This window comes from Piscinibacter gummiphilus, assembly GCF_032681285.1.
GTDB classification, from domain to species: domain Bacteria; phylum Pseudomonadota; class Gammaproteobacteria; order Burkholderiales; family Burkholderiaceae_C; genus Rhizobacter; species Rhizobacter gummiphilus_A.
The window spans coordinates 545,001-991,879 of record NZ_CP136336.1; the positions used below are offsets into that span (position 1 = coordinate 545,001).

The window sequence follows — 446,879 nt, forward strand, 5'->3', positions numbered from 1 at the left end:
CTAAACAAACTTGGAAATAGCTGGTTCTCTCCGAAAACTATTTAGGTAGTGCCTCAAGTATTACCTGCGGGGGTAGAGCACTGTTTAGGCTAGGGGGTCATGGCGACTTACCAAACCTTGGCAAACTCCGAATACCGCAGAGTACAGCTTGGGAGACAGTGCACCGGGTGCTAACGTCCGGACACAAGAGGGAAACAACCCAGACCGCCAGCTAAGGTCCCCAAAATTGGCTAAGTGGGAAACGAAGTGGGAAGGCTAAAACAGTCAGGATGTTGGCTTAGAAGCAGCCATCATTTAAAGAAAGCGTAATAGCTCACTGATCGAGTCGTCCTGCGCGGAAGATGTAACGGGGCTAAGCCAGTTACCGAAGCTGCGGATGCATAGCAATATGCGTGGTAGGAGAGCGTTCTGTACGCCTGTGAAGGTGGCTTGTGAAGGCTGCTGGAGGTATCAGAAGTGCGAATGCTGACATGAGTAGCGTTAAAGGGGGTGAAAAGCCCCCTCGCCGTAAGCGCAAGGTTTCCTACGCAACGTTCATCGGCGTAGGGTGAGTCGGCCCCTAAGGCGAGGCAGAGATGCGTAGCTGATGGGAAACAGGTCAATATTCCTGTACCGATATGTAGTGCGATGTGGGGACGGAGAAGGTTAGCTCAGCCGGGTGTTGGATGTCCCGGTTCAAGCGTGTAGTCATACCCTTTAGGCAAATCCGGAGGGTTTAGATGAGGCGTGATAACGAGGCGGCTTGCCGCTGAAGTGAGTGATACCCTGCTTCCAGGAAAAGCCACTAAGCTCCAGCTACATACGACCGTACCGCAAACCGACACTGGTGCGCGAGATGAGTATTCTAAGGCGCTTGAGAGAACTCTGGAGAAGGAACTCGGCAAATTGACACCGTAACTTCGGAAGAAGGTGTGCCTTTAGTAGGTGATCCATTTACTTGGTGAGCCCAATGAGGCCGCAGAGAATCGGTGGCTGCAACTGTTTATTAAAAACACAGCACTCTGCAAAGACGAAAGTCGACGTATAGGGTGTGACGCCTGCCCGGTGCTGGAAGATTAAATGATGGGGTGCAAGCTCTTGACTGAAGTCCCAGTAAACGGCGGCCGTAACTATAACGGTCCTAAGGTAGCGAAATTCCTTGTCGGGTAAGTTCCGACCTGCACGAATGGCGTAATGATGGCCACACTGTCTCCTCCAGAGACTCAGCGAAGTTGAAATGTTTGTGATGATGCAATCTCCCCGCGGAAAGACGGAAAGACCCCATGAACCTTTACTGTAGCTTTACATTGGACTTTGAACAGATCTGTGTAGGATAGGTGGGAGGCTTTGAAGCGGTGCCGCTAGGTGTCGTGGAGCCAACGTTGAAATACCACCCTGGTGTGTTTGAGGTTCTAACCTTGGCCCGTTATCCGGGTTGGGGACAGTGTATGGTGGGCAGTTTGACTGGGGCGGTCTCCTCCCAAAGCGTAACGGAGGAGTTCGAAGGTACGCTAGGCACGGTCGGAAATCGTGCTGATAGTGCATAGGCATAAGCGTGCTTGACTGCGAGACTGACAAGTCGAGCAGGTACGAAAGTAGGACTAAGTGATCCGGTGGTTCTGTATGGAAGGGCCATCGCTCAACGGATAAAAGGTACTCTGGGGATAACAGGCTGATACCGCCCAAGAGTTCATATCGACGGCGGTGTTTGGCACCTCGATGTCGGCTCATCTCATCCTGGGGCTGTAGCCGGTCCCAAGGGTATGGCTGTTCGCCATTTAAAGAGGTACGTGAGCTGGGTTTAAAACGTCGTGAGACAGTTTGGTCCCTATCTTCCGTGGGCGCTGCAAGATTGAGAGAGCCTGCTCCTAGTACGAGAGGACCGGAGTGGACGCACCTCTGGTGTATCGGTTGTCACGCCAGTGGCATTGCCGAGTAGCTATGTGCGGAAGAGATAACCGCTGAAAGCATCTAAGCGGGAAACTCGTCTTAAGATAAGTCTTGCCGGGGCCTTGAGCCCCCTAAAGAGTCGTTCGAGACCAGGACGTTGATAGGCTGGGTGTGGAAGCGTAGTAATACGTTAAGCTAACCAGTACTAATTGCTCGTGAGGCTTGACCCTATAATTTTGACGAATGTCGAATGGGTAAGCTGTTATGTCAGTCTTCAGATTGAAGTGGCGCAATCATATTGCTGATCACAGGTAAATACTGTGCGACTCTACAAATTGGCCGCTTTGAGTTTCAAAGCGGTGATCGGTTAAGCCTGATGACCATAGCGAGGTGGTCCCACTCCTTCCCATCCCGAACAGGACAGTGAAACGCCTCAGCGCCGATGATAGTGCGGATTCCCGTGTGAAAGTAGGACATTGTCAGGCTATTAATAGAAAACCCCCGTCACGTTCGTGGCGGGGGTTTTTGCTTTTGTGCGCGGCGCGGGAGCCCTATGCCCTAAAAAGCGCTGCCTCTTCTCTGACACAAAAAAGGTCGCTTGCTTGCGACCTATTTTGGAGCGCTGACAGCTTCTCTACGCCGTCGTGGGGCGCAGCTCTCGCCGAAGAATCTTGCCAACGTTGGACTTTGGTAAGTCGTTTCTGAACTCGATGTGCTTCGGACGTTTGTAGCCAGTGAAATTCTGGGTGCAATAGTCGAACAACGCCTCCTCCGTGAGCGTTGGGTCTTTTCGAACCACGAAAAGCTTGACCACTTCCCCGGACTTCTCGTCCGGGACGCCGATCGCGGCGCACTCGAGCACACCAGGGTGCAACCCCACAACCTGCTCGATTTCGTTCGGGTAGACGTTGAAGCCGGACACCAAGATCATGTCCTTCTTGCGGTCGACGATCTTGGTGTAGCCGTTCGCATCCATCACTCCCACGTCGCCGGATTTGAAGAAGCCATCCGGCGTCATGACCTTCGCGGTCTCGTCCGGTCTGTTCCAGTAGCCCGCCATGACCTGTGGGCCGCGGATGCAGATTTCGCCAGGTTCTCCGTATGGGACGTCACGCCCGTCGTCATCTCGAATGGCGATGTCGGTCAGTGGCACCGGCAGGCCGATCGATCCAGTGAAAGCAGAGATGTCGAAACGATTGATCGTGGCCACGGGCGATGTTTCGGAAAGGCCGTAGCCTTCGACCACCGGACAGCCCGTGATCTTGAGCCAACGCTCCGCCGTCGCCTGCTGAACGGCCATGCCGCCGCCATTCGAGATCTTCAGACCCGAAAAATCGAGCTTCGGAAAATCGGGATGGTTCGCGAGCGCATTGAACAAGGTGTTCACCGCGGGGAACATGTGGACCTGGTGCTTGCGCAAGGTGTCGATGAAGCCTGGGATGTCACGCGGATTCGGGATCAGCAGGTTGAGAATGCCCAACCGCGCGCCCAGCATGTAGCAGGCCGTCAGCGCGAAGATGTGATAAAGCGGCAGCGCGCACACGGCGACCATCTGGACATTCGCGTCGATCGTCGCCAATCGCGGCTGGAACCACGCTTCGGACTGCAGGATGTTGGCGACCACATTGCGGTGAAGCAAGGTGGCCCCCTTTGAAACGCCGGTCGTCCCACCCGTGTACTGCAGGAACGCCACGCTCTCGGGTGTCAGTTTCGGGCGCTGCAAGGTCTGACGTGAACCTTCGGACACCGCCGTGTTGAAACGGGTGACCGTGCGCCCATCGCCCACCGGCAAGCGGAACGGCGGCACCATCTTCTTGACGTTGCGCACGACAAGATTGACCAGCGCTCCTTTTGCCGCGCCGAGCAGGTCACCCATCGAGGCCAGCACGACGTGGCGCACCTTGGTGTTGCCGATCACCTGCTCCAGCGTCTTGGCGAAGTTCTCCAGGATAAAGATTGCTTCGGCGCCGGAATCCTTGAGCTGGTGCTCCAGTTCGCGCGGCGTATAGAGCGGGTTGACGTTCACGACCACGAAGCCGCCGCGCAAGATGGCGGCGATGGTCGGCATGTACTGGAGCACATTGGGCATCATGATCGCCACGCGCGCGCCCGGCTGCAGGCCTTTGGCCTGGAGCCAGGCGGCCAAGGCGGTGGACATGCGGTCGATGTCGCGGAACTTGAGCGACGCCTCCATGCAGATCGCAGCGGTGCGCTCGCCGTACTTGGCGTAAGACTCCTCGAGCAACTCGACGAGCGAGTTGTACTGGTTGAGGTTGACGTCGGTCGGGACGCCGGGGGGATAGCTCTTCAGCCAGGGTTTTTCCATGCTGTTCACGCCGAGTTTTGACCGCGCGGATGATCCAGCCGCCGAAGAAGGGCGGCTACGGTAGTTGTCCTAGCGCCTTCAAGGCGGCCGCATCTTCTGCGTCAAACAGTGCACTCAGCAACGCATGCTCGCGGGTACTCACCGTGCCGAGGAACTCTTGTGCGCCTCGCATCGCGAGAAACGTGTCGAACCCGCTTTCCAGAAAGCCTTGCAAGGCGGACAGACCCGCCGCGCGTGCGGGCCCACGCATCATCCGAAGACTGTGACGCAGCAGGGGCTTGCGGGTAAGGGTGTCGAGCTCGCGGCCCACGTCGAGGGTGAGCGCCACCTGCTGTTCTCGTTCACGCGCGTGCCCGACGGACCGCCAGGCCGCCACGTAGGCCAGCGCATCGACTTCGGGGCCGTCGAGCGCATGTGCCATCGCTGAATCGAGTTGCTCCGACAGTGCATGCAGGCCGGCGAGCGTGGCCACGGTCGCGACCACGTCGCGCGGAAACAGGCGCACCAGGGCCGGCACCACGCGTGCGAACTGCGCGTCGCGGTGGCTGAAATCGCTCGGACCGTACAGCTCGTCGAGGAAGAACCGCGCTGCCGCGCCATAGCGCGGCGTCGCCAGCAGGTCCGCATAGGTGTGCGCGAAGCGACGCTGCTGATAGGCCTTCAAAGCCTGCACGCGCATGTGCAGCTCGGGTGAGGCTGCCCGCAGGCGCCGTTCATGTTCGACGGTTTCCAGGTGGCCGAGGATCAAGGCAGCAGGTGTAGACATCGTTCAAGCGCGGGTTTCTCTGGGCGCCGAGTAGTCGTGTGTCTCTACGGCGTTGCGGGGGAATGATGCAACACTGACCGCCACATGGAACGACGCAGCCTTCTGAAACTCGGCGTGGGCGCCGCTGCGCTGCTCGCACTGGCCGGTGGCGGCGTGGCCTTGTTCCAGCCCGGGCTGGCCGCTGGCCGGCTGACCGACTCGGGAAAGCGGGTGTTCGAAGCGGTCGCCCGCGCCGTGCTCGACGGCAGCCTGCCTCGGGCCGCCTCCGAACAACGCGCAGCGCTCTCCGCGCAGCTCAAGCGCCTGGACGACGTCATCCTCGCGTTCCCCGCCGCCGTACAGGCCGAACTCTCGCAACTGCTCGCGATTCTTTCGAACGGCGCCGGCCGCCGCCTGCTCGCCGGCCTGTCGACCGACTGGCCGGACGCGAGCGTTGCCGAGATCCAGGCGGCCTTCGATGACATGCGCTTGTCGGGCCTCGCTGCGCGTCAGCAGGCGTACCACGCCCTGCGCGACCTCACCAATGCCGCCTTCTATGCCGATGCCTCGGCGTGGCGGCTGATGGGCTACCCGGGGCCTCGGCCGATATGACCAGCACGACCGCCAGCACCATCCCCGACCCGATACGCAGCGGCCTTCAACGGGGCTGGCGCGTGCGCGGCGGCGCGCACGGGCCCTTGCCCGCTCGCATCACCTGCGACGTGGCCATCATCGGCAGTGGCGCCGGTGCCGGCATCACCGCCGAGCTGCTCACGCACGCCGGGCTGCAGGTCGTGCTGGTGGAAGAAGGCCCGCTCAAGAGCAGCAGCGACTTCCGCCAGCTCGAGAGCGAGGCCTACCCGAGCCTCTACCAGGAGTCCGCGGGCCGCAAGACCGCCGACAAGGCGATCACCATCCTGCAAGGCCGCTGCGTGGGTGGTTCCACCACGGTGAACTGGACGAGTTCCTTCCGCACGCCGCCCACCACGCTGGAGCACTGGCAGCAGCACTTCGGGCTGACCGACTACACCGAGGCGGCGCTGGCGCCGTGGTTCGCCCAGGCCGAGCAGCGCCTCAACATCGGCCCCTGGCTGACGCCGGCCAACCGCAACAACGAGGTGCTGCGTGCCGGTGCGCGTCGCCTGGGCATCTCTGCGGCTGGCATCCAGCGCAATGTCAAAGGCTGCTGGAACCTCGGTTCCTGCGGCATGGGCTGCCCCACCAACGCCAAGCAGTCGATGCTGGTGACCACGATCCCGACCGCGCTCGACCGGGGCGCCACGCTGCTCGTGGAGACCCGCGCCGACGCCTTCGTGGTGGGCCACGGCCAAGTGCAGGCGCTCGTGTGCACGCCGGTCGCGGGCAACGGCGCGCCCGTTCACGGGGCCGCTCCGACACGCATCGTCGCCCGCCATTTCGTCGTCGCCGGTGGCGCAATCAACAGCCCGGCGCTGCTGATGCGATCGGGCGTGCCCGATCCGCACCGCCTGCTCGGCAAGCGAACCTTTCTCCATCCGGTGGTGATCTCGGCCGCCACCTTCGACGAGCGCGTCGAAGCCTGGAGCGGCGCGCCGCAGACGCTCTACAGCGACCACTTCCTGCACAGCCAGCCGATCGACGGGCCGATGGGCTACAAGCTCGAAGCGCCGCCGATGCATCCGGTGATCGTTTCGACCACCCTCACCGGCCACGGGCAGGCGCAGGCAGACCTCCTGAAGCAGTTTCCCCAGACGCAAGGCCTGCTCGCCCTGCTGCGCGACGGCTTCCACGCCGATTCCCCGGGGGGCACCGTGCAACTGCGCGACGACGGATCGCCCGTGCTCGACTACCCCTTGAACGACTACGTGATGGACGGCGCCCGTCGTGCGTTCCTGAGCATGGCCGAGATCCAGTTTGCCGCCGGGGCGCGCCAGGTGTCGCCGGTGCACGAAATGGCGCGCCAATACACCAGCTGGGCACAGGCGCGCGAGGCGATCCAGGCGCTGCCGATGAAGCCGCTGCTGACGCGCGTCGTGAGCGCGCATGTGATGGGCGGCTGCGCGATGGCCGGGCACGAGCGGCAGGGCGTGGTGCGCCCGGACGGCGTGCATTGGCAACTGGCCAATCTGTCGGTGCACGACGGCTCGCTGTTCCCCACGAGCATCGGCGCCAACCCGCAACTCTCGGTGTACGGCGTGGCCAACCGGCTGGCCACCGGCTTGGCCATGTCATTGACGGGAAGAGACGTACAGCTGGTCGCGTAGCATCGCCGCATGCTCGCCAGGCTCCAGCAGTTCATCACCCTCGGGCTCCTTGCCACCGCCGTCGCATGGGCCCTCTGGTGCGTGCAACGCGGCTACACGACCTGGGCGTGGGCGGGCGCGGCGCTGCTGGTGTTCGGCTATGCGATCTTTCTCGCGATCGAACTCGTGCTCGTCTGGTTCGTGCACGGCAACGATCCCGCGCCCAAGGCATCGGCCGCGCAGCTTTTCAAGGCGTGGTGGGCCGAAGTCCTGGCGGCGCCGCGGGTCTTCTGCTGGCAGCAACCCTTCCGCTCTCGCCGTGAGCCTGACCATCTGCCCCCCTCATCGGGCCGCCGCGGGGTGGTGCTGGTGCACGGTTTCGTCTGCAACCGCGGCTTCTGGAACCGCTGGATGCCGCAGTTGCGCGTGCGGGGCGTGCCGTTCATCGCGGTCAACCTCGAGCCCGTGTTCGGCACCATCAGCGACTATGTGCCCATCATCGAAGACGCCGTGAAGCGCCTCGAGCACAGCACCGGGCAGGCGCCGGTGCTCGTCGGCCACAGCATGGGCGGGCTGGCGATTCGTGCGTGGTACGCCGCCAGCGGCGCGGGCCGGGTGCACCGTGTTGTGACCATCGGCAGCCCGCATCGCGGCACCTGGCTCGCGCGGTTTGCCAGCACGCAGAATGCGCGCGAGATGGCGCTCGGCACCGACTGGCAGCGCGCGCTCGAAGCGCTGGAGCCGGCCCAGCACTTCGAGCGCTTCATCTGCTTCTACAGCCACTGCGACAACGTCGTCTTCCCGGCTTCCACGGCCACGCTGCCCGGTGCCGACAACCGCCATCTGGTCGGCATGGCGCACGTGCACATGGTCGACCACCCGCTGGTGCTGCAGGCGGTGCTCGGGACGGTCGTCCCGGAGTAGGGCCTCAATAGACGCGGTCGCTCGGCAGCCGCGAGTCGGCGGCGAGTTCGCCTTCGCGCGACACGCGTTCGTAGAGCGGCGTGAAGTCGGGCGCCGTGGCGTCGAAGAGCTGCTCGAAGCCGGTGATGACGAAGTAGGTGGTCTGGTAGTCGTCGATGCGATAGCGGGTGCGCATGATGCGTTCGACGTCGAAGCCCAGGCGTTGCGGTGCTGGGCTCTGCACGCTGTGGCGCAGCTCGCCGGCCGACGAGAGGATGCCCGCGCCATAAGCGCGCAGGCCCTGCGGCGTGGCGATGAGACCGAACTCCACCGTGTACCAGTAGAGACGCGCGAGGTACTCGCAGGCCTGCAGCCGGCTGGCCTTCAGCCCCCCCGCGCCATAGGCCTGCATGTAGTCGGCGAAGACCGGGTTGAAGAGCAGCGGCACGTGGCCGAAGAGGTCGTGGAAGACGTCGGGCTCGACCACGTAGTCGAACTCTTCCGGCTTACGGATCCAGCCCGTGACGGGAAAGCGCCGCTGCGCCAGCAACGCGAAAAAAGCCTCTTCCGGGATGAGGCCGGGCACGGCGACCACCTCCCACTTCGTGGCGCGGTGCAGCCGCTCCGACAACGCATCGAAGCGCGGGATGTGATGCGGCTCGCCGAGCTGCGCGACGGCGGCGATGAATTCCTCGCAGGCCAGGCCCGGCAACTGCGCGGCCTGACGCTGGTAAAGGCGCTCGTAGAGCGCGTGGTCGTCGGGGGTGTAGCGCGACCACTGCTGTTCGCAGGTGTAGTCGGCGCGGGCGGAGGCGTAGTCGCCGCGGGGTGGGCGGGTGCCGGTGCCGTAGGTGACCGGCGCGACCCCCTGGTTGACTGCCTTGTGAGCGTTGGCCATGGCGGTTCGTGCAGACGAGAGAGCCGTAGGTTCCCGCGTGTGGCCGGTTTTGGCAAGCGGCGCCGTTCCCACCTCAGCTTTCGATGTCGCGCACGAACTGCAGCGTGGCCGGCTCGGAGAGGTTGAGCAGCTGCGCCAGCGCCGTGATGTCGTCGGGGATCGCCGGGTTGTCCCAGCTCTCGGCGCTGTGGCGGGCGAGGCGCACGGCCAGCATCACGTTCTGAACCGACGGGTGGCGGGCGTGGCGATCGTCGGTGATCCGGATCAGCAACTCGGGCAGAGCCCAGGCGCGCATCAACGCCTGCTGCAGGTCGAAGAGCTGGATGTTGAGCACCTGCTGCTGGACCGCATGCGAGCGCAGCGTCGGGTCGGCCTTCTGCGCGCTGCGCATCTTGAGCGCGAGCGTCGGGGCATGGCACCACAGCAGCATCTCGGCGAAGTCGTGCAGCAGCGTGGCCTCGTAGATCACGGCGGCGTCGTGGTCCATGCGGTGCACGGCGAACGACAGCGCGAACTGCGCGGCGCGGTGTGCTCGGCGCAATACCTCGCCCACGCCTTCGAGCGCCTCTGGCTGGTCACCCAGCCAGTCTTCGATGGCCGGTTGCCGGCCGAAATTGCCGAAGAACGGCGAAATGCCCATCATCACCACGGCCGCGGTCACGGTTTCGACGTCGGTGATGAGCCGCGGCGGCCGGTGTGTCGAGGCATAGGCCAGCACCTTGAGCGTCATCAGCGGGTCGTCGGCCACCATCTCGCCGATGAGGTTCGCGTCGACGTCGTCCTCGTTCGCCCGCATCGCTTCGAGCGCGTCGGCCGTGCTGCCCAGCACCGGGATCTCGGCATCGCGGAAATGCCTCACCCAGGCGTCCAGGTCACGCAGCGCTTGCGTGACGAACGAAGGGGGCGTTGCGATCGGGTCCACGTCGGCTCGTCGAAAAGGAGGTACTTCTTACCGTGGTTATCGGCCGCCGCCGCGGCCGACTTGAGCCTCAGCGCCCGCCAAGCTTGGCCTTCTGGTCGAGGCCCACGCGTCTGTTCACGAATTGCAGCGCCGCCACCTTCGACAGATCGACCTCGCCCGCCTTGTAGAGGCCGGCCTTGACCATCTGCGCATGGAAGTCGTTGATGCGCGCCTGGCTCATCGCACCAATGCCTGCGGCAAGCGACTCGCCCGAGTCGACGATGCCCTGCTGCTTCATCAGCGCGACCGAGGCTTCCATCTCGGCCTCGGTCATCTCGGGGTTGTCTTTCATCATCAGCGCCGCCGCGGCCTTGCGGTCGCCGTAGAGGTAGTTCACCCAGCCGATGATGGAGGCGTCGACGAAGCGCTGTACCAGGTCCGGTTTGGCCTTGACGGTCTCGGCGCGCGCTTCGATCAGCGTCGAGTAGGTCGAGAAGCCGTGGTCGGCCAGCAGGTGCACCACCGGCTTGAACTTGCCCTGGTTCTGCACGTAGATCGGCTCGGCCACCGAATACCCCTGCTGGATGGACTTGGGATTCGCCAGGAAGGGGCCGAGGTTGTAGTTGTAGGGCTTGAGCACTTCGTCCTTGAAGCCGTGCGTGACCTTGAGCCACTGCCACCAGCTGAACTGGCCGTCTTTCGCGATCAGCGCGACCGGCGCGTTCTTCAAGGCCGCGAAGTTCTCGTAGCCCTGGCCCGGGTGCGCGATGAGCGCCTGCGGGTCTTTCTGGAACATTGCGGCGACCACCACGGTCGGCACGCCGTTCTTCACGTTGTCGAAGCTGTGCAGCAGGTTGCCCGTCATCAGGAAGTCGATGCGTCCGGCGGGCAGCAGCGGCCGGTTGTTCACCTGCGGGCCGCCTTGCTGGATGGTCACGTCGAGCCCGTACTTCCTGTAGGTGCCATCGGCCACGGCCTGGTAGAAGCCGCCGTGCGCGGCCTGAGCCTTCCAGTTGGTCGCGAAGGTCACCTTGTCCTGGGCGACGGCGGTGCTGCAGGCAAGGGCGGCCAGAGTGGCGAGGGCGAGTGTGCGCATGAAGGCTCCAGAGAAAGGTCAATCGGCTCTGGAGGATTCCACGGCATGCCAGCGCCCGAGCAGGGCACGCGACAGCGCATTGAAGCTCCAGAAGATCAGCACGCCGGTCAGCACCAGCAGGGCCAACGCGGCAAACATCTTCGGCGTCTCGGTGCGGAAGCTCGCTTCGAGGATGCGCGAGGCGAGGCCCGTTTCGCGGCCCGCGGCGCCGGCCACCATCTCGGCGGTGACGGCGCCGATCAGGCTCAGGCCGCCGGAGATTTTCAGCCCCGCCACGAAGTAGGGCAAGGCGCTCGGCACCAGCAGCCAGCGCAGGCGCTGCACCCGTGTGGCGCGGTAGAGGCGGAAGAGATCGCGCAGTTGCGGGTCGGCCGCGCGCAAGCCGATCACAGTGTTGGAGAGGATGGGAAAGAAGGCGACGATCCAGGCGCACAGCAGCAGCGCGGCGGTGGTGCTCTCGACGTAGATGAGGATCAGCGGCGCCACGGCCACGATGGGTGTCACCTGCAGCACCACGGCAATCGGAAAGAGCGCGTGCTCGACCGGCCGCGAGAGCGCAAAGACAGCGGCGATCAACACACCGCCAGCACACGCGAGCAGCAGCGCGCCGAAGGTGATTTTGAGCGTGAACCACCAGCTCGCCGCCAGCGAGCCGAAGTTGGCCACCAGCGTCTGCACCACGAGGCTGGGTGCGGGCAGCGTGTAGTGGGGAATGTGGGCGAGGCGCACCAGCGCTTCCCACGCCGCGACCAGCGCCAGCAGGGTCAACACCGGCAATGCGCGCCGCATCAGCTGGCCACCTGTGACGCTTCGAGCGCCTGGCCGATGCGCTGGCAGATGTGGAGGAAGCGATCGGAACTGCGAAACGCCGGGCGGCGCGGGTAGGGCTCGTCGACCACCACCTCGTCGACCACCCGCCCGGGCCGTGCGCCCATCACCAGCACGCGCTGGCTGAGGTACACCGCCTCGTAGATGCTGTGCGTCACGAAGAGCACCGCCAGCGTGCTTGCCTGCCACCAGTGCAGCAGGTCGTCGTTGAGTTTCTGGCGGGTGAACTCGTCGAGCGCGGCGAAGGGCTCGTCCATCAGCAGCACCCGCGGTTGGGCGACCAGTGCGCGTGCGATCGAGGCGCGCATCTTCATGCCACCGGACAGTTCGGCCGGGTGGGCCTGGGCGAAGTCGGCGAGGCCCACGAGGCGCAGCACGGCGTCGACACGCTCCGCCGCCTGTGCACGCGACTGGCCGGCGATGCGCAACGGCAGCCACACGTTGTCGAACACGCTGGCCCAGGGCATCAGCGTGGCGTCCTGGAAGACGCAGGCGGTGTCGGCCGGGGCGCGGCGCTCGAGCGCCGGGGCGGACACGTTGCCGCGTGTGGCCCCGTCGAGCCCTGCGACGAGCCTCAGCACGCTGCTCTTGCCGCAACCCGAAGGCCCGAGCAGCGACACGAACTCATGCGGGCCCACGGCCAGCGACACGTCGTGCAAGGCCAGCACGCCATTGGCGTAGCGCTTGTCGACGTGGTCCAGCGAGAGCAGGGGCGGCATGGCCGCGAGTGTGCCCTAGGGCCTCACAGGCGCCTCACGCCCGGCAGGTGGCCGATCAGGTGCCCATCGAGGTAGAGCGCGCCTTCCGGAGCGCCGGCGTCGGCGTAGAACTCCAGCGTCTCGGGCAGCACCGGCGGGGTCGCGATCCTGGGTTCGCCCACGCGCTGTGCCATGCGCGCCAGCAGGCGACTCGCGCTTCGCAGGACGGCGGCGGCCAGGCGCCGCAGGGGGTGGGCGGGAGGGCGGGGCGTGGCCTCGGCGGGGGTCCACGTCACGAGTCTGAGATGGGTCATGGTGAGGTCTTTCAGGCATTGCCCGCACGTGGCGGGCAAGGGTCATGGGCTGTCCTTGCGGGGGTCGAGCTGGGCCAGGGTCTGGCGCACTTCCTGGCGCGATCGTTGGCGCTGCGCGCCGGTGCCAAGTCGGTGGCTGCCGGCCCGGCGGCCGCGTGCGGCGGCGGCAAACGGGTTGCGTGGCTTTGGTTTGGCGATGACGAACTTCATGAGGCGCTCCTTGGCGGACGCGTGTCCGCACGACGAAAACAAAACGGCCCGGGGCGTCTGACGCATCCCGGGCCGTGCGGCGCTCTTGGGGCAAGAGCACTCAGGTGAGCAACGGCCCTGGCGGCGCCACCACGACGATGGCTGCATCGACGACGCACGATCGGCGTGGGGTCGGCAGGCAGGCGAATGTCGGCATGGCGTTCCGGGTGGATGTGAATCGGTGGGGTGTCGCTGCGGTACGAGCAGGCGCCGCAACTTGCGCAAATGATAAACAGTTGATTATCTTGCGCAAGAGGTGTTGCTCACCTTTTTCTAGGGGGTCAGCGCTTTCGCTTCAGCGGCGCCACGCCGGCCTGGGTGCTGAGCCAGAGCGTGTGCGGGTCGTCGGTCGGAGCGGGTTTCTTCGCTGCCGCAGTCGGCGCGGGCGGCGCTGGGGCCAGCACTTCGCCGAGGAGGTCGAGCAGGCGCGTGCGGGCGCGTTGCGGGTGGCGCCGGTAGTAGGTCAGCACGAGACCGACGATGAAGCGTTCGTCGTCGTCCTGCGGCATGGTGGGTGCGGGTTCCGGATCGGCCTGCAGGGCGCTTGCGCCCGGGGTGCCGGTGCCATGCGGCTCGTCCATCCAGCCCACGGGTTTGTGGCTCAGCTGCTCGAACTGGCGCGCGAGGCGCTCGCCGATCTGGCGCGAGCGGCCCTTGATCTGGCTCCAGTAGCTGGGCTGGATCTGCAGCCGCTCTGCAAAGCGGCGCTCCAGGCCGCGCAGGGTGGCGGCATCGGCATGTTTGACGGTGGCGTGCACGAACTCGTCGAACAGCGCCATTGCGTTGTCCAGGCGGATCTGCGCCACGTCGTGGTGGGCGGACGGCATGGGCCGCGATGATAAATCTTTGTTGAGCATCGTCTTTCTAGAATGGCGCCTCGTTCAGCACTTCAAGAGCTCCTATGACGACCCTCGGCACCCCCCTGTCCCCTTCGGCCACGAAAGTCATGCTGCTGGGCAGCGGCGAGCTGGGCAAGGAAGTGCTGATCGCGCTGCAGCGCCTGGGCGTAGAGACGATCGCCGTCGACCGCTACGAGCACGCCCCCGGCCAGCAGGTGGCGCACCATGCCCGCACCATCACGATGAGCGACCCGGCGCAGCTCAAGGCGTTGATCGAGGCCGAGCGGCCCCATCTCGTCGTGCCCGAGATCGAGGCGATCGCCACGCCGATGCTCGAAGAACTCGAGGCCGCGGGCACCGTGCGTGTGATTCCGACGGCCCGCGCCGCGCGCCTGACGATGGACCGCGAAGGCATCCGCCGCCTGGCGGCCGAGACGCTGAAGCTGCCGACCAGCCCTTATGTGTTCTGCGACTCGCTGCAAGAGCTGCAAGCCGCCATCGACAAGGGGATCGGTTACCCCTGCATCGTCAAACCCGTGATGAGCAGCTCCGGCAAGGGCCAGAGCAAGATCGACGGCCCGGCCGACGTCCAGAGGGCGTGGGACTACGCGATGGCCGGTGGCCGCGTCAGCCACGGCCGCGTGATCGTCGAAGGCTTCATCGATTTTGACTACGAGATCACCCAGCTCACCGTGCGCGCCCTCGGTGCGAACGGCCAGGTCGAGACGCATTTCTGCGACCCCATCGGTCACATCCAGGTCAGCGGCGACTATGTGGAAAGCTGGCAGCCGCACCCCATGTCGCCGGTGGCGCTGCAGCGCTCGCGCGACATCGCCAAGGCCGTGACCGACAACCTCGGTGGCCAAGGCATCTTCGGCGTCGAGCTCTTCGTCAAAGGTGAGCAGGTCTGGTTCAGCGAGGTCAGCCCACGCCCGCACGACACCGGCATGGTCACCATGATCACGCAGTGGCAGAACGAATTCGAGCTGCACGCCCGCGCCATCCTCGGCCTGCCGGTCAACACAGCGCTCAAGAGCCCGGGCGCGAGCGCGGTGATCTACGGCGGCGTCGACGCGGCCGGCATCGCCTTCGACGGTGTCGACGAGGCGCTGCGGCTGCCCAACACCGAGCTGCGCCTCTTTGGCAAGCCTGAAAGCTTCGTGAAACGCCGCATGGGCGTGGCGCTGGCCTTCGATGCCGACGTGGAGGTCGCACGCCGGAACGCCAAGGCCGCCGCCGCCAAGGTGAGGCCCCGGCGCGCCTGAGGTGCTGCCTTGCAACACGGATTTGCAGGTCAGCGCGCACTTTGTCACGGCGCCATGAGCCATCGGGCCTGACAAGTCGGCACAGCCTCGTTACGCTCAGGGTCTTGCGCAGCGACGCCCGCCCCCGACGGCACGCGCTGCGAGGGAAGGGGCGACGATGGACGTGATGGGAATTGCAACGGCACTGAGCGCCGGCCTGGTCGGTGCTGCGCTGGGCGCCGCCGTGACGTGGCGCGTCATCGGCAGCCGAGCGGCGGCCCGCCATGCCCGGCTCGTGGCCGCGGCTCGCGAGCAGGTCGCCGCCAGCACCCAGAACGCGCGGGCTGTGAACGCGCGCCTCCAAGCCGAACTGGAAAAGGAAAAGCTGTCGGCCCGTGAACGCCAGGCTGCGTTTGCCGCCGAGCAGCGCTCGTCCGTCACGCGGCTGGAAGGCCAGTTGCGTTTCGCCTATGCCGAGATCGATCGCCTGAACGCCGCCGCGCGTGGCACTGGCGCGATGCCCGCGGACGGCGTCACCGATGGCAGCGGCTTCGCGCTGACGCGCCCGTTCGAGCGCTGACGCCCCGCGTTTTCACCCGTGTGGGCGGGGCGATTGCCATACCCCCGTTTGATAAACTCCGACCCCCGCCGAACCGGGCCTGCGCGCACCCGCGCCACGGCCACCACCCACCGATTTCACGCATGACTTCCACCCAAACCGAGCTTCAGCGCGAAGTGGCCGCGCTGCTCGTCGAAGCGCTCAACCTCGAGACCGCGCCCGAGACGATCGACCCGCAGGCCCCGCTCTACGGCGAAGGCCTAGGGCTGGATTCGATCGACATCCTCGAAGTCGCCCTCGTGGTGTCGCAGCGCTACGGCTTCCAGCTGCGCTCGGACGACCAGGACAACGTGCGCATCTTCACCTCGCTCGCCAGCCTGACGGACCACATCGCCGCCAACCGCACGAAGTGAGGTGAGTGGCATGCAAGCCCGCATTGCCTTGCGCGTCGGCCTGGTGCTCGGGGTCGGCCTGCTGTACGTGCTGGCCTCGCACTGGCTGATGACGCAGACCGAAGCGTCGGCCTGGAACGTCGTCGGCGTGCTGTCGCCGATGCTCGTGATCCTGATCCTGGGCACGTGGCGCAGTGGTCACCGGGCTGTGGCCCTCTGCGCGGCGCTCGTGCTGGCGACTCTTTGCGTGCTGGCGATGCTCGGCATCCAGGTCCCCTCGCATGTGCTGTACCTGCTGCAGCACGCCGGCATCAATTTCTTCCTCGCGCTCTTCTTCGGCAGCACGCTTCGGCCGGGCCGGATTTCCATCATCACCGCCGTGGCGCAGCGCGTGCATGGCAAGGATCTGCCGCCGGCGCATTTCGCCTACACCCGACAGGTGACGGCGGCCTGGACGATCTTCTTCCTCGTGATCGTCGCCATCTCGCTGGTGCTCTTCTTCGGCTTCAGCTTCGACACCTGGGCCGTTTTCGCCAACCTGATCACCCCCATCGCCACCGCCACCATGTTCATCGGCGAGTTTTCGTTGCGCTACCGCCTGCACCCCGAATTCGCGCGGTCCACCGTGGCCGATGCGATCAATGCCTACATGAACACCAGCAAGCCCGCGGCGCCGCGGGTGCCGCAGTGAGCGCCTCGCCGCTGCTGTGGGCGGGTGACCTCGAGGCACCCCTCGCCTGGCGCCACGGCCAGCCCATTTCGCGCCGCCAGTACCTTGCCGACGTGGAGGCCCTGTCCGCCCGCCTGCCCGAGACCGGCGCGATGCTCAACCTGAGCGGCGACCGCTACCGCTTCGCGGTGGGCCTCGGCGCGGCGCTGCTGCGCGGCCAGCGCAGCCTGCTGCCGCCCAATTTCACGCCCGACATGATCGAGCGCCTGAGCGCGCTCTTTCCCGGCACCTACGTGCTCACCGACCACGTGGCCGGCAGCACGGGGCTGCACACCGTCTGGCACGCCGAGGCCCACGCGCCCATCCCGGCCGCCCAGGCCGTTCCCGAGGTCGACGACGCCGCCATCGCGGTGCAGGTGCTGACCTCCGGCTCCACCGGCGCGCCGGTGCCGCACCCCAAGGCCTGGCACTACCTTCGGATCGGCGTCGAAGCCGAAGCGCAGCGCCTGGCCGAGCAGATGGGCTTGCCGAGCTTCACCGGCGTGACCCTCGTCGCCACGGTGCCGGCGCAGCACATGTACGGCTTCGAGTCGAGCGTGCTGCTGTCGCTTCTGGCCGGTGCCACGATCGACACCGAGCGGCCGTTCTACCCTGCCGACATCGCCGCCGCCCTGGCCCGCGCGCCACGGCCGCGCATGCTGGTGACGACCCCGTTCCACCTCAAGTCGCTGGTCGAGTCGGGCGTCGAGCTGCCGGCGATCGACCTCACGCTGTGCGCCACCGCGCCGCTGTCGCCGCAGCTGGCCGCGCGGGCCGAGGCCGCGCTCGCCGCCCCGCTGATGGAGATCTACGGCTCCACCGAAACCGGCCAGGTGGCCACGCGACGCACAGTGCAAGGCGCCGAATGGACCACCTTCAGCGGCGTGCACCTCACCGGCGACGCCGAGGCCGCCGTGGCGCAAGGCGGGCACGTGCCGCAGCCCACCACGCTCGCCGATGTGCTCGAAGTGCTGAGCCCCACGAGCTTCCGCCTGCTCGGCCGCTCCAACGACCTCATCAACATCGCCGGCAAGCGCAGCTCGCTCGGCCACCTCAACTACCACCTCAACGGCATCGAAGGCGTGCGCGACGGCGCCTTCTGGCTCCCGCACGACGCCCCCGATGGCGTGGTCCGCCTGGTCGCCTTCGTGGTCGCGCCCGACGTGTCGGCCGAGGAGATCCACAAGCGCGTGGTCGCCGAGATGCGCCTGCGCGTCGACACGGCTTTCCTGCCGCGCCGCGTGGTGCAGGTGCCCGAACTGCCGCGGGTGCAGGGCACGGGCAAGCTGCCGACCGGCGCGTTCGCCGCCTGGGCCGAGCAGGCGTTGGCCGCCGCCTCGCGCCGCTGAGCCCTCCCATTCCTTTCGCGAGCGTTTCGGTGGACGTTTTCATTCCCCTCGACCATCCGGCGTTTGCCGGCCACTTCCCCGGCCAGCCCTTGCTGCCGGGTGTGTCGTTGCTGTCCGAAGTGCTGGAGGCCGTGCTGCGCGATCCGGCCCTGGCGGCTGCGGTCGGTGCCACGCCGCGCCTCGGGGCGGCCAAGTTTCTCTCGCCGGTGCGCCCGGGCAGCACCTTGTCGATCGTGTTCAGCGAGAGCGCGAGCGCCGTGCGCTTCGAGGTGAAGGTCGGTGAGCGAGCGGTGGCCTCGGGGCATTTCGAACGCACGCCATGACCGAGCCATCCAAGGCGGGCGCCAAGGTGGACTGGTCCACCGAGCCCGAACGCAGCCACATGTGGGCGCTGACGCTGATCCGTCTGATCGCGGTGGGTGCCGGCCGCACGCTGACGCGCCTGCTGCTGCACCCGATCACGCTCTACTTCGTGCTGGCCAACGGCAAGGCCCGTCGTGCATCGAAAGACTATCTCTCGCGCGTGCTCAAGCGCCCGGCGGGCCTCGCCGACGTGTACCGCCACGTGCACGCCTTCGCCTCCACGGTGCTCGACCGCATCTACTTCCTGCGCGAGCGCTACGAGCTCTTCGACGTGACGACCACGAACGGCGAGGTGGTGCACCGGCCGCTGCGCGAGGGCGAAGGCGTCATCACCATCGGCGCGCACCTCGGCAGCTTCGAGGCCATGCGCGCGGGTGGCGAGGCGCATGGCGAGCGAGTCGCGATGCTCATGTACGAGAACAACGCCCGCATGATCAACACCATGCTGGCGGCGGTGGCACCCAAGGCCAAGCTGCACACCATCGCACTCGGACAGGCCGGCGCGATGCTGGCCCTGCGCCGCTTCCTCGACGGGGGCGGCATCGCCGGCATGCTGGGCGACCGCACCCTGCCCGGTGCGGCTGGGCGTTCGCACACCCTCTGGTTCGATTTCCTCGGCAAGCCGGCCCCGTTTTCCGATGGCCCTTTCCGCCTGGCGGCCATGCTCAAGCGGCGCGTCGTGTTCAGTGCCGGCCTCTACCATGGCGGCAGGCGCTACGAGCTGGTGTTCGACGAGCTGGCCGACTTCCGCGGCCTCTCGAACGAGCCCCGCGAGGTGGTCGACCGCCTGGTGCGCGAGGCCCTGGAGCGCTATGTGCGCCGGATCGAGGCCGCGTGCGTTGAGTCTCCGTACAACTGGTTCAACTTCTACGACTTCTGGGCTGCTGCCGATGCGACTCCTCCCTCGCCGTGAGTTCTGGCCGACCGTCGGTCTTCTTGCGGGTCTCCTGCTTGCCCTGGCGCTGCCGCTGCATGCCCGGGCCTTCGACCTGCCCGAACTCTCGCGCCTGATGTCGCAGGTCAAGAGCGGCGAGGCGGTGTTCACCGAGAAACGTTCGGTGGCCATGCTCGAGCGCACGCTCGAGTCCTCGGGCCGCCTCAGCTTTTCCGCACCCGACACCTTCGTGCGCGAGACCCTCAAGCCGCGCCCGGAGAAGGTTTCGGTGGTGGGCAACATCCTGACCCTGACCTCTGGCAACCGCACCCGCACGCTGCGGCTCGACGCCGTGCCCGAAGCCGCCGTGATGACCGAGGCGATCCGCGGCACCCTCACCGGCAACCGCCAGGCCATCGAGCGCAACTTCATCGCCAACGTGTCGGGCCAGCCGCAGCGCTGGCTGATGGAACTCGTGCCCATCGAGCCGCAGGTGCGCGACCTGGTGCGTTCGGTGCAGATCGCCGGCCAGCAGTCGTGGGTGCGTGAGGTGACGGTCGTGATGGCCGATGGCGACCGCTCGGTGATGAGCATCGAGCAGGTCTCGTCCGTGCGCGCGGCGAGCGCGCCGAATTGAACCCCGAAGAGGGCAGCCCGCATCGCGCCTCGGCTTTGCTTCGCCGAGGCGTGCTGGTGGTATGGCTGGCCTGCGTGGCGGCCGCGATTGCCATTGCCGCGCGCACGCACTATGTGGCCGACCTGTCGGCCTTCCTGCCATCGACCCCGAGCGCTGAACAGTCCGTGCTGCTCGACCAGCTGCGCAGCGGCGTCGCGGCGCGGCTGGTGCTGATCGGGCTCGAAGGCGGCACACCCGCGGCGCGGCAGACTGCTTCGAAGCAGCTGGCGAAATCCTTGCGCGGGAGCGGTGCGTTCGACGCCGTCCACAACGGCGACACCTCGCAGTTCGAGGCCACCGGCAAGTTCCTCTTCGAACACCGTTACCTGCTGAGCCCCGCGGTCGATGCGCAGCGTTTCAGCGTCGAGGGGCTCAAGGCCGGCATCGACGAGACCACCTCCCTGCTCGGCACGCCGGCCGGCTCGCTCATCAAGCCGGTGATCCTGCGCGACCCGACGGGCGAGACCATCCGCATGGCCGAGGGCATGTTGCCCGCGCAGTCGCCGCGCATGGAAGGTGGCGTGTGGGTGTCGCAAGACGGCAAGCGTGCGGTGCTGCTCGCCACCACGCACGCCGACGGGGCCGATCTCGACGGCCAGGAGAAGGCGCTGGCGCAGGTGCGCGAAAGTTTCGGCGCGCTCAAGGCCGAGGGTGTGAGCCTGCTCGTCACGGGACCGGCCAGTTTCGCCGTCGGCTCGCGCGCCAAGATCAAACACGAGGTGGAACTGCTCGCGCTCGCCGGTGGCGTGGCGATCGTCGGCATCCTCCTCTTCTCGTTCGGGGGCTCGCTGCGCACGCTGCTGATCGCGGTGCTGCCGGTGGCTTGCGGTGTGCTCGCCGGCGTGGCGGCGGTGAGCCTGGCCTTCGGCAACGTGCACGGCATGACGCTCGGCTTCGGCACCACGCTCATCGGCGAGGCGGTCGACTACGCCATCTACTACCTGATCCAGGCCCGCTCGCGCCCCGGCGCGCCGCCGGGCGATGGGGCACGCCGCTGGACGCTCGACAGCTGGCCCACCGTGCGCCTGGGCCTGTGGACCTCCATCTGCGGCTTCGCGGCGCTGCTGTTCTCGGGCTTCCCGGGCCTGGCGCAACTGGGTCTCTTCTCGGTGGCCGGCCTCGCCGCCGCGGCGCTCACCACCCGCTACGTCTACACCGTGATCGCACCCGACGGCGCACCCGGTGTCGGCATGCGGCGCCGGCTGGGCCAGGCTGTGGGCGCCTGCAGCGCGGTGCTGCCGCGGCTCCGGTGGCCGCTGGTGGCGGTGACGCTCGTGGCCGCCGCCGCGCTGGCCTGGTGGCCCTCGGCGTGGCACGCCAACCTCGCCTCGCTCAACCCGGTCGGGCCTGAGCAGATCAAGCTCGACGAAGAGCTGCGCCGGGAGATCGGGGCCTCCGACAACGGCACCATCGTCGCGGTGGCCGCGGCCGACGAGGCAGGCGTGCTGATGCAGGCCGAAGCCGCGGGCCTGCGGCTCGACAAGCTCGTGGCCTCGGGCGCGATCGGCGGCTACGAATCGCCGGCCAGGCTGTTGCCGAGCCCGGCCACGCAGCAGCGCAGGCGCGAGGCCCTGCCCGAGCCGGCGGTGCTCGCCGCCAACCTCGCGCAGGCCACGGCCGACGGCCCTTTGCCCGCGCGCCGCCTGGGCGCCTTCCTCACCGACGTGGAGGCTGCCCGTGCGCAGCCGACGCTCACGCTCGCGTCGCTGAAGGGCACGCCGCTGGCCGCCGCGCTGTCCGCGCAGGTGCTGCCGGGCGACGCATCGGGCGGGGGCAGCCGCCCCTGGCGCGCGCTGCTGCGCGTGCAGCCGGTCGACCCGGCCGGCACCGTCGAGGTCGCCGCCCTGCGCGCCGCACTGGCCGACCTGCCCGGCACCCATGTGGTCAACATCGCCGACGAGGTGAGCTCGCTCTACGCCCGCTACCTGAAGGAAGCGCTCGTGCAGGCGCTGCTGGGCGCGCTCGCGGTGTGTGTGCTGCTGGGCGTGCACCTGCGCTCGTGGCGGCGGCTCCTGCGCATCGCGCAGCCGGTGGCCGCCTCGGTGGTGATCGTGCTGGCCGTGATGACCGGCCTCGGCGTGGCGCTGGGCATCCTGCACCTGGTGGGCCTGCTGCTGGCGGTGGCCATCGGCTCCAACTACGCACTCTTCTTCGACCAGATCCGGGCCCAGGAAAAGGCGCAGGCGCCCGGCACCCCGTTCGTCGTCGACACCGACACGCTGGCGTCGCTGGCGCTGGCCAACATCACCGCCGGCATCTCCTTCCTGCTGCTGGCGTTTTCGAGCATCCCGGTGCTGTCGGCGGTGGGGCAGGTGGTGGCGCCCGGCATCGTGCTGAGCCTGCTGCTCTCGGCCGCGTTCATCCCCCGGCGCAAGCGTTGAATCTGCCCTGACCCCAGGCCGGTGCCGGAGGGGTCCCTGTGCAAAAATCGCGGCCCGGCTGCACCCTCGGCGGGCGGGCCCCTTGCACACCCTCTCCCCACGCTTCCCACCCGCGCTACGCGCTTGTTTCCCATGCAGTCCTCCACCCCCTTGACGCACCCGGCCCACGCCGTGCGCTGGCACGCCCCGGTGCTGGTCAAGGCCAGCCTGGTGTGCCATGTGGGCGCGGTGCTGGCGGTGGTCATCGAGTCGGCGCTGTGGCCCTGGGCCGTCGGGTTGGTGGTGCTCGACCACCTGCTGCTCGTGCTGGGCGTGCTGAGCCCGCGCTCCAGCTGGATGGGCCCCAACGTGCGCCGCCTGCCCGAAGCCGCCGTGCGGCGCCGCGAGGTGGCCCTGACCCTCGACGATGGCCCGGACCCGGAGGTCACCCCGGCGGTGCTGGACCTGCTCGACGCCCACGGCGCCCGCGTCACCTTCTTCTGCATCGCCGAACAGGCGGCGCGCCACCCAGCGCTCGTGCGCGAGATCCTCGCGCGCGGCCACAGCGTGCAGAACCACACCCATCGCCATTCGCACACCTTCTCCTTCAACGGGCCTCACAGCATGGCCGACGAGGTCGACCGCTCGCAGGACGCGCTGACCCAGCTCACCGGACAACGGCCGCTGTACTTCCGCGCGCCGGCCGGCTTTCGCAACATGTTCCTTGCCCCCGTGCTGCAGGCGCGCGGCCTGCAACTTGTGAGCTGGACGCGCCGCGGCTTCGACACCGCGCGCCGCGACCCCGCCGATGTGCTCAAGCGCCTCACCCGCAACCTGGCCGCCGGCGACATCCTGCTGCTGCACGACCGCGGTTCGGCCATTGCCGCCACTGGGCGGCCGGTGGTGCTCGAGGTGCTGCCGGCGCTGCTGAAGCGCTTCGACGAACTGTCCCTGAAGTGCGTGACCCTGCCGCAGGGCATGGGGGCCGCCGCATGAGCGCGGTGCTCCACGCGGCGGCTACCGAGGCCTGGCCGGCGCTGCTCGATGCCGCCAGCCAGCCCTACCTCCGGGACGGCCGTTTCGCCTGGGGTTTCGCCCGCGGCAAGCTGGGCCGCGACCCGGTCTTCCGCCACCTGCTGAGCCAGGGCCTGATCGCCCCGCGTGCACGCGTGCTCGACATCGGCTGCGGCCAGGGCCTGCTCGCCAGCCTGCTGCGCGCCGGCCAGCAGCTTCATTCGCAAGGGCTGTGGCCGCAGGGATGGGCCGCCGCGCCGGCCGGCGTTCGCCTGACCGGCATCGAACTCGTTCAGCGCGACGTCGACCGCGCCCGCACGGCGCTCGGCGACACGGCCGAGTTCGTCTGCGGCGACATGCGCAGCACGCCGTTTCCGGAGGCCGACGTGGCCGTGCTCCTCGACGTGCTGCACTACGTGAGCGCGCCCGACCAGGATGCGGTGCTCGCCAAGGTGCGGCGCGCGCTTGCTCCGGGCGGCGTGCTGCTGCTGCGCGTGGCCGACGCAGCGTACAGCCGCCGTTTCGCTTTCAGCCGGTGGGTCGATGCCGCGGTGATGCTGGTGCGTCACGGCCGCGTGCTGCCACAGTGCGGGCGCACGCTGCCCCAATGGATCGCCCAGCTGGAATCGCTGGGTTTCGAGGTGCGCAGCCAGCCCATGAGCCAGGGCACACCGTTCGCCAATGTTCTGCTCATCGCAAGGGTCGCGTCCCGATGAATCCTGTTGCCATTTCGGCCTACACCGTGACTTCCGCGCTCGGGCTCGGCCTGGAGGCCACGCTGGCGGCGCTGCGCGAAATGCGCAGCGGCCTGGCGCCGGTCAAGTTCCTGGACCTGCCCCTGCCCACCTGGGTGGGCGAGGTCGCCGGCGTCGATGCGGCGCACCTGCCGGCCCCGCTCGCCAACTTCGATTGCCGGAACAACCGCCTCGCCTGGCTCGGGCTGCAGCAAGACGGCTTTCTCGAGGCGGTGGCCGCGGCGCGTGCCCGCTGGGGCGCCGACCGCGTGGGCGTCTTTCTCGGCACCAGCACCTCGGGCCTGCTGCAGACCGAGCTGGCCTATCGCCGCCGCGAGGCCGACGGGTCGCTGCCGGCCGACTTCCTCTACGGCCCCACCCAGAACACCTACTCGGTCGCGGCCTTCGCGGCCCAGGCCCTCGACCTGCAGGGCCCGAGCTGGGTGGTGTCGACCGCCTGCTCGTCGAGTGCCAAGGTCTTCGGCACCGCGGCGCGCCTGATGCAGCTCGGCCTGATCGACGCGGCCGTGGTGGGCGGTGTCGACAGCCTGTGCCTCACCACGCTCTATGGCTTCAATTCGCTGGAGCTGCTGTCCGACGAGATCTGCCGCCCGTGGGACGGGGCGCGCAAGGGCCTGTCGATCGGCGAGGCCGCGGCCTTTGCGTTGCTCGAACGCGAGTCCACGCACCCGCAGGGCTGGCTGCTCGGCGTCGGTGAAAGCAACGACGGCTATCACATGAGCACGCCGCACCCCGAAGGCGCGGGCGCCATCGCGGCGATGCGCGCTGCGCTCGCGTCGGCGGGCCTGCAGCCGGGCGACATCGACTACATCAACCTGCACGGCACCGCCACGCCGAGCAACGACGCGGCCGAAGACAACGCGGTGCGCCAGGTTTTCGGCACCGCCACCCCGGCCAGCTCGACCAAGGGCGCAACCGGGCACACGCTGGGCGCGGCGGGCGGGGTGGAGGCCGCAATCTCGCTGCTGGCTCTGCAGCACGGCCTGATGCCGGCCGGCCTCAATGTGCAGGACCGCGACCCCGCGCTGCAACTCGACTACCTGCTCAGCAACCGCGAAGGCCCGGTGAAACGCGTGCTCTCCAATTCCTTCGGCTTCGGCGGCTCCAACGCCAGCCTCGTGTTCGGGAGCGCCGCATGAGCACGAACCACAAGGGCCTGCAGGTCTGGATTCAAGGCGTGGGCCTGCTCGGGCCGGGCTTGGCGACCTGGGCCGCCTCGCAGGCGGTGTTGCGCGGCGAGCAGCTTCACGCCAGCACGGCCACCGTGCTGCCGCCCCCGGCGCGCCTGCCGGCGGCCGAGCGCCGCCGTGCCGGCAGTGCGGTGAAGCTCGCGATGGCGGTGGCCGACGAAGCGGTGGCCGCCGCGCAGGTCGATGCCGGCACGCTCGCCACCGTCTTCACCTCGTCGAGCGGCGAGTGCTCCAACTGCCATTCCTTGTGCGAAGCGCTGGCCACGCCTGCACCGGTGGTGTCGCCGACCCGGTTCACCAACTCGGTCCACAACGCGTCGTCGGGCGCGTGGCACATCGCCGTGGGCAGCCGTGCATCGTCGACCAGCTTGTGCGCCTTCAACGGCAGCTTCGGCGCCGGGCTGATCGAAGCGGCCGCGAGTGTGTGCCTCGACGGCCAGCCCATCCTCCTCGTGGCGAGTGATTCGCCTTACCCCGAACCGCTGAACAGCGCCCGGCCCTTGCCCGACCACTTCGGCGCGGCGCTGCTGCTCTCGCCGGCGCGCACTGCGCAATCGATCGCTTCGCTGACGGTGCACCTGGCCGGCGATGGGCCGCAGGCCGCGCCGATGGCCGATGCGTCGCTCGATGCCCTGCGCCGAGTCATCCCGGCTGCGGCGGCGCTGCCGCTGCTGGTGGCGCTCGCCCAAGGGCGGGCGCAGCAGGGCCTGGTGCTCGACTACTTGCCGGGCACGAGCCTGCGGCTCGATCTCGAGCCGGTGGGCGCCTCCTGAGTCACATGCATCAGACGCTCGACCGCGCCGGCATCGCCGCGCTCATCCCGCACAGCGGCAGCATGTGCCTGCTGGCACGGCTGAAGTCCTGGGATGCGCAGCGCATCGTCTGCGTGGCCACCAACCACCGCGACGCCGACCACCCGCTGCGCACCGCCAGCGGCCTGATGTCGCCCTGCGCCATCGAATACGCCGCGCAGGCGATGGCCTTGCACGGCGCGCTGATCGGGCAGGACGCCGGCACCGCGGCCAGCCCCGGCTTCCTGGCGAGTGCGCGCGGCGTGCAGCTGCACGTGCTGCGGCTCGACGACCTGCCGCCTGCTGGGGTCGACGAATTGCAGGTCGAGGCCGTGCGCCAAAGCGGCGATGCGCGCCAGATCCTCTACAGCTTCACCGTCAGCCACGATGGAAAGCCGCTTGCCGAAGGGCGGGCCGCCGTCGTGCTCAACACTCCCTTGCCCGCATGAACACTCCTGCCCGCAAACGCGCACTCGTCACTGGCGGCAGCGGCGACCTCGGCCGTGCCATCGCGCTGCGCCTCGCGCGCGACGGCCTGCATGTGATCGTGCACGCCAACAGCCGCCTCGCCGTCGCGCAGGAGGTGGTGGCGCAGATCGAAGCGACCGGAGGCAGCGGCGAGGCCGTGGCCTTCAACGTGGCCGACCGCGAGGCCGCGCAAACGGCGCTGGCCAAGCTGCTCGAAGGCGGGCCGGTGCAGGTGCTGGTGAACAACGCCGGCACGCATGACGATGCGGCGTTTCCCGCGCTGAGCACGGCGCAGTGGCAGGGGGTGATCGACGTGTCGCTCAACGGCTTCTTCAACGTCACGCAGCCGCTCACGATGCCGATGATCCGCACCCGCTTCGGGCGCATCGTCAACATCTCGTCCATCGCCTCGATCACCGGCAACCGCGGGCAGGTGAACTACGCGGCGGCCAAGGGGGCGCTCAACAGCGCGACCAAGGCCTTGTCGCTGGAACTCGCGAGCCGCGGAATCACCGTCAACGCGGTCGCGCCCGGCATCATCGATTCGGGCATGGCCGAGGGCACCTTCGACAAGGACACGATCGACCGCATGGTGCCGATGAAGCGTGCGGGCCGAGCCGATGAAGTGGCCGCGCTGGTGTCGTTTCTGGCCAGCGCCGAAGCCGGCTACATCACCGGCCAGATCATCTCGATCAACGGCGGGATGGCCTGAACCCGATCAAGCGCGCTGGAACAGCAGCACCGCGTTCGAACCACCAAAGGCAAACGAACTGCTGATCGCCGCTTCGAGTTGCGGCGCGGCGAGGCCGTTTTCGGCGACGAGGTTCAAACGGCAGGCGGGGTCGGCCTCAGTCAGGTTCGCATTCGGCGGCAGTTGCCGCTGATGCAAAGCCAGCACCGTGAGCATCGCTTCGAGCGCTCCCGCAGCCCCGAGCAGGTGGCCATGCAGCCCCTTGGTGGAACTCACGCGCAGGCCGTCGAGGTCGCTGCCCCAGACCTGCGCCAGCGCTTCGCATTCGATCGGGTCGCCGATGCGCGTCGCAGTGCCGTGCGCATTGCAGTAACCCACGTCGCCCGGCTGCAGGCCGGCGCGCTTGAGCGCGGCGCGCAGCGCGCGGGCCTGGCCCGGCGCGTCGGGTTTGGTGAGGTGGGTGGCATCGGTGCTGATGCCCCAGCCGCCGAGCGTCGCGTAGCGCCTCGCGCCACGCGCCTTGGCGCGGGCTTCGGATTCGATGACGAGAAAGGCCGAACCTTCACCCAGCGCGAAGCCGCTGCGGTCGGCCGAGAAGGGGCGCACCGAACGGGCTGCACCCTGCGGGTCGGCCGGGTCGAAGCCCGCGAGCGTCTGCATGGCCTGCCAGGCGAGCACCACGCCGGGCACGATGAGTGCCTCGGTGCCCCCGGCGATCGCCATGTCGACCTCGCCGGCCTGCACGGCCTTGGCCGCTTCGGCGATGGCGATGGCCGAGGAGGAACAGGCCACCGAGTAGGTGAGCACCGGGCCCAGCACCTTCTGGCGCATCGCGATGTGCGAGGCCGGCGCGTTGGGCATGAAGGCGGGCACGGTGAGCGGCGGCACGCGGTTGCTCGCGCCGCGGTAGGCGGCTTCGAGCGAGCCGGCACCGCCCATGCCGCAGCCGACGTAGATGCCGATGCGCTCGGGGTCGCAGTCGGTGGCGTTGGCGTCCTTGATGGCCAGATCGGCGGCGGCCACGGCCAACTGGCTGACACGGTCGACACCGGCCAGCTGCAGCTTGTTGAACCAGCGGGTCTGGTCGAAGGAGGTGGTGGCCGCGGCGGTGGGTTTGGGCAGATCGGGAAAGACCGCCTGCACCGCGGACTCGCCGCGCATCACCGCGGCAAAGATCGCCTCGGGGCTGTCGCCATGCGGCGCGACGGCACCCAGGCCGGTGATGGACAGCAAACCCGTCATGCCGGCGTTTGCGCCGCCCTCACCTTGTCGACCACGAGGGCCAGCTCGGCCAGCGTGTCGACGTTGGAGTCGACGTCAGGCAGGTTGATGTGGAAATGGTCTTCCACGGCAAAGAGGAACTCGACGAGCGCCAGAGAGTCCAGGCCTTTTTCACGCATGGAAGTGGTGGGGTCCAGCTCCGATGGGTCGATGCCGTACTTCTCGTGAATCAAATCCTGCAGTTCCTTCAGCGAACTCATCGTCAAACCCCTGTGTGCCTCGGTCTCCCCCGGTGCGGGTCGCTGCCCGACACCCCTCCTCGGGGACCGATTCATGTCAAAACTACTGTCGTCGGATGATATCCGCTGCGCCTGTGCCCACCGCGTCGGCCGACCACCCTCCCGGGCGCCAGCGCAGGGAAAAGAGTGCAAAAGTCGCCCCCAGCAACACCCCGGCCACGGCGTCGAGCGCCACGTGTTGCTTGGTGGCGAGCGTGGAGTAGACGATGGCCGCGCACCAGGCAACGTTGAGCAGGCGCAGCCAGCGGGGCGCGCCGATGCCGCGCAACAGGCTGTGCAAGCCGATGGCGGTGAACACCGCCACCGCCACATGCATCGACGGGCAGGCGTTGCCCGGCGCATCCACCCCCTGCAGCAGGGCGAAGCCGGCGTAGCCCGACGCGTCGAACGCGCGCGGCGGCACCGCGGTGGGCCAGAAGTAGAAGATGGCCAGGCCGGCCACACACAGGGCCGCCGCCCAGGCGCCGTGCACGATCAACTGCCGAAAGCTCGGGGTGAGCGCCGCCACGATGCCCACGTAGAACCACAGGGTCAGGTAGGGCCACAGCATCACCGGCTGGAAGGGCACGGCCCGGTCGAGGGCGGTGAGTGGCATGAGGGTGACGGGATACGCGGGGTGGCGCAGCACCCAGAAGTAGCCGATGAAGAAGACCCAGATGAAGGCGGTGATGCCGACCGTCTTGAGGATGAAATGCAGGCGGATCCGCGCCACCAGCTCGGCGGCCCAGCCGGCGGGCCGGGTCTGCGCGGGAGCGACGAGGTCGGCGGGCAGGCTCATGGTGGGGCGTTGTGTCAGGGCGCTCAGGGCTGGAACGGCGGGAGTCGCCGTGCACGCCGCCACAGGAGGCTGGGCAGGCGCAGCCCGAACTCGATCATCAGGCGCAGGTGCATCCAGCTCAACAGCACGTTGTCGCGCCCGTAGCGGAAATGCGAAACCCCACCTTCCTCGGCCGACAGGTACTTGACGGGTGCATCGAGGTTGACGGGCTTGGCGCCGCGCCAGGCCAGCCGCACCACGGCCTCGGTGTCGAAGTCGAAGCGGCGCATCCAGGGCTGGCCGCGCATCACAGCGATCAGGCCCTCGACCGGGTAGACGCGAAAGCCGTAGAGCGAGTCGCCCACGCCGGCGCCGAGCGTCTCGAGGTTGGTCCACCAGTTCGACACCCGCCGGCCACGCACGCGCAGCAGCGGCGCTGATGCATCGAACACCGGCCGGCCGAGCACCATGGTGTCGGGCCGCTGCTGCGAGGCCCGCATGAATTGCGGGATGAGCTCGGCGGGGTGCTGGCCGTCGGAGTCCATCGCCAGCGCATGGGTGAAGCCTTCGGCGCGCGCCGCCTCCAGCCCGTGCAGCACGGCGGCGCCCTTGCCGCCGTTGGCCGGCAGCACGATCACGCGCAGGCCGGGGTCGGCGGCGGCCATGGCCTGCAGGCCGGCCGGCGTGCCGTCGGTGCTGCCGTCGGTGACGACCCAGACCGGGTTCCATTGCGCGCGTGCGGCCTTCACCGTCGCATAGACCTGCGGCCCGGTGTTGTAGCTCGGGATGAGCACGAGGTGGGTGGCCGAAGGCGACAGGCTCACGCGCTCAGCTCCTGGCGGAAATAGGCTTCGAGCCGCTTCGACAGACCCTGGTGGTCGGCCTCGGGCGCAAACCGCTCGCCCAGGCGCACGTGGTAGATCATCGGGAAGTGCGGTGGTTTCCACACCGGCCAGCCCTTGCCGAGGTAGCCGGTGGTGGTCTCGACGATCACGGTCTGGATCGGCACGCCGGCCTTGTGCGCGATGAGCGTGAGGCCGGGCAGGAAGGGGTTCACTGGCGGAGTCACCGTGCGGGTGCCTTCGGGAAACATCACGAGCTGGCCCCCGGCCTGCAGGTTGGCCACCGCGCCGCGCACGAGTCCGCTCGGCGGGTCGTTGCGGATGTAGCGCGCAAGGCGGGCGCCGGCCCCGAGGAAGGGGTTCTGCATGAGGCTTGCGCGCATGATGCACACGCCGCGCGGCACACGGGCCACCACCAGCAGCGCATCGAGGGCGGTGGGGTGGTTGGGGGCGATGATGAGCCCCGCGTCACGGTTGAGCTCGTCGATGCCGTCATAGCTCAGCCGCATCACGCCGGTGAGCTGCAGCCACCACCAGAAGAGCCGGTAGCCCCCGGCGATGGCGGCGCGGCCGATGTCGCGCCCACGCTCACGCGGCAGGAAGGGGTAGAGCACCCAGCTGATGAGGTTCCAGCTCAACGACCCGATGCCCAGCAGCAGCAGGGCGAGGTAGAAGAAGAAGCCGGCGACGACCTGGTGCAGCAGTTTCATGACGGCCGAGGTCCGGCGCCGGGCCGCCCCAAGCCGGACGGTGCCCCTTGGGAGCAGGAGCGAAGCGACTGGGGGGCCATCATCAATAGCGGCTCTCGACCATCGTGCCCGATGTGGCGAGGATCCAGGACACGCCGAAGCCCACCGTCAGCGACGAGTTGCGCTTCACCAGCGGGCTGTCGGCATACACCGCACCGTTCAGGTTTTCCAGCCGCGCGAACGCGCCGAACCAGGTGTGCCCGAAGCGCTTGGAGGTGGAGGCGATGGTCTGCCAGCCGGCGTAGCCGCCTTCGGCCTGGTAGGCCGGGCGACCCGGGCGAGCGTAGGCGGCGTCGACCTGGTAGTACTGCTCGTGGTAGCGCCGGTTGGCGAAGAGCGGGCCGGTCAGGAAGCCGACGTTCCAGCCGTGGGTCGGGTCTTTCAGGTCGAAGTTGAGGTTGGGCGAGAAGGTGGCGCCGCCATAGCGCGGCGACCCTTCGAGCGTGACCACCCCACGCAGTGGCAGGCGCAGATCGAGCGTCCAGCGTTTGCGCACTTCCTGGTCGAGGGTGATGTTGAGGCTCGGGCCCACTTCCACGTTGCCGGGCAGGTCGGGCATGCCTTCGCGGTCGGGGTTGTCACCCCGTGACGGGGCGGCCGCACCGAAGCTGACGTCGAGCTTGATGCGAGGCGAGTCGAAGAGCATCGCGCGTGTGCCGTCGCGGTCTGAGCGCAACCAGGTGCCACGGTAGATCACGTAGGGCAGCGGCAGCAGGTAGTTGTGGCTGACGCGGGAGCCGCGGTAGTCGGGCAGCCGCAGCCCGGAAGCGCCCAGGCCCAGTTCCCACAGCGGCTTGAGGTTCTTGACTGGCGCCTGCGCAGTGGCGGCCGGCGGAGCCGCTTCGGGCTCGGCAGCGTCTGCGGCGGCGTCGGCCGCCTGGCTGCCCACGCCTGCCACGGCGAGGGCCGTGGCGACGAACCACGCACGCCAGGCGCGCCGGCTCACGTGGCGCTCCGTGCGGCGGGCTCGATGAACCCGTGCGCTTCGATCTCCACCAGCAGCTCGGCGCGGCAGATGTCGGCGTTGAGGTAGATCGCGTCGCGCGCGGCCGGGCTGCCGGGGCCGACGGCGCGTTCGAAGACCTCGCGGATCACCGGCAGGTCGGTGGCGTGGCGCACGTATACGGTGTAGACCATTTCGCTGGCGGCGATGGGCCGCCCTGCGCGCGCAGTGGCGGCGTCGCGCACGGCGGCGAGGTTGGTGAGGCTTTCCTCGGTCTGCCGGCGCACGTCGCCCAGGTGCATGCTCTGGTGGCCGACGATGCTGGCCGTGCCCGAGATGAAGAGCGCCTGGCGGCCGTGGCCCACGTCGGCCAGGGCCGCGCGCGAGAAGGTCGGCGCGCGCGGGCCGTAGGTGTCGGGGTAGCGGTAGGCGCTGACCTGGCGCGGGTTCTCGATCGCCACCGGCGGCATGCGGCCGGCGAGGAAGTACACGCGCAGCGGCCCGCCGTGCGTGCCCAGCGCGCAGGCGGCGGGTGAGCCCTCGAAGGCGCTGCGCTGCACGTCGAGGAAGGCCTGCTGGCGGCCGGCGTTGAACTGCCGGTAGCGCTCGCTGCCGTCGGCCTCGAGGTTGATGTCGGCGAGGTAGTTCCACAGCCGCAGCAGATGCGTGCAGGGCTGGGCGGCGAGCACGGCGAACACGTCGGCATAGGCGCGCTGCGTGGCCGCATGCACGCCGCCGTCGCGGTCGTCGAGCACGGCGCAGCCGTGCAGCCAGTGGCCGTTGGTCACGTAGTGCACGCTGCCGTGCTGTTGCGACTGCAGCGTGCCGTCGCTCAGCCAGGCATCGAGCAGCGCCTCTTGCGGGCCCAGCGCGGGGGCGAGGACCGGCGACGCCACCGCCTCGGCCGACGCGCCGACCCCGCGGCCGCCCAGCGAGCCCGGCAGCGCGGCGCCCGCAGCCAGCCGCAGGCGGCGGAAGCTCAGGGGCGGGGTGTCGGAGGAAGGGCGGGCCTGCGAAGCAAGATCAGTGGAGGCAAGCGGATTCATGCAACTGACGTCGGGCTTCGAGGGGCGGAAAGGCGGGGTGCGAGGCGGGGCGAACAAGCTGCCAGCGCGCGTGTCGGCACGAGTACTTGCGACCCCCGGAATGCGGCGGAAAAACGACGCTCATTGTAGCCGCCGCCCCTGTGCGCGCCGGGCGTAACACCCTGTTATGTGGACCTTTGCACGATGTGCGCGAGGCGTGCCAGCCGGGGCGTGACCATCGGCGTGGTCAGCATCGTGCTGGCCACGGCCATCAGCAGCAGCGCGGTGAAGGTTTCGCCGCTGATGAGTTGTTTGTCGAGCAGCACGTTGGCGAAGATGATCATCACCAGGCCCTTGGTCTGCAGCAGCCAGCCGATGAGCGCGCCTTCGCCCGGCGCCCATTTCAGGATGCGGCCGGCGAGGCCGGTGGCGATCAGCTTGCCGATGACGGCCGCCGCGAGCATCGCCCCCGCGGCGATGAAGACCGACGCGCCACCCACCGTCCATTGCGTGCGCAGGCCGGTGCTCAGGAAGTACACCGGCGCGGCCACCAGCAGCACGTTGTGGCGCAGCGCGTCGAGCTGGTCCTGGTCGAACCAGTGGGTGTCGATGATGGCGCCCGCGAGGAAGGCGCCCACCATGAAGTGCAGCCCGGCCCAGTCGGCGGCGAAGCCGCACACGCCGAGCCAGATCAGGCCCACGTACCAGCGGTCGCGCGGCGGGATGCGCTGCATCAGGCCGCGGAAGAGCACTCCCACCGCCGCAAACCCGGCGAGGAAGATCGCCTGCCGGCCGACCCGCTCCCAGTCCATCACGATGATGGCGAGCACGCCCCAGATCGCGATGTCGTCGAGGCTGGAATAACGCAGGATGCGCTGGCCGAGGGGCTTTCGCAGGATGTCCATCTTCTCCATCAGCAGGATCAGCACCGGCAGCGCGGTCACTGCGCACGCCATGCCGACCCCGAGCACGAACTGCCAGCTCGACGCCTTCGCCCCCAGCCAGCCGGGCCACAGCAGCATCGCCGCGGCCACGCCGCAGCCCAGCACCAGCGGCACCCCGAGCGCCAGGCCCGCGGTGATGCCGCTTTCGCGGCGGTGCTGCCAGGCCTGCTTCAGGTCGAGCTCGATGCCGGCGATCCACACGAAGAGCATCACCGCCCACCACGCCAAGCCGTTGAGCGACTGGATCACCGGCGCGCTGAAGACGGTGGCGTGGAAATCGGGGAAGGCCGCGCCCAGCACGCCCGGCCCGAGCAGGATGCCGGCCACCGTCTGCACCACCACCAGCGGCGCGAAATAGTCGGTGCGCGCCAGCCGCCAGATCAGGTAGGGCACGCTGAAGATGATCACCATCGCGATCAGGTAGTACTCGGTGGTGGTCATGCGGGGTGAGGGGCGTCGGGCTGAGGCGGGCGGCAGTGTGCCACGCTGAGAATTGCGCTTCCGCGGCGGGCCGCACTCGCTACACTGCGCCGGTTCAGCTTTTGCATACAGGATTCGCAATGACACCCCAGCAGTTCACTGGCATGTGCCCGGACGTGGTGGTCATCGGGGGTGGGCCTGCCGGCTCGACCGTGGCCGCACTTCTGGCCGACAAGGGCCACGACGTCGTGATGTTCGAGAAGGCGCAGCACCCGCGCTTCCACATCGGCGAATCGCTGCTGCCGATGAACATGCCGCTCTTCGATCGCCTGGGCGTGCGCGTCGAGGTCGAGAAGATCGGCATCATGAAGCTCGGGGCCGAGTTCGTGTCACCGTGGCACGATCACACCAGCCGCTTCTTCTTCGCCGAGGCGATGGACAAGTCCTTCCCCTACGCCGTGCACGTGCGACGTTCGGAATTCGACGAGCTGCTGTTTCGCCATGCCGCCAAGCTGGGCGCGCGCACCTTCGAGAACCAGCGCGTGCTCAAGGTCGACATGGACGCCGGCAAGGGCTCCGACATGCGCGCCCTGGTGAAGGTGAAGAACGCCGACGGCACCGAGACCGACTGGCGCCCGCGCTACGTGATCGACGCGAGCGGGCGCGACACGCTGCTGTCCAACCAGTACGACGCGAAAGAGAAGAACCCCCGCCATGCGAGCGCGGCGATCTTCGGCCACTTCCGCGGGGCGCAGCGAGCCCCGGGGCGGCTGGAAGGCAGCATCAGCCTCTTCTGGTTCGACCACGGCTGGTTCTGGTACATCCCGCTGCGCGACGGCACCACGAGCGTGGGCGCGGTGGCGCACCCCGGCTACTTCAAGGAGCACCGCAAGGGCGCCAACCTCGACGACTTCCTGATGCAGACCATCGCACTCGCGCCGAAGCTGGCCGAGCGGCTGAAGGACGCCGAGATGATCGAGCCGGCCACCACCACCGGCAACTACGCCTACAACAGCAAGTTCTGCCGCGGCGACCGTTTCATCATGGTGGGCGACGCGTATGCCTTCGTCGACCCGATGTTCTCGTCGGGTGTGTTCCTCGCGATGAACAGCGCCTTTGAGGCTGCGGCCGGCGTCGACCTCTGGCTCAAGGGCGAGGCGCGTGCGGCCGAGAAACAGTTCAAGCGCTTCGAGAAGGTGATGAAGCACGGCCCGGCGATGTTCTCGTGGTTCATCTACCGCATCACCTCGCCGGCCATCCGCAACATCTTCATGAACCCGCGCAACATGTGGCGCATGCAAGAGGCGCTTCTGTCCATCCTGGCGGGCGACCTTTTCCGCGACACGCCGGTCGGGCCGCGGCTCCTCGGGTTCAAGGCCATCTACTACGCGAACTGCCTGGCCATCCTGCCGCAGGCCATCAAGACCTGGCTCTGGCGCCGTCGCAACGTGAAGAAGGCCGCGGCCGACCAGGTCAGCGGGGCCCTCTACCTGCAGGACCAGGGCGCTCGGTCGGAATCGGTCTGAACGCTCAGGCCTCGCGGCGACCGTCGGTCAGAGCGAGGCCTCGCCGAACACGCTGTCGCGCCCCTGGGCCTTGGCGCGGTACATGCGGCTGTCGGCCAGCCGCAGCAGCGCCGACAAGCTGTCGGCCTGCGACGGGAAGGTGGCCACACCGAACGAGGCCGTGAGCCGCAGCACGATGCCGTCGGCCAGCACGCTGGTCGAGGCGAGCGTGGCGCGCCAGGTCTCGGCGCGGGCCAGCGCGGTGTGGTGATCGGTGTCGGTCATCAGCACGGCGAACTCTTCGCCGCCCAGGCGGCAGGCCAGGTCTTCGGCGCGCGTGGTGGCCACGAGCATGGTGCCCACGGCACGCAGGGCCACGTCGCCCACCAGGTGGCCGTGCGCGTCGTTGATCATCTTGAAGTGGTCGAGATCGATCATCACGAGCGACAGCGCACCACCGTCGCGGCGCACCCGGTCGAGCTCGCGCTCGGCCACGTCGACGAAATGGCGGCGCGTGTGCACGCCGGTCAGCTCGTCGCGGATCGACTGCTCGTGCATCTGCGCATGCAGCTCGTGGATGCGCTGTAGCTGCGCTTCCAGGCGCTGGTTGGCCTCGCGGAGGGCATGTTCTGCGTGCTTGCGTTCGCTCACGTCGCGGGTGATGCCGAAGTAGCCGATGTGGGCGCCGCCGTCGTCGAATACCGGCACCGACACCGTCTCGATCCACAGCCGCGAACCATCCTTGCGGAAGAACTCGCCTTCGTGGCGGATCGGCTGCGTGTGGGCCAGCGGGTTGTCGCCCTGGCTGCGCGATTGCGCCATGAGCACGATCTGCGCGCGGTACTCAGGCGTCATGAAGTCGACCACCGAGCGGCCCATCAGCTCCTCGCGCGGGTAGCCCATCATGCGGCACATGTTGTCGCTGACGTGCACGAAGCGGCGCTCCACGTCGGACTCCCAGAAGCTGTCGCCGCTCGCGTTCACCATCGCCAGCAAACGGGCTTCGGTGATCGGGCGCGGCTCGGGAGGGGCGGGGCGACTGCTCATAGGGCTTGAGGGAGGCAGGGGGCCTGGCCGCAAGTTGCGGGCCACGGCGTCGGTGCGCAGGGCGTGAGTCTAGGCGGGCTTGGGGCGTGGATGTTCAGGGGACTCCCTGAGGCACCCTGAAACCTCCTGAATTCACACGATGTGAAGAAACACCTTCGCGGCAGCCAAGGTTCTTTACCCGTGTGGTCGTCAGCCGGGCCGGCGCGGCCGTCGTTGAATGGCCACGGGCGTCACCTTCGAGGCCCGCTCAACGCAAAGGAATCCCCACCATGCTGAACCTCAAGACGCTCGTTTTCGGTGCCCTCATTGCCGCCGCCTCGGCCGGCGCGATGGCGCGGCCGATGGGTCACCCTGTCAGTGCCACCCCCCAGGTGGATGCGCGCCAGGCCCGCCAGGAAGCCCGCATCGAAGCGGCTTTCCATGAAGGCCGCCTGAGCCGCCGCGAATTCCGCCATCTGCGGCGCGAGCAGGCCGACATCCGCCACTTCGAAGCCCGGGCCAAGGCCGATGGCGTCGTGACGCGCGACGAGCGCCGCACGCTCGACGAGATGCTCGACCGCGCCAGCCGCAACATCCGCCGCGCCGCGGCCTGAGCGTGGCGGTCAGGGCCGCCCCGAGCGGCCCTCGTCCTGGCCGTGGTCGAACCAGTGGTCGAAGGCGGCGTCGTAGTTGGTGGCGCCGAAGGCGCGCTGCAGGTCGGGGTATCGCGCGAGGTAGGCCTTGATGGCGAAATCGGCGCTGCCCTGCCGGCCTTCTGCCATGCCGTGGTTGACCCAGTGGTCTAGCGCGGCGCCATAGTCGTGGGCGTAGAGGCGCTTCAGGTCGGGATAGCGGTCGAGGTAGTACCGCATGTCGAACTCCAGGCTGGCGCGCCGGCCCTCGTTGAAGCCGTTCGAGCGCCAGTGGTCCACGAAGTCGACCTTGGCTGCGCGCAGGTCGGCATAGGCGTCGTAGTAGTAGTCCCAGTCGAACACCGACTGGTCGAAGCGCAGGTCGGGCTTGGATTTCTTCTTTTTCTTGCCGCCGCCGAAGGCCCGCTTGATCGCATTGCCGGCATCGGCCATCGCGCGGCTGGCGTCGTTGATCGAGTTCTGCGCCTCGTGGCGGGCCGCGTTCTTGATGCGGTTGTATTCGGCCTTGGCTGCGGCTTCCTGCCGCGCCAGTTCTTCGTTGGCCGCCTTCGCGGTGTAGCCCCCGAGGCTGCTGCCGGTGCTGCCCACCCAGTTCAGCGCCTTCTTCAGGTCTTCGCCGATGCAGTTGTCGAGCTTGCTCGGGTCGACGTTCACGCCGGGCAGGCTGTCCATGACGTGGGCCACGTCGAGATCGGGCCTGAAGTCGATCTTTTCCGAGATCTCGAACGGCGTGGCGCAGGTGGCCGGGCTCACGATGGAGAGCTTGTAGGGGTTGAGGTTCAGGTCGAGCGTGCGGCCGATCACGTTGCCGTGCAGCAGCATGTCCTGCTTGCCTTTGTTGATGTCGACCTTGGTGGACATCGCGATGCCCTGGCGCCCCAGCGGCCCGAGCTTGAGGTTCATGCCGGCGGAGGCCTTGGCGCGCAGGCCGCTGATGCCCAGGCGCACGTCCATGCTCGCCAACTGCTGGCCGAGCACGGTGGCGTCGCCCATCGTCTTCAGCAGCGGGCCCTGGATCGTCTTGCCGTCGATGTCGTCGGTGCTGGCCAGCGGCCCGAGCAGGAGGATGTTGAATGCGTTGAGTGGCGGGAAGGGTTTGCTCTTGTCGCCGAACCTGTATTCGCCGATGGGTCGCGGGTTGCGCAGCTGGAAGACCGCGAGCGGCTTCGTCACCTGCTTGAGCTCATCCTGGAACTTTGCGATGTCGCGGATGAAGTTGCCGCCGGGCACCTTGGGCGTCGCAAAGCCGAACGCCGTGTTCACGTAGTCTTCGAGCGTGATCTTCTGCGCCGCGAGGCCGAACCTGAAGTCCAGCAGGTCCATCGCGCCGGCCGGGTTGAGCGGGGTCTCGAAAAAGGTGATGAACTTCGGGCCGTTGTTGAGCGTGACGTTGCCCTTGAAGCCCACGGTCAGCGTGTTGGTGATCGAGAAGGTGGCGTCCGACAGCGTCATCGCGCTCATGCCGAGCGGGCTGCCGATGGTCTTGCCGGGCGCGAGTTGCAGCTCGACGAAAAACTCGGGCAGGTCCTTCACCGTCTTGGCCACGTTTTTCATGTCCGACAGCACCGCGGCCGCAAGCGCGGCACGACCGTTCATGTCGGTGGGCACGGGCAGGACGGTGCCCGCGCGCAGGGTGAAGCTCTGTGCGGGCACGCCCATGCCGAGCTCCAGCACGGTCTTCATTGGCCCGCCGATGTCGGCGCGCATGGCGGTCTGGAAGCCGCTGGTGAAGTCGAGGGTGGGCACGCCGAAGTAGCTGTCGGCGATGACCTTCTGGAACTCGGGCGGCATCTCGTTCACGTTGAGCGAGAACTCCACCGTCGAGAGCGAGAAGATCGGCGCGGCCGCCGCGGTACCGCTGCCGATGAACTTCCACGCCCGGTTGTTGAAGACGCCGGGCAGGCTCAAGCGTTTGTCGACGACCAGCACGACCGCCTGCCGGTCGGCATCGCCCATGAAGTAGAGCTGCAGCGGGATGTCGCCGACGCCGGGCACTTGCGGCACCGTCGCCTTGGCCATGTAGACGCCGTGGCCCGCCGGCTTGAGCGCGCCGAAGAGTTCGTTCACTGCCTTCTCGATGCCCGGGATCGGGATCAGCGTGGCGGCTTCCTTCAGCGCGGCGTTCACCGGCTGGGCTTGCGCGGGCACGAGGGCCGCGGCGATGGAGAGGAACAGCGCGGCCAGGAGCTTCTTGTGCATGTGGGTGCCTCGGGTCGGTCAGTAGTAGAGGAATTCCAGGGCCTGCTTCAGCCGCTCTCCGGTGCTGTGCAGGCGGTCCCACTGCTCGAGCGACACGTCGCCCTGGCGGAACTCGCGGAACAGGCGCGTGGTCTTCAAGTGGTTCAAGATCGATTCGACGTTGGCCGGCGTTCGGCCCGAGAAACCCATGCGTTCGCGCAGGGCCCTCATGCTGTCGCTCGTGCCGCCCGCGGCGGCGTGGTCCAGCTTCGAGGTGTAGACCGGCTGGCGCGGCGTGATGAGGATCAGCACCGAGCGCTGGAAGTCGAGATTCGTCTTCCTGGCGAAGAGATACTGCACGCCCGGCACGTCCTGCAGCAGCGGCACGCCGGAGCGCGAGGCCGAGGCTTCCTTTTCCGACAGGCCGCTCAGCACGAGCGTGTCGCCGAGGTTCATCACCACGTTGGCATTGGCCGAGGTCTCCGAGATCTCGAGCCGGTAGGCGAAGCCCGCGTTGTCGACGTTGGCGTTGAGGAAGGTGCGCAACGCGTCGACTTTCAACTTCACCATGCCGTTGGGCAGGAAGCTCGGCGTGATGCCGAGCTTGACGCCGAAGCGCTTGTCGATCGGCACGGCCGAGGGGCTGCCGAGCGAGTTGGTCGACACCACGGCGGCATTGAGGTTCGTGCCGGAGAAGAACTCCGAGGGCACGCCTTCCATGGCGGCGAGCGTGGGGCGTGCGAGGACTTCGTTCTGGCCGTTGGTGGCGTTGGCGATGTTGAGCGAATAGGACAGCGCCGGCACGGTGATCGCGCGCGTGATCACGTTGCCCATGCCCGTCGAGCTGTTGAAGCTGCGCGAGAAGGCCGGTGCGCTCGACGAGCCGAACTGCAGCGACAGCGCGTTGAGCAGGTTGATGCCCTTGGAGGTGGAAACGAGCTCCTCGGTCGCCACCATCACCACGTCGACCAGCACCATGCGCGGGGTGCCATCGTTCGGGTCCGGGCGTGGCGACGTCGGCCCAAGTGCAGGGGCAGGGGCAGGGGGCGCGGCTGGTGGCGCCTCGTCTTGCGGCGCGACGTTGAAGGCGGCGGCCACGCGCGGGTTCTCGGCGGCCGGTGTGCGATGCACCACCTTCCACTGCGCGAGGCGGCGGTCCACCCGTTCGATCTCACCCGGATCGCGCTTCGTGTCGACCATCAGCGCACGCATCTGCTCGGCCTTGCCGAACTCGGCGCACGCGGCGTACACCGAGACGCTGGAGCGCAGGAAGGCCGGCGTTGCCGGCGCAGGCGTCTGGCGGATCTGGTCGGCCATCGCGCAGGCGGCTTCGGCATCGCCCGTGAGGTAGGCCGACACCATCAGCCCGTGCATCGAGGGCACGCTGTCGGGCGAGAGCAGCAGGGCCTCGGCGAAATGGTCTCGCGCCTGGTTGAACCGCTTCTGTTCGAGGAAGGCGAGGCCGAGGAATTCCTGCGCGATCCAGTTGGCAGGGTCCAGGCGCAGCGCCTGCTGGTAGCCCTCGACGGCGAGTTCGTTCTTCTGCGCGTCGCCCTGGCGGGCCTGCAGGTGGTAGATGAAGCCGTTGAGAAAATGCAGGTACGAGTTGCGGGCGTCGAGCTGCAGCGCTTCGTTGATCGCGCGGCCGGCTTCTTCGAGTTCCACCCGCTTGAGCAGGCCGATCGCCTGACCGGCTTTTTGCAGCATCTCCGAGTCGGGGCGTGTCGGCAGCGCGAGCGAGGCCTTCTGGACCATCGCTTCGAACGAGCGCTCCAGCGGCGTCGCCGGCGTGGCGGCTCGGCTGGGCGACAGTGACAGGAGGCCGAGCATCGCAGCGATGCCCAGCTGCGTTCGCATCTGGCGACGGCGGGAGGTGTTCATGGTCGGCGGTCCGGCAGGAGGCGGACGACCTTTCGTCCGCCGTGCTCACCGCCTGTGCAGAACGAGCCACAGTGGTAGGCCGCCGCAGTATCCGGAAGCGCCCACTTGCCCGATCCCGACAAGTGCCCCGTGTTTCCCGGCCTGTTCGGCCGTCGCCGGCTTCGCCCGGCGGTCAGCGAGCGGGGGCGTGGCTCCAGCCGGTGTGCTGGTCGCAGCCGGCGGCCAGCATGATCTCGTCGACCGTCACCTGCTCATCGTCGCTGTCGGCATCCACGCTCACCACAACACCGCCGCGGCGCACGGTTTCCTCGAAGGCCGCGGCGTCGTGGGGTGACGAACCGAAGTCAAAGATGCCCTGGAAGAGGTCGAGCAGGTTGGTGATGAGGCCACCGCTGATCTGCTCGTCGGCCTTGCGGCCGAGCGATTCTTCGTAGGGCTCGTGCATGTGCACATGCACGGCGGCGGGCGAGACGCCGCGGTCGATCAGGCGGTCGGCGGCGCGCTGGCCGGCGTCGCGGTCATCGAAAGCAAAGAGGGCGTTGGACATGGCGGCCTCACAGGTTGATGACGACCCTGTTGGCTCGGCAATCGATGTACCGCGGGGTGCCTCCCGGCACCCCGGGCGCTTGTGTCAGCGCCTGCAGGTCAGCGCCAGATCGGTCTGCAGTTGTTGCCGCAAATGGATCATTGCGTTGTCGAAGGCGGCCTGCACTTCGCTTTCCGAGTTCGACCAGTTGGTGCTGCCGTCGACGCCGCGGTAGAGCTTGCTGCGAAGCGCGCCATCCGGCGTGCTCATGTGTACCCGCACGACGAGGTTGGCCGATTTCATCGTGCTCAGCGCGTGGATGTAGGCGCGCAGCACCTCGACGCGCAGCGTGACGGGAGCCCCCTGGGCCGCATGGCCCGGGGTCGCCTTGAGGCCGTCGGCAAACCAGCTCGGAAAACTCTCTTCCCCGTCGACCCGGGTGCGGTACAGCCGGCCCAGGCCTTTTTCCTCGCGCCGGTCGTCGATGGCCACGATGGTGAACGGGCAAGCGCCGCCCGCAGGCGCGGCCAGGGGCGCGGTCGTGGCCCGCAGGCCCTGCACCCGGTCGGCGACGCACCCGGCGAGGAGGGCGCACACCGCCGCCGAGGCGGCCAGCGTGCGCAAGCAGGCCGGCTTCACCGCGCGGTGGCGGTGGTGGCGGCCGGTGCGGCGGGCGGGGTGGTGGCCGGCGCCTGCGCCGTGGTGGTGTTGCCGCCTGGCGTGGTCTGGAAGTGCAGGGCGCCGGTGGGGTAGCGCAGCAGCTTGCCGCCGTGGCTTTCGGCCACCAGGTCGGCCTGCTGGCGGTTTTCGACCTCGACCTTGCCGAGCGACGGAAGGGCCGGTGCGTCCGGCGCACGCTGGATGTCTTCCACCAGCAGGCGACCCAGGTGCGCCATGCCGTCGTTGAGGCTCGTGCGCAGCAGGCGGCCGTTGTCGGCCTTCCAGGCGGCCAGGTACTCGCCGGGCTCCTTGGCCTGCTGCGGCAGCTTGGCGCGGTAGACCACGAGGCTGCGGTAGGCGGCGTTCTTCGGGTCGATCACCGAGGCGGGCTGGTTGGGCGCGGCGGGTGCGTTGATGTCACCCGGCAGGCCAGCCGCAGTGCGGGCCGCGGGGCTGCGCGGGTACAGCAGCGCACGGGCCGACATCTGCAGCGTCGAGAGATCGATCGACATGTGGTAGTCGACGTTCACGAACATCACGCCGCCGGCGGTCGAAGCCTTCAAGGCCTCCTCGTACTTCGCGTCCGTCGTCTCCTTCGTGACGACGACGCCCGAGAAGCTCATGCCCTGCACGTTCGTCAGCGCCTTGGTGATCGCGTCGTTCATCGCCTGGTCGAACTTCAGGTCGATGATCTCGTCTTTCAGCGGGCGGATGACTTCATCGGCCGCCTTCGCACGCGAGGCGTTGATGGTCGCATCCATCGCCCCGGCGGCCGCGCCGCAGGCCGCGGCCAGCAGGATGCCGAGGCCCGGCACCGCACCGCAGCCCGCGGCCGCGGCCTGGCCGGCGCGCGAAGGCTCGAAGGCGCCATAGAGCTCGGGCTGGCGGATGCCGACCTTCACTTCCACCGGCTGCGCAGCGGCAGCGACAGTGCGGTTCAGGGGTTGCGTGAGCGGCGTGGCGCAGCCGACGAGCGCAAGAGCACTCAGTGCCGACAGCGCGGCACGATGAAAAGCGGACATGGATTCCCTCCGGTATGAACGTTGACGTGATGTCGACCTTGCAAGGCCATGTGGCCGTCCGGCGGGTGCCGGCTCTTCTTCGAGAGTGCTCGGGTGGTCGAAACCGGCCGAAATCGTAGTGGAGGAGCGTGTCAGCCGCTGCCCGGGAAACCCGGGGCCGCGCATCCCACCCTTGGGTGGGTCAGGCCAGGCGCGTGTCGTCGAAGGCGAACGGGTCCAGCATGCGCTGCACCACTTCCGACCAGCGCAGGTGCCGGCGCGTGGACACCCGCGGCGCGTGCAGCGCCTGGCGGATCGCCTGCACGATCGAGGCGGCGTTCCCCGGCTCGTAGCCGAAGCGGTTGCTGCAGGCGTTGACCGTGGCGTGCGGGCACACCGCGGGCAGCTTGAAGTGGTCGTACTGGATGAGCTTGAGCGAGGTCTCGCCCAGGTGCGGCGGCAGGCCTTCCGCCCGGTAGGGCGCGATGCCGATGCTCGCGTGCTTGATGTAGGGCAGCGTGAGCCGGTGCGGCATTTCGTCGTAGACCCGCACGTTGTCGCCATAGCCTGGCCGTCGCCCGGTGCCCGAGCCGATCACGTGGAACTGAACCTGCGGAAACTCGCGGGATGCGGCGGTGAAGAAGTCGGCGTCGAAGAGCATCGAGCCGACCGACACCGCATGCAGCCCGGCCGGGTAGGGCGAGGGGTCGGCGTGCTCGTCCACCGAAAAATCGAAGCCGTGCGGAATCACGCAGACATTCGGCCCCTTGGCCACCGTCGCCGACATGCCCGGTGCCTTGAGGCAGATGGTGCCGATGCTCGGCGCGACCCGCGCGAAGGTGCGCTTCACGAAGTTGGCGGCGCGGATGGAATCGAGGTCGTCGGAGGCGATGTAGATCGTGCGCGCCTTCGGGTTGTGGCGGCGCACCTGGTCGAAGAAGACCGGCGCCATGCCGCTCTCGAAAAAGATCACGTCGGCCTCGCGGATCCACTCCACCAGCACCGGGCTGGGGCGCGCGGTGTAGTAGCGGAACATCATCGCTTCCAGAGGCGCGAGCGCCGGTGTGCGCAGGCTGAACGGGTGGATCAGCGTGCGCCACAGGTAGCACTCGACGCCGTCGGGCGCGATGGCCTTGCGGTTGGCCAGCGTGTCGAGCGACTGGCGAGGGTCTGACTTCAGCTTCGACAGCTGGCTGTAGTGCAGCGAGAAAAAACGCGTGGTGCCGAGCTTGGCCAGCTCTTGGGTGACGAAGTGGATGCCGGCCCGGCGCGGCGATCGGTAGTCGTGTGCGGAGAGGATCAGGAAGTTCATCGGCTCTTCTGACCCTCTCGCGAGGGCTGTTTATTGGAAAGCGACTTCCGCGAAGCTCCGGAGCTTGCGGCTGTGCAACTGGTCGACCCCTTGTTCACGCAGCAGCTCCATCGCACGGATGCCGATGCGCAGGTGCTGGTCCACCCGCTCGCGGTAGAAGTGATTCGCCATGCCGGGCAGCTTGATCTCCCCGTGCAGCGGCTTGTCGCTCACACACAGCAAGGTGCCGTAGGGCACGCGGAAGCGGAAGCCGTTGGCGGCGATGGTGGCGCTTTCCATGTCGAGCGCAATCGCGCGCGACTGCGAGAAGCGCTGCTCCGGCGTGCTCTGCGGGTGGGTGAAAGGCAGGAGCTCCCAGTTGCGGTTGTCGGTGCTGGCAACAGTACCCGTGCGCATCACGCGTTTCAACTCATAACCCTTCAATTGGGTGACCTCGGCCACCGCGTCTTCGAGCGCGACCTGGATCTCCGCCAGCGGCGGGATCGGCACCCACAGGGGCAGCTCTTCGTCCAGCACGTGGTCCTCGCGCACATAACCGTGGGCCAGTACGTAGTCGCCCAGCGCCTGCGTGTTGCGCAGGCCCGCGCAGTGGCCGAGCATGATCCACGCGTGCGGGCGCAGCACCGCGATGTGGTCGGTGATGGTCTTCGCGTTCGAGGGGCCCACGCCGATGTTGACCATGGTGATGCCGGTGCGGTCTTCGCGCACCAGGTGGTAGGCGGGCATCTGCGGCAGGCGCGGCGGGGCCACGCGCAACTCGTCGTCGGGCTGGGGCCCGAGGCCGGCGCGGCGCAGCACCACGTTGCCGGGCTGCACGAAGGCGCTGTAACCGGAGTTCGGGTCGGCCATCATCTCGTGGCCGAGCTGGATGAACTCGTCGATGTAGAACTGGTAGTTGGTGAAGAGCACGAAGTTCTGGAAGTGCTCGGGCGCGGTGCCGGTGTAGTGGCGCAGGCGGTGCAGCGAGTAGTCGACGCGCGGTGCGGTGAAGAGCGACAGCGGCAGCCGCGGCTGACCATCGTTGCCCAACGCCGGCACGTGGGTGCCGTTGGCGATGCCGTCGTCCATCGCGGTGAGATCGGGCAGGTCGAACTGGTCGCGCAGCAAGAGGCGCCGCTCGGGCGGCATGCTGCCTTCGAGGTGGTCGTTTTCCGCGAGCGAGAAGTGCACCGGGATCGGCTGGCTGGACAGGCCCACCTCCAGCGTGACACCGTGGTTCTTCAGCAGCAGCGTGAACTGCTCCAGGTAGTAGTCGTGGAAGAGGTCGGGCCGCGTGAGCGTGGTCTCGTAGGTGCCAGGGCCGGCCACGAAGCCGTAGGCCAGGCGAGAGTCGGCGCGGGCCACGGTGTCGGTGTGCACGCGCAGGTAGGGGTAGCAGGCGCGCACGTGCTGCTGCAACTCTTCGCCGGCCACGAAGCGCACCAGGCTGTCGCGCAGGTGCGCGATGCCCATGTCGTAGATGGTGGTGGCGTGCGCCAGCGCGGCGGCAGCGTCGTTGAAGGAGCGGGCGGTGATCTGGGTGGGAGAGGCCATGGGCCGCATTGTGCGTCCACGGCGGCTTGTCGCAGCGGTGTCATGGGCGGCCGCACGCCGCCGCTACAGTGCCCGCCAAACCAGGAGACAAGCCCAATGTCACAAGCGTCGATCAAGGCCCCGATGGCGGGCACCGTGGTGCAACTCGCGGTGGCGCCCGGCGAGGGCGTGCGCGCCGGCCAGCTGCTGCTGGTGCTCGAGGCGATGAAGATGGAGCACGAGATTCGCGCCGAGGCCGACGGGCAGGTGCTGCACATCACCGTGGCCACCGGCGACACCATCGGCGAAGACGAGCTGCTGGTCACGCTGGGCGCGGCGCAGGCGGTGCCTGCCGCCGTGGTGGCCCAGGCCGAGGCCACGGCTGCCACGCCGGCGTCGGCCGTGCGCGCCGACCTGCAGGAAGTGCTCGACCGCCACGCCCTCACGCGCGATGCCAGCCGCCCCGAGGCCATGGCCAAGCGCCACGCGCTCGGCCTGCGCAGCGCCCGCGAAAACATCGCCAACCTGTGCGACGACGACAGCTTCCTCGAATACGGCGCGCTCGCGTATGCGGCGCAGACCCGCCGCCGCGAGCTCGACGACCTCATCAAGAACACCCCGGCCGACGGCCTCATCACCGGCATCGGCAGCGTCAACGGTGCGCAGTTCGGCGAAGAGAAGTCACGCTGCGTGCTGATGTCGTATGACGCCACCGTGCTGGCCGGCACGCAGGGCATGCGCAACCACGAGAAGACCGACCGCATGCTCGGCATCGCGCTCGAGCAGAAGCTGCCGGTGGTGCTGTTTGCCGAAGGGGGCGGAGGCCGCCCGGGCGACACCGACTCTGCCAAGGTGGCCGGCCTGCACCTCACCACGTTTGCGAACTACGCGCGCCTGAGCGGCCAGGTACCAGTGGTCGGCATCGTGGCCGGCCGCTGCTTCGCCGGCAATGCCGCGCTGCTCGGCTGCAGCGACGTCATCATCGCCACCCGCGACAGCAACATCGGCATGGGGGGCCCCGCGATGATCGAAGGCGGTGGCCTGGGCGTCTACACGCCCGAACAGATCGGCCCGAGCCAGGTGCAGCACGCCAACGGCGTGATCGACGTGCTCGTCGACGACGAGGCGCAGGCGGTGGCGGTGGCCAAGCAATACCTCGGGTACTTCCAGGGCCGCTTGAGCGAATGGTCGGCTGCCGACCCGAAGCAGCTGCGCGATGCGCTGCCCGAAAACCGCGTGCGTGCCTACGACGTGCGCCAGGTCATGCGCGGCGTGGCCGACACCGGCTCGCTGCTGGAGCTGCGCGCCGGCTTCGGCCACGGCATCCTCACGGCGCTCGCCCGCATCGAGGGCCGGCCCGTCGGCCTGATGGCCAACAACCCGGTGCACCTGGGAGGCGCGATCGACGCCGACGCTGCCGACAAGGCCGCGCGTTTCATGCAGCTGTGCAACGCGCATGGCCTGCCCATCGTCTCGCTGGTCGACACCCCGGGCTTCATGGTCGGCCCCGAGATCGAGGAGAAGGCCCAGGTGCGGCATGTGAGCCGCATGTTCGTGACGGCCGCGCACCTGCGCGTGCCCTTCCTCGCGTTGGTGCTGCGCAAGGGCTATGGCCTGGGGGCGATGGCGATGGCCGGGGGCGGTTTCCACTCGCCGGCGATGACGGCTGCGTGGCCCACCGGCGAGTTCGGTGGCATGGGGCTCGAAGGGGCGGTGCGCCTGGGCTACCGCAAGGAGCTGGCCGCGGCGGCTGAAGGCGCGGAGCGCGATGCGCTGTTCGACAAGCTCGTGGCCGCGCAATATGCGCGCGGCAAGGCCATTCACATGGCGGCGATGCTCGAGATCGACGCGGTGATCGACCCGGCCGACACGCGCCACTGGCTGGCGCGGGGGCTCGCGTCGTCACGCGTGTCGGAGCGCCGCAGCGCCCCGATCGACACCTGGTGAGAGCGGTTCAGACCGGGCGGTTCTCGCCCCGCACGCTGGCCGCGTCGGGCCAGTGCCGGGCCTGCAGCGCCGGGTGCGCGGCTTCGTAACCGAGCTCGACCGGCGTGGCCGCATTCGCGTCGACGTCGGCGGCTTCGGCCGCGGGCGGGCTGCCGCCGTAATACCAGCGACGCACGTCTTCCAGCCATTCATCGTTCGGCATGATCTCGCTCCTGCAACCCCCGCGGCCCCATTGGCACGGCTGGGGGCCATCGTGCAAGGGGGTGCTTGAAGCCGCCATCAGGCGACCGAGCGAAGCGCTGTAGGCCCACACCTACACCTGTGTGCAGCTGCAACGCCGCGGCTTTTCGTCCTACGCCACGCTGCGGCCGGGGCGGGCAGACGCCAGCCCGCCGACCCTGGACGATTCAGCTCCGTGAAGACAGCCCGAGGAGCGGGCCAGGAGCACGACATGCAACACCACACTCATCACAAGCATCCCGTCGACCGCATCACCGCGTCGCTCGCCGCCGGCTCGCTGGCGTGCCTGGTCGTCCTCGGCGGTTGCGGCCCGCAAGACGGCAGCCCCGTGAAGGCAAACGGCGCCCCGGTGCCGAGCGCCAACACCACGGCCCGCGCCGTGCCCGAGCGCCCCGCCGCCCCGGTGGCGCTGATGGGCGAAGTGCGCCACATCGAAACCCTGACCGAGCGGCCCAAGGGCACCGGCGTGGGCGCGGCCACCGGCGCCGTGATCGGGGGCGTGCTCGGCTACCAGGTGGGTGACGGCAATGGCCAGAAGGCCGCCACGGCGGCCGGTGCCATCGGCGGTGGCCTGCTCGGCAACAAGATCGAGCGCGACCGCAAGGAACGCGTCGTCGGCTACAACGTGCAGGTGCAGCTCGACAACGGCCAGACGCGCACCTTCCGCCGCGAATCGCTGAGCGGCCTGCAGGTCGGCTCGCGCGTCAAGGTCGAGGGCTCAAGCCTCCAGCCAGCCTGATGACAAAGCCCGCAGCCGCGCCGCCCGGCGCGGCCCGGTGCGACACTTCGATGGCCTGACCGGCCCAACGCCGGCAGGCCTGCAGCATGGCCATTGGTTGGATGACCGCCCTCAAGGTGATCCCGTGGGGCGACGTGATCGAAGCGACCCCGGGCATCGTCAAGAGTGCCCGCAAGATCTTCACCCGCTCGCAGCAGGCCGAAGAGGCCGCCACCGCGGCGGCGACGAGCCCCGGCGACCTGTCGGCACGCGTCGCGCAGCTCGAAAGCAGCGTGGCCCAGCTGGCCGAGCAGCAGAAGGCCTCGGCCGAGCTGATCGAAACCCTGGCCGAGCAGAACGCGCGCATCGTCGAAGCGGTCGATGCCTTGCGCGTGCGCACGCGCCTCCTCATCGTCGTCTCGTCGTTGCTGTCCATCGCCTGCGTGGGGCTCGTGGCCTGGAGGCTGGTGTGAGCCGCATCTACACCGGCATCGGCGGCTGGACCTTCGAACCCTGGCGCGACAACTTCTACCCCCAGGGCCTGCCGCATGCGCGCGAGCTGCAATACGCAGCGAGCAAGCTCACGGCCATCGAGGTCAACGGCACCTACTACAGCACCATGAAGCCGGCGACCTTCGCCAAATGGCGCGACGACACGCCCGAGGGTTTTGTCTTCTCGCTCAAGGCCAACAAGTTCACCACCAACCGGCGTGTGCTGGCCGAGGCCGGCGAGTCGATCGAGCGCTTCATTGGCAGCGGCCTCGCGGAGCTGGGCGACAAGCTCGGGCCCGTGTTGTGGCAGTTTGCGCCCACCAAGAAGTTCGACCCGGTCGACTTCGAAGCCTTCCTCCAGCTGCTGCCGGCGAAGGTGGGTGGGCTGCCGCTGCGCCATGTGATGGACGTGCGGCACGACAGCTTCAAGTCGCCCGAGTACCTGTCGCTCGCACGCCGCTACAAGGCCGGCACGGTCTTCACCGACTCCGACGACTACCCCTCGTTTGCCGACATCACGAACGACTTCGTCTACGCCCGCACCATGCGCTCGCAAAGCCACCTGTCACAAGGCTTCGAGCCGCAGGCGCTCGACCAGCTCGCCGCCTGCGCGCAGCGCTGGGCGCAGGGCGGGGAGCCCGATGGCGTGCCGCGCGTCGAGCCGCCGCAGCCGGCGGGCCCGCGTGACGTGTTCCTCTTCTTCATCAGCGGCGCGAAAGAGCGCAACCCCGCGGCCGCGATGGCGCTGCTGGAGCGACTTTCGTCTGCATGACGGAGGCAGGCCGGGGGCCCGATGCTCAGGTCTTCGGGCGACCCACGGTCTGCGCCAGCAGGAGTTGTTGGTCGTTGCCCAGGCCCATCGCCTTGGCCAGGGCCTCGCGGTCGAACCACGCGCGCACCACCGTCGCCAACCCCGCGGAAGCGCAGAACAGGTAGACGTTCTGCGCCATGGCGCCCGCCGCCGCGCTAGCGTAGGCGGTGCGCTGCGCCGCCGGCACCATGCCCATGCGGCCGTGATCGGCGACATAGACGAGGTCCAGCGCCGCGTCGTCGACGAAGTCCTGGTAGCCAGTGACGCGTCGCACGTCGCTGGTTTCGACGAGCTGCAGCGCGTGTGACACCGGCTCGTAGCGGTACAGGCCTTGCGGCATGGCGGCGTAGAGCAGCACCTCCTGCGCGTTCATCGCGCTCGGCACGGTGCGCCCCCCCAGCGCCCGGCGGTTGACGCCCGCGGCGGCCCACAGCAGATCGGACAAGGTCTGCTCGTCCAGCGCCGTGGGCGCGAACTCGCGCAAGGACTGGCGGCGCGCCAGCGCCTCCATGAGCGGCAGCCCGCCTTCGCGGTGCGGTGGCGGCAGGGCGAGTGTCTGCTTCGTATCACCCACCGCCGGCCGCGGCGGGTTGTGGCCCATCAGGCCCAGGGCCAGCTTGGTCAGCGTGTTCATCGTGGCTACCTCCGGTCGATCAGGTGCAGCCTAGGCGCAACACGCCGCAGCGGATTGATGAGTGTCAAGGTCGTCGCTCTGTCGATTTGGCTTGCCGTCGTTCGTCGTGGGAGACGGGGTGCCCTGACGGGGGTGCACCGAACGCCCAACTTCACAGGAGTGCAGACATGTCCTACATCGACGGTTTCGTGATCGCGGTTCCCACCGCCAACAAGCAGAAGTTCATCGACCACGCGCGCCATTTCGACGCGATGTTCATCGAGCTCGGCGCCATCCGCGTGATCGAGGGTTGGGGCGACGACGTGCCCGACGGCAAGGTCACCGATTTCCGCCGCGCAGTGCAGGCCACGGCCGACGAAACGGTGGCGTTTTCGTGGGTCGAATGGCCCGACAAGGCCACCCGCGACGCCGGCATGAAGAAGATGATGGAAGACCCTCGCATGGATCCGTCCAAACCCGGCAACCCGCCGATGCCCTTCGACGGCAAGCGGATGATCTTCGGCGGCTTCGAGCAGGTGGTCGAAGTGAAGGCTTGAGCGGCCCGGGGGCGGTGACAATCACCGCCCCGGATTGCCCATGACCCACGCCCCCGACCCGACCCTGCCGCAGTGGCCCAGTGCTTATCCGGCCAGCGGTGCCACCGCCTTCCTGAAACGCCTCAACGAGGATTTCAGGGTGACCGAGTTGCCGCTGCAAGTGCCCTCCGGGGAAGGTGAACACCTCTGGCTGGACATCGAAAAGGACGGGGCCAACACCGCCTTCGTGGCCCAGCGGCTGGCCGAGGCGGTCGGCGTGCAGGAGCGCGACGTGGGCTATGCCGGCCTCAAGGACCGCTACGCCATCACCCGTCAGTGGTTCAGCCTCTACCTTCCCTATGGCAAAGAGAAACGCGAGACGCCCGACCTGACCCAGCTTCAGCACCCGGAATTCAAGGTGCTGGGCCAGCGCCGCCATGTGAAGAAGCTGCGCCCCGGTGATTTGCAGGGCAACCGATTCCGCATCGTGCTGCGTGACGTGAGCGGCGATCGCGACGCCATCGAGGCCAACCTCCAGGCCGTGGCATCACAGGGCGTGCCCAACTATTTCGGTGCCCAGCGTTTCGGCTTCGACGGCGGCAACGTCGAGCAAGGCCGCGCCATGCTGGCGCGCGAGATCCGCGTGCGTAACCCGAAGAAGAAGGGCCTCTACCTCTCGGCGGTGCGCTCCTTCGTCTTCAACGAAGTGCTCGCGCTGCGAATCCAGCAGGGGCTGTGGGGCAAGGCCTTGCCCGGTGACGTGATGGACGAGGCTGGCCGGCCCACCGGGCCGCTCTGGGGTCGCGGCCGCGTGAGCACCTCCGATGAGGCGCAGGCACTGGAAAACGCAGTGGCGCAGCGCCACGCCACCTTGTGCGACGGCATGGAGCACGCAGGTCTCGACCAGGAGCGCCGCGCCCTGGTGGCGAGCCCGGCGGACATGTCCTGGGAATGGCTGCAAGCCGATCAACTGGTGCTCATGTTCTCGTTGCCGGCGGGGACCTACGCCACGTCGGTCCTGAACGAAATCCTCAGCACCACGGAACCTGACCGGCACACCGAGAGCGATTCTGCGGCCCTGGGTGACGCTGCCGAGCCTCTCTGATATTTCTTCAACGCTGTCACAGCGCCTTCGCGTCAAACGTCTTGTGAGCAGGAGGTCGGCTTCGGCCTCCGTCCACCATTCACATCGAAGGAAGCTGATTCATGAATCGCGCTGTTTGGTTCCAAGCATCGCCTGAGGGCGCCAAGGCTGTCGGGGCGCTGCACCACTTCGTCACCAAGAGCACCGGCCTTCCGAGCTTGCTGACGCACCTGGTCTTCCTGCGCGTGTCGCAGATCAACGGCTGCGCACATTGCATCGACATCCACACCCGAGACCTGATCGCCGAAGGCATGTCGGTCGAGAAGGTGGTGCTCGTTCCCGTGTGGCGCGAAGCTGAATACCTCTTCTCCGAGCAGGAGCGCGCCGCGCTGGCGTGGTCGGAGGAGGTGACGCTCGTGAGCCAGACCCACGCCTCCGATGACGCATATGCGGCCGCATTGGCCGTGTTCGGCGAGAAGGATCTGGTGGAGCTGACGCTCACGATTGCCGCGATGAATGCCATCAATCGCATGGGCATCAGTTTTCGCATGAAGCCGCGCGCCAAGGCGTGAAGAGTGGATGGCCGCGCGCTGCTTGCGATCGACCGTCACCACTGCAAAGCGGCTCTCTACGGCGGCCCGCTCGCCAGCAGTTCCGCCATGTCGCGCTGCCCCGGGAGCCGCGCCCGCTTCGGGTCGGGGTGCACCCGCCGGATCCACACGCCCAGGACTCGCGCACCGAAGCGCGCCTGCAGCTCCGCATAACTCTCGGGGTCGCGCTCCCCGTCGTCGCCCAGCAGGGCGAAGCGGGTCTGCGGGAAGGCCTCGAAGATGGCGCTCGCGCGCCGCACCTTGTAGGCCTGCTGGTCGGCGAGCGGGTCGGTGCTGGCGGCGCTCACTTCCTTCAGCTGCAGCACGCCTTGCGGGAAACCGTGTTGGCGCAGGAAGCGGCGCACGCTGTCGGTGAGCTGGCGCGGCGAGGCCGAGATGTAGAACACCGGCGTGGCCTCGGGGCGCGGGTTGCGCTTGGTCCACGCGGTGAGCAGTGCGGCCATGCCGCCCACCGGCTCGCGTGCCTCGGGCGGCACGGTGAGGCTGTTGCGCAGCAGGCGCGTGGTCTGGTTGACCTCGCTCACGAGCAGGGTGTCGTCGAGGTCGGAGATCACGCCCACGGTGTTGGCCGGGTCGTGCACCAGCAGGTGGGCCGCGCTGCTGGGCGCGGGCTCGCTGTCGATGCGGTGCCAGCCCGGCGCCGGTGAACCCGGCAGCAGCGGCTGGCTCGCGCGCAGCTCCCAGTAGCCCTGGTCGTCGGCGCGTGTCTGCCAGCGCAGGCCGCCCACCGTCCAGCGCACCGAGCCCTCTTCGCCGCCGGTGAAGAGCAGCCGGCTGTTGCGGTAGAGGCTGCTGCGCACGCCGCTGTCGGCCCGGGGGCCGCGGCGCTTCTCGACCAGGCGGCCCGAGAACACCACACCCTGGGTGGTGGCCCAGGCGTCGTCGACGATGTTGTGCAGCGGGTCGTCGTCTGCCTGCGCGGCCCAAGGCAGGCCGAGCGCGATCAGCGGCGCGAGGCAGAGGCGGCGTCGGCTGAGCGTCATGCGCCGAGAGCCGCGACCAGCCGGCGTGCCACGTCGATTGCCGCCTGCGGGCGGGCGATGCGCTCGGCGTTGGCGCGCATGTCGGCCATGCGCTTGGCATCGCCGAGCCAGCGCGCGAGGTGCCAGGCGGCATCGGGCTCGTCGTGCAGCCGCACGGCCGCGCCTTCTTCGAGCAGGTAGTCGCAATTGCGCTGCTCCTGGCCGGGGATGGGCGCGACGAGCGCCATCGGCTTGCCCTTGGCCAGCACTTCGTTGGTGGTGAGGCCGCCGGGCTTGGTGACCACGAGGTCGGCCGCGTCCATCAGCTGGTGGATGTTGGTGACGAAGCCGTGCACGGTGACGGGCAGCTTCAAGGTCTTGGCCCGCTCGCGGCAGGCGGCTTCGAGTTCGGCGTTGCGCCCGGCCACGACCACCAGACTCAGGCCACAGTCGTCACCGGCAAACGAGTCGAGCATGGCCACCAGCGGCCCCACGCCGAAGCCGCCCGAGAGCAGCAGCACGGTGGGCCGCTCGGGCAGGCCGAGCGTGGCGCGCATTGCCGCGGCGGGCGTGCGCTCGGCGAACACCGGGTCGATGGGAATGCCGCTCACGCTGATGCGTTCGGCCGCGATGCCCTTGCGTTGCAGCTCGCGCGCACCCACCTCGGTGGCCACGTGGTAGTGGTCGATGTGCGGGTAGACCCAGAAGGCATGCGGGCTCACGTCGGTCACCACGGCGTGCACCGGGGTCGCGAGCTTGCCGCGGCCTTTCAGGTCCGACAGCAGCGCCATCGGCAGGAAATGCGTGCACAGGATGGCGCGCGGCTGCGTGGCGGCCAGCAGGTCCTTGAAGCGGGTGCTGTTGGCCTTGTCGAAGGCCAAGCGCGCGCGGGTGGTCTTGCTGCGCGGTGGCTTCACCACGTCGTAGCGGTCGTAGAGGTGCCCCCACAGCTCGGGCGCACGCTGCACGAGGTCGATGTAGGCCTGCGCGTAGAGCTTGCGGAAGAGGCTGCTGGTGCAGGCGAGCGTGTCGACCGTGTGGTGCGCGGGGGCACCGAGCTGGCGCAGCGCGGCCGAGACGGCCTGCGCCGCACGGGTGTGGCCGGCACCGGCGGTGGCGTGGAGCAGCAGCAGCGGCGCGGGGGTGAGGTCGTTCATCGTGAAAGCTTGTGGCGGGTCAGGGCTCGCTGCGCTTGAGTTCGAGTTCGGCGAACGCGAACTCGCGGTAGGGCGTGGCCTGCAGGTCGACGGTGCGGCGGAACATGCGCTTGGCTTCCGACGTCTTGCCCGCGAGCAGCAGCTGCTGGCCCATGTAGAAGTAGGCCTCGCTCAGGTTGAGGCGCTCCATCGACTTGTTTTCCTTCGCGCGCTCGATCACCTCGTCTTGCGAGGCCTCGCCGGCGAGGTAGTGCACCAGCACGCCGGGCCAGCTGCCGCGGCTCACGTCGGGCAGGTGCGGCAGCACCACCGAGCGGCCTTTGCCGCCGGCCTTCTGCGACGCGATGTAGAGCCACGACAAGGCGAACACCCGGTCGTTGCCCGAGGACTCCTGCACCGCCTGGTTGAAGTTGCGCTCCGCGTCGGCGAGCTCGCCCTGGTAGTACTGCGCGTTGCCGAGGCCCATCGCCAGCGCGGCGCGGTTGTTGGGGTTGGTGAACTGCTGCATGGCGCTCAGGGCCTCGCCGCCGCGGCCGAGCGACATGAGCGCGAGGCCGCGGGTGTAGTGCGAGTAGCGCGCCTCGGGGGCGCTCGCGAGCGCACGGTCGGCGTCGGCGAGCGTGGCGTCGTGGTCGGCGAGGTTGCTGTTGGCGATGGCGCGGCGCTCGAGCAGCTGGCCCACCAGCGGGCCGCTGTCGCCCACCTGGCGCAGCAGCTCGCTGGCGAAGAGCCGCTCCACTTCCTGGCGCACGACCAGCTCGCGCAGCGTGTCGGCCTGGCGGCCAAGCTTCTGGGTCACGCGGCGGTCGATCTCGTCGAACTGCGCGCGCAGCGGTTCCATGCTCAGGAGCGGCAGGCGCACGCTCACGCCGCCGAGCCGGCGCGCGGTCTGCAGCTTCTCGCGAAAGCCGTTCAGGTCGGCCGGCTGCACCTCGTCGCTGCGGCGCTCGTAGGTCAGCAGGTAGTCGAAGCTGTTGCCGTTGACCTCGTAGCGGCTGGCCACGCGGAAGTGCTTGTCGACCACTTCCGAAGGCGGCGGTGGAGGTGCCGTGAAGCGCTGCGGTGCGATCGCGCGCAGGCGCTGCCGCACCTGCACCGGCTGGTCGACGAGGAAGGGCATCTCGCGCCGCAGCTCGCGCGGGCCGACCAGGCTGTCGAGCAGCTCGAGCGCCGGCAGCTCGACGGCGAGCGCCCCGCGGTCGTACTGGCCGAGGCCCGGGGCTTCGTACTTCAGCTCCAGCTGGAAGATGTTGGTGTCGCGGTTGTCGCGCACCGTGGGCGAGCCCACCGCCTTCAGCCCCGGCAGCATGCGCGCATATGCGCCGGCGATGGCACCGGCCAGCCGCTCGGCGCCACCCGCCTCCACGCCGGCCCGCCAGCCCTCGGCCGCGAGCCCGCGAGCGCGCAGGGTGGTGGTGAAGGTGGGCGTGCGCTTGAGGTCGGAGGCATCCCACACCGAATCCCACTCGAGGGTGTAGGCCTGCGAGGGGCCGGGGCCCACCCTCACGAGCCCGGTGGTGCTCGGGCTCACCACCAGCCCCATGCCGTAGGACGCAACACCGCGCGTCTGCAGCTGCCGCCCTTGCTTCTGCATGGTGGGGTCGATCCAGTAGACGGTGCCGTCGAGCGTGAGCTGCGTGATGACGTGGTCGAACTGGTCGTGCGCGGGCAGGTAGTCGGCGACGCCGCGGTTGCGGCCCACCGAGATCAGCACCGGCCTGGCTTCGAAGCCCAGGCGCTGCAGGATGGCGTTGAGCAGCGCGGTCTTGTCCTTGCAATCGCCCAGGCGCTCGGCGAGCGTGCGTGCAGGCGGCTTCGGGCGGTGCGAGCTTTCGCCCAGGCTCACGCTGAAGTAGCGCACTTCGTCTTGCACGAACTCGATCACCTCGGAGGCGAGGCGCTCGCGCGGCAGGCCCTTGGCGCGCCAGGCCTCGATGCGGCCCTGCAGCTCGGCGCCAAGGTCGCCCGGGGTGGCGAAGAGGTCTTCGGCCCAGGCGGCGACCTGCTGCCAGTCGGCGTAGTCGCTCACGTGCAGCGCGGGGTAGACCTTGAACCACGGCGGCGTCTGTTCCTCGGCGATGACGGGCGGGATGTTGCGGCGGGTGAGCGTGAGCACCTGGCGCCCACCCTGCGTGCTGCGCTCGAAGGTCGCATCGCTGCGGATGCCACGCGTGTGCAGCGTGCGGCCAGCGGGGGCTTCGAGGCGCACCTGGAGCTCGTCGACGGCGGCCGGGTGGCCGAGCTGGAAGGTGTCGGCGTAGTGGCCCTTGTAGATGGGGTTGGTGCCGTGCACGGTGTAGGCCACTTCGACCGCATCGCCCACGCGCACGTCGTTGAGCAGCACCAGCAGGGTCTGCACGCCGGTGAGCGTCATGCGCTCCAGGCCTTCCTCGCGCCGCAGCAGCTCGATGCGGGCGTCTTTCAGGCGGTCGAGCCGCGCGCCGTTGCGCAGCACCACCGCTTCGTGCAGCGAGACGGTCTGGAAGGCGGGGTTGAAGTAGACCTGGACCTTCGACACCGCCTGCACGCCCGCCGAGTCGCTGATGGCCAGGCGCGTGTGGGTGTAGGCATGCTCGCCGCCGTCGGCGGTGAGCTGCGTCTGGTAGTCCATCAGCGTGATGCGGTAGCCAGGCGAGGTGGTGGTCGGCGCGGCCGCTGCGGCGGAAGGCTTGATCGGCTTCACCCAGGCCGGTGTGCGCTCGATCTTGTAGCCCGCACCGCTGCGCGCCGGGGCCTTGCTGGAGGTGGGCGATTGCGCCGAGGCGGTGGCGGGCAGCAGCGTTGCGGCCAGGCTCAGTGCCATGATGGCGAGGTGACGAAGAAGCGGAATGTGTGCAGCGTGTGGGCGTGGTGGCATGGGCAAACCTCGGGGCTGCGGCCATTATGGGGAGCGCATCTGGGTCGCGGGCTCGCACGTTCGGGGGTGTCGTGGCGTTTCGCGTGACGATCTTGGGCACCGGCCTGCATTTCGAAGCCGTGCCTGGCGAGACGCTGCTGGCGGCGGCCCGCCGGCAGGGCGTGCTGATGCCGAGCGCATGCCGCAACGGCACCTGCCGCGAGTGCCGCTGCCGCGTCGGCCAGGGGCAGGTGCGTCACACCATTGCGTGGCCCGGCCTCAGCGCCGACGAGAAACGGGAAGGCTGGGTCCTGCCCTGCGTGGCCGAGGCCGAGAGCGACGTGGAACTCGACGCGCCGCGGGCGAAAGCCGCGCCCTGAGCCGCTCAACCGCCCGAGAGGCTCTTCGCGTCGTGCGCGATCTGCGCGTCGAGGTGGCGCGTGCAGTCGACCAGCTCCAGCGCATGCGGCGGTGTGGCGCCGCAGATCGTGACCGAGGTGTTGCCCACGCGCAGCGGCATCGCGTCGGTGCCGAGCGGCAGGTGCTGCGCGAGCAGCGCGCGGATCACGAGGCCGTGGGTGACGACGGCGAGGTGGCCGTCGACGCGGCCGCGCAGCTCGACCATCTGCGCGAAGGCCTGCGCCACGCGCTGCTGGAAGGCCGCCACCGATTCGCCACCGGGGGGCGCTTCGGTCATGGTCAGCGGGTTGTAGGGCAGGCTGTCGTAGGGCTGGCCGCGGAGCGCGCCGAAATTGCGCTCGTGCAGCAGCGGCGTGGTCGTGACGGGCGCGCCGGTGGCGGCGGCGATGGCCTGCGCCGTCTGCAGGGCGCGCGGCAGGTCGCTCGTCAGGATGGCGGCGATCTTCAGGCCGGCGAGCCGCTGTGCCACCGCCTGGGCCTGCTTGAGGCCGGTCTCGCTGAGGGGCGTCTCGGCGGGCTGCAGGGTGCGCGCCACGTTGAGCGGCGTTTCGCCGTGGCGAACGAGGATGATGGACATGGGGGTCTGCTGCAGCTCGGGAGGCCCGATTCTGCGCACACTCGCGAAACCCGTGCAGCCACCTTGGCGACGCACGTGAATGGCGCGGGAATGCGAGACTGTGCAGCGCGATCCTCCAGGCTCACAGTGCTGCCATGACCTCCCCCGACGTCGCTCCCCTCGACCACAGTTCAGCCGGCAAACCGCCGCGCGCCGCCGCCACGCTGGTGGTGGTGCGCGACACCCTCGGCGGCCTCGAAGTGCTGCTGCTGTGCCGCGCCGAACGCGGCGATCACAACAGCGGCGCCTGGGTCTTCCCGGGCGGCACGGTCGACAAGACCGATGCGCAGTGGCGCGGCCTCTGCGACGGCCCCGACGACGCGGCCCTGAGCGCCCAGCTGGCGCTGACCGAAGGCGGGCTCGACTACGCCATCACCGCCATCCGCGAGTGCTTCGAAGAATGCGGCCTGCTCTTCGCGCGCCGCGGAAGCGAGCTCGTGGGCGACGTGCAGCACCTGGTGCCTTGGCGCGACCCGCTCAACCGCGGCGAGCGCACGCTCGGCGAGTTCTGCGCCGCCGAAGGCTTCCGGCTCGCGGTCGACGAGCTCGCCTACTTCAGCCACTGGCTCACGCCGCTCGGCCGCGCCAAGCGCTACGACACGCGCTTCTTCGTGGCCGTGGCGCCCGCCGGCCAGACCGCCCTGCACGATGGCAGCGAGATGGTCGGCATGCACTGGCTGCGCCCGGCCGACGCACTCGCCCGGAGCGACTCGCTCAAGCTCATGGGCCCGACCCGCGCCACGCTCACCGCGCTCGGCGCGTTCGAGACCACCGCGGCGCTCATGGCGTATGCCCGGGGCCCGCGCACCGTGAGCCTCATCAACCCGCGCATCGGCGCCGGCAGCCAGGGCCTGCGCCCGGTGATGCCGCACGAGTACGCCTGGGCCGAGATGGGCCGCATCGACCCGCTGGGCCACGGCACCGCGTCTTACGAGATCGTGCCGGGGCGGGCGGTGAAGCTGTCGCCGCACGTGATCCGCGTGACCGCGCCCAACCCGAGCGTGATGACCGGCCCCGGCACCAACACCTACCTGGTGGGCGGCGGTGCGCACAACGAGTGGGCCGTAATCGACCCCGGCCCCGATCTGCCCGAGCACGTGGAAGCGATCCTGCGCGCGGCGCCGGGGCCCATCCGATTCATCCTCGCCACGCACACCCACCACGATCACTCGCCCGCCGCGGTGTCGCTCAAGCAGCACACGCACGCGCCGGTGATGGGCCGTGTGGCGCTGCACCCGCACAAGCAGGACGGCACGTTCGCACCCGACCGCGTGCTCGAACACGGCGAGCGCCTCGCCATCGCCCCCGGCGTGACGCTGCGCGTGCTGCACACGCCGGGCCATGCGTCCAACCACCTCTGCTACCTGCTCGAAGAAGAGAAGACCCTCTTCACCGGCGACCACCTGATGCAGGCCAGCACGGTCGTCATCAACCCGCCCGACGGCGACATGGCCGCCTATCTGCACACCCTGCGCTCCCTGCTCGACGAAGACATCGAGTGGCTCGCCCCGGGCCACGGCTTCCTGATGGCGCAGCCCCACCAGGCGGTGCAGGCGGTGATCGAGCACCGGCTCAAGCGTGAAGCGAAGGTCGTGGCGGCCTTGCGCGCGCACGGGCCGGCCACGCTGGAGCAGCTGCTGCCGCATGCGTACGACGACGTCGACCCGCGCATGCTGCCGGTGGCGGCGCGCTCGCTGCTGGCGCACCTGGGCAAGCTGCGCAGCGATGGCCGTGCCGGTGAGTGCGCGGGCGTGTGGTCGCTCGCGGCCGAGGCTTGAGAAAAGGCAAAGACAGCCTGGCCGGTGGCGCGCCCAATGTGCCTGTCACCACGACAGGAGTTTGACGTGCATGCGCTGAAGGATCTCTTCACTTCCGATGTCGGCCTGATGAGCCTGGCCGGCCTCACCTTCATGATGGGCATGGCCGTGTTCTTCGTGCGCTACTTCGTGCGCCACATCGAGGAAGACGCTCGCAAGGCGGATTCGCTTCCCCGCCGCTGAGGAGGTCGCCGCATGATGACGCCCAGCTTTGCAGGCGCGGCCGCCGAGCTGTCGCCTGACGATGCAGAACGCCGGCAGTGGATCGTCACCACCGCGGCAGCCGGCGGTGTGGCCGCGGTGGCTGCCGCCGTGCCCTTCGTGTCGTCGCTCGCGCCCAGCGAGCGTGCCAAGGCCGCAGGCGGGCCGGTGGAGGTCGACCTCGCCGACATCCCGCCCGGTGGCATGAAAACGGTCGAATGGCGTGGCAAGCCCGTGTGGGTGGTGCGGCGCACGCCGCAGATGATCGCGGCGCTGCAGGGCCACGATGCCGAGCTGGCCGACCCCGCATCGCTGCGCGACCAGCAGCCCAAGCTCGCGCGTAACCCGGTGCGTGCCGTGAGGCCCGAGGTCTTCGTGGCGGTGGGCATCTGCACGCACCTGGGCTGTTCGCCCACGGCGGTGCCGCAGGGGTCGGCCAACCCCAGTCTGCCCGCCGACTGGCCGGGCGGCTTCTTCTGCCCTTGCCACGGCTCGACCTTCGACGGTGCCGGCAGAGTGTTCAAGAACAAGCCGGCGCCCACGAACCTCGAGATTCCGCCGTATCGCTTTGCCAGCGACACGCGGCTGGTGATCGGCGACGAGACGGCGTAAACGGCGTTAACGCCTTTAACGCGCCTCAACGCTGCACCCAGCCCCCGCACACGGGGAACACCTGCCCCACGAAGCAGTTGGCCGCGTCGCTACACAGGTAGGCCGCGAACTCGGCGTCTTCGCGCGCGCTGACCAGCCGGCCGAGCGGCACCTCGCGTTTCAGGCGCTCCTGAAAGCGCGGGTCGGCCTGCACCTCGGGCGGAAAGTAAGTCGGGTTCTCGACGAAGTTCTGTGCGATCGCGTTGACCTGCACGTTGTGCGGGGCCACTTCCACACCCACCGCTTGCACGTAGGCGAGCTGCGCGCCGCGCGCAGCGCTGTAGGTCGACGTGCGCTTCATGCCACGCAGGGCAGATGAACTGCCCATCACGAGCACCTTGCCGGCCCGCCGCGCGATCATCTGCGGCAGCACCGCGCGCACCAGGCGCGGCAGCGGGTCGACGAGCGCGGCGAAGGTGTCGCGCCATTCGTTGTCGGCCACGTCCTTGGCCGCGGTGCTGGGGGCGGGGTGGGCGAGGTTGACGAGCAGCACGTCGAGCTCGCCGGCTGCGGCCACGACGGCGGCCGGCGCCTGCGGGGCGCGCAGCGGGTCGACGCTTTCGATCACCGTGGCGCCGTGCGCCCGAAACACGTCGCACAGCGTCGGCCCCATGAACCCATCGGCGTGGGTCACGAGGATGCGCTTGCCGCCGAGCAGTGGCCCGCTCATGAGGCCTCGCGCGCGGCGGCTGCGCCGCGTTCCACGTTGACGGGCAGCAGCAGCAAGAGCCCGCCGATGAAGAAGAGCGCGGTCGACAGGATGGCCAGCCGGTGGTTGCCGGCGGTGGCCACCGTCACCAGGCCGTAGGTCACCGGCCCGAGGATGGCCGCCAGGCGCACGGCGAAGGTCCACAGCCCGTAGAACTCGGCGCGCTGCGCCTCGGGGGCGAAGAGCCCGGCGATGGCACGGCCGGCCGACTGGCTGGAGCCCATGCACAGGCCCGCGATCACCGCGGCCACCCAGAACGGGCCGGGTGTCGTGGCCACGATGGCAAGCACCGTCATCACGACCCAGCCCACCAGCGTGACGGCGAGTGCGCGCTTGTGGCCGATGCGGTCTTGCCAGTAGCCGAAACCGAAGGCGCCGAGTGCGGCGGCGATGTTGACGAGGAAGACCAGCATCATGGTTTGCGCCTGCTTGAAGCCGAGCACCTGCTCGGCGTACACCGCGGCGAGTGCGATCACCACTGCGATGCCGGCCTGGTAGCACACGGCGCAGACGAGCAGCCAGGAGAAATCGCGGTACAGGCGGGCGCGCCGGATGGTGGCGGCCAGGCGCTGCAGCGAGGCGGTGATGCCCGCCGTGTGCGCCACCTGTGGCTGCGGCACCGCCCGCTCGCGCAGCAGTGCGAAGGTGGCCAGAGACGCCACGCCGTAGACGCCGGAGGTGATGAGCATCGTGACCGGCACGAACGAGGTGGCCGGCTCGCCGCGTGCCTGTGCCGCGAGCACATAGGCGAGGCTCAGGCCCAGCGACAACATGCCGCCGAAGTAGCCGAAGCTCCAGCCCCAGCCCGACACCCGGCCCATCGCCTCGCGGCGCGCGAGTTCGGGCAGGAAGGCCGCGGTGAGCGCTTCGCCGAACGAGAAGAAGGTGTTCGACAGCACCACCGCCGCCACCGCCCAGGCCACGTCGCCGCGGTCGGAGAACGCGAGCATCGCGGTCGAGGCCACGCACAGCACGGTGGTGACGGCCAGCAGCTTCTTCTTGTTGGCCCGCAGGTCGGCGTAGGCACCGAGCGCCGGCATCACCAGCATCACGATCACGCTGGAGGCGGCGAGTGCCAGCGTCCAGGCGAGCGTGCCCCAGGGCGCACCATTGGCCACCACGCCGACGAAGTAGGCGTTGAAGACGGCCGTCAGCACGACGGTCGTGTAGCCCGAGTTGGCGAAGTCGTACATCGCCCAGCCGAAGACCTCGCGCTTGCGCACGCCGTCGTTGAGGGCATCTTGGGGAAAGAAGGCCATGGGGGCTCCAGTGGTGGGAGCCCGAGTGTGCCGGGGGATGCGTGACAACGCATCGGGTGCGATGCGGCCCGGCGGCCGCGTGTGGCGAGGCCGCGTCAGGCGTGGCCGTGGCGCCTCGGTTCGGCGCGTGACTTCAGCGTGTGACGTCGAACGGCTTGCCGGTGCGTGGCTTGCGGCGGCGCTCCACGAAGCGGGGCTCGGGCACGGTGTTCATGGCCTGCATCAGGTCGGCCGCCACATCGGCGCCGCTGGTGAACTGCACCGTGCCGCGCCGCGGGGCTGCGGCGGGCGTGGCAGGCGTGGCGGGGCGGGGGCCGGAGGCGGAAGCCTCGAACAGCTCGCGGGGCAGGAAGAGGTCGCTCATGGGGCAACTCGCTGGCGATGGTGTGTCGCCACTGTCGCAGGCCGCTGTCAACCGGGTGTTTCAGCGCCGGGGCCGCTGTGTTTCATTGGTTGCGCGTCAGCGTGTTGGCCGGCGCAGGGCGAGGTGGCCACCCGCCAGTGCGGCGGGCACGCTCACCAGGAAGGCCAGGGCCTCGAACCAGAACGGCGCTTCGCCACCCATCACGAGCCCGAGCACCAAGCCCACCAGGCCGACCGCCAGCGCGTTGAAGTAGGGGTGGCTGCGCGCCACCCGTGCCGCGACGAATCCGCCGAAGACGGTGGTGGCTGTGCCGTAGAGCAGCGAGGCGAACATGAAGCCGTCGGTCGCGGTGACGGCCTCGATGGCGGCTTGCGTCTCTTCCGGCGTCATCTGCGCAGTGACCTGCACGCCGAAGCCGGCCACGAGCGCCACGCCGCCCACCACGTCGAGGGCAAGCGAGAGCAGCATGGCGATGATGATCGCCTTGGGGTCGAAACGGTTCATGGGGGCCGGAGCATAGCCGGCCCGGCTTGGTCAGGTGGCCGTCTTGGCGTTCTCGCGTTCCTGCAGCTCGCGCCACTGCACCTTGCCCGTGCCCGATTTGGGCAGCGCATCGACGAATTCCACGATGCGCGGGCTCTTGTAGGCAGCCATGTTGTCGTGGCCCCACTTGACGATCTCGTCTTCGGTGACCTGGCCCTTGAAGCCGGGCTTGAGCACGATGAAGGCCTTGACCGTCTCGCCGCGCTTCGCGTCTTTCGCCGCGATAATGCAGGCCTCTTGAATGGCGGGGTGCTGGTACAGCAGCGCTTCCACCTCGGCCGGCCAGACCTTGAAGCCGCTCGCGTTGATCATGCGCTTCAGGCGGTCGACGAAGAAGAAGTAGCCCTCCTCGTCGGTCTGGCCCAGGTCGCCGGTGCGCAGGAAACGCTTGCCGTCGAGCTCGATGAACGAATCGCGGGTGGCGTCGGGGTTCTTCCAGTAGCCGAGCATGACCTGCGGGCCGCTGACGATGATCTCGCCCGTCTCGCCAGGGGGCAGTTCCTGGAAGGTGGTGGGGTCGACCACACGCGCGTCGACGTCGAAAGCGGGGATGCCCAGGCACTGCTTCTTCGATCGGTCGGGCGGGTTCATGTGGGTCGCCGCCAGCGTTTCCGACATGCCGTAGCCCTCGCCGTATTTGAGGCCGAGCTTGTTCTCCAGGATGTCGGCCACCGCCTTGGGCATGGCGGCACCGCCGCCGCCGATCTTGCGCAGGCTGCTCAAGTCGTAGCTGTCGAGCTTGGGGTTGGAGACGAAGTCGACCACCATCGCGGTGATGAGGCCAAGGCCTGTGACGCGGTAGCGCTGAATGCACTCGGCCGCGGCGTCGCGGTCCCAGCGCGGCAGCAGCACGACGGTGGAGCCGCCGTAGATCACCGCGTTCATGTTGCCCTGCATGCCAGTCACGTGGAAAAGCGGCAGCACCGCCATCGACACCGTGCCCTGGTTGGTCTGGCCCCACACGCCACCCGACACGGTGTTGTACATCGCGGTGCGGTGCGTGTGCATGCAGCCCTTGGGGTGACCGGTGGTGCCCGAGGTGTAGGGCATCACGCACAGGTCATCGGGGCCGGTCGTGAGCGGGCCGGGCTTCAAACCCTTGGCCAAGGCATCGACCCACAGCGTCACGCCCTTGTCGGCGATGGGCACACGCGGTGCGGCCACGAAGTCCGGTAGGGCGAGCGTTGTCTTCTCGCGCAGGTAGTCGCTGTAGGTGCCGACGATCACGTGCTCCAGCGTGTGCTCGTCGCCGCCCGGTTGCAGCAGCGGCTTGAGGCGCGGGTAGAGCTCCTGCGTGGTGATCGCCACCTTGGCGTCGGCATCGCTCACGTAGTGCTTGAGCTCACCCGTGAGGTTCATCGGGTTGACCGGCACCACCACCGCGTTGGCACGGAGGATGGCGTAGTAGCCGATCATGAACTGCGGGCTGTTCTGCGTGTAGAGCAGCACGCGGTCTCCCTTCTTCACGCCGCACACCTGCTCGAGATACGCCGCGAGCGTTTCCGTTTCCTGCTTGAACTGCGAGAAGGTGAAGGGCGTGTCGTAGAAGATGAAGAAAGGCTTCTTCGGAAAGCGCGCCGCCGAGACCTCCACGTTGAAGTAGAGGTTGGTCTCGGGCACGTAGAGATGGCGAGGCGCGTGCTCGGGCCAGAAAGCGAAATGACGGTCGGACATGGTGCAGCGCCTCGGGTTCGGCTAGGTGGTCAGGCTTTTACTTTGGGTGCCATGTACTTGGCAAGTTCCGACTTGCCGATGGCGTTGAGGTGCACCTCGTCGGGCCCGTCGGCGAAGCGGATGGTGCGTGCGCTGGTGTAGGCCGCGGCGAGCGGCGTGTCTTGCGAGACCCCGGCGCCACCATGGATCTGGATCGCCCAGTCGATCACCTGGCAGGCCATCTGCGGCGCGACGACCTTGATCATCGCGATCTCGTTCTTCGCGCCCTTGTTGCCCTTGGTGTCCATCGCGAAGGCGGCGTTCATCGTGAGCAGGCGGGCCTGGTCGATGAGGATGCGCGAGTGGGCAATGCGCTCGCGCCACACGCCCTGGTCCGACAGCAGCTTGCCGAAGGGCTTGCGCACCAGCGCGCGCTTGCACATGAGTTCGAGCGCGCGCTCGGCGCCGCCGATCAGGCGCATGCAGTGGTGGATGCGGCCCGGGCCGAGGCGGCCCTGCGCGATCTCGAAGCCGCGGCCTTCGCCGAGCAGCAAATGGTCGGCCGGCACACGCACGTTGGTGAAGCTGATCTCGGCGTGGCCGTGCGGCGCGTGGTCGTAGCCGTACACCGACAGCCATCGCTCGACCTTCACGCCCGGCGTGTCCATCGGCACGATGATCATCGACTGCTGCTTGTGCGGGCTCGGGTCGTCGACCGTGCCGGTCTTGCCCATGAAGATCAGCACCTTGCAGCGCGGATCGGGCGCGCCGGAGGTCCACCACTTGCGGCCGTTGATGACGTAGTGGTCACCGTCGCGCACGATGCGCGACTGGATCTGCGTGGCGTCACTCGACGGCACGTCGGGCTCGGTCATCGCGAAGCCCGAGCGGATCTCGCCGGCCAACAGCGGCTTGAGCCACTTTTCCTTGTGCTCGGGCGTGCCGTAGCGCTCGAGCAGCTCCATGTTGCCGGTGTCGGGTGCGGAGCAGTTCATCGCTTCGCTGGTGAGCGGATAGCGGCCCATGATCTCGCACAGGGGCGCGTACTCGAGGTTCGTGAGGCCTGCGCCGTGCTGTGACGCGGGCAGGAACATGTTCCACAGGCCCGCCGCACGGGCCTTGGCCTTCAGCCCATCCATCACCTCGTGCGTCGGGTTCCACTGGTTGCCCTTGGCACGGTTGGCTTCCATTTCCTTGCGGAAGAGCGGCTCGGCCGGAACGACGTTCTCGGTCACGAATTTCATGAGCCGCTCTTGCCATTCGAGCATCTTCGGGGTGGGGGCGAAGTTCATCCAGGGTCTCCTTTTGTCGTCGGTATGACCCTAGCCTACGAACATACTTGTTTTTCTGCAAGCCAGGGTTCTCACCTGGGAACTACGCCATACCGGGACGGAGATCTTTCCCGTTCTGCCCCTCGGATCAACGGCCGAGAACCACCCCGCCGTCGACCACCAGCGTGTGCCCCAGCACGTAGTCACCCGCACGCGAGGCCAGGAAGATCGCGGCGCCCGCCATGTCTTCATCGCTGCCGATGCGCTTGGCCGGAATGCGGGCGGCCACCGCCTCTTCATGGTCGCGTGCCGCGCGGTTCATCTCGGATGCGAACGCGCCCGGAGCGATGGCGGTGGTGACGATGTGGTGCTGGATCAGGTGCGTGGCCATGCGCTTGGTCAGGTGGATCAGACCGGCCTTGCTCGCGGCATACGAATATGTCTCCAGCGGGTTCACGGCGATGCCGTCGATCGAGGCCACGTTGATCACCTTCGAGGGCTTCTCGGCCGTCGCGCCCTTGGCGAGCAGTGGCTTCAGGGCCTGCGTGAGGAAGAAGGGCGACTTCATGTTGAGGTTGACGACCTTGTCCCAGCCGCTTTCCGGGAACTCGTCGAAATCGGCGCCCCACGCCGCACCCGCGTTGTTGACGAGGATGTCGAGCTGGCTTTCGTGCTGGCTGTAGGCGGCGACCAGGCCCTGGATGCCGGCCATGCCCGACACGTCGGCTGGCAGCGAGACGCAGGTGCCGAGCGCCGAGAGGTCCTTCGCAGTGGCGTCGCAGGCCTCGGCCTTGCGCGCCGAGATGTAGACCTTCGCGCCTTGCGACAGGAAGCCTTCCGCGATCATGCGGCCGATGCCGCGCGAGCCGCCGGTGATGAGGGCGGTGCGGCCCTTCAGCGAGAAGAGTTGGGTGGTGTTCATGCGCGCGGTCTCCTGGGCTGTGGGATGGAAGCCGGCAAGACTAGCCAGTCCCGCGCGCAAGGTCAGTCGCTTCGGTGTCAACCCTCGCCGGTGAATTGCGGTGCGGGCTCGGGTGGCGACCAGCGCAGCGGGAGTGCGTGCGCGCGCCACCAGCCGTTTTGCACGGTGATGCGGATCGCGCGCAACTCGCCTTCCCACAGCAGGTGTGCGTCTCCCGTGAGCTGCAGCAGATGGCCCGCGTGGTAGTCGACGAAGAGCAGGCCGGCGCGTGGGTTCACCACGAGGTTGCCGAGCGTGTTGAAGAAGCGGTTGCCGGGGTAGTCGGGGATCGTGAGCACGGTGCGGCCTTCGTGCGTGCCGACGTGCACGAAGCCGGGCGGGCCGCCGCGGTGCGAAACGTCCACGCCCTCGGCACCGGCATGTGCACGCGGCGTGTGCGAGGCCGTGGCGATGAAGAGCGTGTCGGCGTGGCGCACGAGTTCGAGCGCGGTGTCGCCGAGCAGCGGGCCCTCCGCGCGCGGCGCGGCCGGGGTGCGGTGCACCGTGTACGGGGTGCGCGCCTGGATGTATTTCGGGCAGTTGCCGAAGCTCTGGTCGACCTCGATGGTGAAGCCGTCGGCGTCGAGCGCGACCACGCTGCCGTTCATGCGGTTGCGGCGACGTGTGTGCGGCTCCAGGCCGAGGAGCCCGATGGGTGTGTCGAGCGCAGGCTGCCACGGGTCGTCGGGAGACGGGCGCGCCGCGATGTGCAGGTGGCGCTCGTCCGGTGCGCGGATGAAGCCCGGCGCGCCATGCAGCATCGAGGCCCAGGGCCGCCCGTGGGCATCGAGGCTGCCCACCAGCAGCGTGGGCAGCTTGCCGAAGAGCTCGCGGTGCTGCTCGGGCATCCAGGTGCGCACCACCTGCTCCATCACCTCGCCCATGCGCTCGTCGACGCCCAGGCGGCGCTGCACCGTGGTTTCGCCTGCGTGGCGCATCTCAGGCCAGCGCTTTCTGCCGCACCATCGACACATACCCGGGCAGCGCCTCGATGCGCGCCAGCCAGGCCCGCAGCTGCGGATACGGTTCGAGCGACACGCCGCCTTCGGGGGCGTGCGAGGTGTAGCTGTAGAGGGCGAGGTCGGCGATGGTGGGGTGCTCGGCGGCGAGGTAGGGTGAGGTGGCGAGGTGCGCCTCCATGCGCTGGAAGAGCTGGGCCGCGATCTCGCCGCAGCGCTCGTCACGCGGTCGGCCGAAGAGCACGGCGATGCGCGCGTTGCCGGGCCCGTTGACGAGCTGCCCGGCCGCAACGGACAGCCAGCGTTGCACGCGCGCCGCGCCAACGGGGTCGCGCGGCAGCCAGCGGCCGCTGTCGTCGTAGCGCAGTGCGAGGTAGGTGAGGATGGCGTTGCTGTCGGCGAGCGTGATGTCGCCGTCCTGGATCACCGGCACCTGGCCGAAGGGGTTGAGCGCGAGGAACTCGGGGTGGCGCTGCTCGCCCTTGCTGACGTCGATCAGCTGTTCTTCGAACGGCAGATCGAGCATCGAGAGCAAGAGCTTCACGCGGTGGGCGTGGCCCGAGAGCGGGTGTTGGTAGAGGTGGATTGGTGTCATGCAGGCTCCTCGTGTTGGATGCCTCGCATGGTGAGCGTGCCGAGGCCGGCGCGGAATCACCGTGTCGCGCATTTGATAATTCCGCGCCCAGAGGTGAATCAACGAAAGAGAGCGATGGACAAGCTCGAAGGCATGCGCATCTTCGTCGCCGTGGCCGACGCAAAAGGTTTTGCGCCGGCCGCGCGCCAGCTCGGCGTGTCGGCGCCCGCGGTGACCCGCGCGGTGGCGGCGCTCGAAGCGCGCATCGGCACGCAGCTCCTGCGCCGCAGCACGCGGCAGGTGGCGCTCACCGAGGCGGGAGCGCGCTTCCACGCCGACTGCAAACGCATCCTGTCCGAGATCGACGAGGCGGAGTCGTCCGCCAGCGGGGCCCACGTGGTGCCGCAGGGCCTGCTCTCGATCACGGCGCCGGTGATCTTCGGCCGCCTGCACGTGGCGCCGGTGCTGCAAGACTTCCTTGGGCTGCATCCGCAGGTCAGCGCGCGCAGCTTCTACACCGACCAGATCGTGCACCTGCTCGACGAGGGAATGGACGTGGCGCTGCGCATTGCCCACCTGCCCGACTCGGGCCTGGTCGCGGTGCGGGTCGGCGAGGTGCGGCGTGTGGTGGTGGCGTCGCCGCAATACCTGGCCGAGCATGGCGTGCCGCGCACGCCGGCCGACTTCTTGCAGCACCGCGGCATCGGCTTCTCGCAGCATGGCTCGGTGAGTGCGCCGTGGGTCTTCTACCCGCCGGGCGCCGGGGCTCGCAGCGAGGGTGTGGTCGCGCACCCGCGCTTGCGCCACGTGACGAACGCGGGCGATGCGTCCATCGCCGGCGCGCTCGCGAACCAGGGCCTGGTGCGCGCGCTGTCGTACCAGGTGGCCGAGCCGGTGCTGGCGGGGCGTTTGCACATCGTGATGGCCGACCACGAGCCGCCGCCGATCCCCGTGCAACTGGTTTATGCCGAAGGCCGCCGTGCGGCGGCGAAGGTGCGGGCCTTCGTCGACTACGCGGCCGAGCGGCTGCGGGCCGAGCCGGTGCTCAACGGCTCGCTGCAGTGGCCGGCGCTGCCGTGAGGGCGAAAAAAAGCCCGGGGCAAGCCCGGGCTTCAAGTTGAACCGAAGGCAGGATCAGTCCGCGGGCGCCGTCACCGTGCAGTTGCGGATGCCGTAGATGTCCAGCGCCAGCTTGGCGGTGTTGCGTGCCGTGATGCCCCAGATGGTTTCTTGCGGGTTGAGGCCAAGGCTGGTCGGGAAGACCGACGCGTCGTGCACCGACAGGTTGGTGATCTGGTGGTGGCGGCCGTTGCCGTTGACCACGCCCTTGGTTGGGTCGGCCGACATGCCGCAGCCGCCCATCTGGTGTGCCGAGTTCAGGCGCACGCGGCCGCTGACCATCGGCAGCGCATCCGCAGCGGCCTGGAACGAGGCGTTGTCGGTGTAGCCCTGGGTCGCGGCGTCGATGTGGCCGATGAAGACGCGCTGTGCCCCGGCCGCGAAGTGCACGGCGCCCTGCGACTTGATCGACTGGCGGATCGACTCCAGCACGGTGGCGCTGAGCGGGTAGTCCAGGCCCGGCGAGCCATCGGCACGCAGGACCACGGAACCGCCGACGCTTTCCGACATGAAGCCGTCGCGCACGAAGGAGATCGTGACGCCGTACTTGTTGAAGTTCTTCATCAGCGAAGCGTGCTGCTCGCCGAAGTAGGTCGGGCCACCGGCCACCAGCACCGGGTGCAGCGGCGCCACTTCCAACTTGTAGCCCGGCGTGCCGGTGAGGGGCACGTTGTCGAGATAGTGGTCGGAGTAGACGGACTGCGGCAGGCCGGAGTGCGCGGCGATGTCGTTGTTGTAGAAGCCACCCACCGAAGCGCTCGGATGCAGGAAGGTGCGCTTGCCCAGGGTGCCGTGCGGATCGGGCGCGCCCGAGCGCATCAGCAGCGCGGGGCCGTTGATGGCGCTGGTGGCCTGAACGTAGTGGCGCGCCTTGATCGTGACCTTGCGGCCGCTCGGACGCAGGCCCGACGGGTCGAGTGCGTCGCAGACGATGCCGGTGATGGCCGTCTTGGCGGTGTTGAAGGTGTAGTTCTGGGCACGCAGGCGCGTGTAGAGCGTGGCGCCTCGCGCCATCGCGACGGGCAGCGAGGTCACCAGCATCGACTGCTTGGCGTTGATCGGGCAACCCAGGCCGCAGTAGCCGAGTGCGGCGCAGCCCTTCACGTTGGGCGAAATGATGCCCCACGACAGGCCCAGCCGCGACAGGCCGGTCGACAGGATGCCGTTGTTGGCGTTGATCGCGCCGGTCCAGGGCTTGATGCCCAGGCGCTTTTCAACGGCCGCGAACCACGGGTCCATCTTGGCCTTGGTGTACTCGGTCAGGCCATACACGCGCTGCCAGTGTTCGAGCACCTGCGGGGCCGTGCGGAAACTGGTGGCCCAGTTGACGGTGGTGCCGCCACCGACGGTGCGACCTTGCAGGATGCCGACGCCACCGTCGATCGTGCGACGGGCCAGGTTTTCCTGGTACATCGCGGGGTAGGCCTCGGACTCCTTCATGTTGAAGTCGCTCGACGACTTCAGCGGGCCCTCTTCGATCAGCACGACCTTGAGGCCGCTGGCGGCGAGCATTTCGGCGGTGAGGCCACCGCCGGCACCGGTGCCGATGATGGCGACGTCGAAGGTCACCGATCGGTCAGCGGTCAGGGTGGAGGCGTCGATGATCTTCCAGCCGGCGCGCTTGCCGACGACCCACGGGTCGGTGGGTTTCTTGGTCGGGATGGGAATGACTTGAGGAATGGGCATGTTGGCGTGCCTCTCAGTTGAATTTCGGGGGGCCGGCATAACCAATGGCGGGCCAGTTGATGGGGTTCGAATAGAACGCGTTGGGGATCAGGCCCATGAACGCGCTGAAGATCGAACGTTGGCTGGCGACCTGGCTCACGCGCAGGCCGTCGAGCAAGGCCGCCAGCAGCGTGGCGGGCATGGCTTCCCAGGTGGCCGGGAAGGCGGCATTGAAGATCTGCGGGCCGCCCTTCAAGGTGTTGAACAGGCCGACGATGCCGGCCTGGTTGAGCGGGGGGTAGTTGCTGACGATTTCGCCGGCGCGCTGCGCGCACAGGTCGATCGCGGCGGTGCGGGCAGTCGGGTCGGTCGGCAAGGCGCTGTTGCCCAGGATCACCGGCACCCAGACACGCACGATGGCGAGCGACGCTGCATCGAGCGCCGAAACAGGCGGAACAACTTGCGCTTGGGCGGGGTTCAGGGCCGCGCCCCCTCCCAGCGCAAGCGCTGTGCTGCCGGCCACACCTGTGGCCAACAGATCTCTTCGGTTCATCATGGCTTGTTCTCTCCTTGGTGGTCACGCGTCCAGTAACTGCACGCTCGTGCAAATGTGAGCCAAAAAAGTGACAGAACAGTGAGGGAAAACGCCAGACCAGGGCAGGAATGAGGCGGAAATAAGACATATGTCTTAAAAGACACGTGTCTAAATTGCAAGAGGGGCTGCCGTGCGCCGTCTGCGGGTGGCTTGGGAAAGGCGTTAGCCGACGCTCACATTGGGCTGCGGCGCGGCGTCGGGCGTGGTCTGGCTCTGCACCTGGTTGCGCCCGTTGCGCTTGGCCTCGAGCAGGCGGTCGTCGGCCACCTTGAGCAGGCTCTCCACCGATTCGGCTTCGCTGGAGGAGTCGGCCACGCCGGCCGAGAAGGTGTTGGCCGCGAGCGACCCGGTCTCGAAGTGGAAGGCGCGGCGCCGCCAGGCCTGCAGCAGCTTGAGCACCTTGCGCTGCGCCAGCTCGGCAGAGCTGCCCGGCATCAGCAGGCAGAACTCTTCGCCGCCGAAGCGAAAGGCGACATCGCTCTGGCGGGTGTTCTCGTTCAGCAATGCGCCGAAGGCCGCCAGCAGGGTGTCACCGGCCACGTGGCCGTGGCGGTCGTTGACGGACTTGAAGTGGTCGAGGTCGATGATGGCCACGGCCAGCGGCTGGCCTTCCCGCTGCGCGAAGGCCAGCATCTGCGGCATCACGTCGTTCAAGTGCCGGCGGTTGAAGAGGCCGGTGAGGAAATCGCGTGTCGCCTGCCGTTCCAGGCGCGACTTGAGCGCCTCCACCTCGTCGATCTTTTGCGAGAGCTGCTGGTTGATCGCTTCCAGCTCGGCGCGGGCCTTCTCGGTGGCACGGCGGCGCGCTTCGGTCTCGTCGAGGTGCTGCTGCAGGCGGCGCAGCTCGGTCTGCAGCGACGCTGCCTGGTAGCGCGCCCGCGAGGCCTGGTGGCCGCGCGCCACGTGGCAGCGCTGCCACTCGCGAAGCGCGGCCAGCGCGCGATCGGGCTCGCCGAGCTGCTGGCAGGCGTCGGCCAGGGCCGCGTGGTAGAGGCAGCGCACGCGCAGGCTCAGCCCGGCGTCGGCCGCGTGCAGCATGGATTCGGCACGCTGCAGGTGCTGTGCGGCTTCGGCAAGTTTCGCGTCGGCGCGCAGCACCTCGGCTTCGGCCACCACCAGCGTGAGCGCCTCGTCGGGTACGTCGACCTCGGGGCAGTTGCCACGGGCACGCGCCGCGAGCTCGCGGCCCAGCGTCGGGTCTCCGGCGCGCAGGGCCGCGAGGGCCATCGTCTCGAAGTGCGCGTTGGTCGGGCCGCGGCCGGTCTCGTCGGCGGGCAGATCGAGCAGCTGCTTCACGTCGGGCAGCGCTTCGGGCGCGCGGTCCAGGCCCATCAGGCAGATGATGCGGTTGATGAGCAGCACGCTCAGCAGGCGCGGGTTGCGCAGCTGGTGGCTGCGGGCGATGCCTTGCTCCACGTAGGCAAGCGCCTGGTGGAAGTCGCCGAGCTGGATCAGCTCGTGCGCGAGGTTGCAGTACAGCACCACCTCGAAGCCGTTGCTGCGTGTGGGCTTGGCCTCGTGCAAGGCCTGGTACATGTAGGCGAAGGCCTGCTCCGATTCGCCGAGCGACGAGTAACAGCCGGCGATCACGTTGAGCAGCATGCCCAGCTCGTCGCGCTTGAGCACCTGCAGGCCTTCGGCGCGCAGCGGGAGGATGCGCTCCAGCGACTCCTGGTACTTCGCATCGCGCCACAGGCAGCGGGCAATGCCGACTTCGGCGAGCAGATGGCCGGGGCGGTTGCCCAGCGCGGCGAAGCAGGCCTCGGCCTGGCCCAGCTCATGGGCGGCGGTCTGCGGCGTGGAGTACCAGATGAGGTGCAGCCCACGCACGAGGCGGGCCCAGCCCTCGGCCAGCGTGTCGCGGTCTTCGAGCGCCCGGGCCAGTGCCTGGTCGGCGAGGGCGATGCAGCGGGTGGAGTCCTGGTACAGCAGCTTCCATGCGCGGCGCGCGGTCGCCAGGGCGGGCGAGGCGGGCGGGTGCTCGGGCGGCTGCGGCATGCGCGCGATTTTCGCTGCATTCCTTCCCCGCGCCCGGGCCGGCCCCGCCGGGGCGGGTCAGGCTTTCAGTGCGCCTTCGGCCGAGTACTTGTAGAGCAGGTGCACCGACTGGTGGCCGACCTGGCGTTCATCGAAGCGGATCGGCAGGCCGCCAAGGTTCATCTGCTTGCCGCGCAAGGCTGCGGCGAGGGCAGGGCGCGTGGGCGAGGCCTTGGCCTTCATCTCCACCAGCGTGCGGGTGATGACGCTGCCGTAGACGAAGCCTTCGAAGGCGCTGAACGAGCGGGTGAGGGCGTCGAGGTCGCGGTCGATCATCGCGTCGCGGAAGCGCACGGCGATCTCGGTGCGCGACAAGGCCGGGTTGCTGAACGGGCTGGCCACCCCCAGGCCGTTGAGGGCCCGCTCGCGGCTTTCGGCGAAGGGCCGGCTGATCACCTGCGACAGCGTGCACACCGGCGCCATGTAGGCGTTGCCGCGGCCACGCAGCTCCATCATGGTGTCGACCACCGCTTCGGTCGGCAGGAGCAGCAGCACGCTCTGCGTCCCCGGTGTGGCGACGACTTCGCGCGCGGCGGCGGCGAGCTTGTCGGCGTTGCTGGGGTCAACCGCGATCGCGCGCGCGATGCTCGCGCCTGAGGCCTGCATGTGTTTGAGCAGCTCCCGGTTGCCGGGCTCGTCGACATAGAGCACGCCCACACGCGGCAAGCTCATGTTGGTGAAGGTCTTGAGCACGGCGCTCAGCTCGTCGGCGTCACTCGCCTTGAGATGGAAGGCCCAGGGGTTGTCGCCGCGCCGCAGCTCGGCGGCGCTCGAGCGCATGCCAACCACGGGCAGGCGCAGGCGCGCCGCCACCGGCAGGGCCGCCTGTGCGTGGGCGGTGGACCAGAGGCCGCTGATGGCGACCACATCCTGGCGGGCCAGTGCCTCCACGTTGGCGGCCGCCTGCTCGGGCTTGTAGGCGTCGTCGAGTTCGATCACCTCGATGGGCTGCCCGCGGCGCTCGGCCGCCACCGCTTGCTGGAAGCCGGCGAGGAAGTCGAGCCCCACATCGGCGGTCGCGCCGGCCTGGATGGCGTTGCGCACCGCCGGCGCTCCGCTCAGCGGCAGCGTGAGGCCGATCTTGATCGTGGGCTGCGCGCGCAGCCAGGTCGGTGTGGCCAGTGCGGCGCTCGCCGCCAGGGTGGTGCTGACAAAACGGCGTCGATGGAACGCGGGCATTGGAAATGTCTCCTCGCAGGGAAGCCAGCGACACTGGCTTCTTGAAATCGTTTTCAGACGCGAGGGTAACGAGATGGAGCAATAGCGTCGACTAGGGAAACCGCGCGCGGATGTGCGGTTTGACGCGACTCACATGCTGCGCCGGTACTGGCCGCCGACTTCGAAGAGCGCGCTCGTGATCTGGCCGAGCGAACACGCGCGCACCGCCTCCATCAGCACTTCGAACACGTTGCGGTTGTCGATCACCGCCTGCTGCAAGCGTTTGAGCATCGCGGGCGCTTCGCTCGCGTGTTGTGAGTGGAAGTCGGCCAGGCGCTTGAGTTGCGACTGCTTCTCGTCGTCCGTCGAACGTGCGAGCTCGATGTGCTGCGGCACTGGGTCGCCATGCGGGTTGCGGAAGGTGTTGACGCCGATGATGGGGTACTCGCCGGTGTGCTTGAGCATCTCGTAGCGCATGCTCTCTTCCTGGATTTGGCCGCGCTGGTAGCCGGTCTCCATCGCGCCCAGCACGCCGCCGCGCTCGGCGATGCGCTCGAATTCCTTCAGCACCGCTTCTTCGACGAGATCGGTCAGCTCCTCGATCACGAAGGCGCCCTGGTTGGGGTTCTCGTTCTTCGCGAGGCCCCACTCGCGGTTGATGATGAGCTGGATGGCCATCGCACGCCGCACGCTGTCTTCGGTGGGCGTGGTGATGGCCTCGTCGAAGGCGTTGGTGTGCAGGGAGTTGCAGTTGTCGTAGATCGCGATCAGCGCCTGCAGCGTGGTGCGGATGTCGTTGAACTGGATCTCCTGCGCATGCAGGCTGCGGCCGCTGGTCTGCACGTGGTACTTGAGCTTCTGGCTGCGCTCGTTGGCGCCGTACTTGTCGCGCATCGCCACCGCCCAGATGCGGCGCGCGACACGGCCGAGCACGGTGTACTCCGGGTCCATGCCGTTGCTGAAGAAGAAGCTGAGGTTCGGCGCGAAGTCGTCGATGTGCATGCCGCGCGCGAGATACGCCTCCACGAAGGTGAAGCCGTTGCTGAGCGTGAAGGCCAGCTGGGAGATCGGGTTCGCGCCCGCTTCGGCGATGTGATAGCCGCTGATGCTCACCGAGTAGAAATTGCGCACGCCGTGGTGCACGAAGTACTCGGCCACGTCGCCCATCACCTTCAGGCTGAACTCGGTCGAGAAGATGCAGGTGTTCTGGCCCTGGTCTTCCTTGAGGATGTCCGCCTGTACCGTGCCGCGCACGTTCTGCTTCACCCAGGCGACGATCTTCTGCGTCTCGTCGTCGCTCGGCTCGCGGCCGTTGTCGGCTTTGAACTTGTCGAGCTGCTGGTCGATGGCGGTGTTCATGAACATCGCGAGGATCGTGGGCGCGGGGCCGTTGATCGTCATCGAGACAGACGTGCTCGGGCTGCAGAGGTCGAAGCCGGAGTACAGCACCTTCATGTCGTCGAGCGTCGCGATGCTCACACCGCTGTTGCCGACCTTGCCGTAGATGTCGGGCCGCAATGCCGGGTCGTGGCCGTAGAGCGTGACGCTGTCGAACGCGGTCGACAGGCGCTTGGCCGGCATGCCTTCGGAGAGCAGCTTGAAGCGCCGGTTGGTGCGGAAGGCATCGCCTTCGCCGGCGAACATGCGCGTCGGGTCTTCGTTCTCGCGTTTGAAGGCGAAGGTGCCGGCGGTGTAGGGGAAGCTGCCCGGCACGTTGTCGAGCAGCAGCCACTTGAGCGCCTCGCCGTGGTCTTCGTACTTCGGCAGCACCACCTTGCGCACCTTGGTGCCGCTGAGCGTGGTGGTGGTGAGCGCGGTGCGGATCTCCTTGTCGCGGATCTTCACCACGTACTCGTCGCCCGCGTAGGCCTTCTGCAGCTCGGGCCATTGGGCGAGCAGTTTCTTCGCATGGGGGTCGAGCTTCGCCTCGCGCTCATCCGCCAGTGTGTTCACCGCACGCACCGCGTTGCTCTTGTCGGGGTTGTCTTCGCTGAGCATGCGCCCCGATTCGCGCAGCTGCTGGATCTGGCGGGCGAGGCGCGATTGCTTGAGCGCTTCTGCCTTGTAGTGGCGCACGCTGTCGCTGATCTCGGCGAGGTAGCGCACACGCGCGCCGGGCACGATGGGCACCTGGTGCGTGCTGTGGCGGGTGCTGACCTTGGGCAGCGTGCTCTTGGTGGTCTTCAGGCCCAACTCGGCCAAGCGCGGCAGCAGCGCCTGATACAGCGCCGTCACGCCGTCGTCGTTGAAGCGGCTGGCCATGGTGCCGAACACCGGCATCTCGTCGGGTGATTGGCCAAACGCCTCGCGGTTGCGCATCACCTGCTTGGCCACGTCGCGCAGCGCATCGGCCGCGCCCTTGCGGTCGAACTTGTTGATGGCCACGAACTCGGCGAAGTCGAGCATGTCGATCTTCTCGAGCTGGCTGGCGGCGCCGAACTCGGGCGTCATCACGTACATCGGCAAGTCGACCAGCGGCACGATGGCCGCGTCGCCCTGGCCGATGCCCGAGGTCTCGACGATCACGAGGTCGAAGCCGGCCACCTTGCAGGCCGCCAGCACGTCGGGCAGGGCCTGGCTGATCTCGCTGCCGAAGTCGCGCGTGGCGAGCGAGCGCATGAAGACACGCGCACCGTGCTGCCAGGGGCCGATGGCATTCATGCGGATGCGGTCGCCGAGCAGCGCGCCGCCGCTCTTGCGGCGAGACGGATCGATCGAGATCAACGCCACACGCAGCGCGTCGCCCTGGTCGAGACGCAGGCGGCGGATCAGCTCATCGGTGAGGCTCGACTTGCCGGCACCGCCAGTGCCGGTGATGCCGAGCACGGGGATGCGCGTCTTCTGGGCTGCGTCGTGCAAGGCGGTCTTCAGCGATGCCTCGGCCGCGCCGTTCTCCAGCGCCGTGATGAGCTGCGCGAGCGCACGCCAGTGCGCTTCGCCGTGGCCCTGCACGGCCGCGAGCGAGGTCGGAGCGTGCGACGACAACGCCTGATCACAGCGCATCACCATCTCACCGATCATTCCTTGCAGCCCCATGCGCTGGCCGTCTTCGGGGCTGTAGATGCGCGCGACGCCATAACCCTGCAGCTCGGCGATCTCGCTCGGCACGATGACGCCGCCACCGCCACCGAAGACCTGGATGTGCGCACCCCCACGCTCGCGCAGCAGGTCGACCATGTACTTGAAGTACTCGACATGACCGCCCTGGTAGGAGCTGATGGCGATGCCCTGCACGTCTTCCTGCAAGGCCGCCGTCACCACCTCGTCGACCGAGCGGTTGTGCCCGAGGTGGATGACTTCCGCCCCTATGCTCTGCAGGATGCGCCGCATGATGTTGATGGCCGCATCGTGGCCGTCGAAGAGGCTCGCGGCGGTGACGAAGCGCACCTTGTTCGTCGGCCGGTAGTTCGCCAGGGCCTTGTGCTCGGCGGAGAGGTCGGTCATGTCGTGTGTCTCCTGGGCGGGGTGGGTTCAGACCACCTTGAGGTTCTTGAGGCTCGCGTCGTCGGGCGGATACCGCAGCTTCAACGACTCGAACACCTGCTTCATCACGCTGGCGATCATCAGGTTGCGGTGCGTTTTCGAATCGGCCGGCACCACGGTCCACGGCGCCCAGGGTGTGCCCGTGGCCGAGATCGCGTCGGCATACGCCCGCTGGTACTGCTTCCACTGCTTGCGCACCTCGAGGTCGCCGGCGGAGAACTTCCAGCGCTTGGTCGGGTCGTCGAGCCGCTCCTGCAGGCGCTTGCGCTGTTCGTCTTTCGAGATGTGCAGCATGAACTTCACGACGACCGTGCCGGTCTCGGTGAGCATGCGTTCGAAGTCGTTGATGTGGGCGTAGCGCTCTTTCACCTGCGCGGGGGTGATCCACTTGTTCACGCCCGGCACGAGCACGTCTTCGTAGTGGCTGCGGTTGAAGACAGTGACTTCCCCGTTGGCCGGCACCTGCTGGTGGATGCGCCAGAGGTAGTCGCGTGCGCGCTCGGGCTCGGTGGGCGCTTTCCACGCGACCGTGTGCACACCCAGCGCGCTCATCTGGCCGAAGACGCCGCGCAGCGTGCCGTCCTTGCCGCTGGTGTCGGTGCCTTGCAACACCACCAGCAGCTTGAAGCGGCGGTCGGCATAGAAGAGGTTTTGCAACTCGTCGAGCTCGCGCGCGAGGGTCTCGACGGCGGCCTTGTCGGCGGCTTTGTCCCCGCTGGAGTAAGGCTTGGCTTGCGGCGAAACCTTGTCCAGATCAAAGCGTGCGGGTTTGGCGCCTGCCTTCGCGTGCTGGTAGGGCTTGAGGTTCGGGGTGGGTCCGGGCACGTCGCCTCCAATTGACGTATACGTCAATTGGCAGTGTATCCCCGTCGGGGCTGACACCCCTGTCCGCGGGGCGGTCTCCAGGGTCCGGGCGGGTTTTCGGGCGCTCTCGAAAGAAGGGTTTGGCGTCAAAATCCCGGCCACAACGGGTGCTGGAGGGCGCCCGCAGAGAAAAGCAGTCCGAGGAGTGTTGCCGTGCCCACGCCATTTGTCCCCGTCAAGACGTCTGAAGCCGTCCAGGAATTGCAGAGCCGCCAGCGCAAGCTGAGCCAGCGCCACCGCACGGTGCTGCTGCTGGTCGACGGGCGCCGGCCGGAAGATGAAGTACGGCAGCTGGCCCAGGCCGCGGGCTCGCCCGACACCTGCTACGACGAGCTGGTCGACCTCGGCATGATCTCGCGCCCGGCGCCGCTCGATTCGGCGCCGATGCCGCTGGAGGCGGTCGATGTGGAAGTCGACGTGGCCGACCCCGTTGCCGCGGCGACGGCGCAGCACATGGCGTCCGACGCGGCGCCGGTGGCCGACTCGGTGATCAGCAGCTTCCTGCCCGCCGCGGCCAGCCTGCAACCCGAGTCGCATCTCGACTCCTCGCTCAATGAGCTGTCGGGGGTGTCGGGCGCGGCGATGGACGCGATCGAAGCCGAGCGCCAGTCGGGCGGCGTACAGGACGAAGCGCTGGAAGAAGCGCGCGACATCCTGCTGCGCGCCGTGAAGGCCGAAGCCCCGGTGGCGGGCTCATTGACCATGCTCCGCTTGCGGCGTGCCCGCACGCGCGAAGATCTGGAGGCCTTGCTCGAAGAAGTCGAGGGCCGTATCTTCAAGCCGTTCAAGGGCCTATGGGCCTCGCAGACCATGGCCCGCGTGCGCGAACTCCTGGCCACCCAACCGCCTTTGTCCATTCCGTCTTCCTGATGACCTTTCTCGCCATCGACGTCGGCAACACCCGCCTCAAATGGGGCTTGTACGCCTCGCCACAGCCGGGTGCCGCCTTGATGGCGCATGGCGCGGTCTTTCTCGAGACCATCGACCACCTCGCCGACCACGACTGGAAAAAACTCCCCGCGCCCACCAGCATGCTGGGCTGCGTGGTGGCCGGCGAGAGCATCCGCCGCCGCGTCGAGGAGCAACTGGAGATCTGGGACATCGACCCACGCTGGGTCGTGTCGTCCGCCCACGCCGCCGGCGTGACCAATGGCTACGAACACCCGGCCCGCCTGGGCCCCGACCGCTGGGTCGCGATGATCGGCGCGTGGCACTACGTGTGCTCGCGTGGCGCGCCGCGGCCGGTGCTGGTGGTGATGGTGGGCACGGCGGTCACGGTCGACGCGGTCGACGAGTCCGGCCACTTCCTCGGTGGCCTGATCCTGCCCGGTTTCGGTGTGATGCAGAACGCGCTGGAGATGGGCACTGCCGGCCTGCGCGTGCCCACCGGCGAAGTCGTGGACTTCCCCACCAACACCAGCGATGCGCTGATGAGCGGCGGTGTCAATGCGATGGCGGGCGCGGTGGAGCGCATGTACCGCAAGCTGCGCGCGAAGACCGGGCAGGAGCCGGTGCTGCTGATGTCGGGCGGTGCGTCGCCCAAGCTGTCACCCGTCACCGACCTCAAGATCGAGGTGGTGGAGCGCCTGGTGTTCGACGGTCTCCTGGCCCTTCAGTCGCACCGACTGGCCCTTTGACGCCGGGCCCCGCCAGCAGATCGCGCCGCAGCGCGGCGATCTCCTCGTGCAGCGAGCGCACCTGCCGGTGCAGGTCGTGCAGGATCTCGTGTTCGATGCGCCGCTCTTCGGTGTGCACCCACATGGCGGCGATCGATGCGGTGACGAGCGAGAGCACGCCGAACCCCATCAGCACGACGAACACCGCGAAGATCTTCGCCGCGGGCGTGCTCGGCACCATGTCGCCGTAGCCGACGGTGGCGGCCGTAGTGAACGCAAGCCAGAGGCCATCGCCGAAGCTGCGCACGTGCGGATCCAGCCACCAGAAGCCCAGCCCGCACAACCCCAGCACGGCGATCGCCAGCACCAGCAGATAGGGCAGGCTCCCGCGCCAGAACCACAGGCGCATCGACTCTCCCCAGCGCCCCACGATCAGGGCGGCGGTGAAGAGGCGCACGCCGAGCACGGCGACACCGTCGCCCTGCGGGAGCGCACCGGACAGCACCAGACCCACCACCAGCGCGACGCCGAGCGTGCGATGCGCCTTGACGGTACGTGTGGCCATGGCCTGCGTGCGGGCGGGGCGCTCGCGCCACAGGACCACCGCACAACACAGGGCCGCGCCGAGGTAGAGCGCGGCCACGAGCGCGCCGTGCACCGACAGCAGTGCCATGTAGAACGCGGGCACCGTGGCGGCCAGGGCGGCGACTTCGAGCCGGCGCCATGCGCTCAGCGGCGACGGGCGGGCAAGAGGGCGGTCCATCGCCCGAGCCTATCGGGCGACGACCAGGCGCGCTTGACCGGCGTCAAGCGTCGCGGCGCCTCAGAGGATGTAGCGCGAGAGGTCTTCGTTCTTTGCCAGGTCGCCGAGCTTCGCGTCCACCTCAGCCGCACCGATCGACACCGCCTGCCCCGACAGTTTGGGAGCGTCGAAGCTCACGTCGTCGAGCAGGCGCTCCATCACCGTCGACAGGCGCCGCGCGCCAATGTTCTCGGTGCGCTCGTTCACGTCGTAGGCGATCTGTGCGAGGCGGCGGATGCCATCGGGCTTGAGTTCCAGCGTCACGCCCTCGGTTGCGAGCAAGGCCTGGTACTGCTTGACCAGGCTCGCATGCGTCTGCGTGAGGATCGCCTCGAAGTCGTCGACGCTCAGCGAGCCCAGCTCCACGCGGATCGGGAAGCGGCCTTGCAACTCGGGGATCAGGTCGCTCGGCTTGCTCAGGTGAAAGGCACCCGAGGCGATGAAGAGGATGTGATCCGTCTTCACCATGCCGTACTTGGTGTTGACCGTCGTGCCTTCGACCAGCGGCAGCAGGTCGCGCTGCACGCCCTGGCGCGACACGTCGGCACCGCCGGTTTCCTGGCGTGACGCGACCTTGTCGATTTCGTCGAGGAAGACGATGCCATTCTGTTCGGTGTTGGAGAGCGCGCGGGTCTTGATCTCGTCTTCGTTGACGAGCTTGGCGGCTTCTTCTTCGGCGAGCAGCTTGAGTGCTTCGACGATCTTCACCTTGCGTTGCTTGCGCTTGGCCGCGCCGAGGTTGGCGAACATGCCCTTGAGCTGCTCGGCCATCTCGTCCATGCCCGGCGGGCCCATGATCTCGAGCGTGGGCTTGGGGTCGGCGACCTCGATCTCGATTTCCTTGTCGTCGAGCGCGCCTTCGCGCAGGCGCTTGCGCATCACCTGCCGGGCGGTGTTGTCGGTGGGCTGCGAAGGCGAAAGGCCAAAGTCGCTGCGCGGTGGTGGCACCAGCACGTCGAGCACGCGGTCCTCGGCGGCGTCTTCGGCGCGTGCGCGCTGGCGGCGCATCGCGTGCTCGCGCTCCTGCTTGACGGCCATCTCGATGAGGTCGCGGATGATGGTGTCGACGTCCTTGCCGACATAGCCCACCTCGGTGAACTTGGTGGCTTCGACCTTGATGAACGGCGCATCGGCGAGCTTGGCCAGGCGGCGCGCGATCTCGGTCTTGCCGACGCCGGTCGGGCCGATCATCAGGATGTTCTTCGGCGTGATCTCGCCGCGGAGAGCTTCATCGACCTGCTGGCGCCGCCAGCGGTTGCGCAGCGCGATGGCGACGGAGCGCTTGGCAGCGGCCTGGCCGACGATGTGGCGGTCGAGTTCGGAGACGATCTCCTGGGGCGTCATGTTGAAGCTCATGCCGTGTCCCCAAGCGTTTCGATGATGTGGTTCTGATTCGTGTAGATGCAGAGGTCGCCAGCGATTTCGAGCGAGCGCTTCACGATGTCCTTCGGCGCCAGCGTGGTGTGCTCCAGCAATGCAATCGCCGAGGCCTGCGCATACGATCCGCCCGAGCCGATCGCGACGATGCCGCGCTCCGGCTCGAGCACGTCGCCATTGCCCGTGATGATGAGCGAAGCTTCCTTGTCGGCCACGGCGAGCATGGCTTCGAGGCGGCGCAACACGCGGTCGGTGCGCCAGTCCTTGGTCAGCTCGATGGCGGCGCGCACCAGGTGGCCCTGGTGCTTTTCGAGCTTGGCCTCGAAGCGTTCGAAGAGGGTGAAGGCGTCGGCGGTGGCGCCGGCAAAGCCCGCGAGCACCTGGTCGCGGTAGAGCTTGCGCACCTTGCGGGCCGTCGACTTGACGACCACGTTGCCGAGGGTCACCTGGCCGTCGCCGCCAAGGGCAACCACATTGCCCCGGCGCACGCTCAGGATGGTCGTGCCGTGATATTGGTCCATGGGGAAGTCAGATTCGGGCAATGCCCGAGGGTTCAAGCAGAGGGTCGCAGAAAAAGTCGCGCGATCAGACGACGCGGACTTTCACCTTCGCGTGCTCGTTGATGCCCATCGCGCCGAAGAACAGGGCGACCAGACGGTGCGAATCGGCGAACTGGACCGAACGGTTCTCGCTGCGGCGTGCCAGCACCCAGTTCAGCAGGTCGCCGGCCGCGATGAAGTCGACGCGGATCAGCTTGGCGCACGAGACGGTGACGATGCTGGCCGTGCCGAGCTCGTTGTTCATCTTCGTGAGCGTGGCGCTGATGTCGCCCACCAGTTGGCCCGACAACTCGACGCGGGCCACTTCCACCACGCCAGGCTCGTCGATGATCTGCGATTCCTGGAAGGTGGTCGACACATCGCTCACCACCGACATCGGCGGCGACTGCGTGCTCACCGACGCCCCGCTGATGCGCGCCTGGCAGGTGGCCGGCTCCCATGACGGGGGCGACACCTCATAGGTCACGCAGTAGTCGATGGCAGCTTCGTCGAACTGGTCGGGGCGGTTGGCGATGCGCAGCACATCGAGGCGCAGCTGCCAGTACACGGGGTCGGCATCGCGCACGCCGGTGGGCGCTGCGTCCTGGATCACTTCGAGCAGGCGCTCGCCGCTGAGCCAGCGCATGTCGAGCTGCTGCGGCATCCAGGTGCGGAAGAGTTCGGACAGGCGCGCCGCGCCTTCCACGTCGATGCTCTTCAGGCCGCTCCAGTCGAACACCCAGGGCAGCGGCATCTGCAGCGTCTGCGAGCGCAGCTTGGCCACAGCCTCGGCATCGAGCGCGGCGGGGCAGACCCAGCCGACCTGGCCGTCGACGCGGGTGCGCGGCTGGCGCTCTTCGCTCGCGGCTTCGGCCACCATCTTGGGCATCGAGAACCACTGCGGAGCCGACCAGCCGAAGGCCTGCGCGTAGTCGATCGCGAGGCTTTCGAACTTGTGCTGCTGGCCGATCGCGCGGTAGAGGTCGAAAAGGGCGAGCCAGGTTTCGGCGTGCTGGGCGCGCGGACCACCCTGGCCCGTGAGGCTGGCGAGGGACTGCTCGCACAACTCGAAGTCGGCATTCGCAAATGCGATGACGGCTTCGTCGAGCTCGGGGTCGTGGGCCACCTCGCTCAGCTCGGCGAACTGGCTGCCGGTGCCCGCATCGAGGTCGAGCGGCGCCATCGTGGGCTGCATCGGGGCGGCAGCCGCCACCGGCGCGGCGGCCGGGCGAGCGGGGGCGGGGCGCGGCTCGGCAGTGCGCGGCGTGCTGCCTTCATCGGGCTGTGTGCGGGCATAGCCCATCGCAGCCGGCTGGGTGGGTGCTTCGTAGAACTGGGGCGTGCGGCGAGGCGAGGGCGATGCGAGCCCGTCGCCCACCATCTGCTGCTCGATCTCGTCGATCTTGGCCTTGACGCCGCTGTCCTGCTTGGCGCCCGACTCGGGCATGCGGGCTTCGGAGTCGTCGAGGCGCGAGGAGCCGCCGAGCGCGGCGAGCTGCTCGCCAGTCAAGCCTTCGCGGCGCACCTTGCGCAGCATGTCGAACTCGCGCTTGCGGACGAAGTCGTTGCGCCGCTTGCGCTCGATCATCGCCTTGAGTTCGGACTTGGCGTATTCGCTTTCGCGAGCGTCTTCCGCAGGCGTGCCGAGTTGCGCCCAGTCAGTGGCCGGGTTGGCCACGAACTTGACTACCTTACGGAAGAAGCTGTTGCTGTCTTTCGAATCCGCCATGAGAAAAGACTGTCGCGCGGCGAGGTCAGTCGCCGAACATCTTCTGTTTCAGCTCGCGCCGTTGCTGGGCTTCGAGGGACAGTGTAGCGGTCGGGCGGGCGATGAGGCGGCCCAGGCCGATCGGCTCGCCGGTTTCGTCGCAGAACCCGTAGTCGCCGGCGTCGATACGCGCCAGCGACTGTGAAATCTTCTTCAGGAGCTTGCGCTCGCGGTCGCGGGTGCGCAGTTCGAGGGCGTGCTCTTCTTCGATGGTGGCACGGTCGGCCGGGTCGGGCACGATGGTCGTGTCTTCGCGCAGGTGCTCGGTGGTTTCACCGGCGTTGCTGAGCAGGTCGTCCTTGAGCGTCTGCAGCTTCACGCGGAAGAACTCCAGCTGCTTCTCGTTCATGTATTCCGTGTCGGGCATGGCCAGCACTTCGGCCTCGGTCAGCTCGCGGCCCGACTTCGACTTCCAGGCGTTGGCCAGCTTGGGGTCGGACTTCTGAGGTGCCTTGACGGCATCGGCCAGGATCGGGTCGACCATGCGGGCCGGTGGGCGCGGGGGCGCGAACCGATCTGCGAAGCGAGACGTGGCGGGCGGCACCGGGGCCGGGGTGGAAGCTGCGGCGGAAGCCCGTGCAGCGGCCGACATCTTGGGCTGCGCTGTTCTGGCGGGCTTGGGCGGTTCGGCGGGAGGGGCAGGTACGGCTGTCTTGGTCACGGTGAGGGGTTTGACGGTTTCCGGTGCTGCAGAGGCCTTGGCCGCCGGCTTGGCGGGCGCGACGGTCTTCGCGGGGGCCGGCTTCGGCGCTGGGGTCGCAGCTTGTTTTGCGACGGACTTGGCGACGGGCTTTGCTGCAGGGGCCGGAGGGGTCTTGGTGGCGGGTTTGAGAGTCTTGGCGGGAGCCTTGGCCGGGGCCTTGGATGTCTTGCTGGCCTTGGAGGGAGCGGCCGGTTTGGCGGAGGTCTTGCTCGCGGGTGCCGCGGCTTTCGAGGCCGGCTTCTTGGCGGCCGGCGCTGGCTTTTTGGCCGCTGGCTTGGTGGGAGTGGGACGCTTCACCGGGGTCTTGGTCACTGAAGTCTCCTCGCAACGGCGGTTATACCCGCTCTGCAGGGCCCTGGGTTGGCCAGTAGCCCCGTTTTGGGCGCCGCGGATTGTAGCCACGTTGTTTGCCGGTCAAAGTGCATCTTCGAGGCCCCATCTATTCGAATCTTGCGAGTCGGCCACCCCCTGCTGTCGCCAGCCTGACGGCATCAGGCGAGGCACTGCTCCAGGCCCTGCTCGAGGATCTCGCGCGGGAGGTCGACCCCGATGAAGACCAGCTTGCTCTGTTTCTTCTCGCCCTTGGCCCAGGCGGGGCCGAGGTCGCTGCCCATCAGCTGGTGCACGCCCTGGAAGATGACCTTCTTGTCCGACCCCTTCATATAGAGAACACCCTTGTAGCGCAGCATCTTGGGGCCGTAGACCTGCACGATGGCGCCGAGGAAGTCTTCCAGCTTGGCCGGGTTGAAGGGCTTGTCGGAGCGGAACACGAAGGACTTCACGTCATCGTCGTGCGCATGGTGGTGCGGGTGGTCGCAGTGTTCGCCATGCTCGTGGTCATGGTCGTGGTGATGATGGTGGTGGTCGTGCTCGCCGGCCTTGAGGAAGTCGGGGTCGATGTCGAGCTTGGCGTTGAGGTTGAAGCCACGCAGGTCGAACACTTCGGCGATCGGCACCTCGCCAAAATGCACCTTGCGCTGCGGGGCGCGCGGGTTCATGTGCTTGATGCGGTGGGTGAGGTCATCCACCGCCGCCGCGTCGACCAGGTCGGTCTTGCTGATGAAGATCTGGTCGGCAAAGCCGATCTGGCGGCGGGCTTCCTGGCGCGCATCGAGCTGGTCGTTGCCGTGCTTGGCATCGACGAGCGTGAGGATGGAGTCGAGCAGGTAGCTCTCGGCGATCTCGTCGTCCATGAAGAAGGTCTGGGCGACGGGGCCCGGGTCGGCCAGCCCCGTGGTCTCGATCACCACGCGGTCGAAGCTCAGCTCGCCCTTGCGGCGCTTGGCGGCCAGGTCGGAGAGCGTGGTGCGCAGGTCTTCGCGGATGGTGCAGCAGACGCAGCCGTTGTTGAGCTGGATGATCTGCTCGTTGCTGTCCTGCACCAGGATCTCGTTGTCGATGTTCTCGTCACCGAACTCGTTTTCCACCACGGCGATCTTCTGGCCGTGCGCTTCGGTGAGCACCCGCTTGAGCAGGGTGGTCTTTCCGGAGCCAAGGAAGCCGGTGAGGATGGTGGCGGGGATGAGACTCATGATGAAACCCGGAGTTGGCGATGGGAAACGCCCCACGTGGGGGCGACCTGAAAGGGTTCAAGGTACCAGATGTGTCAAGCATCTGCCGGCGCCGGCCGTGGCTTCAGTTAAGCTTTTGGGGTCCGAACTTCTCCCAAAGCGGCCTGATGGCTGACCCTCACCCGAGTCGATACCCCAAGGGTGCTGACAAACACGCAGCTCACGTCGACAAGCGCAGCCTGTTCGAGCGCCTGATCGAATTTGTCTCCCCCGGCCCCGACTCGAAAGACGAACTGATCGAAACGCTGGCCGATGCCGAGCATCGCGAGCTGATCGCGCCCGAGTCGCGCATGATGCTCGAAGGCGTGATCCGCATGGCCGACCTCACGGCCGGCGACGCGATGGTCGCAGCACCGCGCATGGACGTGCTCGACATCGATTCCCCCTACGACGAGCTGCTCGAAGTCGTCATCGACACCGGCCACTCGCGCTTCCCCGTCTACGAGGGCAAGCGCGAGAACATCATCGGCACGCTGATGGCCAAAGACCTGCTCAAGCTGCAGCGTGCGCCCGAACTCAACCTGCGCACCCTCCTGCGCCCTGCGGTCTTCGTGCCCGAATCGAAGGGCCTGAACGAGCTGCTGCGCGACTTCCGCGTCAACCGCAACCACCTCGCGATGGTGATCGACGAGTTCGGCAACACCGCCGGCCTCATCACCATCGAGGACGTGCTGGAAGAGATCGTCGGCGAGATCGAAGACGAGTTCGACGACAAGAACAGCGAAACCGGCATCTACACGCTCGCCGACGGCAGCCACCGCGTGGCGGGCGATGCCGAGATCTCGGCCGTCAACGAGGCCTTCGTCGTCAGTCTGCCCGAAGACGAGTTCGACACCATCGGCGGCCTGGTCGCGCAGGCGCTCGGCCGCGTGCCGCGGCGTGGCGAGTCGGTGCCGCTGGGCAGCCTGATCTTCACCGTGATGCTCACCCGCGGCGGCGCGGTGCGCTGGTTCAAGGTCACACGGGCGCCGGAAGTCGCGGTGGGCACCGATGGTGCGTGACCGCTCGCCCCGCGCCCCGGCACCTGGCGCGGGCCGGCGCAAGGGCCTTCGCAGTTCCGGCTCCGACGCCCTGCTGCTGGGCCTCGACATCCTGCTCGCCGGCCTGCTCGGTGCGGGCCATGCCCTGCCCACGGCGTACCCGGCCGTCTGGTGGCTGCAGCTGCTCTGCGTGGCCGGCCTCGCCTGGCAGGTGAGCCGCGCGAGCCCGCGCCGTGCCGCCCTCGTGGCCTGGGTGTTCGCCATCGCCTGGGGCTCGACGGGCACCTGGTGGCTCTACATCAGCATGCACCAGTACGGCGGGCTGCCGTCGTGGATGGCGGCCCTGGCCGTGCTGGCACTCAATGCGGTGCTGGGTCTGTACCTGGCCGTCGTGATGGCGGTCTTCGCCAGGCTGCGCCGCCATCGGCCGCTGCTTGACGCCCTGCTCTTCGGCGCCTGCTGGCTGCTGGCCGAGCTGGCGCGTGGCGTGATCTTCACCGGCTTCCCCTGGGCCGCCTCGGGCTACGCCCACATCGAAAGCCCGGTGGCAAATCTTGCGCCGTGGATCGGTGTCTACGGCGTGGGCTTCGTCTGCGCTGCATTGGGCGCTGGCCTGGTGCTGGGCATGCGCATCACGGGCCGCGGCGGTGCCGGTGCGGTGCTGGGCCTCGGTGTGAGCGTGACGGCGCTGGTGGCGCTCGCGCTCATCAAGCCGGTGCCCTTCACCCGCCCGACCAGCACCCTCACCCTCACGCTGCTGCAGAGCAACGTGCCGCAAGACCAGAAGTTCGCCGAGACCACCCTCCCGCAGACGCTGGAATGGGCGCAGCGCCAGCTGCTCGCGGCCAAGGGTCAGCTGGTGATCGGCCCCGAGACGGTGGTGCCGTTGCTGCCCGAGCAGCTGCCGACCAACTACTGGAAGCCGCTCGCGCTGCACTTCCAGGGCGAGCAGGCCGCCTTGATCGGGCGCCCGCTCGGCAGCTTCGAGGCGGGCTACACCAACTCGGTGGTCGGCCTCTCGCGCGACACGCTCAAGTGGCCCGGCGGCTACTACCGCTACGACAAGCACCACCTGGTGCCCTTCGGCGAGTTCATTCCCACCGGCTTTCGCTGGTTCACCGAGATGATGAACATCCCGCTCGGTGACTTCAGCCGCGGCCTGCGTGTGCCGCCCTCGTTCGCCTTCAAGGGCGAGCGCATCGCGCCCAACATCTGCTACGAAGACTTGTTCGGCGAAGAGCTGGCGGCGCGCTTCGCCCAGATGGACGAAGCGCCCACCATCTTCGCCAACATCAGCAACATCGCCTGGTTCGGCGACACCATCGCCGTCAACCAGCACCTCGGCATCTCGCGCATGCGCGCGCTCGAGTTCCAGCGGCCGATGGTGCGCGCCACCAACACCGGCGCCACGGTGGTGATCGACCACCACGGCGTCGTGACGCACGCGTTGCCCTACTTCACCCAGGGCGTGCTCGAAGCACAGGTCGAAGGCCGGCAAGGGCTGACGCCGTATGCGTGGTGGGCGTCGCGCTATGGCCTCTGGCCGCTGCTGGCGCTGGCGATCGTGCTGATGCTCATGACGCTGCCCCTGCGCCGCAAAGAGTGACGGGCGAGGGCGGGGCGGCCCCTAAAATCGCGCGTTTCCGTCGCGAATGCCACCCATGCTGACCTTCCAGCAAATCATCCTGCGCCTGCAAGACTACTGGGACCGCCAGGGCTGCGCCCTGCTGCAGCCCTACGACATGGAAGTCGGAGCCGGCACCAGCCACACCGCCACCTTCCTGCGCGCGCTCGGCCCCGAGCCCTGGAAGGCCGCCTACGTGCAGCCCAGCCGCCGCCCGAAAGACGGCCGCTATGGCCAGAACCCCAACCGCCTGCAGCACTACTACCAGTACCAGGTGGTGCTCAAGCCCGCGCCCGACAACATCCTCGACCTCTACCTCGGCTCGCTCGAAGCGCTCGGCTTCGACCTGAAGAGCAACGACGTGCGCTTCGTCGAAGACGACTGGGAGAACCCCACGCTCGGCTGCTGGGGCCTGGGCTGGGAGGTGTGGCTCAACGGCATGGAGGTCACGCAGTTCACCTACTTCCAGCAGGTCGGTGGCATCGAGTGCAAGCCCATCACCGGCGAGATCACCTACGGCCTGGAGCGCCTCGCCATGTACCTGCAGGGCGTCGACAACGTCTACAACCTCAAGTGGACAGACACGCTCAGCTACGGCGACGTGTACCTGCAAAACGAGATCGAGCAGAGCACCTACAACTTCGAGCACTCCGACGTCGACTTCCTGCTGCAGGCCTTCGCCGCGCACGAGAAGCAGGCCAAGTATTTGATGGAGCAGCAGCTCGCGCTGCCCGCCTACGAGCAGGTGCTCAAGGCCGGCCACACCTTCAACCTGCTCGATGCGCGTGGCGCGATCAGCGTCACCGAGCGCGCGGCCTACATCGGCCGCATCCGCAACATCTCGCGCAGCGTGGCGCAGAGCTACCTCGACAGCCGGGCCCGCCTGGGCTTTCCGATGGCACCGAAAGCTTGGGCCGATGAGGTCATCGCCAAGCTCAAGAAAGACGACGAGAAGAAGGCCGCCTGATGACCACCAAGAACCTGCTGGTCGAACTCTTCGTCGAAGAGCTGCCGCCGAAAGACCTGAAGAAGTTCGGGGCCTCGTTCTCGTCGGTGCTCGCCGACAGCCTGAAGGCCAACGGCCTCAGCACCGAGCATTCGGCCGTCACCTCCTATGCATCGCCACGCCGTCTTGCCGTGCACATCAGCGCGGTGCGGGTGCAGGCGGACGACAAGGCGGTGTCGCTCAAGCTCGTGCCGGTCAGCGTAGGCCTCACCGCCGATGGCCAGCCGACACCGGCCTTGCTCAAGAAGCTTTCAAGTGTCGGAGCCGACGCTTCGGTCGTGCCGCAGCTGCGCCGCCAGGTTGATGGCAAGGCCGAAGCGCTCTTCTTCGACAGCACCGCCAAGGGCATGACGCTCGCCGCCGCGCTGCAGGAAGCGCTAGACAAGGCACTCGCCCAGTTGCCCATCCGCAAGGTCATGCAGTACCAGCTGGCCGACGGATGGAGCAGCGTGAACTTCGTCCGCCCCGCCCACGGGCTCGTCGCGCTGCACGGCGCCGATGTGGTGCCGGTGAGCGTGCTCGGCCTCAGCGCCGGCCGTGCGACCCACGGCCACCGCTTCGAGGCGAAGGTCGACCCGGTGGTGGTGCAGGACGCCGACCACTACGCGAAGCAGCTCGAAGAGCAGGGCGCGGTGCTCGCGAGCTTCGAACACCGCCACGCCGAGATCGTGCGCCAGCTGCAGCACGAGGCGGGCAGGCTGGGGCTGACCCCCATCGACGACCCGGTCTTGCTCGATGAAGTCACCGCGCTGGTCGAGCGGCCCAACGTGCTGCTGTGCGAGTTCGAGAAAGAGTTCCTCGATGTGCCGCAGGAATGCCTCATCCTCACGATGAAGGCCAACCAGAAGTACTTCCCGCTGCTCGATTCGCACGGCAAGCTGACCAACAAGTTCCTCATCGTCAGCAACATCCGCCCCGAAGACCCGGGCCGCGTGATCGGCGGCAACGAGCGCGTGGTGCGCCCGCGTCTGGCCGACGCCAAGTTCTTCTTCGACCAGGACCGCAAGAAGACGCTCGCCTCGCGCGTGCCCGGCCTGGCCAAGGTGGTCTACCACGGCAAGCTGGGAACGCAAGGCGAACGCGCCGAGCGTGTGCAGGCCATCGGCCACGCGATCGTCAACCTGCTGCGCCTGTCCACCGTGCCGTACTCGGTCGACGACAAGGACCACTTCGACGTGCTCGACAGCAAGGTGCGCGAAGCCGCGCAGCTGGCCAAGGCCGATCTGCTGACCGACATGGTGGGCGAGTTCCCCGAGCTGCAAGGCGTGATGGGCGGCTACTACGCCCGCCACGAAGGCCTGCGCGACGGCGTGGCCATCGCGATCGAAGACCACTACAAGCCGCGCTTCGCGGGCGACTCGCTGCCGCGCAACCACACCGGCACCGTGCTCGCACTGGCCGACAAGCTGGAGACGCTCGTCGGTCTCTTCGGCATCGGCCAGCTGCCCACCGGCGACAAGGACCCGTTCGCCTTGCGTCGCCATGCGCTCGGGGTCATCCGCATCCTGATCGAAAAGCACCTGCATCTGTCGGTGGAAGAACTGGCCAAGGCGGCGGTGCCGGCCTTCGGCACGCTGATCGACGACCCGACCGATGCGCTCGCCACCTTCATCTACGAGCGCCTCGCCGGCACGCTGCGCGAGCAGGGCTACAGCGCGCACGAGGTCGACGCAGTGCTGGCGCTGCGCCCCGCACCGAGCGAGGTGCCCAAGCGCCTGGCGGCGGTGCGCGCGTTTGCCTCGCTGCCCGAATCGGCTTCGCTTGCCGCCGCGAACAAGCGCGTGGGCAACATCCTGAAGAAGGCCGAAGGCACGGTCGAGGCCAAGGTCGACGCTGCGCTCCTGCAGGAGCCGGCCGAGGCGGCGCTGTACGAGGCGCTGCAGAAGGTGAAACCGAAAGCCGATGCCGCGTTCGACGCGGGGGATCAGACCGCGTCGTTGCAGGCCCTGGCGGCGCTCAAGGAGCCGGTCGATGCCTTCTTCGACAAGGTGATGGTCAACGCGGAAGACGCCGCGCTGCGGGCCAACCGTCTCGGCCTGCTCGCCACCCTGCACGCGGCCATGAACCGCGTCGCCGACCTGTCCCGATTGGCCACGTGATGCGACACGAGCAGGGTGCGATGAACCTCATCATCCTCGACCGCGACGGCACCATCAACGAGGACCGTGACGACTTCGTCAAGTCGGTCGACGAGTGGGTGCCGCTGCCGGGCGCGCTCGAGGCCATCGCGCGGCTCAACCAGGCCGGCTGGCAGACCGTGATCGCCACCAACCAATCGGGCCTCGGCCGCGGCCTCTTCGACATGGCGGCCCTGAACGCAATGCACACCAAGATGAATGCCGCGCTCGCGCGTGTGGGCGGCCGCATCGGCGCGGTCTTCTTTTGCCCGCACGCCCCAGAAGACCAATGCGGCTGCCGCAAGCCGCTCCCGGGCCTGTATGAACAGATCGGCGAGCGCTACGGCGTCGACCTGCGCAAGGTGCCGGTCGTGGGCGACTCGGCCCGCGACCTCGAAGCCGCCGTCGCGGCCGGCTGCCCGCCGCACCTCGTGCGCACCGGCAAGGGCGCGGCGCTCGGCGACGCGCAGATCGCGTTGCTGGAGCAGCAGATCCCCGAGCTCCAGGTGCACGCCGATCTCGCGGCCTTCGCCGAATACATGATCCAGCGCGAGCGCACGGCGCGCACCGGCAAGGTCGATTCCGGCTTCGGGAGGCTCGACTGATGCGCACCCTCTGGTATGCGTTGCGCTCGGCCTTCTTCGTGCTGTGGATGGCGGTGACGGTCATCCCGTGGGCCATCGCGGTCATCATCTATTCGGCCTTCGTGCGCGGCGACAAGATGTACTGGGCCTGCGCTGGCTGGCTGATGCAGTCGATGTGGATCTGCCGCGTGGTCTGCGGCGTGAAGCCGCGCGTCACCGGCATGGAGAACCTGCCCGACACCGGCGTGATCCTGCTGCCCAAGCACCAGTCGACGTGGGAGACCTTCTTCTTCCCCTCGCTGATGCCGCACCCGCTCGCCTACGTGTTCAAGCGCGAGCTGCTCTACATCCCCTTCTTCGGCTGGGCGATGGCGCGCATGGACATGATCCACATCGACCGCAGCAAGCGCAACGAGGCGTGGAGCAAGGTGGCCGAGCAAGGCAAGCGGCTGATGGACGCGGGCAACTGGGTCATCATGTTTCCCGAAGGCACGCGCGCCGCGCGCGGCCAGAAGGGCACCTACAAGGCGGGCGGGACGCGCCTCGCCTGTTCGACCGGCCGGCCGGTGGTGCCCATCGCGGTGACCTCCGCGCGCTGCTGGCCGCGCAAGTCCTTCCTGCTGCGGCCGGGCATCGTCGACGTGTCGATCGGCAAGCCCATTCCGTCCGAGGGCCGCGAGCCCGACGAGCTGATGCGCGAGGTCGAGGCGTGGATCGAGACCGAGATGCGCCGGCTCGATCCGGAAGCGTATCCAGGCCAGAGCGCCGGAACCTAGAACCTAGAATCGCGGCTCATGACCCGTGGCACGCCGGCTCCATCGACCTCGCAGCTTTCGCTGTTCGATGAAGCGCCGACTCCGCTGGAGGCCGCGCCTCTCGCGGTGCCTGCACCCAGGGTCGAGCCGCCACCCGCCCTTCCTGCGCCGCCTGCCGTGCCCATCGCCGACGTGCTGGCCCCTGCCGTTTTCCGCCACCCCAACGCCCAGCGCGAGATCCGCCTGCGCGAGCACACCGTCGCCTATGCCTTGCGCCGTGCGCGCCGCAAGAGCATCGGCTTCGTCGTTGGCATGGAAGGCCTGAGCGTGGCCGCGCCCAAGTGGGTGGGCCTCGGCGAGATCGAATCGGCACTGCGCGAGAAGGGCGACTGGATCCTGCGCAAGCTCGCCGAGCAGCAGGAGCGTGCCCAGCGCCTGCAGGCCGCCAAGGTCGACTGGCGCGACGGCACCGGCATCCCCTTTCTCGGCGAGACCGTGATTGTCGTGCTCGATGTGCGCGCCGGCCTCACGCGTGGTGGCGCGGTGCTCAATGCCGATGGCGACGCGCTGCCCGGCGTGCCGCGCCTCACGCTGCACGTGGGCCTGCCGCACACCGCCACGCCGGAGCAGATCCGCGACGTGGTGCAGAGCTGGCTGCAGCGCCAGGCGCGGCGGGTGTTCGAGGAGCGTCTCACGCACTTCGCGCAGCAGCTCGGCGTCCGCTACACGCGGCTCTCGCTCTCGTCGGCACAGACGCGCTGGGGCAGCGCCGGGGCCGACGGCTCCATCCGCCTCAACTGGCGCCTGATCCATTTCGCGATGCCGCAGATCGACTACGTGGTCGCCCACGAGCTGGCCCACCTGCGCGAGATGAACCACAGCCCGCGCTTCTGGGATGTGGTGCGCTCGGTGATGCCCGACTACGAGCAGGTCCGCAGCACCCTCAAGGACGACGTGTTACCCGTGTTCGACTAAGGTCGGGCCCCGTGCATCGCTACTCCTTCCGCCAGCTGCTGCTGGTCGCCTTCCTGTTGATCGCCGCGCTGCTGAGCGCCGCCTCGCTGCGCGGCCTCTTCACGCTCGAGAAGCTGCTGCGCCAGAGCAGCGACGGCGCGCGCCGTGCCGTCGCGCACACCGCCGACGCGCAGTTGCTGGCCGAGCGCACGGTGGCGATGGAGCGCTCTGCCCGCCAGTACCTCGTGCTCGAAGACCCGGTGCTGCGCCAGCGTTTCGAAGAAGCCGGCCGCGATGCGCGCGACGCGCTCAAGCGCCTGGCCGACAACCTCGTCTCGGCCAACCTCGCCGCCGAGTGGCAGGCACACGAGTCGGGCATCGAAGATCAGCTCAAGGGCACGCCAGCCGACCTGCGCGAGCGCGAGGCCTCGATCACCAATGCCTTCCGCGAACTCGAAGGCATCAACGACACCATCGCCAACCAGGTGCGCGTGACCACCGAGCAGCGCAACCAGGTGCTGATGAGCGAGCTGGAAGCCGGGCGCGCCGAGCTGGGGCGGCAGATGCTGATCGCGATCGTCGTCGCCGTGCTGCTGGCCTTCGTCTTCGGCCTCTGGCTCGCCCGGCCGCTCAAGCGACTGGAGCAGGCGGTGATCGGCCTGGGCGAGAACCGCCTCGACCAGCCGATCGAAATCCGCGGCCCGTCCGACGTGCGCCTGCTTGGCCGCCGGCTGGAGTGGCTGCGCCTGCGCCTGGCCGAACTCGATTCCGACAAGTCGCGCTTCCTGCGCCATGTGTCGCACGAGCTGAAGACGCCGTTGGCCGCGTTGCGCGAAGGGGTTTCTCTGCTGGAAGAGGGCGTGACCGGCACGCTCAGCGACGACCAGAAGGAGGTCGCGCGCATCCTGCGGCAGAACACGGCGCTGCTGCAGAGCCAGATCGAAGACCTCCTGCGCTTCAACGCCGCTGCGTTCGAAGCGCGCAAGCTCGTGCGCCAGCGGGTCGAGCTGACCGGCCTGCTGAAAGGCCTCGTCGCACGCCAGCGCCTGCAATGGCAGGCCCGCCAGCTGGCGGTGAAGGTCGAGGGCGACGCCCTCTGGGCCGAAGTCGACCCCGACAAGCTGGGAACGGCGCTCGGCAACCTGCTCTCCAACGCGATCAGGTTCAGTCCCCCGGGCGCTACCATCCGCCTCTGCGTGACCCGCGTGCCGGGTCGTGCCTGCATCGACATCGTCGACCAGGGCCCTGGTGTGGCCGCCGTTGACCGGGCCCGTGTGTTCGAGCCCTTTTACCGCGGCGAGCGGCAGCCGAGCGACGCGGTGCGCGGCACCGGCATCGGCCTGTCGATCGTGCACGAGTACATCACCGCGCATGGCGGTGTGGTCGAACTGCAGGACGACGGCCCCGGGGCCCACTTTCATATCGAATTGCCGCATGCGCGTTAAATCAGTCCTGGGTCTGTCTGTCCACACGGTGTCGAGCGTGATGGGGGTGCTGCTGCTGCAGGCCTGCATGTCGCCGCCGCCCAAACCCATGCCCGCCGCGGCCCCGGTGCCGGCCGAGGCCCCGGCGCCGAAGGTCGTCGTCGTGCCCGCGCCCCCGGCCCAGCCCGAGCCGGCCGACGTGGCGGCCCGACGGCTCCTGGCCTATCACGAACAGATCCGCCAGATGTCGCCGCAAGACCTGGCCAACGAGATCAACCGCTTGAATGCCGCGGTGTCGGCCACCCCCACGGCCGCGCCGCCCGATGTGGTGCTCGAACTCGCGCTGGCACTCGCGCAGCAGCACAACGGCGGCGACGTGGCGCGTGCCGTGGCGCTGTTGGAGCCCATCACCAAGTCGAGCGCACCCGAACTCGCGCCCTGGCAGCCGCTTGCGCGCCTGCTGCTCGGCCGGGTGCTGGAGCAGCGCCGGCTCGAAGACGCGCTCAACCGCGAGGCCACGCGCAACCGCGACCAGCAGCGCACCCTGCAGCAGCTCAACGAGAAACTCGAGGCGCTGAAGGCCATCGAGCGCAGCATGGCCAACCGCCCCACGGGTGGCGGGCCGGCACCCGCCACGCCGCCGGCCGCCCCGCCCGCGCCGCCTCCCGCCGCGCCGAAGGCGCCCTGAGCCCAAGAGGCGCGACGCCATGGCCAACCTGCTCCTGGTGGACGACGACCCCGACCTGCTGAAGCTGCTGTCGATGCGGCTCACGGCGGCGGGCCACCGCGTCACCTCGGTCGAGTCGGCCGAAGCCGCGCTCACGCAACTGGCCGTGGCGCGCCCGCAGCTCGTGGTGAGCGACGTGCAACTGCCCGGGCGCGACGGCCTCGCGCTCTTCGACGAGATCCACTCGCGCCACCCGGCGCTGCCGGTGATCCTGCTCACGGCGCACGGCACGATTCCCGACGCAGTCGACGCCACGGCACGCGGCGTCTTCAGCTACCTCACCAAGCCGTTCGACGGCAAGGCCTTGCTCGACAAGGTCAACGAAGCGCTCGCCCTCGCCGCCCCGGCCGTCGACACCGCGACCGGCAACGACGGATGGCGCGAGTCCATCGTCAGCCGCTCCAACCGCATGGCCGAGCTGCTGTCGGAGGCGAAGATGGTGGCCGCGTCCGACGCCAGCGTGCTCATCCGCGGCGAGAGCGGCAGCGGCAAGGAGCTCCTGGCGCAGGCCATCCACCGCGCGAGCCCGCGCGCGGCCAAGCCCTTCGTCGCCGTCAACTGCAGCGCCATCCCCGAGGCGCTGCTCGAGTCCGAACTCTTCGGCCATGTGAAGGGCTCCTTCACCGGCGCGGTCACGAACCACACCGGCCTCTTCGTCGCCGCCGACGGGGGCTCGCTCTTCCTCGACGAGATCGGCGACATGCCGCCCGCCCTGCAGGTGAAGCTCTTGCGCGTGCTGCAGGAGCGCTCGGTGCGCCCGGTGGGGGCGACGCAGTCGGTGCCGGTCGACGTGCGCATCCTCTCGGCCACGCACCGCGACCTGGATGCGCTGATGGCGCAGGGCCAGTTCCGCGAAGACCTGTACTACCGGCTCAACGTCGTCTCGCTGCACCTGCCCACGCTGGGCGAGCGGCGCGAAGACATCCCGCTGCTGGCCAACCACTTCCTGTCGAAGCTCACGGCCAAGTACGACAAGCGCCTCACCGGCTTCGCGCCCGATGCGATGAAGGCGCTCACCACGGCGCCCTGGCCCGGCAACGTGCGTCAGCTGCACAACGTGGTCGAGCAGGTCTGTGCGCTGACCACCACGCCGCTGATCCCGCTGACGCTCGTGCAGCGTGCACTGCGCGTGCCGAGCGTGGAAGTGCTCACCTATGCGCAGGCGCGCGAGCGTTTCGAGCGCGACTACCTGGTGGGGCTCTTGAAGCTCACCGACGGCAACGCGGCCGACGCCGCGCGGCTGGCCGACCGCAACCGCACCGAGTTCTACCGGCTGCTGCAGCGGCACGGGCTGACCCCGGGTCAGTTCAAGGCCGAGCCGCCTGTCGCTGAGTAGAGACAGGGCGCAGGCCCAGCAAAATCAAGCACTTGCAGCGGCTTGCGTGAGGAGTTGTCGCCATGCGGCGACAAAAAACGCGGTTTCTGCGCCCTTTGGCGCGGCCGCGCAGTGCGGGCGGCCGACGCTTGCACGCAAGTGATTGATCTACAAGACTTTTAGTGAATTGGCACGGGCGTTGCCCTAGGAAGCGTGCAGCCCACCGTCGGGCTGTGCTTCTTTCAACAACACCCCGCGCCTTTGTTCCTCGCCCTCACTCTTCTTGCGCCCACCGAGTCCGTGGTTCGCCGCACGGCGACACGTGGCCTGCTGCTCTTCGTGCTCGCCGTGCTCTGCGTGTGGGACGCCCGCGCCTTCGGCTTCGACGACGTCGCCGAGCGCGCCCGCCAACTTGCCACCAAGCCCTACGTCGCGCCGAAGGAGCAACTGCCCGCCGAGCTGAAAGCCCTCGACTACGACGGCTACCGCGACATCCGCTTCAAGCCCGAGCGTGCGCTGTGGAAGAAAGAGGGCCTGCCCTTCGAGCTGGCCTTCTTCCACCTCGGCAAGTTCCAGACGCTGCCGGTGCAGATCCACGAGATCACGCCGCAGGGCGTGCGCCACGTCGCGTTCGACAAGAACGACTTCGACTACGGCCGGAACAAGCTCTCGCCGTCGACATGGGGCGACCTCGGCTTCGCAGGGTTTCGCGTGCACTACGCGCTCAACAACCCGGCCTACAAGGACGAGCTGGTGGTCTTTCTCGGCGCGAGCTACTTCCGCGCCTTGGGCAAGGGCCAGCACTACGGCCTCTCGGCGCGTGGCCTCGCGATCGACACCGTCGGCGGCAGCGGCGAGGAGTTCCCGCGTTTCAGCGAGTTCTGGATCGAGCGGCCCGCGCCCGGTGCCACCTCGCTCGTGATCCACGCTCTGCTCGACTCGCCGCGTGCGGCCGGCGCTTACCGCTTCACGCTGCGCCCGGGTGACAACTCCGTGGCCGACGTGCAGGCGCGTCTCTTCCTGCGTGCCGGGGGCTCGCCCATCGCCACGCTCGGCATCGCTCCGCTCACCAGCATGTTCCACCACGGCGAGAACACGCCGCGCGTGGCCGACTTCCGCCCCGAGGTGCACGACAGCGATGGCCTGATGGTCGCGAGCGGTGACGGCAAGGGCGGCGTCGAATGGCTGTGGCGCCCGCTCATCAACCCCAGGCGCACGCTGGTGACCTCGTTTGCATCGAAGGAGCCCAAGGGCTTCGGCCTGATGCAGCGCGACCGCACCGCGGCCAACTACGAAGACACCGAAGCGCAGTACCACCAGCGCCCGAGCGCGTGGGTCGAGCCGGTGGGCAACTGGGGCCCCGGCCGCGTCGAGCTGATGCTGCTGCACACGCCCGACGAGACCGATGACAACGTGGTCGCCTACTGGGTGCCTTCGACGCTGCCCGCCGCCGGCCAGCCACTCGATTTTGCGTACCGCCTGCACTGGCAAGGCGAACAACAGCAGCGCCCGCCCGCGGGCTGGGCGGTGCAGAGCCGCCTCGGCCACGGCTTCATCGACCGCAAGGCCAAGCGTGACCCGAACGAGCTGCAGTACGTCGTCGACTTCGACGGCCCCGCGCTGCGCAACCTGCCGGCCGATGCGCCGGTGAAAGCGGTGGTCAGCAGCAATGCCGCCGGCCGCATCGTCGAGCGCAATGCGTACCGCAATCCGCTCACCAACACCTGGCGCATGACCGTGCGCGTCACCCGTCTTCAGCCCACCCAGCCGGTGGAACTGCGGGCCTTCCTCCAGAACGGCGACAGCGCCCTGACCGAAACATGGACCAACATCATTCAGCCGGATTGAGCGCTGCGCCCGGCCGCAGCACGCCCGCCATGCTCCGCGGGTCCATGGTCGCCCGACCCTGGCGCGGGTTCTGGGGCAGCCTGGCCGACCGGCTCCTGGGCCGACCGTCCGACATCCCGGCGCCCGTGGCGCGCGAGCCTCAGGCTTGGGAACGCGCCGCCAGGCTGCGCCGCCGTGTGCTGATGCTGCTCGTGCTGGCGTCGGCCGTGGGGGCCACCACCCTGCTGTCCAACATGCTGCCGAGCGACCAGACCGGCCTCGCCCGCGCGGTGCAGATCGGCCTCTACGGCCTGCTCTTCGCCTGGGTCTCCGCGGGCTTCTACACCGCGATGATGGGTTTCTGGGTGCTGTGGCGCGGCGACAAGCACGCGATGTCGGCCGCCTCGGTGGGCCACGCGCCCATCCACCGCGACGCACGCACCGCCATCGTGATGCCCATCTGCAACGAGAACGTGGCCTCCGTCTTTGCCGGCTTGCGCGCGACCTGCGAGTCGCTCGCCGCCACCGGCGCATCGAGTCTGTTCGACGTCTACGTGCTGTCGGACACCAGCGATCCTGAAATCCGCGCGGCCGAGCTGGCCGCGTGGGGCCAGCTGCGCCACGAGTGCGGCTCGGCGGGTCGCATCTATTACCGCTGGCGCCAGCGCCGCACCAAGCGCAAGTCGGGCAACGTGGCCGACTTCTGCCGCCGCTTCGGCCGCCTCTACCGCTACATGGTCGTGCTCGACGCCGACAGCGTGATGAGCGGCGATTGCCTGGTGAAGCTCGTGCGCCTGATGGAAGCGCACCCGAGCGCCGGCATCATGCAGACCGCCCCGCAGGCCTGCGGCCTCGACACCGTGCACGCCCGCTCGCAGCAGTTCTCGGGCCGTGTCGCTGGCCGGCTCTTCACCGCGGGCATGTCGTACTGGCAGCTGGGCGAGTCGCACTACTGGGGGCACAACGCGATCATCCGCATCGAGCCCTTCATGAAGCACTGCTCGCTGGCGCCGCTCAAGGGCCACGGCGGCCTCTCGGGCACGCTGCTGTCGCACGACTTCGTCGAGGCCGCGCTGATGCGCCGTGCCGGCTACCACGTGTGGCTGGTGCAAGACCTGCACGGCAGCTACGAGCAGCAGCCGCCCAACCTGCTCGAAGAACTGCAGCGCGACCGCCGCTGGTGCCAGGGCAACCTGCAGAACGCCCGCCTGATCGCCGAGCCCGGCCTGCACCCGGTGCACCGTGCGATGCTCGGCACGGGTGCGATGGCTTATCTCTCGGCACCGCTGTGGCTGGCCTCGGTGCTGGTGGGCGCGGGGCTGTGGCTCTTCGGCGAGCGCCCGCTGATGGGCGGGGCGCTGCCGATCGAGATCGCCGGCCTCTGGCTCGTCACCGTGTTGATGCTGATGCTGCCGCGGGTGATGGGCGTCGCCGTGATCGTGGCGTCGAAGCAGCAGCAGCGCTATGGCGGCACCCGGGCGCTGATCCGGGGTGCCGCACTCGAAGCTGGCCTCTCGGCCCTGCAGGCGCCGGTGCGCATGCTGGCCCATACCATCTTCGTGGTGGTCGCCCTCACGGGTCTCAAGCTCGACTGGAAATCGCCTCCGCGCGAAGCCAACGACATCGGCTGGCGCGACGCACTGCACCGCTTCGGCCCGACCACCGGCGTGGTGGCGGCCGGTGCGGCGGCCGTGCTGGCGCTGCAACCCGAGATCACGCTGTGGCTGGCGCCGATGGCGCTGCCGCTGATGCTCGCCGTGCCGCTGACCGTGCTCACCAGCCGCTCGGCTCTCGGCCAGCGCCTGCTGGCGAACCGGCTGCTGCTGATTCCCGAGGAGCACAGCGCACCGCAGGTGCTGCGCCGCGCCTGGGCCTATGCCAAGCGCGCCAACCCGGCACCGCAGTGGCGCGACGCGCTCACCGACCCGTGGCTCTTCGACGTGGTACGCGGCGCCATGGGGCCGCGCAACACCAGTTGGGGTTCGCGTGGCAAGGCACGCAAGCTGATGCTGAGCGGCCTGCTCGCCAACCAGGACGCGGAGCAGCTGAGCGCGGAGCACCGCATGCGCCTCCTGAGCGAGCCGCAGAGCATCGTGCGTGTGCGCGACCAGCTCGCGGCCGCGAATGCGAACCAGATGCGCGCCAGCTGGCGCGATGGCGAGCAAGTGGAAGCGCTGCGCGCCTAAGACGAGAGACGCGCCGCGCGTGGTGTGCCGCTGAAATGGCGGCCCCAGGCGCGGCGCAGCTGCAGGTCCGACGTGAACCCCGCCGCCTCGGCCGCCCGCGTCACGCTCGCCCCGCGCTGCAGGGCCTGGCGCGCCCGCTCCAGGCGGATCTTTTCCACATAGACCATCGGCGACACGGTTGCATGCTCGGCAAAGAGCCGCAGCAGGTGGCGGCTCGTCACGTGCGCGGCATCGGCCAGCGACTCCAGCGTCCACTCGGCCTCGGGCCGTTCGCAGACCGCGTCCTGCGCCCGGTGCAACGCGGGGTGCAGGTGATGGCGGTGCGCGAGCAGCGGTGAGAGCTCCGGGTCCTGCGGCGTGCGGCGCAGGTAGACCACCATCGTCTTCGCGACCGCCGCCGCGACGGCATCGCCGCAGGCGTCGGCGATCAGGTGCAGCGCGAGGTCGATGCCGGCGGTGACGCCCGCGCTCGACGCCACCGTGCCGTCGACCACGAACACGCGGTTGTCGACCACCTCCGCCGCAGGGGCGAGCGTGCGCAGCATCGCCAGGTAGTCGTGGTGCGTGGTGCAGCGCCGGCCGTCGAGCAGGCCGGCGCGAGCGGCCATCAGCGTGCCGGCGCACACCGTCAGCAGCCGATGCGGTGTGTCGCGCTGCGCCAGCAGCGGCCGCATGTCGCGCTGCAGCCAGTCGATCGTCGCGCGGCTCGCCGCATCGGGCGTGCGCAGCGTGTCGCTGCTCTGGCCGACGAGCAGCAGCCAGGTCGGCCGCGGCAGCGTCTTGGGCAGCGGCTCCAGCTGCGCGAGCGGCAGGCCGACCGAGGTCGTCGCTTCCGCGCGCGGGCCGGCGAAGCGCAGGCGGAAGCGTGCGGCTTCGCCTTGCCGTTCGAGCTGCTGGTTGGCCAGCCGGAACGCCTCTGCCGGGCCGGCCACGTCGAGCAGCAGACTGCGCGGCGGCACGACGATGAGGACGTCGATCATGGCGTCACGCGGCACGGGCCAGCGCCTGCTCCACGGTGCAGATGGTCGCGAAGCGGCCGGTCAGCACGGCGGCCGTGCGGGCCACGACGTCGGCGCTCTTGAACGTCGACCCGTCGCTGTGCGTCAGGTCGAAGGTCAGCGTCGCTTCGGGCACGAAGTCGACCTCGTAGCCTTCGTCGTTGGCGTGGCGCGCGGTGGTCTCGCAGCATTGTTCGGTGCGGATGCCGCTCACGATGAGGCGATGGATGCGCTGCTGTTGCAGCCACACCGACAGGCCGGTGCCGACCAGCGCGCTGTGCCGATTCTTGTGGAACTCGGCCGCGGCGTCGAAGCGGGCCAGGCCGTCGAGCGGGCGCACGTGGCCCGAGGCGAGCGAGAACGACGCGTCGCCGTCGACATGCAGGATGCGCACGATCGGAATGCCGCGCGCGGCGCAGCCGTCGATCAGCGCATTGCTGCGCGAGAGAAAGGCCTCGAGGTGCTCGCTCTGCCAATAGGGCCGGTGGCGAAACGACTCCTGCACGTCGATCACGAGAAGGGCGGTGTTCATGGTCAGCGGGCCTCCGGCGCGATGCCTTCGAGTTGCGCGACGAGCTGCGCATGTGCGGCGAGGTCAACGGGCCGGTGCTTGACCTTCGTGGTCGCCGGGTAGGCGCCGAGGAAGTTGCCGCCCTTGCGTTCTTGCGCCGGGCGCACCGGCCGCGCGGTGAAACCGCCGCCGCAGTTGGGGCAGACGTTGTGCAGCAGCCCCGTCGCGCAGTCGCGGCAGTAGGTGCATTCGAAGCTGCAGATCATCGCGTCGGGCGCCGCCGGGGGCAGGGCTTTCGCGCAGTGTTCGCAGACGGGTCGCAGGTCGAGCATCGATTCCTCCAGAAGTGATGATGCCTGCAAGCGTAGGGGCAGGCATCAGTTCTGTCGCCGCGGCAGGCGACGAGAACCGATCAGTTCCGGACAGGTCTGGGCGCCCGCTTCGGGCACGCCTGCGTCAGGCCCGTGGCGTGGCCAGCCACTTGTGCGCGAGCCGCACCCAGAGCGTCGCGCCGAGCGGGATCAGCTCGTCGTTGAAGTCGTAGCTCGGGTTGTGCAGCATGCACGGCCCGAGGCCGTGGCCGCCGATGCGGTGGCTGCCGTCGCCGTTGCCGATGAGGAAGTAGCAGCCGGGTTTCTCTTGCAGGAAGTAGCTGAAGTCTTCGGCGCCCATCGTCGGCTCGAACTCCTCGACGCCTTCCGGCCCGACCACCTCGGCCATCACCTCGCGCACGAAGGCCGTCTCGGCCGGGTGGTTGATGGTGGGCGGGTAGTTGCGCACGAACTCGAACTCGCACTCGGCGCCGAAGGCGGCACAGGTGTGCTCGGCCACCTCGCGCATGCGCTGCTCGAAGAGGTCGAGCAGCTCCAGCGTGAAGGTGCGCACCGTGCCTTCCATCACGCACGAATCGGGCACCACGTTGGTCGCTTCGCCGGTGTGGATCATCGTCACCGAGATCACGCCCGGGTCGATGGGCCGCTTGTTGCGCGAGACGATGGTCTGGAAGGCCTGCACGATCTGGCAGGCCACCGGCACGGGGTCGATGCCGAGGTGTGGCATCGCCGCGTGCGAGCCCTTGCCGCGGATCACGATCTTGAATTCGTTGCTGGAGGCGAAGCAGGGCCCGTTCTTCACCGCGAAGTGGCCCACCGGCATGCCGGGCCAGTTGTGCGCGCCGAAGATCGCTTCCATCGGGAACAGCTTGAAGAGCCCGTCCTTGATCATCTCGCGCGCCCCGCCGCCGCCTTCTTCGGCAGGCTGGAAGACAAGGTAGACAGTGCCGTCGAAGTCGCGGTTCTTCTCGTTCGAGAAATGCTTGGCCGCGGCCAGCAGCATGGCGGTGTGGCCGTCGTGGCCGCAGGCGTGCATGCGGCCGGGGTGCTGGCTCGCATGCGGGAAGGTGTTGTGCTCGGTGATGGGCAGCGCGTCGATGTCGGCACGCAGGCCGACGGCGCGTTCACTGTGGCCGCGCGTGCCCTTGACGATGCCGACGACGCCGGTGGTGCCGAGGCCGCGGTGGATGGGGATGCCCCAGTCGGTGAGCGCCTTGGCGATCAGGTCGGCAGTGCGCTTCTCTTCGAAGCACAGCTCGGGGTGGGCGTGGATGTCGCGCCGCAGGGCGGTGACGGCGGCGGCGTCGGCGAGGATGGATTCGATCAACTGCATGCCGGGCTCCTTGGGGATCGGATCAGTGTACTGACCCGACCATCTTGAGGAGCCGGCCTGGATTTAGCGTCGAACCTTGCCGTCCTCCGTCAGCATCGACAGTTCGACGAAGTGCGAGGCCACGTGGTCACGCGCGCCGAAGTTGACCGGGAAGCCACCCAGGTTCAGGTTCTGGATCGACTCCATCGCGGTGATGAAGCTGTCGCGGGTGGGGTTGCGGCCGGCGCGCTTGAGGCCTTCGGCGAACACCTTCGCCGCCACGTAGCCTTCCATGCTCGAGTAGTTGGCGGTGGCGTCGCCACCGGCCTTGGCCACGGCGGCCAGGTACTCGCGCGACAGCGCCGAGGTGGTAGAGAACGGCGAGGGCATCACCTGGCTGATCATGATGCCGCGCGCTTCGCGGCCGAGCTCATCGGCCAGCGCCTGTGTGCCCACGAACGACACGTTGTAGAAGGTGCCGCCGTAGCCAGCCTTGCGCGCTTCGCGGATGAACGCGGCCGACGACTTGTAGGCGCTGATCTGCACCACCGCCTCGGGCATGGCAGCGGTGATGGTCTTGACCGCCTGGGCCACGTTGACGGTGTTGCGCTCGACCGTGCCGGTGGCCACGGGCGCGAGGTTGGCGGCCTTGAGCGCGCGGTTCACACCGGCGAGGCCGGCCTGGCCGTAGGCGTCGTCCTGGTAGAAGACGGCGATCTTGGTGAGGCCGATGGAGAGCAGCTGCTTCACGATCAGCCCGGTCTCGTCGAAGTACGAGGCGCGCACGTGGAAGACGTTGCGGCTGAAGGGCTCGCGCAGCGACTCCGCGCCGGTGAAGGGCGCGAAGAAGAGGGTGCGGTTCTCCTGCACCAGCGGCATCGCGGCCAGGCAGGTGGGCGTGCCCACGTAGCCGAAGAGGCCAAACACGTTGTCCTTGTCGATGAAGCGCTCGGTGTTGGCCTTGCAACGCTCGGGCTCGTAGCCGTCGTCCAGCGTGCGCAGCTCCACGGTCTGGCCGTTCACGCCGCCCGTCGCATTGAGCGCGTCGAAGTAGATCTTGGCGCCACGGTTCATCTGCGTGCCCAGGTAGGCCGCCGGGCCGCTGAAGGCGGCCGACTGGCCGAGCACGATGCGGCGCTCGGATTGGGCAAAGGTGGAGGGGAGGGCGAGGGTGGCGCTCGTGGCGGCCAGGTGCTGGAGCAGGTGTCGGCGTTTCATGGAGTTGTGGAGTCCGAAAAAGCGAAACCCGGCGGATCGCGCCAGGCGAACTCAGTGTAAACCCTAGGTTTTGCCCGACCTAGCCCCGCGCGACGCTCTGTGGAGACCCTTGTGCAATAGTTCCTCGCATGAGCAGCACCACCGCGTTCGACCGAATCGCCATTCGCACAATCCACGCCGCCTGCCCGCACGATTGCCCCGACACCTGCGCGATCCGCGTGACGGTGGAAGACGGCAAGGCGGTCAAGGTGCAAGGTGACCCCGACCATCCGCCGACGCACGGCGCGCTGTGCACCAAGGTCTCGCGCTACCCCGAGCGCACCTACCACCCCGAGCGTGTGCTGCACCCGATGAAGCGCGTGGGCCCCAAGGGCAGCGGGCAGTTCGTGCGGGTGACGTGGGAGGAAGCGCTGGCTGACATCGCCTCGCGCCTCAAGGCCATTGCGGCCCGCGACCCCGAGGCCGTCGTGCCCTACAGCTATGCCGGCACCATGGGCCTCTTGCAAGGCGAGAGCATGGACCGCCGCTTCTTCCACAAGCTCGGCGCCTCGCAACTCGACCGCACCATCTGCTCGGCGGCGGGCGGCGACGCGCTCGCCGCCACCTACGGCGGCAAGGTCGGCATGCACCTGGAGCACTACGCCGACAGCAAGTTGATCCTCATCTGGGGCAGCAACTCGATCGCGAGCAACCTGCACTTCTGGACCTTCGCGCAGAAGGCCAAGCGCGAGGGCGCGAAGCTCATCTGCATCGACCCGCGCAAGACCGAGACGGCCGACAAATGCCATCAGCACATCGCGCTGCTGCCCGGCACCGATGGCGCGCTGGCGCTCGGCCTGATGCACGAGCTGATCGTCAACGACTGGCTCGACCAGGACTACATCGACCGCCACACCGAGGGCTGGCCCAAGCTGCGTGAGCGTGCGCTGCAATGGACACCCGAGCGTGCGGCCGAGGTGTGCGGCATCAGCGCGGAAGAAGTGCGCCAGTTGGCCCGCGACTACGCCACCACGAAACCCGCCGCCATCCGCCTCAACTACGGCATGCAGCGTGTGCGCGGTGGCGGCAATGCGGCGCGGCTCATCGCCATCCTGCCGTGCCTCGTCGGCGCGTGGCGCCACCCGGCGGGCGGGCTGCTGCTGTCGGCCTCGGGCTGGTTCCCGCGCAACGCCGCGCACCTGCAGCACCCCGAGCTGATGCCCGCCAAGCGCCCGCGCATCATCAACATGAGCACCATCGGCGATGCGCTGCTCGAAGACAGATCGCCGGCCTTCGGCCCGAAGATCGAAGCGCTCGTCGTCTACAACAGCAACCCGGTGGCGGTGGCACCGGAGTCGCCCAAGGTGGTGAAGGGCTTCCTGCGCGACGACCTCTTCACCGTGGTGCTCGAACACTTCATGACCGACACCGCCGACCACGCCGACTACGTGCTGCCCGCCACCACGCAGCTCGAGCACCTCGACGTGCACACGAGCTACGGCCACACCTATGCGATGTTCAACGAGCCGGCCATCGCGCCGCTCGGCGAGGCCAAGCCCAACACGCAGGTCTTCCGCGAGCTGGCCGAATACATGGGCTTCACCGAGCCGTGCTTCCGCGAGAGCGATGAGAGCATCGCCCGCCACGCGTTGAACGGGGTGGACTTCGAGACGCTGCGCGCCGTCGGCTGGGTCAAGCTGCCGATTGCCGACGCGCCGTTTGCCCACGGCGGCTTCAACACGCCGAGCGGCAAATGCATGATCGACGCCCCCGGCCTCGGCGTGCCCGACCATGTGCCGAACTACGAGTCGGTGCAGTCGTCGCCCCAACTGGCGCGTGACTACCCGCTCGCGATGATCTCGCCCCCGGCGCGCAACTTCCTCAACTCCACCTTCGTCAACGTGAAGAGCCTGCGTGACATCGAAGGTGAGCCGCTCGTCGAGATGCATGCCGACGACGCCTCGGCGCGTGGGCTGCGGGGCGGCGAGATGGTGCGGGTCTTCAACCAGCGCGGCGAGTACCGTTGCCGACTGCAGGTGAGCCCAAGGGCGCGGCCCGGTGTCGTCAACGGCCTCGGGGTGTGGTGGCGGAAGCTCGGCCCCGACGGCACCAACGTCAACGAAGTCACGCACCAGCAGCTCACCGACCTCGGCCGTGGGCCGGCGTTCTACGACTGCCTGGTCGACGTGCGGGCGGTTTGAAGCGCTGGCTGCTGATGGGGCTGGCGAGTCTCGTGGGCATCGCGGCCGTGGCCGCGGGCGCCGTGTGCCTGACCAGCGGCTGCAGCAGTCTCGGCTACTACGCGCAGGCCGCGGGTGGGCACGTCTCGCTGCTCAACAAGGCCAGGCCGGTGCCCGAGTGGCTCGCCGATGAAACGACCGCCGCGCCCCTGAAGGAGCGCCTCGCCCTGAGCCAGCGCATGCGCGACTTCGCGGTGAGCGAACTCAAGCTGCCCGACAACGCGAGCTACCGCCGCTACGCCGACCTCGGCCGCAACGCAGCCGTCTACAACGTGGTCGCCGCGCCCGAGCTGAGCCTCACGCTCAAGACCTGGTGCTTCCCGGTCGTGGGTTGCGTGGGCTACCGCGGCTACTACGACAAGGCAGATGCCGACGCGCTGGCCGCCGAGCTGCGCACGCAAGGCTACGAGGCGGTGGTGCAGTCCATTCCAGCCTATTCCACGCTCGGCAAGCTGCCCGGCGACTACTTCGCCGACCCGCTGCTCAACACCTTCCTGCGCTGGGCCGAGGGCGACCTCGCGCACCTGATGTTCCATGAGCTGGCGCACCAGATCGCCTATGCCAAGGGCGACACGATGTTCAACGAGTCCTTCGCGACGGCAGTCGAGCGCATCGGCGGCCGCTTGTGGCTGGAGCGGCATGCGAGCCCGCAGGCGATGCAGGAATCGGCCACGCTCGATGTGCGCCGGCAGGAGTTCCGCCGCCTGGCGCTCTCGGCCCGCGCCGACCTGGAGGCGATCTACACGAACAGCACGCTCACCGACGAGGCCAAGCGCCGCGCCAAGGCCGACCGCCTGGCGCGCCTGCGTGCCGACCATGCGGCGCTGAAGGCCGGCCCCTGGAACGGCTACACCGGCTACGACAACTGGTTTGCGACCGCCAACAACGCGTCGCTCGGCGTGATGGCCGCCTACAACGAGCTGGTGCCGCAATTCGAGCAGTTGTATGAGCGCGAAGGTCGAGACTTCGAACGCTTCTACGCCGAGGTCAAGCGCCTGGCCGCCTTGCCGATGGCCGAGCGGCGGGCGACACTCGCGCGCTAAGGAGAACGCACATGCCCGACATCAAGATCCACCGCGAGCACACGCTCGGTCTCGCCAAGGCGCGCAAGGTCGCCCTGAAGTGGGCGGAAGACGCCGAGAAGAAGTTCGACATGGAGTGCACCATCCTCGAAGGCGAACTCTCCGACACGGTGGAGTTCAAGCGCAGCGGGGTGAATGGGCAACTCATCGTCGCCCCCGATCACTTCGACCTCACGGCCAAGCTCGGCTTCCTGCTGGGTGCGTTCAGCAAGACCATCGAGAGCGAAATCGAGAAGAACCTCGATGCGCTGCTCGCGGCCGGTGGAAAACCGGCGGCCAAGAAGGCCGCCAAGAAATAGTTACTTCAGGCTTTCGATGAGGTCGATGTACGCCTGCATCGCCTCTTCCTTCGACTTGCCCTTGGCCATGGCCCAGGCGTCGTACTTGGCGCGTTCCACCATGTCGGTGAAGCCCGGGCGCTTGCCTTCCACGTCGCCCACGCTGCCCTGCTTGTACAGCGCGTAGAGCTGCAGCAGCGTCATGTTGTCGGGGCGCTCGGGCAGGTTCTTCGACTCCTCGCGGGCTTTCTCGAAGCGGGCTTGCAGATCGGACATGGCGGTCTCCTATGAGGGTTCGGTATTAGCGGGCATTGACGGGGCGGATGTTACCCAGCATCGTGCGCCGCATCACTAGAAGAAGGGCTCCAATAATGGCTGCAGCAGCAAGCGCCGAACGCATGTCGCGGGTCGACACCGCGTGGCTGCGCATGGACAACGACGTCAACCTGATGATGATCGTCGGCGTGTGGCGCATCGAGCCCGGCATCCGCCATGCGGCGCTCATGGAGCGGGTGCAGGAGCGGCTGCTCAAGTACGGGCGCTTCCGCCAGAAGGTGGTCGAAGACGCGATGGGCGCGCTGTGGGTCGACGTGCCCGAGGTCGACCTCACGCACCACGTGCGGCTGGAGAAGCTCAACCGCAAGCCCGGCCAGGGCGAGCGCGAGGCGCTGCAGGAGCGGGTGGGCGAACTCTGCACGAGCCCGCTCGACCGCACGCGGCCGCTGTGGCAGTTTCACTTCATCGAGCACTACGACGGCGGCAGCGCGCTCATCGCGCGCATCCACCATTGCATCGCCGACGGCATCGCGCTGATCTCGGTGCTGCTGTCGATCACCGATGGCGGCAGCGACCCGCCGCAGCGCAAGAAGCGCGAGAAGGAAGAGGGCGCCGAGTTCGACTGGTTCGCCGAAGCCATCATGCGACCGCTCGCCGACGTAACGGTCAAGGCCATCGGCCTCACCGGCAGCGGCATGGCGAAGTCGGTGGAGATGCTGGCCAACCCGCAGCAGCCGCTGCAAGGCACGGTGGAGTTGGCGCGCATGGGGGCGCAGGTGGTGTCGGACGCCGCCTCGATGCTCCTGATGCCCGACGACTCGCCGACGCAACTCAAGGGCAAGCCCATCGGCACCAAACGCGTGGCCTGGGGCGAGCCGATTCCGCTCGACGTGGTGAAGGCCATCGGCAAGGGCCTCGGCTGCTCGGTCAACGACGTGCTGCTCGCCTGCGTGGCCGGCGCCATCGGCGGCTGGCTGCGCGAGCAGGGCGAAGACACGACCGGCAAGGAGATCCGCGCCATGGTGCCGGTGAACCTGCGCCCGTTGGAGAAGGCCTACAAGCTCGGCAACCAGTTCGGCCTGGTGCCGCTCGTGCTGCCCATCGGCATCGTCAACCCCATCGAGCGCGTCTACGCGGTGCGGGCGCGCATGCAGGAGCTCAAGGGCAGCTACCAGCCACTGCTGGCGTTTGCGGTGCTGGCGGTGGCGGGCCTGCTCATCAAGCCGATGCAGGACGCGCTGCTCAACCTTTTCGCGAAGAAGGCCACCGCCGTGATGACCAACGTGCCGGGGCCGGGGACACCACTCAAGATCTGCGGCTCGACACTCTCGCAGGTGATGTTCTGGGTGCCGCAATCGGGTGAGATCGGGGTGGGGGTGTCGATCCTGAGCTACGGCGGTGGGGTGCAGTTCGGGCTCATCACCGATGCGCAGATGTGCCCCGATCCGCACAAGATCATCGAGCGCTTCGAGCCGGAGTTTCAGCGGCTGCTGCTGGTGACTTTGATGTTGCCTTGGGAGTGATGCTGGGGCTGGCTTGCGTCGTTCTTTGCGGCGCCAAGGGGATGGGGTGGGTGAATTCCTCCGTGTCCCCCGCCCGTTCACCACTCCCGTGGTGAACGGGCTCCTCCTTTACCTGCGGAATTCACCCACCCCATCCCCTTGGCGGGACGCACCGTGCCGTGCGTGTGGGTGACGGCGAGGCACAGTGATTGACTACAAGGGCCAGGGGCAAGCGGATTCCGCAGGTAAAGGAGGAGCGTTTGACTGCGGGAGCAGTCAAACGCGGGGGACACGGAGGAATCCGCTTGCCCCTGGCCCTTGTCTGCTCAGGCCGGCGAATAGGGCGCAGCCAGCCCCGCATACACCTTCGGCAACGGCGATGCATAGTCCCCACGTTTGCTGGTTCCCAACCCGAGCGAGACCAAGCCCTCGGCCAGCTTCACCCCCGCCGCCACGCCATCGATGACGGGCACCCCCAGTTCGCCTTGCAATCGCCTGCACAGGTCGGCCATGCCCGCACACCCCAGCACGATGGCGCTCGAGCGGTCGTGGATGAGGGCCTCGCGCGAGGACGCCAGGATCCGCGCATAGGCATCGCTCGCCGGGTCGTCGAGTTCGAGCACCGCGATGTCGGTGCCGTGGATGCCGCGGCAGCGGCGCTCGAAGCCGTAATGCAGGACAAGGTGCTCGGCGATCACCACCGTGCGGGTGAGCGTGGTGACGACGGAGAAGCCGGTGGCAAGCATCGAGGCACAGTGGAAGGCGGCTTCGGCCACGCCGATCACCGGCCCGCGCGAGAGCTCGCGTGCGGCGTGCAGGCCCGGGTCGCCGAAGCAGGCGATGACGTGCGCGTCGGCGCCCGCCGCTTCACCTGCGCGCACCTGCTCGGCCACCCCGGCGGCGGCCCAGACGTCGTCGTGGTGCCCTTCGATGGAAGGCGCGCCAAAACTGGGCTGCACCGCGTCGATCGCGGTGCCGGGCGCGGCCACGGCGCGTGCGGCCTCGCCGATCTTGGCCGTCATCGCGGCCGTGGTGTTGGGGTTGATGACTTGAATCTTCATGGGGCGTCTCCTGCGTCTCGTCGCACCACTTTGTATACAAAGTTGGAGCGGGGCCTGAGCTTCAGCAAGAGCTGAGCCCAGGTTTGCTGCGGCCATTGCCCCAAAGAAGGGCGATCGAGGGGCCGCGAGGCATGGCACATGCATTGCATACAGGTCGCCGCATGAAACCCGCCGTCGACTCGTCCCTGGTGCTGACCTCGCTCGTCAAACGCTATGGCAACACCGTGGCGGTCGATGGCATCGACCTCACCATCCCGTCGGGCAGCTACTGCTGCCTGCTCGGACCCTCGGGCTGCGGGAAGACCTCGACGCTGCGCATGATCGCGGGCCACGAGCTGGCGAGCGACGGGCAGATCCTGCTGGGCAACAAGTACATCACCTACAGCGCCGCCGCCGACCGTGGCACGGCGATGATGTTCCAGAGCTACGCGCTCTTCCCGCACCTCTCGGTGCTCGACAACGTGGCCTTCAGCTGGAAGATGCGCGGCAAGCCCGTGCCTGAGCGCCAGGCGCGGGCGAAGGAGCTGCTGGCGCTGGTCTCGATGACGCCCTACCTCGCGCGCCTGCCGAGCGAGCTCTCCGGGGGGCAGCAGCAGCGGGTGGCACTCGCCCGCGCGCTGATGACCGAACCGCGCGTGCTGCTGCTCGACGAGCCGCTTTCCGCGCTCGACCCTTTCCTGCGTGTGCAGATGCGCGCCGAGCTCAAGCGCTGGCAGCAGGAGCTGGGCTTCACCTTCGTGCACGTGACCCACTCGCAAGAAGAAGCGATGGCGCTTGCCGACCAGGTGGTGGTGATGAACCACGGCCGCATCGAGCAGACCGGCTCGCCGCGCGAGGTGTTCAATGCGCCGCGTTCCGAGTTCGTGGCGCGCTTCATGGGCGCGCACAACGTGATCGCCTCCGAGGCGGGCCCCATCGCCGTGCGTGCCGACCGCATGCAGCTGACGCGCAGCGCCAGTGGCACGACGCGGCCCGCCGCCGTGAAGGCCATCGAATACCAGGGCACCTACGTGCAGCTGAGCCTGGTGCCGCAAGGCGCACAGGGTGAGAAGGCCGATGCGCAATGGACGGCCACCTTGCCCGATGCCGAGTTCGACGCCGCGCCCTGGCAGCCGGGCGACACGGCGCATGTCTCGTGGCTGCCGCACGCTGCCCATGCGCTGCAACCCAGCGCCTGACCTTTCTTCCCCCACATCCCGATCAAGGAGCCCTGACCATGTCCGACCCGCAAGACAAGACTGCCCAACCCGACGCCACCCGCCGCACCCTGCTCAAAGGCGCCGTGGCTGCAGGCGGCGCGATGGGCTTCCCCTTCGTGCACGCCCAGGAAAAGATCACCTTGCGCTACCTCGGCACCGCGGTGAACCAGGACAAGGCCATCGCCGAGAAGTTCGAGAAAGACACCGGCATCAAGATCCAGTACATCCCGGTCACCACCGACGACGTGACCAAGCGCGCCGTCACCGCGCCCAACAGCTTCGACCTGATCGACACCGAGTACTTCTCGCTCAAGAAGATCCTGCCCACCGGCAACCTGCTCGGCATCGACACCAAGCGCATCAAGAACGCCGACAAGATCACCACGCTCTTCACCAAGGGCGAGGTCGCGGGCAAGAAGGTGGGTGACCAGGGCACCGCGCCCAAGAAGGTGATGTACGTGGAGAAGCCCGATGCGAAGACGTTCGCGGCGAGCCCCACGCAGTTCATGACGCTGATCCCCACCGTCTACAACGCCGACACGCTGGGCATCCGCCCCGACCTCATCAAGCGCCCCATCGAGTCGTGGAGGGAGCTCTTGAACCCTGAGTTCAAGGGCAAGGCGGCGATCCTCAACATCCCGTCGATCGGCATCATGGACGCGGCGATGGTGGTCGAGGCCGCGGGCATCTACAAGTACCCCGACAAGGGCAACATGACCAAGAAGGAGATCGACCTCACGATCAAGACCTTGATCGACGCCAAGAAGGCGGGCCAGTTCCGCGCGCTGTGGAAGGACTTCAACGAGAGCGTGAACCTGATGGCCTCGGGCGAGGTGGTGATTCAGTCGATGTGGTCACCGGCCGTCACCGCGGTGCGCACCAAGGGCATCGCCTGCACCTTCCAGCCGCTGAAGGAAGGCTACCGCGCCTGGGCTGCGGGTTTCGGCGTGCCCAAGAGTGTGACGGGCAAGAAGGCCGACGCCGTCTACGAGTTCATCAACTGGTTCCTCGACGGCTGGGCCGGTGCGTACCTGAATCGCCAGGGCTACTACAGCGCGGTGCTCGAGACGGCCAAGGCCAAGATGGAGCCGTACGAGTGGGCCTACTGGATGGAAGGCAAGCCGGCCACCAGCGACATCAAGTCTCCCAACGGCGACCTCCTGGCCAAGGCCGGCAGCGTGCGCGACGGCGGCAGCTATGAGCAACGCATGGGCGGCATCGCCTGCTGGAACGCGATCATGGATGAGAACGCCTACATGGTCCAAAAGTGGAACGAGTTCGTCGCAGCCTGACCGTCGCTCCGCTCGCCCCAAAAACATCATCACCACAAAGTACTTCTTGAGGGAACCATCGTGCAATCCAACATCGCTCGCTCCGCTCTCACCGTCGCGGCCTTCGCCGCCTGCGGCCTCGCGCAGGCGCAATCCAGCGTCACCGTCTACGGCATCGTCTCCACCGACTACGTGCATGCCACCAACACGCCCACCGGCAAGGTCAACAAGATCGAGCCGGGGCGTGTGAACCCGGCCCGCCTGGGCTTCAAGGGCAGCGAAGACCTGGGTGGCGGTCTGTCCGCCGTGTTCAACCTCGAATCGGCCATCGGGCCTGACACCGGCGCGGCTGGCGCGCCGTTCTGGGGTCGTGGTGCCAATGTCGGCCTCTCCAGCAGCATGCTGGGCACGGTGACGGCCGGCCGCCACTGGAACATCAACGACGACATGCTGGGCAACTTCTTCGTCTTCGGCGGCTTCGCGGTCTTCAACTTCACCGGCTTCGGCTTCACCAGCGACCTGGTGAACAACTCGGTGAAGTACGTGTCGCCGAACCTGGGTGGCTTGACGGTCGAAGCCCTGGTCGGTGCAGGCGAAGGCAGCTCCACCACGCCGCGCACCGTGGAGGTGGGCGGTGTGTACGCCATAGGCCCCGTCAAGGCCGGGCTGACCTACCACGAGGCCAAGCGCGTGGGCCTGGTCAACAAGCTGACCAGCGGCGGTGTGGCCTACAGCATCGGCTCGGTGACGGTGCGCGGCGGCTACTCGAGCGCCGACAACGAGTACGACGACTACTCGCTGGTGGCCGGCGCGTACAAGGCCGCGGCCTACGACATCGGCGCCGACTTCGGCTTCGGCCCCGCTGCGGTGTCGGTCGACTATGTGGCGCGTGACCTGAAGAGCTCGTCGAACGACTCGCACTTCTTCCGCGTGCTCGGCAAGTACAACCTCTCGAAGCGCACGCAGGTGAATGCCAACGTGGTGGCGATGAAGAACAAGGGCACGGCCACCGAGAGCTTCTATGGCCTGGCCGCGGGCGCCAAGAGCCAGAACGTCTTCACCCTCGGCCTCAGCCATTCGTTCTGACACCTGACACGGCGGGCCTGATGAGCACCCCTACCTCACCGCCCCAAGCCGAGAGGCCGCGCGGCGGGCTCTCGGCCTGGGCGCAGGCCACGCCGTTCACCCTGGTCTTCGTGCTCTTCCTCGTGCTGCCGCTGGTGCTGGTGGCGATCGTCAGCTTCTGGCGCGCCACCGACTACGAGCTGATCCCCGCCTTCACCGCGCAGAACTACATCGAGGTCTTCAACGGCTGCGGCTCCACCTCGGAGCTGTGTGTCACGCTGAAGACCTACCTCTCCACGCTCAAGTTCTGCTTCCTCGTCTGGCTGATCACGCTCGTGATCGGCTTCGTGGTCGCGTACTTCCTCGCCTTCCATGTGCGCTCGGTGGGCGCGCAGACGCTGCTCTTCATCCTGTGCACCATCCCGTTCTGGACGTCCAACGTGATCCGCATGATCTCGTGGGTGCCGCTGCTCGGGCGCAACGGCGTGGTGAACCAGGCGCTGATCGGCGCCAACGTCATCGAGACGCCCATCGAGTGGCTGCTCTTCAGCGACTTCTCGGTGGTGCTGGCCTTCGTGCACCTGTACACGATGTTCATGATCGTGCCCATCTTCAACTCGATGATGCGCATCGACCGCGCGCTGCTCGAAGCCGCCCGCGACAACGGCGCCACCGGCTGGCAGACGGTGTGGAACGTGATCGTGCCGCTGTGCCGCACCGGCATCGTCATCGGCTCCATCTTCGTCATCACCATCGTGATGGGCGACTTCGTCACCATCGGCGTGATGGGCGGGCAGCAGATCGCCTCGGTCGGCAAGATCATCCAGGTGCAGACGAGCTACCTCCAGTTCCCGATGGCGGCGGCCAATGCGGTGATCCTGCTCATCGTCACGCTGATGATGATCTGGGGGCTCACGAAGCTCGTCGACATCCGAAAGGAGCTGTGATGCAGGAAGGCAAGCGCCCCGGCAGCTTCTACGCCCTCGCGGCCGTGTTCGGCGCCTTTGTGCTGTTTCTCTACGGCCCGATGTTCACGATCTTCGTGCTGAGCTTCCAGGGTCCGGAGGGGGGCCTCACCTTCCCGATGCGCGGCGTGTCCTTCCACTGGTTCGCCAAGTTGTGGGAAGGCATGGGCGTGGTCGACATCGCCGCCGCCTTCCGCCGCTCGGTGGCACTCGGCATCGTGGTGATGCTGTGCACCGTGCTGCTCTCGCTCGGCGCAGGCCTCGCGTTCCGCAAGAAGTTCAAGGGCTCGGGCCTGCTCTTCTACACCTCGGTGGCCAGCCTCATCATGCCGTCGATCGTGGTGTCGCTCGGCATCGGCCTGCAATTCCGCCTGATCGACACGCTGCTCAAGAGCGGGCTCGAAACCATCGGCCTCGGCAGCTGGCTCGAAAGTTATGGCACTGCGATGGGCCTCTATACCTCGGCCCTCGGCGCGCACCTCACCTGGACGCTGCCCTTCGGCCTGCTCATCATGCTGGCCGTCTTCAACCGCTTCAACCCGGCCTACGAAGAAGCGGCTGACGACCTGGGCGCCACACCCTGGCAGAGCTTCCGTCACGTGGTGCTGCCGCTCATCGCCCCGAGCCTCGTGGGCGTGGGCATGTTCGGCTTCACGCTCAGCTGGGACGAGATCGCCCGCACCTCGCAGGCCATCGGCGACGTGAACACGTTGCCGCTCGAGTTGCAGGGCCTCACCAGCACCGTCACCACCCCGGCGATCTATGCGCTGGGCACGGTGACGACCGTGGTGTCGTTTGCGGTGATGGGTGGCACGCTGCTGCTCATCCGCCTTCTCAAGCGCCAGCCCGTGCGCGCGTGACAATGCCGCATGCCCAGCCGTCCGCGCAAGACAGAGACTGACGAAACCGGCCCCGTGATGGCCGCCGACCGCGTCTACGACGCGATCTACGCCGCCGTGGTCGACCACCGCCTGGCCCCCGGCACCCGCCTGCGCGAGGAGGAGCTGGCCGAGACCTTCGCCGTCTCGCGCACCCTGGTGCGCCAGGCCCTGCACAAGCTCGCACAAGACAACGTGATCGTGCTGCGCCCCAACCGCGGCGCACAGGTGCCCGAGCCCACGCGCCGCGACGGCGAGCATGTGTTCGATGCACGGCGTGTGGTCGAGTGCGAGGTCGCGCGGCGGCTCGTGGGCAGGTTGAGCGCGGCGCAGCTGGCCGAGCTGAAGCAGATCGTCGAGGCCGAGGCGCGTGCCACCAAGTCGCAAAACAAGCAGGAGGCCATCCGCCTGTCTGGCGAGTTCCACCTGAAGCTCGCGCAGATGAGCGGCAACCCGATCTTCGTGAGGCTGCTCGAAGAGCTCTTGCCCACGACCTCGTTGCTGATGGCGCTCTACAAGGCCCCCGGCGAGCCGATGTGCGTGGCGCACAGCCACAAGAGCCTGTTGCAGGTGATCGGCAAGGGCGACTCGGCCGCGGCGGCTGGCACCGAGATGCGCCGGCACCTCAACGAGATCGAACGCTCGCTCTCGCAGCCGGCCTCGCGTGCGCCGGTGCCGCTGCGCGACGTCTTCAAGCCCTACCGCCCGGCGGCCTGAACGCGGCGCGCTTGGTATAAGAAAAACATCGTCGAACGAAAGACAAATAAGATTTCCGTGATCGATGCGGCGCCGCTACCGTGCGGGCCTTCTATCCATCACGGGGTGTTTGTCGATGAAGGCGGTGCTGAAGTGGGTGATCGGCGGCGCTGCCGTGCTGGCGGCTGGTGCCGCCTTTTTGGCCTGGCAGGACCGGCCGCTGGACCCGGCCGCCGTGCCGGGCCTGGCCGACGTTCCGGCCGAGTGGCCGGTGGCGCGCCCACCGAAGGGGCTTGCGGTTTCGGTGCTGCGCACGGGGGAATCGGCCGGCACGCTCGAAGCGCTGGTCGTGGCCGGCGGCAGCTGGTTCACGCCGCGCCGGCCGGTGCACTCGGCGGTGCTGGTGCGCCACCCGCAGGGCACGCTGCTCTTCGACACCGGCCTCGGCCGCCAGGTGGCGCAACAGTTCGCCGTCAATGGTGTGATCGACCGCGAGTTCTTCGGCTACCGCGCCGAGGAGCCGGCCGCCGATCAGCTCGCCCGCCACGGCGTGGCGGCGGCCAGCCTCATGGCCATCGTGCCTTCGCACATGCACTGGGACCACGTGAGCGGCCTGCCCGACTTCCCCGACACCGAGGTCTGGATGCAGCCCGCCGAGCGCGAACACGCGGCGCTCGGCCACCCGCCGGCGTTCATCCAGAGCCAGTTCAGCGGGGTGAAGCGCTGGCGTGAGCTGAGCTTCATCGCCGAGCCGTACATGGGCTTCGCTGGCCGGCGCGACGTGTTCGGCGATGGCTCGGTGGTGCTGGTGCCGCTGGCCGGCCACACCGCGGGTCATGTGGGCCTCTTTGTCCACCTGCCCTCCGGGCGGCGCTACTTCTTCACCGGCGACGTGACCTGGACGCTCGAGGGCCTGCAGCGCGCCGCCGACCGGCCCTGGATCACCCGCAAGGCCGTGAAGCTCGACCACGACAACGCCGACAACCGCCGCGCCATCGTGCAGATCCACCGCCTGATGCAGCGCCACCCGCAGCTCACCGTGGTGCCGGCGCACGACGAGCATGTCGCGCGCACGCTGCCGCGCTTTCCGGCCGTGCAGGAGTGACGGGGCGATGCTGAGCCTGCGCAACCTGCGCTACTTCTGCGCCGCCTTCGAAGAGCGCAGCACGGTGGGTGCGGCGCGCGTCTGCTTCGTCACGCAGCCGGCGATCTCGGGTGCCATCGCGCAGATCGAAGAAGAGCTGCAGGTGCGCCTCTTCCTGCGCCAGCACCGCGGCCTGGAGCCCACGCCCGCGGCGCAGCGCCTCTACCGGCTGGCGCGCAAGCTGCTGGCCGACACCGAGGCCATCAGCGCGAGCTTCCGGCCGGGCGGCGAGTTGCCCTTTGCCCTGCGCGTGCTGCCGTCCTTGAGCGTGGAGCGCACCGGCGCGCTGCTGCGCCAACTGCGGCGCGACATCCCCACGCTCGCCCTGAGCCTGGCCGACGACGAGGCGCCAGCCGATGCGGCGCTCACCGCCGCCACCTGTGCCGACGAGGGCACCGAGTTCGTCACGCTGTGGGAAGAGCAGTACGTGCTGCTCGTGCCCGAGGAGCACCCGCTGGCGGTGAAGGAAGCGCTGCAACTCGCCGACCTGCACGGCCAGGCCTTCGTCGAGCGCACGCACTGCGAGATGAGCGACAGCTGGCAGGCGGCGCTCGGCCGCGGCGCAGTGCAGCCCGAGGTGCGGGCGCGCGTGCACAGCGAGGAGTGGGCGCAGGGCCTGGTGGCGGCCGGCGTGGGCGTGACGATCGCGCCGCTGCACGCGGTGCAGGCGCAGCCTGGCGTGGTGGTGCGTGACGACTGCGCCGAGCTGCGTGACGTGCGGCGCCACATCGGCCTCGCGTTCCACGCGCCGGCCGCTGGCACCTTGCAGCAGGTGCTGGCGGCGTGCCAGCGCTGGGTGGTGTCGGCGGCCGGCGTCAGGCCGGGCTGAAGCGCAGCACGCCGTCGGCACCCAGCCGGCGCACCAGCTTGCCGGCGTGCCACAGCGCGTGCAGGTGCGCGATCGACTCGCCCATCGCAAACGTGGTCTGGTGCAGGTCGAGCTTGCGCTTGAAGAGCACGCCGAGCAGGTCGGCCGCGCTTTGCGGCGCCTTGGCGCAGGCGTCCATCACCTCGGCCAGACGCTCGTCATGGTGCTGCTGGAGCTGGTCGATGCGGGTGTGCAGGCCCTTGAACGGCCGGCCGTGCGAGGGCAGCACCAGGCTGTCGGCGGGCAGGGCGCGCATGCGCTCCACCGAATCGAGGTAACGCTTGAGCGGGTCGCCTTCGGGCTCGTTCTCGTGCACGCCCACGTTGGTGGAGATGCGCGGCAGCACCATGTCGCCGGAGATCAGCACGCTTAAGCTGGGGCAGTGCAGCGAGATGTGCTCCGGTGCGTGGCCGTAGCCCACGTGGCAGTGCCATTCGTGGCCACCGATGCGGATCACGTCGCCGTCGACCATGCGGCGGAACCGATCGGGCACCTTGGGCACCATCGTCGCGTAGTGGCCGCCGCGGGTCTGGATCATCTGCAGCGCTTCGGGGTCGGTGATGCCGTGGCTCTTGGCGAAGACGGGCGTGATGACACTGGCCTTCGCGCTGGGGTTGCTCGACATGCGCGCGCCGTTGTAGTCGGTGCCGCTGATCCACAGGCGGCACTCGTGCTCGGGCGTGGTCCAGCGTTCGGTGAGCCAGGCCGAGAGGCCGATGTGGTCGGGGTGCAGGTGGGTGACGATCACGCGCAGCACGGGCAGGCCTTGCAGTTCGTTCGCGAACACCTGCTCCCAGCACGCGCGGGTGGCGTCGTTGGCGATGCCGCAGTCGACGATGCTCCAGCCCTGAACCTTGCCCTTGGGGCCGTCAATCTCGTCGCGCAGCAGCCAGAGGTTGATGTGGTCCAGCGCGAAAGGCAGGGTCATGCGCACCCAGCGCACGCCGGGGGCCACTTCCATCGTCGTGCCCGGTTCTGGCAAGGTGTCGCCGAACGGATAAGTCAGCTCGTGTTCGAGAGCATTCATGGCAAGGGCCTGCTGGCATATGAATCATCCCTGCGCCGGGGCTGCAAGGGGTGCAGCGCTAGGCGCAGGCCGCCGGCCGGGGTCGCCCCCCGGCCAAGGACTGCAACGACGCGATGCGCCCCTTGCAGCCCCGGCCCTTCGGGTAGCGCCCCCAGGCGGGCGCACTCGTCGTTGCAAATGCTCACCGGGGCCCTACCCCGGTTCCGCTTTGCGCCTAGATTGCGCCCGCTTGGGGGCGCTACGAAGGGATGATTCATATGCCAGCAGGCCCTTAGCTACACTTTACGTATACGTCAATTGATCGCGCATTCTAGGAAGCCATGTCCGCCTCTGCTGTCGCGCAGGTTTCAAGCCCTTCCGCAGGGCAGACCACCACCTACACCATCGGCGAGCTGGCGAAGGAATTCGACCTCACCACCCGCGCCATCCGCTTCTATGAAGACTGCGGCCTGCTGCAGCCGCAGCGCCAGGGCCGCAACCGCGTCTACAGCCCGCGCGACCGCACGCGGCTCAAGCTCACGCTGCGTGGCAAGCGGCTCGGCCTCACGCTTTCCGAGGTGAAGGAGCTGGTCGACATGTACGAGTCGCCGCGCGACACCGTGCCCCAGCTCAAGAAATTCCTCACCGTGCTGGCCGTGCACCGCGCCCAGCTCGAGCAGCAGATGGCCGACCTCAACGTCACGCTCGACGAGGTGCGCAGCCATGAGAAGGAGGCCAAGCGCCTTCTCGCCCAGAGCAGCAAGAGTTAACAGGAGACCCCCATGAACCTGCCCGGCCTCAATTTCCAGCTTGGCGACGACATCGACGCCCTGCGCGAGAGCGTGCACGACTTCGCGCAGGCCGAGATCGCGCCACGCGCCGCCGAGATCGACAAGAGCGACCAGTTCCCGATGGACCTGTGGCGCAAGATGGGTGCGCTCGGCGTGCTCGGCGTGACGGTCGGCGAGGAATACGGCGGCGCCGGCATGGGCTACCTCGCGCACATGGTGGCGATGGAGGAGATCAGCCGCGCCTCGGCCAGCGTGGGCCTGTCGTATGGCGCGCACAGCAACCTGTGCGTGAACCAGATCCGCCGCAACGGCAACGAGGCGCAGCGCAAGAAATACCTGCCCAAGCTCATCAGCGGTGAGCACGTGGGGGCGCTCGCGATGAGCGAGCCCAACGCCGGCTCCGACGTCATCAGCATGAAGCTGAAGGCGGAAGACAAGGGCGGCTACTACCTGCTCAACGGCAGCAAGTTCTGGATCACCAACGGCCCCGATGCCGACACGCTCGTCGTCTACGCGAAGACCGAGCCCGAACTCGGCGCACGTGGCGTCACCGCCTTCCTGATCGAGAAGGGCATGAAGGGTTTTTCCATCGCGCAGAAGCTCGACAAGCTCGGCATGCGCGGCAGCCACACCGGCGAGTTGGTGTTCCAGAACGTGGAAGTGCCGGCCGAGAACGTGCTGGGCGCGCTCAACGGTGGCGCCAAGGTGCTGATGAGCGGCCTCGACTACGAGCGCGCCGTGCTCGCCGCCGGCCCCATTGGCATCATGCAGTCGGTGATGGACAACGTGGTGCCCTACATCCACGACCGCAAGCAGTTCGGCCAGAGCATCGGCGAGTTCCAGCTCATCCAGGGCAAGGTGGCCGACATGTACACCGTGCTGCAGGCCGCACGCGCCTATTGCTACACCGTGGGCAAGAATCTCGACGCGCTGGGCAGCGAGCACGTGCGCCAGGTGCGAAAAGACTGCGCGAGCGTCATCCTCTGGTGCGCCGAGAAGGCCACCTGGATGGCCGGCGAGGGCATCCAGATCTTCGGCGGCAACGGCTACATCAACGAGTACCCGCTCGGCCGCCTGTGGCGCGACGCCAAGCTCTACGAGATCGGCGCCGGCACCAGCGAGATTCGCCGCATGCTGATCGGCCGCGAGCTCTTTGCCGAGACGATGTGACAGACTGGCGGGTCTTTTGGCGCACTGCAACATATGAGCAACGAACTTTCAGAACTCTTCGGCAACAACCTGCGCTGGGCGCGCGACACCGAAGCGCGCAGCCCCGGCTTCTTCACCAGCCTGCTCAAGCAGCAGGCGCCGCAGTACCTGTGGATCGGTTGTGCCGACAGCCGCGTGCCGGCCAACGACCTGGTCGGTCTCCTGCCGGGCGAGCTCTTCGTGCACCGCAACGTCGCCAACGTCGTCGTGCACTCCGACCTCAACTGCCTGTCGGTGATCCAGTTCGCGACCGACATGCTGAAGGTCAAGCACATCATCGTCGTGGGCCATTCCAACTGCGGCGGTGTGGCCGCGGCCCTGCGTGACCAGCGCGTCGGCCTCGCCGACAACTGGATCCGCCACGTGCAGGACGTGCGCAACCGCCACCAGAACTGGCTCGACATGGTCGACGCGAGCCAACGGGTCAACGCCCTGTGCGAGCTGAACGTGATCGAACAGGCGCTCAACGCCTGCCAGACCACCATCGTGCAAGACGCCTGGGGCCGCGGGCAGGAGCTGGTGGTGCACGGCTGGGTCTATGGCTTGCACAACGGTCTTCTGCAAGACCTGCACATGACGGTCTCGGGCCCCGACGAGGCGGTGCCCGCGTACGAGAAGGCCATCACCGACGTGCGCCTGCGCTACACGCCCGACTCGGCGTCCGACCTGGCCCCCGTCACCGCGCACGGGGCCCTATGAAGCGCATGGCGGTCTTCCCGCAGGAGCTGAACGACCTGCGCGCTTTCGACATCGCCAACGCGATGCTCGACGGTTTCGACCGCCACTACACGCTCTTCCGCGAGACGAGCGCCCAGGCGAAGAAGCGCTTCGAAGCCGCCGACTGGCACGGCCAGCAGCGCGCGCAACGCGAGCGCATCGAGTTCTACGACATGCGCGTCGAGGAATGCGCCGAGCGCTTGCAGACCGAGTTCATGGCCAGCACGCTCTCGATGAACGTGTGGCAGCAGGTCAAGCTGCACTACATCGGCCTGCTCACCAACCACCACCAGCCGGAGCTGGCCGAGACCTTCTTCAATTCGGTCACGACCAAGATCCTGCACCGCAGCTACTTCCACAACGATTTCATCTTCCTGCGCCCGGCCGTCAGCACCGAGTACATCGAGAACGAAGAGCCCACCTTCCAGCCCACCTACCGCGCCTACTACCCCACGAAGGAGACGATGCGCGACACCTGGCTGCGCGTGGTCAACAACTTCCAGCTGGCGCGCGACTTCGAAGACCTGGGCCGCGACGTCGACCACGTGCTCACCGCCGTGGCGCGCGAGCTGGGCGACTTCCGCCCGCGCGCCAACTTCCAGGTGCAGGTGCTGAGCTCGCTCTTTTTCCGCAACAAGGGCGCCTACATCGTCGGCAAGATCATCAACGGCTTCAACGAGACGCCGTTTGCGCTGGCCATCCTGCATTCGCCGGCGTCGGGTTTGTTGGTGATCGACACCATGCTGTTCGGCGAAGACGAGCTGCAGATGCTGTTCAGCTTCGCGCGCGCCTACTTCCTCGTCGACATGGAGATCCCGTCGGCGTATGTGCAGTTCCTGCGCTCGCTGATGCCGAGGAAGCCCAGATCCGAGATCTACAACGCGCTCGGCCTGCAGAAGCAGGGCAAAAACCTCTTCTACCGCGACTTCCTCGCGCACCTTCGGCATTCGTCCGACAAGTTCCGCATCGCGCCCGGCATCAAGGGCATGGTGATGCTGGTGTTCGACCTGCCCTCGTTCCCCTTCGTCTTCAAGGTCATCAAGGACTTCTTCCCGCCACCGAAGGAAACCACGCGCGAGCTCATCATGAGCAAGTACCTGCTCGTGAAGACACACGACCGCGTGGGCCGCATGGCCGACACGCTGGAGTACAGCAACGTGGCCTTCCCGCGCGCCCGGTTCGAGGAAGAGCTCGTCGCCGAGCTCAAGCACTTCTGCCCGAGCCTGCTCGAAGAAGACGGCGACGACCTCGTGATCCGCCACGTCTACATCGAGCGGCGCATGATCCCGCTCAACATCTACCTGCAGGAAGCCGAACCCTCGCGCATGGCGCATGCCGTCATCGAATACGGCAACGCCATCAAGGACCTGGTGGCGGCCAACATCTTCCCCGGCGACATGCTCTGGAAGAACTTCGGCGTCACGCGCAACGGCAAGGTCGTGTTCTACGACTACGACGAGATCGAGTACCTCACCGACTGCAACTTCCGCAAGGTGCCCACGCCGCGCAACGAGGAAGAAGAGATGTCGGGCGAGATCTGGTACCACGTCGGCAAGCACGACGTCTTCCCCGAGACCTTCGGCCCCTTCCTGCTCGGCAACCCGGCGGTGCGCGACGTCTTCATGAAGCACCACGGCGACCTGCTCGACGTGGCGTTCTGGCAGGGCCACAAGGACCGCATCCTGGCCGGCCACGTGCACGATGTGTTCCCCTACGACCCGGCCAAGCGCTTCAAGAACCAGCGCCGCCTGCGCGATGGCGTGCCACCCGACGGGCAGGAGCGGCGCCGCTCCGAGTTGCAGCCCGAGAACCCCTCGGCGCTCGACAACAGCCTCGCCTAGCCTGAGTTCGAGCCATGAACTTCCGTGACTTCTTCGAACTCGCAAGCTTCGTGGTCACGGTCGTGGGCCTGCCCTTCGCCATCGGCGTCTTCCTCTTCGAGCAGCGGCGCGAGCGCGAAAACGAAGAGGAAGAGGGCTACCAGCTGCTGTCGGATGCGTACAACGATTTCCTGAAGATCGTGCTCGCGAATTCCGACCTGCAGCTGCGCACCAACACCGCGCTGCCCAACCCCACGCCCGAGCAGAACGAGCGCATGCTCGTGATCTTCGACATGCTCATCTCGCTCTTCGAGCGCGCCTACCTCGTGGCCTGGAAGGACGACATGTCGACCACCGAGCAGCGCCGCTGGAACTCGTGGGACGACTACATGCGCGAGTGGTGCCGCCGCGACGATTTCTTCAACGCCCTGCCGCTCTTGCTGCGCGGCGAGGACCCGGGTTTCCAGAGTTACATCAAGCGTGTCGCGCAGGAGGAGCGCGGCGCGGTCATCCTGTCGTGAAGGAGCAGTTCCATGTCCACCGAATCCATCGTCATCGTCTCCGCCGCCCGCACGCCCATCGGCGGCATGCTGGGTGATTTCAGCAACCTCGCCGCCCACGAGCTGGGCGCGGTCGCCATCCGGGCCGCGGTCGAACGCGCCGGCATTCCAGGTGATGCCGTCAACGAAGTGCTGATGGGCAACTGCCTGATGGCCGGCCAGGGCCAGGCGCCCGCGCGCCAGGCGGCGCTCGGCGCAGGCCTGCCGCAGTCGGCCGGTGCCGTGACGCTGTCGAAGATGTGCGGCTCCGGCATGCGCGCGATGATGTTCGCGCACGACATGCTGAAGGCCGAAAGCGCCGACGTGATGGTGGCCGGCGGCATGGAAAGCATGACCAACGCGCCACACCTCATGTTCGCGCGCAAGGGCGTGCGCTACGGTGCGGCGCAGATGTTCGACCACATGGCGATGGACGGCCTGGAAGACGCCTACGAGCGGGGCCGTGCGATGGGTGTCTTTGCCGAGGAGTGCGTGGCCAAGTACCAGTTCAGCCGCGAGGCGCAGGACGCGTTTGCCATCGCCTCCACCCAACGCAGCAAGGCGGCCAATGAAGACGGCAGCTTCGACTGGGAGATCGCGCCCGTCACGCTCAAGGGCAAGGCCGGTGACACGGTGGTGAAGCACGACGAGCAGCCCTTCAAGGCCAAGCTCGACAAGATTCCGGGCCTCAAGCCCGCGTTCAAGAAGGACGGCACCATCACCGCCGCCAACGCATCGAGCATCTCCGATGGCGCGGCGGCACTCGTGCTGATGCGCGAGTCGACGGCGAAGCAGATGAAGCTCGCGCCGGTCGCCCGCATCGTCGGCCACACGGTGCATGCGCAGGCACCGGCCTGGTTCAGCACCGCGCCGGTGGGCGCGATCGACAAGCTGCTCAACAAGAACGGCTGGGCGGCAAAGGATGTGGACCTGTGGGAGGTCAACGAAGCCTTCGCCGCCGTCACGATGGCGGCCATGCACGAGTTCAAGCTGCCGCACGAGATCGTCAACGTGCACGGCGGAGCCTGTGCGCTCGGCCACCCGATCGGCGCGAGCGGCGCGCGCATCGTGGTCACGCTGCTCGGGGCCTTGCGCAAGCAGGGCAAGAAGCGGGGTGTGGCGGCGCTGTGCATCGGCGGCGGCGAGGCGACGGCGCTCGGCGTGGAACTGCTCTGAATGAACATCCTCGTCATCGGCGCTTCCCGCGGCATCGGCCTCGAGTTCGTGCGCCAGTACCGGGCCGACAAGGCCCAGGTCACCGCCACCGCACGCAGCGATGAAGGCCTGAAGGCCTTGCGCGAGCTTGGCGCCACGGCGCTGCAGCTCGACGTGGCCAGCACCGAGAGCGCCTCGCGCCTGGGCTGGCAGATCGAAGGCGCGGCCTTCGACGTGGCCATCGTCGTGGCGGGCGTCTACGGGCCGAGCACGCGCGGTCTGCAACCGCCCACCGAGGCCGATTTCGACACGGTGATGCACACCAACGTGCTCGGCCCCATGCGCGTGATCCCGCAGATCGCCGACGCGCTCGCGCCGGGCGCGAAGCTCGCGGTGCTGTCGTCGCGCATGGGCGCGATCGGCCCGCGCAGTTCGGCGAGCGGCTGGCTGTACCGCGCGTCGAAGGCGGCGGTCAACTCGGTGCTGAAAGACGCGTCGATCGTCCTGCAAGACAAGGCCACCTGCGTGAGCTTCCACCCCGGCTGGGTGCGCACCGACATGGGCGGCGCGGGCGCCGACCTCGCAGTCGACGTGAGCGTGGGCCACATGCGCCGCGTGATCGCCGGCCTCACACCCTCCGACAACGGCCAGTTTTTCGACCACGACGGAACCCCCATCGCATGGTGAGCAGCCCTTTCTGGAGCCCGGTGGTCCACGGCCTCGTCCCCTACGTACCGGGCGAGCAGCCGCAGGTCGCCGGCCTCGTCAAACTCAACACCAACGAGAACCCGTACCCGCCCAGCCCGCGCGTGCTGGCGGCCTTGCGCGGCGAAGTCGGCGAGGCGCTTCGCCTGTACCCCGAGCCGACCGGGCGCACGCTGCGCGAGACGATCGCCGGGCACCACGGGCTGGCGCCCGACCAGGTGTTCGTCGGCAACAGCTCCGACGAGGTGCTCGCGCATGTGTTCATGGCGCTGCTCAACCACGCGCCGCGCCCGCTGCTCTTCCCCGACATCACCTACGCCTTCTACCCGGTGTATTGCGGTCTCTACGGCATCCCGTATCGCGCGGTGCCACTGGCCGACGACCTGAGCCTGCGCATCGACGACTACCTGCACGCCGGGGCGGGTGCGGTCATCTTCCCCAACCCCAATGCCCCGACCGGCCGCGCATTGCCGCGCACGGAGATCGAACGCCTGCTCATGGCGCGCCCCGACACGCTGGTCGTGATCGACGAGGCCTATGTCGACTTCGGCGCCGACTCCGCCGTGCCGCTGATTGCGCAGCACCCGAACCTTCTGGTGGTGCACACGATGTCGAAGTCACGCTCGCTCGCCGGCCTGCGTGTGGGCTTCGCCATGGGCCAGGCGCCGCTGATCGAAGGCCTGAGGCGCGTGAAGGACAGCTTCAACTCCTACCCGCTCGACCGGCTGGCCACGGCCGGTGCCATCGCCGCCATCGAAGACGTCGCCTATTTCGAGCACACCCGCGATGCGGTGGTGGCCACCCGCGAATGGCTCGTGGCCGCGCTGCACACGATGGGTTTCGAGACGCTGCCCTCGCAGGCTAATTTCGTCTTCACCCGCCACCCGCAGCGCCGCGGCGAGGCGCTGGCCGCCGCGTTGCGCCAGCAGGGCGTGCTGGTGCGGCGCTTCGCGCAACCGGAGCGCATTGCCGATTACCTGCGCATCAGCGTCGGCGACGAGGCGCAGACCGACCGCCTGCTGGAAGCGCTGCGCAACATCCTCGCCGACGACTGAAGAGGGCCAGACCATGCTGCTGTCCGACGACCACCGTGCCATCCAGGACGCCGTGCGCGCCTTCGTGCAGGACCGCATCGCCCCGCAGGCCGCGCAGTGGGACAAGACGCACCACTTCCCCGCCGACGAATTGAAAGGCCTGGCCGCACTCGGCTGCTACGGCGTGGCCGTGCCCACCGAGTGGGGCGGTGCGGGGCTCGACTACCTGAGCCTCTCGCTCATCCTGGAGGAGATCGCCGCCGGCGATGGCGCCACGTCGACGGTCGTGAGCGTCAACAACTGCCCTGTCTGTTCCATCCTCATGGCCTGGGGCAGCGAGGCGCAGAAGGCGCAATGGCTGAAGCCGCTGGCGAGCGGCGCGCTGCTCGGTGCCTTCTGCCTCACCGAGCCGCACGTGGGCTCGCAGGCCGATGGCCTCAAGACCACCGCCACGAAAGACGGCGGCGACTACGTGCTCAACGGCGTGAAGCAGTTCATCACCAGCGGCAAGAACGGCGACGTCGCCATCGTGATGGCGGTCACCGACAAGCAGGCCGGCAAGAAGGGCATCAGCGCCTTCCTCGTGCCGACCTCGACGCCCGGCTACACCGTGGCGCGCCTCGAAGACAAGATGGGCCAGCACGCGAGCGACACGGCGCAGATCCTGTTCGAGAACTGCCGCGTGCCGGCGGCCAACCTGATCGGTGAGGAAGGGCAGGGCCTCAAGATCGCGCTCTCGGGTCTCGAAGGCGGGCGCATCGGCATCGCGTCGCAATGCGTCGGCATGGCGCGCGCCGCCTTCGAGGCGGCCCTGCGCTACGCGAAGGAACGCATCGCGTTCGGCGTGCCGATCTTCGAACACCAGGCGGTGCAGTTTTCTCTGAGCGAGATGGCCACGCAGATCGAAGCGGCGCGCCAGCTCATCCACCACGCGGCGAGTCTGAAAGACGCCGGCCAGCCCTGCCTGAAAGAAGCCGCGATGGCCAAGCTCTTCGCGAGCGAGATGGCCGAGCGCGTGTGCTCCGCCGCGATCCAGGTGCATGGTGGGTATGGCTACGTGAGCGATTTCCCGGTCGAGCGCCTCTACCGCGACGTGCGCGTCTGCCAGATCTACGAAGGCACGAGCGAAGTGCAGAAGATCCTGATCGGGCGTGCGCTCGCCTGACGGTTTTCTGACCCAGGCTGGCGCATGGTGCGCTGCGGCTACGTAGTTCCCACAGGGTTGCGTCCGCGGGTTTGTTCCAGCAGCGTCGAGGGGGCTGCGGTCCCTAGGATAGGCCTTCACCCCGCACCGAGTGGGCGGGTATCGAACGGTCCACAGACCCCATCCGAAGGAGACATCACGTGAGCTCACCCGCACCGCAACGTCGTCGCTTCCTCAAGACCGCCACCGCTGCCGCCGCAGGCGCCGGCGCACTCGCCGCCCCGATGGTGTCGAACGCGCAGACGACCTCGCTGCGCTTCCAGAGCACCTGGCCGGCGAAAGACATCTTCCACGAGTACGCCACCGACTTCGCCAAGAAGGTGAACGACATGGCCGGCAGCCGCCTCAAGATCGAGGTGCTGCCCGCAGGCGCCGTGGTGCCTGCCTTCCAGCTGCTCGAAGCCGTCAACAAGGGCACGCTCGATGGCGGCCACGGCGTGGTGGCCTACCACTACGGCAAGAACTCGGCGCTGGCGCTCTGGGGCTCGGGCCCGGCCTTCGGCATGGACCCGAACATGGTGCTCGCCTGGCACAACTACGGCGGCGGCAAGGCGCTGCTCGAAGAGATCTACAAGTCCATCAAGATGGACGTCGTCTCGTACCTCTACGGCCCGATGCCGACCCAGCCCTTCGGCTGGTTCAAGAAGCCGATCGGCAAGGCGGCCGACGTGAAGGGCATGAAGTTCCGCACCGTCGGCCTCGCGGTCGACATGTACACCGCGATGGGCGCGGCGGTGAACCCGCTGCCCGGCGGCGAGATCGTGCCCGCGCTCGACCGTGGCCTGATCGACGGCGCCGAGTTCAACAACGCCTCGAGCGACAAGGTGCTCGGCTTCCCCGACGTGGCCAAGAACTGCATGCTGCAAAGCTTCCACCAGAGCGGCGAGCAGTTCGAGATCCTCTTCAACAAGGGCAAGCTCGACGCGCTGCCGGCCGAGCTGCGCGCCATCGTCGACTACGGTGTGCAGGCCGCGAGCGCCGACATGAGCTGGAAGGCCATCGACCGCAACTCGAAGGACTACGACGAGCTGAAGAAGATGGGCGTGAAGTTCTACAAGACGCCCGACGCCATCTTGAAGGCCCAGCTCGACGCGTGGGACGACATCATGAAGAAGAAGGGCGGCGAGAACCCGCTCTTCAAGAAGGTGCTCGACTCGCAGCGCGCCTTCGCGCAGCGCGCCAAGGCCTGGCAGAACGACTACATGGTCGACTTCAACATGGCCTACAGCCGCTACTTCGGCAAGGGCGCGAAGAAGACCTGACCGGCCGGCGCCGGCCTCGGGGGCGCTGCACACCGCGGCGCCCCTGCTCGTGTTTTTCTGGCAGGGACGACGGATGCAGCGCTATCTCTTCGCGGTGGACAAGCTGTCCACCTGGTTCGGCAAGGTCACCGCTTGGGCTGCCGTCGCGCTGACCCTGCTCATCTCGGCCGAGGTGTTCTCGCGCTACGCGCTCAACCGCCCGCATGCCTGGGTGCTCGACGCGCAGATCATGCTCTACGGCACGCTCTTCATGTGTGCCGGGGCCTACACCCTGGCCAAGTCGGGCCATGTGCGCGGCGACGTGCTCTATGGCTTCTTCCGGCCGCGCACGCAGGCGAGCATCGACCTGCTGCTCTACATCGTCTTCTTCCTGCCCGGCATCGTGGCGCTCACCTGGGCCGGTTGGACCTACGCCAACGACTCGCTCGCCATCCGCGAGCAGACCTTCAACGCCGACCCGCTGCCGGTCTACCCGTTCAAGTTCGTGATCCCGGTGGCCGGCGCGGTGCTGCTGCTGCAGGGGCTGGTGGAGATCGTGCGCTGCGTCGTGTGCCTGCGCGACGGCGCCTGGCCCGCGCGTGAGGAAGACGTGGAGGAGGTCGACGTCGACAAGCTCAAGGAGATGGTCCACGCGACCGACGGCGACGACGCCGACCCCGCGGCCCGGCCGCTGCCTGCGGCCCAGCGCCAGGAGGGCGCATGAAGCTGCGCAAGGAGTTGTGGTTCGGCCTCTCGCTGATGGGCGTGATCGTCGCCGGCGTGCTGTACATGCTGGCGAGCGCGCCCGAGATCACCAACGGGCACATCGGCCTCGTGATGCTGGCGCTGGTGGTGGTGGCCATCATGCTGGGCTTTCCCACCGCGTTCACGCTCATGGGCATGGGCATGCTCTTCGCCTACTTCGCGTACCACTCGGGCGGGCAGACGGCGAGCGGCGCGATGACGCAGACGCTCGACCTCATGGTGCAGCGCGCCTTCTCGGTGATGGCGAGCGACGTGCTCATCGCCATTCCGCTCTTCGTCTTCATGGGCTACCTGGTCGAGCGCGCCAACCTGATCTCCAAGCTCTTCCACAGCCTGCACCTGGCGCTCGCACGCGTGCCCGGCTCGCTGGCGGTGGCCACGCTCGTGACCTGCGCGATCTTCGCCACGGCCACCGGCATCGTGGGCGCGGTGGTCACGCTGATGGGCTTGCTCGCGCTGCCGCCCATGCTGCGGGCGGGCTACGACGTGCGCATGTCGGCCGGGGCCATCACGGCCGGCGGCTGCCTGGGCATCCTCATTCCCCCATCGGTGCTGCTCATCGTCTATGGCGCGACGGCGGGTGTCTCGGTGGTGCAGCTCTACGCGGGTGCGTTCTTCCCCGGCGTGATGCTCGCGGGCCTGTACATCGTGTACGTGATCATCCTGGCCAAGGTGAAGCCCAAGCTCGCGCCGCCGCTCACCGCCGAGCAGCGCCTGGTGCCGCTGCCGCCGCAGCTGCTGGCCATCGGCGCCATTGGCGAGCGTCATGCAGTGCCGGCGCTGCTGTCGGCCATCAAGGGCCGTCGCAATGCGAGCGTGCCGGTGCGCTACCTGCTGCAGCAGCTCTTCGTCGCCCTCCTGCCCCTGCTGCTCTTTGTGGTGGTGGGCGTGATGAGCTACCGCACCGCCACGAGCGTGGACGCTGCACCCGACGACTCGGGCCTGCAGCAGATCGGCGATCTCTCGAGCAAGCGCGCGACGGGTGGGCTGAGCGAGCCGCCGTCGGCCGACGAGCCCGCGCAGGGCGGGCTGTCCGAGCCGCCGTCGTCGGATGGCGGCTTGGCAGAGCCGCCGGCCGAGCCGTCGGATGGGGCCAGTGCGGCTGGCGCGGTGCAGGAGCCGCCGGCCGCCCCGGCGGCGTTGGCCGAACCGCCGGGCGCTTCGGCGAGCGCGGCGGAGCTGCCCAGCTCGAAGCCCGCTCCGGTCGGCTACTGGGTCGGCCTGGCCATCGGCGCGCTGGCGCTGCTCGTGTACTACGCGCTGCTGAGCTTCTCGCGCCTCGAGATCTTCAAGATGCTGCTGGCGTCGTTCTTCCCGCTGCTCATCATGATCCTCGCGGTGCTGGGCTCCATCGTGTTCGGCCTGGCCACGCCCACGGAGGCGGCGGCGGTCGGGGCGCTGGGCGGCTTCGTGCTCGCGGCGGCCTACCGCCAGCTCAACCTCACGATGGTGAAGGAGTCGGTGTACCTCACCGCCAAGACCTCGGCGATGGTGTGCTGGCTCTTCGTCGGCTCGGCCATCTTCTCGGCTGCGTTTGCGCTCCTGGGCGGGCAGGCGCTGGTCGAGCACTGGGTGCTGGGCATGGACCTCACGCCGGTGCAGTTCCTGGTGCTGAGCCAGATCATCATCTTCGTGCTCGGCTGGCCGCTCGAATGGACCGAGATCATCGTGATCTTCATGCCGATCTTCGTGCCGCTGCTGCCGAAGTTCGGCGTCGACCCGCTCTTCTTCGGCCTGCTGGTCGCGCTCAACCTGCAGACGGCCTTCCTGAGCCCGCCGGTTGCGATGTCGGCCTTCTACCTGAAGGGCGTGGCGCCCAAGCACGTGACGCTGAACCAGATCTTCGCCGGCATGCTGCCCTTCATGGGCATCCAGGTGATCGCGATCATCCTGCTCTACATCTTTCCGCAGATCGGATTGTGGTTGCCGCAGTTGCTCTACAAATGAGGGTCATGGGCCGCGCACCGATCGAGTTCTACTTCGACTTCTCCTCGCCGTATTCGTACATCGCGTCGGAGTGGATCGGCGCGCTGGCCGCGCGGCATGCGCGCACCGTGCGTTGGCACGCCATCCTGCTGGGGGCGACCTTCCAGGCCGCCGAGCTGAAGAGCCCGGTGTCGCACCCGATCAAGCGCGAGTATTCGCTGCTCGACTTCGAGCGGTCTGCACGCTTTGCCGGGGTGCCGCTCACGATGCCGCAGCCTTTTCCGATCGCCACGCAAAACGCTGCGCGGCTTTTCTGGTGGTTGAACGCGCAGAACGAGAGCCGCGCCATCGCCTGGGCCCGGCATGCGCTGCGGGCCTACTTCACCCGCGGCGTCAACCTCAACGACCCGTCGGCGCTGGCGGGGCTTGCACAGGAATTCGGATTGCTGCAAGGTGAGGCCGAAGCCGTGTGGAACGACCCGGTCTGGAAAGCCCGGCTCAAGCAGGAGAACGAGCAGGCGATCGCCGCGGGGGTGTTCGGTGCGCCGTTCTTCGTGATCGACGGCGAGCCGTTCTGGGGCAACGACCGGCGGGCGCAGATGGAGCGCTGGCTGGAGAAAGGCCCGTTCTAGTCCTCAATCTTCTGGAGGCAAGCGCGATGAAGAAAACCGCCAAGGCCCTGGTCGATGAAACGATGGCCCGCGTGACGACCTACACCGCGGAGCAGGCGCGCGAGATGCACGGCCAGCCGGGCGTGCAGCTGGTCGACGTGCGAGGCGTGCTCGAGCTGGAGCAGGAAGGCGTGATCCCCGGCCAGCCTCCCGACCCGGCCGCCGACACCGAGTTCGTGCTCTTCGGCGATTCGGGCTGGCATTCGGCGCAGACCACGCAGGTGCTCACGGAAACCGGCGTGGCCCACACGCCGGCGCGCAAGGGCGCCGGCTGATTCTCCAAAGCCGCGATCAGGCGGCCGTGCCTTTGACCTCGGCGCCGCACCAGGCGGCATGCGGTGCCTTCGGGCCCTCGGCCCCGCACCACGCGGCGTGTTTCGATGAGGCGCCCTCGGCACCGCACCAGGCCGCAGTTTTCGGGCTGATGCCCTCGGCACCACACCACGCGGCCTTCTGCTGCGGCGCATCGGCGCCGCACCATGCGGCCTGCTTGGCAGGGCCGTCCGCGCCACACCAGGCCGCCTGGCCCTGCGCGCTCTCGGCACCGCACCAGGTGGCCTGGCCGGCGCTCGACTCGCCGAACTCGCGGGCGTAGAGCGCCTGGGTCATCTCGAAGGCCGACTGCAAGGCCTTCGCATCGTCTTCCCCGCGCAAGCCGAAGTAGGGGTAGTGGTGCAGGAAGTAGCCGAAGGTCGCCTCGCAATCGGCCGCGTACTTGCGGGTGTCGAGGATGTGCAGGTGCCAGAAGTGGTCCACGTCCTGATCGGGCGCGAGCATCAGGTCGGGGTACTTCGCGTGCAGCGTCAGGTAGCGCTTGTAGGCCAGCTCCATGCGGTCTGCGTGCTCGGGCGTCCAGCCGTAGCCATCTTCCTGGCGCATGGCCTTGAATTTGATCGGAGTGAGATCGAGCGCGGCGATGGCCGAGATCGTCTGTTCGAGTCGCTGAGAGTTCGATGCAGTCATGTGTCCTCCATTGGCGATGTGTCCCACGTCATCGACGCGATGGCGTGCGACCGGACCATGATGCGCCGCCTCGCGCCGCGGTGGCCACCCCCTAGAATTGACGTATACGTCAATCAGCGCCACGGGAAGGTCCATGCCCGCACTCACTTCCAAGCTCAGCCCACGCTCCGAGGAATTCAAGGTCAACGCAGGGGCCATGCGCGTTCTGGTGGACGCTCTCAATGCCCACCTTGCCGAGGTGGCCTTGGGGGGCGGCACGGGCCCGCGCGTGAAGCACGTGGCGCGCGGCAAGCTGCTGCCGCGCGACCGGGTGGAGATGCTGCTCGACCCCGACACGCCCTTCCTCGAAGTGGCGCCGCTCGCCGCGCATGGCCTGTACAACGGCGACGCGCCGGGCGCGGGCGTGATCGCCGGCATCGGCCGCGTCTCGGGGGTCGACTGCATGATCGTCTGCAACGACGCCACGGTGAAGGGCGGCACCTACTACCCGATGACGGTGAAGAAGCACCTGCGCGCGCAGGAGATCGCGCAGGCCAACCGCCTGCCCTGCATCTACCTCGTCGACTCGGGCGGTGCCAACCTGCCTAACCAGGACGAAGTCTTCCCCGACCGCGACCACTTCGGTCGCATCTTCTTCAACCAGGCGCAGATGAGCGCGCAGGGCATTCCGCAGATCGCGGTGGTGATGGGCTCGTGCACCGCGGGGGGTGCCTATGTGCCGGCGATGAGCGATGAGTCGATCATCGTGAAGGAGCAGGGCACGATCTTCCTCGCCGGCCCGCCGCTCGTGAAGGCCGCCATCGGTGAGGTGGTGAGCGCCGAAGACTTAGGGGGTGGCGACGTGCACACGCGCCTCTCCGGCGTGGCCGACCACCTCGCGCAGAACGACACGCACGCACTCGCCATCGCGCGCAACGCGGTGGCACGCCTCAACTGGAAGAAGCCACAGCCGCTCGCCTGCATCGCGCCGCGCGAGCCGCTCTTCGATGCGGCCGAGCTGCACGGCGTGATCCCCACCGACACGAAGAAGCCCTTCGACGTGCGCGAGATCATCGCCCGCATCGTCGACGCGAGCGAGTTCGACGAATTCAAGGCGCGCTACGGGCAGACCCTCGTCACCGGCTTCGCGCACATCGAGGGCATGCCGGTGGGCATCGTCGCCAACAACGGCGTGCTGTTCTCCGAGTCGGCGCAGAAAGGCGCGCACTTCATCGAGCTGTGCTGCCAGCGCAAGATCCCGCTTGTCTTCCTGCAGAACATCACCGGCTTCATGGTCGGCAAGAAGTACGAGAACGAGGGCATCGCCAAACACGGCGCCAAGATGGTGACGGCGGTGGCCACCGCGAATGTCCCGAAGTTCACCGTGATCATCGGCGGCAGCTTCGGCGCCGGCAACTACGGCATGTGCGGCCGTGCCTACGACCCGCGCTTCCTCTGGATGTGGCCCAACGCACGCATCTCGGTGATGGGCGGCGAGCAGGCCGCCAGCGTGCTCGCCACCGTGCGGCGCGACGGCATCGAAGCCAAGGGCGGTCAGTGGAGCGCCGACGAAGAGGCCGCGTTCAAGCGGCCCATCCGCGAGCAGTTCGAGCGCCAGGCCGATCCGTACTACGCAACGGCCCGGCTCTGGGACGACGGCATCATCGACCCCGCCGACACGCGCCGCGTGCTGGCGCTGGGGCTGAGTGCCAGTCTCAACGCGCCCATCGCCGACGCGAAATTCGGCGTGTTTCGCATGTAAAGCAAACCTGCAAACCAAAGAGAGGGAGGAAAGAGAAATGGCTGTCATCGTCAACGCAAGGCAACTGGTGCGACTCGCGAGAGTCGCCGTGGCGGGGCTCGCGGCACTGGCCGTGGGGTCGGCCATGGCCGGTGTGCAGATCCAGTCGCCGGTGCTCTTCGCATCCGAGGCGTCGTTCGTCGACCATGTGCGCAAGGAGTGCGGCATCGACCGTGTGCTGAGCGACTACATGCTGAAGGAAGCGCAGGAGAAGATCGCCGACGTGAAGACGGCGACCGAGGTCACCCGCGTGGCGGCCGAGCCCTATGTGCGCATCACGGTCACCAATGTGATCGGCGTCGGGGGCGGCGGCTGGTCGGGGCCGAAGATCATGAGCATCCGCGCCGACCTGCTGGAAAACGGCCGCATCGTGGCAAGCAAGAGTTTCCGCGACTCCGGCCGCGGCGGCCCCTTCTCGGGCACCTGCCGCATCCTCACCAACCTGGCCGAGAACCTGGCCAACGACATGACCGACTGGCTGATCGAAGTGGCCGACGTAGATGTGTCGCCCGCCCGCCTCGCCAAGGGTGCAGGCACGCGCAAGCACGCGAAGCCGGTGCCTGCGGCCAGCGGCTTTGCCGCGGCGACCGAGGTGAAGGCTGTGCCCGTGTCGGAGGCCGGCAAGGCGCGCTACCAGCACTACCTCAGCCTGCCGGCGCCCAAGGCGTTTGCCATCGCGGAAGACGGCCTCTGGCGCATCGTGGCCAACGACGCCAAGGCAGTGCCGCGCGTGCTCGAGGCCTGCGTGTCGCGCGGCTACGCCTGCTCGCTCTATGCGGTCGACGACCAGGTGGTGTGGCACGAGGACGCGGCCAAGCGCGTGAGCCTGCCCGCGCCGAGCAACGCCGCCGAATTGCGCAACCCCGCCGCGGGTGTCAAGCCGGCCGCACCAGCGGCGTCCGACAACGGCAGCCAATGAACCGATTCCGCATGACGACGGCAGCTTTGAGGGCCGGGCGCTTCGGCCTCGTGCTCGGGCTGGCCGCCGGGGCCTTGTCGGCCGCGGCCCGCAACACCGAGCACCTGTTTCCCATCCAAACGACGCTGGCCACGCCCGAGGCGCGCGCGGCCATCGGTGACGACGTGAGCTTCTTGTTCGGCGGCACGCTGCCCGACGGCTTCGTCATCACCGACGACAACCTCAAGGCCCGCGGCAAGGCCGACCCACGCCCCTCGGTCCTGCGCCCGGGCACGCTTCAGCTGAGCGACGAAGAAGCCTGTCGCATCGCCTTCATCAACGCGATGGCCGATCTGGCCAGGCAGGCGCGCAAGGCCGGCAGCAAGACGGTGCTCGGCATCGTCAGCCACTACGACGACAAGGTGCGCGACGACAAGGAGCGCTACGAGTGCCACTCGGGGCAGACACGCTCGGTGGTGGACCTCAAGGCGATGCTCGCGACCCCGGGCCGCCCCGGCATGGTGACGCTGATCGGCAAGGGTGCCGTCTCGGCCCAGCACCGAAGCCCGGTGCCGCCGGCGTCGGGCTTTGCGGAGGCCGACGACGTCAACGCCGTGCCGCTCACCGACGCCGGCCGCGATCGATATCGTCACTACCTGAGCCTGCCCTCGCCCAAGGCCTTCGTGGTCTTCGAGGGCGGCCAGACCTGGCGCTTCTATCACAGCGACCCCGACGCGATGACCAAGGCGCTCGACTATTGCCAGAGCCACCAGAAGGTGTGCTGGCTGTACGCAGTCGACCACCGCGTGGTGTGGCAGTCCGACCCGGGCCGCCGCATCGGCCGCAGCCTGCAGCTCGGCAACGAGTAACACCCCAGGAGAGCACACGCCATGAGTCTTCTCGACATCCAGCGGCAGGGCCACGTGGCGCGTGTCTTCCTCAACCGCCCCGAGGTGCGCAACGCCTTCAACGACGCGGTGATCGCCGAGCTCACCGCCGCCTTCACCCAATTGGGCAGCGATGAAAGCCTGCGCGCCATCGTGCTCGGCGGTCACGGCAAGGCCTTCTGCGCCGGGGCCGACCTGTCGTGGATGCGCGCGATGGCCGACTACAGCTGGGAGCAGAACCGTGCCGATGCGCAGGCGCTGGCCGACATGCTGTGGACCCTCTGGCGCTGCCCGGTGCCCGTGGTCGGCCGCATCCACGGTGACTGTTATGCAGGTGGCGTGGGGCTGGCGGCGGTGTGCGATGTGCTGGTCGCATCCGACGCCGCGGCCTTCTGCCTGAGCGAGGCGAAGCTCGGCCTGCTGCCGGGCACGATCAGCCCGTATGTGATCCGCGCGTTGGGCGAGCAGGCCTCGCGCCGCTACTTCACGACGGCCGAGCGCTTCAGCGCCGCGCAGGCGCACGCGCTCGGTTTCGTGCACGAGCTGTGCAGCGCCGAGGCGCTCGATGCCAAGGTCGACGAGATCGTGGCCGCGCTGTGCGCCAACGGGCCGATGGCGGTGCGGGCCTGCAAGCAGCTCGTGCAGGACATGGCCGGTGCGCCCCTCGACGAGGCCCTGCGCGCCGAGACCGCACGCCGCATCGCCGACATCCGCGCGAGCGACGAAGGCCGCGAGGGCGTGCAGTCGTTCCTGAACAAGCGCAAGCCTTCGTGGCTTGACGGCGTGTGAGCGGCTTGGACACCACGCAGCTGTTTGCGGTGGCCGCCGCGCTCGGGTGGGCCAGTGGCCTGCGCCTCTATGCGGTGGTCTTCCTCACCGGCCTGGCCGGCACGCTCGGCTGGGTGCAGCTGCCGGCTGGCCTGCACGTTCTTCAGAACCCGCTGATGCTCGGCGCGAGCGCGCTGATGATGGCCACCGAGTTCTTCGCCGACAAGATCCCCGGCATTGACACCGTGTGGGACGTGCTGCACACCCTCGTGCGCATCCCCGCTGGTGCGGCGCTGGCGGCCGGTGTGTTCGGCATGGACCAGGCGTCGACCGCCGCCGTGGCCGCCGTCCTGGGTGGCCTTCTCGCCGCCACGAGCCACGCGGCCAAGGCCACCACCCGTGCGGCCGTCAACACCTCGCCCGAACCGTTCTCGAACTGGGGCTTGTCGCTCGCCGGTGACGGCGCGGTGCCGCTGATGCTGTGGCTCTCGTGGGTGCACCCGTGGGTGTTCTTCGCCGGCCTGGCGGTGGCGGTGCTGGTGATGGGGGTGCTGATCTGGGTGCTGGCGAAATTCCTGCGGCAATTGCTGCGGCGCTTCGCCCGCGCCATTCCGAACTGATCGCCGAGCTGAGCGGCCTGAATGGAGACACGATGTTCAAGAAGATCCTGATCGCCAACCGGGGCGAGATCGCCTGCCGCGTGGCAGCGACTGCGAAGCGCCTGGGCATCCGCACGGTCGCGGTGTATTCCGATGCCGATGCGCGCGCGAAGCATGTGGCGGTGTGCGACGAGGCGGTGCACATCGGGCTCTCGTCGCCGAAAGAAAGCTATCTGCGCAGCGAGCGCATCCTCGCCGCGGCGAAGGCGACGGGCGCCGAAGCCATCCACCCCGGCTACGGCTTCCTGAGCGAGAACGAAGACTTCGCTCAGTCGTGTGCCGAGGCCGGCCTCGTCTTCATCGGCCCGCCCGCGTCGGCCATCCAGGCGATGGGCCTGAAGGCCGAGAGCAAGCGCCTGATGGCCAAGGCCGGCGTGCCGCTCGTGCCGGGCTACCACGGCGCCGACCAGGACCCTGCCCTCTTGCAGCGCGAGGCCGAAGCCATCGGCTACCCGGTGCTCATCAAGGCGAGCGCGGGCGGTGGCGGCAAGGGCATGCGCATCGTGACGGCGGCCAGCGAGTTCGCGCAGGCGCTGGCGTCGTGCCAGCGCGAGGCACAAAACAGCTTCGGCGATTCGGCGGTGCTGATCGAGCGCTACGTGACGCGGCCGCGGCACATCGAGATCCAGGTGTTCGGGGACACGCACGGCCATTGCGTCTACCTCTTCGAGCGCGACTGCTCGGTGCAGCGCCGCCACCAGAAGGTGCTGGAAGAGGCGCCCGCACCCGGCATGACCGAAGCGCTGCGCCGGCAGATGGGCGAGGCCGCGGTGGCCGCTGCAAAAGCCGTGGGCTACGTGGGTGCGGGCACGGTCGAGTTCATCGCTGAACCGACCGAGGACGGTGGCCTGCGCTTCTACTTCATGGAGATGAACACCCGCCTGCAGGTCGAGCACCCGGTGACCGAGGCCATCACCGGCTTCGACCTCGTGGAGTGGCAGCTTCGCGTGGCGAGCGGCGAGCCGCTGCCGGTGAAGCAGGAAGACCTGCGCATCCACGGCCACGCAATCGAAGCGCGCATCTGCGCCGAGAACCCCGACAAGCAGTTCATGCCCGCGACCGGCACATTGCAGGTCTATCGCACGCCGCCCTCATCGAGCTTCGAACGCTCCGACGTGCGCGTGGATGCCGGCGTGCGCGAAGGCGACGCGGTGCTGCCGTACTACGACTCGATGATCGCCAAGATCATCGTCTGGGGCGCCAACCGCGAGCAGGCGCTGGCGCGGCTCGATGCCGCGCTCGCGCAGACGCACATCGTGGGCCTGCACACCAACGTGGCCTTTCTGCGGCGCGTGGTGGCGAGCCGCTCGTTCGCGCAGGCCGACCTCGACACCGCACTCATCGAGCGCGAAAAGGCATCTCTCTTCAACGCCCCGCCGCTGGCAGCCGAGGTGGCTGCGGCCGGCGTGGTGGCACATGCGATCGAGGCCGAGCAGGCGCTGCAGGGCGACGACCCGTGGTCGCGACGCGATGGATGGCGTCTCTTCGGCGGGGCGCGGCGCCGCTTCGAGCTCGAGATCCAGGGCCAACACCGCACGGTGGTGCTCGAGCGCGCGCACCGCGGCGGCGCAATGACACTCATGATCGGCGAACAGCGCTGGCCGTTTGCCGCTGCGTCGGCGGGCGGCGGCCGGCACGAGGTGCAGCTCGGCGAGCGCCGCCTGCCGCTGTCGGTGTATGCCTTCGGCGAGAAGGTGAGCGTGTTCGCGCCCGAGGGGGCGGCCACCGTGTCGGAGGTCGACGTGCTGGCCCACGCGGGCGAAGGCGCCGCCGAGGGCGGCCGGCTGACCGCGCCGATGCCGGGCAAGGTGATCAGCTTCCTCGTGCAGCCGGGGCAGTCGGTGAAGCAGGGCCAGGCCCTGGCCCTGATGGAAGCGATGAAGATGGAGCACGCCATCGTGTCGCCACGTGACGGCAAGGTCGAGGCGCTCTTGTACGCGCCGGGCGATCAGGTGCCCGAAGGCGGCGAGCTGCTGAAGCTCGTGTGACGCGCGTGTGGTGCGATGCGTCAGCGTGTGATGGCGCGCGAGCCGCGGCGCAGCCACTGCGTGGCGCTGCGCCAGCTGCTCTCTGCCGGCTCGGGCGGCCGCGAGATGCCGAAGCCCGAGCTGTGGCGGGCCCAGGCCGCGTCTTGCGGTGCATCGGCTTTCACCGCGACCTCGGGCGCGGCCAGCTTGCCGGCGTGCACGAACTGCCGTGCGAGCGAGACCAGTTCGCGATTGCCCGAGGCCTGGCAGACGAAGAGCACCTCGCGCGCTTCGTCCGGGTCGGACAGCATCGCGGGCACGTTGATCCCTTCACCCAGGTCCCGCTTGAGGATGAAATGGATGCGTGCTGCGATGCGCAATTGAACTTGGTTGGACACGGTCTCACTCCGGCAGTTGGAGTATCTTCATCCTTGCTCGGAGGCCCGCCCATCCCTATACGAGGGGGTGCGTGACTTCGGTCACCAATGTTGAGGATTTGGTCATGTTTCCTAGCCATGTGACGCTGGTCGAGGTGGGTCCGCGAGACGGTCTGCAGAACGAGAAGCAGCCCGTCGCCGCAGTGCACAAGATCGAACTCGTGCACCGCCTGCAGGCGGCCGGCGTGCGCGAGATCGAAGCCACCAGTTTCGTGAGCCCCAAGTGGGTGCCGCAGATGGCCGACAACACCGAGGTGATGGCGGGCATCGTGCGCCAGGGCGGTGTGCGCTACTCGGTGCTGGTGCCCAACATGAAGGGGCTCGAAGCGGCGTTGCCGACGAAGCCCGATGAAGTGGTCGTCTTCGGTGCGGCGAGCGAAGCCTTCAGCCAGCGCAACATCAACTGCAGCATTGCCGAGAGCATCGAGCGCTTCGCGCCGGTGGTGGCCGCGGCGCACGAGGCAGGCCTCAAGGTGCGTGGCGCGATCTCGTGCGCGCTCGGCTGCCCCTACCAGGGCGAGGTGAGTGCCGACGAGGTGGAGCGGGTGGTGAAGCTCATGAAGCAGATCGGTGTCGATCACTGCGGCGTGGCCGACACCATCGGCGTGGGCACGCCGCGCAAGGTGCAGCTCGCGATGGAGCGGGCGTTGAAGCACTACCCGCTGGTCGAGGTGAGCGGGCATTTCCACGACACCTACGGCCAGGCGCTCTCCAACATCTACGCCTGTCTCGAGATGGGCGTGCACACCTTCGACGCGAGCGTGGCCGGCCTCGGTGGCTGCCCGTATGCGAAGGGCGCCACCGGCAACGTGGCGACCGAAGACGTGCTCTTCATGCTGAACGGGCTCGGCATCTCGACCGGCATCGACCTCGAGGCGCTGGTCGACGCCGGGGCCTACATCTCCGGCGTGCTGGACCGCCCGCCGGTGTCGCGGGTGGGGCGCGCGCTGTTGGCCAAACGGGAGAAAGCAAGCGCATGAGTGACCTCGATCTCAATGACAAGCCCGAAGGCTTTCGCCGCGTCGCGGCCTTGCTCGCCGAGCAGGGCCATCCGCACGCGCCGGTCTACCTCGACGTCACCGCACGCACCGCGCAAGAGGCCGCCGATGCCCTCGGCGTGCAGCTCGGCCAGATCGCCAAGAGCGTGATCTTCAAGCGCAAGCTCGACAGCGCGCCGGTGCTGGTCGTGACCTCGGGCGACTTGCGCGTCGACGTGGAGAAGGTCGCCGCGCTCACCGGCCCGGTGGGCCGCGCCGACGCCGAGTTCGTGAAGGCCGCCACCGGCTATTCCATCGGCGGTGTGTCGCCGGTGGGGCACCTCACGCCGCCGGTGATGCTGATCGACCGCGAACTCGGGCGTTTCGAGGAGATCTGGGCCGCCGCCGGCCACCCCAACGGTGTCTTCAAGCTCACCCCGGCGCAGCTGCAGGCGATGACGGGTGCGCCCATGGCCGATGTCACGCCGTCCTGACATGCCGGCCGTCGTCGCCCCGGTGCCTAGCCCCTGCATCAGCGTGTGCCGCATGCATGCGCCAAGCGGCCTGTGCGAAGGCTGCCTGCGCACGCTCGACGAGATTGCCGCCTGGTCGACGCTGGGCGACGACGCCAAGCGCCTGGTGTGGCAGCGCATCGAGCAGCGCCAGGCCGAACAACCCTTCTTCGACACGCCCACCTCCTGAAGCCCCCCGCCATGAGACACCTGCGCTTCAGCTTCGACCCGATCTCGCCGTACGCCTACCTCGCGTTCGAGCGGTTGCCGCAGGTGCTCGAAGGGCTGAGCTACAACGTGAGCTACGAGCCCATCCTGCTCGCCGGCCTGTTGCAGCACTGGGGCCAGAAGGGTCCGGCCGAGATCGTGCCCAAGCGCGACTGGACCTACCGCCAGGTGCTGTGGCTGGGCCACAAGCTCCAGCTGCCCTTGCAGATGCCGGCCGCGCACCCCTTCAACCCGCTGGCGTTGCTGCGCCTGCTGCTGGCCACCGCACCGGCCGGCGGCACCCCCAACCGCTGGGCGAGCGAGCAGGTGCTGCACCACGTGTGGCGCGGCGGAGCCGATGCCAACGATGCCGAGCGGCTGTCGGCGCTCACCCAGCGGCTCGCGCCGCAGCGCGACGTGTCGAGCGCCGAAGTGAAAGACGAGCTCAAGGCGGCCACCGCCGCGGCCGCCGCACGCGGCCTCTTCGGCGTGCCCACGGTCGAGGTCGACGACAAGCTCTTCTGGGGCCTCGATGGCCTGGAACTGCTCTCGGCCTACCTGCGCGGCGACCCCTGGTTCGACGGCCCCGAGTGGGCCTCGGTGTCAGCCTTGCCGGCAGCCGTTCAGAGAAAACACTGATCTCGCAAGCCCTCGGGTTCTCGCATGAAGAAATGAAGACTCAGGGTTCCACCTGAGTTTGTCAGCTTCGTATCAGCCTCGTGTCAGGGCAGGGTCAGAGCCCGCCGTGACACTGCCGAATCCTCATCAATCGGGTGGGGTTCATACGAGGAGATATTCATGGCAGCTGCAAGCGCATCGACCGCGCCGATGACTGGAGAGGAAAAGAAGGTCATCTTCGCCTCCAGCCTCGGCACGGTGTTCGAGTGGTACGACTTCTATCTGTACGGTTCGTTGGCACCGATCATCGCCAAGCAGTTCTTCGCGGGCCTGGACCCGACCTCTGCCTTCATCTTCGCGCTGCTCGCGTTCGCAGCCGGCTTCCTGGTGCGACCCTTCGGCGCGCTGGTGTTCGGCCGCCTGGGCGACATGATCGGCCGCAAGTACACCTTCCTGGTCACCATCCTGATCATGGGTCTGGCGACCTTCATCGTGGGCGTGTTGCCCACTTACGCCTCGATCGGCGTGGCCGCGCCGGTCATCCTGATCGGCCTGCGCATGCTGCAGGGCCTCGCACTCGGCGGTGAGTACGGCGGTGCCGCCACCTACGTGGCCGAGCACGCGCCACACGGCAAGCGTGGCGCCTACACCTCGTGGATCCAGACCACGGCGACGCTGGGCCTCTTCCTGTCGCTGATCGTCATCCTGGGCACCCGCACCGCGATGGGCGAGCAGGCCTTCGGTGACTGGGGCTGGCGCATTCCGTTCCTGGTGTCGATCTTCCTGCTGGCCATCAGCGTGTGGATCCGCTTGAGCATGAACGAATCGCCCGCCTTCAAGAAGATGAAGGAAGAGGGCAAGACCTCCAAGGCGCCGCTGACCGAATCGTTCGGCCAGTGGAAGAACCTGAAGATCGTGATCCTGGCGCTCGTCGGCCTGACCGCCGGCCAGGCCGTGGTCTGGTACACCGGCCAGTTCTATGCGCTCTTCTTCCTGACGCAGGCGCTCAAGGTCGACCCGGCCACCGCCAACATCATGATCGCGGTGTCGCTGCTGATCGGCACGCCGTTCTTCATCGTGTTCGGCACGCTGTCCGACAAGATCGGCCGCAAGCCCATCATCATGGCGGGCTGCCTGCTGGCCGCGTTGACCTACTTCCCGCTCTTCGGCGCGCTGACGAAGGCTGCCAACCCCGACCTGGCCGCGGCGCAAGCCAAGACCCAGGTGGTGGTGACCGCCGACCCGAAGGATTGCTCGTTCCAGGGCAGCCCGATCGCCCGCGAGATCGACTTCCACTCGTCGTGCGACATCGCCAAGCGCTACCTCGCGCAGAGCTCGGTCAGCTACGAGAACAAGGCCGGCAGCGGCCCGGCCACCATCACCGTCGGTGACAAGGTCATGACCGCGCCGGTGGGCACGGTCGTCAACTCGAAGTTCGACGAGGCCAGCAGCAAGGCCATCGCCGCCTTCAAGAAGGACGTGTCCGACACGCTGAAGGCCGCCGGCTACCCGACCAAGGCCGACCCGGCCAAGATCGACAAGGTGCTGGTGGTGGCGATCCTCACGCTGCTCGTGATCTACGTGACCATGGTCTACGGCCCGATCGCGGCGATGCTGGTGGAGCTCTTCCCGACGCGCATCCGCTACACCTCGATGAGCCTGCCGTATCACATCGGCAACGGCTGGTTCGGCGGTCTGCTGCCCACCACCGCGTTTGCCATCGTGGCGGCCACCGGCAACATGTACAACGGCCTCTGGTACCCGATCATCATCGCGCTCATGACCTTCGTGGTCGGCGTGCTGTTCGTGAAAGAAACCAAGGACGTGGACATCTACGCCAAGGACTGATGCCGGACGTGGGCCCCGACCTGCGTCGGGGCTCACGCCTGCTGACTTTTTCAATCAAGCAACTGGAACTGGATATGTGGAAGCTCGTAGTGGGATTCGTGGTGATCGCGGCGGTGACCGTGTGGCTGCTCAGCAAAGGTGGTGACATCGACATGAGCGGTGAGAAGCACGGCATCGACACATCACATGCCCCTGCGGCGGCTTCCGCTCCCGCTTCTGCCCCCAGCACGGCCGCGTCGCAGTAACCAGAGAGCGACGCGCGCCTTCGGGCTACGCCGGCCAACCCACAAGGTTGTGCCGGTTTTTTGTTGTGCCGGCCCGTCTCACGACGGCGCCGGCTTTTTCATGTCGGCGCGCGCGGCGTCGAGGGGCATCGCAGCGATCTCGCGCAGGCAGGTCAGGCACAGGCAGGTGGTGTAGCGCTCGCGCAGCAGCTGCAGGGTGTCGGCGTAGAGATCGATCGTGCCGCACGGGCAGGGCGCGGGGTCTTGCGCGCCGCAATGGAAGCTGCCGCCGCAGCGAGGGCAGCGGTCGCGGGTGTCTGCGCTCAAGCGCGGCGACGCGCCAGCGCCGCGGTGGCGAGCGCGAGGCCCGCCAGCCACACGAGACCGAGGCCGCCACCGCCGGAATCGCCGCCGCCGCCGCTGCTCGGGGGCGGCGGCGTGACGGCCACCTGGCCGCTCAGCGGCAGCACGCGGGTGAAGGTGGTCATGCTGCCCTGCACGCGCATCGTGAGCGTCAGCGAAGCGGTGTAGGCGGCGGTGGTGGGCGCCGAGAAGCGCACCGATACGCGGCAGCTGCTCAGCGCGGAAGTGGTGCTGGCGGCGATCGTCTGCGAGGTGCAGGTGTCGGCGGTGACGTTGAAGCGCGCCGCGCCGGTGCCGGAAATGGCCACGCTGGTGATGGTCAGCGTGCCGTTGGTGACCGCATTGCGCAGGTCGACGTCCTGCGACAGCGTGTTGGTGTTGATGGCGCTCGGGCTGAAGCTGAGCGAGGCGACGCTCAGCTTGGGCGTGTCGGCAATGTAGGCCGCGATGTCGGCGAACTGCGTGTTGTTGAGCGCGCTGAATTGGCCCATCGCGCCGCCGTAGTTGGCGGCGATGGCCGTGCCGAAGCGGCCGGACGCGCTCGTGAAGCTGACCGCCGTGAAGATGGGCGTGGCCGAGGCGGTGCCGGTGGCGATGCGGTTGCGCCGGTCATGGATGGTGTGGCAGTTGGTGCAGGAGCCGAGCTGGCCGATGCCGGTCTCGCCGGGCGTGTCTTCGAAGAGCAGCTTGCCCGCGACGGGGTCACCCGACGTTGCCTGCGCCCACCCGGGCCCGGCCCACAGCACGAGACAGGCGAAAGCGGCGCCAGTGATCAACCAGCCGGTGGGAATGCGTTCGAGGAAGTTCATGCGAGCGGCGCTGCGGCCCGGAGCGAAACGGTCTGCGGATTTCATCGCGCGCGTGCAGGCGCGTCTGCACCAGGTTGTTACGCCGTGTTCGGGGTGGGGCGCCCGCGGCCGTTGCCGCGTGTCACGCCGGGATGCGTCTGCTTACCAGGAGTGGCGGGGTGCCAACGCCGCCGTGCGCTCTGCTCGGGCTTTGTGCCGGTTTGGCGGCGCGGGCTGCGTAAGCTTCTGATCCGCTGCGGTCGCGTCGACCCGGCGGCGCTTTCTCCCAGGAGTCACACACATGAACAAGATTTCGCTCGCTCTCACGGCGCTCGTGGCCGGCCTGGTCGTGGCCAGCCCGGCTTCGGCCCAATCGTTCGCGCCTTCGTGGGCGGGTGCCTCGATCGGCAGCACCGACTACGGCACCGGCCTCAAGGTCTACCTCGGCGGCAAGGTCACGCCCATCTTCGGGTGGGAAGGCCAGGTGGTGAGCCACGGCTCGGAAGACTTCGCCCCCGGCCGCAAGCACTCGGCGGTGTCGCTGGGCGGCTCGGCTGTTGCGCGCTTTCCGCTCAACTCGCAGTTCACGGCCTTCGGCAAGGCCGGCCTGCACTACCTGCGCGTGAAGCGCAGCGGGCCCGGCGTGAGCTCCGACAGCGACCTCGAACTCGGCCTCGGCGCGGGCATGCTCTTCAACATCACGCACACGACCGCGCTGCGGCTGGAGTACGAAAACATCGGCGGCGGCGATGGAGATTTCTTCTCCATCGGCCTCCAGTTCTCGTTCTAATGACTGCCCCTCGCCCGGCGGGTACGCCGGGCGATCCCCCGAGGGGATGCGGGCCGGCTTGGGAGCGGCCCGGCGCTCGGCCCGCTAGGCGAACAGCTCTTTGTGCTGGTCGCGCAGCACGTTTTTCTGCACCTTGCCCATCGTGTTGCGCGGCAGTTCGTTCATCACGAACACCCGCTTGGGCACCTTGAAGTTCGCGATGCGGCCCTTGAGGGCCTGGAGCACCGTTGCATCGTCGAGTGATGCGCCGGGCTTGGGCACCACGAGGGCCACGCCCACCTCGCCGAAGTCGGGGTGGGGCACACCCACCACCGCGCTCTCGGCCACGCCGGGCATCTCGTTGATGAAGCCTTCCACCTCGGCGGGGTAGACGTTGTAGCCGCCCGAGATGATGAGGTCCTTGCTGCGGCCGACGATGGTGACGTAGCCGCGCTCGTCGATGCGGCCCACGTCGCCGGTCTTGAACCAGCCGTCGGCGGTGAACTCTTCCTTCGTCTTCTCGGGCATGCGCCAGTAGCCGGCGAAGACGTTGTCGCCTTTCACCTGGATGCCGCCCACCTCACCCACCGGGCAGGCACCGCCCTGGTCGTCCTGCACGCGCAGGCCGATGCCCGGCAGCGGGAAGCCGACGGTGCCGCCGCGGCGCTCGCCGTCTTCGGTGCGGTAGGGGTTCGAGGTGAGGATCGAGGTCTCGCTCATGCCGTAGCGCTCGACGATGGTGTGGCCAGTGCGCTCGCGCCACTCGTTGAAGGTTTCGATCAGCAGCGGCGCCGAGCCGGCGGTGAAGAGGCGCATGTTCTTGCACGCGTCGCGCGTGAGGCCCGCCTCGGCCAACAGGCGCACGTAGAGCGTCGGCACGCCCATGAAGACGGTGGCCTCGGGCAGGCGCGAGACGACGAGCTTGGGGTCGAACTTCGCCATCCACAGCATCTTGCTGCCGCTGATCAGCGCCGCCTGCGCGGCGACGAAGAGGCCGTGCACGTGGAAGAGCGGCAGCGCGTGGATGAGCACGTCGCGCCCGTCCTGCCAGCCCCAATACGCCTTCAGCGTCAGCGTGTTGGAGAGGATGTTGCCGTGCGTCAGCATCGCGCCCTTGCTGCGCCCGGTCGTGCCGCTCGTGTAGAGGATGCAGGCGAGGTCGTCGGCTTGGCGCGCCACCGGCGTGTGCTGGTCGCTGTGGTGCGCGGCGCGCGCGAGCAGGCTGCCGGTGCGGTCGTCGTCGAGCGTGTAGACGTGCGTGGTGCCGGCCTTGAACGCGAGCTGGCTGATCCAGCCGAAGTTCTTGCTGGCGCACACCACCACCGCCGGCTCGGCGTTGCCGATGAAGTACTCGATCTCCGCCGATTGATACGCGGTGTTGAGCGGCAGGTAGACGAAGCCGGCGCGCAGCACCGCGAGGTAGAGCATCAGGCCTTCGACCGATTTCTCGGTCTGCACCGCCACGCGGCTGCCCTCGGGCAGGTTGAGCGAGGCCAGCAGGTTGGCCATCATGGCGCTGCCACGTTCGAGGTCGCGCCAGGTGTAGTAGCCCGGCGTGTCGAGCGTCTCGATCGCGGTGCGGTCGAGGTCTTGCGGAAAGCCGCCGCGCACGGCGGCAAAGATGTTGTGGTTCTGGCTCATGTCGTCTTGCAGGTCATTCGAGGGTCGCGCCGGACTTCTTCACCACCTCGCCCCAGCGCTTGATCTCGGCGCTGACGAAGCGGCCGAAGGCGTCGCCATAGAGGTTGGGGGTGTCGGTGCCGAGGCCGTTCCAGGTCTTCTTCAGTTCATCGGACTGCAGCGCCTTCTGCATCTCGGCGCGCATCGCCTCCACCAGTTCCTTCGGCGTGCCCTTGGGCGCCCACAGGCCGTACCAGGTGGCGACTTGATACGTGGGCACGCCACCTTCGCCGCTGGTCGGCACATCGGGGAAGCCGGGCGCGCGCTTGTCGCTGGCCACCGCGAGGGCCTTGATGCGGCCGCCCTTGATGTGCGAAGCCGACGAACCCAGCCCGTCGAACATCAGGTCGACCTGGCCGGCGATCAGGTCCTGCAGGGCCGGGCCCGCGCCCCGATACGGGATGTGCGTGATGAAGGTCTTGGTCTGCAGCTTGAAGAGCTCGCCCGCAAGGTGGTGCGACGTGCCGTTGCCGGCCGAGCCATAGTTGAGCTTGGCCGGGTTCTTGCGCACGTACTCGAGGAAGCCCTTGAGGTCGTTCACCGGCACACGCTGCGGGTTAACCACGATCACCTGCGGCACGCTGGAGATCAGGCCGACGGGGATGAAGTCGGCCTCGAGGTTGTATTCGAGCTTCGGGTACATGGCCGGCGCGATGGCATGGTGCACCGCGCCCATGAAGAAGTTGTAGCCATCGGGCGCGGCCTTGGACGAGATCGTCGCGCCCACGGTGCCGCCGGCGCCGCCCCTGTTGTCGATCACGAACTGCTTGCCGCTGTTGCGGGTCATCACGGCGAAGAGCGGGCGTGCGAACGCGTCGGTGCCGCCACCGGCCGGGAAGGGCACGACGATGGTGACGGGCCGGCTCGGCCAGCCGGCCGACTGCGCGCGCACGAAGGGTGCGGCGAGCATGGCGCCGGCGCCGAGCGAGCCGAGGGTGATGAGGCGCCTGCGGCGCAGCACGGGGTGCTCAGGGTGGGTCATGGTCGTCTCCGATGTGTGGTTGTGGGCGAGAGATAGAGATCAGATCAGGGCGGCGACGGCGCGCGAGTGCGCCACCTCGCCGTGCACGAACTGCTCGTGGCTGGCTTCGATCTTCTGAAGGTCGTAGAGGTAGTTGACCATCATGCCGAAGGATTGCTTCAGGCCCTTGCGCGACATGTCGCCCAAAGGGTTGAGCCGCTCCAGGCGTGCGCCGTTGTCGAGGTGGAAGCGCGCCACCGAATCGCCGTGCGGCGTGGGCGCGTGGTGCACGAGGTAGGAGGCGCACAGCCGCGACAGCGCATCGCGTGCGGGCTCGTCGAGTGCTTGCAGCTTGGCGGCGTTGGCGAGCGTCGACAGGTCGCCGCCGGTCGCCTCGAGCAGCAGCTCGCGAGCGTCGGCCAAGCGCTCGGCCACGCCGCGTTTCAGGCCTTCGGGCGGCGGTGTGCCGGCCTGCAGCCATTTCGCAAAGCCGGGAATGGGCGAGAGCGTGCAGAAGCGGCGGATCTGCGGCAGCTCGCGGTGCAGCTGCTCGGCCACCCGCTTGATGAGGAAGTTGCCGAGCGACACGCCGCGCAGGCCCGGCTGGCAGTTGCTGATCGAGTAGAAGGCGGCGACCTTGAAGTCGCTCGGTGGCAGCGGCTGCGCGCGTTTGTCGATGAGCGGCGCGATCGCATCGGGCATCTCGGGCACCAGCGCCACCTCCACGAAGATGAGCGGCTCGTTGGGCAACTGCGGGTGGAAGAACGCGAAGCAGCGCCGGTCGGGCTGCAGGCGGCGACGCAGGTCGTCCCAGCCGTCGATCTCGTGTACGGCCTCGTGGCGGATGATCTGCTCCAGCAACTCGGCCGGCGAGCGCCAGTCGACCTGCTGCATCTGCAGGAAGCCGGGGTTGAACCACGAGGAGAGCAGGTGGTGGAAGTCGCTCTCCAGCGCGCTCAAGCCCGGTTGTGCGGGCAGGCGAGACAAGAGCTTGCGCCGCATCGCGACGATCTGCGCCGTGCCGCCCGGCGTGCGGTTGATGCGGCGGAGCAGCTCCTGCCGCGGCGGCTCGGCCAGGCGCGTCAGGCGGATCAGGTTCTCCGGCGTGGGCTCCTGCGCGTAGGCCTGCGCCACGCTGAGCACGGCCTGCGGGTCGGGGCTGAAGTCGGTGGAGAGCTTGTCGAAGAAGCCGGCCTGCTGCTCTTCGGGCAGGGCGCTGAAGCGCGAGACGAGCTGGCGCGCGATGGCCACGCTGTTGGCTTCGCCGCGCTCGGAGAGCAGGCGGTGGCAGTCGAGCAGCAGGCTGCGCAGCTGGCGGCCGTCGCTGGCGCGGCGGGCGGCGGTCTTCAGTTCTTCAAGCATGGTGCTTCGCCTCTTCTTCATGGGCGCGCAGGGCCTTCAGTGCGCTGAGTTGCGCCATCAGGTGGTCATGCATCAGGCGTTCGGCGCGTGCGGCATCGCGCTGCTCGAAGGCGGCCATCAGCACCCGGTGTTCGTTGATCGAGTCCTCGATGCGGCCCGGCCAGTTGAGCTGCCGGCCGCGCAGGAGGCGCAGGAACGTGCGCAGCTCGTTGGTCGCGCGGTCGAGCCAGCGGTTGTCGGCCAGGGCCTGCACCGTGCTGTGGAAATCGTGGTTGGCCCGGTAGTAGCCGTCGATGTCGTGCGCGGCGGCGTGGCGCTCCAGCGCCTCGTGCAGCTGGCGCAGCCGGGCGATGCCGGCCGGCGTGGCCTTGCGCACCGCCTCGAAGGCGCACCGGCCTTCCAGCAGCGCCATCACCGGGAAGAGCTCGTCGGCATCGTCTTCCGACATCTGTGTCACGCGGCAACCTTGCCGGGGCACCAGCTCGACCAGGCCTTCGGCGGCCAGGACCTTCAGCGCTTCGCGCAGCGGCGTGCGGCTGATCTGCCACTGCTGGGCCAACGCCAGTTCATCGATCCAGTCGCCCGGCGCCAGCTGCCGCTCGAACACCATGTGGCGAAGGCGAGTGGCTACTTCTTCATGAAGTGATAGCCGGCGCAGCGGAGTGACATCGACCATGGGGGTTGCCTGGCTGGGTGAAAGAGGTGGTGCCGAGCAATCTACGCCTAGAAATTAATAATTACAACGAGCCGAACCCTCAAAACCCTCCTTCAGCGTCAGTTGGGCTTGTGCTCTTCCTTGTGAGTCCTATGCTTGGTGCACTGCAACAAAAGAACGGCTTCACATGGACGACGCGCGCGTGACCGGCCCTGATCCCCAGGGCACCGTCCTCTACATCGAAGACCAGGATCTGAACTTCCTGCTGGTCCAGGCACAGCTCGCGGCCACGCTGCCCGGGGTGCAACTGATCCGCGCGGCCACCGGCGCCGAAGGCGTCGAGAAGGTGCGCAGCGAGCACCCGCAGCTGGTCTTGCTCGACATGCACCTGCCCGACACCGGCGGTCTGGAGGTGGTGCGGGCGCTCAACGTCGAGATCTCGCAGGGCCTGAAGGTGGCGCTGCTGACGGCCGACCACCTGTCGATGGACATCCTCAAGGCCATGAGCCTGGGCGCCTACGAGTACTGGGTGAAGCCGATCAGCGCGACGCAGCTCGAGAAGGGCGTGCGCCGCGGGCTGGCCGCGGCGGCCGGCATCGACGCGGCCACCGGCGCGCGGCGCAACGGCGCCTCGCAGGGCGGCAGCGCGTCACGCTATTGAAGAGCTGACGAGGCGCTGCCTCAGCGCAGCAGCGAGGTCTCGAGCCGCGTCACCATGTCGATCAGGCGCGGCCGCACCTCGTTCAACAGGAAGTCCTTCGACAGGTTGAACGACGGCCCACCGCAATTGATGGCCATCGGCGGCAGCCCGCCGCCCGGCTGGAAGGCACGGGCGATGCCGTTCACGTCTTTCTGCCAGTCGCCGAAGGAACAGGTGACGCCCAGGGTGGCGTATTCGTCCATCGCGCGGGCGATGCCGTCGCGGATGTCGGGCCAGGCCACCTCGTCCAGTTCCTGCACCCGTTCCATGAAGTCCTGGCGCTCGCGCTCGGGAATGGCGGCGAGCCAGGCGCGCCCGATGGCCGAGGTGGCAACCGGGATGCGCGAGCCCACGTCGAGGCTGAGCGTGAGCGCGGCAGAGCTGCGGCAGTTCTCCACGTAGATCATCGACAGCCGGTCGCGCGTGCCGAGCGACACCATCGAGCGCGTGGCATCGGCCAGCTCCTGCATCATGGGCCGGGCGATCTGCCGCACGTCGAGCCGCGCCAGCATCGCGCTGCCGAGCGACAGCGTGGCCGTGCCCAGGCGGTACTTGCCGCTTTCTTCGACCTGGATCAGGTAGCCGAGCTTGGTGAGCGTGGAGGTGAGCCGCGACACCGTCGACTTCGGCAGCCGGCAGCGGGTGGCGATCTCCTGGTTGCCCAGCGCCTTGTCGCCCGAGCGGAAGCAGGCCAGCACCTCCAGCCCGCGCGCCAGCGCCGTCACGAAATGGCGATCTTCCTTGGGCTTGGGTGCGGTGCGGGGGCGCTCGACCCGGGCGTTCTTGGTGAGTGTGTCCATCATGGTCTGTCAGTCGTCGTGCGGAAAGCGTCCAAAGTGGAACACAAATCCGAAAATCGGAGCATCTGGGATTCCCCAGTCCACCCTGCCTTGGGGGCTGTCCCGAGGGGCGCTACCCGGGTGGTGAATCGTTTTACCTCGGGAAAGACCGCAAGTTGACAAGTCTGCCAGGGAGAATGAACAATCCCGACTCTGTTTTTACTTGCGGAATCAAGTTCCGCATTGCAGCACAAAGTGACGCCTTGCGCAAGCGACGTCGCTGGCTGCCTCCCATCGAGAGATGCCCGCATGGACCTGACCTTCACCCCCGAAGAACAAGCCTTCCGCGAGGAGGTGCGCGCCTTCGTGCGCGAGAAGCTGCCTGCCGCGCTGCGCCACAAGGTGGTCAACAGCCTGCGCCTCACGCGCGACGACCACGTGATGTGGCAGCGCACCCTGCACGAGCGCGGCTGGGGTGGCCCCGGCTGGCCCAAGGAGCACGGCGGCCCGGGCTGGAACGCGGTGCAGCAGTACATCTTCGAAGAGGAATGCGCGTCGGCCGGTGCGCCGCGGCTCATCCCCTTCGGCATCAAGATGGTGGCGCCGGTCATCATGGCCTTCGGGTCGCCCGAGCAGCAGAAGCGTTTCCTGCCCGACATCAGCAGCGCACGGAAGTGGTGGTGCCAGGGGTACTCGGAGCCGGGCTCCGGCTCCGACCTCGCGTCGCTCAAGACCCGTGCGGTGCGCGGCCTCGACAAGGACGGCGACCACTTCATCGTCAACGGCCAGAAGACCTGGACGACCCTCGGCCAGCACGCCGACTGGATCTTCTGCCTGGTGCGCACCGACCCGCAGGCCAAGGCGCAGCGCGGCATCAGCTTCCTGCTGATCGACATGAAGTCGCCTGGCATCACCGTGCGGCCCATCATCACGCTCGATGGCGCGCACGAGGTCAACGAGGTCTGGTTCGAGAACGTGCGTGTGCCTGCCGAGAACCTGATCGGCGAAGAGAACAAGGGCTGGACCTACGCCAAGTTCCTGCTTGGCCATGAGCGCAGCAACATCGCCGGCATCGGCATCAGCAAGCGCGAGATCGAGCGGCTGAAGCGTGTGGCCGCCACCGAGAAGAAGAACGGCAAGCCCTTGCTGGAAGACTCGCTCTTCTCCGCCAAGATCGCGCAGATCGAGGTCGACCTGATGGCACTGGAGATGACCAACCTGCGGGTGCTTTCCGACGAAGCCAACGAGAAGGCGCCCGGCCCGGCCGCGTCGATCCTCAAGATCAAGGGCACCGAGATCCAACAGGCCATCACCGAGCTGCTCGTCGCGGCCGTCGGCCCGTATGCGCTGCCGTACAAGGCCGAATCCGAGAGCGACGAAGAGGGCGACATCGGCCCGCGCTACGCCGCTGGCCTGGGCGCGCACTACTGCAACATGCGCAAGCTCTCGATCTTCGGCGGCTCCAACGAGATCCAGAAGAACATCATTTCCCAGCAGCTGCTGGGGCTGTAAGAGGCAACCATGGACTTTTCCTTCAGCGAAGAGCAGCAGCAACTGCAAGACGCCATTGCCCGCTTCGTGCAGGGCGACTACAGCTTCGAGCGCCGCCACAAGATCCTCAAGAGCGCCGACGGCTGGAGCCGCGAGGTCTGGCAGGGCCTGGCCGATCTCGGTGTGCTGGCGATGAACATCCCCGAGGCCGACGGCGGCCTGGGCTATGGCCCGATCGAGGCGCTGCTCGCCATGCAATCGGCCGGCCCGGCGATGTTGTGCGAGCCCTTGCTCGACAGCGCAGTGATCGCCACGGCGCTGGTGCGCGACTTCGGCTCGCCCGAGCAGCGTGCCGAGCTGCTGCCGGCGATGGGCAGCGGCGAGCGCATCGTCGTGCTCGCGCACACCGAAGCGGCCGGCCGCGGTCAGGCGGTGTGGGTGGAGACGAGCGCGAAGAAGAGTGGGGATGGCTACGTGCTCAGCGGCCACAAGGCCGTGGTGTCGCTGGCACCCGCTGCCGACGAGCTGCTGGTCTCGGCGCGTGTGAGCGGCCAGCCGGGCGATGCCGAGGGCGTGGCCGTGTTCCGTGTGGCGAAAGACGCATCGGGCCTCGCGCTCAAGCCCTTCAAGACGCTCGACGGGCGCCGGGCCGCCGACGTCGTGCTGGCCGACGTGAAGGTGCCCGCGTCATCGCTGCTGGGGGCGCCCACCGTGAGCGCCAACGTCGCCATCGACCGTGCGCTCGACCTCGGCCTCGCTGCCGTCTGCGCCGAAGCGCTGGGCGTGATGGAAGCGACCGTCAACGCCACCATCGAATACTTGAAGACCCGCCAGCAGTTCGGCCAGCCCATCGGCCGCTTCCAGGCACTGCAGCACCGCACCGCCGACATGCTGCTGCACCTGGAGCAGTCACGCTCGATGGCATATCTCGCCGCGATGCACTGCAACGTGGCCGACGACACCCAGCGCCGCAAGACCCTCTCGGCCGCCAAGGTCGTGATCGGCAACGCCTGCCGCTTCATCGGCCAGCAGGCGGTGCAGTTGCACGGCGGCATGGGCATGACCGAAGAGCTCAACGTCAGCCACTTCTTCAAGCGGTTGATGGCGATCGAACTCAGCTTCGGGGACACTGACACCCACCTTCAACGGTTTGCCGCGCTCACCCAGCGCGACATCCCGCTCGCCGCCTGAACACCTCCGGAGACACACATGGCCACCACCAAAGCCGCCTTCCAGTGGGACGACCCCCTGCTGCTCGACCAACAACTCACCAGCGACGAGCGCCAGATCCGCGACGCCGCGCGCGACTACTGCCAGGGCAAGCTCGCGCCGCGCGTGCTCGAAGCGTTCCGCCACGAGAAGACCGACCCGTCGATCTTCCCTGAGATGGGCGAGCTGGGCCTCTTGGGCCCGACCATTCCCGAGCAGTACGGCGGTGCCGCGCTCAACTACGTGTGCTACGGCCTGATCGCCCGCGAGGTCGAGCGTGTCGACTCCGGCTACCGCTCGATGATGAGCGTGCAGAGCTCGCTCGTGATGGTGCCGATCAACGAGTTCGGCAACGAAGCGACCAAGCAGAAGTACCTGCCCAAGCTCGCGAGCGGCCAGTGGATCGGGTGCTTCGGCTTGACCGAGCCTGACCACGGCTCCGACCCCGGCAGCATGGTCACCCGTGCCAAGAAAGTGGCCGGTGGCTACAGCCTCACTGGCGCCAAGATGTGGATCAGCAACAGCCCCATCGCCGACGTGTTCGTGGTGTGGGCCAAGGACGATGAAGGCGCCATCCGCGGCTTCGTGCTAGAGAAGGGCTGGAAGGGCTTGAGCGCACCCGCCGTGCACGGCAAGGTCGGCCTGCGCGCGTCGATCACCGGCGAGATCGTGCTCGACAACGTGTTCTGCCCCGAAGAGAACGCCTTCCCCGAAGTGCGTGGCCTCAAGGGCCCGTTCACCTGCCTGAACAGCGCGCGCTACGGCATCGCCTGGGGCGCGCTCGGCGCCGCCGAAGACTGTTGGCACCGCGCACGCCAGTACGTGCTCGACCGCAAGCAGTTCGGCCGCCCGCTCGCCGCCAACCAGCTGATCCAGAAGAAGCTCGCCGACATGCAGACCGAGATCACGCTCGGCCTGCAAGGCTGCCTGCGCCTGGGCCGCATGAAGGACGAGGGCACGGCCGCGGTCGAGATCACCTCGATCATGAAGCGCAACTCCTGCGGCAAGAGCCTCGACATCGCCCGCCTGGCGCGCGACATGATGGGCGGCAACGGCATCAGCGACGAGTTCGGTGTGGCCCGCCACCTCGTCAACCTCGAAGTCGTCAACACCTACGAGGGCACGCACGACGTGCACGCGCTGATCCTCGGCCGGGCGCAGACGGGCATCGCCGCGTTCGCGAACTGAGCACGTCGCCCTCCTGAAAAAGCGGACCTTCGGGTCCGCTTTTTATTTGTGCCCTCCGGGTTTGACAAAGATAACTATACGTTCGTATAGTTATCGCCATGCCACGCCCTTCCCAGAACGTCGACCAGGCCCTGCTCGATGCCGGCCTCGAGCTCCTGCCGCAGACCGGTTGCGCCGGCCTGTCGGTGCGCAAGCTCGCCGACCACGCCGGGGTCAACCTCGGCATGTTTCACTATCACTTCAAGAACAAGGACACCTTCATCCGCGCCGTGCTGCAGCGGGTGTACGAAGAGATGTTCTCGGCGCTCACGCTGAAGGTCGACCCAAAGCGGCCAGTGCTCGACAACCTGCGCGCGGTGGTGGCCACGCTCGCGCGATTCGGCCGGGAGCGGCAAGCTCTCTTGCTGCGCATGGCGGCCGATGCGATGGCGGGCGAGGTGGCGGTGCTCGAGTTCTTCCGTGCCAATTTGCCGCGCCACGTGGCCGTGGTGGCGGGCCTCATCGCGCAGGCGCAGCGCGAAGGGTTGATGGCCAAGGCGCCGCCGCCCGAGGTGGTGGCCTTCCTGTTCGGCGCCGTCGGCGCGCCGGTGTTGATGGGCGGCGCGGTGCAGGCACAGGCCCCCGACGCGGTGGCCGGCGTGATCGAGCGGCACGTGCTCTCGGATGCCGCAGTGGCACGGCGCATCGACTGGGCCTTGCGCGGCCTGTCGGCAGGAGGAGGTTCACGATGATCTGGCTCTTCAAGCATCTGGCGAGCGGTGTTGCGGTGGGTGCCATCGCGGCCTGCACCGCCGCGCCACCCGCAGGATTCGCGGGGTATGTCGAAGGCGAGAGCGTGCGGCTGGCCGCACCCATCAGCGGCACCTTGACCCGGCTGCATGTGCAGCGTGGCGATGCGGTGGCGGCGAGTGCGCCGGCCTTCGTGCTCGAACAGGACAGCGAACGCGCGGCCCGCGAAGAAGCGCAGGCACGGCTGCGGCGCGCCGAGCAGCAACTCGGCAACCTGCAGGCGGGCAAACGCCCCGACGAGATCGCTGCCCTGCGCGCGCAGCTGGCGCAGGCACAGGCCGCGCTGAACCTGTCGACCCGTGAACTGACGCGCGCCAACGAGCTGGTGGCGCAGAACTTCACCTCGCCCGCGAGTCTCGATGCGGCGCGTGCCGCCGTCGCGCGCGACCAGGCGCGGGTGAACGAGCTCAACGCGCAGCTCCGCCTGGCGGGCCAGGGGGGCCGCGTGCAGGAGATCGGCGCCGCGCAGCAGGAAGTGCTCGCCGCCCGGGCACAGCTCGCACAGGCCGAGTGGCGCGTGCAACAGAAGACGCAGCGCATGCCCGCCGCCGGCCAGGTGACCGACGTGCTCTACCGCGAAGGCGAGTGGGTGCCACAAGGCAGCCCCGTGCTCACGCTGCTGCCGCCGTCGCAGGTGAAGGCGCGCTTCTTCGTGCCCGAGCCGGTGCTCGGCCGCTTGCAGCTCGGGCAGGCCGTCACGCTGCATTGCGACGGCTGCCCCGCGCCGATCACGGCGAAGGTGAGCTACATCGCCCGCGAAGCCGAGTTCACCTCGCCGCTCATCTACAGCAAGGAAAACCGCGCGGCACTCGTCTTCATGGTCGAGGCACGGCCGTCGGCAGACGATGCCAGGCGCTTGCACCCCGGCCAGCCGCTGGAAGTGCGTCAATGAACGAAGCGGCGGTCATCGATGTGCGCGGGCTGACCAAGCGCTTCGGCGACCGGGTGGTCGTGAACCACTTCGACATGCGCGTGCCACGCGGCCGCATCTACGGCTTTCTGGGGCCCAACGGCAGCGGCAAGACGACCACCATCCGCATGCTGTGCGGCCTGCTCACGCCCGACGAGGGCGAGGGCACCTGCCTCGGTCATGACATCCGCAAGGAGGCGCTCAAGATCAAGCGCGAGGTCGGCTACATGACGCAGCGCTTCGGCCTCTATGACGACCTGAGCATCGAGGAGAACCTCGACTTCGTTGCCCGTGTCTACGGCGTGGCCGACCGCCGCCGCAAGGTGGGCGAGACGCTGGAGCGCCTGGGCCTGGCCACACGCCGCGAGCAGCTGGCCGGCTCGCTCTCGGGTGGGTGGAAGCAGCGCCTCGCGCTCGCCGCCTGCCTGATCCACGCGCCGCAACTGCTGCTGCTCGACGAGCCCACCGCCGGTGTCGACCCGGCCGCTCGACGCGATTTCTGGGACCAGATCCACGAGCTCGCCGCGCAAGGGCTCACCGTGCTCGTCTCGACGCACTACATGGACGAGGCCGAGCGCTGCCATGAGCTGGCCTACATCTCCTACGGCCGATTGCTCACGCGCGGCACGGTGGCCGAGGTGATCGCGGGCGCCGGCCTGGTCACCTGGGCCATCCACGGCGCAGGGCTGGTCGACGTGGGGCACCGGCTGCGCTCTGCGCCGGGCATCCGCACCGTGGCGCCGTTCGGGGCCACGCTGCATGTGAGCGCCGACAGCGAAGCGGCGCTGAAGGCCGCCACTGCACCGCTCGCGTCGCTCGGCCAGAGCCTGCACATCACGCCCATCGAGCCCAGCCTCGAAGACGTGTTCATCGCGCTGATGCAGCAGGCGCAAGACAACTTCGCGCCGAGCCCGCCATGAGCTGGGCCCGGCTCATGGCCATCCTGCTGAAGGAGCTGCGCCAGGTGCGCCGCGACCGGCTCACCTTCGGGATGATGGTGGCGGTGCCCATCGTGCAGCTCATCCTCTTCGGCTTCGCGATCAACAGTGACCCCAAGCACCTGCCACTTGCCGTGGTGGTGATGGACCACAGCGAGCACACGCGCAGCTTCGTGGCGGGGCTGGAGAACTCGGGCTACTTCCAGGTCACCGAGCGGCCGGCCACGGTGCAGCAGGCCGACGCGCTGCTGGCCAACGGTGCGGTGCAGTTCTCGCTCGTGGTGCCGAGCGACTTCTCGCGCCGCATGCTGCGCGGCGAGCGCCCGGCGCTCCTGCTCGCGGCCGACGCCACCGACCCCTCGGCCACCGGCAATGCCATCGCGGCGCTCACCCTGATCGGCCGCCAGAGCCTGGCTCGCGACCTCACCGGCCCCTACGCCGCGCTGCGCGCCACCGAGCCGCCCTTCGACCTGCGCGTCCAGCGCCGCTACAACCCCGAAGGCGTGACCGCGTACAACGTGGTGCCCGGCCTCATCGGCGTGATCCTCACGATGACGATGGTGATGATGACCTCGCTCGCGATGACGCGCGAACGCGAGCGCGGCACGATGGAGAACCTGCTCGCCACCCCCGCCACGCCGCTGGAGGTGATGCTCGGCAAGATCGCGCCCTACATCCTCATCGGCTACGTGCAAGTGGCGGTGGTGCTGGTGGTGGCGCGGCTGCTCTTCGACGTGCCGATGGTGGGCAGCCTCTGGCTGCTGTCGGCGGTATTGGTGCTCTTCATCGCCGCCAACCTGGCGGTAGGTTTTACCTTCTCGACCCTGGCGAAAAGCCAGCTGCAGGCGATGCAGCTCACCTTCTTCTTCTTCCTGCCCTCCATGCTGCTGACGGGTTTCATGTTCCCGTTCCGCGGCATGCCCGGATGGGCACAGGCCATCGGCGAAGCCTTGCCGCTCACTCACTTCCTGCGGGTGGTGCGCGGCATCCTGCTCAAGGGCAACGGTGCGGCACAAATCCTGCCAGAGCTGTGGCCGATTGCGCTCTTCATGCTGGTGGCCGGCGCGGTGGCGCTGACGCGCTACCGCCAGACGCTGGACTGAGCGCTCTATTTGGATGAAAAAGAACGATCGTTCGCTTCCGTTATCATGCCGCGCGCTGTCCGCGGGCCCTGGTACACAGAAGGTGCGGCACCCACCGACAAACAATCACACCAACGAGGGTTCCAAGAAGCATGCATCGGATCGTGATCGTGGGTGGCGGGGCGGGAGGCCTCGCGCTCGCCACACAGCTCGGCAAGAGGCTCGGGCGCAAGAAACTTGCTGAGATCACGCTGGTCGACTCCGCGCGCACCCATGTGTGGAAGCCGCTGCTGCACCAGTTGGCTGCCGGCAGCTACGACACCCACGCCGAAGAGATCGAGTTCCTCGCGCAGGCGCGCTGGAACTGCTTTCGCTTCCGCCTGGGCAGCCTCGTGGGTGTCGACCGCGCCCGCAAGACCATCCAGCTCGCCGCCAGCTACGACGAGACCGGCATGGAGATCACGCCGGCCCAGGAGCTGGCCTACGACACGCTGGTGATCTCGGTGGGCAGCCAGACCAACGACTTCGGCACGCTGGGCGCGGGCGAGCACACCATCAAGCTCGACAGCCCGCAGGCCGCCAAGCGCTTCAACAACCGCCTCATCAACGAGTGCATCCGCGCGCAGAGCGTGCCGCGTGTGCCGGGCATGGGGCGCCTCACCGTCACCATCGTGGGCGGTGGTGCCACCGGTGTGGAACTCGCGGCCGAGCTGCATGCGGCGGCGCGTGTGCTCGCCAATTTCGGCCTCGACAACATCCACCCCGAGAAGGACCTGCAGATCGTGCTGGTGGAGGCCGCGCCGCGCCTGCTGTCGCAGCTGCCCGAGCGGCTGAGCGACTCGGCGGTGCGAGAGCTGCGCAAGCTCGCCGTCGAGGTGCACACCAACGAGAAGGTGGTGGAAGTGACGGCCGATGCGGTGAAGATGGCCAGTGGCAAGGTGATCCGCTCCACGCTCACCGTGTGGGCCGCGGGCGTGAAGGCGGCCGACTTCCTGAAGACGCTCGGAGGCGAGAAGCCCCTCGAGACCAACCGGCTCAACCAGCTCATGGTCAACGGCAACCTGCAGACCACGCAGGACGCCGACATCTACGCCTTCGGCGACTGCGCCGCCTGCCAGCAGCCCGACGGCACCTGGGTGCCACCGCGCGCGCAGGCGGCCTATCAGCAGGCGATGTACCTGGTGAAGGCGCTGCCCAAGCTGATGAAGGGTGAGCCGGTCACGCCCTTCGTCTTCCGCGACCAGGGCTCGCTGGTGTCGCTGTCGGAATATTCATCGGTGGGCAGCCTGATGGGCAGCCTGACGCGCGGCAGCCTCTTCATCGAAGGGCGCCTGGCGCAGCTGATGTACTGGTCGCTGCACAAGCAGCACCAGCTGGCGCTGGGTGGGCTGCGCAAGACGGCACTGATCACGCTGTCGGAAATGCTCGACCGCACCTACCGGCCGCGCATCAAGCTCCACTGAAGTCCCGACTCAAACGAGCCGTCAGGCCATCCAGCGCTTCGTCGCGTCTTCCACCACGGCCGAGAGCGGCACGCCGCCCTTGCGCCGCGAGCGCAGCCACTGCGCATCGTTACCTTCGAAGAGGGTCTCTCGGATCAGGTTGCTCGCCTCGAGCGCCTGAAGGTCGAGCGCGTGCTCGTCCACACGCGCGAGCGTGCGCAGGATGTCGTCGCGCAGCTTCTGGCGTGTCTTGGTCTTGGGGTCGACGATCTCGCCGTCGAGCCCGAAGCGGCAGGCCTGGAAGCGGTTGAAGGTGTAGACGAGATAGTCGTCTTCGGCGGGCTCGAAGGGCTTTTCTTCGCGCAGGTAGCGGCAGATGCACTGCAGGTAGCAGGCGAGCGCCGCCGCCTTGTCGACGGTGAGCGGCGTGTCGCACACGCGCAGCTCGATGGTGCCGTACTCGGGCTTGGGGCGGATGTCCCAGTAGAAGTCTTTCATCGACTGCACGACGCCGGTGCTCGTCATCTTGTCGAAGTACTGGCCGAACTCGTCCCACGAGCGCACGAAGGGCGCGCGGCCGGAGAGCGGGAAGGCGAAGACGGAGTTGAGGCGGGCCGAGTCGAAGCCGGTGTCCACGCCCTGCACGTAGGGCGACGAGGCCGAGAGCGCGATGAAGTGCGGCACGTAGCGCGAGAGGGCGTGCAGCAGCCACAGCGCGGTGTCGCCGTCTTCGCAACCCACGTGCACATGCTGGCCGAACACGGTGAACTGCTTGGCGAGGTAGCCGTACAGCTCGCTGATGTAGTGGAAGCGCTCGGTCGGGTAGATCTGCTGCTCGCTCCAGTGCTGGTAGGCGTGCGTGCCGCCACCGGCGATGCCGATGTTGAGCTTGCGTGCCGCGCGCGAGAGCTGCTGGCGCAGGTCGGTGAGCTCGGCCACGAGCGGGGCGTGCTGGCGCTGGATGGAGGTGCCGATCTCGATCATGCTGCGCGTGATCTCGGGCTTCACGTCCCACGCGCCGGGGTGTTTGTCGAGCTCGCGCAGCAGGTCGTCGGCCTGCGGCGAGAGGTCGTGGTCGTACATGCTGACGAGCTGCAGCTCGAGTTCGACGCCGAGCGTCAGCGCTTCGGATTGAGTGAAGGTGGCGAGTGACATCTCAGCGTTCTTTCGTGGCCGGCTGCGGGCACTCGTCGGCCAGCGACTTGAGCGAGAACTTGGTGAGCACCGGGCCGATGAGGTGCGACACCGTGGTGGCGATCAGGAGCGCCTGCAGCACGCCGCCGGCCACGCCGGGCATCTGCGAGGCCCAGCCGAAGGTGTTGCCGGCGAGCAGCACCGCAAGACTGCTCATCGGCTGCAGCGTGAGGGTGAGTGCGGCGGCCTGGCGCCAGCTCAGCGCGCTCAGGCGGGCGAGCAGCGCCACCGCCACGCCCTTGCCGACCACGCGGGCGAGGAGGATCGCGATGACCCAGGGCCAGAGCGTTGCCATGCCGTCGAGGGTGAAGAGCATGCCGAGCGCGATGAAGAGCAGCACGGTGAGCACCGCGCCGGCCGAGCCGAGTTGCGGCTCGACCGTCAGCATGTGGCCCATCTTCGAACGCGCCGCCATGCCGGCGATGAGCAGCGCGAGCAGCGGCGACAGTTTCCATTGCGCCGCGACCATCGCCGCGAGGATCACGAGCGCGATCTGCAGCACCGGGGCGGCGGCGGCGTCGCGCAGCGGTTGGTGCAGCTTGGCGAGCAGCCAGCCAGCGAAGACCCCGAGCAGGAAGGAGCCGCCGATCACCACCACCGCATCGGTGACCACCGGCAGCAGCTCGTTGCCGATGTTGATGCTGCCGGCAGCGGCCACGACGTTCCAGGCCTTCAGCGCCAGCATCGCGAGTGCGCTGTTGATGGCGGTGGTGATGAGCAGCCGCTCGGTCACCTGGCCGCGCGAGCGCAGCTCGTGCACCAGCACGAGGGTGATCACCGGCGAAGTCGACATGGCCACGGCGCCCGCCAGCCAGGCCGAGGGCACGGGCGCATCCAGCCACACGAGCGTGACGGCCACGCACAGGCCGGCCAGCATGCCTTCGAGCACGCAGGTGAAGGCGAGCCACGGGTTGTCGAGGAGCCAGCGCGGGCGGATGCGGCTGCCGAGTTCGAACACGAGCACGCCGATGGCGAGGTCGATGATCGGCTTCCACGGGTCGAGGTCGGTGCGGTCGAGCAGGCGCAGCGCGAGCGGGCTCGCGAGCGCCCCGGTGATCATGTGGCCCAGCATGCGCGGGGCGCGCAGCTTGCGGTGCAGCAGCTCGGCGAGCGCCACGGCGGCCAGCATCACGAGGGCGAAGCCGAGCACGGGGTCGGCGCCGCGCAGGCCCTCCAGCGTCCACAACGGGGCCGCAGAACCGGGTGAGCTTGAGAGCCAGCTTTCCAATGCAGTCATGCGGAGGGGTGGCAGGCAGGGCGCCCGCTCTTCTTGGAAGGAGCGGCGGATCGTAGCGGAGCACTGCGACACGCCCGGCTGGTGTCCAAGCGCGCCAAAGGGGCTTGTCGAGGGCTTGTCCTTATGATCCCCGCCCGCTCTTGAAAACAGCCACCGCGACCCTATGTGCTCGCGCGGCCGATTGGTCAGAACCTAAAGCGTCTTCCCGAACACCATGGAAAAACAAACCCTTTCCTTCCAGGCCGAGGTCAAGCAGATCCTGCACCTCGTCACGCACTCGCTGTACTCGAACAAGGAGATCTTCCTGCGCGAGCTGGTGTCCAACGCGTCCGACGCGTGCGACAAGCTGCGCTTCGAGGCCCTGAACAATGCCGGCCTGTATGAAGATGCGCCCAACCTCGACGTGCGCGTGAGCTTCGACAAGGCCGCCAAGACCATCACCATCCGCGACAACGGCATCGGCCTGTCAGCCGAAGAAGCCGTGGCCAACCTCGGCACCATCGCCAGGAGCGGCACGCGCGAGTTCATGGCCAAGCTCGAAGGCGACCAGAAGAAGGACGCGCAGCTGATCGGCCAGTTCGGCGTGGGCTTCTACTCGGGCTTCATCGTGGCCGACCGCATCACCGTGGAGTCGCGCCGTGCGGGCGCGAAGGCGGAAGAGGGTGTGCGCTGGAGCAGCGACGGCAGCGGCGACTTCGAGGTCGAGACCATCACCAAGCCCACGCGCGGCACCGACGTGATCCTGCACCTGCGCGAGGGCGAGGAAGAATTCCTGAGCGGCTGGAAGCTGCGCTCGATCATCAGCAAGTACTCCGACCACATCTCGCTGCCGGTGCTGATGCAGAAGGAGGAGTGGGACCCGGAGAAGAGCGAGCAGATCGTCAAGGACGAGTGGGCGCCGATCAACAAGGCGGCGGCCCTCTGGACCCGCAGCAAGAGCGACATCACGCCCGAGCAGTACGAAGAGTTCTACAAGCAGATCAGCTACGACACCGAAGCGCCGCTGGCCTACACGCACAACCGCGTGGAAGGGCGTAGCGAATACACGCAGCTGCTCTACATCCCGGCCAAGGCGCCGTTCGACCTGTGGAACCGCGACAAGCGTGGCGGCGTGAAGCTTTACGTGAAGCGCGTCTTCATCATGGACGACGCCGAAGCGCTGATGCCGGTGTACCTGCGCTTCGTCAAGGGCGTGATCGACAGCGCCGACCTGCCGCTCAACGTGAGCCGCGAGCTGCTGCAGGAAAGCCGGGACGTGAAGGCCATTCGCGAAGGGTCGACCAAGCGTGTGCTCTCGATGCTCGAAGGCCTGGCCAACAGCGAGGACGAAGCCGAACGCGCGAAATACGCGAAGTTCTGGAAGGACTTCGGCTCGGTGCTGAAGGAAGGCGTGGGCGAGGACCACGCCAACCAGGAGCGGCTGGTGAAGCTCTTCCGCTTCGCGTCGACGCATGCGGATGAAGGTGTGTCGCTGGCCGACTATGTGGGCCGCATGAAGGAAGGCCAGGAGGCGATCTACTACGTGACCGCCGACACGCTGGCCGCTGCGAAAAACAGCCCGCAGCTCGAGATCTTCCGCAAGAAGGGCATCGAGGTGCTGCTGCTCACCGACCGTGTGGACGAGTGGATGCTCAGCCACGTCTACGAGTTCGAGGGCAAGCCGCTGCAAAGCGTGGCCAAGGGCGCGATCGACCTCGGCAAGTTGCAGGACGAGGCCGAGAAGAAGCAGGCCGAAGAAGCGGCCACCGCCTTCAAGCCGGTGCTCGACCGGCTGAAGGAGGTGCTGAAGGATCGCGCGAAGGATGTGCGCGTGACCACGCGCCTCGTCGATTCACCGGCCTGCCTGGTGGTGGAAGAAGGCGACATCAGCGGGCACCTCGCGCGCATGCTGAAGCAGGCGGGCCAGAGCGCGCCGGCGCAGCAGCCCACGCTGGAGGTGAACGCCGAGCACGCGCTGGTGAAGCGCCTCGACGGGAGCGCGCATTTCGACGATCTGGCGCACATCCTCTTCGACCAGGCGGTGCTGGCCGAGGGGGGGCATCTGGAAGATCCGGCGGCCTACGTGCGGCGTGTGAACGCCTTGCTGACCGCCTGAGTCAGAACGCGGAGCCGCCGAGCGGCGGCTCCCGCATGGCATCGAGCTGGTCGCGCAGGCGGATGATCTGCTCGCTCCAGTAGTTGCGGTCGCCGAACCAGGGAAACGCGACCGGGAAGGCCGGATCGGCCCAGCGGCGCGCGAGCCAGGCGCTGTAATGGATCATGCGCAGTGCGCGCAGCGCTTCGATCAGGCGCAGCTGGCGCCAGTCGAACTCCATGAAATCTTCGTAGCCGGTGAGCAGCGCAGTCAGCTGCTGCTGCCTTTGCTGGCGCTCGCCGGAGAGCAGCATCCACAAGTCCTGCACCGGCGGGCCCATCAGCGCGTCGTCGAGGTCGACGAAATGCGGGCCGGCGTCGGTCCACAACACGTTGCCGACGTGGCAGTCACCGTGCAGGCGGATCGGGTGGTAGGCGCCCGCCGCATCGTAGCTGCGTTGCACTTCGTCGAGCACCTGGTCGACGACCTGCTTCCAGGCGGTTTGCGTCTCGACTGCGATCAGGCCCGAGGCGAGCAGCCAGTCGCGTGGCGTGGTGCCGTGGCTGTGGGCATCGAGCGTCAGGCGATGGATGAACGGCTTGCGTATGCCGACCGTGTGGATGCGCCCGATGAAGCGGCCGATCCACTCGAGGGTGGCGGTGTCTTCGAGTTCCGGCGCACGGCCCGACTGGCGGGGCGTGATGCTGAAACGATAGGGCTGCCCTTCGATAGCGAACGACGGCAAGGTCGTGCTGCCCAGCCTGCGCGGTGCGACCACCGGGATCTCGGCCTCGGCCAGCTCCGCCGCGAATTCGTGTTCCTCGAGGATCTGTGCATCGCTCCAACGACCGGGCCGATAGAACTTTGCCACGACCACGGAGCCGTCTTCCAGGAAGACCTGGAAGACGCGATTTTCATAGGAGTTGAGCTGGATCAGCCGGCCATCACCGCGCAGGCCGACGCTGTCGAGTGCATCGAGCACGGCGTCCGGCGTGAGGCCGGCGTAGGGGGTGTCGCTCGCAGGCGTCGAAGGGGAAGGCATGGGCGCATCGTAAGCGCCCGGGGCTGCGGCCGTGGCTCAGCGACGCGGGGCGTTCCCTGGGCCGTCGACCACCACGCCGCCGATGTCGTCGCTGCCAGCGAGCGAGGAGGGCCGGTCCGACAGGCCGACGAGGTCGCTGGCGGTGAAGGCGTCGAGGCGGCTGTCAGGCGCAAAGAAGGAGTCCTGGAACAGCGACGAGTCCTGCCACAGCGCGGTGCGCTCGGCGCGGCGGTGCGCCACCGTGCTGGCGAGAGAGCTGCGCGCCTGGTTCAAGGTGTGGGGCGGCATCGGCTCGGGTGCGCGCGCGGCGGCACCACTGTGCGGCACCAGCAACTGCAACTCAGCGACCGACGGCATGCGGTCGACAGGGCAGCGCATGTAGCGCACTCGGCATGTCGACAAAACTGCCTGCTTGACCTGCTGCGCGCGGTGCGAATGACCTCGCTCGACGTCGAGGTCCACCGCGGCGAGCACGCGCCCGTTGGCGCTGCACACGGCAAAGGTGACATGGGTCGTGCCCAGCAGCTCATACCAGTAGCGCACCTCGCTCGGGTCGGTCGGCTGGCAGAAGCGCACCAGCGGCAGCTTCGACAGGATGATGTGGTGCGGCAGGGCTTCGCGCAGCAAGCGGTAGATGCGCCGCTCGTCGGTGCTGAAGACGGGGCGGCCGGTCAAGGCCCACTCCAGCGGCAGAGGTTTCGGCCGTGGCTTTCGGCCGCGTAGCACGATGACGATCAGGGCCAGGACAAGCAGCGCGGCGATGGCGCCGAGTGCAAGAGCCCAATAGGTGTTAGGGAGATTCAGCATGAGTGTTCAGGTCATGCTAACCGTGGCCCCTGAGGCCTCCCATCCCCGACATGGGTGTGGGAAAATGCCGCAAACCCAGCAATGGCGCGGCTTGGCGGCCGATTCGTTCAAGACTATTCCGATGCCGTTCGGTCGGTCTCCACCGTGTGAGTCTTGACTTCCGGCGCCCCCTTCAGCCAAGTGCTGAGGCGCTGGGCGTGCAATTTAAGTTGGTAGTCGAATTCCGCGACCTGGTGGCCGACGAGTTCACCAACCTGCGAGGAGATGCTGTCGGGCGGCAGCTTCAACCACGCTTCCGATTCGGAGCCGTCGCGCTCCACGCTCGCGCCTGCGTTGCGCGCAATCTTCAGCATGGCGGCGTTTTCGCTCAGCGCGTGGATGAAGAGACGTTCGCAACCGCGATTGCGGGCATGCAACACCGCGTGCTCGAACAGGCGGGCCCCGTAGCCCCGGCCGCGGGCACGACCGATGACCGAAACCCCGAATTCAGCCGTGGCCGGTGCTTCGGGCTGCGTGGGCACCGGCAGGTACGCCAGATGCGCCATGGCGATGAGTTCGAGGCGGCGATTGAAGATGCCAAACACCTCGTCGCGCTCGAAGTCGATCGACTCCACGTAGCGCTGCACCTGCTCATCAGTCGCGGGGTAGCCAAACCGGAGATAGCGATCACTCTCGCTAAGACCAATAATATGGGTCGCAATGCGTGTGCGGTGGCGTTCCGCCAGGGAGCGGATCGGGACCCAGGACAGGCGTTCTGGGGCCGGCTTGGGAGCCGTGTGAAGTTTGGAGGTGGTGCTGGAGACCATGCAGACCTCGTATTGGTGGAAACCCTAATTCTACCGACTTCGGTTGGGGACACGGTTGCGATGGTGCTACCGAGGCCGCCCTGGTTCGGATACACTAGAAAGCTTTCCCGCTCGGCTCCGGGGAAGAACCATGCCGTCGATCGTTTGAGAGGTTGCCTCGATAAGCAGCACCGAGAACACCGACGGCTCGACATTGAGCCACATCCCGCCTCGCCCCACCAGGGCGGGCACATCGAAAGATCCTCATGAAGACCTTCAGCGCCAAGCCGGCCGAAGTGACGCACGAGTGGTTTGTGATTGACGCCACCGACAAGGTGCTCGGACGTGTTGCCAGCGAAGTGGCACTCCGTTTGCGCGGCAAGCACAAGGCCATTTACACGCCTCACGTCGACACCGGCGATTTCATCGTCGTCGTCAATGCAGACAAGCTCCGTGTGACGGGCAACAAGGCCAACGACAAGGTGTACTACCGCCACTCCGGTTTCCCGGGCGGCATCTACGGCACCAAGTTCAAGGACATGCAAGCCAAGCACCCCGGCCGCGCGCTGGAGAAGGCCGTGAAGGGCATGCTGCCCAAGGGGCCGCTGGGCTACGCGATGGTGAAGAAGCTGAAGGTGTACGCCGGTGGTTCCCACCCGCACGCCGCCCAGCAGCCCAAGGCGCTGGAAATCTAAGGAGCGGTGATGATCGGAAATTGGAACTACGGAACCGGCCGCCGCAAGTCTTCGGTGGCGCGCGTGTTCATCAAGAAGGGCACCGGCCAGATCCTCGTCAACGGCAAGCCCGTCGACCAGTACTTTGGCCGCCAGACGTCCATCATGGTCGTGCGCCAGCCGCTGGTGCTGACCGCCAATGACGCGGCGTTCGACGTCAAGGTCAACGTGCACGGCGGTGGCGAGTCCGGCCAAGCCGGTGCGGTGCGCCACGGCATCACCCGTGCGCTGATCGACTACGACGCGGCGCTCAAGCCGGAACTGAGCCGTGCTGGCTTTGTGACGCGTGATGCGCGTGAAGTCGAACGGAAGAAGGTCGGTCTGCACGGCGCCCGTCGCCGCAAGCAGTTCAGCAAGCGCTGACTTCCTGCCAGCTCGTGCAAAAAGGCCGCTATCGCGGCCTTTTTCGTTTCCAGAGCCGCTTGCACACACCTGCAAGCTTTCGACACAGGCCGCACCAAAAGGTGGCTCCTACAATCGCGCCTCCTGTAGCCGACCTGCCTCCCAGAACCCTTCCAATGCGCTGGAAATTGCTACGCCGACGGTTGTCGATCAGTGCCCCGCGCATGATCGTTCGCAGCCATCTGCCGTGGCCGCTGCGATGGGCGGTGGTGGCGCTGGTGTTCGGCTTCTCGGCAGCGCTGTCTTTGTGGGCGTTCGAGTTCGGCAAGAGCATCGCCGGCCTGGACAAGGACGCCAAGGCCGAGTTGGCCGAGTTGCGCATCGAAGTGGCCAAGCTGCGCGAAGAGCGCGAAGGCGCGCAGTCCATCGCCAATACGGCACAGAGCCTGCTGAAGGCGGAGAAGGTCGCCCAGGAGCGCCTCGCACAGCAGATCAAGCAGGTCGAGTCGGAAAACCTGTCGCTGAAAGCGGACCTGGGGTTCTTCGAACGGCTGCTCCCGGCGAGCGCCTCCGGGCTCAATGTCAGGGCCCTGCAGGCGGAGGCGGCGGGTCCGGGCCAGGTGCGCTTTCAGGTTCTGATCATGCAAATAGGCAAGAATCCACCCGAGTTTGCCGGCCGCTATGACATCGTGCTGTCGGGCACACTGGGTGACAAACCTTGGACGATTTCCCAGCCCGGCGGGCCCAAGCCACTGCAAGTGAAGCAGTCGGCCCGCCTCGAAGGCACCGTGAGCTATCCGCAAGAGGCGGTGGTGAAGACGGTGCAGGTCAAGGTGACCGACAACCAGGGCGGGGTCCGGGCGACCCAGACCGTCAAGTTGTGACCTTCCTCCGTCAATCTCTACCAGGAGCATCACCATGTTCGCGAAGAAAAAGCAGCCTCCCATTCGCACCCTCATCGGCGAGGGCACGGTGATCCGCGGTGAGCTGCAGTTCTCCGACGGCCTGCGCATCGACGGTGAAGTCCAAGGCGACGTGATCGCCAGCGAGGTGGACACCAGCATCCTCGTCATCAGCGAGAAGGCCCGCGTGGTGGGGCGTGTGAAGGCCGGTCACGTGATCATCAACGGCCACGTCACAGGCCCGGTGCAGGCCGACGCGCTGCTCGAGCTGCAACCCAAGGCGGTGATCGTGGGCGACGTCAAGTACGAAGCGCTTGAAATGCACCAGGGCGCCACCATTGAAGGTGAACTGCGCCCGCTGAAGGCGGAAGAAAAGCCCGCAATGATCAAGTTGGCGGCATCCAACGCCCAGTGAGGTCTTGTCCGGGGCGTGGATAATTGAGCCCTCGATAGGAAGGAAGTCCCCATGAGCGCCCTGGCACACGAAGTTCAAACCCCCGCAGCCGATGCCCCCCCGGTGCCGCTGGTCTTCACCGACAGCGCGGCCAACAAGGTCAAGGAACTGGTCGACGAGGAAGGCAACCCCGACCTGAAGCTGCGCGTCTTCGTGCAAGGCGGTGGCTGCTCAGGCTTCCAGTACGGCTTCACCTTCGACGAGATCGTCAACGAAGACGATACGCAGATGAACAAGAACGGCGTCACGCTGCTCATCGACGCCATGAGCCTGCAGTACTTGGCGGGTGCCGAGATCGACTACAAGGACGACCTCCAAGGCGCCCAGTTCGTGATCAAGAACCCCAACGCGACGACGACCTGCGGCTGCGGGTCGAGCTTCTCGGTCTGACCGGGACGCCGTTTCGCCAAAAGGCCGCCGCAAGGCGGCCTTTTGCATTCAGGCGGGGTACCAGGCCCCCAGCACACGCGGGCCGCTGGCGCCTGTGACGGCGCTCAAGTTGCCCGGCAAGCTGTGGGCATGCCTATAGGCGAGCCATGCGAAGGCGGCAGCTTCCACGTGCTGCGCCGGCAGGCCGCGCGCGTCGCTCGGCCGCACGGCCATGCCGGGCAGGTGATGGGCCAGGCGCCCCATCAGGTGCAGGTTGAGGGCGCCGCCTCCGCAGACCAGCAACTCGCTCGCATCCGACGCGTGAGCCTTGACCGCATCGGTGCAGGTCACCGCCGTGAGTTCGCACAGCGTGGCCTGCACGTCGACGGGATGACAGGGCCCATGCGCCCGCAGGCGGCTCTCGAGCCAAGTGACGTTGAAAAGATCGCGGCCCGTGCTCTTGGGTGGTGGTTCCGCGAAATAGGGTTCCTGGAGCAGCAGGTCGAGCAGGCCGCGTTGCACGGTCCCTTGCGCTGCCCAGGCGCCATCGGCGTCGAAGCGCTGGCCGGTGTGGCGCAGGCACCAGAGGTCCATCAGCACGTTGGCCGGGCCGCAGTCGAAGCCGGTGGTGTGGCCATCGGCGAGCAGGGCGGTGAGGTTGCTGATGCCGCCGAGGTTGAGCACGGCCCGCGTCTCACCCGCCTGGCCAAAGAGCGCGCGGTGGAAGGCGGCGACAAGCGGCGCGCCCTGCCCACCGGCGGCCACATCCCGCGTGCGGAAGTCGGCCACCACCGCGATGCCGCTGCGTTCGGCCAGCAGGCTTGGATTGTTGATCTGCCATGTGTAGCCGAGGCCGGGCCGGTGACGCACGGTCTGGCCGTGGCTGCCGATGGCGCGCACGGCGCGCGCATCGACGTTCGCGTTGGCGAGCAATTCGGCCACCACCTCGATGTAGAGCGCGGCCAGCGCATTGGAGGCGAGCGCCGAGCGGTGCAGCTCGTCGGCGCCGGAGGTGTTGAGAGCCAACAGCTCTTCACGCAGCGCTTCCGGGAACGCCCGGTAGGCGTGCGAGACAACCCTCGGAAAGCCGCTGGCCGAGAACTCGGCCAGCACGCCATCCACCCCGTCGAGCGAGGTGCCCGACATCAGCCCTGCAAACAATTCAGCCATCGCCGAATTGTGCAGCGGCTCACTCGGCTTGGGCGAATCGGTAGGGGTTGGCCTTCGCCACTTCGAGCTGCTGGCGCAGCCCCCGCGCCACGGCGGTGAACTGCGCGCGCGATTCGGGCGCGAGTTCGACCGCCTCCGAGGTCTTGGCGATGACCAGCGGATCCTGGTGCTGGCCCTTGACCTTCACCTCGAAGTGCAGATGTGGGCCGGTGGCCCAGCCGGTCGCGCCGACGGCCCCGATGCGTGCGCCCTGTTCGACGCGCTCGCCCTTGCGCACATCGATGCGGCTCAGGTGACCATAAAGCGTGGTGCGCTCGTTGCTGTGGCGCACCTGCACGACGTTGCCGTAGCCGTTCTGCCAACCGGCGAATTCGACGACGCCATCGCCGACGTTGCGCACCGGCGTGCCGGTCGGCGCGCCGTAGTCCACGCCGAGGTGCTGGCGCCAGACCTTGTGGATCGGGTGCATGCGCATCGAGAAACCCGAGGTCACACGCGAGAACTCCATCGGGCTCGCGAGAAACGCCCGGCGTTTGCTCTGGCCATCGAAGCCGTAATAGCCGCCCTTGCTGTGCGCATCCTGGTACCAGACAGCGGAATACGTGCGGTTGTCGTTGACGAATTCGGCGGCGAGCACGCGGCCCGAGGCCTGGTTCCACGTGATCGGCTCGCCATCGGCGGTGAGCGCTTCGTAGACGACGTGGAAGCTGTCGCCGCGGCGCAGCTCGCGGCGGAAGTCGATGTCGGTCGAGAACATCTCGGCCAGCTGCGTGGCCACGGGGTCGGGAATCTTGGCTTCGTCGGTCGCGGCAAAGAGCGAGCTGCGGATCGTGCCCGTCCCGGTGCGCACTTCGCTTTCGAGCTTGGCCGTTTCCACACCGGCGAGGAATTTGTCGCCGACGCGGGTGATGCGCAGGCGCGAGAAGTGGGTGCCGAACTGGTCGCTGTTTTCTGCGGGGTAGCGGGCGATCAACTCCTCCAGCACGCCCGACTCGTCGATGCGCACCCGCACGATCTTGCCGGCGCGGCCTTCGAGCAGCTTGCGCGCGGTGCGGTCGCTGCGGATGAAGGCGGCGGCGGTGACGTCGGCCACGCTCAGGCGGGCCAGCAGGCTGTCGGCGGTGTCGGTCGGGCGGGTCAGGTCGTTGCGATAGAGCTGCAGCGTGTGGCTCGCGAGCGCTTCCAGCTGCGACGAGATGTCTTCGGGAGTGACGATTTCCGTCACCATGCGCCGCGGCAGGTCGGCCGCATCGGGGGCCAGCGGCGCGATGCCGAAGGCGGTCACGCCAAAGCCCATCAGGCCGGTGACGATCAGGGTGGTGAGGGTGCGCGGGTGGCGACCGATGAACTGGGTGAGGCGCGAACCGGCCGCAACCGCGTCGCGCTCAAGCGTTTCCAACGAACTCAATTTTGATCGGGGGGCACAAAGGCCCCGGGCTGCAAGCGCCGCGCGAGCGATGCTCTGGTTGATCTTCTCGTCCTGGGGCGTCCACTAGAATCGCGGTCGCCGTTGCGGACCCCATTCACGGGGTGTTCCGTCGGGTGCGGCGCAGTATAAGCGGCACCCTTTTCGTCCCCCGCATTGCCTGACTCCCGGAAAACCCCTGAGGTTCCCTTTCTCCTATGTCTTTGTCAGAAGAAAAGACCTCCCCCGCGCCCAAGTACCCCGTCACCGACAAGGTGCTGGAGGCGCTGGCCATCAGCCGCCGGGGATGCGATGAGCTGCTTCCCGAGGCCGACTGGCTGGCCAAACTCGCTCGTTCAGAAGCAACGGGCGTGCCACTGCGCATCAAGCTGGGCCTCGACCCGACCGCGCCCGACATCCACGTCGGCCACACGGTGGTGCTCAACAAGATGCGCCAGCTGCAGGACATCGGCCACCAGGTCATCTTCCTGATCGGTGACTTCACCTCAATGATCGGCGACCCCTCGGGCCGCAACACCACCCGCCCGCCGCTCACGCCCGAGCAGATCAAGGCCAACGCCGAGACCTACTACAAGCAGGCGAGCCTGGTGCTCGACCCCGCCAAGACCGAGATTCGCTACAACAGCGAATGGAGCGACCCGCTCGGCGCACGCGGCATGATCCAGCTCGCGGCGCGCTACACCGTGGCGCGCATGATGGAGCGCAACGACTTCCACGACCGCTTCAAGGCCGGCACGCCGATCAGCGTGCACGAGTTCCTCTACCCGCTGATGCAGGGCTACGACTCGGTGGCGCTCAAGAGTGACCTCGAGCTCGGCGGCACCGACCAGAAGTTCAACCTGCTGATGGGCCGCACGCTGCAGGCCGAATACGGGCAGGAGCCGCAGTGCATCCTGACGATGCCGCTGCTCGAAGGGCTCGATGGCGTCGAGAAGATGTCCAAGAGCAAGGGCAACTACATCGCGATCACCGAGCCGGCCAACGGCATGTTCGCGAAGATCCTGTCGATCAGCGACGAGCTGATGTGGAAGTACTTCACCTTGTTGAGCTTCAAGCCCGAAGCCGAGATCGCGAAGCTCAAGGCCGAGGTCGAGGCGGGTCGCAACCCCAAGGATGCGAAGGTGATGCTCGCCAAGGAGATCACCACACGCTTCCACAGCGCTGCAGCGGCTGACGCGGCCGAGGCCGACTTCAACAACCGCGCGCGTGGCGGGGTGCCCGATGACCTCCCCGAGGTGTCGCTCAGCGGTGCGCCGCTCGGCGTTGGCGCATTGCTGAAGCAAGCCAACCTCGCCCCTTCGAGCAGCGAAGCCAACCGCTTGATCGACGGCGGCGGTGTGCGCATCGACGGGAGCGTGGTCAGCGACAAAGGCCTGAAGCTCGATGCTGGCACCTACGTCGTGCAGGTGGGCAAGCGCAAGTTCGCGCGGGTGACGCTGGCCTGAGCCCGATGCGGCGTCGCGCTTTGCTCGGGGTGTTGCTCGCAGCAGCGTGCGCTGCAAACGCGGCACCCAACGCCGCCGAGCAGGCCCGCATCCAGCGCCTGATCGCCTATGTCGAGGCGCAGACCACCATCCGCTTCGTGCGCAACGGCTCGGCCTATTCGTCGAAAGACGCCGCCACCTTCCTGCGCAGGAAGTTCGAGAAGATGGGCGAGCACGTGACGACGGCCCAGCAGTTCATCGAGCAGATCGCGTCGAAGTCGAGCACGACCGGCGAGGTCTACCAGATCCGTTTTCCTGACGGCCGACAGGTCCCGGCCGCGCGCTTCCTCGGCGATGAGCTCAAGCGCATGGACGACGGCCGATGATCGCGTTGATTCAGCGTGTGCGCGGCGCGCGCGTGGAAGTGGCGGGCCGCATCACCGGCCGCATCGAGCAAGGCCTCCTGGTCTTCGTGTGCGCGGAGCCGGCCGACACCGAGGCGCTCGCCGACAAGCTCGTCGCCAAGCTGCTCAAGCTGCGCGTGTTCTCCGACGAGGCCGGCAAGATGAACCGCAGCGTGGCCGACGTGCAGGGCGGCCTGCTCATCGTCAGCCAGTTCACGCTCGCCGCTGACACCTCCGGCGGCAACCGCCCGAGTTTCACCAACGCCGCGCCGCCCGAGCTTGGCCGCCGCCTCTACGAGCGTGTGCTGGCCACGGCACGCGCGCAGCACCCGACGGTCGGCGAAGGCGAGTTCGGCGCCGACATGCAGGTGCACCTCGTCAACGACGGACCGGTCACCATTCCGATCACGCTGCGTGCGTAAACGAAAAGGCCGCCCGAAGGCGGCCTCGTCACGAGCGGCAAGAACCGTTCAGTCCGCGTACTGGCCCGCCGCCTTGATGATCGGCGTCCACTTGTTGATCTCGTCGGAGACGAACTTCTTGTGCTCGGCCGGGTTCGCGCGGGCATCCGACACGATCACTGCGCCGAGCGACTCCTGGTTCTTCACGAAGGTCGGGTCCTTCAGCGCCGCCTTCAGGGCGGTGTTGAGCTTGTCGATCACCGCCTTGGGCGTGCCCTTGGGCGCGTAGACGCCGTGCCAGATGGTCACGTTGAAGCCCTTCAGGCCTGCTTCATCCAGCGTGGGCAGCTTGGCCAGCGCCGGGGTGGCCAGGCGCTTGGTCGTGCTCACCGCAAACGCCTTGATCTTGCCCGCCTCGATCTGGCCGGTGGTGTTGGTGGTCTGGTCGCACATGATGTCGACCTGGCCGCCAAGCAGGTCGTTCATGGCCGGCGCGGTGCCCTTGTAAGGCACCGGGGTCATCTCGACCTTGATCGTGCTCTGGAAGAGCAGGCCGCACAGGTGCGAGGCCGAGCCCAGGCCGGCGTGGGCGAGGTTGATCTTGCCCTTGTTGGCATTGATCCAGGTCGACAGCTCGCTGTAGTTGTTGGCCGGCAGGGTGGGGCGGCCCACGAGCGTCATCGGCACTTCGTTCACGAGGCCGACGTACTCGAAGTCTTCGAGCGGCTTGAACTGCAGGTTGCGGTACAGCGCCACCGAGGTGGCCATGTTCACGTGCGTGAGCAGCAGCGTGTAGCCATCGGGGGTGGCCTTAGCGACCTTCGAGTTGCCGAGCGTGCCGCCGGCACCGGCCACGTTGTCGATCACGATGGTGGCATTGCCCAGCGGCTTGCGCACGGCTTCGGCGAAGTCGCGTGCCACCTTGTCGGTGGGGCCGCCCGCGGCGAATGGCACGACGATGGTGATGGCCTTCTCGGGGTAGGCAAACACACTGGTCGCTGCGAATGCTGCAGCGCAAGCGATCAGGAGCTTCTTCATGGCGGGGTTCCCTTCGGGGGTTGATCGGACCCGGGAATGCTAGAAGCGCCGCGCCCGCCGGGCATGGCGGGAACTACGTAATGGTTCGGCCGTAGTGGGCTTCAACCCACGCTGCGTGTGTCGTCGATCACCTTGCCGTCGTTGGGCAGGCTGCCGGGTGCGCACAAGGCCACGTCGCCGCGCAGCTTGGTCACCTCGCGTATCGCTTCGGCCATGCGCTGCGTCAAGGACTCGGCAGACGAGGCGGTCTCCACCTGCAGCGTCATCTGGTCGTTGGCCATCTCGCCGCTGATCACGAGGCGCCCACGGCCGGCTTCGGGGAAGCGCTTCAGCACCTCGGCCACCTGGCCCGGATGCACGAACATGCCGCGCACCTTGGCGGTCTGGTCGGCGCGGCCCATCCAGCCCTTGATGCGGGTGTTGGTGCGGCCGGTGGGGCAGTGGCCGGCCAGCGTGGCCGAGAGATCCCCGGTGCCGAAACGCACCAGCGGGTAGTCGGCGTTGAGAACGGTGACCACCACCTCGCCCACCTCGCCGGGCGGCACCGGGTCGCCGGTGCCGGGGCGCACGATCTCCACGATCACGCCCTCGTCGAGCACCAGGCCTTCGCGCGCGGCGGTCTCGTAGGCGATGAGGCCCACGTCGGCCGTGGCATAGGACTGGTACGCCTCCAGGCCGCGTGTGCGCAGCCAGTCGCGCAGGGCGGCGGGAAAGGCCTCGCCACTCACCATCGCCTTCTTCAGCGAGGGCAGCGAGATCCCCGTCTCGGCCGCTTTCTCGAGCGCAATGCGCAGGAAGCTCGGCGTGCCCGCGTAGCCGTCGGGCCTGAGTTCGACCATCGCCTGCAGCTGCAGCTCGGTGTTGCCCACGCCGCCGGGGAAGACGGTGCAGCCGATCGCATGCGCGCCGCTTTCCAACATCGACCCCGCCGGCGTGAGGTGGTAGCTGAAGCTGTTGTGCATCAGGTCGCCCGCGCGAAAGCCGGCCGCCCAGAGGGCACGCGCGGTGCGCCAGTAGTCGCGTGCGCGGCCTTCGGGTTCGTAGATGGGGCCGGGCGACTGGAACACTCGCTGCGCCCCATTGCGCCCATGAAGGCTCTGCCAGCCGATGGCCGAGAAGCCGCCGAACGGGTCGTGTGCGCGCTCGGCCTTCTGGCGCTCCAGCAGCTCGTGCTTGCGCGTCACGGGCAAGGAGGCGAGCGCTTCGCGCGAGGTCACACCCGCGGCATCGACGCCGGCGAAGCGCTCGGCGAAGGCGGGCGTCTTCAGCGCCGCCGCCACCTGATGCGGCAGTGCCGCCATCAGGCGGGCTTCGCGCACGGCCGGGTCTCGGTGCTCCAGCGCGTCGTAGAACTCAGTCATCGCGATCGCTCCAGCCCGCCAGTTTCTTTTTCAAGGCCGCCACGTAGTCGCGCAGCTCGGCCGCACTCTTGAAGCATTGCACCTGCCAGTCGGGCGAGCGGGCGGGCTGTTTCACCGTTTCGACCTTCAGCTGTGCGCCGTCGACGGCAGCACGGGCAATCGCGGTGCCGCGCCTTTCAAACACGCCGCCTCGTTCGGTCAGGCCCGCCTCGCGCAGGTCGCGCTTCAAACGCTGCAAGGCCTCGTCGGGCTTGAACGGCGGTGCCGCAAAGCCCCAGCCTTCGTCTTCACTCATGCCAGCCCCTTCATGCCAACCAGCGCTTGCGCCGCTTGTAGCTCTTCACGTCGCGGAAGCTCTTGCGGTCGCCGCCACCCACGCCGAGGTAGAACTCCTTCACGTCCTCGTTCTCGCGCAGCGCCTTCGCTTCACCGTCCATCACCACACGGCCGTTTTCCAGGATGTAGCCGTAGTCCGAATACTTCAGCGCGATGTTGGTGTTCTGCTCGGCCAGCAGGAAGGTCACGCGCTCCTTGGTGTTGAGGTCTTTCACGATCTCGAACACCTCGCTGACGATCTGCGGCGCAAGCCCCATCGAGGGCTCGTCGAGCAGCACCATCTTCGGGCTGGCCATGAGCGCGCGGCCGATGGCACACATCTGCTGCTCGCCGCCCGAGGTGTAGGCCGCCTGCGACGTGCGGCGCGTCTTCAGGCGCGGGAAGTAGGCGTAGACCTTCTCCAGCGTCTCGGCGACCGCGGCCTTGCCGTCCTTGCGCGTGTAGGCGCCGGTGAGCAGGTTTTCCTCGATGGTGAGGTGGGCGAAGCAGTGCCGGCCTTCCATCACCTGCACCACGCCGCGGTTCACCATCTCGGACGTCGACAGCTTCTCGATGCGCTCGCCGCGCAGTTCGATCGAGCCCTTGGTCACCTCGCCACGCTCGCCGGCCAGCAGGTTGCTGACCGCGCGCAGCGTGGTGGTCTTGCCGGCGCCGTTGCCGCCGAGCAGCGCCACGACCTTGCCATCGGGCACCTGCAACGAGACCCCCTTCAACACGAGGATCACGTGGTTGTAGATGACCTCGATGCCGTTGACGTTGAGGAAGACGTTGCTCATCGCGTTGCCGCCGTCAGCTCTGGCAGTCGGCCGGGGGGCGGCGGGTCAGCTTCTTTTCGCCGGCGTACTTCTCGGCCGAGTTCTTCACCAGCGGCCGGATCAGCGCCTCGTCGGCCTGCAGCCAGTCGGAGGCCCAGGTGAACTTGGCGCCGTCCCAGGTGTGCACCCGCGTCCAGGCCGAGCCCATGTGGTCGACACAGCTGGTGGAGACCGGCCGCAGCACACCCTTGAAGCCGAGCGCGTCGAGTTTGGCCTGCGTGAGGTTGAGGTTCTCGTAGCCCCAGCGTGCCTGCTCCCCGCTCATCACCTTGCCCTTGCCGAAGCGCTCTTGCGCCGCCCGCACGCCCTCGACGGCCAGCATCGCGCCGACCACGCCGCGCATGTAGAGCACCGAGCCCACCTCTTCCTTCGGGCCCGTGCCCTGGCCAGGGCCATGGACCTTGCTCAGGATGTCTTGAACGACCGTCGATTGAGGCTCGGCACCGTGTTGCATCATCACCGCGCTGTAGCCCTTGGCCGCGGCGCCCACGTCGCGCAGGTCGGGCTCGGCGCCCGACCACCACGTGCCGAACATCTTCTCGCGCGGGTAGCCGGTGGCCACCGCTTCCTTGATGGCGGTGGGCGTCATCACGCCCCAGGTCTGCATCACCACGAAGTCGGGGCGCTGCTGGCGCACCTGCAGCCAGATGGCCTTCTGCTCCACGCCCGGCGCGGGCACGGGCAGCAGCAGCAGCTCGAAGCCGTGCATCGCCGCACGCTCCTGCATGATGGGCAGCAGCTCCTTGCCGAAGGGGCTGTCGTGGTAGACCACGCCGATCTTCTTGCCCTTCAACTTGTCCCACCCGCCTTCCTTCTTGGCGATGTGCTGAAGCACCGTGTCGCCCGCCACCCAGTAGTGGCCGATGAGCGGGAAGTTCCACTTGAAGATGCCGCCGTCGGCCGAGTCGCTGCGGCCGTAGCCCGAGGTGATGAGCGGCACCTTGTCGTTGGGGGCCTTCTCGGTGAGCGCGAAGGTGATGCCGGTCGACAGCGGCTGGAAGACGGTGGCGCCACCGTGCTTGCCCTTCAGGCGCTCGTAGCACTCGACACCCTTGTCGGTGGCGTAGGCGGTTTCGCATTCCTCGACCAGCGTCTTCACGCCATTGATGCCGCCACGAAGGTTCACGAGCTTCATGTAGTCGGCGTAGCCGTTGGCAAACGGCGTCGCGTTGGGCGCAACGGGCCCGGTGCGGCCGGTGAGGCTCGGGAAGAACTGGACCTTGTCTTGCGCCAGGGCGGGCGTGGCGAGGTGGGCGGCCACGAGGGCCACGGTGAGAGCGATGGGCTTGAGGCGGTTCATGGTGCTGTCTCCTGCTGTTGTCGGTGGGTCAGTGAGCGTCAATGAGGGAAAGGCCAGAGCCTGAGCTTTTCTTTCGCGGTGGACCACAGGCGTGCCAGGCCGTGCGGCTCCACGATGAGGAAGAAGACGATCAGGGCGCCGAAGATCATGTAGGTGAGGTGCGCGGCGAGCGCGGTGTCGATCGGGATGCCGAACCAGTACGGCAGGTTGTCGAGCACGATGGGCAGCACCACGATGAAGGCGGCGCCGAAGAAGCTGCCCATGATCGAGCCCAGCCCGCCGATGATCACCATGAAGAGCAACTGGAACGAGCGGTCGATGTTGAAGGCCGCCGGCTCCCACGAGCCCAGGTGCACGAAGCCCCACAGCGCGCCGGCCACGCCCACGATGAAGCTGCTGACCGCAAACGCGCTCAGCTTGGCGTAGACCGGCCGGATGCCGATGACGGCGGCGGCCACGTCCATGTCGCGGATGGCCATCCACTCGCGACCGATGTGGCCGCGCACCAGGTTCTTGGCCAGGAGCCCGAAGACGATCAGGAAGGCCAGGCAGAAGAGGTACTTCTGCACCGGCGTGTCGATGGGCAGGCCGAACACGTTCATGCCCGCCACGCTCACCGAGCCCGACGACGAATCGTTGGTGAACCACTTGATGCGCAGGAAGGACCAGTCGATGAAGAACTGCGCGGCCAGCGTGGCGACCGCGAGGTACAGGCCCTTGATGCGCAGCGACGGGATGCCGAAGAGCACCCCCACCACCGTGGCGCACACACCGCCCATCAGCAGCGACACGATGAGCGGCATGCCCTCGATGCGCACCTGGAAGTTGTAGGCCGCATACGCTCCCACCGCCATGAAGGCACCGGTGCCGAGCGAGATCTGCCCGCAGTAGCCGACGAGGATGTTGAGCCCGAGCGCGGCCAGCGACAGGATGAGGAACGGGATCAGCACCGCGCGGAAGAAGTACTCTGGCATCACGAGCGGCACCACGGCGAGCGCGAAGACCAGCAGCAGCGCCATGACGACGCGGTCTTGCGCGATCGGGAAGATCTGCTGGTCGGCGCGGTAGCTGGTCTTGAACTGGCCGTTTTCTCTGTAGAGCATGTTCAGACCCGATCAATGATTTTTTCGCCGAACAAGCCCTGCGGGCGGACCAGCAGGAACACGAGCGCCAGCACGTAGGCGAACCAGATCTCGATCCCGCCGCCGAACATCGGCCCGATGTAGACCTCGGAGAGCTTCTCGCCCACGCCGATGATCAGCCCGCCGAGGATGGCGCCCGGCACCGAGGTGAGGCCACCGAGGATCACCACCGGCAACGCCTTCAGCGCCACCAGCGACAGCGAGAACTGCACGCCGAGCTTGCTGCCCCAGATGATCCCGGCGACGAGCGCGACGAAGCCCGCGATCGACCACACGATCACCCAGATGCGCGAGAGCGGGATGCCGATCGACTGTGCGGCCTGGTGGTCGTCGGCCACCGCACGAAGGGCCCGGCCGGTGGCCGTCTTCTGGAAGAAGAGGCTGAGCGCGGCCACCAGCACCCCCGCGATGGCCGCGGCATAGAGGTCTTCCTTGCTGACGAGGATGCCGCCCTGGAACGTGCTCTCCATCAGGAAGAGCGGGTCCTTCGGCAGGCCGATGTCGATCTTGTAGATGGCGTTGCCGAAGAGCGTCTGGCCCAGGCCGTCGAGGAAATAGGCGATGCCGAGCGTGGCCATCAGGAGCGTCACGCCTTCCTGGTTGACGAGCTTGCCGAGCACCAGCCGCTCGATCACCCAGGCCACCACCACCATCAGCAGCATCGCCGCCACGATCGCCAGCAGGTTGGCGAGCAGCTTGCTGTCCAGCGCCAGGAGCTTCGGGAACCATTCCGAGAAGCGCGCCATCGCGAGCGCGGCGAAGAGCACCATCGCGCCCTGCGCGAAGTTGAAGACGCCGCTCGCCTTGAAGATCAGCACGAAACCGAGCGCGATCAGCGAATACAGCATGCCGGCCATCAGGCCGCCGAAGAGGGTTTCGAGGAAGAAGCCCATGTCAGTGACCCGCTCCGAGGTAGGCGTTGATGACGTCGGGGTTGCGGCGCACGTCGTCGGGCGTGCCGTCGCCGATCTTCTTGCCGTAGTCGAGCACCACCACGCGGTCGCTGATGTCCATCACCACGCCCATGTCGTGCTCGATCAGCACGATGGTGGTGCCGTACTCGTCGTTCACATCGAGGATGAAGCGGCTCATGTCCTGCTTCTCTTCCACGTTCATGCCGGCCATCGGCTCGTCGAGCAGCAACAGCGAGGGCTCCATCGCGAGCGCCCGCCCGAGGTCCACGCGCTTTTGCAGGCCGTAGGGCAGGCGGCCGACGGGCGTCTTGCGGTAGGCCTGGATCTCGAGGAAATCGATGATGCGTTCGACGAACTCGCGATGCGCGATCTCCTCGCGTTCGGCGGCACCCCAGCGGATGGCCTGCTGGAAGAGGTTGCTCTTCATGCGCAGGTTGCGCCCGGTCATGATGTTGTCGAGCACGCTCATGCCCTTGAAGAGCGCGAGGTTCTGGAAGGTGCGCGCCACGCCCATCTCGGCCACCTGGCGCGAGCTCATGTGCTTGAACGACTTTCCCTTGAGCGTGATCGAGCCCTGCTGCGGCGTGTAGACGCCGTTGATGCAGTTGAGCATGCTGCTCTTGCCCGCGCCGTTGGGCCCGATGATGGCGCGCACCTCGTGCTCGCGCACGTCGAAGCTGATGTCGGTGAGCGCCTTCACGCCGCCGAACGACAGCGAGATGTTCTGCACCTCGAGGATGACCTCGCCGATCTTTCTCATGCGGCCCTCCGCATCGCGGGGAAGGTCTTCACGTCGGCGATCTTCAAGGTGGCGGCCACCATGCCGCTGCGGCCATCCTCGAACTTCACGGCCGTCTCGATGTACTGCTCGCTCTTGCCGCCGTAGAGCGCATCCACCAGCACGTTGTAGCGCTCGCCGATTAAGCCGCGCCGCACCTTGCGCGTGCGGGTGAGCTCGCCGTCGTCGGCGTCGAGCTCCTTGTGCAGGATGAGGAAGCGGCTGACCTGGCTGCCGGCGAGCTTCTCGTCGGCGGCGAGGTCGGCGTTGACCTTCTCGATGCAGTCGCGCACGAGCTCGTACACCTCGGGCTTCTGTGCGAGGTCGGTGTAGCCGGCATAGGGCAGGTTGCGTCGCTCGGCCCAGTTGCCCACGGCTTCCATGTCGATGTTGATGAAGGTGCAGACCTTGTCGCGCCCGTCGCCGAAGGCCACCGCCTCCTTGATGTAGGGGAAGAACTTGAGCTTGTTCTCCACGTACTTCGGGGCAAACATCGCGCCCGCATTCGGCCCACTGCCGATGCGGCCCACGTCTTTCGCGCGGTCGATGATCTTGAGGTGGCCCTGCGCGTCCATGAAGCCGGCGTCACCGGTGTGGTACCAGCCTTCGGCGTCGAGCACCTCGGCGGTGGCGGCTTCGTTCTTGTAGTAGCCACGCAGAAGGCCCGACGAGCGCACGAGGATCTCGCCGCTGTCCTTCACCTTGATCTCCACGCCTTCGATGGGCACGCCCACGGTGTCGGCACGCGCCTGGTCGTCGGGCTGCAGGCACACGAACACGGCGGTCTCGGTCGAACCGTAGAGCTGCTTCAGATTGACGCCGATCGAGCGGTAGAAGGTGAAAAGGTCGGGGCCGATGGCCTCGCCCGCGGTGTATGCCACGCGCACGCGCGAGAGGCCGAGCGTGTTGCGCAGCGGGCCGTAGATGAAGAGCGTGCCCAGCATGTAGCGCAGGCGGTCGAGCGCGCCCACCGGCTTACCGTCCATCAACGCGGGCCCCACGCGCCGCGCCAGCGCCATGCAGCGCTGGAAGAGCCAGCGCTTCGGCGCGCTCGCATCTTCCATGCGGATCATCACGGTGGTGAGCAGGCCCTCGAAGACGCGTGGTGGCGCGAAGTAGTAGGTGGGCCCCACTTCGCGCAGGTCGATCGACACGGTGTTGGCCGACTCGGGGCAGTTCACCACGTAGCCGCAGGCGAGCCACTGCGCGTACGAGAACACGTTCTGGCCGATCCACGCGAGCGGCAGGTAGGCCAGCACCTCTTCGGCTTCAGTGAGCTTGTCGAAACGCGCGCCGGCCACGGCGCGGTCGATCAGCGAGAGGTGCGTGTGCACCACGCCCTTCGGGTTGCCGGTGGTGCCCGAGGTGAAGAACATCGCGGCCACGTCGCTGGGCTGCACCTTGGCCACCTCGGCGTCGAAGAAGCCGGCATGCGCCGAGTTGAAGCTCTCGCCCTCGTGCACCAGCGCGTCGAGCGAGGCAAGGCCCGGCTCGCTGTAGTGGCGCAGCCCGCGCGGGTCGTCGTACCAGATGCGCTGCAGGGCCGGGCACTGCGGGCGGATCTCGAGCAGCTTGTCGACCTGCTCCTGGTCTTCGACGACGGCGAAGCCGATCTCGGCGTTGAAGAGCGGGAACACGAACTCGGCGGCCACCGCGTCTTGGTAGAGCGGCACCGGGATGGCACCGAGCGATTGCGCCGCGAGCAGCGTGGCGTAGAGGCGCGGCCGGTTGTCGCCGATCACGACCACATGCTGGCCCCGCTGCAAGCCCGCCGCCGCAAGGCCACCGGCCAGGGCCCGCACGAGGGCGGCGAGCTGCTGCCACGAGAGCGTCTGCCAGATGCCGAATGCCTTCTCGCGCAACGCGGGCGCCGTGGGCCGCTTGGCAGCGTGCTCCAGCAGCAGGTGCGGAAAGGTGGTGTTCGCCACAGCAACCTCGTCTCTCGGGGAGTGGGTGTGAGGCGGACTGTAGGAAGAAGTTTGACGTCAGGATGTCGTTCTGACGACAATCCTAGGGACTCTCCCCTTGGTTCTTTCCCGATGCCTTTTCCGATGCGCACCGCACCCGAGGCCTCGTCATCCGCACCGCCGTTGCATGCGCGAGCACGCGCGGCCACGCCGGCCGAGCGGGCCGACATCCCCTGGCTCAAGATGCTCGATGCCGACGAGCACGCGCGTGCCATCGCCGACCTCAAGGTGGTGAACGTCGAGACCGGCGAGCTGCTGTGCCGCGTGGGCCGTCCGGCGACCTTCTGGTTCGGCGTGGTCGACGGCCTGCTCAAGATGAGCAACGACAGCGCGAGCGGCATTCCCATCACCTTCACCGGCGTGCCGCCGGGCGGCTGGTTTGGCGAAGGCACGGTGCTCAAGCGCGAGAGCTACCGCTACAACATCCAGGCGCTGCGCAAGAGCGTGGTCGCGGGCATCTCGGTGGAGACCTTCCACTGGCTCATCGACCGCAGCATCCCGTTCAACCGCTTCGTGATGCAGCAGTTGAACGAGCGCCTCGGCCAGTTCATCGGCGCCCGCGAGATCGACCGCATGAACGACCCCGACGTGAAGGTGGCGCGCAGCCTCGCGGCGCTCTTCCACCCGACGCTCTACCCGGGGGTGGGCTCGATGCTCAAGATCACCCAGCAGGAGCTGGGCTACCTCGTGGGCCTGTCACGGCAGCGGGTGAACGAAGCGCTGCACGCGCTGCAGGCACTCGGCCTGATCCGCATCGAGTACGGCGGGCTTCGCGTGATGGACCTGGAAGGGCTGCGCCGGCAAGTCGCGCCGTGAGGTGGCGCGTTCAACCCGAGCCGGCCGAAGTGCCTGACGTTTGACGTGAGAGGCGTCGGGCCGCACTGTCTACTGTGTGGGACCTCGTACCCTTACTGCGGCGAGCAGTGCGAGAGCCAGCCCCGCGACTCCAGCAACCGTGCGAACGCCATGCCAGTGCCACCACGTATCTCGTAGCTCTGCCCAGTTGGCTGCGGGGGACTGCGGGTTCCATCCGATGACGATCGCATTGATGGGTTGGTTGGCAAAGCGCGTTATCAGACCCGCCGCAACGAGGCAGAGCGTGGCGACAACCAACAGATGGAGAGAGCGCTTGTCATCCTTGGTCAGCACCGCCAGCGTTGCCGTGGAGATGATGCAGACCAAGCCAAGAATTGGCAGCGAGACATTGAGAGAACGAATGGAGTTCTGCTGCATCTCGACATAGGCTGCGGCAGAGAGCGCTGCTGGATTGAAGCCGAGCCAAATGCCGAACATGGTTCCCACAAGCAGTGACGTCAGCAGAAGGCTGATGAAGCGTATTGATGCAATCACAGGACTCTCCTTCAGCGCAGCCGCTTGTGCGCTTGCAGTTGCTCTGTTTGGCCAACCATTCGGGTGGTGACGTCGACACTGACGAGAGCATTCGTGTCAGTCGAGCGCGCTCACCATGACGTAGTAGCCATCAGGATCACGAAGGGCGAACTCCAGGGTTCCGGTGGCGGGATTGGTCTGAGGTTCCTCGGCAAGCCGATCGACCAGATTCCTGGCTCTCGCCAGCGCCTCGTGAAAATCATCGACGCGGAAGAACAGCAGCAGCCCGTTGCCGGGTTCTGCTCGCTCGGGTGTGCTGAGCGTCGGGTGCTCGTGGTCTCCCCATCGATGGAGGCAAAGCAGGACCGTTCCGTCGGCGTCCAGGACCTGACCGAAGTAGTCATGTGCAGGCTCAGCCATGGGTAGCCCCAGGAGCTCCAGATACCAGCGAAAGCTGTGGGGCACATCCGCGACCCCGATGATCGTCCACGTGCGCTTCATGGCTGCCTCCTGAGGCCTGACAAGCAGTAGACGGCCTGCATGTCGCTTCACAACGTACCGTCGGCCGCATTGGAGAGCACCTTGGTTGATACGTCCATCCCGGCAACCCAAAGACAATGTCTTGTGTCGGAGTAAGGCTCGATGACGGTCAGTCGTCAACGACAGTCCACCTCGCGCACCATCTATCCAGTACTCCCACGAGGGACCTTCCACATGCCTTCATTGGATTTCGAGCAGGAGAAGGCTCGCTTCCGAGCGTTCTACGAGCGCGAGCTGCCTTCACTGAGACAAGCCTGCGAGCTGCACCAGGCCCGCATCACCGCCATCCTCGACGAACGCAGGATCGCCGTGGCCAAGATCGACGCACGGGTGAAGGACCGTGAGGAAAGCATTCGAAAGTTCGTGCGCAAGTACCTCACGCGGCTCGAAGACCGGCAGGTCGCCTACGAGATCGCGCCGCACGTCTCGGACCTCATCGGCCTTCGGATCGTCTGCCTCTACGAAGACGAGCTCGACCCCATCGCCGATGTGCTTCGCGCGCACTTCGACGTGCTCGGCGTGAGCGACAAGGCCAGTGAAATGGAGAGCACCGAAGGCCTCTTCGGCTACAAGGGCCTGCACCTGGACCTTCGCGCGAAGGCAGACGAGACCGCGCTCACGGCATGCGCCCAGATGCCGTTCGAGATCCAGCTGCGAACCATCATCCAGGACTCCTGGAGCGTGCTCGATCACAAGATCAAGTACAAGAAGTCGATCCCGATCGAGCTGAAGCGCCGCATCAATCGGCTGGCGGCGTTGTTCGAGCTGGCAGACGAGGAGTTCCGGTCCATCCGCGTGGCCACCACTGAGGCCCTGCAGGAGGAGGCCCTGGTGCCGGAGCCGGCCGAAGCGGAGGCCGAGGCCGGTCAAGAGGCCCAGACCCCTCCCGTGCCGCGCACCGATTCGGTGGAGGTGGCGGCCAGCGCTTCCAAGAAGTTGAACGTCTTCAACTTCCTGCGGGTCGCCCAGCACTACTTCCGCGGCTATGAGTTCGAAGCCCACAAGGTCGACGGCTTCGTGCAGGACGTGGTCGGCTGGCAGCCGGGCATCACGAAGGGCCAGTTCAACGAACACATGCGCGCGGCCTTCTGGCGCGTGAAGCAGTACAAACAGCAGTTCGAGAACGGCGGCGAGGCGAAAGCCACGATGAACCCGTTCACGGTGATTCGCCACTGCCTGTACCTCGCCGACAAGGAGCATTTCGCCCGGGCCTTGTCGAGCGGTGTCCGGCGCAATTTCGAGGCCTGGCTCGCGGCCAACCCGTTGCCACCTGCCTAGCGCGAGGGGGCAGATATCCTCGGAGTTTTGAACGCCTGCCGACCATGACTTCCGAGTTCACCGACGACGACACCCCCATCAAGCAAGACCGCCTCTGGCGCGACAACGGCTGGACGGCCCGCGTCGTCAAGAACGAGGAAGACGACGGCTGGGCCGTCGAGATGGTGAAAGACGGCGAGCCCGAGCCGGCGCTCGTGGGGCCGTGGACGATGGGGCGCGACAAGAAGAACCCGAAGCCGCTCGACGTGTCGGCGTTCAACACGCTGGTGAAGACCGCCTCCGAGGTGATCCGCCGCCACGAGCAGCAGCTGCACGCGAGCCTGCACAAGAGCGTGTATGTCGACTCGGCCGACGGCCGGTTGGAGGTCACGCTCGACATCGTGCCCGACGAGGACGACCCGCATGCGCTGCTGGCGGCGTATGACGTCGCGAGAGCCCAGCTGGCGCAGCAGCGCGTGGCGCCGACGTTCAAGCTGAGCCTCGCCCGCGCAACGGCTTGGGTGGAAGGCGGCTTCGGCAAGCCCGACTGACGCCGTCGCCAGCGCCGGGGCCCGAAGCACTTCAGTTCGTGATCAGGTCGGCCGGTCTGCCGAGGCGGCGGTAGGTGTCGATCGCGTTGAACACCTGTGGCGCGAGGCGCTTCTCGCGTGCGCGGGCGTACACGTCGACCTCCGGCGAGGCCAGCTCGCCGAAGCGGCACTGCGTGAGCCGCTCCAACTCGGCCACCGTCGTCTGGTAGCCCTGGATGCGCTCCGGCACGTCGTCGAAGTCCACCGCCAGGGGCCGCACGCCACGCTTCTTGAGCAGCGCGGCCACGGCCTCGTCCTGCTTCACGAGGAAGGCGAGCGAGCGCAACGCCGGCTTGCGCTGCACCGTCACCACCCAGGCGGCGACCTTCCAGAACGCGAGCGGGATCTGCACGCCGCGCAGGCGTGGGTCGTCGTCGGTGAAAACGCAGCCGCTGAACACCGAGACCTTCAGGTCGCGTGCGTTGGCGGTTTCCAGCACGTGGTTCTCGATGTGCAGCCACCACTGGGTGTTGAGCTGCGGCATCTGCGGTGAGCAGTTGGTCCAGTGGAAGGTGTCGGCCTCGCCGCGGCCGGAGTGGGCGTCGCTCGCGCCCCAGGCGGGGTCGAGGCGGCGCACCAGGTGCCCGCGCTGGAAGCCCGAGCCCGCGTAGAAGGCGCCGCCGACCTGCAGCTTCTGTGGCAGACGCTCGTCGAACCACCACTCGTCACGCTTGCGGTCGCCAAGGTGGCGCTCCTGCTGGCCGTCGATGTTGACGGCGGTCCAGAAGGCAAGGCGCCGGGCCGGGTTCATCAGGATGCTGAAGTGCTGGTACGGCAGCACCGGCCCCTTGGCGAGCGCCGCGAGCGCTGGCGTGAGCCGGGGCGCCGGCACCGCGAGGCCGAGGAAGCCGGCGTCGTAGCCGGGGCGGTTGGTGTAGTCGGGGTCGAGTGGCACCCAGGCGCTGGGGGCAATCTTTGGTGTGGTGGTCATCCCTGTGCATTCTTCCGCCCGAGGGCAGGCGGGTGGACGAGAATACGACGCGACATGAACGACCACGACCCGGCGCTGCAGCGCCTCATCGACCAAGTGCACGCGGCGCGTGCCGACGGCCGCCACTTCGACATCCGCGGCGGTGGCACCAAGAGTTTCTACGGCGAGCCTGCGCAAGGCGAGCCTTTGCACCTGCGCGAGCTGAGTGGCATCTCGAGCTATGAGCCGAGCGAGCTCGTCGTCACCGCCCGCGCCGGCACGCCGCTCGCCGAGCTCGAAGCCGCACTCGCCGAACGCGGCCAGTGCCTGCCTTTCGAGCCGCCGCATTTCATGGCCGGTGGCACCGTGGGCGGCATGGTGGCGGCGGGGCTCTCGGGGCCGTCGCGCGCCTCGGTGGGCGCGGTGCGCGACTACGTGCTCGGCGCCTCGATGCTCAACGGCAAGGGCGAGGTGCTTAGCTTCGGCGGCCAGGTGATGAAGAACGTGGCGGGCTATGACGTCTCGCGATTGCTCGCGGGCTCGATGGGCACGCTGGGCGTGATCCTCGAGGTCTCGCTCAAGGTGCTGCCCATCGCGCCGGCCACCGCCACGCTGCGCTTCCAGATGGAGCAGGTGGCCGCGCTCGACCAGCTCAACCTCTGGGGCGGGCAGCCGCTGCCGCTGAACGCCAGCGCCTGGTGGGACGGCACGCTGCTCGTGCGCCTGCGCGGCGCGCTCGCCGCGGTGCAGGCCGCGATGGTGTCGATGGGCGGCGACGTGATCGAGCCTGCGCTCGCCAGCCCCTTCTGGGACGGCCTGCGCCACCACACCGACGAGTACTTCACCAAGGCCCATGCGGCGGTGAACGGCGGCACGGTCTCGCTGTGGCGCGTGTCGCTGCCGCCGACTGCCAAGCCGCTCATCCTGCCGGGCGAGCAGCTCATCGAGTGGCACGGCGCGCAACGCTGGCTGTGCACCTCGGCCTCGGGCGCCAAGGTGCGCGAGGCGGCGCTGCGTGCAGGGGGGCATGCCACGCTCTTCATGTCGCAACACAAGCAGGCGGGCGTGTTCGCGCCGCTCAAGGCGCCGCTCGACCGCATCCACCGCGAGCTGAAGAAGTCGTTCGACCCCGATGCCGTGTTCAACCGCGGGCGTCTCTACCCCGAGCTCTGACGACCATGCACAGCGCCACCGAACTCGACCTGCAGCGTTACTACGCACAACGCGCCCACGAGTACGAGCGCATCTACGCCAAGCCCGAGCGGCAGGCGGACCTGGCGTCGATCAAGGCCTGGCTGCCGGCGCAGTTCGATGACCGGCGCGTGCTCGAGATCGCCTGCGGCACCGGCTACTGGACGCCGCACGCCGCAGCGCGCAGCCGCTCGTGGCTCGCGACCGACGTGAACGAAGAAGTGCTCGCCATCGCGCGCACCAAGGCGCTGCCGCACGGGCGGGTGCAGTTCCAGATCGGCGATGCCTATGCGCTCGACCACGGGCGGGAGTTCGACGCCGCCTTCGCTGGTTTCTGGTGGTCGCACGTGCCGCGGCAGCGTGCGGGCGACTGGCTTGCCGGCCTGCACCGCTGCCTCACGCCGGGCGGGCGCGTCGTGCTGCTCGACAACCGCTATGTGCACGGCAGCAGCACGCCGATCTCGCGCACCGATGCGCACGGCAACACCTACCAGCAGCGCCGGCTCGACGACGGCTCGACGCACGAAGTGCTGAAGAACTTCCCCGACCCGAACGCCTTGCGCTTCTTCCTCGGCAACCGCAGCTTCGGGTTCCAATGGGTCGAGTGGGACCATTTCTGGGCTTGCACCTACCAGGTCATGTGAATGCAGACGAAGCTCGCCCCCGAATTCAAAGACACGCCCGACGGTGACGCGGCCGAGGCCATCCTGCGCAAGTGCGTGCACTGCGGCTTCTGCACTGCCACCTGCCCCACGTATCAACTGCTCGGCGACGAACTCGACGGCCCGCGTGGCCGCATCTATCTGATGAAGCAGGTGCTCGAAGGCGAGCCGGTCACGCAGAGCACGCAGCTGCACCTCGACCGCTGCCTCACCTGCCGCAATTGCGAGAGCACCTGCCCCTCGGGCGTGCAGTACGGCCAGCTGGTCGACATCGGCCGGAAGATCGTCGAGGCCAAGGTGGCGCGCCCGCCGAAAGAGAAGGCGGTGCGCTGGCTGCTGAAGGAAGGCCTGCCCTCGCCCCTCTTCGGCCCGGCGATGAAGCTGGGCCAGATGGTGCGCCCGCTGCTGCCCGCGTCACTCAAGGCCAAGGTGCCCCCGAAGGCTGGCGAGCGCGCCCACCAGTGGCCCACGCGCGAGCATCCGCGCAAGGTGCTGATGCTGATGGGCTGCGTGCAGCCGGCGATGATGCCCAACATCAACAGCGCGACCGCACGTGTGCTCGACGCGGCCGGCATCCAGACGCTCGTGGCCGACGACGCTGGCTGCTGCGGCGCGATCCGCACGCACCTGGCCGACGTGGACGGTGGCCGCAACGACATGCGCCGCAACATCGACGCCTGGTGGCCGCTCGTGAGCGCCGGCAAGGTCGAAGCGATCGTGATGAACGCGTCGGGCTGCGGCGTGACGGTGAAGGACTACGGCCATGCGCTCGCCGCCGACCCCGCGTATGCCGACAAGGCCGCCCGCATCAGCGACCTCACGAAAGACCTGAGCGAGCTGCTGGAAGACATCGCGCCGCGGCTCAAGACGCGCCTGCGCAAGCCCAAGGCGCGGCGCCTCGTGTTCCACCCGCCCTGCACGCTGCAACATGGGCAGCAGCTGCGCGGCGGCGTGGAGACGCACCTGGCGACGCTGGGCTACGAGGTGCAGCTGGCAGGCGCCGAGAGCCACCTCTGTTGCGGCTCGGCCGGCACCTACTCGGTGCTGCAACCCGAGCTGGCCACGAAGCTGCGCGATCGCAAGATCGGCCACCTGATCGCGAGCGAACCCGAGGTGATCGTCTCGGCCAACATCGGCTGCATCCAGCACCTGCAGACCGGCACGTCCACGCCGGTGCGGCACTGGATCGAGGTGCTGGACGACGCCCTGACCTGATCAGGCCCTGGCCGGCACCCTGCCACGGCGAGGCGCAGCGTGGTGCGCGTGTGCCCGCCCGGTGGTGGGTGCCGCTGAGCCGACGAGAACACGGCGCAATGACAAGGGCATGACATGCCCTTGCGCTCGGCTGGCGCTGTCGGCCCGTGCCAACGCATCGCGTCGTGTCACGGATCTGTCGTCAAGACACGGGGGGTGGCTTGGTGGAATCGCCGCAGTCTTGAACCGCAAGACGGCATTCCTCAACTCGCAGTCCACATCCCATGAAGAAGACCCTGCTCGCCCTCTCGCTGCTCGCCGGTTTCGCCGGCGCCGCTTCGGCCCAGACCTCCACTGTCACGCTGTTCGGCATCGTCGATGCCAACCTGCGCCAGATCGACAACAACGGCACCAAGGTGCGCCAGCTCGGCACCGACGGCCTGTCCAGCAGCCGCCTGGGCTTCCGCGGCACCGAAGACCTCGGCGGCGGCCTGAAGGCCGGCTTCTGGCTCGAAGCCGCGCTCAACCCCGACGACGGCACCATCAACAGCAGCGGCAAGTTCTGGCACCGCCGCTCGACCGTGAGCCTCGAAGGCGCGTTTGGCGAAGTGCGCCTCGGCCGTGACTACACCCCCACCTACACCGCCCTGAGCGCCTACGACGCCTTCGGTGACAACGGCGTGGGCAAGATCACCAACCTGCAGTCGAAGCTGACGGGCACCGTCAACACCACTAGCCGTGCCGACAACGAAGTGCAGTACTTCGCGCCCAAGGACCTCGGCGGCGTGTACGCCAACCTGGCGGTCGCCGCCGGTGAGGGCACGGTCGGCAACAAGTACGTCGGTGGCCGTGTCGGCTATGCCGGCGGCCCGGTGGATGCGTCGGTGGCGTATGGCACGACCGAAGCCAATGCCACGGCAGACAAGTACAAGGTTGCGACCGTCGGTGCCGGCTACAACTTTGGCTTCATGCGCCTGCTGGCCTCGTACTCGCAATTCAAGTTCCTGGTGCGTGAAGAGAAGCTCTTCAACATCGGCACGACGGTGCCGGTCGGTCAGGGCGTGATCCGCGCCTCGTACGGCCGTGCCGACCTGTCGGGCGGCGCCGCGGCCAGCAACACCGCCAACGATGCCGACGCGACGCTGCTCGCCCTCGGCTACGTGCACAACCTGTCGAAGCGCACCGCGCTCTACGGCACCTACGCCCAGATCGACAACAAGGGTGCACAGGCCATGAACGTGGGCGCCACCACGCCGGCCCTGCCGGGTGGCAAGAAGTCGACCGGCATCGAGTTCGGCCTGCGCCACTCGTTCTGATCCCGGGTTTGCATGAAGTGTGTTGAGCCGGCCTGCGGGCCGGCTTTTTTCATGGCGCGGCCGGGTGGCACGGGCAGGCGTGCTCGGCCGGCGCGCTCATGAACGAATCGATGATGGCGCAGGCGCGCTCGCGGGTGGCACCTTCGCATTGCCGACGCAGGGCGACGAGTTGCCGCTCCAGCGACTGGAGCGCCGCGACCTGGCGGCGCACACGCTCGATGTGGTCGTCGAGCAGCGCATCGACCGCATGGCACGACTGGTAGGGCGTCTGGGCGTATTCGATGAGCTGGCGCACCTCGGCCAGCGGGATGTCGAGCGCACGGCAGTGGCGGATGAACTGCAGCCGCGCGAGGTGCCGCGGCGCGTAGTGGCGGTAGCCCGACGCGAGGCGCTCCGGCGCGTCGAGCAGGCCTTCGCGTTCGTAGTAGCGGATGGTCTGCACGTCGCAGTTGGCGGCGTGGGCGAGTTCACCGATCTTCATCACAAGACCCCGGGGTTGACCTTGCAGCGACTATAGGGTTTCCAATGGAGGCATCGCGACTTCCCGATGTTTGCCATGTCCGCTTCCTGCTGTGCCCCCACCCCGCCTTCGGCCGACCCGCGCGTGCGCAAGGTGCTGTGGATCGCGCTCGTCGTCAATGCCGCGATGTTCTTCGTCGAGGTGGCGGCCGGGCTGTCGGCCGGCTCGGTGTCGCTGCTGGCCGATGCGGTCGATTTCTTCGGCGATGCCGCCAACTATGGCGTCTCGCTCGCCGTGCTGGCGATGGCGACCCGCGTGCGGGCTCGCGCCGCGCAGCTGAAGGCGGCGTGCATGGCGGCCTTCGGCGTCTTCGTGCTGGCGCGTGCAGCGTGGGCGCTGCAATCGGGCGCGGTGCCCGAGCCGGTGACGATGGGCGCAGTGGCCATCGCGGCGCTCGTGGCCAACGTGTCCGTGGCGCTGCTGCTCTTTCGCTACCGTGGAGGTGACGCCAACATGCGCTCGGTGTGGATCTGCTCGCGCAACGATGCGCTCGGCAATCTCGCGGTGGGCGCGGCGGCCCTGGGCGTGCTGGGCACCGGCACGGCTTGGCCCGACCTGCTGGTGGCCGTCTTCATGGCGGTGCTGGCCATCACCGGCTCGGTGACGGTGTTCCGGCAGGCGCGCGCCGAGCTGAACGGCGCTGCCGCCGCTACGCCATCACACGCTTGCCATTGAGCCAGAGCCCGACCCAGGTGCGCCGCACCGCGAGGTGGTAGCTGGCCACCAGCAGCGCGGTGGCCACCACGTTGATGCCGATGTACTTGATCGACCAGTGCAGCGGCGAGAGCATCACCGCCGCCTGCAAGGCCATCACCAGCGGCAGGTGGGCGATGTAGATCCAGTACGAGGCATCGGCCAGGTAGCGCACGGTGGGGCTCGGCTTCGAGAAGAAGCGCAGGCCGAGGCCGACGAAGGCCAGGGTGCTGGCCGTGAGGCCGATGCCGTAGGCGATGGCGTAGCCCGCCTTCGGTCCGAGGTCGGTGATGGGCGCGAGGCCCGGGTGCGTGGTGGCCGAGAGCAGGGCCACGAAGCCGCCGGCGATGCCGAGCAGCCCGTGCCCCACCCAGCGGCGGGCCAGCGTGTCGAGCAGCGCACGCTGCCGCCCGAGCGCCCAGCCGAGCGCGAACACATACGCGTAGACGAAGAGCGGGCCGGGCGGCGGGATCAGCGTGTAGCCCGGCGTGGGCACGCCGAGGATGACGATCCAGTCGGGCGTGAGAAAGAGCGCCAGCGCGATCGGTGCCGCCAGCAGCAGCGCACCGGCCGGGGTGGCGAGCACGCGCCGCAGCAGCGCATCGAGCTTCGCGCCCTCGGCATCGACTCGCCGCCATAGCGCACGCGCCAGCAGCGCCAGGCTATACAGCCAGAGCAGCAGATAGAGGAACCACAGGTGCATGAAGTTGGGCTTGCTCTCGCGCATGAAGGGCGGCAGCGGGTCGGGCAGCACGCCTCCGTGCTGGCGCGTCACCGCCCAGATCACCACCGCGACGATGGCCACGAAGCAGACCGCCCAGCCCACCGCGAGTGGCCCCGCGATGCGCTTGGCGCGGTTGCGCACGAAGCCGGCCACGCCGCGGCGTGCCAGCAATTGCTGCGCGAAGAAGCCGGCGACGAGGAAGAACACCGGCATGCGGAACACGTGGATCGCATACATGAGCAGCGAGGCGACCCGGCTCTGCTGCGTGTCGGCGATGGGCCACAGCGTGGGGGTCTGCTCCACGCCGGGGATGAACGACAGCGTGGCGTGCAGCACGATGCCCAGCAGCAAGGCCGCTGCACGCACCGCGTCGAGGGCGTGCAGGCGCGAGGCCGGCGCCGCCGCGCCCTCAGGCGGCGCTGTCATCGAGGCGGCGGGTGCCCGATGCCGCGCCCACGGCGCCCAGGATGCCCGCCACCATCAGCACGTACCAGAGCGGCAGCGTGCTGGTCTCGCCATTCACGAGCGACGCCGCGCGCAGCACGAGCCCCGCCGCCGAGGCCAGCGCGAGCGCGAGCAGGGCCCATGAGATGAGCTGCGAGAGGCCGCGGATCTGGGCCGTCTTTGCGCCGATGACGAAGAGCACGAAACCGGCAATGCTCAGCAGCGGGAAGAGCACCCACAGGGTGGCGTCGACTGTGCCGGCGACGAGGCCGAGCGGCGCCGCGACGAGCACCCCTCCCGCGAACAGACCCAAGGCGACCATGAAGGCGCCCGCGATCAGCAATGCCATGTTGTTCTCCCCTGTGGCTGTGGTCGCGGAATCTTCTCACAGGGTTTTCTGGCCGCGGTGCTACGACGCGTGCCCCTCTGCTGCCAGCGGCTCGGGCCGCGTGCGCAGCGCCCACAGCACGCCCGCCACCAGCAGCGCGATGCCGGCCAGCGTCTCGGGCGCCGGCCACTGCCGGCGCAGGAGGAACGCGTAGCAGAGCGCCGCCAGCGTCTCGAACACGATCAGCTGGCCGGCCAGGCTCGGCGGCAGGCGCTGGCTCGCTTCGTTCCAGCACACGGTGCCGAGCCACGAAGCAAAGAGGCCGATGGCGAACATCAGCAGCAGGAAGTCGCCCGGCCGCGGGCCGAAGGGCATGGAGAAACGGTCGCCGCTCAGGGCACTCCAGACCCACACCGACGCGTAGCCGATCACCGCCAGCGGCAGGGTCGCGAGGCCTTGCGCGGTGGCCCAGCTGCGCGGGTTGCGGTCGGGGTGAGCGCGCAGCCATTCGGCATTGCGGATCGGGTACCAGGTCCAGCACACCACGGCGCCGATGGCCAGCAAGGCCCCGAGTGCGTAGCGCGCGATGTCGGCGCCCGGGTCCTGCCGCAGATGGGTGATCTCGACGTGGTTGACGAGCGCGATGCCCGCGGCGATGAGCGCCAGTGACGGCAGCATCCGCCCCCATGGCAGCTTGGCCTCGCGGCTCCCGCTGCGCAGGTTGGCGGTGATCGCGATCACGACCGGCAGCGTGCCGATGATCATGGTCGGCAGCGGCCCGCCGGCGCGCTGGATGGCACTCGCGAGGAAGAGGTAGTAGATGACGTTGCCGACGGCGGCGAGCTTGAGCGCCTCGACCCAGTCGCTGCGGGTCAGCTCGCGCAGGCGTGCACGGTCGAACCACGCGAGCGGCAGCGCGATCAGGCCGAAGGCCAGGTAGCGGCCGAACGACTGCAGCGTGGCCGGGTACTCGGCCAGCATCAAGGGCCCCACGAAGACGAGGCCCCACATCAGGCCGGCGGCCAGGGCGAAGAGGAATCCAGCGGTCATCCGGCCAGTGTCGGTCAGGCGCGCGGGCGGGGTCTTGTCTCTAATTGCGCCTGGTAGCGCGCCGGTGTGACGCCGTGCATGCGCGCAAACCGCTTGGTGAGGTGCGCCTGGTCGGCCAGGCCCACGGCCGGCGCCACTTCGGCGGGCGGCATGCCCGCGGCGAGCAGGTGCTTCGCACGCGCGAGGCGCACGGCCATGAGCATCTGGTGCGGCGTCGCGTGGTAGCGCAGCTTGAAGCGTCGCAGGAAGTGGAAAGGGCTCAAGCCGGCCTCGGCCGCCAGGCGGTCGAGCGTCAGTGCGTTGGCGTAGTCGTCGTGCATCAGCGTGAGGCTGCGCGCGAGGGCGGTGTCGTGGGCCCTGTCGTGGGCTGTCAGGCGATCGTTCGCGGGTTGGTCGACCCTGGCGTGCGGGCGCAGCGCGGCCAGCAGCTCGGCCAGCGCGCTGTCGCTCGCGAGTGAATCGGGCGCCTGCCAGAGCGCGGCGAGCTGCGCGCTCAGCCGCCGGGCGGTGGCCGGGTCGTGCGCCGTCGCGTCGGCAAACCACCAGCGCTCGCCGGTCACGGCTTCGAGCAGCGCCTCGTCGAGGTAGACCATGCGATAGCGCCAGCCCTGCGCCGTCTCGGCGCGGCCGGTGTGCAGCTCGCCCGGGTTCATCAGCACGAGCGTGCCCGGCGTGGCCAGGTGCTCGGCACCGCGGTAGCGGAAGCGCTCGACCCCAGCGTCGATCACGCCGAGCCCGAAGGCTTCGTGCAGGTGCGGGTCGAAGGCATGCCGCACGATCTGCGCCCGGTACAGCTCGACCCCGCCGCGCGCCGTGCGCTTGAACTCGGCGGCATCGAGCGGGCTGTCGAAGGTGTCGGGGACGGCGTTCATGGTCAGGCGACGATGATCGCAGCCCGCACGCGCTTTGCCCAGGCGCGCCGGGCGGGCATCAGCCCAGCAGCGTGGGGTTGTGGCGCCAGAGCCAGAAGTTGAGCGCCGAGGCGAAGCTCACCCACGCGAGGTAGGGCAGCAGCAGGCCAGCGGCGCCGCGCCGCACGCGCCAGAAGGCGGCGACGGTGGCCACGATCAGCAGCCAGAGCAGGGCGATGTCGGCCATCGCGAGCGCACCCTGGTGCCAGGCGAAGAACAGCCAGCTCCAGAGCACGTTGGGCACCAGTTGCACGACGTAGAAGGTGAGCGCGATGCGCCGGGCCGAGGTCGGCGGCGTGCGCCACACCCACCAGGCCGCCACCGCCATGGCCGCGTACAGCAGCGTCCACACCGGCCCGAAGAGCCAGGCCGGCGGCGCCCAGGCGGGCAGCGTGAGCTGGCGGTAGAAGCTGCCGGCGTCGGCCGACGCCACGCCGCCGATGGCGGCCACCGCCGCGCTCAGCGCCAGCCACGCGGCCAGGGCCGCCCACGGGTGGCGCGGTGAAGGAAGAGGGAGGCTTGTCATCGCTCGAGTGTCGGCCGAGGCGAACACCCGTGCCCGCGGTGCGGGCTCCCCTCGCCGTTCGCCTCAGGTGGGCCGCAAGGCCTGGGCGCGCTGGCCGAGGCGCTGTGACCAGGCGCTGCGCGGCCGTTGCGCCAGCCGCTCATGCGCGAGGCCGCGCGCCAGCGCTACGTCACCCGAGCGCAGGGCCGCCTCGACGAGCATGAGGTCGATCAGGTCCCGCTGCGCATGGCTGCCGCCGAAGCGGTGCGCCTGCGAGCGGATGCCGCGCAGCAGGCGGGTCGCGCGCGCGTGGTCACCTTCGGCGAAGGCCTGCACCGCGAGCACTGCCGGGTGGCCCACGTCTCGGGTGAAGCTCGCGTTGTCGCCGTCGCTCGCCATCGCCGACTGCTGCGCGTCCAGCAGCTGCCGCTGCGCGGCCTTCATGCCCGCGCCGGTGAAGGCGAGCATCGCGTGCAGGTCGTTGAAGGCGTAGTGGCCGCTTGCCGCATGCGGCACCCAACGCTCGGCGAGGGCCTGCCAGCGCCGGCCGACGTCGACCCCACGCAGGTTCAGCCGCCACAGCATCGCGCTCGCGTCGATGAGGTCGAGCACCACGCCCGAGCCGGTGCCACCGATGCTGCGGTCATACAGGCGCAGCACCTCGGCGTGGTCGTCGAGCTCGAGGTGGAAGAGCGCGAGGTGCCACCAGTTGTGCGTGGCGAGGAAGCTCCCGTCGGCCCAGGTGTCGCTCGTGGTCTGCAGCCAGGCGATGCCGGCGCGCGGGTCGTGCCGCATCTCGTGCACGTGCGCCACCGCGTGCCAGCCCCAGCTGTCGTGCGGCTCCAGCTCCACGCAGCGCCGGCCCTGGCGCTCGGCATCGACGTACTGGCCGCATTCCTCCAGCCCGAAGGCGTGCATGCCCAGCACCGCGGGCCAGCCGGGCACGGCGGCGTCCCAGTCGGGCAGGGCGCGGGCGATGCGGTCGCGCAGCATGCGGCTGTCGCCCCGGAAGAAGTCGAGCTGGTGGCCCACCTGCAGCGCGAGCGTGTCGCGCGGGTGGCGCAGGCTGAGGTCTTCGAGCTGCAGCGCGGCCTCGCGCCAGCGGCCGTCGCACAGGGCACGGGCAGCGGCGAGGTGGCGCTGCTCGCGCTCGTCGGCCGGCAGATCGGCGGCGGCATCGAGTGCGGCGCGTGCAGCCGGCAGCGCGGGGGCTTCGGTGCCGAGCAGCAGCACCCAGGCCTTGAAGGCGTGGGCCATCGGCATCTCGGGATTGATCGCAATGGCCTGTTCGATGGTGGCGAGCGGGTCGCCCACCATGCACAGCAGCTCGCGCGCGGCGCGTTCGTAGGTGTCGAGGCTTGGCGGCGTGGCGTTGCTCACGCGGTGGCCTTGGGGATCGATGAGGTTCATGTCGGTTCTCCTGAAGGGCTCAGCGGCGGGTCGACACGTCGCGCAGCATCAGCATGTCGAGCACGCGCGCCGAGGCGCCGTGCCAGAAGCCGTTGTCGCGCGCATGGTGCGCCGGGTTGCGGAAAGTGCCGAACACCATGTCGATGACGGGCAGGTCGGAGTAGTTGAAGCGGTGCACCCCTTGCGCGTGGTGCAGCGAGTGGCTCTCGGGGCGCTGCACGAAGAAGCCCAGCCACTGGGGCGTGCGCAGGTTGGCGTGCTGGAAGGTCGCCAGAAGGGTGATGAAGAGGATGGCCGGCGTGGCGGCTGCGGGCGGCACGCCGATCACGGTGAAGGCGACGCTGTTGACGAGCGTCCAGCCGGCCATGTCGAGCGGGCTGAACCAGAAGGCGCTGCTCACGTCGAGCCGCTCGGCGCTGTGGTGCATCTGGTGCAAGAGGTGCCACAGCGGCGTGTAGCGGTGCATCGCGCGGTGGTAGGCATAGCCCAGCAGTTCGTAGGCCAGCACGCCGGCCGCTGCGGCTGCGAAGGTGGGCCAGGTCGACAGGTCGAAGAGCTGCAGCGGGGCCAGCGTGTCGGCCCACAGCAGCGGCAGGTACGACGACAGCATCAGGTAGCCGACCAGCGCGGCCGCTGCGCGTGGCCACCAGCCACGCACGTGCGGCATGGGGCGCGCGGGCGCCAGGCGCTCCCACAGCAGGAGGCCGATGAAGAGGGCCATGACGCACAAGGTGATGGGGTCGATGAGAATGTCGATCGGGGTGGGCATGGCGACGTGGCTGAGGTGTTGTGAGGGTCGCCATCGTCTGCCGCTTGCGCCCATCACACCAAAGCCGAACCGGCCAAAACACGGCGAAAACTGCCATGCCACTGGACAGACCCATCACCGTCGCCCTGCTGGGCACGCCGGCCGTCAGCGCCGCCACGCTCTATGGGTTCTACGATTCGCTGCACAGCACCCGCCGCGACTGGCAGATGCTGCACGGCGGGCCCGACACGCCGTCGCCCTTCCGCCCGCTGGTGGTGAGCGCCGACGGCCAGCCCTTCGAAGGCGGCAACGGCGTGCGCATCACGCCCGATGCCAGCTTCGCCGAGTGCCCGCACCCCGACGTGGCGGTGATCACCGACCTGATGATCCCGCCCGGCACGCCGGTGCAGGGCCTCTACGACGCCGAGGTGGCGTGGCTGCGCGATGCCTACGACCATGGTGCGACGCTGGCCTCGGCCTGCTCGGGTGCGCTGCTCCTCGCACGCACCGGCCTGCTCGACGACCAGGAGGCCACCTCGCACTGGGCCTACTGCGACCTGCTGGCGCGCGAGTACCCGCGCACCCGCTGGCACGCCGAGCGCGGGCTCATCGTGGCCGGGCCGCAGCAGCGGCTCATCATGGCAGGCAGCGGGGTGGCGTGGCACATGCTGGTGCTCGCGCTGATCGCGCGTTATGCCTCGCCTGACGAGGCGATGCAGGTCGCCCGCATCAACCTGCTCGACCTCAACAGCACCAGCGCCACGGCGTATGCGTCGCTCACGCGTGGCCCGCGTGCAGCCGACGAACTGGTGGCGCGCTGCCAGCTCTGGGTGGCGTCGAACTACCGGGTGGAGTCGCCGGTGGCGCAGATGATGACCTTGTCGGGCCTGCCCGAGCGCACCTTCAAGCGCCGCTTCACGCAGGCCACCGGCATGACGCCGCTCGACTACGTGCACACCGTGCGGCTCGAAGAAGCCAAGCAAATGCTCGAGTCGACCGACCTGCCGGTCGAAGAGATCGCACTCGAAGTGGGCTACCAGGACGCGAGCTTCTTCGGCCGCCTCTTCCGCCGCAAGGTGGCGCTGACGCCGGCGCAGTACCGCAAGCGCTTTGCGCCGCTCGGCGCACAGTTGCGGCGCGCGGCGTCGGTCTAGGCCTGTCTCAAGCGCCAGAGCACGTCCAGCACGTGGGCCGTGGAAGGCTCGAGCGCGCCCGTGCGGTGCGCGATGCCGAGCGGGCGCCAGAGCTTGGGTTTGAGCGGCAGCATGGCGATGCGCTTGTCGGCCTGCGCGGCAGTGGCCTCGTGCGGCAGCAGCGCCGCACCGTAGCCGGCCGCGACGAGGCTCTTGATCGCGTCGTTGTAGTTGAGCTCGATGCGGGCGCGCGGCTGCTCGCCGGCTTCGGCGAACCACTCGCCGGTGAGGCGCGAGAGCCGCGTGCTCGCGTCGTTCAGGATGAGCGGCTGCTGTGCGAGCCAGGCGGGCGTGGCGTGGCTCGGTGCCTTCCATGACGCAGGCACGAAGGCCATCACCGGGTCGCGCCGCCAGGGCTGCACCTTGAGACCCACGCTCGCCGCCTGCGGCAGCGCGACGAGGCCGATGTCGACCGTGCCGCCGGCCAGGCGCGCCATGGTCTCCTGCGAGGTGAGCACGGCCACCTGCACGTCGATGCCGGGGTGGTCGCGCGACAGCACCTCCACCGCCTGCGGCAGCAGGTGCGCCAGCACGCCGGTCGACGCGCCCACGCGCACGCGGCCGGTGCGGCCTTCCACGAGGCGCTGCACTTCGTCGAGCGCGGCGTCGGCATCGGCCAGCAGGCGGCGCGCGCGCTCGATCAGTGCGGCACCGGGCCCCGTGGGGGCGACCTGGCCGCGGTTGCGCAGCAGCAGCGGCGCGTTCAGGCGCGACTCCAGCTCCGACACATGCAGGCTCACCGTGGGCGGCGCGAGGTGCAGCGCGCGGGCGGCAGCGGCAAACGAGCCGAGGTCGGCGATGGTGACGAGAGTGCGCAGGCGGTCGAGGTCGAGTTCACGCATGGTGCATGGATTCTGAATCCCGGCGTCATGAAATACAACTTTTCTTAACTCCGCTTGGCGCTGAAGATGCAAGCCCTCACGCCACGCTTTCGGAGATTTCCATGCTCCCCATCGTCTACATCGACGGCGACCAGGGCACCACCGGCCTGCAGATCCGCGCGCGCCTCCAGGGGCGCACCGACCTGCGGGTGCTCACCCTGCGCGCCGACCGCCGCAAGCGCCCGGGCGCCCGCGCCGAGGCGCTCAACCACTGCGACATCGCCATCCTCTGCCTGCCCGACGACGCGGCGCGCGAGGCGGTGGCGATGATCCACAACCCGGCCGTGCGCGTGATCGACGCCAGCTCCGCGCACCGCACGCAAGCCGGCTGGGTCTATGGCTTCCCGGAGATGACCGAAGGCCAGGCCGAGCGCATCGCGCAGTCGACGCGCGTCACCAACCCCGGCTGCTACCCGACCGGCGCCGTGGCGCTGCTGCGCCCGCTGGTCGACGCGGGCCTGCTGCCACGCGACCACCCGCTGACGATCCATGCCGTGTCGGGCTACTCGGGCCGGGGCCGTGCGGGCGTGGACGAACACGAAGGGCCGGACGCCGCGCAGGCGCTGCCCTTCCAGGTTTACGGCCTCGGCCTGCAGCACAAGCACGCGCCCGAGATGGCGCTGCATGCGGGCCTGGCGCACCGGCCGGTGTTCGTGCCGGCGTATGGCGCCTATCGCCAGGGCATCGTGCTGACGATCCCACTGCACCTGCGCATGCTGCCGGCGGGTGTCGACGCACAGCGCCTGCGCACGGCGCTGGCTGCGCACTACAGCGGCTCACGCCATGTGGAGGTGTTGCCGGCTGAAGCGTCAAAGGCGCTGGCGCGGCTCGACCCGCAATTGCTCAACGGCACCAACGACCTCCAGCTTGCGGTGTTCGACAACGCGGCCGAGGGCCAGGTGCTCTTGAGCGCGGTGTTCGACAACCTCGGCAAGGGTGCTTCAGGCGCGGCGGTGCAGAACCTCGACCTGATGCTGGAGCAGATGCAGATGGCCGGGCTTCAGCTCAATGCTGCGTGACGACGATCGGGGCACCCTTGGTGATGATCATCGTGTGCTCGTACTGCGCTGAGAGGTTGCCGGGCACACCCCCGAGCGTCCAGCCGTCGTCCGTCTCGGTGACGCGTCGGCTGCGAGTGGAGAGGAAGGGCTCGATGGTGATGACCATGCCCTCCTTCAGCACGCGCTTGTCGCTCGGATCGTAGTAGCCGGCGATGTGCTCCGGCTCCTCGTGCAGCGAGCGGCCCACGCCGTGGCTGCCCAGGTTTTCGATGATGCGGAAGCCGTAAACGCGCGCTGTGCGCTCGATGGCCGCGCCGATGCGGTTGATCCGCTGGCCGGCGCGCGCTTCCTTCATCGCGGCGTCGAGCGCCATGCGGGTGGCGTGGCACAGGCGGGTCTTCTGCGCGTTGGTGGGCGGCACGACGCGCGTGCCGCCGGTGTCGGCCCAGTAGCCGCCGAGTTCGGCCGACACGTCGATGTTGAGCACGTCGCCGGCGCGGATCAGGCGGTCGCCGGGGATGCCATGGGCCGCTTGCTCGTTGATGCTGATGCAGGTGTGGCCGGGGAAGTCATACGTCAGCTTGGGCGCCGAGCGCGCGCCGTGCTCGGCGAGCCAACGCTCGCCCAGCGCATCGAGCTCGCGGGTGGTCATGCCGGGCTCGGCGGCGTCGAGCATGCGTTGCAGCACGAGCGAGACGATGCGGCCGATGCGTTGCAGGCCGGTCAGGTCGTCCTGGGTTTCGATGGTCATGCGGTTCTCCGGGGAAGGTCGGAATGCTATCGCTGCGGCGATGCCCTCACGCCTGGCCCGACGCGGAAGGTGAGGGTGACGAAGCGGCTGTCCCAGGTGTTGGGCACGCTCGGCGAGAGTCGTAGGTCGGTGCCGCGCAGCAGCCACTGGCCCTCGATCGGCACCAGGAAGCTCACGCGTCCCTCGGCATCGGTCTTCTTCCAGAAGCCGAGCGGGCTCTGGTCGTTCTGCAGCTCCACCGCCAAGCCGGGCAGCGGCTGGCCGTCACGCAGCACCTGGAAGCGCACGGTGTCGCCAGCAGCGAGCGGCTGCAGGCCGCTCTCCATCAGCACGTCCATCGCCATCGCGGTGGGCGTGGCCGTGTCGGAGCTGCTGTGCCGGCCGGCCAGTTCGATGCGTGCATGCTTGGCATACCGCTCGCGCCACGGCAGCCCGCGCGCTTGCAGCTCGGCCCAGGCCGCGCGCACGTCGGGTGAGGCATTGACCTCCTTCAAATACACCTCGACGGTGGCGGGCGCGATCTCGATCTCGAAGGGCTGCTGCTGCGCCCAGCAGGTCACCGGGCCCACGCCACCCGGTCGCGCCGCCAGCGTCAGCGCCTGCACCGTCTCGCCGGTGACCCGCAGCGGCACGGCCTTTGCCGCAGCGCGGCGGCACCCCTGTTCGCGCAAGGAGGCTTCACCCACGGTGAACTCGTGGCGCGGAAAGCGGTTGCCGGTGCCGAGTGCGAGCCGCACCTCGCCGGGCCGTGCCGCGGGGAGCGGCTCGAACCAGGTGTCGTGGGCCCACGCGGCACCGGCGAACAGCAGGCTGGTGGCGATCAACGAAAGACGAAGAAGGAGCGTGGCCATGAGCGAAGGCGATTGTCGGGGGGAGGCAGGTGGTTCTTACGCGCAAGCCGAGCGACTGGATGCCGCCGTTTTCAAGGGTCTCGACAGCATCGCGCTGCACGACGACCCGATCGAACCCAGCTGGGTGCTCGAAGGCCAACCCCATGCGCGCAGCGGCTGTCATTCGACCAACACCGACGGCTGGGCCGCCACGCACGTGTGGGAATGCAGCGGCGGGCGCTTCCGCTGGTTCTTCGGCGTGGAAGAGACCGTGCTCATCCTCGAGGGCGAGGTGCGGGTGACCGATGCGCATGGCCGCATGCAATGGCTGGTGCCGGGCACGCTGGCGTATTTCCCCACCGGCACGTGGTGGGAGTGGCATATCCCGCAGCATGTGCGCAAACTGTCATTCAACCGGCGTACGGTGTTGCCGCCGGCGCGCTTCCTGAGCCGGGCCCTCGGCGTGCTGCTCAGGCCCTTCACTCGACCGATGCAACCCCCATTTCAACCATCCATCAAGGAAATGCCATGAGCTTCTTCAGCAAGATCCTCGACAAGCTGGGCCTCAAGAACGCTCAGTCGGTGCCGGCCGATCCGGCCGCGACCGTGCCGTCGGCGGTCGCCGATGCCCCGGTGCCCGCCGCCGTCGCGCCCGCCCCGGCGCAGGAGGTGGTCAACCCGATCGCGGTGGTCGACGTGGTGGCGCAGCTGGAAAAGCGCGCCGCCGCCAACCCGCAGAAGCTCAACTGGCGCACGTCCATCGTCGACCTCTTGAAGCTGCTCGACATCGACAGCAGCCTGGAGGCGCGCAAGGCGCTTGCGAAGGAGCTCTACTGCCCCGACGAGCTGATGGGCGACTCGGCCAAGATGAACATGTGGCTGCACAAGAACGTGCTGGCGCACATCGCGGCCAACGGCGGCAACATCCCGAAGGAACTGACGGACTGAGCCGAATGAAAAATGCCCCCGGCGCGTGAGCGTCGGGGGCATGAAGAGCGGCCCACCCGCGGGCCACTCGCTTCTGGACGGTGCTTACCGAACCTTGCCAGCCTTCCAGGCGTTCAGCAAGGTGTCATACGCGATGGTTTCGCCCTTCGGCTTCTCGTTCGCGAGCTTGGCCCAAGGAGCACCCTTGTCGCTCAGGTACTTCTTCGGGTCTTCCTTCTTGTTGAGCTTGGGCGCGCAACGGGCCATGCCAGCGCGTTCGAGGCGGGCCATCACCTGGTCCATCTCTTCGGCGAGGTTGTCCATGGCCTGCTGCGGGGTCTTCTCACCCGTCACGGCGACGGCCACGTTCTTCCACCAGAGCTGCGCGAGCTTGGGGTAGTCGGGGACGTTGGTGCCGGTGGGCGTCCAGGCCACGCGGGCGGGCGAGCGGTAGAACTCGACCAGGCCGCCCAGCTTCGGGGCCATGTCGGTCATGGCCTTGCTCTGGATGTCGCTCTCGCGGATCGGGGTCAGGCCGACGATGGTCTTCTTGAGCGACACGGTCTTGGCCGTCACGAACTGCGCGTAGAGCCACGCAGCGGCGGTGCGGTTTTCATCGTGCTTGTCGAAGAAGGTCCACGAGCCCACGTCCTGGTAGCCGTTCTGCATGCCTTGCTTCCAGTACGGGCCGTTCGGGCCGGGGGCCATGCGCCACTTGGGCGTGCCGTCGGCGTTGACCACCGGCAGGCCGGGCTTGGTCATGTCGGCGGTGAAGGCGGTGTACCAGAAGATCTGCTGCGCGATCTGGCCTTGGGCGGGCACGGGGCCGGCTTCGCCGAAGGTCATGCCGGTGGCTTCCTTCGGGGCGTACTTCTTCATCCAGTCGACGTACTTGGTGAGTGCGTAGACAGCGGCGGGCGAGTTGGTCGCGCCACCACGGGAGACAGAAGCGCCGAGCGGCGTGCAGCCGTCGGCCGAGGCGCGGATGCCCCATTCGTCGACCGGCTTGCCGTTGGGGATGCCGATGTCGGCCGTGCCGGCCATCGAGAGCCACGCGTCGGTGAAGCGCCAGCCGAGCGACGGGTCCTTCTTGCCGTAGTCCATGTGGCCATAGATGGGCTTGCCGTCGATGGTCTTCACGTCGTTGGTGAAGAAGTCGGCGATGTCTTCATAGGCCGACCAGTTGAGCGGCACGCCCAGGTCGTAGCCGTACTTCTTCTTGAACTTCTCTTTCAGGTCAGCACGGGCGAAGAGGTCGGCGCGGAACCAGTACAGGTTGGCAAACTGCTGGTCGGGCAGCTGGTAGAGCTTCTTGTCGGGGCCGGTGGTGAAGCTCGTGCCGATGAAGTCCTTGAGGTCGAGGCCGGGGTTCGTCCACTCCTTGCCCTTGCCGGCCATGTAGTCGGTCAGGTTCATGATCTTCCCGTAGCGGTAGTGGGTACCGATCAGGTCCGAATCGGAAATCCAGCCGTCGTAGATCGACTTGCCGGACTGCATGGAGGTCTGCAGCTTCTCGACGACGTCACCTTCCTGGATCAGGTCGTGCTTGACCTTGATGCCGGTGATTTCTTCGAAGGCCTTGGCGAGCGTCTTGGACTCGTACTCGTGCGTGGTGATGGTCTCGGAGACGACCGAGATCTCCTTCACGCCCTTGGCCTGCAGCTTCTTGGCCGCTTCGATGAACCACTTCAATTCGGCCGTCTGCTGGTCCTTGCTCAGCGTGGACGGCTGGAACTCGCTGTCGATCCACTTCTTGGCTTCGGCTTCGCCGGCCCATGCGCTCTGGCCGATGACCAGAGCAGCAGCGGCCAGGGCCACAGCGTTCAAGCGCAATTTCATGTCTGTCTCCTGAGATGCTTCCCATTGCTCAAGTTGGCACGCCGGCTGGGAAGTGATGGCCGGATGCCTTTTCGAAAAGACTTGTGCCTAACCTTTCCTCATGATCAAGGCCAGCAGTGCCATCGAGATGACAAAGCTGATCCAGATCGAGGGCTCGTTCTCCAGGCTCAGCCACGTCATCAGCTTCTCGCTCACGGCGACGAACGCCAGGTTGACGTAGGCAGCGCTCAAGAGGCCGATGAAGAGGCGGTCGCCTCTCGTCGTCTCCATGGGGAGCCAACCCTTGCGCATGGTTGTCGGCGACTTCAACTCCCACACGGTCATGCCGATCAGCATGAGGACGATGCTGGTGAAGAAGATCGCGACGGGGGGCGTCCAGGCCATCCACTCGAACATTTTGTTAGCGCTCCGTGTGCGTTGTTGTGGTGCGGGCCGGGAGCGACGGGTACCGGGCTCCGTTCGTGTCCCCCGAAATGGGCTGCGCCCATTTCTCCTCCTTTACTTCACTGCGCCCGGTACCCGTCGCTCCCGGCCAGCCACCGGGGTGACATGCCGAGAAAGAGCGCCGCATGCCACGGCTGGTGCTGGTCGTGCCGGTGGGGTGCCCTGCGCAGCGAAGTAAAGGAAGGAATCGATGAACGCGGGAGCGTTCATCGAGGAGGGACATGAGCGGAGCAGGGCGCCCCGCCGGCACGACCCCGCGCCGATCGATGAATGAAGAGGCAACAGCGAACATCACACCCGCCCCATGGCGAAGCCCTTGGCGATGTAGTGCCGCACGAACCAGATCACGATCGCGCCCGGCACGATGGTCAACACACCCGCCGCGGCGAGCACACCCCAGTCCATGCCCGATGCGCTCACAGTGCGGGTCATCGTGGCGACGATCGGCTTGGCGTCGACGCTGGTCAGCGTGCGTGCCATCAGCAGTTCGACCCAGCTGAACATGAAGCAGAAGAACGCCGCCACGCCCACGCCGGCCTTGATGAGCGGGATGAAGATCGTGAGGAAGAAGCGCGGGAAGCTGTAGCCGTCGATGTAGGCCGTCTCGTCGATCTCGCGCGGGATGCCGCTCATGAAGCCTTCGAGGATCCACACCGCCAGCGGCACGTTGAACAAGAGGTGCGCGAGCGCCACGGCGATGTGCGTGTCCATCATGCCGAGCGTGGTGTAGAGCTGGAAGAAGGGCAGCAGGAAGACCGCCGGCGGCGTCATGCGGTTGGTGAGCAGCCAGAAGAAGACGTGCTTGTCGCCGAGGAAACGGTAGCGGCTGAACGCATAGGCCGCGGGCAGCGCCACCAAGAGCGAGATCACCGTGTTGATGGCCACGTAGATCAGCGAGTTGATGTAGCCCGAGTACCAGCTCTCGTCGGTGAAGATCGTCTTGTAGTGCTCCCAGGTGAAGTCGCGCGGGAACAGGCTGAAGGTCGAGAGGATCTCCTCGTTCGTCTTGAACGACATGTTGACCATCCAGTACACCGGCAGGATGGCGAAGAGCAGGTACAGCAGCAGGAAGACGCTGCGCTTCTTGAAGCGGCGCTCATCCATGTTGGGCTCCTTCCTTGCTGGCGGTGCCCACGCGCTGCATCCAGTTGTAGAGGATGAAGCACAGCAGCAGGATGATGAGGAAGTAGATCAGCGAGAAGGCGGCGGCAGGCCCGAGGTCGAACTGGCCGACGGCTTTTTGCGTGAGGTACTGGCTGAGGAAGGTGGTCGCATTGCCCGGCCCGCCGCCCGTGAGCACGAAGGGCTCGGTGTAGATCATGAAGCTGTCCATGAAGCGCAGCAGCACCGCGATCATCAGCACGCCCCGGAGCTTGGGCAGCTGGATGTAGCGGAAGACGGCGAACTTGCTCGCGCCGTCGATGCGGGCGGCCTGGTAATACGCGTCGGGGATGGCGCGCAGGCCGGCGAAGCAGAGCAGGGCGACGAGCGGCGTCCAGTGCCACACGTCCATCACCAGCACGGTGAGCCAGGCGTCGGTGGCGTAGCCGGTGTAGCTGTAGTCGATGCCGAGCGCGGCGAGCGAGGCGCCGAGCAGGCCGATGTCGGTGCGGCCGTAGATCTGCCAGATGGTGCCGACCACGTTCCACGGAATGAGCAGCGAGATGGCGACGAGCACCAGCACGGCCGATGACTTCCAGCCTTGTGCCGGCATCGAGAGTGCGAGCGCGATGCCGAGGGGGATCTCCACCAGCAGCACCGAGAACGAGAAGCCCATCTGGCGCAGCAGCGCGCCCTGCAGGTCTTCATCGCGCATCACCGCCTTGAACCACTCGGTGCCCACGAACACGCGCCGCTCGGGCGAGATGATGTCCTGCACCGAGTAGTTCACCACCGTCATCAGCGGCAGGATGGCCGAGAAGGCCACGCACAGGATGACCGGCAGGATCAGGAACCACGCTTTCTGGTTGATCGGCTTCATGCCACCAACTCCTCGTTCTTGTAGTAGCAGGTGTGCGTGCCCTTCACGCCGAACCAGGCCGCGTCGCCGATGGCCGGCGGCGTGGTCTCGGGTGAGAGGCGGGCGCGGATCACGCTGTCGCCCGACTTCGCGGTGACGAGCCAGTAGGTGCCGACGTCCTGCCGCTGCGTCACCACCGCTTGCAGCGCGCCCGCCGCGCGGGGCTCGGCGAGCGTCACGTATTCGGGGCGCACGCCCAGCGTGTCGGCGCCTTCGGGGGCGCCGGGCACGATGGCCGCTGGCAGGAAGTTCATGCCCGGCGAGCCGATGAAGTGGCCGACGAAGGTGTGCTGCGGGCGCTCGAAGAGCTGGTCGGCCGAGCCGATCTGCACCGCACGTCCGCGCGTCATCACGACCACTTCTTCGGCGAAGGTGAGCGCCTCGACCTGGTCGTGCGTCACGTAGATCAGCGTCAGCTTGAGTTCGTGGTGGATCTGCTTGAGCTTGCGGCGCAGCTGCCACTTCAGGTGCGGGTCGATCACGGTGAGCGGCTCATCGAAAAGCACGGCACTCACGTCTTCGCGCACCAGGCCACGGCCGAGCGAGATCTTCTGCTTGGCATCGGCCGCAAGGCCGGCCGCGCGGGTGTCGAGCTGGTGGCTCATCTCGAGCATCTCGGCGATCACACCGACACGCTGCTTGATCCTGTCGGGCGCAACACCCCGGTTCTTCAGAGGGAAGGCCAGGTTCTCGGCCACGGTCATCGTGTCGTAGATCACCGGGAACTGGAACACCTGGGCGATGTTGCGCTGTTGCGGCGTCTGCCGCGTCACGTCATGGCCGTTGAACTTCACCGTGCCCTGCGAGGGCGTGACGAGGCCCGAGATGATGTTGAGCAGCGTGGTCTTGCCGCAGCCCGAGGGGCCGAGCAGCGCATAGGCGCCGCCGTCCCGGAAGGTCATCTTCAAGGGCAGCAGCGCGTAGTCCTCGTCCTTCTGGGGATTCGGGCGGTACGAGTGCGCGAGGTCGAGGTCGATGCGGGCCATCAGGTCATCCCTCGGGTCGGGGCGACGAGCAGGTCGCCGTTGGCATCGAACACGTAGACCTGCGCCGGGTGCAGGTACAGGGTGATGTTCGAGCCGAGGTCGAAGAAATGCACGCCGGTGAGCTGCGCGACGAGCTCGCCCACCGCCGTCTCCACGTGCACGAAGGTGTCGGAGCCCGAGATCTCGGCCAGCTCCACCTTGCCGGGCAGGGCCACGTCGCCAGGGCGTTGGTCGACGTGCAGGGCGCTGGCTCGGATGCCGAGGGTGACGGGGTCGGCCCCGCCCACGCGGGCATCCTGCGCTTGCCGCAGGGCTTCGACCAGTTGCGCGCGAACGGCATCGGCGCCCACGCTCTCCACCAGGTTCATCGGTGGGTCGCTGAAGGCGCGCGCCACGCGGATCGATTTCGGCTTGTGGAAGACCTCGGCCGTCGGCCCGTATTGCAGCAGCTCGCCCGCGTCCATCACCGCGGTGTAGCCGCCGAGCAGCAGCGCTTCGGTGGGCTCGGTGGTGGCGTACACCACGGTGGAATCGCCGGCCGCGAAGAGCTGCGTCAGCTCGTCGCGCAGTTCCTCGCGCAGCTTGTAGTCGAGGTTCACCAGCGGCTCGTCGAGCAGCATCAGCGGGGCGTTCTTCGCGAGTGCGCGGGCCAGGGCCACACGCTGCTGCTGGCCACCGGAGAGTTCGGCCGGCAGGCGTTTGAGGAAGGGCTCGATGTGCAGCTTGGCAGCCAGCTCCTGCACGCGGTTGGCGATGCTCTTCTCGCCGCGCAGCTTGAGCGGCGAAGCGATGTTGTCGAAGACGCTCATCGACGGGTAGTTGATGAACTGCTGGTAAACCATCGCGACATTGCGCTCGCGCACCGGCATGCCGGTCACGTCCGCGCCGTCCACGCGCACCTGGCCGTGGCTTGGCGCGTCGAGCCCGGCCATCAGGCGCATCAGCGTGGTCTTGCCCGCTTGCGTGGCGCCGAGCAGCACGGTCACCGCGCGCGGGGCGAGCGTCAGGTCCAGCGGGTAGAGGTGGGTCTCGGGGCCCACGATCTTGTCGACCCGCTCCAGGGTCAACTCCATGTCGTCGTCCTCACGTTGTCTCCGGTCGTCATCGTTTCGTTCGGCCAGCGCGCGGCCCACCAGCGGGCCACGGCCCGGCGCTCCGCTTCGGTCATGTGCAGGCCGAGCTTGGTGCGGCGCCACAGCACGTCGTCGGCACTGCGCGCCCACTCGTGCTCGTGCAGGTAGACGAGCTCACCTTCGTGCAGGCCGGGTGCGATCTCTTCGCCGAGACCCTGGGCGCCGGCCACCATCTCGATGCGCGAGCCGTAGCAGCGCGCAAGGCGGCGGCGTGTCGCGGCGGGCCATTGGGGGTGGCGCTCGGCGAGCGCGGCGTCGAAGCGCTCGAAGTCGGTGTCGGGGCGCTGCGGTGGGCCGATCCAGGCCGAGAGGTCGCCCCCGGGCAGGTAGGCGTTGGCCGTCCACGCGGGCTGGCGGTTGTGCAGGCGTTTGCACAGGCCGTCGGCGGCTTCCTCGGCGAGCTTTCGGAAGGTGGTGATCTTGCCGCCCCAGACCGTGAGCATCGGGGCGCCCTGCATGTCGTAGTCGAGCATGTAGTCGCGCGTCACGGCCGAGGCGTCGCTGCGCTCGTCGCCCAGCAGCGGGCGCACGCCGGCGTAGGTCCACACCACGTCGGCCGGCACGATGGGCTTGGCGAAATAGCGGCTCGCCTGCTCGCACAGGTAGCGGATTTCGCTCTCGTCGATCTGCGCCTTGCCGATGGGGCTGTCGCTCTCGACGTCGGTCGTGCCGATCAGCGTGAACTCGCCTTCGTAGGGGATGGCGAAGATGATGCGGCGGTCGGTGTTCTGGAAGATGTAGGCGTGGTCGTGCTCGAAGAGCTTCTTCACCACGATGTGGCTGCCCTTCACCAGGCGCAGCGATTTGGTGTCTTTGAGGTGCGCGTGTTCGCGCAGGAACTGCGCGGCCCAGGGGCCGGCGGCGTTGACGAGCGCACGGGCCTTCCACGGCTGCGTGGCGCCGGACGCATCGGTCAGCGTGATCTGCCAGCCCTCGGCTTCGCGGCGCGCGTCGGTGCAGCGCCAGCCGGTGAGCACGGTGGCGCCGTGCGCGGCGGCGTCGATGGCGTTGAGCACCACCAGGCGCGCATCGTCGACCCAGCCGTCCGAGTAGACGTAGCCCTTCTTGAACTGCGGCTTGAGCGGCACGCCGACCTTGTGCCGGCGCATGTCGACCGTCTCGGACCCCGGCAGCACCTCGCGGCGCGCGAGGTGGTCGTAGAGGAAGAGGCCGGCGCGGATCATCAGCGAGGGGCGCATCGACGGGTCGTGCGGCATCACGAAGCGCAGCGGCCACATGATGTGCGGCGCGCTTTTCAGCAGCACCTCGCGCTCGGCCAGCGCCTTGCGCACCAGCGAGAACTCGTAGTACTCGAGGTAGCGCAACCCGCCGTGGATGAGCTTGGTCGACGACGACGAGGTGTGCGCCGCGAGGTCGTCTTTCTCGCACAGCACCACCGACAGGCCCCGCCCCGCGAGGTCGCGCGCGATGCCGACCCCGTTGATGCCGCCGCCCACGATGAGCACATCGCAGTCGCGTGGGGCGGAGGTCTGGGCAGCGGGCGCGGCCGTCTCGGTCGCGCCCGGGTGAAGGTGGTTCAAGGCGGCTGTCTCCGTTCGATCAGAAAAGGTGACCGTTCGCGTCGTGAAGTGCATTCAAAGCCACGCGGTCTTCATGGAGACGCGGACTATCTCACAGACGTTTTCGGTTTGTGTTCGTTTGTTTTCCTCTTTTTTCTTTTTAGCGGACAAACGAACTCTGCGCAAGACCGGACATCCACCCACTCGAAAGCCCGCATGTGCCGGTACGCTCGCGCCCCAGACTTGGCCCGACCTGCGCTCGCATGACCCCCAACCCTCGACAAGCCCTGCTGATCCAGGAAGTGCGCAACCGCGGCGCCGTCTCCGTGGAAGCCCTGGCCGAACAGTTCGGCGTGACGCTTCAGACCGTGCGGCGCGACGTGAAGCAGCTCGCCGCGGCCGGCCTGCTCGCGCGCTTCCACGGCGGGGTGCGGTTGCCGACTTCGACGACGGAGAACATCGCCTACCGGCACCGGCAGCAGCTCAACGAGCAGTCGAAGCAGCGCATTGCGCGGGCGGTGGCGGCTGCCGTTCCCGAGGGGTGCTCGTTGATCATCAACATCGGCACGACGACCGAGGCGATTGCGCGCGAGTTGCTGCACCACAAGGGCTTGCGCGTCATCACCAACAACCTCAATGTCGCGGCGATCCTGTCGGACAACCCGGCTTGTGAAGTCATCGTTGCGGGCGGCGTCGTTCGCTCGCGGGATCGCGGGATCGTGGGGGAGGTGACCGTGGACTTCATCTCTCAATTCAAGGTCGACATCGGGCTGATCGGGATTTCGGGCATCGAGGATGACGGGACCTTGCGGGACTTCGACTATCGCGAGGTGAAGGTGGCGCGGGCGATCATCGAGCACTCGCGGCAGGTGTGGCTGGCGGCGGACCACTCGAAGTTCAATCGGCCGGCGATGGTGAAGCTGGCTGGGTTGGATGAGGTGGACATGCTGTTCACGGATGAGGCGCCGCCGGAGCCGTTTCCTTCTCTGCTCGCCGAGGCGGGGGTGCAGTGCGAAGTGGCTTCGTGAGATCTTCACTGCGTGGTGGCTTGCCGGGATTTCGCCCCGGCGGGCGACCTTCTTTTCTTTGCTTGCCCAAAGAAAAGAAGGCAAAAGAAAGGGCACCCCGTTCGCCGGTCGGCCTAGGGCCGACTGCTCTGCGCTGCTCGGACTTTGTGGGTCGGACAGAACTCACTCCGCGAGCTTCGCTCGCTGCGTTCAAACAGCTGCCCGAAGTCAGTTCACGAAGCGCGCTGTCGCGCGCCCCACAAAGCCCTGCGCTGCTCGACGGCTCTCAAGGGCCCCGGGATACCCTCGCCCGCTGCGCGGGCCTCGTACTCTCGGCTCGCTTCGCCTCGTGCTTGAAGGGTCGGGCGCAAGGCGCCCCCGCCATTGGAGGCGATGCGAAGCGAGCCGTATCACACCGCTTCCCGTGGGTGGCGTCGAGGAGCGCAGGGCTTGAGGGGCGCGCGCGCCAGCGCGCTTCGTTGACTGACTTCGGGCGGCTGTTTGAACGCAGCGAGCAACGCTCGCGGAGTGAGTTCTGCCCGACCCCTCAAGGCCGAGCACCGCAGAGCAGTCCGGCCACAGGCCGGACCGCCACCGTCGGGTCGCCTTTCTTTGCCTACTTTCTTTGGCGAAGCAAAGAAAGTAGGTCGGCCGCCGGGCCGAGACCCGGCATGCCGCCACGCAGTGAGGAAACCAAATGACCTACCTCCTAGCCCTAGACCAAGGCACCTCCAGCTCCCGCAGCATCGTTTTCGACCAAGACGGCCACATCGTCGCTATGGCCCAACGCGAGTTCCGCCAGATCTACCCCCAACCCGGCTGGGTCGAACACGACCCCAAGGAAATCTGGGACACCCAACTGGCCACAGCCAGAGAAGTGCTCCAGAAAGCCAAGCTGCAAGCCAAAGACATCGCCAGCATCGGCATCACCAACCAGCGTGAAACCACCGTCGTCTGGAACAAGACCACGGGCGAGCCCATCTACAACGCCATCGTCTGGCAAGACCGCCGCGCCGAGCCCACCTGCGCCGAGCTGCGCCAGCAGGGCAAGGAAAAGACATTCCAGCAGAAGACCGGGCTCATCCTCGATGCCTACTTCTCCGGCACCAAGCTGAAATGGATCCTCGACCACGTGCCAGGTGCGCGTGAGTCAGCGCAAAAGGGCGAGCTCGCCTTCGGCACCATCGACACCTGGCTGATGTGGCAGCTCACCGGCGGCCAGGCCCACGTCACCGACGTGAGCAACGCCTCGCGCACCTTGCTGCTCAACGTCAACACCAACACCTGGGACGAGGAGTTGCTACAGATCCTCGGCGTGCCGCGCGAGATGCTGCCCGACGTGAAGCCCTCGGCGCATCTCTTCTGCCACACCCGGGCCGACCTGCTCGGTGCTTCGCTGCCCGTGGGCGGCGTGGCCGGCGACCAGCAGAGCGCGCTCTTCGGCCAGGCCTGCTTCAAGCCGGGACTCGCGAAGAACACCTATGGCACCGGCTGCTTCATGCTGATGCACACCGGCACCAACTTCCAGCTCTCGGCCAACGGGCTCGTGACCACGAGTGCCGCGCAGCCCACGGCCACGCCCGAGTTCGCGCTCGAAGGCAGCGTCTTCATCGGTGGCGCGGTGGTGCAGTGGCTGCGCGACGGGCTCAACGCCATCAAGGCCAGCGGCGAAGTGCAGCAACTCGCCGAAAGCGTGCCCGACGCGGGCGGCGTGATGTTCGTGCCAGCCTTCACCGGCCTGGGTGCGCCGTACTGGAAAGCCGATGCGCGCGGCGCGATCGTCGGCCTCACGCGTGGCACGACGGTGGCCCACATCGCACGCGCCGCGCTGGAGAGCATCGCCTTCCAGAGTGCCGCGCTGCTGCAGGCGATGAGCCGGGATGCCGTTGCCGCAGGCGGCTCGCCGGTGGCCGAGCTGCGCGTGGATGGCGGGGCCTGCGTCAACAACCTGCTGATGCAGATCCAGGCCGACCTGCTCGGCATTCCCGTCGTGCGGCCCAAGGTGATCGAGACCACGGCGCTTGGCGCGGCCTACCTCGCGGGCCTCTCGTGCGGCGTCTACAAGAACCTCGACGAACTCTCGGCGCAGTGGCAGGTCGACCGCACTTTCCGCCCCACGCTGCCGCGTGCGCGGGCGCAGGAGCGCATGGCGCAGTGGGAGCACGCCGTGCGCATGACCACGGCGCCGTGACGCCTATTCGCCGGTCACCCTGAGCGCGGAAGGTGCATCGCCCACGCGGGCGAGCGGGAAGTGAATACTCCGCTCGCTGTGCCGCAACAGGAGACACCGATGCTCGATGGACTGAAACGCGTCGCTGGCCGCATCGCCGACAAGGCCGGGCGCCTTCACGGTGTGACCGCGCAAGACCGCGCGCTGATGGCGCGCATCCGCGCCCAGAACCTCACCTACCTCTCGGACAAGAAGCTCGCCAGCCTCGTGAGCACCGCGCGCGCCATCGAAGAGGCGGGCCTGCCCGGCAGCTTCATGGAAGCGGGCTGTGCCCTCGGCGGCTCGGCCATCCTGCTGGCGAGCGTGAAAAGCAACGAGCGCCCGCTCGAGGTCTACGACGTCTTCGGCATGATCCCCGCGCCCACGCAGGACGACACGCCCGACGTGCACGAGCGCTACCAGATCATCCTGCACGGTGAATCGGTGGGCATCGGCGGCGACCTCTACTACGGCTACCAGCGCGACCTCTACGAGACGGTGCAGCGCAACTTCGCGAGCTTCGGCATCCGCCTCGAGCCGCAATCGGTGTCCCTCATCAAGGGCCTGGTGCAAGACACCCTGCAGCCGCGCGGGCCGGTGGCGCTCGCGCACGTCGACGTCGACTGGTACGAGCCCGTGATGACCTGTCTGGAGCGGGTGTTCCCGCAACTCGTGGTGGGCGGCAGCATCATCCTCGACGACTACCACGACTGGGGCGGCTGCCGGAAGGCGACCGACGAGTTCCTGCGCCGCGTGATGGGCTCGTTCACGCTCGACGACCGCGCCGGCTCGCTCAAGATCACCAAGGTCGATCTCCGCCATTAGGGCTATTTGGCGGGGTGGCCCGGCATCACTGTATATTTGTACAGTGAACACGCAGTTGAAGCTCGCCATCCTCGCGGACGCCGCCAAGTACGACGCCTCCTGTGCCTCCAGCGGCACCGAGCGGCGAGATTCGCTCGGCGGGCGCGGCCTCGGCTCGACCGAAGGCATGGGCATCTGCCACAGCTACGCGCCCGATGGCCGCTGCATCTCGCTGCTGAAGATCCTGCTCACCAACTTCTGCCAGTACGACTGCCTGTATTGCGTCAACCGTGTCACGAGCAACGTGCCGCGCGCCCGCTTCAGCGTCGATGAAGTGGTGCAGCTCACGCTCGATTTCTACCGGCGCAACTGCATCGAGGGTCTCTTCCTCAGCTCCGGGATCATCCAGAGCCCCGACTACACGATGGAGCAGGTGGTCGAGGTGGCGCGCGTGCTGCGCGAGGAGCACGACTTCCGCGGCTACATCCACCTGAAGACGATTCCCGATGCGGCGCCCGAGCTGCTGGCCCGTGCGGGGCGTTATGCCGACCGCCTGAGCATCAACATCGAGCTGCCCACCGAGGCGGGCCTCGCCACGCTCGCGCCGGAGAAAGACGCGCCGGCCATCAAGCGCTCGATGGCCCGCCTGCGGGTGCACATCGACGACGCGAAAGAAGCCGCGCAGGCCAGCGAGGCCGTGGTGTCGATGCCCCGCACAAAGCCGAAGCGCGCGAAGGCCGAGCGCTTTGCGCCGGCGGGGCAGAGCACGCAGATGATCGTGGGCGCCGATGCGGCCGACGACCGCGCCATCCTCGCCACGAGCGCGCAGCTCTACGGGTCGTATCGCCTGCGGCGCGTGTACTACTCGGCCTTCAGCCCGATCCCCGATGCGGCGTCGTCGCTGCCGCTGAAAGCGCCGCCGCTGGTGCGCGAGCACCGGCTCTACCAGGCCGATTGGCTGATGCGCTTCTACGGCTTCGGGCACGAGGAGATCGTGGCCTCGGGCGATGGCCTGCTGCGGCTCGATGTCGACCCGAAGCTCGCCTGGGCACTGGCGCACCGCGAGCGTTTCCCGGTCGACCTCAACCGTGCGCCGCGCGAGCTGCTGCTGCGCGTGCCGGGCCTGGGCGCCAAGGCGGTCGAGCGGGTGCTGGCCGCGCGCCGTGTGCGACGCCTGCGCAGCGACGACCTCAAACGCCTGCGCGTGCCGCTGGGCAAGGCATTGCCCTTCCTGCTCTTGCCCGACCACAGACCGCGTGCGATCGACGATGCGCAGCTGGCGGCGAAGCTTCAGCCGGCGCCCGTGCAGGGCGCTCTCTTCGCGTGAGGCGCTGGCATGTCGCAGATCCATATCGCCCTCGAAGGCGAGATTGATTGGGACGGCTTTCGCGCCGCCGCGCGCCGCCTGCTCGCGCAAGGTGTGGCGCCGGATGAAGCGAGCTGGTCCACCGGCACGGAGGCCGATCTGTTCGATTCGTCGGCAGCGGGTGCACCGCCGGCCGGTGATGACGGCGCCCACGCGACGGTGCCGGCCGCGTTCATCGACCTGTGCGAGCGGGTCCGCCTGCATCGCGAGCCCTCGCGCTTCGCTCTGATGTACCGCCTGCTGTGGCGCCTGCAGCACGAGCCGGCGCTGCGCCACGACCCGCTCGATGCCGACGTGCTGCGCGCGCAGGCGATGGCCAAGGCCGTGGGGCGCGACCTGCACAAGATGCGCGCCTTCGTGCGCTTCCGCCCTGTGCACGACGGGCAGCCCGAGCCGCTGCACGTGGCGTGGTTCGAGCCCGAGCACCACATCGTCGAAGCCAACGCGCCCTTCTTCATGCGCCGCTTCACGCACATGCGCTGGGCCATCCTCACGCCGCGGCGCAGCGTGCGCTGCGATGGCACCTCGCTCACCTTCGGCCCCGGTGCGGCGCGCAGCGATGCGCCACCCGCCGATGCCGGCGAAGCGCTGTGGCTCACCTACTACCGCCACATCTTCAACCCCGCGCGCCTGAAGCTCGACCAGATGCGCAAGGAGATGCCGCGCCGCTACTGGCGCAACCTGCCCGAAGCCGAGCTGATCTCGGAACTCACGGCACACGCCTTGCCGCGCACCGGGCGCATGGTCGATGCGCCGGCCACCGTGCCGCGGCGACGCATTGCACTCCTGGCGATGGAAGACACCGTGAGCCGCAGCACCGCCTCCAAACCCCTGCCGAGCGACCCCGCCAAGGCGCTCGCGGCCCTGCGCGGCGCGACCGACCGTTGCCGCGAGTGCCCGATCGGCGAGCACGCCACGCAGTCGGTGTTCGGCGAAGGGCCGGTCAAGGCGCGGCTGATGGTGGTGGGCGAGCAGCCGGGCGACAAGGAAGACCTGCAGGGCCACCCCTTCGTCGGCCCGGCGGGGCACCTCTTCGACAAGGCCATCGAAGACCTGAGCTGGGACCGTTCGCAGATCTACGTCACCAACGCGGTGAAGCACTTCAAGTACGAACTGCGCGGCCAGCGGCGCATCCACAAGACACCCACGCAGCGCGAGGCCGCGGCCTGCCTGCACTGGCTGGAAAGCGAGATCGAGCAGGTGCAGCCGCAGGCGCTGATCGCCCTCGGCTCGACGGCCACCCGCTCGCTGATCGGCCACGCAGTGCCGGTGTTGAAAGCGCGCGGCACCTGGCTCACCGGCCAGCACACGCTTCCGGTGCTGGTGACGGTGCACCCCTCGGCGCTGCTGCGTGGCGACCCGGCGCTGCGCGACGAGGCCTACCGCCAGTGGCTGGAAGACCTGTCGCAGGCGGCTCGCTACATGGCCGGCGCCGCACGCGGCTGAAGGGCGGTTTCGCTGGCGCGGGCTCGTGCCTTGCGCTTGCGTGCCCAGATCAGCACGCCCGTCACGCTGAGCGTCGCGATCGCCACGCCCATGAACGACATCAGCGCGCGCCCCGTCACGCCGAGGATGCGCCCCGAGTGCAGCGGGAACATGCTCTGCATGAAGATGTCGCCGGCCGTGCCGGTGCCCGGCGCGCTGTCGCCCGCGAAGGCGCCGGAGCGCGAGTCGTAGTAGAGCCAGGGGTTGCCGAGGCCGCCGTCGCCGTGGCTGTTGTCGCCCTCGTAGAAGCCCACGCCGACGATGCCGAAATCGACCGAGACGAACACCCCGCCAGCCGGCGCCTGCCAGCCCCGGCGCTGCGCTTCGGCGCGCGCCTGCTCGAGCACCTGCGGGATCGCCACCGTGGGCACGATGGGCTGCTCGGGCGGTGCCGGCGTGCGGCTGGCGAACGGTGAGGGCGTGAGCTCGGAGAACCACGACACCACGGGCCGCATGACCTGGTTGCCGAGGTTCATGCCCACCGAGGTGATGGCGAGCATGAGCACCAGCGCGTAGACCCACATGCCGCCCGAGCGGTGCAGGTCGAAGGTCAGCTTGTGGCTCCCGCCCTTCACTCGGAACGCAAACGAGCGCCGCCAGGCGCGCCAGTTCGGGAACGAGATCCACAGTGCGATGAGCGTGTCGAGCACCCACACGATGGCCACGATGCCCATGAAGAGCAGGCCCAGCTCGACGCCGAAGCCATCGGGGATGTGCATGCTGTAGTGCAGCTTGTAGAGAAAGGGCAGCAGGTTCTCGCGCGTGAGCGACACCTTGCCCCACTCGCGCCGGCCCTGCACCTCGCCCGTCACCGGGTCGAGCGCGATCTGGTTGTAGCCCGGTTCGAAGAGCTTGCCGGTGGCCGGGTCGACGCGCGGCTGCACCGAGGCCACGAAGGCGTGGCCCGGCTCGATGCTGAGCGGCATGAAGCTCACCCGCACGCGCGGGTCGGCCGCCTCCACGCGACGCGCGAGCTCGAGCGGCGGCAAAGGCGTGCCACCCGTGCCGCGCGCTTCGTAGAGCTGGGGGTTGAGCCACGCGTCGAGCTCGTGGTCCCACGAGATCACGGCGCCGGTGGCCCCGGCGATGAAGAGGAAGACCGCGGTGGCGAGGCCGAACCAGCGGTGCAGCAACACCAAGGTGCGTCGAAGCATGGCCTGCCTCGCTCAGTAGCGCCAGTTGAGCGAGACGCTCGCATGGCGCGGTGCGCCGTAGTAGCCCTGCGTCCAGTACAGGCTGGCGATGTACTTCTCGTTGGTCACGTTGCCGACGTTCAGCGTTGCGCTCAGGCGCTCGTTGAAGTCGTAGCGCGCCATGAGGTCGAGCAGGGCATAGGCCGGTTGACGGATCACGACCCCACCGGGTTCGTCGCGGTGGGCGTCGTCGCGCCAGCGCAGCGAGGCGCCCACTTTCAACGCATCGAGCGCGCGCCAGGTGGCGGAGGCGCTGAACTGGCGGCGGGGCACGTAGGTGCGGGTCGCGGCACCGGCCGCATCTTTGATCGAGAGCTGGGTGAAGCCGGCCAGCACGTTCAGCCTTGGGGTGATGGCGCCCGCGATTTCCAGCTCCATGCCTTGCGAGCGCGTGTCGACGCCGGCGTAGATCTGGTTCGGGCCGACGGTGGCGACCCAGTCCGCGAGGTTGTTCTGCCGCGCGGTGAAGAGCGAGAGCGAGGCCACGAGGCGGCCGTCGAGCCACTCGCCCTTCAACCCCGCTTCGCTCGACCGGCCTTCGGCGGGCCGCAGCGGCTGCAGGTCTGCGCCGAGTTCGCTTTGCGGCTTGAAGATCTCGGTGTGGCTTGCGTAGAACGACCAGGCCTCGCTGATGTCGAACACCGTGCCGAGGTAGGGCACGACCTTGTGGTCGTCGCGCGCACGGGGTTCTCCGTAGGCGCTGCCGCTGCCGGTGAGCCAGGTGGCGTTGGCTCCAGTGATGAACTTCAGCGTGTCGGTGATCTGCAAGCGGGTGGCCGCATAGACGCTGTGCTGGCGATCGCGGAAATCGCTACCGCCGCCGTCGGCGGTGAAGGCCGGCTCGGGGAACTCGCCGTTCCAGGTGTTGAGGTCGGGCAGGGGCGCCCCGATCGGGCCGTAAGTCGACACCTCGTGTCGTTTGGCACGCGCGGTGCTCGCGCCGAGCACGGCTTCGTGTCGCCGGCCGGCCAGGGTGAAGGGGCCGGTGGTGCGCAGGTCCAGCACCTGCTCGCGCTGGTCCAGCGTGTAGAGCGAAGGCCAGGTTTCCAGGCCCGCGCCGGTGCCGCGGTCGGGCGTGCCATAGACGTAGAAGAGCTTCGAATCGGCCTGGGTGTCGGTGTGGGTGAAGCGCGCCGTGGTCGTCCAGCCGTTGTCGTGCTGGTGGCGGCCTTCGAGATATGTCTCCTGGGTGTCCGTCTTCCAGTAAGTCCACGACGGTGACGTGCTGGTCGACACGTCGTAGTCGGTGGGCGAGCCGTCGCTGTAGAAGAGCGGCAGCGCGCCCCACATCACGCCGCGGGGCCGGTTCTTCTGCACGCTGTGGCCGAGCGTGAGCGTGGTCGTGGGTGCGAGGTCGAGGGCCAGCGCGCCGTGCAGGATGCCTTTGCGGTGGTGGTAGCGGTCGAGGTAGGAGTCGCGGTCCTGCCCGGCGGCGATGACGAGGCCGCGCAGGCTGCCGTCGGCGTTGAGCGGGCCGGAGACTTCCGCCGACAGGCGGTGGTCGTTCCAGGAGCCCACGCTCAGCGCTCCCGCCGCTTGCAGCGTCTCAGTGGGCCGCTTGCGCACGAGGTTGATGGCGGCCGAGGGGCTGCCCACGCCGCTCATGAGGCCGTTGGCGCCGCGCACGACCTCCACCCGCTGGTAGAGCACGGTGTCGAGGTCGCCGTCACGCACGCCGTACATCAGCGGCAGGCCGAGGCCGTCGACCTGGAAGTTGGTGACGGCTAAGCCTCGCACGGTGTAGTAGGTGCGGTCGGTTTCCACTTTCTCGACCGAGAGCCCCGGGGCGAGGGCGACGGCCCGGTCGATGTTGTCGAGGCGGAAGTCGTCGAGCAGCGTGCGCGTGAGTACGGAGACCGACTGCGGCGTGTCGCGCGGGGTCAGCGAAAGGCCGGTCGATGCGCTGACCATCGGCGGCGCATAGCCCTCGGGATTGCTGGCGCCGGCCTTCACGCGCACGGAGGGCAGCGTGACGACCGCGGGCGCGCTCGCGGCGCTGGCCGCAGGGGCCGCCGCGTCCTGCGCATGGGCGGCCCACGACGAGAGGGCCGCCATCACGCCCAGGGCGATGGCGGCCAGCCGGTGGAAATCCCCCGGGTGGTTCTTGGAGTTCATGGAGAGGCTCTTCTTCAGTTGGCAAAAAGGGATCAGGCGGGCGGTGACTCGACCACCGGCACCAGCGAGCGCAGCGCGCGCTTGAGGCCGGCCGTGCTCGGCGTCTCGACGAAGACGCAGCGTTTGCCGGTGCGTTTGCAGTGGTCCTTCACGCGCCAGTACGCGTCGTGGCTGATGCATCCGGTCTGGCAGATCACGAGGTCGGCGGCGGCGAGCGTGGCGTCGAGCTGGGCGGGGTTGTCTTCGTCGCCGCCGTCGTGGTGCAGGAAGCGGCCGCCGGTGCGCTCGACCAGGTGGCGGTAGACGGGCACGCTGGCCGGGCGGCCGCCGACGCAGAGCACCGCGCGGTCGGCGAGCGCGGTGGGGTCGTGCTGCGCAGGGGCGGCGGTGGGGGCTTCGGGTTGCGGCAGGCGTTGCAGCGCGAGCGTGAGTTCATCGGCGCGGGCACGTGCACGCTCCAGCTCGTGCTGGGCCTGCATCAGCGTGCGCTCGGTGTCGTGCAGGCGGCGCAGCAGGCGCTCGTTCTCCTGCCCCAGCGCCTGGCGCGTCTTGAGGCCGGGCACGGCGTCTTCGAGCGATTGAAGGTCGTGGCGCAGCGAGGCGATCAGCGTGTCGCGGCCGATCAGCTGTGCGCGCAGCTGCACGATGTGCGACTGCTGCGCGTCGTGGCGCTGGCGGTGCTCGTCGGCCTGGCGGGTGTTGCGCTGCTGCGCGGCGGCGAGCTCGCGGGCGAGCACGCCGTTCTCGTGCAGCACCTCCTCGAACTGCTTCAGGTCGACGCGGCGCGCCACGCCCACCTGGTGCTGGAGCATGTGCACGTCGCCGAGCACGCGGTGCTCCAGCTCGGGCGTGCAGCGCGGGTGGGTGAGCGTGGCCCAGAAGGCACCGGCGAGGTCTTGCCCGGCCGAGGCCGCCTGCCACCACGCGGCGAGGCCCTCGGTGGTCTTGGCAAGGGCCGCCTGGCGCAGCGCGATCATGCAGCGGCGGTCGAGCTCGCGCTGCAGCGCTTCGGCGATGGGCGTGCGGCGGCGGCACTCGGCGATCACGCCGCAATGGAGCTCGTAGTCGTTGGCGAGGGCCTCGCCCGAGAGCACCTTGTCGACGATGCGGCGCAGCGCCGGCAGTGGCAGGCACACGCCGATGACGGGGCAGTGGGCGTGGGCGTCGAGCTCCCACAGGCGGCGCCGGCGCGAGCCGGCTTTGGCCGTGGCCCTGGGCAAGGACAGCACGGTGGCGCCGGTGGCGGCGGCGGCCTGCATCACCAGGGCGTCGAGGCCCGGGTCAGGGGTCTGGCACATCGGGGGCTCCGGTCAGTCGGTGTCGTGAAGAGCACGGCTGGCGCGGGGCTGGCGGATGCGAGGTTGAACTTTAAATGCGAATAGTTCTTATTTGCAAGTGAAGAAAAGAAAACCCGCCGGCCTCAGGGGCGGGCGGGTGGGCTGTCGAGCGGTCGTGTGGTCAGTCTTCGAGTTCGGCCTTGGCCATCTCGACGTCGAGACGTTCCATCGCATCGAGCGGCTCGCATTCGGCAGCTTCGGCGTAGAGCTTCTCGGCTTCCTTCATCTTCTTGTCGCCGTCGAGCATCACGAGGCCGTTGGCGTACTCGACGCGGGCGATGGCCGAGGCCGGGTTGAGCTTGAGCGCGGTCTTGAAGGCGGTGAGGCCGGCGTCCTTGCTCGCGCCCTGAGTGCGGGCGAGCAGCGAGCCCACCTTGTCGATCACCTCGGCGTGGAAGGTGCCGAGTGCGATGTGCGCGTCGGCGTGCTTGGGTTGCAGCTTGATGGCGGTCTCGAGCGCCGTCTTGACCTTGGCGCCCAGGCCTTGCGTCAGCGCCTTGGCAACGCTGATGCCCTGGCTGTAGCGGCCGATGGCGTAGGCGGCGAGGTAGAAGGCGTTGGCGTTCTTCGGGTCTTCGGCCATCTGTGCCTCGGCGCGCTCGGCCGCTTCGAGAAAGAGCGCGAGCTTGGTCTTCTCGCTCTTCTCCAGGTAATTCGCGTAGATGCACTGCGCCTTGTTGGCCACCGTGATGCCGGCGCCACCGGCCTTCAAGCCCGCCTCGACTGCCTTCTGGAAATCGCCCGCGTGGTACAGCGCCCAGGCGGCGAGCACCTTGTCGTCTTTCGGCAGCGGCTCGGCGTCGCCTGCATGCAGGCGGGCCCATTTCTTCTTCAGCGCGGCGGCGTCATAGGTGTACTCGGCGGCGTCGTAGGGGAAGGCGGTCCACTTGGCCATGAGGCGTCTCCTGTCAGGGCTTTTGATAAGGGCCCACCAGGCCGAGCAGGTGCTCGCGCTGGCCGGGTTCGAGGTAAGGCATCAAGAGGCTGAGCACGTGGAAGGCGCCGCGCAGCAGGGCGGGGCCGGCGCTGTCGGGCTCGAGCGCGTGGCGCGGGTCGCGCACGTATTCGTAGGAGAGCCAGTAGGTGAGCACGACCACCATCGCGGTGGCGGTGGGGTCGGCGGCGCGGCTGTCGAGCTTGATCGCGCTGCCGCGCGAGAGGCCGTCGAGCACGGCCTTCACCGCGTGGGTCTTGTTCTTGAGCACCGCCTGGAAATGCGTTTCCAGCTTGCGGTTCTTGCTAAGGAGGTCGTTGAGGTCGCGGTAGAGGAAGCGGTAGCGCCAGATCAGCTCGAAGAGCATGTGGAAGAAGAGCCAGGCGTCTTCCACGTTGCGCACGTCGTCGGCGGCGTGCAGCAGCTGCGTGAGCGCTTCTTCGTAGCGGCCGAAGAGCGCGTTGATCAGCTCGTCTTTGGCGGGGTAGTGGTAGTAGAGGTTGCCGGGGCTGATGTTCAGCTCGGCCGAGATCAGCGTGGTGGAGACATTGGGCTCGCCGAAGCGGTTGAACAGCTCCAGCGTCACTTCGAGGATGCGCTCGGCGGTGCGCCGCGGTTTCTTCGGGGGTGGGGCCATGTCTCGGGAAAGCCTCTTTGCGGTGTGCCGGGGAATCTAGCACCGCGCGGGGCGCGAGTGGGCCGCCGCCAGCGAGAAAAGAGCGGCCTGCCTACAATCCGCGCCCTCATGTCCGCCGTCTCGTTCCAGAACGTCAGCAAGGTCTACCGCACCGCCGGGCGAGAGCTCAAGGCCCTCGACGGTGTGAGCTTCGACATCCAGCCCGGTGAGTTCTTCGGCCTGCTCGGTCCGAATGGCGCAGGCAAGACCACCCTCATCAGCATCCTCGCCGGGCTCACGCGGGCAAGCGGCGGCAGTGTCTCGGTGCTGGGCCACGATGTGGTCAACGATTTCGCCGCCGCGCGCAAGGCGCTCGGCATCGTGCCGCAGGAGCTGGTGTTCGACCCCTTCTTCAGCGTGCGCGAGACGCTGCGCATCCAGAGCGGCTACTTCGGCGTGAAGAACAACGGCGCCTGGATCGACGAGCTGCTGCAGGGCCTGGGCCTCGCCGACAAGGCCGACGCCAACATGCGCCAGCTCTCGGGTGGCATGAAGCGGCGCGTGCTGGTGGCGCAGGCCCTGGTGCACCGGCCGCCGGTGATCGTGCTCGACGAGCCGACGGCGGGGGTTGACGTGGAGCTGCGCCAGACGCTGTGGCACTTCGTCGCGCGGCTCAACAAGCAGGGCCACACGGTGCTGCTGACCACGCATTACCTCGAAGAAGCCGAGGCGCTGTGCGGGCGCATCGCGATGTTGAAGCTCGGCCGCGTGGTTGCGCTCGACCGCACTTCTGCGCTGCTCGCCGGCACCGCGAGCACGATGATGCGCTTCAAGATGGACCAGGCGCTGCCGGCTGAACTTGCGTCCCACGCGCGGGTGACCGGGCGCATCGTGCAGGTCACCGCGCACGACACGGCCGAGGTCGAGCGGGTGCTGCAGATCCTGCGGGCCAACGGCTGCCAGCCAGAAGACCTGGAGATCGGCCGCGCCGACCTCGAAGATGTGTTCCTCGAAATCATGCAGGGCGCGCCACGCTCTCTCGACCAGGTGAAGGTGGCGGTATGAACATCGTGTTGGCCGGCGCACGCACGCTGCTCTACAAGGAGATGCTGCGCTTCTACAAGGTGAGCTTCCAGACGGTGGCTGCGCCCGTGCTCACGGCGGTGCTGTACCTGCTCATCTTCGGCCACGTGCTCGAAGGGCGTGTGCAGGTGTTCGGCGAGGTCGGCTACACGAGCTTCCTGATCCCCGGGCTCGTGATGATGAGCGTGTTGCAGAACGCGTTCGCCAACAGCAGCTCCTCGCTGATCCAGAGCAAGATCACCGGCAACCTCGTGTTCCTGCTGGTCACGCCGCTCAGCCATTGGGCGTGGTTCGTCGCCTATGTCGGCGCGTCCATCATCCGCGGCGTGGTGGTGGGGCTGGGCGTGCTGCTGGTCACCGTGTGGTTTGCGCCGCCGCCGATCGCCAACCCGCTGTGGATCGTGGTCTTCACGCTCTGCGGCGCCGCGATGATGGGCGCGCTCGGGCTCGTGGCAGGCCTCTGGGCCGAGAAGTTCGACCAGATCGCGGCCTTCCAGAACTTCATCGTCATGCCCATGACCATGCTCTCGGGCGTGTTCTATTCGATCAAGTCGCTGCCGGCCTTCTGGCAGGGCGTGAGCCACCTGAACCCGTTCTTCTACATGGTCGACGGCTTCCGTCATGGCTTCTTCGGCACGAGCGACGTGTCGCCGTGGATGAGCTTCGGCATCGTCGGCGTCACGCTGGGGGTGGTCTGCGCGCTGTGCCTGCACCTGCTGCGCATCGGCTACAAGATCCGATCCTGAGCCTGAACGCTTGCAGCGATAATCCAGCCCCTATGGCCGACCCCACCCCCGCCGACGTCGAGCGCTACATCGCGCAAGGCCTCGCCTGCGACCACCTGCAGGTGGAGGGCGACGGGCGCCATTTCTTCGCCACCATCGTGTCGGCCGAGTTCGAGGGCAAGAGCCGCGTGATGCGCCATCAGCGGGTCTACCAGGCCCTGGGCGATAGAATGCGCGAGCAAATCCACGCGCTGTCCATGAAGACGCTGACCCCGGCCGAGTGGGCTTCCAACGCCTCGTCGGTTTCCAACCACCACCATTGAATCCCGCCGCAGTGTTCACTGCGGCTGGCGGGCCTGCTGCCTGCGGGTCCGTGAGCCGGGTGGGCTTGGCGGCTGAAAGCCCCACATGGACAAACTCCTCATCAAAGGCGGCCGGCCCCTCCAGGGCGAGGTGGTGATCTCGGGCGCGAAGAACGCCGCACTGCCCGAACTCTGCGCCGCGCTGCTCACCGCCGAGCCGGTGACGCTGACCAACGTGCCGCGCCTGCAGGACGTGAACACCACGCTCAAGCTCTTGCGCATGATGGGCGTGCAGGCTGAGCGCAGCGAGGCCGAGCCCGACACGGTGGCCATCAACGCCTCCAACGTCACCTCGCGCGAAGCGACCTACGACCTGGTGAAGACCATGCGGGCGTCGATTCTCGTGCTGGGCCCGCTGCTCGCGCGCTTCGGCGAGGCCAAGGTCTCCCTGCCCGGCGGCTGCGCCATCGGCTCGCGGCCGGTCGACCAGCACATCAAGGGCATGCAGGCGATGGGCGCCGAGATCACCGTCGAGCATGGCTACATCCACGCCAAGACCCGTCGCCTGAAAGGCGCCCGCATCACGACCGACATGGTCACCGTCACCGGCACCGAAAACCTGATGATGGCCGCCGTGCTGGCCGAGGGTGAAACGGTGCTGGAGAACGCGGCGCAGGAGCCGGAGATTCCCGACCTGGCCGAGATGCTGATCAAGATGGGCGCGAAGATCGAAGGCCACGGCACCAGCAAGATCCTCATCCAGGGCGTGGAGCGCCTGGGCGGCGTGGCACACCGCATCGTGCCCGACCGCATCGAGGCCGGCACCTTCCTCTGCGCCGTGGCCGCTGCCGGTGGCGACGTGACCCTGCGCCGCGCACGCGCCGATCACCTCGACGCGGTGATCGACAAGCTGCGCGACGCCGGCGCCACGATCGAATCGGGTGCCGACTGGATCCGCGTCAAGAACGACAAGCGCCTGCGTGCGGTCGGCTTCCGCACCAGCGAATACCCCGCCTTTCCAACCGACATGCAAGCGCAGTTCATGGCGCTCGACTGCATTGCCGAAGGCACGGCCCGCATCACCGAGACCATCTTCGAGAACCGCTACATGCACGTGAACGAACTCGTGCGCCTGGGCGCGAAGATCGAGGTCGACGGGCACACGGCGGTGGTGCAGGGCGTGCCGCAGCTGTCGGGTGCGACGGTGATGGCGACCGACCTGCGCGCCTCGGCCAGCCTCGTGATCGCGGGCCTCGTGGCCGACGGTGAAACGGTCGTCGACCGCATCTACCACCTGGACCGCGGCTACGACCAGATGGAAACCAAGCTGCGCGGCATCGGCGCGGACATCCAGCGCATCAAATGATTACTCTTGCTCTGTCCAAGGGACGCATCTTCGAAGAGACCCTGCCGCTGCTGAAGGCCGCGGGCATCGAGGTGCTCGAAGACCCGGAAAAGTCCCGCAAGCTCATCATCGGCACCACGAAGCCTGATGTGCGCGTGGTGCTGGTGCGTGCGACCGACGTGCCGACCTACGTGCAGTACGGCGGTGCCGACCTGGGCGTGGCCGGCAAGGACGTGCTGCTCGAGCACGGCGGCCAGGGCCTCTACCAGCCGCTCGACCTGAAGATTGCCAAGTGCCGCATGAGCGTGGCCACGCGCGACGACTTCGACTACGCCGCGGCCGTGAAGCAGGGCTCGCGCATCCGCGTCGCCACCAAGTACACCAGCTGCGCCCGAGACTTCTTCGCCGACAAGGGCGTGCACGTCGACGTGATCAAACTCTACGGCTCGATGGAGCTCGCGCCGCTCACGGGCCTCGCCGATGCCATCGTCGATCTCGTGTCGACCGGCAGCACGCTCAAGGCCAACCACTTGGTCGAAGTGGAAGAGATCATGAAGATCTCCGCCCGCCTGGTGGTCAACCAGGCCGCGCTCAAGACCAAGCGCGAGCCTCTGCGCCAGATCATCGACGCCATCGCGTCGGCCATTCCCGAGTAAACGACCATGAGCGTCAACGTCCGCCAGCTCGTCACGACCGCCGCCGACTTCGAAGCCGAATTCCAGCGCGTGCTGCACTGGTCGGCCGAGACCGACCATGCGATCGAAGAGCGGGTGGCGGCGATCCTCGACGACGTGCAAAAGCGCGGCGACGCCGCGGTGCTGGAATACACCCAGCGTTTCGACGGGCTCGCAGCGCCGTCCGTGGCGGCGCTCGAGATCACACGCGACGAATTGCAGGCGGCCGTGTCGGCGATCACGCCGAATCAGCGCGAGGCCCTCGAAGCCGCCGCCGCGCGGGTGCGCGACTACCACCAGCGCCAGCTCGAAGCCTGCGGCCGCTCGTGGAACTACCGCGATGCCGATGGCACGCTGCTCGGGCAGAAGGTGACGCCACTCGACCGTGTGGGCATCTACGTGCCGGGCGGCAAGGCGGCGTATCCCTCGAGCGTGCTGATGAACGCCGTGCCGGCCAAGGTGGCCGGCGTCGGTGAGATCGTGATGGTCGTGCCCACGCCCAAGGGCGAGCGCAACGCGATGGTGCTGGCCGCGGCGGCCATCGCCGGTGTGGACCGTGCCTTCACCCTTGGCGGCGCGCAGGCCGTGGCGGCCCTGGCCTTCGGCACGGCGACCGTGCCCGCCGTCGACAAGATCACCGGCCCCGGCAACGCCTACGTCGCGAGCGCCAAGCGCCGTGTTTTCGGCAAGGTCGGCATTGACATGATCGCCGGCCCGAGCGAGATCCTGGTGCTGGCCGACGGCACGACGCCGCCCGACTGGGTGGCGATGGACCTCTTCAGCCAGGCCGAGCACGACGAGCTGGCGCAGAGCATCCTGCTGTGCCCCGATGCGGCGTATATCGCCAGGGTGAAGGCCGAGATCGAGCGCCTGCTGCCCGGCATGCCGCGCCGCGACGTGATCCGTGCCTCGCTCGAAGGCCGCGGCGCGCTGATCCACACGCGCTCGATGGAAGAAGCTTGCGCGATCAGCAACCGCATCGCGCCCGAGCACCTGGAAGTCAGCTCACGCGAACCGGGCAAGTGGGAACCTTTGCTCAAGCATGCCGGCGCGATCTTCATGGGCGCCTTCACCAGCGAGAGCCTGGGCGATTACTGCGCCGGCCCCAACCACGTGCTGCCCACCTCGGGCACCGCGCGCTTCTCGTCGCCGCTGGGCGTGTACGACTTCCAGAAGCGCAGCAGCCTCATCGAGGTGAGCGAGGCGGGCGCGCAGAAGCTGGGCGTGATCGCCGCTGAACTCGCCTATGGCGAGGGCCTGCAGGCTCATGCGCAAGCCGCGGAAATGCGGCTCAAGCGCGGCGGCTGACTATTTCCTTGGTAACGCCTGCTGCATCGTGACCAACGCGCGCAAGGTCCCCTTCACCTCGGCCAGCTCACGCTGCTGCTCGAGCAGGATGCGCTGCATGCCTTCAAGCACCTTGTCCTGCTGCGCGACCTTCTCGCGCAGCGCGGCCACCCCAGACAGCCGGTCGACGATTTCTGCGACCAGGCTCATGACGGAGACCCAGCCTTGATCGCCTCGATCTCCGCGAAGAACGCCTTCGCGCGGCGCTGGCCGGCGTCGAGCGTGGCGAGGGTCGCATCGAGGTCGTCTTTGGCCTTGCGGGTGGCGAAGTCGAGCAGCTCCAGTTCGGCCATCGAGTCGACGCCGGCGCGGTACAGGTCGATCGACGAGCGGACCTCGGCCGACACATTGGTGCCGCGCAGCTTGGCCTGTTGTTCCAGGAACTCGCGTTGCGCGGGTTGCAGATGCACGTGGGTCGGGATGGTGGCCACCAGAGGCTCCGTCGGACGAGATGTGCAATATCTTATGTAATGGGCGCTGAGTTCAAGACTCCTCCTGCCAATCCCATGTCATCCAAGCTCGAATCGGTCATTGCGCGCTTCATCCGTCAGGACGTCCAGTCCATGCACGGCTACGCCATCCAACCGAGCGTCGGCATGGTCAAGCTCGATGCGATGGAAAACCCGTTCCGCCTGCCGCCGGCCCTGCGCCAGGCGTTGGGCGAGCGGCTGGCCGAGGTGGCGATCAACCGTTACCCCGGGCCGCGCATCGATGACCTGCGCGCCGCCTTGGCGAAGCACGTGGGTCTGCCCGAGGGCTTCGGCCTCATGCTCGGCAACGGCTCCGACGAGCTCATCAGCCTGCTCGCGATGGCCTGCGATGTGCCGGGTGCCAGCATCCTCGCGCCGCTGCCCGGTTTCGTGATGTACGAGATGTCGGCCAAGCTGCAGGGGCTGCGTTTCATCGGCGTGCCGCTGCGGGCCGACTTCGAACTGGACGAAGCCGCGATGCTGGCCGCGATGGCCGAGCACCAGCCGGCCATCGTCTACATCGCCTATCCCAACAACCCCACCGCCAACCTGTTCGACGACGCCATCGTCGAGCGCATCGTCGACGCTGCGCCGGGCCTGGTGGTGATCGACGAGGCCTACCAGCCCTTCGCCTCGCGCAGCTACATCGACCGGGTGGCCAAGCACGAGCATGTGCTGGTGATGCGCACGCTGAGCAAGTTCGGCCTCGCCGGCATTCGCCTCGGCTACATGCTGGGGCCGAGGGCGCTCATCGACCAGGTCGACAAGGTGCGCCCGCCGTACAACGTGAGCGTGCTCAACGCCGAGGCGGCGCTCTTTGCGCTGGAGCATGACGACGAGTTCGACCGCCAGGCGAAGATCCTGCGCAGCGAGCGCTCACGGTTGATCGCCGCGCTGTCGGCCATGCCCGGCGTCAAGCCTTACCCGAGCGAAGCCAACATGATCCTCGCCCGTGTGCCCGACGCCGCCGCGCTCTTCGCCGAGATGAAGGCACGCAAGGTGCTGGTGAAGAACGTCTCCAAGATGCACCCTCTGCTGGACAACTGCCTGCGCCTGACGGTGGGCACGCCGGAAGAGAATGACCAGATGATCGAAGCCATGAAAGCCAGCCTGTCATGACCATGCGCACCGCGGACGTGACCCGCAACACCAACGAGACGCAGATCCGCGTCGTGGTCAACCTCGACGGCACGGGGCAGGCCAAGCTCGCCACCGGCATCGGCTTCTTCGACCACATGCTCGACCAGATCGCCCGCCATGGGCTGATCGACCTCGACATCGACTGCAAGGGCGACCTGCACATCGACGGCCACCACACGGTCGAAGACGTGGGCATCACGCTCGGCCAGGCCGTGGCCAAGGCGGTGGGCGACAAGAAAGGCCTGCGCCGCTACGGCCATGCCTACGTGCCGCTCGACGAAGCGCTGTCGCGCGTGGTGATCGACTTCTCCGGCCGGCCCGGGCTGCACATGCGCGTCAACTTCAAGAGCGGCATGATCGGCGCCTTCGACACCCAGCTGGCCTACGAGTTCTTCCAGGGCTTCTCCAACCATGCCGGCGTGACGCTGCACATCGACAACCTGGAGGGCGACAACGCCCACCACCAGTGCGAGACCATCTTCAAGGCGTTCGCACGGGCCTTGCGGATGGCACTGGAAATCGATCCACGCGCGGCCGGCGTTATTCCGTCCACCAAGGGTAGTCTCTGACCATGAAACGCACGGTGGTGGTCGTCGACCACGGCAGCGGCAACCTGCGATCGGTTTCGCAGGCGGTGATCCACGTCGCACAGAATTCCGGTTTCGATGTGTTGGTGAGCGCACGCGCCGAGGATGTCCGCGCGGCGGAACGGGTGGTTCTGCCGGGGCAGGGCGCGATCCACGACTGCATGCGCGGCCTGGAGGATGCTGGCCTCACCGAAGCGGTGCTCGAAGCCGCCGCCAGCAAACCGCTGATGGGCGTGTGCGTGGGCATGCAGATGCTGCTCGACCGCAGCGAAGAAGGCCCCTGTGAGGGGCTGGGCCTGATCGCCGGCGACGTGCGCCGCTTCCAGCTCAAGGGCCAGTTGCAGCCCGATGGCAGCCGCTACAAGGTGCCGCAGATGGGCTGGAACGAAGTGATCCAGGCTCAGCCGCACCCGATCTGGGCCGGCGTGCCCGACCGCGCCTACTTCTACTTCCTGCACAGCTACTACGCCCGCCCGTCGGACCCGCGCCACAGCGTCGGCGAAACCGAGTACGGCGCGCGCTTTACCAGTGCCGTGGCACGCGATAACATTTTCGCCACCCAGTTCCACCCTGAGAAAAGCGCCGAGCATGGCCTCGCGCTGTACCGCAACTTCCTTCACTGGAACCCCTGATCCGCTGCTGAAGCGTCATCTGCGATACACCCTCAGGCACCCCTCCTCCTCTTCCTCCACCACCACTGCCTTCGGCCATGTTGCTGATACCTGCGATTGACCTGAAAGACGGCCAATGTGTGCGCCTGAAACAGGGCGACATGGCCGAGTCCACCACCTTCGGCGAAGACCCGGCTGCGATGGCGCGGCGATGGGTCGACGCCGGCGCGCGGCGGCTTCATCTCGTCGACCTCAACGGTGCGTTTGCCGGCAAGCCGGTCAATGAGCCGGCGATCAAGGCGATCCTGGCCGAGGTGGGCGATGAGATCCCGGTGCAATTGGGCGGCGGCATCCGCGACCTCGACACCATCGAGCGCTACCTCGACGACGGCCTGAGCTTCATCATCATCGGCACCGCCGCGGTGAAGAGCCCCGGCTTCCTGAAAGACGCCTGCAGTGCCTTCGGCGGCCACATCATCGTGGGCCTCGACGCGAAAGACGGCAAGGTCGCCACCGACGGCTGGAGCAAGCTCACCGGCCATGAAGTGATCGACCTCGCGAAGAAGTTCGAGGACTACGGCGTCGAAGGCGTGATCTACACCGACATCGGGCGCGACGGCATGCTCTCGGGCATCAACATCGACGCGACGGTGAAGCTCGCGCAGGCGCTGTCGATCCCCGTCATCGCGTCGGGCGGCCTGTCCAACATCGCCGACATCGAGAAGCTCTGCGCGGTGGAAGGCGAGGGTGTCGAAGGTGTGATCTGCGGCCGCGCCATCTACACCGGCGCGCTCGACTTTGCCGCGGCCCAGAAGCGCGCCGACGAACTCAACGGAGCCGACTGAGCTCTCCCTCCCATGCTGGCCAAGCGCATCATCCCCTGCCTCGACGTCACCGGAGGCCGGGTCGTCAAGGGCGTCAATTTCGTCGAGCTGCGCGATGCCGGTGACCCGGTCGAGATCGCGGCCCGCTACAACGATCAAGGCGCCGACGAACTCACCTTCCTCGACATCACCGCCACCAGCGACGACCGCGACCTGATCCTGCACATGATCGAGGCGGTGGCCTCCCAGGTCTTCATTCCGCTCACGGTGGGCGGTGGCGTGCGCACCGTCGACGACGTGCGGCGGCTGCTCAACGCCGGGGCCGACAAGGTGAGCTTCAACTCCGCCGCGGTGGCCAACCCCCAGGTGATCCGCGATGCGTCCGACAAGTACGGTGCGCAGTGCATCGTGGTGGCGATCGACGCCAAGGGCCGTGAAGATGGCTCCGGCTGGGACGTCTATACCCACGGCGGGCGAAAGAACACCGGCCTCGACGCCGTCGAGTGGGCCAAGAAGATGGTCGACAACGGCGCTGGCGAGATCCTCCTGACCAGCATGGACCGCGATGGCACCAAGATCGGCTTCAACCTGCCGTTGACGCGTGCGGTGAGCGATGCCGTCGAGGTGCCGGTGATCGCCTCGGGCGGTGTCGGCAACCTCGAGCACCTGGTCGAAGGCATCCAGCAGGGCCACGCCGATGCGGTGTTGGCCGCGAGCATCTTCCACTACGGCCACCACACCGTCGGCGAGGCGAAGGCGCTGATGGCGCAACGCGGGATTCCCGTTCGCCTGTGAAGCCTGCCCGGGCGCCTCACGAGGTGCGGATCATCGGGGGGCAGTGGAAGCGGACGAAGCTCCCCGTCGCCGATGCGCCAGGGCTGCGGCCCACGCCCGACCGGGTGCGTGAAACGCTCTTCAACTGGCTGGGTCAGGACCTCGAAGGCTGGCGATGCCTCGATGCCTACGCCGGCAGTGGGGCCCTCGGCTTCGAGGCTGCGTCGCGCGGGGCCGATGCGGTGGTGCTGGTCGAGCGCGATCAGCGTCTCGCCCACGGCTTGCGCGCGGTTCAACAGCGGCTGAAGGCTGAGACCGTGCGCATCGAGGCGGCCGATGCCTTGGCCTGGATGGCCCGTTGTGCGCCCGAAAGCTTCGAACTGGTCTTCATCGACCCGCCCTTCGATGCGAACGTCTTCGAGCCGGCCCTGAAAGCCGCCGCGCGGCTGGTCGTGCCCGACGGCTTCATCTACCTGGAAGCCGATCGTGCCTTCGATGACGCGTCACTGGGCCCCGGCCTGCGCCTGCACCGTCATGGCAAGGCGGGCGCCGTGCATTACCACCTGATACAACGCGGTGTGCCCGGCTAAACTGCCCGGGCACTCGCGAAAACGCACGCCACGGAAGGAAGCGCCTTGACGTCAGCCACCCGCCTCACCGCCGTCTACCCGGGGACCTTCGATCCCATGACCCTGGGCCACGAAGACCTGATGCACCGGGCGAGCACGCTCTTCGAGCGCCTGATCCTCGCGGTGGCGGCCGGCCACCACAAGAAGACGATGTTCTCGCTCGACGAACGTCTGGAGATCGCCACCGAACTGGCGGCGAAGTACCCGAACGTCGAGGTCATCGCTTTCGACGGCCTCTTGAGCGATTTCGTCACCCACCACGGTGGCAAGGTGGTGGTGCGCGGCCTGCGCGCGGTGAGCGACTTCGAGTACGAGTTCCAGATGGCCGGCATGAACCGGCATCTCATGCCCAAGGTCGAAACCGTGTTCCTGACGCCCAGCGATCAGTTCCAGTTCGTCTCGGGCACCTTCGTGCGCGAGATTGCCACCTTGAAGGGTGATGTCTCCAAGTTCGTGTCACCCTCGGTGCTCAAGCGGCTCAAGGTGCGTGTGAGCGCCAAGACCTGAGTTCCGCTTTCTCCCAGCAGTACCCGCCATGGCCCTTCTCATCACCGACGACTGCATCAACTGCGATGTGTGCGAGCCCGAGTGCCCGAACCAGGCCATCTCGCTCGGGCCGGTGATCTACCAGATCGACCCCAAGCGCTGCACCGAGTGCGTGGGCCACTTCGACGAGCCGCAGTGCGTGCAGGTGTGCCCGGTGGCGTGCATTCCGGTCGACCCGGAACACATCGAATCGAAGGAGTCGTTGTGGGACAAATACCGGCGCCTGCAGGCGGCCGGCACGCCTCAAGAGCGGGGCGCTGATACCGCCTTGTAGCGGTCGGCGTGCTGCGAGGCCTTCGGCTTCTTCTTCGACTTCACGGTTTTCTTTGCCGCCTCGGCGTGGGCCACGCGGGCAAAGCCAATGCGGCCATCGATCTTGGCCATCCCGGCGCGCGGTCTGGCTTCGCGCGTGACGCGATCCTCTTCAAGCGAGTCCGCCAGGGCACGGTCGCGTTCGGCGACGTCGAGCGCCTCGCGCCGCTGCTGCGTGCTGCGTTCGTCGTTTACCTCGATCGCACGGCCTTGCGCGCACGGGGTCTGTGAGTAGCTGCGGCCCTCGGGCCCGCATCGGTAGACGGTTTGTGCGTGCACCGAGGCAGACGTGAGCGCGGCGGCGATCAGCAGAAGAACGGTTCTCATGGCTTCGGGGGCAAGCCTTCGGGGCGCGGCGGCTTCGGGCGCGGTGGCTTGGCGTTGATCTTCATGGTGGCGCGCTCCATCTCGCCCGCCAGCAGCAGGTCGATCGCTGGCAAGGTCTTGTGGATGCAGTCGTGGATCGCGTCGCGCGCTTCGGGCTTGGGCTTGCGCAGCACGTAGTCGGCCACCTCGGCCTTCACGCCAGGGTGGCCGATGCCCAGGCGCAGGCGCCAGTAGTCGTTGGAGCCAAGCTGGGCGTGGATGTCGCGCAGCCCGTTGTGCCCGGCGTGGCCGCCGCCACGCTTGATCTTCATCTGGCCGGGCAGCAGGTCGAGCTCGTCGTGCGCGACGAGGATTTCATCGGGTGCGATCTTGAAGAAGCGCGCCAGCGCCGCGACCGACTTGCCCGACAGGTTCATGTAGGTCTGCGGCTCCAGCAGCCAGAGCGGCCCCTGGTCGCCAGGCCGGTTCACGCGGGCCACCAGGCCGTGGTAGCTGCGCTCGGGTTGCAGCGAGGCCTTGAGTTCGCGCGCCACCGCGTCGATCCACCAGAACCCGGCGTTGTGGTTCGTGGCTTCGTATTCCGTGCCCGGGTTGCCCAGGCCTACCAGCAGTCGAATCATGATGGGGCGGATTATCCAGAGCGGGCCAGAAGATGCGATCCCGCGGGAGGCTGTCGTCCAAAAGGAGGGACGAAAAAAAGCCCCGCATCGCGGGGCTTCCTCATGCCTTCGGGGGAAGGCATTACTTCTTGTTCTGCTTCTCGCTCTTCTTCGCCTTCGGAGCCGGTGCGGCGGCGGCGACCACGACCGGCGCCGCTTCTTCTTCCTCGGCCACGACCGAGGTCGACACGATCACGGGGTTCGGCTTGCCTTGCGTGACGACGGTGATGCCGGCGGGCAGCTTCAGGTCGCTCACGTGCAGAGACTGGCCCTTGGTCAGCTCGCCGAGGTCGATGGTGATGTACTCAGGCAGGGCCGAGGCCAGGCACTGGACGCGCAGTTCGGTCACGACGTGGTTGACCAGGCACTTGTCGGTCTTGACGGCCGGCGAGTTTTCCTCGTTCACGAAGTGCAGCGGGATCTTCTTGGTGATCTTGGTGGTGGCGTCGACACGCTGGAAGTCGATGTGCAGCACGATCTGGCGGAACGGGTGCAGCTGGTAGTCGCGCAGCAGCACTTGCGAGGTCTTGCCGGCGAGTTCCATCTCGAGGATGGTCGAGTGGAAGGCTTCCTTCTTCAGCGCGTGGAAGAGGGCGTTGTGATCGAGTTCGATCATCGTGGGCGTGCCTGCCCCGTAAACGATGCCGGGCACCTTGTCGGCGTTGCGCAGGCGGCGGCTCGCTCCGGTCCCCTGCTTGGTGCGCTCGAAAGCGACGAATTTCATAATTGCTCCAATGATGGATGAGTGCCCGCGACCAGGCTCCTCGGGGTAGACGGGCCGAAGCCCGCGGCTAAGAAGGGTTCCGCAAGGAACCCGCTCTCGTTCTAAAAGTTATTGTTCTGCTCGGCGAACAGCGACGTCACCGACTCGCCGTCCGAAATGCGGCGGATCGTCTCGGCGAACAGGAAGGCGACCGACAGCTGGCGAACCTTGTCGCACTTCTTGCCGTCGGCGCTCAGCGGAATGGTGTTGGTGATCACGACTTCGTCGAGCTGCGAGGACTTGATGCGCTCGATGGCCGGGCCCGAGAACACGGCGTGCGTGCAGTAGGCATAGACGTTCTTCGCACCCCGCTCCTTGAGCACCTCGGCCGCCTTCACGAGCGTGCCGGCGGTGTCGATCATGTCGTCCATGATCACGCAGTTGCGGCCTTCGATTTCGCCGATCACGTGCATCACTTCCGACACGTTGGCCTTCGGGCGGCGCTTGTCGATGATGGCCAGCTCGCAGCCGAGCTGCTTGGCCAGCGCACGGGCGCGCACCACGCCGCCCACGTCGGGCGACACGACCACGAGGTCACGGTAGCGCTTGTTCTGCACGTCCGACAGCAGCACCGGCGAGGCGTAGATGTTGTCGACGGGAATGTTGAAGAAGCCCTGGATCTGGTCGGCGTGCAGGTCCATCGTCAGCAGGCGCTCGACGCCCACGGCCTCGAGCATGTTGGCCACGACCTTGGCGCTGATGGGCACGCGGGTGGAACGGGGGCGGCGGTCTTGCCGCGCGTAGCCGAAGTAGGGGATCACCGCCGTCACACGCCGGGCCGACGCGCGCTTGAGCGCGTCGACCATGATGCACAGCTCCATCAGGTTTTCATTCGTCGGCGCACAGGTGGGCTGAACGATGAAGATGTCGCGTGCGCGGACGTTCTGCTGGATCTCGACGTCGACTTCGCCGTCGGAGAAGCGGCCGACGCGGGCCTTGCCGAGTTCGATGCCGAGGTTGCCAGCGATTTCCTGCGCAAGCGCCGGATTCGCATTCCCGGTGAACAACACGGTGTTGAAAAGCACGTTCCCTCCGTCGAGGCTCATTGGGTCGTCGCCATTGTGAACGGCGCCCTTGCACATCAGCCCCGGCGTGCCGCCTGATCTGGTCTGCTGACCTGCCCGCGGCACCGGGAATCAAACACAGAAAATTTGGCAGGGGAGGAAGGACTCGAACCCTCGCATGTCGGAATCAAAATCCGATGCCTTAACCAACTTGGCGACTCCCCTACACCGGCTGGCTGCTTGCGCAGCCCACCTTCAACTTGTCTCAGCTGAAGCCCAGCCCTTCAAGGGATGCTGCTCCAGACTGCGGCACATCCGCCCCACCCAGCCCGACGGAAGATCCGCCGGAAGCGTCGCCATGGGTGCAACGTCTGTGCCTGCCCTCGCAAACACCGCACTGCCTGAACCCGTCATGCGGCTGTTGCCGAAGCGGGCCTTGAGCAGGGAAGCGGCTTGCGCCACTTCGGGGCACTGGTGCTCGGCGGGCGGCTGCAAGTCGTTGTGACCGAAGCCTTCCAGCAGGGCATCGATGCCGGCCTTTGCAAGGAAGCCCGCGACTATAGCAGCTTCGGTATTCCGGGCCAACAGGGGGCTCGTGAAAATCGCGCGGGTTTCGATGCTGGCGGCGGGCTTGACCACGGCCAGCCACTGCCGAGGCAAGGCCAGCGGGGTGAGCAGTTCGCCGATGCCTTCGACCCAGGCGTTGTCGCCGCCCAGGAAAAACGGCACGTCGGCGCCGAGTGTGAGCCCGATGTCCAGCAGGCGCGACAGCGGCCAGTCGAGGCCCCACAGGCGGTTGAGGGCGAGCAGGGTGCTGGCGGCGTCGGAACTGCCGCCGCCCATGCCCGCGCCCCAGGGCAACTGCTTGTCGATGGAGATGTCGGCGCCGAGGGTCGTGCCCGAGGCGGCCTGCAGCGCTCGGGCGGCCTTGAGGCAAAGGTCTTCGGTCGGCAGGGCGGCCGTGAGGTCGCGCCGGGCGATCTGGCCGTCGTGGCGGCGCTCGAAATGCAGCGTGTCCGCCCAGTCGATCAGCGTGAAGACCGATTGCAGCAGGTGGTAGCCGTCGGCCCGGCGGCCGGTCACGTGCAGGAAGAGGTTGATCTTGGCCGGTGCGGCCACGTCGTACAGGGCGTTGAGCGGCATGGTCAGGACGGGTCGACCTTGGCGCGCACGAGCACGGCAGGCGCTTGCGCGCGACGGGCGGCGACCCAGCCTTCGCCGAAGCGGGCCAGGTCGATGGTCCAGCCGAGCTGCTCGAAACCGCCTTCGACGGCACGGCTCGCGGTGCCAGGCCACGGCCGGCCGCGCAGCCAGTCGAAGAGCGCCGCCACCGGCAGGCTTTCGCCGAGCATCTCTTGTGTGAGCGTGTCGAGGTCCGGGTAGGCCGTCTCGCCCTGCGAGGTGGCCAGCCAGGCGCGGTTGCCGGCCCAGCGGGCCTGGGCCATCACGGTGCCGAGCGGGGTCGACAGGTTCAGTTGCCCGGCCTCCGGCGTGCCCTTGAGTTCGAAGCTGCCGCTCTCGCTGCGCGAGGGCGTGGTGGCGGTCGCGTCGACGCGCACCGACAGCTTGCCCGACAGCGTGGCACTGTCGGGCGGTGCCTTCTGGCCGACGGTGGCGCAGCCGGCGAGCAGGCTGCCCGCGAGCAGCCCCACGAAAGCGAGATGCCTCACAGGTCGACCCGCAGACGCGCCAGCGTTTCCTTCAGCACCTCGTTGCCCTGGTCGCGGTTGTGCGACTCGCGCAGCACACGCCGCGCCTCGTCGCGCTGGCCGCTCATCCACAGCACCTCGCCAAGGTGGGCGCCGATCTCGACGTCGGGCCGCGACCTGTAGGCCTGCTGCAGCAAGCGAAGCGCTTCGTCGCGGTTGCCCAGGCGGTACTCCACCCAGCCCAGGCTGTCGGTGATGAAGGGTTCGCCGGGCGCGAGGTCGAGCGCCTTCTTGATGAGCTCGCGCGCTTCGGGCAGGCGCTGGTTGCGCTCGGCCAACGAATAGCCGAGCGCGTTGTAGGCATGGTGGTGGTCGGGTTTGAGCGCGATCACCTTGCGCAGCAGGCGCTCCATCTCGTCCATGCGGTTGAGCTTCTCGACCATCATCGACTGCTCGTACAGCAGGTCAGGGTCGTCGGGGAACTTCTGGTTGGCTGATGCGAGCACGCGGTTCGCCTCTTCCCACTGCTTCACCTCGCGCAGCATCTGCGCTTCCGCCAGCAGCTTGGCGCGCTGGTCGTCGGGGCCTTTCTCGGGAACGTTCCGGATCAACTCGCGTGCCGCTTGCACCTTGCCCTGCTTGGCGAGCAGCGAGGCGCGGCGCGATTGCACCTCGAGCGCACGCTGTGCATCGGTGACCTTCGCGAGCCACGCTTCGGCGCCCGCGTAGTCGCGCTGCTGTTCGGCGGCTTGCGAGAGCAGCAGGTAGGCCTGCGTCAGGCCGCGATCGGTGGCGGTGGCGGGGTTGTCGTCATCGTCGTCCTGCGGGGCCGATGCCGGCGCGGCCACCGGCGGCGGCGCGTTCTGCGCACGCTGCACATACTGCAGAAGCGCTGCCGTGCCTTCACGCGGATGCTTCAGCTCCAGGTGCAGGGCGCCGAGCGTCAGCCAGGCATTGAGCGGTGCGTTGTCGGAGCGCGTGACGGCTTCGAGCTGCGGCACCGCATCGGCATACCGCTGTGCGGCGCTCAGCACCCGCGCATACACCATGCGAATTGCCAGGCTCGACGGCTTGGCCTGCAGGTGCGACTGCACGAGGCTCTCGGCCGCGGGTGTCGTGGCCATGAGCTCCAGCGCCAGCAGCGCCGGCAATTCGGCCGCCGGGTCTTGTGCGTGCGCGGTCTTGGCGAGCTCGTTCGCACGGGCGCTGTCGCCCGCGGCCAGCCAGGCGCGCGCGATCGCCACCTGCGCCGCCACGCGGGTGTCGGCGCTGCCGAGCGATGGCTTGAGGATCTCCTCGAGCCGCTTGGCGGTCTGGGCCTTGTCGCCACTGCGCTCGAAAACGCGCGGCAGCGCCGTGATGGCCGCCGAACGCTCGGCCGCGGGCGTGAGGCGCAGCAGCGTGCGCAGTGGCTCCACGGTTTCGTTGGGCCGGTTCATCACAATGAGCAGCTGCAGCTGGTAGCGCGCGGCTTCCAGCGAGTCGGGCAGCGTGGCGCGCCAGACCTGCGTCGACTGCAGTGCGAGCTCGATCGCGCGCTGCTGCAACGCCGCTTCGGTGGCACGGCGGAAGAGTGCCTCGTCGCGTGTGCGCCGTGCGGCGTCGATCAAGGCCTGGTGGCCTTCCACCACCTGGCCCGAGCGCAGCTCCAGCTCGCCGCGCAGCAGTTGGTAGAACAAGGGGCCGTCGAGCGCGGAATTGCGCACCGGCTCGGCGGGCTCCTTCGGAACTGTGTCGTTCTGGGCGTGGGCGCCATGCATCAACATGAGCGCGCAAGCCAAGGCCAGGCCCGCGCGAGGGAACAGGGGAGAAGACGGCATGCAGGGCTCCTTGGGCTCGAAAGATTCTAGGTGTCGCGTCGATTCGTCGCCTGTTCCGATTCGTTCCGCTCGTGATAATTCCCGAATGCCAGAACTTCCCGAGGTCGAGGTCACCCGCCAGAGTTTTGCCCACCGCATTTCGGGCGCCCGCGTCACGGCGGTGCGCTTGGGCAAGCCCTTGCGCTGGCCACTCGGTTGCGAGCCCGAAGGCCTCGTCGGCCAGACCGTGGGTGACGCCCTGCGGCGCGGCAAATACCTGTGGCTGCCGCTCAGCCAGGGCGGCCTTCTGATGCACCTGGGCATGTCAGGCTCGCTGGCGTTCCAGGACCAGGCCCCACCGCACGGCACGCACGATCACTTCGACCTGTCGACCACACGCGGCCTGCTGCGTTTGACCGATCCGCGCCGCTTTGGCGCCGTTGTCTGGTCGCCCGCGCTCGACAGCGGCATGGCCGGACAACTCCTCTCGACCCTCGGCGTCGAGCCCTTCGATGCGGCCTTCAACGGCGCCTACCTGCACGCCGCGCTCAAGCGCCGCCGCGTGGCGGTGAAGCTTGCGCTGCTGGCGGGCGACATCGTCGTCGGTGCCGGCAACATCTACGCCTGCGAAGCGCTCTTCCACGCCGGCATCGACCCGCGCACGCGCAGCGACACCGTGAGCCGCCCGCGCGCCGAGCGGCTGGCCGTGGCGGTGCGCGAGACCCTCGCCCGCGCGCTGGCGCTCGGCGGCTCCACGCTGCGCGACTTCCGCGATGCCCACGGCATGGCCGGTGAGTTCCAGCTGCAGGCCCAGGTCTACGGCCGCGAAGGCTTGCCGTGCCACGTCTGCGGCACGCCCATCCGCCGCATCGTGCAGGGCCAGCGTTCGACTTTCTTCTGCCCGCAGTGCCAGCGGCGCTGAGGGTCGGGCCCGCGGCCTTCTGACAAAGCGCCAAAAACCTCACATCTCGTCACCTGCCTGGGCAACGAGTTGTTTCCGCTGCGCTGCGTCAAAACGATGCTGCGCTACCATGCCTGACGCTCTTTTGCGGGCCCGCGACCACCCCCATGGCGACTTCCTTCGCAAGCAGTCTTGACGAACTCTCCCAGTGGCGTGCGGTGCTGGGAGCGCGGCTCGACGAGTACAGCCGCTTCCTCTCCGAGCACGACGTCGCCGACCCGTCCGCCCACGAATCGCTCGACGCGCTGCGCCGCCGCCTGTCGGGCGAGAAGCTCATCGTGGCCTTCGTCGCCGAGTTCTCGCGCGGCAAGTCCGAGCTGATCAACGCGATCTTCTTTTCCGATGCCGGCCGCCGCGTGCTGCCGGCCACGCCGGGCCGCACCACGATGTGCCCGGTCGAACTCGGGTTCGAGCTGGGCGAAGAGCCCGCGCTCGCGCTGCTGCCGATCGGCACTCGCCTCGAAGGCCTGTCGCTCGGCGAGCTGCGCGGCCAGCCCAAGATGTGGACGCACCTGCCGCTCGACGTGAGTTCCCCCGACAAGCTGTCGAGCGCGCTGCAGGAAGTGATGCGCACGCAGTGGGTCAGCATCGAAGATGCCAAGGCCCTCGGCTTTTGGGACGACGAGCACCCCGAAGACAACCCGCCCACCGACGACCAGGGCCGCGCCGAAGTGCCGGCCTGGCGCCACGCGATCATCAACTACCCGCACCCGCTCTTGAAGCAGGGTCTGGTGGTGCTCGACACCCCGGGGCTCAACGCCATCGGCGCCGAGCCCGAGCTCACGCTGAGCCTGCTCCCGTCGGCCCACGCGATGGTGTTCATCCTCGGTGCCGACACCGGCGTCACCAAGTCCGACATGGCGATCTGGCGCGACCACCTCGGCTCGCCGGCGCAGACGAGCTTCGTGGTGCTCAACAAGATCGACGCGCTGATCGACCCGCTCGCCACGCCCGAGCAGGTGCGCGAGCAGATCGAATCGCAGCGCCAGGCCACCGCCCGCACGCTCGACATGGACGCTGCGCGCGTGTTCCCGCTGTCGGCCCGCCAGGCGCTTGCCTCGCGCATCGAGAAGAACCACCAAGGCCTGGCCGAGAGCCGCCTGCCCGCACTCGAAGCGGCCCTCGGCGCGCAACTGCTCCCGCAGCGCCGCGACATTCTTCAAGACCTCGTCACCGACGCCATCGCGCGCATGGAAGCGCAGGTCAACCGTGGCCTCGCCGATCGCCGCCGCCAGATGGCCGAGCAGATGCTCGAGCTGCGGGGCCTGCGCGGCAAGAGCAGCGCCAAGACGCGCGTGATGATCGAACGCGTCGACGCCGAGACGGCCGAATTCGAGCAGTGCACCTCCAAGCTGCAGGCCATGCGCATGGTCCACAGCCGCATGCTGAAAAACGCGCTGGTCGACCTCACCAGCGACCGCCTGCGCGAAGAAGTCAACGAGATGCAGAAGGCGATGAACGCCTCGCTGCTCAACCTCGGCGCGAAGAAGGCTTTCCTCGCCCTGTGCGGCCGCCTGCGCGAGCTGCTCGAAGCCTCGCAGGTGCGCGCGGGCGAGATCCGCGAGATGCTCAACGCCTCGTTCGGCAAGCTCAACGCGGAGTTCGGCTTCAGCCTTTCGGTGAACAAGGCGCCCGACCTGCAGCGCTTCATCAACGAGTTGTCGCTCATCCAGCGCAGCTACGTGCAGTACCTCGGGCTGACGCAGGCGCTGCGGCTGTCGCAGCCGAAGTTCATGGAGCAGTTCCGCCGCATGCTCGTCTCCAAGCTGCGCGTCGTGTTCGAGAACGCCAGCAGCGAGATGGAGCTGTGGAACAAGATGGCCTCGTCGCAGGTCGATTCGCAGCTGCGCGAGCGCCGCCGTGGCTTCCGCCGCCGCCGCGAGGCGCTCGAGCGCATCCAGGCCGCGTCGGGTGAACTCGAGCAGCGCATCGCAGAACTCGAAGCGCAAGACGAGCAGCTGCAACAGCTGCAGGCGCGCTGCCACGAGATGGCGATGCGCGTGAAGGAGCAGGCCCGCGCCGATGGCGCCCCGGCCGAAGCGCAGAACAGCGAAGCCGGCATGCTCTACGCCGCCCAGGCTTGAGCGCTGCAACTCCGCAAGACCGCTTCGCCACTCCTCTGATCGCGTGGCAAGCCACGCACGGGCGCCACGACCTGCCGTGGCAGCGCACGACCGATCCCTATCGCGTGTGGCTGTCCGAGATCATGTTGCAGCAGACGCAGGTGAGCACCGTGCTGGCCTACTACGAGCGTTTCCTGCAACGCTTTCCGGATGTGCAGGCGCTGGCCGCGGCCTCGCAGGACGATGTGCTCGCGCTGTGGAGCGGCCTCGGCTACTACAGCCGCGCGCGCAACCTGCATGCGTGCGCCAAGGCGGTCGTGGCCGAGCATGGCGGTGAGTTTCCGAAGACGGCCGAGGTGCTGCAGGCGCTGCCTGGCATCGGCCGCTCCACCGCCGCGGCGATCGCGTCCTTCTGCTTCGGCGAGCGGGTGGCCATCCTCGACGGCAACGTCAAACGCGTGCTGACGCGTTTCCTCGCCTTCGACAAAGACCTCGCCGTGCCACGCCATGAGCGCGAGCTGTGGGCGGCTGCCACCGAACTGCTGCCGCCCACCGACATGCCGGCTTACACGCAGGGCATCATGGACCTCGGCGCAACAGTGTGCCTGGCACGCTCACCGCAGTGCCTGTTGTGCCCAGTGCAAGCCGGGTGCGAAGCACGGCGAAGCGGTACACAGGACAAGTACCCGATCAAGACGCGCAAGCTCAAGCGCAGCAAGCGTGAGAACGCGTGGCTGTGGCTCAGCAAGGGCGACGAACTCTGGTTGTGCCAACGGCCTGAGACCGGCGTGTGGGCGGGGCTCTGGAGCCTGCCGGAGTTCGCCTCGCCCGAAGAACTGACTGCACTCGCCGAAACCTGGCCCGGCACGTCGACCGTCCTGCCCAGCTTCACCCACGTGCTGACCCATCTGGACTGGACGCTGCACCCTTTGCATGTGGCCCTGTCGCCTCAGGTGACGAAGACGGCATTGGCTGCGATCACCGCGCTGCTGCCGGCAGGTGGCTGGTACCGCCTCGACGAGGCGCTCGCGATGGGCCTGCCCGCGCCCCTGCGCAAGCTGCTCCTGTCGCGCGCTACTTGACCACGCCCTTGGTGCGCAGGAACTCGTTGACGAGCTGAAGCCGCACCTGCGGATCGGGCAGCTCCATCAGCTTCTGCTTGGCGGCCACGGAAATCGGCAGGATCTCGCACCAGCGGTTGGCCACCCAGCCGGCGCTCTCGAACTTGAAGGGCTTCAGGAACGGCTCGGTGCCTTGCTGCTTGAGCGTGGCGATGGCGTTGGCGAGGCCCCGCACGCTTTCGAGATACGCCCCGACGGGTGCGACGTTTTCGTCGTCATCGTCGATCACCCGTGCGCGTGCGAGCCACAGCCCGTCGGGTTGCTGCTCGCGCGACTGCACCTTGAAGCGATGCAGCCCGCGGCAGCGCACCTGCAGGATGCCGGGCTGCGTGCTGTCGACGTCGAGCAGCTCGGCCGTCGTGCCGATGTCTTCCAGCACCACCGGCTCGCCCGCCTTGCGCACCTCGCTGCCTTGGCGCAGCGCTACCACGCCGAAGGGCTTTTGTTCGCGCAGGCTTGCGCTCACCAGATCCAGATAGCGGGCCTCGAACACCTTCAGGCTCAGGAGCCCGCCAGGGAAGAGAACGGCTTGCAACGGGAAGAGGGGAAGAGAAATGAGCGCTTCAGTCTCGGGCATCAAGCTCTCGATGGCGAACCAGCGCGATGCCGCGGCCGGCAAAGCGTTTCGCAAGGGTTTCGACCAGGTAGACCGAGCGGTGCTGCCCGCCGGTGCAACCGATGGCGACGGTGAGGTAGCTGCGCTGGTCGTTCTCGAACGACGGCAGCCAGCGCGCGATGAAGGCCTCGATCTGCGACAGCATCTCCAGCGCTTCGGGCTGGGCTTCGAGGTAGGCGATGACCTCGCGGTCGCGGCCAGTCTGCGCACGGAGCTCGCGCACGTAGTACGGGTTGGGCAGCACGCGCACGTCGAACACGAAATCGGCATCGAGCGGCACGCCGTGCTTGAAGGCGAACGACTCGAAGACGAGCGTGAGCGCACGCGCTTGCGCCCGCACGAGGTCGCGGATCCACACCCGCAGTTGCGCCGGGCGCAGGAGGCTGGTATCGACGACGGTCGAGGCCTCGCGCAGGTCGGCGAGCAGCTCGCGCTCCATCTCGATGGCATCGTTGAGCGCGCGGTGGCTCACGGTGTTTTCGTCGTCGCGGCGCCGTGCGGGGGACACGGGCGGCAGCTCCTGGCTCAGCGGGTGCGGGCGGCGTGTCTCGGAGAAGCGGCGCACGAGCGCATCGGTGCTCGCATCGAGAAAGATCGAGCGCACCGTCACGCCTTCCTGCCGCAGCTCGTGGATGAGCGGCAGCAGGTGCGGCAACGAGCCGGCGCTACGCACGTCGACCGCGATGGCCACGCGGCGCTGCTGGCGCTCGTGCTCCAGCCGCAGGAACTCGCGCAGCAGCTCGGGCGGCAGGTTGTCGACGCAGAAGAAGCCGGCGTCTTCGAGCGCATGCAGCGCGACGGATTTGCCCGAGCCGGAGATGCCGGTCACGAGCACGATCTCGTGCGGCACCGCAGGCGGCGCGGCCACCGTCGTGGGCAAAGGGTCGGGCAGGGTGGTCATGATCGTTTGCGGCTGCCGCTTCGGCCGCTGGATTCGGCGGCCACCGACAGCAGCTCCTGGGCATGGGCAAGCGTGGTGCCCGTCTGGCGCTCGCCGCCCAGCATGCGGGCGATCTCGGCCACACGCGCCTCGCCGCCCACCGGCTGCACATCGCTGCGGGTCGTGCCGTCGCGCAGCGCCTTGCTCACCACGAAGTGGTGGTCGGCACACGCCGCGACTTGCGGCAAGTGCGTCACCGCCATCACCTGGCGGTCGCGGCCGAGCTGCTTCATGAGGCGGCCCACGGTGTCGGCCACGGCGCCGCCGACGCCCGCGTCGACCTCGTCGAAGATCAAGGTGCCGGCACCGTCACCCCCTTGGGCCAGCTGGCTCGTGGTAACGGCGATGGCAAGCGCGATGCGCGAGAGTTCACCGCCCGAGGCCACCTTGCCCAGCGGTCGCGGCGTGCTGCCGGCGTGGCCTGCGACCAGGAACTCGGCCGACTCGACCCCGAACGCCTGGCGCTCGTCTTGCGGGTTCAGTTGCACCTCGAAGCGGCCACCGGCCATGCCGAGCTGCTGCATGGCTTGTGTGATGGCGGTCGCGAGCTTGGGCGCCGCCGACTTGCGCTGGGCCGACACACGCTTGGCCTCGGCGTCGTAGGCGGTCGCGGCCTCTTTCAAGGCGCGCTCCAGGCCGTCGAGATCCGCCGCGGCGTCGAGCGCCCGCAACTCGCCCTTCCATTGATCGAGCAAGGCCGGCAGCTCGGCCGGTGGACGACGGTAGCGCTTGGCGAGGCTCATCCAGGCGGCGAGGCGCTCGTCGAGTTCGCGCAGGCGCTCGGGGTCGAGTTCGGCATGGCCGAGGTAGCTGGTGAGCGTATGCGCGGCGTCCTGCAGTTGCGTCTGCGCGCTCTGCAGCACCTCGGCCACGTCGGCCAGGCGGCGGTCGTAGTCGGTCACGTCTTGCAGCGCGTCGATGGCACGGCCGGTGAGGCCGTCGGCGCTCACCTCGGCTTCGCTCACCGCGTCGAGCGCGGCTTGGGCGGCATCCATCAGCGATTGCGCGTTCGACAGGCGTTTGTGGTCGGCTTCGAGCTCGTCCCACTCGTCGGCGCCGGGGGCGAGCTTGTCGATCTCGCCCACTTGCCAGGCCAGGCGCTCACGCTCGCGTTCGAGGTCGGCCTGCTGCGTGCGCGCCTTGGCCAGTGCATCGCCCGCCGTCTTCCAGCTTTGATAGGCCGCGGCGAGCGCAGAGGTGTCGACGCCCGCATAGGCATCGAGCAGCCCGCGCACCGAAGCCGCACGTGTGAGGCTCTGCCAAGCGTGCTGGCCGTGTATGTCGACCAGGTGATCGGCCGCCTCGCGCAACTGCGCGACGGTGGCCGGGCTGCCATTGACCCATGCGCGACTCTTGCCTTGCGCGTCGATGACGCGGCGCAGCAGCAGCGTGTCGGCGGGCTCGAAGCCCGCTTCGTCGAGCCAGCCGGCCAGGCTTGCAGGCGAGTCGAACTCGGCGCTGATCTCGGCGCGCGCAGCGCCTTCACGCACCACACCCGCATCGCTCCGGCTGCCGAGCGCGAGTTGCAGCGCATCGATCAGGATCGACTTGCCGGCGCCGGTCTCGCCGGTCAGCACCGAAAAGCCACCCGCCAGTTCCACCTCGAGCGAGGTGACGATCACGAAATCTCGCAGCGACAGACGGCGCAGCATCTCAGTTCACCCCGGCGTTCCAATGCAGTTTGCGACGCAGCGTCGCGTAGTAGCTCCAGCCGCGCGGATGCAGGAAGCGCACCTGGTGCTTCGAGCGCCGCACCACGATGCGGTCGCCCGGCATCAGGCTCGCCAGGCTCTGCATGTCGAAATTGACGCTCGCGTCGCGGCCGTTCACCACCTCGATCTGGATGTCTTGCGTGTCGGGCAGCACGATGGGCCGGTTCGACAGGTCGTGCGGCGCGATCGGCACCAGGAGCCAGCCGCCGATGCCCGGGTGCAGGATGGGCCCGCCGGCCGAGAGCGCATAGGCCGTCGACCCCGTGGGCGACGCAATGATCACGCCGTCGGCCCGCAGGTTGGCGACGAATTCGGTGCCGATGTCGACCTTCACTTCCAGCATGCCGGCGGTGGCGCTGCGGCTCACCACCACGTCGTTCATCGCGAAGCCATCGAAGATGCGCTGCTCGTCGCGCACCACGCTGCCTTCGAGCATGGTGCGGCGCTCTTCCTCGTAGTCGCCCGCGATGATGGGCGCCAGCGCCTCGGCGTAGTGGCCCACGGGGACGTCGGTGATGAAACCCAGCCGGCCCTGGTTGATGCCCACCATCGGCAGGTCGAAGCGGGCGAGCTGGCGGGCGATGCCGAGCATGGTGCCGTCGCCGCCCACCACGATGGCCATGTCGCACTGCTTGCCCAGTTCGGCCGGGTTGAGCGCGTTGAAATCGGTGATGCCGGTGTTGAGGGCGGTCTCGCGTTCCAGTGAGACTTCGAGACCCTGCCGCGAGAGGAAATGCGCGATCTCTTCGAGCACCCCACGGATGCCCCGGGCCTGGTATTTGCCCACGAGAGCGGCATGTCGAAAGCGTGACGGCATGCGAAGGATTACACCACAGGGCCTTCGAGAAATGAGGTGTCAGGCGGGTGTCAAACGCCCCGCGTCCTACAATGAAAAACCATGTTGGACGAGCGAGCCAGAACCCTCCTGAAAGCGCTGGTCGAGCGCTACATCGCCGACGGGCAGCCCGTCGGCTCGCGCACGCTGTCGAAGGCCTCCGGGCTCGACCTGTCGCCCGCCACCATCCGCAATGTGATGGCCGACCTGGAAGAGCTGGGCCTGATCGCCAGTCCCCACACCAGCGCGGGGCGCATCCCCACCGCGCGGGGCTACCGGCTCTTCGTCGACACCATGCTCACGGCGCAGCCCATCGACCTGAGCGTTGCCCATGCGCCGATCGAAACCCAGCTCGCGCCCGACCAACCCCAGCGCGTGATCGCCAACGCGGCGCAGATGCTCAGCAGCCTCTCGAGCTTCGTCGGTGTGGTGACGGCGCCGCGCAAGGCCAGCGTGTTCCACCACATCGAGTTCCTGCGCCTGAGCGAGCGCCGGGTGCTGGTGATCATGGTGGCGCCCGATGGCGACGTGCAGAACCGCGTCATCATGACCGCGCACGACCACACCCAGAGCGAGCTGATCGAGGCCAGTAACTACCTCACGCAGCAATACGCCGGCCTCACCATCGAAGAAGTGCGCGAGCGGCTGAAGCGCGAAGTCGATGTGCTGCGCGGCGAGATCGCCACCCTGATGCAGGCCGCCGTGCAGGCCGGCAGCGAGGCAATGGCCGACCAGCAGGAGCAGGTCGTCATCAGCGGCGAGCGCAACCTGCTCACCGTGCAAGACTTTTCCAGCGACATGGGCAGCCTGCGCAAGCTCTTTGACTTGTTCGAGCAGAAGACGCAGCTCATGCGCCTGCTGGACGTGAGCAGCCGCGCCGAGGGCGTGCGCATCTACATCGGCGGCGAGAGCATGGTGGTGCCGTTCGAGGAACTCTCGGTCGTCTCGGCACCGTATGAGGTCAACGGCCAGATCGTGGGCACGCTGGGCGTCATCGGGCCCACGCGCATGGCGTATGACCGCATGATCCAGATCGTCGACATCACGTCGCGGCTGGTGAGCAATGCGCTCAGCGTGAAGTAGCGACGGGCTGCCTACAATCGCGGCTCTTTCGAGAGGGGCCGTTAGCTCAGTTGGTTAGAGCAGAGGACTCATAATCCTTTGGTCGCTGGTTCGAGCCCAGCACGGCCTACCAAGTCTTCGTGTTGTTGCCAAGGTATCGGCAGATGGCCGCATGACGGGAGCCTTGTGGGCGCTTAGTCCCACATGGCTCGCAACTTGGCACCGACATCGACCGTCGGCACGTGCGACGACACGCGCGTGTCACCCCGCGCCGACATCGGTGCGACTTGCTCGAACAGCCTGGCCACCTTGCCGGGGATGAAGCGCGTGAGCGTCGCGTTGATGTAGCTGTCTCCGCCTCGACGCTGCTGGCGAACGTAGAAGCGCTGCGGCGTGATCAGTGCCAGGTGATGCTTGGCCCGTGTCATCGCCACGTACAGGAGGCGCCGCTCTTCTTCGATGTCTTCTTCGCGGCCTGTTGCCATGTCAGACGGCATGCAGCCGTCCACGACGTTGAGCACGTAGACCGCATTCCACTCCTGGCCCTTGGCCGAATGGATGGTCGACAGGATCAGATAGTCCTCGTCGAGATGCGGCGCGCCTGACTCGTCGCTGCTCGCCTCGGGCGGGTCGAGCGTCAACTCGGTCAAGAAGCGCTCGCGGCTGCTGTAGCCCTGCGCAATGCGCGCCATCTGCTCCAGGTCGGCAAGGCGCACTTCGGCGTCATCATGCATGCGCTCCAGGTGCGGCTGGTACCACTCGATCGCACGCTCGAGGTCGCCTGGCCATTCGCTCTGCTGACTCATGCTCTCGATCAGCCCGGCGAGCTTCGCAAATTCCTCCGAGGCAGCCTTGGGGGGTGTGAAGCCCCGGATCGCCGTCATCGGATCGGCCTCACGCTCCATCTCGTCGAGCAGCTTGCCTGCGCTGACCGGGCCGAAGCCAGCCAGCAGTTGCGAGACGCGAAAGCCCGCCAGCCGGCCGCGGGGGTTTTGCGCCCAGCGCAAGATGCTGAGCACGTCCTTGATGTGCGTGCTCTCCAGGAACTTGAGCCCGCCAAACTTGCGGAACGGGATGTTGCGGCGGGTCAATTCGAGCTCCAGCGGTGCGCTGTGGCTCGACGTTCTGAAGAGCACGGCCTGCTTGATGAGGCGGATGCCTTCCTCTCGCCGCAGCAGCACCTGATCGGCCACCCACTGCGCCTGGCTGGCCTCGTCCGGCATGGCGGTGATGCGCGGCAATTCGCTCGACGCCTGGTTCGACCACAGATCCTTCGCATGGCGCTTCTTCGACAGACCGATCACCGCGTTGGATGCTGCAAGGATCGGCTGGGTGGAGCGGTAGTTCTGCTCCAGCGCCACGATGCGTGCGGGCGGAGTGAATTGATCCGGGAACTCCAGGATGTTGCCGACGTCCGCCGCCCGAAACGAATAGATGGCTTGTGCGTCATCACCGACCACCGTGAGGTTCTCGCCCTGTGGCTTGAGCCCGAGCACGATCGAGCCCTGCAGGCGGTTCGTGTCCTGGTACTCATCGATGAGCACATGGTCGAAGCGCTGTCGAACGTCGGCTGCGATGCCGGCGTCCATCATCATGTGAGACCAGTACAGCAGCAGGTCGTCGTAGTCGAGTACTTGCTGTTGGTGCTTGGCCTGGGCATACGCCTTGAACAGCTTCTTCAGCCCGTCGTGTGCCGCGAAGCACCAGGGGTAGTGCGTCTGCAGCACCTGGTCCAAGCGCGATTGGCTGTTCACCACGCGTGAGTAGATCGCGAGGCAACTCCCCTTCAGCGGGAACCGCTCGACCGTCTCGGCAAGCCCAAGCTCCTGACGCACGATGCCCATCAGGTCTTCGGCGTCGGAGCGGTCGAGGATGGTGAAGTTGGGCGCGAGACCGATGCGGTCCGCGTAGTCGCGCAACAGGCGCGCTCCAACGCTGTGGAAGGTGCCGCACCACGGGAAGTGCGGCGGCGCCTGGGTGGTGCCGTAGCCGAGAAGGCGGTGCAGCATGCGCCCGACGCGCTGCTCCATCTCGCCAGCGGCACGGCGGGCGAAGGTGAGCAAGAGGATGCGGTGCGGGTCGGCGCCCGTCTGCACGAGACGCGCAACGCGGCTGGCCAGGGTCTTCGTCTTGCCGGTGCCGGCGCCGGCAATCACGAGGAGCGGGCCGCGGTGGGACCCGTCGGCCACGCCATGTTCGACGGCAGCGCGTTGCCGTTCATTGAGATCCGCGAACACGTCTTTCGCCGTACCTGGCCTGGACAACGGCGACGGTTCTGGAATTGCGGAAGGTTCGCCCATGGCTGACTCTCGGGCTGGATCATATACTGTATGAATCCACAGCTTCTCGCCTGTCTGCCATGAGCATCCGGATCGGCACCGCCTCCTGGTCGCACCCTGCGCTCATCGACACCGGGCGCTTTTATCCATCGGCGCAGATGAGTGCGGAGGAGCGCTTGCGCTTCTATGCCACGCAGTTCCCGTTGGTGGAGGTGGACTCGAGCTTCTATGCGATGACGCCGCCCGGCATGGCGCAGCAATGGGCCGAACGGACGCCCCCGGACTTCGTGATGAACGTGAAGGCCTTCCGCCTCTTCACCGGGCACCAGACCTCCCCGCAGGCGCTCCCCGCCGACGTCCGCCAAGGCTTGCCTGCCGCTTTGCGCGACAAGTCCATCCTCTATTACCGCGACGTGCCGCCCGAGCTGCGTGATGTGCTGTGGGAGCGGTTCGTCGGCGGCATGGCGCCGCTCCGGCAGGCAGGCCGGCTCGGGCTGGTGCACTTCCAGTTCGCGCCGTGGGTCGTGCGCAACCGAGCCGGGTTGGCACACATCGAGCACTGTGTCGAGCGCATGCGCGGGCACACCGTCAGCGTCGAGTTCCGCAACGTCAGCTGGTTCGACGGCATGAACGCGCGGGAGACGCTCGCGTTCGAGCGCGAACTCGAGGTGGTGCACACGATCGTCGATGAGCCGCAGGGGTTTGCGAACTGCGTTCCGTCGATCTGGGACGTGACCCACCCCAGCCATGCGCTGGTGCGCATGCACGGCCGAAACGAGCACACCTGGAACAACAGAGACCGCTCTTCGTCCGGCCGCTTCAACTACCAGTACGACGACGCAGAGCTGGAGGGCCTGGCGGTGCAGATCGCCAGGCTCGACAGTCCGTCGCTGAATCTTCACGTCGTGATGAACAACAACGCGGAGGACTTCGCGCAGGCCAACGGCAGACAGCTGTTCGATACCCTGCGAACGTATCGCGCCAACGTCGTCGTGCCCGCTGCAGCATTCCCGGCGCGACAGGCCGCATAGCCCGGTAGGACATGGACGACGCGAAGATCACCGATCGGCGAGGTGACAACGTGAGCCCATCGAGAAAAGATCGTGTGCCAAATCGCTCCTGCATCGGAGGACAGCATGCGCAATCCCTGGTTGGCCAAGAACCCCTTCATGAGTGCCTGGCTCAGCGCCGCGAATCGAACGACAGGCGCCGCTCGCGGGCACGCCACCGCAGCGGCGAACCGACAAGCCGCAAGCCTGCAGGCCGACGCCACCCGCCAGATCGTCGACTTCTGGGCCGGCAACTGGTTGGCAACGCCGGCCCCGTCCCGTCGGCGCAAGAAGCGGTGAAGGTGCTCGGAACGAAGAGACGTCCACCGCCCCGGCGCCCTCGTGCCGGGCGGGAATTGCAACGCGTCGAGTGACGCCGCGGTCGTAAGGCTTGCCGCTTCGGTGTCCACAGAAGCTGTGGACAAGGCTGTGGGCAAGTGACACTGGCAAGCCGATGAGGCTGGCTTGGGCTGGCGCGGCCTTGGATTGCCCATTGATCGGGCACACGCGCGGCACATGCCTTGCCGAGCGTCGGTCATTGCCTTTGCCGCGTCCACAGCCATGCAGCCGTCCGCTTCCGGAACCAGCGCCTTTCAGGAGTCCGACTTCGCTGGCGTGGAGCCACGGCAGCGCCGTGCGCTGATCGACTCCCTCAATGGCTTGAGCGAAGAGGTGCGGCGGGCCGATGCGGCGCTGCACCGCACCGCCGCCGGCGTGCCTCAGGCAGCGCTGCCCCCGGGGAGCGCCTGCTGTCACATGCGTTCACATCAGGGTCAAGTTCCCGTGGCTACCATCCCTCGCCCAGAGGCGAGCCACGAGCTGGCCCACGGGCCCGTCGGGCGCTGACCCGAGATGCCTGACCACCGTTGGGAGACCGTTCTGAAGCCCTCGATCGCGACCGCCACCGGCCCTGCGTTGCCTGCGCCGATGAGCTTGCCGACACAGATCGCGTGCCCGGCCGCCGAGACCGGCGGCGCGCAGGTGCTGCTGCATGAGGAGCCCGTCTTCAGGGCACCCCGGCGTGTCAAGGTGCCCACGCAGCCTTCGCTGCTGCAGGCGCTCATCGGGGCCGAGAGTGCCGACGAACGCCGCCGGATCGTCACCACGCTGCTGCACGTGCTGGGCTTCGAATGGCTGGGCTACGGCCGCTTCGCGAGCCGCAGCGAGCCCGGCACGCCAGTGAGCTTCTGCACCACCTACGTCGACTCGCACTGGGCCGAGCGCTACTTCGGCGCGCGCCACTACGAAGTCGACCCGCGCCTGCCGCGCGCGTTGCAATCGTGCCTGCCGGTCGTGTGGACGCTGGATCACCTGCTTGCCGTCGCGCAGCCCGACGACGGCCGCCTGCAGCGCTTCGTCGACGAGCTCGCCGGCACCGGCATGCGCAGCGGCGTGATCCTCGCGCTGCCGGGCGCCACGCACACCGATCGCCAGATCGTGAGCCTGCTCTCACGCACGCCCGGCAGCGGCTGGATGGGCGACGGGCTGCTGGGCCAGGTGCTCACGCTCGCGCTGTGCCTGCACGAGTTCTACACGCGCTATGCCACCCCGCCCGAACCGGCCGGCGGAACGATCGCGAGTCCACGCGCGGCCAGTGCGGGGCTCACCCCGCTGCAGCGCGAGATCCTCGCGTGCGTGTCGCAGGGGCTGGGCGACAAGGCCATTGCCGCGAGGCTCGGCATCGGCCTGCACAACGTCGACTACCACATGCGACAACTGCGCAAGCGCTTCGGCGTGCGCAACCGTGTGCAGTTGCTGCAGGCGATGCAGGGCGACGACGCTCTCTGAGCGCCGCGCGCCTCACGGGCAACCAGCCCCGAGCAGCTCCACCGACGCGTTGACCAGCTGCACCCGGTTGCGCGCCGAGAACCGGCGGCGCAACTGGCGCATGTGGTAATCGACGGCGTGCATCGTGAGCTGCAGGCGGTAGGCGATCTCCTTGTCGCTGCGGCCCTGCTGCAGCTCCTCGAGGATGTGAAGCTGCGTGGCCGACATGTCGCCGAGCGCCGGCTTGTGCGGGTCGTCGGGCAGGTGCAGGTGATGCGACAGCACCTCGTGCAGGCTCAGGCCCAGGGTCAGCGCCTGGCCCAGCACGCCGTCGACGATCCAGGCACGCCCGGGCCGCGACGACATCAGGCTGATGACCGTGTGCTCGTGCGCTCGCACCGGTGAAGCGAGGCGGAAGAACACGCCGCTTCGGATGCCGCTGTCGCGGAAGTCGTCGAGAAAATCGCGCTCACGGCCGCTCGGCCGATGGCCCGTGTGCAGGCTGCCCAATTCGTCGATGTCCCAGATCAGGGGCAGGCTGGACGTGGGCGCGTCCTGGTGCCGCGAATCGACCTCGTGGTAGCGCTGCGCGAAGTAGCGCTTCAGCCAGGCTTGGTGCGCATAGCTCGTGAGAAAGCGTGTAGGCACGGCACGCCCCTGCTGCTGCACCACGGTGCCGTAGCCCAGCCACTCGAAGCCGAGCGCCAGCAGCGCGCCTTGCACCACGCGCTTGCGCGCGTCGGCGTTGCCCGCGGAAAGCAGCTCGCCCGCGAGGCCCGGCAGCGGCGCCGAGGGCGGCATGGCCTCGTGCGCCAGCAGCTGCTCTTCCGCATAGAGCCGCGGCTCGGCCTCTCTCCTCATCATCATGTCGGGGTGGCACATGGTTCAGCCCTGCTGGCCACGGGCCACGATCGACACGCCATGGTCGGCGAGATAGAGGCTCACCGGCGCCCCCGGGCTGAGCGGCTGCTTCACGTCGGGCGAGACCACGAAGATGTCGCCGAGCGGGCTGCCCAGCGTGTACTCCATGACGCTGCCGACGTAGGTCTGCTTGACCACGCGCGCCGCCAGCCCAGAGCTCGCTACCGGGCGGATGAGCCAGGCCTCGGGGCGCACCGCGATCTTCACCGGGCCGGGCTCGATGTCCTGCTGCGCAGGGATGCTCAGCGCGCCCAGCGACACCCGGCCCTGCGCGTCGCACATGCCGTCGAACAGCATGGCCTCGCCCATGAACCCTGCGACGAACTCGGAGTTGGGCGACTCGTAGAGCTCGTGCGGCGTGCCGCGCTGCGCGATGACACCCTGGTCCATCACGATGATGTGGTCGCTGACGGCGAGCGCCTCGCTCTGGTCGTGCGTCACGTAGGCCACGGTGAGCGCCAGGCGCTGCTGCAGCGCGCGGATCTCCTCGCGCATCGAGCGGCGCAGGCGCGCATCGAGGTTGGAGAGCGGCTCGTCGAAGAGCAGCACCGCCGGCTCCAGCGCCAGCGCGCGGGCGAGTGCCACACGCTGCTGCTGGCCGCCCGAGAGCTCGCTGGGCATGCGCTCGTCGAGCCCGTGCAGGCCCACGGTGGCGAGCATCTGCGCCGCCTTCTCGCGCGCCTGCGGCCCACGCTGACCCGACATGCGCAAGCCATAGGACACGTTCTCGATCACGCTCATGTGCGGGAAGAGCGCATAACTCTGGAACACCAGGCTCACGTTGCGCTGCGCCGCGCCGAGCGCCGTCACGTCCTCGCCGTTGATGAGGATGCGCCCGGCGCTCGGGCTCTCCAGCCCCGCGATCATGCGCAGCGTGGTCGTCTTGCCGCAGCCCGACGGGCCGAGGATGGTGGTGAGCGTGCCCTTGGGCACGCCGAAGCTGATGTCTTTCACCACCAGCGGGGCCGTGTCGTCGCTGCCGTAGCGTTTCGAGACATTCCGGAATTCGATGCCGTACATCGGTGTGGTTCCTTGAAGCGAAGAATGGGTCATCGGGATCAGAGAGAAGTGGCCACCGGGCGAGCCACCGTGTCGTGCGGACGGGGTGCTGCCGCATCGCGCCGGCCGAGCTTGCGGTCGCCCACCAGCCACTGGATGGCCGCGGTGGCGAGCGCCATCAGCACGATGAGCGCGGTGCTGTACGCGAGTGCCACGCCATAGTCGCCCTGGCCCACCCGGCCGATGATGAAGGTGGTGGCGAGGTCGGTCTCGGCGGTCACGAGGAAGATCACCGCCGAGACCGTGGTCATCGAGCGCACGAAGCTGTAGATGAGCGACGCGGCGACTGCCGGCTTGAGCAACGGCAACACCACCGTCCACAAGGTGCGGGCGGTCGAGGCGCGCAGCATCAACGCCGCTTCGTCGAGCGACTTGTCGAGCTGGCGGAAGGCCGCCGAGCCGGCCCGCACGCCCACCGGCAGGTTTCGGAACATGAAGCACAACACGATGATGAGCCCGGTGCCCGTCATCTCGAGTGGTGGCACGTTGAAGGCGAGGATGTAGCTCACGCCCAGCACCGTGCCCGGAATGGCGAAGGCCATCAGCGCCGAGAACTCGAACACGCCCTGCCCGCGGAACTGCACCCGCGCCAGCAGCCACGCGATCAGGAGCCCGAGCCCTGCCGTCAGCGGCGCGGCCGCCGCGGCCAGCTTCACCGTGGTGAAGAGCGAGTCCCACGCGATGCCGGCCCACTGCAGTGCGCCGCCTTCGGCCGTGATGGCAAAGGCCGTGCGGAAGTGATCCAGCGTGGGCGTGTAGTTGCGGCCCCAGGTCTGCACGAAGCCGCCACTGAAGGCGAAGACGTAGACGACGAGCGTGAAGAGCAGCCAGGGAATCGCGATCGCCAGCGCCACGCGCCGCAGGCCCGTGGGCAGGCGCATCGAGATGCCGGCGTCGCCCTTGCCCGAGACGGTGGTGAAGTTCTTGCGGCCCAGCACGCCGCGCTGCAGCGCGAACACGCCCAGCGCGAAGAGCGTGAGGATCCACGCCAGCGCGGCGGCGCGGCCCTGGTCGAACTGCGCCCCGACGATGGCGAAGAAGATCTCGGTCGACAGCACCGAGAACTGCCCGCCCGCGACGATGGGGTTGCCGAAGTCGGCAATGCTCTCGATGAAGCCGACGAGGAAGGCATTCGCCAGGCCCGGCAGCATCAGCGGAAAGGTCACGTGGCGAAAGGTGCGCGAGGTGTTGGCGCGCAGCGTCTGCGAGGCTTCTTCCAGTGAGGGGCTGATGCCCTGCACCACGCCGCGCACGATCAGGAAGGCGATGGGCGTGAAGGCGAAGAGCTGCGCCAGCCACACGCCGAACCAGCCGTAGAACCAGCGCCCCGGCTCGATGCCGAAGGCCCACTCGAGGAACTGGTTGACGAGCCCCGCGCGGCCGAACAGCAGCACGAGCCCGAGGCCCACGACGAAGGGCGGCGTGATGATGGGCAAGGGCGCGAGCAGGCCCAGCGCGCGCCGCACGCGCGAGTCGCTGCGGTCCTCGATCAGCGCGAGCAGCGTGCCCAGCACCGTGGTGCTCACGCCGGTGAGCGTGGCGAGGAAGAGCGTGTTCCAGGCCACGCCGCAGCTCGTGCCCGAGCCAAGGCAGCCCAGGCCCCAGATGCGCTCGTTCGCCACACGCTGCAGGCCCGCCATGACACTCGGCTGGCCCGCTTCGTCGAGAAAGGCACCCGCGAGGGTGCGCAGCACCGGGAACGCGACGAACACCAGCAGCAGCCCGGCGCTGACCACCACCGCGGCGGCAACGAAGAGGTCACCCCGAAAGGCGCCGAGCCGAGCCATGCCGAACGCGGCCTGCGTGAGCAGTGCCGCGAGCAGCACGACGGCCCCCCAGCCGAAGCCGGGCTGGCCGACGGCCGCCGGGTCGAGCAGCTGCGACAGCACGCCGGCCGGCACGTTCGCGTCAGCGTTCGGCAGGCCGATGAGGAACCCCTGCGCCAGCACGATGGCCACACCGAATGCGCCGCTCAGCGCGAGCAGCCAGCCCTGCGCCCGCGAGGGCACCATGGCCGTGGCCGCGAGCCCGGCCAGGAGCGGCAGCGCGCCGAGTGCGAGCCACGGGCGGCGGTGCAGCAGCACCTGCGCGAGTGCGGTCGAGCTGTCGTGGCCGCCGAGCAGTTCGGCCGGGCCGCGCAGCGAGAAAAGGCCGTCGGGCAGCGCATACCACGGCAGCAGCGCGAACGCGACCAGGCCGAGCGCGGCCCAGACCACGATGCTGCGGTTGTTGATGTCGAAGCTCATGGCGTGTCAGCGCGGCAGCGAGTTGACTTCGCGCTCCCAGCGGTCGATGAGGCGCTTGCGCTCGCTCGACTTGCCGTACTTCGCGTAGTCGTACTGGATGAACTTGATCTTGCGGAAGTCGGGAATGCGCGCGTCGAGCGGCGCCGCCTTGTTCGACGGCAGTTGGAACTGCTTGGCCGCCACGCCGAGCTGCTGGGCGGCAGGCGTCAGGGCCCATTCGTAGAACTTCTTCGCGTTGTCGAGGTTGCGCGCCCCCTTGACGATCGACATCGAGCCGATCTCGGCGCCGGTGCCTTCGCATGGCGTCTCGGTCGCGATGGGGAAGCCCTGCATCTGCTCGCCCGGCGCGTCGTGCACGAAGCTGATCGACACCGTGGTCTCACCGCGCGCCGCCGCCTTGATGGGCCCGGTGCCCGAGCGGGTGTACTGGCTCACGTTCTTGTGCAGGCCCTTCAGGTACTCGTAGGCCTTGTCTTCACCCATGAGCTGCACGATGGTGGCGATCATGGTGTAGGCCGTGCCCGAGCTCGCCGGGTTGGCGACCTGCACCTCGCCACGCAGCGCGGGCGAGAGCAGGTCCTTCCAGCACTTGGGCACCGGCAGCTTCTTCTTCGCCAGCAGCTCGGTGTTGTAGCCGAAGCCGAGCGGCCCCGAATACACGCCCACCGTGCGCCAGCCCGATTGTTGCGCCTGGTCCTGCGCCCACGAATGCAGCTGCGGCAACGAGGGCGACTTGTACTCGAGCGTGAGGTCCTGCTCGGCGGCCTGCAGGTGCGGGTCGCCGGTGCCACCGAACCAGACGTCGATCTTGGGGTTGGCCCGTTCGGCGATCAGCTGCGCCAGCGCCTCGCCGCTGCCGCGCTTGAGCACGTTGACCTTGAGGCCGCTGCTCTTGGCGAAGGCGCTGCTCATCATCGAGCACCACTCGTCCTGGACGGAGCAGACGATGTTGAGCTGGCCGCTGCCCTGGGCTTGCGCGGTGGGCGCCGCGGCGGCGAGCAACAGCGTGAGGGTCGAGAGGGTGAAGGTGCGTCTCGTGGTCATGGAATCGTGTCTCCTGTCTGGCCGTGATGGCGTTGTCGGGCGACGGCCATCCCACGCGGCTGCATCGGTGCGCCGCGGAGAAGGTCCGCGTGGGGAAAGGCCGAGCCGCAGGGCTCAGGCGGAATCGGTTGGCGTCAGGGTCCCTGTCCCCAGGTCACCACTGCGTCGACGCCGATCACGCGGCCGTCGTCGATGCGGTTGTAGAGGCCCATGCTCGCGCCCATGGCGTCGGCGATCTGCCGGCAGATCGACAGGCCCAGGCCCACGCCGCCCTTGGCGGCCGAGAAGGCCTGGAAGAGGCGCGGCCGCACCTCGTCGTCGAGGCCGGGGCCGCTGTCCCACACCACGAGTTCGGTGGTGCCGGCATAGGCGCGCAGCAGGATGCCCACGCGGCCGGCCTGCGGCGTGTGGTGGATGGCGTTGGCGAGCAGGTTGCGCAGCAGCTCGCCGAGCATCAGCGCGTCGGCGCGGGCGAAGAGCGCGTCGCCTTCGAGCGCGAAGTCCAGGCGCTTGGCGGCGATCAGGGGCGACAGCTCCATCACCGCATCGCGCGCCACTGCACGCAGGTCGATGGGCTGCAGCTCGCCGGCGCGCTTGATCTGCTCGAGCTTGCTCAGGCTCAGCAACTGGTTGGCCATGCCGGTCGCGCGGTCGACCGTGTGCAGCATCTGCGGCAGCACCTCAGCCGGTGCCACGTCGCCCGCCAGCGCCGACTGGAGCTGCGCACGCAGCACCGACATCGGCGTGCGCAGCTGGTGCGACGCGTCGGCGAGGAAGCGCCGCTGCTGGTCGACCCATTCGCGCTGGCGGCGATGCAGCTCGCGCATGCGGTCGACCGCGGGCCTGAGTTCGGCGGGTCCGTCGTACGGCGCGTCATCGCCGTGCGTGATGCGCGTGGCGCCAAAGGCGAGGCGTGCCCGGTCGAGCCAGCGCAGTGCGATGGTCACGCCGCTCCAGATCACGAGCGACATGGCCGCCGCCAGGCCGTACACCCAGCCGAGAAGTTCCATGGGCAACTCGCGCCACACGGCGAAACGGTCTTCGAGCGGCTCGGCCACCTGCACCAGCACCGCACCGGCCGGGTCGCTGGCACCCGGCACATGGCGCAGCGCCGCCGCGGCGCGCACCGGCGCGTGCGCGAGGTGGGTGACGTAGAGCTCGGGCAGCCCCGAAGCAGGCAGCATGGCGCGCCACGGGTAGGCCGCGAGGGCGCGGTCGCCGGCCAGCCAGTCACCGTTCATGGCACTCACCCTGAAGCGGATCGACGACACCGCGTTCACCGGCTCGGCCGCGCCCTGTGACATGTCCTGCACGACGTGGGAGACGGCGGCCAGCAGCCGCGCGTCCTGCGCCTGCGCCACCTGATCCCAGGTCGCGAGCACGTGCCACAGCGTGACCGCCGCCACCGACAGCCACAGCCCGCTCAGCATCCACACCAGCAGGAAGCGCCGCAGCGAGGCTGCACGGGAGAGCCAGTCGTTCCATGGCTTCACCGCGCTGCCTGCTGCGCCGCCATGCTGGCGTCGTCGCACAACAGATAACCCACGCCGCGCAGGGTGAGGATCTCGACGTTCGCGCCCACGAGCTTCTTGCGCAGCCGATGCACGATCACCTCGATCGCATCGACGTGGGTGCCATCGTCGCTGCCGAAGACGGCGTCGCGCAGCACCTCTTTCGGCACCGCATGCTCCACGTGCGACATCAGGCTCTTGAGCAACTCGCCTTCGCGCGGCGACAGCTCGAGAGGCGACTCGTCGCGATAGAACGCACCGGCGCCCGACTCGTAGCGCAGGCGCCCGCAGCGCAGGTCGCCGTCACGCCCGAGGCGGCGGGTGAGCGCCCCCAGGCGTGCCACCAGCTCTTCCAGGTCGAAGGGCTTGGCGAGGTAGTCGTCGGCCCCGGCGTTGAGGCCCGCGATGCGCTCGCCGACCGCGCCACGCGCGGTGAGCACGAGCACCGGCACGGGGTTGCCGTCGCTGCGCAGGCGTTGCAGCACCTCGAGCCCGTCGAGCGTGGGCAGCGTGAGGTCGAGCACCACCACGTCGAACGACTTCTTGCGTGCGGCCGCCAGCGCCTCGGCACCGTCGGCGCAGCGCAGCACTTCGTACCCCCGCGAGGCAAGGCTGTGGCCCAGCACCCCGGAGAGATCGAAATCGTCTTCGACCAGCAGCAATTTCATGCGGTGCATGTTGCCAGCCTGACCTGCCTTGCAAACCCGGGCTTGCACCACGCCGGAATGAAAGCTGGCCGAAAGCCTTTCAACTTGAAAGCTAGCTTGCAATTTGCTGGCGTTGCTTCAACGGGTAGTTCCGTTTGTGAGGCGAGGTCACCGCTCGAAGAATTTGCCGGGCGCCAACGAGAGCGCGACGCCGGACCCACGCACATGCGCGTGGTCCGCATCGGGACCAGTCCCGCCATCTGCAGCGGGCTCATCAACGGAGACTTCATGCGATTCACCTTCACCTCTCTCACGCTCGCCATCGCCGCGCTCGCCGCCGCCAGCGGCGCGCAGGCGCAGCAGTACACGATCTACGGCCGCGCCAACCTCGACTTCGAGAAGACCGAACTGCGCGGCACACCCGCGGCCGAGGCCTTCTCGGGCAACCAGCGCGTGTCGAGCAACTCGTCGCGCCTGGGCGTGCGCGCGTCGACCCAGTTCGAGGGCCTCACGGTCTTCGCGCAGGTCGAGTCCGGCGTGAGCTGGGACGCTGGTGGCGACACCCTCGCGGGACGCGACACGTTCGCAGGTCTCGAAGGCACTTTCGGGAAAATCCGCATCGGCAAGATGGATACGCCGATGAAGGACCTGGGCGGCCTCACCGACCGCTTCAAAGGCACCGGCATCCAGGACGACGGCGGCATCGCCATGCTCGGCGGTTCGTCCAACGGCTTCGGCCGCCGGCAGAGCAACTCGCTGCGCTACGACACGCCCGAGTTTTCGGGCTTCGGCGCCTCCCTGCAATACGGCCTCGACAACGAAGACAAGGGCTCGTCGGAGCAGAAGAAGCTCGTGAGCCTGTCGTTCAACTACCGCCTCGACAAACTCAAGGCAGCGCTGGCCGTGGAGCAGCACCGCAACTTCAACGAGCCCGGCTTCAAGGATCACGCCTGGCGCATCGGCGCGAACTACGACTTCGGCTTCCTCAATGTGGGCGCGGGCTACAACGAGCTCACCTACAAGGTGGCCGCCGGCACGCTCAAGCGCAAGTACGCCGCGCTGAGTGCCGCCGTGCCGGTGGGGCCCAAGGGCGCGATCAGTGCGCGCTTCAGCAAAGCGGGTGCGGTCGGTGGCTCCGCACCCGAAGGCACGACCATCGCCGGCGCCGACGGCAACCAGCTCTTCCGTGGCGCCGACTCGGGCGCGCGCTATTACATGCTGGGCTACGAGCACACCATCTTCAAGGGCGCGCAGCTCTACACCTACTGGACGCGCATCGACAACCAGGCCAACGCCAACTACCGCTTCGGCGTGAACCCGCTCAACGTGACGGCCGCGGACCGTGGCGCCGACCCGTCGGGCATCGTGGTGGGCATCCTGTACGACTTCTGATCCTTGCCGCCTCGTGAACACGGGCCGCCACGAGGCGGCCCGTGTCGTTTTCAGGCGGCGGTGCTCCAGCGGTCACCCACCTTCACCTGCCAGCCATTCAGCAAGGTGTCCGGGTCGCCGTTGGCGTTGGTGACCTGGCCATCGTTGAGCTCTGGCTTGTACTGCGGGTTGAAGTTGAGCAACTGGGCCAGCGCGGGGTTGCCCTGCTGGTCGGCCCCGGTCTCGATGCGCGTCTGGAACGAGGCGGGGTCGGCAAACAGCGTGTCGGTGTGCTCGCCCGCGATGCCCCACAGGGTGCGGGTGCCGGCCCGGCTGCCGTCCACGGTGACGTACACCGGCACGAGTCGTGGCAGCTCCTCGGCCGCCACGCGCTTGTCGGAAACGTGCTGTGGGTCGCCGGCATGCGTGTCCGGGATCGTCCACGGCAGGCCGCCGTTCTTCTCCACCGGCGTGTGGTCGGGAAAGAGCTTCTTCCACAGCTCCTCGGCGTAGCTCTCACGTTTCTCGCCCGCGGGCTGGAAGATCTTCGTGATGGCTTGCGACACGAGGGGCACCAGCACGATCGCGCCCGCGGTCGTCCATTTGGCGATCTTGGTGAGGTTGGGCAGCGTACCGTTGCGCAGCGGCTTGATCTGCTGCAGACCCACCCAGCCCATGGTCAAGGTGCCCTGCGCGAACGAGGCCCCGACCAGCGTGCCCTGGATCAGGCTGCCATTCGGGAGCGCGCTGAAGTCGAGCTGCATCATCAGCGCGCCTTGGCCATAGGCCCGCAGGCCGCTCGTGATGCCGGCGAAGTCGCGGTACTTGTTCCAGTTGTTCTTCGCCGTCTCTGCGTCGGTCACCAGCTTGTCGGCGGCGGGGTTCTGCTTGCGGTACTCGGCCTCGCTCAGCTTGGCAGCCTGGGCTTCTGCCTTCACTTGCGTCTTGGCCGCGTCCAGCTTCTCGACCTTGACGTTGTAGATGATGTTCATGCCCGCCGTGCCGAGCGTGAAGCCGTCGGCCGCATTGGCGAAGTTGGTGACGAAACCGTCGCCCGCCGCCCGCGCCTTGAAGCCGGCGCCGATGGCCAGGTTCAGGTTGGTGAGGATCACCGCGCGGCGGCTGAACTTGCCGAGCTGCGTCGACGGCGCGTTGGTGCTGCCACCCAGGCCTTCGGCCTTGGTCATGCTCAGCTTGCCGTTGTCTTCCACCATGCCCATCAAGGTCTTGAAGAGCTTGTCGTGGGCCGTTCGCAGGTTGGCGCGTCCGTCGGCAGTGCGGCTGAACCGGTCGTAGACGCCTGGGAACTTCTGCAGCAAGCGGGCTTCCGGCCGGCCAGACGTGTCGCGCGCGTGCTGCAACTCGTCGGCACTCATCGCATCGAGCCGCTTCAGCAGCGTGTCGCGCGTCTCGGTGCGGGTCTTCCCCTCGAACTCACCGCCGCCTTCGGTGCGCAGGCCGAGCAGGAACTTGCGCATGCCCGGCACCGTCAGGTAGTCGCCGTACAGGGTGGTCACCGCATTGGCCGGGTCGTCGAGCGTGTGCAGGCGGAAGTGCTTGTCCGAGGGCGCGTCGGCGCCCATGTCCTTCAGCGCCTGCTGCACGTCCTTGCCGGCCGTGCCGACCGCCTTGATGTTGAGCTTGAGCTGGTTGGCATCGGCGTCGCTCATGACCTTGTCGCCACGGAAACCCATGCCGTTGATGACCTTGTTGATGAGCTTGTCGGCCTTGTCGGTCTTGCCCACGGTGGCAGCGGCCAGCGCTTCCTTGCCTCGCTGCGACGACGACAGGTAGGCCCAGCGCCCGAAGCTCGACAGCGGCCCCGGCGCAATGCTCGCCACCCGCCCGCTGAGCCAGCCGCCGTCGATCACCATGCCGGTGGAGGCCCGCACGACCTCGCTCGTGAGCCGCATGCCGGCGCCGATGCTCATCATCTGCAGCGGGTTGATGCGGGCGTTGGACGGCGTAGAGGAGAGGCGCCCCTTGAGGCCATCCGTGACCGTGGGTTCGCCCGTCTTGAGCTTTCGCAGGTCGCCGATCTTCGTGTTGGGAATGGCGTAGGGCAGCGCATCGCCGTTCTTGTTGACGTGGATCGACCCCACGATCTCGTCCGAACGCACGCGCACCCGCAGGTGCAACGGCACGCGGTCGGTGTGCGGCTGCACGCGGTTGACCCACGCGCCGCCCTGGCGCGCGGCAGCCGCGCTCGCGTCGGCGAAGTTGTCGTAGGTGTCGCTGTTGCGGGCTCGCACGCCGCCGCTGTGCCCAAAGACCGTGTCGGTCGGCCCCAGGCGGCTGACCACGAACACCGTGCCCGAGCCCGCCGCCGGGTCCGAACGCAGGAAGTTGAAGACCGTCGTCTCGCCGGCCGAAGGGCTGAAGGGCTTGACGGTGGCGCCGGGCTGGCCCGCCGCTTGGTGCCGGTCGATCAGGGGCTGCACGTTCGCCGCCACGTCCTCCCAGCTGCGGCGGCCTACGGTGCGCGGCACGATTCGGTTGCCGTCGAGCAGCGGGTCCGCCACCACGGGTTTGGCACCGGTGGTGGTGTTGGTGGCCTGGGGGTCGGCCTTGGTGTGGAGTGCCGGGTGCATTGCGACGTTGAGCGCGGTGCCAGGCAGGGCCTGCAGAGATGCCGTGAACAGCTCGCCGCCGTTCATGTGCCGGCCGTAGTTCATCTGGGCGCTCAGCTCGCCGGTGGCCAGGCTGCCCACCGCATCGTTGCCGAATTGCGCCACGAGCTGCGGGCTGAAGACCTTGTTCGGGTTGAGCGGGATCGCGGCCGAGGCGGCGCCCGTGAAGGGCGCGGTGATCAGGCCCGCCAGCGAGTTGGTGACGGTGACGCCGATGCGCTGTTGCCCTTCCTCGGTGCCGAGCTTGCCGTCCAGGCCCACGTGGAGCGTCTCCACCGCCACGCGGCCGGCACCATCGACGCCCTGCGCGGCCATGCCGGCCCGCGAGCCGACCCAAGCCCGGCTGCCCATCTTGAGCGTGCCGTCGGCAAGGCCCTTCTTTGCCACCGTCTTGGCCGTGAGCGACGCGGCCGTCTTGAGGCCCACACCGGCGCCGGTGCCGGTGACGGCTGCGCTCGCCACGTCCACCGCGTCGTCCTTGAGCGTGAACATCGTCTGCTCGTAGGTCAGGTTGTCGTGGCCGAACGCGGTGCGTGCGCCTCGCACGCCGAGCGTGAAGAGCGACGAGTGCCCGTCGGCGTAGATGTCGTGCCCGTTCGCCGCCGCATAGGCATCGTTGCTGGTGTCCCAGAGCTGGTTCACGGCCACACCCACCGCGATGCCGGCCGCGATGTTGCCGCCGGTGGCGATGGTGGTGGCGATGCCGGCCGCCGCGGTGACGGTCATGCGCACCGCGTCGTCGACCACCGCCCAGGTCTCGTTGCTGTCCTGCAGGTCCTGGCCGATGTCGATGGACTTGAAGCCGTAGCTGTCCATCAGCGCGTCCTGGTCCTTCGTGTACTGCGTCAGCGTGATCCTGCCGGCCGCGAGGTCGTCGCGCAGCTGCTGGGCCTTGTCGCGCTGCTCCTGGGTCCAGTGCTGCGAGTCCTCGGCCTTGTCGGAGAACACGTCGCGCAGCCAGGTCTGGCCTTCGACCGTCTTGTCGATGCCGTCGAGGTCCTTCTGCACCCTCGCCACGTCGGCATCGCCGATCTGGGTGAGCCGGTACTGGGTGTCGTACTTCATCGCCAGCGCGCTCTTGAGCTGCCGGCCCTCGTGCGAGCCGTTCAGCAGCGCTTCGCGCTGCTCGATCAGGTGGTCGGCCATGCGCACGTTGCCGGCCTTGGTCGTCTCGAGCGTCGTGAGCTGCGACTGCAGGGCCGGGTTGTCGCGAGCCCACTGTGCGATGTAGTCCTCGGAAACCTTGGCGCGGTTGCGCAGCCCGGCCATCTGCAGGTCGTTGATCTGCTGGTCGAGGCCTTCGAGGTCCTTGGCGTACTTGTCGCCATACGCCTGGTTGGCTTCTTCCAGTTTCTTCGGGTCCTCGCGCTCGTCGATGGACAGGCCCTTCAGGTAGTTGTTGTACTTCTGGCCCTTGGCATCTTCGAGCTGGCCGACCTTGAGCTGCGTGAGCTGGTCGTTGAGCTGGTCGAGCTCCGCCTGCCCGCCGTGCTCGCCCTTCACGCCGGGGAAGTTCTCCGAGAAGTCCTTCGGGTTCGCTGCGACCCAGGCGTCCTTCTTCACCTGCAAACGGTCGAGGTCGCCCTGGATCACGTGGGCGTCGGCCTTGCCCTTGTCGATCGAGACGGTGTAGTAGCGGTCGTTGGCATCGAGCTCGGCGGCGCCGGCCTGGTTGCGCTGCAGCCAGGCATTGCGCGCGGCCTGCTCCTGGGGGGTCGAGCCGTCGTAGCCGTACTCGTCCCACTGTTCCTGCTGGGACTTGAAGGCCTCCCAGGCAGCCTCGTTCTCCTGGTCGCTGCTGCCGAAGACACGGTGGTTCGGCCGCAGCCCGTCGGCCTCCAGCCGCTGGCGCGTCTTGTCGTCGACGTTCTGCCACATCCACACCTCGTCCTTCCACTCCTGGAAGGCGTCCTGCAGCTTCGTGTCGGCCTCGGTCTTGGCGGTGTGCTTCTGCTGGCGGTCGAGGTTGGCGATCAGGAAGGTGACATCGACGTCGGCCGACTTCACCAGCCGGTCCACCTTGTCGGTGAGCGCGAGGATGTCGTTCAGGGTCTGCGTGGCGTCTTTCTGCTCCTGGCTGCCGGGGCGCGCCACGAACTGCCGCTGGTAGGCGTTGGCGGCGATCTTGTCGAGCTGCACCTGCTGCTGCTTGAGCTGCGCCGAGGTGGCCCGCGCCTGCGCGATGTCGGCTTCGCCCTTGGCGGTGTCGCGCTGGGCCACGAGCTGGCGGCGCTGCTCCAGCAGCTCGCTGGTCGGCTCGCCCATGCGCGTGTACTGGCGGATGGTGTTGTCGAGGTCCTTGATCTGCTGGTCGAGGTCGCCCACGCGGGCGCCCTGGTCGTCGGCCAGCTTCTGCATGTAGCCCACGCCGCCCGCAACGTTGGCCATCACCCACTGCCCGCTGTCGGCGTCGTACTGGCGGACCTTGAAGACCGTCTTCTCGTCGATGACCTGGCGCGAGCTGCTGTCGTGCTGCCAGTCGTGCGTCTCGACGATCACCTTGTTGGTCTTGGGATCGAAGATCGTGCGGGTCTCGACGTCGCCGTTGTCCGAGGTGGGCTGGGTGACGTGCACCGTGCCGGCGGGCAGGGCCGCGAGCACCTGGTCCTCGCTCAGGCCCATTTCCTTCGCCATCTGGGCGACGGTCTTGTTCTCTTCGAACAGGCCCTTGCGGATCTTCTCGCCAGGGCTGTTGTCCACCTCGGGGTCGCCCATCAGCGTGATGCGGCGCCCATCGGCGGTGGTGGCCACCACGTGCATGGAGCCGTCGCTCTCGACGGTCTTCTCGAGCTTCGTGCCGTCCTTGTTCGTGGTGACGGTGGTGGTGCGCACGCCCGAGACCACCATCTGCTGGCCTTCCTTGAGCGGCTTGCCGTAGTCGATGTCGGGGTTGAGCGCGAGCAGCTGCTCGGGCGTGAGGCCGGCCGCCTTGGCGACGTCGAGGTAGTCCTCGCCGGCCTTGACCGGGCGGGTGACGGTGGCGCCGGTGAGGTCGGTGGTGGTCTCGACCTTGCTGCCGTCCTTGTGCACGACGATGTCGGTGCGCGTGCCCTTGTTCGGGTCGATGATGTGCGTGGTGGTGTCGCCGGTCTTGTCGTCCTTCACCGTCTGGATGAAACGGCCGTCCTTGTCGCGCGTGGCCTCGATGGTCTTGGTGCCGCCGGGCGCCTTGGGGTCGGCGAAGCTGCCCTTGACGGTCAGCGAGTTGTCCTGGGTGTTGCGGGTGTAGACGAGCGTGGCGTCACCGCGCTTGACCGTGGTGGCCTGGGTGTCGCCCTCGGGCTTGCCGGCCTCGATGGTGACGCCGGCCGCCTTGGCCTCGGCCACCACCTCGTCGGTGGTCATGCCGCGGTCCTTGGCGATCTGCTCCACGGTCTTGCCGTCGGCGATGCCGCCCAGGGTCTTCGTCACGTCGGGCGTGAGCTGCGGGCCGAGCGTCGGGTAGACCAGGGTGCTGCCGGGGCTGGACCCGAGCGGCGGCGTGACCTGCAGGAACTGCAGCAGCGGCGAGTGCAGCGGGTCGTTCGCGAGGTTCTGACCACCGGGCACCTGCGTCGCCGGCTGCCCCGTCTGCGGGCCGTAGAACTCGATCGGTGCTTCGGCGCCGACGTCGTTCATGAACTTCGTCTTGGCCGCATCGGCGTCGGCGCGCAGCGTCTTCGCCTCGTTCTGCGCGGCGGTGAGCTTGTCCCACTCGGCCTGGGTCACGGTGGACTGCGGCCGGCCCGCCACCGGCGTCAGCTCCTGCACCTTGGCCTCGGCGGCCACGGCCTTGGTCTCCTTCTCCTGGTAGTCGAGGTAGTCGTTGCTGAGCGTGCTGGTGCGCTTGGCCGCGTCGAGCTCGTCCTGCGCGGTCTTCACCTTCTTGTCGGTCTCGGCAGAGGCGGTGCCGTCGGCGCTCTTCTTCTGCTCCTTCTTCTGCGCGACCTGGGCCTTGGCGAGGGCGATCTCCTTGTCCTTCTGTTGCACGTCGGCGTTGGCCTTCTTCATGCGCGCGTCGGCGAGCTTGTAGTCCTGCTCCGCCTTCTTCGCGGCCAGTTCGTCGGCCATGGCCTTGGTCTTCTCGGCTTTTTCACGGGCCGCCTCGGCGGCCTTGCGCGCGGCCTCGGCCTTCTGCTGCGCTTCGAGCGCACGCTTGCGCGCCTCGGCGGCCTGGCGCTGCATCTCGCGGATGCGTTCCAGCAAGGCCTCGATCTGGCGCTGCAACTCGCGGGCACGCTCCGCGGCGTCGGACTGCGTGCTGCCGCCGTTGTTCGTCGAGGGCGGGCGTTGCGTGGTGCTCGGGTTGACGGTCGGCACCACGGTCGGGCGGGATCCTCCGCCACCATCGGCAATCAGCATGGCTGCATCCTTTCTGTCGTCGTGTTCATGGTTCGCTGCCCTGCGCCCAGCGCAGCAGCGTGGCCACCGGCGCGTAGAGCGCACGGGGGATGGCCTGGTCTTGCGGCACTTCCTCGAAGATCCGCTCGGCGAGCGCCGGCTCGAACTCCATCGGGATCAGCCCTTCGCTCGCGAAGCGCCGGATCTGCGCGGCGATCTCGCCTTCGCCGCTCGCGATCACGCGCGGCAGGTCGTGCTCGCCGAGGTATTGCAGGGCGACCGCCACCCGCGCCGAGTGGATGACCGCCGAGGCCGCGCGCACGCGGTCGGCCAGCGAGAAGTACACCGCCTCGAAATAGGCCGAGCGGCGCCGCGCGGCGTGCGTAGGGTCGCCTTCGTTTTCCTTGTATTCGCGGCGCACCTCCTCGATGGACATGCGCTGCTGCTTCATGAACTCGTAGTGCTCGTGCGCGTAGTCGACGAGCGCCATCACCGCGTAGATCACCACCGCCCACGCGAAGGTGACGAGCACCATGTGCGAGGCCGCCACCATGATGGCCGACGGCCGCGCGTAGCCGAGCTTGAGCGCGGTGTCGAGGTAGGCCCGGATCACCACGAACATGAGCGCGGCGATCAGCACCGTCTTGACCACCATCTTCAAGAGGTTCACGAGGTTGCGCGTGGAGAAGATGCGCTGGAAGCCCTCGGCCGGGTTCAAGCGGTTCACGTCCGGCTTCAGGCGCTGCCACGCCATGAGCCCGCCCACCTGGAAGAGCGAGCCGGCGATGCCCGCCACCGCGGCGATCGCCATCACCGGCACCGTGCCCCACAGCAGCGTCTCGCCGGTGTGCACCATCAGCTCGCCGAAGCGGTCGTCGGGCCGCGCGAGCAGGGTGCCGCTGGTGGCGTGCAGCCACAGCTCGCGCAAGAGGCTGAAGAGCGTGGCGCCGCCCAGCCACACCGACACCAGCACGACCGCGAAGACCACCGTCGACGAGACGTCGACACTGAAGACGACCTCGCCGCGATGGCGCGCGTCGCGCAGCCGCTTGGGGGTGGGTTTCTGGTCCTTCTCGGCCATGGTCGTTCGCCTAGAGCGTCGTGCGAAGGAAGTCGAGCACGCCGTTCTCCGGCCGCAGGAATTCCTGCAGCGACTCGTACACGAAGAAGAGGAAGAGCAGCATCATCAGGTGCGCGATCAGGCTCTTGAGCGGCTGCGAGAACACGAACACGTTGAGCTGCGGCGCGATGCGCCCGACGAGCCCCATGCCCAGCTCCACCAGCAGCAGCACCACGATCACCGGCGAGGCGAGCTTCACGATCCACAGGAAGAGCGTGTCGCCCTGGCGGATGGCGAACTGCTCCAGCACCGCGCCGAGGTTGGGGAAGAACGAGCCCACCGGCCACAGCCGGTAGGAGTCGACCACCACGCCCAGCATCGCGAGCAGCCCGCCGGCCGAGATGAAGAGCGTGATCACCGTCCAGCCGAGGAATTCGGCGGTGGGCCCGTTCTCGTGGCCGGCGACCGGGTCGAAGAACGAGGCGTTGCTCGAGCCAGTCTGGAAGTCGATCAGGTCGCCCACGCTGTGGATGGCCCAGATGAAGATGCCGAAGCCCAGGCCCAGCATCAGCCCGATCAGCGCCTCCTTGGCGGCGATGAGCACCCAGGTGCCCATGCCCGCCTGCGGCAGGTCGCCCGCCACCGGCGACATGAAGATCGCGAGCATGAGCAGCAGCCCGTTGCGCACGACGCCGGTGATCATGCCGCCCGAGAGGAAGGGCACGACCGCGAAGATCGCAAAGAGGCGCGGCATCGTCAGCGCGACCGCGGTGAAAAACTTCTCCAGGCTGGCGACTTCGAGCGTTCCCATCGTGCGACCCCGTGTCAGGCTCTCGCGCGGCGCGACAACCACGCCTGCGCGGCGGCTTCTTCGGTGGCGGCATCGAGGCGCTGCTCGCGCTGGCGGCGTGCCTCGCTGCGGGTGCGCTGCTGCATCTGCTGGGCTGCTTCCAGCTCGCCGCTGGCCGCGCGCAGCTTGAGCCGGCTCGCGTCGAGCACCTGCTGACGCTGCGCGTGAGCCTGGCCGGCCTGGGCGGCCGCTTCGCCGGCCTGCGCGATCTGCGCGTCGAGCGCGCCGCTCCAGGCGCCGGCCTGGCGCAGGTGCGCCACCTGGCATTCACCCCCCGAGAGCGCGCCGGCCGTCGCCTGCCAGTGCTGCAGCTTGGCGTTCACCTGCTGCTGCTGCCGCGCCTGCGCCTGCTGCCACGCGGCCAGGCTCTCGGCGGCAGCGCGGCGCTCGCGTGCCACGAGCTCAAGCGCACTCGTGCGGCGGCGCTCGCGCACCTCGACCAGCAGCGTCCAGTCGATGCTCATGTCCTCTGCCCCTGCGGTGCGAAGCCGCGCAACGTGGCCACCGTCTGCTCATAGGCGTGGCGCGTGTCGGGTGCCTGCGAGAGGAAGTCGAGCGTGGCGGCGCGCGTGCGCATCGCTTCGTCGGCCAGCGCGTCGGTGCCCGGCTGGTACTCGCCGATCTGCACCAAGAGCTCCATCTCGCGGTACTTGGCCATGAGGCTGCGCAGGTGCGACGCGGCAGCGCGGTGCTCGCGTGTCGTCACGAGCGGCATCACGCGGCTGAGGCTCGCCAGCACGTCGATGGCCGGGTACTGGTTGGCCGCGGCGAGCTTGCGCGAGAGCACCACGTGGCCGTCGAGGATGGAGCGCACCTCTTCGGCGATGGGGTCGTCGTCCTCGTCGCCTTCGGTCAGCACCGAGTACACCGCGGTGATGGAGCCGGTGCTGCCTTGCCCGGCCCGCTCCAGCAACTGCGGCAGCATGGAGAAGATCGACGGCGGGTAGCTGCGCCGGGTGGGCGGCTCGCCGCTGGCGAGACCGATCTCGCGCTGCGCGCGCGCAAAACGCGTGAGCGAGTCCACCAGCAGCAGCACCTTCTTGCCCTGGTCGCGGAAGTGCTCGGCGATGGTGGTCGCCACGTAGGCCGACTTGATGCGCTCCATCGGCGGGCGGTCGGAGGTCGAGACCACCATCACCGTTTTCGCGAGGCCCTCGGGGCCGAGGTTGTGCTCGAGGAACTCCTTCACCTCGCGGCCGCGCTCGCCGATGAGCGCGATCACGTTCACGTCGGCCGTGGAGCCTCTCGCGAGCATCCCCAGCAGCGTGCTCTTGCCGACGCCCGGCGGCGAGAACACACCGATGCGCTGGCCTTCGCCGATCGTCAGCAGCCCGTCGACGGCGCGGATGCCGGTGGCCAGCGGCGCGTCGATCATGCGGCGTGCAAGCGGGCTCACCGGGTCGCGGTGCACCGGCATCTGCAGCCACGCGTCGAGCGGGCCGCGCCCGTCGATGGGCGTGCCCAGCGCGTCGAGCACCCGGCCGAGCAGACCGTCGCCTACGGGGCAGACATGGCCGCGGCCGGTGGGCAGCACTTCGGTCAAGGTGGAGATGCCGGTGGTGGGGCCGAGCGGCGTGAGCACCGCGGTGCTGCCGTGAAAGCCCACCACTTCCGCGAGCAGCGGCGGTTCGCCCGGCGTGACGAGCTCGCAGAGCTCGCCCACGTGGGCCTGGATGCCCGAGGCATCGATCAGCATGCCCACCGCCTTGCTGACGCGCCCGCGCATGCCCACCGGCGTGATGCGGCCGATGCGCTGGTCGAGCTCGGCCACGAGGCCGAGTGCCGCTTCCGACACGGCGGCCTGGCGCACGATGGTGGCGGTGGTGTCCATCAGGCCGCCCCCCGAATCAGGCCGCTGCCGCTGCGTTCGAGCGCGCGGCGGAAGGCTTCGATCTGCGCCGCGATGCCGATCTCCAGCGTGCCGGACGCGGTCTGCACCACGCATTCGCCGTCGGGCAACGCGGGGTCGGGCACCACCGCCGCGTTCAGCCCACCCTGCGACCCACCTCCGAGCCGGGCCAGCGCCTGCCGCAGCGCGGCCTCCTGCGCCGGCGCGACGCGCATGGTGATGAAGGGTTCCTGCCGCACGAGCGAGTCGACGCGCTGGAGTGCCGCTTCATAAAGTCCGGCCGGATCGGCTTCGGCGACGAACTGGCCGACCGCCTTGACGACCATCTGTGCCATGGCCGTGCGCAGCGCATGAAGCTGGCGCTGCGAGGCCAGCGTGTCGGCCGCGAGGCGCTGCGCGTATTCGGCCTTGGCCTTGCGCAGGCCTTCCTCGAAGCCTTGCCGGCGGCTGTCGTCGGCCTGCTGCTGCGCCTGCTGCACGATCCGGCGCGCTTCCTGGCGCGCGGTGTCGACCACGGCCGACGCATCGAGCAGCGCCGCGTATTCGGCCTCCTTGAGCACCTTGCGCTCGCTCAGGAGCTGCAGGTTCTCGCTGGTGATCAGAAAAGCCAGTCCCATTGCGGCAGCCTTTCGGGGACGATGCACAGCAGCATCAGTTCATGGAGTTGCTGCAGCTGTCGGGGCTGCAGCACGGGCACGCCGAGTTCGGAGACTCGGCGCGGCAGCTTGTGCTGCAGGCGGCGCAGCACGGCCTCGCCTTCCGGTGCCGCAGCCGCGAGCAGCAGCCGATGGCCACGCTGCACGGCCACGCGGCCGGCGCACAGCGGGCGCTGCAACAGCGGCTGGTGGTCCATCTGCAGCTCGCTCAAGGGCGGCACGCGGTCGAGCATGAAGTCGACCGCATCCTCGTCGTAGCGCCGGGCCTGGCGGCGCAGCTGCGCGCCGGCGCCGCCGCGCTGCTTGAAGAGCGGCAGGTGCACGCTGAAGCCCATGTAGGCCGCGAGCCGCCGCAGCGAGGCGGCGTCCATCAGCACCAGGCGCTTGAGACGCGAGTCGAACTGGAAGTCGAGGCCCGATGCATTGTTCGCAGCGCCGGCCTGGCGGCGCTGCAGCAGCTCGGCCAGCACGGCACGGCCGGCCGGGCCGTAGCGCGTGGGCACCCGATGCCGCGCCGGCCACGACGCCGGCAGCCAGCTCGGGTGCAGGCCGTTCTCCGGGTGCAGGTTGAAGCGCGTCACCAGGCGCACGAGGTCCATGGGCCCCGGTTGGGCGACGGTGGGGGAGGCCGTGGCAGCAGACATCGCTCGCCTGAAACCTCAGCGCCGGAGCACCTGGCGGCGCACCCAGGTGCGCCAGTCGAGGCCCTGGCGGCGCAGGAGCGTGGGCAGCGCCATCACGCACACGGCGGCGGCCAGCAGCAGGACGAGCAGCACCACGGCCGTCTGCGTCGGCATGCCCAGCACCTGCCGCTCGCCCGGCACGGTGCCGGGCGCCGCGTCGGCCGTGCGGCGTGCTTCGAAGAGCGAGAGCGACACCTGCTCGTGCGTCAGCCCCTCGATGCTGTGGGCCACCATCTCCTTCACCGCGGGTGCGAGCAGGCGCAGGTCCACGTCGGGGCGGTGCTTGATGAAGACGGCGGCCGACGAAGGCCGGATCTTGTCGCTCAGCGGGTCGTTGGCCGGGATCACGACGTGCACGCGCGCGGTGACGACACCGTCGACCTTGCGCAGCGTCTGCGACAGCTCCTGCGACACCGCATAGATGTAGCGCATGCGCTCCTCGGCGGGCGTGGAGACCAGGCCCTGCTTCTGGAACACGTCGCCCATGCTGGCGTAGCGGTCGTGCGGCAGGCCCTGCGCGCGCAGGATGTCGAGCGCGCGGCCGAGCCGGCCTTCGTCGACGAGCACCTGCCAGTTGTTGCCCTCCTGGCGCTCCTTGGCGGCGTCCACACCATCGGCGGCCAGGGCCGCGACGATCTCGTTGGCCTCCTGCTCGTTGAGGTTGGAGTAGAGGCCGACCTTGCAGCCTGCGAGGCACAGCAGCAGCACGAGCGCCGCCAGCCCGCGATGGAAGAAAGATGCGGGGTGCGTCACGGCCAGCCTCACTGCTGGTTCTTGAGCAAGGTGCCGAAGAGGCTCGTGGCCGCGCTCGCGAGACCCGTGGAGATGTGCATCTTGGTGAACATCATGTGGGCCTCCAGCGAGTGGTCGGTCATCAGGAACATGGTCTTGATCGGGTCGCGGAAGTCGACCGACTCGAGCATGCTGCGGCGCATGTCCTCGAACGAGCGCACGTTGCCGCTGAGCTGCGCGGCCATGGCCTTGGCCGCGTCGGAGATCGAGCCGGTGTCCATCGCCGTCATCGTGGGCGCCGGCGCACCCTGCATGAGCTTGGCGAACATCTGCGTGTCGCCCGGCGCGAAGCGCGAGGCGGCAGTGGCCTGCTGCTGCGCCGGACCGGCGATCTCGGGGGTGGCCGCGGCGGCGGCGCCCGAAGCAACGGGATCTGTCATGGTTCACCTCCTGCTGAAAGGCATGGGCATCGAGAGGCCCGCGCGGGCGGCCGGTGCCCGGCCACCGCGCGCGGACGGACTCACGACGACTTGGCCGACTGGCGGATGTCGTTGCCGGTCGACTTGGCGACTTCGCCGCCGGCCGCGGCCGCGCCGTTCATCGTGTGCGCGGTGGACGAGGCGGCCTGGATGCCGACCGACACCGTGGTGCTGGTCGCCATCAGGTCGGCGTTCAGGCGCATGGCTTCGAGCATCTGTTGCTTGGAGTCTTCGATGGGTGAGGGCATTTCTCTCTCCTGTGGGATGTGTGATGCCGTGCGTCAGCACGGGCGGTGAAAGTCCCGTCCGGTTGGACGGGGGCATTCCCCGCGGCTCGCGCGCCGCCGCGTGGAAATCGGGGAAGCGAACCGGGGGTTCGCAGGGTGTCGGGTCGTGTTCATCGGGTGGCCTTTGCGGCGCCGTTGGGCGCATCGGGGCTGGCGCCGAGCACCAGGCCGTCGGCACCGATGCGCTTGAGTTCCTGGCCGGAGCGCAGCACGGCGCCTTCGTAGTAGCGGCTGCCGTTGGCGAGCTGGATGTGGCGCAGGCCGTTCTCGTCTTCGGTGATGCTGACCATGCGTGCGGGCAGCACGCTCTGCCAGCCGTCCCATTGCTGCTTCGCGTTGCTCGCCTCGGTGACGGGCTTCTCGCGGTACTGCACCTTGTCGGAGACGAGCACGTGGGGGTGCAGGTCCTCGCCGAGGCGGCGGATCTTCTGGCGCACGGCGCTGTCTTCCACCGTGCCGCTGAGCACCAGGCGGCCCTGGCCGGCGTAGGTGACGGCGACACCCGGGTCGCCCACGTAGCGGCGGGCCTGCTCGACCATGTCTTCGGCGGCGTGCACGTTCACCGTCACCTTGGGGCCGAAGCGTTGCAGCGCCTGTTGCAGCGCCTCGCGCCGCTGGCGCGATTCGACATAGCCGCGCACGGTGACCTGCCCACCCGGCGCCCCGACCACCTGCGCCTCGGGGAAGGGCACGAGCGCCTGCTCCACCTCGGCGAGGTTGACGCTGCCGGCCCCCGCGTGCGAGCCGAGCGCATTGCCGCCCAGGCCGACCGCTGCCAGGCTCACGAGCGCGAGCGCGGCCACCACGCCGCCCACCAACAGGCGCAGCGAGGGCGTGCGGCTCGGCGCGGCCGGCGCGCCGGCGCCAGGGTCAGACGGCACGGCGTGCAGCGGCGCGAACATGCGGTCGTCGTGTTCGCTCGCGGGGTAGCTGCGGTCGAGCTGGAAGTCGATCGCGCCCACGCTCACGATGTCGCCGGCGACCACGCTCTTGCGCGGCTGTGTCATCTCTTCGCCGTTGAGCCGGGCACCGGCGGTGCCGACCTTCTGCATCGTCACCACCAGCTCGCCCACGGTGAAGACGAGGTGGCGCGGCAGCACGTCGCCACCGGGCAGCATCACCTCGCACTCGCCGCCCGAGCCCAGCACGTTGGCACCCGGCTTGAGCACGATGGTGCGGCCCTTCACGGCACCGCTGAGGAAGCGCAGGCACCAGTGCGCCGTGGGGGTGCGGGGCTGCAGCGCGTCGGTGAGAGGCAAGGCGCTCATGTCAGCCTCCAGCGGCAGATGCGGCCGCCGCGGCCGCGGCAGCAGGGGTGACCAGGCGCGGCGTGAGCAGGTAGAAGCGCTCCATGTTCACCTGCTTCTTGTCGCTGTATTGGAAGAGCTTGCCCACCAGCGGGATGTCCGACAGCAGCGGCACGCCCGAGCTGACGTTGCTCTTTTCCTCGGACGAGTAGCCGGCGATCAGCAGGCTCGTGCCCTCGTCGACCAGCGCCTGCGTGTTGACGGTGCGCCGGCGCACGATGGGAATGCGGTCGACCGAGGCCGCGCTCAGGTCGCCGTCGACGATGTCGATCGACATCAGCACGCCGCGCGCGCCCTTGTCGTCGACGATGAGGGGCGTGACACGCACCGCGGTGCCCGCCGTCACGCTGAAGAGGCCGGCGTCCTGGAAGCCGTCGACCCGCACGTAGAACTCGCTCAGGTTCTCGAGCACCGCCTCGGTGTTGTCGAGCGTCATCACCTTGGGCCGGGCGACGAAGTTCGCGTCGCCCTTGGTGGCGAGCGCGCTCACGCGGGCCAGCAGGTAGTTGCGGATGTCGTTGCCGATGGCGGCGGTGAAGACGAGGCCGAGCGGCGTGGTGGCGCGGGTGGTGCCGCCTTCGGTGGTGGCATTGCCCCAGGTGAGCGGCGGCGCGTCGCCACGGCCGGTCTGCACGTCGGCATGGCGACCGTTGGCGCGCCAGTCCACGCCCAGGCTTTGCAGCCGGTCGGTGCTGATGTCCATGATCGTGACCTCGATCTCCAGCAGGCGCGGGCGCACGTCCATCGACTCGATGAGGCGCGCGTACTGCGCCATGCGGTCGGGCGTGTCGCGCACCAGCACGGCATTCATGCGGGTGTCGGCCTGGAACTGCGGCAGCTCGCCGCTCGCGCTCATCGACGACACGCCGCCGAGGGTGTCGTCACCACCCGCGGGTGACACGCCCGGCAGCTCGAGCTTGGGCGCGTTGACCACGTCGCCGCTGCGCATCTTGATCTGCCGGTTGGGCCCCACGCCCAGGGCCGAGCCCGACGAGCGGCCGCCCGAGCCGCCGGCCGCACCCGCGTGGCGCCCATAGAGGCTGCGCAGCACGTTGGCCACGCCGGGGATCACCGTCTCGCGGCCGCTGCGGTTGATCTTGAAGTCGGCCGCCCAGGCGTACTTGAGCGGGAAGAGGCGGATCTCGGCGCCGTCGGCGAGCGCGGTGCGCTGGTCGACCAGGCGCACCGCCTGGCGCACCATCTCGACGTAGCGCTTGGGGCCCGACACGTGCACCGTGCCGTCGTCGCGGCTGATGGTGAGCGGGTAGCGGCTGTCGGCGATGCGCAGGCGCGCGAGTGTCTCGGAGATGCGCGCCGCGTTGGCGCTCGCGATCGGCAGCACCTCGCTGCGCGCGTCGGCGGCCAGGTCGACGTAGAGGAAGGCGCCGTCGTAGTACCAGGTCAGCCCGTTGGTCGTGCACAGGTTGTTGAGGATGGTCAGCGCCGACACGCCGGCGAACTTGCCGCTGATGACACCCGACACCTTGCCGTCGATCACGGCGGTGGTGCCTTGCGAGGCGGCCAGCTCGCGCAGGAAGTCGGGCAAGGGCTTTTCGTTGGCGACGATCTGGAACGGCTTGCCGCGCCACGGCAGCTCGGCCGCGCCGCTGTGCTGCGCGAGCAGCAGCAAGGCAAGGCCGAGCAGCGCAAACGCGTAGCGCTGGAAACTCGACTGAACCATGCTGGCGCTCACGACAGCAACCCCAGGCTCTGGAACGCCCGCTCGGCGAAGCGCATCACGTCGCGCCCCAGCCAGCCGGCGGTGGCGACGATGGCCACCATCACCGCGATCAGGCGGATCGACTGGCCGATGTTCTGGTCCTGCACCTGCGTGACCGCCTGCAGCACGGCCACGAGCAGCGAGGTGACGGTCGACACCAGCACCACCGGCAGCGAGACCCACAGCACGATGAGCAGGCCTTCGCGGGTGAAGTCGAGGATGTTCTGGGGGGTCATTCGAATGGTGAGGTTCAAATTGCCTGCGGGTTGGTGACCCAGCCCACGGGTTGCAGGTGGACGTCTTCGTCGAGCTCCTGGTACGAGAGCACCGGCAGCAGCGGCGCCACCGGCTCGATCAGCGTCTTGACGTAGCGCCGCACGTCGGACGAGGCGATGGCCACCACGCGCCCGGCGCTCGCGCCGAGGATGCGGCGCACCTGCTCGCGCACGTCCTGCGCGGCGGCGGGGCTCAGCAGCAGCAGGTTGCCGCGCGGCGATTTCTCGATCGCGTTCTGCACCCGCTCAAGCAGGGCCGACTCGAACATGATGGTCTCGAGCTGTCGGCTCGCGCCGACGTAGCGGCTGGTGATGTAGTGGCCGAGGTCAATGCGCACGAGCTCGGTCAGCGCAATGGCGTCGGGCTCCTTTGGGCCCCAGGTCGCCAGGCTCTCGAAGATGGCGTGCAGGTTGCGGATGGGGATGCCCTCCTGCAGCAGGCGGCGCAGCACTTCGGCGATGCGCTGGGCCGGCACCACGCGCGACACCTCGGCGGCAAGCTCCGGCGCATCACGCTGCACCCAGTGCAGCAGGCGCTGCACTTCCTGCAGTCCGATGAGCTGGCGCACGTGGCGGCGCACGGTGTGGTCGACGTGCAGGCCCACCACCTCCTCTGCGCGCCAGGCCTTCGTGCCGGGCTCGGGGCTCGCGGTCCACACCACGCGCGGGAAGGGACCGAAGGGCTCGGCCACCTCAGCACCGGCGGGCGGCGACACGGCCTGCGCCGGGTCGATGAGCCACCAGCCCGGGCGCAGCACGCCTTCGGACACCACCACGTCGTGCACCAGCACCTGGTAGCCGTGTTCACGCACGGCCTCGGCGTGTGCCACCTGCAGGCGCGGGAACACGGGGCCGAGGTCCGACTCGACCGACGCCTTCACGGCGGTGAGCTGCTGGTCGAGCGCGAAGCGGTCGAGCGCGACATGCAGGCTGCTGGACAAACGCACCGCCAGCGGCGCGGCCACGGCGTGGTCGCCTTCGGTCTCTTCCGACACGGCGGGGTCGCGGTGCGAGATCCAGGCCGGTGTGCTGCGCCGTGCGCCCGCCCAGCGTGCGGCGAAGGCCGCGCCGAGCAGCGCCAGCGCCAGCAGACCGAACACCCACTTCGGGAAGCCGGGCACGAGCAGGAAGCTGCCGACAGCCAGGCCCGCGATCATCAGCGCGCGCGGGTGCGCCATGAGTTGCTCGCCGATCTGGCGGGCGAGTTGCGTGTCGTGCTTGCCGCCTGTGGTGACGCGCGTGATCACCACGCCGGCCGCGATCGACACCAGCAGCGACGGAATCTGCGACACCATGCCGTCGCCCACCGTGAGGATGGCGTAACGCTGCAGCGCGGCGCCCACGCTCATGTCGTGCATCAGCGTGCCGATGGCGATGCCGGCCAGGATGTTGACGAGCGCGATCACGATGCCGGCGATGGCGTCGCCCTTCACGAACTTCATCGCGCCGTCCATCGCGCCGTGAAGCTGGCATTCCTGCTCCAGCAACTGGCGGCGCTTCTGCGCCTGCGCGGTGGAGAGCGCGCCGGCACGCACGTCGGCGTCGATGCTCATCTGCTTGCCCGGCATCGCGTCGAGCGCGAAGCGCGCCGCCACCTCGGCCACACGCTCCGAGCCCTTGGCGATCACGATGAACTGGACGATGGCGATGATGAGGAACACCACGCCGCCGACCACCACGTTGTTGCCGACGATGAGCTTGCCGAAGGTGTCGATGATGTGGCCGGCATTGGCCTGCAGCAGGATCAGCTTGGTCGACGCGATGTTGAGCGCCAGGCGAAAGAGCGTGGTGAAGAGCAGCAGCGACGGGAAGGTCGAGAGCGAGAGCGCCGACGGCACATACATCGCCACGATCAGCAGCACCAGGCTCACCGCTAGGTTGCAGGCGATCAAGAGGTCGAGCAGCGGCGTGGGCAGCGGCAGCACGAAGAGCGCCACGATGGCCACGAGCATGCCGGCCAGCACCAGGTCGTGGTGCCGGCCTGCGCTTCGCATCAGGTCACGCAAGCCACTGCCGGTGGGCTGGAAGCTGGTGCTCGTGCTGGCCATGGATGGGGTGCGGGTGTGGGTTGAAGGCGTGTCGCCGCGCGCACGGACCGTGAGAAAAGCCCGTGAGAAATCGCACGATCGGGCGGACTCTAAGTGGCGCATCAGGCCCGCAGCAACCACGAGTTCTCGTAGCCACGTGTTCCCTGATGACGCACTGCTGACTACGAATTTGCGTACTTTCTCGACGCGGATCGTTTGGGTACGCTGCGTCGCCCCGACCCCCTCGACACCACTTGCGAAGGGATGGCCCTGACACGCGGATGTCACGTTGATGGAGTGAGTGCAGAGATGGTGGCCACGCTGGTTCACGACGCGGTGACGGAGCTCGGCGCGGCGACGCTTCTGCCGCGGGCCGACGAAGCGACCGTGCGTGCGCTCAACCGTCTCTACGCGAGCGCGGCGCTGCACGCGGTGACGGCAGGCGGCAAGAATTACCGGCTCGCCTGGCGGCTCGATGGCGCAGCCGAGGGCGGCCTCTACGAACGCTACCGCTTCAAGCTCGGCCCGCACGTCGGCCACCTCGGCCTCGATGCGCCGAGCGTCGAGGCCCTGCTCGGCGAGCCGCGCGGCCACCTGCTGCCGCGCGACCTGCGCTACATCCTGCTCGCCGACGCGTTGCACCCGCTGGTCGACACGCTGGAGAAGACGCTGCGCCTGCACTTCGAATGGCAGCCGCCTGATGGTGACGCGCGCGAGCCGCGCGGGCCGCTCGACGATCCTCAGCGTGCCGCGGTCTTCACCGCCGCATCGGAAGACGGTGCCACGCGGCTGCGCGGCTTCATCCAGCTGGAGTCGCCCGCCGCACTCGACGCGCTGGTGCCGCCGCACGTCCGTGCTCGATCACCCGCCGGCCCCACGAGCCCGATGGTGGACGCGCTGTTCGAGCGCCTGCGCTTTCCGCTGGCCTTTCGCATCGGCACCACGCCCATCCGCTTGCGCGAGGTGGCCAGCATCCGGCCCGGCGACATCGTCAGCATCGAGCAGTGGGCTTCGTCGGGCGCGGCCATCGTGCTGACCGCCGAGCTGGGGGGCCACGCGGGGCGACAACTCGTGGCGCACGCCGAAGGCTCGCGCATCACCGTCCAGCAATCGAAAGAACCTGCCATGAACCGAGACATGCCCCTTGCCGCCCCCGCTGCGGCGGCCGACGCCGCCGAGCCGAGCGCCCATCTGCCCATCGACCGGCTCGACGCGCTGGAGGTGGCGCTGCGCTTCGAGGTGGGCGACCTCTCGCTCTCGCTCGGCGAACTGAAGAACATCCGCCCCGGCCATGTGTTCGACCTCGGCCAGCCGCTCAACCGCTGCACGGTGCGCATCGTCGCGCACGGCAATGTGCTGGGCAAAGGGCACCTGGTCGCGGTCGGCGACCGCCTCGGCGTCAGGGTGTCGGAGTTCGCGCCCAACGAGATCTGAGGCGCCGCGCGCATGGAATCCGGACTGCCCGACCCGCTCACCCTCGTCGCGCTCATCGTCGCCTTCGGCATCGCGCCCTTCGTGGCGCTGATGGTGACGAGCTACACCAAGCTCGTGATCGTGCTCGGCCTGCTGCGCACCGCGCTTGGCCTGCAGCAGACGCCGCCCAACATGGTGCTGAACGGCATCGCGATCATCCTGTCGGTCTACATCATGGCGCCGGTGGGCATGGACGTGTCGGACGCGCTGCGCAACCGCAGCTTCGGCACCAAGGGCGAGGGCCTCAACGACATCATGGCGGTGGTCGATGCGGCGAAGGCGCCGCTCAAGGAATTCCTGAAGAAGCACACCCACGAGCGCGAGCGCCAGTTCTTCCTGAAATCGGCCTCGTCGATCTGGCCGCAGGCGCGTGCCGAGAAGCTGCAGTCGGACGACTTCATGGTGCTGGTGCCGAGCTTCACGCTGAGTGAGCTGACCCGCGCCTTCCAGATCGGCTTCATCATCTACCTGGTCTTCGTGGTGGTCGACCTCATCGTGGCCACCGTGCTGCTCGCGCTCGGCATGTCGATGATCGCGCCCACGACCATCTCGCTGCCGTTCAAGCTGCTGCTCTTCGTGATGCTCGACGGCTGGACGCGCCTCGTGCACGGGCTGGTGCTGTCGTACCGCTGAGGCGGCTCACTCCACCAGCTGCAACTCCCGCCCCCGCGCCACGGCGCTGGTGCGGCTCGTCGCGTCCAGCTTCATGTAGAGATTTCGCAGATGCCACTTGATGGTGTTGAGCGCCATGCCCGACGCGCGGCTGATCGACTTGTTGCACAGCCCCTTCGACAGCAGCTGCAGCACCTCCAGCTCACGGTCGGTCAGCGGCTCGCGCGCCGGCACGGCAGGCGCCGCAGCGCCCGCCACCTGATGCGCCTGCGGTGACACCGGGGCCAGCGCCGTCAATCCCAGCCACTGCCGGAACGGCTTCGCCGGCAATGCGATCTCGAGCTTGCCCGCCGCAAACGCCGAGCGGATGAAGGTCGAGAACCGCGGCACGTCATCGAACACCGCCCGCGAGAAGCCCGCCTTCTGGTCGTGCATGAGGCTGCGCTTGAGCACCTCGTAGGCCAGCTTGTCGCGCCCCGCGCTCCAGTGGCACACCGCCAGCGCGAAGTCGAGCGACATGCGCCGTGCCACGCGCCCCGCGCCGTCGGCACTCTCGCGGATCACCTGCAGCAGCGCCCGCGCGCGGTCGTGCTCGCCGCCCTGCATCGCCAGCAGCGCGGTCGCAAAGCCGCAGCGTGCCCACGCCTCCTCGTAGCGGCGCGGGGCCGACCATTCGCCGTGGCCTTCGCGCTCGCGCAGGCCGAAGCTCGCCGCCGTGGTGTCGGCCAGCGCCACATCGTTCGACTCCAGCCCGAGCCGCACCTTCTCGTAGCAGATCTCGGCGAGGTAGCGCGGGTGGCCCACGTCGTCGAGCACGCTGTGGGCCACGTCGAGCAGCCCGATGGCCTCGTCGAAGCGGCCTTCCATCGCCTTCAGGCGCGCGAGCACCACGTGGGCCGCGCAGTACACCCAGGGCGTGGAGCACATCGCCACGTGGGGGATGAGCTCCAGCAGCAGGGCGCGTGCGCCATCGAGGCGGCCACGCTCGTAGCGTGCGCAGGCGAGCGTGACGGCGGCGTTGACCCACGCGGGCGACTGCGGTGCGCTCTTGAGCGCGGCGTAGTTGCGTGCCGAGATGCGTGCGGCGCTGCGCAGGTTGCCCTGCTGGTACTCGGCAGCGCACAGCAGCGTCTCGGTGTGGCTGGTGAGGTAGGGCGTCACGCAACGCACGCCGATGTCGCGCGCGCGCAGCGCCATGCGGCGCGCTTCGTCGAACTGGTTGCGGCCGAGCAGGCTGGTGGCTTGCGCCGCGATGAGGATACCGGTGAAGAAGGGGTCGGGCATCTGGTCGCCTTCAAGGTAGCGCTCCACCGACTCCTGCTTGCCGAACACATCACCGCAGATCAGCCGGTGCAGCACCCGGAAGCGGTACTGCACCACCTCGTTGTGCTCGCGCCCCGGGTGGTTGCGCGCGAGGTAGAGGATGCGCCGCGCCTCCACCAGCCGGTGCGCGAGCACGAGGCTGAGGATGTAGGCGCAGCAGATCTCGTCGCGGCTCACGATCTCGTCGCTGCTCAGGTGCGCGAGCCAGCGCATCACCACCAGCGGGTCGCCTTCGCGGATCCAGTCGACGGCGCAGGTGTCCATCGCGTCGACCAGCCAGGCGCGGTCGTTCGAGGCCAGCGCATGCTTGAGTGCTTCTTCCTTCAGCCCTTGTGCGAGGAACCAGCGGCTCGCCTTCTGGTGCAGCGAGGGGATGGCATCGGGCTCTTCACGCGCCAGCCGGTCACGCGCGTAGCCGAGCAGCAGCGCGTGCAGGCGGTACCACTGGCGCTGCTCGTCGAGCGGAATGAGGAAGAACTCCGACTGCTCCAGCCGGTCGAGCAGCGCGTAGCCGCCTTCGTCGCCGGTGAGGGCGTTGCACAGCGCGCCGTTCAGCCGGTCGGCGATGGCGCAGCGCACGAGCAAGCGCTGTGTCTCGGCGGGCAGGTCGCGCAGCAGCACCTCGTCGAAGTAGCGCACCACGCCGCGGTGCGCGCCGTTGAAGTTGTCGGCGCTGGCGGGCGCTTGCGCGCCGAGGGCGCGGAACGCGAGCTTCACGCCGGCGCACCAGCCTTCGGTGGTGGCCATCACGCTCGCGATCTCAGCCTCGGCCCACGTGCGGCGGTGCAGGGTGAGGGCGAGGGCGCGGACCTCCTGCGCGTTGAACGCAAGGTCTCGCGCGCCGAGCACTTCGCACTGGTCGCTGAGCTGCAGCTGGCTCACGCACAGGCCCGGCGCGCAGCGGCTCGCCACGATCCAGTGCACATGGGCGGGCGAGTTCAGCACGAGGTATTCGACGGCGCGGATGAGGCCTTGGCCATGGCCGTTTTCATGCAGCGCTTCGAAGCCGTCGACCACGATGCACAGCCCCTGCGGCGCGCGGTCGAGCGTGTCGAGCAGCATCGCCACGCCCAGCGAGTCGGCGGTGGGCAGCGCCTCGGGCAGCGTCACGCCCGCGGCCTGCAGCGCCGCATGCAGGTAAGTGAAAACGCGAGCCTGCCGGACGATGAGCGCATCGAGCGACAGCCAGGCCACCTGCCGCTCGCCGCGCACGCTGTCGTGCCACTGCGAGAGCGACGTGGTCTTTCCCGAGCCGGCCGGCGCCACCACGGCGAGCAGGCGCGCACGCGAGGCGGCGTCGATGCGCGCCACCAGCGCCTCGCGGCGCACGGCCGAAGCCGGCAGCAGCATGGGGCGCAGCTTGGCGGCACAGACAGGCTGACCTGTCGACAACTCAGCAGCAGCCTGCATCAACGCTCGCACCTCTTCCTTCACCGCATGACCGCGGTTCGCCGCGAAATCTAGGCCTCACCCCGGGCAACGCCTATTAGGTGCAGCCCCGAGCCGGCGGAGGGGGGCGGCCCACCCTTTTGAACGTTGATCCGCGTGGCCCTCGGGGGATACCGTCCGCGCCTTTGTTGCAGCCAGCTAGAGGAGACAAGGCATGAGTGCTCATAACAGGTTCAGAGGATTCAGCGGCTTGCGGTCACGCCTCGCGGCGATGCTCGCAGCACCGCTGGTGCTGCTTGGCGCCGTGCAGGCCCAGGCCGCGATCACGTTCGACAGCGGGCCGGTGCGGCCGGTCGCGATGTCGCCCGACGGGCGCAAGCTCTTCGCCGTCAACACGCCCAACAACACGCTCGAGGTGTTCAACGTGGCCGCCACGGGCGCACTGACGCTCGCATCGCGCATCCCCGTCGGCCTGGAGCCGGTGGCGGTGGCCGCGCGCAACAACGACGAGGTGTGGGTGGTGAACCACCTCTCCGACAGCGTGAGCGTGGTCACGCTCGCCGGCGTGCCGCGCGTCACGCGCACGCTGCTGGTGGGCGACGAGCCGCGCGACATCGTCTTCGCCGCCAATGGCCGCGCCTTCATCACCACCGCCCACCGCGGCCAGCACCGCAGCGATTCGTCGATCTCGGGCGTGCCCGGCGCCGGCGACCCGCAGCTCACCACGCCCGGCGTGGGCCGTGCCGACGTGTGGGTCTTCGACTCGGCCTCGCTCGGCACCACCTTCGGCGGCACGCCGCTGAAGATCATGACCTTCTTCTCCGACACGCCGCGTGCGCTGGCGCTGAGCCCCGACAGGAACACCGTCTACGTGGCCGCCTTCAAGTCGGGTAACCAGACGACGGTGGTGCCGGGCGACTACATGTGCCCCGACTTCTCGCCCAACCCCTGCGTGCGCAAGGGCGTCACGGTGCCGGGCGGCCAGCTCGGGCCGGCTACCAACTACGAAGGCCATCGTGCGCCGGATGTCGGCCTGATCGTCAAGTTCGACAACACCCGCCGCCGCTGGCTCGACGTGGCAGGCCGCGACTGGACGGCCGCGGTCGGCTTCAACATGCCCGACCTCGACGTCTTCTCGGTCGATGCCAACGCGCTCACGCAACGCGCTGCCATCCCGCACGTGGGCACCACGCTCTTCAACATGGTGACCAACCCGGTGACCGGCAAACTTTACGTGTCGAACACCGAGTCGATGAACCACATCCGCTTCGAAGGCTCGGGCGCCTACGGCGGCAGCACGGTGCAGGGCCAGATCGCCAAGACCCGCATCACGGTCGTCAACGGCAGCACGGCCACGCCGCGCCACCTCAACAAGCACATCGACTACACCAAGCTCGCCGGGCAGGCGGGCTTCGACCCCACGGCCAAGGACCACAGCCTCTCGACCCCGCTCGACATGGTGGTGAGCCGCGACGGCCGCACGCTCTACGTGGCCGCCTTCGGCTCCAGCAAGATCGGCGTCTTCGACACCGCCACGCTGGAGGCCGACACCTTCAACCCGCGCACCCAGAGCGCGCGCTACATCACCGTGAGCGGCGGTGGCCCGAGCGGCCTGGTGCTCGACGAGACGCGCAACCGCCTCTACGTCACCACCCGCTTCGACAACGCGGTGAAGGTGATCGACCTCGCCACCAACCGCGAGATCGCCGCCGCGGCGATGCCCAACCCCGAGCCGTCGGACGTGGTGGCCGGCCGCCCCATGCTCTACGACGCCAACCGCACCAGCGGCAACGGCGAGTCGGCCTGCGCCGCCTGCCACACCTTCGGCGGCAAGGACGAGCTGGCCTGGGACCTCGGCGACCCGAACGGCAAGGTCGAGAAGAACCCGATCCCGATCAACCTCAACCCAGAGATCGGCACCGTCACCTTCAAGATCACCCACCTGAACGGCACGAAGAACGCCGACGACTTCCACCCGATGAAGGGCCCGATGACCACGCAGACGCTGCAGGGCCTCAGCAACTCGGGCGCGATGCACTGGCGCGGTGACCGCTCCAACGGCTTCTTCGGTGTCGACGGCTACATCGGCTCGGCCGACAACAACATGAAGCGCGCCGCCTACGGCGACAACGAGGTGCTCAACTTCCGCAACTTCATCGTGGCGCTCGGCGGCCTGCTCGGCAAACCCACGCCGACCAGCGGCCCGACACCGGAGGACGTGGGCATCATGGACCGCTTCACCGCCTTCCAGCTGCAGGTGCAGCTGCCGCCGAACCCGGTGCGTGCGTTGAACAACCAGCTCAGCGCCTCGCAGCAGCGCGGCCGCGACATCTACTTCGGCCCGCGCAACCTCGATGGGTCCATCCGCCCGTTCGACGGCCTGCCCGGCCTGCAGCCGCTGGCCGACCTGCGCGGCACCGGCCGTGCGTCGTTCACCTGCGAGGGTTGCCACAAGATCGATTCGGCCAACGGTCGCTTCGGCACGCAGGGCGAGTCGAACTTCGAAGGCGAGACGCAGATCTTCAAGGTGCCGCACCTGCGCGACCTCTACACCAAGGTCGGCATGTTCGGCACCAAGGAGTTGACGACGGTGCGCCTGCCCGGTGCGCCGTTCCAGGGCGATCAGATCCGCGGCTTCGGCTACATCCACGACGGGTCGATGGACACGCTGTTCCGCTTCCTCAACCTGTTCCAGTTCAACGACCCGCTGATCCAGTTCGACCGCATGCACCGCGGCACTTCGTCGGAGCTCACGGCGTTTGCGCTGATGTCGACGAGCTTCTTCCAGATGGGCTTCCCGGTCGACAACAGCCGGGCGCAATCGATGCAGCGCGACGTGGAGCAGTTCCTGCTCGCGATCGACACCGACCTCGCACCCATCGTCGGCCAGCAAGTGACCTACAGCCGCGCCACGGTGCTGAGCGCCGGTGCGCGGGCCGACCTGCTGAAGGCGCGGGCGGCGGCGAACTTCACCTCGAAGATCCTCGGCGGGACGGTGAAGGAATGCGAGCTGGTGGCGCGTGCGGTGAGCAACGGGCGGCCGGTGAGCTACCTCTACCGGCCGGCCTCGGGCAACTTCGCGAATGCCTCGGGTGCGGTCGTCTCCGACACCACGCTGCGCTTCAACGCCATCACCGATGGCACGGAGGTGACCTACACCTGTGCGGTGCCGGGCACCGGCGTGCAACTGGCATTCGGTTCCTGACGTGTCGTCCTGATCGACTGACCTCAACCCCTCGCGGCGGTCGGGCCTGCTGGGCCCGCCGCCGCTTTTTTCATGGGTTCATCCGCCATGCAGTACTCCGACGTCGACGCCTCACGGCTTCTCTTCGGCTTCACCGCGGCCTACCACTTCCTCTTCGTGCCGCTGACCATCGGGCTCATGGCCCTGATGGCGGCCTTCGAGGGATGGTCGCTGCTGACGGGCAGGCCGGCGCTGCGGCAGGTGGCGCGATTTCTTTCCTGGCCCTTCGTCATCAACTTCATTTGCGGCGTGCTGACGGGCTACCCGCTGCGCTCGCAGATCGAGCTGCACTGGGCCGGCTATGCGCAGGTGGTGCAGGGCATCGTGGGGCCGGTGTTCGCGTTCGAAGCGCAGGTGGCGCCCGTGCTCTTCACGCTGGTGGCGGTGGTCGCGCTGGGCTGGCACCTGAAGCCGATGCTGCATTTCCTCGCGAGCACGGCGCTGGCGGTGGTGCTGGTGGTGCAGTCGACCGCCATCCTGATGATCAATGCGTGGATGCAGTGGCCCGAGGGCGCCGAGTTCGTGGGCGGCCAGGCGCGCATTGCGTCGGTGACGGACCTCGCGGGCCACCCGCTGGTCGCGCCCAAGGTGCTGCACACCATTGCGGGCGCGTGGGTGCTGGCCGGCATGGTCGCGGTGGCGATCTGTGCGTGGTTCCGCCTGAAGCATCGGCACGCCGAGGTGGCCAGTGCGGGCCTCAGGGGCGCGGCGGTGTTCTGCCTGGTCTCGCTGGTGATCACCGCGCTGGCGGGGCATTGGAGCGGCGAGCGGCTGGTGCGCTACCAGCCGATGAAGTTCGCGGCGATCGAGGCGCTGTGGGAGACGGACGGGCGCAATGCCGACTTCCTGGTCGCCGCCGTGCCCGACAGGTCGGCGCAGCACAACCGCTTCGAGCTCGCCGTGCCAGGCGCGCTGGGCTGGGTGGTCGACACCCGCGAGACGCCGCTGCAGGGCTTGAAGGCTCTCGCCAGGGACTCGACGGCCGGCCTGCCCAACGTCGGCCTCGTCTTCTGGTCGTTCCGGGCCATGCTCGTGGCCTGGGGCTTGATGACGGTGCTGGTGCTGCTCGTGCTGTGGCGCACGCCCGACCCGCAGCGCCGCGTCGGCCGCACGCTGCTGCGCGCCTGCGTGGTGGCCCTGCCGCTGCCGTGGATCGCAATCGAGGCGGGCTGGATCGTCTGCGAGTCGGGCCGGCAGCCCTGGGTCATCACCGGCGTGCTGACCACGGCGCAGGCGGCGGGCAAAGTGCCGGCGGCCGAGGCGATGCTGCACCTCCTGCTGGCGGTGGAGCTTGGCGCGGTGATGCTGTGGGTCAACGTGAAGCTCCACCTTGCGCATGTGCGGCGGGGCTTGTCGCTGGTGCCGCAGGAGGTGCCGCAGGAGGTGCCGCAGGAGGTGCCGGCGGGGCTGGCCGCGGCTGGACGAAGGTCACATCCGGCCGTCTTAGGGGGCTGAAAACCACCGTGGCACGCCGGGCCGGCGCTAAGCTCCGCGCAGACCAGGAGGTGCCCCATCATGTCTCTGCGCTCCAGCATCCCGCCGCTGGCTCTTCTTATGGTCTGCGCGCTTGCGCAGGCCCAGAGCAAGACGCCACCCCCATGCCCCGACGACAAACGCGGTGAAGACTGCGCCGCCGCCGAAGAGCAGGACCGGCGCGTGCGCAACAACGAGGCTGCGGCGCCGCAGGTCGTGGGCGATGCCCCGCTCGGCCCGGCCGGCGGCCCCGGGGGCCCGGCGCCTTCGCTGCGCTTCGAGCGCGGCCCGCTCAAGGTGCGCAACTTCGGGGTGAGCCTCGCGGTCGACCATGCGCTGTCGCCGCAGTGGGTGCTGGGGGGCGTGGTCAACGTGTCGAAAGGCAAGCTGCAGCGCCAGCAGACCGAGTTCGACTCCACCAATGGCACGCCGCCGAACGTGATCCGCAGCGACACCACCGTCGACACGCGCAGCACCTCGCTTGCGGCCTCGCTCAGCTACTTCACCCGCGATGCGATTGCCATCGACGGTGCGTTCTCGCTCATGCGCACGCAGCTCGAGACGCGCCGCATCAGCAACGACACCGACCAGTTCACCGGCGAGAACGTGAGCAACGCCTGGGGCCTGTGGCTGAGCGCGAGCCGCATCTGGCGCTTCGGGCCACGCGCCGTCGTGCCGCAGGTCGGGCTCGAATACACCGACACCCGCACCGGCGCGCTCACGGCGATCTACCAGGACCTGTCGGACCCGCTGAACGGCGCCAACGGCACGGTCGGCTTCCGCGTGGGTGAGCAGAAGCAGCGGGTGCTGGCGAGCGTGCTCAGCGCGCAGCTGCAGCAGCCGATCAGCATGCGCTTCGGCACGCTCACGCCCTATGGTCGCGTCACCTGGCGCCAGCGCCTGTGGAAAGACGCCGACCCGATCCTCGGGACGAACAGCAACGGCCTCACGCGCGAGCTCGACCCCGACAGTGCCGAGAGCCGCAGCTCGATCGGCCTCGCGGCCGGCGTGGTGCTGCAGCTCACGCGGGGCATCAGCAGCTTCGTCGACGTGTCGCACCGGCGCGGCTCCAACGATCTGCAGGAAACGCGCGTGGGGCTGGGTCTGAAGTTCGAGATCTAGAGATGAGAACGCTCGTCGCGCTCGGCGCACTGGCGCTGGCCGCCTGCGCGAGCGGGCCGGCCACGGCACCGGCCAACCTGTCGGAAGAGCAGCTGATGATCGTCGACTGCCTGCTGCCGGGGCAGGTGCGGCAGCTGGGCAACTTCGCCACGTCGCTCTCGGCGCGCCGCCCGCAGAAGCTGCCAGCGCACGAGTGCGCGCAGGCGGGGGGCGAGTTTGCGCTGGCGTCGAAAGACCCGGCGCGTGCGCTCGCGATCTGGCTGCCGTTCGCGCAAGCCGGCCAGGCCGAGGCGCAGACGCAGGTGGGCGAGATGTATGAGCGCGGCATCGGCACCGTGGCCGACCCCGCCACCGCGGCCTCGTGGTACGCCCGTGCGGCGGCGCAGGGCGACAGCCGCGCGCTCATCAACCTCGCCTCGCTGCACGAGCGTGGCCTTGGCGTGAAGCGCGACCCGGTGCTGGCCGCGCGCCTTTTCCGGCAGGCGAGCGGGCAGGTGGGGGTGCCGGGGCGCATCACCATCGACCTGGTCGACCCGGTGATCGTGGTGCCCACGCCCGAGGCGGAGGGCGCATCGCCGCTCGTGCCCTTGCGTGGCGAGGGCGTGCGGCGCGAGATCCGCGGCAAGGTGAGCAGCGATGCGGGGCTGCGCCAGCTGATGTTCAACAACAAGCCGCTGGCGGTCGATTCACAAGGGGTGTTCCGCGCGGAGATCGATCTCTCGCAGGGCGGCTCGGAGGCCCGCTTCACCGCGGTCGACCGCCAGGGAGGCCAGGCCTCGCTCAACTTCCGCGCCGTGCCAGCCGGCAACACGCCGCCGCCGACCCGGCTCAACCACGGCCTGCCCAACGCGCGTTTCCACGCGCTCATCATCGCCAACCAGGCCTACCGCCACTGGCCGAGGCTCAACAACCCCGTCAACGATGCGCAGGACTTGAAGCGCATGCTGGAGCAGCGCTACGGCTTCGAGACCACGCTGCTCCTCGACTCGACACGGCGCGATCTCTTCGCCACCTTCAACACGCTGCGCACCAAGCTCAAGCCCGAGGACAACCTGCTCGTCTTCTACGCCGGCCACGGCGACATCGAAGAGAGCACGCAGCGCGGCTACTGGGTGCCGGTCGATGGCGAAAAAGGCAACCGCAGCAATTGGGTCTCGGTGGTCGACGTCACCGACCAGATCAACGCGCTCGGCGTGCGCCAGGTGCTGGTGATCGCCGACTCGTGCTACTCGGGCACCATGGCGCGCACGGCGCTGCCGGTGGCCGATGCCGACCTCGTGGGCGAGCGGCGCTGGGAGGCGCTGCGCGCGATCTCGCAGCTGCGTGCGCGTGTGGCGATGACGAGCGGCGGGCTGGAGCCCGTGGTCGACGGCGGTGCGGGGCGCAACTCGCTCTTCGCGAGCAGCCTGCTGGAGGTGCTCGATGCGGTGCACGAGCCCATCGAGACACGCCGCCTCTTCGATGCCGTGGCCGCGCGTTTCAGCCTGCGTGCGCAGCGCCTGAAGGTGCAGCAGAAGCCGCAGTACGCGCCCATCCGCTTTGCCGGCCACGAGGCGGGCGACTTCGTCTTCGTGCCGCGCCGCTGAGCGGGCCGAGCCCCTAGCGGCGGAAGCTCTCGATGTCGTCGGGCCCGGCGTCGTAGTCGCGCACCAGGCGCACTTCGCCGTAGCTCTGGATCTGCCCGTTGCGGCCGTAGGGTGTGTGCGCGGTGAACTCGGCCGAGCGCCGCTTGATGCGGTATTCGAGCCGCCACTCGCGCGACAGGCGCTGCGAGATGCCGAAGGTCGACATCCACACCCCGCGCTTGAGTTCGATCTCGGGGCGCGGGCCGTAGGTGCGTCCCTCGATCAGGTAGTTCGACGCGACCGCCGCCACCTGGAACTGCGCGAAGAAGGTGCTGCGCCGCAGCTCGCCGGCCGCGAAGTGGTTCTGCCGGTTGTTGAAGTCGACGGTGAAGAAGTCACCTTCGTCTGGCGCGCCGAAGACCCGCGTCTTCTCGCCGGCCACGAAGGTGATGCCCGCGGCCACCAGGTTCTTGATCGTGCCGACGGTGGCGCGGCCGTGCAGGTGCACCGCGCCCCAGTGCGGCAGGGGCGACTGGTCGAAGTAGCGCTGCGTGTGGGTGAAGGTGCCCTGCAGCGCCAGGCGCGGCCGCACCTGGTAGGCCCAGCCGTTGGGCAGGCCGTCGTCGATCAGGCGGTGGAAGCCCGACTGCACCTCATCGCCCCCCGCGGCCGGGCCGACCACGCCGATGCGGATGTCGAGCGCGCGGTGGTGCTGGCCGCGGTAAGCGAAGGTGCCCATGCCGTAGGACAGCAGCGCCGCGTAGGGCCGGTCGTGGATCTGCGGCGTGCTCGGGTCGACGTCGTTGGGCGTGTAGATGTTGTGGCCGAGGAATTCACCCGCCGTCGCGGCCTGGCCGCCTTCGCCCTCGATGCCGAACCAGTCGCGCCCGAGCTCGCGCACCCGTTGCAGCGGGCGGTGCACCGGGCGGCCCTGGCGGTAGCTGTGGGCGTAGTGGAAGCCGTTGGTGTACCAGCGGTCGGTGCTGATGGTGGCGCGGCCGAAGAAGTCGTTCTCCAGCGCGAAGGCCCAGCCTTGCAGGCGGCCTTCGTGTCCTGGCTCCTGTGCCAGCGCCGTGGGGGCACCCACGGCCAGGGCGCCCAGCATCACCGCACCGCTCATCAACGCTCGCATGTCGTCTCTCCTCCCTGTTCTGGCAGCCCGCGACCATATCCCGTGGCGGGCAGGGGGCGCATCCTGCCGACGGGCGATGCGGGCGCTTGTGTTGTATAGATGCGGGGTCGAGGCTCCCCGTTCTGCTCATGCCCACGCTCCACCTGCTCACCCGCCGCGCTGCGACCGCGGCCCTGGCCGCCGTGCTGTTCATGCCGGCGCTTGCGTCGGCCGCGCCCGCGTATGCCGGCCCGCTCTTCGATGCGCACCTGCACTACAACGTGGAAGCCGTCGACCCGCACCCCATCGACGATGTGCTCGGCCGCATGCAGCGCAGCGGCGTGCGCGCCGTCATCGCCAACAGCCGACCCAACGACGGCACCAAGGCGCTCGCCGCGGCGCGCGAGGCCACGAAGAAGGCCGGCGTCACCGTCGTGCCGTTCGTGCGCCTCTACCGCAACCGCGCCGACTACACCGGCTGGCCCACCGACCCGAGCATCGTCGACATGGTGCTGCGCGAGCTGGCCGCCGGCACCGCAGCCGGGCCGTATCGCGGGCTCGGCGAGTTCCACCTCTACGACAGCAAGAACGCCGACGGCCCGACCGCCAGACGCCTGATGCAGCTCGCGCAGGAGCGCGATCTCGTGGTGCTCGCGCACGTGGACGACGTGGCGGTGGAAAAGCTCTTCGCGCATGCGCCGAAGGCCCGCATGATCTGGGCCCACACCGGCATCGGCGGCGTGCCCATCGAGCGGGTGCGGGCGCTGCTCGACAAGCACCCCACGCTGTACGGCGAGCTGTCGTACCGGCCGGGCCTGACGGTCGACGATGGAAAACTGAGCGCCGCGTGGAAGGCGCTGCTGAGCGAGAAGCCCGAGCGATTCTTCGTCGGCTCCGACACCTGGACCAACGGCCGCTGGCCCGAGTATGAAAACCTGATGCGCGAGGCGCGCGCCTGGCTGGGCGGCCTGCCGCCGGCCGCGGCCCGACGCATCGCGTGGGAGAACGGCGCGGCCATGTTCGGGCTGACGTCGCCTTGAGCTTGCATGCAGCCGGGCCTCTTCGCCGACCTGCCGCCTGCGCTGCCCGACGGCGCGGCGTATGAAGACGACTTTCTCTCGCGCGACGAAGAGGCCGCGCTGCTGCCGCTGATCGGCACGCTGCCGCTGCAGGAGGCGAAGTACAAGGACTACACCGCACGCCGCCGCGTGGTGAGCTACGGTGGGGTGTTCGACTACGACACCATGGAGCTCAAGCCGGCCGGCGAGCTGCCCGCTTCATTCCACTGGCTGCGCGAGCGGGCCGCGCGCTGGCTCGGTGTCGAGCCGGCCGATTTCGTGCATGCGCTGGTCGCTGAATACCGCCCGGGCACGCCGCTCGGCTGGCACCGCGACGTGCCGCAGTTCGAGTGCGTGGTCGGGATCTCGCTCGCCGCGCCGACGCGCCTGCGCTTCAGGCCGTATCGGCGTGACACGCCGGAGAAGGTGCAGCGCGCCGACATCGTGACTGTCGAACTGCAGCCCCGCTCGATCTACAAGCTCACCGGCCCGGCGCGCTGGGCCTGGCAGCACAGCGTGCCGCCGGTGGAGGCGCTGCGCTACTCGATCACCTTGCGCACGCCGCGTGGGGTGATGCCGCGCGGGTTCAAGCCCACGCTTCGCTGAGCACGCTCGCCACCCGCTCGGGCGCGAGGCGGCTGGTGCCGGGCCGGCCCTCCACGCGCGCGAAGGGCGAGAGGTTCAGGCGCCGAGGCGGCGGAACTCGCGCTGCTTCATTGCGAGGTATTCGCCGCGCTCCACCTCGTGTAGCTGCCGGGCGTATTGCTCGGTGGCGCTGAACCAGCGCTCGAGCCGTTGGGCCCGCTGCTGCGGTGCCGGGGCGGCCAGCGAGGCGAGGTACGCCTCGATCGCGAGGTAGTAGCGCATGGTGTTGCGCTCGATCGCGCCGCGCATGCCGCCGATGTAGGCGTCGCCACCGGTGCGGGTGAAGCCCACCTTGCCGGCACCGGCCGTGGCGAAGTAGCCCTGCATCGCGAGCTTGGCCGCCATGCCCATGCCGTAGGAATAACCCAGGTGCAGGTAGGTGCGCTTGCCGCCGTCGAGCGGAATGGCCTGGAGCTGGATGCGGAAGTCGCGCGTCGAGAAGGGGCCGCTGTCGGCGCCCAGGCGCAGGCTCATGTAGTCGTCGGTGCTGGCGAGCGGCTTGAGGTTGAACGCGACGCGGTAGGCGTCTTCGAGCGGCTGGTCGTTCTTGCGGCCGATGTGCACCACGAGTTCCTGGCCATTGACCACGCACTGCTTGGTGTTGACCTGCAGCATCAGGATCTCGCACAGCGCGCCCGGCTGCTGCAGGTGCTCTCGCGCCAGGGCGAAGGGCTGCGGCATCACCGCGTCGACGCTGCCGCTCAAGGCGTTGCCGCCGTCGCTGCTTTGCACCACCAGCGGCCGCTGGAAGGGGCTTTGTTCCATCTGTGCGGCGAGCTGGGCGTGGCGCTCGCGCAGCGCCTGGGCCGATTCGGGGGCCGCGTGGGCCGCCGCGGCGAGGGCGGCGAGCGCCGTGACCAGGAGCGACCTGCCGAGCAGGAACATCGATTGCAAGGGCTGCGCAAAAGGTGCCAAACGGGTCTCCCGGTACTGCTGAGGATCGCGTTTTGAGGGGCTTCGCCTGCGGCAGTTCCCACTTTCGTGCCCCCGGGCCGTGAAATGCTGCCGCTGCCCCTCGCTGGTTTGCACTAGGCTCTGCGGTTTGCACACACAGACGGAGACGGTTTTCATGGGCAGCAGACTGCAGGGCAAGGTGGCGGTGATCACGGGCGCGACCAGCGGCATCGGCGAAGCGACGGCGCGCAAGTTCGCGGCCGAAGGCGCTTCGGTGGTGATCGCCGGGCGCAGCGTGGAGCGCGGCGAGGCGCTGGCGAAGGAGCTGGGTGAGCGGGCACTTTTCAAGGCGGCCGACGTGATGCGCGAGGCCGACATCGCCGCCCTGGTCGACACCGCCGTGCAGCGCTTCGGCCGACTCGACTGCATGTTCAACAACGCCGGTGGCAACACCCCGGGCACGCTCGACGACGTGACCGAAGCGCAGGTCGACTACGCGATGAAGCTGCTCTTCGGCAGCGCGCTCTTCGGCATCAAGCATGCCGCGCGGGTGATGAAGGGGCAGGGCGGCGGCAGCATCATCAACAACTCCAGCATTGCCGCGCACCGGCTGGCGCAAGGCGCGATGCTGTATTCCAGCGCCAAGGCGGCGGTGAGCCACCTCACGCGATTGATGGGCGTGCAGCTCGGGCCGGACAACATCCGCGTGAACTCGATCTCGCCCGGGGCGATTGCCACGCCCATCTTCTGGGGTGGCGCCTCGACCGCCAGCGAGGAAGTGAACGCCAAGCGCCTGGCCAAGCTGCAGCAGAACCTGGCACACGCCACGCCCACGCCGCGCGCCGGCCTGGCCGACGACATCGCCAACGCGGCGCTCTTCCTCGCCAGCGACGAAGGCAGCTTCGTCAACTGCCACGACCTGGTGGTCGACGGCGGGCGCATCTGGCAGTTCAACGAGCGGCCCCGCGAGGCCGCCGCCGGCTGATGTCCGACGAGTACCAGATCGAGATCCCGCCCTCGTTCATCGCGCTCTTCGTGCCCGAAGGGCGCCTCAAGCCCACGGCGTCGTTTCGCGAGATCCGCGAGCGCTACGAGTACTGCGAGGATCTGGCCAACATGCTCACCGAGACGGCGAGCACGAAGCTCTGGCAGCTGGGGGTGGCCGAGTCGGATGTGCTGGAGCGCGTCGGGCAAGGTCTGGCGGGCGGGCAGGCCGGCGTCAACGAGGCCGAGGCGCAGTGGGTGCTGCGCCGCCTGGCCGAGCTGCTGGGCTGGGGCGCGCCCTGACGGCGCCTCACATCGCGAGGTCGAAGCTCAGCTCCTTCTGCTCGCCATCGGTGTTGCCCGCCAGGCGGCCGCGGCCGGCGGCCTTGGCCTGGTAGAGCGCGGCATCGGCGCGCAGCAGCAGGGCGTCCATCGTGTGGTCGTCGGGCTGGCGCACGGCGATGCCGGCGCTGTAGTCGATGAGCTCGCTGCCGGTGTCGCGGGCGAACTTGACGAGCCAGCCGCGCAGGCGCTCGTCGAACCGCAGTGCGTCGGCGGCGCTCGCGCGTGACATCAGCACGCAGAACTCTTCACCGCCGTAACGGCAGACCAGGTCGCCCCCACGGGTGCAGGCGCGCAGGCCTTGCGAGACCGTCTGCAGCGCCGCGTCGCCGGCTGCGTGGCCGTGCCGGTCGTTGATGCGCTTGAAGTAGTCGATGTCGAGCATCAAAAGTGTCAGGGGCTCGTCGTAGCGCACGGCGTGGGCGAGCAAGGTGTGCGCCCGCTCGAGGAAAGCCTGGCGGTTGAGCAGGCCGGTGAGCCCGTCGGTCTGTGCCTGGCGACGCAGCTCACGCTCGGCTTCTTCGCGCCAGGCGGCCAGCAGGCCCAGCGTGCACAGCGAGAGCGCCACATGGTTGAAGAAGACCGCGGCCACGTTGACCGGGTGCGTGGCCCGGTAGAAGGGGTAGGCGTCGGTGAAGAAGGCGCCGAGCACACCACGCCAGAGCGTCACGACCATGAGCGCCGCGAAGCTTGCGAGCACCAGGCCGCGCCAGCGGCGGCCGATGTGCGCTGCGGGCCAGGCGAGCGCCACGCAGATCGTCAGCATCTGCAGCGCGTAGAGCGCGTTGGAGGTGCCCACGCGGACCGGGTAGCTCGGGTAGGTGAGGAAGTAGACGGCCGGGATGGCCGCCACGAGCGCCCACATGAGCCGCTGCCCGGGGCGTGGGCCGAGCCAGTGCTGCAGGGCCGACCACAGCATCGCGAAGCTCAGCGCCAGGAGGCCCAGCGCGACCGACGTGAGCGCGCGGTCGTGCAGCTTGGGTGCGATGAGGAAGACCGCCCAGCTCATGCCCTGCAGCACCATGCTGCCTTGGAACAGCCGGGCAGCGCTGCTCACCTGCCAGCCCATCAGCAGGGGCAACGCGAGGGCCGTGGCCCACACGTTGGCCAGCAGCACCACGAGGATGGTTTGGATGTCGAGATTCATGCAGTGCAGCACTGCATTCTGGACCCGGGCGCGAGGGATGCGCTGGAGGCCCTGTGCGCAAGTTGGAATCCGACTGACCTGCGTCAGTCGGCGAGCTTGAGGGTGATCTCGTCGATGCGCTGGAGCACCTCGGGCGTGAGCTTCGGGATGACGTCGGCCGCCGCCAGGTTGCTCTGCAGCTGGCTCAGCTTCGACGCGCCGGTGATGACGGTGCTCACACGCGGGTTCTTCGCGGCCCAGGCGATGGCGAGCTGCGCCAGGCTGCAGCCGAGATCGGCGGCCACGGGTTCGAGCTTCGCTACCGCAGCGTTTTTCGCTTCGTGCGTGAGGCCTTCGACCAGGAAGGCCATGTCGCGCCGCGCGCCGCGGCTGTCGTCGGGCACGCCTTGCTTGTATTTGCCGGTGAGCAGGCCGCTTGCGAGCGGGCTCCAGGTGGTGAGGCCCAGGCCCATGTCGTCATAGAGGCGCAGGTACTGCTTCTCGACGCGCTTGCGGTGGAAGAGGTGGTACTGCGGCTGCTCCATCACCGGCTTGTGCAGGTGGTGGCGCTCGGCGATCTCGTAGGCGGCACGGATGTCGCCTGCGCTCCACTCGCTCGTGCCCCAGTAGAGCGCCTTGCCTTGGCTGATCATGTCGTGCATGGCCCACACGGTTTCTTCGATCGGCGTGCCGGGGTCGGGTCGGTGGCAGAAGACGAGGTCGACGAAGTCGAGCTGCAGGCGCTTGAGCGAGCCGTCGATGGCCTGCATCAGGTACTTGCGGTTGAGGGTGGCGCGGCCGTTCAGGGCCATGCGGTCCTTCGGCGACGCGAGGCCGAGGTAGAACTTGGTCGACACCACGTAGTTGAGGCGCGGCCACTTCAGGGCCTTCAGCGCCTCGCCCATCACCACCTCGCTCTGGCCGAGGGCATAGGCCTCGGCGTTGTCGAAGAAGTTGACGCCGGCGTCATAGGCGGCGGCCATCATTTCCTTGGCGGCGTCGATGTCGACCTGGTTGGCGTAGGTGACCCAGGAGCCCAGGGACAACTCGCTCAGCTGCAGGCCGCTGCGGCCCAGACGGCGGTAGTTCATGTGTCGTGCCTTCTTGGTATTGGTGTGAGCTGGCCGTTATACCGAAGCGCTTCGCGCGGCCTGGTGCGCAAGACAGAACACCCTCCTGCCGTCTCTTCACCTGATAAGGTGCCGGCCATGCCCCGTTTTGCCGCCAACCTCAGCTTCCTGTATGGGGAGCATGCGTTCCTCGACCGCTTTGCCGCTGCGCGCAAAGACGGCTTCGCGGCGGTGGAGTACCTCTTTCCCTACGAGCACACGCCGGCACTGCTTGCCGAGCACCTGCGCGAGCACGGGCTGCAGCAGGCGCTCTTCAACGCGCCACCGGGCGACTGGGCGGCGGGCGACCGCGGCATCGCCTGCGTGCCGGGGCGCGAGGCCGAGTTCCGGCGCGCGATCGAGCAGGCGCTGGAGTACGCCGCCGCCTTGCAGTGCCCGCGCGTGCACGTGCTGGCCGGCCTCTTGCCCGCCGGGGCCGAGCGTGCGCCGCTGCAGGCGCTCTATGTGCGCAACCTCGCGTGGGCGGCGCAACGCGCGGCCGATGCGGGGGTGAACCTGTTGATCGAGCCGATCAACCGGCGCGACATGCCGGGTTACTTCCTCAACCGGCAAGACCACGCGCACGCGATCGTCGACGAAGTGGGCGCGCCCAACCTGCAGGTGCAGATGGACCTCTACCACTGCCAGATCGTCGAAGGCGACCTGTCGGCGAAGTTGCGCCAATACCTGCCGACGGGGCGTGTGGGCCACCTGCAGGTCGCCGGCGTGCCCGACCGGGGCGAGCCCGATGCAGGCGAGGTGAACTACGCGTATCTCTTCGAGCTGATCGATGCGCTCGGCTACACCGGCCACGTGGGCTGCGAATACCGGCCGCGTGCCGGCACCACGGCCGGCCTCGGCTGGCTTAGGGCTTTGTCGCCAAGAGGTTCGTGACACCGGCCGCCACGTGGCCCGAGGGCACGTGGGGCAGGGCGTTCTCGATGTGGCCGGTCTGGTCGTCGAAGAAGAAGTCGGGCTCGAACTCGCGCAGGAAGGCACCCTTGGGCAGGCCGCCGAGGAACATGGCCTCGTCGATGTCGATGTCCCACTCCATCAGCGTGCGGATCGCGCGCTCGTGGGCCGGCGCGCTGCGCGCGGTGACGAGCGCAGTGCGCAGGCGCATGGCGGCCGACTCCTGGTTTTGCAGGGTCTTCAGCGCTTCGAGCAGCGGCTTGAAGGGGCCGGCGGCGAGCGGCAGGTTGGCGCGGTCGCGCTCGTGGGCCTGGAAGGCGTCGAGCCCGGCCTGCTGGAAGACACGCTCGGACTCGTCGGAGAAGAGCACTGCGTCGCCGTCGAAGGCGATGCGCACTTCGTTCGGGTGGGCATCCGATGCACGCGCCGAGTGCGGGTAGACGCGGGCGGCCGGCACGCCGGCACCGAGGGCCGAGCGCACGTCGGCCTCGTTGGTCGAGAGGAAGAGGTGCGCGTTGAGCGGCTTGAGGTAGCGCCAGGGCGATTCGCCGCGGGTGAACACGCCGCGCTGGATCGGCAGCCCGTAGTGCTTGGCCGAGCGGAAGACGCGCATGCCCGAGACCGGGTCGTTGCGCGACAGGATCACCACCTCGACCGCCGGCGACTTGGCGTTGAAGGCCAGCAGCTTGTGCACGAGCGAGAACGCGACGCCCGGCTTGGCGGGCACGCCCACGCGTTCGAGCTGGAGCTGCATGTAGGCGCGGTCGTCCTGCGCTTCGAAGAGGCGGTTCTCTTCCTCGAAGTCGAACAAGGCACGCGAGGAAATGGCGACGACCAGCTGGCCGGCGAGGGTGACGGGCATGCGGGGGATCATAAGTTCAGCCCGGTGAAACAAACGAAACACGGCCGCCACCGTCGTGAAATGCACGCGACACGCGGGCTTGCCACAGTCACGGTCAACACCTCGCCAGAACCTTCAGGAGCCTGCCATGACCGAACTCGTTGCCCAGACGCTGCACCGCATCTTCCACCGCACCGCCGCCCCGGCCACCGAGTTCGACAAGGCCGTCGCCCTGCGTGCGGCGAACGACCGCCCGCGCCGCCCCGATTTCGCCGAGACGCGGCCGGTGGTGTTCCGCAGCGAGGCCTTTGCCGAAGACCTGCTGCAGCCGCTCGCCGCGTGAGTGCGGCCGTGAGCGCCTTGCCCACGCGCCAGTGGCTCGCCGCCGTGCTGGCCACGGCCGGCCAGGCCGGTGCCGGCACGCATGCCAGCGCCGAGCGCGGCCGATATGATCCGGCCCTGTCACAGCACAGGGGAGCACGACCCATGACCGAGGGCGATGCGAGCGTGGCCACCAGCGTGCTGGTGGTGGATGACGAGCCCGAGTTGCGCTCGCTGCTCGGGGAATACTTTGGCCGCCACGGCTTCACGGTGCGTGCCGCCGCCGATGCGCTCGCCGCACGCCAGGCGATTGCCGAAGCGGCGCCCGACCTGGCCATCCTCGACGTCAACATGCCTGGCGAAAACGGCCTCTCGCTCGCGCGCTGGCTGCGCGATGCGCACCCGAGCGTGGGCCTGGTGATGCTCACCACGGCAGGCGAGTCGGTCGACCGCGTGGTCGGCCTGGAACTCGGCGCCGACGACTACATGCCCAAGCCCTTCGAGATGCGCGAGCTGCTCGCACGCTGCCGCGCGGTGCTGCGGCGGCTCAAGCTCTCGCAAGGCGTGGTGGCTGCCGCCGCCGCCGCGGCAGCCGAGTCGCAGGCCAGCCGGTGTGTGCGCTTCGGTGCCTGCCAGCTCGACCTCGACGAGCGCCGCCTCTTCGGTGCCGACGGCCAGGAGATCGACATCAGCGCCGCCGAGTTCGACCTGCTCGCGCTCTTCGCCCGCAACCCCAACCGCCCGCTCAACCGCGACCAGATCATGGAGCAGGCCCACAACCGCGGCTGGGACGTGTTCGACCGCTCCATCGACCTGCGCGTGATGCGCCTGCGCCGCAAGATCGAAACCAACCCCGACAAGCCGGAAGTCCTGAAGACCGTGCGCAACGTGGGCTACGTGTTCGTGCCGGCCGGCGGATGAAAAAACTCGAGCGGGAGTTTGCTTGGACGGGCCAGTCTCATTGGGGACTGGAACGATCCGCACTCCCGCCGCTTGCGCCCGAGCTGATGGGCGCCTTGCTCGACAACATCACCGCGCGTGTGGCGGTGGTCGGGCGTGACCACTGCTTCCTCTACGCCAATCGCGAAGCCCTCGCTTTCTACGGCCTGCCGCCCGAGCAGGTGATGGGCCAGCACCTGTCCAAGGTGCTGGGCGACACGGCCTACGCCGGCTACCTTCCGTGGGCGGAGCGACTCTTCAGCGGTGAATCGCTGCGCTGGCAGGGCTGGGTCGAGTACCCCACGCATGGCCGCCGCTTCCTGCAGGAAACGATGGTGCCGTTTGCGTCCGATGGCCGTGACGTGCAGGCCATCATCGTCTTCGGCCGCGACCACACCGAGCTCAAGTTGCGCGAAGAAGAGCTCGCCGAGCAGATCGGTCAGCTGCAGGCGAGCGAGGCGCTCAAGGCCGCCATCGTCGACCACGCGCTGGCAGCGCTGATCTCGACCGATGGTGAAGGCCGCATCGTCGAGTTCAACCCGGCGGCCGAGGCCATGTTCGGCCGGCTGCGCGCCGACGTGATGGGGCGCCTGGTGAGCGAAGTCATCATGCCCGAGCGCTACCGTTCGGCGCACGAGGCGGGCATCCGCCGTATGGAAAACGGTGGCGCCCCGCGCGTGCTCGGCAAGCGCATGGAGATGCATGCGCTGCGCGCCGACGGCAGCGAGTTCCCCATCGAGATGGTGCTGTGGCGCACGACTGTTGGCGGCACCGGCTACTACACCGCCTCGCTCGTCGACGTGACCGAGCGGCACAGCGCCGCGCAGCAGATCGAGCGCCAGCGCGACGCGCTGCGCCAGAGCGAAAAGCTGAGCGCGATGGGCAGCCTGCTCGCAGGCGTGGCCCACGAGCTGAACAACCCGCTCGCCATCGTGATGGGCCGTGCCAGCCTGCTCGAAGAGAAGTGCGACGACCCGGCGCTGCTGGCCGACGTGCAACGCATCCGCGAAGCTGCTGAGCGCTGCGGCCGCATCGTGCGCACCTTCCTCAACATGGCGCGCAGCAAGCCGGCGACGCGCGAGAACGTGTCGCTCAACGACCTCACGCGGGCGGCGGCCGAGATGCTGAACTACAGCTACCGCAGCCACGGCGTGGAGATGCGGCTGCAACTGGCCGACGAGTTGCCGAGCGTGAAGGCCGACGGCGACCAGGTCGGCCAGATCGTGTTGAACCTGCTCGTGAATGCGCAGCAGGCGCTCGCCGCGTGCGAAGGCGAGCGGCGCGTGCTGGTGGAGACGGGTGTCGAAGCGCGGCGCGAGAACCGCGAGCCGCGCGTGTGGCTGCGCGTGTCAGACAACGGGCCCGGCGTGCCGGCCGAGTTGCGCGGCAAATTGTTCGAGCCGTTCTTCACCACCAAACCCGAAGGCATCGGCACCGGCTTGGGCCTGGCGATGTCACGCTCGCTGGCGCGTGACCACGGCGGCGACCTCACGCTCGAACCCACCTCGCATCACGGAGGCGCCAGTTTCCGGCTGAACCTGCCGATCAGCGGCGAGCCGGTGCACGAGTCGGCGCCGGTGCCGCTGCAGGCGACGGATGCCGCCTTGCAGACACGGGTGCTCGTGGTCGACGACGAGTCGGAGATCACCGAGCTGATGCGTGACATCCTCGAAGCCGCGGGCTACGAGGTGGCCACGGCCGAGTCCGGCGAGGTGGCGCTGGCGCTGCTCGAGACGGCGCGCTTCGACGCGATCGTCTCCGACCTGCGCATGCCGGACATGGATGGGGCGACGCTCTGGCGAGAGGTCGACCAGCACCACCCACGCCTGTCGCGCCGCATGCTCTTCGTCACCGGCGACACCCTGTCGCCGGGAGCGCGCGAGTTCCTGCGCAAGGCGCGTTGCGCGGGCTTGGACAAGCCCTTCTCCAAAGGCGACCTGCTCGCCGCCGTCGCCAAGCTGGTGGAGTAGGGCCGGCAGGCCCCGTTGCGATTAAGCGGCTTGCGCTTCCGTCGCGGTGCGCGACGCTTCCATCATGGTGGTGCTGACGACGCCATACAGTGCCACCCAGGCCGCGTGCACGTCATCGGTGTAGGCCTCACCGAGACCTTGCCTCAGCGTCTTCAGCAGCGCCGCACCGACGGTGGCGTAGTGCTCATCTTTGACGCCGTAGTTGACGTGGCGGCTACCAAGCTTGCGCAGCGCGGGGATGAGCGCATCGGGTGCTTCCAGCAGATCAACCGCCGTCGCAATCATGTTCATCAGCCGCGCACCTTGCTGCGCCATGTTGCCCTGGAAGAGGCGCCGTAGTTGAGGATCGGCGGTGAAGAGGTTGTCGTAGAAGAGCGCGGCGGCTTGCTGGGCGATGGGTTCGATGAGGGTGAAGCTGCGGCGTATGTGTGCGATCTGGGTGGGGGTCATGGGATCTCCTGGTTCGTGGGACAAAGCCCTTGTGAATCGGAGGCCGCATGTTGATCGGAGCTTGATGCAGTGCTGTTTCAGCGACAGCTTGCGCGTGTTTCGTTGGTTTCGCTCTCTGGTGGGTCTCAGATCCGAACTACCTGCGTGAGAGGAGCACCTCACTCGCAGAGTCTCCCTCCTGGCTCTGTTCAGAAAAGGCCGGGCGGCCCTAGCGACTCATAAAGCCGTGGCCGAGCACCGCTGCTGGCCCGTACGCAGAAAGCAACCTACTTGCTCAACGGCCGACCGGTCTTCGGATCTAGGCCCTTGGCGTGGGCCATTTCGGCGATTCGCTCTTCAGTGGGCAGTGGCGGAGGAATGTTTGCCTCGAACGCCTCAAGCCACTTGAATTTCCCATCCCAGGCAGGTAGCGGTGCAGGAGGTAGCGGAACAATGTTGTCAATCTCGGGAACCGCGGCATTGAGGTAGTCGTAGCGATGCAAGAAATCCGCGATCGCCCGATATCGACGCTCCCGCTCGGCATCGACGGCTTGGCCAAGGCCAAAATTTGGATCGGCGTGGTCTCGAACCGAAAATGCATCGGCAAGCGAAGAGGCCGACACTGATCGACCGACAGCTGCGGCGATCTGGTAGTAGCGCATTGCGTCGGTGTGTTGCCGCTCAAGCTGCAGATGGATCGCGTAGCGTCCTGCTGCTTCAGCATGCCGTTGATCCGCCGCACAGCGCCACATGGCCATTCCGATATCGGCAATCTGCCGCCCATGCTCAAGATCTCCCAGCTTGTCACCCACAAGAAACTGTCCTTCCGGGCTACCCAGATCAGCTGACTTCCGGTAGTACTTCAGTGCTAGTTCCGGGTCGGCTTTCACGCCATAGCCGCGCTCCACATACCAGCCCATGGCGTAGTAGCCCGAAGGGATGCCACGCGCGATGAGCGACTCCGTGAGGTCCAGCACCTCTTTGCGCCGGTCGGCGCTGATGGTCTTGCCCGACTGGATGAGTTGGCGCAGTTCGATGTTCGCCTTGTCGTGGCCGTAGGCGTTGGCGATGCGCACTAACCGCTCAATCTTGAAGAACACCTCCTGCTTGGGTTGTAGCTTGTTGCCCTTGACCAGCCAGCGGGCATGCATGTACAGCTGATCGGCTTCAGCGTCGCGAGGCGGAATGCGCTCGCTCTCGTGAACGCAGGTAAACGCCAGCTGCGCCTTGATGGTTGAGGGAATGTCCTTGACGTCATTCATATGGGAGTCCTTGGCCTGGCACCCGAGAAGGGCCAGCCCCGACAGAAAGGCAAGCGTCGCTCGGATCGCGAAGTGCAGCAAGCTCAGTCCTTGTTGCTGATTTCGGGACTGGCGCGCAGGAACTCGCACAACTGGGCCGTCGGGCGGTGCTTGTACTTCTTCGCCGCAGCGTTCTGCTCCATCAGCTTCTGCCACTGTTCGAAGGCGAGGTTCAGAGACATTCCCGCCGTCACCCGTCCGGCTGTATACCTCTCCCATTGCGCATGCCGCACAGGCGCGGTGATTTCCGGCCGATGATGGGCAATGTTTATCTCGCTGTCGGCCTGCATGCTGCGAGTGTTGATGTTGGCGCTGCCGAGGGTCATGAAAGCGTCATCGATGAGCATCAGCTTGGCATGTATGTAGACCTCGGGCCACGAGTTACCGGGGGGCGTGTCAGGCGAAACAAGGGTGGCGACGTGCATTCTCAGGCCTGGCACATCGACAGCCTGGATGGTCTCACCGCCACCATCGGCCTCAAGTTTGGCCTTGGCCTCCAAGAGCTCACGCTGCTTGACCTCCAGCGGAGCCAGCTGCGCATTGATTGGTTCGTAGCGGCGGTTCAGGCCAGGGTTGGGTATGCCTTGCAGCATCCTCGCCTCGTTGTCCAGCGCTTTGCGCTGGTCTAGCAGCGGCTTCATTGCATCTTCATTTGCCTCGATCTGCGCCTCGAGCGACTCCATGCGCTGTTGGCGCGCCACCTGCGGAATGCGGTCGGCGCGGCCCAGGCTGTCCAGCATTCGATAGGTGTTCACAGTGCCGACACCCATGCCGGCGTCAGACGAATTAGTGATCACGAACACGTACAGCGACCCGTGCTGCTCTGGCCTCCGCCCCCATTGAGACATCTTGGCTGCGCTGGCCTTGATCTTCTCTGCTAGGGGAGGCCACCGGAAGTATTGGTTCTCGATATGAATGTACTGACCGGCGTTGCTCACAGCCTGCAGATAGCACTTCATGATGTCTTGCCGACCATACTGCGGCTGGGTGCGCAGGATCTGACAAACCGCGCGCGGGTCTTGCCCACGCGGCTGATGCTTGGAGAAGTCTGGTATCGACAGGGATTCGCCAGTTTCTCGGGTCCACGCTGCTGCGAAGTTGCGAAAGACATCCCCAACTATGGTGCCGGTAACGCGTGAGGAATAGTCGTGTAACGGTGTCGCACCGTTGCGCCCACGGTTGGGAGCATGGCGAGCGTAGCCATGTTCGGTCGTGTCCCAATAGCCATCTAGCATGTTGTGGCCCATTACGAAAGCCAGGGCCAACTGTGGGTCTTCGTGATCTATCACCACGGTTTTCTGGTGATGGCTGGTCGTCGCACTTACGAAGGCCTTGGTGGTGGCAGAAGCCCCTTTGTCCAGAAAATTCGTGCCGGCGATCCTGGCACTGTCCAACACCCCAAAAGCACGGCTAAAGAACCTCAGGCGGTCTCGGGGCAGGTTTTCATCGCCTCCGATGAACCTGGCTGCTGCGTCGATGGCCAAAGGGTCACGGTCGTAGTTGAGGTACCACCAGCGATCGTATTGATGTTGCTCGTCGCTGCTGGAGTCAGGCTTGTCAGCGAACGGAATCCAGCGTCTGCCAGGAGTGTTGTTCTCTCCGATGGCCAGCTTGCTGGAATTAGCCGCGGTAACCGGCTTGTTAGACCAAGCCCAGCCCAACACGCGCACCATTACGCCTTCTCGCGCTTTCTTTTCTAGCAGCGCCCCGATGCAGAGGGCTCGCCCGTCACGCACGAAATACATGCTGGGCTGGAAGCCCCAGCAGATGATGCTGATGCTCGTCTTGGCGGCTTCGATGGCGCGGTAGACCTCGCCGAAGGCTTCCTCTCCATTGATTAGCAGCTTGAACGATGCAAGCTTGGGCACGTATTCGCTCTTGTCTACGAACCACGGCGGAGTAATGGTTGCGGCGTACTGCCCCCGCTGAATAGGCACCGCGTGTTTGCTGGAAGCTTCGCTAGTTTCTGCCATGGTGTTCTTGACGGGGACGAAATCGAATGAGTGTGACAACTATGGTTCGTTGGGTCTCAGGCCTTGAATGACTGCTCATAGAACTCACGAAGTGATTCGCCTGTCCGCGTTTCACCGGTGTCCGGCGGAGCCAAGCCAGGTTCGTGTTTCAGAAACCCCTTGTTTGCAAGCGTGCCCCGCTTGGCACTGCGATATGAGTCGACCACCGGCATCTCATACCGGACGCCGTTTGCCAGCTCGACTTGATAGGCCTGAACCGTCGGCGAATGCATCACCAGCACAGTCCCTGTGTCATCGAGGACGTCCTGCTTTACCTGTGCACCATCTGCAAATAACTTGTACGGCATGCCCGCCCACCCGGACTTCACGCCGGCAGGAGCGTTGTCGAAAGTCAGCGTCATTGGAACGACCAGCGTCCCTCTCGGAAATTCCGACATGTCTTGGTTGAGACTCGCTGGCCCTCCAAAACTCTTCGTAGCCGCCCTGACCGTGATCTGCCCCGGACACTGCACCGTGATGCCCTCCGACCCAATGACGATCTGCGCGCCTCCGGATGTCGTGAGCGTGATCTTCTTCGCCGCCGCCCAATCGATGTGCGCATTGGCACTCTGCACATTCACGAGCCCCTTCGCCGCCACCTCCGCCTGATCGGCCTGGGCCTGCATCTGCACCGGCCCCTTGCCCGCGATCATCGTGAGGCCTGTGCCCTTGGCGCCTTGCCCGGCCTGCACCGCGCCGGCGAGGATGCCCAGGCTCTGCCCGGTATGCAGTCGTGCCTGCTGGCCGCCGGCGAGTTGCAGGTCCTGTCCGGCCTGCCAGCTGATGGCCTCGCCACTGGCGATCTGAATGTCTTGCCCGGCCACTGTTGCGAGGCCTGCCTTGGCGGTGATCGCGACGATCGGGTCTGCGGTGTGCGGCAGCTTGCCGTCGCTCGCCTGCGTGCTCTTCTTCCCCGCATCCGTGACGGCGGCGTCGAGCGAGGCGTTGCTCACCATGCCGCTGGCGGACTGGTGCAACGCCTTCATCGGTCCCAGCGTGTCGGACAGGCTGCTCTGATTGGCCTTGAGCGTGCCGATGGCGCTCGCCAGCGCGGTGGCCTGATGGGTCTTGGCTGCTTTGCTGAAGCTGTCGGCCAGGGTGGCCGCCTGCTTGAGCAGTGCCATGCCTGGGGCGTTGTCTCCGGCCGGGTCGGCCTCGCGAGTGCCGAAGCTCGTGATCAACAGCCCGTTGGTGGCGCGCACCGCGCCATAGGCATCGGTCCTCAGCTCGAAGCCGAGCCCGCGGTAGTGGCCGCGGTGGTTGTCGGCCTGGTGGATGAGGTGCCCGAGGTTCAGCTGCGTTGCATGCTGCGTGGTCGCGAGCTGCACCCGCAGCTGCCCCGGTGTGTCGTCGAAGACGAGTTGGTTGAACCCTTCGCCGCCGAACTCCTTGCTCTTGAAGCCGCTGAGCGCCGCCGCGTTGTTCTGCGCGGCAGCGTCCTTCGTGGCTGTGCCGGGGGCGCCGCCGTGCCAAGCCGGGCTGTGGCCGCCTGAGCCACCGGCGATCAGGTTGCCCTGCGCGCTGGGCCCGTGGTTGTGGCTGGTCGTGTAGGCGCTGGGGTCGGCTTCGGCGGCAGCGCCACCGGGTGTGGGTGGCAGGCCCGCTTCGCCCCGGCCGTTGTAGAGGCTGCCCAGCACGATCGGGCGCTCGATGTCGCCTTCGATGAAGTCGAGCAGCACCTCCTGCCCGATGCGCGGGATGTGCTGCAGCCCCATCCCGGCCCCGGCCCAGCGCTGCGCGACGCGCACCCAGCAGCTGCTGCGGTTGTCGGCGCGGGCATCGGCGCCCGGGGCGGCTTGCCAGTGGAACTGCACCCGGATGCGGCCGAGCGCGTCGGTGTAGAGCTCATCGGCCCCTTGGGGGCTGGTGCTGCCGTCCGGGCCGACGACGATGGCGGTCTGCGCACCGAGGGCGGTGGGCGCCGTGGCCGGCAGCGGGCGCCAGGGGATCAGCCGTCGCAGCGCCTCGAAGCGGTTGGCATAGCCGAGCTGCGCGGCCTGCTCGCCGAGCATCGGGTCGTGCGCCAGGGTGTCGAGCAACTCGCTTGCGGGAGCGCCGTCGAGTTCGGCGAAAGGGTCGGCGGCGGGCTTGCGCATCAGGCGCTCACCCAGCTCCTTGGGCAGGTTGTTGACGCCCAGGCCGTGCACGCTGTGCACGCAGAACTCGCGGTCGGCTTTGCCTTGCAGCTCGGAGAGGGCATCGAGCGTGCTCTGTGTGAGCGCGAAGTGCTCGCCCGCGCGCAGACTGCGCACGGTGCTGCGGCCGAGCCAGGTCTTGTGGCGCGCTTCGAAGGCCTGCTGTCGGCAGGTGGCGCGGTGCAGCAGCTCGGTGCTGCTGCACGTTCCGGTGTCGGCGGTGGCGCCTGCCGGGTCGTAGTGCTGCAGCCAGGAGGCCATGTCGCGCAGGGACTCGCTGGTGTAGTCGTAGGCGGTGGGCGCTTCGGCGGCGATGGCGCGCTTGGCTTGGTAGTCCCACTGGAGCACGGCGCTGGCCGCAGGGCTCAGCTGTCGCCATCCGCCAAAGCTCTGGATGGCGTCTTGTTCTTCGGCGGCCGAAGAACGGTGGAAGCGGATGCCGGCACCTCCGACGGCGCTCTTGGAGGTCGCGTTCTCGGGCCAGCGCGCGCTGTCGGCGAAGAAGACGACACGGTGACCGCTCGGTGCGTCGTCGGCTTCTTCGACACGCCAGCCCAGGCCTTCTTCGGCGAGCAGGCGCTGCAGGAAGGTGAGGTCGCTCTCGCGGTACTGCACGCAGTAGGAGCGCACGCCGCCGTTGGGTCCGCGAGCGAGGAAGGCTGCGAGGTCTTCGGTCTCGCCGTCGGCGCTGGTCTCTCCCCAGCGCCACGCGGCATGGGCTTGGTAGGCCTCGGCGCCGAGCACGTCGTCAAGGATCTGGATGACGGTCTTGTCTTGCCACACGCGGCTCGCGCGGGTGTGGCCGAGCAGGGCGAGCCAGGGCTGGATCAGCAGCTCGTGGCGCACGAGGCCACCGTCGGCACCGCCGTCACGCGCTTCGAAGACGAGGCCGCTGCGGCGGTGGCGGGTGCCGTCGGCCAGCGTGGCCAGCAGCGTGATGCGCTGGCCCAGCAGCCCTTGCAGGCGGATGCGGTTGTGCACGCACAGGGTGTGCAGCTGCAGCTGGAACGGAGTGCTGACCGTGTCGACGAGGCTGAAGCGCTCGACCATCAGATCGCTCAGCTGCCCTTCGCCTTCCAGGTTGTAGAGGCGTTGTGCGCTCGTCCAGCTGGCGAGCAAGGAGTTCAGTGCGCTGTCGAGGCCACTGAGCACGCTCCCCACGGCGCCTTGCATGGCGTCGCTGAGTCGGTCTCGCATTCTTGTGTCTTCCCTGTGCCGATTTCGAGCGGGAATTTTGCAGCGCCAGCTTCCTCGCGGCGCGCGGCACACAAAGCGTTACAGCCCCCTGTAAGAGGGATGGAACGCAGCCCCCTGGAGCAGGGGGTTACTGCACGAAACCGATGCTGGATTTCTTGAAGCCGGTGTCGGGCAGATCCGCCACCTCAACGCGGTCGCGTCGTGCGAGTTTGGCGTTGCCGAAGGCCGTCATCCAGGCGCGGCGCATCTCGCGTGGCGCCATTTCGCTCATGCGGTCGAGCACGTCGGGGCTGGGCTCGGGGGCGAAGCGGCTGCCCCAGTCGTGGTCAGCGCGGATGCTGCGGTAGAGCTTGGCGGCGATGTGGCGGGCAGCGTCGCGGTCGGGCGCCTGCACTTCGTACACGTTCATCCGGTTGAGGATGGGCTCGGGGATGCTGCGGCCATCGTTGGCGGTGGCGACCCAGATGACCTGGCTCGCGTCGATGGGCACCTCGGCAAATTCGTCGGTAAAGCTTCCCGCCGTGTCGTGCTCGAGCAGGCTGTACAGCGCGCCGAGTGGGTCGTAGGCGTGCTCGCCGCCGGCCTTGTCGATCTCGTCGACCACGAGCACGGGGTTGGCGTACTGGCCGTCCACGAGTGTCTCGAAGACCTTGCCGGGGCGCGCCCCTTTCCATTGGCTCGACGCACCCGAGAGCACCCAGCCTGCGGTGAGCGAACTCATCGAGATGAAGCCCATGCCGGTGCCCAGCAGCTTGGAAAGTTCACGCGCGAAATGCGTCTTGCCGACACCCGGCGGGCCGAGCAGCAGCAGCGGCGTGATCTCGAGTGCATCGCGGCTGTCTTCGCAGAGCGCGATCTGGCGCTTCACGTCGTCGAGCACGTCCGAGAAGTTGGGCAGGTCGTCGTAGAGATGGTCCATCGCCGGCAGGCCCGACGGCTTGACCTGGAAGCGCTCGGGCCCCTTTTCCAGCATGCGCTCGTAGGTGGAGCGCAGGTGTTCGTGCTCCTTGTCAGGCAGCTTGTCGAGCTTGCGGCCGACGTCGTCGACCCGGTAGAGGCTGCGCATGCGGGCGATCGGGATGCTGCCGCCCCGAGCCGACACGGTGACCAGGTCCTTGGATGCGCTCATACAACCTCCAGAAAACGCAAACCTTCGGTTCATTGAAGCAAACGACACCGTCGTATAGCCATCAATAACAACCCGAATTCCTGCGCATTTCTTCGCAAGCCGCGTGCCAGCGCGCCTGCAAAGCCCGGCGCCCATCAAGCCACGCCCAAGGCACGGGTTTCCCGGGCCGATGGGTGGCGCGCCTCGGGGGCAGGAGCGAAGCGACTGGGGGCCTTACTTGACCCAGGTGTTCAGCTGAATGATCGGCATGAGCACTGCGAGCACGATCAGCATCACCACCGCCCCCATCACGACGATGAGCAGCGGCTCGAGGATGGTGGCCATCGCGAGCGCGCGGCGTTGCACCTCGGTGCTGGTCTGGGTGGCGGCGCGCTCGAGCATGCGCGGCAGCTGGCCGGTCTGCTCGCCCAGGCGGGCGAACATGGCGATGATCCCGGGGAAACGCTTCTTGCCGGCAAGCGCAGATGCGAGTGGCGCCCCTTCACGCACCTGCACCAGCGCATCCATCGCATCGGCTCGCATCGCGCGGTTCGAGAGGGTTTCAGCCGCTGCTTGCAGGGCCTTCAGGATGGGCACACCCGCACCGGCCAGCATGGCCAGCGTGCCGGAGAAACGCGCCGCGTTGTAGCCGCGCGCGAGCTTGCCAATGAGCGGCACGGTGAGCATCGAGGCGTCGAACTGCTCGCGGAAAACCTCGTTGCGTAGCATCAGCTTCAAGCCAATGCCGCCGCCGATCAGCGCGAGCAGCATGAACCAGCCGTAGTTCCGCACGAACGCGCTGATGGCGAGCATCGCCACCGTCAGCGCGGGCAGTGCACGCTTGGAGTTGGTGAACACCGACGCCACCTGCGGCACCACGTAGGTGACGAGGAAGATCACGATCACGACGGCGATCAGCGACACGATCGCCGGGTACAGCGTGGCGCCGATCAGCTTCGCCTTCAGCTGTTGGCGGCTTTCGAGGTCGTCGGCCAGGCGCTCGAGCACGGTGCCGAGCGCGCCGCTTTGTTCACCGGCGGCCACCACGCCGCGGTACACGTCGTCGAACTCGCGCGGCATGCTGCCGAGCGCACGGGCGAAGGGCGAGCCGCCGTTCACTTCGCTGCGCAGATGGGCCACCAGCTCGCGCTGGCGTGGGTCTTCGGCTTCGTCGCTCAGGGCGGTGAGGGCGCGCTCCAGCGGCAGGCCGGCACCGACGAGGCCGGCAAGCTGGCGCGTCCACACCGCGAGGCTGGTCGAGCTGAACACCTTGCGCGAAAGGTTGAGACCCTTGGTCTCGGTGCCCGCCGAGGCGACTTGCGTGACGTCGAGCGGCACCAGCGCCTGCGCGCGCAGTTGCGAGCGGGCGGCCTTGAGGTTGTCGGCCTCGACCAGGCCGGTCGTCGTCTTGCCGGCGGCGTTGAGCGCTTCGAACTTGTAGGCGGGCACCGAGCCTTACTCCTGCTTATTCCCGTGTGACCCGCATCACTTCTTCCGGCGAGGTGATGCCTTCCATCACCAGCCGCTCGCCGTCTTCGCGCATCGAGCGCATGCCGTTGGCTTCGGCCGCCACGAAGATCTGCGATTCGGCGGCACGGCCGTGGATGAGCGCGCGCACCTTCTCGTCGGCCACCATCAATTCATACACGCCGGTGCGGCCCTTGTAGCCGCTCTGGCCGCATTCGGGGCAGCCCACCGGGTGCCAGCGGCCGCGCGCATCCTGCTTCTTGCAGTGCGGGCAGAGCTTGCGCACAAGGCGCTGCGCGAGCACGCCCAGAAGCGACGACGACAGCAGGAAAGGCTCGATGCCCATGTCGGTGAGCCGGGTCACGGCGCTGGGGGCGTCGTTGGTGTGCAGCGTGGCGAGCACCAGGTGGCCGGTGAGCGAGGCCTGCACCGCGATCTGCGCGGTCTCGAAATCGCGGATCTCACCGATCATGATCACGTCCGGGTCCTGGCGCAGCAGGGCGCGCAGGGCCTTCGCGAAGGTGAGGTCGATCTTGGCGTTGACCTGCGTCTGGCCGATGCCGGCGAGTTCGTATTCGACCGGGTCTTCCACCGTCAGCACGTTGGTTGTGCTGGTGTCGATGCGCCCGAGCGAGGCATAGAGCGTGGTCGTCTTGCCGGAGCCGGTGGGGCCGGTCACGAGCACGATGCCGTGCGGCTGCTGCACGAGCTTGTCGAAGTTCTTGAGCGTGTCGCCGCCCATGCCCAGGCCTTCGAGGGTGAACTTGGTCTCGCCCTTGTCGAGCAGACGCAGCACCGCACGCTCGCCGTGCGACGAGGGGAGCGTGGACACCCGCACGTCGACCGCACGGCCGCCGATGCGCAGCGAGATGCGGCCGTCTTGCGGCAGACGCTTCTCGGAGATGTCGAGCTCGGCCATGATCTTCAGGCGCGAGATCAGCGCGGCGTGCAGCGCCTTGTTGGGCTGAACCACCTCGCGCAACGTGCCGTCGACGCGGAAGCGCACCGACGAGCTGCGCTCGTAGGGCTCGATGTGGATGTCGCTCGCGCCGTCTTTCGCGGCCTGCGTGAGCAGGGCGTTGAGCATGCGGATGATCGGCGCGTCGTTGGCGGCTTCGAGCAGGTCTTCCACCGCAGGAAGGTCCTGCATCATGCGGCTCAGGTCGACCTTGCTCTCGACTTCGCCGATCACCGTGGCTGCGCTCGACTCGCCGCCCGCATACGCGGCGGCAATGCGGTTGCCGAGCGTGCTGGCCGATTCGCGCTCGAGCTTGTCGATCGAATACAGCCGCAGCACTTCGCTCAGGGCCGGCAGCGAGACCGTCTCGGGCGCCCACAGCACGAGGTGCTCGCCGTCGTCTTCGAGCAGCAGGTTGTGGGCCTTGGCGTAGGCGTAGGGGAGAGGATGGCGGGCGCCCATGTGCGTCTCGGCCGATCAGTTCGTGCGCGGCGGCGTGGCCGACGGCGCAGAGGCCCCCGCCGGCGGCGAAATCAGCGGCGCGGGCACCGGCTGTGGCGGCGTTGGGCTCGGAGGTGGTGTCCGTGTGCCCGAGTCGCGCAGTCGCTGCGACTGCTCGCTTTCTGCGGGCGTGCGAAGCGGCGGCACCACGGGCGCGCCGTTGGGCAGCACGATGCTGTAGCCGGGTTGGGCATCTTTCTGCGTGGCGCGGATCAGGTCGTAGCGGTCGAGCGAGAAGTTGTTGACGGCCGCAGCGTCGCGCATCACCACCGGGCGCAGGAAGACCATCAGGTTGGTGCGGCGCTTTTCGCGCGTCTCGCTGCGGAAGAGGGCGCCGATCAGCGGGATGTCGCCCAGCAGCGGCACCTTGTTCTTGGTTTCCTCGAAGCGGTCTTCGATCAGGCCGCCGAGAACGATGATCTGGCCGTCGTCGACGACCACGTTCGACTCGATCGAGCGCTTGTTGGTGGTCGGGCCGGCGTTGGTGGTGCCGGGTGCCACGTCGCGGCTGAGACTCGACGACTCCTGGTAGATCGTCATGCGCACCGTGCCGGTCTCGCCGATCTGCGGCTTGATGCGCAGTGTGATGCCGACGTCCTTGCGCTCGACCGTCTGGAACGGGTTGGTCGTGGCGGTGCCGGTGTTGGTGAACTGCCCGGTGATGAAGGGCACGTTGCTGCCGACGATGATCTTCGCTTCTTCGTTGTCGAGCGTGATCAGGTTCGGCGTGGAGACGATGTTGGTGTTGGTCTGGCTCTGCAGGAAGCGCGCGATGGCGGCCAGGCCATAGGTGCCGGCGAAGTCCTTGATGATGCCGATGTTGAGGCCTTCGCCCAGCAGTGTGGCGCTGGCACTCGTGACCGAGCCGCCGGCGAGTGCCGCGGTGATGCCCAGCAGGTTGCCGGTGGTGCCGAAGTTGGTGCCGCCCACCACACCGACCTTGTCGCCTTCCTTGCCGGAGAGGCCCTGCCACTGGAAGCCGAAGTCAGCGGCGTTGTTGCCCACCACCTCGACGATCATGCTTTCGATGTAGACCTGCGCGCGGCGCGAGTCGAGCTGGTCGATCACGGCACGCAGCTGACGATAGACGGGCTCGGGCGCGGTGATGATGAGCGAGTTGGTGGCCGGGTCGGCCTGGATCATGCCGCCGGTCGACACCGCTGCGGCCGGGGTGATGGGGCTGGCTGCGGCGGCACTCTGCCCTCCGGTGTTGCCTGCCGCCTGCCCGCCGATGCCCACGTTCGCCGCGGCCTGGGGCTGCGCCGCCGTGCCACCGCCGCCGAGGCCACCCCCAGCGCCGGTGGCCGAGGTGTTGCCGGCGCTGTAGGCCGCGCGCAGCACCGTGGCCAGGCGCGTGGCATCCGCGTTCTTCAGGTAGACCACATAGATGTTGCCCATCGGGTTGTCGCCAGTGGTCGGCCGGTCGAGCTTCTCGACGATGGTCTTGATGCTGGCCATGCGCGCCGGGGTGGAGGCGCGCACGATCAGCGCATTGCTGCGCGGGTCGACCATCACCGACGAGGTGGCGGCGCCCACGCCGGGCACGCCCGGGGCGCCCGCGGTGGCGCTGCCGTCGCTCAGGCGCTGCACCAGCGTGGCCACGTCGGCCGCGACCGCATGCTTGAGCGGGATGATCTCGACGTCGCCGGCGCTCGGGGTGTCCATCGCCGCGATGATCTTGGCGATGCGCGCGAGGTTGTCGGCGTAGTCGGTGATGACGAGCGTGTTGTTGCCCGGGTTGGCGTTGATGGTGTTGTTGGGGCTGATCAGCGGGCGCAGCACCGGCACCAGGTTGTTGGCGTTCTCGTGGCTCAGCTTGAAGATCTGCGTGAGCACCTGGTCACCCTGGCGGGCCACGCCGCCCACTGAGACCGTGCTCGACTGCAGCTTCGCGTCGGCTTCCGGCACCACCTTGAAGAGGCCACCCGACTCGACCACCGTGAAGCCCAGGCCGCGCAGCGCGGCGAGGTAGTTGAGGTAGGCCTCGCGCGGCGACAGCGGCTCTTCGCTGTAGAGCGTGATCGTGCCCTTGACGCGCGGGTCGACCACGAACTGCTGCTTGAGGATCGCCCCCATCGCACGCGACACGCCTTCGATCTCGGCGTTCACGAAGTTGAGCGTGACGGGTTCGCCTTTGAAGCGCGAATCCCGCGCCTGCGCGTAGGCGAGAGGCGGCAGGACGGCCGTGCCGAGCAGCACGGCGGCAAGTGCTGCGGCGAGCGGGCGCAGCGACTTGTGGAGGGGTGCATTTTTCATGCTTATCCGATCGAGATGACTGACACGGCGCCGTTGCGCCGGCCGATGATGTTGAGCAGGTTGTTCAGCGCGGATTCATCGGCTTCGGTGGCGGCGCGCGCTTCGCCGCGGAAGCGCACGCCATTGGGGCCGGCGGTGCCTTCTCCATTGAGTTGCAGCGCGCCTTCGAGGGTGGACAGGCGCAGTTGCGACGAGCCGCCGGCCGCGCCGATCAGGCTGAAGCGGTAGCTGCCCAGCGGCTCGAGCGTGGACACGCGCGACGAGGCCTGCAGCATGTCGATCTCGGCCTGGCCGTCGACGATCCAGCGGCCCTGCACCAGTTCCATCTTGAGGCCCGACGACATGAGGCGCAGCGAGCCGCCGAGTTGCAGCGTGTTCCACGGTGTGCCCAGGCCGCCAAGGAAGGCGCCCGGCCACTGGCCGATCCAGTCGGGTTTGGGGGCGAGTTCGACCGACATGCGGCCGAGGCCCGGCTTGAGGTGCACGCTCACGGTGTCGTTGAGGCAACAGGCGTGCCGTGCACGCAACTCGAAGCCGAGGCCCTTGAGGCGCAGCGTCCATTCCAGTCGGCCGGGCAACGAGCTGGCGTCGCGGCTGCCGGGGCCGCCGGTGAGCACGGCGATGGCGCTGCCCGACCACACGGTGCCGCGGGCATCGGAAAGCAACACACGTTGGCCGGTGGCGCTGGCCACGGCGCTGGCGAGCCACGCGGCCGGCGCGAAGAGCACGAGCCCGAAAACCACGCCCAGCAAGGAACCGAACACGGCCCAGCGGGTGGCCGCGCTGCGCGACTTTTCCCAGGCGATCTCGGCGTATGACGACTCCTGCCATTGCGTGGGCACCGCGCTCGACGCGAAGCGGCGGCGCAGGCCGCGGCGGGCGGGTTTGCGAACGGCGGCCATCAGTTGCCTCCTCCCAGGCTCACGACGAGGGTGCCGGCATAGCCTTGCGGGCCACGCGTCAGCTGCGCCTCCACCGGCCGGGCGCGTGCGCCGCTGCGGGCTTCGGTCAGCCAGGCGCGCAGGGCTTCGCCGGTTACGCCGCTGAGGGTGAGGGTGGCGCGGTCGCCCATCACGGCGAGCTTGCCTTTGTCGCCCAGCCGCTCGGTGGCCGATTTCAGGGCCTGCGCGGCCTGCGTGGCCGGCACCGGCGCCGCGCCACGCAGATCGCGCGCTTCGGTGGCCATGCGTTGCATGGCCTGCAGCTGCAAGTCGAGCGAGTCGATCTGGGCGGGCGCCTCGCGCAGGGTGCGCAGGGCAGGCGCGACACCGATCATCCAGACGATGGCGATGCCGATGGCGATCCCGGCGAGGGTGAGGCCCATGCGCTCGCGCGGCGGCATGGCAGCCCAGCGCTGCAGCGCCTCGGTGCGCAGGGCCTGGATCGGGGCGGGGAGCTTGGCGGTGGGGCGGGTCACAGCGGCCTTCCTGCGGCAAGGCCGGCGGGAGCACGGCTGAGGGTGAGGGTGCCGTCGCGGGCGTCGACTTGCCAACCGCGCGGGCGCAGCTGGTTGCGGAACTGCTCGATCTGGTCGGGGTTCCAGCCGGCCGCCGAGAGCGTCAGGCGGCCTTGCTCGAAGCGCAGGTTGTCGACGGGTGGGCGGTCGCCCGGCCAGGCGTTGGCGGCGGCTTGCAGCATGGGTTCGAGGTCGTTTTCGCCGGGGATGCCCGCGGCGGCACGGAGCGTGTCGGTTTCGCGGCGCATCTGGACCGGGGCGTCGAGCACGCCCGAGACGTGCGGGTGGGTCTGCTTCAAGAGCGCGACCATCGCGTCGCGCTTGGCCTTCATGGTGCGGCTCTGGTGGCCGGCCCAGAGGTTGAGGCCGATCAGCTGCACCACCACGAGCGTGGCGAGGCCGTAGCGCGCGGGCTTCCAGGCCGGGGTGAGGAACTGACGCCACAGGTCGCGCAAGGCGCGGGTGCCGCGGTTCTTGCGGGCCAAGGTGAACTGGCGCAGGTTCCACAGCGAGCGCGAGGCCTGCAGGGCGCGCTGGGGCCAGTCCATCACCGTCATGGGCACGCCGAGCCAGCGTTCGGCCGCGGCGGCGGTGGCCGGGGTGGCGCTCCAGCGGGCGCCTTCGGGCAGGGGGTTGGGGAGCAGCGAGCGAGCCAGCGTGCCTTGCAGGTTCATCTGCACCACCCCGTCGGGGTGGGCCCAGGTCAGCGTGGCGCCTTGAGACGGATCGCCCACCTCGGCAAAGTGGCCGGAGGGTGGCTCGTCGGGCCACGACATCGGCACGACACGGTCGATGAAGATGTTGGCCTTCTCGAGCGTGGCCAGCTCGGCGGTCAGCCAAGCGCGGTCGACGACGGCCACCCACGTGGGTTCACCGGCGCTGGCGCCCGGTGCCACGGCGATGTGCACGGTGGAGGCTTCTTCGAGCAGGGCATCTTCGAGCACACCGACCAGCGCCGCCTGCAGGCGCGCGGCCGGTGCCTTGGGCAGTGTGATGCGATGCCAGCTCACATCGGCATCGGCGAGCACTGCAACGGCGCTGGCCGCCTTGGGCACCAGGGCCACCGGGGCGCGGCCTTGGGCCGACGTGGCCAGGCCATCGGGCGTCAGCACATAGTCGTATTCCGTGCTGAGGCCGCCCTCAGGGGCAGGCGCGGCTTCACGGGCCTGCAGGTGCGGGCGCGGAGGGATCTGGACGACGAGCGTGCTCATACAGGGTGCGAGAGTAACGGAATTAAAACTGCACGACCGTACAAACCTACCCGAATCAACAGCTTGCGCCGCTTTGTTGTAGTGATTCCTGCAACTGCCATTCAGCGCTCGCGATCGGTGGAGTTGATGCGTTCGGTGCTGAGCACCGTGATGGTCCGCTGGTTGCGTTCGACGAGAGAGCGTTGCTCCAGCACACGGTCGTTCAGGCGCAAGCGGCCGCGTACTTCGAAGTAGTTGGTGGCGAGGGACACTCGGGTGATCTTGTCGGGGGATACGCCGGGCAATTGCGCCAGCAGGTCCTGCTGCTTCTTGAACGGGGTGCGTTGGCGATACTGGATCAGGCGCTCGGCGTCGCCCACGTTGAGGCCCGGAATGACCGCGGCGATGACTTCCCGCGAGGCCGTGTTGACGTTGATCGACGTCTCGGTCGGCAGCAGCACGACATATGGCTCGAGGCGCTGCAGTGCCTGCGCGTCGACGCCGAGCCAGGTGAGTTGCGAGATGCGCTTGGGCTGCAGCGGCGGGTTGGCCACCGCAGTGGCGGCGCCGGGCGGCACAATGGCGGCCTTCATGCCGGTGGCGAGGGTGTCGGCCACGCTGACGGCGATGTTGACGTTCTCGCACAGGCGGCGCAGCGCGTTGAGGTCGTTGGGCGAGACCTCGAACTTCGCATCGATGAGGTTGCGCAGGTTGAAGCGCGCCTGGGCATCGGTGATGGAGCCGGAGAGAAACGCTTCGGGCCCGTCGTCGGCGTTGTTGTCCTTGTCGGAGGCGAGGAAGGTCGAAAGCCGCGCCTCCGCAAGCGGCACCGCCCAAGGCTCGCCGAGGTGGTCCACCTGGCCTGCCGAGGGGCGTGCGTCTTCTTTCAGGATGAGGCCGGCCCAGTCGAGCGCGCCGGAGAGGATCCACGCCGACTGCGCCCGCGAGCGCTCGGCGGTCTCGACCTGCACCGCACGCCACTGCTGCCAGACCATCGACACCGCCAGCGTGGCCACGAGCGTCACGATGATCATGGCGAGCAGCAGGGCTGCACCGCGTTGTTGACGACGGGAGGGCTGTTTCATTGCGGGCCGAGCGCGATGTCGCGCGTGATGCTGCCGGCAAATCCGCTGCCTTCGGCGAAGCTCAACACCACGCGCAGGGCCTTGAGCGGGTCGGTCTGCACGGGCGCCGAGGCGGCACCGGCTGGCGGTGTGGCACCGTCGGTCACGGTGTTGCCGCTGCTCGACTGGCAATTGCTCCACGCGTTGTCGCGGAAACAGTAGGCCTGCCACTCGGAGAGGCCGGTCACGGTGCGCAGCTGGCCCGACTCGTTGCCGATGAACTGCTGGCTCGTCATCCACTGGTCCTGCAAGGCCTGGGTGGTGGTGACCGGGTTGCCGGCCCAGCGCAACCAGGTGCCCCCGCGCAGCGACCACACCACCAGCTGCAGGCCGGTTTCGGCGCGGCGGGTCAGGCGCAGCGAGATGCCGTCGAAGGAGGGCATGGGCTGCGGCAGGGCGCCGCTGTCCTGCATGGCTTCGAGGTCCTGCTGGAACTGCGCGAGCACGGTGTTGAGCTTGAGCAGCTTCTCCATGCGGTCCTGGCTCGCGTTGCGCGTACTGACGATGCTGTCGACACCTTGCCACGCCATCACGGCGAGGATGGCCATGATGAACATCGCAACCAGCACTTCCACCAGCGTGAAGCCGGTTTGGCGTGGGAGGCTTCGGCGTTGCACGTGGTGCATGCTTCAGCGCCCCAACACGGTGGAGATCGTCAACACGGGCTGGCCTGCTTCGGTGAAGACCTGCGCGTCGGCGCGCAAGAAGTTGGGGTTGGGTGTGCGCTTGGACACCAGCTTGCCCTTGTAGAGCGCCCCCATCTGCTCGCACTGGAACTCGAACTCCGTGGGCACCTGGAAGAAGCGGGTCAGCTTCAGCTCGGTGAGCTGGTTCTCGGCGCACCACTGCGCCGCGGTCACCTCGACGATGCGCTGCGAGTTGTCGGCCAGTGCGCCAGCCGCCTTGATGCCCGCACCGAGCGTCACCGCGACGATCGCCAGGGCGACCATCACCTCGATCAGGGTGAACCCGGTGTTGGGGCGACGCATCATGGTGGGGTGTTGGCGCTGTCGTTGTCGATCACGGCGAAGGGGCCGAGGCCGTCGGTGGCCAGCGCGAGGCGCTGGTTCTCCAGTCTGAGCACGATGCGTTGCGGCGGGATGAAAGGCTCCGGGCCGAGCGTGATCGCCGTGGCACCGACGATCTCGGCGGAGACGCCGTCGCCCATCCAGTTCGCAGGGAATTCACCCGGGTTGGTGAGCCCCTTGAATTCGAAGCCTTCGTTCTGTGCTTCGTGGCGCGGCTCCCAGCGCACCGGGATGCCGGAGGCGCGCGATTCGGCGCGCGCCGATTCCAGCAGGGCCACGAGGCGCGCGGCCTCGTTCTCGAGCTGGGTGCTGGCCGGGTCTCGAAGCGACAGGCTGATGAGGCCGGCGGCGATGGCGATCAGCGAGATCACCACCATCAGTTCGATCAGGGTGAAGCCGCGGGCTCCCCTGAAGCGGGCTTTACTGCCAGGAGCCGATCTCGGCGTCCTTGCCTTCGCCGCCGACCTGGCCGTCGGCACCAAAGCTGTAGACATCGATCTCGCCTTTCACGCCGGGGTTGGCGTATTGGTACGGACGGCCCCAGGGGTCGTTCTGGAGCTTGGGAAGGTAGGGCCGCCAGTTGGGGGGCACGGCGCCGGTGGTGGGCTTGGTGACCAGTGCCTGCAGGCCTTGTTCGCCAGTGGGGTAGCGCTGGTTGTCGAGCTTGTAGAGCTTGAGTGCCTGCATGATGTTGCCGACGTCGGTGCGGGCCGCGGTCACGCGCGCATCGTCAGCGCGGTCGAGCACGTTGGGGGCAATGAGCGCTGCCAGCACGCCGATGATCACGAGCACCACCATCAGCTCGATGAGGGTGAAGCCGCGTACGCGGCGTGGCGTGGATGACGAAGCGGAAGATTTCATGTCTTGCACGGATGGCTTGCAAACGGGGCGTTGAATCATAATCGTCCGATGATGGCGCGATTGTCAGCTTTCGTGATCTGGGCTTTGGTGGCTGCGGCCCTTGTTTTCTGGGGTATGCGCCTCGTGGTGCGAGCCGACCCGGTGCCGCTGAACGCGGCCGTGGTTGGTGAAAGTACCAGTGCGCGTGGCGACCTCTCGCGTCTCTTTGGTGCCGAACCTGTAGCACAAGTTGCAGCGGCGCCCGCCGCCAGCACGCGTTTCCGTCTGCTGGGGGTGATGGCAGCAAAACCCGCTCCCGAAGGCATGACTCCCGGTGTGGCGCTGATCTCGATCGATGGCAAGCCGGCGCGGGCCTTCAGCGCCGGTGCTCGCATCGAAGATCAACTGGTGCTGCAAAACGTGAGCCTGCGCACGGCGTCGATCGGTGTCGACAAAGGCCCTACGTCTTTCGTCCTCGAGTTGCCGGCCTTGCCGCCTCCGGCCACCGGAACCTTGCCCCGCGCGACGATGGACTCTCCGGGCGCAGCGCCACTAGGGCCCCCGATCTCGGTGCCGGGGTTTCCCGCGCCGGGCGCCCAGGTGCCGCCGCCCGCGACGCCGCGGGCCGTGCCTTCGCGCGGCGTCCCTGGCAACGCCCGATGAACCGCGGCTCGCGCTGGCGAGCCTCGCGTCAGAGTTTGCCGGGCCCCGAGTTGGGCATGTCCGCAGGCTGAGAGGGCCCTGCGTCCTCACCCTCGGCCACTTCGGTGAGCAGCGCGGCCGAACTCAGCAACAGCGGGAATGACAGCGTGGCGCCGGTGCCGTCGGTGCTTTCCATGCCCAGCTCCAGCAGGGCCAGGGACTTGAACAACCCGAGCGCCACCGTGAGTCCCGGGTGCCCGTGGCTGCGCGAGAAGACGCAGTATTCAGTGACCGTGGGCGCGATGCGCGCGGCCACCATCAGCGCAGCGCAGGCCGGCATGCCGTCGACCATGATGAGACGCCGCTTGCTCGACGCGACGAGCATCACGCCGACCATCATCGCGATCTCGAAACCGCCATACGCGGCCAGCACTTCGACCGGGTCGCTCAGGTCGCGGTGCCGCACCTGGGCCGCCTGCAGCACCATCATCAGCCGGGCCTCGTCTTCCGGCACCATGATCGGCGTGGTGACGAGGTTGTGGATCGGCTCGTTGGCCAGTGCCGAGAGCACCAGCGCGGCGCTTTCGTGCGAGCCGACGCCGACACCGGCGCACGCGATCAGGTTGCCGGTCATCGCGTCGGCGATTTCCATGCCGGCGCGGATCGCCGCGTGTGCCTGGTCGAGCGTCATCGCCATGTTGACCCGGCAGTTGCGGGTGCCGTGGGCGATCTTGCGCGACATCAACCGTGGGTGCGGGGCCACCGTTTCGGCCACGCCGCAGTCGACGACGTTCAGGTCCATGCCCTGGATGCGCGCGAACACCGCCACGGGCAGCTGCGAACTCAGCAGGCCCTGCACCAGCTTCGCCGTGGAGGTCTGGTTGGGCGCTCCGATCCCGTCGACCGCCAGCCCGTGATCCGATGCAAACAACGCGATCTGCGGCGCCCGGAAGCGTGGCTTGAGCGAGTTCTGGATCAGGCCGAGGCGGATCGCCAGAGGCTCCAGTTCACCGAGCTGGCCGACGGTGTCGCTGCGCCGCTTCAGCTTGTCGCGCAGTGCCCGCTCGAGCAACGGGTTGGCGGTGGGAGCGATGAGCGATCGGCTGACGGGCATGGCAAGGTCGGCTGGAAAGTCGATGCGGCCGGAAGGGTTGTGTCGGGATTGTGAGGCTTCAGCCCAGCCTTACCGCAGGAAGAGCCGGTAGGCCGGGTTGTCGGTCTCGTCGACCCACGGGTAGCTCAGCCCTTCCAGGAAACCCTTGAATGCCTTTTTGTCGCCGCGGGGCACTTGGATGCCGACCAGGATGCGGCCGTAGTCCGCGCCCTGGTTGCGGTAGTGGAAGAGGCTGATGTTCCAGCTGGGATGCATGCTCGAGAGGAATTGCATCAGGGCGCCGGGCCGCTCGGGGAAGACGAAGCGGTAGAGGCGTTCGTCGCGTGCGAGTTCACTGCGTCCGCCCACCATGTGGCGCAGGTGCTGTTTGGCCAGCTCGTCGTGCGTGAGGTCGACGGTGGCGAAACCGTGCTTCGTGAAACCGCGGGTGAGCTTCTCTGACTCTCCGCGGTTGCTTGTGGCCAGACCCACGAACACGTGCGCCTGCTTGTCGTCGGAGATGCGGTAGTTGAACTCGGTGACGCTGCGCGGGCCGATGAGTTCGCAGAAGCGCTTGAAGCTGCCCCGCTCCTCAGGGATCGTGACGGCGAACACGGCTTCGCGTTCCTCGCCCACCTCGGCGCGTTCGGCCACGAAGCGCAGGCGGTCGAAGTTCATGTTGGCGCCGCAGGTGATGGCGACCAGCGTCTTGCCCTTCAGCTTGTGGGTCTCGGTGTACTGCTTGATGGCGGCGACACCCAGGGCGCCGGCAGGCTCGAGGATGCTGCGCGTGTCCTGGAAGACGTCCTTGATGGCGGCGCAGACGGCGTCGGTGTCGACGATCACGTAGTCGTCGACCAGGGCGCGGGTAAGGCGGAACGTCTCCTCGCCCACGAGCTTCACGGCGGTGCCGTCGGAGAAGAGACCGACCTCGGCAAGCTGTACACGCTTGCCGGCCCTGACCGAGCGCACCATGGCGTCGGAATCGGTGGTCTGCACGCCAATGACCTTGATCTCGGGGCGCACCGATTTGATGTACGCCGCCACGCCAGACACGAGGCCTCCGCCGCCGATGGCGACGAAGACGGCGTCGATGGGCGTTTGCAGCTGACGCAGGATCTCCATCGCGATCGTGCCCTGGCCCGCAATGACGTCGGGGTCATCGAAGGGGTGGACGAAAGTCAGGTGTTGCTTGCGCTCGAGTTCGAGGGCGTGGAGGTAGGCGTCGGAGTAGCTCTCGCCGTGCAGCACCACCTCGCCGCCGAGTGCACGCACCGCGTCGATCTTGAGCTTCGGCGTGGTCACCGGCATCACGATCAGGGCCTTGCAGCCCAGGCGATGGGCGCCAAGTGCCACACCCTGGGCGTGGTTGCCCGCCGATGCGCAGATCACGCCCCGCTTGAGCTGGGCCTCGTTCAGCCCGGACATCTTGTTGTAGGCCCCCCGCAGCTTGAAGCTGAAGACGGGCTGCGTGTCTTCCCGTTTGAGCCACACGTGGTTGCCCAGGCGCCGTGAAAGATTCTTCGCGGGCTCAAGCGCCGATTCGATGGCGACGTCGTAGACGCGCGCGGTCAGGATCTTCTGCAGGTAGCCGGCCAGGCCGATGTCGTCCCTGGGCGCCTTGGTTCGGCGTTTGGACGTGGGGCGAACGGGGCCGGTCATGGCTGCTCCTGGGAGATACGGCGGGGGAAGAAAGGGCGCCGGATCATAAGGCAGGGCCTCCGCGCTGCCGCCCCAAGAAAAAAGCCCAAGGCATTGCTGCCTTGGGCTGAATCCACCAATGGAGGAGGTGGAGGAGACAAACGGTGATGTGCGCCTTGCGGTACAGGGTTCACATCGATGGACAAGAGTGTACTCGTGCGCATGTTGCGCTGCAATAAATTTTGCCCACCCAATCGGGTGAGGCGAGGGGCCGCACAATCTGCGGCTTCGACGACTGAGAACAGTGGAATTCAGCATGGAATGCACGATCAACTGGGTGCCCTCTGGGGGCATGACGTTCGTGGCCGAAACCGGCAGTGGCCACGTGCTCGCGATGGACGGCGCCCCCGAAGGCGGTGGTCGCAACCTGGCGCCGCGGCCCATGGAAACGGTGCTGGCCGGGACGGGCGCATGCGCCGCCTATGACGTTGTGCTGATCCTCAAACGCGGCCGGCACGACGTGCGAGGCTGTCAGGCCAAGCTGACCTCGGAGCGGGCCCAGACCGACCCCAAGGTTTTCACGCGCATCAACATGCACTTCGTGATTTCAGGCAAGGCATTGCCGGAGCAGGCGGTGCAGCGTGCCATCCAGATGTCGCACGAGAAGTACTGTTCGGCAAGTGCCATGCTGGCCAAGACAGCAAACATCACGACCAGCTACGAGATCGTCGAGGCCTGAGCTGCCGACGATCAGAGGTGGTGCGCGGTGGACGTCATGACCTTGGCGGCCGCGCGCATCGCCCACCGGACCGGTGCGGGCAACTGTGCCGCACCGGCTTGACGCGCTTGAGCGCCGTGCTGGGCCTCGTCGAACTTCATTTGCTCGACGATGGCACGCGAGGCGGTGTCTGACTCGGGCAGGCGGTCGAGGTGAGACGCGAGGTGCTGCTCCACTTGCGCTTCAGTTTCGACCACGAAGCCGAGGCTCGTGGCGTCACCAATGCGGCCGGCGACGAGCCCGATGCCAAAGGCGCCTGCGTACCACAACGGGTTGAGCAAGCTTGGGCGAGCGTTGAGTTCTCGCAGGCGCTGCTGCGTCCATGCGAGGTGATCGGTCTCTTCGCGTGCGGCCTGCCGAAAACTCTCGCGCAGGGCGGGGTGGCGGGTGGCCACCAATTGGGCGTTGTAGAGCGCCTGGGCGCAGATTTCCCCAACGTGGTTCACGCGCATCAGCGACGCCGACAGCTTTGATTCGTCCGCACTCAAGGGCTGAGGGTTTTCCTTGGGGGTTGGCGTAGGCCGCGCTGCCGTATGAGCTCCCGAGAGCGTCCGCAATGCGTTGTCGACGGCGTTGATCCAATCGTCAATCCGGGAGCGAGGGCGTGCGGTCTGTGTGCGCGTCATGCCCCCGAGATTACCCTAGGCAGGGCGACGTTTTTCATGCGTCTTTTTGACGTGGATTCATGGGTGATTCCATGGTGTTTGCAGGCTCATTTTTCTCGTTGTTCGGGGACAACATTTGCCTCTGATTTGCGGTTGTCACGCTTTGCAGCGAATGGGCCCTCTGGTGGAATACGCCAACTTCCGCTGAGGAGTTCGGCCCGGTGCACCCAAGGGGGAGAGACCGGGACCACTTGTGTTCAACCTAGGAGATAGTCGCAATGAAAAAATCTCTTCTCGCTCTCGCACTGCTGGGCGCATACGCCGCTGGCGCATACGCACAGTCGTCGGTGACGATCTACGGCATCATCGACGAAAGCGTCGCCAAGGGTAACGGTGGCACGGCCGGTTCCGGCGGCGTTGCCGCCTTGGGCACCAGCAAGGCATGGCAAGTGCGTGACGGCGGCCCTGGCTCGCGGCTGGGTTTCCGCGGCAATGAAGATCTCGGCGGTGGCCTGTCGGCTCAGTTCCTGATCGAGCATCGTTTCTCGCCTGATACCGGCAACACCAACCCGGGTACTCAGCCGGCGGCTTCCAACACGTTCTGGTTCGGCGGTTCCTACGTCCAGCTGACCAGCAGCATGGTCGGTAGCGTGTACCTCGGCCGTTGGTACTCGCCGGCGTTCTGGGTCAGCCTGAAGACCGATCCATTCGGCTACGGTGGCATCGCCCAAGTCGGCGCTCTGACTTTTGCCAACTACACCAATCCGTCGGCTGTCGGCCTCGGTGCCCGCACCACCAACACGGTCGGCTACAAGACCCCGAACTGGGGTGGACTGACCGCCAACGTTGCGGTTGGCCTTGGCGAGGGCGGCACGGCTGGCCGGGACACTGGTGTGAACATCGAGTTCACCTCGGGCCCGATTTACGCCGGTCTCGCATATGACAAGATTAATAGTGGTACCCCAACGTTCTCGGCGACTTCCGGCGCGGTTGACGGGAACTCGCTGATCGTGGCCGGCTTCGCCTACAACTTCGGCTTCATCCGCCCGATGATTTCTTACGCAACGAGCGAAACGCGTACCGGCAGCGTGGTGGACACCGATGCTCTGTCTTTCGGTCTGACGGCTCCGGCTGGTCCCGGCCTGATCAAGGCTCAGTACACGATGCGCAACACCGACGCTGCCCCGCTGGCGGGCGTGCCGGTTGACGTCAAGCTGAAGAAGCTGGGCATTGGTTACGACTACTTCCTGAGCAAGCGGACGAAGGTCTACGCTGACTACACCGCGATTCGTGAAACCAATCTGACCAACCACTCGGCGTTCGCGCTGGGTGTTCGTCACGATTTCTGATCGAGTGTGATTTCTGCGCGGTCAGCGCAGATTTCGACAGGCCACCTTCGGGTGGCCTTTTTGTTGGTGTTGCGAGGCAGGCGTCGTCTCGTTGTACAAACTCGCCGAGATGCTCGTCTTCATCCTCCGCCGACTGGCCCAAGCCATCGCCGTCATGCTCACGGTGGCGTTCATGGCGTTCATGCTGTTCCAGTACGTTGGCGACCCCGTCACGCACCTGCTGGGGCAAGACGCGACGCCCGCGCAGCGTGAGCAGCTTCGTGAAGACCTCGGGCTGAACAAGCCGTTCCCTGTCCAGTTCGCGCGCTTCGTCGGGAACGCAGTTCAGGGCGAATTCGGATTGAGCCTGCGCCAGGGCCAGAAGGTGTCGCGCCTGTTGATCGAGCGCTTCCCGGCGACGCTCGAACTCGCCGTGGTGGCCGCGCTAATGGCCTTGCTGGTGGGGGTGCCGATGGGTGTGTACGCAGCGCTGAAACGTGGCTCCGTGATGTCTCAGGTTCTGATGACAGTCTCGTTGCTCGGTGTGTCCTTGCCCACCTTTCTGATCGGCATCTTGTTGATCCTCGTCTTCGCGGTTCAATTGCAGTGGCTCCCGAGCTTCGGCCGAGGGGAGCTGGTGTCGCTGGGCCCTTGGACGACGGGGCTTGCGAGTCTCGACGGCTGGAAGCATCTTGTGCTGCCGGCCACCACGCTGGCGATGTTCCAGCTCACGCTGATCATGCGATTGGTGCGCGCCGAGATGCTGGAAGTGTTGCGAACGGATTTCATCCGCTTCGCGCGCGCGCGGGGTTTGCCCGACAGGCTGGTCTATTTCGGCCATGCCTTGAAGAACACGCTGGTGCCCGTCATCACGATCACCGGCCTGCAGCTGGGTTCGCTGATTGCGTTTTCCATCATCACTGAGCAGGTGTTCCAGTGGCCCGGGATGGGCTTGTTGTTCATCCAGGCCGTTGCGTTTGCAGACGTGCCGGTGATGGCTGCGTACCTCTGCTTGATTGCGCTCGTGTTCGTCTGTATCAACCTGGTGGTGGACCTGCTCTACTTTGCGGTGGACCCACGGCTGCGAATCGAAAGCCCAGCCGCAGGGCGTGCTGCGTAACTCGCGTCGGAGAACACACGATGAAGACCCGTCACCTCGTCTCCATGGGACTCGCTTTTGCCCTGTCGGCCGGCACCGCGCAGGCGGTCACGCTTCGTGTGGCCAACCAGGGCGATGCGCAGTCGATGGACCCGCACTCGCTCAACGAGTCGCTGCAGCTCACGTTCACCGGCAACGTGTACGAGCCCTTGGTGGCGCGTGACAAGGAACTGGGCCTCACGCCTGGGCTGGCCACGAGATGGACGCAGCCCAAACCCACTGTCTGGCGCTTCGAGTTGCGGCGCGGCGTGAAATTCCACGACGGCACGCCCTTCACGGCAGACGATGTCGTCTTCTCGTTCAACCGCGCGGCTGGCGCGGGCTCTGACATGCAGGGCTACACCAACACCTTCAAGGAGGTGCGCAAGCTCGACGATCACACCATCGAAGTCGAAACGCTCACGCCGTTTCCGATCCTGCCGGATGTGCTGACGCAGGTGTACGTGATGAGCAGGAAGTGGTGCGAGGAGAACAAGGCACTCACCCCCGTCGATCGTCGCAAAGGCATCGAGAATGCTGCGAGCTTCGAGGCCAACGGCACGGGCCCGTTCCGGTTGAAGGAGCGCCGGCCCGGTTCGCGAACGGTGCTCGTGCGCCACGCCGCCTATTGGGACAAGGTCGAAGGCAACGTGACTGAGGTGGTCTTCACCCCGATCGGCAACGCCGCCACACGCGTCGCGGCCCTGCTGTCCGGCGAGGTCGACGTGATCGAGCCGGTGCCATTGCAAGACGTCGAGCGCATCAAGGCCTCGCCCAAGTTGAAGGTGATGCAGGGCCCTGAGCTGCGCACCATCTTCCTCGGCATGGACCAGAAGCGGGATGAACTCCTCTTTTCCAACGTGAAGGGCAAGAACCCCTTCAAGGACAAGCGGGTGCGCCAGGCCTTCTACCAGGCCATCGACATCGAGACCATCAAGAGCCGCGTGATGCGCGGCGCGGCGCTTCCGATGGCGCTGATGGTGGGACCAGGCATCCGCGGGTTCTCACCCGATCAGAACAAGCGCCTGCCCTACGACCCCGAGGCCTCCAAGAGGCTGCTGGCCGAAGCCGGGTACCCGAGTGGTTTCGAGGTCGCGCTCAACTGCCCCAACGATCGCTACGTCAACGACGCCGACATCTGCCAGGCCGTTGCCGCCAATCTCGCGCGCGTCGGCGTGAAGGTGAACCTGCAGACCGAGACCAAGGTGACCTACTTTCCGAAGATCCTGCGCCGCGACACGAGCTTCTACCTGCTCGGGTGGACACCCAGCACCTACGACGCGCACAACGCGCTCTCGGCGCTGATGGCCTCGCCCACCGACAAGGGCCAGGGGCAGTTCAACCTCGGTGCCTACAGCAATGCGAAGGTCGATGAGCTCACGCTCAGGATCCAGAGTGAAACCGACCAGGCTAGGCGCAACGCGATGATCCGAGAAGCGTTCGAGGCCCACGCCGCCGACATCGGCCACCTGCCGTTGCACCAGCAATCGTTGGCGTGGGCGATGAAGAAGACCGTCACGCTCGTGCAACTGGCAGACAATTTCATGCCCTACAAGTGGGTGACCCTGAGCGAGAAGGCCAAATGAGAGAGAAGGTCGCGTGAGCGCTGTTTTCAGCGGGCGCTTCTTCGACAGCGACGTCTGGCACAGCTTCAAGGGCTCGCCGTCGGCGATCGTGTCGGCGGCCGTTGCATTGGTGTGCGTCTTCTGCGCGGTTTTTGCCGACTGGGTGGCGCCGCACAACCCGATGGACCTCGCCTCGCTGGAGCTGGCCGATGCCTTGCTGCCACCTGCGTGGCTCGCCGAGGGCAAAGCGCGTTATCTCCTGGGCACCGATGCCCAGGGCCGCGACATCCTTTCGGCCTTGATGTATGGCACCCGCATCTCGCTGATGGTGGGTGTGGCGTCGGTGGTCGTGTCGGTGGTGATCGGCGTGGCGCTCGGGCTCATCGCCGGTTATGCCGGCGGCAAGACCGACGCGCTCATCATGCGCGTGTGCGACGTGATGCTGTCCTTCCCCGCCATCCTGGTGGCCTTGCTGGTCGATGGTGTCGGACGTGCGATCTTTCCGGCGGCGCACGACAGCCTTGCCTTCGCCGTGCTCATCGTCGCGATCTCCTTGACCGGCTGGGTGCAGTACGCGCGCACGGTGCGAGGCTCCACGCTGGTCGAGCGCAACAAGGAATACGTTCAGGCGGCTCGCGTGATCGGCGTGCCGCCGTTGCGACTGATGCGCCGGCATGTGCTGCCCAATGTGCTGGGGCCGGTGACCGTCCTGGCCACGATCCAGGTGGCCACCGCGATCCTGATCGAGGCGACACTCTCCTTCCTGGGTGTGGGCATGCCCGTCACCTCACCCTCGCTCGGCACCTTGATCCGCGTCGGCAACGACTTCCTCATGTCGGGCGAGTGGTGGATCACGATCTTCCCGGGGGCGATGCTGGTGCTGATCGCCTTGAGCATCAACCTGCTCGGCGACTGGCTGCGCGATGCGCTCAACCCGCGCCTGCGCTGAGGCATGAATCCAACTGCATTGCTTGAAGTCGATCGGCTGAGGGTTGAGTTCCCATCCCGCCGCGGCACGCTGGTCGCGCTCGACGAGGTGTCGTTCAGCATCGCGCCGGGCGAAGTCCTCGGGGTGGTGGGTGAGTCGGGCGCTGGCAAGTCGCTGACGGGTGCGGCCATCATCGGGCTGATCGAGCCCCCGGGGCGCATCGCAGGCGGCGAGATCCGTTTCGACGGCCGCCGCATCGACAACCTGCCGCACGACGAGATGCGCAAGCTGCGTGGGCGCCACATCGGCGCCATCTTCCAGGACCCGCTCACCTCGCTCAACCCCCTCTACACCGTGGGGCGCCAGCTCACCGAAACCATCCGCGTGCATCTGCCCATGAGCGAAGCGCAGGCGCGCCAGCGTGCGATCGCGCTGCTGCAAGAGACTGGCATCCCGGCGCCTGAGCAGCGCTTCGATCATTACCCGCATCAGTTTTCCGGCGGCATGCGGCAGCGCGTGGTCATCGCGTTGGCGCTCGCCGCGCAACCGCGCCTGGTGGTGGCCGACGAGCCGACGACCGCGCTCGACGTCTCGGTGCAGGCGCAGGTGATCGCCTTGCTCAAGCGTGTGTGCAAGGAGCATGGCACGGCCGTCATGCTCATCACGCACGACATGGGCGTGATCGCCGAGACCTGCGACCGTGTGGCCGTGATGTACGCCGGCCGTGTGGTCGAAGTCGGGCCGGTGCAGTCGGTCATCCACGAGCCGGCGCATCCCTATACGGCGGGGCTGATGGGGGCGATTCCGGCGCTCGACCAAGACCGCGACCGGCTCCTGCAGATCGACGGTGCGATGCCGCGCCTCGATGCGGTGCCGCCAGGCTGCGCGTTTCACCCACGCTGCCCGCAGGCGATGCCGCGTTGCCGCGTGGAGCGGCCGGTCATGTTCGCGGTGGGCAGGGCGCAGGCCGCCTGCTGGTTGCACGATCGGAGCGGAGCCACATGAGGACGCTCGTCGAAACACGCCACCTCAGCAAACGCTTCGATGTCTCGCCGCCGTGGTTGAACCGGGTGATCGAAGGCCGTGCCCGCCAATGGGTGCACGCGGTCGACGACGTGAGCTTCTCCATCGCGCAGGGCCGCACGCTGTCGCTCGTCGGCGAATCGGGCTGCGGCAAGAGCACCGTGGCGCGATTGCTCGTGGGCCTGCATCGGCCGACCGCGGGCGACGTGTTGTTCGACGGGCAGAACATCGCGCAGGCGCTCGCGGGGCGGCAGGCGCTGCCATTGCGTCGCCGCATGCAGATGATCTTCCAGGACCCCTACGCCAGCCTCAACCCGCGCTGGACCGTGCGCGATATCGTCGCCGAGGCCTTGACGGAGCACCGTCTCGTATCGGGGCGGCACGAACTCGACGAGCGCGTGGCGCAGCTGCTCGGATCGGTCGGCCTGGTGGCGGGTGACATGCGCAAGTACCCGCACCAGTTCTCGGGCGGGCAGCGCCAGCGTGTGTCGATTGCGCGCGCGCTGGCCACGCAGCCCGAGTTTCTCGTGTGCGATGAGCCGACATCGGCGCTCGATGTGTCGGTGCAGGCGCAGGTGCTCAATCTGATGAAGGACCTGCAGCAGCGGCACGGGCTCACCTATCTCTTCATCTCGCACAACCTCGCGGTGGTGCGGCACGTGAGCGACACGGTGGGCGTGATGTACCTGGGGCGTCTGGTGGAAGTGGCGGAGAAGTCGGCGATCTTCATCGCGCCTCGCCACCCGTACACCCGCATGCTGATCGATGCAATTCCCGACATCGGCATGACCGGCAGGGCGCGCACGCCGGTGCAGGGCGAAGTGCCCAACCCGCTCGCGCCGCCGCCCGGGTGTTCATTCCACCCGCGTTGCCCGCATGCGAACGAGCGCTGCCGCGTCGAGCGCCCAGTGCTGCTGAGCCTGCGCGGCATCCAGGTGGCTTGCCACGCCGTCGAGGAAGGGCGCCTCTGAAGCTGCTGCTCAGCGTGGCGCCGAGGCGGCCGGTGCGCTGGCGGCTGCCGGCGTTTTCGGCAGGGTCAGCGGGCCCTTCTGGCCACAGGCCGACAACAGCACCAGCGTGGTGAGTGTGCCTACTGCAAGCCGACCCATGGCACGCACCGCTAAACTGAATCGTCTGCCCGCCATGCGCTGAACTCCTTGTGATCATGACCGTTGAACTTGTGCCCACCCCGCTCACCGACGCCCAGTTCCATGCGCTGACGGGTGCGGTCCTGTCGTCGATCGAGTCCACGGTCGATAGGTGGCTGCAAGACGACGTGGTCGACATCGACACGCATCGTACCGGCGGCCTGCTCGAGTTGAGCCTGCCCAACGGCAGCAAGCTCATCGTCAATACCCAGCCGCCGCTGCACGAGCTGTGGCTGGCGGCTCGATCGGGCGGCTACCACTTCAAGCACGTCAACGGCCAATGGATGGACTCGCGCGAAGGCCAAGAGTTCTTCGCCTTGCTCTCGGCGTGCGCCAGCGAGCAGGCGGGTGTGGCGCTCAGGTTCGCACCGCTGGCCTGAGCCGCTCGATTGCGCTGTGGCTCAGCGCTTGAAGAGATCGAGGATGCTTTTCTTTTCTTCTTCGGTCGGCGCGGTCGGCAGCTTGTCGTCGAGACCGAGGCTGCTCACGCCCTTGCCGTGCGTGAACTCGTCGTAATACCACTCGCCGCCGAGGTTGACCACGCCCTCGGGCGCTGACGCTTCCTCGACCGGCACGCCCTTCAAGGCCTGGCTCATGTAGTCGACCCAGACGGGCAGCGACAAGCCTCCGCCGGTTTCGCGGTCTCCCAGCTTGCGCGGGGTGTCGTAGCCGATCCAGACCACCGCCACCACGCTGCGCTGGTAGCCGGCGAACCAGGCGTCCATTGAGTCGTTGGTGGTGCCGGTCTTGCCGTAGATGTCGGGTCGCTTGAGCGCACCTTGCGCGCGCGCCGCGGTGCCCGAGCGCGTGACTTCCTGCAGCAGGCTCGTCATCACGAAGGCGTTGCGGGCGTCGATCGTGCGGGTGCTGTCATCGCGCGCCTGTGGCTGGGCTTCGTTCAGCGTGCGGCCCTTGTTGTCGGTGATCTTGCTGATGAGAAAAGGGTTGAGCCGGTAGCCGCCGTTGGCGAACACGCCGTAGGCCGTGGCCATTTGCAGCGGCGTCACCGAGCCAGCGCCGAGGGCCATCGTCAGGTAGGCCGGGTGTTTCTCGGGCTCGAATCCGAACCGTGTCACCCACTCCTGTGCATAGGCCGGCGTGATGGACTGCAGGATGCGGATCGACACCATGTTCTTCGACTTGGCCAGGCCGCGGCGCATCGACATCGGGCCATCGAAGCTGCCGTCGTAGTTCTTGGGCTCCCAAGGTTGGCTGCCCGTCGTGACGGCATCGAAGAAGAGGGGGGCGTCGTTGACCACCGTGGCGGGGGTGAAGCCCTTTTCCAGCGCGGCCGAGTAGATGAAGGGCTTGAAGCTGGAGCCCGGCTGCCGCCAGGCCTGGATCACGTGGTTGAACTTGTTCTTGGCGTAGTCGAAGCCGCCCACCATCGCCCGCACCGCGCCTGTGCGGGGGTCGAGCGACACGAAGGCGCCTTCGACTTCCGGCAGCTGCGTGACCGACCAGTCGCCCTTCGGGCCCTTGACCAGGCGGATTACCGCACCGCGGCGGATCTGCGTCTTGGGGTTGCCCTTCTCGGCAAGACCAGAGGTGACGGGCTTCAGACCCTCGCCGGTGACGGTGATCGTCTCGCCGTTCTGCAGCACCGCGACCACCTTGCGGGGGCCAGCTTCCAAGGCCACGCCGGCCCGCAGTTCGTCGTTGTCGGGGTGGTCGTCGAGCGCCTCGGCAACACGGGCGTCGATGTCCTTGGCGTTGCCGGGCAGGTTGACGTAGGCCTCCGGGCCCCGGTAGACCTGGCGCCGTTCATAGTCGAGGATGCCCTTTCGCAGCGCACGGTAGGCGGCCATCTGCTCCGCGGCGTTGATCGTGAGGTGGACGTTGAGCCCGCGGGTATAGGCTTCGTCACCGTACTGGCTGAAGATCATCTGCCGGGCGGCTTCGGCGACGTACTCCGCGTGCACCGCCACTTCGGACGGCGCGCGGTAGCGCAGCGTCTGGTTGCGCGCGGCGTCATGCTGTTCGGGCGTGATGAAGCCGTTTTCCAGCATGCGGTCGATGATGTACTGCTGGCGAACGGTGGCCCGGCGCGGGTTCGTGATCGGGTTGTAGGCCGAAGGCGCCTTGGGCAGCCCGGCCAGCATGGCCGCTTCGGCGACGGTGATGTCCTTCAGTGGCTTGCCGAAGTAGATCTCGCTGGCGGCGGCAAAGCCGTAGGCGCGCTGGCCGAGGAAGATCTGGTTCATGTAGACCTCGAGGATCTGCTCCTTCGTCAGCAGGCTCTCGATCTTCAGCGCCAGCAGCACTTCATAGATCTTGCGGGTGAAGGTCTTCTCGGTCGACAGGTAGAAGTTGCGGGCCACCTGCATCGTGATGGTCGACGCGCCCTGGCTGCGAGATTCCGCGAACTGCGCCACTGCCGCCCGCAGCACACCTTTGTAGTCGACGCCACTGTGCTGGTAGAAGCGCGCATCTTCGATGGCCAGCACCGCCTGCTGCATCACCTTGGGCACCTGGGCGATGGGGGTGAAGTTGCGCCGCTCCTCGCCAAACTCCCCGAGCAGCACCCCATCCGATGTGTACACCCGCATCGGCAACTTGGGCCGGTAGTCCACCAGGCCGCTGATTTCAGGCAAGTTCGGGTATGCCACCGCAAGGGCCAGGCCCGCCAGCATCAGCCCCATCAGCGCCAGAGCGGCCAAGCCTCCCAACGACCAGGCCGTCACTCTGGCCAGCCAGCGCGCCCACGGCGGCAATGACCCGAAACGGCTTTGTGGGCTGGCGTCTGGTCGATCGGTTTCGCTCATGGAACTCCAACGAAGTGGGGGCTGATTATAGGAATTGCCCCCGTCCGCCCGGAGGTGTGAACTGCTTCTCAAATAAGCGACAAAACGCGCTCAGGGTTGACCCGAAGTTGCCGTTTTTTGGCGCTTTTTTGCGTCAGAGTTTCGCAACGAGCTGAGGTTGTGAAAATTGGAAATTTCTTTGTTGTACAAAGACTTTACTGCTAGCATTGAAGTAACTTCTTAACAATCCAGCGCCCATTTTTGAGCGCGTTGGGAGAGGGTCTCGTGAGCTTCCTAGACATGTTGTTGGGCCGCAAGCATCCACCGATGATCGGCTTGGACATCAGCTCGTCCAGCGTCAAGCTGGTCGAGTTGGGGCAGAGCGCGTCTGGTGAGTACGTACTCGAGCGCTTTGCGGCGGAGCCCTTCGAAAAGGGCTGGATCGCCGATGGGCAGATCGAGAAATTCGACGAAGTGGCCGAAGCCGTCCGTCGTGTGGTCACCAAGAGTGGCACCAAGACGCGGCAGGTGATCATGGCCATGCCTCAGTCCGCGGTGATCACCAAGAAGATCATGCTGCCGGCAGGTCTGCGCGAAGAAGAGCTCGAACTGCAGGTCGAGTCCGAGGCCAATCAATACATTCCCTTCTCGTTGGACGAAGTCAGTCTTGACTTCTCGGTGATCGGCCCGAGCCCGACCTCGGTTGGCGACGTCGAAGTGCTGATCGCCGCGTCTCGCAAGGACAGGGTGCAGGACCGGCAGGGTCTCGCCGAGGCGGCGGGCCTGAAGCCCGTGGTGCTCGACATCGAGTCACACGCGTCTCGCCTCGCCATGGGCCGACTGATCGAAGCCCTACCGAACGAAGGCAAGGACGCACTCGTGGCGCTCTTTGAAATCGGCGCCGACACGACGAGCCTCAAGGTGCTGCGTGACGACGAGATGCTTTACGACCGCGATCAAGCGTTCGGTGGCGCCCAGTTGACGCAGCTCATCTCCCGTCAGTACGGCTTCTCCTTCGAAGAAGCCGAGCAGAAGAAGCTGGCGGCCGATCTGCCGGAAGACTACGAGACCTCGATCCTGGCGCCGTTCGTCGACAGCCTCTCGCAGGAGATCGGTCGGGCGCTGCAGTACTTCTTCACCAGCACGCCTCACCACAAGGTCCACTACGTGATGCTCGCAGGTGGCACGGCAACGCTGCCCGGCCTCAAGGACCGCGTCACTGAGCTGACCGGCTTCGCGTCGATGGTGGTGAACCCCTTCGACAACATGAAGCTCGGGTCTGCCGTGCGTGAAAGCAAGCTGCGCCGTGAGGCCCCGTCGTACCTGACGGCCTGTGGCTTGGCGATGCGGAGGTTCCTGCAGTGATCTTGATCAACCTGCTCCCGCATCGGGAAGAGAAGCGCAAGCGCCGCAAAGCGGCCTTCTTCGTGGGCCTCGGGCTCGCCGCCGCGGCGGGTTTGGTGGTCGTAGGGCTTTGGTATCTCGTGCTTCAGCAGATGACGGTGAGCCAGCAGGAGCGAAACCAGTTCCTGACCACCAAGATCAAGGAGCTCGAAGTCCAGATCAAGGACATCGCGAACCTTCGCTCGGAAATCGAAGCCCTCAAGGCTCGCCAGAAGGCCGTCGAAGACCTGCAGATCGACCGCAACGTCCCGGTGCATGTGCTCAACGAACTCGTGAAGCAGACGCCTGAAGGCATCTACTACCGCACCATCAAGCAGGACGGGCAGGTGCTGACCCTGTCTGGCGTGGCCCAGACCAATGAGCGTGTTTCCGAACTCCTGCGCAACACGGGCAACAACTCGGAATGGCTGGTGCGCCCCGAGCTTGTCGAGATCAAGGCCGCAACGGTTCAGGCTGCGTCGGGGCGTGAACAGAAGCGTCTGTATGACTTCGCCATGCGGATCAGCATCAAGCGCCCGCAGGATGTGGACGCGAAGGCCGCTGCAGGTGCAGCGTCGGGCGTGGTTCCTGCGCCGGCTGCTGGCGGAGCCGCTGCTGTGAAGCCGAAACCCTGAAGGCCGCACGCCATGGCAACACAAGGCAAATCCCTCAACGTCGACCTCAACTCCGTGTTTGGGGCGGCGGCTTCTCAATTCCGTGGGCTGAATCCCAATGAGCCCGGCCAATGGCCGATGCTGCCCAAGATCGCGGTCTGGATCGCTCTAGCCGTCTTCATGGTGGTGGTCGGGTGGTTCCTGCTGCTGTCCACCGCAGCGGAAGAGTTGGAGACCGAGCGCGGCAAGGAGCCGACGCTCAAGCAGGACTATCGCGGAAAGCTGGCCCAGGCGGTCAACCTCGAAGAGCTTCGCAAGCAGAAACTGCAGGTCGAGGAGTACGTCACCCAGCTTGAAAAGCAGCTGCCGGGTAAGGCCGAGATGGACGCCCTGCTGTCCGACATCAATCAGGCCGGCCTAGGCCGTGGCTTGCAGTTCGAACTGTTCCGCCCTGGCCAGGTCGTCGTGAAGGACTACTATGCCGAACTCCCGATCTCGGTGCGTGTCTCTGGGCGGTATCACGACATTGGCAACTTCGCTGCGGACGTGGCTAACTTGTCCCGCATCGTGACCCTTCATGGCTTGACCATCGGAGCGGCCACCCCAGCTGGCAAGGACGGCGCTGGCACTGGCTTGTTGGCGATGGAGGCGACGGCGCGTACCTACCGCTACCTTGACAGCAACGAGATCGCGGAACAACGAGCGGCTGCCGCGAAGGCCAAGGCGGGGGCCAAGAAATGAGCAAGAGTGTTGTGCATTCAGCTCGCGCGATCCTTATGGTGCTGCCGGTCTCGGTTGTGTTGGTGGGGTGCACCGGCGCGCAGGAAGAGCTGCAGCAGTGGATCGAGCAGCAGCGCCGAGAGGTGAAGCCCAATGTCCCCCCGCTGTCGGCGCCGAAGAAGTTCATTCCGCAGGCCTACTTGGCAGGCAATGCCGTTGAGCCCTTCAGCGCTCAGAAGCTGACGGTTGCCATCAAGCAGGAAGCTCGGCAGTCCAACTCGCTGCTTGCCGCCGAAATCAATCGGCGCAAGGAGCCTTTGGAGGCCTACCCCGTCGACAGCATGAGCATGGTCGGCAGCGTCACCAAGCAGGGGCGGCCGTATGCCCTGCTGAGAGTGGACAACCTGCTGTATCAGGTCAAGACGGGTGACTACCTCGGCCAGAACTACGGAAAGATCACCAAGATCACCGAGACCGACATCTCGTTCCGCGAGATTGTTCAAGACGCAGCAGGCGAATGGATCGAGCGCACCAGCTCCCTTCAACTTCAGGAGAAGGCGCGATGAAGAACATGCAGGAGATACAGACCATGGGGAAATTGCGGGCAGGACTCTTCGCGCTCGCGTTGTTCTTCGGCGCTTCCGCGGCGACTCACGCGCAGAACGCGATCCAGTCGATCAACAGCGCTCAGCAGGCCGGATCGGAAGTCGTGCGGATCGAATTGTCCGAACCGCTGTCGGCTGTGCCGTCTGGGTTCACGGTGCAGACGCCTCCGCGCATCGCGCTCGACCTACCTAACGTTGGCAACGCGCTGGGTCGCTCCAACATCGAAATCAACCAGGGCAACCTCCGTTCGGTGAACGTTGCGCAGGCGGGGGATCGCACGCGACTCGTGCTGAACCTGAAACAGGCAGCGAACTATCGTGCTCAGCTGCAGGGCAAGGTGCTGCTGGTGGTCATGGAAAGCACGGCTTCTCCTACGGCCGGCGGATCGTCGACGAGCAGCGAGCCGGTGCACTTTGCTGAAAGTCAGAACCCGTCCCAGCTGCCGCTGAAGGGCATCGATTTCCGCCGCGGCCAAGACGGTTCGGGTCGTGTTGTCGTGGATCTGCCGAACAACCAGGTCGGCGTCGACATCCGCCAGCAAGGCCAGAGTCTTGTCGTCGAGTTCCTTCGCTCGAACTTGCCTGAGAGCTTGCGCAAGCGGCTCGATGTCACCGACTTCGGAACGCCGGTGCAGTCGATCTCCGCGTTCCAATCGGGTGACCGCGTACGCATGGTGGTGGAGCCCCGCGGTGCTTGGGAGCACAGCGCTTACCAGACGGACAATCAGTTTGTTCTAGAAGTGCGCACACAAAAGGTCGATCCGAACAAGCTCGTGCAGGGCCCTGGTTATGCCGGCGAGAAGCTGTCGCTCAACTTCCAGAACATCGAGGTTCGGGCGTTGCTTCAGGTCATTGCCGACTTCACCAACTTCAACGTGGTCACGAGCGACACGGTGACAGGAAGCGTGACCTTGCGGTTGAAGGATGTCCCCTGGGACCAGGCGCTGGACATCATCCTGCAGGCCAAGGGCCTCGGCCTTCGCAAATCGGGCAACGTGATTCTCATTGCACCGAAGGATGAATTGGCGGCCAAGGAGAAGGTCGAACTTGAAGCCAAGGCCCAGATTGCCAGCTTGGAGCCCGTGCGCACGCAGTCCTTCCAGTTGAACTACACGAAGGCAGAAGACGTTGCAAAGGGGCTGGCCGGGCAGAGCAGCGGTGGGGGTGGCGGTGCGTCTTCTCGCATCCTGTCTTCGCGCGGCAGCGTGATCGCCGAATCGCGCACTAACCAGCTGTTCATCACCGACATCCCGTCGAAGCTTGAAGAGATTCAAGCAATGATCGCAAAGATCGACATTCCCGTTCGCCAGGTGCTCATCGAAGCTCGCATCGTTGAGGCTGGCGACACCTTTGGACGTTCATTGGGCGTAAAGCTTGGATCCACCGACCTTCGCGGGCTGCGAGGGGGGGTGGCCGGATACGGCACGCCAGAGGCGAGCGTTGGCATCGGCGGCAACATGAATGCGATCGGGCTGCAAACGGGTCAGGTCAGCGGGACCACCATCCCATTCAACGATACGCAATTCATCAACCTGCCCGCGGTTGGGCAAAACAACTACAACGCTGCCACGTTCGCCGTGTCACTGTTCAGCGCGGCAGCGAACCGCTTCCTTAATCTTGAGATCTCTGCGCTCGAAGCCGATGGCAAGGGCAAAGTGGTTTCCAGTCCTCGTGTCATCACCGCGGACCAGGTCAAGGCGTTGATCGAACAGGGCGAAGAGCTGCCCTACCAAATGGCCACTTCCAGCGGGGCGACAGCGTTGCAATTTCGCAAGGCCAATCTGAAGCTCGAAGTGACGCCGCAGATCACGCCGGAAGGCAACGTGATCTTGGACGTGGATGTCAACAAAGACAGCGTGGGGCGCAATACTGCTGCGGGCTTTGCCATCGACACGAAACATGTCCGGACACAGATCCTCGTTGAGAACGGTGGAACGGTGGTAATCGGCGGCATCTTTACACAGAACGAGCGCGATGACGTGACCAAGGTGCCACTGTTGGGCGATATTCCGGTCCTGGGAAATTTGTTCAAAACCAAGACGCGCACGACAGCCAAGACCGAACTTCTGGTGTTCCTGACCCCCAAGGTCATCACGGACAGGACGGCTGCGCGCTGACCCGAGATTGCGACGAGGTAACGTTGCTTGATTGAGTGCTGAAGATTCGAAGACAGGTGGGCACAGATATGAAGTCGAAGACAAGAAAGCTGGTGATGATTCCGTTGGCGGGGCTCGCCCTGCTGTCCGCCTGCGGCGGGAGCTCAGACGATACGGCAGGCCAAGTTGGGTCATCGTTCCAGGTTAGTCCCGACGAGGCGGGCTATGCAACTGGCACAGCCCTGTGCCCTGGTGCCAATACACGCGTTGCGGACATCACCGTGATTGGAGGGACAGCGCCGTACCGCGTACTGAGCCCCGAACACACGAGAATTACGTTCGGCCCGCCAGGCAGCACGACGCCTACCCACATGGGTGAGTACATTGTTGCCAATCGCAATCAGCAATTTGCAGTGTTCGCGACTGGATGTTTAGAAATGACTGTCACTGTGATGGATGACCTGCGGCGTGTTGCGACAGTCACGGTCACGGCTGCTTCAGGGTCTGGCAGCTAGTCAAGCACCGCTCTAATCTGGCCATGAGTGCTGCCGGCATAAGGGGGCTGGCTCTCGTCGGCATGCCTGGTGGTGGAAAGTCCACTGTGGGCCGGCAACTCGCCAAGCGTCTGGGTTGGACCTTTGCCGATTCCGATGTCCTCATTGAAAAGCGACTCGGCAGCTCTATTCGCGCCTTCTTCGAACGCGAAGGTGAAAAAGCCTTCCGAGAGATCGAATCCACAGTCATCGACGAGCTGACAAAGTCCCAGGGTTTGGTGATCGCGACGGGTGGAGGGGCGCTTCTCAGAGCAGACAGCAGGGAGCGGCTGCACCAACGCTATCGCGTCGTCTATCTTCATTCGTCTCCCGAGGAACTGTTTCGGCGCCTACGGCACGACAGCTCTCGTCCGCTGCTTCAGGTCGCCGATCCGTTGGCAAAGCTGCGGGAGTTGTACCAAGAACGGGACCCCCTCTACCGCCAAGTCGCTCATTTCACGGTGGAAACGGGTCGTCCCTCGGTTGGCGCCTTGGTGAACAACGTCCTGATGCAACTCGAACTGGCGGGCGAGATCGACCCTGGGCTCGCTCTGTCCCCGGTAGACCCCTTTATCCCTTCCCGAGAGGGCTGAGTGCTCGCCGGTACACTTGCTGGCATGGTTCCAAAGACTGAGTGCGTCGGTATAGAGCTTTCCGATCGAAGCTATGACATCGTCATAGGGACTGGCCTGCTGGACGACGGAGCAAGTCTTGACAAGCTTCCGGCCGCCACCACGGCGCTGGTCGTCACCAATCCCGCCGTGTCGAAGCTCTATGCCGCCCGTACTCTGGCGCTGCTGCAGCGCAAATACAGACCGGTCCTTCTGATCGAACTGCCAGATGGCGAAGCCTACAAGGACTGGACGTCGCTCAATCTGATCTTTGACAGACTCCTGGGTGCCGGCTGTGATCGCAAAACTTTGATCTTCGCGCTCGGCGGGGGGGTGGTCGGTGACATCGCCGGTTTCTCCGCTGCCTGCTACATGCGCGGCGTGCCCTTCGTCCAGATCCCCACAACGTTGCTGGCGCAAGTCGATTCCTCGGTCGGCGGCAAGACCGCGATCAACCACCCGATGGGAAAGAACATGATTGGCGCGTTCTACCAGCCCCTGCGTGTCATCGCCGATCTCGACACGCTGGATACTCTGCCCGAGCGCGAACTTTCGGCCGGGCTGGCTGAGGTCATCAAATACGGTCCTATCGCTGACGACGCCTTCCTGCATTGGATCGAAGCCAATCTTGACGCCTTGCTGGCACGCGACAAGGCGGCCTTGGCATATGCCGTGAAGCGCTCCTGCGAGATCAAGGCCTGGGTCGTCGGCCAAGACGAGCGCGAGACGGGGCTGCGAGCGATCCTCAACTTCGGCCACACGTTCGGCCACGCCATAGAAGCCGGCCTCGGGTATGGCGAGTGGCTGCATGGCGAAGCGGTGGGCTGCGGCATGGTGATGGCCATCGATCTGTCGCAACGACTCGGCTTCGTCGATGCGGCCTATGCCGAACGGCTGACGCGGCTCATCGAACGCGCGCGTCTCCCGATCCGCGGCCCGGCGCTGGGCGCTGAGCGTTACCTCGAGTTGATGCGCGTCGACAAGAAGTCGGAAGCCGGCGAGATCCGATTCGTCGTGATCGAAGCGCCTGGCCGCGCCGTCATGCGGCCCGCACCTGATGCCATGGTGCGAGACGTGATCGCCGCGCACACGGCCTGACGACAGCCTCGCGTTTCCCCGCATGCTAAAGCCCTACGCGTGCGACCCCGCCTTCACGCGCGGCCGGCGGCATGCAGAGCCGCCCGCTCCCACGCGCAGTGACTACCAGCGAGACCGCGATCGCATCGTGCACAGCACGGCGTTCCGCCGCCTGGTCTACAAGACCCAGGTCTTTCTCAACCATGAGGGCGACCTATTCCGCACCCGACTGACGCACTCCCTTGAGGTCGCCCAACTGGGCCGTTCGATCGCCAGGACACTTGGGCTCAACGAAGACCTGGTAGAGGCCATTGCGCTGGCGCACGACCTCGGCCACACCCCGTTCGGCCACGCGGGGCAGGATGCGCTGGACGACTGCCTGCGCGAGGCCGATCCGGAGGGTGGTGGTTTCGAACACAACCTGCAAAGCCTGCGGGTCGTCGACACGCTGGAAGAGCGCTACCCCGAATTCGATGGCCTCAACCTCACGTTCGAGACGCGCGAGGGCATCCTCAAGCACTGCTCTTTGCGGCATGCCAAGGCACTCGTCGCAAACGAGCCCGATGGTGTGGCGCGGCGATTCGTCGACCGCACGCAGCCGAGCCTCGAGGCGCAGTTGTGCAACATCGCCGACGAGATCGCCTACAACGCGCACGACGTGGACGATGGTGTGCGCTCCGGCTTGATCGACATGGAGCAGCTCGACGAGGTGCCGCTTTTCGCGCGCTTCCGGCGCGAGGCCGTGGCACAGCACCCGACGCTCGCGGGCCGGCGACTGCTGTTCGAGACCATCCGGCGCATGCTGTCCGCGCAGGTCTATGACGTGCTCGAAGCGACCTCGCAAGCGCTCGACGAGGCTGCACCTACAAGCGTCGACCAAGCGCGACGCTCGCGGCCCCTGGTGTCCTTCACCGAGCCGATGGCCACCGACAGCCAGGCGCTGAAGCGCTTCCTGCGAACGAATCTGTACCGCCACCCCAAGGTTGTCGCCACGACCGACAGCGCCAAGCAAGTGATCCGCGACCTGTTCCAGGCGTACCGCACCGACTTTTCGGAATCGGCGCAAGGGCGCTTCGAGCCCTCGCCCCGCGGCATTGCCGACTACATCGCCGGCATGACCGACCGCTACGCCCTCAAGGAACACGAGCGCCTTACCGGCCGTCGCCTCTTCGATTGACGCCATGGCCCGGCTGACGCGCTTGTGCATTCCCGGCTGGCCGCACCTCGTCGTGCAACGGGGCCACGATCGCGGGCTGGTCTTCGTGGATGACCTCGACCGCGCGCTCTTTCGCGATCTTCTCCAGGAGGCGGCGCTTCAGCATGGCGTTCAGCTGCATGCGTATGGACTGCTGGAGCACGAGGTGCGCCTGCTCGCCAAGCCGATGGCCGCCGATGGCCTCAGCAAACTGATCCAGGCAATCGGCCGCGGGTATGTGATCCGCTTCAACCGCAGGCACGGCCGGCGTGGGGCGCTGTGGGAAGGGCGGTTTCGGGCGACGGTGGTGGAGCCGGAACAGCACTTGCTTGATTGCATGCTGTTCGTGGAAGGCGCGGCTGACGGTGGGCCGAGCGGGCAGCAAGAGAACGCTTGGTGCAGCGCGCCCCACCACCTCGGGGCAAAGGTGGACCCGCTGGTGACGGAGCCAGCCCAATATTGGGCGCTGGGCAACACCCCATTCGACCGCGAGGCAGCTTATCGCCACCTGTATGAGCAGGCGCTCACAACCAAGAAAATCGAAGAGATTCGCGGGGCGCTGAGCGCGGGCTGGCCTCTTGGAACGCCGGCATTCCGGCACGCGCTGGAAGATCAGACGGAACGACGTTTGACACCGCTACCCCGCGGTCGTCCGCGAAAACTTGCCTGATTGTTCTGTCCCTAATTTTTGCATACCTGTTTGAGGTGGATGTTAAATTGGGGACAGACACCCTTTATTTCGATTGAACGGTCTGCTGCGCCGCAGTATTCTCGGGACATCCCCGTTTCGAGATGGAGTGCGCCATGAACCAGGCCGCCAAGGGTGTTCCTACCCCTGCAGAACTTCAAGACAGCGCCGAACACGGCCTGTACAACCCGGCCAACGAGCATGACGCCTGTGGCGTCGGCTTCGTCGCCCACATCAAGGGCCAGAAGGCCCACCACATCGTCGAGCAGGGCCTGAAGATCCTGGAGAACCTCGACCACCGGGGTGCCGTCGGCGCCGACAAGCTGATGGGCGACGGCGCGGGCATCCTGATCCAGATCCCCGACGAGTTCTACCGCGCCGAGATGGCCGCCAAGGGCGTGGAACTGCCGCCGCCCGGTGAGTATGGCGTCGGCATGATCTTCCTGCCCAAGGAACACGCCTCGCGCCTTGCTTGCGAGCAGGCCGTTGAGCGCGCGATCAAGGTCGAAGGTCAGGTGCTGCTCGGCTGGCGTGACGTGCCGGTCGACACCGACATGCCGATGTCGCCTACCGTGCGCGCCAAGGAGCCGATCATCCGCCAGGTCTTCATCGGCCGCGGCCCCGACGTGATCGTGCCCGACGCGCTCGAGCGCAAGCTGTACGTCATTCGCAAGACGGCCTCGAGCGCCATCCAGCGCCTGAAGCTCACGCACAGCCACGAGTACTACGTGCCCAGCATGAGCTGCCGCACGATCATCTACAAGGGCCTGCTGCTGGCTGACCAGGTCGGCAAGTACTACAAGGACCTGCAGGACCCGCGCGTGACTTCGGCGCTTGCGCTCGTGCACCAGCGCTTCTCGACCAACACCTTCCCCGAGTGGCCGCTCGCCCACCCGTACCGCATGGTCGCCCACAATGGCGAAATCAACACGGTGAAGGGCAACTTCAACTGGATGCGTGCCCGCGAAGGCGTGATGAAGTCGCCGGTGCTGGGTGACGACCTGCAGAAGCTCTATCCGATCAGCTTCGAAGGCCAGTCCGACACCGCGACCTTCGACAACGCGCTGGAACTGCTCACGATGAGCGGCTATTCCCTCGCGCATGCCGCGATGATGATGATCCCCGAGGCGTGGGAACAGCACACGCTGATGGACGATCGCCGCCGTGCCTTCTACGAGTACCACGCCGCGATGCTGGAGCCGTGGGATGGCCCCGCCTCGATGGTGTTCACCGACGGCCGCCAGATCGGCGCCACGCTCGACCGCAACGGCCTGCGCCCCTCGCGCTACATCGTGACCGACGATGACCTCGTCGTCATGGCTTCGGAATCCGGCGTGCTGCCGATGATCCCCGAGAACAAGATCGTCAAGAAGTGGCGGCTGCAGCCGGGCAAGATGTTCCTGATCGACTTCGAGCAGGGCCGCATCATCGAAGACGAAGAGCTGAAGAACCAGTTTGCGCTCGCCAAGCCCTACCGCCAGTGGATCGAGAACGTGCGCGTGCGCCTCGACTCGATCGAAGCCATCGGCAGCGCTTCCGAATTCAGCGAATCGCTGCTCGACCGCCAGCAGGCCTTCGGCTACACGCAGGAAGACCTCAAGTTCCTGATGAGCCCGATGGCGCAAGCCGGCGAAGAAGGCACCGGCTCGATGGGCAACGACTCGCCGCTCGCGGTGCTGTCGGACAAGAACAAGCCGCTCTATAACTACTTCAAGCAGCTGTTCGCGCAGGTTACCAACCCGCCGATCGACCCGATCCGCGAAGCGGTGGTGATGTCGCTCGTGTCCTTCATCGGCCCCAAGCCCAACCTGCTCGACATCAACGCGGTCAACCCGCCGATGCGGCTCGAGGTCTCGCAGCCGGTGCTCGACTTCGCCGACATGGCCCGCCTGCGCGAGATCGAGAAGACCACCAACGGCAAGTTCAAGAGCTACGAGCTCAACATCACCTACCCGCTGTCCTGGGGTGACGAAGGTGTCGAAGCCAAGCTCGCCTCCCTGTGCGCCGAGAGCGTGGACGCGATCAAGAGCGGCCACAACATCCTGATCATCAGTGACCGCCGCATGGACCGCGACAACGTCGCGATCCCCGCGCTGCTCGCGCTCTCGGCCGTGCACCAGCACCTGGTTCGCGAGGGCCTGCGCACGACCGCCGGCCTCGTGGTCGAGACGGGCTCGGCGCGCGAGGTGCACCACTTCGCCGTGCTTGCTGGCTACGGCGCAGAAGCCGTGCACCCTTATCTCGCGATGGAGACGCTGACGTCGCTCCACAAGGAGCTGCCGGGCGACCTGTCGGCCGAGAAGGCGATTTACAACTACGTGAAGGCGATCGGCAAGGGTCTCTCGAAGATCATGTCGAAGATGGGCGTGTCGACCTACATGTCGTACTGCGGTGCGCAGCTCTTCGAGGCCATTGGTCTCGAGAAGTCGCTGATCGACAAGTACTTCCGCGGCACGGCCAGCCAGGTGGGCGGCATTGACGTGTTCGACGTGGCGGAAGAAGGCATCCGCATGCACAAGGCCGCCTTCGGCGACGACCCGGTGCTCGCCGGCATGCTGGACGCCGGCGGCGAGTACGCCTGGCGCACCCGCGGCGAAGAGCACATGTGGACGCCGGATGCGATCGCCAAGCTGCAGCACAGCACGCGCGCCAACCGCTACGACACCTACAAGGAATACGCCCAGATCATCAACGATCAGTCGCGTCGCCACATGACCCTGCGCGGCCTGTTCGAGTTCAAGCTCGACCCGAGCAAGGCCATCCCGCTCGACGAGGTGGAGCCGGCGGCCGAAATCGTGAAGCGCTTCGCCACGGGTGCGATGTCGCTCGGCTCGATCTCGACCGAAGCCCACGCGACCCTCGCTGTTGCGATGAACCGCATCGGCGGCAAGAGCAACACCGGCGAAGGCGGTGAAGACCCAGCGCGTTATCGCAACGAGCTCAAGGGCATCAAGATCACCGACGGCACCAAACTCTCCGACGTGGTGGGTACGAAAGTGGTCGAGGCCGACTACGACTTGAAGGCCGGCGACTCGCTGCGCTCGAAGATCAAGCAGGTGGCCTCGGGCCGCTTCGGCGTCACGACCGAGTACCTCGCCTCGGCTGACCAGATCCAGATCAAGATGGCCCAGGGCGCGAAGCCGGGCGAGGGCGGCCAGCTGCCGGGCGGCAAGGTGTCCGACTACATCGGCTTCCTGCGTTACTCGGTGCCAGGTGTGGGTCTCATCAGCCCGCCGCCGCACCACGACATCTACTCGATCGAAGACCTGGCGCAGCTCATCCATGACCTGAAGAACGCCAACCCGCGCGCCGACATCAGTGTGAAGCTCGTGTCCGAAGTGGGCGTGGGCACGATCGCGACGGGTGTGGCCAAGGCCAAGTCCGACCACATCGTGATCGCAGGCCATGATGGCGGCACGGGTGCGTCGCCCTGGTCGTCGATCAAGCACGCCGGCACGCCGTGGGAGCTGGGCCTCGCCGAGACGCAGCAGACGCTGGTGCTCAACCGACTGCGCGGCCGTGTGCGCGTGCAGGCCGACGGCCAGATGAAGACCGGCCGCGACGTCGTGATCGGTGCACTCCTGGGCGCCGATGAATTCGGCTTCGCCACCGCACCGCTGGTGGTCGAGGGCTGCATCATGATGCGCAAGTGCCACCTCAACACCTGCCCGGTGGGCGTGGCCACCCAAGACCCGGTGCTGCGCGCCAAGTTCCAGGGCCGGCCCGAGCACGTGGTGAACTACTTCTTCTTCGTCGCCGAGGAAGCGCGCCAGATCATGGCGCAACTGGGCATCCGCAAGTTCGACGACCTGATCGGCCGCGCCGATCTGCTCGACACGAAGAAGGGCATCTCGCACTGGAAGGCGAAGGGCCTGGACTTCAGCCGCGTCTTCCACCTGCCGGCGGCTCCTGCCGAAGTGGCCCGCCGCCATGTCGAATCGCAGGACCACGGCCTGGCCCGTGCGCTCGACGTCAAGTTGATCGAGAAGTGCAAGCCTGCTATTGAGCGTGGCGAGAAGGTGCAGATCATCGAGCAGACGCGCAATGTGAACCGCACCGTCGGCGCCATGCTGTCGGGCGAGCTCGTGCGCCACCATCCCGAGGGCCTGCCTGACGAGACGGTCTTCATCCAGACCGAAGGCACTGGCGGACAGAGCTTCGGCGCCTTCCTCGCCAAGGGCATCACCCTGTACCTGATCGGCGACGCGAACGACTACACCGGCAAAGGCTTGTCGGGTGGCCGCGTGGTCGTGCGCCCGAGCATTGACTTCCGTGGCGATGCAGCGCGCAACATCATCGTCGGCAATACGGTGCTTTACGGTGCGACGAGCGGTGAGGCCTTCTTCCGCGGTGTGGGCGGCGAGCGTTTTGCCGTTCGCCTCTCCGGTGCGACAGCCGTTGTCGAAGGCACGGGTGACCACGGTTGCGAGTACATGACGGGCGGCACCGTCGCCGTGCTCGGCAAGACCGGTCGCAACTTCGCAGCCGGCATGAGCGGTGGCGTGGCCTACGTGTACGACGAAGATGGCCAGTTCGCCAAGCGCTGCAACACGGCGATGGTGTCGCTTGAAAAGGTGGTGCCGTCTGCTGAACAGGAAGCCGCGTCCGACAAGTCCGTGTGGCACCGTGGCGAAACCGACGAGGCCATCCTCAAGAAGCTGCTCAACGACCACCACCGCTGGACCGGCAGCCTGCGCGCACGCGAGATCCTCGACCACTGGGCCGACGCTCGCGGCAAGTTCGTGAAGGTCTTCCCGAACGAATACAAGCGCGCATTGGGCGAGATGAGCGCGGCCAAGGAAGCCGGCGACACGATCGCCCGCGCCAAGGGCAGCGACGCCAAGTCCGGCGGCAAGAGCCGCGCGAAGGCTTGAGCGTTCAGTAGCAATTCGAACGAGACACGATCATGGGAAAAGTCACCGGCTTCATGGAATACGAGCGTCTGGAAGAGGGCTACGAGCCCGTCCAGAAGCGCCTGAAGAACTACAAGGAATTCGTCATCGGCCTCAAGGAAGACGAGGCAAAGGTCCAGAGCGCACGCTGCATGGACTGCGGCACGCCGTTCTGCAACAACGGCTGCCCGGTCAACAACATCATTCCGGACTTCAACGACCTCGTGTACCGCAATGACTGGCAGAACGCCTGGGCCGTGCTCGACTCCACCAACAACTTCCCCGAGTTCACCGGCCGCATCTGCCCCGCACCGTGCGAGGCCGCCTGCACGCTGAACGTGAACGACGACGCGGTGGGCATCAAGAGCATCGAGCACGCGATCATCGACCGCGCTTGGGCGGAAGGCTGGGTGCAGCCGCGCCTGCCCAAGGCGAAAACCGGCAAGAAGGTGGCGGTGGTCGGTTCCGGCCCGGCCGGTCTCGCGGCTGCGCAGCAGCTGGCACGCGCCGGCCACGACGTGACCGTGTTCGAGAAGAACGACCGCCTCGGCGGCCTGCTGCGCTATGGCATCCCCGACTTCAAGATGGAGAAGTCGCACATCGACCGCCGCACGGCGCAGATGGAAAAGGAAGGTGTCGTCTTCAAGACCGGCGTGCTGGTGGGCAAGCTGCCCGAAGGCAGCAAGGTCACCAATTGGGCGAAGGAAACGATCTCGGCCGAAGAGCTGCAGCAGCAGTTCGACGCCGTGCTGCTGGCCGGGGGTGCCGAGCAGTCGCGCGACCTCCCCGTGCCGGGCCGCGACCTCGATGGCGTGCACTTCGCGATGGAGTTCCTGCCGCAGCAGAACAAGGTCAACGCCGGCGACAAGCTCAAAGACCAGCTGCGCGCCGACGGCAAGCACGTCGTCGTGATCGGCGGCGGTGACACCGGCAGCGACTGCGTGGGTACGAGCAACCGCCACGGCGCGAAAAGCGTGACCCAGTTCGAGCTGATGCCGATGCCGCCCGAGCAGGAAGACAAGCCGCTCGTGTGGCCCTACTGGCCCATCAAGCTGCGCACGAGCTCCAGCCACGAAGAAGGCTGCGAGCGCGAGTTCGCCATCGCCACCAAGGAATTCATCGGCGGCGAAGGCAAGGACAAGGGCAAGGTCAAGGCGCTGAAGGCCGTCCGTGTGGAATGGCAGGGCGGCAAGATGACCGAGGTGCCTGGCTCCGAGCAAATCATCCCGGCCGATCTGGTCCTGTTGGCGATGGGCTTCGTGAACCCGGTGGCCAGCATGCTGGAGTCCTTCGGTGTCGACAAGGACGCGCGTGGCAACGCCAAGGCGACGACCGACTTCACTGGCGGCTACGTGACGAACGTGGCCAAGGTGTTTGCGGCGGGTGATGTGCGCCGCGGGCAGTCGCTCGTGGTGTGGGCCATCCGCGAAGGGCGCCAGGCGGCGCGGGCTGTGGACGAGTTTCTGATGGGGGTGAGCGACCTCCCGCGTTGAGCACCTGTTCTCCATTTAAAAAGGCGGGCATGTGCCCGCCTTTTGTCTGGAGCCTTCCCAGGCCCCGGGGTTGTCGATCAATTGCTCAGTGTCTGGATCTCGCGCCAGTTAAGGCGGCCAGGCGGCTTGCCTGGGGGCGGTGCGCTTCGGACTTGGCTGAGACCGCCTCGGTCATCGCCGAAGATGATCTCGCGCTTGCCGTTCACGCTCAGGTCCTTGATGTCGGTCACGTTGCTGGCGATCTGCACGAAGGGCAGACGCTCGTTGGTCACCGACGAGAGCAGCAGCGACTGTGCGTTGTAGAAGTCCACGCCAATGATGCGGCTGGTGCCGGTGGGACTGCAGGGGTCGTTCACCAAAGCAACTGCCACGAAGGTCACCGTACCGTAGAAGGTCGACGGAACCGTGACCACCCGGTACGGCGGGCCAGACGCCGTGGCCGCATCAAGTTCGTTGATGTTGATGTACCAGCCGCGCCGGGTCGAATAGTCGATGGTCGGCGGGTTCACCGGGTCGGTGGTCCGGACCAAGTTCGACTTGCTGACCGGCGCCGAGATGGGGGCGAATCCACCATCTCGCCCGTTACCGTCGGTGATGGCATAGAAGCTTTGATATTGGGTCGAGCCGATGTCGGTCGTGTCGAGCAGCTTGCCCGTGCCAACCATCACGAAGCGGGTGTTGGTGCGCGGGTCTACTTCGATGACGGGGCGGGCGGTGATGGGTTGCCGAGCGCCGTTGTCGTCGGTGGCGATGGCAAGCAGCTCCGGTGCAGGGTAGTTGCCAGTGAGGCCGGTCAAGTTCACACGCCAGACGTTTCCGTCGAGGTCGACGGCATACAGCGTGTCCATGATGTTGGCGTCGTAGCGCTCGACATAGCCATTCACCTGTGCCAAGCCGTTGCTCGACGTCGGCGTGGCAATCTTTTCGAGCAATTCGCCGGTGCGCGGGTTGACGAGGTAGATGTAGCCGAAGCTGCTGCCGTTGTTGTAGCCCGACGTCAGCACAACCACCCAGCCGTACTTGCGGGTCTTGCCGATGAGCGGGGCGCCGTAGCTGTACCCCATGTCCGGGTCGGTGAACTCCCAGAGGACTTTGCTGACGAGATTGCCCTCGCTGGTCGCATTGAAGTCCGGGTTGGTCACGTCAAGCGCGTAGAAGCTCTTGCCGCCTTTGCCGAGGCCGCCGACGAGAATGGTCCGCCAATCGGGGGCCGTGACGAGCGGGTCGGGGTTGCGGGTGTTGTGGAAGTCGACGTCGAAGGTGACAGGGGTCGCGTTCACGAAATACTTGTGCACATAAGGCGAGCGGCCCAGGGCCGCCAGCCCGTTGACTCCGGGGGTGTTGGTTGCCCCGTTGAGTAGTACGGAGGGTACGTAGGCGAAAAGTTCGCTCCCGCCGGCGGCGGTGAGCGTGCCGTCGATCGCGTGCAGCATGCCGTCGTTAGAACCGACGTATACCACGGTGCGGCGGCTCTGGTTCGCGACCTTGAAAGCGCCGTAGCCCGGGTTGTCGGCATCCGAGAACGGATAGTCGGGTTTGCCGACCGGCACGGCCTTCGATCCTTCGATGTCGCCGACGAGCGTGGAGCGCGTGCGGTAGGCACGGGTGCTGCCGGTCGCCGTCGAGTTGATCTCGTTGGTGCGATCACCGCGGAGATAGTTGAGGTAGTTGGCGCTGTCGTTGTTGGTGTCGTAGGCGGTGTCGAGCGTGGCCAGCTGTGCATTGGTCAGGCGGGAGCCGCCCGTCGCACGGAATGCCACGGCGGTGCGCGAAACCGGGTCCCAGCTTGCGATGCGGCGCCCGGTGTTCCAGCCCCCGCTGCTGGCCTGGGTTTCGAGCCGGTTCGAGAAGTACCAGACGGGCGGCTGCTCCAGCACCGGGTTTCCAGTGACGGTATCGAAGTTCAGGACATTGGCCTGGACTTCGCCGGTCCAGCTCTGCGAGTCATAGAGCGTGCTGTAGCTAGCGTTCCCGGTCTGCGCTACCTGGGGCAGCGTGGTCGAGAACGAGGTGGTGTAGGCGCGGATGCGCGACGCGATGTCAAAGAAGGCCCGTGTTAGGCCGGCGATCATCTGGTCCGGCGCGCCTGCGGTGAAGTAGTTGTCGGGGCGTGGCCCGCCCCCATCCGGCAGGGTGTCGGCGTTGGTGTGCCACCAGGCCTGAGGCAAGGCCGTAGTGCGCGTGGCAGGGTTGAAGCCGTCCGGCACCTCGAAGCCACCGTACTTCGCGGCCAACAGGAACTGGTTGTTCGGCTTCAGTGTCTGGTACTCCATGACGTCGAGCCAGTAGGTGGAGATCGTCTGCATGCCAAGCGTATTCGGCTGCGAGTTGACGTCAGGACGGATGTCGCGGGTGTGTACGTCGTAGGCAATCCCCGCCATCAGCGCGCTGTTGTTGGTGCAGCAGCCGTTGTAGGGGTTGACGGTGCCCAGCGATGCCCCCAGCCCTTCCATCACGCCGATGCGATTGGTCGCGGTGACGGCATTGATCGTGTCGCCAAAGCTCGGCTTGGCCGGCTCATTAGCGGTGAGGGACCCCGCGCCCGGGACGTTCTTGTCGGCGTGCGTGTTGGTATCACCGATCCCCAGGATGAAGTTGCGCTGGCAGGAATATTGGATGGGATCGTCCCAGTTTGTGATTACCGGGAAGTTGTCCACCCACTGCGCCCGCATGCCGGGGCCAGCGTTGCCCACGTTCGTCCAGGTGTCGATGTTGCCGAGATTCTTAAAGTAACGTACGGCAGCGTAGTAGAGCTCGCCGACCGGGTCATAGGTCTTGTAGGACCCCGAAGCGCCGAATTTATTAAGGTAGTTGATGACACCGCTGTTGGCAACCGGGGTGTTAAAAATGGTCGCTGTGGTGGCGGCGTCAGCGGCGTCAGGGTTGAGATTGAAAACCCCTGTGGTGGCACTCCACTCGCGCACCGGGTTGGCAGTGGGCGGGGATCCCACGACCGGCTGGGTCGGTCCGACGAACTTCTGCCGGGCGCGCAGGACGCCACCGTCGCGCTGCACATTGCCGTCGTTGAGATAGCCAAAGGCGCTGTAACGAATGCGGTCGGAATACTGCTGGATCAGCCCTTCGGGCTTGTAGTTCGAGGCGTACGCCCTGCAGTTCGATTCGATGCCGACGGCGCTGTCGCAGACCTTCACCCGGCCGAATACTTCATAGACGACGTTGTTGGCGCCGGTCGTGTTGTTGTAGTGAACCGGAGTCGTGCCGTTGGTGAGGTTGCTTTCGTTGTTGCTGAAGCGCAGGCGATTGCCCATGCTTTCCACTCGCATGTAGATCCGCGACAGTGATGTGAGCGGCGTGGCGCCCGTGAGCACGGTGCTGTTCGTGATCGAACGATTCGGGAAGTTGCCGGTGCCGCCTTGGCCAGAGGCCCAGGCCTTTTCAAGGACCGTGAGCGTCGCGGTGTCGATGACGCGCGATCCGCCCGTCAGCGCCCAGCGGAACGGGTCGATGGTCTGCATCGTCGCCCAGTTGAGGAAGTTGCCGCTCCACTGGCCGGTGCAGGTGTGCGTAGCCGACGCCATGGCCACCGGATAGAAGTAGCTGTCTGGGGCGGCGGTGTTGGGCGCGGTGGTGCTGTCCGTCGCGCTCGAGCGATAGCTGTAGCACTTGGCGGGGTCGAAGTAGCCGAGGTAGGTCCTGGCGTTCGAGTAGTTGCCGATGTGGGCAACGCTCACCGCGGTCGGGAACTCGACCGACAGAGCCAGCGCCAAGTTGCCGGGCACTGGGTTGTTGGTGAAGAGCGGTTGGTCGGCGAGCGGCGTCTGTGCCTGCACGATCGAACCCACCGCAACCAGGGTGCTGGCGCCAAGGGTCACGAGTGACCGACGCAGCGAGCTAAGGGTGTACTGGAACATGGGGTGCCTCACTGAAGCGTGAAGGTGGTTTGATAGAACGCCAGGGTGCCCTTCGGGCCGGTGGCGCGGATCGACAGCCTGTAGACCGGCACGACTGTGAGCGCGCCGGAGCCGCCGCTACTGGCGTTCTCAGCTTTAATCGGCGTATCGGCACGGCCGCCTGGAATGCCTGGATTGCCCGTCACGCAGTTGTCGAGCGATGGGGCTCCGTCTCTGTCGCACTGCCGGTCGATCACATAGCGCAGTCGCACGTCATCGCCAGTGATCACGATGTCGTGGCTGCTGTTGGCGAGCCCGGAGCTGTTGAAGTCGGCGTCGTTCATCAGCAGCAGATTGGGAATGCCCTGGTGGTTGTAAGCCAAGATCTGCGGGCTGTAGTTCATCGTCAGGTACCGCGCCGCAGAAATGGTCGGGTTCGCAAGGTTGGTTGGCTCCTTGGCCATCGCAATGACCCGGGCGATCGCCGCTTCGTTGCGATGGACGAGGTCTTTCTTGAACGCGAGACTCCCGGTGTTCAACAGGGAACTGTTGAAAGATCTGACAAGAGCCACCGCGCCCACCATCATGATGAGAACGGCAATGAGTGCGAACAGCAGCACGACGCCACGTTCGCGGCCGGGTGGGCGGCCAGTTTGAATTCGCGTAGGGCGGTTCTTCATGGCAATGGTGCAAATTGCATGTTGCGCAACGGGATGATGGTTTCGTAGGTGCGGTAGCGGAAATTCCGCTCATCGGCCGTCAGCGTTCTGACGTACTGCAGTTGGGCACCGCCCGAACTCGTGAGGCCAGGGAACAGTACGACCTGCTCGGGGCTGACGGGCGTGCCGTCGTCACGCAGTTTCTCCTGCACCGGAGAGCGCGTGATCAGGCCGAGGCGGATGGAGGTGATGCGCTTGAGGTCGGCGAGGGCAACACCCGACCCACTGGTCAGCTCGGCATATGTGAAGGGTGACGTGGCCGGGTCCCACCAAGTGTCGAGCATGTGATCGAAGTTGGCGTCGATGCCATACAAGGCGCGGACCTCGACCACGTTGTCAGACACTGGCTGTGGTTGGTTGGCTGCTGCAGTCGAGCCGGTCTTCAACAGGTCGAGCGCGAAGAGGGTGTTGTTGTCGCCCACGCCGAACATCTGGAAGAGCGGAGGATTCGGCGGGGTCTGCGGTGCAGGCAGAGGCGGTTGGCCTTTGCCGATCTGCGCCGCGTACACCACGCTCATGGTGGCGAAGTCGGCGTAGTTCACCGTGCTGCCGGTCGCACTGAAGTAGTCGCCGCCCAAAATCAGCGATTTGCCGGCGATGGCCGAGACCTGTTGCACCATGCATTCGCGCTGGCCACCGGCCGCGCGGTCCCCGCCGATGAGGACCAGGTCGCCGACGCTGTACTCGCCCGTGAACGGCAAGGAAAAGCTCATGGGCAGTGCGAGGTTGAACGATGTGGCCCGCATGGGCATTTCGCTCTTGCCGCCAGCGCCTGAAAGCACCGTGATGACGTCGCCGCGGGTTTGTCCGCCGGAGTCGGCGGCGTTTTTCTCGATCAGCACCGGGGCCAGACGCCGCATTTGCGATGCGGCTGCGAACGGAGCGTCGAAAGGTGCGGTGGCCGGCAGGAGCGGGCCCCCTGTGCTCACGCGCGCCGCATTGATGCGGCAGCCGAACAGTTCAGTCAGCTTCTGCGTGTAGCCCGTGCCGGCCTGCCGAATGGCGCGCTCTAGCACGAAGCTCGAATAAGCGCCCGACTGCACGGTATCGTTGAGTGCAGTCGACGTGCGCTTCTGGCCTTCTGACAGCATCAGCACGCGCGTGATCACAAGCGTCACCACGAGACCAATGGCCATGGCCACCAGCAGTTCGATGAGCGAGAAGCCTTTGGCAGCGGATGGGGCGGTCTTGTGCATGGCGGATCTCATAGGCCCACTTCCGTGGTGTAGCGGCGGGGCTGCGCGCCGCTGGGGGAATCCGGCGGGTTCCATGTGATCGTGATGCGGACCACCCCGGCGATGAGCGGGTCGGCGACGATCTCGCCCTCACCGTAGGGAAAGCCCACCACCGGGTCCTGGACTCGCTGCCGCCAGGCGTCGTAGGCCGACTGGCGCAGCGGCAGCGTTCCCTGGTCCTGGATGGCCCAGACCGCCTCGTCTACCAGACGGGCGGCACGGGTCACGTCTTCCGCGCCGATCGAGTACTGCATGGCCCGCGATTGCAAGCCCACGAGCCCGAGCAGGCCGATGGAGCAGATGAGGATGGCCACCAGGACTTCGATCAGCGTGAAGCCGCCCTGTCGTGGTCTGGAAGTTCTGTGCTGCATGTCAGCATCCCTCGGGGGCGGTTGAAGGGCGGTTCGGGTCGCACATGCGCACCCGGCCGCCAATGTCGACGATCACGCGCAACGGGCGGTCGGTGGTGCCGGTGGCTTGCGAGATGTTGAAGGTGGTGACTGCTGCGTTGCAGTCGCCATTCGGAACGCCCGTCGTCGCGGCGGTCGCGGTGGTCATCCGGCCACTCGAGTTGAAGCAGATGGCCGTTACGTTGCCCAGCGAGTTGGTCGCCAGGGCCACGACGTTGTTGGAGCCCACTTCGCTCATCCGGCCGGTCTGCACGACGGGCTCAGGGGCCACCGGCATGTCGATTGCTGTCGGAACGTACTGGACGACCCAGTTGCGCCCGCCGAAGCCGGCAGGCGCGCCCACCATCGGTGTCGCATAGGTCAGGAAGAACACCACCGTGCGATTGCGGCGTACGGCTTCCTGCTGCGCAGTCCGCAGGGCGCTTTGCACGATCTCGGCGGTGCTGCGGATGTGGTTGTTGCGGATCCAGGTGCTCAACGATGGCAGTGCCAGGCTGAAGAGCAGGCCGAACAGCGCCAAAGTGATCACCAGCTCAATGAGGGTGACCCCGTTCGAGCGGGCCTTGCTGGCCATGTGCGTGTGATGCGCCAAAGGGCTCAGCACGTCTGCCCCCGCTTCATGATCCAGCAGCCGGAGTTCGGCGTGCCCCAGCCGGTGATGAGTGCCGTGGTGTCGCGTGCGTCGGCTTGGTTGAGGGTGAAGGTGAAGCCGGTGGCGGCATTTCGGCCGACGGCGGTCAGAACATAGGTCGAAGCGGTAGGCGCCGCGAGGCAGCTCACGGTGAACGCGTCGGTGGTACGTGCGGTCAGGCACGGCGGGTTGAAGCCTCCGGTCGACGCATAGGTGCGGTTGTCTTGAAAGTACCGCTCCATGTCGGCTCTCATCGTCAGCAGCCCATTCGTGCCATCGACGAGGTGGCCTCGCAGGATGTAGTCGCGATAGCTCGGGAGTGCTACCGCAGCCAGGATTGCCACGATGGCGACCACGATCATCACTTCGATCAGCGTGAAGCCACGAGCTAGACGGGAGGGGGCAGGGTGAGCGGTCGACATCTGGAGGCCCTTATTCATGGCGGAATGGGAGAAAACTGAGTGTGGCCAGCATAGTGACGGCCGCTGGGCCCGTCGCTGGTGTTTCGACGGGAGGCAGCTTGTGGCCGACGGACGGCGGCGCTGCTCATGTCGACGGCTCTAACGCCAGGTGGGGAAGGCGACGGGTTCGGACAGCATGTCGAAATCGAGCCGTGCGACGTCTTGCTCCTCGACGCGCACCCGTATGGGCGCATGGCGCAAACTTGGTGCCAGCCAAAGCGTCACCTGGGGGCCGAAGTAGAACTCGTTGGGGTACTTCGTGACGTATTTCTCGGTGCGCAGGTTCCCCCACGAGGTGGGAAGGTCCTCCTCAGCCTCCCGCACCAGGCTCAAGTGCAGGCTGCGCCCCGCCAGGCGCACGACGACGGGGTAGGGCTGCGATGCTTCTTCCTGCGGGCGCAGGTGCAGGTCGTTGCTCAGCTTCAGCAAGGCGCTCAAGGGGTCGAGTCTCGGGCCGGTGCCGGGCTCCTGCGCGGGGTTGTCCGAAAATTGCACGGCGCGCAACTGCTGGCCCTCACCCGTCGTGCGCTGTTCTTCTTCGTAGACATCCGGGGACATGCTTCCGCCGGATGAGCTGCCGCGTGTCCTGAGGTCCCATGCGAAGACGGTTTTGAACTGCCGTGATCCGGTCACCTGCAGCGACAAGAGGTATCCGCTTGGTTCGATCTTCCACTGCAGGGTGGCGCTGCCCCCCACGGCGTGGCCACCGAACTGGCCGCTCACGGCATAGAGCACCGCGGCTTCGCCTCCGGTGCCATCGAGTGGCGTTGCCGAAGGGGCGGGCGCTGGTTCGTCGGCCGCTGCGGGGGCTGGTGCGGCTTGTGGTGTTGCCGCGCGGGGGGCGGGCGGTTTGTGTGGGGCCGGTGCTGGCGGGGTGTCGCGCTTCGCCGCGACGATGGGTGGCGTGCGCAGCGTGTCGGGAGCGGTCTTCAACTCGACCAGTGTCACGGGCTCCTGCGGGGCCCTCGACGCGAACTCGAGCTGCCGGCTGCTGTATGGCATCAGCCATGGCAGCGACACATGGCCGACGGAGACGGCAACCACCAGAAGCGCCAGCGCCACAGACCGGCCCACCCTAGAGGAGTGTCGAAAGGAATCGCTCGAAGTTGCCATCCTGGTCAGAAATGCGCCGGTCCGCGTGCCCGGCGGCAAGGTCATGCGCGCCTGCGATACATTCTCTGCGCTGCGCCGGCCGATCCAATGCCGGATGTCCCGCTAGGCGGTCCGCCTGTCAGCGAGAACGCAGACCCCCAAACCTGCTCCAGGAGTCAACAGGCCCATCGCGATGATCGAACTGCGCAACGTCACCTGCGGCTACGGCGACCGGGTCATTCTCGAAGGCGTGAACCTCACCGTGCCCCGCGGCAAGGTTCTCGCGCTGATGGGCACTTCGGGCGGCGGCAAGACCACCGTCCTGCGCTTGATCGGGCGGCAGCTCGAGCCCATGAGTGGGCAGGTGATGTTCGACGGGGTCGACATGGCCACGCTCGATGCCAAGGGGCTGTATGCCATCCGTCGGCGGATGGGCATGTTGTTTCAGTTCGGCGCTCTCTTCACCGACCTCACCGTCTTCGAGAACGTCGCCTTTCCTTTGCGCGAGCACACCGATCTGTCGGAGGCCATGATCCGTGACCTGGTGCTGATGAAGCTCAACGCGGTGGGGCTGCGCGGTGCGCGCGATCTCCTGCCCTCTCAGGTGTCGGGCGGGATGGCCCGGCGCGTGGCGCTGGCGCGCGCCATCGCGCTCGACCCCGACCTCATCATGTACGACGAGCCTTTTGCCGGCCTCGACCCCATCTCCATGGGCGTGGCGGCCACGCTGATCAAGGACTTGAACCATGCGCTGGGCGTGACCAGCATCGTGGTGTCGCACGACGTCGATGAGACCTTCCTCATCGCCGACCACGTGGTCTTCATCGCCAACGGCCGCATTGCGGCGCAAGGCACACCGGCGGAGATGCGCGCCAGCGACGACCCGCTCGTGCGCCAGTTCGTCGGCGGCAGTGCCGACGGGCCGGTGCGCTTCCACTACCCTGCGGTGCCGGTGGCCGAAGATTTCGGCCTGGGGAGGCGCACATGAAGTGGCTGCATCCGGCCGAGCTGGGCCTGCAAGTGCGGTCCAAGCTGGTCGACCTCGGGGTGGGCGCTCGGCTCTTCGTGCAGCTGGTGGCGCTGGTCGGCGTCGCCTTCGCTCGCATGCGCCTGGTGGTCGACCAGCTCTTCTTCCTCGGCAACCGTTCCTTGTCGATCATCACGGTCTCCGGGCTGTTCGTTGGTTTCGTTCTTGCGCTTCAGGGCTACTACACCTTGCAGCGCTACGGTTCTGCCGAGGCCGTGGGGCTGCTCGTGGCGCTCTCGCTGGTGCGCGAGCTCGGGCCGGTGGTCACTGCCTTGCTCTTCGCGGGGCGCGCCGGCACCTCGCTCACGGCGGAGATCGGCCTGATGAAGGCCGGTGAGCAGCTGGCCGCGATGGAGATGATGGCGGTCGACCCGGTGAAGCGGGTGCTGGCACCGCGCTTCTGGGGCGGTGTGCTGGCGATGCCGCTGCTGGCGGCGGTGTTCAGCGCGGTGGGCATCGTCGGTGGGTGGCTGGTGGCCGTGCCGCTCATCGGCATCGACGAAGGCGCCTTCTGGTCGCAGATGCAGGGCGGCGTGGAGGTGTGGGCCGACGTGGGCAATGGCGTGGTCAAGAGCGTCGTCTTTGGGTTCACCGTAACCTTCGTCGCTCTGCTGCAGGGTTATACGTGCAGGCCCACGCCCGAGGGTGTGTCGGCCGCCACCACGCGAACCGTGGTGATGGCCTCGCTGGCGGTGTTGGCACTCGACTTCGTGCTGACCGCGATGATGTTTTCGATCTGACTGAAAGAGAAGCAAAGGGAGCGACGGCGATGCAGAAATCTCGTCACGATGTGTGGGTCGGGTTGTTCGTGCTGATCGGCGCGGTGGCGGTGCTGTTCCTCGCGCTCAAGGCCGGCAACCTGCTGAGCTTGAACTTCGACGAGACCTACCCGGTGACGGCGAAGTTCGACAACATCGGTGGGCTGAAACCGCGCGCGGCGGTCAAGAGTGCCGGCGTGGTGGTCGGGCGTGTCGAATCGATCGGCTTCGACGACAAGAGCTACCAGGCGAACGTGGTGCTGCAGATGCAGAAGAAGTTCGTGTTCCCGAAAGACAGCTCGGCCAAGATCCTCACTGCGGGCCTGCTCGGCGAGCAGTACCTGGGCCTGGAGCCCGGTGCGTCGGAAAAGAACTTGGCGCCGGGTGATGTCATCACGCAGACGCAGTCGGCCGTCGTGCTCGAGAACCTCATCAGCCAGTTCCTCTACAACAAGGCGGCCGACGCCGGCTCGGCTGCACCCGCACCGGCACCCGCTCCGGCTGGCGCGAAGAAGTGATGCGCAGACTGGCACTCGTGCTCGCGGCACTGTGGGTGCTGCTGCTCACCGGCTGCGCCACCACCGGCTCCACGCCGGGGCCCACATCGCGCTCCGAGCGCATCGACCCGTGGGAGCGCTGGAACCGCAAGGTCTACAAGTTCAACGACAAGGTCGACGAGACCGTGCTGAAACCCGCCGCCACGACTTACACCAAGGTCGTGCCCGAGCCGGTGCGTCGGGGCGTCAACAACTTCTTCGGCAATGTGTCCGACGTGTGGTCGGCGGTGAACAACATGCTGCAGGGGAAGTTCAGCAACGGCCTGCAGGACATGGTGCGAGTGGGCACGAATACCTTGTTCGGCCTGGGCGGGTTTCTCGATGTGGCCAGCGAGTTCGGTGCCGATCGTCAGGGTGAAGACCTTGGCCAGACGCTCGGCTATTGGGGCATGGCCCCTGGGCCGTATGTGGTGTGGCCGGTGATCGGCCCGTCAACGCTGCGCGACTCGATCGCGCTGCCGCTCGACGTGCAGGTCTCGCCCGCGCTCGCCATGCACAACAACACCGCCAAGCTCGCCACGGCCGGGCTGCAGGCCGTCAACCAGCGTGCCAACCTGCTCGGGGCAACCGGCATGCTCAACGACATCGCACTCGACAGATACGTGTTCGTGCGCGATGCCTATCTGCAGCGCCGCCGCAACCTCGTGTACGACGGCGATCCGCCAGACGAGAAAGAGCCGGAGGACGACAACGAGCCGCCCGCCGAGGCCGCGCCGAAAGCGCCTGCCCCTGCCGCGTCTGCGGCTTCAGAGGCGGGCCGCTGAGCCGCATGTTGCTGTTGTGTAATGCTGCCAACCGCGGCGCCCGCTGCCGCGTTGATCGTTGAACTCGGCCACCGCACGTGTCTCCAACGTGATCCGTGCCGCATGGCCCGAGCCCTGAAAGGATTTCCAATGCTTCTTCGTCGACGTTTCATGACATGGTTTTCGGCGCTGGCCGTGGTGGCAGGCGCTTCAGGCACGGCGTTTGCCCAGCAGGCGCCCGATGCGCTGGTCAAGCAGGTCTCCAACGAAGTGCTCGAAGCCGCACGCGCTGACAAGTCCATCCAGGCGGGCGATGTCAACAAGGTGATGCAGCTGGTCGAACAGAAGGTCATGCCGCATGTGAACTTCCAGCGCATGACCTCCTCGGCCGTGGGCCGCTACTGGCGCCAAGCCTCGCCCGAGCAGCAGAAGCGCCTGCAGGATGAGTTCAAGACGCTGCTCGTGCGCACGTATTCCGGGGCCCTGGCCCAGGTGCGCGAGCAGACCGTGCAGCTGAAGCCGCTGCGCGCCGCCGCCGGCGACACCGAGGTGCTGGTGCGCACCGAGATCCGCGGCAAGGGCGACCCGATCCAGCTCGACTACCGCCTCGAGAAGGCCGGCGATGCCTGGAAGATCTACGACGTGAACGTGATGGGCATCTGGCTGGTCGAGAACTACCGCAACACCTTCGCGCAGGAGATCAGTGCGGGCGGCATCGATGGCCTGATCGCCAAGCTGGCGGAGCGCAACAAGGCTTCGGCCAGCGCCAAGAGCTGAACGCGATGCTGGTACTGCCCGCGACCGTCACGCTGCGAGAGGCCCGCGATGCGCAGCGCATGCTGTCGCAGGCCTTGCAGCAGGAAGCCCAATCGAAGGCGCACGAGTCGCTGGTGATGATCGACGCGTCGGGCCTGCAGCAGTTCGATTCGTCGGCCCTGGCGGTGCTGCTGGAGTGCCAGCGGCTCGCCAGCGGCTGGGGCAAGGGCTTCGCGGTGCGCAATGCGCCGAAGAAGCTGGCGGAGCTGGCGCGCCTCTATGGCGTCGACGTGCTCCTGATGCCGCCCGACGACCAGGCTGCTTGATGCACCTTCAGCCGGGCACTGCGTAGCGCTTGCTGCGCAGGTTGCGCTTGATGTCCTGCAGCATCGGGCGCAGCTCCTTGCCGAGCTTGAGCGCCACGCTGGTGGTGAGGATGTCGATCACCAGCAGGTGCAGCAACCGCGACACCATCGGGCTGTAGCGGTCGAAGTCTTCCGGGTGGTCGACCGGCAGCAGCACCTGCTGCGAGCCCGACTGCCCCATCGCCGCGAGCGGCGAGCCGCTGGTGGTGATGAAGATGGTGGTCGCGCCCTTCTTGCGCGCGATCTCGGCCACGTCGATCAGGTCGCGGCTGCGGCCCGAGTTGGAGATGATCACCGCGCAGTCGCCCGGTTGCAGCATGGTGGCGCTCATCACCTGCACATGGCTGTCGCTGATCGCGGCGGCGTTCACACCCAGGCGGAAGAACTTGTGCTGCGCGTCCTGCGCCACGATGCCCGAGTTGCCCACGCCGTAGAACTCGATGCGCCGGCCGCCCTTGCCGGCGGCCACGAGGGCGGCCACCGCACGGTCGAAGGCGAGGCCCGCCGCATCGTTGCGGTACTTGAGCAGGGCGCTCACCGCGTTGTCGATCACCTTGACGATGACGTCGTCGACCTTGTCGTCTTCATCGACCGCACGGTGCACGAAAGGCACGCCTTCGTTGACGCTGCCTGCCAGCTTGCGCTTGAAGTCGGCCAGCCCGTCGTAGCCCACGCTGCGGCAAAAGCGCACGACGGTCGGCTTGCTCACGTGCGCGCGTTTGGCCAGCTCGCTGACGGGCAGGGTGGCGAAGCTGCGCGAGTCGTTGAGCAGCAGCTTGGCCACGCGCTGCTCGGCAGGCGGCAGGGCGGGCAGGGAGGCGCGGATGCGGTCGAGCATGGGCTATCTCCGGGCTGCGGCGCCGGGCCGCTCCCAAGCAAGGCCCGATCCCCTTGGGGGATCGCGCCGTGTACTCACGGTGCGAGGGGTGGTCATCACTGTTCCTCTGACCAGGCGAAGCCGTCGCGGGCGACGAGTGCGCTCGCGGCAGCCGGGCCCCAGGTGCCCGCGGCATACGGGCGCGGCCCGGTGGTGTCTTTCGCCCACGCCTGCAGGATGGGCTCGACCCATCGCCAGGCCTGCTCCTGCTCGTCGCTGCGCACGAAGAGGTTGAGCCGGCCGGCGATCGCGTCGAGCAGCAGGCGCTCGTAGGCGCCCACGCGGTTCTCGGCGAATGCCTTGTCGAAGTCGAGGTCGAGCGACACCGGCGCGAGCATCTCCTGCTGGCCCGTGCCCTTCGCGGCGAGCAGGTGCAGTTCAAGGCCGTCTTCCGGCTGCAGCTTGATCACGAGCTTGTTGGGCTGGCTCACGCCCGGGAAGATGTTGTGCGGCGTGGGGCGGAAGTTGACGACGATCTGCGCGTCTCGCGCGGCGAGCCGCTTGCCGGTGCGCAGGTAGAAGGGCACGCCGGCCCAGCGCCAGTTCTGGATCTCGGTGCGCAGCGCGACGAAGGTCTCGCAGGTGCTGCCTGCAGGCACCTTCTGCTCCTGCTGGTAGCCGGGCACCGAATGCCCGCCCGCCGTGCCGGCGCGGTATTGGCCGCGCACCACGTCGCGCGCCACCGACTCTTCGGTGAAGGGCTTGAGCGACTTGAGCACCTTGAGCTTCTCGTCCCGGATCGCATCGGCGTCGTGGCTCGACGGCGGCTCCATCGCCACCATCGTGAGCAACTGCAGCGCATGGTTCTGGATCATGTCGCGCAGCGCGCCGGTGCGGTTGTAGAAGTCGCCGCGCGTGCCCACGCCGATCCCTTCGGCCAGCGTGATCTGGATGTTGGCGATGCTCTCGCGGCGCCACAGAGGCTCGAAGAGCACATTGCCGAAGCGCAGGGCCATCAGGTTCTGCACCGAGGGCTTGCCGAGGTAGTGGTCGATGCGGAAGGCCTGTGTCTCGCTGAACACCGAGCGCACCACGCGGTTGATCTCCTGGGCGCTGGCGAGGTCATGGCCGAGCGGCTTTTCGAGCACCACGCGGATGTGCGGGGCGTTGAGTCCGGCGGCGCCGAGTTGCTCGCAGATCTGCGGGAAGAGGTGCGGGCTGGTGGCGAGATAGAGCACCGCCGTGTCGGCATTGCGCGCCTGCAGCCAGGTCTTCAGCTTGGCGTAGTCGGCCGGCTGCGAGAGGTCCATGCGCAGGTAGTGGACCAGCTCGGCGAAGCGGGCGAACTCCTCGTCGCTCGGGCGCTTGGCGCCTTCCACGTCTTGAAAGCGTTCCTTGAGCCAGGCGCGGTACTTCTCGTCGCTCTGCTCGTCGCGCGCCACCGCGAGGATGCGCCCGCCGGCGGGCAGCTTTCCGTGGCGGAACGCCTGGAACAAGGCCGGCATCAGCTTGCGCCAGGTGAGGTCGCCGGTACCACCGAAAAAAACCAGATCGAAGGACATTTGCAGTGCCTAGCCTTGCGCTAGGATGTAACTTTGTTTCATCTCGGATGATGCCGCTGTTTCGTTGAGCCGTCAAACGTGCGGGGGCTTCGAGAACCACGTTGCTGGCTCGGGTTCTAATCATCCTCAACGTTGCATCAGGCCTACACCATGAACCAACTCGATCAGCTCAAACAGCACACCACGGTCGTCGCCGACACGGGCAATTTCAAGCAGCTGGGCGCGTTCGCGCCGCGTGATGCGACCACCAATCCCTCGCTCATCCTCAAAGCCGTGCAGCAGCCCGACTACGCGCCGCTGCTGGCCGAGACCGTGGCCGCGCACAAGGGCCAGCCGATGGAGCAGGTGGTCGACGAGGTGCTGGTGCGCTTCGGCCGCGAGATCCTGAAGGTGGTGCCGGGGCGGGTGTCGACCGAGGTCGATGCACGCCTGAGCTTCGACACCGCCTGCACAGTGCAGCGTGCGCGCCGCATCATGGCGATGTACGAAGCGGCAGGCATCGGCCGCGAACGTGTGCTGATCAAGATTGCCGCCACGTGGGAAGGCATCCAGGCCGCGCGCATCCTCGAGCATGAGGGCATCCACTGCAACCTCACGCTGCTCTTCTCGTTCTGCCAGGCCGTGGCCTGTGGCGATGCGGGCGTGCGGCTCATCTCGCCCTTTGTCGGCCGCATCTACGACTGGTACAAGAAGTCGGCCGGCAGCGCGTGGGACGAAGCGGCCAACGCGGGCGTCAACGACCCCGGCGTGAAGTCGGTGTCGCAGATCTACACCTACTACAAGAAGTTCGACATCGGCACCGAGGTGATGGGTGCGAGCTTCCGCAACGTCGGCCAGATCGTGGCGCTTGCGGGCTGCGACCTGCTCACCATCAGCCCTGAGCTGCTCGCGCAACTGCAGGCCAGCGACGCGCCCCTCGAGCGCCGGCTCGACCCCGAGAGTGCTCGCCAATCGGCCATCCACGCCGTCACCTACAACGAGGCGAGCTTCCGCTATGCCTTGAACGAAGACGCGATGGCGACCGAGAAACTCTCCGAAGGCATTCGCGCGTTTGCGGCCGATGCGATCAAGCTCGACAAGATGATCGAGGGCCTGAAGTGACCGCCTCTGCTCCCCGCTGCGACAAAACCGAAGCCTGGGCCGCACTGGCCGGGCACTTCGAGGCGCACGGCCGCGACCTCGACCTGCGCGAAGCCTTCGCCCGCGACCCCGGCCGCTTCGACTCCTTCAAGGTCGAAGCGCCCGAGGTGTTTGCCGACCTGTCGAAGAACCTGATCGACGTGGCGACGCAGCGCTTCCTGCTCGACCTCGCCGCCGAATGCCAGCTCGAAGCGCGCCGCGACGCGATGCTGCGCGGCGACGTCGCCAACCTCACCGAAGGCCGCGCCGTGCTGCACACCGCGCTGCGCGCCCCGCGTGGTCGCTCGCCCTTCAACGCCGAGGTGCACGAGGTGCTCGACCGCATGCTCGCGTATGTGGAGACGGTGCGAGACACCGCGAAGAGCGGCATCCGCCATGTCGTCAACATCGGCATCGGCGGCAGCGACCTCGGGCCGCAGATGGTGGTGCCGGCGCTCGATGCGTTCTGCCACCGCGGGCTCACCTTCCACTTCGTCTCCAACGTCGACGGTCACGACATCGCGCCGGTCCTGCGCGGGCTGAAGCCGGCCGAGACGCTTTTCATCATCGCGAGCAAGACCTTCACCACGCAGGAGACGATGGCGAACGCCCAGGTGGCAAAGGCCTGGTTCCTCGAACAGGGCGGCACCGACACGCACAAGCATTTCGTCGCCACCACGACGAACGTGAAGGCCGCGGCCGAGTTCGGCATTGGCACCACCTTCGGTTTCTGGGACTGGGTGGGCGGGCGCTACTCGATGTGGTCGGCCATCGGCCTGCCGATTGCGCTGGCGATCGGTGCCGACCACTTCCGCGCGCTGCTGGCGGGTGCGCACGCGATGGACCGCCACTTCGCTGACGCACCGCTCGCGCAGAACCTGCCGGTGCTGCTGGGGCTGCTCGACGTCTGGTATCGCAATTTCCACGGCTTCGCGAGTCGCAGCGTCGCGCCCTATCACCAGGGCCTGCGCCGCCTGCCGGCCTACCTGCAGCAGCTCGAGATGGAAAGCAACGGCAAGTGCGTCGACCTCAGCGGCACACGCCTGCCCTACGGCACGAGCCCGGTGGTGTGGGGCGAACCGGGCACCAACGGCCAGCATGCGTACTTCCAGATGCTGCACCAGGGCACCGACGTCGTGCCGGTGGAGTTCATCCTCGTCAAGCGGCCGACGCATGGCTTCACCGACCTGCACACCAAGCTGCTGGCCAACGGCCTCGCACAGAGCCAGGCGCTGATGCTGGGCAAGAGCACGCAGCAGGCGCTGGGCGAGAAGGCGCCGACCGCGTCGCGCGAGCTCGATGCCGCGACCGTCGCGCGCCACCGCACCTTCCCCGGCAACCGGCCCAGCACCACGCTGATGCTCGACGAGCTGACACCGCGCAGCCTGGGTGCGCTCATCGCGATGTACGAGCACCGCGTGTTCACGGCGGGTGTGCTGTGGGGCATCAACAGTTTCGACCAATGGGGCGTGGAGCTCGGCAAGGCCTTGTGCAACGACCTGCTGCCACGTTTCGCCTCGGGCGACACCGACGGGCTCGACGCTTCGACCGCCGGCCTGATGGAGAGGTTGCGTTCGTGAAGAAGCACGTGGTGTTCGACTTCGGCGGGGTGGTGTTCCAGTGGCGGCCGAAGGAACTGCTCAAGCGCACGCTGCCGCACCGCGCCGTCGACGAAGCCGCGGCACAGCAGCTGGTGGCCGACTTCTTCCAGAACTACGAGGGCGACTGGGGCCGCTTCGACCGCGGCACGATCGAGGTGCCAGAGCTGGCACCGCTGATCGCCGAACGCCTGGGTTTCGAGCTGGGCGAAGTGCAGGCCGTCATCGATGCGGTGCCGGGCGAACTCGAAGCGCAGAAGGAGACGGTCGAACTCCTGCATCGCCTGCATGAGAACGGCCACCGGCTGTACTTCCTGTCCAACATGCCCGAGCCCTACGCGGTGCACCTCGAGAGCACGCACGAGTTCTTCTCGCGTTTCACCGATGGCGTGTTCTCGTCACGCGTGAAGCTCATCAAGCCCGAGCCCGAGATCTTCGAACTGGCGACCAAGCGCTTCGGCATCGAGCCGTCGCAGACGGTCTTCATCGACGACGTGGCGAAGAACGTGGAAATCGCGCGGGCCCATGGCTGGCACGCCATCCAGTTCATCACGGCGGCACAGGTCGAGGCCGACCTGGAGGCGATCGGCTAAGAGCGCAATCTGCTGTGGCGAGGCACGCTCGCCAGCAGGAACTCCATCTGATCGGCAAGGATGCGCCGGCCGCGCAGGATCATGTCCTCGTGCAGGCTCGGCACATAGGGCAGGTACATCAGCGTCATGTTGGCCTCTTCGGGCAGGCGGTTGCCCTTGTGGCCGTTGCAGGCGCGGCAGGCGGTGATGCAGTTCATCCAGGTGTCGTGGCCGCCGCGCGACGTGGGCACGATGTGCTCGCGCGTCAAGTCGTCGGTGTGGAAGTGCCCGGCGCAGTAGGCGCAGACCTGGCGGTCACGGGCGAAGAGCTTGGGGTTGGAGAGTGCGGGCGTCTGCCGCCATGCGCGGCTGGGGATCGCGCCACGCACCGCGATGATCGGGTGCACCTCGATGCGCGACTGCAGGCCGGTGCGGCGTTGCATGCCGCCGCGCAGCACGTAGAACGCATCGCCGAGGGTCCATGCGATGCCGTCGCTGGCATAGATGACCGCCGCTTCCTTGGCCGAGATCCACGATTGCGGGCGGCCGGACACATCGAGTTGCAGCACTTCCACGGATCAATCTCCTTGACGGAGAGTAATCCATCCAGCGGCTTTCCCTCAACAGTGAGCACCTGCGCGGGTTGCGGCGCGGTGCGTGCGCCACAGTGTCATCGGCTCATCACGGTAGGTGGAGATAAGCGGCCTGGGTTCCTATGGTTACCAAGGGTTAACCCTCGAGTCCGGCCTTCGGGGTCGTCTCTTAGGCGACAACGCCTAGAAAAAGGTGACAAACAGCGCACGAAGGGCTCGCTTTCTTCCGGGGAGCTCGGTAAGAATAGAACGATCGTTCGTTTCATTTCTGTTGCACGACGCCCCATGAGTGCCAACCCCCGCTCGCTGCGCGACACCCCGCGGCAACTGCAGAAAGGCCAGCAGACCCGTGCCGCCATCCTCGAGGCTGCGCTGGGGCTGGCGTCCCACATGGGCCTGGAAGGCCTGTCGATCGGCGCGCTGGCCGACGTGATGCAGATGAGCAAGTCGGGCGTGTTTGCCCATTTCGGCTCGCGCGAAGAGCTGCAGATCTCGGTCATCCGCGAGTACCACGCCAAGTTCGAAGAGGAAGTGTTCTTCCCTGCGCTGCGCGAAGAGCGTGGCATGCCGCGCCTGCGGGCGCTCTTCGAGCGCTGGATCAAACGGGTGTCTGTTGAACTCGATTCGGGCTGCATCTACATCAGCGGCGCGGTGGAGTTCGACGACCGGCCCGGCCCGGTGCGCGATGCGCTGGTGGAAATGGTGCGCGCCTGGCACCTTGCGCTGGAACGCGCGATCCGCATGGCCATCGAAGAAGGCCACCTGCGCGACGACACCGATGCCCAGCAGATGCTGTTCGAGATCCACGGCCACATCCTGGCCGTTCACCATGACGCCCGTTTCCTGCGCCTGCCGGGCGCCCTCGACCGCGCCCGCATCGGCTTCGAGCGGGTGGTGAGTTACTACGCCACACCGCCGCGTCCGGTCTCAAAGGCGGCGCGCCGATAGCCGACCCGCTGTTCTTTCGTCCACCTTCCGTTCGATTCCAACATTCAAGGAGTTTCACCATGGCCCAGTACAACCCTCCTCTGCGCGACATGCAGTTCCTCATGCATGAGGTGTTCAACGTGGCGGGCGAGCTGCAGGCGCTGCCGGCGCACAAGGACATCGATGCCGACACCATCAACGCGGTGCTCGAAGAAGGTGGCAAGTTCGCGTCGCAGGTGATCTTCCCGCTCAACCGCAGCGGCGACGAGGAAGGCTGCACGCTGAACAAGGAAACGCACGAGGTCACGCCGCCGAAGGGCTTCAAGGAGGCCTACAAGCAGTACGTGGAAGGTGGCTGGCCGTCGCTCAGCTGCGACCCGGCTTTCGGCGGTCAGGGTCTGCCGGTCACCGTCAACCAGTGCATCTACGAGATGCTCAACTCGGCCAACCAGGCGTGGACCATGTACCCCGGCCTGTCGCACGGCGCGTATGAAGCGCTGCACGCCCACGGCACCGACGAGCAGAAGAAGACCTACCTGCCCAAGCTCACGAGCGGCGAATGGACCGGCACCATGTGCCTGACCGAGCCGCACTGCGGCACCGACCTCGGCCTGCTGCGCACCAAGGCCGAGCCGCAAGCCGACGGCACCTACAAGATCACCGGCCAGAAGATCTTCATTTCGGCCGGTGAGCACAACATGACACCGAACATCGTGCACCTGGTGCTGGCACGCCTGCCCGACGCACCGTCCGGTTCCAAGGGCATCTCGCTCTTCGTGGTGCCGAAGTTCCAGGTCAACGCCGACGGCAGCCTGGGCAAGCGCAACGGCATCTTCTGCGCCGGCCTCGAAGAGAAGATGGGCATCCACGGCAACGCCACGGCCCAGCTGGTGCTGGAAAACGCCGTTGGCACGCTCGTCGGCCAGCCCAACAAGGGCCTCGCCGCCATGTTCGTGATGATGAACGCCGCCCGCCTGGGCGTGGGCAACCAGGGCCTGGGCTTGACCGAAGTGGCCTACCAGAACGCCGTGGCCTACGCGAAGGACCGCATCCAGATGCGCGCCCTGTCCGGCCCGAAGGCGCCGGACAAACCCGCCGACCCCATCATCGTGCACCCCGACGTGCGCAAGATGCTGCTCACCGCCCGCGCTTACGCCGAAGGTGGCCGTGCCCTCAGCATGTGGACCTCGCTGCAGCTCGACAAGGAAATTGCCAGCGACGACGAAGACGTGCGCAAGGAATCCGCTGACCTGGTGGCGCTCATCACCCCGATCGTCAAGGCCTTCCTGACCGACAACGCCTGGATCTCCACCTCGCACTGCATGCAGGTGTACGGCGGCCACGGCTTCATCAAGGAATGGGGCATGGAGCAGTACGTGCGCGATGCCCGCATCAACATGATCTACGAGGGCACCAACACCATCCAGTCGCTCGACCTGCTGGGCCGCAAGGTGCTGGGCGACAACGGCGCCAAGCTGAAGAAGTTCGGCAAGATCGTCACCGAGTTCGTCGAGGCCGAAGGCACCAACGAAGCCATGCAGGAGTTCGTGAACCCGCTGGCCGACCTGGGCGAGAAGGTCGTGAAGCTCACCACCGAGATCGGCATGAAGGCCTTCGGCAACCAGGACGAAGTGGGCGCCGCCGCCGTCGACTACCTGCGTGTGGCCGGCCACCTGGTGATGGGCTACTTCTGGGCCCGCATGGCCAAGGTCGCGCTCGAGAAGCAAGGTTCCGGCGACCCGTTCTACACCGCCAAGCTCGCCACCGCGCGCTTCTACTTCGCCAAGCTGCTGCCCGAGACCGCCAGCCTCATCCGCACCGCACGCGCGGGCTTGAAGCCGCTGATGGAGATGGACGAGGCATTGTTCTAAGCTGGCCGCGCCTTCGTTTCCATCTACAAAAAGCCAGGAGAGACAAGCGATGAAGAAGCTGCTGGCGGCTGCGGCCGCGTTGATGGTCTCGGGTGTGGCGTTCGCGCAGAACGCAACCCCCGTGGGCCTGTGGAAGAGCATCGACGAGAAGAGCAAGGTCGAGAAGTCGCTGGTGCGCATCACCGAGAGCGGTGGTGTCGTGGTCGGCAAGATCGAGAAGCTGCTCGACCCGGCCGTCAAGCCCGATGCGGTGTGCGACGAATGCCATGGCGAGCTCAAGGGCAAGCCGATCGTCGGCCTCACCATCATTGCCGGCGCAAAGAAGAACCCGGAAGAAGCGGCGCAGTGGGACGGCGGCACCGTGCTCGACCCGGCCAACGGCAAGACCTACAAGCTTCGCCTGCGGCCCTCGGCCGACAACAAGAAGCTCGAAGTGCGGGGCTACATCGGCACGCCGATGATCGGCCGCTCGCAGACCTGGGTTCGCGTCGAGTGACGAGCCATGGGTGAGCTCGCAGGCGCCGGCTGGCAGAGCATCACGGGCGGGCGCTCCGGCGCCCGCTGGTGGTGGCATCGCCAACTGAAGAAGCCGTTCTTCGGCCGCTTCATGAAACCCTGGCGCTGGCCGCAGGGCGTGCCCGCCGAGGGCTGGCAGCGGGTGACGATCGCCAGCGGCAGCCATGCCGAACTCGCGGCCGTCGTCGCCGAGAGCGCGGCGAGCGTTCGTGGTGTGGTCGTCTGCGCCCACCCCATGGGCCTGGCGAGCAAGGGCTTCTGGTTGCGCAACGGCCATGCGCAGAGGCTGCTCGACGACGGCTTCCACGTCGTGCTGTTCGACTTCAACGGCTTCGGTGAAAGCCCGTCGACCAACTTCGACTGGCCCGCCGACATCGTGGCCGCCGGCCAGTGGGCACGCCGGCGTTTCCCGGGGCTGCCGGTGCATGCGATGGGCGCGTCTTTCGGCGCCATGCACGCGCTCAACGCGATGCACCATGCCGACTACCCGTTCGACCGCGTCGTGGCCGAGTCCTGCGCGGCCACCTTGCCGCTCTTCTGGAAGGCCTATCCGTTTGCCCACACGGTGCTGCAGGTCGGCCGTTTCTTCGCCCCCGCGATGGAGCGTGGCCTGCGCGCTGAATGGAACATCCAGCACCTGAAGCCGGGCGCCCGGCTGCTGCTCATCCACAGCCGTGGCGACACCTGGACGCCGGTGTTCCACGGTGATCGTCTGCAAGCCGCCGCGCCCCGCGGTGTGCAGCTCACCCGCCTGACCCTCGAACGCGCCGACCACACCCACGGCCTGCGCGACGAGCCCGATACCTACTGGCCTGCGGTGCGCGAATTCCTCGCCGCCGACTGAGCCGCGTCAGAACAAGAACAACCTTTCTCTCTCTCAACCGCTTAGAAAACCCGTTCCAAGGAGAAGACCGTGAGTCGATTCAATGTCCGCAAGGTCGCCGTGCTCGGCGCCGGCGTGATGGGCGCGCAGATCGCCGCCCACCTCGTCAACGTGAAGGTGCCGGTCGTGCTGTTCGACCTGCCGGCCAAGGAAGGCCCGAAGAACGGGATCGTCACCAAGGCCGTCGATGGCCTGAAGAAGATCAAGCCGTCGCCGCTGGGCATCCCCGAAGACGCCGCGCTGATCCAGCAGGCCAACTACGAAGAGCATCTCGAGTTGCTCAAGGACTGCGACCTCATCATCGAGGCCATCGCCGAGCGCATGGACTGGAAGCTCGACCTCTACACCAAGGTCGCCCCGTTCATCGCCCCGCACGCCATCGTCGCGTCCAACACCTCGGGCCTGTCGATCACCAAGCTCTCCGAAGTGCTGCCGGCCGAGATCAAGCCTCGCTTCTGCGGCATCCACTTCTTCAACCCGCCGCGCTACATGTACCTGGTGGAGCTGATCCCCACCCCGACCACGCGCCCGGAGATCCTCGACCAGCTGGAAAGCTTCGTCACCACCGCGCTCGGCAAGGGCGTGGTGCGCGCCAAGGACACGCCCAACTTCGTGGCCAACCGCGTGGGCATCGCCAACATGCTCTCCACGATGAAGGAAGCCGAGAACTTCGGCCTGTCCTACGACGTGGTCGACGACCTGACCGGCAAGAAGCTCGGCCGTGCGTCGAGCGGCACCTTCCGCACCGCCGACGTGGTGGGCCTCGACACGATGGCCCACGTCATGAAGACGATGCAGGACAACCTGAAGGACGATCCCTTCTACGCCGCCTATGAAACGCCCAAGGCCGTGGCTGCGCTGATCGAGAAGGGAGCGCTCGGCCAGAAGACCGGCGCCGGCTTCTACAAGAAGGTCGGCAAGGACATCCAGCGACTCGACCCGGCCAAGGGCGAGTACGTTGCCGCCGGCGGCAAGGCCGACGAGATCGTCGCGCGCATGCTCAAGAAGGCTCCGGCCGAGCGCCTGAAGCTGCTGCGTGAATCGACCAACCCGCAGGCGCAGTTCCTGTGGGCCATCCTGCGCAATGGCTTCCACTACGCCGCCGTGCACCTGGGCGACATCGCCGACTCGGCCCGCGAGATTGACCTCGCGCTGCGCTGGGGCTTCGGCATGAGCCAGGGGCCGTTCGAGTTGTGGCAACAGGCAGGCTGGAAGCAGGTCGCCGAATGGGTCAAGGCCGACATCGATGCCGGCAAGGCGCTCAGCAAGGCGCCGCTGCCTGCCTGGGTGTTCGACGGCCGCGATGGCGTGCACACCGCCGAAGGCTCGTGGAGCGCGTCGCAGAACAAGTACCTGCCGAAGAGCAACCTGCCCGTCTACCAGCGCCAGCACTTCCCCGAAGCGCTGTTTGGCTCGGGAGCGGTCGACCCGCTCAAGTCGGGCACCGAAGAGTTCAAGAACGACGAAGTGCGCGCCTGGACGCTCGATGGCGAGGTGCTCATCCTCAGCATCACCTCCAAGCTGCACCTCATCGGCGAAGGCGTGATCGACGGCATCGCGAAGGCCGTGGACGTGGCCGAAGCCAAGTACAAGGGCCTCGTGATCTGGTCGCCGGACGACGTGTTCTCGGCCGGTGCCAACCTCGAGTCGATGCTGCCGGTCTTCATGAAGAGCGGCGCCAAGGGCATCGCCCCGATGATCAAGAAGCTGCAGGACACCATGCTGCGCATGCGCTACTCGACCGTGCCGGTGATCGCGGCCGTTCGTGGCATCGCGCTCGGCGGCGGCTGCGAGATCGCCGTCTACACCACCAAGCGTGTCGCGGCGATGGAAAGCTACATGGGCCTGGTGGAAGTGGGCGTGGGCCTGATCCCGGGCGGGGGTGGCCTGACCTACATCGCCCGCCGTGCGGCCGAGATGGCCAGCGCTGCGAACGCCAACGCCGACATCCTCAAGTTCCTGACCGAAGGCTTCACCGCCGCCGCGATGGCCAAGGTGGGCACGAGCGCGATCGAGAACCGCAAGAACGGCTACCTGCTGTGGAGCGACATCGTCGTGCCCAACAAGGACGAGCTGCTCTACGTCGCCTCGCAACAGGCCAAGTCCCTGTACGAGAGCGGCTACCGCGCGCCGGCCAAGGCCGTGTTCCCGGTCGCCGGCCGCAACGGCATCGCCACCATCAAGGCCCAGCTGGTCAACATGCGCGACGGCGGCTTCATCAGCCAGCACGACTTCCACATCGGCGCGCTGATCGCTGATGTGGTGTGCGGTGGTGACGTCGATGCCGGATCACTCGTCAACGAGGAATACCTGATGACGCTGGAGCGCAAGCACTTCTGCAGCCTGCTGGAGCACCCGAAGTCGCAGGAACGTGCGATGGGCATGCTCTCGACCGGCAAGCCGGTGCGCAACTAAACAGCGGCCTCACAAGGAAACCACATCATGAGCAAGCAAGTTCAAGACGCCTACATCGTCGCCGCCACCCGCACGCCCATCGGCCGCTCGGGCCGTGGCTATTTCAAGAACACCCGCCCGGACGATCTGCTGATCGCCGCCATTCGCAGCGCGCTGGCGCAGGCCCCCGGCCTGGACCCGGCCGCGATCGAAGACGCGATCATCGGCTGCTCGTTCCCGGAAGGTGAGCAGGGCATGAACATGGCGCGCATCGCCGCCGGCCTGGCGCTGCCAAAGCCGGTGGGCGGCGTGACCGTCAACCGCTTCTGCGCTTCCGGCGTGACCGCCATCCAGATGGCTGCCGACCGCATCCGCGTCGGCGAGGCCGACATCCTGATCGCCGGTGGTGCCGAGTCGATGAGCCTCGTGCCCATGGGCGGCAACAAGCCCTCGTTCAACCCCGAGATCTTCGCCAAGGACGAGAACATCGGCATCGCCTACGGCATGGGCCTGACCGCCGAGAAGGTGGCGGCGCAGTGGAAGGTCTCGCGCGAAGCGCAAGACGCCTTTGCCTACGAGTCGCACATGCGCGCGCTCAAGGCCATCGAGAAGGGCGAGTTCAAGGACGAGATCACGCCGATCGACGTCATCTCGCGCACGCCTGACCTGGCGACCGGCGAGCAGATCGCGAAGAAGCGCACGGTGAGCATCGACGAAGGCCCGCGCCCCGACACCTCGCTCGAAGGCCTGGCCAAGCTGAAGCCCGTGTTCGCCGCCAAGGGCAGCGTGACCGCCGGCAACAGCTCGCAGACGAGCGATGGCGCCGGTGCGCTGATCCTCGCGAGCGAAAGAGCGGTCAAGCAGTTCGGCCTCAAGCCGCTGGCCCGCTTCGTGAGCTTCGCGGCGCGGGGCGTGCCGCCCGAGATCATGGGCATCGGCCCGATCGAAGCCATCCCCGCCGCGTTGAAGTACGCCGGCCTGACGAAGGACCAGATCGACTGGATCGAGCTCAACGAAGCCTTCGCGGCCCAGTCGCTCGCGGTCGTCAACACCATCGGCCTCGACCCGGCCAAGGTGAACCCGATGGGCGGTGCGATTGCCCTCGGCCACCCGCTCGGTGCGACTGGCGCGATCCGCGCGGCCACGGTCGTGCACGCGCTGCGTCGCCACAACCTGAAGTACGGCATGGTGACGATGTGCGTGGGCACCGGCCAAGGCGCGGCCGGCATCTTCGAGCGCGTCTGATCGCGGCGCCATGACACGCGGGCGCCGCATCGCACTGCTAGGCCTCGGGGCCGTGGCGGTCGGTGCTCCCGTGTTGTGGGTCGCTTCACGGCCGGCGGCGCTGCAGTCGCCGGCCTTCGATTCCACCGAGGGTGCGTTGCGCACCCTCGTTGCGTTGAAGACGCAGCCCTTGCGCAGCACCGGCGCATGGGACCTGGCGCACGTGCTGCATCACGCGGCCCAGAGCGTCGAGTATTCGTTGCAGGGCTTTCCTGCGCTGAAGCCCGGCTGGTTCCGCGCGAGCGTCGGCCCGGTCGCGGCCACCGTGTTCTCGGCGCGAGGCCGCATGAGCCACTCGTTGACCGAACCCATTCCCGGCGCCCCCGACATCGCTCAGGGCCAGCCGCTGGCGCCTGCCGTCGACCGTGCGATCGCGGCGCTGCAGGCCTTCGAGCGCCACACCGGCGCCTTGCACCCTCACTTCGCGTACGGCGAGTTGTCCAAGGACGACTACCGCCGTGCCCACCTCATGCATTTCGCCAACCATTGGCAAGAAGTCGTGTGACCCTCCAGGAGGAGCAGCAGATGGATTCTTTCGAGTTCAAGGCGGCTGATGGCTTTGTGCTTCAGGGCCGTCTCTACGGTGACCCAACGCAATGCCAATCGGCGCTGCTGATCGTGTCGGCGATGGGCGTGCCGCAGCGCTTCTACGGCGACTTCGCCGAGTGGCTGGCGGGCCAGGGCCATGTGGTGATGAGCTTCGACTACCGCGGCATCGGGGCCTCGCGACCGTCGCAGCTGAAGCATTCGCTGAAAGGCTTCGACACCGACATCGACACCTGGGCCAAGCAGGACACCTCGGCCGCGCTGGCGTGGCTCGATGCCCGCGTCTCGAAAGACACGCCGATCCACTGGCTCGGCCACAGCCTGGGCGGCCAGATCTTCGGCATGGTGCCCAACCGCGAGCGCGTGGCGAGCATCGTGACCATCGGCGTGGGCACCGGCTACTGGCTGCGTCAGGCGCCGCTCGTGCGCAGCTACGTGTGGTGGCTCTGGTACGTGGTGGCGCCGCTGTCGATGAAGCTCTTTGGCTACTTCCCCGGCAGGCGCTTGAAGAAGATCGGCGACCTGCCGCTGGGCGTGATGCAGCAGTGGCGCCGCGCCTGCCTCGACCGCGACTATCTCGTCGGCCAGGCCGGAGAGGAGACACGTGCCGACTACGCCGCCGTGCGCACGCCCATCCTCTCGCTCTCGTTCACCGATGACGAATACATGTCGGCCCGCAACACCGCCGACATGCATGCCTTCTATGCCAGCGCGCCGCGCGAGATGCGCCGCATCGCGCCGCAGGACATCGGCGCCAAGCGCATCGGCCATTTCGGTTTCTTCCGCGAGCGCTTTGCCGATAGCCTGTGGCCGCAGGTGTCGCGTTGGTTGACGCCGGCCACGGCGCGCTGACGCAGAATTCCCATTCCCCTTCGGAGACAGACATGACCATCAAGACTGCGCTGCTCAACGGCGTCTACACCATCGAAATCGCCCGCCTCGAGAAGAAGAACGCGCTCACGAGCGACATGTACCTGGCGATGGCCAAGGCGCTCAACGACGCGAAGGCCGACGGCGCCGTGCGCAGCGTGCTCATCACCGGCCAGCCTGGCATCTTCACCTCGGGCAACGACATCGAGGACTTCGCCAAGCGCTCCGCCACCGCGGCCGCCGTGTCGCCTGCTCGCGCCTTCATGGACGCGCTGATTGGCTGCGACAAGCCGGTGATCGCCGCCGTCACCGGCGCGGCCATCGGCATCGGCACCACGCTGCTGCTGCATTGCGACTTCGTCTACGTGTCCGACGAAGCCCGGCTCGTGATGCCCTTCGTGAGCCTTGGCCTGGTGCCCGAGTTCGCCTCCAGCCAGCTCATTCCGCAGCTGATGGGCCAGCGCAAGGCCGCCGAGAAGCTGATGCTCGGCGACCCCTTCACCGGTGCCGAAGCGGTGGAGTGCGGCATCGCCAACGCGGTGCTGCCAGCAGGCGAAGTGGCGCCTCACGCGCGCCGCGTGGCCGAGCGTTTCAATGCGTTGCCGCCGGGCGCCATCCGCGCCACCAAGAAGCTGATGCGGGGGCGTCTGGCCGACGGCTTCTTCCAGACCATCGACGCCGAAAACGCTGTCTTCGCAGCACAACTCCAGAGCCCCGAGGCGAAGGAAGCGTTCAGCGCCTTCTTCCAGAAACGAAAGCCGGATTTCAGCCAGTTTTCCTGATTCCGCGCACTTGAGCGGTGCCGGCCCGGGCGGCGTGCGGGTATCGTCGCGCGCATGAATTCCGGGCTCTTCAAAGCCATCAAGTTGCTGCTCGTGCCGGTGCTGCTGTGGCAGGGCCGGCAGGTGCGCCGCCATGCGCTGCGGCTGCCCGAAGCCGAAGGCCCGCGCGAGGGGGTGGCCGGCACCGGGCGCGTGAAGCTGCGCATCCTGATCGTGGGTGATTCGTCGGCGGCCGGCGTCGGCGCGAAGAACCAGATCCAGGCCCTGGCCGGCCGCCTGAGCGAAGCGCTGTCGCAGCGGCTGCACGGCGCGGTGGTGTGGCAGCTGATCGCCCGCAGCGGTGACTCGACCCGCAGCTCGCTCGCTGCCGTGCGCAAGCTCTCGCTGCACCCGGCCGACGTGATGGTGACGGCGCTCGGCTTGAACGACGTGATCGCGCAGGTGCCGGTCGCCACCTGGCTCGCGCAACTCGACAAGCTCGACCGTGCCGCCGCCCGCCGCGCCGGCATCAAGCACACGGTGCACACCGGCATCCCGCCGGTCCACGCGTTCCCGATGTTGCCCAACCCGCTGCGCTGGGTGCTCGGCACCGACGCCCAGGCCTACAACCAGGCGCTCAGCGCGTGGTCGGATCGGTGGTCGGAGCGCTGGTGGCTGCCGGTGCCCATCGAGCCCGACATCCCGCCCCCCGGCAACGACTCCAGCGTGCTGATGGCCGAAGACGGTTTCCACCCGGGCCCGGCCGCCTATGCGATGTGGGCCGAGCAGCTCGCCGGCCTGATCGTCCACGAGATCGTGCCGCGCCTGCCGAAAACCATGCCCACCCGGCGCAGCCGGCGCCTGGAAGCGCAGGACACCCAGCCGCTCGACCTCTGAGAGGCCGCCTCAGCGTTCAGTCTTGCGGCGGCAGCGGTCGTGGCTTGCCCTCGTCGTCGATGGCCACGTAGGTGAGGCTGGCCTCGGTGACCTTCACGACTTCGAGCTTGGCCGGGTTGCGCTCGGCGTAGACCTCCACATGCACCGTCACCGAGGTGCGGCCGATGCGTTCCACGCGGGCATACAGGCTCAAGAGGTCGCCCATCGAGACGGGCTGCTTGAAGATGAACTGGTTGACCGCCACGGTCGCGATCCGGCCCTTCGCGATGCGGTTCGGGAGCACCGAGCCGGCCAGGTCGACCTGCGCCATGATCCAGCCGCCGAAGATGTCGCCGTTGCCGTTGGCGTCGGACGGCATGGGCATGACACGCATGACCAGGTCCATGTCGGTGGGCAGCGTGACGGGCAGGGTGTTGGTCGCGGAATTCATGGGCTGCATTGTGAAACGCTTTGCGCTGGCACACTGAGGTGATGCGTCGAGAATCCGTGTCGTCTTCCATGCCTCCTGCGCCCATGTCAGCGGCTGCATCCACCGGCCCTCGCTCCGACTGGAGCACCTTGCGCAAGCTGCTGCCCTACCTCTGGCACTACCGCTGGCGTGTGCTGCTCGCGCTGGGCTTCATGGTGGGCGCCAAGACGGCCAACGTGAGCGTGCCGCTGCTGCTCAAGGAACTGGTCGACAGCATGTCGCTCAAGCCGGGCGACGTGCGCGCGGTGCTGGTGGTGCCCATGGGCCTGCTGGTGGCCTACGGTGCCCTGCGCCTGTCGACCTCGCTCTTCACCGAGCTGCGCGAGCTGGTGTTCGCCAAGGCGACCGAGGGCACGGCGCGCAGCATTTCGCTGAGCGTCTTCCGCCACCTGCACTCGCTGAGCTTGCGCTTCCACCTGGAGCGGCAGACTGGCGGCATGACGCGCGACATCGAGCGCGGCACGCGAGCCGTGCACTCGCTCATCTCGTATTCGCTCTACAGCATCGTGCCCACGCTCATCGAAGTGGTGATGGTGCTCACGCTCCTGGGCGTGAAGTTCGACGCCTGGTTCGCGTGGATCACGATCATGGCGCTGGTGATCTACATCGCCTTCACCATCACGGTGACCAACTGGCGCACGCAGTTCCGCAAGCAGGTCAACGAGCTCGACTCGACCAGCCACACCCGCGCCATCGACTCGCTGCTCAACTACGAGACGGTCAAGTACTTCAACAACGAAGACTTCGAGGCGAAGCGCTACGACGAGAGCCTGGAGCGCCTGCGCCGCGCGCAACTGAAGGCGCAGACCACGCTCTCCATCCTCAACACCGGGCAACAGCTCATCATCGCCGTCGGCCTGGTCGCGATGCTCTGGATGGCCACGCGCGGTGTGGTCGACGGCCGCATGACGCTCGGCGACCTGGTGATGGTCAACGCCTTCATGATCCAGCTCTACATCCCACTCAACTTCCTGGGCGTGATCTACCGCGAGATCAAGCAGAGCCTGACCGACCTCGACAAGATGTTCACGCTGATGGAGCGGGAGCGCGAGGTCGACGATGCCCCCGGCGCCCAGCCGCTGCAGGTGAAAGACGGCCATGTGAAATTCAGCCACGTCAACTTCGCCTACGAGCCGGCGCGGCCCATCCTGCACGACGTGAGCTTCGAGATCCCGGCCGGCAAGACGGTGGCGGTGGTCGGCCCGTCAGGCTCGGGCAAGAGCACGCTCGCGCGCCTGCTCTACCGCTTCTACGACGTGAACTCGGGCGCCATCAGCATCGACGGGCAGGACATCCGCACGGTCAAACAGGGCAGCGTGCGCGAGGCCATCGGCATCGTGCCGCAGGACACGGTGCTCTTCAACGACACCGTGGCCTACAACATCGCCTACGGCCGCACCGGCGCCACGCGCGAGCAGATCGAAGCGGCGGCGAAGGCCGCACGCATCCACGACTTCATCGTCTCCACGCCGAAGGGCTACGACACCGCGGTGGGCGAGCGTGGCCTGAAGCTCAGCGGCGGCGAGAAGCAGCGCGTGGCCATCGCCCGCACGCTGCTCAAGAACCCGCCGATCATGATCTTCGACGAGGCGACCTCGGCGCTCGACTCGGCCAACGAGCGTGCCATCCAGGCCGAGCTGCAGGGCGTGGCGCGCAACAAGACGGCGCTCGTGATCGCGCACCGGCTGTCGACGGTGGTCGAGGCGCACCAGATCCTTGTGATGGAGCAGGGCCGCATCGTGGAGCGCGGCACGCACGCGGAGCTGCTGGCGCTCGGCGGGCGTTACGCTTCCATGTGGCAGTTGCAGCAAAACAGCGCCGATGCCGATGTGGAGGTGGCCTGAGCGATGGAAACCAAGTGGCTTGAAGACTTCGTGAGCCTGGCCGAGACGCACAGCTTCTCGCGCTCGGCGCAGCTGCGGCACGTCACGCAGCCGGCGTTCTCGCGCCGCATCCAGGCGCTCGAAGCCTGGGCGGGCATCGACCTCGTCGACCGTTCGTCGTACCCCACGCGCCTCACGCCGGCCGGCGAGACCTTCCGCTCGCAGGCGCTCGAGATCCTGGGGGCCCTGCAGACCACCCGCAACATGATGCACAGCCACCAGGTGGCCGGGCAGGACATGATCGAGTTCGCCGTGCCGCACTCGCTGGCCGTGACCTTCTTCCCGCACTGGGTGATGGACCTGCGCCGCCGCTTCGGCGCCTTGAAGAGCCGGCTGATGGCGCTCAACGTGCACGACGCGGTGATGCTGCTCACCGAAGGCAGCTGCGACCTGCTGATCGCCTACCACCACCCGAGCCAGCCGCTGCAGCTCAACCCCGACCGCTACGAGATGCTCAGCATCGGCCAGGAGACGCTCGCACCCTATGCGCGCGCCGACGCCAGCGGCCAGCCGATGTTCCGCCTGCCGGCCAAGCCGGGCGAGAAGGTGCCGTTCCTGAGCTACGCCTCGGGCGCTTACCTCGGGCGGCTTGTGGAGCAGGTGATCAAGCTCTCGCCGGTGCCGCTGGTGCTCGACCCGATCTACGAGACCGACATGGCCGAGGGTCTGAAGGCGATGGCGCTCGAAGGCCATGGCTTGGCCTTCCTGCCCAACAGCTCGGTGGAGAAGGAAATTCGCAACAACCGCCTGGCGCGCGCCTCGGCGCCGGGCGCGTGCGAGCTGTCGATGGAGGTGCGCCTCTACCGCGAGCGGCCCGAAATGGCGCGGCACACCAAGCCGCAGGCGCAGGCCTTGTGGGATTTCCTGCGCGATGGCGGTGCGTCGGGGCCTTGAGGGCGGGCATTCAAGTTGCGGGCTTCTACGTGGTTCCACTCAGGCGGCCGTCCCTAGAATGCTTTTTCCGGCCAACCCGCCGCCCCGCTTGATTCCTAACCCGAAGGAGTTTCCATGAAGAAGACCCTGCTCGCCCTGGTTGCCGTGCTTGCCGTTGGTGTGGCGCATGCCGACACGCTGAAGAAGATCAAGGACAGCGGCTCCATCACCCTGGGCGCACGCGAATCTTCCGGCGCCCTGGCTTACACGCTGGGCGATGGCAAGTACGTGGGTTTCCACACCGAGATGTCGCAGCGCATCGCCGCTGACCTTCAAAAGCAGCTCGGCCTGCCCAAGCTCGACGTGAAGTTCCAGGTCGTCACCTCGCAGAACCGCGTGCCGCTGGTCCAGAACGGCACGGTGGATCTGGAGTGCGGCTCCACCACCAACAACGCCACCCGCCAGAAGGACGTGTCGTTCGCCGTCACCACCTACATGGAAGAGGTTCGCATCGCCGTCAAGGCGAACTCGGGCATCAACTCCATCAAGGACTTGACGGGCAAGACGGTCGCCACCACCACCGGCACGACCTCGGTGCAGACGCTGCGCAAGCACGAGCGCGCCAACAACGTCGACTTCAAGGAAGTCTTCGGCAAGGACCACGCCGACAGCTTCCTGCTGCTCGAATCGGGCCGCGCCGACGCGTTCGTGATGGACGGCCAGATCCTCGCCGGCAACATCAGCAAGGCCAAGAACCCGGCCGACTTCAAGATCGTCGGCGAAGTGCTGTCGATCGAGCCGATCGCCTGCATGCTGCGCAAGGACGACCCGGCATTCAAGAAGGCCGTCGACGACAGCATCAAGGGCATGATCAAGAGTGGCGAGCTGGCCAAGCTCTACGACAAGTGGTTCATGCAGCCCATCCCGCCGAGCAACACGAAGGTGGGCCTGCCCCTGTCGCAAGCCACGAAGGACGCCTGGGCCAACCCCAACGACCGCCCGATGGAAGACTTCGCCAAGAAGTAAGCGCATCGAGACAAGCCCTAGCGCCCGATGGCGCACGGCTTGCTTACATTCGGAGCGCGGCACGGGAATCCGGCCGCGCTTTTTCCTTGCACCCACGAGGTCGCAAGGGCCCGGCACATGACAAGAGGAGCGCGCCGTGGGGCAGACATGGGACTGGCAGATCTTCCTGCGCGATGACGGAGGAGGGCGGACGTACCTCGAGTGGATGATGTCCGCCTGGGGGTGGACGCTCTCGGTGGCGGTGCTGGCCCTGGTGGTGGCGTTGGTGGTGGGCTCGCTGGTCGGCATCCTGCGCACGGTGCCGCACAAGGGGCTCGCGTTCTTCGGCGAGGCGTGGACGGAGCTCTTCCGCAACATCCCGCTCCTGGTTCAGGTGTTCCTCTGGTACCACGTGATCCCGGGCATCTTCCTGTCGCTTCGCAACGTGCCGAGCTTCATCCTCGTGGTGTTTGCGCTGGGTTTCTTCACCTCGGCGCGGGTCTCCGAGCAGGTGAAGGCGGGCATCCAGGCGCTGCCCAAGGGCCAGCGCTACGCGGGCCTGGCGATGGGCCTCACGCTGCCGCAGACCTACCGCTACGTGCTGCTGCCGATGGCGTTTCGTATCGTCATCCCGCCGCTCACGAGCGAGAGCATGAACATCATCAAGAACTCGGCCGTCGCCTTCGCGGTGAGCGTGGCCGAGCTGACGATGTTTGCGATGCAGGCGCAGGAAGAAACCTCGCGCGGCGTCGAGGTGTACCTCGCGGTGACGGGTCTGTATTTCGTGTCCGCCTTCGTCATCAACCGGATCGCCTTGTTCATCGAGCACAAGGTGCAGATTCCCGGCACGCTGGGAGCCGGCCGATGATCAGCGCACTCGATTTCAGCTTCCTCAACTGGAGCGTCATCTCCAGCTTCGTCGCCAAGGGCTTCATCTATTCGATCCAGCTCACGCTGGTCGCGATGGTCGGCGGCATCGTCCTCGGCACCCTGCTCGCCCTGATGCGCCTGTCGGGCAAGAAGTGGCTGGAGGTGCCGGCGGCGTTCTACGTCAACACGCTGCGCTCCATCCCGCTCGTGATGGTGATCCTGTGGTTCTTCCTGCTGATCCCCATGCTGATCGGCCGGCCGATGGGTGCGGAGCTGTCGGCCATCATCACCTTCACGGTGTTCGAGGCGGCCTACTACTCCGAGATCATGCGGGCCGGCATCCAGAGCGTGCCGCGCGGCCAGGTGCATGCGGGTTACGCGGTGGGCATGACCTACCGCCAGACCATGCAGCTCATCGTGCTGCCGCAGGCCTTCCGCAACATGCTGCCGGTGCTGCTCACGCAGACGATCATCCTGTTCCAGGACACCTCGCTCGTCTACGCGATAGGCGCCTACGACCTGCTCAAGGGTTTCGAGGTGGCAGGCAAGAACTTCAACCGGCCGGTGGAGACCTACCTCGTCGCTGCCGTCGTGTATTTCGTCATCTGCTTCAGTCTGTCGATGCTCGTGCGTCGCCTGCAAAAGAAGATCCAGATCATTCGCTAGGAATCACCATGATCGACATCAAGAACGTGAGCAAGTGGTACGGCAGCTTCCAGGTGCTGACCGACTGCACCACCAGCATCCAGAAGGGCGAGGTGGTCGTGGTGTGCGGCCCGTCCGGCTCGGGCAAGTCGACGCTCATCAAGACGGTGAACGCACTGGAGCCCTTCCAGAAGGGCGACATCGTGGTCGACGGCATCTCCATCGCCGACCCCAAGACCAACCTGCCCAAGCTGCGCTCGCGCGTGGGCATGGTGTTCCAGCACTTCGAGCTCTTCCCGCACCTGAGCGTGACCGAGAACCTCACGCTGGCGCAGATCAAGGTCCTGGGGCGCAGCAGCGACGAAGCCAAGACGCGTGGCCTCAAGATGCTCGACCGCGTGGGCCTGATGGCGCACAAGGACAAGTTCCCCGGCCAGCTCTCCGGAGGCCAGCAGCAGCGCGTGGCCATCGCCCGCGCCTTGAGCATGGACCCGATCGTGATGCTCTTCGACGAACCCACCTCCGCGCTCGACCCCGAGATGGTCGGCGAAGTGCTCGACGTGATGGTGCAGCTGGCCCACGAAGGCATGACCATGATGTGCGTGACGCACGAGATGGGCTTCGCCAAGAAGGTGAGCCACCGGGTGATCTTCATGGACGCCGGCAAGATCGTCGAAGACTGCCCGAAGGATGATTTCTTCGGCCATCCGGAAGCCCGCTCCCCGCGCGCGAAGGACTTCCTCTCGAAGATCCTCCAGCACTGAACTGCGGGCACGCAAAAAAAGAAGCCCCGGCATGCCGGGGCTTCTTCGTTTCAGCGCCGACTTGCGTCGGGCGCTGACGCATCACGAGCAGCGTGCGGTGCGGAAGTCCGAGAAGCCGAGGGCGTTCGGGTTCGAGCAGGCGAACGAGGTGTAGCGGGTGTCGCCGTCGACGAAGCGCTTCATCCAGGCCACGCCCTTCAGGCCGACGGTGTCGTTGGCGTTGTTGAAGCAGAAGTGGTCACCCAGGGTCTTCTCCAGGTACTGCTTCGGGTTGCGCGTCATGCTGTTGTAGAACGGGATGGCGTGCGAGATCACCGGGGCGACGATGTCGCTCTGGCAGCCGAAGATCAGCGTGGGCACGGTCACCGACGAGAAGTTGGTCGAGGTGTTCCACGGGGCTTGCGGGGCCGCAGCCTTGATCGAGGGACGGTTCTTAGCCGAGATCAGCGAGCCGCCACCACCCATCGACCAACCCATGACGCCGGTGCGGGTGCCGTCGACCTTGCCGTAGATCGGGCTGCTGCTGGTGTTGCCCAGGGCCACCACCTGGTCGAGCGCGGCCAGCTGCTGGCGCGAGCGGCTGTCAGGCTGGTCGCCGGTGGTGTAGGTGTCGATGGTGATGACCACGAAACCGTGCGAGGCCAGGCGGGGGCCCCACCAGTTGATGCTGCTCTGGTACGAGAGGAAGCCCGGCACGATGGCGATCGCACCGACCTTCGCACCGGCGTTGGTGGGGTAGTACACGGTGCCCGCGCCGTAGCCGCTCGGGCGGCTCACATTGAACTGACTCACGTTGAACGGGCCGCGGTTGGCTTCGAGCGACGACTTGGTCGGGTTCGGGCCGATCTGCACGGCCGAGGCGCTGGCGGTGATCAGGCCGGCGCCAACAAGCACGGCCGCCTTGAGGAACTGCTGAATCTTCATTTTGTCTCCAGAGGTTTTCGGGGTGATGCCGGCGGACACAAGCTCTGGGTCAAATGGCCTGCTCGCTGGCGAACTGATTATTGAACCGGCGTGCAATCAAGGCCGTTCTCGCTTTCCTGATACCACTCGACTCAAGCTTGACGGGCGGTTTTGTGCTAAGCATTTCTTCCGCGGTGAATTTCGAGATAGTCCTTCTGTTTCAACGTGTTGCGACGGTTTTCCTGGGGTTTGCCCGAGCCTTCGGGTCTGCGCTAGCGGCTGGCGAAGGGTGGTGTGCTTTACTCGCCGACAGCGTTTTCAGCTCAAAAAATCACCATGCGTGCAATATTGCTTCTGTCCGGGGCTGCCTTGGTGGGTGCGGCTTGCTTGTGGGGCCGCTCCATTCCGGCTGACCCTGCCCCGGGCAATGTGGCCGGCGGGCCGCCTCAGTCCGGTGCCGCCGGCCGCATGGCGCCCGGCGCGGTGGGCAGCGGGCCGTCGGCCCAGGTGAGCCTGTCCGACGCGAGTGGCCTGACGCTCGACGCCGCACGCCTCTTCGAGCTGGGGTTTGGCGGCGGGCTGCTGCTCGACCGCGACACGCGCGCCTCGATCGAGGCCCTCATCAACACCATGCCTCTCGAGCCCTCGGCCCACGACATGGACCGCCTGCAGCGTGCGCTGCGCGCCGGCCTGCCCTACGAGGAAGCCGAGAAGGCCTACAAGCTCATCTCCAACTACCGCTCGTACAGCCGCGACGTGCAGCGCGAAATGCTGCCGATGGGCATCCCGAAGAACCAGGACGAGGCGCGCCAGCTCTACGACCGCATGGACGCGATGAAGCGCCGCTACTTCGACGAGTCGACCGCCAACGCGCTCTTCGGCGCCGACGAGCGCTACGCCCGCCTCACGATGGAAGCCGGCTTCATCCAGCAGGACGTGACCCTCACGCCCGAGCAGAAGACGCAGGCGATCGAAGCGCTGCGCGCCAAGCTGCCGGCCGAGCGCCGCGAGCTGATCCCGCCTTACGTGGCACCGGAGCCGGTGGACCCCGCGGCGTCCTTGCCCGCGTCGTAGCGGTGGCGCGTCACGACGCGCATGTACTTCGCGTTGCGGCTGTTCGACGGACTGAGCCCGTACCAGCGCAGGAAGGTGCGCGAGAACTGAGGCGAATCGCCGAAGCCGGCTGCGTGCGCCACTTCGGTCAGCGAGCGCCCGGTGGGCAGCAGGTCGAGCACGTTGCGCTGCTTGAGCCAGGTCTGGTAGTCGCGCAGCGAGATGCCGACCGCCGCCGAGAACTGGCGCGACATCATCTGCTGCGAGCGCCCGCAGCGCCGCGCGAGCGCTTCCAGGCTGATCCCCGGGTCGGCCTCGAGTTCGCGGATGCAGGTGAGCGCCATCGTGTCGGGCGGGGCCGTGGGTGGCAGCTGGCGCATCGCCTCCTGCGTGGCAGCCTCGAACACCGACTCGGCCACCGACAGGTCGGCGCTGCCGTCCATCAGGGCGCACAGGCTTGCATCGAGCGGCGCGAAGGCGTGCCGGTCGAGCGCCAGCACCTGCGCGCGCTGCAAGGTGCCGAAGACGTGGAAGGACTCGTGCGAGGGCATCACGTTGAAGCTCAGCAGCGCGGCCTCCCGCGCATCGAGCCGGCGCTCCACGCGTGGGGCCACGATGGCGGCGCTCGTCGTCACGCTGTGGCCGTTTTTCAATGTCAGCGTGAAGGGCTTGTCGTCGGCGCTCAGCAGCAGCACGGCCGGGGGGCGCACCGTCATGCCGCTCGCGAAGTGGCGGGTGGCGTAGATGAAGCCGTGGTGGCCGAGCAGGTAGCTCAGGGCGGGTGCCAGCGTGGTCGTCTTCATGGGGGTCAGGCTCATGGGCGTGGGCGCCTGCGAAAATCGGGCACATGACCTCCACCCCCACGACTCTCACCTTCACCCGCCCCGACGATTGGCACCTCCACGTGCGTGACGGCGCAGCCCTCAACGCAGTCGTGCCCGACACCGCCCGCCAGTTCGGCCGCGCGATCATCATGCCCAACCTCAAGCCGCCGGTGACCACTGCCGCGCAGGCCGTGGCCTACCGCGAGCGCATCCTGGCTGCCGTTCCCGCATCGCTGAAAGAGCAGGGTCTGACCTTCGAGCCGCTGATGACGCTCTACCTCACCGACAACCTGCCGCCCGACGAGATCCGTCGCGCGAAGGAGGCCGGTGTCGTCGCCTTGAAGCTCTACCCGGCCGGGGCCACCACCAACAGCGATGCGGGCGTGACCGACCTCCGCAAGACCTACGCCACGCTCGAAGCGATGCAGCGCGAGGGTCTGAAGCTCCTCGTGCACGGCGAGGTCACCAGCCCCGACATCGACCTCTTCGACCGCGAGAAGGTCTTCATCGACACGCAACTCATTCCGTTGCGCCGCGACTTCCCCGAACTCAAGATCGTGTTCGAGCACATCACCACGCGCGAAGCCGCGCAATACGTGCCCGAAGCCGGCCCGTACACCGCGGCCACCATCACCGCGCACCACCTGCTCTACAACCGCAACGCGATCTTCCTGGGGGGCGTGCGTCCGCACTACTACTGTCTCCCGGTGTTGAAGCGCGAAGAGCACCGCCGCGCCCTGGTGGCCGCCGCCACGTCGGGCAGCGACCGTTTCTTCCTCGGCACCGACAGCGCGCCGCACCCGGCGCACCTGAAGGAGCATGCGACCGGCTGCGCCGGCTGCTACACCGCGCTCTCGGCGCTCGAGCTGTACGCCGAAGCCTTCGAGGCGGCCAATGCGCTCGACAAGCTTGAAGCCTTCGCGAGCTTCCACGGCCCCGCCTTCTACGGCCTGCCGCGCAACAGCGGCACCGTCACGCTCAAGAAGGAAGCGTGGACGCTGCCCGAAGCGCTGCCTTTCGGCGACGCCGAACTCAAGCCCCTGCGCGGCGGAGAGAGCCTCGCCTGGAAGCTCGCCTGACCGCCGCGGGCAGTGGCCCGGCTGAATGGCAAAAAGACCGCGGCTCTTGCGAGCCGCGGCCATCAAAGGCATCACGCCTGATTGGAAAGGGTGGAACTCAGCTGCAGTTCGCGGTGCGGAAGTCCGACACGCGGGTGCTGTTCGGGTTCTGGCAGGCGAAGGTGGAGTAGCGCGTGTCGTTGTCCATGAAGCGCTTCATCCAGGCCACGCCCTTCTTGCCGATCAGCGCCTGGTTGCTGTTGCCGCTGTTGGCGCAGGAGTGCGAGCCGCCGTTGATCTCGAGGAACTGCTTCGCGTTGCGCGACATGCTGTTGTAGAACGGCAGGGCGTGCGAGTTCACCGGGGCGATGCTGTCGTTCTCGCAGGCGAAGATCAGCGTGGGCACGGTGACCGACGAGAAGTTGGTCGAGCTGTTCCACGGGGCCTGCGGCGCCGCCGCCTTGAGCGAGGGGTTGTTGGCCGCCGAGATCAGCGAGCCGCCACCGCCCATCGACCAGCCCATGACACCCATGCGCGCGGTGTCGACCTTGCCGTAGATCGGGCTGCTGCTGGTGCCGTTGAGCGTGGCGACCTGGCGCAGTGCGGCCATCTGCTGCGAGGAGCGGCTGGACGGCTGGTCGAGCGTGGAGTTGGTGTCGATGGTGATCACCACGAAGCCGTGCGAGGCCAGGCGCGGGCCCCACCAGTTGATGCTCGACTGGCGTGCGGTGTAGCCGGGCACCACGGCGATGGCGCCCACGGTACCGCCGGCGTTGGTGGGGTAGTACACGGTGCCGGCGCCGTAGCCGCTCGGGCGGCTCACGGTGAAGGAGCGCACGGTGAAGGGGCCGGAGCTGGCCTCCAGCGACGAAGCCGTCGGGTTCGGGCCGCGGGCGTAGGGGTTGGTCTGGGCGGTGGCGGCGGCCGACACGGCCATCAGCCCGCCGAGGGCGGCGGCCTGCAACAGGCGGGAAGCGCGGTGGAAGTTCATGTTGTCTCCTGGTTGTGTGTTCGAGCCTTGGGGGCCATCGCATCTTGGGTGCACACCTGTCTTTTTTCATCCGAACATGCGAGCTACAAGAACCATCAATCGCACGCGCCACTTTTGTGGTACGCGCGCGTCTCGGGCTGGCGCCCCTCGGCGGGCCATGCCCGGCGCGGCATTCCGGGCTTTGCCCGGGCATGGCGGCTGGTTATGCTGATGGCCTGTTCTGGATGACCGTGCACCCAAGCCCATGCCGCGCTTCAAGCCCCTTCCCGTCTTTCTTGTGTTGGCGGCCGCTTTCATGGCAGTGGCCGTGGGCTATCGCATGTGGGCGCCCGAGCCGTCTGATGCCGCCCCTCTGGCCGCCACCGCCCCCCAAGCCGTCGGAACCCCGCGCGGCCCGGCCAACGAGCCGTCCGGCGCGTCCGCAGCCGCCGCCTCGTCGTCGGTGATGGTGGCCGACGCCTCGGGCGCGACCCTCGACGCCGCACGCCTCTTCGAGCTCGGCTTTGCCGGTGGCTTGGTGATCGACCGCGACACCCGCGCCGTGATCGAGGCGGTGCTCAACTCCATGCCCGAGCATCCCTCCGCCGCTGACCTGCAGCGCCTGGAGCGCACGCTGCGCGAGGGCCTGCCGCGTGAAGACGCCGAGCGTGCGCTCAAGCTCTTCGGCTCGTACCGCGACTACACGGCCGACGTGCGCCAGCAGATGGAGCCGCTCGGCGTGCCGCGCAACCTCCAGGAGATGAACGCCTTCTTTGACCAGATGGAGGCCATCAAGCACCGCCATTTCGATACCGCCACCGCGCAGGCGCTCTTCGGCGCGGCCGACATGCACGCGCGGGTGTCGATGGAGGCGATGTTCGTCGACCAGGACCCGTCGCTCACGCTCGAGCAGAAGAAGCAGCGGCTCGACGAGCTCCGCGCCAGGCTGCCGCCGGAGCAGCAGTCGCTGATTCCCCAGCCGTCTCAGCCGGCGTCCTGAGGGGCGCCCGGCGGCTGGTTGCTGCCACCGTGGACGAACACCCGCACATGCTTGGGGTCGCGCGCGTTCGACGGCGTCTGCCCGTACCAGCGCTGGAAGGTGCGCGTGAACTGCGGTGAATCGGCAAAACCCGCGAGATAAGCCACCTGCGTGATCGAGCGGCGGGTGTAGAGCACGTCGTACACCCGGCGCTGCTTGAGCCAGTTCTGGTAGTCGCGCATCGACATGCCCACCGCCGACGAGAAGAGCCGCGACATCACCTGGTGCGAGTAGCCGAGCTTGCGCGCGAGCGCGTCGAGGCTCAGCTCGGGATGCGCGTCCAGCATGCGGATGAGCGGCAGCGCACGTGGGTCGGGCGCCGGGGCCGGGGGCAGCACCCGCTGCACTTCAGCCACGGCGCGCGAGAAGGTCAGTTCCGCTTCGATGATCGAAGCCCGCCCATGCAGCAGCGCGTCGAGCTCGTCGTTGAGCGTGTTGAAGAGGTGCCGGTCGAGCTCGCGCACACCGCCTTGCTGCATGGCGCGGAACACGTGGTACGACGCATGCGCCGGCATGATGTTCAGGCTGACGATGGGCACGTCGGTCGCGTCGAGGCTGCGCTCCACGCGCGGTGGCACCATGAGCGCGGAGGCCGACAACACCCGCCCGTCGGGCAGCGCGGTCTTGAACGGGCGACCGTCCACGCTCAGCAGCAGCACCGCCGGGTGGCGCAGCGTCATCGTCGTTGCGAGGCTTGCGCTCGTGTAGATGAAACCGTGGTGGCCCAGCACGTAGGAGTTGTCGAGCAACCCGTCGTCGGACGCGATGTGGGGAGTGGTGTCGCAGTGGTGTGGCGTGGAAGCGCCCATGGGCATGCCTTTCGGGGTGCCGACGCCCCTTCCCAGTACGTCGGCTGCCGACCATAGTGCGCTGCCCGGGGGTGCGTCTTGTAGCGAGTTGCCACATCGGCGCAGTGAAATCCCGCGGCACGGATAATGCCGCCCGTGAAGCGAGCCAGACCGCCGCTGGTGCATGTCCCGAAAGGGCGCACTGGAGGAAGGTCCGGACTGCACAGGGCGGCGTAGCAGCTAACGGCTGTCCACCGTGAGGTGAGGATCAGAGCAACAGAGACGAGCCGATTCAGTTCGGGTGAAACGGGCAATCTCTACGCGCAGCAACACCAAATAGGCCAGCGTTGATGTGGCTCCGCGGAGCTGGCGGGTAGGTGGCATCGAGCCATGCAGCGATGCATGGCCCAGAGGAATGGCGGTCAGGCCTGGGCAACCAGGTTCACAGAATCCGGCCTATCGGCTCGCTTCACACTTTTCATGTTCGGCGCTGCCGGGCGCTCGGGGCGGGCGCGCTGCTTGCGCGGCTCGCCGGCCGAGGTGGCGCGCGTGGCCGAGGTGGCCTTCGGCTTGCCTGGCGTTGGCATAGGCAGGCGCGGCCCGTGAACGAGCAAGGCCCCCGCCACGAAGCCGAGCAGCGCCAGCACCGGCACGATGCGCCGCAGGCTGGCAGGACGGTGTCGGGGCATTCGAACATTCACGATGCCTGCATTGCAGCAGCGAGCGCGTGCCCTTAGTCCGCGGAAAAAGAGGGCAAACCCCCGTCGCTACACTGCCTCGCTCCCATGAACCCCGACGCCCATACCCTCTGGCGCGCCCCTCGCTGGGCGCTGGCTTTTCTGCTCGCCTGCCTGGGGATGCTCGGGCCCTTCTCCATCGACACCTACCTGCCGGCCTTCACCGGCATCGCGCAGTCGGTGGGCGCCACGCCGGTCGAGATGCAGCAGACGCTCTCGGCCTACCTCTTCGGCTTTGCGCTGATGAACCTCTTCCACGGGTCGCTGTCCGACAGCCTCGGCCGCCGCCCGGTGGTGCTGTGGGGCATCGCGGTGTTCACGATCGCCTCGGCCGGCTGCGCGCTCGCCGACCACATCGGCTCGCTCGTCTTCTGGCGCGCGGTGCAGGGCATGTCGGCCGGCGCGGGGATCGTGGTCTCGCGGGCGGTGATCCGCGACATGTTCCCTCCTGCCGATGCGCAGCGCGTGATGTCGCAGGTCACCATCTACTTCGGCATCGCCCCGGCCATCGCGCCGATGGTGGGCGGCTTCCTCTTCGTGCACATCAACTGGCACGCGATCTTCTGGTTCCTCACCGCGATCGGCGTGGCGCTGTGGATCGCCAACTACAAGCTCCTGCCCGAGACGCTGCACGCCGAGCAGAAACAGCCCTTCAACCTGCGCAACCTGATGCGCGGCTACTGGACGCTCGGCTCCAATCCGCGCTTCCTCGCGCTTGCACTTGCGAGCGGCATCCCGTTCAACGGCATGTTCCTCTATGTGTTGTCGGCGCCCGTCTTCCTCGGCGAGCACCTGGCGCTCCGGCCCGAGCAGTTCTTCTGGTTCTTCCTGCTCACCATCGCCGGGATCATGGGCGGCGCGTTCGTCTCGGGCCGGCTCGCCGGGCGGGTGAAGCCGCAGCACCAGATCCGCCACGGCTTCGTGATCATGCTGGCGGTGTCGCTGCTCAACCTCGCGCTCAACCTCGTGTTCACACCGCATGTGTCGTGGGCCCTGTTCCCCATCGCGGTGTTCGCCTTCGGCTGGGCGCTGATGGTGCCGGTGGTGACGCTGCTCGTGCTAGACCTCGTGCCCGAGCGGCGCGGCATGGCCTCGAGCTTCCAGGCTTGCGTGGGCAGCGTGGCCAACGGCATCGTGGCCGGCGTGATCGCGCCACTCGTGATGCATTCCACGCTCGGCCTGGCCGTGGCCTCGCTCCTGATGATGAGCATTGGCATCGTGGCGTGGATCTGGGTCAAACCGCGTGTGACCTGATGCACAGGGCGCACATCCGCGCCCCTCGACGCTCAAGCAGCGTGGCCGCAGGCCGATATCCGGAGCAGATGCCCTGCGTCAGGGCCCTGCGCTGGAGAAAACACCGTCATGCACACCCCGCCTCGCACCCTTGCAGCCACCTTGTGTGCCCTGGGCTTGCTGGCCTGGGCGCTGCCCGCCCTGGCCGCTGACCCGGTCATCCGCACCTCACCCGGCCGCCCCGCGCTGATGCGCGACAGCACGGCCGATGCCGACGGCAAGGCCGCCAAGAAACCGCTGGCCAAGCCGACCGCCGAGGAAGACAACGACACCATCGATGCGCTGCGCGAGCGCCTGGCCCGCAAGCTCGGGGCCCGCGAGGCCGCCGAGCGTGCCAGCGAGAAGCCCGAGCCCGGCGTGCTGCGCGTGGTGGCGCGCTCGCCCGTGCCGGCCACTCCGGCCGCAGCCACCGCCACGGCGGTGTCGCCCGGCGGTGCGCCGGAGCCCGGCATCCATTGGACCGAGCCGCGCCGTGCAGCGGCGGCTCCCGCCAAGCCCGCGGCGGCGCCCAAGAAGAAGGCCGAACACTGGTCGTACCACGGTGAGGGCGGGCCCGAGCACTGGGGCGCGATGAAGTCGGAGTACGCGCTGTGCAGCAGCGGCAAGCGCCAGAGCCCGATCGACATCCGCGACCAGATCTCGGTGCAGCTCGACCCGGTGCAGTTCGACTACAAGGCCACCAACTTCCGTGTGATCGACAACGGCCACACGGTGCAGGTCAACCTGTCGCCGGGCAACAGCATCGAGGTGATGGGCCGGCGCTACGAGTTGCAGCAGTTCCACTTCCACCGCCCGTCGGAAGAGCGCATCAACGGCCGCCAGTTCGACATGGTGGTGCACCTGGTGCACAAGGACCTCGAAGGCAAGCTCGCCGTCGTGGCCGTGCTGCTCGACCGTGGCAGCGCGCAGCCGGTGGTGCAACAGGTGTGGAACAACCTGCCGCTCGAAAAGGGTGAGGAGCTGGCCGCCCGCTCGACCCTCGACCTGAACGAGCTGCTGCCCGCTGACCGCGGCTACTTCACGTACATGGGCTCGCTCACCACGCCGCCGTGCAGCGAAGGCGTGCTGTGGATGGTGATGAAGAACCCGGTCTCCATCGCCCCCAACCAGATCGACATCTTCTCGCGCCTCTACCCGATGAACGCCCGCCCGGTGCAGGCCTCGGCCGGGCGGATGATCAAGGGCTCGAACTGAGCCGCGCCGCGGCGCACCCGGAGAGTTCGCCGATGGGCGCCGCCCGACCGCTGGTCTCGTCTCGCCCCGCGCTGGCCGGCTGGCTCTTCGTGTGCGTCATGGCGGCCCTGGTGGCGGCCGTGCTCACCTGCGCGGTGCTCATCGACCGCTTCACGCGCGACGAGGCGCGCGAACAGGCTCAGCGCTACCTGCAGATCAACGCGGATGCGCTGCGCGACGCACTCGACCGCGGCATGGCGCAGCACTACGAGGAAGTGCACGTGATCGCGCGGCTCGACCAGGTCGCCCGGCAGCGCGACCTTGGGCAAGTGCGGCGCGTGCTCGAAGGCCTGCGTTCGAGCTTCCCGCAGTTCACCTGGATCGGGTTGACCGATGCGCAAGGCAAGGTGGTGGCCTCGGCCGACGCACTGCTCGAAGGGGTCAACGTGTCGGCGCGCCCGTGGTTCAAGGGCGCGATGCAGGCGAGCTTCGTCGGCGACGTGCATGCTGCCGTGCTGCTCGAGAAGCTGCTACCCAAGCAGCCGGAACCCTGGCGCTTCGTCGACATCGCGGTGCCGATCTTCAACGCACAGGGCGAGCTGCAGGGCGTGCTCGGCACCCACCTCAGCTGGGCCTGGGCGGGCCAGATCAAGCGCGAGCTGGTCGACCAGGTGGTCGAGCGCCACCAGGCCGAAGCGCTGGTGCTGGCGGCCGACGGCACCGTGCTGCTCGGCCCCGCCGCGCTGCAGGGCCAGAAGCTCGATGCGCCGGCCGGGCACCTGCTCGCCGAATCGAAGACCCGCGGCGCAGGCCGCTACCCCGGCCTCGGCTGGAAGGTGCTGCTGCGCCAGCCCGAATCGGTCGCGCTGGCGAGCTTTCGCGACCTCGAGCGGCGCATCGCGTGGGCCGCGCTCGGCCTGTGCCTGCTCCTGGCGCCGCTCGTCTGGTGGCTCGCCCGCCGCTTCTCGGTGCCGCTGATCGAGCTCACCGCCGCCCTGGAAGCCGGCCGGCCGCTGCAGCCCTCGCGCAGCCCGCTCTACCGCGAAGCCGAGGTGCTGGGCCATGCGCTGCGCGCCTACGCCGAACGCCAGGCCGATGACGCCGCGCAGCTGCAACAGATCAACGATTCTCTGCAGGAGCGCGTGGCCGAGCGCACCGCGGCCCTCGCCGCGAGCGAGCAGCGCCTGCGCGACATCGCCGACAACCTGCCCGCGCTCATCGCCTACTTCGGGGCCGACGAGCACTGCCAGTTCGCCAACGCGAGCGCCCTGCGCACGCACCACCTGACCGCCGACCGCCTGCACGAGGTCACGCTGCGCAGCGCGCTCGGGGCCCGCTACGACGAACACCGCCCGCACATCGAGCAGGCCCTCGCCGGCCGGCGCGCGAGCTTCAACGGGCATGTGGAGATCAACGGCCGCAAGGTCGATTTCGAGAGCCACTTCGTGCCCGACATCGGGCCCGACGGGCGGGTGCAAGGCTTCTACGTGCTGTCGTACAACCAGACCGCGCTCAAGGCCGCCGAGCGGCGCCTGCGCACGATCGCCGACAACACCCCGGCCCTCATCAGCTACGTCGACCGCGACCAGCGCTTCCAGTTCTGTAACGCGACCTACGGCCGCTGGCTGGGCGTGGACCCGCAGGTGGTGGTCGGCCAGCACATGCGCGAAGCCCTCGGCGACGAGATCTACGACCAGCGCACGGAAGTCATCCGCCGCGTGCTGGCCGGCGAACGCTGCGACTTCGACACCACGCTGAACCGCCTCGGCATGGTGCGGCACCTGCACTCCATCTACCTCCCCGACGTGTCGGTCGAAGGCACCGTGGAAGGCTTCTACGTGCTGTCGATCGACGTCTCGGCGATGAAGGCGGCCGAGGAGCAGCTGATGTTGATGGCGCGCACCGACACGCTCACCCACCTGCCCAACCGCCTGAGCTTCAACGAGAAGCTGGCCGAAGCCCTGGCGCGCAGCCGCCGCCACCGCCAGCCGATGGCGCTGCTGTTTCTCGACGTCGACAGGTTCAAGAGCATCAACGACACGCACGGCCACGCGGCCGGCGACGAGGTGCTGACGGCGTTTGCCGCGCGGCTTTCGGCCTGCGTGCGCGAGACCGACACGGTGGCGCGCCTGGCGGGCGATGAGTTCGTCGTCATCCTCGAAGGCCTGCACGCCGAGGCCGAGCCGAGGGTGGTGGCGCGCAAGATCCTCGCCGCCATCGAGCTGCCCTTCCATGTGGCCGGGCACGAGCTGCGCGTGAGCACCAGCATCGGCATCGCCTTCCATGCAGACGGGGTGGCTCTGCCTGAGCAACTGCTGTCGGCGGCCGACAAGGCGCTCTACGAAGCCAAGGCCGAGCGCAACACGTACCGCGTCGCCACGGCCTGACGCCGCACAAGGCCGGTGCACGCGGCGGGGCCAAACGCCCCAAGCCCGTGCCGAATCGGCGCATTCAGCCGCCCCAAAAAGGCACACAAATTGCTTGCCGATGGTGCTTGATCGCACCTTTCGAGGGAAACCGCGCCGGGTTGGTGCGGTTTGGGGGTGCGACGCTTCTCAAACTCGGAACGATCACATGGAGCAACTCAAGCAGGGCGCGGATGCGCTCTTCATCCTCCTGGGCGCCATCATGGTGCTCGCCATGCATGCCGGCTTCGCCTTCCTGGAGCTGGGCACGGTGCGCAAGAAGAACCAGGTCAATGCGCTGGTGAAGATCCTGGTCGACTTCAGCGTCTCGACCATCGCGTATTTCTTCGTCGGCTACCTCGTGGCGTACGGGGTGCAGTTCTGGAGCGGCGCCGAGACGCTTGCGCAGAAGAACGGCTACGACCTGGTCAAGTTCTTCTTCCTGCTGACGTTTGCAGCGGCCATCCCCGCCATCATCTCGGGCGGCATTGCCGAACGGGCGCGCTTCTACCCGCAGCTCATCGCCACCGCGGTGATCGTGGGTCTCGTCTACCCGCTCTTCGAGGGCGTGGTGTGGAACGGCAACTTCGGCATCCAGGCCTGGCTCAAGAGCGTGGCCGGCGCCGAGCTGCATGACTTCGCCGGCTCGGTGGTGGTGCACGCGGTGGGCGGCTGGCTCGCGCTGCCGGCGGTGCTGCTGCTGGGCGCGCGCGCCAACCGCTACAAGAAAGACGGCGGCATCTCGGCGCACCCGCCGTCGAGCATTCCCTTCCTCGCGCTGGGCGCCTGGGTGCTGGCGGTGGGCTGGTTCGGCTTCAACGTGATGAGCGCGCAGACGATCGACAAGATCTCCGGGCTCGTGGCCGTCAACTCGCTGATGGCGATGGTGGGCGGCACGCTCGTCGCCGTGCTCGCGGGCAAGAACGACCCCGGCTTCGCCTACAACGGCCCGCTCGCCGGGCTGGTGGCGGTGTGTGCGGGGTCCGACGTGATGCACCCGGTGGGCGCGCTCGTCACCGGCGGCATTGCGGGCGCGATCTTCGTGGTGATGTTCACCCTCACGCAGAACAAATGGAAGATCGACGACGTGCTCGGCGTGTGGCCGCTGCACGGCCTGTGCGGCGCCTGGGGCGGCATCGCCTGCGGCATCTTCGGGCTCACCGCGCTCGGTGGCCGTGGGGGCGTGACCTTTGGTGCGCAACTGATCGGCACCTTGATGGGCGTGGCGTGGGCGCTCGTGGGCGGCCTCGTCGTCTACGGCCTCATCAAGATGGTGATGGGGCTGCGGCTGAGCCAGGAAGAGGAATACGACGGGGCCGACCTGTCGATCCACCGCATCACGGCGACGCCGGAGCGTGAGGCGAACTGGTGAGGTGCTTTTGCGGATGGAGAAAGGCGGCCTGCGGGCCGCCTTTTTTTGTGCGGCGGGCGGAGCGGCGCCGAGGGGATGGGGTGGGTGAATCCCTCCGTGTCCCCCGCCCGCTCACCACTCCCGTGGTGAGCGGGCTCCTCCTTTACCTGCGGGATTCACCCACCCCATCCCCTCGGCGCGACACATCGCGCCATTCCTCTGGCGAAGTAACCCAGGTGCGTCTTGCGTGGAGGGCTTGGGGTCGCGGATTCCGCAGGTAAAGGAGGAGCCCGGTGATCGCGGCAGCGCTCACCGGGCGGGGGACACGGAGGAATCCGCGACCCCAAGTCCTCCACGCCGCTCCAACAGCAAAACGAAGCTGGCACACCCATTGCATGTATACAAGAAGGTGTTCAAAACCGGCCTCGTCTCGGTGCATGCCTGTGGGCACGGCTCCTGCGAAGGCTTCTTCAACCACTGCAACGTGCACAGGAGCGCAGCAATGTCTGGAACGGATATCAACCGTCGCGGGGTTCTGAGAGGGGTGGGGGCCGTGGGTGCCACGGCGGCGTTCGGCGGTTTGAGCGGGCTGGTGCAAGGCCAGGCGCCCATCACCGTCGGCTTCATCTACGTGGGCCCGCGAGACGACTACGGCTACAACCAGGCGCAGGCCGAGGCCGTGGCCGAGGTGAAGAAGCTGCCCGGCATCAAGGCCGTGGAAGAAGAGAACGTTCCCGAGACCACCGCCGTGCAGAAGACCATGCAAGGCATGATTTCGCAAGACGGCGCGACGCTGCTCTTCCCCACGTCCTTCGGCTACTTCGACCCGCACATGCTCGCGGTCGCGGCCAAGAACCCCAAGGTGCGTTTTGCCCACTGCGGCGGCCTGTGGAGCGAGGCCAAGCACCCGAAGAACACCGGCAGCTTCTTCGGCTACATCGACGAAGGCCAGTACCTCAACGGCGTGGTTGCCGGCCACATGACCAAGAGCAAGAAGCTCGGCTTCATCGCAGCCAAGCCCATTCCGCAGGTGCTGCGCAACATCAATGCGTTCACGCTCGGCGCCCGCTCGGTCGACCCGTCGATCACCACGACCGTCATCTTCACCGGCGACTGGTCGATGCCCGTCAAGGAAGCCGAAGCCACCAACAGCCTGGCCGACCAGGGCATCGACGTCTTCACCATGCACGTCGACGGGCCGAAGGTGATCGTCGAGACGGCGGCCAAGCGCGGCAAGTTCGTCTGCGGCTACCACGCGAGCCAGGCCAAGCTCGCACCGAACGCCTACCTCACCGGCGCCGAGTGGAACTGGATCACCGCCTACAAAACGATCATCGACGCCGCCCGCACCGGCAAGCCGCACCCCAACTTCGTGCGCGGTGGCCTGAAAGAGGGCTTCGTCAAACCGTCGCCCTACGGCGCGATGGTCACGGCGGCGGCGAAGAAGAAGGCCGACGAAGTGAAGGCTTCGATGATCGCCGGCAAGTTCGACATCTTCAAAGGCCCGCTCAAGGACAACAGCGGCAAGGAAGTGATCGCCGCCGGCAAGGCCTTCAAGCAGACCGATGTCGAACTCGAAGGCATGAACTACCTGGTGGAAGGCGTCGTCGGCAAACCGGCCTGAAGACGGCGCACAAAGACTGCGAGGCGAGGAGGAGGGAACCACCATGGCCTTGTCCACCCGCACCCAGGAGACGCTGGAGGCGATTGCACTTCCGGTGCTCGCGATGACGGGCGCGCTGTTGTTGTTCGGCGCCTTCATCTGGGCGGGGGGGAAGAGCCCGGTCGACGCGTGGGCGCTGCTATTCAAGGGCGCCTTCGGTGACTGGTTTTCATGGCAGAACTCGCTGCAGCGGGCGGCGCCGTTGATGCTGACGGCGCTGTGCGTGGCGATCCCGGCGCGGGCAGGGCTCATCGTCATCGGCGGAGAAGGGGCGCTGGTGCTCGGGGGCCTTGCCTGCGCCGGGCTTCCCTATCTCTTTGCCCCGCCGGCCAATGCGTTCGGCACCGCGATGCTGCTCCTCGCCGCAGCGCTGACGGGTGCGGTGTGGATCGCGCTCGTCGGCGCGCTGCGGCAATGGCGCGGTGTCAACGAGACCATCAGCAGCCTCTTGCTCGCGTACACCGCCGTGGCGCTCTTCAAGCATTTCGTCGAAGGGCCGATGCGTGACCCGGCCAGCCTCAACAAGCCCTCGACGCGCACGCTGGGCGATGGCCTGCTGATCGGCGGCATCGCCGGCACCGACATCCACTGGGGCCTCGTCTTCGGCATCGCGGCCTGCGTGCTGCTCGGCCTGTGGCTCTTCTTCACCACCTCGGGCTTTGCCACCCGCATCGTCGGCGGCAACACGCGTGCGGCCCTGCTGGTAGGCCTGCCCGGGGCGCGGCTGATGGTGGGGGCGTGTGCCATCGGTGGCGCGTGTGCCGGCCTCGCGGGTGGCATCGAAGTCGCCGCCGTGCACACCAATGCCAACGCCTCGCTGATCGCCGGCCTCGGCTACACCGGCATCCTCGTGTCCTTCGTCGCCCGCCACAACCCGTGGGCCGTGATCCCGGTGGCGGTGCTCTTCGGCGGCTTCGGCGCGGCCGGCAGCTTGCTGCAGCGGCGCATGGACGTGCCCGATGCCTCGGTGATGGTGCTGCAGGGCTTTGCGTTCCTGCTGATCCTCGCAAGCGAGGCGCTGCGCGGCAAGCTCTTTGCGCCGCGTGCGCCGAAGCCGGCGCCGACCGCGCAACCCACTCGCGTGGTGACGGAGGCCGCCACATGAGCACGACCGAGATCTTTCTCAACGTGCTGATCGCCGTGCTGGGTGGCGCCATCCGCGTGGGCACGCCCTTCCTGCTGGTGAGCCTGGGCGAATGCATCACCGAGAAGTCGGGCCGCATCAACCTCGGCCTCGAAGGCGTGCTCGTCTTCAGCGCGATGGCCGGCTTCGGCGGCGCGTATCTCAGCGGCAACGTGTGGGTCGGCGTGCTGCTCGCCGGGGGCTGCGGTGCGCTGCTCTCGCTGCTGCACGGCCTCGTGTGCTCATTGCCGCGCGTGAACGACATCGCCACCGGCATCGCGCTGATGCTGCTGGGCAGCGGCCTCGCGTTCTACCTCGGCAAGCCGCTGATCCAGCCGCAGGCGCCGCAGATTCCGTCTCTCGACCTCGGCGCCTGGAGCGGTTCGCCGCAGATCCGCTCGGCCCTGCAGATCAACATGCTCTTCCCCATCGGCGTGGCGCTGGCGGCGCTGCTCGCCTGGGGCTTCAAGGCCACGCGTTTCGGTCTCGTGCTGCGCATGGCCGGTGACTCAAGCGATGCGGCGCGCGCGCTCGGCTACTCGGTCAACGGCATCCGCATCGCGGCCACCTGCGCCGGCGGCTTCATCGCCGGGCTCGGCGGTGCCTCGCTGTCGCTCTACTACCCCGGCAGCTGGAACGAAGGCCTCTCCAGTGGCCAGGGTCTGATCGCCGTGGCGCTCGTGATCTTCGCGCGCTGGAGCCCGTGGCGTTGCCTCGGTGCGGCGCTGCTCTTCGGCGGGGCGGGTGCGCTCGGCCCCGCGCTTCAATCGGTGGGCATCAGCAGCGGCTACTACCTCTTCAACGCCGTGCCCTATGTGCTGACGCTCGCGATTCTGATCTGGACCTGCTCGCCCACGCGCAGCCTGAAAGGCGCGCCGATGGAGCTGGGCGTGACACGCTGAAGGAGTCGTCGATGAGTGGATTGGGTGGGTTGAACAAGTCGCCGAACGGCGTGGTGATGGGGCTAGTGCAGTTGCAGCTGCCGGTGGTGAAGACGAAGGCTGACCTGGCCGCACAGACGCAGCGCATCGTCGACATGGTCGCCAAGGCGCGACGCAACCAGTCGACGATGGACCTCGTCGTCTTCCCCGAGTACTCGCTGCACGGCCTCTCGATGGACACGAATCCCGAGATCATGTGCACCCTCGACGGCCCGGAAGTCGAGGCCTTCAAGCAAGCGTGCGTGGCCAACAAGATCTGGGGCTGCTTCTCCATCATGGAAGCCAACCCGCAGGGCAACCCGTACAACAGCGGCCTGATCATCGACGACCAAGGCGAGATCAAGCTCTATTACCGCAAGCTGCACCCGTGGGTGCCGGTCGAGCCGTGGGAGCCGGGCAATCTCGGCATTCCGGTGTGCGAGGGGCCTAACGGCAGCAAGCTCGCGCTCATCATCTGCCACGACGGCATGTTCCCCGAGATGGCGCGCGAGGCCACCTACAAGGGCGCGGAGATCGTGATCCGCACAGCGGGCTACACGGCCCCGATCCGCCATGCGTGGAAGATCACCAACCAGGCCAACGCCTTCTGCAACCTCGTCTACACGGCGAACGTCTGCATGTGCGGCAGCGACGGCACCTTCGACTCCATGGGCGAAGGCATGTTCTGCAACTTCGACGGCACCGTGATGGTGGAAGGCAGCGGCCGCCCCGACGAGATCATCACCTGCGAACTGCGCCCCGACCTCGTGCGCGAGGCGCGCGCAACCTGGGGCGTCGAGAACAACATCTACCAGCTCTACCACCGCGGCTACGTGGCGGTGAAAGGGGGCGCGCAGGACTGCCCCTACACCTACATGCAGGACATGGCGGCCGGCCGCTACGTGCTGCCGTGGGAAGCGAGCGTCCAGGTGACCGATGGCACGAGCTGCGGCTTCGAGGCGCCGACGCGCAGCTACGCCGGCTCGCAAGTTCCTCCTTTGAAGAAGGTGGCCTGAGATGAAAGAGCGCTACGTCGCCGCCGACCCCTACCGCTGGCCCTACGACGGCAACCTGCGGCCCGACAACACGGCACTCGTCGTGATCGACATGCAGGTCGACTTCTGCGGCCCCGGCGGCTACGTCGACAAGATGGGCTACGACATCTCGATGACCCGCGCCCCGATCGAGCCCTTGAAGAAGCTCTTCAAGGTGATGCGCGACGCCGGCTACACGCTGATCCACACCCGTGAAGGCCACAAGCCCGATCTTTCCGACCTGCCGGCCAACAAACTCTGGCGCTCGCGCCAGGCCGGCACCAACGGCATCGGCATCGGTGACCTGGGGCCGTGTGGACGCATCCTCACGATAGGCCAGCCGGGGTGGGAAATCATTCCCGAGCTGGCCCCGTTGCCCGGCGAGCCGGTGATCGACAAGCCCGGCAAGGGCTCGTTCTACGCGACCAACTTCGACCTCATCCTGCACAACCGCGGCATCCGCAACCTGATCCTCACCGGCATCACGACGGACGTCTGCGTGCACACGACGATGCGCGACGCCAACGACCGCGGCTACGAGTGCCTGATCCTCTCGGACTGCACCGGCGCCACCGACCTCGGCAACCACCAGGCGGCGCTGAAGATGGTGACGATGCAGGGGGGCGTATTCGGCGCGGTCTCCGACTCCAAGGCGGTGATCGAGGCGGTGACCGCATGACCGCGCCCCTCGACCCGGTGCCGCGCCCGACCGGCGCACTGGCCCTCGACACCTACGACCTGACCAAGCGCTTCGGCGCCTTCACCGCGCTCGACCACGTCTCGCTCAAGGTGCGGCCCGGCACCGTGCACGCCCTGCTCGGCGAAAACGGCGCCGGCAAGAGCACGCTCGTGAAGTGCGTGGTCGGCTACCAGCGCGCCGAAGAAGGCGCGGTGCTGCTCGACAACAAGGAGCACGACATCGCCACGCCGGTGGTCGCACGCGACCTCGGCATCGGCATGGTCTACCAGCACTTCACGGTGGTGCCCGGCATGACGGTGGCCGAGAACCTGCTGCTCGCCCGTGGCCACCTGCCGGCGGTGATCGACTGGAAGAAGGAGCGTGCGGCACTCGCCGAGTTCATGAAGACCACGCCCTTCAAGCTCGACCTCGACGCCACGCCGCAGGAGCTGTCGGCCGGGCAGAAGCAGAAGCTCGAGATCCTCAAGCAGCTGTTGCTGAAGCCGCGCCTGCTCATCCTCGACGAGCCCACCTCGGTGCTCACGCCGCAGGAGGCCGACGAGGTGCTGGGCCTGCTGCGCGACCGCGCGCATGCAGGCGAGTGCAGCATCGTCCTCATCACCCACAAGTTCCGCGAGGTCACGGCCTATGCCGACGACGTGAGCGTGCTGCGCAAGGGCAAGCTCGTCGCGGCGCACCGTGTCGACGAGACCACGCCGCAGCAGCTCGCGGCCGAGATGGTGGGAGGCGAGGGTGACGCGAAGCGCGAGTTCGCCGCGCCGCAGCGCGCGGAGCGCGAGCGCGGCGAGGCCATGTTGCAGGTGAAGTCATTGGTGGTCGATGGTGACCGGGGCCAGGTGGCGGTGGCCGGTCTCTCCGTCAACGTGCACGCGGGCGAGATCGTCGGCATCGCCGGCGTCTCGGGCAACGGCCAGCGCGAGTTCGCCGAGGCGCTCGTCGGTCAGCGCCGGCGGGTCTCCGGTGAGGTGTGGGTCGGGACGGAACGCTTCGCCGCCACCCGCGCCCAGAACCGCCGCCTCAAGGTGCGCAGCCTCCCAGAAGAGCCTTTGCGCAATGCGTGCGTGGGCGACATGAGCGTGTCCGACAACATCGGCCTGCGGTCCTTCGACGTGGCGCCCGCGTCGCGCCTCGGCTGGATGCGCGGCCGCACGTTGCGCGAGCGGGCGCGCAAGCTCATCGGTGAGTTCGGCGTGAAGACCCGCGGCGAGCTGGCGCAGATCCGCTCGCTCTCGGGCGGCAACGTGCAGCGTGCCGTGCTCGCGCGAGAGCTGAGCGATGACGCCGAGGTCCTGATCGTCTCCAACCCCGTCTTCGGCCTCGACTTCGCGGCCGTCGCCGAGATCCACCAGCGCCTGATGGACGTGCGCAACCGCGGCGGCGCGGTGTTGCTCATCAGCGAAGACCTCGACGAGTTGCTCGCGCTGTCCGACCGCATCGCGGTGATGAGTGGTGGCCAGGTCGTGCACGAAACGGACGCACACCAAGCCGACCGCAACCGCCTCGGTGCCTTCATGGGTGGGAGCGCACATTGAGCAGCATCACCGTCGCCGCCCAGCCGGGCCCGTTCAGCTTCGACCCGGCGCACACCGCGCTCGTGATGATCGACATGCAGCGCGACTTCATCGAGCCCGGCGGCTTCGGCGCCACGCTCGGCAACGACGTCTCGCTGTTGAAGCCGGTGGTGCCCGCCGCGGCCGAGCTCATCGCGTGGTGCCGCGAGCACGGCGTGCTCGTGATCCACACCCAGGAGTGCCACCAGCCTGATCTGTCGGACTGCCCACCCGCCAAGCGCCTGCGTGGCAAACCGAGCTTGCGCATCGGCGACCCGGGCCCGATGGGCCGCATCCTCATCCTCGGCGAACCCGGTGCCGGCTTCGTGCCCGAGCTGCTGCCGCAGGAAGGTGACCTCGTGATCGCCAAGCCCGGCAAGGGGGCCTTCTACGGCACGGATCTCGGTGAAGAACTGACGCGGCGCGGTATCACCCACCTGATCTTCGGCGGCGTGACCACCGAGGTCTGCGTGCAGACCACCATGCGCGAGGCCAACGACCGCGGTTACGAGTGCCTGCTGATCGAAGAAGCCACCGGCTCGTACTTCCCCGAGTTCAAGCAGGCGGCGCTCGACATGATCCGGGCGCAAGGCGGCATCGTCGGCTGGACAGCGACGCTGGGCGCACTGCGCTGACCCGCCGGCCCACGAGCGGGCCCGCAGCTGCGCTGGATCAAGGGCGATCCACGCCGCGTCTCTAGACTGCCGGCACCGCCATGAATCCGCGCGCCCGTCCACTTCCTTCCGTTCGCACCATCACCTTCGGCCAGCCGCTGGTGTGGCTCGTGCTCGCCTGGCGCGACATGGCGCGCATCGGCTGGCTGAGTTTTGCGCAGGGGCTCGTGCTGGCGCTGGGTGGCGGTGTGATCGTGGCGGTGGCGCATGACCGCTTCTGGCTGCTCGCCGGTGCCGTCTCGGGTTTCCTGCTGATCGCGCCTGTGCTCGCCACGAGCCTCTATGCACTCAGCCGCGCCCTCGAGCGGCGCGAGCCGGCCACGCTGCGCGTGGTGGTCGACACCTGGGTGCACTGGCAGCGCGACCACCTCGACAAGTTCGGCGCCGACTACTGGAGCCTGGTGCGCTTCGGCATCGGCCTCGCGCTCGCCGGCACGGGCTGGGTGCTGACCTCGGCGGCGCTGATCACGCTGTATGCGCCGGTGCCCATCCTGCAGCCGATGGACTTCGTGCGCCATGTGGTGCTCGATCGCGAGGGTTGGCTGTTCGAGGTGTGGCTCGTTCTCGGCGGCGTGATGGCCGCGCCCATCTTTGCGTCGAGCGTGGTGGCCATGCCCTTGCTGCTCGACCGCCGTGTCACCTTGATGCAGGCGGTGCTGACGAGCTGGCGCGCGGTGCTGGCCAACCCGCTGCCGCTCGCGGTCTGGGCGCTGTTGATCGCGCTCTTCACCGCGCTCGGCCTCGCCTCGCTTTTCATCGGCCTCGTCTTCGTGATGCCCATGCTCGGCCATGCCAGCTGGCACGCGTACCGCGACCTCGTCGACGTCGAGCACTGGCCGGCGCGCGAATCCGAGTGGCCCTCGTCGCTCACGAAAGAACGCTGATGTTCGGCTTCAGCGAAGAGCAGATCGCGGGCTTCGGCCTCACCTTCGGTGTCGGCGCATTCATGCTTTACATGGTGTTCATCATTGGCCAGCTCGCGTGGGAGTCGAAGGCCGGAAAGTTCGGCACCTTCGTGCTCTTCCTGGCGCTCGGCCTGGGCATGCTCGGCTTCGTGGCCAAGTTCGTCATCCAGTGGCTTCTCACGCCGTAGGCGTAGGTCAGGGCTGCCGGTAGACTGCGCCACTCCCTGCGCTGGAGCTGCCCATGACCCTGCTCGTCCTCGGACTCGTTCTCTTTCTCGGCATCCATTCGGTGTCCATCGTCGCCCCGGCGTGGCGCGACGCCCAGGCTGCGCGCAGCGAGATGGGCTGGAAGGGCGTGTACACCGTGGTGGCCATCGTGGGCTTCGTGTTGATCGTCTACGGCTACGGCGAAGCGCGGCAGACCACCCCGCTGCTGTACGCCCCGCCCACCTGGATGCGGCATTTGTCGATGCTCTTGCTGCTGCCGGTCTTCCCGTTGCTGCTGGCCGCCTACCTGCCGGGGCGCATCAAGACGGCGGCCAAGCACCCGATGCTCGCCGCCACCAAGCTCTGGGCGCTCACGCACCTGCTGGCCAACGGCACGCTGGCCGACGTGCTGCTCTTCGGCGGCTTTCTCGTGTGGGCGGTGGCCGACCGCATTTCGCTCAAGCGGCGCGTGCAGCGCCCGACCCTCGGCGCGCCGCCGAGCGCGGCCAACGACCTCATCGCGGTCGTCGGCGGCCTCGCGCTCTACGGCCTCTTCGTGTGGCGCGCCCATGCCTGGCTGATTGGCGTGTCGCCGTTCGGCAAGGCGCTTTGACGTTTGAAAGTGATCACCATGAGCCCTCACATCCAGCAAACCCTGATCGACGCGCGCGCCGCGCTCGACGCCCTGATCGCCAACGACGCCACGCTGCGCGCCATCGACGCGGCCGGCACCTTGCTCGCCGACACCTTCAAGCGTGAAGGCCGTGTCTTCAGCTGCGGCAACGGCGGCTCGATGTGCGATGCGATGCACTTCGCCGAAGAACTCTCCGGCCGCTACCGCCAGGACCGCCCCGCGCTCGGCGCCGCGTCCATCAGCGACCCCTCGCACATCAGCTGCGTCGGCAACGACTACGGCTACGAGCACATCTTCTCGCGCTACCTCGAAGGCCACGGCCGCAGCGGCGACGTCCTGCTGGGCATCAGCACCAGCGGCACCAGCCGCAACGTGGTGGCCGCCGCCGAGATGGCGAAGAAGAAGGGCATGAAGGTGATTGCGCTCACCGGCAAGCCGGGCGCCACGCTCGGCACGCTCGCCGACATCGAGATCTGCACCCCCGGCGGCAAGTTCGCCGACCGCTCGCAGGAGCTGCACATCAAGGTGATCCACATCCTGATCGAGTCGGTGGAGCGCCAGCTCTTCCCGGCGAACTACCGCTGAGCGCGGGCCTCAGCGCGGCAGCTTTTCGCCGCCGGGCAACGAGGCGAGCCGCTCGCTGAGGAAGTCCACCAGCACCCGCACCCGAAGCGGCTGATGACGGCGCGGCGCATACAGCAGATGCGCCACCTGCGCCGGGCCGGTGTGCCGCGGCAGCACCCGCACCAGCTCGCCGCGCTTCAAGGCGTCGGCCACGCTCCATGAGGGCGCGAGGGCAATGCCGGCGCCCTGCTGCACGCTCTCCAGCAGCGCCATCGCATTGCTGACGCGGTAGCGGCTGGTGAGCTCGACCCGCACCGGCCCGTCGGGGCCGTCGAGCACCAGCGTGTCGTCGCCGCCGCTGGCATACCGCAGGTAGTTGTGCGCGGCCAGGTCATCGGGCCGTCGCGGCTTGCCATGTGCGGCCAGGTAGTCGGGTGAGGCCACCAGCAGCCGCGGCCAGCGGCCCACTGCGCGCGCCACGAGGTGAGGCGGCAGCGGCCCGCTCAGCCGCAGCGACACGTCGATGCGCTCTTCCAGCAGGTCGACGAAGCGGTCTTCGAGCAGCAGGTCGATCTCGATCTCGGGGTGCTGCGCCAGGAACTCCAGCATCCAGCCGTTGAGCTTGGCCTGGCCGAGTGCGGCTGGTGCGCTCACGCGCAAGAGGCCGCGGGGCGTCTGCGACTGTTCGCGTGCGTCGGCCACCGCTTCGTCGTACTCCTCGAGGATGCGGCGAGCACGGTCGTGGAAGCGCTGGCCTTCGTCGGTCAGCGTGAGCCGTGTGGCGCTGCGCCGCAGCAGGCGCACGCCGAGCGATCGTTCGAGGCCGGCGACGAGCTTGCTCACTGTCGGCTGGGTCGTGTCGAGTGCGCGTGCGGCGCTCGAGAGGCTGCCGAGCTCCACGCTGTGCACGAAAGCGGCGAGGGCGCGAAGGGTGTCCATGGGCATTCGATTAAGGAATGGTGTGAATGCCATTCTGTCGTCTTCTCATCCCGATTGGAATTCGAGACAGTGGGCCCCAACGCAACCCGATGTCCTCGAGATGAACCCATTTCCGCACCCGCGAGTCCGCCGCCAACTGCTGGCCGGCGTCGTCGCCCTTTCAGCATGGGCCGCTGCCGCTCCCGCCGTGGCGCAGGCCTCGCCGACCTTCTGGCGCGACAGCTGGATGGCGAGCCCGCAGCCGCTGTGGTCGTCCGATTTCGTGCTGCCGCTGGGCACGCCGACGCAGTTCGAGCGCCAGACGCTGCGCCAGGTGGCCCGCCTGAGCGTGGGCGGTGCGCGGCTGCGCGTCGTGTTGAGCAACGAGGAAGGCCAGGCGCCGCTCGTGATCGGCGGCGCCCGCATCGCGCGCCATGCCGAGGGCTCGTCGGTGGTGGCGGGCAGCGACCGTGTGCTGCGCTTCGGCGGCCAGGCCGAGGTGCACGTGCCGCCGGGCGCGCGTGTCGTGAGCGATCCGGTGGACCTGGCGCTGCCGGCGCTCGCACGCGTGGCGGTATCGATCTATCTGCCGCGGGCCACCGCGCCGGCCGGCTTCCATTTCGATGCACGCCAGACGGCCTATCTCGCCAGCGGCGACCAGACCGCCGCGCGCTCGCTCGCCCGCGACACCACGAGCCTGAGTACGCGTGCCTTCCTCGCCGGCGTGATGGTCGACGGCGCGCAGCCGCCGGTGACGGTGGTGGCGCTGGGCGACTCGATCACCGACGGCAACGGTGCCACACCCGATGCCGATACACGCTGGCCCGATGCGCTGGCGGAGCGGCTCGCCCCACGTGGCGTGGCGGTGCTCAATGCCGGCATCTCGGGGGCTCGCCTGCTGCGCGACGGCATGGGCCGCAGCGCGCTGGCCCGCATCGGCCGCGACGTGTTCTCGCGCCCCGGTGTGCGCACGGTGATCGTGCTGCTGGGCACCAACGACATCGGCTGGCCCGGCGGCCCCTTTGCGCCGCACGAGGCGGCGATGCGACTGGACGACTTCACCCAGGGCTACCGCGCGCTCGCCGAGCTGGCCCGCGCCCACAACGTGCGGCTGATCGCCGCCACGCTGCCGCCGTTCGAGCGGGCGCTGGAAGGCACGCCGCTGGAAGGCCACCACAGCCCCGAGAAGGAGCGCCTGCGCCAGGCGGTCAACCGGTGGATCCGCGAGAGCGCCGGCTTCGACGCCGTCGTCGACATGGACCGCGTGCTGCGCGACCCCGCCCGCCCTTCACGGCTGAACCCGGCCTACGACTCGGGCGACCACCTGCACCCCAACGATGCTGGCTACCGGGCGATGGCCGCCGCACTCGAGCTCGAGACCCTGCTCCCACCGCCGAAGCCCCAGTCCCCCACGGCCTCTTGATCGATGGCCCAATTCGTCACGCCTCCCCACCCATTCCCCACCCACCACGCCATGTCGACTTCCTCTCCACGCCTCTTCCAGCCCTGGCAGATCGGCCCGCTGCGCCTGCCCAACCGCATCGTCATCGCGCCGATGTGCCAGTACTCCGCCCTCGACGGCAGTGCCACCGACTGGCACACGATGCACGTCGGCCACCTGGCGATGTCGGGCGCGGGCCTCTTGATCCTGGAGGCGACGGCGGTGTCGCCCGAAGGCCGCATCTCGCCCCAGGACCTGGGGCTGTACTCCGATGCGAACGAAGCGGCGCTGGCGCGCGTGCTCGCCGCCACACGCCGGTATTCGACGATGCCGATCGCGATCCAGCTCGCACATGCCGGCCGCAAGGCGTCGACGCTCGCGCCCTGGAAAGGCGGCGCCCAGATCGCCCCCGGTCAGCCCGAGGGCTGGAAGACCGTGGCCCCGTCGGCGCTGCCCTTCCTCGAACACTACGACGCGCCTCGTGCGCTGAGCCTGGACGACATGGGCCGCATCCGCGAAGACTTCGCCGAAGCCGCGCGCCGTGCCGCGCGCCTGGGCCTCGACGGCGTGGAGGTGCACTCGGCCCACGGCTACCTGCTGCATCAGTTCCTCTCGCCGCTGGCCAACCAGCGCACCGACGCGTATGGCGGCAGCCTGGAAAACCGCATGCGTTTCCCGCTCGAAGTGTTCGACGCGGTGCGTGCCGCCTTCCCGGCCGACAAGGCGGTATGGGTGCGGGTGTCGGCCACCGACTGGGTCGACGGCGGCTGGACGGTGGACGACACCATCGCCTATGCCAAGGCGCTCCAGGCCCGCGGCTGCGCGGCCATCGACGTGAGCAGCGGCGGCCTCTCAGCGAAGCAGGCGATCCCGCTCGGCCCGGGCTACCAGGTGCCGCTCGCGCAGCGCCTGAAAGACGAGGTGGGCATGCCGACCATGGCGGTGGGTCTCATCACCGAGCCCGCGCAGGCCGAGGCCATCCTCGCCCAAGGCCAGGCCGATGCGGTGGCACTCGCACGCGCCATGCTCTACAACCCGCGCTGGCCCTGGCACGCGGCCGCGGCGCTCGGCGCCCAGGTCAGCGCGCCGCCGCAGTACTGGCGCAGCGCGCCGCACGGCGTGAAGAATCTCTTCGCAGGGGCCTGAAGGCCTGGTCAGCCCGGGCTCGCCCCGCGCGCGCGGCGCGTGTGGCGGCGCCGGGCGGCCCACAGCGTGATCACGCCCGCCGCGGCCAGCGCCAGCGATGCCGGCTCCGGGATGGGCGCCACGTTGCCGAAGTAGAGGTTGTCGATCGACGGGCCGGTGCGCAGGAAGTAGAACGCACTCAGGTCGAGGTTCGAGATGCCGTTGGCGGCATGGAACGACACGTACTGGTTCGGCCGGTAGGGTGTGGACGTCGGCCAGCCGGCACCATCGGTGACGACGGTGCGCGCCCAGCCGCCGGGGCCGGTGGCGTCGACCGAGACTTGGTCCTGGTTGGGTGCGCTGACGTAGAGGCTCACGTAGGTGGGCAGCGTGCCGCCGATGAAGCTCAGGCTCAGATAGGGCGCACCGTACAGCGACTGGTCGGTGCCGGGCACGCCCGAGCCTGCCAGGTAGCCTTCGTTGACGATCAGGCCCAGCGAGGCGTACTCGTTGGTGACCGGGGTGCCGGCGAGCTGGCCGGGGTCGGCGGGCGGTGGCAGGTCGTCAAAGGTGATCAGCACCGCTCGCGCGGGCAAGGCCACCAGGCCGAGCAGGGCGGTTGCGGCCAGTGCATGGCGGATGAACGGCATGGAAGTCTCCTCGAGGAAGTGCGCCAGGGTGGACCTACCCAGCAATCGGTATTCCCCGAGGGTGCGACGCGGTGCCGCGCGGCGCGCCACGCGCCGAGGCCGATCAGCGCATCGGCTTGCGCAGGGCGGCCAGCAGCGTCTCGCGCTCGCGGCCGGCGTTCACCTGCTCACCCAGCAGCGCATAGAGCTGCTCCTGGGTCTGCGCCTTGGCGGCGCTCTTCTTGACCACGATGCTCGCGATCGGGCCGATGCTGGTGCTGAGCACGCGTGTGGCGTGCGCCAGCGTCTCGGCGGTGATCGCGCTGCCCACTGCCACGCCGCCGCTGCCCGGCTGCGTGGCCGGAGCCTGCGTGCGGGGGGCGGCGCCGGTGAGCTTCGAGCCGCCGCTCGCATGGGCCACGCGGCCGGGCGAGGTGACGGCGTCGAACTTCGCCATGAAGCGCTGGCGGTCCTGCTCGCTGCCGAGCTGGTCGCACAGGGAGGTCTTGAGGCCGGTGATGTCGTGGACGTCGCGCGCCGCCTTGCGCACCATCACCTTGGCCATCGGGCCGACGAAGGAGGCCAGCGCCAGCTCCACCTGATGCAGCGTGGCCGGGTCCCAGCCGGGGATGCTGGTCGAGCCGGAGCGCGGCACGCCGCTCGGCGGGTCGAGCACGCCCACGGGTGGCGCGGGCGGGCTGCTGTCGTTGACCACGATGATGGTCGTCTCGCCGGTGTCGGGCTCGGCCGAGAGGTCGCGCTTGGCGAGTGCCGCGCGGAACTCGGCCACGCTCTGGTAGCGGTCGGCCGGCTTCTTGGCCAGGGCCTTGGCGAGGATGGCGTCGTAGAACGCCGGGCGGCCCGAGTCGGGCACCTTGCTCGGCGGTGTGGGGTGGTCGTTCACCACCTTGTACATGACCGACTCGGCCGAGCCCTGAAACGGCGGGTGGCCGACCAGCATGCCGTAGAGGATGGCACCGGCCGCGAAGATGTCGATGCGGTGGTCGACGTTCTCGCCGATGTACTGCTCGGGCGCCATGTAGCCCGGCGTGCCGATGGTGGACGTGATCTGCGTCAGCACCACCGATTCGATGCGGGCGATGCCGAAGTCGGTGACCTTCAACTGCCCGCTGTTGGTGACGAGCAGGTTGGCCGGCTTGATGTCGCGGTGCCACACGCCGTGCTTGTGCGCGCAGTCGAGGGCAGCCAGTAGCTGGTCCATGATGGTCAGCACGTCGCACTCGGGTGGCCGCGGTGTGCCGTGCAGGATCTGCGAGAGCGTGCGGCCCTCCACGTACTCCATCGCGATGTAGGCGGTGTCGGCGTCTTCGCCGTACTCGTAGATCGCGACGATGCCCGGGTGCGACATGCGGCCCACCGCGCGGGCCTCGTTCTTGAAGCGGGCGGTGGTCGACGAGCCCGAGAGGTCTTGCCCGATCAGCGCCTTGTGGATGGTCTTGATCGCGACCGGCCGGTTGATGACCGGGTCGAAGGCCTTGTAGACGACGCCCATCGCGCCCTTGCCGAGCACACCCGTGATCGGATATTTGCCAAGTTGGGCCGGATGGGACATCGAACGATTGTCAGTCTCAAGAATCGAGCATCTTCATCGCATGGACCATGCTCTTGCGCATGCGTGTGAACGATTCCGCCAAAGTGCCGATCTCGTCTTTCGACTTCACGTTGAACTCGGGCGCATCGAGTTCGCCCAGGCTCACGCGGTCGGAGAGTTTCGACAGCTGGCTCACCGGGCGGATCACGAGCTGCCACAGCATCAGGTTGAGCGCGAGGCCGATGAGCAGGAACACGCCGGCGAGCAGGCCCATGACCACTTTGAAGTTGCGGTCGGCACGCTCCAGCGGCACCGACATCGGCACCGACACCACCTGCGCGCCCAGCACTTCGTTGAGGTTCCAGCCGAAGCCGTTGGCCGGGCCGTACTTCTCCACCAGCGGCTTCGGCGCCGCTTCCACCGTGCTGTGGCAACGCAGGCACTCGGGGTTGGTAATCTTGATCGGGCGGGCGATGTAGGTCACGAGGCCCGAGGGCGTGCTGCGCTGGCCGATGAATTCCTTCTCGTCGGGCGACTGCTTGAAGCGCGAGATCACGTCTTCCTCCCAGTCCTGCGCGCGGTCGCGCGGGTTGGTGGGGTTGAGCATCGCCGGCTTGTAGGCGTATTCGGGGTGGTTCTTGCGCAGTGCGTTCAACACCTCGGACGACGAATACGCCGGCACCGACTGCGGCAGGAAGGTGTAGGTCATCTGCGTCTGGAGGAGCGGCGCCACCTGCGTGGCCGTGTAGGTGCTGACGGCCATCGCGCTTTCCATCAGCAGGCGGGCGCGGTCGAGCACTTCTTCGTGGGCGCCGTCTTGCAGCATCTGGCGGGCGACGTAGCCCGAGGCGCCGAGGCCGATGGCGAAGACCAGCAGGAACACGAGGTTGAACTTGACGAGCAGCTTCATGGGGCGACTTTCGATGGATCGGTGTGCTGTGGCGACTTACGTGCCGCGCGGGCTCAGCGGATGCAGATCAGGGCTTCTTGTAGGCCGGGTCGGGGGCATGGCCCACCGGCATCGACGCAGCAGGCTTGGGCAGGTACTTCTCGGGGAACAGGATGCGGTCCCACTCGGGGTGGTTGGCCATGTTGGCGGCCAGGCCGTCGCGGAAGGCAGCGTTCTGCGCGAGGGCCTTCCAGCGGGTGACGAAATAAGCGCGCAGGCCTTCGGCGTCGAGCCAGGGTTCGGCCTCGGCGTAGGCGATCTCGGCCAGCGGTTTGGGCGGCACGTCGCGGCTGGCGAACGCGGCGGCGCGCGAGGGCAGGGTGTCCATGAAGGCGCGGGGCAGCTTCTGGATGAAGGGGCCGGTGGGGCGGGGCGTGGTGCTCGCCTTGCCGTCGGCACCGCGGCTGTAGAACTCGCTGTTCTTGACGGTGGCCTTGCCCGCCACCTTGCCGGCACGGCGCTCCTGAAGGGTGACCTCGCCCGACTCGGCAAAGACCTGCAGCTCGGGGCCCTGTGCGGCAAAGACGGCGCTCTTGGCCACGCCGGTGATGTCGGTGTTGGCGATGGTGAAGCTGCCGGCCGCCGGCGCGAGCGGCTTGGGCACGGTGAGCTTGGCGGTACCGCGCAGCAGGTGGAAGCGCGAGGCCTGCTTCGCCCGCTCGCCGCTGAACTTCGGGGCGATCAGGGCGCGCGACTCGGGGCCGAGGTCGAGGATCACGCCATCGGCGAACTCGATGCGCACGAAGCGGGCCTTGGCGGTCGTCTCGACGATGTCTTCCTTGGCCAGGCGCACGCCTTCGCTCAAGGCATGGCGGGTGGCCGCGCGCACCAGTTGCACCTCGCCATCGGCAATGGTGGCGGTGGCCAAGGCGGCCGCCCAGGCGGGCGCTGCCGTGAGCAGCACGCCCAGGAGAGCGAGAGCGGATTTCCAGACGACGAATTTCATGGGTTCTTCTTGGGAGCCAGACCCGCGGGGTGCGCAAGCATAGCGGCACCGCTGTGCACTTTGACCTGTCAGAAGCTCAGGGGTCCCGGCCATGGGGGGGCCGAAAAGCGCGACGAAAGTCACACAAGAACGCGCCAGTTGCGCGCACCGCCAGCTGGCTACAAATCGGTGGTGGCCGGGCGCGCGCTGTGCAGCTTGTGGATGGTGATCTTGCGCACCTCGGCCTTGCTGGCCTCGATGTGGGTGCGCAGCATCAGCTTGGCCGGGTCGGCCCGCCGCGCAAGGATGGCGCGCAGAATCTTCGCGTGCTCGTCGTAGGTGGCCGCCACGCGCGGCGGCTGGGTGAAATCGAGCCGGCGCACGATGCGGATGCCGTCGGTCACCTCGGCATGCACGCGCGCCATCTGCAGGTTGCCCGCGGCCGACACCAGCGTGGTGTGGAAGGCTTCGTCGAGCGAGGCAACCTCGGTGGTGTCGGTCTTGCGCTCTTTCTCGGGCACGAGCCAGATGGCCTTGAGCAGGCCCAGATCGGGCATGGGGTCTTGCGTGCAGAGGCGATCGACGGCGGCGCATTCGAGCATCACGCGCAGGTCGTACAGCTCTTCGAGCTTTCGGAAGTCGAAGGGCGCCACGCTCCAGCCGCTGCGGAAGGCCACCTTCACATAGCCCTCGAGTTCCAGCCGGAAGAGCGCCTCGCGCACCGGCGTGCGCGACATGCCGAGCCGCTCGGCCATGTCGCTCTCGGTGAAGCCATCGCCGGGCAGCAGCACGAAGTCGAAGATCGCGGCCTTCAGGCGCCGGTAGGCGATCTCGGAGCGCGTGAGGTCGCGCGGGTTGGCCGGCGGCGCCTTGGGCGCGGTGCTGGTCTTCTTGGCGGCCGGGGCTTTCATTTCAGTGCCGCCCGGCCGCCCGAAGGCAATGAACGCCCCCTCGGGGGGCAGGAGCAAAGCGACGTGGGGGTAGTGTCATCCCAGCAAGCTTACATGCGCAGATACCACGCGCCAGCCGTCGGCAGTCTTCATCCAGGTCTGGCTCTGGCGGCCCGGCCTGGAAGCGCCGATGCGCTGGAATTCGACGTTGGCGGTGGCGAAGCTGTCGCCGTAGGTGGTGATGACGGTGCGCAGCAGCGTGCGGGCCAGGCCGGTGGCGGGCCGGGACGCGCGGAACGCGGCGATCTCGTCGTAGCCGTAGAGGTTTTCGGTGGCGCCGTAGCGCAGGGTGTGCGGGCTGTTCCAGAACAACTCGTCCAGCACCTCGACCTTGTTGTTGACGAGTGCGTCTTCGTAGCGGTTGAAGGCGGCAGTGACTTCGGCCACGACGTCGGGTTTGTTGATGTCCATGTTGTTCTCAGATGCCGGCGATGGGCGAACATGCCGCGCCGCTCGCTTCGAGTGCGCGACCCACGCGCAGGGCGAGGTCTTCGCGCCACGGGGCGGCGATGAGCTGCACGCCGAGCGGCAAGGCATTGCGGCCTTCGGGCCAGAGCGGGGCGGCCACCACCGGACAGCCGGCAAACGAGATCGGCTGCGTGAGCAGGCCCATCGACGGCCGGGCCGGCACCTGCTGGCCATTCAGCTCGAAGGTCTCGGCACCGACCGGCGTGGCCTGCACCGGCGTGGCGGGGGCGATGAGCACGTCCCACTCGTCGAAGAGCGCCAGCACCTTGTCGCGGTAGACGCGGCGGAAGCGCTGGGCGCGCACGTACCAGTCGGCCGGCTGCAGGGCGCCTGCGATGAAGCGGTCGACCGACAGCGGCTCGAAGTCGGCCGCGCGCTCGCGCAGGCGGGGCAAATGCAGCGAGCCGCCTTCGCTCGCGGTGGTGATGAAGGCGGCGGCACGTGCCAGCGCCGCATCGGGCCAGGTCACGCCGGGCGTGGCCTTCAGCACCTCGGCGGCAATGGCCACGGCCTTGCGCGCGGTGGGGCTCGCGTGTTTGTCGAAGTAGCCACCGAGCACGCCGATGCGCAGGCCCGAGAGGCTCGCGCCGATCTGCCAGGCCGTGGGCTGGATGCGCGTGGCGTGGCAGCCCGGGTCCAGCGGGTCGGGGCCTTGCAGCGCGTCGTAGGTGGCGGCGAGGTCTTCGACGTTGCGGGCGAAGGGGCCGAGGTGGTCGAGGCTTGCGACGAAGGGGAAGCTGCCGCGGCGCGAGAGGCGGCCGAAGGTGGGCTTCAAGCCCCACACACCGCACAGCGACGAGGGCACGCGGATGGAGCCGTTGGTGTCGGAACCCAGCGACACCGGCACCTGGCCCGCGGCGACGGCCGCGCCGCAGCCGCCCGAGGAGCCGCCGGCGATGTGCTCCAGCCGCCTCGGGTTGCGGCAGGGGCCGTAGTGCGTGTTCTCGGTGGTGAAGCCGTAGGCGAACTCGTCCATGTTGAGCGCGCCCACCAGCACCGCGCCGGCCGCGCGCATGCGTTTCACGAGTTCGGCGTCTTCGTGCGCGGGCGGTGCGTCGTTGCGCACCTTGCTGCCGGCGCGCGTGACCATGCCTTCCACGTCGAATAGATTCTTCACCGCGTAGGGCATGCCGGCCAGCGGCGGCAGCGGCTTGCCCTTGATGCGCAACTGGTCGATGGCGCGGGCCTCGCGCACGGCGCGCTCGAAGCTGCCGTCGGTGAAGGCATTGACCTTGGGGTCGGTGACCTCGATGCGCGCGATGCAGTGCTCGAGCGCTTCTTCGGCCTGCATCTCGCCAGCGTGGACCGCGCGAACGATGGAAAGGCCGGGGGTCATGTCGTGGCTCCTTGCGAAACTCATTCGCGCCCTGGGGGGAAGGGCGCGGGGCAATACACCTCGGCGGGCTCGGTGTCGTCTGGCAGGGGGAAGGCAAGCAGGCTCTCGGCAAGCGCCTTGGTGCGCGCCAAGTGCACGGCGACGCGCTGCACCTGCGCATCGGCCAGCGGCAGCGAGGCCATCTGGGCCGCACTGCGCACGTAGTGTTCGATGTCTTCCTGTGTCGTCGTCGTCAACGTCTCACCTCGCGCTGGAAGATCTCGAGGCTCTGCTTCTTGGTGGCGATGAAGCTCGGCTCGGAGAGCGTGGCCACGGTGCGTGGCCGCGCATCACCGTAGTGCAAGATCTCTGCCACCTTGGTGGGCCGCTTGGTGAGCAGCAGCACCTGGTCGGCCAGGTACACCGCCTCTTCGAGGTCGTGCGAGACGAGCAGCATGGTGGTGCCGGTCTGCATGAACACCTCCTGCAGCTTCTCGCGGATGAAGAGGGTCATCTCGAAGTCGAGTGCCGAGAACGGCTCGTCGAGGAAGAGCACCTCGGGGTTGGGCGCGAGCGCCCGCATGATCGAGGCCGTCTGCTGCTGGCCGCCCGAGAGTTCGTACGGGTAGCGCTTGAGGTCGAACTTGACGTCGAAGGAGGCGACGAGTTCTTCCATCCGCCGGTCGACTTCGGCTTTCGACTTGCCTTCCAGCTTCAGCGGGTAGGCGATGTTGTCGATGGTGCGCATCCACGGGAACATCGCCTCGCGGTAGTTCTGGAAGACGTAGCCGATCTTGGTGTCTTGCAGCGTCTTGCCGTCGAAGAGGATCTGGCCGCTGTCGATGGGAATGAGGCCCGCGATCATGTTGATCAGCGTGCTCTTGCCGCAGCCGTTGGGGCCGAAGACGGAGACGATCTTGCCCTTGGGGATGTCGAGGTCGAAGTTCTCGTAGAGGGGCCAGCCGGCGAAGTATTTCGTCAGGCCTCTGATCGTGATGTGGGTGCCTTCCGGGCCGGGCTGGAACTTGGGCGCCGGCACGTCGGCATAGACGGGGCCGTTCAGGACTGCGTTCATCTTCCGCTCCAATGCACGATCTTGCGTTCGACCACCAGGAAGAGCACGTTGAGCGCATAGCCCAGCGCACCGGCGGCCAGGATGGCCGCGTACATCGTCTTCACGTTCAGCACCTGCTGCGCGTCGATGATGCGGTGGCCGAGTCCGTTGTCGGAGCCGATGAACATCTCGGCCACGATCACGATCACGAGCGCCATCGAGACGGCCGAGCGCAGGCCCACGAAGCTCGGCTGCAGCGATTCCCACACCAGCACGTCCTTGAAGATCTGCCAGCGGCTCGCGCCCATCACCTTCGCGGCCATCACGCGCTGCTTGCGCGCGTTGATCACGCCATAGGCGCTGTTGAAGACGACGATGAGGAAGGCGCCGAAGGCGGCGATGGCGACCTTGTTGATGTCGCTCACGCCGAAGATGAGCAGGAACAGCGGGATCAGCGCCGAACTGGGCGTGGAGCGGAAGAAGTCGATCAGGAACTCGACGCTTCTGTAGGCCTTCTCGTTGCTGCCGAGCAGCACGCCGAGCGGCATGCCGACCGCGGCGGCGATGAAGAAGGCCTGCACCGTGCGCCACACCGTCACCAGGAAATCGGTGAGCAGTGCGCCGCCGAGCAGGCCGGTGATGAGCGTCTCGAGCGTGGCCAGCGGCGGCGGCAGCAAGATGGCCTTGATGAGGCCGGCGCGCACCACCACGTCCCACACGATGAAGAGCACGAGCGGGCCCACCACCGGCAGCAGCTTGCCCCAGTTGAAAGCCTTGCGTGGCGCGGGGGCGGCCGTGCTCGGCGCCTGCCAGGGCGCCGCCGCAGCGGCAGACGAGGATTCAACGGCGGCCATGGCGCATCACCCCTTGTAGATGAGCGATTCGACGGCCAGCTTCTTCTCGAACACGCCCTTCTCGGTGAAGAGGTCGAAGAACTTCTGGAACGCGGCGATGTCGCTCGGCTTGAACTCGTTGTAAAGCATGTATGAGGCCAGGGGCACCTCGCCGGTCAGCGGCCCTTCGATGGCGGTGTAGCCCTTGAGGTACTGGCGGGCCTCGGCGGGCTTGGTGCGCACGAGTTCGATGCCTTTGGCGTAGGCGGCGATGTACTTCTTGGTCTCGGCCGGGTACTTCTTGATGAACTCGCTGGTGAGCGTGGCCGAGCCGCCGTGCCACGGGGCGAGCGGGTCGCCGAGGATGTACTTCGCGATCACGCCCGCCTCGAGCACCCGCGTGGTGCCGTTGAGCCTGCCCACGGTGCCGGTGGGCTCGAGCGTGTAGACCGCATCGACCTGGCCGGCCGCGAGCGCGGCCACGTGCTGGCCGATGGGCAGCTCGGTGACGCTGGTGCCGGCCGCACCGGCACGCTCGAGCACGGTGATGGCGAGCACGCGGTTCTGAATGCCCGGGCCGGAGGCCACCTTCTTGCCCTTCAGCTCGGCGATGCTCTTGATGGGGCTGTCTTTCGGCACCAGGAACTGGTCGAGCACGTACTTCTGGTTGCTCGGGTTGGTGGCGATGATCTTGAAGAGCCCGGGTGAGGCGATCTCGCCCACGCCGAGGTTGCCCGAGCCGGTGCCGTTGGAGCTGCCGTCGCTGCGGCCGGAGAGCATGGCTTCCATCACCTGCTGGGCACCGGCGAACTTGAGCGGCTCCACATCGAGGCCAGCTTCCTTGAAGTAGCCCTTCTCCACCGCGGCGAAGAAGGGCAGGCCGGCTGCGACGGGCCAGTAGCCGATGCGGATCTTGGGGCCGCTTTGTGCGCGCAGCACCGCAGGGGCACCGAGCGCGAGGGCGGCGCCGGCCTGGACGAGGCGACGGCGGCTGGAATCGAGGGGCTTCTGGCTCATGGGAGATCTCCGTGGTTGGATGCAGGGCGGGTCGGGTGGCGGGTTTCAGGAAGCAGGTTTCAGCGACGCGAGGTACGCCCGCCAGCCGCCGAATTCGGTGATGTCGCGCGCGCCGTCGAGCGCCAGCGCTTCGCAGACGAAGCCGTGCACCGAGGAGCCGTCTGCAAGCGTCAGGCTGCCGAGGCCAAGCGGTGCGGGAATGAGCGCGAGGAAGGAGCCGATCTGGTCGAGCGGCACGTCCCACACCTCGACGGCGATGGCGGCGCCCCCGCTGCCCACGCGTTGCAGGCCGGGTTTCGGGGGCACGGTGCCGGGCAGCGCGTAGAGGCGGTATTGCGGCGCGGTGGTGGTGGCCAGGCGCAGCGAGGCGCCGCGCTCGGTGAGCTGGCCGTTGAGCGGCAGGCCGCTGAGGTGGGCGCCGACGACCGCGATGCCGAGCGTGGGTGTGCTGGCGGGCGCGCGGGTGAGGGTGGGCGCAAGCGGCGCCTCGCGGCGCAGCGCGCCGAGCGGCAGCTTGAGCTGCGATTGCCATTCGGCGCCGAAGCGCGCGAGTGCTGCATCAAAACCGCCCGGCGCGATGAAGGTCACGCCGAAGGGCAGGCCGCGCACGGTGAAGTTGAAGGGCAGTGCGATGGCGCACCAGCCCAGCAGGTTGACGAAGTTGGTGTAGCTGCCGAGCTGTGCGTTGGCGCCGATGGGGTCGGCCGCCACCTCGGCCATCGTCGGGTGCGCGGGGGCGGTGGGCACCATCAGCACGTCGGCCTGCGACCAGAACGAAGCCGTCTCCGCCTGCGCGGCGCGCAGCTTGTAGAGGCCGCGGAAGGCATCGGTGGCGCTGAAGTGGCGGGCGCTTTCGACGATGCTTCTCACCGAGGGGTCGAAGGCTTCGGGTTGCTCGTCGAGCACACGCTCCACGGCGGCATGACGCTCCGCCACCCACGGCCCGCCGTAGAGCAGCTCGGCGGTGGCATGCAGCGGCGTGAAGTCGAGTGGCACCACCTCGTGCCCGAGCGACTGCACATGCGCGCAGGCCTGAGCGAAGGTCTCGCGGTAGCCGGCGTCGCCCTTGAACACCGGCACGGCCGGGATGCCCACGCGCAGCTTCGGCTTGAGCTTCGCAAGGCCCGGCGCGAAGCGGCTGTAGGCGTCGGTGGGGTCGGGCCCTTCCATCACCGCGAGCACCCGCGCCGCGTCGTCGGCGGTCAACGCCAGCACCGACAGGCAGTCGATGCTGCGGCAGGCGGGCAGCAGGCCGGTCGTGCTCACGCGGCCCGGCGTGGGCTTCAAGCCGACGATGTTGTTGAAGCCGGCCGGCACACGGCCGGAGCCGGCGGTGTCGGTGCCGAGCGCAAACGGCACCTGGCCGGTCGCCACCGCATAGGCGGAGCCCGAGCTCGAACCACCGCTCACGCGGGTGGGGTCGAAGCTGTTGGGCACGGCGCCATAGGGGCTGCGTGTGCCCACGAGGCCGGTGGCGAACTGGTCGAGGTTGGTCTTGCCGACCGGGATGGCACCCGCGGCCACGAGCTTGCCCACCGCGACCGCATGCGCCGCCGCAGGCCCGGCCGCGAAGCCCTTGCAGGCGGCCGTGGTCGGCAGGCCGGCGACGTCGATGTTGTCCTTCACGCCGAAGGGCATTCCCAGCAGCGGTTGCGTCGCGAAGATGGCGGCGCCCTGGCTCAGCAGGGCCGCGTCGCACGCATCGGCCTGGGCGAGCAGGGCGTCGTCGCCGGGCCGGGAAATCCAGGCCTGCGGCGCATGCTGCGTCTGCTCTTTCAGGAAGCGCAGCATCAGCTGCCGCACCGTGATGGTGCCGCTGCGCAAGGCCTGCTGAAGTTCGGCGAGGGTGCGGGGGTCGCTGGTCGTCATGGGTGCCCTGTCTTTGTGCATGCCATCTTGTATGCAAGATGCAAAGCAGGACACGTGCCAGTCGTTTTCGCAGGGCCGTCAAGCGCGAACTTGTGCCCGGAATTGGCCCCGGTAACCGCAGGTACACCGACTAACCTGTCGGGGTTGTTTTCTCCTCTGCTGTACCTCTCATGAACCTCATCGGTGTGCCGCTGCGCCGGCCCGGTTTCAACGAACTCACTGCCGCCACCGTCATGGGCTCCGGCCTGTGGGTGCTCGCGGTGGGCCTCGCCCACGTCGCCCGCATGGACCTCACCAAAGGTGATGCGGGCGCCCTGTTGCTGGTGATGCTGTGGGCTTGCGTGTCCACGCGCATGGGCATCCGCGTGGGCGCCGGTGGGCGCCACCTCGCGGCCAACCTGCTCGTGAGCGGCGTGCTGCTGGCGCTCTACGAAGTGGCGCGCGGCCTGTTCTGAGCTGAGCGATCCGCTTCCGTAGGCCGTCGCCTACGACCATTCGCGACCTTCTCCGCTCGTGTGTCCACGAGTCGGGCGTTAACTTGCCCGCACCTTGGACTTCACTGGAGAACAGTCATGAACTTCATCATCTGGCTCATCGTCGGCGGTCTCATCGGTTGGGTCGCCAGCATGATCATGCGCACCGACGCGCAACAGGGCGTCATCCTGAACGTGGTGGTCGGCATCGTGGGCGCCTTCCTGGGCGGCTTCCTGCTCGCCCCGCTGCTGGGCACCGGCACGATCAACAGCAACGACTTCAGCATCGCGGGCCTGGGGGTCTCGCTGCTCGGCGCCGTCATCCTGTTGGCGATCGTCAACCTCTTCCGTCGAGGTTCGGCACGCTGACCCGGCATGGCTGCCCAGCCGCACGTCGAACAGAAGTGGCCCCAGTGGCTCTACGTCGTGCGGCATGGGCAGAGCGCGGGCAATGTCGCGCGTGAGCGGGCCGAAGCGGCCGGCCACCACCTTATCGACATCGCCGCGCGCGACATGGACGTGCCGCTCTCGCCGCTTGGCGAGCAGCAGGCCGACGCGGTGGGGCGCTGGTTCGGCCAGCTCCCTGCCGGGCAGCAACCGAACGTCGTGCTGTGCTCGCCCTACGTGCGGGCGCAGGCCACGGCCGAGCGGCTGCTGGCCGCGGCGGGCATCCCACGCAGCGCCATCACCTTCGAGCGCGACGAGCGCCTGCGCGAGAAGGAGTTCGGCATCCTCGACCGCCTCACCGTGCTCGGCATCCGCCAGAAGTACCCCGAGCTGGCCGAGCAGCGGGCCCACGTGGGCAAGTTCTATTTCCGCCCGCCCGGTGGCGAGAGCTGGTGCGACGTGATCCTGCGCCTGCGCAGCGTGATCGAGATGATCACCCGCGAACACCGTCGCGAGCGCGTGCTCGTCGTCGCCCACCAGGTGACGGTGAACTGCATGCGCTACCTCATCGAGTGCAAGAGCGAGGCCGAGATCCTCGACATCGACCGCCAGGCCGACGTGCCCAACTGCGGCGTGACGGGCTATGAATACGACCCGGGCCAGGGGCCACACGGCAAGCTCGTGCCGCGGCTCGTCAACTTCGTCTCGCCGCTCACGCAGGCCGGCGCGCCGGTGACGGCCGAGCCCGACGTGCCGGTGGCGCCCAAGCCGTGAATCGCAGGCGACTGCTCGATGCCGGCCTGCTCCGCCAGTGGCCGCTGGCGCCGCTCGAGCCCGGCTGCGACAAGGAACTGCGTGGCCGCGTGCTGCTCATCGCCGGCAGCCGCGAGATCCCCGGCGCCGCGCTGCTTTCGGCGCAAGCGGCCTTGCGCGCGGGTGCGGGCAAGGTGATGGTCGCCACCGCGCAATCGGTGGCGATGCAGGTGGCGGTGACCATGCCCGAGTTGCGCGTCGTGGGCCTG

General features: G+C 67.6%; 426 protein-coding genes, 2 tRNA genes, 2 rRNA genes and 1 other RNA gene (2 of these 431 cut by a window edge). 229 read left to right on the top strand and 202 right to left on the bottom strand.

Annotation, left to right across the window (positions count from 1 at the left end):
- Positions 1-2,099: ribosomal RNA gene (locus RXV79_RS02625) — 23S ribosomal RNA — on the top strand; it begins 776 nt to the left of the window's first position.
- A gap of 142 nt (positions 2,100-2,241) precedes the next feature.
- Positions 2,242-2,354, top strand: a 5S ribosomal RNA gene (gene rrf / locus RXV79_RS02630).
- A gap of 149 nt (positions 2,355-2,503) precedes the next feature.
- Here rrf and RXV79_RS02635 read toward each other — a convergent pair.
- Together RXV79_RS02635 and RXV79_RS02640 are read right to left on the bottom strand one after the other, a co-directional pair.
- Positions 2,504-4,195, bottom strand: a complete 1,692-nt coding sequence (locus RXV79_RS02635) for a long-chain-fatty-acid--CoA ligase (RefSeq protein ID WP_316701883.1) — start codon at positions 4,193-4,195, stop codon at positions 2,504-2,506.
- A 55-nt stretch (positions 4,196-4,250) separates the two neighbouring features.
- Positions 4,251-4,943 carry a DUF8198 family protein gene (locus tag RXV79_RS02640; RefSeq protein WP_316701885.1) on the bottom strand — a complete coding sequence of 231 codons (693 nt, stop codon included), beginning with the start codon at positions 4,941-4,943 and terminating at the stop codon, positions 4,251-4,253.
- 102 nt (positions 4,944-5,045) lie between these two features.
- Between RXV79_RS02640 and RXV79_RS02645 the strand changes: the two genes are divergently transcribed.
- The 3 genes from RXV79_RS02645 to RXV79_RS02655 are packed head-to-tail and all read left to right on the top strand — an operon-like array spanning position 5,046 to position 8,086.
- Entirely contained in the window at positions 5,046-5,552 is a 507-nt protein-coding gene (locus RXV79_RS02645; RefSeq protein WP_316701886.1) for a hypothetical protein, read from the top strand.
- Positions 5,549-7,183 (top strand): GMC family oxidoreductase N-terminal domain-containing protein, encoded by a 1,635-nt coding sequence (locus RXV79_RS02650; protein WP_316701888.1) that lies wholly within the window; start codon positions 5,549-5,551, stop codon positions 7,181-7,183. The genes RXV79_RS02645 and RXV79_RS02650 overlap by 4 nt, the downstream gene beginning before the upstream one ends.
- A gap of 9 nt (positions 7,184-7,192) precedes the next feature.
- A complete protein-coding gene (locus RXV79_RS02655; protein WP_316701890.1) occupies positions 7,193-8,086 on the top strand; it encodes an esterase/lipase family protein in 894 nt (297 codons plus the stop codon).
- Between the two features lie 4 nt (positions 8,087-8,090).
- Here the strand turns inward: RXV79_RS02655 and phhA are convergent, their stop codons facing one another.
- The 8 genes from phhA to RXV79_RS02695 form a co-directional block, all read right to left on the bottom strand.
- On the bottom strand, positions 8,091-8,963 hold the full coding sequence (gene phhA, locus RXV79_RS02660; RefSeq protein WP_316701892.1) for a phenylalanine 4-monooxygenase: 873 nt from the start codon (positions 8,961-8,963) through the stop codon (positions 8,091-8,093).
- A gap of 73 nt (positions 8,964-9,036) precedes the next feature.
- On the bottom strand, positions 9,037-9,885 hold the full coding sequence (locus RXV79_RS02665) for an HDOD domain-containing protein (protein WP_316701894.1): 849 nt from the start codon (positions 9,883-9,885) through the stop codon (positions 9,037-9,039).
- A gap of 67 nt (positions 9,886-9,952) precedes the next feature.
- The gene (locus tag RXV79_RS02670; RefSeq protein WP_316701896.1) at positions 9,953-10,960 is read right to left on the bottom strand and encodes an ABC transporter substrate-binding protein; all 1,008 of its coding nucleotides are present in this window, start codon (positions 10,958-10,960) and stop codon (positions 9,953-9,955) included.
- Positions 10,961-10,978: 18 nt separating this feature from the next.
- Positions 10,979-11,749: an ABC transporter permease gene (locus RXV79_RS02675; protein WP_316701898.1), complete on the bottom strand. Its 771-nt coding sequence runs from the start codon at positions 11,747-11,749 to the stop codon at positions 10,979-10,981.
- Positions 11,749-12,507 (bottom strand): ABC transporter ATP-binding protein, encoded by a 759-nt coding sequence (locus RXV79_RS02680; RefSeq protein ID WP_316701900.1) that lies wholly within the window; start codon positions 12,505-12,507, stop codon positions 11,749-11,751. Before RXV79_RS02680 ends, RXV79_RS02675 begins: the two co-directional genes overlap by 1 nt.
- A gap of 23 nt (positions 12,508-12,530) precedes the next feature.
- The gene (locus RXV79_RS02685; protein ID WP_316701902.1) at positions 12,531-12,800 is read right to left on the bottom strand and encodes a hypothetical protein; all 270 of its coding nucleotides are present in this window, start codon (positions 12,798-12,800) and stop codon (positions 12,531-12,533) included.
- A 42-nt stretch (positions 12,801-12,842) separates the two neighbouring features.
- Complete coding sequence (locus RXV79_RS02690; protein ID WP_316701903.1) at positions 12,843-13,010, bottom strand: hypothetical protein; 168 nt, start codon at positions 13,008-13,010, stop codon at positions 12,843-12,845.
- A 320-nt stretch (positions 13,011-13,330) separates the two neighbouring features.
- A complete protein-coding gene (locus RXV79_RS02695) occupies positions 13,331-13,876 on the bottom strand; it encodes a hypothetical protein (RefSeq protein ID WP_316701904.1) in 546 nt (181 codons plus the stop codon).
- A gap of 74 nt (positions 13,877-13,950) precedes the next feature.
- Here RXV79_RS02695 and purT point away from each other — a divergent pair, with 74 nt between their 5' ends.
- From purT to fabG, 15 genes are all read left to right on the top strand, one after another.
- Positions 13,951-15,153: a formate-dependent phosphoribosylglycinamide formyltransferase gene (purT, locus tag RXV79_RS02700; RefSeq protein WP_316701905.1), complete on the top strand. Its 1,203-nt coding sequence runs from the start codon at positions 13,951-13,953 to the stop codon at positions 15,151-15,153.
- Between the two features lie 157 nt (positions 15,154-15,310).
- The gene (locus RXV79_RS02705; RefSeq protein ID WP_316701906.1) at positions 15,311-15,712 is read left to right on the top strand and encodes a hypothetical protein; all 402 of its coding nucleotides are present in this window, start codon (positions 15,311-15,313) and stop codon (positions 15,710-15,712) included.
- A 122-nt stretch (positions 15,713-15,834) separates the two neighbouring features.
- Entirely contained in the window at positions 15,835-16,104 is a 270-nt protein-coding gene (locus RXV79_RS02710) for a phosphopantetheine-binding protein (RefSeq protein ID WP_296723397.1), read from the top strand.
- A gap of 10 nt (positions 16,105-16,114) precedes the next feature.
- Positions 16,115-16,774, top strand: coding sequence for a COG4648 family protein (locus RXV79_RS02715; RefSeq protein WP_316701908.1), 660 nt, complete (start codon positions 16,115-16,117; stop codon positions 16,772-16,774).
- The gene (locus RXV79_RS02720; protein WP_316701910.1) at positions 16,771-18,141 is read left to right on the top strand and encodes an AMP-binding protein; all 1,371 of its coding nucleotides are present in this window, start codon (positions 16,771-16,773) and stop codon (positions 18,139-18,141) included. The genes RXV79_RS02715 and RXV79_RS02720 overlap by 4 nt, the downstream gene beginning before the upstream one ends.
- A gap of 29 nt (positions 18,142-18,170) precedes the next feature.
- Positions 18,171-18,464, top strand: coding sequence for an ApeI family dehydratase (locus tag RXV79_RS02725; RefSeq protein ID WP_316701914.1), 294 nt, complete (start codon positions 18,171-18,173; stop codon positions 18,462-18,464).
- The gene (locus RXV79_RS02730; RefSeq protein ID WP_316701916.1) at positions 18,461-19,417 is read left to right on the top strand and encodes a lysophospholipid acyltransferase family protein; all 957 of its coding nucleotides are present in this window, start codon (positions 18,461-18,463) and stop codon (positions 19,415-19,417) included. Before RXV79_RS02725 ends, RXV79_RS02730 begins: the two co-directional genes overlap by 4 nt.
- A complete protein-coding gene (locus RXV79_RS02735; protein ID WP_316701917.1) occupies positions 19,395-20,015 on the top strand; it encodes a LolA-related protein in 621 nt (206 codons plus the stop codon). Before RXV79_RS02730 ends, RXV79_RS02735 begins: the two co-directional genes overlap by 23 nt.
- Positions 20,012-22,435 carry an MMPL family transporter gene (locus RXV79_RS02740; RefSeq protein WP_316701919.1) on the top strand — a complete coding sequence of 808 codons (2,424 nt, stop codon included), beginning with the start codon at positions 20,012-20,014 and terminating at the stop codon, positions 22,433-22,435. The genes RXV79_RS02735 and RXV79_RS02740 overlap by 4 nt, the downstream gene beginning before the upstream one ends.
- A gap of 132 nt (positions 22,436-22,567) precedes the next feature.
- A complete protein-coding gene (locus tag RXV79_RS02745) occupies positions 22,568-23,410 on the top strand; it encodes a polysaccharide deacetylase family protein (protein WP_316701921.1) in 843 nt (280 codons plus the stop codon).
- Positions 23,407-24,144 (top strand): class I SAM-dependent methyltransferase, encoded by a 738-nt coding sequence (locus RXV79_RS02750; RefSeq protein WP_316701923.1) that lies wholly within the window; start codon positions 23,407-23,409, stop codon positions 24,142-24,144. The genes RXV79_RS02745 and RXV79_RS02750 overlap by 4 nt, the downstream gene beginning before the upstream one ends.
- Positions 24,141-25,322 (top strand): beta-ketoacyl-[acyl-carrier-protein] synthase family protein, encoded by a 1,182-nt coding sequence (locus tag RXV79_RS02755; RefSeq protein WP_316701925.1) that lies wholly within the window; start codon positions 24,141-24,143, stop codon positions 25,320-25,322. The genes RXV79_RS02750 and RXV79_RS02755 overlap by 4 nt, the downstream gene beginning before the upstream one ends.
- Entirely contained in the window at positions 25,319-26,146 is an 828-nt protein-coding gene (locus RXV79_RS02760; protein WP_316701926.1) for a beta-ketoacyl synthase chain length factor, read from the top strand. Before RXV79_RS02755 ends, RXV79_RS02760 begins: the two co-directional genes overlap by 4 nt.
- Before the next feature lie 5 nt (positions 26,147-26,151).
- Positions 26,152-26,613 carry a hotdog family protein gene (locus tag RXV79_RS02765; RefSeq protein WP_316701928.1) on the top strand — a complete coding sequence of 154 codons (462 nt, stop codon included), beginning with the start codon at positions 26,152-26,154 and terminating at the stop codon, positions 26,611-26,613.
- Positions 26,610-27,344: a 3-oxoacyl-ACP reductase FabG gene (fabG, locus tag RXV79_RS02770; protein ID WP_316701930.1), complete on the top strand. Its 735-nt coding sequence runs from the start codon at positions 26,610-26,612 to the stop codon at positions 27,342-27,344. The genes RXV79_RS02765 and fabG overlap by 4 nt, the downstream gene beginning before the upstream one ends.
- 6 nt (positions 27,345-27,350) lie before the next feature.
- On the opposite strand, the gene RXV79_RS02775 is transcribed toward fabG, so the two are convergent.
- From RXV79_RS02775 to RXV79_RS02810, 8 genes are all read right to left on the bottom strand, one after another.
- The gene (locus tag RXV79_RS02775) at positions 27,351-28,565 is read right to left on the bottom strand and encodes a beta-ketoacyl-[acyl-carrier-protein] synthase family protein (RefSeq protein WP_316701932.1); all 1,215 of its coding nucleotides are present in this window, start codon (positions 28,563-28,565) and stop codon (positions 27,351-27,353) included.
- On the bottom strand, positions 28,562-28,804 hold the full coding sequence (locus tag RXV79_RS02780; RefSeq protein WP_296723358.1) for an acyl carrier protein: 243 nt from the start codon (positions 28,802-28,804) through the stop codon (positions 28,562-28,564). Before RXV79_RS02780 ends, RXV79_RS02775 begins: the two co-directional genes overlap by 4 nt.
- 82 nt (positions 28,805-28,886) lie before the next feature.
- Positions 28,887-29,621 (bottom strand): phosphatase PAP2 family protein, encoded by a 735-nt coding sequence (locus tag RXV79_RS02785; RefSeq protein WP_316701933.1) that lies wholly within the window; start codon positions 29,619-29,621, stop codon positions 28,887-28,889.
- A 23-nt stretch (positions 29,622-29,644) separates the two neighbouring features.
- Positions 29,645-30,418 (bottom strand): glycosyltransferase family 2 protein, encoded by a 774-nt coding sequence (locus tag RXV79_RS02790; protein ID WP_316703964.1) that lies wholly within the window; start codon positions 30,416-30,418, stop codon positions 29,645-29,647.
- Between the two features lie 2 nt (positions 30,419-30,420).
- Positions 30,421-31,152 (bottom strand): lysophospholipid acyltransferase family protein, encoded by a 732-nt coding sequence (locus RXV79_RS02795; protein WP_316701934.1) that lies wholly within the window; start codon positions 31,150-31,152, stop codon positions 30,421-30,423.
- An 82-nt stretch (positions 31,153-31,234) separates the two neighbouring features.
- Positions 31,235-32,137, bottom strand: coding sequence for a MipA/OmpV family protein (locus RXV79_RS02800; RefSeq protein ID WP_316701935.1), 903 nt, complete (start codon positions 32,135-32,137; stop codon positions 31,235-31,237).
- On the bottom strand, positions 32,134-33,180 hold the full coding sequence (locus RXV79_RS02805) for a chorismate transformation FkbO/Hyg5 family protein (protein WP_316701937.1): 1,047 nt from the start codon (positions 33,178-33,180) through the stop codon (positions 32,134-32,136). Before RXV79_RS02805 ends, RXV79_RS02800 begins: the two co-directional genes overlap by 4 nt.
- Before the next feature lie 164 nt (positions 33,181-33,344).
- Positions 33,345-34,544, bottom strand: a complete 1,200-nt coding sequence (locus RXV79_RS02810; protein WP_316701939.1) for a cation:proton antiporter — start codon at positions 34,542-34,544, stop codon at positions 33,345-33,347.
- Positions 34,545-34,663: 119 nt separating this feature from the next.
- Between RXV79_RS02810 and RXV79_RS02815 the strand changes: the two genes are divergently transcribed.
- A complete protein-coding gene (locus RXV79_RS02815; RefSeq protein WP_316701940.1) occupies positions 34,664-36,049 on the top strand; it encodes an NAD(P)/FAD-dependent oxidoreductase in 1,386 nt (461 codons plus the stop codon).
- A gap of 27 nt (positions 36,050-36,076) precedes the next feature.
- Here RXV79_RS02815 and RXV79_RS02820 read toward each other — a convergent pair whose 3' ends face one another.
- Positions 36,077-37,075, bottom strand: coding sequence for a sensor domain-containing diguanylate cyclase (locus tag RXV79_RS02820; RefSeq protein ID WP_316701942.1), 999 nt, complete (start codon positions 37,073-37,075; stop codon positions 36,077-36,079).
- 269 nt (positions 37,076-37,344) lie between these two features.
- Here RXV79_RS02820 and RXV79_RS02825 point away from each other — a divergent pair, with 269 nt between their 5' ends.
- Positions 37,345-37,668, top strand: coding sequence for a hypothetical protein (locus tag RXV79_RS02825; RefSeq protein WP_316701944.1), 324 nt, complete (start codon positions 37,345-37,347; stop codon positions 37,666-37,668).
- A 9-nt stretch (positions 37,669-37,677) separates the two neighbouring features.
- Here RXV79_RS02825 and RXV79_RS02830 read toward each other — a convergent pair whose 3' ends face one another.
- The 7 genes from RXV79_RS02830 to RXV79_RS02860 all read right to left on the bottom strand — a co-directional run bounded on the left by RXV79_RS02830 (position 37,678) and on the right by RXV79_RS02860 (position 46,798).
- Positions 37,678-39,906 (bottom strand): lectin, encoded by a 2,229-nt coding sequence (locus RXV79_RS02830; protein ID WP_316701946.1) that lies wholly within the window; start codon positions 39,904-39,906, stop codon positions 37,678-37,680.
- 18 nt (positions 39,907-39,924) lie between these two features.
- On the bottom strand, positions 39,925-41,766 hold the full coding sequence (locus RXV79_RS02835) for a secretion protein (RefSeq protein WP_316701948.1): 1,842 nt from the start codon (positions 41,764-41,766) through the stop codon (positions 39,925-39,927).
- 172 nt (positions 41,767-41,938) lie between these two features.
- Positions 41,939-42,313 (bottom strand): hypothetical protein, encoded by a 375-nt coding sequence (locus tag RXV79_RS02840; RefSeq protein ID WP_316701949.1) that lies wholly within the window; start codon positions 42,311-42,313, stop codon positions 41,939-41,941.
- An 84-nt stretch (positions 42,314-42,397) separates the two neighbouring features.
- Positions 42,398-42,916, bottom strand: coding sequence for a hypothetical protein (locus tag RXV79_RS02845; RefSeq protein WP_316701951.1), 519 nt, complete (start codon positions 42,914-42,916; stop codon positions 42,398-42,400).
- 11 nt (positions 42,917-42,927) lie between these two features.
- The gene (locus tag RXV79_RS02850) at positions 42,928-43,974 is read right to left on the bottom strand and encodes a hypothetical protein (RefSeq protein ID WP_316701952.1); all 1,047 of its coding nucleotides are present in this window, start codon (positions 43,972-43,974) and stop codon (positions 42,928-42,930) included.
- A gap of 181 nt (positions 43,975-44,155) precedes the next feature.
- The gene (locus RXV79_RS02855) at positions 44,156-45,265 is read right to left on the bottom strand and encodes a GumK N-terminal domain-containing glycosyltransferase (protein WP_316701953.1); all 1,110 of its coding nucleotides are present in this window, start codon (positions 45,263-45,265) and stop codon (positions 44,156-44,158) included.
- 30 nt (positions 45,266-45,295) lie between these two features.
- A complete protein-coding gene (locus RXV79_RS02860) occupies positions 45,296-46,798 on the bottom strand; it encodes an AMP nucleosidase (protein WP_316701955.1) in 1,503 nt (500 codons plus the stop codon).
- A gap of 150 nt (positions 46,799-46,948) precedes the next feature.
- Between RXV79_RS02860 and RXV79_RS02865 the strand changes: the two genes are divergently transcribed.
- Positions 46,949-48,724: a carboxyl transferase domain-containing protein gene (locus tag RXV79_RS02865; RefSeq protein WP_413816685.1), complete on the top strand. Its 1,776-nt coding sequence runs from the start codon at positions 46,949-46,951 to the stop codon at positions 48,722-48,724.
- 7 nt (positions 48,725-48,731) lie between these two features.
- Here the strand turns inward: RXV79_RS02865 and RXV79_RS02870 are convergent, their stop codons facing one another.
- Positions 48,732-48,926 (bottom strand): hypothetical protein, encoded by a 195-nt coding sequence (locus RXV79_RS02870; protein WP_316701956.1) that lies wholly within the window; start codon positions 48,924-48,926, stop codon positions 48,732-48,734.
- Positions 48,927-49,175: 249 nt separating this feature from the next.
- Between RXV79_RS02870 and RXV79_RS02875 the strand changes: the two genes are divergently transcribed.
- From RXV79_RS02875 to RXV79_RS02885, 3 genes are all read left to right on the top strand, one after another.
- Positions 49,176-49,703 carry an outer membrane lipoprotein gene (locus RXV79_RS02875; protein ID WP_316701958.1) on the top strand — a complete coding sequence of 176 codons (528 nt, stop codon included), beginning with the start codon at positions 49,176-49,178 and terminating at the stop codon, positions 49,701-49,703.
- A 101-nt stretch (positions 49,704-49,804) separates the two neighbouring features.
- Positions 49,805-50,155, top strand: coding sequence for a hypothetical protein (locus tag RXV79_RS02880; protein WP_316701960.1), 351 nt, complete (start codon positions 49,805-49,807; stop codon positions 50,153-50,155).
- Positions 50,122-50,946 (top strand): DUF72 domain-containing protein, encoded by an 825-nt coding sequence (locus RXV79_RS02885; protein WP_413816686.1) that lies wholly within the window; start codon positions 50,122-50,124, stop codon positions 50,944-50,946. The genes RXV79_RS02880 and RXV79_RS02885 overlap by 34 nt, the downstream gene beginning before the upstream one ends.
- 25 nt (positions 50,947-50,971) lie before the next feature.
- On the opposite strand, the gene RXV79_RS02890 is transcribed toward RXV79_RS02885, so the two are convergent.
- Complete coding sequence (locus RXV79_RS02890) at positions 50,972-51,619, bottom strand: SagB/ThcOx family dehydrogenase (protein ID WP_316701963.1); 648 nt, start codon at positions 51,617-51,619, stop codon at positions 50,972-50,974.
- Positions 51,620-51,786: 167 nt separating this feature from the next.
- Here RXV79_RS02890 and RXV79_RS02895 point away from each other — a divergent pair, with 167 nt between their 5' ends.
- The 3 genes from RXV79_RS02895 (at position 51,787) to RXV79_RS02905 (ending at position 53,790) form a co-directional block, all read left to right on the top strand.
- Positions 51,787-52,155, top strand: a complete 369-nt coding sequence (locus RXV79_RS02895) for a DUF1428 domain-containing protein (RefSeq protein WP_316701965.1) — start codon at positions 51,787-51,789, stop codon at positions 52,153-52,155.
- 40 nt (positions 52,156-52,195) lie between these two features.
- A complete protein-coding gene (truD, locus tag RXV79_RS02900) occupies positions 52,196-53,239 on the top strand; it encodes a tRNA pseudouridine(13) synthase TruD (RefSeq protein ID WP_316701967.1) in 1,044 nt (347 codons plus the stop codon).
- A 101-nt stretch (positions 53,240-53,340) separates the two neighbouring features.
- Positions 53,341-53,790, top strand: coding sequence for a carboxymuconolactone decarboxylase family protein (locus RXV79_RS02905; protein WP_316701968.1), 450 nt, complete (start codon positions 53,341-53,343; stop codon positions 53,788-53,790).
- A gap of 56 nt (positions 53,791-53,846) precedes the next feature.
- Here the strand turns inward: RXV79_RS02905 and RXV79_RS02910 are convergent, their stop codons facing one another.
- From RXV79_RS02910 to RXV79_RS02920, 3 genes are read right to left on the bottom strand one after another with little or no spacing between them, the layout of a single operon-like run.
- Positions 53,847-54,812, bottom strand: coding sequence for a phosphatase domain-containing protein (locus RXV79_RS02910; protein WP_316701971.1), 966 nt, complete (start codon positions 54,810-54,812; stop codon positions 53,847-53,849).
- Entirely contained in the window at positions 54,809-55,948 is a 1,140-nt protein-coding gene (locus RXV79_RS02915; protein ID WP_316701972.1) for an MGDG synthase family glycosyltransferase, read from the bottom strand. Before RXV79_RS02915 ends, RXV79_RS02910 begins: the two co-directional genes overlap by 4 nt.
- Before the next feature lie 19 nt (positions 55,949-55,967).
- Complete coding sequence (locus RXV79_RS02920) at positions 55,968-58,751, bottom strand: DUF3857 domain-containing protein (protein ID WP_316701975.1); 2,784 nt, start codon at positions 58,749-58,751, stop codon at positions 55,968-55,970.
- 80 nt (positions 58,752-58,831) lie between these two features.
- On the opposite strand from RXV79_RS02920, the gene RXV79_RS02925 reads away from it, so the two are divergent.
- Positions 58,832-59,164, top strand: a complete 333-nt coding sequence (locus RXV79_RS02925; RefSeq protein ID WP_413816660.1) for a 2Fe-2S iron-sulfur cluster-binding protein — start codon at positions 58,832-58,834, stop codon at positions 59,162-59,164.
- 5 nt (positions 59,165-59,169) lie between these two features.
- Here RXV79_RS02925 and RXV79_RS02930 read toward each other — a convergent pair whose 3' ends face one another.
- Positions 59,170-59,781 carry a histidine phosphatase family protein gene (locus RXV79_RS02930; RefSeq protein WP_316701977.1) on the bottom strand — a complete coding sequence of 204 codons (612 nt, stop codon included), beginning with the start codon at positions 59,779-59,781 and terminating at the stop codon, positions 59,170-59,172.
- A 134-nt stretch (positions 59,782-59,915) separates the two neighbouring features.
- Between RXV79_RS02930 and RXV79_RS02935 the strand changes: the two genes are divergently transcribed.
- The 3 genes from RXV79_RS02935 (at position 59,916) to petA (ending at position 62,450) form a co-directional block, all read left to right on the top strand.
- Positions 59,916-61,598, top strand: a complete 1,683-nt coding sequence (locus RXV79_RS02935; protein ID WP_316701978.1) for an MBL fold metallo-hydrolase — start codon at positions 59,916-59,918, stop codon at positions 61,596-61,598.
- Positions 61,599-61,664: 66 nt separating this feature from the next.
- Positions 61,665-61,820 carry a DUF3149 domain-containing protein gene (locus tag RXV79_RS02940; protein ID WP_316701979.1) on the top strand — a complete coding sequence of 52 codons (156 nt, stop codon included), beginning with the start codon at positions 61,665-61,667 and terminating at the stop codon, positions 61,818-61,820.
- 12 nt (positions 61,821-61,832) lie between these two features.
- On the top strand, positions 61,833-62,450 hold the full coding sequence (gene petA / locus RXV79_RS02945) for a ubiquinol-cytochrome c reductase iron-sulfur subunit (protein WP_316701980.1): 618 nt from the start codon (positions 61,833-61,835) through the stop codon (positions 62,448-62,450).
- 25 nt (positions 62,451-62,475) lie between these two features.
- Here petA and RXV79_RS02950 read toward each other — a convergent pair whose 3' ends face one another.
- From RXV79_RS02950 to RXV79_RS02990, 9 genes are all read right to left on the bottom strand, one after another.
- Entirely contained in the window at positions 62,476-63,159 is a 684-nt protein-coding gene (locus RXV79_RS02950; protein WP_316701981.1) for an SDR family oxidoreductase, read from the bottom strand.
- On the bottom strand, positions 63,156-64,457 hold the full coding sequence (locus RXV79_RS02955) for an MFS transporter (protein ID WP_316701982.1): 1,302 nt from the start codon (positions 64,455-64,457) through the stop codon (positions 63,156-63,158). The genes RXV79_RS02950 and RXV79_RS02955 overlap by 4 nt, the downstream gene beginning before the upstream one ends.
- A gap of 133 nt (positions 64,458-64,590) precedes the next feature.
- On the bottom strand, positions 64,591-64,821 hold the full coding sequence (locus RXV79_RS02960) for a hypothetical protein (protein ID WP_316701983.1): 231 nt from the start codon (positions 64,819-64,821) through the stop codon (positions 64,591-64,593).
- Positions 64,822-64,917: 96 nt separating this feature from the next.
- Complete coding sequence (locus RXV79_RS02965; protein ID WP_316701984.1) at positions 64,918-65,325, bottom strand: hypothetical protein; 408 nt, start codon at positions 65,323-65,325, stop codon at positions 64,918-64,920.
- Between the two features lie 30 nt (positions 65,326-65,355).
- Positions 65,356-67,038, bottom strand: a complete 1,683-nt coding sequence (locus RXV79_RS02970; protein WP_316701985.1) for a long-chain fatty acid--CoA ligase — start codon at positions 67,036-67,038, stop codon at positions 65,356-65,358.
- Positions 67,039-67,067: 29 nt separating this feature from the next.
- The gene (locus tag RXV79_RS02975) at positions 67,068-68,309 is read right to left on the bottom strand and encodes an acyl-CoA dehydrogenase family protein (protein ID WP_316701986.1); all 1,242 of its coding nucleotides are present in this window, start codon (positions 68,307-68,309) and stop codon (positions 67,068-67,070) included.
- A 127-nt stretch (positions 68,310-68,436) separates the two neighbouring features.
- Positions 68,437-69,210 carry an SDR family oxidoreductase gene (locus tag RXV79_RS02980; RefSeq protein ID WP_316701987.1) on the bottom strand — a complete coding sequence of 258 codons (774 nt, stop codon included), beginning with the start codon at positions 69,208-69,210 and terminating at the stop codon, positions 68,437-68,439.
- 77 nt (positions 69,211-69,287) lie between these two features.
- A complete protein-coding gene (locus RXV79_RS02985; RefSeq protein ID WP_316701988.1) occupies positions 69,288-70,187 on the bottom strand; it encodes a pyridoxamine 5'-phosphate oxidase family protein in 900 nt (299 codons plus the stop codon).
- A gap of 1 nt (position 70,188) precedes the next feature.
- Positions 70,189-70,803, bottom strand: coding sequence for a glutathione S-transferase family protein (locus RXV79_RS02990; RefSeq protein WP_316701989.1), 615 nt, complete (start codon positions 70,801-70,803; stop codon positions 70,189-70,191).
- Positions 70,804-70,917: 114 nt separating this feature from the next.
- Between RXV79_RS02990 and RXV79_RS02995 the strand changes: the two genes are divergently transcribed.
- Complete coding sequence (locus RXV79_RS02995) at positions 70,918-71,862, top strand: LysR family transcriptional regulator (protein ID WP_316701990.1); 945 nt, start codon at positions 70,918-70,920, stop codon at positions 71,860-71,862.
- 54 nt (positions 71,863-71,916) lie between these two features.
- Here RXV79_RS02995 and RXV79_RS03000 read toward each other — a convergent pair whose 3' ends face one another.
- From RXV79_RS03000 to RXV79_RS03025, 6 genes are all read right to left on the bottom strand, one after another.
- Positions 71,917-73,587 carry a GMC family oxidoreductase gene (locus RXV79_RS03000; protein ID WP_316701991.1) on the bottom strand — a complete coding sequence of 557 codons (1,671 nt, stop codon included), beginning with the start codon at positions 73,585-73,587 and terminating at the stop codon, positions 71,917-71,919.
- Between the two features lie 13 nt (positions 73,588-73,600).
- Positions 73,601-74,122 (bottom strand): hypothetical protein, encoded by a 522-nt coding sequence (locus RXV79_RS03005; RefSeq protein ID WP_316701992.1) that lies wholly within the window; start codon positions 74,120-74,122, stop codon positions 73,601-73,603.
- A gap of 201 nt (positions 74,123-74,323) precedes the next feature.
- Positions 74,324-76,159 (bottom strand): tetratricopeptide repeat-containing diguanylate cyclase, encoded by a 1,836-nt coding sequence (locus RXV79_RS03010; RefSeq protein ID WP_316701993.1) that lies wholly within the window; start codon positions 76,157-76,159, stop codon positions 74,324-74,326.
- Positions 76,160-76,216: 57 nt separating this feature from the next.
- The gene (locus RXV79_RS03015) at positions 76,217-77,377 is read right to left on the bottom strand and encodes an ABC transporter substrate-binding protein (RefSeq protein ID WP_316701994.1); all 1,161 of its coding nucleotides are present in this window, start codon (positions 77,375-77,377) and stop codon (positions 76,217-76,219) included.
- A 129-nt stretch (positions 77,378-77,506) separates the two neighbouring features.
- Complete coding sequence (gene icmF, locus RXV79_RS03020; protein WP_316701995.1) at positions 77,507-80,800, bottom strand: fused isobutyryl-CoA mutase/GTPase IcmF; 3,294 nt, start codon at positions 80,798-80,800, stop codon at positions 77,507-77,509.
- A gap of 27 nt (positions 80,801-80,827) precedes the next feature.
- Positions 80,828-81,664, bottom strand: a complete 837-nt coding sequence (locus tag RXV79_RS03025; RefSeq protein ID WP_316701996.1) for a PPK2 family polyphosphate kinase — start codon at positions 81,662-81,664, stop codon at positions 80,828-80,830.
- A 192-nt stretch (positions 81,665-81,856) separates the two neighbouring features.
- Between RXV79_RS03025 and RXV79_RS03030 the strand changes: the two genes are divergently transcribed.
- The gene (locus tag RXV79_RS03030; RefSeq protein WP_316701997.1) at positions 81,857-82,573 is read left to right on the top strand and encodes a hypothetical protein; all 717 of its coding nucleotides are present in this window, start codon (positions 81,857-81,859) and stop codon (positions 82,571-82,573) included.
- The gene (locus tag RXV79_RS03035) at positions 82,573-83,340 is read left to right on the top strand and encodes a type III pantothenate kinase (protein ID WP_316701998.1); all 768 of its coding nucleotides are present in this window, start codon (positions 82,573-82,575) and stop codon (positions 83,338-83,340) included. The genes RXV79_RS03030 and RXV79_RS03035 overlap by 1 nt, the downstream gene beginning before the upstream one ends.
- Here the strand turns inward: RXV79_RS03035 and RXV79_RS03040 are convergent.
- The 6 genes from RXV79_RS03040 to RXV79_RS03065 form a co-directional block, all read right to left on the bottom strand.
- Positions 83,267-84,082 (bottom strand): potassium channel family protein, encoded by an 816-nt coding sequence (locus RXV79_RS03040; protein ID WP_316701999.1) that lies wholly within the window; start codon positions 84,080-84,082, stop codon positions 83,267-83,269. The two genes, RXV79_RS03035 and RXV79_RS03040, sit on opposite strands and share 74 nt — an antisense overlap.
- Positions 84,083-84,142: 60 nt before the next feature.
- Positions 84,143-85,477, bottom strand: a complete 1,335-nt coding sequence (gene hslU / locus RXV79_RS03045; RefSeq protein WP_316702000.1) for an ATP-dependent protease ATPase subunit HslU — start codon at positions 85,475-85,477, stop codon at positions 84,143-84,145.
- A complete protein-coding gene (hslV, locus tag RXV79_RS03050; RefSeq protein WP_316702001.1) occupies positions 85,474-86,019 on the bottom strand; it encodes an ATP-dependent protease subunit HslV in 546 nt (181 codons plus the stop codon). The genes hslU and hslV overlap by 4 nt, the downstream gene beginning before the upstream one ends.
- Before the next feature lie 64 nt (positions 86,020-86,083).
- Positions 86,084-87,766, bottom strand: coding sequence for a hypothetical protein (locus RXV79_RS03055; protein WP_316702002.1), 1,683 nt, complete (start codon positions 87,764-87,766; stop codon positions 86,084-86,086).
- A 25-nt stretch (positions 87,767-87,791) separates the two neighbouring features.
- Positions 87,792-88,289, bottom strand: a complete 498-nt coding sequence (gene dksA, locus RXV79_RS03060; protein ID WP_316702003.1) for an RNA polymerase-binding protein DksA — start codon at positions 88,287-88,289, stop codon at positions 87,792-87,794.
- A gap of 710 nt (positions 88,290-88,999) precedes the next feature.
- Positions 89,000-90,040, bottom strand: coding sequence for a CobW family GTP-binding protein (locus RXV79_RS03065; RefSeq protein WP_316702004.1), 1,041 nt, complete (start codon positions 90,038-90,040; stop codon positions 89,000-89,002).
- 146 nt (positions 90,041-90,186) lie between these two features.
- On the opposite strand from RXV79_RS03065, the gene RXV79_RS03070 reads away from it, so the two are divergent.
- The 12 genes from RXV79_RS03070 to mdoH all read left to right on the top strand — a co-directional run bounded on the left by RXV79_RS03070 (position 90,187) and on the right by mdoH (position 105,578).
- Entirely contained in the window at positions 90,187-91,080 is an 894-nt protein-coding gene (locus RXV79_RS03070; protein ID WP_316702005.1) for a CorC family transporter, read from the top strand.
- Entirely contained in the window at positions 91,070-92,665 is a 1,596-nt protein-coding gene (lnt, locus tag RXV79_RS03075) for an apolipoprotein N-acyltransferase (protein ID WP_316702006.1), read from the top strand. Before RXV79_RS03070 ends, lnt begins: the two co-directional genes overlap by 11 nt.
- Before the next feature lie 55 nt (positions 92,666-92,720).
- Positions 92,721-93,650 carry a glycine--tRNA ligase subunit alpha gene (gene glyQ, locus RXV79_RS03080; protein ID WP_316702007.1) on the top strand — a complete coding sequence of 310 codons (930 nt, stop codon included), beginning with the start codon at positions 92,721-92,723 and terminating at the stop codon, positions 93,648-93,650.
- The gene (gene glyS, locus RXV79_RS03085; protein ID WP_316702008.1) at positions 93,650-95,788 is read left to right on the top strand and encodes a glycine--tRNA ligase subunit beta; all 2,139 of its coding nucleotides are present in this window, start codon (positions 93,650-93,652) and stop codon (positions 95,786-95,788) included. The genes glyQ and glyS overlap by 1 nt, the downstream gene beginning before the upstream one ends.
- Positions 95,789-95,808: 20 nt before the next feature.
- Positions 95,809-96,411 carry a D-glycero-beta-D-manno-heptose 1,7-bisphosphate 7-phosphatase gene (gene gmhB / locus RXV79_RS03090; RefSeq protein ID WP_316702009.1) on the top strand — a complete coding sequence of 201 codons (603 nt, stop codon included), beginning with the start codon at positions 95,809-95,811 and terminating at the stop codon, positions 96,409-96,411.
- A complete protein-coding gene (locus RXV79_RS03095) occupies positions 96,411-97,166 on the top strand; it encodes a lysophospholipid acyltransferase family protein (protein ID WP_316702010.1) in 756 nt (251 codons plus the stop codon). The genes gmhB and RXV79_RS03095 overlap by 1 nt, the downstream gene beginning before the upstream one ends.
- 18 nt (positions 97,167-97,184) lie before the next feature.
- Complete coding sequence (locus RXV79_RS03100) at positions 97,185-98,120, top strand: M48 family metallopeptidase (RefSeq protein ID WP_316702011.1); 936 nt, start codon at positions 97,185-97,187, stop codon at positions 98,118-98,120.
- Between the two features lie 11 nt (positions 98,121-98,131).
- On the top strand, positions 98,132-99,544 hold the full coding sequence (locus RXV79_RS03105; RefSeq protein WP_316702012.1) for a sensor histidine kinase: 1,413 nt from the start codon (positions 98,132-98,134) through the stop codon (positions 99,542-99,544).
- Positions 99,534-100,211 (top strand): hypothetical protein, encoded by a 678-nt coding sequence (locus RXV79_RS03110; RefSeq protein WP_316702013.1) that lies wholly within the window; start codon positions 99,534-99,536, stop codon positions 100,209-100,211. Before RXV79_RS03105 ends, RXV79_RS03110 begins: the two co-directional genes overlap by 11 nt.
- A gap of 19 nt (positions 100,212-100,230) precedes the next feature.
- A complete protein-coding gene (locus RXV79_RS03115; protein WP_316702014.1) occupies positions 100,231-101,586 on the top strand; it encodes a sigma 54-interacting transcriptional regulator in 1,356 nt (451 codons plus the stop codon).
- 318 nt (positions 101,587-101,904) lie between these two features.
- A complete protein-coding gene (locus RXV79_RS03120) occupies positions 101,905-103,413 on the top strand; it encodes a glucan biosynthesis protein G (RefSeq protein ID WP_413816687.1) in 1,509 nt (502 codons plus the stop codon).
- Entirely contained in the window at positions 103,386-105,578 is a 2,193-nt protein-coding gene (gene mdoH / locus RXV79_RS03125) for a glucans biosynthesis glucosyltransferase MdoH (RefSeq protein ID WP_316702016.1), read from the top strand. The genes RXV79_RS03120 and mdoH overlap by 28 nt, the downstream gene beginning before the upstream one ends.
- Here mdoH and RXV79_RS03130 read toward each other — a convergent pair.
- From RXV79_RS03130 to RXV79_RS03150, 5 genes are all read right to left on the bottom strand, one after another.
- Entirely contained in the window at positions 105,575-106,558 is a 984-nt protein-coding gene (locus RXV79_RS03130) for a GlxA family transcriptional regulator (protein WP_316702017.1), read from the bottom strand. The genes mdoH and RXV79_RS03130 overlap by 4 nt on opposite strands.
- 4 nt (positions 106,559-106,562) lie before the next feature.
- Positions 106,563-107,108, bottom strand: a complete 546-nt coding sequence (locus tag RXV79_RS03135) for a cysteine hydrolase family protein (protein WP_316702018.1) — start codon at positions 107,106-107,108, stop codon at positions 106,563-106,565.
- Positions 107,109-107,110: 2 nt separating this feature from the next.
- The gene (locus RXV79_RS03140; protein WP_316702019.1) at positions 107,111-107,419 is read right to left on the bottom strand and encodes a DUF1272 domain-containing protein; all 309 of its coding nucleotides are present in this window, start codon (positions 107,417-107,419) and stop codon (positions 107,111-107,113) included.
- A 124-nt stretch (positions 107,420-107,543) separates the two neighbouring features.
- Positions 107,544-108,752: a M20 aminoacylase family protein gene (locus RXV79_RS03145; RefSeq protein WP_316702020.1), complete on the bottom strand. Its 1,209-nt coding sequence runs from the start codon at positions 108,750-108,752 to the stop codon at positions 107,544-107,546.
- A 63-nt stretch (positions 108,753-108,815) separates the two neighbouring features.
- On the bottom strand, positions 108,816-109,949 hold the full coding sequence (locus tag RXV79_RS03150; RefSeq protein WP_316702021.1) for an ABC transporter substrate-binding protein: 1,134 nt from the start codon (positions 109,947-109,949) through the stop codon (positions 108,816-108,818).
- A gap of 128 nt (positions 109,950-110,077) precedes the next feature.
- On the opposite strand from RXV79_RS03150, the gene RXV79_RS03155 reads away from it, so the two are divergent.
- The 3 genes from RXV79_RS03155 to RXV79_RS03165 are packed head-to-tail and all read left to right on the top strand — an operon-like array spanning position 110,078 to position 113,549.
- Positions 110,078-112,129 carry a molybdopterin-containing oxidoreductase family protein gene (locus RXV79_RS03155; RefSeq protein WP_316702022.1) on the top strand — a complete coding sequence of 684 codons (2,052 nt, stop codon included), beginning with the start codon at positions 110,078-110,080 and terminating at the stop codon, positions 112,127-112,129.
- A gap of 14 nt (positions 112,130-112,143) precedes the next feature.
- Positions 112,144-113,211, top strand: coding sequence for an aminopeptidase (locus tag RXV79_RS03160; RefSeq protein ID WP_413816688.1), 1,068 nt, complete (start codon positions 112,144-112,146; stop codon positions 113,209-113,211).
- Positions 113,212-113,222: 11 nt separating this feature from the next.
- The gene (locus RXV79_RS03165; protein WP_316702024.1) at positions 113,223-113,549 is read left to right on the top strand and encodes a polyhydroxyalkanoic acid system family protein; all 327 of its coding nucleotides are present in this window, start codon (positions 113,223-113,225) and stop codon (positions 113,547-113,549) included.
- On the opposite strand, the gene RXV79_RS03170 is transcribed toward RXV79_RS03165, so the two are convergent.
- Positions 113,550-113,804 carry an acyl-CoA-binding protein gene (locus RXV79_RS03170; RefSeq protein ID WP_296723187.1) on the bottom strand — a complete coding sequence of 85 codons (255 nt, stop codon included), beginning with the start codon at positions 113,802-113,804 and terminating at the stop codon, positions 113,550-113,552.
- Between the two features lie 95 nt (positions 113,805-113,899).
- Between RXV79_RS03170 and RXV79_RS03175 the strand changes: the two genes are divergently transcribed.
- Entirely contained in the window at positions 113,900-115,327 is a 1,428-nt protein-coding gene (locus RXV79_RS03175) for a wax ester/triacylglycerol synthase family O-acyltransferase (RefSeq protein WP_316702025.1), read from the top strand.
- A gap of 305 nt (positions 115,328-115,632) precedes the next feature.
- On the opposite strand, the gene RXV79_RS03180 is transcribed toward RXV79_RS03175, so the two are convergent.
- Positions 115,633-116,367, bottom strand: a complete 735-nt coding sequence (locus RXV79_RS03180; RefSeq protein WP_316702026.1) for an aspartate/glutamate racemase family protein — start codon at positions 116,365-116,367, stop codon at positions 115,633-115,635.
- A gap of 161 nt (positions 116,368-116,528) precedes the next feature.
- Between RXV79_RS03180 and RXV79_RS03185 the strand changes: the two genes are divergently transcribed.
- The 8 genes from RXV79_RS03185 (at position 116,529) to RXV79_RS03220 (ending at position 124,414) form a co-directional block, all read left to right on the top strand.
- A complete protein-coding gene (locus RXV79_RS03185; RefSeq protein ID WP_316702027.1) occupies positions 116,529-117,545 on the top strand; it encodes an ABC transporter ATP-binding protein in 1,017 nt (338 codons plus the stop codon).
- A gap of 38 nt (positions 117,546-117,583) precedes the next feature.
- Positions 117,584-118,858: an ABC transporter substrate-binding protein gene (locus RXV79_RS03190; RefSeq protein WP_413816661.1), complete on the top strand. Its 1,275-nt coding sequence runs from the start codon at positions 117,584-117,586 to the stop codon at positions 118,856-118,858.
- 60 nt (positions 118,859-118,918) lie between these two features.
- Entirely contained in the window at positions 118,919-119,923 is a 1,005-nt protein-coding gene (locus RXV79_RS03195) for a porin (RefSeq protein WP_316702028.1), read from the top strand.
- 20 nt (positions 119,924-119,943) lie between these two features.
- Positions 119,944-120,849, top strand: coding sequence for an ABC transporter permease (locus tag RXV79_RS03200; RefSeq protein ID WP_316702029.1), 906 nt, complete (start codon positions 119,944-119,946; stop codon positions 120,847-120,849).
- On the top strand, positions 120,849-121,727 hold the full coding sequence (locus RXV79_RS03205; protein WP_316702030.1) for an ABC transporter permease: 879 nt from the start codon (positions 120,849-120,851) through the stop codon (positions 121,725-121,727). The genes RXV79_RS03200 and RXV79_RS03205 overlap by 1 nt, the downstream gene beginning before the upstream one ends.
- Before the next feature lie 9 nt (positions 121,728-121,736).
- Entirely contained in the window at positions 121,737-122,462 is a 726-nt protein-coding gene (locus tag RXV79_RS03210) for a GntR family transcriptional regulator (protein WP_316702031.1), read from the top strand.
- Between the two features lie 115 nt (positions 122,463-122,577).
- The gene (locus RXV79_RS03215; protein WP_316702032.1) at positions 122,578-123,546 is read left to right on the top strand and encodes an MBL fold metallo-hydrolase; all 969 of its coding nucleotides are present in this window, start codon (positions 122,578-122,580) and stop codon (positions 123,544-123,546) included.
- Positions 123,547-123,553: 7 nt separating this feature from the next.
- Positions 123,554-124,414, top strand: coding sequence for a LysR family transcriptional regulator (locus tag RXV79_RS03220; RefSeq protein ID WP_316702033.1), 861 nt, complete (start codon positions 123,554-123,556; stop codon positions 124,412-124,414).
- Here the strand turns inward: RXV79_RS03220 and RXV79_RS03225 are convergent.
- Positions 124,401-125,480, bottom strand: a complete 1,080-nt coding sequence (locus tag RXV79_RS03225) for an MBL fold metallo-hydrolase (protein WP_316702034.1) — start codon at positions 125,478-125,480, stop codon at positions 124,401-124,403. The genes RXV79_RS03220 and RXV79_RS03225 overlap by 14 nt on opposite strands.
- Before the next feature lie 320 nt (positions 125,481-125,800).
- Here RXV79_RS03225 and RXV79_RS03230 point away from each other — a divergent pair, with 320 nt between their 5' ends.
- The 14 genes from RXV79_RS03230 (at position 125,801) to RXV79_RS03295 (ending at position 139,511) form a co-directional block, all read left to right on the top strand.
- A complete protein-coding gene (locus tag RXV79_RS03230; protein ID WP_316702035.1) occupies positions 125,801-126,229 on the top strand; it encodes a MerR family transcriptional regulator in 429 nt (142 codons plus the stop codon).
- Positions 126,230-126,241: 12 nt separating this feature from the next.
- The gene (locus RXV79_RS03235) at positions 126,242-127,420 is read left to right on the top strand and encodes an isovaleryl-CoA dehydrogenase (RefSeq protein WP_316702036.1); all 1,179 of its coding nucleotides are present in this window, start codon (positions 126,242-126,244) and stop codon (positions 127,418-127,420) included.
- Between the two features lie 33 nt (positions 127,421-127,453).
- The gene (gene can / locus RXV79_RS03240; RefSeq protein WP_316702037.1) at positions 127,454-128,158 is read left to right on the top strand and encodes a carbonate dehydratase; all 705 of its coding nucleotides are present in this window, start codon (positions 127,454-127,456) and stop codon (positions 128,156-128,158) included.
- Between the two features lie 5 nt (positions 128,159-128,163).
- Positions 128,164-130,017 carry a bifunctional isocitrate dehydrogenase kinase/phosphatase gene (aceK, locus tag RXV79_RS03245; RefSeq protein WP_316703969.1) on the top strand — a complete coding sequence of 618 codons (1,854 nt, stop codon included), beginning with the start codon at positions 128,164-128,166 and terminating at the stop codon, positions 130,015-130,017.
- A 14-nt stretch (positions 130,018-130,031) separates the two neighbouring features.
- Entirely contained in the window at positions 130,032-130,517 is a 486-nt protein-coding gene (locus RXV79_RS03250; protein WP_316702038.1) for a hypothetical protein, read from the top strand.
- Between the two features lie 12 nt (positions 130,518-130,529).
- Entirely contained in the window at positions 130,530-131,711 is a 1,182-nt protein-coding gene (locus RXV79_RS03255; RefSeq protein ID WP_316702039.1) for an acetyl-CoA C-acyltransferase, read from the top strand.
- Positions 131,712-132,377: an SDR family oxidoreductase gene (locus RXV79_RS03260; protein WP_316702040.1), complete on the top strand. Its 666-nt coding sequence runs from the start codon at positions 131,712-131,714 to the stop codon at positions 132,375-132,377.
- Positions 132,371-133,450, top strand: coding sequence for a histidinol-phosphate transaminase (gene hisC / locus RXV79_RS03265; protein WP_316702041.1), 1,080 nt, complete (start codon positions 132,371-132,373; stop codon positions 133,448-133,450). The genes RXV79_RS03260 and hisC (RXV79_RS03265) overlap by 7 nt, the downstream gene beginning before the upstream one ends.
- Before the next feature lie 13 nt (positions 133,451-133,463).
- Entirely contained in the window at positions 133,464-134,594 is a 1,131-nt protein-coding gene (locus tag RXV79_RS03270) for an acyl-CoA dehydrogenase family protein (protein WP_316702042.1), read from the top strand.
- Positions 134,595-134,773: 179 nt separating this feature from the next.
- Complete coding sequence (locus tag RXV79_RS03275; RefSeq protein ID WP_316702043.1) at positions 134,774-135,895, top strand: TRAP transporter substrate-binding protein; 1,122 nt, start codon at positions 134,774-134,776, stop codon at positions 135,893-135,895.
- 73 nt (positions 135,896-135,968) lie between these two features.
- Entirely contained in the window at positions 135,969-136,598 is a 630-nt protein-coding gene (locus tag RXV79_RS03280; protein WP_316702044.1) for a TRAP transporter small permease subunit, read from the top strand.
- Positions 136,595-138,586, top strand: coding sequence for a TRAP transporter large permease (locus RXV79_RS03285; protein ID WP_316702045.1), 1,992 nt, complete (start codon positions 136,595-136,597; stop codon positions 138,584-138,586). The genes RXV79_RS03280 and RXV79_RS03285 overlap by 4 nt, the downstream gene beginning before the upstream one ends.
- Positions 138,587-138,591: 5 nt before the next feature.
- Entirely contained in the window at positions 138,592-139,197 is a 606-nt protein-coding gene (locus RXV79_RS03290) for a 2-hydroxychromene-2-carboxylate isomerase (RefSeq protein ID WP_316702046.1), read from the top strand.
- Between the two features lie 26 nt (positions 139,198-139,223).
- The gene (locus tag RXV79_RS03295; protein WP_316702047.1) at positions 139,224-139,511 is read left to right on the top strand and encodes a rhodanese-like domain-containing protein; all 288 of its coding nucleotides are present in this window, start codon (positions 139,224-139,226) and stop codon (positions 139,509-139,511) included.
- 16 nt (positions 139,512-139,527) lie between these two features.
- Here the strand turns inward: RXV79_RS03295 and RXV79_RS03300 are convergent, their stop codons facing one another.
- Entirely contained in the window at positions 139,528-140,199 is a 672-nt protein-coding gene (locus RXV79_RS03300; protein ID WP_316702048.1) for a glycine-rich domain-containing protein, read from the bottom strand.
- 133 nt (positions 140,200-140,332) lie between these two features.
- Between RXV79_RS03300 and RXV79_RS03305 the strand changes: the two genes are divergently transcribed.
- From RXV79_RS03305 to RXV79_RS03330, 6 genes are read left to right on the top strand one after another with little or no spacing between them, the layout of a single operon-like run.
- On the top strand, positions 140,333-141,940 hold the full coding sequence (locus RXV79_RS03305; protein ID WP_316702049.1) for a carboxyl transferase domain-containing protein: 1,608 nt from the start codon (positions 140,333-140,335) through the stop codon (positions 141,938-141,940).
- Positions 141,941-141,977: 37 nt separating this feature from the next.
- A complete protein-coding gene (locus RXV79_RS03310; protein ID WP_316702050.1) occupies positions 141,978-142,898 on the top strand; it encodes a hypothetical protein in 921 nt (306 codons plus the stop codon).
- Positions 142,895-143,746, top strand: a complete 852-nt coding sequence (locus RXV79_RS03315) for a hypothetical protein (protein ID WP_316702051.1) — start codon at positions 142,895-142,897, stop codon at positions 143,744-143,746. The genes RXV79_RS03310 and RXV79_RS03315 overlap by 4 nt, the downstream gene beginning before the upstream one ends.
- Positions 143,747-143,767: 21 nt before the next feature.
- Positions 143,768-144,553 carry an enoyl-CoA hydratase/isomerase family protein gene (locus RXV79_RS03320; RefSeq protein ID WP_316702052.1) on the top strand — a complete coding sequence of 262 codons (786 nt, stop codon included), beginning with the start codon at positions 143,768-143,770 and terminating at the stop codon, positions 144,551-144,553.
- Positions 144,550-145,152 (top strand): DUF4126 domain-containing protein, encoded by a 603-nt coding sequence (locus RXV79_RS03325; RefSeq protein WP_316702053.1) that lies wholly within the window; start codon positions 144,550-144,552, stop codon positions 145,150-145,152. Before RXV79_RS03320 ends, RXV79_RS03325 begins: the two co-directional genes overlap by 4 nt.
- Before the next feature lie 32 nt (positions 145,153-145,184).
- Entirely contained in the window at positions 145,185-147,179 is a 1,995-nt protein-coding gene (locus tag RXV79_RS03330; protein ID WP_316702054.1) for an acetyl/propionyl/methylcrotonyl-CoA carboxylase subunit alpha, read from the top strand.
- Positions 147,180-147,199: 20 nt separating this feature from the next.
- Here the strand turns inward: RXV79_RS03330 and RXV79_RS03335 are convergent, their stop codons facing one another.
- A complete protein-coding gene (locus tag RXV79_RS03335) occupies positions 147,200-147,556 on the bottom strand; it encodes a hypothetical protein (protein ID WP_316702055.1) in 357 nt (118 codons plus the stop codon).
- Between the two features lie 104 nt (positions 147,557-147,660).
- On the opposite strand from RXV79_RS03335, the gene RXV79_RS03340 reads away from it, so the two are divergent.
- The 6 genes from RXV79_RS03340 to RXV79_RS03365 all read left to right on the top strand — a co-directional run bounded on the left by RXV79_RS03340 (position 147,661) and on the right by RXV79_RS03365 (position 152,002).
- Positions 147,661-148,575: a hydroxymethylglutaryl-CoA lyase gene (locus tag RXV79_RS03340; protein WP_316702056.1), complete on the top strand. Its 915-nt coding sequence runs from the start codon at positions 147,661-147,663 to the stop codon at positions 148,573-148,575.
- Positions 148,572-149,066: a YbaK/EbsC family protein gene (locus RXV79_RS03345; RefSeq protein ID WP_316702057.1), complete on the top strand. Its 495-nt coding sequence runs from the start codon at positions 148,572-148,574 to the stop codon at positions 149,064-149,066. Before RXV79_RS03340 ends, RXV79_RS03345 begins: the two co-directional genes overlap by 4 nt.
- A complete protein-coding gene (locus RXV79_RS03350; RefSeq protein ID WP_316702058.1) occupies positions 149,050-149,274 on the top strand; it encodes a DUF1289 domain-containing protein in 225 nt (74 codons plus the stop codon). The genes RXV79_RS03345 and RXV79_RS03350 overlap by 17 nt, the downstream gene beginning before the upstream one ends.
- An 11-nt stretch (positions 149,275-149,285) precedes the next feature.
- Positions 149,286-149,930: a DsbA family protein gene (locus RXV79_RS03355; RefSeq protein WP_316702059.1), complete on the top strand. Its 645-nt coding sequence runs from the start codon at positions 149,286-149,288 to the stop codon at positions 149,928-149,930.
- Positions 149,931-150,089: 159 nt separating this feature from the next.
- Positions 150,090-151,757 (top strand): MFS transporter, encoded by a 1,668-nt coding sequence (locus RXV79_RS03360; protein WP_316702060.1) that lies wholly within the window; start codon positions 150,090-150,092, stop codon positions 151,755-151,757.
- 8 nt (positions 151,758-151,765) lie between these two features.
- Entirely contained in the window at positions 151,766-152,002 is a 237-nt protein-coding gene (locus tag RXV79_RS03365) for a hypothetical protein (RefSeq protein WP_316702061.1), read from the top strand.
- 78 nt (positions 152,003-152,080) lie between these two features.
- Here RXV79_RS03365 and RXV79_RS03370 read toward each other — a convergent pair whose 3' ends face one another.
- On the bottom strand, positions 152,081-152,308 hold the full coding sequence (locus tag RXV79_RS03370; protein ID WP_316702062.1) for a cysteine-rich CWC family protein: 228 nt from the start codon (positions 152,306-152,308) through the stop codon (positions 152,081-152,083).
- Positions 152,305-153,198, bottom strand: a complete 894-nt coding sequence (locus tag RXV79_RS03375) for a hypothetical protein (RefSeq protein ID WP_316702064.1) — start codon at positions 153,196-153,198, stop codon at positions 152,305-152,307. Before RXV79_RS03375 ends, RXV79_RS03370 begins: the two co-directional genes overlap by 4 nt.
- 235 nt (positions 153,199-153,433) lie before the next feature.
- Between RXV79_RS03375 and RXV79_RS03380 the strand changes: the two genes are divergently transcribed.
- Positions 153,434-153,922 (top strand): porin family protein, encoded by a 489-nt coding sequence (locus RXV79_RS03380; protein ID WP_316702065.1) that lies wholly within the window; start codon positions 153,434-153,436, stop codon positions 153,920-153,922.
- Positions 153,923-154,006: 84 nt separating this feature from the next.
- Here the strand turns inward: RXV79_RS03380 and RXV79_RS03385 are convergent, their stop codons facing one another.
- The 4 genes from RXV79_RS03385 to RXV79_RS03400 are packed head-to-tail and all read right to left on the bottom strand — an operon-like array spanning position 154,007 to position 158,580.
- Positions 154,007-155,542, bottom strand: coding sequence for a malonate--CoA ligase (locus RXV79_RS03385; RefSeq protein WP_316702066.1), 1,536 nt, complete (start codon positions 155,540-155,542; stop codon positions 154,007-154,009).
- A 13-nt stretch (positions 155,543-155,555) separates the two neighbouring features.
- Positions 155,556-156,563 carry a Bug family tripartite tricarboxylate transporter substrate binding protein gene (locus RXV79_RS03390; protein WP_413816662.1) on the bottom strand — a complete coding sequence of 336 codons (1,008 nt, stop codon included), beginning with the start codon at positions 156,561-156,563 and terminating at the stop codon, positions 155,556-155,558.
- Positions 156,564-156,602: 39 nt separating this feature from the next.
- The gene (locus RXV79_RS03395; protein WP_316702067.1) at positions 156,603-157,904 is read right to left on the bottom strand and encodes a malonyl-CoA decarboxylase; all 1,302 of its coding nucleotides are present in this window, start codon (positions 157,902-157,904) and stop codon (positions 156,603-156,605) included.
- Entirely contained in the window at positions 157,897-158,580 is a 684-nt protein-coding gene (locus RXV79_RS03400; protein ID WP_316702068.1) for a GntR family transcriptional regulator, read from the bottom strand. Before RXV79_RS03400 ends, RXV79_RS03395 begins: the two co-directional genes overlap by 8 nt.
- Positions 158,581-158,746: 166 nt before the next feature.
- Here RXV79_RS03400 and RXV79_RS03405 point away from each other — a divergent pair, with 166 nt between their 5' ends.
- Positions 158,747-159,220, top strand: coding sequence for a response regulator (locus tag RXV79_RS03405; protein WP_316702069.1), 474 nt, complete (start codon positions 158,747-158,749; stop codon positions 159,218-159,220).
- A 20-nt stretch (positions 159,221-159,240) separates the two neighbouring features.
- Here RXV79_RS03405 and RXV79_RS03410 read toward each other — a convergent pair whose 3' ends face one another.
- The gene (locus RXV79_RS03410; RefSeq protein WP_316702070.1) at positions 159,241-160,062 is read right to left on the bottom strand and encodes an IclR family transcriptional regulator; all 822 of its coding nucleotides are present in this window, start codon (positions 160,060-160,062) and stop codon (positions 159,241-159,243) included.
- A 285-nt stretch (positions 160,063-160,347) separates the two neighbouring features.
- Here RXV79_RS03410 and RXV79_RS03415 point away from each other — a divergent pair, with 285 nt between their 5' ends.
- The 8 genes from RXV79_RS03415 to RXV79_RS03450 all read left to right on the top strand — a co-directional run bounded on the left by RXV79_RS03415 (position 160,348) and on the right by RXV79_RS03450 (position 169,108).
- Entirely contained in the window at positions 160,348-161,550 is a 1,203-nt protein-coding gene (locus RXV79_RS03415) for an acyl-CoA dehydrogenase family protein (protein ID WP_316702071.1), read from the top strand.
- A gap of 9 nt (positions 161,551-161,559) precedes the next feature.
- Positions 161,560-162,720 (top strand): acyl-CoA dehydrogenase family protein, encoded by a 1,161-nt coding sequence (locus RXV79_RS03420; RefSeq protein WP_316702072.1) that lies wholly within the window; start codon positions 161,560-161,562, stop codon positions 162,718-162,720.
- Positions 162,721-162,738: 18 nt separating this feature from the next.
- Positions 162,739-163,926: an acyl-CoA dehydrogenase gene (locus tag RXV79_RS03425; protein WP_316702073.1), complete on the top strand. Its 1,188-nt coding sequence runs from the start codon at positions 162,739-162,741 to the stop codon at positions 163,924-163,926.
- Positions 163,927-164,024: 98 nt separating this feature from the next.
- Positions 164,025-164,657 carry a TetR/AcrR family transcriptional regulator gene (locus RXV79_RS03430; RefSeq protein ID WP_316702074.1) on the top strand — a complete coding sequence of 211 codons (633 nt, stop codon included), beginning with the start codon at positions 164,025-164,027 and terminating at the stop codon, positions 164,655-164,657.
- A complete protein-coding gene (locus RXV79_RS03435) occupies positions 164,654-165,607 on the top strand; it encodes an HlyD family secretion protein (protein ID WP_316702075.1) in 954 nt (317 codons plus the stop codon). The genes RXV79_RS03430 and RXV79_RS03435 overlap by 4 nt, the downstream gene beginning before the upstream one ends.
- Positions 165,604-166,545, top strand: a complete 942-nt coding sequence (locus RXV79_RS03440; RefSeq protein ID WP_316702076.1) for an ABC transporter ATP-binding protein — start codon at positions 165,604-165,606, stop codon at positions 166,543-166,545. The genes RXV79_RS03435 and RXV79_RS03440 overlap by 4 nt, the downstream gene beginning before the upstream one ends.
- Positions 166,542-167,666, top strand: a complete 1,125-nt coding sequence (locus RXV79_RS03445) for an ABC transporter permease (RefSeq protein ID WP_316702077.1) — start codon at positions 166,542-166,544, stop codon at positions 167,664-167,666. Before RXV79_RS03440 ends, RXV79_RS03445 begins: the two co-directional genes overlap by 4 nt.
- Before the next feature lie 131 nt (positions 167,667-167,797).
- On the top strand, positions 167,798-169,108 hold the full coding sequence (locus RXV79_RS03450; RefSeq protein ID WP_316702078.1) for an NAD(P)/FAD-dependent oxidoreductase: 1,311 nt from the start codon (positions 167,798-167,800) through the stop codon (positions 169,106-169,108).
- Positions 169,109-169,129: 21 nt separating this feature from the next.
- Here RXV79_RS03450 and RXV79_RS03455 read toward each other — a convergent pair whose 3' ends face one another.
- Together RXV79_RS03455 and RXV79_RS03460 are read right to left on the bottom strand one after the other, a co-directional pair.
- Entirely contained in the window at positions 169,130-170,242 is a 1,113-nt protein-coding gene (locus RXV79_RS03455) for a YbdK family carboxylate-amine ligase (RefSeq protein WP_316702079.1), read from the bottom strand.
- Between the two features lies 1 nt (position 170,243).
- Entirely contained in the window at positions 170,244-171,518 is a 1,275-nt protein-coding gene (locus RXV79_RS03460) for a cation:proton antiporter (protein ID WP_316702080.1), read from the bottom strand.
- Positions 171,519-171,732: 214 nt separating this feature from the next.
- Between RXV79_RS03460 and htpG the strand changes: the two genes are divergently transcribed.
- Positions 171,733-173,613: a molecular chaperone HtpG gene (htpG, locus tag RXV79_RS03465; RefSeq protein ID WP_316702081.1), complete on the top strand. Its 1,881-nt coding sequence runs from the start codon at positions 171,733-171,735 to the stop codon at positions 173,611-173,613.
- 1 nt (position 173,614) lies between these two features.
- On the opposite strand, the gene RXV79_RS03470 is transcribed toward htpG, so the two are convergent.
- The 3 genes from RXV79_RS03470 to RXV79_RS03480 all read right to left on the bottom strand — a co-directional run bounded on the left by RXV79_RS03470 (position 173,615) and on the right by RXV79_RS03480 (position 176,247).
- Positions 173,615-174,634 (bottom strand): serine/threonine protein kinase, encoded by a 1,020-nt coding sequence (locus RXV79_RS03470; protein WP_316702082.1) that lies wholly within the window; start codon positions 174,632-174,634, stop codon positions 173,615-173,617.
- Positions 174,635-174,670: 36 nt separating this feature from the next.
- On the bottom strand, positions 174,671-175,441 hold the full coding sequence (locus RXV79_RS03475; RefSeq protein WP_316702083.1) for a DUF2726 domain-containing protein: 771 nt from the start codon (positions 175,439-175,441) through the stop codon (positions 174,671-174,673).
- A gap of 113 nt (positions 175,442-175,554) precedes the next feature.
- Positions 175,555-176,247 carry a GNAT family N-acetyltransferase gene (locus tag RXV79_RS03480; protein ID WP_316702084.1) on the bottom strand — a complete coding sequence of 231 codons (693 nt, stop codon included), beginning with the start codon at positions 176,245-176,247 and terminating at the stop codon, positions 175,555-175,557.
- A 245-nt stretch (positions 176,248-176,492) separates the two neighbouring features.
- Here RXV79_RS03480 and rplM point away from each other — a divergent pair, with 245 nt between their 5' ends.
- The 5 genes from rplM (at position 176,493) to erpA (ending at position 179,048) form a co-directional block, all read left to right on the top strand.
- Entirely contained in the window at positions 176,493-176,921 is a 429-nt protein-coding gene (gene rplM, locus RXV79_RS03485; protein ID WP_296723082.1) for a 50S ribosomal protein L13, read from the top strand.
- A gap of 9 nt (positions 176,922-176,930) precedes the next feature.
- Positions 176,931-177,323, top strand: a complete 393-nt coding sequence (rpsI, locus tag RXV79_RS03490; RefSeq protein WP_257828241.1) for a 30S ribosomal protein S9 — start codon at positions 176,931-176,933, stop codon at positions 177,321-177,323.
- Between the two features lie 203 nt (positions 177,324-177,526).
- Positions 177,527-178,186 carry a DUF6776 family protein gene (locus RXV79_RS03495; RefSeq protein WP_316702085.1) on the top strand — a complete coding sequence of 220 codons (660 nt, stop codon included), beginning with the start codon at positions 177,527-177,529 and terminating at the stop codon, positions 178,184-178,186.
- A gap of 34 nt (positions 178,187-178,220) precedes the next feature.
- Positions 178,221-178,619 (top strand): bactofilin family protein, encoded by a 399-nt coding sequence (locus RXV79_RS03500; RefSeq protein ID WP_316702086.1) that lies wholly within the window; start codon positions 178,221-178,223, stop codon positions 178,617-178,619.
- Between the two features lie 51 nt (positions 178,620-178,670).
- Positions 178,671-179,048, top strand: a complete 378-nt coding sequence (gene erpA, locus RXV79_RS03505) for an iron-sulfur cluster insertion protein ErpA (RefSeq protein ID WP_296723075.1) — start codon at positions 178,671-178,673, stop codon at positions 179,046-179,048.
- 48 nt (positions 179,049-179,096) lie between these two features.
- On the opposite strand, the gene RXV79_RS03510 is transcribed toward erpA, so the two are convergent.
- Positions 179,097-180,197 carry an anhydro-N-acetylmuramic acid kinase gene (locus RXV79_RS03510; RefSeq protein ID WP_316702087.1) on the bottom strand — a complete coding sequence of 367 codons (1,101 nt, stop codon included), beginning with the start codon at positions 180,195-180,197 and terminating at the stop codon, positions 179,097-179,099.
- Between the two features lie 19 nt (positions 180,198-180,216).
- Positions 180,217-181,596, bottom strand: a complete 1,380-nt coding sequence (locus tag RXV79_RS03515; RefSeq protein ID WP_316702088.1) for a M23 family metallopeptidase — start codon at positions 181,594-181,596, stop codon at positions 180,217-180,219.
- Positions 181,597-181,820: 224 nt separating this feature from the next.
- On the opposite strand from RXV79_RS03515, the gene tyrS reads away from it, so the two are divergent.
- From tyrS to dtd, 3 genes are read left to right on the top strand one after another with little or no spacing between them, the layout of a single operon-like run.
- Positions 181,821-183,068, top strand: a complete 1,248-nt coding sequence (gene tyrS, locus RXV79_RS03520; protein WP_316702089.1) for a tyrosine--tRNA ligase — start codon at positions 181,821-181,823, stop codon at positions 183,066-183,068.
- A gap of 5 nt (positions 183,069-183,073) precedes the next feature.
- Positions 183,074-183,433, top strand: a complete 360-nt coding sequence (locus RXV79_RS03525; RefSeq protein ID WP_316702090.1) for a DUF5329 family protein — start codon at positions 183,074-183,076, stop codon at positions 183,431-183,433.
- A complete protein-coding gene (gene dtd, locus RXV79_RS03530) occupies positions 183,430-183,873 on the top strand; it encodes a D-aminoacyl-tRNA deacylase (protein ID WP_316702091.1) in 444 nt (147 codons plus the stop codon). The genes RXV79_RS03525 and dtd overlap by 4 nt, the downstream gene beginning before the upstream one ends.
- Positions 183,874-183,921: 48 nt before the next feature.
- Here the strand turns inward: dtd and RXV79_RS03535 are convergent, their stop codons facing one another.
- The 9 genes from RXV79_RS03535 to RXV79_RS03575 all read right to left on the bottom strand — a co-directional run bounded on the left by RXV79_RS03535 (position 183,922) and on the right by RXV79_RS03575 (position 193,464).
- On the bottom strand, positions 183,922-184,890 hold the full coding sequence (locus RXV79_RS03535) for a tripartite tricarboxylate transporter substrate-binding protein (RefSeq protein ID WP_316702092.1): 969 nt from the start codon (positions 184,888-184,890) through the stop codon (positions 183,922-183,924).
- Positions 184,891-184,991: 101 nt separating this feature from the next.
- A complete protein-coding gene (locus RXV79_RS03540) occupies positions 184,992-186,251 on the bottom strand; it encodes a phenylacetate--CoA ligase family protein (protein ID WP_316702093.1) in 1,260 nt (419 codons plus the stop codon).
- Positions 186,244-186,546, bottom strand: a complete 303-nt coding sequence (locus RXV79_RS03545; protein WP_316702094.1) for a hypothetical protein — start codon at positions 186,544-186,546, stop codon at positions 186,244-186,246. Before RXV79_RS03545 ends, RXV79_RS03540 begins: the two co-directional genes overlap by 8 nt.
- A 10-nt stretch (positions 186,547-186,556) precedes the next feature.
- Complete coding sequence (locus tag RXV79_RS03550; protein ID WP_316702095.1) at positions 186,557-187,363, bottom strand: ABC transporter ATP-binding protein; 807 nt, start codon at positions 187,361-187,363, stop codon at positions 186,557-186,559.
- A 13-nt stretch (positions 187,364-187,376) separates the two neighbouring features.
- Positions 187,377-188,702 (bottom strand): ABC transporter substrate-binding protein, encoded by a 1,326-nt coding sequence (locus RXV79_RS03555; RefSeq protein WP_316702096.1) that lies wholly within the window; start codon positions 188,700-188,702, stop codon positions 187,377-187,379.
- Between the two features lie 38 nt (positions 188,703-188,740).
- Positions 188,741-189,805 carry a branched-chain amino acid ABC transporter permease gene (locus tag RXV79_RS03560; RefSeq protein WP_316702097.1) on the bottom strand — a complete coding sequence of 355 codons (1,065 nt, stop codon included), beginning with the start codon at positions 189,803-189,805 and terminating at the stop codon, positions 188,741-188,743.
- Positions 189,806-189,807: 2 nt separating this feature from the next.
- Entirely contained in the window at positions 189,808-190,737 is a 930-nt protein-coding gene (locus RXV79_RS03565) for a branched-chain amino acid ABC transporter permease (RefSeq protein ID WP_316702098.1), read from the bottom strand.
- Position 190,738: 1 nt separating this feature from the next.
- Complete coding sequence (locus RXV79_RS03570) at positions 190,739-191,518, bottom strand: ABC transporter ATP-binding protein (RefSeq protein WP_316702099.1); 780 nt, start codon at positions 191,516-191,518, stop codon at positions 190,739-190,741.
- A complete protein-coding gene (locus tag RXV79_RS03575; protein WP_316702100.1) occupies positions 191,515-193,464 on the bottom strand; it encodes an AMP-dependent synthetase/ligase in 1,950 nt (649 codons plus the stop codon). Before RXV79_RS03575 ends, RXV79_RS03570 begins: the two co-directional genes overlap by 4 nt.
- Before the next feature lie 123 nt (positions 193,465-193,587).
- Between RXV79_RS03575 and RXV79_RS03580 the strand changes: the two genes are divergently transcribed.
- Complete coding sequence (locus tag RXV79_RS03580; protein ID WP_316702101.1) at positions 193,588-194,319, top strand: Crp/Fnr family transcriptional regulator; 732 nt, start codon at positions 193,588-193,590, stop codon at positions 194,317-194,319.
- A 69-nt stretch (positions 194,320-194,388) separates the two neighbouring features.
- On the opposite strand, the gene RXV79_RS03585 is transcribed toward RXV79_RS03580, so the two are convergent.
- Together RXV79_RS03585 and RXV79_RS03590 are read right to left on the bottom strand one after the other, a co-directional pair.
- Entirely contained in the window at positions 194,389-194,853 is a 465-nt protein-coding gene (locus tag RXV79_RS03585) for an anthrone oxygenase family protein (protein WP_316702102.1), read from the bottom strand.
- Between the two features lie 96 nt (positions 194,854-194,949).
- Positions 194,950-195,333, bottom strand: a complete 384-nt coding sequence (locus tag RXV79_RS03590) for a VOC family protein (protein ID WP_316702103.1) — start codon at positions 195,331-195,333, stop codon at positions 194,950-194,952.
- 213 nt (positions 195,334-195,546) lie between these two features.
- Between RXV79_RS03590 and RXV79_RS03595 the strand changes: the two genes are divergently transcribed.
- Both RXV79_RS03595 and RXV79_RS03600 read left to right on the top strand, forming a co-directional pair.
- Positions 195,547-196,650 (top strand): GTP pyrophosphokinase, encoded by a 1,104-nt coding sequence (locus tag RXV79_RS03595; protein WP_316702104.1) that lies wholly within the window; start codon positions 195,547-195,549, stop codon positions 196,648-196,650.
- A gap of 44 nt (positions 196,651-196,694) precedes the next feature.
- The gene (locus tag RXV79_RS03600) at positions 196,695-197,180 is read left to right on the top strand and encodes a hypothetical protein (protein ID WP_316702105.1); all 486 of its coding nucleotides are present in this window, start codon (positions 196,695-196,697) and stop codon (positions 197,178-197,180) included.
- A 31-nt stretch (positions 197,181-197,211) separates the two neighbouring features.
- Here the strand turns inward: RXV79_RS03600 and RXV79_RS03605 are convergent, their stop codons facing one another.
- The gene (locus RXV79_RS03605; protein WP_316702106.1) at positions 197,212-198,150 is read right to left on the bottom strand and encodes a DNA/RNA non-specific endonuclease; all 939 of its coding nucleotides are present in this window, start codon (positions 198,148-198,150) and stop codon (positions 197,212-197,214) included.
- Between the two features lie 54 nt (positions 198,151-198,204).
- On the opposite strand from RXV79_RS03605, the gene glcE reads away from it, so the two are divergent.
- The 4 genes from glcE (at position 198,205) to RXV79_RS03625 (ending at position 202,492) form a co-directional block, all read left to right on the top strand.
- Entirely contained in the window at positions 198,205-199,302 is a 1,098-nt protein-coding gene (glcE, locus tag RXV79_RS03610) for a glycolate oxidase subunit GlcE (protein WP_316702107.1), read from the top strand.
- Between the two features lie 5 nt (positions 199,303-199,307).
- Positions 199,308-199,964 (top strand): class I SAM-dependent methyltransferase, encoded by a 657-nt coding sequence (locus RXV79_RS03615; RefSeq protein WP_316702108.1) that lies wholly within the window; start codon positions 199,308-199,310, stop codon positions 199,962-199,964.
- Positions 199,965-201,197 (top strand): glycolate oxidase subunit GlcF, encoded by a 1,233-nt coding sequence (gene glcF, locus RXV79_RS03620; RefSeq protein ID WP_316702109.1) that lies wholly within the window; start codon positions 199,965-199,967, stop codon positions 201,195-201,197.
- Positions 201,198-201,460: 263 nt separating this feature from the next.
- Positions 201,461-202,492: a porin gene (locus RXV79_RS03625; protein ID WP_316702110.1), complete on the top strand. Its 1,032-nt coding sequence runs from the start codon at positions 201,461-201,463 to the stop codon at positions 202,490-202,492.
- Positions 202,493-202,541: 49 nt separating this feature from the next.
- Here RXV79_RS03625 and cadR read toward each other — a convergent pair whose 3' ends face one another.
- Positions 202,542-202,973, bottom strand: a complete 432-nt coding sequence (cadR, locus tag RXV79_RS03630; protein WP_316702111.1) for a Cd(II)/Pb(II)-responsive transcriptional regulator — start codon at positions 202,971-202,973, stop codon at positions 202,542-202,544.
- A gap of 75 nt (positions 202,974-203,048) precedes the next feature.
- Here cadR and RXV79_RS03635 point away from each other — a divergent pair, with 75 nt between their 5' ends.
- The gene (locus RXV79_RS03635) at positions 203,049-203,687 is read left to right on the top strand and encodes a cation efflux transmembrane domain-containing protein (protein WP_316702112.1); all 639 of its coding nucleotides are present in this window, start codon (positions 203,049-203,051) and stop codon (positions 203,685-203,687) included.
- Here RXV79_RS03635 and RXV79_RS03640 read toward each other — a convergent pair.
- The 7 genes from RXV79_RS03640 to RXV79_RS03670 form a co-directional block, all read right to left on the bottom strand.
- Positions 203,662-204,855 (bottom strand): acyltransferase family protein, encoded by a 1,194-nt coding sequence (locus tag RXV79_RS03640; protein WP_316702113.1) that lies wholly within the window; start codon positions 204,853-204,855, stop codon positions 203,662-203,664. The genes RXV79_RS03635 and RXV79_RS03640 overlap by 26 nt on opposite strands.
- Positions 204,839-205,222, bottom strand: coding sequence for a hypothetical protein (locus tag RXV79_RS03645; protein WP_316702114.1), 384 nt, complete (start codon positions 205,220-205,222; stop codon positions 204,839-204,841). Before RXV79_RS03645 ends, RXV79_RS03640 begins: the two co-directional genes overlap by 17 nt.
- Before the next feature lie 60 nt (positions 205,223-205,282).
- A complete protein-coding gene (locus RXV79_RS03650) occupies positions 205,283-206,251 on the bottom strand; it encodes a DMT family transporter (RefSeq protein WP_316702115.1) in 969 nt (322 codons plus the stop codon).
- Positions 206,252-206,265: 14 nt separating this feature from the next.
- The gene (locus tag RXV79_RS03655; protein ID WP_316702116.1) at positions 206,266-207,123 is read right to left on the bottom strand and encodes an AraC family transcriptional regulator; all 858 of its coding nucleotides are present in this window, start codon (positions 207,121-207,123) and stop codon (positions 206,266-206,268) included.
- A 58-nt stretch (positions 207,124-207,181) separates the two neighbouring features.
- Entirely contained in the window at positions 207,182-207,688 is a 507-nt protein-coding gene (locus RXV79_RS03660) for a TspO/MBR family protein (RefSeq protein WP_316702117.1), read from the bottom strand.
- 63 nt (positions 207,689-207,751) lie between these two features.
- Entirely contained in the window at positions 207,752-209,077 is a 1,326-nt protein-coding gene (locus RXV79_RS03665) for a tetratricopeptide repeat protein (protein WP_316702118.1), read from the bottom strand.
- Between the two features lie 19 nt (positions 209,078-209,096).
- Positions 209,097-209,846, bottom strand: coding sequence for a sterol desaturase family protein (locus RXV79_RS03670; RefSeq protein ID WP_316702119.1), 750 nt, complete (start codon positions 209,844-209,846; stop codon positions 209,097-209,099).
- A gap of 95 nt (positions 209,847-209,941) precedes the next feature.
- Between RXV79_RS03670 and RXV79_RS03675 the strand changes: the two genes are divergently transcribed.
- Positions 209,942-210,979 (top strand): GlxA family transcriptional regulator, encoded by a 1,038-nt coding sequence (locus tag RXV79_RS03675; protein WP_316702120.1) that lies wholly within the window; start codon positions 209,942-209,944, stop codon positions 210,977-210,979.
- Here the strand turns inward: RXV79_RS03675 and RXV79_RS03680 are convergent.
- The gene (locus RXV79_RS03680; protein WP_316702121.1) at positions 210,976-211,860 is read right to left on the bottom strand and encodes a LysR family transcriptional regulator; all 885 of its coding nucleotides are present in this window, start codon (positions 211,858-211,860) and stop codon (positions 210,976-210,978) included. The genes RXV79_RS03675 and RXV79_RS03680 overlap by 4 nt on opposite strands.
- A gap of 101 nt (positions 211,861-211,961) precedes the next feature.
- Here RXV79_RS03680 and argC point away from each other — a divergent pair, with 101 nt between their 5' ends.
- Positions 211,962-212,918 (top strand): N-acetyl-gamma-glutamyl-phosphate reductase, encoded by a 957-nt coding sequence (argC, locus tag RXV79_RS03685; RefSeq protein ID WP_316702122.1) that lies wholly within the window; start codon positions 211,962-211,964, stop codon positions 212,916-212,918.
- Here the strand turns inward: argC and map are convergent.
- On the bottom strand, positions 212,905-213,651 hold the full coding sequence (gene map, locus RXV79_RS03690; protein WP_316702123.1) for a type I methionyl aminopeptidase: 747 nt from the start codon (positions 213,649-213,651) through the stop codon (positions 212,905-212,907). The two genes, argC and map, sit on opposite strands and share 14 nt — an antisense overlap.
- Positions 213,652-213,677: 26 nt before the next feature.
- A complete protein-coding gene (locus RXV79_RS03695) occupies positions 213,678-214,502 on the bottom strand; it encodes a DUF4198 domain-containing protein (RefSeq protein WP_316702124.1) in 825 nt (274 codons plus the stop codon).
- On the opposite strand from RXV79_RS03695, the gene RXV79_RS03700 reads away from it, so the two are divergent.
- Both RXV79_RS03700 and RXV79_RS03705 read left to right on the top strand, forming a co-directional pair.
- Entirely contained in the window at positions 214,501-215,013 is a 513-nt protein-coding gene (locus RXV79_RS03700; RefSeq protein WP_316702125.1) for a cupin domain-containing protein, read from the top strand. The two genes, RXV79_RS03695 and RXV79_RS03700, sit on opposite strands and share 2 nt — an antisense overlap.
- Complete coding sequence (locus tag RXV79_RS03705; RefSeq protein ID WP_316702126.1) at positions 215,010-215,429, top strand: DUF3597 domain-containing protein; 420 nt, start codon at positions 215,010-215,012, stop codon at positions 215,427-215,429. The genes RXV79_RS03700 and RXV79_RS03705 overlap by 4 nt, the downstream gene beginning before the upstream one ends.
- Positions 215,430-215,513: 84 nt before the next feature.
- On the opposite strand, the gene RXV79_RS03710 is transcribed toward RXV79_RS03705, so the two are convergent.
- From RXV79_RS03710 to glpD, 7 genes are all read right to left on the bottom strand, one after another.
- Entirely contained in the window at positions 215,514-217,247 is a 1,734-nt protein-coding gene (locus RXV79_RS03710; RefSeq protein WP_316702127.1) for an ABC transporter substrate-binding protein, read from the bottom strand.
- Between the two features lie 87 nt (positions 217,248-217,334).
- Positions 217,335-217,643 carry a DUF2160 domain-containing protein gene (locus tag RXV79_RS03715; RefSeq protein ID WP_316702128.1) on the bottom strand — a complete coding sequence of 103 codons (309 nt, stop codon included), beginning with the start codon at positions 217,641-217,643 and terminating at the stop codon, positions 217,335-217,337.
- Positions 217,644-217,982: 339 nt separating this feature from the next.
- Positions 217,983-218,795 (bottom strand): carbohydrate ABC transporter permease, encoded by an 813-nt coding sequence (locus RXV79_RS03720; protein WP_316702129.1) that lies wholly within the window; start codon positions 218,793-218,795, stop codon positions 217,983-217,985.
- Complete coding sequence (locus RXV79_RS03725; RefSeq protein ID WP_316702130.1) at positions 218,788-219,672, bottom strand: carbohydrate ABC transporter permease; 885 nt, start codon at positions 219,670-219,672, stop codon at positions 218,788-218,790. Before RXV79_RS03725 ends, RXV79_RS03720 begins: the two co-directional genes overlap by 8 nt.
- A complete protein-coding gene (locus RXV79_RS03730; protein ID WP_316702131.1) occupies positions 219,669-220,697 on the bottom strand; it encodes an ABC transporter ATP-binding protein in 1,029 nt (342 codons plus the stop codon). Before RXV79_RS03730 ends, RXV79_RS03725 begins: the two co-directional genes overlap by 4 nt.
- Entirely contained in the window at positions 220,697-221,770 is a 1,074-nt protein-coding gene (locus RXV79_RS03735) for an ABC transporter ATP-binding protein (protein ID WP_316702132.1), read from the bottom strand. Before RXV79_RS03735 ends, RXV79_RS03730 begins: the two co-directional genes overlap by 1 nt.
- Positions 221,761-223,425, bottom strand: coding sequence for a glycerol-3-phosphate dehydrogenase (glpD, locus tag RXV79_RS03740; RefSeq protein WP_316702133.1), 1,665 nt, complete (start codon positions 223,423-223,425; stop codon positions 221,761-221,763). Before glpD ends, RXV79_RS03735 begins: the two co-directional genes overlap by 10 nt.
- A 188-nt stretch (positions 223,426-223,613) precedes the next feature.
- On the opposite strand from glpD, the gene RXV79_RS03745 reads away from it, so the two are divergent.
- From RXV79_RS03745 to RXV79_RS03765, 5 genes are all read left to right on the top strand, one after another.
- Positions 223,614-224,378 (top strand): DeoR/GlpR family DNA-binding transcription regulator, encoded by a 765-nt coding sequence (locus RXV79_RS03745; protein WP_316702134.1) that lies wholly within the window; start codon positions 223,614-223,616, stop codon positions 224,376-224,378.
- A 676-nt stretch (positions 224,379-225,054) separates the two neighbouring features.
- Entirely contained in the window at positions 225,055-226,548 is a 1,494-nt protein-coding gene (gene glpK, locus RXV79_RS03750) for a glycerol kinase GlpK (protein ID WP_316702135.1), read from the top strand.
- A gap of 99 nt (positions 226,549-226,647) precedes the next feature.
- The gene (locus RXV79_RS03755) at positions 226,648-227,391 is read left to right on the top strand and encodes a TylF/MycF/NovP-related O-methyltransferase (RefSeq protein ID WP_316702136.1); all 744 of its coding nucleotides are present in this window, start codon (positions 226,648-226,650) and stop codon (positions 227,389-227,391) included.
- Positions 227,392-227,434: 43 nt separating this feature from the next.
- Positions 227,435-228,697: a putative DNA modification/repair radical SAM protein gene (locus RXV79_RS03760; protein ID WP_316702137.1), complete on the top strand. Its 1,263-nt coding sequence runs from the start codon at positions 227,435-227,437 to the stop codon at positions 228,695-228,697.
- 9 nt (positions 228,698-228,706) lie between these two features.
- Positions 228,707-230,182, top strand: coding sequence for a UdgX family uracil-DNA binding protein (locus RXV79_RS03765; protein ID WP_316702138.1), 1,476 nt, complete (start codon positions 228,707-228,709; stop codon positions 230,180-230,182).
- Here the strand turns inward: RXV79_RS03765 and RXV79_RS03770 are convergent.
- The 5 genes from RXV79_RS03770 to RXV79_RS03790 form a co-directional block, all read right to left on the bottom strand.
- Positions 230,155-231,375, bottom strand: a complete 1,221-nt coding sequence (locus RXV79_RS03770; protein ID WP_316702139.1) for a PepSY-associated TM helix domain-containing protein — start codon at positions 231,373-231,375, stop codon at positions 230,155-230,157. The genes RXV79_RS03765 and RXV79_RS03770 overlap by 28 nt on opposite strands.
- Positions 231,376-231,387: 12 nt before the next feature.
- Positions 231,388-233,529 (bottom strand): TonB-dependent siderophore receptor, encoded by a 2,142-nt coding sequence (locus RXV79_RS03775; RefSeq protein WP_316702140.1) that lies wholly within the window; start codon positions 233,527-233,529, stop codon positions 231,388-231,390.
- Between the two features lie 32 nt (positions 233,530-233,561).
- Positions 233,562-234,827 (bottom strand): DUF2325 domain-containing protein, encoded by a 1,266-nt coding sequence (locus tag RXV79_RS03780; RefSeq protein WP_316702141.1) that lies wholly within the window; start codon positions 234,825-234,827, stop codon positions 233,562-233,564.
- Positions 234,828-234,987: 160 nt separating this feature from the next.
- Positions 234,988-235,761 (bottom strand): tetratricopeptide repeat protein, encoded by a 774-nt coding sequence (locus RXV79_RS03785; RefSeq protein ID WP_316702142.1) that lies wholly within the window; start codon positions 235,759-235,761, stop codon positions 234,988-234,990.
- A 13-nt stretch (positions 235,762-235,774) separates the two neighbouring features.
- Positions 235,775-236,437 (bottom strand): TetR/AcrR family transcriptional regulator, encoded by a 663-nt coding sequence (locus tag RXV79_RS03790; protein ID WP_316702143.1) that lies wholly within the window; start codon positions 236,435-236,437, stop codon positions 235,775-235,777.
- A 108-nt stretch (positions 236,438-236,545) separates the two neighbouring features.
- On the opposite strand from RXV79_RS03790, the gene RXV79_RS03795 reads away from it, so the two are divergent.
- The 6 genes from RXV79_RS03795 to hisD all read left to right on the top strand — a co-directional run bounded on the left by RXV79_RS03795 (position 236,546) and on the right by hisD (position 241,853).
- Positions 236,546-237,481 (top strand): ABC transporter ATP-binding protein, encoded by a 936-nt coding sequence (locus RXV79_RS03795; protein WP_316702144.1) that lies wholly within the window; start codon positions 236,546-236,548, stop codon positions 237,479-237,481.
- On the top strand, positions 237,478-238,245 hold the full coding sequence (locus RXV79_RS03800) for an ABC transporter permease (protein ID WP_316702145.1): 768 nt from the start codon (positions 237,478-237,480) through the stop codon (positions 238,243-238,245). Before RXV79_RS03795 ends, RXV79_RS03800 begins: the two co-directional genes overlap by 4 nt.
- A 32-nt stretch (positions 238,246-238,277) precedes the next feature.
- Complete coding sequence (locus RXV79_RS03805) at positions 238,278-238,547, top strand: BolA family protein (RefSeq protein ID WP_316702146.1); 270 nt, start codon at positions 238,278-238,280, stop codon at positions 238,545-238,547.
- A gap of 85 nt (positions 238,548-238,632) precedes the next feature.
- Complete coding sequence (gene murA, locus RXV79_RS03810) at positions 238,633-239,892, top strand: UDP-N-acetylglucosamine 1-carboxyvinyltransferase (RefSeq protein WP_316702147.1); 1,260 nt, start codon at positions 238,633-238,635, stop codon at positions 239,890-239,892.
- Positions 239,889-240,527 carry an ATP phosphoribosyltransferase gene (gene hisG / locus RXV79_RS03815; protein WP_316702148.1) on the top strand — a complete coding sequence of 213 codons (639 nt, stop codon included), beginning with the start codon at positions 239,889-239,891 and terminating at the stop codon, positions 240,525-240,527. Before murA ends, hisG begins: the two co-directional genes overlap by 4 nt.
- Positions 240,528-240,533: 6 nt before the next feature.
- The gene (hisD, locus tag RXV79_RS03820; protein ID WP_316702149.1) at positions 240,534-241,853 is read left to right on the top strand and encodes a histidinol dehydrogenase; all 1,320 of its coding nucleotides are present in this window, start codon (positions 240,534-240,536) and stop codon (positions 241,851-241,853) included.
- On the opposite strand, the gene RXV79_RS03825 is transcribed toward hisD, so the two are convergent.
- The gene (locus RXV79_RS03825) at positions 241,854-242,042 is read right to left on the bottom strand and encodes a hypothetical protein (RefSeq protein WP_316702150.1); all 189 of its coding nucleotides are present in this window, start codon (positions 242,040-242,042) and stop codon (positions 241,854-241,856) included.
- On the bottom strand, positions 242,039-242,323 hold the full coding sequence (locus tag RXV79_RS03830; RefSeq protein WP_316702151.1) for a hypothetical protein: 285 nt from the start codon (positions 242,321-242,323) through the stop codon (positions 242,039-242,041). Before RXV79_RS03830 ends, RXV79_RS03825 begins: the two co-directional genes overlap by 4 nt.
- A gap of 75 nt (positions 242,324-242,398) precedes the next feature.
- On the opposite strand from RXV79_RS03830, the gene hisC (RXV79_RS03835) reads away from it, so the two are divergent.
- From hisC (RXV79_RS03835) to RXV79_RS03870, 8 genes are all read left to right on the top strand, one after another.
- On the top strand, positions 242,399-243,481 hold the full coding sequence (gene hisC / locus RXV79_RS03835) for a histidinol-phosphate transaminase (RefSeq protein ID WP_316702152.1): 1,083 nt from the start codon (positions 242,399-242,401) through the stop codon (positions 243,479-243,481).
- Positions 243,478-244,071, top strand: coding sequence for an imidazoleglycerol-phosphate dehydratase HisB (gene hisB, locus RXV79_RS03840; protein WP_316702153.1), 594 nt, complete (start codon positions 243,478-243,480; stop codon positions 244,069-244,071). The genes hisC (RXV79_RS03835) and hisB overlap by 4 nt, the downstream gene beginning before the upstream one ends.
- Before the next feature lie 2 nt (positions 244,072-244,073).
- Positions 244,074-244,721 (top strand): imidazole glycerol phosphate synthase subunit HisH, encoded by a 648-nt coding sequence (gene hisH, locus RXV79_RS03845; protein ID WP_316702154.1) that lies wholly within the window; start codon positions 244,074-244,076, stop codon positions 244,719-244,721.
- Between the two features lie 77 nt (positions 244,722-244,798).
- Positions 244,799-245,545, top strand: coding sequence for a 1-(5-phosphoribosyl)-5-[(5-phosphoribosylamino)methylideneamino]imidazole-4-carboxamide isomerase (gene hisA / locus RXV79_RS03850; RefSeq protein ID WP_316702155.1), 747 nt, complete (start codon positions 244,799-244,801; stop codon positions 245,543-245,545).
- 12 nt (positions 245,546-245,557) lie between these two features.
- Entirely contained in the window at positions 245,558-246,319 is a 762-nt protein-coding gene (gene hisF, locus RXV79_RS03855) for an imidazole glycerol phosphate synthase subunit HisF (protein WP_316702156.1), read from the top strand.
- A 23-nt stretch (positions 246,320-246,342) separates the two neighbouring features.
- A complete protein-coding gene (gene rsmD, locus RXV79_RS03860) occupies positions 246,343-246,888 on the top strand; it encodes a 16S rRNA (guanine(966)-N(2))-methyltransferase RsmD (RefSeq protein WP_413816663.1) in 546 nt (181 codons plus the stop codon).
- A gap of 45 nt (positions 246,889-246,933) precedes the next feature.
- Positions 246,934-247,434, top strand: a complete 501-nt coding sequence (coaD, locus tag RXV79_RS03865; RefSeq protein WP_316702158.1) for a pantetheine-phosphate adenylyltransferase — start codon at positions 246,934-246,936, stop codon at positions 247,432-247,434.
- A gap of 28 nt (positions 247,435-247,462) precedes the next feature.
- Positions 247,463-247,747 (top strand): YfhL family 4Fe-4S dicluster ferredoxin, encoded by a 285-nt coding sequence (locus tag RXV79_RS03870; RefSeq protein WP_316702159.1) that lies wholly within the window; start codon positions 247,463-247,465, stop codon positions 247,745-247,747.
- Here the strand turns inward: RXV79_RS03870 and RXV79_RS03875 are convergent.
- The 8 genes from RXV79_RS03875 to RXV79_RS03910 form a co-directional block, all read right to left on the bottom strand.
- Complete coding sequence (locus RXV79_RS03875; protein ID WP_316702160.1) at positions 247,717-248,112, bottom strand: hypothetical protein; 396 nt, start codon at positions 248,110-248,112, stop codon at positions 247,717-247,719. The two genes, RXV79_RS03870 and RXV79_RS03875, sit on opposite strands and share 31 nt — an antisense overlap.
- On the bottom strand, positions 248,109-248,732 hold the full coding sequence (gene pth / locus RXV79_RS03880; RefSeq protein WP_316702161.1) for an aminoacyl-tRNA hydrolase: 624 nt from the start codon (positions 248,730-248,732) through the stop codon (positions 248,109-248,111). The genes RXV79_RS03875 and pth overlap by 4 nt, the downstream gene beginning before the upstream one ends.
- A 121-nt stretch (positions 248,733-248,853) precedes the next feature.
- Complete coding sequence (locus tag RXV79_RS03885; RefSeq protein WP_316702162.1) at positions 248,854-249,495, bottom strand: 50S ribosomal protein L25/general stress protein Ctc; 642 nt, start codon at positions 249,493-249,495, stop codon at positions 248,854-248,856.
- 101 nt (positions 249,496-249,596) lie between these two features.
- Positions 249,597-250,559, bottom strand: coding sequence for a ribose-phosphate pyrophosphokinase (locus RXV79_RS03890; protein WP_316702163.1), 963 nt, complete (start codon positions 250,557-250,559; stop codon positions 249,597-249,599).
- Between the two features lie 127 nt (positions 250,560-250,686).
- A tRNA-Gln gene (locus RXV79_RS03895) sits at positions 250,687-250,763 on the bottom strand.
- Positions 250,764-250,793: 30 nt separating this feature from the next.
- The gene (gene ispE, locus RXV79_RS03900; RefSeq protein ID WP_316702164.1) at positions 250,794-251,681 is read right to left on the bottom strand and encodes a 4-(cytidine 5'-diphospho)-2-C-methyl-D-erythritol kinase; all 888 of its coding nucleotides are present in this window, start codon (positions 251,679-251,681) and stop codon (positions 250,794-250,796) included.
- 2 nt (positions 251,682-251,683) lie between these two features.
- Positions 251,684-252,190, bottom strand: a complete 507-nt coding sequence (locus RXV79_RS03905; RefSeq protein ID WP_316702165.1) for an outer membrane lipoprotein LolB — start codon at positions 252,188-252,190, stop codon at positions 251,684-251,686.
- A gap of 14 nt (positions 252,191-252,204) precedes the next feature.
- Positions 252,205-254,007 carry a tetratricopeptide repeat protein gene (locus RXV79_RS03910; protein WP_316702166.1) on the bottom strand — a complete coding sequence of 601 codons (1,803 nt, stop codon included), beginning with the start codon at positions 254,005-254,007 and terminating at the stop codon, positions 252,205-252,207.
- Between the two features lie 85 nt (positions 254,008-254,092).
- On the opposite strand from RXV79_RS03910, the gene mutM reads away from it, so the two are divergent.
- From mutM to mutY, 3 genes are all read left to right on the top strand, one after another.
- A complete protein-coding gene (gene mutM, locus RXV79_RS03915; RefSeq protein WP_316702167.1) occupies positions 254,093-254,908 on the top strand; it encodes a bifunctional DNA-formamidopyrimidine glycosylase/DNA-(apurinic or apyrimidinic site) lyase in 816 nt (271 codons plus the stop codon).
- 146 nt (positions 254,909-255,054) lie between these two features.
- Positions 255,055-257,031, top strand: a complete 1,977-nt coding sequence (locus RXV79_RS03920; RefSeq protein ID WP_316702168.1) for a dynamin family protein — start codon at positions 255,055-255,057, stop codon at positions 257,029-257,031.
- Positions 257,028-258,092, top strand: a complete 1,065-nt coding sequence (gene mutY, locus RXV79_RS03925) for an A/G-specific adenine glycosylase (RefSeq protein ID WP_316702169.1) — start codon at positions 257,028-257,030, stop codon at positions 258,090-258,092. The genes RXV79_RS03920 and mutY overlap by 4 nt, the downstream gene beginning before the upstream one ends.
- Here mutY and RXV79_RS03930 read toward each other — a convergent pair.
- From RXV79_RS03930 to RXV79_RS03945, 4 genes are read right to left on the bottom strand one after another with little or no spacing between them, the layout of a single operon-like run.
- On the bottom strand, positions 258,085-258,708 hold the full coding sequence (locus RXV79_RS03930; protein WP_316702170.1) for an LON peptidase substrate-binding domain-containing protein: 624 nt from the start codon (positions 258,706-258,708) through the stop codon (positions 258,085-258,087). The two genes, mutY and RXV79_RS03930, sit on opposite strands and share 8 nt — an antisense overlap.
- A complete protein-coding gene (gene rapZ / locus RXV79_RS03935) occupies positions 258,695-259,648 on the bottom strand; it encodes an RNase adapter RapZ (RefSeq protein ID WP_413816664.1) in 954 nt (317 codons plus the stop codon). The genes RXV79_RS03930 and rapZ overlap by 14 nt, the downstream gene beginning before the upstream one ends.
- Positions 259,645-261,339: a DNA repair protein RecN gene (gene recN / locus RXV79_RS03940; RefSeq protein ID WP_316702171.1), complete on the bottom strand. Its 1,695-nt coding sequence runs from the start codon at positions 261,337-261,339 to the stop codon at positions 259,645-259,647. The genes rapZ and recN overlap by 4 nt, the downstream gene beginning before the upstream one ends.
- Position 261,340: 1 nt before the next feature.
- Positions 261,341-262,216 (bottom strand): NAD kinase, encoded by an 876-nt coding sequence (locus RXV79_RS03945; RefSeq protein WP_316702172.1) that lies wholly within the window; start codon positions 262,214-262,216, stop codon positions 261,341-261,343.
- An 81-nt stretch (positions 262,217-262,297) separates the two neighbouring features.
- Here RXV79_RS03945 and hrcA point away from each other — a divergent pair, with 81 nt between their 5' ends.
- Both hrcA and RXV79_RS03955 read left to right on the top strand, forming a co-directional pair.
- Positions 262,298-263,317, top strand: coding sequence for a heat-inducible transcriptional repressor HrcA (gene hrcA / locus RXV79_RS03950; RefSeq protein ID WP_316702173.1), 1,020 nt, complete (start codon positions 262,298-262,300; stop codon positions 263,315-263,317).
- Positions 263,318-263,352: 35 nt separating this feature from the next.
- Positions 263,353-263,429 (top strand) — tRNA-Ile (locus RXV79_RS03955).
- A gap of 61 nt (positions 263,430-263,490) precedes the next feature.
- Here the strand turns inward: RXV79_RS03955 and RXV79_RS03960 are convergent.
- On the bottom strand, positions 263,491-265,596 hold the full coding sequence (locus RXV79_RS03960; protein ID WP_316702174.1) for an ATP-dependent helicase: 2,106 nt from the start codon (positions 265,594-265,596) through the stop codon (positions 263,491-263,493).
- Positions 265,597-265,655: 59 nt separating this feature from the next.
- On the opposite strand from RXV79_RS03960, the gene RXV79_RS03965 reads away from it, so the two are divergent.
- From RXV79_RS03965 to RXV79_RS03975, 3 genes are all read left to right on the top strand, one after another.
- Positions 265,656-266,606, top strand: a complete 951-nt coding sequence (locus RXV79_RS03965; RefSeq protein ID WP_316702175.1) for a DUF72 domain-containing protein — start codon at positions 265,656-265,658, stop codon at positions 266,604-266,606.
- A gap of 105 nt (positions 266,607-266,711) precedes the next feature.
- On the top strand, positions 266,712-266,924 hold the full coding sequence (locus RXV79_RS03970; RefSeq protein ID WP_316702176.1) for a hypothetical protein: 213 nt from the start codon (positions 266,712-266,714) through the stop codon (positions 266,922-266,924).
- 552 nt (positions 266,925-267,476) lie between these two features.
- Positions 267,477-268,412 carry a helix-turn-helix transcriptional regulator gene (locus tag RXV79_RS03975; RefSeq protein ID WP_316702177.1) on the top strand — a complete coding sequence of 312 codons (936 nt, stop codon included), beginning with the start codon at positions 267,477-267,479 and terminating at the stop codon, positions 268,410-268,412.
- Positions 268,413-268,424: 12 nt separating this feature from the next.
- Here the strand turns inward: RXV79_RS03975 and RXV79_RS03980 are convergent, their stop codons facing one another.
- The 6 genes from RXV79_RS03980 to RXV79_RS04005 form a co-directional block, all read right to left on the bottom strand.
- A complete protein-coding gene (locus RXV79_RS03980; RefSeq protein ID WP_316702178.1) occupies positions 268,425-269,258 on the bottom strand; it encodes a LuxR family transcriptional regulator in 834 nt (277 codons plus the stop codon).
- Between the two features lie 18 nt (positions 269,259-269,276).
- A complete protein-coding gene (locus RXV79_RS03985; protein WP_316702179.1) occupies positions 269,277-270,332 on the bottom strand; it encodes an ABC transporter ATP-binding protein in 1,056 nt (351 codons plus the stop codon).
- A gap of 38 nt (positions 270,333-270,370) precedes the next feature.
- Positions 270,371-272,617 (bottom strand): ABC transporter permease, encoded by a 2,247-nt coding sequence (locus tag RXV79_RS03990; protein WP_316702180.1) that lies wholly within the window; start codon positions 272,615-272,617, stop codon positions 270,371-270,373.
- A gap of 6 nt (positions 272,618-272,623) precedes the next feature.
- Complete coding sequence (locus RXV79_RS03995; protein ID WP_316702181.1) at positions 272,624-273,661, bottom strand: ABC transporter substrate-binding protein; 1,038 nt, start codon at positions 273,659-273,661, stop codon at positions 272,624-272,626.
- A 134-nt stretch (positions 273,662-273,795) separates the two neighbouring features.
- The gene (locus tag RXV79_RS04000; protein ID WP_316702182.1) at positions 273,796-275,154 is read right to left on the bottom strand and encodes a sensor histidine kinase; all 1,359 of its coding nucleotides are present in this window, start codon (positions 275,152-275,154) and stop codon (positions 273,796-273,798) included.
- A complete protein-coding gene (locus RXV79_RS04005; protein WP_316702183.1) occupies positions 275,151-275,840 on the bottom strand; it encodes a response regulator in 690 nt (229 codons plus the stop codon). Before RXV79_RS04005 ends, RXV79_RS04000 begins: the two co-directional genes overlap by 4 nt.
- A gap of 267 nt (positions 275,841-276,107) precedes the next feature.
- On the opposite strand from RXV79_RS04005, the gene RXV79_RS04010 reads away from it, so the two are divergent.
- Positions 276,108-277,211, top strand: a complete 1,104-nt coding sequence (locus tag RXV79_RS04010; protein WP_316702184.1) for a porin — start codon at positions 276,108-276,110, stop codon at positions 277,209-277,211.
- 50 nt (positions 277,212-277,261) lie between these two features.
- On the opposite strand, the gene RXV79_RS04015 is transcribed toward RXV79_RS04010, so the two are convergent.
- From RXV79_RS04015 to sctV, 14 genes are all read right to left on the bottom strand, one after another.
- Positions 277,262-284,161 carry a hypothetical protein gene (locus tag RXV79_RS04015; protein ID WP_316702185.1) on the bottom strand — a complete coding sequence of 2,300 codons (6,900 nt, stop codon included), beginning with the start codon at positions 284,159-284,161 and terminating at the stop codon, positions 277,262-277,264.
- A 25-nt stretch (positions 284,162-284,186) separates the two neighbouring features.
- Positions 284,187-285,221, bottom strand: coding sequence for an EscU/YscU/HrcU family type III secretion system export apparatus switch protein (locus RXV79_RS04020; protein ID WP_316702186.1), 1,035 nt, complete (start codon positions 285,219-285,221; stop codon positions 284,187-284,189).
- Between the two features lie 10 nt (positions 285,222-285,231).
- Entirely contained in the window at positions 285,232-286,011 is a 780-nt protein-coding gene (gene sctT / locus RXV79_RS04025; RefSeq protein WP_316702187.1) for a type III secretion system export apparatus subunit SctT, read from the bottom strand.
- A 14-nt stretch (positions 286,012-286,025) separates the two neighbouring features.
- Entirely contained in the window at positions 286,026-286,514 is a 489-nt protein-coding gene (locus RXV79_RS04030) for a serine kinase (protein WP_316702188.1), read from the bottom strand.
- A complete protein-coding gene (locus RXV79_RS04035; RefSeq protein ID WP_316702189.1) occupies positions 286,511-287,881 on the bottom strand; it encodes a FliI/YscN family ATPase in 1,371 nt (456 codons plus the stop codon). Before RXV79_RS04035 ends, RXV79_RS04030 begins: the two co-directional genes overlap by 4 nt.
- Positions 287,881-288,516 (bottom strand): type III secretion system stator protein SctL, encoded by a 636-nt coding sequence (gene sctL, locus RXV79_RS04040; protein ID WP_316702190.1) that lies wholly within the window; start codon positions 288,514-288,516, stop codon positions 287,881-287,883. Before sctL ends, RXV79_RS04035 begins: the two co-directional genes overlap by 1 nt.
- Positions 288,498-289,154, bottom strand: a complete 657-nt coding sequence (locus RXV79_RS04045) for a type III secretion system protein (RefSeq protein ID WP_316702191.1) — start codon at positions 289,152-289,154, stop codon at positions 288,498-288,500. Before RXV79_RS04045 ends, sctL begins: the two co-directional genes overlap by 19 nt.
- A 60-nt stretch (positions 289,155-289,214) precedes the next feature.
- Positions 289,215-289,991 carry a type III secretion system inner membrane ring lipoprotein SctJ gene (gene sctJ, locus RXV79_RS04050; RefSeq protein ID WP_316702192.1) on the bottom strand — a complete coding sequence of 259 codons (777 nt, stop codon included), beginning with the start codon at positions 289,989-289,991 and terminating at the stop codon, positions 289,215-289,217.
- 8 nt (positions 289,992-289,999) lie between these two features.
- A complete protein-coding gene (locus RXV79_RS04055; protein ID WP_316702193.1) occupies positions 290,000-290,410 on the bottom strand; it encodes a hypothetical protein in 411 nt (136 codons plus the stop codon).
- 80 nt (positions 290,411-290,490) lie between these two features.
- Complete coding sequence (locus tag RXV79_RS04060; RefSeq protein ID WP_316702194.1) at positions 290,491-290,697, bottom strand: hypothetical protein; 207 nt, start codon at positions 290,695-290,697, stop codon at positions 290,491-290,493.
- Positions 290,698-290,846: 149 nt separating this feature from the next.
- Positions 290,847-292,004 (bottom strand): FHA domain-containing protein, encoded by a 1,158-nt coding sequence (locus tag RXV79_RS04065; protein WP_316702195.1) that lies wholly within the window; start codon positions 292,002-292,004, stop codon positions 290,847-290,849.
- Position 292,005: 1 nt separating this feature from the next.
- A complete protein-coding gene (gene sctC, locus RXV79_RS04070) occupies positions 292,006-293,724 on the bottom strand; it encodes a type III secretion system outer membrane ring subunit SctC (RefSeq protein ID WP_316702196.1) in 1,719 nt (572 codons plus the stop codon).
- 8 nt (positions 293,725-293,732) lie between these two features.
- Positions 293,733-293,999, bottom strand: a complete 267-nt coding sequence (sctS, locus tag RXV79_RS04075) for a type III secretion system export apparatus subunit SctS (RefSeq protein WP_201806057.1) — start codon at positions 293,997-293,999, stop codon at positions 293,733-293,735.
- Positions 294,000-294,013: 14 nt separating this feature from the next.
- Positions 294,014-296,086 (bottom strand): type III secretion system export apparatus subunit SctV, encoded by a 2,073-nt coding sequence (gene sctV, locus RXV79_RS04080; protein WP_316702197.1) that lies wholly within the window; start codon positions 296,084-296,086, stop codon positions 294,014-294,016.
- 276 nt (positions 296,087-296,362) lie between these two features.
- Here sctV and sctQ point away from each other — a divergent pair, with 276 nt between their 5' ends.
- Positions 296,363-297,499, top strand: a complete 1,137-nt coding sequence (sctQ, locus tag RXV79_RS04085; protein WP_316702198.1) for a type III secretion system cytoplasmic ring protein SctQ — start codon at positions 296,363-296,365, stop codon at positions 297,497-297,499.
- Positions 297,500-297,511: 12 nt separating this feature from the next.
- A complete protein-coding gene (sctR, locus tag RXV79_RS04090; protein ID WP_316702199.1) occupies positions 297,512-298,171 on the top strand; it encodes a type III secretion system export apparatus subunit SctR in 660 nt (219 codons plus the stop codon).
- Positions 298,172-298,177: 6 nt separating this feature from the next.
- Here the strand turns inward: sctR and RXV79_RS04095 are convergent, their stop codons facing one another.
- Positions 298,178-300,823: a helix-turn-helix transcriptional regulator gene (locus RXV79_RS04095; RefSeq protein ID WP_316702200.1), complete on the bottom strand. Its 2,646-nt coding sequence runs from the start codon at positions 300,821-300,823 to the stop codon at positions 298,178-298,180.
- Positions 300,824-301,112: 289 nt separating this feature from the next.
- On the opposite strand from RXV79_RS04095, the gene RXV79_RS04100 reads away from it, so the two are divergent.
- The 4 genes from RXV79_RS04100 to RXV79_RS04115 all read left to right on the top strand — a co-directional run bounded on the left by RXV79_RS04100 (position 301,113) and on the right by RXV79_RS04115 (position 308,287).
- Positions 301,113-304,067 (top strand): YncE family protein, encoded by a 2,955-nt coding sequence (locus RXV79_RS04100; protein ID WP_316702201.1) that lies wholly within the window; start codon positions 301,113-301,115, stop codon positions 304,065-304,067.
- 72 nt (positions 304,068-304,139) lie between these two features.
- Positions 304,140-305,561, top strand: coding sequence for a cytochrome ubiquinol oxidase subunit I (locus RXV79_RS04105; RefSeq protein ID WP_316702202.1), 1,422 nt, complete (start codon positions 304,140-304,142; stop codon positions 305,559-305,561).
- Between the two features lie 60 nt (positions 305,562-305,621).
- On the top strand, positions 305,622-306,701 hold the full coding sequence (locus tag RXV79_RS04110; RefSeq protein ID WP_316702203.1) for an autotransporter outer membrane beta-barrel domain-containing protein: 1,080 nt from the start codon (positions 305,622-305,624) through the stop codon (positions 306,699-306,701).
- A 2-nt stretch (positions 306,702-306,703) separates the two neighbouring features.
- On the top strand, positions 306,704-308,287 hold the full coding sequence (locus tag RXV79_RS04115; protein ID WP_316702204.1) for a caspase family protein: 1,584 nt from the start codon (positions 306,704-306,706) through the stop codon (positions 308,285-308,287).
- A 13-nt stretch (positions 308,288-308,300) separates the two neighbouring features.
- Here RXV79_RS04115 and RXV79_RS04120 read toward each other — a convergent pair whose 3' ends face one another.
- A complete protein-coding gene (locus RXV79_RS04120) occupies positions 308,301-309,398 on the bottom strand; it encodes a lipid A-modifier LpxR family protein (RefSeq protein WP_316702205.1) in 1,098 nt (365 codons plus the stop codon).
- Between the two features lie 128 nt (positions 309,399-309,526).
- On the opposite strand from RXV79_RS04120, the gene RXV79_RS04125 reads away from it, so the two are divergent.
- On the top strand, positions 309,527-310,417 hold the full coding sequence (locus tag RXV79_RS04125) for an amidohydrolase family protein (protein WP_316702206.1): 891 nt from the start codon (positions 309,527-309,529) through the stop codon (positions 310,415-310,417).
- A gap of 6 nt (positions 310,418-310,423) precedes the next feature.
- Positions 310,424-311,041: an alpha-ketoglutarate-dependent dioxygenase AlkB gene (locus RXV79_RS04130; protein ID WP_316702207.1), complete on the top strand. Its 618-nt coding sequence runs from the start codon at positions 310,424-310,426 to the stop codon at positions 311,039-311,041.
- 75 nt (positions 311,042-311,116) lie between these two features.
- Here the strand turns inward: RXV79_RS04130 and RXV79_RS04135 are convergent, their stop codons facing one another.
- Entirely contained in the window at positions 311,117-311,965 is an 849-nt protein-coding gene (locus RXV79_RS04135) for a hypothetical protein (protein ID WP_316703977.1), read from the bottom strand.
- Positions 311,966-312,149: 184 nt separating this feature from the next.
- Between RXV79_RS04135 and RXV79_RS04140 the strand changes: the two genes are divergently transcribed.
- On the top strand, positions 312,150-312,959 hold the full coding sequence (locus RXV79_RS04140; protein ID WP_316702208.1) for an SDR family NAD(P)-dependent oxidoreductase: 810 nt from the start codon (positions 312,150-312,152) through the stop codon (positions 312,957-312,959).
- Positions 312,959-313,261 carry an ATPase with chaperone activity gene (locus tag RXV79_RS04145; protein WP_316702209.1) on the top strand — a complete coding sequence of 101 codons (303 nt, stop codon included), beginning with the start codon at positions 312,959-312,961 and terminating at the stop codon, positions 313,259-313,261. The genes RXV79_RS04140 and RXV79_RS04145 overlap by 1 nt, the downstream gene beginning before the upstream one ends.
- 7 nt (positions 313,262-313,268) lie before the next feature.
- Here the strand turns inward: RXV79_RS04145 and RXV79_RS04150 are convergent, their stop codons facing one another.
- The gene (locus RXV79_RS04150) at positions 313,269-314,447 is read right to left on the bottom strand and encodes a GGDEF domain-containing protein (RefSeq protein WP_316702210.1); all 1,179 of its coding nucleotides are present in this window, start codon (positions 314,445-314,447) and stop codon (positions 313,269-313,271) included.
- An 83-nt stretch (positions 314,448-314,530) separates the two neighbouring features.
- Positions 314,531-315,517, bottom strand: a complete 987-nt coding sequence (locus RXV79_RS04155; RefSeq protein ID WP_316702211.1) for a potassium channel beta subunit family protein — start codon at positions 315,515-315,517, stop codon at positions 314,531-314,533.
- A 117-nt stretch (positions 315,518-315,634) separates the two neighbouring features.
- Here RXV79_RS04155 and otnI point away from each other — a divergent pair, with 117 nt between their 5' ends.
- On the top strand, positions 315,635-316,429 hold the full coding sequence (gene otnI / locus RXV79_RS04160) for a 2-oxo-tetronate isomerase (RefSeq protein ID WP_316702212.1): 795 nt from the start codon (positions 315,635-315,637) through the stop codon (positions 316,427-316,429).
- Here the strand turns inward: otnI and RXV79_RS04165 are convergent.
- Positions 316,401-317,309, bottom strand: coding sequence for a 5'-nucleotidase (locus RXV79_RS04165; RefSeq protein ID WP_316702213.1), 909 nt, complete (start codon positions 317,307-317,309; stop codon positions 316,401-316,403). The two genes, otnI and RXV79_RS04165, sit on opposite strands and share 29 nt — an antisense overlap.
- 127 nt (positions 317,310-317,436) lie before the next feature.
- Here RXV79_RS04165 and RXV79_RS04170 point away from each other — a divergent pair, with 127 nt between their 5' ends.
- From RXV79_RS04170 to RXV79_RS04180, 3 genes are all read left to right on the top strand, one after another.
- A complete protein-coding gene (locus tag RXV79_RS04170) occupies positions 317,437-317,631 on the top strand; it encodes a hypothetical protein (protein WP_316702214.1) in 195 nt (64 codons plus the stop codon).
- Positions 317,632-317,639: 8 nt separating this feature from the next.
- Positions 317,640-318,530, top strand: a complete 891-nt coding sequence (locus tag RXV79_RS04175; protein ID WP_316702215.1) for a response regulator — start codon at positions 317,640-317,642, stop codon at positions 318,528-318,530.
- Positions 318,531-318,616: 86 nt separating this feature from the next.
- The gene (locus RXV79_RS04180; RefSeq protein ID WP_316702216.1) at positions 318,617-320,518 is read left to right on the top strand and encodes a hybrid sensor histidine kinase/response regulator; all 1,902 of its coding nucleotides are present in this window, start codon (positions 318,617-318,619) and stop codon (positions 320,516-320,518) included.
- Positions 320,519-320,539: 21 nt separating this feature from the next.
- Here RXV79_RS04180 and RXV79_RS04185 read toward each other — a convergent pair whose 3' ends face one another.
- From RXV79_RS04185 to gspG, 16 genes are all read right to left on the bottom strand, one after another.
- Positions 320,540-320,968 carry a globin family protein gene (locus tag RXV79_RS04185; protein ID WP_316702217.1) on the bottom strand — a complete coding sequence of 143 codons (429 nt, stop codon included), beginning with the start codon at positions 320,966-320,968 and terminating at the stop codon, positions 320,540-320,542.
- Between the two features lie 266 nt (positions 320,969-321,234).
- On the bottom strand, positions 321,235-322,209 hold the full coding sequence (locus RXV79_RS04190; protein ID WP_316702218.1) for an SEL1-like repeat protein: 975 nt from the start codon (positions 322,207-322,209) through the stop codon (positions 321,235-321,237).
- Between the two features lie 83 nt (positions 322,210-322,292).
- On the bottom strand, positions 322,293-324,260 hold the full coding sequence (locus RXV79_RS04195; protein WP_316702219.1) for a phospholipase D-like domain-containing protein: 1,968 nt from the start codon (positions 324,258-324,260) through the stop codon (positions 322,293-322,295).
- Between the two features lie 17 nt (positions 324,261-324,277).
- A complete protein-coding gene (locus tag RXV79_RS04200) occupies positions 324,278-327,592 on the bottom strand; it encodes a type VI secretion system Vgr family protein (RefSeq protein ID WP_316702220.1) in 3,315 nt (1,104 codons plus the stop codon).
- Positions 327,593-327,719: 127 nt separating this feature from the next.
- Positions 327,720-328,721, bottom strand: coding sequence for an AAA family ATPase (locus tag RXV79_RS04205; protein ID WP_316702221.1), 1,002 nt, complete (start codon positions 328,719-328,721; stop codon positions 327,720-327,722).
- A 213-nt stretch (positions 328,722-328,934) separates the two neighbouring features.
- Positions 328,935-330,149, bottom strand: coding sequence for a type II secretion system inner membrane protein GspF (gspF, locus tag RXV79_RS04210; protein ID WP_316702222.1), 1,215 nt, complete (start codon positions 330,147-330,149; stop codon positions 328,935-328,937).
- A gap of 16 nt (positions 330,150-330,165) precedes the next feature.
- Positions 330,166-331,587 (bottom strand): type II secretion system ATPase GspE, encoded by a 1,422-nt coding sequence (gene gspE / locus RXV79_RS04215; RefSeq protein ID WP_316702223.1) that lies wholly within the window; start codon positions 331,585-331,587, stop codon positions 330,166-330,168.
- 15 nt (positions 331,588-331,602) lie between these two features.
- The gene (gspD, locus tag RXV79_RS04220) at positions 331,603-333,882 is read right to left on the bottom strand and encodes a type II secretion system secretin GspD (RefSeq protein WP_316702224.1); all 2,280 of its coding nucleotides are present in this window, start codon (positions 333,880-333,882) and stop codon (positions 331,603-331,605) included.
- A 2-nt stretch (positions 333,883-333,884) separates the two neighbouring features.
- Positions 333,885-334,784 (bottom strand): type II secretion system protein N, encoded by a 900-nt coding sequence (gene gspN / locus RXV79_RS04225; RefSeq protein WP_316702225.1) that lies wholly within the window; start codon positions 334,782-334,784, stop codon positions 333,885-333,887.
- Positions 334,784-335,299, bottom strand: coding sequence for a type II secretion system protein M (gene gspM, locus RXV79_RS04230; RefSeq protein ID WP_316702226.1), 516 nt, complete (start codon positions 335,297-335,299; stop codon positions 334,784-334,786). The genes gspN and gspM overlap by 1 nt, the downstream gene beginning before the upstream one ends.
- Positions 335,296-336,549 (bottom strand): type II secretion system protein GspL, encoded by a 1,254-nt coding sequence (gene gspL / locus RXV79_RS04235; protein ID WP_316702227.1) that lies wholly within the window; start codon positions 336,547-336,549, stop codon positions 335,296-335,298. Before gspL ends, gspM begins: the two co-directional genes overlap by 4 nt.
- A 101-nt stretch (positions 336,550-336,650) precedes the next feature.
- A complete protein-coding gene (gene gspK, locus RXV79_RS04240; protein WP_316702228.1) occupies positions 336,651-337,613 on the bottom strand; it encodes a type II secretion system minor pseudopilin GspK in 963 nt (320 codons plus the stop codon).
- On the bottom strand, positions 337,610-338,269 hold the full coding sequence (locus tag RXV79_RS04245) for a PulJ/GspJ family protein (RefSeq protein WP_316702229.1): 660 nt from the start codon (positions 338,267-338,269) through the stop codon (positions 337,610-337,612). The genes gspK and RXV79_RS04245 overlap by 4 nt, the downstream gene beginning before the upstream one ends.
- Before the next feature lie 12 nt (positions 338,270-338,281).
- The gene (gene gspI / locus RXV79_RS04250) at positions 338,282-338,644 is read right to left on the bottom strand and encodes a type II secretion system minor pseudopilin GspI (RefSeq protein WP_316702230.1); all 363 of its coding nucleotides are present in this window, start codon (positions 338,642-338,644) and stop codon (positions 338,282-338,284) included.
- Complete coding sequence (locus RXV79_RS04255) at positions 338,641-339,174, bottom strand: pilus assembly FimT family protein (protein WP_316702231.1); 534 nt, start codon at positions 339,172-339,174, stop codon at positions 338,641-338,643. Before RXV79_RS04255 ends, gspI begins: the two co-directional genes overlap by 4 nt.
- Positions 339,101-339,541: a type II secretion system major pseudopilin GspG gene (gene gspG, locus RXV79_RS04260; protein WP_316702232.1), complete on the bottom strand. Its 441-nt coding sequence runs from the start codon at positions 339,539-339,541 to the stop codon at positions 339,101-339,103. Before gspG ends, RXV79_RS04255 begins: the two co-directional genes overlap by 74 nt.
- Positions 339,542-339,589: 48 nt before the next feature.
- On the opposite strand from gspG, the gene RXV79_RS04265 reads away from it, so the two are divergent.
- Positions 339,590-340,183 carry a hypothetical protein gene (locus RXV79_RS04265; protein ID WP_316702233.1) on the top strand — a complete coding sequence of 198 codons (594 nt, stop codon included), beginning with the start codon at positions 339,590-339,592 and terminating at the stop codon, positions 340,181-340,183.
- 28 nt (positions 340,184-340,211) lie between these two features.
- On the opposite strand, the gene RXV79_RS04270 is transcribed toward RXV79_RS04265, so the two are convergent.
- Positions 340,212-341,276 carry a nicotinate-nucleotide--dimethylbenzimidazole phosphoribosyltransferase gene (locus RXV79_RS04270; protein WP_316702234.1) on the bottom strand — a complete coding sequence of 355 codons (1,065 nt, stop codon included), beginning with the start codon at positions 341,274-341,276 and terminating at the stop codon, positions 340,212-340,214.
- Positions 341,277-341,345: 69 nt separating this feature from the next.
- On the bottom strand, positions 341,346-342,917 hold the full coding sequence (gene ilvA, locus RXV79_RS04275; RefSeq protein WP_316702235.1) for a threonine ammonia-lyase, biosynthetic: 1,572 nt from the start codon (positions 342,915-342,917) through the stop codon (positions 341,346-341,348).
- Positions 342,918-343,212: 295 nt separating this feature from the next.
- On the opposite strand from ilvA, the gene RXV79_RS04280 reads away from it, so the two are divergent.
- Complete coding sequence (locus tag RXV79_RS04280; RefSeq protein ID WP_316702236.1) at positions 343,213-343,635, top strand: OsmC family protein; 423 nt, start codon at positions 343,213-343,215, stop codon at positions 343,633-343,635.
- A gap of 11 nt (positions 343,636-343,646) precedes the next feature.
- Here RXV79_RS04280 and coq7 read toward each other — a convergent pair whose 3' ends face one another.
- Positions 343,647-344,300, bottom strand: coding sequence for a 2-polyprenyl-3-methyl-6-methoxy-1,4-benzoquinone monooxygenase (coq7, locus tag RXV79_RS04285; RefSeq protein ID WP_316702237.1), 654 nt, complete (start codon positions 344,298-344,300; stop codon positions 343,647-343,649).
- Positions 344,301-344,557: 257 nt separating this feature from the next.
- Between coq7 and RXV79_RS04290 the strand changes: the two genes are divergently transcribed.
- The 6 genes from RXV79_RS04290 to RXV79_RS04315 all read left to right on the top strand — a co-directional run bounded on the left by RXV79_RS04290 (position 344,558) and on the right by RXV79_RS04315 (position 351,232).
- Entirely contained in the window at positions 344,558-345,628 is a 1,071-nt protein-coding gene (locus tag RXV79_RS04290; protein ID WP_316702238.1) for a porin, read from the top strand.
- Positions 345,629-345,737: 109 nt separating this feature from the next.
- The gene (locus RXV79_RS04295) at positions 345,738-346,727 is read left to right on the top strand and encodes an ABC transporter permease (protein WP_316703979.1); all 990 of its coding nucleotides are present in this window, start codon (positions 345,738-345,740) and stop codon (positions 346,725-346,727) included.
- A gap of 20 nt (positions 346,728-346,747) precedes the next feature.
- Positions 346,748-348,331, top strand: a complete 1,584-nt coding sequence (locus RXV79_RS04300; protein ID WP_316702239.1) for an ABC transporter substrate-binding protein — start codon at positions 346,748-346,750, stop codon at positions 348,329-348,331.
- A gap of 13 nt (positions 348,332-348,344) precedes the next feature.
- Positions 348,345-349,259 carry an ABC transporter permease gene (locus RXV79_RS04305; protein ID WP_316702240.1) on the top strand — a complete coding sequence of 305 codons (915 nt, stop codon included), beginning with the start codon at positions 348,345-348,347 and terminating at the stop codon, positions 349,257-349,259.
- Positions 349,260-349,262: 3 nt separating this feature from the next.
- A complete protein-coding gene (locus RXV79_RS04310) occupies positions 349,263-350,243 on the top strand; it encodes an ABC transporter ATP-binding protein (protein ID WP_316702241.1) in 981 nt (326 codons plus the stop codon).
- Positions 350,240-351,232: an ABC transporter ATP-binding protein gene (locus RXV79_RS04315; RefSeq protein ID WP_316702242.1), complete on the top strand. Its 993-nt coding sequence runs from the start codon at positions 350,240-350,242 to the stop codon at positions 351,230-351,232. The genes RXV79_RS04310 and RXV79_RS04315 overlap by 4 nt, the downstream gene beginning before the upstream one ends.
- A 9-nt stretch (positions 351,233-351,241) precedes the next feature.
- Here RXV79_RS04315 and lptM read toward each other — a convergent pair whose 3' ends face one another.
- Positions 351,242-351,370 (bottom strand): LPS translocon maturation chaperone LptM, encoded by a 129-nt coding sequence (lptM, locus tag RXV79_RS04320; protein ID WP_316702243.1) that lies wholly within the window; start codon positions 351,368-351,370, stop codon positions 351,242-351,244.
- 56 nt (positions 351,371-351,426) lie between these two features.
- Between lptM and cyaY the strand changes: the two genes are divergently transcribed.
- Positions 351,427-351,789, top strand: a complete 363-nt coding sequence (cyaY, locus tag RXV79_RS04325; protein ID WP_316702244.1) for an iron donor protein CyaY — start codon at positions 351,427-351,429, stop codon at positions 351,787-351,789.
- 21 nt (positions 351,790-351,810) lie between these two features.
- Here cyaY and RXV79_RS04330 read toward each other — a convergent pair whose 3' ends face one another.
- Positions 351,811-354,174, bottom strand: coding sequence for a penicillin-binding protein 1A (locus RXV79_RS04330; RefSeq protein WP_316702245.1), 2,364 nt, complete (start codon positions 354,172-354,174; stop codon positions 351,811-351,813).
- Between the two features lie 306 nt (positions 354,175-354,480).
- Between RXV79_RS04330 and RXV79_RS04335 the strand changes: the two genes are divergently transcribed.
- The 11 genes from RXV79_RS04335 to RXV79_RS04385 all read left to right on the top strand — a co-directional run bounded on the left by RXV79_RS04335 (position 354,481) and on the right by RXV79_RS04385 (position 370,060).
- The gene (locus RXV79_RS04335; RefSeq protein ID WP_296722921.1) at positions 354,481-355,518 is read left to right on the top strand and encodes a pilus assembly protein PilM; all 1,038 of its coding nucleotides are present in this window, start codon (positions 354,481-354,483) and stop codon (positions 355,516-355,518) included.
- On the top strand, positions 355,515-356,171 hold the full coding sequence (locus RXV79_RS04340) for a PilN domain-containing protein (protein ID WP_316702246.1): 657 nt from the start codon (positions 355,515-355,517) through the stop codon (positions 356,169-356,171). The genes RXV79_RS04335 and RXV79_RS04340 overlap by 4 nt, the downstream gene beginning before the upstream one ends.
- A 12-nt stretch (positions 356,172-356,183) precedes the next feature.
- Positions 356,184-356,891, top strand: a complete 708-nt coding sequence (locus RXV79_RS04345) for a type IV pilus inner membrane component PilO (RefSeq protein ID WP_316702247.1) — start codon at positions 356,184-356,186, stop codon at positions 356,889-356,891.
- A gap of 35 nt (positions 356,892-356,926) precedes the next feature.
- Positions 356,927-357,436 carry a pilus assembly protein PilP gene (locus RXV79_RS04350; protein ID WP_316702248.1) on the top strand — a complete coding sequence of 170 codons (510 nt, stop codon included), beginning with the start codon at positions 356,927-356,929 and terminating at the stop codon, positions 357,434-357,436.
- Entirely contained in the window at positions 357,433-359,592 is a 2,160-nt protein-coding gene (pilQ, locus tag RXV79_RS04355) for a type IV pilus secretin PilQ (RefSeq protein ID WP_316702249.1), read from the top strand. Before RXV79_RS04350 ends, pilQ begins: the two co-directional genes overlap by 4 nt.
- Before the next feature lie 517 nt (positions 359,593-360,109).
- Positions 360,110-360,697 carry a shikimate kinase gene (locus RXV79_RS04360; protein ID WP_316702250.1) on the top strand — a complete coding sequence of 196 codons (588 nt, stop codon included), beginning with the start codon at positions 360,110-360,112 and terminating at the stop codon, positions 360,695-360,697.
- 24 nt (positions 360,698-360,721) lie between these two features.
- On the top strand, positions 360,722-361,813 hold the full coding sequence (aroB, locus tag RXV79_RS04365) for a 3-dehydroquinate synthase (protein ID WP_316702251.1): 1,092 nt from the start codon (positions 360,722-360,724) through the stop codon (positions 361,811-361,813).
- A 22-nt stretch (positions 361,814-361,835) separates the two neighbouring features.
- Complete coding sequence (locus RXV79_RS04370) at positions 361,836-362,969, top strand: deoxyguanosinetriphosphate triphosphohydrolase (protein WP_316702252.1); 1,134 nt, start codon at positions 361,836-361,838, stop codon at positions 362,967-362,969.
- Between the two features lie 4 nt (positions 362,970-362,973).
- A complete protein-coding gene (locus RXV79_RS04375; RefSeq protein WP_316702253.1) occupies positions 362,974-363,657 on the top strand; it encodes a transposase in 684 nt (227 codons plus the stop codon).
- Between the two features lie 134 nt (positions 363,658-363,791).
- Complete coding sequence (locus tag RXV79_RS04380) at positions 363,792-368,549, top strand: glutamate synthase-related protein (protein ID WP_316702254.1); 4,758 nt, start codon at positions 363,792-363,794, stop codon at positions 368,547-368,549.
- A gap of 32 nt (positions 368,550-368,581) precedes the next feature.
- On the top strand, positions 368,582-370,060 hold the full coding sequence (locus RXV79_RS04385) for a glutamate synthase subunit beta (RefSeq protein WP_316702255.1): 1,479 nt from the start codon (positions 368,582-368,584) through the stop codon (positions 370,058-370,060).
- A gap of 77 nt (positions 370,061-370,137) precedes the next feature.
- Here RXV79_RS04385 and RXV79_RS04390 read toward each other — a convergent pair whose 3' ends face one another.
- The 7 genes from RXV79_RS04390 to RXV79_RS04420 form a co-directional block, all read right to left on the bottom strand.
- Positions 370,138-373,932 (bottom strand): pilus assembly protein, encoded by a 3,795-nt coding sequence (locus RXV79_RS04390; protein WP_316702256.1) that lies wholly within the window; start codon positions 373,930-373,932, stop codon positions 370,138-370,140.
- An 8-nt stretch (positions 373,933-373,940) separates the two neighbouring features.
- Positions 373,941-374,591 (bottom strand): hypothetical protein, encoded by a 651-nt coding sequence (locus RXV79_RS04395; RefSeq protein WP_316702258.1) that lies wholly within the window; start codon positions 374,589-374,591, stop codon positions 373,941-373,943.
- The gene (locus RXV79_RS04400; protein WP_316702259.1) at positions 374,588-375,826 is read right to left on the bottom strand and encodes a PilW family protein; all 1,239 of its coding nucleotides are present in this window, start codon (positions 375,824-375,826) and stop codon (positions 374,588-374,590) included. Before RXV79_RS04400 ends, RXV79_RS04395 begins: the two co-directional genes overlap by 4 nt.
- Positions 375,827-375,834: 8 nt before the next feature.
- On the bottom strand, positions 375,835-376,236 hold the full coding sequence (locus RXV79_RS04405) for a type IV pilus modification PilV family protein (protein ID WP_316702260.1): 402 nt from the start codon (positions 376,234-376,236) through the stop codon (positions 375,835-375,837).
- A gap of 1 nt (position 376,237) precedes the next feature.
- Complete coding sequence (locus tag RXV79_RS04410) at positions 376,238-376,849, bottom strand: GspH/FimT family pseudopilin (RefSeq protein WP_316702261.1); 612 nt, start codon at positions 376,847-376,849, stop codon at positions 376,238-376,240.
- Positions 376,850-376,872: 23 nt separating this feature from the next.
- Positions 376,873-377,346, bottom strand: a complete 474-nt coding sequence (locus tag RXV79_RS04415) for a type IV pilin protein (protein ID WP_316702262.1) — start codon at positions 377,344-377,346, stop codon at positions 376,873-376,875.
- A gap of 120 nt (positions 377,347-377,466) precedes the next feature.
- On the bottom strand, positions 377,467-378,525 hold the full coding sequence (locus tag RXV79_RS04420; RefSeq protein ID WP_316702263.1) for a DUF3108 domain-containing protein: 1,059 nt from the start codon (positions 378,523-378,525) through the stop codon (positions 377,467-377,469).
- A 127-nt stretch (positions 378,526-378,652) separates the two neighbouring features.
- Here RXV79_RS04420 and RXV79_RS04425 point away from each other — a divergent pair, with 127 nt between their 5' ends.
- From RXV79_RS04425 to RXV79_RS04450, 6 genes are all read left to right on the top strand, one after another.
- The gene (locus RXV79_RS04425; RefSeq protein ID WP_316702264.1) at positions 378,653-379,447 is read left to right on the top strand and encodes an ABC transporter ATP-binding protein; all 795 of its coding nucleotides are present in this window, start codon (positions 378,653-378,655) and stop codon (positions 379,445-379,447) included.
- On the top strand, positions 379,444-380,226 hold the full coding sequence (gene mlaE / locus RXV79_RS04430; protein WP_316702265.1) for a lipid asymmetry maintenance ABC transporter permease subunit MlaE: 783 nt from the start codon (positions 379,444-379,446) through the stop codon (positions 380,224-380,226). Before RXV79_RS04425 ends, mlaE begins: the two co-directional genes overlap by 4 nt.
- Positions 380,227-380,255: 29 nt before the next feature.
- Positions 380,256-380,762 carry an outer membrane lipid asymmetry maintenance protein MlaD gene (gene mlaD / locus RXV79_RS04435; RefSeq protein WP_316702266.1) on the top strand — a complete coding sequence of 169 codons (507 nt, stop codon included), beginning with the start codon at positions 380,256-380,258 and terminating at the stop codon, positions 380,760-380,762.
- Entirely contained in the window at positions 380,762-381,565 is an 804-nt protein-coding gene (locus RXV79_RS04440; RefSeq protein ID WP_316702267.1) for an MlaA family lipoprotein, read from the top strand. Before mlaD ends, RXV79_RS04440 begins: the two co-directional genes overlap by 1 nt.
- 129 nt (positions 381,566-381,694) lie before the next feature.
- Entirely contained in the window at positions 381,695-382,321 is a 627-nt protein-coding gene (locus RXV79_RS04445; RefSeq protein WP_413816665.1) for an MlaC/ttg2D family ABC transporter substrate-binding protein, read from the top strand.
- A 5-nt stretch (positions 382,322-382,326) separates the two neighbouring features.
- Positions 382,327-382,626: an STAS domain-containing protein gene (locus RXV79_RS04450; RefSeq protein ID WP_316702269.1), complete on the top strand. Its 300-nt coding sequence runs from the start codon at positions 382,327-382,329 to the stop codon at positions 382,624-382,626.
- 7 nt (positions 382,627-382,633) lie between these two features.
- On the opposite strand, the gene RXV79_RS04455 is transcribed toward RXV79_RS04450, so the two are convergent.
- Both RXV79_RS04455 and zwf read right to left on the bottom strand, forming a co-directional pair.
- Positions 382,634-383,503: a MurR/RpiR family transcriptional regulator gene (locus tag RXV79_RS04455; RefSeq protein ID WP_316702270.1), complete on the bottom strand. Its 870-nt coding sequence runs from the start codon at positions 383,501-383,503 to the stop codon at positions 382,634-382,636.
- A 95-nt stretch (positions 383,504-383,598) separates the two neighbouring features.
- Positions 383,599-385,044: a glucose-6-phosphate dehydrogenase gene (gene zwf, locus RXV79_RS04460; protein WP_316702271.1), complete on the bottom strand. Its 1,446-nt coding sequence runs from the start codon at positions 385,042-385,044 to the stop codon at positions 383,599-383,601.
- Positions 385,045-385,194: 150 nt separating this feature from the next.
- Here zwf and tal point away from each other — a divergent pair, with 150 nt between their 5' ends.
- Genes tal through RXV79_RS04475 form a run of 3 tightly spaced genes read left to right on the top strand, consistent with a single transcriptional unit; the run spans position 385,195 to position 388,354 of the window.
- Positions 385,195-386,145 carry a transaldolase gene (gene tal, locus RXV79_RS04465; protein ID WP_316702272.1) on the top strand — a complete coding sequence of 317 codons (951 nt, stop codon included), beginning with the start codon at positions 385,195-385,197 and terminating at the stop codon, positions 386,143-386,145.
- Entirely contained in the window at positions 386,142-387,743 is a 1,602-nt protein-coding gene (pgi, locus tag RXV79_RS04470; RefSeq protein ID WP_316702273.1) for a glucose-6-phosphate isomerase, read from the top strand. Before tal ends, pgi begins: the two co-directional genes overlap by 4 nt.
- Positions 387,740-388,354, top strand: coding sequence for an HAD family hydrolase (locus RXV79_RS04475; RefSeq protein ID WP_316702274.1), 615 nt, complete (start codon positions 387,740-387,742; stop codon positions 388,352-388,354). The genes pgi and RXV79_RS04475 overlap by 4 nt, the downstream gene beginning before the upstream one ends.
- Here the strand turns inward: RXV79_RS04475 and RXV79_RS04480 are convergent.
- Positions 388,351-388,908, bottom strand: a complete 558-nt coding sequence (locus RXV79_RS04480; protein ID WP_296722892.1) for an HNH endonuclease — start codon at positions 388,906-388,908, stop codon at positions 388,351-388,353. The two genes, RXV79_RS04475 and RXV79_RS04480, sit on opposite strands and share 4 nt — an antisense overlap.
- Positions 388,909-389,211: 303 nt before the next feature.
- Here RXV79_RS04480 and RXV79_RS04485 point away from each other — a divergent pair, with 303 nt between their 5' ends.
- The 10 genes from RXV79_RS04485 to RXV79_RS04530 all read left to right on the top strand — a co-directional run bounded on the left by RXV79_RS04485 (position 389,212) and on the right by RXV79_RS04530 (position 399,875).
- Positions 389,212-389,874 (top strand): TetR/AcrR family transcriptional regulator, encoded by a 663-nt coding sequence (locus tag RXV79_RS04485; protein ID WP_316702275.1) that lies wholly within the window; start codon positions 389,212-389,214, stop codon positions 389,872-389,874.
- 59 nt (positions 389,875-389,933) lie between these two features.
- Positions 389,934-391,724: an acyl-CoA dehydrogenase C-terminal domain-containing protein gene (locus tag RXV79_RS04490; RefSeq protein WP_316702276.1), complete on the top strand. Its 1,791-nt coding sequence runs from the start codon at positions 389,934-389,936 to the stop codon at positions 391,722-391,724.
- A 49-nt stretch (positions 391,725-391,773) separates the two neighbouring features.
- On the top strand, positions 391,774-392,220 hold the full coding sequence (locus RXV79_RS04495) for a DUF2147 domain-containing protein (RefSeq protein WP_296722889.1): 447 nt from the start codon (positions 391,774-391,776) through the stop codon (positions 392,218-392,220).
- Positions 392,221-392,226: 6 nt separating this feature from the next.
- A complete protein-coding gene (locus RXV79_RS04500; protein ID WP_316702277.1) occupies positions 392,227-393,084 on the top strand; it encodes an alpha/beta hydrolase in 858 nt (285 codons plus the stop codon).
- A 69-nt stretch (positions 393,085-393,153) separates the two neighbouring features.
- Entirely contained in the window at positions 393,154-395,538 is a 2,385-nt protein-coding gene (locus RXV79_RS04505) for a 3-hydroxyacyl-CoA dehydrogenase/enoyl-CoA hydratase family protein (protein ID WP_316702278.1), read from the top strand.
- A gap of 27 nt (positions 395,539-395,565) precedes the next feature.
- Complete coding sequence (locus tag RXV79_RS04510; protein WP_316702279.1) at positions 395,566-396,762, top strand: acetyl-CoA C-acyltransferase; 1,197 nt, start codon at positions 395,566-395,568, stop codon at positions 396,760-396,762.
- A 10-nt stretch (positions 396,763-396,772) separates the two neighbouring features.
- Entirely contained in the window at positions 396,773-397,306 is a 534-nt protein-coding gene (locus RXV79_RS04515; protein WP_316702280.1) for a DUF1569 domain-containing protein, read from the top strand.
- A 20-nt stretch (positions 397,307-397,326) separates the two neighbouring features.
- Positions 397,327-398,199 carry an alpha/beta hydrolase family protein gene (locus tag RXV79_RS04520; protein WP_316702281.1) on the top strand — a complete coding sequence of 291 codons (873 nt, stop codon included), beginning with the start codon at positions 397,327-397,329 and terminating at the stop codon, positions 398,197-398,199.
- A gap of 32 nt (positions 398,200-398,231) precedes the next feature.
- Complete coding sequence (locus tag RXV79_RS04525) at positions 398,232-398,999, top strand: enoyl-CoA hydratase (RefSeq protein WP_316702282.1); 768 nt, start codon at positions 398,232-398,234, stop codon at positions 398,997-398,999.
- 54 nt (positions 399,000-399,053) lie between these two features.
- Entirely contained in the window at positions 399,054-399,875 is an 822-nt protein-coding gene (locus RXV79_RS04530) for an SGNH/GDSL hydrolase family protein (protein ID WP_316702283.1), read from the top strand.
- Positions 399,876-399,891: 16 nt separating this feature from the next.
- On the opposite strand, the gene RXV79_RS04535 is transcribed toward RXV79_RS04530, so the two are convergent.
- Positions 399,892-400,305 (bottom strand): acyl-CoA thioesterase, encoded by a 414-nt coding sequence (locus tag RXV79_RS04535; RefSeq protein ID WP_316702284.1) that lies wholly within the window; start codon positions 400,303-400,305, stop codon positions 399,892-399,894.
- A gap of 83 nt (positions 400,306-400,388) precedes the next feature.
- Here RXV79_RS04535 and RXV79_RS04540 point away from each other — a divergent pair, with 83 nt between their 5' ends.
- The 6 genes from RXV79_RS04540 to RXV79_RS04565 all read left to right on the top strand — a co-directional run bounded on the left by RXV79_RS04540 (position 400,389) and on the right by RXV79_RS04565 (position 406,384).
- Positions 400,389-402,188: an ABCB family ABC transporter ATP-binding protein/permease gene (locus RXV79_RS04540; protein WP_316702285.1), complete on the top strand. Its 1,800-nt coding sequence runs from the start codon at positions 400,389-400,391 to the stop codon at positions 402,186-402,188.
- A gap of 3 nt (positions 402,189-402,191) precedes the next feature.
- The gene (locus RXV79_RS04545) at positions 402,192-403,121 is read left to right on the top strand and encodes a LysR substrate-binding domain-containing protein (protein ID WP_316702286.1); all 930 of its coding nucleotides are present in this window, start codon (positions 402,192-402,194) and stop codon (positions 403,119-403,121) included.
- A 114-nt stretch (positions 403,122-403,235) separates the two neighbouring features.
- On the top strand, positions 403,236-404,126 hold the full coding sequence (locus tag RXV79_RS04550; RefSeq protein WP_316702287.1) for an amino acid ABC transporter substrate-binding protein: 891 nt from the start codon (positions 403,236-403,238) through the stop codon (positions 404,124-404,126).
- Between the two features lie 136 nt (positions 404,127-404,262).
- Positions 404,263-404,973 (top strand): amino acid ABC transporter permease, encoded by a 711-nt coding sequence (locus RXV79_RS04555; protein WP_316702288.1) that lies wholly within the window; start codon positions 404,263-404,265, stop codon positions 404,971-404,973.
- Positions 404,970-405,641: an amino acid ABC transporter permease gene (locus tag RXV79_RS04560; RefSeq protein WP_316702289.1), complete on the top strand. Its 672-nt coding sequence runs from the start codon at positions 404,970-404,972 to the stop codon at positions 405,639-405,641. Before RXV79_RS04555 ends, RXV79_RS04560 begins: the two co-directional genes overlap by 4 nt.
- A gap of 8 nt (positions 405,642-405,649) precedes the next feature.
- On the top strand, positions 405,650-406,384 hold the full coding sequence (locus tag RXV79_RS04565) for an amino acid ABC transporter ATP-binding protein (protein ID WP_316702290.1): 735 nt from the start codon (positions 405,650-405,652) through the stop codon (positions 406,382-406,384).
- Positions 406,385-406,465: 81 nt separating this feature from the next.
- Here the strand turns inward: RXV79_RS04565 and RXV79_RS04570 are convergent, their stop codons facing one another.
- Positions 406,466-407,308, bottom strand: a complete 843-nt coding sequence (locus RXV79_RS04570) for a poly(ethylene terephthalate) hydrolase family protein (RefSeq protein ID WP_316702291.1) — start codon at positions 407,306-407,308, stop codon at positions 406,466-406,468.
- Between the two features lie 315 nt (positions 407,309-407,623).
- Here RXV79_RS04570 and RXV79_RS04575 point away from each other — a divergent pair, with 315 nt between their 5' ends.
- Entirely contained in the window at positions 407,624-408,361 is a 738-nt protein-coding gene (locus RXV79_RS04575) for a lipase secretion chaperone (RefSeq protein ID WP_316702292.1), read from the top strand.
- On the opposite strand, the gene RXV79_RS04580 is transcribed toward RXV79_RS04575, so the two are convergent.
- Positions 408,310-409,158, bottom strand: coding sequence for a helix-turn-helix domain-containing protein (locus tag RXV79_RS04580; RefSeq protein WP_316702293.1), 849 nt, complete (start codon positions 409,156-409,158; stop codon positions 408,310-408,312). The genes RXV79_RS04575 and RXV79_RS04580 overlap by 52 nt on opposite strands.
- 29 nt (positions 409,159-409,187) lie before the next feature.
- On the opposite strand from RXV79_RS04580, the gene pyrC reads away from it, so the two are divergent.
- Complete coding sequence (gene pyrC, locus RXV79_RS04585; protein WP_316702294.1) at positions 409,188-410,243, top strand: dihydroorotase; 1,056 nt, start codon at positions 409,188-409,190, stop codon at positions 410,241-410,243.
- A 97-nt stretch (positions 410,244-410,340) separates the two neighbouring features.
- Here the strand turns inward: pyrC and RXV79_RS04590 are convergent, their stop codons facing one another.
- Positions 410,341-411,213 carry a poly(ethylene terephthalate) hydrolase gene (locus RXV79_RS04590; protein ID WP_316702295.1) on the bottom strand — a complete coding sequence of 291 codons (873 nt, stop codon included), beginning with the start codon at positions 411,211-411,213 and terminating at the stop codon, positions 410,341-410,343.
- Between the two features lie 295 nt (positions 411,214-411,508).
- Here RXV79_RS04590 and RXV79_RS04595 point away from each other — a divergent pair, with 295 nt between their 5' ends.
- Positions 411,509-412,192 (top strand): lipase secretion chaperone, encoded by a 684-nt coding sequence (locus RXV79_RS04595; RefSeq protein ID WP_316702296.1) that lies wholly within the window; start codon positions 411,509-411,511, stop codon positions 412,190-412,192.
- Here RXV79_RS04595 and RXV79_RS04600 read toward each other — a convergent pair.
- A complete protein-coding gene (locus RXV79_RS04600) occupies positions 412,177-413,040 on the bottom strand; it encodes a helix-turn-helix transcriptional regulator (protein ID WP_316702297.1) in 864 nt (287 codons plus the stop codon). The two genes, RXV79_RS04595 and RXV79_RS04600, sit on opposite strands and share 16 nt — an antisense overlap.
- A 137-nt stretch (positions 413,041-413,177) precedes the next feature.
- Between RXV79_RS04600 and rnpB the strand changes: the two genes are divergently transcribed.
- The 16 genes from rnpB (at position 413,178) to gmhA (ending at position 429,973) form a co-directional block, all read left to right on the top strand.
- Positions 413,178-413,494: RNase P RNA component class A (gene rnpB, locus RXV79_RS04605), an RNA gene on the top strand.
- Positions 413,495-413,804: 310 nt separating this feature from the next.
- On the top strand, positions 413,805-415,010 hold the full coding sequence (locus RXV79_RS04610) for a multidrug effflux MFS transporter (RefSeq protein WP_316702298.1): 1,206 nt from the start codon (positions 413,805-413,807) through the stop codon (positions 415,008-415,010).
- A 108-nt stretch (positions 415,011-415,118) separates the two neighbouring features.
- Positions 415,119-416,243 (top strand): carbonic anhydrase, encoded by a 1,125-nt coding sequence (locus RXV79_RS04615; RefSeq protein WP_316702299.1) that lies wholly within the window; start codon positions 415,119-415,121, stop codon positions 416,241-416,243.
- A 32-nt stretch (positions 416,244-416,275) separates the two neighbouring features.
- Positions 416,276-418,609, top strand: coding sequence for a sensor domain-containing diguanylate cyclase (locus RXV79_RS04620; RefSeq protein WP_316702300.1), 2,334 nt, complete (start codon positions 416,276-416,278; stop codon positions 418,607-418,609).
- A 187-nt stretch (positions 418,610-418,796) separates the two neighbouring features.
- A complete protein-coding gene (locus RXV79_RS04625; RefSeq protein WP_316702301.1) occupies positions 418,797-419,999 on the top strand; it encodes an ammonium transporter in 1,203 nt (400 codons plus the stop codon).
- A 481-nt stretch (positions 420,000-420,480) separates the two neighbouring features.
- The gene (locus RXV79_RS04630; RefSeq protein ID WP_316702302.1) at positions 420,481-421,602 is read left to right on the top strand and encodes a BMP family ABC transporter substrate-binding protein; all 1,122 of its coding nucleotides are present in this window, start codon (positions 420,481-420,483) and stop codon (positions 421,600-421,602) included.
- 43 nt (positions 421,603-421,645) lie between these two features.
- Positions 421,646-422,746, top strand: coding sequence for an ABC transporter permease (locus RXV79_RS04635; protein ID WP_316702303.1), 1,101 nt, complete (start codon positions 421,646-421,648; stop codon positions 422,744-422,746).
- Entirely contained in the window at positions 422,743-423,666 is a 924-nt protein-coding gene (locus RXV79_RS04640) for an ABC transporter permease (RefSeq protein ID WP_316702304.1), read from the top strand. The genes RXV79_RS04635 and RXV79_RS04640 overlap by 4 nt, the downstream gene beginning before the upstream one ends.
- Positions 423,667-423,677: 11 nt before the next feature.
- Positions 423,678-424,700, top strand: coding sequence for a formamidase (locus RXV79_RS04645; protein WP_316702305.1), 1,023 nt, complete (start codon positions 423,678-423,680; stop codon positions 424,698-424,700).
- A gap of 1 nt (position 424,701) precedes the next feature.
- On the top strand, positions 424,702-425,397 hold the full coding sequence (locus RXV79_RS04650) for a biuret amidohydrolase (RefSeq protein ID WP_316702306.1): 696 nt from the start codon (positions 424,702-424,704) through the stop codon (positions 425,395-425,397).
- Positions 425,394-426,950 carry an ABC transporter ATP-binding protein gene (locus RXV79_RS04655; RefSeq protein ID WP_316702307.1) on the top strand — a complete coding sequence of 519 codons (1,557 nt, stop codon included), beginning with the start codon at positions 425,394-425,396 and terminating at the stop codon, positions 426,948-426,950. Before RXV79_RS04650 ends, RXV79_RS04655 begins: the two co-directional genes overlap by 4 nt.
- Positions 426,947-427,603 carry a cysteine hydrolase family protein gene (locus RXV79_RS04660; RefSeq protein WP_316702308.1) on the top strand — a complete coding sequence of 219 codons (657 nt, stop codon included), beginning with the start codon at positions 426,947-426,949 and terminating at the stop codon, positions 427,601-427,603. Before RXV79_RS04655 ends, RXV79_RS04660 begins: the two co-directional genes overlap by 4 nt.
- Positions 427,604-427,683: 80 nt before the next feature.
- A complete protein-coding gene (locus tag RXV79_RS04665; protein WP_316702309.1) occupies positions 427,684-428,526 on the top strand; it encodes a DUF2189 domain-containing protein in 843 nt (280 codons plus the stop codon).
- The gene (locus tag RXV79_RS04670) at positions 428,526-428,735 is read left to right on the top strand and encodes a DUF2788 domain-containing protein (RefSeq protein ID WP_316702310.1); all 210 of its coding nucleotides are present in this window, start codon (positions 428,526-428,528) and stop codon (positions 428,733-428,735) included. The genes RXV79_RS04665 and RXV79_RS04670 overlap by 1 nt, the downstream gene beginning before the upstream one ends.
- Positions 428,736-428,788: 53 nt before the next feature.
- Entirely contained in the window at positions 428,789-429,367 is a 579-nt protein-coding gene (locus RXV79_RS04675) for an NnrU family protein (protein WP_316702311.1), read from the top strand.
- Positions 429,368-429,385: 18 nt separating this feature from the next.
- Positions 429,386-429,973, top strand: coding sequence for a D-sedoheptulose 7-phosphate isomerase (gene gmhA, locus RXV79_RS04680; RefSeq protein WP_316702312.1), 588 nt, complete (start codon positions 429,386-429,388; stop codon positions 429,971-429,973).
- 9 nt (positions 429,974-429,982) lie between these two features.
- Here the strand turns inward: gmhA and RXV79_RS04685 are convergent, their stop codons facing one another.
- Positions 429,983-430,891 (bottom strand): LysR family transcriptional regulator, encoded by a 909-nt coding sequence (locus RXV79_RS04685; protein WP_316702313.1) that lies wholly within the window; start codon positions 430,889-430,891, stop codon positions 429,983-429,985.
- Between the two features lie 100 nt (positions 430,892-430,991).
- Between RXV79_RS04685 and RXV79_RS04690 the strand changes: the two genes are divergently transcribed.
- Both RXV79_RS04690 and RXV79_RS04695 read left to right on the top strand, forming a co-directional pair.
- Complete coding sequence (locus RXV79_RS04690; protein WP_316702314.1) at positions 430,992-432,293, top strand: SGNH/GDSL hydrolase family protein; 1,302 nt, start codon at positions 430,992-430,994, stop codon at positions 432,291-432,293.
- Between the two features lie 51 nt (positions 432,294-432,344).
- Positions 432,345-433,457 carry an NADH:flavin oxidoreductase/NADH oxidase gene (locus tag RXV79_RS04695; protein WP_316702315.1) on the top strand — a complete coding sequence of 371 codons (1,113 nt, stop codon included), beginning with the start codon at positions 432,345-432,347 and terminating at the stop codon, positions 433,455-433,457.
- Positions 433,458-433,465: 8 nt separating this feature from the next.
- Here RXV79_RS04695 and RXV79_RS04700 read toward each other — a convergent pair whose 3' ends face one another.
- The 12 genes from RXV79_RS04700 to atzF all read right to left on the bottom strand — a co-directional run bounded on the left by RXV79_RS04700 (position 433,466) and on the right by atzF (position 444,997).
- Positions 433,466-434,086 (bottom strand): PEP-CTERM sorting domain-containing protein, encoded by a 621-nt coding sequence (locus RXV79_RS04700; RefSeq protein ID WP_316702316.1) that lies wholly within the window; start codon positions 434,084-434,086, stop codon positions 433,466-433,468.
- Positions 434,087-434,189: 103 nt separating this feature from the next.
- Positions 434,190-435,638, bottom strand: coding sequence for a serine/threonine-protein kinase (locus tag RXV79_RS04705; protein ID WP_316702317.1), 1,449 nt, complete (start codon positions 435,636-435,638; stop codon positions 434,190-434,192).
- Positions 435,639-435,654: 16 nt separating this feature from the next.
- A complete protein-coding gene (locus RXV79_RS04710; RefSeq protein WP_316702318.1) occupies positions 435,655-436,527 on the bottom strand; it encodes a c-type heme family protein in 873 nt (290 codons plus the stop codon).
- A 67-nt stretch (positions 436,528-436,594) separates the two neighbouring features.
- Entirely contained in the window at positions 436,595-437,512 is a 918-nt protein-coding gene (locus tag RXV79_RS04715; protein ID WP_316702319.1) for a FecR family protein, read from the bottom strand.
- Positions 437,513-437,670: 158 nt separating this feature from the next.
- Positions 437,671-438,402, bottom strand: a complete 732-nt coding sequence (locus tag RXV79_RS04720) for a GntR family transcriptional regulator (RefSeq protein WP_316702320.1) — start codon at positions 438,400-438,402, stop codon at positions 437,671-437,673.
- 75 nt (positions 438,403-438,477) lie between these two features.
- The gene (gene hpxZ, locus RXV79_RS04725) at positions 438,478-438,852 is read right to left on the bottom strand and encodes an oxalurate catabolism protein HpxZ (protein ID WP_316702321.1); all 375 of its coding nucleotides are present in this window, start codon (positions 438,850-438,852) and stop codon (positions 438,478-438,480) included.
- 7 nt (positions 438,853-438,859) lie between these two features.
- On the bottom strand, positions 438,860-440,245 hold the full coding sequence (locus tag RXV79_RS04730) for an AtzE family amidohydrolase (RefSeq protein ID WP_316702322.1): 1,386 nt from the start codon (positions 440,243-440,245) through the stop codon (positions 438,860-438,862).
- Positions 440,246-440,265: 20 nt separating this feature from the next.
- Positions 440,266-440,481 (bottom strand): DUF4089 domain-containing protein, encoded by a 216-nt coding sequence (locus RXV79_RS04735; protein ID WP_316702323.1) that lies wholly within the window; start codon positions 440,479-440,481, stop codon positions 440,266-440,268.
- Positions 440,478-441,299, bottom strand: a complete 822-nt coding sequence (locus tag RXV79_RS04740; protein ID WP_316702324.1) for an ABC transporter ATP-binding protein — start codon at positions 441,297-441,299, stop codon at positions 440,478-440,480. The genes RXV79_RS04735 and RXV79_RS04740 overlap by 4 nt, the downstream gene beginning before the upstream one ends.
- Positions 441,296-442,132 (bottom strand): ABC transporter permease, encoded by an 837-nt coding sequence (locus RXV79_RS04745; protein WP_316702325.1) that lies wholly within the window; start codon positions 442,130-442,132, stop codon positions 441,296-441,298. Before RXV79_RS04745 ends, RXV79_RS04740 begins: the two co-directional genes overlap by 4 nt.
- A 6-nt stretch (positions 442,133-442,138) precedes the next feature.
- A complete protein-coding gene (locus RXV79_RS04750) occupies positions 442,139-443,128 on the bottom strand; it encodes an ABC transporter substrate-binding protein (RefSeq protein WP_316702326.1) in 990 nt (329 codons plus the stop codon).
- A gap of 45 nt (positions 443,129-443,173) precedes the next feature.
- Complete coding sequence (atzF, locus tag RXV79_RS04755; protein WP_316702327.1) at positions 443,174-444,997, bottom strand: allophanate hydrolase; 1,824 nt, start codon at positions 444,995-444,997, stop codon at positions 443,174-443,176.
- Between the two features lie 170 nt (positions 444,998-445,167).
- Between atzF and RXV79_RS04760 the strand changes: the two genes are divergently transcribed.
- The 4 genes from RXV79_RS04760 to RXV79_RS04775 form a co-directional block, all read left to right on the top strand.
- On the top strand, positions 445,168-445,452 hold the full coding sequence (locus RXV79_RS04760; protein ID WP_316702328.1) for a hypothetical protein: 285 nt from the start codon (positions 445,168-445,170) through the stop codon (positions 445,450-445,452).
- Between the two features lie 117 nt (positions 445,453-445,569).
- Complete coding sequence (locus RXV79_RS04765; protein WP_201805760.1) at positions 445,570-445,839, top strand: GlsB/YeaQ/YmgE family stress response membrane protein; 270 nt, start codon at positions 445,570-445,572, stop codon at positions 445,837-445,839.
- 6 nt (positions 445,840-445,845) lie between these two features.
- Complete coding sequence (locus RXV79_RS04770; protein WP_316702329.1) at positions 445,846-446,631, top strand: histidine phosphatase family protein; 786 nt, start codon at positions 445,846-445,848, stop codon at positions 446,629-446,631.
- Positions 446,628-446,879: the 5' portion of an NAD(P)H-hydrate dehydratase gene (locus RXV79_RS04775; RefSeq protein WP_316702330.1), read on the top strand. It continues 699 nt past the right edge of the window; the window shows 252 of its 951 coding nt (coding positions 1-252); it begins with the start codon at positions 446,628-446,630; the stop codon falls past the right edge of the window. The genes RXV79_RS04770 and RXV79_RS04775 overlap by 4 nt, the downstream gene beginning before the upstream one ends.

Coding starts and splice junctions, on each gene's coding strand:
- RXV79_RS03460 (WP_316702080.1), bottom strand. CDS start 171,518: ATGACTGCATTGGAAAGCTGGCTCTCAAGCTCACCCGGTTCTGCGGCC.
- RXV79_RS03230 (WP_316702035.1), top strand. CDS start 125,801: ATGTCCGCCTCTGCTGTCGCGCAGGTTTCAAGCCCTTCCGCAGGGCAG.
- RXV79_RS03560 (WP_316702097.1), bottom strand. CDS start 189,805: ATGCTCTACAGAGAAAACGGCCAGTTCAAGACCAGCTACCGCGCCGAC.
- lptM (WP_316702243.1), bottom strand. CDS start 351,370: ATGGGTCGGCTTGCAGTAGGCACACTCACCACGCTGGTGCTGTTGTCG.
- RXV79_RS03320 (WP_316702052.1), top strand. CDS start 143,768: ATGAGTCTTCTCGACATCCAGCGGCAGGGCCACGTGGCGCGTGTCTTC.
- glpK (WP_316702135.1), top strand. CDS start 225,055: ATGACCTACCTCCTAGCCCTAGACCAAGGCACCTCCAGCTCCCGCAGC.
- RXV79_RS04200 (WP_316702220.1), bottom strand. CDS start 327,592: ATGCGAGACCGACTCAGCGACGCCATGCAAGGCGCCGTGGGGAGCGTG.
- RXV79_RS02780 (WP_296723358.1), bottom strand. CDS start 28,804: ATGAGTTCGCTGAAGGAACTGCAGGATTTGATTCACGAGAAGTACGGC.
- RXV79_RS03545 (WP_316702094.1), bottom strand. CDS start 186,546: ATGAGTGAAGACGAAGGCTGGGGCTTTGCGGCACCGCCGTTCAAGCCC.
- RXV79_RS03215 (WP_316702032.1), top strand. CDS start 122,578: ATGAAGGCGGTGCTGAAGTGGGTGATCGGCGGCGCTGCCGTGCTGGCG.
- RXV79_RS03470 (WP_316702082.1), bottom strand. CDS start 174,634: ATGCCTTCCCCTTCGACGCCTGCGAGCGACACCCCCTACGCCGGCCTC.
- RXV79_RS04600 (WP_316702297.1), bottom strand. CDS start 413,040: ATGGGCGCTTCCACGCCACACCACTGCGACACCACTCCCCACATCGCG.
- RXV79_RS04110 (WP_316702203.1), top strand. CDS start 305,622: ATGTCTCTGCGCTCCAGCATCCCGCCGCTGGCTCTTCTTATGGTCTGC.
- RXV79_RS04570 (WP_316702291.1), bottom strand. CDS start 407,308: ATGAAGATTCAGCAGTTCCTCAAGGCGGCCGTGCTTGTTGGCGCCGGC.
- RXV79_RS02980 (WP_316701987.1), bottom strand. CDS start 69,210: ATGAACACCACCCAACTCTTCTCGCTGAAGGGCCGCACCGCCCTCATC.
- RXV79_RS02975 (WP_316701986.1), bottom strand. CDS start 68,309: ATGAACTTCGCCCCCACCCCGAAGATGCTCGAATGGCAAGAGCGGCTC.
- RXV79_RS02950 (WP_316701981.1), bottom strand. CDS start 63,159: ATGAGCGGGCCACTGCTCGGCGGCAAGCGCATCCTCGTGACCCACGCC.
- RXV79_RS03730 (WP_316702131.1), bottom strand. CDS start 220,697: ATGGCCCGCATCGACCTCGACCTCGCGCACTCGTACCGCCCGAATCCC.
- RXV79_RS03130 (WP_316702017.1), bottom strand. CDS start 106,558: ATGATCGACGTCCTCATCGTCGTGCCGCCGCGCAGTCTGCTGCTCGAC.
- RXV79_RS02730 (WP_316701916.1), top strand. CDS start 18,461: ATGACCGAGCCATCCAAGGCGGGCGCCAAGGTGGACTGGTCCACCGAG.
- RXV79_RS04390 (WP_316702256.1), bottom strand. CDS start 373,932: ATGTTCCAGTACACCCTTAGCTCGCTGCGTCGGTCACTCGTGACCCTT.
- recN (WP_316702171.1), bottom strand. CDS start 261,339: ATGCTGCGCCGTCTGTCGCTGCGAGATTTCGTGATCGTCACCTCGCTC.
- RXV79_RS04745 (WP_316702325.1), bottom strand. CDS start 442,132: ATGGCCGCCGTTGAATCCTCGTCTGCCGCTGCGGCGGCGCCCTGGCAG.
- RXV79_RS04495 (WP_296722889.1), top strand. CDS start 391,774: ATGAAGAAGCTGCTGGCGGCTGCGGCCGCGTTGATGGTCTCGGGTGTG.
- RXV79_RS03355 (WP_316702059.1), top strand. CDS start 149,286: ATGAGACACCTGCGCTTCAGCTTCGACCCGATCTCGCCGTACGCCTAC.
- RXV79_RS04720 (WP_316702320.1), bottom strand. CDS start 438,402: ATGAAAGCCCCGGCCGCCAAGAAGACCAGCACCGCGCCCAAGGCGCCG.
- RXV79_RS04270 (WP_316702234.1), bottom strand. CDS start 341,276: ATGCCCGTCAGCCGATCGCTCATCGCTCCCACCGCCAACCCGTTGCTC.
- gspD (WP_316702224.1), bottom strand. CDS start 333,882: ATGAAAAATGCACCCCTCCACAAGTCGCTGCGCCCGCTCGCCGCAGCA.
- pth (WP_316702161.1), bottom strand. CDS start 248,732: ATGATTCGACTGCTGGTAGGCCTGGGCAACCCGGGCACGGAATACGAA.
- RXV79_RS03960 (WP_316702174.1), bottom strand. CDS start 265,596: ATGGGCGAACCTTCCGCAATTCCAGAACCGTCGCCGTTGTCCAGGCCA.
- RXV79_RS02735 (WP_316701917.1), top strand. CDS start 19,395: ATGCGACTCCTCCCTCGCCGTGAGTTCTGGCCGACCGTCGGTCTTCTT.
- truD (WP_316701967.1), top strand. CDS start 52,196: ATGACCCACGCCCCCGACCCGACCCTGCCGCAGTGGCCCAGTGCTTAT.
- RXV79_RS03675 (WP_316702120.1), top strand. CDS start 209,942: ATGCCACTGGACAGACCCATCACCGTCGCCCTGCTGGGCACGCCGGCC.
- mutM (WP_316702167.1), top strand. CDS start 254,093: ATGCCAGAACTTCCCGAGGTCGAGGTCACCCGCCAGAGTTTTGCCCAC.
- RXV79_RS03805 (WP_316702146.1), top strand. CDS start 238,278: ATGGCCGACCCCACCCCCGCCGACGTCGAGCGCTACATCGCGCAAGGC.
- RXV79_RS03110 (WP_316702013.1), top strand. CDS start 99,534: ATGCGCGTTAAATCAGTCCTGGGTCTGTCTGTCCACACGGTGTCGAGC.
- RXV79_RS04150 (WP_316702210.1), bottom strand. CDS start 314,447: ATGAATCTCGACATCCAAACCATCCTCGTGGTGCTGCTGGCCAACGTG.
- RXV79_RS02890 (WP_316701963.1), bottom strand. CDS start 51,619: ATGAACACGCTGACCAAGCTGGCCCTGGGCCTGATGGGCCACAACCCG.
- RXV79_RS03795 (WP_316702144.1), top strand. CDS start 236,546: ATGTCCGCCGTCTCGTTCCAGAACGTCAGCAAGGTCTACCGCACCGCC.
- RXV79_RS03210 (WP_316702031.1), top strand. CDS start 121,737: ATGCCCAGCCGTCCGCGCAAGACAGAGACTGACGAAACCGGCCCCGTG.
- RXV79_RS04705 (WP_316702317.1), bottom strand. CDS start 435,638: ATGTCCCATCCGGCCCAACTTGGCAAATATCCGATCACGGGTGTGCTC.
- gspE (WP_316702223.1), bottom strand. CDS start 331,587: ATGGGCGCCCGCCATCCTCTCCCCTACGCCTACGCCAAGGCCCACAAC.
- RXV79_RS03395 (WP_316702067.1), bottom strand. CDS start 157,904: ATGCTTGAAGAACTGAAGACCGCCGCCCGCCGCGCCAGCGACGGCCGC.
- aroB (WP_316702251.1), top strand. CDS start 360,722: ATGGTTCCAAAGACTGAGTGCGTCGGTATAGAGCTTTCCGATCGAAGC.
- RXV79_RS04120 (WP_316702205.1), bottom strand. CDS start 309,398: ATGCGAGCGTTGATGAGCGGTGCGGTGATGCTGGGCGCCCTGGCCGTG.
- RXV79_RS04565 (WP_316702290.1), top strand. CDS start 405,650: ATGATCGACATCAAGAACGTGAGCAAGTGGTACGGCAGCTTCCAGGTG.
- RXV79_RS02925 (WP_413816660.1), top strand. CDS start 58,832: ATGGGGAGCGCATCTGGGTCGCGGGCTCGCACGTTCGGGGGTGTCGTG.
- RXV79_RS03295 (WP_316702047.1), top strand. CDS start 139,224: ATGAAGAAAACCGCCAAGGCCCTGGTCGATGAAACGATGGCCCGCGTG.
- sctR (WP_316702199.1), top strand. CDS start 297,512: ATGGAATCCGGACTGCCCGACCCGCTCACCCTCGTCGCGCTCATCGTC.
- sctC (WP_316702196.1), bottom strand. CDS start 293,724: ATGGTTCAGTCGAGTTTCCAGCGCTACGCGTTTGCGCTGCTCGGCCTT.
- RXV79_RS03555 (WP_316702096.1), bottom strand. CDS start 188,702: ATGAACCGCCTCAAGCCCATCGCTCTCACCGTGGCCCTCGTGGCCGCC.
- dtd (WP_316702091.1), top strand. CDS start 183,430: ATGATCGCGTTGATTCAGCGTGTGCGCGGCGCGCGCGTGGAAGTGGCG.
- RXV79_RS03995 (WP_316702181.1), bottom strand. CDS start 273,661: ATGACCACGAGACGCACCTTCACCCTCTCGACCCTCACGCTGTTGCTC.
- RXV79_RS03495 (WP_316702085.1), top strand. CDS start 177,527: ATGATCGTTCGCAGCCATCTGCCGTGGCCGCTGCGATGGGCGGTGGTG.
- RXV79_RS03510 (WP_316702087.1), bottom strand. CDS start 180,197: ATGGCTGAATTGTTTGCAGGGCTGATGTCGGGCACCTCGCTCGACGGG.
- RXV79_RS04700 (WP_316702316.1), bottom strand. CDS start 434,086: ATGCCGTTCATCCGCCATGCACTGGCCGCAACCGCCCTGCTCGGCCTG.
- RXV79_RS03825 (WP_316702150.1), bottom strand. CDS start 242,042: ATGAGCCTGGTCGCAGAAATCGTCGACCGGCTGTCTGGGGTGGCCGCG.
- RXV79_RS04030 (WP_316702188.1), bottom strand. CDS start 286,514: ATGAGCATCGACTGGACGCTGCTGGTCGAGGTGCGCGAGCGCCGCCGC.
- lnt (WP_316702006.1), top strand. CDS start 91,070: ATGGTGCGTGACCGCTCGCCCCGCGCCCCGGCACCTGGCGCGGGCCGG.
- RXV79_RS04580 (WP_316702293.1), bottom strand. CDS start 409,158: ATGAGCCTGACCCCCATGAAGACGACCACGCTGGCACCCGCCCTGAGC.
- RXV79_RS02680 (WP_316701900.1), bottom strand. CDS start 12,507: ATGCCGCCCCTGCTCTCGCTGGACCACGTCGACAAGCGCTACGCCAAT.
- RXV79_RS03700 (WP_316702125.1), top strand. CDS start 214,501: ATGAGCGAAGGCGATTGTCGGGGGGAGGCAGGTGGTTCTTACGCGCAA.
- RXV79_RS02930 (WP_316701977.1), bottom strand. CDS start 59,781: ATGTCCATCATCCTCGTTCGCCACGGCGAAACGCCGCTCAACGTGGCG.
- RXV79_RS03175 (WP_316702025.1), top strand. CDS start 113,900: ATGGCTGCAGCAGCAAGCGCCGAACGCATGTCGCGGGTCGACACCGCG.
- RXV79_RS04615 (WP_316702299.1), top strand. CDS start 415,119: ATGCACACCCCGCCTCGCACCCTTGCAGCCACCTTGTGTGCCCTGGGC.
- RXV79_RS02760 (WP_316701926.1), top strand. CDS start 25,319: ATGAGCACGAACCACAAGGGCCTGCAGGTCTGGATTCAAGGCGTGGGC.
- htpG (WP_316702081.1), top strand. CDS start 171,733: ATGGAAAAACAAACCCTTTCCTTCCAGGCCGAGGTCAAGCAGATCCTG.
- RXV79_RS03385 (WP_316702066.1), bottom strand. CDS start 155,542: ATGAGCCAGAACCACAACATCTTTGCCGCCGTGCGCGGCGGCTTTCCG.
- RXV79_RS04635 (WP_316702303.1), top strand. CDS start 421,646: ATGGCCTTGTCCACCCGCACCCAGGAGACGCTGGAGGCGATTGCACTT.
- RXV79_RS03720 (WP_316702129.1), bottom strand. CDS start 218,795: ATGGATGAGCGCCGCTTCAAGAAGCGCAGCGTCTTCCTGCTGCTGTAC.
- cyaY (WP_316702244.1), top strand. CDS start 351,427: ATGACCGTTGAACTTGTGCCCACCCCGCTCACCGACGCCCAGTTCCAT.
- mdoH (WP_316702016.1), top strand. CDS start 103,386: ATGGACCAACATCATTCAGCCGGATTGAGCGCTGCGCCCGGCCGCAGC.
- argC (WP_316702122.1), top strand. CDS start 211,962: ATGCTCCCCATCGTCTACATCGACGGCGACCAGGGCACCACCGGCCTG.
- RXV79_RS02670 (WP_316701896.1), bottom strand. CDS start 10,960: ATGCGCACACTCGCCCTCGCCACTCTGGCCGCCCTTGCCTGCAGCACC.
- RXV79_RS04770 (WP_316702329.1), top strand. CDS start 445,846: ATGGCTGCCCAGCCGCACGTCGAACAGAAGTGGCCCCAGTGGCTCTAC.
- RXV79_RS03450 (WP_316702078.1), top strand. CDS start 167,798: ATGCATCGGATCGTGATCGTGGGTGGCGGGGCGGGAGGCCTCGCGCTC.
- RXV79_RS04485 (WP_316702275.1), top strand. CDS start 389,212: ATGAGTGCCAACCCCCGCTCGCTGCGCGACACCCCGCGGCAACTGCAG.
- glcF (WP_316702109.1), top strand. CDS start 199,965: ATGCAGACGAAGCTCGCCCCCGAATTCAAAGACACGCCCGACGGTGAC.
- gmhA (WP_316702312.1), top strand. CDS start 429,386: ATGAGCCCTCACATCCAGCAAACCCTGATCGACGCGCGCGCCGCGCTC.
- RXV79_RS02880 (WP_316701960.1), top strand. CDS start 49,805: ATGACCGCCCTCAAGGTGATCCCGTGGGGCGACGTGATCGAAGCGACC.
- hrcA (WP_316702173.1), top strand. CDS start 262,298: ATGTTGGACGAGCGAGCCAGAACCCTCCTGAAAGCGCTGGTCGAGCGC.
- RXV79_RS04740 (WP_316702324.1), bottom strand. CDS start 441,299: ATGAACGCAGTCCTGAACGGCCCCGTCTATGCCGACGTGCCGGCGCCC.
- RXV79_RS02895 (WP_316701965.1), top strand. CDS start 51,787: ATGTCCTACATCGACGGTTTCGTGATCGCGGTTCCCACCGCCAACAAG.
- RXV79_RS04145 (WP_316702209.1), top strand. CDS start 312,959: ATGTCCGACGAGTACCAGATCGAGATCCCGCCCTCGTTCATCGCGCTC.
- RXV79_RS03535 (WP_316702092.1), bottom strand. CDS start 184,890: ATGAAGAAGCTCCTGATCGCTTGCGCTGCAGCATTCGCAGCGACCAGT.
- RXV79_RS04170 (WP_316702214.1), top strand. CDS start 317,437: ATGACCGAACTCGTTGCCCAGACGCTGCACCGCATCTTCCACCGCACC.
- RXV79_RS04710 (WP_316702318.1), bottom strand. CDS start 436,527: ATGAAGCTGCTCGTCAAGTTCAACCTCGTGTTCCTGCTGGTCTTCGCC.
- RXV79_RS04300 (WP_316702239.1), top strand. CDS start 346,748: ATGAAGACCCGTCACCTCGTCTCCATGGGACTCGCTTTTGCCCTGTCG.
- gspG (WP_316702232.1), bottom strand. CDS start 339,541: ATGAAATCTTCCGCTTCGTCATCCACGCCACGCCGCGTACGCGGCTTC.
- rplM (WP_296723082.1), top strand. CDS start 176,493: ATGAAGACCTTCAGCGCCAAGCCGGCCGAAGTGACGCACGAGTGGTTT.
- RXV79_RS03870 (WP_316702159.1), top strand. CDS start 247,463: ATGGCCCTTCTCATCACCGACGACTGCATCAACTGCGATGTGTGCGAG.
- RXV79_RS03980 (WP_316702178.1), bottom strand. CDS start 269,258: ATGATGATGAGGAGAGAGGCCGAGCCGCGGCTCTATGCGGAAGAGCAG.
- RXV79_RS04350 (WP_316702248.1), top strand. CDS start 356,927: ATGGTGCTGCCGGTCTCGGTTGTGTTGGTGGGGTGCACCGGCGCGCAG.
- RXV79_RS04065 (WP_316702195.1), bottom strand. CDS start 292,004: ATGAGCGCCTTGCCTCTCACCGACGCGCTGCAGCCCCGCACCCCCACG.
- mlaD (WP_316702266.1), top strand. CDS start 380,256: ATGCAGAAATCTCGTCACGATGTGTGGGTCGGGTTGTTCGTGCTGATC.
- map (WP_316702123.1), bottom strand. CDS start 213,651: ATGACCATCGAAACCCAGGACGACCTGACCGGCCTGCAACGCATCGGC.
- RXV79_RS03985 (WP_316702179.1), bottom strand. CDS start 270,332: ATGTACGGCATCGAATTCCGGAATGTCTCGAAACGCTACGGCAGCGAC.
- RXV79_RS04290 (WP_316702238.1), top strand. CDS start 344,558: ATGAAAAAATCTCTTCTCGCTCTCGCACTGCTGGGCGCATACGCCGCT.
- RXV79_RS04020 (WP_316702186.1), bottom strand. CDS start 285,221: ATGGCCGAGAAGGACCAGAAACCCACCCCCAAGCGGCTGCGCGACGCG.
- RXV79_RS03190 (WP_413816661.1), top strand. CDS start 117,584: ATGTCCGACCCGCAAGACAAGACTGCCCAACCCGACGCCACCCGCCGC.
- RXV79_RS04370 (WP_316702252.1), top strand. CDS start 361,836: ATGCTAAAGCCCTACGCGTGCGACCCCGCCTTCACGCGCGGCCGGCGG.
- rpsI (WP_257828241.1), top strand. CDS start 176,931: ATGATCGGAAATTGGAACTACGGAACCGGCCGCCGCAAGTCTTCGGTG.
- RXV79_RS03475 (WP_316702083.1), bottom strand. CDS start 175,441: ATGCTGAATCTCCCTAACACCTATTGGGCTCTTGCACTCGGCGCCATC.
- RXV79_RS03910 (WP_316702166.1), bottom strand. CDS start 254,007: ATGCCGTCTTCTCCCCTGTTCCCTCGCGCGGGCCTGGCCTTGGCTTGC.
- RXV79_RS04630 (WP_316702302.1), top strand. CDS start 420,481: ATGTCTGGAACGGATATCAACCGTCGCGGGGTTCTGAGAGGGGTGGGG.
- RXV79_RS04730 (WP_316702322.1), bottom strand. CDS start 440,245: ATGACCCCCGGCCTTTCCATCGTTCGCGCGGTCCACGCTGGCGAGATG.
- RXV79_RS03345 (WP_316702057.1), top strand. CDS start 148,572: ATGAGTGACCTCGATCTCAATGACAAGCCCGAAGGCTTTCGCCGCGTC.
- gspI (WP_316702230.1), bottom strand. CDS start 338,644: ATGATGCGTCGCCCCAACACCGGGTTCACCCTGATCGAGGTGATGGTC.
- RXV79_RS03160 (WP_413816688.1), top strand. CDS start 112,144: ATGGGGCTGGCGAGTCTCGTGGGCATCGCGGCCGTGGCCGCGGGCGCC.
- RXV79_RS03680 (WP_316702121.1), bottom strand. CDS start 211,860: ATGCGTGAACTCGACCTCGACCGCCTGCGCACTCTCGTCACCATCGCC.
- RXV79_RS04575 (WP_316702292.1), top strand. CDS start 407,624: ATGCGTGCAATATTGCTTCTGTCCGGGGCTGCCTTGGTGGGTGCGGCT.
- RXV79_RS03040 (WP_316701999.1), bottom strand. CDS start 84,082: ATGGACCGCCCTCTTGCCCGCCCGTCGCCGCTGAGCGCATGGCGCCGG.
- RXV79_RS04165 (WP_316702213.1), bottom strand. CDS start 317,309: ATGCCCGTCACCCTCGCCGGCCAGCTGGTCGTCGCCATTTCCTCGCGT.
- sctT (WP_316702187.1), bottom strand. CDS start 286,011: ATGGGAACGCTCGAAGTCGCCAGCCTGGAGAAGTTTTTCACCGCGGTC.
- mlaE (WP_316702265.1), top strand. CDS start 379,444: ATGAAGTGGCTGCATCCGGCCGAGCTGGGCCTGCAAGTGCGGTCCAAG.
- RXV79_RS02860 (WP_316701955.1), bottom strand. CDS start 46,798: ATGGCCTCTCCCACCCAGATCACCGCCCGCTCCTTCAACGACGCTGCC.
- RXV79_RS02985 (WP_316701988.1), bottom strand. CDS start 70,187: ATGCGCCACGCAGGCGAAACCACGGTGCAGCGCCGCCTGGGCGTCGAC.
- RXV79_RS03305 (WP_316702049.1), top strand. CDS start 140,333: ATGCCCGCACTCACTTCCAAGCTCAGCCCACGCTCCGAGGAATTCAAG.
- RXV79_RS04425 (WP_316702264.1), top strand. CDS start 378,653: ATGATCGAACTGCGCAACGTCACCTGCGGCTACGGCGACCGGGTCATT.
- RXV79_RS04125 (WP_316702206.1), top strand. CDS start 309,527: ATGCCCACGCTCCACCTGCTCACCCGCCGCGCTGCGACCGCGGCCCTG.
- purT (WP_316701905.1), top strand. CDS start 13,951: ATGACGACCCTCGGCACCCCCCTGTCCCCTTCGGCCACGAAAGTCATG.
- RXV79_RS03115 (WP_316702014.1), top strand. CDS start 100,231: ATGGCCAACCTGCTCCTGGTGGACGACGACCCCGACCTGCTGAAGCTG.
- rapZ (WP_413816664.1), bottom strand. CDS start 259,648: ATGACCACCCTGCCCGACCCTTTGCCCACGACGGTGGCCGCGCCGCCT.
- RXV79_RS02965 (WP_316701984.1), bottom strand. CDS start 65,325: ATGAACCGTTTCGACCCCAAGGCGATCATCATCGCCATGCTGCTCTCG.
- hisH (WP_316702154.1), top strand. CDS start 244,074: ATGAAACGCACGGTGGTGGTCGTCGACCACGGCAGCGGCAACCTGCGA.
- RXV79_RS02970 (WP_316701985.1), bottom strand. CDS start 67,038: ATGTCCGACCGTCATTTCGCTTTCTGGCCCGAGCACGCGCCTCGCCAT.
- RXV79_RS03145 (WP_316702020.1), bottom strand. CDS start 108,752: ATGCAGTTGATCGAATCCATCCTCGCCGACGCCGCCGCCGTCACCGCC.
- RXV79_RS03380 (WP_316702065.1), top strand. CDS start 153,434: ATGAACAAGATTTCGCTCGCTCTCACGGCGCTCGTGGCCGGCCTGGTC.
- RXV79_RS04045 (WP_316702191.1), bottom strand. CDS start 289,154: ATGGACCTCGTGCGCCTGGTGACGCGCTTCAACCTGCACCCGGAGAAC.
- RXV79_RS03250 (WP_316702038.1), top strand. CDS start 130,032: ATGAACTTCCGTGACTTCTTCGAACTCGCAAGCTTCGTGGTCACGGTC.
- RXV79_RS04550 (WP_316702287.1), top strand. CDS start 403,236: ATGAAGAAGACCCTGCTCGCCCTGGTTGCCGTGCTTGCCGTTGGTGTG.
- RXV79_RS04445 (WP_413816665.1), top strand. CDS start 381,695: ATGCTTCTTCGTCGACGTTTCATGACATGGTTTTCGGCGCTGGCCGTG.
- RXV79_RS02715 (WP_316701908.1), top strand. CDS start 16,115: ATGCAAGCCCGCATTGCCTTGCGCGTCGGCCTGGTGCTCGGGGTCGGC.
- can (WP_316702037.1), top strand. CDS start 127,454: ATGAGCAACGAACTTTCAGAACTCTTCGGCAACAACCTGCGCTGGGCG.
- RXV79_RS04360 (WP_316702250.1), top strand. CDS start 360,110: ATGAGTGCTGCCGGCATAAGGGGGCTGGCTCTCGTCGGCATGCCTGGT.
- RXV79_RS03095 (WP_316702010.1), top strand. CDS start 96,411: ATGCGCACCCTCTGGTATGCGTTGCGCTCGGCCTTCTTCGTGCTGTGG.
- RXV79_RS04380 (WP_316702254.1), top strand. CDS start 363,792: ATGAACCAGGCCGCCAAGGGTGTTCCTACCCCTGCAGAACTTCAAGAC.
- RXV79_RS03150 (WP_316702021.1), bottom strand. CDS start 109,949: ATGAAACGCCGACACCTGCTCCAGCACCTGGCCGCCACGAGCGCCACC.
- RXV79_RS03065 (WP_316702004.1), bottom strand. CDS start 90,040: ATGAGTCTCATCCCCGCCACCATCCTCACCGGCTTCCTTGGCTCCGGA.
- RXV79_RS03165 (WP_316702024.1), top strand. CDS start 113,223: ATGCCCGACATCAAGATCCACCGCGAGCACACGCTCGGTCTCGCCAAG.
- RXV79_RS02830 (WP_316701946.1), bottom strand. CDS start 39,906: ATGCACAAGAAGCTCCTGGCCGCGCTGTTCCTCTCCATCGCCGCGGCC.
- RXV79_RS03420 (WP_316702072.1), top strand. CDS start 161,560: ATGGACTTTTCCTTCAGCGAAGAGCAGCAGCAACTGCAAGACGCCATT.
- RXV79_RS04130 (WP_316702207.1), top strand. CDS start 310,424: ATGCAGCCGGGCCTCTTCGCCGACCTGCCGCCTGCGCTGCCCGACGGC.
- RXV79_RS04515 (WP_316702280.1), top strand. CDS start 396,773: ATGACACGCGGGCGCCGCATCGCACTGCTAGGCCTCGGGGCCGTGGCG.
- RXV79_RS02870 (WP_316701956.1), bottom strand. CDS start 48,926: ATGCCGAACGATGAATGGCTGGAAGACGTGCGTCGCTGGTATTACGGC.
- RXV79_RS03235 (WP_316702036.1), top strand. CDS start 126,242: ATGAACCTGCCCGGCCTCAATTTCCAGCTTGGCGACGACATCGACGCC.
- RXV79_RS02835 (WP_316701948.1), bottom strand. CDS start 41,766: ATGAACACCTCCCGCCGTCGCCAGATGCGAACGCAGCTGGGCATCGCT.
- gmhB (WP_316702009.1), top strand. CDS start 95,809: ATGAACCTCATCATCCTCGACCGCGACGGCACCATCAACGAGGACCGT.
- RXV79_RS04715 (WP_316702319.1), bottom strand. CDS start 437,512: ATGAAATTCGTCGTCTGGAAATCCGCTCTCGCTCTCCTGGGCGTGCTG.
- RXV79_RS02990 (WP_316701989.1), bottom strand. CDS start 70,803: ATGACACCAATCCACCTCTACCAACACCCGCTCTCGGGCCACGCCCAC.
- ispE (WP_316702164.1), bottom strand. CDS start 251,681: ATGCCGCTCAACGCCCTGTACGACGTGGCCGCACCGGCCAAGATCAAC.
- hisC (WP_316702041.1), top strand. CDS start 132,371: ATGGTGAGCAGCCCTTTCTGGAGCCCGGTGGTCCACGGCCTCGTCCCC.
- RXV79_RS04655 (WP_316702307.1), top strand. CDS start 425,394: ATGACCGCGCCCCTCGACCCGGTGCCGCGCCCGACCGGCGCACTGGCC.
- RXV79_RS02960 (WP_316701983.1), bottom strand. CDS start 64,821: ATGAGCGACCTCTTCCTGCCCCGCGAGCTGTTCGAGGCTTCCGCCTCC.
- RXV79_RS04185 (WP_316702217.1), bottom strand. CDS start 320,968: ATGACCCCCACCCAGATCGCACACATACGCCGCAGCTTCACCCTCATC.
- RXV79_RS03710 (WP_316702127.1), bottom strand. CDS start 217,247: ATGAAATTGCGCTTGAACGCTGTGGCCCTGGCCGCTGCTGCTCTGGTC.
- RXV79_RS03665 (WP_316702118.1), bottom strand. CDS start 209,077: ATGAACCTCATCGATCCCCAAGGCCACCGCGTGAGCAACGCCACGCCG.
- RXV79_RS03930 (WP_316702170.1), bottom strand. CDS start 258,708: ATGCCCGAGACTGAAGCGCTCATTTCTCTTCCCCTCTTCCCGTTGCAA.
- RXV79_RS03440 (WP_316702076.1), top strand. CDS start 165,604: ATGAACGAAGCGGCGGTCATCGATGTGCGCGGGCTGACCAAGCGCTTC.
- RXV79_RS04620 (WP_316702300.1), top strand. CDS start 416,276: ATGGGCGCCGCCCGACCGCTGGTCTCGTCTCGCCCCGCGCTGGCCGGC.
- RXV79_RS02815 (WP_316701940.1), top strand. CDS start 34,664: ATGACACCCCAGCAGTTCACTGGCATGTGCCCGGACGTGGTGGTCATC.
- RXV79_RS03415 (WP_316702071.1), top strand. CDS start 160,348: ATGGACCTGACCTTCACCCCCGAAGAACAAGCCTTCCGCGAGGAGGTG.
- coq7 (WP_316702237.1), bottom strand. CDS start 344,300: ATGACGCGCACACAGACCGCACGCCCTCGCTCCCGGATTGACGATTGG.
- RXV79_RS04385 (WP_316702255.1), top strand. CDS start 368,582: ATGGGAAAAGTCACCGGCTTCATGGAATACGAGCGTCTGGAAGAGGGC.
- RXV79_RS04510 (WP_316702279.1), top strand. CDS start 395,566: ATGAGCAAGCAAGTTCAAGACGCCTACATCGTCGCCGCCACCCGCACG.
- pilQ (WP_316702249.1), top strand. CDS start 357,433: ATGAAGAACATGCAGGAGATACAGACCATGGGGAAATTGCGGGCAGGA.
- RXV79_RS03135 (WP_316702018.1), bottom strand. CDS start 107,108: ATGAACACCGCCCTTCTCGTGATCGACGTGCAGGAGTCGTTTCGCCAC.
- RXV79_RS03005 (WP_316701992.1), bottom strand. CDS start 74,122: ATGATGAACCGAAGAGATCTGTTGGCCACAGGTGTGGCCGGCAGCACA.
- RXV79_RS03405 (WP_316702069.1), top strand. CDS start 158,747: ATGGACGACGCGCGCGTGACCGGCCCTGATCCCCAGGGCACCGTCCTC.
- RXV79_RS02685 (WP_316701902.1), bottom strand. CDS start 12,800: ATGACCCATCTCAGACTCGTGACGTGGACCCCCGCCGAGGCCACGCCC.
- hisD (WP_316702149.1), top strand. CDS start 240,534: ATGAGCGTCAACGTCCGCCAGCTCGTCACGACCGCCGCCGACTTCGAA.
- hisA (WP_316702155.1), top strand. CDS start 244,799: ATGTTGCTGATACCTGCGATTGACCTGAAAGACGGCCAATGTGTGCGC.
- RXV79_RS03375 (WP_316702064.1), bottom strand. CDS start 153,198: ATGAAATCCGCAGACCGTTTCGCTCCGGGCCGCAGCGCCGCTCGCATG.
- RXV79_RS02905 (WP_316701968.1), top strand. CDS start 53,341: ATGAATCGCGCTGTTTGGTTCCAAGCATCGCCTGAGGGCGCCAAGGCT.
- RXV79_RS03280 (WP_316702044.1), top strand. CDS start 135,969: ATGCAGCGCTATCTCTTCGCGGTGGACAAGCTGTCCACCTGGTTCGGC.
- RXV79_RS03755 (WP_316702136.1), top strand. CDS start 226,648: ATGCTCGATGGACTGAAACGCGTCGCTGGCCGCATCGCCGACAAGGCC.
- RXV79_RS02855 (WP_316701953.1), bottom strand. CDS start 45,265: ATGAACTTCCTGATCCTCTCCGCACACGACTACCGATCGCCGCGCCGG.
- RXV79_RS04525 (WP_316702282.1), top strand. CDS start 398,232: ATGACCATCAAGACTGCGCTGCTCAACGGCGTCTACACCATCGAAATC.
- RXV79_RS03645 (WP_316702114.1), bottom strand. CDS start 205,222: ATGGCATTGCTGATCGCGGGCGCCTTCATGGTCGCCTTGGGTCTGTTC.
- RXV79_RS03480 (WP_316702084.1), bottom strand. CDS start 176,247: ATGGTCTCCAGCACCACCTCCAAACTTCACACGGCTCCCAAGCCGGCC.
- gspN (WP_316702225.1), bottom strand. CDS start 334,784: ATGGCCGCCGTTCGCAAACCCGCCCGCCGCGGCCTGCGCCGCCGCTTC.
- RXV79_RS02650 (WP_316701888.1), top strand. CDS start 5,549: ATGACCAGCACGACCGCCAGCACCATCCCCGACCCGATACGCAGCGGC.
- hisG (WP_316702148.1), top strand. CDS start 239,889: ATGATTACTCTTGCTCTGTCCAAGGGACGCATCTTCGAAGAGACCCTG.
- RXV79_RS03285 (WP_316702045.1), top strand. CDS start 136,595: ATGAAGCTGCGCAAGGAGTTGTGGTTCGGCCTCTCGCTGATGGGCGTG.
- RXV79_RS03990 (WP_316702180.1), bottom strand. CDS start 272,617: ATGAGCTTCGACATCAACAACCGCAGCATCGTGGTCTGGGCCGCGCTC.
- RXV79_RS04690 (WP_316702314.1), top strand. CDS start 430,992: ATGAACCCATTTCCGCACCCGCGAGTCCGCCGCCAACTGCTGGCCGGC.
- hpxZ (WP_316702321.1), bottom strand. CDS start 438,852: ATGGACATCAACAAACCCGACGTCGTGGCCGAAGTCACTGCCGCCTTC.
- RXV79_RS03185 (WP_316702027.1), top strand. CDS start 116,529: ATGAAACCCGCCGTCGACTCGTCCCTGGTGCTGACCTCGCTCGTCAAA.
- RXV79_RS03775 (WP_316702140.1), bottom strand. CDS start 233,529: ATGAACTCCAAGAACCACCCGGGGGATTTCCACCGGCTGGCCGCCATC.
- RXV79_RS03625 (WP_316702110.1), top strand. CDS start 201,461: ATGAAGAAGACCCTGCTCGCCCTCTCGCTGCTCGCCGGTTTCGCCGGC.
- RXV79_RS04760 (WP_316702328.1), top strand. CDS start 445,168: ATGAACCTCATCGGTGTGCCGCTGCGCCGGCCCGGTTTCAACGAACTC.
- RXV79_RS03140 (WP_316702019.1), bottom strand. CDS start 107,419: ATGCTCGACCTGCGACCCGTCTGCGAACACTGCGCGAAAGCCCTGCCC.
- gspL (WP_316702227.1), bottom strand. CDS start 336,549: ATGAGCACGCTCGTCGTCCAGATCCCTCCGCGCCCGCACCTGCAGGCC.
- RXV79_RS04115 (WP_316702204.1), top strand. CDS start 306,704: ATGAGAACGCTCGTCGCGCTCGGCGCACTGGCGCTGGCCGCCTGCGCG.
- RXV79_RS02775 (WP_316701932.1), bottom strand. CDS start 28,565: ATGACGGGTTTGCTGTCCATCACCGGCCTGGGTGCCGTCGCGCCGCAT.
- tal (WP_316702272.1), top strand. CDS start 385,195: ATGAACCAACTCGATCAGCTCAAACAGCACACCACGGTCGTCGCCGAC.
- RXV79_RS03965 (WP_316702175.1), top strand. CDS start 265,656: ATGAGCATCCGGATCGGCACCGCCTCCTGGTCGCACCCTGCGCTCATC.
- RXV79_RS03615 (WP_316702108.1), top strand. CDS start 199,308: ATGCACAGCGCCACCGAACTCGACCTGCAGCGTTACTACGCACAACGC.
- RXV79_RS04535 (WP_316702284.1), bottom strand. CDS start 400,305: ATGAATTCCGCGACCAACACCCTGCCCGTCACGCTGCCCACCGACATG.
- gspK (WP_316702228.1), bottom strand. CDS start 337,613: ATGAAACAGCCCTCCCGTCGTCAACAACGCGGTGCAGCCCTGCTGCTC.
- aceK (WP_316703969.1), top strand. CDS start 128,164: ATGGCGGTCTTCCCGCAGGAGCTGAACGACCTGCGCGCTTTCGACATC.
- RXV79_RS03660 (WP_316702117.1), bottom strand. CDS start 207,688: ATGACAAGCCTCCCTCTTCCTTCACCGCGCCACCCGTGGGCGGCCCTG.
- RXV79_RS03445 (WP_316702077.1), top strand. CDS start 166,542: ATGAGCTGGGCCCGGCTCATGGCCATCCTGCTGAAGGAGCTGCGCCAG.
- RXV79_RS03155 (WP_316702022.1), top strand. CDS start 110,078: ATGAGCAGCACCACCGCGTTCGACCGAATCGCCATTCGCACAATCCAC.
- RXV79_RS03500 (WP_316702086.1), top strand. CDS start 178,221: ATGTTCGCGAAGAAAAAGCAGCCTCCCATTCGCACCCTCATCGGCGAG.
- RXV79_RS02825 (WP_316701944.1), top strand. CDS start 37,345: ATGCTGAACCTCAAGACGCTCGTTTTCGGTGCCCTCATTGCCGCCGCC.
- RXV79_RS04180 (WP_316702216.1), top strand. CDS start 318,617: ATGGGCGCCTTGCTCGACAACATCACCGCGCGTGTGGCGGTGGTCGGG.
- RXV79_RS03010 (WP_316701993.1), bottom strand. CDS start 76,159: ATGCCGCAGCCGCCCGAGCACCCGCCCGCCTCGCCCGCCCTGGCGACC.
- RXV79_RS03310 (WP_316702050.1), top strand. CDS start 141,978: ATGGCTGTCATCGTCAACGCAAGGCAACTGGTGCGACTCGCGAGAGTC.
- RXV79_RS03635 (WP_316702112.1), top strand. CDS start 203,049: ATGTCCGCTTCCTGCTGTGCCCCCACCCCGCCTTCGGCCGACCCGCGC.
- hisF (WP_316702156.1), top strand. CDS start 245,558: ATGCTGGCCAAGCGCATCATCCCCTGCCTCGACGTCACCGGAGGCCGG.
- phhA (WP_316701892.1), bottom strand. CDS start 8,963: ATGGCCAACGCTCACAAGGCAGTCAACCAGGGGGTCGCGCCGGTCACC.
- petA (WP_316701980.1), top strand. CDS start 61,833: ATGATGACGCCCAGCTTTGCAGGCGCGGCCGCCGAGCTGTCGCCTGAC.
- RXV79_RS03430 (WP_316702074.1), top strand. CDS start 164,025: ATGCCACGCCCTTCCCAGAACGTCGACCAGGCCCTGCTCGATGCCGGC.
- RXV79_RS04310 (WP_316702241.1), top strand. CDS start 349,263: ATGAATCCAACTGCATTGCTTGAAGTCGATCGGCTGAGGGTTGAGTTC.
- RXV79_RS02920 (WP_316701975.1), bottom strand. CDS start 58,751: ATGGCACTGAGCCTGGCCGCAACGCTGCTGCCCGCCACCGCCTCGGCG.
- hisC (WP_316702152.1), top strand. CDS start 242,399: ATGTCATCCAAGCTCGAATCGGTCATTGCGCGCTTCATCCGTCAGGAC.
- RXV79_RS03655 (WP_316702116.1), bottom strand. CDS start 207,123: ATGAACGCCGTCCCCGACACCTTCGACAGCCCGCTCGATGCCGCCGAG.
- RXV79_RS02875 (WP_316701958.1), top strand. CDS start 49,176: ATGCAACACCACACTCATCACAAGCATCCCGTCGACCGCATCACCGCG.
- RXV79_RS04640 (WP_316702304.1), top strand. CDS start 422,743: ATGAGCACGACCGAGATCTTTCTCAACGTGCTGATCGCCGTGCTGGGT.
- RXV79_RS03350 (WP_316702058.1), top strand. CDS start 149,050: ATGTCACGCCGTCCTGACATGCCGGCCGTCGTCGCCCCGGTGCCTAGC.
- RXV79_RS03790 (WP_316702143.1), bottom strand. CDS start 236,437: ATGGCCCCACCCCCGAAGAAACCGCGGCGCACCGCCGAGCGCATCCTC.
- RXV79_RS03035 (WP_316701998.1), top strand. CDS start 82,573: ATGACCTTTCTCGCCATCGACGTCGGCAACACCCGCCTCAAATGGGGC.
- RXV79_RS03800 (WP_316702145.1), top strand. CDS start 237,478: ATGAACATCGTGTTGGCCGGCGCACGCACGCTGCTCTACAAGGAGATG.
- RXV79_RS03875 (WP_316702160.1), bottom strand. CDS start 248,112: ATGAGAACCGTTCTTCTGCTGATCGCCGCCGCGCTCACGTCTGCCTCG.
- RXV79_RS03260 (WP_316702040.1), top strand. CDS start 131,712: ATGAACATCCTCGTCATCGGCGCTTCCCGCGGCATCGGCCTCGAGTTC.
- tyrS (WP_316702089.1), top strand. CDS start 181,821: ATGTCTTTGTCAGAAGAAAAGACCTCCCCCGCGCCCAAGTACCCCGTC.
- RXV79_RS02805 (WP_316701937.1), bottom strand. CDS start 33,180: ATGAATCCGCTTGCCTCCACTGATCTTGCTTCGCAGGCCCGCCCTTCC.
- RXV79_RS02675 (WP_316701898.1), bottom strand. CDS start 11,749: ATGCGGCGCGCATTGCCGGTGTTGACCCTGCTGGCGCTGGTCGCGGCG.
- RXV79_RS03650 (WP_316702115.1), bottom strand. CDS start 206,251: ATGACCGCTGGATTCCTCTTCGCCCTGGCCGCCGGCCTGATGTGGGGC.
- RXV79_RS03640 (WP_316702113.1), bottom strand. CDS start 204,855: ATGACAGCGCCGCCTGAGGGCGCGGCGGCGCCGGCCTCGCGCCTGCAC.
- RXV79_RS03100 (WP_316702011.1), top strand. CDS start 97,185: ATGACCCGTGGCACGCCGGCTCCATCGACCTCGCAGCTTTCGCTGTTC.
- RXV79_RS04610 (WP_316702298.1), top strand. CDS start 413,805: ATGAACCCCGACGCCCATACCCTCTGGCGCGCCCCTCGCTGGGCGCTG.
- RXV79_RS02745 (WP_316701921.1), top strand. CDS start 22,568: ATGCAGTCCTCCACCCCCTTGACGCACCCGGCCCACGCCGTGCGCTGG.
- RXV79_RS02785 (WP_316701933.1), bottom strand. CDS start 29,621: ATGAGCCTGCCCGCCGACCTCGTCGCTCCCGCGCAGACCCGGCCCGCC.
- RXV79_RS03590 (WP_316702103.1), bottom strand. CDS start 195,333: ATGAAGCGCACGTGGACGATCATCGGGGTCGCGGATGTGCCCCACAGC.
- RXV79_RS04280 (WP_316702236.1), top strand. CDS start 343,213: ATGGAATGCACGATCAACTGGGTGCCCTCTGGGGGCATGACGTTCGTG.
- RXV79_RS03255 (WP_316702039.1), top strand. CDS start 130,530: ATGTCCACCGAATCCATCGTCATCGTCTCCGCCGCCCGCACGCCCATC.
- RXV79_RS04405 (WP_316702260.1), bottom strand. CDS start 376,236: ATGCAGCACAGAACTTCCAGACCACGACAGGGCGGCTTCACGCTGATC.
- RXV79_RS03565 (WP_316702098.1), bottom strand. CDS start 190,737: ATGGGCTTCTTCCTCGAAACCCTCTTCGGCGGCCTGATGGCCGGCATG.
- RXV79_RS03975 (WP_316702177.1), top strand. CDS start 267,477: ATGCCTGACCACCGTTGGGAGACCGTTCTGAAGCCCTCGATCGCGACC.
- RXV79_RS02695 (WP_316701904.1), bottom strand. CDS start 13,876: ATGCCGTCCGCCCACCACGACGTGGCGCAGATCCGCCTGGACAACGCA.
- hslV (WP_316702001.1), bottom strand. CDS start 86,019: ATGGACCAATATCACGGCACGACCATCCTGAGCGTGCGCCGGGGCAAT.
- RXV79_RS03570 (WP_316702099.1), bottom strand. CDS start 191,518: ATGAGAAAGATCGGCGAGGTCATCCTCGAGGTGCAGAACATCTCGCTG.
- RXV79_RS03435 (WP_316702075.1), top strand. CDS start 164,654: ATGATCTGGCTCTTCAAGCATCTGGCGAGCGGTGTTGCGGTGGGTGCC.
- RXV79_RS03605 (WP_316702106.1), bottom strand. CDS start 198,150: ATGACCACCACACCAAAGATTGCCCCCAGCGCCTGGGTGCCACTCGAC.
- RXV79_RS04650 (WP_316702306.1), top strand. CDS start 424,702: ATGAAAGAGCGCTACGTCGCCGCCGACCCCTACCGCTGGCCCTACGAC.
- RXV79_RS03705 (WP_316702126.1), top strand. CDS start 215,010: ATGAGCTTCTTCAGCAAGATCCTCGACAAGCTGGGCCTCAAGAACGCT.
- RXV79_RS03390 (WP_413816662.1), bottom strand. CDS start 156,563: ATGACCCACCCTGAGCACCCCGTGCTGCGCCGCAGGCGCCTCATCACC.
- RXV79_RS03745 (WP_316702134.1), top strand. CDS start 223,614: ATGACCCCCAACCCTCGACAAGCCCTGCTGATCCAGGAAGTGCGCAAC.
- RXV79_RS04500 (WP_316702277.1), top strand. CDS start 392,227: ATGGGTGAGCTCGCAGGCGCCGGCTGGCAGAGCATCACGGGCGGGCGC.
- RXV79_RS04315 (WP_316702242.1), top strand. CDS start 350,240: ATGAGGACGCTCGTCGAAACACGCCACCTCAGCAAACGCTTCGATGTC.
- RXV79_RS03595 (WP_316702104.1), top strand. CDS start 195,547: ATGCCTTCATTGGATTTCGAGCAGGAGAAGGCTCGCTTCCGAGCGTTC.
- RXV79_RS04420 (WP_316702263.1), bottom strand. CDS start 378,525: ATGACCTTGCCGCCGGGCACGCGGACCGGCGCATTTCTGACCAGGATG.
- RXV79_RS03540 (WP_316702093.1), bottom strand. CDS start 186,251: ATGACTGAGTTCTACGACGCGCTGGAGCACCGAGACCCGGCCGTGCGC.
- RXV79_RS04190 (WP_316702218.1), bottom strand. CDS start 322,209: ATGAATGACGTCAAGGACATTCCCTCAACCATCAAGGCGCAGCTGGCG.
- RXV79_RS03410 (WP_316702070.1), bottom strand. CDS start 160,062: ATGATGGACACACTCACCAAGAACGCCCGGGTCGAGCGCCCCCGCACC.
- RXV79_RS02710 (WP_296723397.1), top strand. CDS start 15,835: ATGACTTCCACCCAAACCGAGCTTCAGCGCGAAGTGGCCGCGCTGCTC.
- RXV79_RS04750 (WP_316702326.1), bottom strand. CDS start 443,128: ATGAGCCAGAAGCCCCTCGATTCCAGCCGCCGTCGCCTCGTCCAGGCC.
- RXV79_RS04135 (WP_316703977.1), bottom strand. CDS start 311,965: ATGTTCCTGCTCGGCAGGTCGCTCCTGGTCACGGCGCTCGCCGCCCTC.
- RXV79_RS02955 (WP_316701982.1), bottom strand. CDS start 64,457: ATGGCCTTCTTTCCCCAAGATGCCCTCAACGACGGCGTGCGCAAGCGC.
- RXV79_RS04395 (WP_316702258.1), bottom strand. CDS start 374,591: ATGAAGAACCGCCCTACGCGAATTCAAACTGGCCGCCCACCCGGCCGC.
- icmF (WP_316701995.1), bottom strand. CDS start 80,800: ATGACCGACCTCTCCGCCGAGCACAAGGCCCTGGCGAACTACCGGCCG.
- RXV79_RS03525 (WP_316702090.1), top strand. CDS start 183,074: ATGCGGCGTCGCGCTTTGCTCGGGGTGTTGCTCGCAGCAGCGTGCGCT.
- RXV79_RS02765 (WP_316701928.1), top strand. CDS start 26,152: ATGCATCAGACGCTCGACCGCGCCGGCATCGCCGCGCTCATCCCGCAC.
- RXV79_RS04330 (WP_316702245.1), bottom strand. CDS start 354,174: ATGAGCGAAACCGATCGACCAGACGCCAGCCCACAAAGCCGTTTCGGG.
- RXV79_RS03735 (WP_316702132.1), bottom strand. CDS start 221,770: ATGGAGTTGACCCTGGAGCGGGTCGACAAGATCGTGGGCCCCGAGACC.
- glcE (WP_316702107.1), top strand. CDS start 198,205: ATGAACGACCACGACCCGGCGCTGCAGCGCCTCATCGACCAAGTGCAC.
- RXV79_RS03015 (WP_316701994.1), bottom strand. CDS start 77,377: ATGCCCGCGTTCCATCGACGCCGTTTTGTCAGCACCACCCTGGCGGCG.
- RXV79_RS03695 (WP_316702124.1), bottom strand. CDS start 214,502: ATGGCCACGCTCCTTCTTCGTCTTTCGTTGATCGCCACCAGCCTGCTG.
- RXV79_RS03290 (WP_316702046.1), top strand. CDS start 138,592: ATGGGCCGCGCACCGATCGAGTTCTACTTCGACTTCTCCTCGCCGTAT.
- sctL (WP_316702190.1), bottom strand. CDS start 288,516: ATGGGACTGGCTTTTCTGATCACCAGCGAGAACCTGCAGCTCCTGAGC.
- glyS (WP_316702008.1), top strand. CDS start 93,650: ATGACCACCAAGAACCTGCTGGTCGAACTCTTCGTCGAAGAGCTGCCG.
- RXV79_RS03785 (WP_316702142.1), bottom strand. CDS start 235,761: ATGGCCAAGTGGACCGCCTTCCCCTACGACGCCGCCGAGTACACCTAT.
- RXV79_RS04675 (WP_316702311.1), top strand. CDS start 428,789: ATGACCCTGCTCGTCCTCGGACTCGTTCTCTTTCTCGGCATCCATTCG.
- fabG (WP_316701930.1), top strand. CDS start 26,610: ATGAACACTCCTGCCCGCAAACGCGCACTCGTCACTGGCGGCAGCGGC.
- RXV79_RS04595 (WP_316702296.1), top strand. CDS start 411,509: ATGGCAGTGGCCGTGGGCTATCGCATGTGGGCGCCCGAGCCGTCTGAT.
- sctV (WP_316702197.1), bottom strand. CDS start 296,086: ATGGCCAGCACGAGCACCAGCTTCCAGCCCACCGGCAGTGGCTTGCGT.
- hisB (WP_316702153.1), top strand. CDS start 243,478: ATGACCATGCGCACCGCGGACGTGACCCGCAACACCAACGAGACGCAG.
- RXV79_RS04560 (WP_316702289.1), top strand. CDS start 404,970: ATGATCAGCGCACTCGATTTCAGCTTCCTCAACTGGAGCGTCATCTCC.
- RXV79_RS03425 (WP_316702073.1), top strand. CDS start 162,739: ATGGCCACCACCAAAGCCGCCTTCCAGTGGGACGACCCCCTGCTGCTC.
- atzF (WP_316702327.1), bottom strand. CDS start 444,997: ATGACGACCAGCGACCCCCGCACCCTCGCCGAACTTCAGCAGGCCTTG.
- ilvA (WP_316702235.1), bottom strand. CDS start 342,917: ATGACCGGCCCCGTTCGCCCCACGTCCAAACGCCGAACCAAGGCGCCC.
- zwf (WP_316702271.1), bottom strand. CDS start 385,044: ATGTCCTTCGATCTGGTTTTTTTCGGTGGTACCGGCGACCTCACCTGG.
- RXV79_RS03970 (WP_316702176.1), top strand. CDS start 266,712: ATGCGCAATCCCTGGTTGGCCAAGAACCCCTTCATGAGTGCCTGGCTC.
- RXV79_RS04060 (WP_316702194.1), bottom strand. CDS start 290,697: ATGCCCTCACCCATCGAAGACTCCAAGCAACAGATGCTCGAAGCCATG.
- RXV79_RS04670 (WP_316702310.1), top strand. CDS start 428,526: ATGTTCGGCTTCAGCGAAGAGCAGATCGCGGGCTTCGGCCTCACCTTC.
- RXV79_RS04345 (WP_316702247.1), top strand. CDS start 356,184: ATGGCAACACAAGGCAAATCCCTCAACGTCGACCTCAACTCCGTGTTT.
- RXV79_RS02910 (WP_316701971.1), bottom strand. CDS start 54,812: ATGACGCTCAGCCGACGCCGCCTCTGCCTCGCGCCGCTGATCGCGCTC.
- RXV79_RS03455 (WP_316702079.1), bottom strand. CDS start 170,242: ATGTCACTCGCCACCTTCACTCAATCCGAAGCGCTGACGCTCGGCGTC.
- RXV79_RS04015 (WP_316702185.1), bottom strand. CDS start 284,161: ATGCTGATTGCCGATGGTGGCGGAGGATCCCGCCCGACCGTGGTGCCG.
- RXV79_RS04450 (WP_316702269.1), top strand. CDS start 382,327: ATGCTGGTACTGCCCGCGACCGTCACGCTGCGAGAGGCCCGCGATGCG.
- RXV79_RS02795 (WP_316701934.1), bottom strand. CDS start 31,152: ATGAAACTGCTGCACCAGGTCGTCGCCGGCTTCTTCTTCTACCTCGCC.
- RXV79_RS02935 (WP_316701978.1), top strand. CDS start 59,916: ATGACCTCCCCCGACGTCGCTCCCCTCGACCACAGTTCAGCCGGCAAA.
- RXV79_RS03580 (WP_316702101.1), top strand. CDS start 193,588: ATGCGCACCGCACCCGAGGCCTCGTCATCCGCACCGCCGTTGCATGCG.
- glyQ (WP_316702007.1), top strand. CDS start 92,721: ATGCTGACCTTCCAGCAAATCATCCTGCGCCTGCAAGACTACTGGGAC.
- RXV79_RS03770 (WP_316702139.1), bottom strand. CDS start 231,375: ATGCTTCGACGCACCTTGGTGTTGCTGCACCGCTGGTTCGGCCTCGCC.
- RXV79_RS04205 (WP_316702221.1), bottom strand. CDS start 328,721: ATGAGCGCATCCAAGGACCTGGTCACCGTGTCGGCTCGGGGCGGCAGC.
- RXV79_RS04590 (WP_316702295.1), bottom strand. CDS start 411,213: ATGAACTTCCACCGCGCTTCCCGCCTGTTGCAGGCCGCCGCCCTCGGC.
- RXV79_RS04625 (WP_316702301.1), top strand. CDS start 418,797: ATGGAGCAACTCAAGCAGGGCGCGGATGCGCTCTTCATCCTCCTGGGC.
- RXV79_RS04005 (WP_316702183.1), bottom strand. CDS start 275,840: ATGAAATTGCTGCTGGTCGAAGACGATTTCGATCTCTCCGGGGTGCTG.
- RXV79_RS04095 (WP_316702200.1), bottom strand. CDS start 300,823: ATGCTGCTGCCGGCTTCGGCCGTGCGCCGCGAGGCGCTGGTGGCGCGC.
- murA (WP_316702147.1), top strand. CDS start 238,633: ATGGACAAACTCCTCATCAAAGGCGGCCGGCCCCTCCAGGGCGAGGTG.
- RXV79_RS04055 (WP_316702193.1), bottom strand. CDS start 290,410: ATGACAGATCCCGTTGCTTCGGGCGCCGCCGCCGCGGCCACCCCCGAG.
- RXV79_RS02995 (WP_316701990.1), top strand. CDS start 70,918: ATGGACAAGCTCGAAGGCATGCGCATCTTCGTCGCCGTGGCCGACGCA.
- otnI (WP_316702212.1), top strand. CDS start 315,635: ATGCCCCGTTTTGCCGCCAACCTCAGCTTCCTGTATGGGGAGCATGCG.
- RXV79_RS03550 (WP_316702095.1), bottom strand. CDS start 187,363: ATGAGCAACGTCTTCCTCAACGTCAACGGCATCGAGGTCATCTACAAC.
- cadR (WP_316702111.1), bottom strand. CDS start 202,973: ATGAAGATCGGTGAACTCGCCCACGCCGCCAACTGCGACGTGCAGACC.
- RXV79_RS03180 (WP_316702026.1), bottom strand. CDS start 116,367: ATGAAGATTCAAGTCATCAACCCCAACACCACGGCCGCGATGACGGCC.
- RXV79_RS04765 (WP_201805760.1), top strand. CDS start 445,570: ATGAACTTCATCATCTGGCTCATCGTCGGCGGTCTCATCGGTTGGGTC.
- pyrC (WP_316702294.1), top strand. CDS start 409,188: ATGACCTCCACCCCCACGACTCTCACCTTCACCCGCCCCGACGATTGG.
- RXV79_RS03315 (WP_316702051.1), top strand. CDS start 142,895: ATGAACCGATTCCGCATGACGACGGCAGCTTTGAGGGCCGGGCGCTTC.
- RXV79_RS03170 (WP_296723187.1), bottom strand. CDS start 113,804: ATGTCCGATCTGCAAGCCCGCTTCGAGAAAGCCCGCGAGGAGTCGAAG.
- RXV79_RS04105 (WP_316702202.1), top strand. CDS start 304,140: ATGGGTTCATCCGCCATGCAGTACTCCGACGTCGACGCCTCACGGCTT.
- dksA (WP_316702003.1), bottom strand. CDS start 88,289: ATGGTCGACCCGATCCTGGCCGATGCCGTCAAGGCACCTCAGAAGTCC.
- RXV79_RS03225 (WP_316702034.1), bottom strand. CDS start 125,480: ATGAATGCTCTCGAACACGAGCTGACTTATCCGTTCGGCGACACCTTG.
- RXV79_RS04375 (WP_316702253.1), top strand. CDS start 362,974: ATGGCCCGGCTGACGCGCTTGTGCATTCCCGGCTGGCCGCACCTCGTC.
- glpD (WP_316702133.1), bottom strand. CDS start 223,425: ATGCACTTCACGACGCGAACGGTCACCTTTTCTGATCGAACGGAGACA.
- RXV79_RS04440 (WP_316702267.1), top strand. CDS start 380,762: ATGCGCAGACTGGCACTCGTGCTCGCGGCACTGTGGGTGCTGCTGCTC.
- RXV79_RS03340 (WP_316702056.1), top strand. CDS start 147,661: ATGTTTCCTAGCCATGTGACGCTGGTCGAGGTGGGTCCGCGAGACGGT.
- RXV79_RS04410 (WP_316702261.1), bottom strand. CDS start 376,849: ATGGCCAGCAAGGCCCGCTCGAACGGGGTCACCCTCATTGAGCTGGTG.
- RXV79_RS03330 (WP_316702054.1), top strand. CDS start 145,185: ATGTTCAAGAAGATCCTGATCGCCAACCGGGGCGAGATCGCCTGCCGC.
- hslU (WP_316702000.1), bottom strand. CDS start 85,477: ATGAGCTTCAACATGACGCCCCAGGAGATCGTCTCCGAACTCGACCGC.
- RXV79_RS04335 (WP_296722921.1), top strand. CDS start 354,481: ATGATCGGCTTGGACATCAGCTCGTCCAGCGTCAAGCTGGTCGAGTTG.
- RXV79_RS03715 (WP_316702128.1), bottom strand. CDS start 217,643: ATGTTCGAGTGGATGGCCTGGACGCCCCCCGTCGCGATCTTCTTCACC.
- RXV79_RS04530 (WP_316702283.1), top strand. CDS start 399,054: ATGAATTCCGGGCTCTTCAAAGCCATCAAGTTGCTGCTCGTGCCGGTG.
- RXV79_RS03920 (WP_316702168.1), top strand. CDS start 255,055: ATGGCGACTTCCTTCGCAAGCAGTCTTGACGAACTCTCCCAGTGGCGT.
- RXV79_RS04545 (WP_316702286.1), top strand. CDS start 402,192: ATGGAAACCAAGTGGCTTGAAGACTTCGTGAGCCTGGCCGAGACGCAC.
- RXV79_RS02915 (WP_316701972.1), bottom strand. CDS start 55,948: ATGAACGACCTCACCCCCGCGCCGCTGCTGCTGCTCCACGCCACCGCC.
- RXV79_RS04155 (WP_316702211.1), bottom strand. CDS start 315,517: ATGAACTACCGCCGTCTGGGCCGCAGCGGCCTGCAGCTGAGCGAGTTG.
- RXV79_RS03670 (WP_316702119.1), bottom strand. CDS start 209,846: ATGCCCACCCCGATCGACATTCTCATCGACCCCATCACCTTGTGCGTC.
- RXV79_RS04035 (WP_316702189.1), bottom strand. CDS start 287,881: ATGGACACCACCGCCACCATCGTGCGCCAGGCCGCCGTGTCGGAAGCG.
- RXV79_RS03300 (WP_316702048.1), bottom strand. CDS start 140,199: ATGACTGCATCGAACTCTCAGCGACTCGAACAGACGATCTCGGCCATC.
- RXV79_RS03725 (WP_316702130.1), bottom strand. CDS start 219,672: ATGAAGCCGATCAACCAGAAAGCGTGGTTCCTGATCCTGCCGGTCATC.
- RXV79_RS04685 (WP_316702313.1), bottom strand. CDS start 430,891: ATGGACACCCTTCGCGCCCTCGCCGCTTTCGTGCACAGCGTGGAGCTC.
- RXV79_RS03885 (WP_316702162.1), bottom strand. CDS start 249,495: ATGAAATTCGTCGCTTTCGAGCGCACCAAGCAGGGGACCGGAGCGAGC.
- RXV79_RS04140 (WP_316702208.1), top strand. CDS start 312,150: ATGGGCAGCAGACTGCAGGGCAAGGTGGCGGTGATCACGGGCGCGACC.
- RXV79_RS04665 (WP_316702309.1), top strand. CDS start 427,684: ATGAATCCGCGCGCCCGTCCACTTCCTTCCGTTCGCACCATCACCTTC.
- RXV79_RS04010 (WP_316702184.1), top strand. CDS start 276,108: ATGCGATTCACCTTCACCTCTCTCACGCTCGCCATCGCCGCGCTCGCC.
- RXV79_RS04415 (WP_316702262.1), bottom strand. CDS start 377,346: ATGAATAAGGGCCTCCAGATGTCGACCGCTCACCCTGCCCCCTCCCGT.
- RXV79_RS03270 (WP_316702042.1), top strand. CDS start 133,464: ATGCTGCTGTCCGACGACCACCGTGCCATCCAGGACGCCGTGCGCGCC.
- RXV79_RS02690 (WP_316701903.1), bottom strand. CDS start 13,010: ATGAAGTTCGTCATCGCCAAACCAAAGCCACGCAACCCGTTTGCCGCC.
- RXV79_RS04645 (WP_316702305.1), top strand. CDS start 423,678: ATGAGTGGATTGGGTGGGTTGAACAAGTCGCCGAACGGCGTGGTGATG.
- RXV79_RS03055 (WP_316702002.1), bottom strand. CDS start 87,766: ATGGCGGATTCGAAAGACAGCAACAGCTTCTTCCGTAAGGTAGTCAAG.
- RXV79_RS02850 (WP_316701952.1), bottom strand. CDS start 43,974: ATGTCCGCTTTTCATCGTGCCGCGCTGTCGGCACTGAGTGCTCTTGCG.
- RXV79_RS03220 (WP_316702033.1), top strand. CDS start 123,554: ATGCTGAGCCTGCGCAACCTGCGCTACTTCTGCGCCGCCTTCGAAGAG.
- RXV79_RS04255 (WP_316702231.1), bottom strand. CDS start 339,174: ATGTCTACAGCTTTGGTGCCGACGGCCAGGTCGGCGGCGAAGGCAAGG.
- RXV79_RS02705 (WP_316701906.1), top strand. CDS start 15,311: ATGGACGTGATGGGAATTGCAACGGCACTGAGCGCCGGCCTGGTCGGT.
- RXV79_RS04490 (WP_316702276.1), top strand. CDS start 389,934: ATGGCCCAGTACAACCCTCCTCTGCGCGACATGCAGTTCCTCATGCAT.
- RXV79_RS03600 (WP_316702105.1), top strand. CDS start 196,695: ATGACTTCCGAGTTCACCGACGACGACACCCCCATCAAGCAAGACCGC.
- RXV79_RS02635 (WP_316701883.1), bottom strand. CDS start 4,195: ATGGAAAAACCCTGGCTGAAGAGCTATCCCCCCGGCGTCCCGACCGAC.
- RXV79_RS04455 (WP_316702270.1), bottom strand. CDS start 383,503: ATGCTCGACCGCATCCGCGCCTCCCTGCCCGCCCTGCCGCCTGCCGAG.
- RXV79_RS02750 (WP_316701923.1), top strand. CDS start 23,407: ATGAGCGCGGTGCTCCACGCGGCGGCTACCGAGGCCTGGCCGGCGCTG.
- RXV79_RS03765 (WP_316702138.1), top strand. CDS start 228,707: ATGTCGCAGATCCATATCGCCCTCGAAGGCGAGATTGATTGGGACGGC.
- RXV79_RS02810 (WP_316701939.1), bottom strand. CDS start 34,544: ATGACCACCACCGAGTACTACCTGATCGCGATGGTGATCATCTTCAGC.
- RXV79_RS03205 (WP_316702030.1), top strand. CDS start 120,849: ATGCAGGAAGGCAAGCGCCCCGGCAGCTTCTACGCCCTCGCGGCCGTG.
- RXV79_RS03200 (WP_316702029.1), top strand. CDS start 119,944: ATGAGCACCCCTACCTCACCGCCCCAAGCCGAGAGGCCGCGCGGCGGG.
- RXV79_RS04540 (WP_316702285.1), top strand. CDS start 400,389: ATGTCAGCGGCTGCATCCACCGGCCCTCGCTCCGACTGGAGCACCTTG.
- sctS (WP_201806057.1), bottom strand. CDS start 293,999: ATGACCCCCCAGAACATCCTCGACTTCACCCGCGAAGGCCTGCTCATC.
- RXV79_RS03070 (WP_316702005.1), top strand. CDS start 90,187: ATGGCTGACCCTCACCCGAGTCGATACCCCAAGGGTGCTGACAAACAC.
- RXV79_RS04520 (WP_316702281.1), top strand. CDS start 397,327: ATGGATTCTTTCGAGTTCAAGGCGGCTGATGGCTTTGTGCTTCAGGGC.
- RXV79_RS03360 (WP_316702060.1), top strand. CDS start 150,090: ATGGCAGCTGCAAGCGCATCGACCGCGCCGATGACTGGAGAGGAAAAG.
- RXV79_RS04295 (WP_316703979.1), top strand. CDS start 345,738: ATGCTCGTCTTCATCCTCCGCCGACTGGCCCAAGCCATCGCCGTCATG.
- RXV79_RS02655 (WP_316701890.1), top strand. CDS start 7,193: ATGCTCGCCAGGCTCCAGCAGTTCATCACCCTCGGGCTCCTTGCCACC.
- RXV79_RS04400 (WP_316702259.1), bottom strand. CDS start 375,826: ATGCACAAGACCGCCCCATCCGCTGCCAAAGGCTTCTCGCTCATCGAA.
- RXV79_RS02755 (WP_316701925.1), top strand. CDS start 24,141: ATGAATCCTGTTGCCATTTCGGCCTACACCGTGACTTCCGCGCTCGGG.
- RXV79_RS03945 (WP_316702172.1), bottom strand. CDS start 262,216: ATGCCGTCACGCTTTCGACATGCCGCTCTCGTGGGCAAATACCAGGCC.
- RXV79_RS03780 (WP_316702141.1), bottom strand. CDS start 234,827: ATGTGCCAGACCCCTGACCCGGGCCTCGACGCCCTGGTGATGCAGGCC.
- RXV79_RS02645 (WP_316701886.1), top strand. CDS start 5,046: ATGGAACGACGCAGCCTTCTGAAACTCGGCGTGGGCGCCGCTGCGCTG.
- RXV79_RS03000 (WP_316701991.1), bottom strand. CDS start 73,587: ATGCCCATTCCTCAAGTCATTCCCATCCCGACCAAGAAACCCACCGAC.
- erpA (WP_296723075.1), top strand. CDS start 178,671: ATGAGCGCCCTGGCACACGAAGTTCAAACCCCCGCAGCCGATGCCCCC.
- RXV79_RS04695 (WP_316702315.1), top strand. CDS start 432,345: ATGTCGACTTCCTCTCCACGCCTCTTCCAGCCCTGGCAGATCGGCCCG.
- RXV79_RS03400 (WP_316702068.1), bottom strand. CDS start 158,580: ATGGTCGATGTCACTCCGCTGCGCCGGCTATCACTTCATGAAGAAGTA.
- RXV79_RS02840 (WP_316701949.1), bottom strand. CDS start 42,313: ATGTCCAACGCCCTCTTTGCTTTCGATGACCGCGACGCCGGCCAGCGC.
- RXV79_RS02820 (WP_316701942.1), bottom strand. CDS start 37,075: ATGAGCAGTCGCCCCGCCCCTCCCGAGCCGCGCCCGATCACCGAAGCC.
- RXV79_RS04265 (WP_316702233.1), top strand. CDS start 339,590: ATGATGGCGCGATTGTCAGCTTTCGTGATCTGGGCTTTGGTGGCTGCG.